The following is a 461373-nucleotide window of genomic DNA, read 5'->3' as shown; positions in this document are numbered from 1 at the left end:
CGAAATAGCGAGTTCGTTAGGGGTTTCTAAAAAAACAATTTACAAGTATTTTAGTAACAAAACAGCACTTGTTTCTGCAGTGACAGATTTTATGTTTATAAATATTTCTACAGGAATTAATATGATTTGTGAACTAAAAAAGAATCCTATTGATGAAATTTTTGATATTAAACGATTTGTAATGTCTAATTTAAAAGACGAAAAATCATCTCCACAATATCAATTACAAAAATATTACCCTAAAATCTTTGCTTCCATTAAAAAGAAACAATTTGAAGTAATGCAAGAATGTGTAATAGAGAACCTAAATCACGGTAAAAATCAAGGTTTATATAGAAAAGAAATTGATGTTGAGTTTATTTCACGCATCTATTTCTCTGGAATGATGTCTATTAAAGACAAAGATATTTTTCCTTTAAATGATTACTCTATGAACACTCTAATGGACAATTATTTAGAATACCATTTAAGAGGAATTTGCACAGAAAAAGGAATACAACAATTAAAAAATCAACTAAATCAGAAATAAAAACAAAATGAAAAAAATACTATTGATGTTTTTTATTAGCTCATTTTATTTGAGTTTAAATGCTCAAGAAAAACAAATGAGTCTTTCTTTAGAGGAAGCAATTAATTTTGCTTTAGAGAATAGTTATAACACAAAAACATCTCAAAACGACATACTTTCTGCACAGAAAAAAGTTTGGGAAACCACCACAATTGGTTTGCCACAAATTGATGCGAAAATAGATTATCAGAATTTTATAAAGCAACCTGTTACAATTGCAGATATAAATGGAGATGGAACAAATGAAGAATTTGTTTTTGGAACCAAACAAAATATGAATGCCTCAGTTACTTTAAGACAATTATTGTTTGACGGCTCTTATTTAGTTGGTTTGCAAGCATCTAAAACTTATTTAAAAATTTCTGAACAAGCAAATATTAAAACTGAAATGGTAACTAAAGAAGCTGTTATAAATGCTTATGGTAATGTTTTAGTTAGTGAAAACACCATTTCAATTTTAGAAAGAAATATTAAAATTCTTCAGAAAAACTATAATGATGCAAAAAAAATCTATGAAAACGGATTGAATGAAGAGGAAGATGTAGAGCAATTAGAAATTACTTTAGGGAGTTTAAAAAATCAGCTTGGTAATGTTGTTAGGATGAAAGATATCGCATACCAAATGCTAAATCTTTCTATTGGAAGTTCTATTGACACAGAGCTAACTTTAACTGATAGTTTAGACTCTTTAACGATGCAAAATATCGATTTAGGTATTATTGCAACAGAGTTTAATGTCGATAATCATATCGATTTTAAAATTGCAGAAAACGATCGTGAATCTAAACGTTTATTGGTGAAGTTAGAACAAAGTAAAGCTTTACCTAGCTTAAGTGCTTTTGTTAATTACGGTGCTCAAGCAAATTCAGATTCTTTTACGTTTTTAAAAAGCGACCAACGTTGGTTCGATTCTTCATTATTGGGTGTAAGTCTAAACATTCCTATTTTTAGTAGCTTGGGGAGAAGTGCAAAAACTGCACAAGCAAAAATCGATTTAGAAACTGCAGATTTACGTTTGCAAGAAACAAAGCAACGTTTAAGTTTACAAGCTCAAAAAGTAAAAAACGATTATCAATTTAGTATCGAAAACTATCAAACATCAAAAAGAAACCTTGCTTTATCAGAAAGAATAGAAAAGAAACAAAGAATTAAATTTTTCGAAGGTATTTCTACAAGTTTCGATTTATTACAAGCACAAAACCAATTATATACACAGCAGCAAAACTACATACAATCTATGTTAGATGTTATCGCTAAAAAAGCTGCATTAGAAAACGCATTAAACTTACCAATCAAATAATTACAACCATGAAAAAAATATATTTAGTAATATTAGTAACGCTTGTTTTTGCTTCTTGTGGAGATAAAAAAGAAGTTTCGGTTGATGAAATTTTAGCTACAAATGATGTTGCTCAAATTAAATCGAAAAAAGCAGATTTAGATGCAAAACAACAAGAATTAGCAACTGAATTAAAAAAGTTAAATGACAAGTTAGAAGAGTTTAATGTAGACAAAAACATCCCTTTAATTACCACTTATACAGTTAAAGAGGAAGTTTTTACACACTTTATTGAGTTACAAGGAAATGTACAAACAAAACAAAACGTTTTAATCTACCCAGAAATGCCTGGTATTTTAGAAAGTGTTTATGTTAAAGAAGGACAAAAAGTTTCTAAAGGACAGGTTTTAGCAAGAATTGATGATGGAGGAATGTCTTCTCAATTAGCACAATTAGAAGCAAATGCACAATTAGCAAAAACAACTTACGAACGCCAAAAAAGATTATGGGATCAAAAAATTGGTTCAGAAATTCAGTTTTTACAAGCAAAAACTTCTTATGAAGCGCAAACAAGTGCTGTAAAACAACTAAAAAGTCAGTTAGGAAAATCTACAATTAGAGCTCCTTTTTCTGGAATTATAGACGATGTTTTTAAAGAAAGAGGAACTGTTGTTGCTCCAGGAATGGGTGCAGAAATTTTTAGAATTGTAAACTTATCTAACATGTATATAGAAACAGAAGTTCCAGAAACATACATTGGTAGTATTACAGAAAACAAAGATGTGGAAGTTAATTTTCCTGTTCTTGGAGAAACTGTAAATTCTAAAATTAGACAAGTTGGAAATTTTATAAACCCTAATAACAGATCTTTTAAAATTGAAATCGGAGTTCCTAATTTAAAAGGGAAAGTAAAACCTAACTTAACTGCAAGGTTAAAATTAAACGATTACACAAACCCAAATGCCATTTTAATTCCACAATCTATTATTTCTGAAAACGCAAAAGGAGAACAGTTTATCTATATCATAAAAGATAAAAAAGACAATAATGAAGCTGTTGCAGAAAGATTAATAATTAAAACTGGAAAAACGCAAGGAGACATGATTGAGGTTACAAAAAATCTTGGTGCGGATTCAGAAATTATTATTGAAGGTGCAAGAAGTGTAAATAACGGTCAGGCTGTAAAAGTGATTAATAAAAAGTAATAAAATGGCGGATAAAAATAAACAAGTAGATAAAGAGTTTAAACTTTCGTCTTGGGCAATAAATAATAAAACAACTATTTATGTCGCAATGTTTTTGATTCTTTATTTAGGAATCTCGGCATATTTTACAATGCCAAGAGAAAATTTTCCTGAAATAAACGAAACCAAAATTTACATTAGTTCTGTATATCCTGGAAACACTGCAGAAGATATAGAGAAATTAGTTACAAATCCTTTAGAAGATAGGCTAAAATCGGTAAGTAATGTGGTTAAAATTACCTCAACTTCTCAAGAAGATTATTCTATTATTACTGTAGAGTTTGACGAGAAAATTGATGTAAAAGATGCAAAACAGAAGGTAAAAGACGAAATAGATCAAGAAACAGCAGGTGAAGACTGGCCAACTTTTAATGGTGCAAAAGTAACACCAAATGTTTTTGAGTTGAGTATGTCTGAAGAAATTCCGATTCTTAATATTAATATTTCGGGAAATTACCCAGTTGCAAAACTGAAAGAATATGGAGAATACTTACAAGATGAAATTGAAGATTTAACGGAAATTAAAAAAGTAGATATTCGTGGAGCACAAGAAAAAGAAGTAGAAGTTGCTGTAGATATTTACAAAATGATGGCTGCAAAAGTTAGTTTCGATGATATTACAAACGCTATAAATCGTGGAAATGTAACCATGTCTGCTGGTAATTTTATTACAAGTCAGCAAAGAAGAACCATTAGAATTATTGGTGAAATAGAAAAACCATCTGATTTAGGAGATTTTGTAATTAAGGCAGAAAATGGGAATCCTATTTACTTAAAAGATGTTGCAGAAATTTTCTTTAGAGACAAAGACAAAACAACCTACGCAAGAGAAAATGGCGAAGCTGTTGTAATGTTAGATGTTAAGAAAAGATCTGGTGAAAACATGGTTGCTGCAGCAGATAAAATTGGTAAAATTGTAGCACAAGCAAAACAAAATCATTTTCCACCAGATTTAAAAGTAACTATTGCAAACGATCAATCTCCAAAAACAATTGGGCAAGTAGACGATTTGGTAAACAATATCATCTTTGGAGTTATTTTGGTAGTAATTGTTTTAATGTTTTTCCTTGGTTTTAAAAACGCCATTTTCGTTGGTTTTGCAATACCAATGTCTATGTTTATGTCTTTAATGATTTTAGGCGGATTAGGCTACACCTTAAATACAATGGTACTTTTTGGTCTTATTATGGGACTTGGAATGCTGGTAGATAATGGAATTGTGGTTGTAGAAAACGTCTACAGATTAATGGACGAAGAAGGAATGACCAGAATTGAAGCTGCCAAAAAAGGTATTGGAGAAATTGCTTTTCCTATTATTATTTCTACTGCAACTACTGTTGCAGCATTTATTCCTTTGGGTCTTTGGCCAGGAATTATGGGACAGTTTATGGTAATTTTACCAATAACTTTATCTATTGTTTTAGGTTCATCATTATTTGTTGCGATTTTCTTTAACTCTGTTTTAGTTTCTCAATTTATGAGTACAGAAGATAAAGACATGCCATTAAAAAGCATTATCAAATTAACAAGTATTATGGCAATTATTGGGTTGTTCATTTTCTTCTTTGGAGGCGAATACAACGCTTTAGGTACTTTAATGATTTTCACTGCAATTATGTTGTGGGTTTATAGACTATTCTTAAGAAAAGCTGCAAATTATTTTCAGAAAAACACGTTGGTTACTTTAGAAAATTGGTATGGAAGACAATTGAAAAAAGCATTATCTGGCTGGACTCCTTATGTTTTAGTTACTGGAACTTTTATTTTATTATTTGTAGCATTTGCAGGTTTTGGTTGGTCTGTAGGTGAACAAAGAACAAAAATCGAGTTTTTCCCAGATAACAAACCAAACCAAATTATTGTTTATATCGAGTATCCTGAAGGAACAGATATTGAGAAAACAAACCAAATTACTAAAGAAATAGAGCAGAAAGTTTACGGTGTTTTAAACCAAGATATGTACATCAAAAATGGTGAAAATTTCATGGTAGAAAGTACAGTTTCTCAAGTTGGTGAAGGTGCAGGAAATCCACAAACAGATGGAGGTTCTTCTGCAGAAATGCCTCATAAAGGAAAAATTACTGCTTCTATGCGTGAGTACAAATATAGAAATGGAGAAGACAGTGAAATTCTACGTCAGAAAGTACAAGCTGCTTTGGTTGGTATTTATCCTGGAGTTTTAATTTCTGTTGAAAAAGATGCAAATGGACCACCTGCTGGTGCACCAATTAATATAGAATTGAATGGTGAAGATTACGAAGAATTAATTTTTACAGCAGAAAGAATGCGTGACTATTTAAATACGCAAAGTATTTCTGGTGTTGATGAATTAAAGATTGATGTAAATAAATCGAAACCTGGAATGCAAGTTTTGGTAGATCGTAAAAAAGCAGGTGAATTAGGTGTTTCTACAGGACAAGTTGGGCAACAATTAAGAGCTTCCATTTTTGGAAATAAAGCCGGTATTTACAAAGAAAACGGAGAAGATTACGATATTTATGTTCGTTTTAACGAAGATGATAGGTATGATAAAAGTGCTGTTTTTAATCAGAAAATAACGTTTAGAGACCCAGCTTCTGGTAAAATAAAAGAAATTCCTGTTTCTGCTGTTGCTACTCAAACCAATAGTTCTGGTTTTAGTGCCATTAAACATAAAAACGTAAAAAGAGTAGTAACTGTTTATTCTGCATTGTCTCCTGGAGAAACAGATGCTGGTGCTGTTGTTGCGAAGATTCAGAATTCGATGAAGAATTTTAAAGACTTGCCTAAAGGAATTAAAATTGATTATACTGGACAAATTGAAGAACAAAACAAACAAATGAACTTTTTGGTTGGTGCGTTTTTTACAGGTTTAATGTTGATTTTCTTCATCTTAATTTTCCAATTTAATTCGGTTTCTAAACCAGGAATTATAATGTTGGCAATCTTTTTAAGTTTCATTGGAGTTTTTGGAGGTTTGGTTATTTCTGGAGCACCTTTTGTTATTATGATGACCATGGTTGGTATTATTTCACTGGCTGGAATTGTAGTAAATAACGGAGTTGTATTATTAGATTATGCACAACTATTAATTGACAGGAGAAAAATACAAGATGGTGTTGCAGATGAAGATTATTTACCTTTAAACAGTTTATTCGAATCTGTAGTTAAAGCTGGTAAAGCACGTTTGAGACCTGTTTTATTAACAGCAATTACTACTATTTTAGGATTAATTCCTTTAGCTATTGGTTTAAATATTAACTTCTTCACCTTGTTTAGCGAGTTTGATGCCAATATTTATATGGGTGGTGACAATGTTGTTTTCTGGGGACCTTTAGCAAAAACAGTAATTTATGGATTGTTAATCGCGACTTTCTTAACATTGATTGTAGTGCCTATTTTATTCTTCTTAATTACAAAGCTGAAAATGAGAATAAAAGGACAATTACCTCATCAATTAGAAAAGCAAAAAGAAGAATTAATCTTTAACATGGACAAAAGATTAGATGAGAAAAATCAAATCTAAAATACGTTAGAAGAGAATATTATATATTAAAAAAGGGTTAAAACGTATTCAGTTTTAACCCTTTTTAATTTTGTTAAATATCAATTAGTTTTTGTAGACTTTGTTTACTAACAATTTGCCATTTTCCAACATCGTTTTCACTATAAAAATAGAGTTCGATTTTAAGTTTTTAGAATCAATTATAATATTAGAAGTATCATTTTCTGATTTAAAAATTTCTTCTCCTAATAAATTATAAATAGCCACATTAGTAATAACATTGTTATTTAAAGTTTTTAAAACAAGTCTATTTGTTTGATTTTGAATCTGAATATTATTTACCAGCTCACTATTATCATCAACGTCTAAACTACCACCTTCAGCAATTAAAACAAGAGAGAAACGATCATTAAATTCTCCGTCTTCAAAAGTTGAAAAAACATAATCTGAATATTTTAAATCGTGAGCAATATCTAAATTTTTATCTACTATATAAACAGTAGTATTTTCTATTTTTCCTTCAACTTTATCAATAGAAATGGTAAAGTCTCCAAAAGTATCAGAAGAAAAACCTAAAGGAATAATTTCAGATTCTTTTAAAGGAGATTTTCCTTGTATACCAAAGTGCTTGTCATTTAAAATTGAGTATAGGTTTAAGCTCGATTTTCCAGAAAAACGTATACCATCATATTTATTGTCTTCATTGTCTGTAGCATCCTCTAAAAAACCAATTAAAATTTGACTAAATGATTTTTCATTGTTTATATTCAACCAAATTCTATCTGTGGTTTCTTCTTTTTGTTTTTTAGTTGAACTACTTCTAAAGAAAGAAGTATTATTCCCAGCAATTCTCATTCTATTTGTAAAGTTTAAAGAACTAGACAATGCTTGTACAAAAAAACCTTGCGCAGAGGCTATATTACCATCTGGTACTGCACCTCCTGTAGCTGCTGCACTACCTGCACCAACACCACCAACACTGTTATACATTGCATAATCATCTTCTGTATTTGCTTCTGTACCATCTTCTGGGGTATTATGTGTCCAAAAATAAATTGTCCCACCAATATTTGCAACATTGTCATCTAAAAAAGTATCTGCATCAATTGCTGAAGGATAAGGATTTCCTACTAAATTCCAATCGTTATCTGCATTTCCATCGGAAGTAAAACCTAAAGCAACAGGAATATCTCCATTGTTAAATGGAGCGCCTGTAAAAGTTGCAAGTTGAGGGCCTGGATAAGTACCATAACTTGGCCCTTCTAAAGAATATCCAATTCCTGGGTTCATAGCTGTAGCAGGACTTCCTAATATATAACTTTGCGAACCTGCATCAAAAGAATAAAGCAAATGTGCACTTGTAGCAACCGCTGCAAAAGTTGCAGATGTTATTGGTGAAGACCAATAAGTAAAAACGTGGGCAGAAGATTGAGAACTTGTTTCTCTTTTTACTGTATAATCTGTACCAGAATTCATACCATCTGATATAACTTGTACAACAGAACCTCCACTTTCCACAATAATTGTTCCATTGTTTTTAATATCTTCATCTACAGTAACTGTTGCTCCATTATTTACTGTTAATGTATTTCCTGAATTTACTTGGCAAGTACATGTTTCGAATTCTGTAGAAGGAGTAGCTGTGTAATTATCATCTATAATTGTAAACACAAATTCTGAGCCAGGAATACTCCAAGTACCTGCACTATAAGTAGATTTAAAGGTACCTCCAAAAGTTTGGTTTGTAGTATTATTAGCTATCCAATTACCTTTGGTTGAAATACTTTTTAAAATTTGAGCTTTTGTTCCAGCAGTTGAACCATTATACTTGTAATTATCTTGATGTATTAAAGCTACTGCTGTTTCACCATCTTCTAAACCTAAAGGTAGAGCGGATTTTTTTGTAGCGTTAGATTCTCCTGGTAAAAAAATTGGCTGCCATTGACCACTTGGACCTCTTGAATTTAAGGCATACACAAAAGAAGGAGAGGCTAAAGTACCTTGATAAGCAATTACTTGATCACCACCATTTGTATTTAAAGAAATGTTCGTAAATGTAAAAGTTATTATTTCACCACATGAAATGTCTGTAGCTGCAGTCCAAACATCTACACCTTCAGTAGTCCTAAAAGTATTATTACTATACCAACCATTATCAGTAAAATTAATAGTCGTTCCAGATTCCATACTTCTTAAAGCTACAAATTTCATAACTTCTGTACCTGCATTCCCTGTAGAATTATACTGCAAAAAAGCAATATCACCAGCTTGTAATGTTGTTTGAGAAAACAGTATATTTGAAAGTAAAATGAATAGAATAAATGTTATTTTTCTTTTCATAAGTGGGAATGTTTTATAAAATGCAAAAGTAAAAAGAATTAAATTATTGTGTGTTAAAGTTATATGAAATTAAAAAAATCTTTTACGGTTGATGAATTAAAACGCAAATTAGAAAACTATTGTGTATATCAAGATAGATGTCACAAAGAAGTAGAGCAAAAAATGCGCGATTATAATTTAATTCCTGAAGCTAGAGAAATGATTCTTTTAAGTTTAATGAAAGATAATTTTTTAAACGAAGAACGTTTTTCAAAAAGTTTTGCCAGAGGGAAATTCAGAATAAAAAACTGGGGAAAACAACGAATTGTAAGAGAATTGAAGTTTAGAGATATTTCTGCCTATAATATAAAAACGGCTTTAAAAGAAATTGATGAAACAGAATACATTGAAACCATTTACAGAATTACAGAAAATAGAAATGAAGTAATTTCTGAACCAAATATTTACAAAAGGAAGAAAAAATTAATTGACTTTTTAATGCGTAAAGGCTTCGAAAATGAATTAATTTACAAAGTAGTAAATGAAGTTGTTTCGTAGTTTCAACTTTCCTAAAAAACGATAATCTGTAATTCGTTTTTTAGCAAAAAAGAGAATTCAAATAAAACTATTTTTGAAATCTTTTCAAGAAAATAGAATCGTTCTTTTTCTTTGCAGAAATTACTGCTTCAATATCTTCATTTGGTATTGAAACGGACAATACATAATGTTTAATTTTCCAAGAATTATTAATATTTTCTAAAACTCCAGAACCTCTACAAGTTCCCATTTGGGTATTTAGCAATTCATCAAACCAAGCAAAATCACCTGTGTTATTTATAAAAATATTTCTTTCTAAAGTTGTAAAACTCCAAGCTTTTCCTTTATCAAAATATGGTTTACTAAAGGCTTCAAATTGTTTTTTGTTCCAGTTTTCTGTTGCATCTGTTCCTATAAAAACAGAATTATCATCCATTTTATCAAAATAACTATTAAAATCTGCTTTAGAAGCTGCTTGATGCCAATTTTTTAGCACTTTACTTATTTTCTTTTTATGAAGAGATTTTGTTTTTAAGTCTAAAGTTTTGATTTCATTTTTTTGGTTACAACCAAATAAAATCAACGAAAATGTAAGAAAGATTAAGATATTTTTCATAATTTATTAGTTTCTACTTTTCTTTTTTTTTGCTTTATAATCAATAGGCGGACCTTCATATTGCACCTTTTTCTTTAAGTCTTTTTCCTTTATCATATCCTCTATAGATTTTTTAGAAATACTATCAATTTTTGTTGAATCTATTCCAATAAAATCTAAATTTACATCAATTGCATCTTCAAAACGTTTTTTAGAAAGAATGGTATTTATTTTAGTGTTTACTGCAGAAAAAGCAACTATAGTCTTATCTACTTGCGCATTAATTTCTTCTGTTTTTATAGCTGGTATAAATGTTAAATCTGCCAATCTTAAAACTTCATTATTAAGAATATTTACTCTGGCGTTAAAAGAAGGAATGTCAAAAATACTAGGTTTTACACTATCTTTTAGACCTTTAACTAAATCTCTTAATTCTAAAGCATTACTTAAAACTTCGTTTGGTGATGCTTTTTCAAACTTCTGTAAAAAAGAATTTACAGCATTTAGTTCTTGCCAATTTTCTACCTCTTTTCTAAAAGTAGGATTTATACTTTCTGAAGGTTTATGTTCTTTTACAACACTTAACAAAGGTTTAATTTGTTCATTCTCGGCACTTTCTTTTTGCTTGTTTCCGCAAGAAAAAAAGATAAAACAACATATTATGTAAGCTATATTTTTCACAATTGAATTTAAAAAAGTAAAAATACATAATTTAAAAGCATCCACATTTATTTTAAGAAAATACTAACAAATAACACAATTTTAATTCTAAAATTATTGAATAATTATTTTAGCGAATATTAATTACGAATACCTAAATTAATTACCTTTGTTTTTGATAAAAATATAATTTTAAAAAATGAGTGAAACCATCTTAGTTTTAGGTGCAAGTGGTCAAATTGGAAACGAACTAACCCAAAGACTGCGTGTTTTATACGGAAACAATAATGTAATTGCTTCAGATATAAGAGAAGGAAACAACCAAATGATGTCTTCTGGACCTTTTGAGTTGATTGATGCAACAGACAAAGAAACCATTTTAAAAGTCATAAAAAAATACAATGTTTCTCAAGTATATTTATTAGCGGCAATGTTGTCTGCAACTGCAGAGAAGTTCCCACAAAAAGCTTGGGATTTAAATATGAACTCTTTGTTAGCAGTTTTAGATTTAGCAAAAGAAAAACATATTAAACAAGTGTATTGGCCAAGTTCTATTGCTGTTTTTGGACCTACAACTCCCAAAGAAAATACGCCACAAAAAACTATTATGGAACCTTCTACAGTTTACGGAATTAGTAAACTTTCTGGTGAGTTTTGGTGTAATTACTATCATAAAAAATATGGTGTAGATGTTAGAAGCTTGCGTTATCCTGGTATTATTTCTTGGAAAACAAAACCTGGTGGTGGCACAACAGATTATGCTGTAGACATTTATTTTAAAGCTATTGAAGATGGAAATTACGAATGCTTTCTATCAGAAAACACACGTTTGCCAATGATGTACATGAATGATGCTGTAGAAGCAACTATAAAAATTATGCAAGCAAAACCAAAAGATGTAAAAATTAGATCAGCTTATAATTTAGCTGCAATAGATTTTACACCAAAAGAAATTGCTTTAGAAATTAAAAAACACATTCCTAATTTTACTATAACTTACAAACCAGATTTTAGACAAGAAATTGCAGATTCTTGGCCTTCTTCAATCAATGATAATGATGCCAAACAAGATTGGAATTGGAATCCAAAATTCGATTTAGAATCGATGACAGAAGATATTATTAGCAATCTAAAAGCAGAATAAATTTGTTGTAAGTTTTAGTGTTTTTAACGTCTAAAAAGTTGAATTTAGAAGTATTTATTATGAAAAATATCATAGAAAAAAGTTTACAAAAAACACTCACATATCAAGAGTACATAGATTTAGTAAAAAATTTATTAGAGGAAGGAAAATCTACTGGTTCTGAACAATCTGATGCGTTAACAAATTATAGTATGTTAAACGACAGAAGAATGAAACGTTTAGATAAGACTATAAAACTGTCTGAGGAAACAATTAAAGAAATTAAAAAAGTAGAAGAACCACAAACTTGGCTGGTAATTTCTGAAGGTTGGTGTGGAGATGCTGCACAAAACTTACCTGTAATTAATAAAATTGCAAGTACAAACGAAAACATTAACCTAAAAATAGTTTTACGTGATGATAATTTAGAATTGATGGATTTGTTTTTAACAAATGGCGGTAGATCTATTCCTAAATTAATTGCGCTAGATAAAGAAAACAACGTTTTAAACACTTGGGGACCAAGACCAACTATTGCTACTAAAATGGTAGCAGATTATAAAGCCGAACATGGAAGTTTAAACGCCGAATTTAAACAAGAACTGCAGGTTTGGTATAACAAAAACAAAGGACAAAGTGTACAAGATGATTTTATACAACTTGTAAAAAAAACTGCACTTAAAGAGGTTTAAACGTATTTTAATAAAAACTTAAAACCGCAAGTTGATTTTTATCAGTTTGCGGTTTTTCTTTTCTGTACCTTTGCATTTTAAAATAAACAAATGTTTGTAGATTATAGTTCAATTCCTGATGATGCTAAAGTGTGGATTTATCCTTCTAGCAGAAAATTCTATCCTAATGAAATTGAGGAGATTGAAGAAAAAGTGAAAAATTTCATAGAAAATTGGAGAGCTGATGATGAAAATTTTAAAGCTTCCTATAAATTTCTTTACAATAGATTTATAGTTCTAGTTGCAGATGATGAAGCTTCACCATTAAAAAATACTGAAATAGATGCTTCTGTATCCTTTATTTTAGAGCTTCAGAATGATTATGAAGTTGAATTGCTAGACAAGATGAATGTTTGTTTTAAACAAGGTGAGTTTGTGCAATACAAAGATTTAAAAGACTTCAAAAAGTTATTAAAGAACAAAGCAGTTACTGCCAAAACCATAATTTTTGACAATCTAATTACAACTAAACAAGATTTTGATAATTTTTGGGAAATTCCTATTGAAGAAAGCTGGTATCGTAGATTTTTGTAAGATCTTTTTACTAGTTCCTAATTTTAATTTTGCATACATCTAGTAAACTTCATAATTGGCAGTTAAGAATTTAAGTTGCTCATAAACTTAATTTCTTATAATTTCGCTAACAACCAATATAAGCTATCTAAACGATTTTATATTAGCATTAAAATTGCTAATAATTTTGACCTACTCTAAAAATTAACAACAAAATAATCATGCATAATACCCGAAAACAAACTTATATCCTACTTATATTTTCCTTTGTTTTGTTCAGTTGTAATAGCAATCAAAATGATTTTAAGATAAAACAAGGAGATTTACTATTTCAAAATACTGGAACAGACGAAATAGATAACGCAATTAAAAAAGTAACAGCTACTTCACTTTCTAGAAACTATTCGCATGTTGGAATAGCAATGCAAAAAGATGAAAAATGGTTTGTACTGGAGGCAATACCAAAAGAAGGAATTTGCCAAACTCCTTTAAAAAAGTTTCTGAATAGAAATAAAAATAAATTTAACAAATCTCAAACCACGGTTGCAAGATTAGATAAATATTACCAACCTTATATTTCTAAAGCAATAGTGTATGGAATCGAAAGATTAAATACACCTTATGATGATATTTTTTTATGGAATGACGATTCTTATTATTGCTCTGAATTAGTTTATAAAATGTTTTCTACTCAAAATATACCAACAGATTCTATTCCTTTTCTTACTCATCCAATGACATTTAACGACAGTACAGGAAATCCAATGTCAAGTTGGGTAACTTATTACAAAACACGCAACCAGCCAATTCCTGAAGGAATTGAAGGAACAAACCCTAACTTAATGGCAAGCAGTCCTCACATAAAGTTTGTGCATGATTATGAGAAAGAATAAGCTAAATCAATATTAGCTATAGTTAGCATTTTATCAAAAGCAAAAAAACCTCCATATTCTGGAGGTTTTTCAATATTTATAACTTCTAATTTTATTATAAAATATAATCTGTACTAATAAAATTAGACACTTTTTTATCTAACAATTCTTGTAAAATAGCATTGTTATACTCTGTATCTTTAGCCGCAACAAAAGTTCTAATTGAGAAAGAACGCAAAGCATCATGCACACTTAAAGTAGCAACTGCAGAATCTTTTCTTCCTGTAAAAGGATACACATCTGGTCCTCTTTGTGCTGCACTGTTTAAGTTAACTCTACAAACCAAGTTTACTAAAGTGTCTATTAATGGCGCTAACGTTTTTACTTCGCTACCAAAAACACTTACTTGTTGTCCGTAATTGGATGCAGCCATATCATCTAAAGGCTCTTGAATATTTTTAAATGAAACGATTGGTGTAACTGGACCAAATTGCTCTTCATCAAAAACTCTTGAATCTTTAGAAACAGGATATAAAACTGCCGGAAAAATATAATTTTCAGTCGTTTCACCTCCTTTTTTATTAATCACTTTTGCTCCTTTTGCAGTAGCATCGTCAATTAGTTCTTGAATATATGCTGGTTTTCCTGGTTCTGGTAATGGTGTTAATTTTACGCCATCTTCCCAAGGATTACCAAATTTTAAAGCATCTACTTTTGCTGCAAAACGCTTGTTAAATTCATCTACAATATGCTCATGAACATATAATATTTTTAATGCAGTACAACGTTGTCCGTTAAAAGAAGTTGCACCTGCAATACACTCGTTAATTGCCAAATCTAAATCTGCATCTGGTAAAACAATTCCTGGATTTTTAGCTTCTAAACCTAAAACTAAACGCAATCTATTTTTCTGTGGATGATTTGCCTGAATCGCATTTGCAGATTTACTGTTTCCTATTAAAGCCAAAACATCAACTTTACCAGTTTTCATGATTGGTGTCGCTAAAACTCTACCTCTACCATAAATAATATTTACTACTCCAGCAGGAAAACTATCTCTAAACGCTTCTAATAAAGGTGATAATAATAAAACTCCATGTTTTGCTGGTTTAAAAATGGCTGTATTCCCCATAATTAAAGCAGGAATTAACAATGCAAAAGTTTCATTTAAAGGATAGTTATAAGGTCCTAAACATAGAACAACTCCTAAAGGACCTCTTCTAATATGTGCGTGAACTCCGCTGTTTTTTTCAAACTTCGCAGAATCTCTGTCCATTTGTTTGTAATCTTCAATCGTATCGTAAATATATTCTACAGTTCTATCGAATTCTTTTTGAGAATCTGGTAAAGATTTACCAATTTCCCACATTAATAATTTTACAATTTCTTCTCTTTTGGTTTTCATTTGAACCACAAACTTTTCCATGGCTGCAATTCTACCTTCTACTTTCATAGTTGGCCATAAACCTTGCCCTTGATCGTAAGCTTTTAAAGAAGCATTTAAAGCTTCTATTGCTTCATCTGCAGTTAAATCTGGAACTGTTCCTAATAATGTAGGTTTGTATTCTTTTGTTGATGAAATTGTTGAATAAACTTCCGCATTTGCGCCTTTCCATTCTTTTAATTCACCACCAACCAAGTATGTATTTTGGTTTACAAGTGAAGTAATTTTATATTCGTTCGGAATTTCTTTAAAAGTATTCTTCATAATTTGAAATTTAATAATTTGTCTAAAAATTGATTGATTTGTCGTAAATATTTAGACGTATTTACGTATCAAAATTAACTAAAAATAACCGTAAAATACCTCTATTGTCTTTTAAAAGACGAAAAGGTTTTCGGGTTTTCATCTTATTTGAATCGCATAATTAATACTTACACTAAAAACTGAAACAAATCTGGTTTGTCATTTAAGTACTCTCCAAAAAAGTTACGATTCTTCATTCTTTCGATTAAAGGTGCTAAATCAGCAGATGTTTTCAACTCTAAACCAACCACTGCAGAACCATTTGCTCTGTTGCTTTTTTTGGTATATTCAAAATGAGTGATGTCATCATTTGGACCTAAAATTTCTGCCACGAATTCTTTTAAAGCTCCTGCTCTTTGTGGAAATTTTACAATAAAATAATGTTTTAAATTCGCATACAATAATGCACGTTCTTTAATTTCTGCTGTTCTTGTAATATCGTTATTACTTCCACTAACTACACAAACTACATTTTTCCCTTTTATATCCTCTTTAAAAAAAACTAAAGCTGCAATACTTAAAGCACCTGCAGGTTCTACAACAATAGCGTCTTTGTTGTATAAATCTAAAATAGTCTGACATATTTTTCCTTCGGGAACTGTAATTACATTATGCAAATTTTGCTGACAAATAGCAAAGTTTAAATCGCCCACTTTTTTTACTGCTGCTCCATCTACAAAAGGATCTATTTCAGCTAAAAAAGTGTTTTCTTTATTCTTTATTGATGTTAACATAGAAGGTGCGCCTTCTGGTTCTACCCCAATTATTTTTGTGTCTGGAGATAGATTTTTAAATACAGATGATAATCCTGCAGACAAACCTCCACCACCAATTGGTACAAAAACGTAATCTATTTTTTTATCAGTTTGTTCTAAAATTTCTAAACCAACTGTTGCTTGTCCTTCTATTACTTTTTCATCATTAAAAGGATGAATAAAGGTTTTCTTTTTTGCATCACATTCTAAAGTTGCTGCGTTAAAAGCATCGTCGAAAGTATCGCCTTCAATTACCACATCAATAAAATCTTCTCCAAACATTTTTACTTGGCTTATTTTTTGATTTGGTGTTGGCGAAGGCATAAAAATAGTTCCTTTTATCTGTAATAATTTACAAGACAAAGCAACTCCTTGTGCATGATTTCCTGCACTTGCACAAACAATTCCTCGCTGTTTTTCATCTGCATTTAAAGAAGACATTTTATTGTAAGCACCTCTAATTTTATAAGAACGAACCACTTGTAAATCTTCTCTTTTAAATAAAATATTCGCCTCTAATTCTTTAGAAAGATTAATATTTACGTTTAAAGGAGTTTTGTAAGCAACACCTTCTAACTTCTTGGCAGCAGCTTTTATGTTTTCTAAACTTGGGAAATAAATTGGTTTCGTTTGCATAGTCAAATGTAAAAAGAAAACCTGTCAGATTTAAATTCTGACAGGTTTTTATAAGTGTTAAAATCTTTATTAATTAAGCAGATTTTATAACTTTCATTGCTGTCATTGAAGCTCTTAATTTTGCCCCAACTTTTTCTACTGGATGATTTCTAATAATGCTGTTAATTCTAATCAATTCTTGATTATCAACCTCATTAGAATCTGTAAATTTCTTTCCAATAATATTTGTATCAACTGTTTTCATAAAATCAGTTAAAAGAGGTTTACAAGCGTGGTCGAATAAATAACAACCATATTCTGCTGTATCAGAAATTACACGATTCATTTCTGCTAATTTCATTCTTGCAATTGTATTTGCAATTAATGGCGTTTCGTGTAAAGATTCGTAATATGCTGAAGCTTCAATAATTCCAGATTCTGTCATTGCTTCAAAAGCCAATTCTACACCAGCTCTAACAAAAGCAACTAATAAAGTTCCATGGTCGAAATATTCTTGTTCAGAAATTTCATCCGAAGTAATTTCTTGCTTTTCGAAAGCAGTTTCTCCTGTTGCAGCTCTCCATTTTAATAAATTAACATCATCATTTGCCCAATCTTCCATCATGGTTTTAGAGAAATGACCTGTCATAATATCGTCCATATGTTTTTGGAATAATGGACGCATAATGTCTTTTAATTCTTCAGAAATTCTAAAAGCTTCTACTTTTGCAGGATTAGACAATCTGTCCATCATATTTGTGATTCCTCCATGCTTTAAAGCTTCAGTTACAGTCTCCCAACCATATTGAATTAATTTTGCAGCATAACCTGGCTCGATTCCTTTTTCTACCATTTTATCGAAAGACAAAATAGCTCCTGTTTGTAACAAACCACATAAAATAGTTTGTTCTCCCATTAAATCAGACTTTACTTCTGCAACAAAAGAAGATGCTAAAACTCCAGCTCTATCTCCTCCAGTTCCTACTGCATAAGCTTTTGCTTGTTCCCAACCTTTATTCTCTGGGTCGTTTTCTGGATGCACAGCAATTAAAGTTGGTACACCAAATCCTCTTTTATATTCTTCACGAACTTCAGATCCAGGACATTTTGGAGCCACCATAATTACCGTTAAATCCTTACGAATTTTCATTCCTTCTTCCACAATATTAAAACCGTGAGAATACGATAATGTTGCTCCTTTTTTCATTAAAGGCATTACAGTATTTACTGCATTTGTATGTTGTTTGTCTGGAGTAAGATTTAAAACTAAATCTGCTGACGGAATTAAATCTTCATAATTACCAACTTTAAAATCGTTAGAAGTTGCATTTTTAAATGATTGTCTTTTTTGATCGATTGCTGCTTGTCTTAAAGCATAAGAAATATCTAAACCAGAATCTCTCATATTTAATCCTTGGTTTAATCCTTGTGCTCCACAGCCCACAATAACAATTTTCTTCCCTTTTAATGCGCTTACTCCGTCTTCAAATTCTGAAGCGTCCATAAAACGACATTTTCCTAATTGTTCTAATTTCTCTCTTAATGTTAATGTGTTAAAATAATTTGACATTTTTTTTGTTTTAATTTTTGATAAGCATAAAGAAAAATCTTTACTCTTTAATCTATTTTTAGTTGTTGTATGTTTCTAATAATGTTGAAATTTTCATTTCGTCTTTAGATATTGCTATTAATCCTGAACGTGTGTATTGCATAATTCCAAAAGGACTTAATTCATTGTATAGTTCAATGATTTCTTCTTTTTTACCAGATTTTTCCAATACAAAGAATTCTTTGTTAACAGTAACAATTCTGGCATTACTTTCTTTAATTATATTCTGAATTTGACGTTCTTCAAACAATAATTCAGATTTAATTTTAAACAATCCTGAAATTTGATAAATAATTTCATCTAAATCGTGATAATATGCCTTAATAACCTCTACTTGTTTCTCTATCTGACCAATGATTTTCTTAACATTTTCTTCAATCATATTTACAACAATAGTAAATTTAGCAACCCCTTCAATTTCAGATGGAGAAATATTTAAACTCTCTATATTGATGTGTCTTCTTTGAAATATTGCTGAAATTCTATTCAACAATCCAATATTATTTTCAGTATAAACTGATATGGTAAATAATTGTTTTTCTGTACTCATACTTTTAAGTTCAAGGTTTAAAGTTTAAAGTTACAAAGTTGCCACTCTTCTCTTTAATCTTTGTTCTCTATTCTTTGCTCTAATTTTATTACTCTAATCTTACGTCTGAAACACTTGCTCCTGTAGGAATCATTGGAAATACATTTCCTTCTTTTTCTACACAAACCTCTAAAAAGTATGCTTCTTTGCTTTCCATCATTTCTTTAACGGCCTCTGCTAAATCTTCTCTTTTAGTAACTTTTCTTGCTTTGATATAATAACCTTCTGCAATTGCCACAAAATTAGGATTTATCATTTCTGTAGATGCATAACGTTTCTCAAAAAATAGTTGTTGCCATTGACGCACCATTCCTAAAAAATCATTATTTAAAACCACCACTTTTACAGCAGCTTTCTGCTGAAAAATAGTTCCTAATTCTTGAATTGTCATTTGGTAACCTCCATCACCTGAAATAGAAACTACTTCACGTTCTGGCGCAGCCATTTTTGCTCCAATTGCTGCTGGCAAACCAAAGCCCATTGTTCCTAATCCACCAGAAGTAATGTTACTTTTAGTTTTATTAAATTCTGCATATCTACAAGCTATCATTTGATGTTGACCAACATCTGATACGATTGCTGCGTTTCCTTTACTCTGAATATTTATCTCTTTTAAAACCTCACCCATTGTTAAACCTTCTTTGGTTGGATGTAAGTCGTCTTTTATTACTTTTTCGTATTCAATAGCATATAAATCTTTAAATTTTTGATGCCATTCTGAATGAGAATTACTATTAATTAAAGGCAAAACAGCTTCTAAAGTCGCTTTTGCATCGCCTAAAACTGCAACATCTGCCTTTACGTTTTTATTTACTTCTGCAGGATCAATTTCAAAGTGAATTACTTTTGCTTGTGTAGCATATTCATCTAATTTTCCTGTAACTCTATCATCAAAACGCATTCCGATTGCGATTAAAACATCACATTCATTTGTTAGGACATTTGGTGCATAATTACCATGCATACCAACCATACCAACATTTAAAGGATGTTTTGTAGGAATTGCTGAAGCTCCTAAAATTGTCCATGCAGCAGGAATTCCTGCTTTTTCAATTACTGCTTTAAATGCTTCTTCTGCTTTCCCTAAAATTACTCCTTGTCCCCAAACAACTAATGGTTTCTTTGCTTCATTAATTAACTTTGCAGCAGCTTCTAAAGAACCTTCTACTGTTTTAGGAATTGGAACGTAACTTCTAACTTTCGTACACTTTTCATAAGAAAAATCGAATTTTTCTATTTGAGCATCTTTTGTTATATCAATTAAAACTGGCCCTGGTCTTCCACTTCTTGCAATGTAAAATGCTTTTGCAATTGCTTCTGGAATATCTTCTGCTTTGGTAACTTGACAATTCCATTTTGTTACTGGTGTAGAAATACCAACAATATCTGTTTCTTGAAACGCATCACTTCCTAACAAATGAGAAAAAACTTGCCCAGTAATACAAACCATTGGTGTAGAATCTATCTGTGCATCTGCAATTCCTGTTATTAAGTTTGTTGCTCCAGGTCCAGAAGTTGCCATTGCAACTCCAACTTCACCAGAAATTCTTGCATAACCTTGTGCAGAATGTGTTGCACCTTGCTCATGACGTGTTAAAACATGGTGAATTTTATCTTGATATTTATACAATTCATCATAAACAGGCATAATTGCGCCTCCTGGATAACCGTATAAAATCTTAACTCCTTCTTCTATAAGACATCTAACAATTGCCTCACTTCCAGAAATATATTCTGTAGTTTTAGTAGCTTTATCTGTGTTTTTTATGGTTTGTGTTTCCATATATTTTTATTTTTAGATGAAAGAAAAGAGATAAAAGAATAAAGATTTTTCCAAGCTGTCTCTTTTTTCTTTTCTCTTGCTTCTTTTTTCTGTTTTCTTATTTACAAATCAGTTACACAACCTTTTGAAGCTGATGCTACTGATTTTGCGTATTTATATAAAATTCCTTTGTTGTGTTTTAATGCTGGCTCAACCCACTTCGATTTTCTTTCTGCCAATTCTTCATCAGAAAGTAAAACGTTTATAGAGTTATCTTCTGCGCTAATTCTAATTTTATCGCCAGTTTCTATCAAACCAATTGCGCCTCCAGATTGTGCTTCCGGTGTAATATGTCCGACCACAAAACCATGAGTTCCTCCAGAAAAACGACCATCTGTAATTAAAGCTACAGATTTTCCTAAACCTGCTCCCATGATTAAAGAAGTTGGTTTTAACATTTCTGGCATTCCTGGTCCACCTTTAGGTCCAACATACCTAATGACGACTACATCTCCTCTTTCTACTTCTCCATTAGAAATACCTGTATTTGCTGCTTGTTCTCCATCGTAAACAACTGCTTTTCCTTCAAATAATAAACCTTCGTTTCCAGAAATTTTAGCTACAGCACCTTCTGTTGCAAGATTTCCATATATAATTTGAATATTTCCTGATGATTTTAATGCTTTATCTTTTGGATAAATTACATCTTGATCTTCAAATTCCATTGCTTCTACATTTGCTAAATTTTCTGCTAAAGTTTTACCTGTAACAGTCATGCAATCTCCATGTAAATAACCATTGTCTAATAAATATTTCATAATTGCTGGTGTTCCTCCAACTCCATGAACATCTTCCATTAAATATTTTCCAGAAGGTTTTAAATCTGCAATTAATGGCGTTCTATCTGAAACTCTTTGAAAATCTTCTAAAGTAAATTCGATATCTGCAGCGTGCGCAATTGCTAAAAAATGTAGAACTGCATTTGTAGAACCACCTAAAGCATTTACAATTGCAATGGCATTTTCTAAAGATTTTTTAGAAATGATATCTAAAGGTTTTAGATCTAATTCTAATAAGTTTTTTATTGCTAAAGCTGTTCTTTCTGCTTCCGATAATTTATTCGGATTTTCAGCAGGAATTGACGAGTTGTATGGCAATGCAAAACCCATACATTCAATAGCAGAAGCCATTGTGTTTGCAGTGTACATTCCTCCACAAGCTCCTGCTCCTGGAATTGCTCTCTTAATGATTTCCCTGTATTCTTCTTCTTCTATTTCTCCTGCCACCTTTTGACCTAAAGCTTCAAAAGCAGAAACAATATTTAATTTTCTTCCTTTATAATTTCCTGATGCAATTGTTCCTCCATACATCATAATTGACGGACGATTTAAACGCAACATTGCAATAACGGCTCCTGGCATATTTTTATCACAACCAACCACAGAAACCAATGCATCGTAACTTTGTGCATTCATAACAGTTTCTATAGAATCTGCAATAATATCTCTGGAAGCTAATGAATAATTCATCCCTGATGTTCCCATTGAAATTCCGTCTGAAACTCCAATTGTATTGAATCCTAAACCGACTAAACCTGCAATTTTAGATTCCACTTTTACTTCTGCAGCCAAATTGTTTAAGTGCATGTTACATGGATTACCATCATAACCTGTACTTGCAATACCAACTTGCGCTTTGCTCATATCTTCATCCGACAAACCAACTGCATATAACATTGCTTGAGATGCTGGTTGAGATTCGTCTTGTGTTAATCTTTTGCTGTGTTTATTTAATTCCATTTACTGTTTTGTTCAATTTGTTGTCTAAATTACTATGTTTTTACATTTTTGTTAAATAATCTTCATTATAAACCTTTAAATTCAGGTATTCAAAAAAACACTTAACTATTTGATTTATTGCTACTTAACTACTTCTTATTATGATGTTCAAATGTTGAAATATTTCCATAAAAAAACCTTCCATTTTACAGGAAGGTTTGCTTTATAAAATATATAAATACTACTTCCTTATCATGTCGTAATAATTACGATGACAATAATAATAGAAATAATATTTGATAATTGGTTTCTCATTTGAATGACAAATATTGAAATTATTTATTTAATAAAACTAATAAATAATTACTTTTTTAAATTTTCTTCTATTTGCCAGCAAACAAGTTTAGCCCAGATTGAAATGGCATCCTTTTTTATTTTTCATAAAAAAGATATAATGGAAAGCTGGAAATAGCTACAAAAAAAATTAAATAATAGTACTTTGACCCGCGTGAATATTCATAAAGTTAATATTACTATCTTCTTGATTTAGAATATAATCTGAAATAAAATCTCCAACTTTAGAAGTTGCTGCTGGGTATTTATTTTTCCCTTTTATGTCTTGGGTAGATATGTTTAAGTCCAAAGATTTTTCTACAGCTCTCTTAATTGCATCTGCTTCTTCCTCTAAACCAAAATGCTCTAACATCATAGCTGCAGACAAAATTGACGCTAAAGGGTTTGCTATATCTTTGCCTGTTGCTTCTGGAAAAGTACCATGAACTGGCGCAAATAAAGCATTATCTTCTCCTATTGAAGAGGATGCCAACAAACCAATTGAGCCTGAAATTACACTTGCTTCGTCTGAAATTATATCTCCAATAAAGTTTTCTGTAAGAATTACATCGAACTTTTTTGGGTTTAAAATTAACTTCATTGCAGCATTATCTGCATACATGTGTTCTAACTCTACGTTTTTGTATTGTTTTGCAATTTCTGTAACCGTTTTTCTCCATAATTTCGAAGTTTCTAATACGTTCGATTTGTCGATTAAAGTCACTTTATTTTTTCTGCTTTGAGATGCTTTAAATGCTAAATGTGCAATTCTTGAAATTTCATCAACTGAATAAGAACAAACATCGTATGCGCTTTTACCATCTTTGCTTGTTTCTTTTTTTCCGAAATAAATTCCGGCTGTTAATTCTCTAAAAATAAGAATATCTGTTCCTTTAATAATTTCTCTTCTTAAAGGCGAATTTTTAATTAATTGATCGTATGCTTTTACAGGATTTATGTTGCTAAAAAGATCTAATTCTTTTCTTAATCGCAATAAACCTTGTTCTGGCCTAATTCTTAATGACGGATCGTTATCGTATTTTGGATCGCCAATTGCTCCAAATAAAATTGCATCTGCTTTTTTACAAATTTCAATTGTTTTTTCTGGTAATGGATTTCCTGTTGCATCTATTGCACAAGAACCCATTTGAGCTTCTTTGTATAAAAAAATATGATCGTACACTTCTGCAACTGCATCTAATGCTTTTTTTGCTTGATTGGTTACTTCTGGCCCAATACCATCTCCTGGAATTACTGCTATTGTGTATTTCATACTCTTAATTTTACTACATATTCTTGTGGACAAAAGTAGCTATCGTTTTAATTTAAAAACACATAGCTACTCTTGAAGACAAAATTACTCTATTTTTTTTAAGCTGTTGCTATTTTAGACGTTTTACTAACTTCTTTCATAATATCATGAATATCTTCGTCTCTTACTTCTTTTTGTTTATCTGCTGTATTTAGAAAAGCAGTGTAAGCTACATCTAACTGAACTTTAGTTAGTTCATACCCAATCTTTTTTGCTCTGTAAGCCAATGCTGCTCTACCACTTCTTGCAGTTAAAACAATCGCACTTTCAGTTACTCCAACATCTTCAGGATCCATAATTTCGTATGTTTCTCTGTTTTTTATAACTCCATCTTGATGAATTCCAGAACTATGAGCAAATGCATTTGCACCCACAATTGCCTTATTTGGTTGCACAGGCATTCCCATACTTTCACGAACCATAATAGAAGTATCGTACAATAATTTTGTATTTATAGATGTTTCTAAATTCAAATATGGATGCTGTTTCAACACCATTACAACTTCTTCTAAAGCTGTATTTCCTGCTCTTTCTCCTATTCCGTTAATTGTACATTCTATTTGACGTGCGCCATTTATAACTCCCGCAATTGAGTTTGCGGTTGCCATTCCTAAATCATTATGACAATGACAAGAAAGAATTACATTTTCGATTCCTTTTACATTTTCACGTAAATATTTCATCTTTGCACCATATTCTTCTGGCAAACAATATCCTGTTGTATCTGGTATATTTAACACAGTTGCACCAGCTTTTATAACTGCTTCACAAACTCTTGCTAAAAACTCATTGTCTGTTCTACCTGCATCTTCCGCATAAAATTCTACATCATTTACAAAAGATTTTGAATAAGAAACTGCTTTTACAGCTCTTTCAATAACTTTTTCTCTTGTGGAATTAAATTTAAATTTTATATGAGAATCGCTCGTTCCAATTCCTGTATGGATTCTTGGATGTTTTGCATATTTTAATGCTTCAGCAGCTACTTTTATATCATTTTCTACAGCTCTAGTTAAACCACAAACTGTAGCATTTTTTACAATTTTTGCAATTTCTGAAACTGAATTAAAATCTCCTGGGCTTGAAACCGGAAAACCAGCTTCTATTACATTTACTCCCAATAAATCTAACCTTTCAGCAATTACTAATTTCTGTCTTGTATCTAACTTACATCCAGGAACTTGCTCTCCATCTCTTAATGTTGTGTCGAAAATTTGTACTTGATTGTCTTGCATAATTTCTGTAAAGATTGTCTTTATTATAAATCAAATATATATCTTGCCTTTTCAATCTAAATCTTGTTATTTAAAGAATCACGATTTCTAAAGTAACACAACATTAATTAACTACCTAGTTAACAATGTATTATGAGTAAAAACATTACATCCGCCAGTCAACAAAATGATGCTCTTTTTGTACTTATTAAGTCTTTAACAAAGTCAGAAAAGAGGCAATTTAATCTTTATGTAGGAAGATTGGGTGGTAATATCGATGCAAAATTTTTCTCTTTATTCAAATTTTTAGAAAAGCTAAAAGTATACGATGAAAAGGTAATTATTGGAAGCGGAATTGTCTCTAAACAACAATTATCTAACTTAAAGGCACATTTATACAAACAGATTTTAATTAGTCTTCGTTTAAATCCTGCTCATAAAAACATCAGAATTCAAATTAGAGAACAATTAGATTTTGCAACGGTTTTATATCAAAAAGGATTATATAAACAAAGCTTAAAATTATTAGATAAGGCTAAAAATTTAGCTTTAGATAATGAAGAAAAAAATATTGCCTACGAAATTGTAGAGCTAGAAAAAGTTATTGAAACACAATACATAACCAGAAGTTTAAGTAATAGAGCAGACCAGCTTTCTGTACAGGCAAAAGAATTAAGTCAGCAGAATGTAATTGCGAGTAAATTATCTAACTTATCGCTTCAATTATATAGTCATTTATTACAAAATGGTTATGTAAAAAACGAGAAAGAGTTACAATTTGTAAATACTTATTTTGAAGATAGATTGCCTAAATACAACTATCAAAAATTAGGTTTTAGAGAAAAATTATGGTTATATAAAGCACATTTATGGCATAGTTTTTTAATTCAAGATTTCTTACAAAGCTACAAGTACGCTAGCAAATGGGTAGATTTATTTAAAGAAAATCAAAAACTAATTGTATTACATCCTGTTTTTTATCTAAAGGGAATAAACTACCTTTTAGAAGCTTCTTTCTTTGTAAAAAAAGTATCTACTTTTAAAGAAGAATTAGTACTATTTGAAGAAGATATCGAGCTGAAAAAAATCCCTTTAAACACAAACACAGAGTTACTAATTTTTCAATATTTATACGCTAATAAATTACACTTACACTTTTTAGAAGGTACTTTTTCTGAAGGAGAATATTTAGTAGATATTATAAATGAAAAAATAAACAAATACAAAAACAGACTAGATAGTCATTACATTGTAATGCTTTATTACAAAATTGCCTGTTTGTATTTTGGTATGGGTAAAAATGAATTATGTATTACTTATTTGCAAAAGATAATTCATTCTAAAAATTTAGGGTCAGCAGAAGATTTACAATGTTTTGCACGTATTTTAAACTTAATTGCACATTATGAATGTGGTTTAGACTACGATTTAGAAAGACAATTTTTAGATACTTACAAATTCTTACTAAAAATGGAAAACTTACAAGAGGTTCAGAAAGTATTTCTGACTTCTATTAGAGATTTAAGTGATGTTTTTCCACATGAAATTAAAGGAGAATTTAAGAAGATTCACATCAAATTAAAGAAGTTCGAAAATCACCCGTATGAAAAAAGAGCTTTCTTATATTTAGATATTTTGTCGTGGTTAGAAAGTAAAATTGAGAACAAACCCATAGCTTTAATTATTAAAGAAAAGATAAATCTATCAGGTAAATAATTAGATATTTTTATTTTCAAGAACTCAATTTTATCAATTTCGCATAAATTGAATTAAAAACAAAAATAATCTACATTATACAAGGGCAAATTAAATATTAATAATACTTTTGCTTTGTGAATATTTCAAAATCTAACATAAAAACCTTTAAAACTATTTCTATAGTGGGTATTTCTATGGGAAATATTACGCGCATTTCTACAACAATTACCCTTTAGGGGTTTTCTATATTTATATCAGTCTAGGTCATATATTATTTCGAATAACATCGAAATTAGCGCAATAAAAAAATAAATTACACAAACTATTCATTACAAATGAAAGTATTAAAATTCGGCGGTTCGTCAGTCGCAAATTCAGAAAACATAAAAAAAGTTTTAGCAATTGTTGAAAAAACTTCAAAAGCATCTAAAATTGCAGTTGTAGTTTCTGCTTTCGGTAAAACAACAAACGCTTTAATTGAAGGTGCTAATTTAGCAGCTGCAAAAAATGAATCTTATAAAACAGTATTAGAAAAGTTAGAAACGCATCATTTTGATGTAATTTCAGAGTTAATTCCTTCAGAAAACCGATCTGAAGTTATTGAGTATGTAAAAGAACTCTTCAATCATTTAGAAACTATTTACCAAGGTTGTTACTTATTACAAGAATTAACACCTAAAACATTGGCAACAATATCAAGTTTTGGTGAGTTGTTATCTTCTTATATTATTGCAAAAGCTGCAAATAGCAATTTTGAAACAGGTTATAAAGATAGTAGAGAACTAATTATTGCTTCTGATAATTACCTAAATGCAAGCGTAAATTTTGCAGAAACAAATAAAAATATTGAAGCTTTTTTTGATGGAAATCAGAAACAAGTTACACTTTTACCTGGTTTTGTAGGAAGAACAATTGAAGGAAAAACGACAACTTTAGGACGTGGAGGATCTGATTATACTGCTGCAATTATTGCTGCTGCTGTAAATGCTGAAGAATTGCAAATTTGGACGGACGTTTCTGGAATGTTTACTGCCAACCCAAGTGTTGTAAAACAGGCGTTTCCTATTCCTCATATTTCTTATCACGAAGCAATGGAATTGTCTCATTTTGGTGCGAAAGTTATTTATCCGCCAACAATTCAACCAGTTCTGAAAAAGGAAATTCCTATTTGGATTAAAAACACATTTAAGCCAGAAGAAGAAGGAACTTTAATTGCACAAGAAACAAGCAATAACAAGCCTGTTAAAGGAATTAGCCATATAGAAAACATTACTTTAATTACGTTAGAAGGAAGTGGAATGGTTGGAATTCCTGGTTTTTCTAAACGTTTATTTGAAGCAATTTCTTTTCATAATATCAATATTATTTTAATTACTCAAGCTTCGTCAGAATTATCAATTTGTATTGGTATTGCTGATGAAGATGCACAGAAAGCGAAAGCAGTAATTGATGAAACTTTTGAGTTTGAAATTGAAAAGCAAAAAGTAAATCCTGTAAAATTAGAGCAAGACTTATGTATTATTGCTTTGGTTGGTGATAATATGAAAAATCACCAAGGTTTAAGCGGACAAATGTTTAGCTCTTTGGGGAAAAATAATGTGAATATTAGAGCAATTGCCCAAGGTTCTACAGAGAAAAACATTTCTGCAGTAATTAATAAAAGTGATGCAAAAAAAGCTTTAAATACGTTGCACGAACAATTTTTTGAAGAAAAAATTAAACAAATAAACCTTTTCGTTACTGGTGTAGGTAATGTTGGTGAGCGATTTTTAGCGCAATTAGACCAACAGAAAAAACACTTAAAAAATAATTTAAAACTAAAAGTTCGTGTGATTGGTTTATCCAACTCTAGAAAAATGGTTTTTGATGAAAAAGGAATCGATTTAAAAAACTGGAAAGAGCTTTTAGAAAAAGGAGAACCAACAAGTTTAGAGAAGTTTTTCAACAAAACTAAAGAATGTAACCAAAGAAATAGCGTTTTTGTAGATAATACTGCAAACCAAGCAGTTTCTGAAGTTTATGAGAGTTATTTAAGACAAAGTATTGGCGTTGTAACATGTAATAAAATTGCCTGTGCTTCTTTATTAGATAATTATAAAACGCTAAAAGAAGTTTCAAGAAGATACAACGCTCCATTTTTGTTTGAAACGAATGTGGGTGCAGGTTTACCAATTATAGATACTTTAAAAAACTTGATTAATTCTGGTGATAGAGTTCATAAAATTCAGGCAGTATTATCTGGAAGTTTAAACTTTGTGTTTAATAATTTTAATGAAAATTCAACTTTTCATGATGTTGTAGAACAGGCACAAAAAGAAGGTTATACAGAGCCAGATCCAAAAATTGATTTAAGTGGAGTTGATGTTGCCAGAAAAATTTTAATTCTTGCCAGAGAAAGTGGTTACGATTTAGAATTAAGCGATATTTCTAAAAACGCTTTTCTTCCAGAAGAAAGTTTAAACACTTCTAATAATGATGATTTCTATGCTTCTTTGACAAAGAACGAAGCACATTTTCAACAAATATTTAAAGAAGCAAATGACAAAAATTGTCGTTTAAAATATGTCGCAGAATTTGCAGACGGAAAAGCAAATGTTGGTTTGCAACACATTCCTTCAGACCATCCTTTTTATAATTTAGAAGGAAGTGATAATATTGTTTTATTTTTCACAGATAGATATCCAGAAAACCCTTTAATTATAAAAGGTGCTGGGGCTGGTGCAGATGTTACTGCTTCAGGTATTTTTGCTGATATAATTAGAACTACTAAATAAGTTGGCAGTATTCAGTAGGCAGTCGCCAGTAAGCAGTATTCAGTAAAAAAACTGACTGCAAACTGAAGACTGAAGACTGAGAACTGCTGACTGCAAACTGAACAAATGGATTATTTAAAAATATTTTCTCCTGCAACTGTTGCCAATGTTTCCTGCGGATTTGATTCTATGGGTTTTGCTGTGGATGCAATTGGTGATGAAATGACGTTTACAAAAACAGCAGAAAAAGGGGTAAAAATCACCAATATTACTGGCGCTAATTTAACCTACGATGTTGATAAAAATGCAGCAAGCGCTGTTGTAAAAAAGATATTATTAAATGCAAAAGCCAATTTCGGAATTGAATTAACCATCCACAAAGGATTTTCTCCTGGAAGTGGTTTAGGAAGTTCTGCTGCAAGTGCTGCTGGTGCTGCTTTTGGTGCAAATCAATTTTTAGAAAATAAATATTCTGAATTAGAACTCACAAAATTTGCAATGTTTGGCGAAGAAGTTGCTTGTGGAACTCCAATTGCCGACAATGTTGCAGCAGCAATTTATGGTGGTTTTGTGCTCGTAAGAAGTTACGAACCTTTAGAAATTATAAAACTCCCAGTTCCAAAAGAATTAAGAGTTGTTGCAATTCATCCACAAATTGAAGTAAAAACTAAAGATGCTAGAGAAGTTTTGCCAAAAGAAATCCCGTTAAAAGACGCCATTACACAATGGGCAAACGTTGGTGGATTGGTTAGTGGATTGTACACAAATGATTACGACTTAATTAGCAATTCTTTGGTAGATTTGGTTGCAGAACCAGCAAGAAAATCTTTAATTCCGTTTTTTGATGAAGTTAAAGAAAGTGCTCTAAAAGCTGGAGCATTAGGTGCAGGAATTAGCGGTTCAGGCCCAACAATTTATGCTTTATGTAAAGGTGATGAAATTGCAGAAAAAGTGCATAATGCTATTAATGAAGCGTATAAAAATACTGGAATTGAGTTTGAATTATTTATCTCAAAAGTGAATCCAGCAGGAATGAAAATATTATAAAATTAGATAAAGACCTCACAGGTTTTAAAAACCTGTGAGGTCTAAAAAACGAATAAAATGAACTACTACAGTTTACATCATAAATCGCCAAAAACAACTTTTAAAAACGCAGTTGTAGAAGGTTTGGCAAAAGACAGAGGAATTTATTTTCCGGAAACAATTACTTCACTTTCAAAAGATTTTATTGACAATATTGAGAATTACACAAATCAAGAAATTGCTTTTGAAGTAATAAAACAATTTGTGGGTGATGAAATTCCGACTGAAAAATTAAAAGAAATTATTGAAGAAACTGTTTCTTTCGATTTTCCTGTGGTAAAAATTACGGATAATATTGCTTCTTTAGAATTATTTCATGGACCAACAATGGCTTTTAAAGATGTTGGTGCCAAATTTATGGCAAAATGTTTGGAATATTTCAACCAAGGAAATGATAAAGAAGTTACTGTTTTAGTTGCGACTTCTGGAGATACTGGAGGCGCAGTTGCCAACGGATTTTTAGGTGCAAAAGGTGTGAATGTGGTTATTTTATATCCTTCAGGAAAAGTGAGCGATATTCAAGAAAAACAACTAACGACTTTAGGTCAGAATATTACAGCTTTAGAAGTAGATGGTGTTTTTGATGATTGTCAAGAAATGGTAAAAACAGCTTTTTTAGATGAAGAAATCACGAAGACTTTAACCTCTGCAAATTCTATAAATGTGGCACGTTGGTTGCCACAAATGTTCTATTTTTTCTTTACTTATAAAGAATTAAAAAAGTTAAATAAAGAATTGGTTTTTTCTGTACCGAGTGGAAATTTTGGGAATATTTGTGCAGGAATTATGGCACAAAAATTAGGTTTGCCAGTCAAACATTTTGTGGCCTCTACAAATGTAAATGATACAGTACCTAATTACTTAAAAGACGGAAAATATACTCCAAAACCGTCTAAAGCAACAATTTCTAATGCAATGGATGTTGGTAACCCAAGTAACTTTATTAGAATTCAGGAATTATTTAATAACGATTTTGAAGCTTTAAAAAATCATTTTTCTTCTTTTAGTTTTACAGATGATGAAACTCGCAAAAAGATGAAAGCTATTTATAAAGAATCTGGTTATGTTGCAGATCCTCATGGAGCAGTTGGCTATTTAGGTTTAGAAAAATATGGTTTAAAAGAGAATGAATTTGGAGTGTTTTTAGAAACGGCTCATCCTGTAAAGTTTTTAGATGTTGTAGAAGGAACTTTACCTGTTAAGGTTGAAATTCCTGCACAGATTCAGAAAGTAATTAACAACAAAAAAGTAGCTATTAAGGCTTCTTCTTACAAAGATTTAAAGGCTTTTTTGATGGAATAATACATTATTTTAATTAGATTAAACACATCTTTTTATAAAGTTTAATTAAAAATGGGTTGCAACTGAAGTTGCAACCCATTTTGTTTATCATTATAAAAAAAATTGAAGTTATTAACTATTGCAGTTTACCATCCAATTTATTCCATATTTATCTGTACATCTTCCAAAATAACCCCATTCTCTTTCTCTAAATTCGTGATGTGTAATTCCGCCTTTCGCTAGATCGTTAAATACATCTTCTGCTTCATCTTTATCATTCAAATCTACACTCATGTGAATTTGATTACCATTATTTATAGGAGTGTCTGGAGAAGCATCATAAGCCATAAAATGGACACCTTTACCTTTTAATTCTGCGTGTTGTAATTTTGTTCGATAAGAACTTGGAACGTCTATTTTTTTGTCTTCATAGGTAATTCTATTTTTTACATCTGCATTAAATAAATCACTATAAAAATTTAATGCCTCTTGACAATTTCCGTTAAATGCTAAATAAGCTTGTACTTTCATTTTTTTAAATTTTTAGATTCATATTCTGTTCAACACAAAAATAAAGCAGATAAAAAGGTTTCTTTTGCTTATTTGATAAATTTAGTAACTGTATTCATAAAAGTAAGGTTAAGCTCAATTCTACAATTACTTATTTGAGTCTTATATTAAAAGAATAAATTCTTAAAAAATTAAACCCGTAAAAACATAATTAAAATACTATTTTTAAAGTTCTAAAAAGTTTATTAAAGTGATAAGATTAAACCACGAGGAAAATCGCATAGAATTATCTATTAATAATTCTAAAGCATTCATATACTTAAATCTAGGAGGAAGTTTACAAGAATTATCCTTACAAGGAAAAACTATTATTGCAAATAATAGTTCAACTTATAAAGACACATATTCATCTTCCGTTTTATTTCCTTTTGCTGGCAGAGTAGAAAATGGTGCTTACACTTTTAATGATAAATACCATCAATTGTATTGTAATGACGATAAATTTAACAATGCACTACATGGGCTTATTTATGACAAGAAATTCACTTTAATTAAGCAAATAGAAAAAGAAAATTCTGCTTCAGTTGTAATTCTATATGAAGAAACTAAAAGAATAGAAGGTTATCCCTTCTTATATAAAATAACTTTAGAGTATACCCTTACTAATGATACTCTCAATTTAAAAATAAGTGTAAAAAATACAGATAATATTACTTTTCCTTTCTTTTTAGGTTGGCATCCATATTTTGAAAGCACGCACATTGATAATAGTATTCTAGACATTAAAAGTGATAAAAAAATAACATATAATGATAGATTATCTGTTGTTGGAATTGTAGAAAACGACATTAAATTCCCGCTAAAAATAGCAGAAAACGAATTTGATAATTGCTTTTTTCTAACAAGTAACCTTGTAAAACTGACCACACCAAACTATAAAATTTTACTAAAATCTGATGCTGAAAAAGCATATTTGCATATTTACACACCACCACACAGAAAAAGTATTGCGCTAGAACCTCAAACAGGAATTTCTAATAACTTTAATAGTAAAATAAGTCTGCAAACTTTAGCTCCTAAAAATGAGTTTTCTACAAACTTTACCATTATTAAAGATGAATAATTTTATTACTTTTTTACTTTCAATAAAAAACTCTTTAAAAATTAACTGTTAAACAATAAATATTTAATCTTTTTCAATTAATAATTTTATTTATTTAGTGTACTATAAACTAAATTTTTTTAAAATAAAAAACACCAAAATTTGGAGTAGTTGAAATTTTTTCAATTTCTTTACAATTAATATAATTATAACAATCAAACAATTATGCAAATTTTATCATTTTTAGGCTTTACAATTTTAGTTGCTATAATTGCCTATTTAGCTACAAGAAAAACAAACGAAGAGTCTTCTGATGGATATTTTTTAGGAGGAAGAAGTCTTACTGGAGTTGTTATTGCTGGGTCATTATTATTAACCAACTTATCTACAGAACAAATTGTAGGACTAAATGGAGCGGCTTTTAAAGAAGGAATTCTAGTTATGGCTTGGGAAACTTTAGCAGCAATTGCAATGGTTGTTACCGCCGTTTTTCTTTTACCAAGGTATTTAAAAGGAGGAATTACAACTGTACCTCAATTTTTAGAAAAAAGATACGATAAAGTAACTAAAACAATAACTTCTGGATTATTTTTAAGTGGTTATGTAGTAGTATTATTGCCTATCGTTTTATATTCTGGTGCATTAGCCATTAATACTATGTTTGATGTTCCTTCATTATTAGATGTCAGTGAAACAAAAGCTTTGTGGATAACTGTCTGGGGAATAGGAATAATTGGTTCTATTTATGCGATTTTTGGAGGATTAAAAGCTGTAGCTGTATCAGATTTAATTAATGCAATTGGTTTATTAATTGGAGGTTTAATGATTCCCTTTTTTGGTTTAATGGCAATTGGTGATGGCAGTATAAGCGATGGTTTTACAACACTTATAAATACAAATCCAGAAAAATTTAATTCTCTAGGAGATTCAAAAGCTTCAGTTCCTTTTGGTACAATTTTTACAGGAATGATGTTAGTTCAACTTTTTTATTGGGGAACAAACCAGGCTATTATACAAAGAGCATTAGGTGCAAAAAACCTAAAAGAAGGTCAAAAAGGATTGTTATTAGCATCATTTATAAAAATTTTAGGCCCTTTAATTGTGGTTTTACCTGGTGTAATTGCTTTTCATATGTTTGGTGATACATTAACAAATCCTGATCAGGCTTACCCTAAATTAGTAACTGAGGTTTTACCCGCAAGTTTGGTTGGTTTTTTTGCAGCCGTTTTATTTGGTGCTATTTTAAGTTCTTTTAATTCTGCATTAAATAGCTCTGTAACATTATTTGGAATAGACATTTACAAATCTCACATTAAAAAAGATGCCACAGAAAAACAAACTGTTTTTGCAGGTAAATCTTTTGGAGTAGTTTTAGCGATATTATCTATGTGTATTGCTCCATTAATTGCAAATGCACCAGATGGATTATTTGGATACTTACAAGAAGTAAATGGTTGCTACAGTATTCCTATTTTAACAATTATTGTAGTTGGTTATTTAACAAAGTATGTACCTGCAGTTGCAGCAAAAGTAGCTATTATTTCTGGTGTAGTTTTGTATAGTATTAGTCAATTTATATTAAAACCATTTGTAGTGGGTGCAGATAACTACCCTCATTTTTTACATGTTATGGCTATTTTATTTGTACTTAACATTATAATTATGTTAATTATTGGAAAACTAAAACCTCGTAAAACTGCATTTGTATTAAATTACACAAACCAAGTAGATATTAAACCTTGGAAATATTTAAAACCAGTTGGTATTGGTATTTGTGTAATTGTTGTAAGCATTTATATATATTTTGCTTAAAACAAAAATGTATTAAAAATTAAAAAAAACAAAGCCTCAAATAACTATTTATTTGAGGCTTTGTTTTTTTTAATTTTTCTTACTCTTTACTTCTTAACTTTTGTTCCCAATCCCAAGAAGATTTAATCATTTCATCTAAAGATTTTGTAGCTTTCCAACCTAATTCTCTTTCAGCTAAATCTGTTGCTGCGTATAATTTAGGCACGTCTCCTGGTCTTCTTTCTGTAATTTCGTAATTCAATTTAGAGTTTGTTACGCGTTCAAATGAGTTTATAACATCTAAAACAGAAAATCCATTTCCAGTTCCTAAATTAAAAGTTTCATATGGTTTTTCTTGTTGCTCTTTTATAATTCTTTCAACCGCTAAAACATGTGCTTTTGCTAAATCTACAACATGAATATAATCTCTAATTGGCGTTCCATCTTTTGTTGGATAATCATTTCCATAAACCATTAATTTCTCTCTAATTCCAACTGCTGTTTGTGTGATGTAAGGCATTAAATTATTTGGAATCCCACTTGGTAATTCACCAATTAACCCAGAATCATGTGCACCAATAGGATTAAAATAACGTAGAGAAATTGCAGAGAAATTTTCAGTAGATTTTATAACATCATCTAAAATTTCTTCTGCTATTTTTTTTGTGTTTCCATAAGGAGAGAAAGGTCGTTGTGTTTCGCTTTTTTCAGTTATAGGTAATGTTTCTGGGGTGCCATAAACAGTAGCAGAAGAAGAAAAAATAAATCCTTTAATATTATTATTTACAATAGAGGAAAGTATATTTATTAATGAATATAGGTTATTCTTATAATACATTATTGGTTTTTGTACAGATTCTCCTACAGCTTTATGAGCTGCAAAATTAATTACTGCTTTTGCATCTTTATGTTCACTTATAACTCTTTCTGTTTTTTTAGCATCTTTTAAATCAATATTTACAAAAGTGGGTCTTGTTCCTGTAATTTTTTCTATTCTATCTAAAGTTTCTTTCGTTGAATTAGATAAATCATCTAAAATTACAACTTCATAATTATTTTCAATTAATTCTACAGCTGTGTGAGAACCTATATAACCACAACCTCCTGTTACTATTATTTTACTTTTCATTATCATTAATTTAAGATACAACAAATGTAATAAAAATATCTAAAAAACAAACCAGTACATACCAGTTGTTTTTTTTAAATAAAAATGATATCTTTGTGGTATGAAAATTTCATCGTTAAAAAAAACAGGAATGCCTAAATACAAACAAATAGTAGCTTCAATTGAGGATGCTATTGTAAATGGCGCGCTTAAAAAAGGAGATAAATTACCTTCATTAAACGTTGTTAAAGAAAAACATAAGTTGTCAAGAGACACTGTTTTAAACGCTTTTAATGAATTAAAAAACAGAGGAATTATTCATTCTGTTGTTGGAAAAGGCTATTTTGTTTCAAGTGAGGATATTCACGTTGAAAAAAAAGTTTTCCTACTTTTTGATGAGCTTAATTCATTTAAAGAAGATATCTACAATTCTTTTTTGAAAAATTTAGGAGAAAATGTTCATGTAGACATCTTTTTTCATCACTTTAACGTAGACGTCTTTAATAGATTGATAAATGACAATAGTGGTAATTACAGTTCTTATGTAATTATGCCTGCTAATCTTAAAAACATTAAAAAAACAATTAAAAATTTACCAAAAGAGAAAGTCTATATTTTAGATCAAGCTCATACTGAATTGGATGAGTATCCTGTAATTTATCAAAATTTCGAAAAAGATGTTTTTAATGGTTTGTCTACTGGTTTAGAAAAATTAAAACAATACAAAAAATTAGTTTTACTTTTTAAAGAAGAAAAAGAGCCTAAAGGAATATTAAGTGGTTTTGAATTATTCTCTAACGCAAACAACTTCAATTATGAAGTAATTTCCTCATTAGAGAATAGAACTCCAGAAAAAGGTGAAGTTTACATAATTCTTGATGATAAAAATTTGATTAGAATCATAAAAAAAATAAAGGAAGACAATTTAATTTTATCTAAAGATGTTGGAATAATTTCTTTTAATGATACTTTATTAAAAGAAGTTGTTGCTGATGGAATTACAACTATATCAACAGATTTTAATTTAATGGGAAAAAGATTGGCTGAAATGATTTTAACTAATGAGCAACTTAAAATTGAAAACCCAAGTAAATTAATTTTAAGAAAATCTATATAAAAATGTTTAAAATTTATGCAATAACAGAAAAAGGTTTCAATTTTTTCGAATTAAAAAATACTGAAAATAATTCTGTAGCAAGAATTTCTTTAGAAGAAGGTGGAAGATTACAAAAACTACAATTTAACAACACTATTTTAATTGAAGATCAACCAAATTTTAAATATGAAGATTCTTTTGCGTCTGCAATTTTATTCCCTTTTGCCAGTAGAATAGAAAATGGCGCATATACTTTTAAAGGAAAAAATTATCAATTTGAATGCAATGAGAAAGGACGAAATAATGCTTTACACGGTTTAGTTTTCAACAAAAAATTTAAACTTTTAGAAAAAGAGATTACTTCAAATAGTTGCGCTATTACAATTTATTATTCAGAAAAAAACGCAAGTAAAGGTTTTCCTTATAAGTATTCAATTTACCTTACTTATACACTTTTAAAAGATGAACTTCAATTGAAAGTATCTGTAAAAAATGATGATATCAAAGCATTTCCTTACACTTTAGGTTGGCATCCATATTTTATTAATAATGATTTGCACAATAGTTCTTTAAACTTTAAATGCGACAAAAAAGTAGTTTTTAATGAAAATTTAATCACTAAAAAAATTACAGATTATAAAAAAGAAGAGCTCCTTAAAATTGAAAATAAGCAATTAGACGATTGCTTTTTTCTTATTGATGATAAAATACAATTTACAACACCAAGTTATCATTTTGAGCTTTCGTCAAACATCAAAAAAAATTATTTGCAAATATATACGCCTAAAGGAATTGCTGCAATTGCAATTGAACCTTTAACCGGGATTTCTAATAGTTTTAATAATGAAATAGGTTTACAAACTTTAGAACCAAACACATCTTATTCTATAAAATGGAACTTAAAATTGTGTAACAAAAACTAATTATTATGAGCAAAACACTAATTAAGCAAGTAAAAGAGGAATTCAAGAAAACGTTTTCAGCAAATCCTTTACTTATTTTTTCACCAGGAAGAATAAATATTATTGGAGAACATACAGATTATAATGGCGGCTTTGTGTTTCCTGCAGCTGTAGATAAAGGGATTGCTGCAGCAATACAAAAAAGTGATACTGGTTCTTGTACTGCAATTGCTATGGATTTAGACAGTACAATAGAGTTTGAATTAGATAAACTAAAACCATCCAAAGAAGGAAATTGGGAAAATTATGTTTTTGGTGTGGTTGCAGAAATACAGAATAGAAATAAAATTATTGGTGATTTTAACATCATTTTTAAAGGAAATATTCCTGGAGGTGCAGGTATGTCTTCTTCTGCAGCTTTAGAAAACAGTGTAGTTTTTGGCTTAAATGAATTGTTCAAGTTAGGGTTATCAAAAACAGAAATGATTTTAATTTCACAAAAAGCAGAACACAATTATGTAGGTGTAAAATGTGGAATTATGGATCAATATGCAAGTATGTTTGGTATTAAAGACAATGCTTTGCTATTGGATTGTAGAACGATAGAATCGAAACCTTATAAAATCGATTTTAAAGACCATCAATTAATGTTAATCAACACAAACGTAAAACATAGTTTGTCTGATAGTGCTTATAATGATAGACGCTCTGCTTGTGAAAGTATAGCAGAATTGTTAAATATTGAAACCTTAAGAGAAGCTTCCGAAGGTGATTTAGAAAAAATTATTGATAAAGTTACGCCAGAAAATTACCAAAAAGCGCTGTACGTAATTCAAGAAATCGATAGAACACAAAAAGCTGCAAAAGCAATTGAAGAAAATGATTTGGAAACTTTGGGAGCATTAATTTACGGTTCTCATAATGGTTTACAACACCAATATAAAGTTAGTTGCGACGAGTTAGATTTTTTGGTAAACCAAGCAAAGAAAAACAAAAACGTTTTAGGCGCAAGAATGATGGGTGGAGGTTTTGGCGGTTGTACCATTAATTTAATTAAAAAAGACGAAGCTAAAAACTTTGCAAAATCCGCATCTAAAGCCTATAAAAATAAATTCGACAAAGACTGTTCAGTATATTTTGTAGAACTTTCTAACGGTACACATTTAGTAAAATAATCAACTAAAAAATAATAGTATGGAAAATACAAATTTACAAGATTACTCTCATAAAAGATATAATATTTTAACTGGAGAATGGGTTTTGGTTTCACCTCACAGAGCAAAAAGGCCTTGGCAAGGACAAAATGAAGAAATCTCTACAGAAAAAAGACCTTCTTATGACGAAAGTTGTTATTTATGTGCTACAAACACAAGAATTAATGGCGAAATAAATCCCGATTATAAAGACGTTTTTATTTTTACCAACGATTTTGCTGCACTACAAAAAGATTCGCCAAAGTTTAATGTAAATGATGGTTTGTTTAAAGCACAAAGTGAAAACGGAATTTGTAAAGTAATCTGTTTTAGCCCAGATCATTCTAAAAGTTTGGCGGATATGGAAGTTGCTGACATTAAAAAAGTAGTAAATGCTTGGCAAAATGAATATGTTTCTATTGGCGAAATTGAAGGTATAAATTATGTTCAAATTTTTGAAAACAAAGGAGCAGTAATGGGTTGTAGCAATCCACATCCTCATGGACAAATTTGGAGCCAGACTTCGTTACCTAATGAGGTTGATAAAAAAAATCAGCAACAATTAAATTATTATAATGATAAAAAAAGTAGTCTTTTAGGAGATTATTTACAACAAGAACAAACTGCTAAAGAAAGAATTATTTTTGAAAACGACGATTTTTTAGTCCTTACTCCTTTTTGGGCAGTTTGGCCTTTTGAAGTGATGATTGCTCCTAAAAAAGCACAAAAAAACATCACAGAAATGACAGAAAATGAAGCTTCAAATTTTGCGGAAGCAATATCTGTAATTACAAAAGCGTATGACAAATTGTTTAACACTTCTTTTCCTTATTCTTCTGGAATACATCAAGCACCAACAAATGGTGAAGAAAATAAGCATTGGCATTGGCACATGAGTTTTTATCCGCCTTTATTAAGAAGTGCAACTGTAAAGAAGTTTATGGTAGGTTATGAGATGTTTGGATCGCCTCAAAGAGATATTACTGCAGAAATTGCTGCAAAAAGATTACGAGAATTGATTTAAAACTCTTTTAGAAAAGCTTAAAAAAGTAAAAAGTCCTAACAAATTTAATTTGTTAGGACTTTTTTGTTGGCCTACAAGGACTCGAACCTTGAATGTCGGTACCAAAAACCGGTGTGTTACCAATTACACCATAGGCCAATGCTTTTATGCGGGTGCAAATTTAATGCAAAGTTTTAATTCTACAAACATTTTTCGATAAATTTTACTTTTAACAAAGTTTTAAGAGCTAAAAACAACTCAATAAAACAACTTCATTCTTATTTTATAGGGATTTATTAGTAAATTCGCCCACAGATTATTATCAAATTATGACATCAGAAAATTTTAAAAAATGGAACATCATTCTAGGATGGGTTGTATTTATAATAGCTTTAATCACTTATACACTAACATTAGAGCCAACAGTTAGCTCTTGGGATTGTGGCGAATACATTGCTACATCTGTAAAATTACAAGTTGGACATCCTCCAGGAGCGCCACTTTTTCAAATGTTGGGTGCATTTTTTGCAATGTTTACTGGCGATTTAAGTCAAGTTGCAAAAATGGTGAACTTTATGTCTGCTTTGGCTAGTGCGTTTACAATTTTGTTTATGTTTTGGACAATTACCAATTTGGCGAAAAAATTAGCGCTAAAAACTGGTAAATTAGCAGAAGGAAAATATATTGCTATTCTTGGAAGTAGTTTGGTAGGTTCTTTAGCGTATACGTTTTCGGATAGTTTCTGGTTTAGTGCTGTAGAAGGAGAAGTGTATGCAATGTCATCATTTTTAATGGCTTTATTATTTTGGCTAGGCCTTAAATGGGAAGCAGAAATTCATACAGCTAGAGGAAATAAATGGTTAGTTTTAATAAGTTTTGTAGTTGGTTTATCATTTGGAGTACACATCTTATCATTGTTGGTAATCCCTTCAATTGTAATGTTATATTTCTTTAAAACTTATAAAAATATCACTTTAAAAACAACTGCAATTGCAACAGTAGTATCTGTTATCGTTTTAATGTTTGTCTTTAAATTTTTATTTCCATTTACATTAAAATTCTTTAGTGCATCCGAATTATTTTTTATCAATACTATTGGACTGCCTTATAATTCTGGTTCTATAATTGCTGCAATTATTTTAATTGCATTGTTTTACTTTGGATTAAATTACACTAGAAAACATAAGAAAGTAACTGCAAACACCTTAATTCTATCAGTTTTATTTATTATGATTGGTTTTTCTTCTTGGATGATGTTACCAATAAGAGCAAATGCAAATACTACTGTAAACGAAAACAACCCTTCTAGTGCAAGAGAATTATTAGCTTATTACGAACGTGAACAATATGGTGACGCCAATGTTTTTTACGATACGTATTACTCTAATTCTTACGAAAGAGAACAAGATAGAAACACGCCATTTAGAGATGACAAACCAAAGTATGAAAAGTTAAATGGTAAATATGAAATTGTAAATAAATACAAAAACGTATTACCTAATTATTCTGATAAACACAAAGGTTTTATACCAAGAATGGTAGATCCATCTAAAGAAAAAATGTACAAAGCCATTGCTGGTATTTCTCCAAATAGCAAAAGAAGACCAACTTTTGGAGAAAACTTAAAGTTTATGACAAGCTTTCAGTTTGGATACATGTACGGACGTTATTTTATGTGGAATTTTGTTGGAAAACAAAATGATATTCAAGGAAATTTAGATATCGAAAACGGAAACTGGATTAGCGGAATAACATTTATTGATGAAGCAAGATTAGGTTCGCAAAAAGCCTTACCAGATGTTGTTTTAAATAATAAAGGAAGAAACAAATATTACTTTTTACCTTTAATTTTAGGTTTAATTGGTTTGTTTTATCAAATTAAATGGGATAAAGAAAACTTCTTTACACTTTTACTCTTCTTTGCATTTACAGGTTTAGCAATTATATTTTATACAAATCCAAAACCTTTTGAACCTAGAGAAAGAGATTATGCCGTTGTTGGTAGTTTCTACATTTTTGCCATTTGGATTGGCTTTGGTGTACTCGCACTTTATGAATATTTAAAGAATTTTGCAAATAAGAAAACCATTGCAATTACTGTTTCTTTAGTTTCTTTATTAGCAGTACCAACATTAATGGCAACAGAAAATTGGGATGATCATGATAGAGGTGGCAGACATACAACTTTACTAAACGCACAAGCATATTTAGAATCTTGCGACCCAAATGCGATTCTATTCACTATTGGAGATAATGATACTTTTCCACTTTGGTACATGCAAGAAGTAGAAGGAATTAGAACCGATTTAAAATTGGTAAACACAAGTCTTTTTGCCACAGATTGGTATATAGACCAGATGAAAAGAGCAAGTTATAAAGCAGCTCCAATTCCATCGCAATTAACACATGACCAATATAAATACGGAACTTTAGATGTTGCATATCACGTTCCACATCCACAATTTAAAGACTCTGTAATAGCTATTAAAGACTTTATGAGGTGGATTGCAAGTGATAATCCTGTTACATATTATATAGATGAAGAAAATGATGTAAAAGAGAAAACATACCCTACAAATAGAATTCGAATTCCAGTAAATAAAGAAAATGCTTTAAAATCTGGAATTGTTGCACAAAAAGATGCAGACAAGATTGTAGATTATATAGACATTACAGTAGACAGACAAGGTCTAACAAAAAATAGAATTTTAATGCTAGATATTTTAGCAAACTTCGATTGGAAACGTCCAATTTATTTTACTGGTGGCGCAAATGCAGACGAAGAATATATCTGGTTAAAAGATTATATGCAATTAGATGGAATGTCTTACAAATTAGTTCCTATTAGAACTCCTACAAAAATTTACAACGAAAAAGGAGAATTGGTTAGAGAAGTAAGTTTGTTTGATATGGGAAGAATTGACCCAGAAAAAATGTACGCCAATATTAAAAAGTTAGATTGGAAAAACATTAATAGTGGTAAAATTTATATTGATGAACAAACTAGAAGAAATGCCATTTCTTTACGTAATAATTTAATGCGTTTATCAGAAACTTTCTTAAAACAAAAAGATACTGCCACAGCAAAAGAAGTATTAGATTTATCTCTCTATAAAATGCCTATTGAAGATTTTGGCCATTACAGTATTTCTCTTGGGTATCCAGAGATGTATTATAGAATTGGTGACAAAGAAACTGCTAGAAAAACAGCAAAAACACTAATTACAATTTTTCAACAAAAGCTTAAGCATTATAGTACTCATAAAGATTTAGATTTAGTTTTCGATGATATAGATACACATTTGTACATGTATAGAAATATTCTAGGTCAAATAGAAGAATTTGATGGAGATAGAGAATACATGGAAAAATTACAAAACGAATTTATAGAAAACGTAAAATTATTTAGTAGTTTAATTCCAGATGAAGAACCAGCAGAATTAGATTTAATAAAAGATTAAATTGAAAACATATTTCCCCAGGACGCCAGATTTTATGATGAGAATTTTCTCTGATTATGTTTGGCGTTTTTCTTTGGATAAAAAAGAACTATTTTTAACTTTTGATGACGGACCAACTCCAGAAATTACCGAATTTGTTTTAGCAGAATTAAAGAAATACAATGCAAAAGCAACCTTTTTTTGCATTGGAAAAAACATAAAAAATCATCCAGAAATTTTTAATAAAATTATTGCTGATGACCATGCTGTTGGAAATCATACGCAAAATCATTTGAATGGTTGGAAAACTAAAACCAACATTTATATAGATAATTTTTTGAAGTGTGAAAAAACAATTACACACTTCAACAATTCAACAATTAAACAACAACTTTTTAGACCTCCCTATGGAAAAATTAAGAAGAAACAAGCTAAAGAAATCCTAAAAAAAGGCTATAAAATTATAATGTGGAACGTTTTATCTGCAGATTTTGATACTTCTATTTCTGAAGAAAAATGTTTACAAAATGTTTTAAGAAATACTAAAAATGGAAGTGTTATTGTTTTTCACGATAGTGTAAAAGCTTCTGAGAAATTGCGTTTTGTATTGCCCAAAGTTTTAGAAGAATTTTCTAAAAAAGGATTCGAGTTTAAGGCAATAAAATAAACTAGCAAACAAGTTTAGCCCTGATTGAAACGACATCCTTTTTATTACTTAAATAGAAGTAATTTGTTTATAAATTATAAGATTGCCACATAAAACAAAAAATTTTATTCATAATGACAAATAAAAAGATATAGTGGAAAGCAGGAAATAGCTACAGAAAAAATTAAAAATATTCTTTAACCAAACCTATTAAGGTTTTTGCGTCTTGAAAACCTGTTTGGCGCCATTTCATTTCGCCATTTTTGTAAATCATAAAAGTTGGGTTTCCTTTTACGCGCAAAGCGTCTGCCAAGGTTTCGTTCTTTTTAATATCGATCTTAATTACTTTGGCTTTATCACCTAAAGCTGCTGCAACATCTCTTAAAGTATGTACGTTGTTTTCTACTTCGTCCCAATCTGTGTAAAAATCGATTAGAACAGGTTTATCAACACTAATTAATTCGCCAAATTTTGTCATAATATAAAGTTTTTAAGGGGGAAAAACGTATAAATTATTCAATACTTAATTAACAAATATAACAAATCTATTTTTGAATTGACTGATTATCAGCCTTTTTTCAATTCTATAACTGTAATTTCTGGCCAAATTCCAACACGTCCTGGAAATGCATGGTAGCCAAAACCTCTGTTTACATTTACATATCTACCAGCTTCTTCGTACAAACCTGCCCATTGTTTATACACATATTTAGATGGACTCCATTTTAACCAACCAGGAATTTCGATTCCCATTTGCAAACCATGTGTATGGCCGCTTAAAGTTAATTGATAGTTAAAAGGGTCTTGTTTAACTTTATACTCCCAATGACTTGGGTCGTGAGACATTAAAATTTTAAAATCTTCTTGTTTTACGTTTGCTGATGCTCGCTGCAAATCTCCTGCTTGGTTGAATCCTTTTCCCCAATTTTCTACGCCAAGAAGTGCAATTTTTTGTCCGTCTTTTTCTAAATATCTATGTTCGTCCAACAATAAATCAAAACCAATTTTTTTATGAATATCTTTTACTTGCTGAAAATTGTCTACCTTATCTTGCGGATTTTTCCAATCCATATAATCGCCATAATCATGGTTTCCAAGAATAGAAAACTTTCCTCCTTTTGCTTCTAATTTATCGAAAACATCGATCCAATTGTCCATTTCATCTGCTTTATTATTTACTATATCTCCTGTAAATAACATAATATCAGACTTTTGCTCGTTAATTAAATCGACTCCGTATTTTATTTTTTCCTTATTGGTAAAACTTCCTGAATGGATATCAGAAATTTGAGTGATGGTAAAACCATCGAAAGCTTCTGGTAAATCTTTAAAAGTTAACGTGTATTTTAAAACTTTGTAATTGTATTTTCCTTGAATAATTCCGTAAATAAAACCGGCAAAAGGTATTGCAGCCAAACCTAAAGCAATTTGAGAAATAAATTTTCTTCTAGTTGGTAAAGGTTGCGTTTCTCCATTGGAAATTGCTGAAATCGCTTTTACAATCCACCTATAAATATCTTCGCCAAAAAGCATAAAAATAATAACTAGTTTAGGAATTGATACTGTTAGTAAAATTCCCATTGCCATTTGAAACTCGGGTGTTTGTCCTTTGCTTCTATCGTAAGTTAAAACGGTTAAGAAGAAATAGACATAAGTTGCTACACTTATTGTTAAAAAAGAAAAACGAACTAATTTACTTTTAGATATGGTTTTAAATGCTTGAAAAGTATAAACTTCTACAACAATAATTAAAACTAATAAAATGATAAGAGGAATTAACCAACGTGGCATAAAATAAATTTAAAAAATTTATCAAAGATACTGCTTAAAACACCGATTGAATTTTAATAGGATGTTAAAGTTTCGTAGCTTTACTGCAGAGTCTGCAGTGACAATTATTAAATCACTCATTTCTATCTTATATTTTATTTTTAATAGTAAAAACAACTCTATGCAAGATCAAAAAAGAGTCTTTTTAGTTGATGCGTACGCATTAATTTTCCGAGGATATTATGCCTTTATAAAAAACCCAAGAATTAATTCTAAAGGTTTAGACACCTCTGCAATTATGGGTTTTATGAATTCACTTTTAGATGTAATTAAAAGAGAAAGACCAGATAAATTAGCCGTTTGTTTCGATAAAGGTGGCAGTGCAGATAGAGTAGAAATGTTTGAAGCTTATAAAGCCAATAGAGATGCAACTCCAGAAGCCATAAAATTAGCGGTTCCATATATTATGGAAATTCTTAAAGCCATGCACATTCCTATTATGGTAAAAGAAGGTTTTGAGGCAGATGATGTTATTGGAACACTTTCTAAACAAGCAGAAAAAGAGGGTTACAAAACTTTTATGGTAACTCCAGATAAAGATTTTGCACAATTAGTTTCCGAAAATATTTTTATGTACAAACCACGTTTTGGTGGTGGTTATGATATTTGGGGAGTTCCTGAAGTGTTGGCAAAATTCGAAATTACAGATCCTTTACAAGTCATCGATTTTTTAGGAATGATGGGAGATTCTTCCGATAATATTCCTGGTTTGCCAGGAGTTGGAGAAAAAACTGCAAAGAAGTTTTTGGCTGCTTATGGTTCTATGGAAAACTTATTGGCAAACACACATGAGCTAAAGGGAAAAATGAAAGAGAAAATAGAAGCTAATGGCGAGTTAGGTTTACTTTCCAAGAAATTGGCAACTATTATGTTAGATGTTCCTGTAACTTTTAACGCAGAAGATTTTGAGTTAGACCAACCAGATGTAGAAAAAGTAACTGAAATTTTTAACGAATTAGAATTTAGAAATTTATTAACGAATTTCTTACGAACTTTTTCGACTGAAACAACCACAAATACTTCTGATAATAAGACTGAAGAAAAACCAAAAGCGGTTGCTAAAAAAACAGCTTCAAATACTGAAGGTCAGTTCGATTTATTTGCTGCTCCTGGAACTGGAAGTGTTTCTGAAGCAGATGTTGCATCTGGATTTAAAACCATTGAAAACACAAATCATTTTTATCAACATATAGATTCTCCTTTCTCCAGAAAATTATTACTTCAAAAATTAATGCAACAAACTTCTGTTTGTTTCGATACTGAAACTACAGGTTTAAAAGCCTTAGAAGTGGAATTAATAGGAATTGCTTTTTCTTATGAAATCGGAAAAGGATATTATGTTTCATTTCCTGAAGACCAAGAAGAAACAAAGGCAATTTTAGAAGAATTTAGACCATTTTTCGAAAGTGAAATCGAGAAAATTGGGCACAATTTAAAATATGATATTAAAGTATTATCGAATTATAAAATGCCTGTAAAAGGGAAATTATTCGACACAATGATTGCGCATTATTTGATCAATCCAGATATGCGACATAATATGGATGTTTTGGCAGAAACGTATTTAAATTATCAGCCAGTTTCTATTACAGAATTGATTGGTAAAAAAGGAAAAAATCAGCTTTCCATGAGAGTTGTACCAATTGCAGACCAAACAGAATATGCTGTGGAAGATGCAGACATAACTTTTCAACTAAAACAATTGTTTACTGGCGAATTAGAAAGCGGAAATGTTACCAAATTATTTAATGATATTGAATTGCCTTTGGTGTCCGTTTTAACAGCCATGGAAATTGAAGGAATTAACGTAAATGTAAATTTCTTAAAGGAATTATCAGTTGCGTTAACGGATGATATCAACAGACTTGAAAAAAATATTTACGAACAAGCTGGAGAAGAATTTAACATTGCTTCTCCAAAACAATTAGGAATTGTGTTGTTCGAAAACATGAAGTTGGTAGACAAACCAAAAAAGACAAAAACAGGACAATATAAAACAGGCGAAGATATTCTATCTTACTTGGCAAAAGACCACAAAATTATCAGAGATATTCAAGAATATCGCCAATATAAAAAATTACAAAGTACGTATGTAGATGCTTTGCCTAATGAAATTAACCCAAAAACGGGAAGAATTCACACACAATATATGCAAGCAGTTGCTGCAACTGGTAGGTTGAGTTCTAACAACCCGAATTTACAGAATATTCCAATTCGTACAGAAAGAGGAAGAGAAGTTCGTAAAGCATTTATTCCAAGAGATGAGAATTATGTATTATTGGCAGCCGATTATTCTCAAATTGAATTGCGAATTATTGCAGCTTTAAGTCAAGAAGAAACCATGATAAATGCGTTTAAAAATGGCGAAGATATTCATGCTTCAACCGCTGCAAAAGTTTTTAATGTTCCTATTGATGAAGTAACTCGTGAGCAACGAAGCAACGCAAAAACAGTAAATTTTGGAATTATTTATGGAGTTTCTGCTTTTGGTTTGAGCAATCAAACAGACTTATCAAGAGGAGAAGCAAAAGAATTAATTGATACTTATTACGAAACCTACCCAAAATTAAAAGCATACATGTCTGCACAAGTAGATTTTGCAAGAGAACATGGCTTTGTAGAAACGGTTTTAAACAGACGTAGATATTTAAAAGATATTAATTCGCAAAATGCAATGGTGAGAAGTGGCGCAGAAAGAAATGCTGTAAATGCGCCCATACAAGGTTCTGCAGCAGATATTATTAAGTTAGCAATGATAAATATTCACAAACGTTTTGAGGAAGAAAATTTCAAATCGAAAATGTTATTGCAAGTACATGATGAATTGGTTTTTGATGCTCATAAAGACGAGTTAGAAACAATCAAACCAATTATAAAACACGAAATGGAAAATGCATTTAAAATGGAAGTTCCTTTAGATGTAGAGATGGATATTGGTTTAAACTGGTTAGAAGCGCATTAAATATGAAATTAGATTATATAGACAATTACAATGGTCTTCAAGAAAATATTGTTCGTTTATTTGATTTTGATAAAGCTGAAGCAATTCAATTCAGAGATTTATTGAAAGATACAGTTATAGAAAATAGGCAGAAATTAGATTTATCTCAAATTGATTTTATCGACACAGAAGATTGTAATTTAATTTTTGGTTTATTCAAATCGGATGAAGGAATTCTAACCAAAGACAACGAAACATATTTCTGCATTTTAACAATGGAAAGTTATATGGAAATGCTTCGTCTTTTAGAACCTTTTTGCAAGAAAGAATCTAAAGGATATCAATATTTGTATGATGTAGATACACCTACAGATTTGTTGTTTGCGCCAAATGCTAATTGATTTAATTAATAGATTTTGCTATTTTAATCTAGTTTGTTTCTAAACTCAAAAAAAACTAACATCGCTAACGATTCATATAAGTTATTAAAAACAACGTCATATCAGTCATTGGCATTAATTAAGAAAACTGAATTGGAAATTAGAGAAACACATAGGAATGATTATACCATTTCAACTGACAAGAATAAATTAGATGTTTTGAGCATTCACAAATTCCTTGCAAACGAAACTGATTGGGCTAAAGGAATTCCAATTAATACTTTGAAAACATCAATTGAAAACTCTTTGAATTTTGGTGTTTATTACGAAAACAAACAAATTGGTTTTGCTAGAATAATTTCAGACTATTCAACTATTGCATATTTGGGAGATATTTATATTCTAAAGGAATATAGAGGAAAAAGATTAAGTAAATGGCTGATAAATGAAATAATGGAACACCCAAATCTTCAGGGATTGAGACGTTGGATTTTATTGACTGATACAGCTGAATGGCTTTATAAAAAATTCGGATTTACGGAATTACCTAAACCTGAATTTTATATGGAAAAGCATAATCCAAATGTTTATAGCGGAATAAAAAACTAATGCCAACACCGTATAAAAAAATTGCTAGTTTTAGCCAAACCAAAGTTAGTTGCTCGTTTGCTAGCTTCTGATTTTCCTTCGGAAAATCCTCGCACACAAACACGCAACATTTCATATACATAAACGTTAGCAAAAATCACTAAAAAAACGAAAAACCAAAACCAAAAGAAACACTATCTAATCTATTATTTTTAAAGCCCGTAATTCCTTTTCTGTGAAAATCAACTCTAAAAATAGTATTCCAACGTTTTTCTCCAGCAACTTGTATTCCTAAACCAATTCCGTAATAATTTCCATCAGGATATCTGGAAGAAGGTGTCCACATTTTACCATATCTAAATTCCACAAAATGGTTACTATCATCTTTTTCTGTGATATTATATTTTAAAGCTCCGTAAGTAGGAAAAGCATCTACATCGTAATTAAAATGAAAGTCATAACCACCATTTAGACTTACCGCTAATCGTTTTTTAAATTCGTAACCAAAGCCAATTCTAAAAAATAATGCGGAAGGTACAATTAAAGGACCACCATCGTCATTTGGACCTATTTGGTAGTTTTCATTAATACCCAATGTAAGATTTACATCTCCTGTAAAAAAAGGTCTTCCCAATTTTTCTTGAGAAAAAGACGTTTGTATTGTACTAAAAAAGATAATTAGAAGTAATAGTTTTTTCATTATATAACTTTTGGATTGTTACTTTTTGAATCAAAAACTATTCCGTTTTCTAAATGATTTTAAAATACTCTTAAAACAAAAAAAAGGATAGATTTAAAATCTATCCTTTTTTTATAATAATTAGTTCAAATAACTATGATTTATATTTATCTATAGTTTCCTGTAACTCTTCACGTAAATCGTCGAATTTTTCAATTAACTCTTCTAAATTCTGTTTTACGTTTTTTGCAGGTTCATTCTTTTCTGCCAACAATTTTTTATATTCTTCTTCAATATCATCTATATCTTCCATTACTTCCTCGTTTTTTAACCAAGAAGGAATTGTACCTCTTAAGCTAGCAATTGATCCGCTTAAATTTTCTATACGAGATGTAGATGTTTCTAAATCTAAATTTTCTATTTCTCTTAACTCGTTGTTTGCCGTGTTAAAACCATCCCAGTCATCAAAAGATAATGAACCATCTGTGCTCATTTTATAATTAACAGTATTACCATCTGCTAATTCTATCTTCATAACCTTAAAGTCTTCATTTTTTTCTTTTGCTTTATCGCAAGAAACAAATAGTAAACCTGTAATCGCTAAAACCGCTGTCATTTTTTTTATCACTTTCATAATATAGTTTTTTAAGTTCAATACAAAATTAAATGAATAAGAAACCTAAACTTAACGCAAATACATCTATTATTGACTCTTTAGAAAATTGAAAAAGCAATACATTTACGCACAAAAAAATAAGGTAGATTTAAAAACCTACCTTATAATTAAAATGTAATCCTTAATAAATAGCAATTTTTATTGTACTTTTTTTTATAACTTCACTTTTTTCATGTAAAAACACAACTCCCTTAAAAGAAAAAAAGATAGCAGAAGTAAGTAAACAATACATAACTATTTTAGGTGTTACACAAGATGGAGGTTATCCTCATATTGGTTGTAAAAAAGAATGCTGTAATAATTTTTATAATAAAACAAACAACAAAAAAAGTGTTGTTTCTTTAGGTTTAATAGATTTAATCGATAAACAAAAATGGTTATTTGATGCTACTCCAGATATGCATACTCAATTAGCTGAATTAGAACAAAAACATCTAAAAAAAGAAAATATAATTGATGGTGTTTTCTTAACACATGCCCATATTGGTCACTATACTGGTTTAATGTATTTTGGAAGAGAAGCTTATGGAAAAAAAGGTGTTTCAGTTTTTGCAATGCCAAAAATGAAAAAGTTTATTGAAACAAATGGACCTTGGAGTCAACTAGTTACTTTACAAAATATAAAACTAAAAAAAATACAACAAGACTCTTCAATTAAAATAAGTAATAATTTAAAAGTTACTCCATTTTTAGTTCCACATAGAGATGAATTTTCTGAAACTGTGGGTTATAAAATAGAAGGAAATAAAAAATCTGCGTTATTTATTCCTGACATTGATAAATGGCATAAATGGAACAAAAGTATTATTGAAGAAGTTAAAAAAGTAGATTACGCTTTTGTTGATGCTACATTTTTAAATCAAAACGAAGTTAAAAGAGCTATGACAGAAGTCCCTCATCCATTTATAGAAGAAACTATTTATTTGTTTAAAGATGAATCATTATCTACCAAAAACAAAGTGATTTTTATCCATTTTAATCACACAAACCCCACTCTTCAAAAAAACAGTAAAGAACGAAAAGAAATAGAAAATTTAGGCTTTAGTTTTGCTAATGAGGGAGATAATTACGCTTTATAAATTACCTAACAAACCTATAAGTAGCTTTAATTAAAAATGTATTTTCTAATGGTTTGTCTAAAATTTGGTTTCTAAAACTTCTCGTTAAAGAATTATTAGGATCTCCACTTCCTGCTCCTCCTCTTGCCCAAACAAAAAACAACTCAGAACCGGGAATATACTCCCACCTAGCAACTAAATTAGTTCTAAATTGCACATAAGAAAAATCGGGTTTACCAAAAGTATAGTCTGTAACACCGTCAATATTTTCATCTACATTATAATTCCCATTATTTTCTAAAATTTGATTGTTGTTATACCAAGAAACTCTTGAGTATAAATCTTTAGAAACAGCATTATTTACATAATTAAAATTAGAATATCTTCCTCTTGCTATAAAAGGTTGTCCATAAAATTGAATAGACATATTAGGATTAATACTATAATTTACCCTTAATGTAGTTGACCAAGATTGATTATCTATTTCTCCTAAAATATATCTTGTCTTAGTATCATAATCTACCTGATTTACATATTGGGTTTTACTTGGATTTTTCTCAAACTCTGTACTTAAAGAAACACTTAATGCATCAAAAGGCTGATAATTCATTCTAAATACATGTCTTTGAAATGAAAAATTATTTTGTTTTGCAGCAGAACCAACATAACCTAAAGTAAAACTCATTTTTTTACTTCTATCCGATCCAAAAAATAAAACAAAATAGTTTTCTGCAGAAAACCTCCATCTAGGTCCACCTTGTAAAAAAGAGTTCGAAAAAATTCTTGGTTTATGCCCTAATTCAACTTCTGTCCACCAATTATTTTTCCAATTTACATTTCCACTTAATTCATATTGAATTCTATTAAAATTACCATCAAAATCATAAGTTGCAAACTGATTAAAATTTGCTCTTATATCTCTATAAATTCCTTTCGGTTCTTGCCATAAATATCTAATGCCTGAAAACTGAATCATTTCATCAGTCTGTCGTAAAAAACCAACATCATTCAATTCTAATTCTGGAGAACGCCAAACAAACCCGCCATTATAACGCCAGTTTCCTCCACCAGCTTTACCTGCTTCAATTCTCCCTCCAGTACCAGTTAAAGAGGTTTTATTTACATCAACATTTACATGGGTTGCATCTACTCTATCAAAGTTATGCCTCAAAGTTTGTTGCGTTGCAGTTATTGCTTCTTTACTACCTAATACTTTACTTGCAATTACATTACCTTCAAGGAAATAATTTCTGTCTTTCCAGTTATGTCTGAAATCAATTCCTCCTGTATAAGCAGCTTTGTGTAATTCATTAAAATCCCCTCCTAAGTTTCTGTTTGTGGCAGTAAAAATTCCACCTATATAAGTATTTCTATCATTAAAATCTTTTTGAGCTCTAGCTACAAAATAGTTGGTCAGTGGTTCTACAATTTCTTCTCTAGTAGTACCATCTGTTTGCTTTATTTCTGCATATTCATTAGCAGTCACACTCTCTAAAACACCTATAGACCAACCATTTTGTGTTTTTCCTGAAAATTTTGCTGCTCCTAAAATGGTAGAATTTTGAGGAACATCAGCAAATTCGCCAGCAGTTAAATTGGCATCTCTGTGTGGATTTCTACCTATTCTTCTACTGTAAAATAAATTATCTCTTCCGTTAGCAAATTCGAAATCAAAAATATTTTTATTCTCTACAAAAAACGGTCGTTGTTCTCTAAAAAATATTTGAAACCCGTCTAAAGCAATAGCTCCTGGATCTGCTTCAACTTGTCCAAAATCAGGATTGATGGTTAAATCTAAAGTCAAGTCATTTGTAATCCCAATTTTTGCATCTAAGCCTCCATTAATTTTAAAATCACTTCCATCTCTGTATGGATTTCCTGCTTCTGAAGGATAATTATCATATTGTATAACAGTAAATGGTTGAATTTCTAATTGCTTTTGAGGTACTAGATCTATTAATCCATGTAATTCTCCTGCTTCACTTATAAACCCTGATTGATCATTAGGAATTCTTTGCCAAAGAGAGCGTTCTTGAAACCTAAAAATTGTTCTATTAACGTTAAAACCCCAAATTTGCTCTTTGGCTTTACCAAAACGTAATTGACTAAAGGGTATTTTCATTTCTGTAGACCATCCATTATCTAATAACTTTGCATTAGTATACCAAATAGGATTCCAACTATCATCCCAATTATCTCCATTTTGAGTAGCAATTTCTTCACCTTTTACACCAGCAGCTGTAGTGGTAAAAACAAATGCTGTTCTTTTATCATGATAACTATCAATAATCACATTAACTCTATCTCCTGCAAAACCATCTCTTCTTGTTAGTCTTCTTTGAATTAAATCTGGACTGTCATCAAAAGCTACTATAGCAACATATAAAAATTTATCATCATACATTACTTTAAATTTTGTTTGATGAGTTGGTGCTACACCTTCTGTAGGATCTTTCTGAGTAAAATCAGAAGACCATTCAACAGCATCCCAAGCATCATCAGAAACATCACCATATATAACAGGAACTTTTTTTAGTTTTTTTGTTGTGTAAATTCTTTTTGGTACTACTTCTGTTGATTCTTGTTCGTAATTACTAATTGTAATAGAAAAACACACCAATAAAATTGGCAAATTAAGCTTCATAAATTTGGTTGATTTAATAACACAAAAGTACTTCTCTATTTTCTTAAGGATATGTCAATAATTTTCTTGTTTTTTTTCTTTTAGATTTATTATAAATAAAGTAATTAAAGGACTTAATCCATGAGGTATTCTATAAATTGTAGTATATAAATATTGATGAAATATAGAAAAAGAAACATCATAAGTTAACCCACTCGTTATTCTCGCAAATGCAGTAATCAGCCCCCATATTGCAGCATAAATTAAACCTATCTTTTGCAACCTTGGAATAAAAATAAAAACTACCGCAACAAAATCTAATACGCCAGCTATAAATAAAAACTCTTTTGCTAGGTTTTCTGTTATAGGTAAAATATTAAGTGTCATAGTGACAAAGTTTCCGGGCAGTGGGTAGAGCTTACCTAATGCATACAAACCATGGCTAACAAAAGTAAGTGCAGTTATTATTTTTAAAGGTGTTATTAATTTCAACAAATTTCCATTTATTTTAAATAAATAAACCAATAAAAGTGGTGCTCCAAACTGAATTGAATGCTCTAAAAACATTGCTAAGTGATAAAACTTACTTTTAGACAGTAGTATTGATAAAAAGAGCAACAAAAATCCTCCCACAGCAATTATTTGTTTTGAAAACCGTTTGGATTCTTGTTTAACAATTAAACATAGTGCAGCACATATTGCATAAAAAACACCATTTATTTTAATGATATTTTGAATAATATTGTCTGCTTTCATACTGGTTACATATTCTTTCCAGGATACATTAAAAACACCCTCGACAAATTTTTGCAACAAGTTTTGGTCCCATAATAGAGATCGATAAGGAGCATCCCAAAATAAATGCTCATAAGCTCTTCCTGCAAAAACAAAAAAGGCACTCAGTTTTAACATCCAAACAATCTGACTTCTTTTCATAAAAATTTAACTATTTAATTTATAACAAAAAAAAAATTACACAAAAACCTAAAGTTGCAAATAGATATATTTATCAAAAGGTTAAACAAATGAATATGTCAACATTAATTGACGAATAAATTTATAAATTTATAAATTTATAAATTAAATTTTAATATATTGCATATAAATAGATTAACAATTTTTAAATTATGGAAATAAGAATACTTTTTTTAATATTTTTCACCTTAAGCTTCAGTGTTTTTTCAAATTCAGATAGGTATAGATTAATTATCACAGATAACCCCGCAACAACAATTACTATTGCATGGGACCAAAAATCAGGAACAAATCCATTAGTTTATTATGATACAACAGACCACGGAACATCTTATCAAAACTACAACTTTAATAAATCTGTAGACAGAAGTATTTCTTTTAAAGGTATGAATAACAGCTTTGCTAAATTAACAGGCTTAACACCTAATACAGCATATTTTTTTGTAATTAAAGATTCTCAAGGAACAAGTGCTCGTTATTGGTTTAAAACTGCACCTAGTAGTAATGACACAATGTCTTTTATTGCAGGTGGAGATTCTAGAAATAATAGAGTGCCTCGTCAAAATGCCAATAAAATGGTTGCCAAATTAAAACCAACTGCCGTTTTTTTTGGAGGAGACATGACAAATGCAAACTCTAGTGCAGAATGGATTGAATGGATGGATGATTGGCAATTAACTATTGCAAACGATGGAAGAATGTTTCCAATTATTCCTGCTAGAGGAAATCATGAAGAATCAAACCAAAGTATCTATGATTTATTTGATACTCCATCAAAAGAAATCTATTATGATATTACTTTTGGCACAAACTTATACACTATTTATACTTTAAATTCTGAAATTGCTGCAGGAGGGAATCAAGTAAATTGGCTTAAAGGAAAATTAGCCTCTGATAATTCAATATGGAAATCTGCCCAATATCATAAACCTATGCGTCCTCATCAATCTTCTAAATCAGAAGGAAATGATGAATATAACAATTGGGCACAACTTTTTTATGATAATAAAGTGAAATTAGTTTACGAATCTGACTCTCATGTTGTTAAAACAACACGTCCTGTTAAACCTTGTTCTTCTGGAGCAAATTGTGAAGAAGGTTTTGTGGAAGAAAATAATAATGGAATTGTATTTGTTGGTGAAGGATGTTGGGGAGCGCCACTAAGAGCTGCTAACGACAACAAAAGTTGGACAAGGGAATCTGGCACGTTCAATCAGTTTAAATGGATTACTGTTTCTACTACAAATATTTTAGTTAAAACCATTAAAATAGATAATGTAAATAGTGTAGGAGAAAATTCAAACTCAGAAGCTCCAGGGGTTTTACCATCTGGAACTGATGTATGGAGTACTGCTAATGGAGATACTGTTACTATTACTAATAGCGGCAATAATTCTCCAACAGTTGCAATAACTTCTCATACTAACAATCAACAAATACCTAGTGGTAGTACTACGCTTACTGCTGATGCTTCTGATACAGATGGAACAATTGCATCAGTAGAGTTTAAAGTTGCAGGAGCTTCTGTTGGCACAGACACAACAAGTCCCTATAGTATAACTCATAATTTTACAGATGGAGTTGTTTTAGTAGAAGTAATTGCAACAGACGATTTGGGTGCTACAGATTCAGAAAACATTAACTTATTGGTTGGAAGCTTTTCTAGTACAATAGATATTGCAGCATCACAAGATGTAGAACAACAAATAAACAATAGTGTAAACTCAAGTAGCTCTGATTTAGAATTGGTTTATGACGGGGCTTATACACCAGGAGATCAAACCATAGGCATCGAATTCTCTAATATTAACATTCCTGCAGGAGCAACAATAACTAAAGCCTATATTCAGTTTACTGCAAAAAGTACAATGTCTGCCGCAGCGAGCTACCTTGTTGCTGTTGAGAATAGTGCCAATGCTGAATTTTTGAACACGACCTCTGGAAATGTTACCACAGGAAGAACTTATTATACTGGTGTGAGTTGGAGTCCAGCACCCTGGACAGCAGGTAATGCAACTGCGGCTGAGAGAACTTCAGATATTAGTTCACAAATCCAATCCAATGTAAATTTAGGTTCTTGGGCTACAGGAAATAGAATGGTTGTAAAAATTATTGCAGATGGAGCAACTGTTGGCGCTGGTATTGCAAAACGTCGTGCACGTTCTATTGACGGTGGATTTGCCCCTGTTTTGCATATAGAATATAACGTAACCTTATCAAATACATCTTTCAATCAAGAAAAATTAAAACAATACCCTAATCCATTTAAGGATTTGATTTACTTTACTTTACCTTCTACAAATTTTGAAAAACCTAGAATTAAAGTATTTAGTTTAAATGGGAAATTAGTTTACAATAGTATTCTAGTTAATAATAAAGTAGATTTAAGTTTCTTAACAAATGGTACATATGTCGTAAAGCTTCAAAATAACAAAAAGCAAACTTTGGTTAAAAACATTATTAAGAAATAAAACTATATTTATTAATAAACACACCTAGGCACAACTAAACCTCAAAAAATCCGCAATCTGAAATTCAAATTGCGGATTTTCTTTTCTACAGATTAACTACATAAGAACAATAAGTTTAAAGATTAAAGTTAAATTAATCCTTCTTAGAAACTCTGCACATTGCTTATTGATATATCAAGTAAAAAATAAAATTAATGAATATGTAATCATTGAATACTTTAAACTTTGTTAAATAAGTAAGGTGCTGTTCCTTCATCTAGGTCTTTCTCAATAAAATCTGATGAACATTCTACAACAATCCAGCTTCCTCAGAAATATGTCCTTTTATAACAGGAACTTTTTTTAGTTTATTTGTAGTATATTTTTTTTGTTACTACTTCTGTTGGTTCTTGTGCATTATTAGTTATTGTAATAGAAAAACACACCAATAAAATTGGCAAATTAATCTTCATAAGTTTGGTTGATTTATCAACACAAAAGCACTTCTCTATTATCTTAAGGGTATGTTAATAATTAAAATCTCAATTTAACACTTCATAAAATTCAAAAAAATAACTAAATCACTATTTGTCAATCAAATAAAAAGAGGTACATTTGCACTCCTTTTTTAAGGAAAACAAATTTTTTAATTAAACAAAAACTAATAGTGTAATTATGAACACATTAAGTTACAAAACAGTATCAGCAAACAGCGCTACCGTAAACAAGGAGTGGGTTTTAGTTGATGCGGACGGGCAAACGTTGGGTCGTCTAGCTTCTAAAGTAGCAAAGCTAATTAGAGGTAAATATAAACCAAACTATACTCCTCACGTAGATTGTGGAGATAACGTGGTTATTATCAACGCAGAAAAAATTGTATTAACTGGAAACAAGTGGAGAGACAAATCTTACATTCGTCACACAGGTTACCCAGGTGGTCAAAGATCGTTAACTGCAACAGAAATGTTTGAGAAAGATCCTACAAGATTAATCGAAAAAGCAGTAAAAGGAATGTTACCAAAAAATACATTAGGTAGCTCTTTATACAGAAACTTGTATGTATATGCAGGTACAGAGCACAAACAAGCAGGTCAAGAACCTAAAGCTATTAACCTTAACGATTTAAAATAATGGATACAGTTCATAAAATAGGTAGAAGAAAAACTGCTGTTGCTCGTATTTATCTTTCTGAAGGTAAGGGTAACATTACAGTAAACAAAAAAGACTATAAAAGTTACTTTACAACAGGAACTTTACAATATAAAGTACAACAACCATTAATGTTAACAGAAAACTTAACTTCTTATGATATTAAGGTAAATGTTTACGGTGGTGGAGTTACAGGACAAGCAGAAGCAATTCGTTTAGCAATTACTAGAGCATTAGTTTCTATTAACGAAGAGCACAGAGCAATCTTAAAACCAGAAGGATTACTAACGAGAGACCCAAGAATGGTTGAACGTAAGAAATTTGGTCAGAAGAAAGCACGTAAGAAATTTCAGTTCTCTAAGCGTTAATATTTCGTTTAGACTACTGTTATCAAATATTAATAACAGTTTAGTATCTAAATGGTTAAGACTCGAAAGACTACCTAACCATTGATTTCAAAAACAGAAAGTAAACACATTTAAAAATGGCAAACGTAAACATTCAAGAATTATTAGAAAGTGGAGTACACTTTGGTCACTTAACAAGAAAGTGGAACCCAAATATGGCTCCTTATATTTATACAGAAAGAAATGGTGTACACATCATTGATTTGTATAAAACTGCAGCTAAAATAGAAGAAACTTCAGAAGCTTTAAAAAAGATTGCTAACTCTGGACGTAAAATTTTATTTGTAGCTACAAAAAAACAAGCAAAAGATATAGTTGCTGATAAAGCAAAAGCAGTAAACATGCCTTTCATTACAGAAAGATGGCCAGGTGGAATGTTAACTAACTTTGTTACTATTAGAAAAGCTGTAAAAAAAATGGCTCAGATTGATAGAATGAAGACTGATGGATCTTTTGATGCACTATCTAAAAGAGAAAAATTACAAATTAATCGTCAAAGAGAAAAATTAGAAAAGAATTTAGGTTCTATTTCTGACATGACTCGTTTACCAGGTGCATTATTTGTAGTTGATATTAAAAAAGAGCACATTGCAGTAGCAGAAGCTCAAAAACTTAATATCCCAATTTTTGCAATGGTTGATACAAACTCTGATCCAAGATTAGTAGATTTTGTTATACCAGCAAATGATGATGCTTCTAAGTCTATTGACAAAGTTTTATCTTTTGTTACTGATGCAATTGCAGAAGGTTTATCTGACAGAAAAGCAGATAAAGAAAAAGTAAAAGTTGCTAAAGAAGCTCCTAAAAAGGAAGAAGCTAAAGAAGAAACAAAATAATTATAACTTTTAAAATATAAAGTAACATGGGAACAGTAAAAGTAAGTGCTGCAGATGTTAAAAAATTAAGAGAAGCAACAGGAGCTGGAATGATGGACTGTAAAAAGGCATTAGTAGAAGCTGGTGGTGATTTTGATAAAGCAATTGACATTTTACGTAAAAAAGGTCAAAAAATTGCTGCAAAAAGAGCTGACAGAGAATCTACTGAAGGTGTTGCAGTTACAAGAATCAACGATGCTAAAACTGAAGGTGTTGCAATTGTATTAGCTTGTGAAACTGACTTTGTTGGTAAAAACGAAAAATTCGTTGCATTAGCTGGTGAATTTGCAGACATCGCTTTAAACTCAAACACTAAAGAAGAATTTTTAGCTGCTGATTTTGGAGGAATGACTGTTGCAGATAAATTAGTTGAACAAACTGGTGTAATTGGAGAAAAGTTAGACATTACTGCTTTTGAAAAAGTTGAAGCTGCTTATGTTGGTGCTTATACTCACATTGGTAAAATTGCTGCTTTAGTAGGTTTATCTGCAAATGTAGATAATGCTGAAACTTTATCTAAAGATGTAGCAATGCAAGTAGCATCTATGGGTGCAACTACTTTATCTTACAAAGATTTTGACCCTGCTTATGTAGCTGCTGAAACTGAAGCTAGAATTGCAGTAATTGAAAAAGATAATATTGAGTTAGGAAGATTAGGAAAAACATTAAAAAATGTTCCTCAATTTATTTCTATGTCTCAATTAACTCCAGAAGTTATTGCTAAAGCTGAAGAAGATGCAAAAGCACAATTAGCTGCTGAAGGAAAACCAGAAAAAATCTGGGATAGAATTTTACCTGGAAAAATGGAAAGATTCATTTCTGACAATACTACTTTAGATATGGAGCAATGTCTTTTAGACCAAGCTTTTATTAAAGATGAAAAGAAAAATGTTGCACAATATGTAGCTACATTTGGTGATGTTGCTGTAAGTACTTTTAAAAGAGTTACTTTAGGTTAATCACTTAATATCTTATAAATTAAAAACCTCGCACTTTTGCGAGGTTTTTTTATTTCCAAAAAAAGGAAACTCAAAAAAAAATACTTAATTTTGCAAAACTTATCAAAACATACTATGCAATACAAAAGAATTCTTTTAAAATTAAGTGGAGAGGCATTAATGGGCAATAGACAATATGGAATTGACCCAAACCGTTTATCAGAATATGCTAAAGAAATAAAAGAAGTAGTAGCAAAAGGTATAGAAGTTGCTATTGTTATTGGTGGTGGAAATATTTTTAGAGGAGTTGCTGGAGCTGCAAATGGTATGGATCGTGTACAAGGAGATCACATGGGTATGTTAGCAACTTGTATTAATGGACTTGCATTACAAAGTGCTTTAGAAGATGAAGGTGTTCATACACGCTTACAAACAGCATTAGAAATAAAAGAAGTTGCTGAACCTTATATTAAAAGAAAAGCAATTAGACATTTAGAAAAAGGAAGAGTTGTAATTTTTGGTGCAGGAACTGGTAATCCTTATTTTACTACAGATACTGCTGCAGTTTTACGTGCAATAGAAATTGATGCTAATGCAATTTTAAAAGGAACTCGTGTAGATGGTATTTATAATGTAGATCCAGAAAAAGATAAAGATGCTATTAAATTTGAAACTATTACATTTAAAGACGTAATTAAAAAAGGTCTTAAAGTAATGGATATGACTGCTTTTACATTAAGTGAAGAAAATAAATTACCAATTATAGTATTTGATATGAATACAAATGGAAATCTTTTGAAACTAGTTTCAGGAGAAAAAATTGGTACTATTGTTGATAATCAATAATTAGAATCTTTTAAAATTTACTAAAGATGAACGAAGAAATTGAATTTATTATAGACTCTGCTAAAGAAGCAATGAACAATGCTATAGAGCATTTAATTAAAGAGTTAAGAACTATTAGAGCTGGTAAAGCCACTCCATCTATGTTATCTAATGTAATGGTAGATTATTATGGAGCTCAAACTCCTTTAAGTCAAGTTGCAAATGTTAACACTCCAGATGCTAGAACTATTAGCATTCAGCCTTGGGAAAAAAGTATGTTACAAGCAATTGAAAAGGCAATTCAAATAGCTAATTTAGGTTTCAATCCAATGAATAATGGTGATATTATTATGATAAATGTACCACCATTAACAGAAGAACGAAGAATAAACCTAGCAAAACAAGCAAAAGCAGAAGCAGAACATGCAAAAGTTGGTGTAAGAAATGCACGTAAAGATGCCAATAACGAAATTAAAAAAATAGATGTTTCTGATGATTTGAAAAAAGTTTCTGAAGATGATGTTCAGAAATTAACAGATGCGTATGTTAAGAAAATAGACGATACACTTTCTGTTAAAGAAAAAGAGATTATGACAGTTTAAAAAACTGATAATTATAAAAAAAAGAGTGTTTTAAAAAACACTCTTTTTTTTATTTAAAACACTTCTACATTTTAAGTACCTTTGTTTAAAATTTTTTAAATGAATTTCTGGACAAAAGTTGCGGGTATTATTTTAAGAAACCGCTACTTGGTTTTATTATGTATTGCCATCATCACTGGTTTATTAGCCTCTCAAATGAAGTATATGAAATTTTCATATACAGAAGCAAACTTGTTACCAGAAGATCATGTTGCTAATGTTGAGTATAATAAATTTCTTGAAATCTTTGGAGAAGAAGGAAATTTAGTAATTCTAGGTATTAAAGACTCAACCGTATTTACTCCAAAAAAGTTTAATGCTTGGAACAATTTAGTACAGAAATTTGATAGTTTAGAAGAAATAGATTTTACAATTTCTATTGCAGATGTTCAAAAACTAAAAGCAGATAGAAAAAAAAGAAAGTTTGTTTTAGAACCACTCTATGAAAAAGAACCTACAACTTCTAAAGAGGTTTTAGAGATTAAAAAACAACTTTTCGAGAAACTTCCTTTTTACGACAATTTACTTTATAACAAAGAAACTGGTACATTACAAACGGCCATTTATATTAAAAAGGAAATTATAAATACGCCAAAACGTAGAGATTTTATTTTTAACATTCTTGTACCAACAATTGAACAATTTGAAAGAGATAATAACCTAGACGTTAGAGTTTCTGGGATGCCTTATATTAGAACTTTAAATGCACAAAACATACAAGATGAAATAATTCTTTTTGTTGGTGGCGCTTTAGGAATTACTGCTGTAATTTTCTTCTTTTTCTTTCGATCTTTTAGAGCAACTTTTATAACACTTTTAGTAGTGTTAATTGGAGTTATTTGGGCATTTGGTTTTATTGGATTGTTTAGATATGAAATTACAGTTTTATCAGCTTTAATTCCACCTCTTATTATTGTAATTGGTGTTCCTAATGCCGTTTTTCTAATAAATAAATATCAACAAGAAATAAAAAAACACGGCCATCAAGCAAAAGCATTGCAACGTGTAATTTCTAAAATTGGTAACGCAACTTTAATGACCAACATTACAACGGCTTCTGGTTTTGCAACCTTTGTTTTTGTAAAAAGTAGCTTGTTGCGTGAATTCGGAATTTTAGCATCTGTAAACATAATTAGTATCTTCATTTTGGCTTTGTTAATAATTCCTATTATTTACAGTTTTATGCCACTTCCAAAGAAAAAACATTTAAATCATCTTGAAAGAAGATGGATTGAGAATGTAGTAGATTGGATGGAGAAAGCAGTAAAAAACCAAAGAATTACAATTTATATTGCCACAGTTGTTGTTATTGTTTTAGGTATTATTGGCGTCTATCAAATTAGAGTTTCTGGAAGTTTAATAGAAGATATGCCTAAAAGCATGGATTTTTATAAAGACATAAAATTCTTCGAAAATGAATTTGGAGGTATTATGCCTTTAGAAATTTTAATTGATACTAAAAAAGAAAAAGGTGTAATGAAATTGTCTACTTTAAAAAAGATGGACAAAATTAATGAAGCTATAGAAACTTTTCCAGAATTATCTAAACCGCTATCTGTAGTTAATCTTGTAAAATATTCTAAACAAGCTTATTATAAAGGAAATCCTAAATATTATCAATTACCAACAAATCAAGAACAAAGTTACATTTTTGCGTATACAAAAAATTCTAATAACGATGCTAGCATGCTTAAAAACTTTGTAGATTCTACAGGACGTTATGCTAGAATTACAACGTTTATGAAAGATATTGGTACAGATAAAATGGATGCTATTCAAGAGCGTTTAAAAGCGGTTATTGCAAAAGAATTTCAAGCTGAAAAATATTCAGTATCACTAACTGGTAAGGCTTTAGTTTTTATAAAAGGAACAAATTATTTAATTAAGAATCTAGTAATTTCTTTATCTCTAGCCATTTTATTAATTGCAATATTTATGGCATGGATGTTTAGATCCCCTCAAATGATCTTAATTTCTCTAATTCCTAATATGCTTCCGTTATTAATTACAGCTGGCTTAATGGGCTTTTTAGATATTCCTATAAAACCGTCAACAATTTTAGTTTTTAGTATTGCATTTGGTATTTCTGTAGATGATACAATTCACTTTTTAGCTAAATACAGGCAAGAATTAATTGCCAATAAATGGAAGATTAAACCGTCGGTTTATGCAGCATTAAGGGAAACAGGTGTAAGTATGTTTTATACTTCTATTGTGCTCTTTTTTGGTTTCTTAACTTTTACACTTTCTAGTTTTGGAGGCACAATTGCTTTGGGAGGTTTGGTTTCTGTAACCTTGTTATTAGCAATGGTTTCTAACCTACTTTTATTGCCTTCTTTATTACTAACTTTCGAGAAGAAAATTGCTAATAAAAAAGTGTTTAAAGAGCCTGCAATGAAAATATTTCCACCTAAAGAAGACAAAACGGAAGAGTAAATTTTATGTTTTTATTGATATTCCTTTCATTGTTTAATTTAGAACAATAAAGTATCTTTACTCTTTTAACAAAGATATTTTTTAGAATATAACATATTTAAAAATGATGATGAAAAGTAACGTAGCAGAAATTTTAAAATCAGGTACAGTATTACAGGAAATAGCCTTAAAAGGTTGGGTTAGAACTTTTAGAAGCAATCGTTTTATTGCGTTAAATGATGGTTCTACAATTAACAATATTCAATGTGTTATCGATTTTGAAAACACTTCAGAAGAGACTTTAAAGAGAATTACAACTGGTGCAGCAATTTCTATAAAAGGAACTTTAGCAGAAAGCCAAGGAAAAGGGCAATCTGTAGAAATTCAAGTTTCAGAAATTGAAATATTGGGTGATTCTAATGCAGATGAATATCCTATTCAACCTAAAAAACATAGCTTCGAGTTTTTAAGAGAAAATGCACATTTACGTGTTAGAACAAACACATTTAGTGCGGTAATGAGAGTTCGTTCTAAACTCTCTTTTGCGGTTCATAAATATTTTCAAGATAACGGTTTTAACTATGTAAACACACCAATTGTTACAGGTACAGATGCAGAAGGAGCTGGCGAAATGTTTCGTGTGACTTCTTTTGAAGATAACAAAGCACCAGTAACAGAAGATGGTGAGATAGATTATTCTAAAGATTTCTTCGGAAAAGAAACTAGTTTAACAGTTTCTGGTCAATTAGAAGCAGAAACATATGCAATGGCTTTAGGTAAGGTTTACACTTTTGGGCCTACTTTTAGAGCAGAAAACTCTAATACAACTCGTCATTTAGCAGAATTTTGGATGATTGAGCCAGAAGTTGCTTTTATGGATTTAGATGGTAATATGGATTTATCTGAAGACTTTATAAAATCGGTTTTAAACTATGTTTTAGAACATTGTAAAGATGATTTAGCTTTTTTAGACCAACGTTTGGCACAAGAAGAAAAAAGCAAACCACAAGCAGAACGTTCTGACATGAATTTGATAGACAAGCTTAAGTTTGTAGTAGACAATAATTTTAAACGTGTTTCTTATACAGAAGCTTTTGATATTTTAAGAAATTCAAAACCAAACAAAAAGAAGAAATTTCAATTTCCAATAAACGAATGGGGAGTAGATTTACAATCTGAACATGAACGTTATTTAGTTGAAAAACATTTTAAATGTCCGGTTATTTTGTTTGATTATCCAGCAAATATTAAAGCGTTTTACATGCGTTTAAATGATGATGGAAAAACAGTAAGAGCAATGGATGTTCTGTTCCCTGGAATTGGAGAAATGGTTGGTGGAGCACAACGTGAAGAGCGTTATGATGTTTTAGTTGAGAAAATGAAGGCTATGAATATCGACGAAAAAGAACTTTGGTGGTATTTAGATTTACGTAAATTTGGTACTGCAGTACATTCTGGTTTTGGTTTAGGTTTCGAAAGATTGGTACAATTTACAACAGGAATGGGAAATATTAGAGACGTAATTCCATTTCCAAGAACACCACAAAACGCAGAATTTTAATCAGATTTTTGTATCTTTAAAAATATGCTAAAACAAAGCTTACACTACAAATTATTACAAAAATTATCTCCACAACAAATTCAGTTGATGAAGTTAATTCAATTGCCTACGCAAGCTTTTGAAGAACGTCTAAAACAAGAAATAGAAGAAAACCCAGCTTTAGACACTGGTAAAGATGATAGCGAATCTATTGATGACGATTTATCGAATGAATTTGATGATGATGCAGGAAACGAAAAAATTGAAGCTGAAGACATAAATATTGATGAATATTTAAGTGATGATGAAATTCCGAATTATAAAACGCAAGCAAACAATTATTCTGCAGATGATGAAGAAAAAAATGTGCCTTATGCAGCCGGAACCACTTTTCATCAATCTTTAAAAAATCAATTAAACACCTTTCGTTTAGACGAAGAAGAACGTTCTATTGCAGAGTTTTTAGTAGGTAGTATAGATGATAGTGGTTATATAAGAAGAGAAATTATAGATTTAGTAGATGATTTGGCTTTTACAGCAAATGTATTTACAACAGAAGAAAAAGTAATTTCTGTTCTTAAAAAGGTTGTACATACTTTAGACCCAATTGGTGTTGGCGCAAGAGATTTAAGAGAATGTTTGGTTATTCAATTAAAAGCAAAGGAAACTAATAAAATTAGAAGTTTAGCAATTGAGATTTTAGAAGATGCTTTTGATCATTTTGTGAAAAAACATTACAAAAAGTTACAAGAAAAATTCTCTATTTCTGAAGACGAACTGAAAGAAGTAAATACAGAAATTTCTAGATTAAATCCTAAACCAGGAAGTTCTTACGCTGGTAATAATAAAATTGCAGAACAAATTGTACCCGATTTTTCTATTAAAATTATTGATGGTGAGTTAGATTTAACATTAAACTCTAGAAATGCTCCAGAGCTGCATATTTCTAGAGAATATAATAACATGTTAAAAGGGTATCAAGAATCTACTAAAAAAACAAAGTCTCAAAAAGATGCTGTTTTTTTTATCAAACAAAAGTTAGATTCTGCAAAATGGTTTATAGACGCAATTAGACAGCGTCAACAAACGTTGTTGGTTACCATGAATACAATTATGCATTATCAATACGATTATTTTTTAACCGGTGATGAGCGTAAGTTAAAACCAATGATTTTAAAAGATATTGCAGATAAAATTAACATGGATGTTTCTACGGTTTCTAGAGTAGCAAACAGCAAATTTGTTTCTACACCTTATGGTACAAAATTAATTAAGGAATTCTTTTCAGAGTCTATGAAAAATGACCAAGGAGAAGATGTATCTACAAAAGAGATAAAGAAGATACTTGAAACAGTTATAGCAGAAGAGAACAAGAAAAAACCACTTACCGACGAAAAGTTAGCTGCTATTTTAAAAGAAAAAGGATACCCAATTGCAAGAAGAACTGTTGCAAAATATAGAGAACAATTAGATTTACCAGTAGCTCGTTTACGTAAAGAAATTTAGTGAAATTTCACAAATTCATATCTGTAATATTACATCCAATAGTAATTCCAACAATTGGGGTAATGTTGTATTTTTTATTGATTCAGAATAGTTTTGGAAGTAATCAAAAGCTAGCAATTCTTGGGTTAATTTTTGTAACTACTTATTTAATTCCCCTTTTTGTTTTAATATTATTTAAGAAACTTAAATTGATAAAATCTTTTAAAGCAGAGAGCATTTCAGAAAGAAAGATTCCAATAATTGTAATGATTGTTTTATTCTATTTGTTAGGAAACACATTGCAAGGCATTCCAAATTTAAGAGATTTAGGTCTATTATTTTATGCTACTTCGTTAGGTTTAGTTTTTATTTATTTATTCTTTGCATTTAAAATAAAAGCCAGTATACATTTACTTTCTATAGGTATCTCAATTGGTTTTTTTATGGTTTTAGGAATCATTTATTCACAATCTTTTTTAATTGTAATAGTGATAGCATTTATCCTTTCTGGTTTATTAGGTAGTGCCAGATTACATTTAAAAGCACACAAGCCAAAGGAAGTTTATCTTGGCTTTTTATTCGGTTTTATATCTCCTTTTATCTTATATTATATTTTATAAGATATAAAAAATCAATCCGAATTTTAATATTTTAGTATTTATAGTTTCTCCGTTAATAGTTGCATCATTAAAAATTGGAGTTAAACCATAAAAGATATTAATATTGAACTCATCATAACCTGCTGAAAGGGTTAAACCGTATTGAAGGTTATTATATGCTGAAACATTAGAATATTGGAATGAAGTATTATTACTATCTTCAAATTGAAACTTATTAGACAAGTTGTACATAAATTTTATTCCAGCATAAACTCGCCAAAAATCATATCTATTTGCTGTAGATGTTCTCCATCTTATTTCTAAGGGAAACTCCAAATTATGCGATTTAAATATATTACCACTAATAGTTAAATCACTACTAAATGAAGTTGCGTTATTTATTTCTTCAACTTTTAATTTATGATTAAAAAGATCAAAACCATAACCAACTCCTGCTGCAATAGAAAAACTTCCTTGTTTATTAAGAATAAAGTCTTTTATAAAACCAGTAGAAATACTGTATGAAAAACTACTTTTAGAAATTATAGATGGTTGATCATCAAATTGAGCAAAAGAAACTGAAGCATAAATTTGATCTTCTGCATACCTATCTCCAAGATTTAAAGATTCTCTTTGAGAGAATACACTAATTGTAATAAATAATAAAAGAAGTGTTGTAATGGCTTTATTCATAGTATTAAAAACGTTGTATAAAGATACAATATTTCATTTCAAAGAAATATTTATGCTAAAAATAATCACAAAAAAAAGGGTAACTTATTAAGTTACCCTTTATATATACTATTGTAAAATTAATTATTTGAACCTCCTTTGGAAGCAGAATAACTAATTTTTAGAGCGTTTACGTCTCTTAATTTTAATCTAATATCTGTAATAGTACCAACATTAGATTCTTTATCTGCTTTAATTGAAGTTGTCATAAAAGGTACTTCAGCTTCAGACACTTTAAGTCTTGCATTCATAATAAAAGCTGGTACATCATCTGCTGTACCGATTTTATCATTTAACTGAATTCTATTATAACTAGTACCGTATTTAGGGTCTTTAGCCTTACCTACGTATATTGTACTTACCAAGCTTTTGTGCTCCAATTTTTTAACTTCTGAAGCAGAAGGTAATCTTGGTGCATCAATTTTTAAATCAGTTTCTCTCATGGTAGTAGTTACCATAAAGAAAAATAACAACATAAAAACAATGTCTGGTAAAGCTGCAGTGTTTACTGCTGGCATTCCTTTTTTCTTTTTTCTAAATTTAGACATATTGTTATACTTTAAAAATTAATTTGTTGGTTCTGCATCAGAAATAATTTGAGGATAACTTTTTTTGATATCTTCTACTTTTTTCTTTAATGCTTCGTTCTCCTTGTCATCTTTGTAAGCTTCTTCAAGTTCAGAAAAAGGTATTTTATACTTTTCCATACTTAACCTATTTCTTAATTCTGAATAAGCTCTTAAAAGCTCATTCTGAACAGTTAAATAAGTACCATATTCAGTACCTCTATCACTTTGTACAGAAATAATTGCTTTGTTTGGGTGATCTGAAGAACTTTCGCTTCTTTCACCTTTACAATATGTACAAGGTCCTGTTTTTACACCTTCTTCAACATTTCCTTCACCTCCACCATTATCTATAAAAGCAATTGCAGCATCTTTTAAATCTTTAACTTCCATTCTTTCGCCTTCAACTAAAAGCTCATTATTTCTGTTAATATTTACCTCAAAGATGTTTTTTTCTTTAATAATTGGTGGTACGTAATCTGGTGGCGGTTTTTCAGATAGCTTTTTAGAAACACCTGAATCTACATTCATGGTAGTTGTTACTAAAAAGAAGATCAATAACAAGAAGGCAATATCTGCCATAGAACCTGCATTAATTTCTGGATTCTCTCTTCTTGCCATTTTTTTATGATTTTATTAATCCTTTTACTAAATCTAATACAAAGAATGCACTTGCTACTAAGCCTAATGCAATACTATACCATATTCCAGTACCTACCCATTTGTTGGTTGCAGTACCTGCTTCACCTCCAGGAATAACTTTTCCTTGTGTGTCTAGAACAGCTTCACTGTCTGCAAAGAAGTATGCTAATACTAATACAACACCCAATACAGCTAATCCTAATAATGTCTTTTTTAAATTTTCTGGGTTTCTTATCATGCTCCATAAAGAAAGTACTATTGCAATACCAACAGCAGCATAAAATAAGAAAGTAGAAAAATAAATAATTGGACTAATTACTTTGTTTTGAAGATCTCCGTCTGTTTGTAACATTTCGGCATCTTCCATGAATATTCTAATAAATAGAATACCTCCAACAACAGCAATGAGCGCAATTAAAATATTTAATATTTTATTACTTTTCATAATTGTTATTATTTTTTATATTTTACTAATAAATCGATTAATTGAATAGAAGAATCTTCCATGTTGTTTACAATACTATCAATTTTAGAAACGATATAATTATAAAAAATTTGTAATATAATTGCTACAATTAAACCAAATACAGTTGTTAATAATGCAATTTTAATACCACCTGCAACTACCGCTGGAGAAATATCATTTGCTACTGCGATTCTATCAAAAGCATCAATCATACCAATTACAGTTCCCATGAAACCAAGCATTGGTGCTAATGCAATAAATAAAGATAACCAAGATACATTCTTCTCTAAAAGTCCCATTTGAACTCCACCGTAAGAAACTACTGCTTTTTCAGCTGCATCAACTCCTTCATCTACTCTATCTAAACCTTGGTAAAAGATAGATGCTACTGGTCCTTTAGAATTTCTACAAACTTCTTTTGCAGCTTCTACTCCACCAGAGCTTAAGGCATCATCTACATTTGCTACTAACTTTTTAGTGTTAGTTGTTGCCATGTTTAAATAAATAATTCTTTCAATTGCAATAGCTAAACCTAAAATTAAGGCTACTAATACAATTCCCATAAATCCTGGGTCACCTTCAATAAAACGAAGTTTTAATTCTTGGTGAAAAGTTCTTGATTCTTCGGCTGCTTCTTGTGCGAAAGTTGATTGAATAGCTCCAAAAAACATGAATCCTGTAACGGATAAGACATTTACTACTTTTTTCATCTTTGTTATAATTAATTTTTAATAGTTAACGGGTTAAAGATATAAATTTTCAATTCAAATAAACAAAAATACTTGTTACTTTAACTTCTTTTTTTAGACAACAAGTGCTAATTATCTATTTTTGAGAGTGCCAAGTAACAAAAAAAATGTTGATTCTTAAAAAGAATTCTATCTATTTTATTGTAAAAATACTGTTTTTTATTCTTTTCTCAATTATTTATTATTTAAATCACCTTTTAAATGCTCGAAATTTCTCCTCTTAATGGGGTTTCGAAAAAGCTTTTAAATGCTTCATTTGATAAATTTTCACTTAATAAATACATTAACTTGGCAATAGCAGATTCAGTGGTGATATCTCCACCACTAATTACACCTATTTCTTTTAAAGAAACACTAGTATCATAATGACCTAAAATAACACTGCCTCCAGCACATTGTGTAACATTTACAATTTTAATTCCTTTTAAAGTTGCTTCTTTAAGTAAATCTAAAAACCAATTTTCATTCGGTGCGTTTCCAGAACCATATGTTTCTATAACTACTCCTTTTAAGTTTTTGATATTCAAAATACTTTCTACAACTGCTTTTGTTATTCCTGGAAACAACTTCAAAATAACAACATCAGTTACTAATTTTTTTCTGACAATTAACTTTTCGGCTTTCTCTATTGGTTTCTGAATTAAATGCTCGTTAAAGTTTAAATGAACGCCACTTTCTGCCAAAGGCGGATAATTCATCGAAGTAAATGCCTCGAATTGTTCTGCACTAATTTTTGTAGTTCTATTGGCTCTGTATAGTTTGTATTCAAAATACAAACAAACTTCAGAAATTATAGGTTCGTTGTTTTTTCTTGCGGATGCAATTTCTATGGAAGTAATTAAGTTTTCTTTTGCATCTGTTCTTAAATCGCCAATTGGCAATTGAGATCCTGTAAAAATGATAGGTTTTTGTAAATTTTCTAACATAAAACTGACTGCAGAAGATATATAAGACATGGTATCTGATCCTGTAAGAATTACAAAACCATCGAATTTTGTATAGTTTTCTTCAATAATTTCTACAATATCTATATAATATTGTGTGTTCATATTCGAAGAATCAATCACTTCTTCAAAAGAAATGCTTTCAATAATACAATCTAATTGCTGTAACTCTGGTATTTTATCTACAATCTGACTAAAATCAAAAGCTTTTAAAGCATTCGTTTTATAGTCTTTAATCATACCAATAGTTCCACCAGTATATATGATAAGTATGTTGGGTTTGTTTGTCATTTTGTCATTGAATTCTAAATATTCTATTAAATTTTGACTTTTTAAGGCAAAAACAGTAACTTTCTTACTTCAAAAAATAAAATGGAATACTTTATGTTGTAAATTTATCAAACAAAAATGATATACAATTTAAAACTTTATAAATTATGATGGGATTTTATATTTTAATTGGTGCAATCTCTTTGGTGAGCTGGTTAGTTAGTAATCAACTGAAGAGTAAATTCAAAAAATATTCTCAAATTCAGTTAAGAAATGGAATGAGTGGCGCAGAAATCGCTACTAAAATGTTATCTGATAATGGAATTTTCGATGTAAAAGTTATTTCTACTCCTGGTAGATTAACAGATCATTACAATCCAAAAGATAAAACTGTAAATTTAAGTGAAGCTGTTTATAACCAAAGAAATGCAGCTGCTGCAGCTGTTGCAGCACACGAAGTTGGGCATGCAGTACAACATGCAAAAGCCTATAGTTATTTAACAATGCGTTCTCAATTGGTACCAATTGTTAGTGTTACTTCTAAATTTTCTCAATGGATGGTTATTGGAGGTTTAGTTTTAGGAGCAGCTTCTGGGGCTTCTGGAGTTGGTTTCTACATTGCCATTGCTGGCTTGGTTTTTATGGGACTTGCAACTCTTTTTAGCTTTGTAACTTTACCTGTAGAATATGATGCAAGTAACAGAGCTTTAGCTTGGTTACAAGATAAAAACATGGTTACTAGAGAAGAATACGCTGGTTCTAAAGATGCACTTAAATGGGCGGCAAGAACTTACTTAGTTGCGGCTCTAGGTTCTTTAGCAATGCTTTTGTATTGGGGATTACAAGTTCTAGGAAACAGAGACTAATACCACATGCCTTTTTTGTATCTCACTCATCTTCTTAAGGATTGGGTAGATTTTCTTAAAAAGAAAAATAAATTTATTTAAAATGCTTCGATTTTTTCGAAGCATTTTTTTGTTGTAGGAAACCTTTTTCTAATTTTATGCGTCTTTGTTTTATAGAAATAGAATTACAGTTCAGCCGAAAATTCACCCAATTCGTCAGATTTCTATTTATTTCTTGTAACAAAATAGGCACTTTTACAGTGTAATAAAAAGAAAAGCAATTCTTTTTTAGATTCCCGTTTTTACGGGAAAGACAATTTTATCAGAAATCTCAACTTAAAAAAGTTGAGAAGAATTTTTTAATAATCAACCAAAATGAGAACCTTAACAACTACACTTTTTATTTTATTCTTCGGAATTTTCGCAACCATTGCTCAACATTCTATTTCAGGTAAAATTGTTGACGAACAGAATCTACCTTTACCTTTTGCTAATATTGTTTTGTTTAAAATTGGCGAAGAAGCAAATCCGAAAGGAACTGTTTCAGCTGATAATGGAACTTATAATTTTGATAAAATAGCTTCAGGAAAGTATAAAATTGAAATTTCTATGTTGGGTTTCGAAACTCAAAAAATTACTGTATTTGAGTTGAATTCTAACAAGACCTTCAACATAACTTTAAAAGAAGAAAGCCAAACTTTAAATGAAGTTGTTATAAAAAGTAAACGACCGGTAATAAGACAAACAGCAGAAAAACTGATTGTAGATTTAGAAAAATCGGAAATGATTAATTCTAACTTGCAAGATGTTATGCGTAAAATTCCTGGTGTTTTGGTTACTAATAACGGAATTTCAATTGCTGGAAAAGGCGGAATTACGATTCTTATTAACGGAAAAACAACAGAATATATGGATGTTGATACTTTATTAAGAGATTTTCCTGCGGATAATATTGCAAAAATTGAGTTGGTAGAACAACCTGGTGCAGAATACCAAGCTTCTGGTTCTGGAGCGATTATCAACATAATTTTAAAGAAAAATGTAAAATTAGGAACTCATGGAAGTGTAAATACTTGGGTTGGAGAAGATGAAGGTTTCGAGTGGGGTTCAGGTGTTTCTATTGCGAGTTATAAGAACAAATTAAATTGGCAGGCAGGTGTAAATTACTCACAACCAACTTATAGAGAAGATTTATTTTTAGTGAGAACTGTTGGTTCTGAAACTTACGACCAAGTTACAAGAGAACCTTATGATCCAGATAATTTTACAATTCGTGGTAGTTTAGATTATTATTTAAGTGAAAATCATTCAATAGGAATTGGAGGTCGTTACAACACAAGAAAATCGACAAGAACTGTTAGTAGTGAAACTATTATTTCTGATGCAAATAAAAGAAACACATTATTTTCTGAAAATTATTTTGATAGAGATCGTGCTAACTTCAACATAAACCCATATTACGAATATAAAACGGATACAGATAAATTGGTTATCGATTTCAATTATGTAGATTTCACAAACGACAACACAAATACTTTATATGATATCGCTGGAAGTACAGTTGCTTTTACAGACAGAAAATACATACAAGATGGAAAATATAACATTAAAACTTACAGAGCAGATTATACAAAAACGTTTTCCGACAATTTTAAAGTAAGTGCTGGAACTCGTTTTGCGGATGTAAAAACAGACAACGATTTACAATCTTTTGAAGATGAAAATGGTAGTTTTAAGAAAATTGATTCGTTAAGTAGTCGTTTTGTAATTGACGAAACCATTTTTGCCTTGTATTCTAAAGTGAATGCAAACTATGGGAAATGGTCTTTTTCTGGTGGATTGCGTTATGAAAACAGTAATACAGATGGAACATCCACTTTTTTAAAAAATGGAACATTAACAACTGAAGTACAAAAAAGACCGATTAAAAAAATCTTTCCAAGTGCATCAATAAGTAGAAAAATTACTGATGTTTTAGGAGCAAGTGTTTCTTATAGTTACAGAATTCAAAGGCCATCTTACAGTAGTTTAAATTCTTTTCAACAGTTTTTAGATCCGTTTTCAGCTGGTGAAGGAAACCCAAATTTAACTCCTGCTTACACAAATAACTATCAATTTAATTTAACTTATGAAGGTCAGCCTTTTTTTACAGTTGGTTATAGTAAAACTGATGATGTACTATTTCAATTAATAAAACAAGACAATGCAACAGCACAAATTAGACAACAAGATGTAAATGTAGAAAATAATGCAAATTGGAACTTTCGCTTGTTTGCACCCGTAAATTTTGCAAAAGGTTTGGAAGGTTACACAGGAATTATTGTTACAAATACAGATTATCAATCTTCTACTTATGGTGTAGATTTAAATAAATGGAACTTAATTTGGTTCATACAAGCAAGTTATCAATTACCTTGGGATGTTAATTTTGAGTTGAGTGGAAATTACGGAACAGGCGCTTTAGAAGGTCAGATTGAAGTAGATTGGTTGGCAGAATTAGATTTTTCTTTCGGAAAGAAGTTTTTAGATGATAAATTAAAAGTAAATTTAGGCTTCAATAAAATGTTAAATAGAGGTTTTGTTGGTAACATAGATTATGGAAATGGAACTGCACAAGTAGAAAGTAATGGTTCCAGACAAAATATTCAATTGAGATTAGTGTACAGTTTTGGTTCTCAATTTGGAAAGAAAAAATCGAAGAGAAATTCTAATAACGATGAAGAAAATAGAATTAACGCCGGTAATTAATACATTTTTTATATAAATGAATACCAAGTTAAATAAATCTGATTGGATAATATTGGCCATTATTTTTGGAACTAATATTTTACTAAATTCCTATGATTATTACAGAGAAGGAAATCAATTGATTGAATATTTAATTGATTTTCCAACCTCTACAATTTTATCAATATTTATAATTTTAGTTTTTATTCGAAAAATTGTTCCAGAGTTTTTAGTAAAACGCAAAAACTATGTGCTTTTTTTAATTTCCAGCTTGTTACTATTAATTATTGTTGGTTCTCTAGATAATGCTGTTGGAAGATTAAGCGCAGGGAAATCTTTAAGCACAATTACTGAAAGATTGTCTTTTCTAATTGGTGGCTTGTACAACGCTGCTGACATGGTAGGCTTACCTTTGGGTATTTTGTTAATCAAGAAATTTTATGAAGGTCAACAAGAATTAGTAACTATTCAAAGAGAACAAAAAGAGAATGAATTAAAATTGTTGCGATCTCAAATAGATCCTCATTTTTTGTTTAATAATTTAAATACTTTAGATGCTTTAATTGATAGCAATCCTACAAAAGCAAAAGAATATATTAATAGACTTTCTTTAATTTACAGATATTTAATTCAGACGAAAGACGCAGAAGTTATGGAACTTTCCAAAGAAATTAATTTTGCTGAAAATTATATTTTTCTGATAAAAACTAGATTTGGTAACGATTACGAATTTAAAATTGTAGAAAACACGTCTATTAAAGATAAATTTATTCCAACTGGTGCAATACAAGCTTTGTTAGAAAACGTAGTAAAACACAATAAATCTGATGGAAAAACTCCTATAAAAACAACTATTCTAATTAATGATGGTTGGTTGATTATTACAAACTCAAAATCTGATGTTGTTTCCAAACAGGAATCTTTTGGAACAGGTTTAGAAAATTTAAAAGCACGTTACAAGTTGCTTTCAGATGAGCAAATTCAAATACATGATATGGATAAAAAGTTTGAAGTTTTTATTCCTGTTATTACTTTAAGTGAATAAAATTGAAGAGATGAATATTTTAATTTTAGAAGACGAAATTCCTGCATATCAAAAACTAACAAAATGTTTAGACAGTTTTTTTGATATAAAAATTACACACGATTGGGCAAGAACAATTGTTGATGGAGAAAAATTCCTAAAAGAAAATACCTACGATTTTATTTTATCTGATATTCAGCTTTTAGATGGACTTTCTTTTGATTTGTTTGATAAAATAAAAATTGAAGCTCCCATTATTTTTTGTTCTGCACATGATGAATATTTATTCCAAGCTTTTAACACAAACGGAATTGCATATATTTTAAAACCATATTCGCAAGATGATTTTGATAAAGCAATCAATAAATATGAATCTTTATTTAAAAAGGGAGATTATAACTCATTAGACTCAAATACAATTGATGCTTTAAAATCTGCTTTGCAACAAGAAAACACCACTTATAAAAAACGATTTGTTATTAAAAAAGCATCTGGAATTCAATTATTAAATGCCACAGATATTGCTTTAATTACAGCTTCTGGAGATTTTTGTTTGGTGATTGATAATCTTGGAAAACGACATACAATTTCTCAAAATTTGGGAAGTATTTATCAGCAATTAAATCCGAAAAAGTTTTTTAAAATTAATAGAAGTGAAATTGTAAACATCGATTTTATAGAAAATATCGAAAGTCATTTTAAGAATAGGTTGCTAATTTCTATAAAAAACCACAAAGAAAAAGTAATGACGAGCTCTTCTACAACGTCTGATTTTAGGAAGTGGTTGGAGAGTTAAACGAAGCTTCTGTCATTCATTCAAAGTCGGGAATAACAATAAACCAGCAAACAAGTTTAGCCCAGATTGAACGGTTTGTTTGAGCTCTTTTTTATTCTTTTTAGAATAAAAAAAGCGAGTAGTGAAAGCTGGAAATAGCTTCAAATAAAAAACCTTCTTGATTTCTCAAAAAGGTTTGTGTCTTTATTCTTTTATGTTGTTTCTCTATTCTAAAAGAGATTAATCGTTCAATTTTAAAACCGCCATAAATGCTTCTTGCGGAATTTCTACATTACCAACTTGACGCATTCTTTTCTTACCTTTTTTCTGCTTTTCTAACAATTTACGTTTTCTAGAAATATCTCCTCCATAACATTTTGCAGTAACATCTTTACGCAAAGCTTTTGTAGTTTCACGCGCAATAATTTTTGCTCCAATTGCTGCCTGAATAGGAATATCGAACTGTTGTCTTGGAATTAATTGCTTTAATTTCTCAACAATTTTCTTACCAATTGTGTAGGCATTATCAGCATGTAAAAGTGCTGAAAGCGCATCTACAGGTTGTGCATTTAACAAAATATCTACTCTTACCAATTTCGATTCTTTCATACCAATTGGATGATAATCGAAAGATGCATACCCTTTAGAAACGGTTTTTAAACGGTCGTAAAAATCGAATACAATTTCTGCCAAAGGCATTTCGAAAATTAGCTCAACTCTTTGCGTTGTTAAATAGGTTTGGTTGATAATTTGTCCACGTTTTTCAATACATAAACTCATTACTTGTCCCACAAAATCGGACTTTGTAATAATACTTGCTTTAATAAATGGCTCTTCTACTCTATCTAATCTTGATGGATCTGGTAAATCTGTTGGATTATTTAAGATGATAATTTCATCTGGATTTTTCTTTGTGTAAGCGTGGTAAGATACGTTGGGAACAGTAGTAATAACTGTCATATTAAACTCACGCTCTAAACGTTCTTGTATAATTTCCATGTGTAACATTCCTAAGAAACCACACCTGAAACCAAAACCTAAAGCTGCAGAACTTTCTGGTTGAAATACCAAAGAAGCATCGTTTAACTGCAATTTTTCCATAGAACTACGCAATTCTTCATAATCTTCTGTATCTACAGGATAAATTCCTGCGAAAACCATTGGTTTTACATCTTCGAAGCCTTCAATAATTTCTTGGGTTGGTTTTGCAAAATCTGTTATGGTATCTCCTACTTTTACTTCTTTTGCTGTTTTAATTCCTGTAATTAAATACCCAACATCACCTGTTTTTACAGATTTTTTTACAACTTGATTTAGTTTTAAAGTACCAACTTCATCTGCAAAATAATTTTTACCTGTTGCAACGAATTTAATTTCTTGTCCTTTTTTTATTTCACCATTAAAAACTCTAAAATACGTTTCAATTCCTCTATAAGAATTATACACAGAATCGAAAATTAGTGCTTGTAAAGGTGCATCTGGATCTCCTTTTGGAGCAGGAATTCTACTGATAATTGCTTCTAAAATATTGTCTACTCCAAAACCTGTTTTCCCACTTGCGTGGATAACTTCTCCTGGGTCGCAACCTAATAAATCTACAATATCGTCTGTTACTTCTTCCGGATTTGCGGAAGGTAAATCTACTTTATTTAAAACGGGAATAATTTCTAAATCGTTCTCTAAAGCCAAGTATAAATTAGAAATTGTTTGAGCTTGTATACTTTGTGCAGCATCTACAATTAGTAAAGCGCCTTCACAAGCTGCAATTGAACGAGAAACTTCGTAAGAGAAATCTACGTGACCTGGCGTGTCAATTAAATTCAAAATATATTGTTCGCCATTATGCGTATAATCCATTTGAATTGCGTGCGATTTTATGGTAATTCCACGTTCGCGCTCTAAATCCATAGAATCTAATAACTGCTCCTTTTTTTCACGAGAAGTTACAGAACCTGTAAAATCTAATAATCTATCTGCCAATGTACTTTTACCATGGTCAATATGAGCAATAATGCAAAAGTTTCTTATGTTCTTCATACTTCGTTTTCTAACTGCGTTCAACTCGCAAAGATATGCTATTTACAAACCTTCTCAAATAAAAAAAGTACAATGAAATTCATTGTACTTTTTTGCGGTTTTATATTATTTTAAAAGTCTCTTTCTAACTCTGCAATAGCTACTTTAAATTCTTCTTTACTAATAGTGTCATCACCAGATTTATCATACCCCTTAATCATTTCTCCAGCAACCAAACCTCTAATTAACCCTCCAACTCCAGCTTCTTTTAACAAATCTTTTACTTCACTTCTATTTAATTTTCCATCTTGGTCTTTATCAAAAAAAGTAAAAGCTTCTTCAGCGTTTGTAAACTTTTCTGTCATTAAAGAATGTATGTCTTGTAATATTTTTTCTTTTGCTCCCATGTTTATTTATTTTTTAAAGTTAGAAACCTATTTTTTTATTCCCGATTCTTTTATTGCAGCTTGAAACTCTGCCCAACTTACCAAACCATCTTTATTAGCGTCGAAACTTTGCATCATAAATTCGGCGACTAAACCTCTAATTAAAGAACTTACTTTGGCTTCTTTTAATAAAATTTTAAAATCTGCTTTTGTTAGTTTTCCATCTTTATCTTCATCATAATAATCGAAAGCTTCTCTTGGTTCAGAGAACTTGCTTCTCATTAAACTTTCTATATTTATTAAGATTTTTTCTTTAGTCCAAGCCATAAATTAATCTTGCCATTCTGCAATAAATAAGTTGGTATCATGACCTCCTCCATTATTTCTATTTGATGAAAAAATTAGTTTTTTACCATCGTTAGAAAAAACTGGAAAAGCATCAAAAGTTTCTCCATGAGTAACTCTTTCCAAGTTTTTACCATCTAAATCTATCATATATAAATTGAAAGGAAATCCTCTTTCTGCTTCAAAATTAGATGAAAATAAAATCTTTTTTCCTGAAGGATGAAAAAACGGACTCCAATTCGCATTTCCTAAATCTGTTAATTGACGTAATTCTGAACCATCTGCATTACAAATATAAAGCTCCATTTCTGTTGGTTGTACCAAACCTTCTTTCAATAAATCTTGATATTCTTTAATTGCTTCTTCAGTTTTTGGTCTTGAAGAACGGAAAATCAATTTTGTTCCATCTGGCGAGAAAAACGCACCTCCATCATATCCTAATTGGTCTGTAATTTGTTTTACATCAGAACCATCAATATTCATTGTAAACAATTCTAAATCTCCTGTTCTCATCGATGTAAAAACAATTTTATCTCCTTTAGGAGAAACAGTTGCTTCTGCATCGTAACCAGGTTCTGTAGTTAATTGTTTGGTAATATTTCCTTTTAAATCTGCCACAAAAATATCGTAGCTTTCATAAATTGGCCATACATATTTTCCTTCTCTTCTTAATGGAGATGGAGGACATTCTTTTCCTCCTAAATGTGTAGAACCATACACGTAACTTTTATTATCTGGCAAGAAATACGCACAAGTTGTTCTTCCTAAACCTGTAGAAATCATTGGTGGAATAGAGTCTTTAAAAGTTTCGCCAACATTCATTAAAAACATTTGATCGCAATTAACACCCCAATTTTTATTATTCGATTGAAAAATAATTTGTTTATCATTAAAACTCCAATAAGCTTCTGCGTTATCGCCACCAAACGTAATTTGTTGCATCGTTTTAAAATGCACTTCTTCTGGGTAGATTAAACCACCTTCCCATTTTTTTGTTTCGCCTGATTTTGCATCTGCATTTTCCTTTTTATTGTTTTTACAAGCTGATACTGTAAGTGCAAAAACAAGGATATATAGTATTCTAAATTTCATTTTATTGAATTCAATAAGTGATAATAATTCTCTAATTTTACAAAAATAATATTTATCACCATGAGAAACATTCAATTTCTAATCTTTTTGTCGTTTTTAATTTCTTGTAAACCAGAAATAAACCAAGTAAATCGAATTAAAGAAGATGTAACTTTTTTAGCTTCGGATGAATTAGAAGGAAGACAAACTGGTACTGAAGGCGAAAAAAAAGCCGCTAAATATATTGCTGAACGTTTTAAAGAATTGAGTTTACAATCTAAAGGAACACAAGAATATTTACAACCTTTTACATTTAAACCAAAAATGAATCCGCATGACGAAGTGAAATTTGATGTAAATGGCGATGGAACAATAACTGGAAACAATATTTTAGGTTTTATTGATAACAAAGCAGAAAACACAGTAATTGTTGGCGCTCATTATGACCATTTAGGTTTTGGTGGCGAAGGTTCTTTATACAGAGATTCTATAAAAGCAGTTCATAATGGCGCAGATGATAATGCTTCTGGTGTTGCAATTATGCTAAATTTAGCTTCTAAATTGAAAAAGAAAAACACCAATAATAATTATTTGTTTATGGCTTTTTCTGGGGAAGAAATGGGGCTTTTAGGTTCTAATTATTTTGTTAAGAATCCTACAATCAATACCAAAAAAGTATCTTATATGATAAATATGGATATGGTTGGTCGTTTGAAAAAAGATTCTGCTTTGGCAGTTTATGGGACAGGGACTTCGCCAATTTTTAAACAAATTTTAAAATCTCATAACGATAATTTTAAATTGATTCAGCAAGAATCTGGTGTTGGACCAAGTGACCATACAAGTTTTTATTTGGCAGATATACCTGTGTTGCATTTTTTTACGGGTCAGCATGAAGATTATCACAAACCTGAAGACGATTCAGAAAAACTGAATTACGATGGCATGTATTTAATTTCTGATTATATTTTTAATTTAATTACAGATTTAGATGATAATGGAAAATTGGCTTTCAGAAAAACTAAAAATGAAAGTGAAGATTCTCCTCGTTTTAAAGTTGGTTTGGGGGTAATTCCAGATTATATGTTCGATGGAAAAGGAATGCGAATTGATGGAATTTCCGAAGACAAACCTGCACAAAAAGCAGGTTTACAAAAAGGTGATATTGTTATTAAACTTGGCGATAGTGCAGTTACAAATATGATGAGTTACATGCGCGCTTTATCAGTTTTCGAAAAAGGAAATACAACGAAAGTTATTGTAAAAAGAGGTAATACTGAAGTTGAAAAAGAAATTAATTTTTAGAATTAATGTTCAAAACGAAACAAGATTTCATCAATAAAATACATTTGATTATTTCTGTTTGTATTGTAATTCCTGTTTCTTTTGTCTACGGATTTAATCCTTCTTTAAAATTTGATATTCAGCTACAAACCATAGACGAACATAATTTCTTTAAAGCAATTATGGGTTTATATCTTGGTTTTTCTACACTTTGGCTTTTAGGTATTTTTAAAAATAATTATTTAAAAATTTCCATTCTTACAAACATCATTTTTATGATTGGTCTTGGTTCTGGTAGAATCTTAAGTATTGTTTTAGATGGAACTCCAACTTTCGGTTATATATTCGGAACTTTTGCAGAACTCTTTTTAGGTTTCTACGGAATTTGGGTTCTGACAAATAAAAACACTAATTTTGCAAAAAAATAATCAGTTTTGGTAAAAATAGGCAACATAGAATTACCCGATTTCCCACTTTTATTAGCACCAATGGAAGATGTTTCAGATCCTCCATTTAGAGCTTTGTGCAAAGAAAATGGGGCTGATATTGTGTATACAGAATTTATTTCTTCTGAAGGTTTAATTAGAGACGCTGCAAAAAGTGTTATGAAATTAGACATTTATGAAAAAGAACGTCCTGTTGGAATTCAGATTTTTGGTGCCAATTTAGATTCGATGTTAAAAACGGTCGAAATTGTTGAAAAATCAAATCCAGATATTATTGATATCAATTTTGGTTGTCCTGTTAAAAAAGTGGTTTCTAAAGGCGCTGGTGCAGGAATTTTAAAAGACATAGATTTAATGGTTTCACTAACAGAAGCCATGGTAAAACACACTAATTTACCTATTACAGTTAAAACACGCTTGGGCTGGGATCATGATTCTATAAGAATTGTAGAAGTTGCGGAACGTTTGCAAGATGTTGGTTGTAAAGCAATTTCTATTCATGGAAGAACGCGTGCCCAAATGTATAAAGGAGATGCAGATTGGAAACCTATTGCAGATGTAAAAAATAACCAAAGAATGCACATTCCTGTTTTTGGAAATGGAGATATTACTTCACCAGAAAAAGCAATGGAAATGCGAGATTCTTATGGTTTAGATGGTGCTATGATTGGTAGAGCTTCTATTGGTTATCCTTGGTTTTTTAATGAAGTGAAACACTATTTTAAAACCGGAAAACATTTAGCGAAACCTACGATTGCGCAACGTGTAGAAATGGCGAGAAGACATTTGCAAATGGCAATTGATTGGAAAGGCCCTGTTTTAGGAGTTTTTGAAACAAGAAGACATTATACCAATTACTTTAAAGGAATTCCGCATTTTAAAGAATATAGAATGAAAATGGTAACTTCCGACGACGCTAAAGATGTTTTTGCTGCTTTTGATGAAGTTGAGGCAAAATTTGGGAATATGATTATTCCTGAATATGAATAATTTTACTTCTCGATAAAATCTTTAGAAATTCTACTACTTGCAATTTTAGCTGCAATAAAACCTAAAATTGTTATCGTAGAAAACACGATTAATAAATTTGTAAATCTAAATTCAACGGGGTAAGCCAGGTTTGGCACAATCATAAATAAACTGAATTTCTTCTGAAGAAATACTAAAATAATCCCCAGAAATAAACCTATACACATCCCAAAAAAGGTTAGTAAGAAACCTTGAAGAATAAATATTTTCTTAATTTCTTTAATGGATGTTCCTAAATTGAAAAGTGTTTTTAAGTTTTGTTTTTTATCAATAATCATCATAATTATTGCGCCAATTACGTTAAATAATGCAATAATAACGATTAATGTAAAGATTAAATAGGAGACAAAATTTTCAGTATTTATTACTTTATAAAAAACCTCATTTAATTGTTCTTTGGTTTGTACTTTATAGTCACTACCTAATTGTTGTTGAATTGCTTCTGAAATATTATCTACGTTGGTATTATCTATTAACTTTAATTCAATACCAGTTATCTGATTTTCTTTAAATCGGAGTAATTCTCTGGCTTGTTCGATATCAATAAAAACAAATTTACTTTCGAATTCTTCGGTTCCAGAATACAAACCAACAATTTGTACATTGGTTTTATAAAAAGCATTATTAGGATTGATAAAACCTGTACCAGGTTTGGGAATCATAATAGAAAGTGGTTCTCCAAAATTGAAGATACCTAATGACAATTTATTGGAAATTCCCCTACCAATAACAGCTGTATTAGAGAATTCTTGGTCCAACCAATTACCCACAGAAATAGCAGAATCTATTTGAGTTATTGAAGCATAATTGGCTTCAACTCCTTTTATGTAAGCGATTTCATTTTTATCATTATATTCTAAAAAAACTCGTTCTTCTATAATTTTAGAACTTATTTTTATATTAGAATTGCTTTTTAAAGTGTTCTTAATATCATCAGAATAAAAAAAAGATTTTCCTTTTACTGAAGTTATTTTGATATCGGGGTCTGAAACATCCAATAAACTATAACTAAAAGTTCGTAAACCAGAGAAACCAGACAATATTACAAATAGCGCTAAAGAACCAACAATAACCCCAAATGAAGCTATTATAGTAATAATGTTTATAGCATTATTACTAGTTTTTGTAAATAAATATCTTTTTGCTATGTAATAAGGAAAGCTCAAATAAGAAGTCTGAAATTATTTCTTTTGGCGTCTTGGTAAGACAGTTGGATTTTTAATAGGGTTCTCATCTTCTCCTTTTAAAGATTTATCAATTTCTTCAATATAATCTAAAGTATCATCACCATAAAACAACAATTCTGGCATTCTTCGAAGTTGATTTCGAGTACGTTTTGCCATTTCATGTCTAATTAACGGTGTGTTTGATTGCACTCCTTTAATCAATTCATCTCTTTTTTCTGAAGGAAAAATACTTAAATATACTTTAGCAACACCTAAATCTGAAGTTACATGAACTTTAGAAACAGAAATAATAATTCCCTTCATTCCATCTTGTGCTGCTTTTTGCAACACATCTACTAAATCTTTTTGCAATACTCCTGCAATTTTTCTTTGTCTATTAGTTTCTTCCATAATGCAAATTTACAATATTTTTAAAGAGTGATTTTTATTTAGATACCTTTCAAAATATAAAAAATCTCAAAGTATATAAACACTTTGAGATTTTTATATGATAGATTATTTTAGAAATTTAATCTGCTAAAATAATTGCTTTATTGTCGTTTAATTCTAAAGTTCCAGATTTTATTGCTAAAGTTAAAACTTTATCATCATCTACATGAGGAACTAGTAGTCCATTTAAAACATTTAATTCTAAATGCTCTTGTGTATGCACATGAACTTTAACTGTTCCTTCCTTTAAAATTGAAACTATTGGAGCGTGATTATTCATCATTTGAAACTCTCCATTTATTCCAGGAACTGATAACGAATCAACTTCTGAAGAAAATAAAATAGCTTCTGGTGTTACAATTTCTAAAAACATAATTTCTATTTTAAGCCTCAGCTAACATTTTTTCTCCTGCATCAATAGCATCTTGAATAGATCCTCTTAAGTTAAATGCTGCCTCAGGATATTTATCTAACTCACCATCCATAATCATATTAAATCCTTTAATAGTGTCTTTAATATCTACTAAAACTCCTGGTATACCAGTAAATTGTTCAGCTACGTGGAAAGGTTGAGATAAGAAACGTTGTACACGTCTTGCTCTGTGAACTACTAATTTATCTTCTTCAGATAGTTCTTCCATTCCTAAAATGGCAATAATATCTTGTAATTCTTTATAACGTTGTAAAATTTCTTTTACTGCTGTTGCTGTATTATAATGTTCATCACCTAAAATTTCTGCTGATAAAATTCTTGAAGTAGAATCTAATGGATCTACTGCAGGATAAATACCTAACTCAGCAATTTTACGAGACAATACTGTTGTAGCATCTAAATGCGCAAATGTAGTTGCTGGTGCTGGATCTGTTAAATCATCTGCAGGTACATATACGGCCTGTACAGATGTAATAGAACCTTTTTTAGTTGATGTAATACGCTCTTGCATTGCACCCATCTCTGTTGCTAGGGTTGGTTGATAACCTACTGCGGAAGGCATACGACCTAAAAGTGCAGAAACTTCTGAACCTGCTTGTGTAAAACGGAAAATATTATCTACGAAGAAAAGTACATCTTTTCCTTGTGCTTCACCAGCTCCATCTCTAAAATATTCTGCTATAGTTAACCCAGATAATGCAACTCTTGCACGTGCTCCAGGTGGCTCGTTCATTTGTCCGAATACGAAGGTTGCTTTAGAGTCTTTCATTCCAGCTTTATCTACTTTAGATAAATCCCATCCTCCTTCTTCCATAGAATGCATAAAATCGTCTCCGTATTTTATAATTCCAGACTCTAACATTTCACGAAGTAAATCATTTCCTTCACGAGTTCTTTCTCCAACTCCTGCAAAAACTGATAATCCACCATGTCCTTTTGCAATATTGTTAATAAGCTCTTGAATTAATACAGTTTTCCCTACTCCTGCTCCACCAAATAATCCAATTTTACCTCCTTTTGCATAAGGCTCAATTAAATCGATTACTTTAATCCCTGTAAATAAAACTTCTGTTGAAACAGATAAATCTTCAAATTTAGGTGCTGATCTGTGTATTGGTAAACCATCTTTACCTTCTTTTTTCAAATTACCTAAACCATCAATTGCATCACCTGTAACGTTGAATAAACGTCCATAAATATCATTTCCAATTGGCATTTGTATTGGGTTACCTGTTGCAGTAACTTCTACTCCTCTACTTAAACCATCAGTAGCATCCATAGATATGGTTCTTACTGTATCTTCACCAATATGTTGCTGTACTTCTAATACTAAAATAGAACCATCCGCTTTTTTAATTTCTAAAGAATCATAGATTTTAGGAAGCTCGTTTTCTGTATTGAATTCAACATCAATTACTGGTCCAATAATTTGAGAAACTTTACCTGTTGTTGTAGACATTTTGTATCTAATTAAAGTTATTTATTTTATTATGAGATTTACCCCTCATTTTCAGGATGCAAAGGTAATTCTTTTGATTGTAATTAAAAAAGTTTTTTAATAAAAAAAGCCTCATCAATATGATGAGGCTTTTAATATGTATTTAAGAACTAACTAACTAGTTAGTTACTTTAATTTCAACTCTTCTGTTGTTAGCCATTCCAGCTCTAGTTTTATTAGAATCTACTGGGAATCCTTCTCCAAATCCTTTTGCTTCTAATCTTGTAGCATCAACTCCTTTTCTTACTAGATAATCTCTAACAGCAATTGCTCTTTTTTCAGATAATCTTAAGTTGTTAGCAGCTGGTCCTGAACTATCAGTATGACCTCCAATTGCAAATGTAGCTTTTGGATACTTGTTCATTACAGATACAATAGCATCTAATTGTTTAGAAACTCCTGGTTTAAATGAAGCTCTTCCACTGTTAAATAATATAGACTTCGCTGTAAAAGCAATTACATCTGTAGCTTCTTTAGTAATTGTAGGTTCTGGACATCCATTGTTAGATGCTGGACCTGCAACAGATACACATTTATCATCTTTATCTAAAACTCCATCACCATCAGTATCTGGCCAAGGACAACCACCATTAGCAGCTGGTCCTGCAACAGAAGCACATTTATCGTCTTTATCTACAACTCCATCACCGTCAGTATCAGGACAACCTTTATTAGCTTTTGTTCCTTTAGAGTTAGGACACATATCATCTTTGTCAGCAACTCCATCTCCATCAGCATCTGGACAACCATTCATAGCAGCTAAACCAGCAACATTAGGACAAGCATCATCAGAATCTTTGATTCCATCGCCATCAGCATCAGGACAACCGTTAAATTCTTTTAAACCTGCTACGTCTGGACAAGCATCATCTTTATCATATACTCCGTCTCCATCAGTATCTTTACCTCCAAATTTGATTACTAAACCTAAAGAAGATTGGTAATGTGACTTAACATTATCAGAAAAACCTTTTTTTGTCCCTGTTTGAAAACTTAACCCTAAGTTATCATTAAACCAAGTATTGAACCCAACACCTCCATTCAACATACCTTCACCTTTAGAGTCTACAGATGTATACCCCCCACCTAAATAAACAAAAGGATCAAACCATGAAGTGTCTCCAATTAAATTATTTAAATCATACTTTACAACCGCATCAACAGCCCAGTATAAAAAATCTGAATCATCTTTAGTATTAAGAGTTTCAATCTTATTTAAAGACCCTGCTAATTGTAAAGAAAATCCTTTGTCAAGGTATTTCTCTCCAGAAATTCTTGAAATTGAAGGAATAATATTCCAATCTGAATTTCCTAATAAATCTTTAATCTGGTCAGTAAAGTTATCTCCGTTGTAAAAATCTACAACATTTACACCAAAACCTACAGCCCATGGGTTGTTCTCATCTTGTGCGTTTACGTTGCTAACTGCTACCAACGTAAACAAAGCTATCACAGCTAATTTTAATCGTTTCATTATCAAATTTTTAAATTAAAAGTTCGTTATTTTAAATGCAAAAGTAAGTTGTTAAAACTTATCTACAAAGACAAATCTACAAAATATTACTAATATTTCAAGTTTTTTTTAATATTCTAAATAACATTAAGCTTTTTTCCAGTTACTTTAAATGCTGATATTGCTTTATCTAAATGTTCTTTTGTATGTGCTGCTGATAATTGTACACGTATTCTTGCTTTTTCTTTTGGAACCACTGGAAAAAAGAACCCTATTACGTAAATACCTTCTTTTAAAAGTTCATTTGCCATTGTTTGAGAAAGTTTTGCGTCATATAACATAACTGGAACAATTGCAGCATCTGCTCCAACTAAATCAAAACCAGCTTTTTCCATTTCTGTTCTAAAATAATTTGTATTCCATTCTAATTTATCTCGTAGAGTGGTATTATTAGAAATTAAATCAAATACTTTTAAGGATGCTCCTACAATAGCTGGTGCCAAAGAATTAGAAAACAAATAAGGTCTTGAGCGTTGACGTAAAATTTCAATAATTTCTTTTTTACCAGTTGTGTAACCTCCCATTGCACCTCCAAGAGCTTTTCCTAAAGTTCCTGTAACGATATCTACTCTATCCATTACATTCTTTAACTCAACAGTACCTCTTCCGGTTTTACCTATAAAACCTGTGGCGTGACATTCATCAACCATAACCAAAGCATCATACTTATCTGCTAAATCGCAAATTTCATCTAACTTGGCTACAATTCCGTCCATAGAAAAAACGCCATCAGTTACTATAATTTTAAAACGATGATTTTGTTTATCAGCCTCAATCAATTGTTCTTCTAAAGAACTCATATCATTGTTATTATAACGATAACGGGCTGCTTTACATAAACGAACACCATCAATAATAGAAGCATGATTTAAGCTATCTGAAATAATTGCATCTTCTTTTGTTAATAATGGTTCGAAAACTCCACCATTTGCGTCAAAAGCTGCAGCATATAAAATGGTATCTTCTGCTGTATAAAAATCGGCAATCTTTTTTTCTAATTGTTTATGAATATCTTGAGTCCCACAAATAAAACGCACTGAAGACATTCCAAAACCATGTGTATCCATTGTATCTTTTGCTGCCTGAATAACCTCTGGATTATTAGATAGTCCCAAGTAATTATTCGCACAAAAGTTAATTACTTCCTCACCAGTAGAAATTTTTATTACTGCATCTTGTGAAGATGTGATGATTCTTTCAGACTTGTACAAACCTGCATCTTTAATTTCTTGAAGCTCTTTATTTAAAGTATCCTTAATTTTTTCGTACATTTTTTATTGATTTAAGAAATACAAAGTTACAAAGTTTATTTTCTTTGCTTATACTTCAACAACATCAATTTTATCATTCATGTAAATAAGTATTTTTTTATCAACTTTAAAATCCATCGATTTTAATACTCTTTCATATTTTAATAATTGTTGATGATGTTCGTTTGAGGCATTACCCGTTTTATAATCGATAATAGTAACTTCGTTATTATCATTAAAAACCAATCTATCTGGAATTATTATCTGATTATCTACATCTACAATCTCTCTTTCATTAAAAACAGTAACTTCTTCAGAAAAATAATCTTTTAACTTTGGATGATATACAACCTCACTAATTGTAGTTTTTATAGAATTCATCTGAACTTCATCAATAAAACCTTGGTGATGATATTGATTTACAACATAACCAACATCATTTGAAGTGGTTATTTTTGATAATATTTCATGAAATAAATTCCCAAAATCAATGGCTTCTCCTTGAGTTGTATTCCATAATTTGGAAGCACTTGCCAATAAGACAATATTGTGTTCTTGCCAAGGTGTAGAGATAAATTTCTCATGAATTTCTGTTATAATCTTTTCTTTTTTCTTCTTCTTTTCTACAATTATTTTATTTTTATTTCCGAAGGAATATTCCAAAACATCATCTTGCCAACGATTAATTTCCTTTAAATAATTGATGAAAATCCCAGAATAATGATTTAGATTCTCAAAACCTTTTGCTGATATTTTCTTTTCTGTAACAACATGTAATTGCTCTACAGCTCTTGTTAATGCTACGTATAACAAATTAAAATTATCTAATTCTAATTCTTCTCTTTGTTGATTAAAAATTTCTAAACCTCTATCGTTTATAAAACTGATATCTTTCTTATAATCAATTAAAAGCTCTTTAAATTCATAACTTTCTGGTAAATCATCAAACCAAATTTTTGGATTGATTTGCCTGTAAACATCAACATCACAAGGAAAAATAACCACAGGAAATTCTAAACCTTTCGATTTATGAATTGTCATAATCTGAACAGCATCTGCATTTTCTGAAGCCACAATACTTAATTTATCTTTTTTAAGCTCCCAAAACTCTAAAAACTCACCAATATCTGTTGCTTTTCTCTGTTGCTCTAAAACAACATCCAAGAAAAATTGTATATATGCATTAGAAGAATTTACCAATTGAAATCCTCTAATTATTTCTTCAATTTTCTCATAAAAAGGAACTTGCTGAAAGTTTGTAAAATCAAAAGTAACTCCATAAGATTTTAAAGCTTCAAAAATTAAAAAATTAGAAGATTTTATGTGTTTTTTAAAGAATTGGTGTTTTGGTTCGTCAATCTTTAAATGATGATATAAAAAGTATAAAAATTCAAATCTTTTTTCTTCATCATTTGCGTTCTGAATAATTTGTAAAACTGCAACAATAAATTTGATTTTAGCGTTATTATTCAGCAATAACGTTTCTGATGAAACAATAGAAACACCATTTTCTGACAAGTAATCTGCAATAGCAATTCCGTCTTTTTTAGTTCTTGTTAAAACACAAATTTCATTTAAAGAAAATTCATCTTTTAACTCGTTTATTTTTGCTAAAACTTTCTTCGGATATTTTATTTTCTCATCTTCTTTTTCTTCTTCTTTATCCAAAAATGATATCGAAACATAACCACCTTTTTTTGCATTCTCTAACTGTGTATTTCCGTCAAAAAAAAGTTTCTTATACGATTCATTTTGAAGAAAATTAGAAGCATGCTGAAAGAAAGAGTTATTGAAATTGATGACTTCTGAATAACTTCTGAAATTAACTGGTAAATTATCAACTTTCTTCTCTATATGGAATGGGTTTTCCTTATCTGAACCTAAAGAAATAAACTGTTCTGCTTTTCCTCCACGCCATCTATAAATTGCTTGTTTCCCATCGCCAACTAACAATAATTTACTGTTTTCTTGCGCCAAAGCATTGTCTATTAACGGAATTAAATTCTGCCATTGCAAAACTGAAGTATCTTGCATTTCATCAATAAAATAATTCTGAAAACGTTGCCCAATTCGTTCGTAAATAAAAGGTGCAGGTTGGTCTTTTATATTGTCTGAAATAAGTTGATTAAACTCTGCATTTAAACGAATATTATTATCTTCTTTTATGGTATTTAATTCTGAATTTATATTGTTTAAAACCGCTAAAGGAATGATACTTTTCAAGGTGATTTTATTCAGTAAATACAAAGAATACGTTGCGTTGTATAAATCTTTAGATTGGTAATAATAGTCTTTTAAGTTTTCTGAAATTCCATCAATTGTATCTTTAATATTTGCATCTGTTTTTGCAGCAAAAAGGTTTTTAGATTCTTCGATTGTTTTATTTAAACGACCATCAAATTTTAAATCTTCACTTTTTAGAAACCTTAGTTTACCCAATTTTTGAAAATGTTTTGGATATTCTCCTGCATACCCAAAATCGGAAATTGCTACGCCATTATCATTGATAAATTTTAAAACTTCATCTGCTAAAACTTTATAATCTTTCTCTATTTTTTTATTCGATGCTTGTAATTTCTTTTTTAGATTATAGAAATCGTCTAACTCTTTTTTTGCTAATTTTCTAAAATGTTTAACATCATCTTCATTTAATAAAACTCTTGCAAAATCATTTAAATCATTAGAAATATCCCAAGATTTATCATCATCTATTTTATCTAAAGAATAATCTATTAAAAGATTGGTTAGTTTTTTATCTGTACCTATTTTAGAAATTAAGACATCTACAGCTTCATTTAAAAGAGAAATTGCATCCATTTCTACTTCAAAATTTAAAGACAAACCTAAATCATAGGCAAAATTTTTGATGATTTTATGCGTAAAACTATCAATAGTAGTAATAGAAAAAGCGGAGTAATTTTGAAGAATAGCATCTAAAATTTTCTTGCTTCGTTCTTTAACTGTGGTTTTATCTAAAGTAGTTTCTTCAAGAATTTTAGAATACATGTCTGTAGATTCACCTTCAGCAAATTTCTCTAAATTCTCTAAAACTCGTTCTTTCATTTCACCAGCAGCTTTGTTGGTAAATGTGATTGCCAAAATTCTTTGAAACGCAAAAATATCATCAGAAGTTAAAAGAACTTTCAAATATTCTTTAACTAAAGTGAACGTTTTTCCACTTCCTGCAGAAGCGTTATAAACTTGAAAAGTTGATGGTTGATGCACAGTCTGTTTTTTATTGCAAAATACAAAAAGCCAAACATTTCTGTTTGGCTTTCTTGATATTTCTTATTTGTTTTGAGATTAACCCAAACCAACATCTAAACTCATCATTACAATAAAACCGCCAATAAAACCAAGTGTAGCAATATCTGTGTATTTATCTCTCTGGGTTTCTGGTATTACTTCTTCTACAACTACAAAAATCATTGCACCTGCTGCAAATGCTAAAGCATAAGGTAAAATCGGAGTGAAAAATGATACTGCTAAAGCACCTAAAACTGCTGCAATTGGTTCTACAACTGCAGATAATTGTCCGTACCAAAAACTTTTTAATCTACTAACTCCTTGTCTTCTTAATGGCATTGCCACTGCAAAACCTTCTGGAAAATTCTGAATTCCGATTCCAATTGCTAACGAAATTGCGGCAATAATCATCTCTGTCTGTTCTACTCCAACTAAAGTGGATGCTGCTCCAAATAAAACTCCAACCGCCAAACCTTCTGGGATATTATGCAATGTAATTGCCAAAACTAATAATGTAGATCTATGTAATTCTGTTTTTACACCTTCAGCTTCACTTTCTTTAAAGTTGATATGTAAATGTGGCAAAATTTTATCCATTCCAAACAATGATAATGCTCCTAAACCAAAACCAATTGCAGCTGGTAAAACTTTTACAAAACCTTCTCCTGGAGAATTTTCTATTGCTGGCGCTAACAAACTCCAAAAACTTGCAGCAACCATTACACCTCCAGTAAAACCAAGCATTCCGTCTAAAACTGCTCTATTTAATTTCTTAAAAAAGAAAACCAAAGCTGCACCTAAAGCTGTTAAACCCCAAGTAAAAAGGGAAGCATAAAATGCTGCCCAAATAGGATTTTCTTTTGCATATTCTACTAATTGATCGAATGTACTCATGATTTTTTGATGTATAAATTGTTTGCTATTTTGTTTGATATTGATAATTTTTTCCCTTCAACTAAAATGGATAAAGAATTATCAAACTCTTCTTTTTCTAAAATGGTTATTTGTTTTCCTAAAGTGATGCTTTTTTTATCTAAAAACTGTAAAAATTCTGATGAAGAATCATCTACACCCACACAAACTCCACTTTCGTTTTTATTTAAAGTTGATAATAAACTCTTCTCTATTGTTTTTAAATTCCCTTCTTCATCTGGAATTGGATCTCCATGAGGATCGTGTGTTGGAAAACCCAAAAAAGAATCTAATTGATTTATTAATTTCGATGATTTTATGTGCTCTAATTGTTCAGCAACTTCATGTACTTCATCCCAAGAAAAATTAAGTTTTTCGACCAAAAAAACCTCCCACAATCTATGTTTTCTCACAACATTTGCGCCAGTTTTCTTTCCTAAAGAAGTTAAAGTTACTCCTTTATATTTCTTATAAACCACTACTTTTTTCTCAGATAGTTTTTTAATCATATCTGTTACAGAAGAAGCTTTTGTTTGTAACTTCTCTGCAATAGCATTCGTACTAATTCCTTTATCAGTCTCTAACTGTAAATGATAAATTGCTTTTAAATAATTTTCTTCCGAAAGCGTAAACATTTGTACTTATTTAGTCTTACAAATATAAACTTTTTATTTATATGAAAATATATTTTTAGTCTTGTCTAAAAATAATATTATATTTGTCAAAATATTTATTTAAAGTGATAAAAATTTTCATTAAAATCAGTTGTCTTTTTTTCTTCGGAATTATCTCTACTTACGCTCAAAACAATAGTGTTTCTGGTAAAGTAATTTCAAACGGAGAAGTTTTACCTTTTGTAAACATCTATTTAAAGAATACAAAATTAGGAACTGCAACTAACGAAAAAGGTTTTTTTGAGTTGAAAAATATTCCAAATGGAACCTATACAATTGTGGCAAGTTCTGTTGGTTTTGAATCGAAATCAGCAAGAATTATACTTTCTGGAAATGAAAAAATCACCAAAAACTTCAACTTAAACGAAAATAGTTCTTTGGAAGAAATTGTAATTTCCGGAACTTTAAAACCTGTTACAAAATCGAAAAGTCCTGTTCCTGTTGAAGTTTACAGCAAAACATTTTTCAAGAAAAATCCTACAACTTCCATTTTTGAATCGATGCAAAATGTAAACGGAGTTCGACCACAATTAAATTGCAATGTTTGTAACACTGGCGATATTCATATTAATGGTTTAGAAGGACCATATACGTTTGTTTTAATTGATGGAATGCCAATTGTAAGTGGGCTTTCCACAGTTTATGGTTTAACAGGAATTCCACAAGCATTAATAGAAAGAGTGGAAGTTGTAAAAGGGCCAGCATCTACTTTATATGGTTCTGAAGCTGTTGGAGGAATTATAAATATCATCACAAAAAAACCTTCGAGCACACCAATTTTATCAACAGATATTTTAACGAGTTCTTGGGGAGAAGTGAATACAGATATTGGTTTGCGTTATAAATTGTCTGAAAAAACACAAGGTCTTTTAGGAATTAATTATTTTAATTATCAGAATAGAATTGATAATAATAAAGACGGATTTACAGATTTAACGCTTCAAAATAGAATTTCAATTTTTAACAAAGTAAATATTGAAAGAAAAAGTAATAAAGTTTTTACCATCGCTGGACGTTATGTGTATGAAGACAGATGGGGAGGAGAAATGGATTGGGAACGTAAATTTAGAGGAACTGATATAAAATATGGCGAAAGTATTTACACAAATAGATGGGAAACTTTTGGAACTTACGAATTACCAACTTCAGAAAATATTAATTTTCAATTTAGTGCAAATGGGCATTATCAAAATTCTTTTTATGGAACAGATGCTTATGATGCTGAACAAGTTATTGGTTTCGGACAATTTGTGTACAACAAAAAATTTGCCCAAAAACACGATTTATTGTTAGGTTTGGCTTACAGATATACTTTTTATGATGATAACACTTTTGCCACTTTCGAAGAAGATGGAATTACCAACAAACCTTCTGCAACGCATTTACCAGGTGTTTTTATACAAGATGAAATTGCCCTAAACACTCAAAATAAATTATTATTAGGAGCAAGATGGGATTATAATAGTTTGCATGGAAGTATTTTTTCGCCAAGAATAAATTACAAATGGAATTCTAAAGACAAGTCAGATATTTTTAGAGCAAGTGTTGGTAATGGTTTTAGAGTTGCCAATGTTTTCACAGAAGATCATGCAGCTTTAACTGGTGCAAGAGAAGTGGAGTTTGATGGTGAATTAGACCCAGAAACTTCTTGGAATGCAAACCTAAACTACGTAAAAAAAATTAATACAGAAAATGCGTTTATTACTTTAGATGGAAGTGCTTTTTACACCTATTTCAACAATAGAATTTTACCTGATTACGAAACAGATCCTAACAAAATTATTTATGCAAATTTAGAGGGATTTTCTGTTTCTAAAGGAATTTCTTTAAACACAGATATTACATTTACAAACGGTTTATCACTAAATGCAGGCGCCACTTTAATGGACGTTTCCATAACAGAAAATGGTATAAAAACAAGACAATTATTAACAGAAAGTTTTAGTGGAGTTTGGTCTATTTCCTATAAATTTAATTATAATTTTTCTATTGATTATACCGGAAATGTTTATGGTCCGATGAGACTTCCTTTAATAAGTGAAACAGATCCAAGAGATGCAAATTCGCCTTGGTTTAGCATCCAAAATATTCAAGTGACAAAGAAATTTACCAATAGCTGGGAATTGTATGGAGGCGTAAAAAACCTATTAAATTTTACACCAGCTTCTAACAGTATTGCTCGTTCTTTTGATCCTTTTGACAAAGACGTTGTTTTTGATGCAAATGGACAAGCAACTGCAACACAAAACAATCCAAACTCATTGACTTTTGACCCAAGTTATGTTTATGCTTCTAACCAAGGAATTAGACTGTTTTTAGGATTACGTTACACTATATTTTAAATGATGAAACAAATATTTCTTCTTCTTATTTTCTTCGGAAGTTTGGCTGTTTTTTCGCAAAAAAAGGAAGCCAAATTAAATGTCTATACATTTTCTGAAGTTGAGAAAATTCATCAGCAAAAACCAAAACCTGTTGTTATTTTTATTACTACAGATTGGTGTAAAATTTGTTTCGGAATGAAACAAACAACGATTAAAAATGAAGAAATTATCCAACTTTTAAATGAACAATTCTATTTCATAAAATTAAATGGAGAAGAAAAAAAAGACATTATTTTTTTAGGAAAGAAATTTGTTTATAAACCTACTGGAACAAATACTGGTGTGCATGAATTAGCAAATGAACTAGCTTCTTCAAATGGAAAAATTGCATATCCTACAACAGTAATTCTAAATTCAAGTTTTGAAATAAATGCTCAACTAATTGGTTATTATAAGAGCAAAAAAATGATAAAAATATTATCTAAACTATAGATAATTAATGATTTTCATTCCATAGTCTTGGAAACATAGATCTAGACCCAAAACTATATACCAAACCCACAGAAGTATAAATATGAGAAAACTGGCTTTCAAATTTATCTTGAGAATATTTATACATAAATTGCAAATTAAGACCGTAGTTTTCTGAAAACCAAAAGGTATTCCCTGCACCAAAATTTAATGTTGGTGTTGGTCTGTCTGCACTAATTATACTTCCACCAAGAAGCAAATATGGAACTACATTATTATTTGAAGTACCAAAATCATAGCGTAATGTCCCATCGAAAGTTGTATATTTTTGAGTATCTCCAATTGATGTAGAGATACCACCATCTAAAGTAATATTTGCAAACATATATTTAGAAATATTAAATCTTGGAGATTGATAAATAAACTGACCTCCAAGAGCTTTCGCTTGAAAATCAGTACTATACTGTGCAGATGCAAGACTTACTCCAAAGGTCCATTTATTTTCACTATTTTGACTACTTATTGATAATGTAAGAAAGGAAAATATTATTATTAAAGATTTAAATTTCATTGTCGTTTTCGTTAGGGGATTGATTATATGTTTACTAAACTGATAATTCACAAATATATTGTAATCTTCAAGAAAACAAAATTCTTAATGGGTTTTTATTGATTTACACCTTACATTTGTACAAAATTTAGTGAGTTGAGCAAGCAAAACATTGTAAATCAATACCAAAAATCTGCGAATGTTTCGCAGATTGTTACAGCCCTTCAACAAGAAAACAACCATTTTCAAATATCGAATTTGGTAGGTTCTTCGTTGTCTTTTGTTATTTCAGAAACTTTTAAAAAAGCAGACAAACCCTATCTCTTAATCTTTAATGACAAAGAAGAAGCTGCTTATTATCTAAATGATTTAGAGCAACTTTTAGGTGATAAAAATGTGCTTTTTTATCCAGGATCTTATAGAAGACCTTATCAAATTGAAGAAACAGATAATGCCAATGTTCTATTACGATCCGAAGTTTTAAACAGAATAAATTCTCGTAAAAAACCTGCAATAATTGTAACCTATCCAACAGCACTTTTCGAAAAAGTAGTTACTAAAAAAGAGTTAGAAAAAAATACATTAAAAGTAACTGTTGGCGAAAATTTATCACTCGATTTTGTGAATGAAGTCTTGTTTGAATACAAATTTAAACGTGTTGATTTTGTTACAGAACCTGGAGATTTTTCTGTTCGTGGAGGAATTATAGATGTCTTTTCTTTTTCGAACGAGGAGCCTTACAGAATTGAGTTTTTTGGTGATGAAATTGATAGTATCAGATCTTTTGATGTAGAAACGCAACTTTCTAAAGAAAAGATGAAGAAGGTTTCTATCATGCCAAATGTAGAAAATAAAACTTTACAAGAAAGTAGAGAAAGTTTCTTAAAATATATTGCTGATAAAACGGTTGTTTTTTCAAAAAACCTTGATTTATTGGCAGGAAATTTAGATAAATTTTATCAAAAAGCAGAAGAAGCTTTTAACGAATTATCTAAAGAAATAAAACACGCGAAACCTGCTGAATTATTTTGCGATGGAACTTTTATAAAAAATCAGATTGAAGAATTTTCTTTAGTGAATTTTGGAAATCAAAATAAAGAAGATGCAGAAATTAGTTTTAATACCATTCCTCAACCATCTTTTAACAAACAATTTAATTTATTAATTGCAAATTTAGAAGAATATCACAAAGCTGGTTTTACCAATTATATTTTCTGTGCAAACGACCAACAGGCAAAACGTTTTCATGATATTTTTGATGATGCAGATGAAGATGTCCATTACGAAACTGTCGTTTTCCCATTATACCAGGGTTTTGTAGATGTAGACAATAAATTAGTTTGTTATACAGATCATCAAATTTTTGAACGTTATCATAAATTCAGATTGAAAAATGGCTACGCAAAAAAGCAAGCAATTACACTTCAAGATCTAAATAAACTTGAAATTGGAGATTATGTAACACACATGGATCATGGAATTGGAAAATTTGGTGGGTTGCAAAAAATTGATGTTCAAGGTAAAAAGCAAGAAGCCATTAAGTTGGTTTATGGCGAACGTGATATTCTATATGTAAGCATTCACTCTCTTCACAAGATTTCTAAATTCAATGGGAAAGATGGAAAAGCCCCAAAAATATATAAATTAGGTTCTGGCGCTTGGAAAAAAATAAAACAAAAAACAAAAGCAAGAGTTAAACATATTGCGTTTAATTTAATTCAATTATACGCAAAAAGAAAATTACAAAGAGGGTTTTCTTTTGGACCAGATACACATATTCAGCATGAATTAGAAGGTAGTTTTATGTATGAAGATACTCCAGACCAATTTACTGCAACACAAGATGTAAAAAATGATATGGAAAAAGAGCAACCAATGGATAGATTGGTTTGTGGTGATGTAGGTTTTGGAAAAACAGAAGTTGCTGTAAGAGCTGCCTTTAAAGCTGTTGATAATGGAAAACAAGTCGCAATTTTAGTGCCTACAACTATTTTGGCTTTTCAACATTTTAAGACTTTTTCTGAAAGATTAAAAGATTTTCCAATTAAAATAGATTATTTAAACAGGTTTAGAACTGCAAAACAAAAAACTGCTGCAATAGATGGTGTAAATGATGGTTCTGTAGATATTATTATTGGTACGCATCAACTAACAAATCAACGAATAAAGTTTAAAGATCTAGGACTTTTAATTATTGATGAAGAGCAAAAATTTGGTGTTGCTGTAAAAGATAAACTGAAAACTTTAAAAGAAAATGTAGATACGTTAACCCTTACTGCTACTCCAATTCCAAGAACTTTGCAATTTAGTTTAATGGCTGCAAGAGATTTATCTGTAATAAAAACACCACCACCAAATAGACATCCAATTGAGAGTAATGTAATTCGTTTTTCGGAAGAAGTAATTCGAGATGCAATTTCGTATGAAATATCAAGAGGAGGCCAAGTTTTCTTTATCCATAATAGAATAGAAAATATAAAAGAAGTTGCTGGCTTGTTACAAAGATTGGTTCCTTCTGCAAAAATAGGCATTGGTCATGGACAAATGAAAGGCAAAAAACTAGAAGGTTTAATGCTCGGTTTTATGGACAATGAATTTGATGTTTTGGTTTCTACAACAATTATTGAAAGTGGATTAGATGTGCCAAATGCAAACACCATTTTCATTAATAATGCGAATAATTTTGGTTTGTCTGATTTACATCAAATGCGTGGTAGAGTTGGTCGTTCTAATAAAAAAGCCTTTTGTTATTTTATTACTCCACCTTATCATATGATGACAGATGATGCCAGAAAAAGAATTGAGGCTTTGGTTTTATTTTCTGATTTAGGAAGTGGAATTAACATTGCCATGAAAGATTTAGAAATTCGTGGTGCTGGAGATTTATTAGGTGGTGAACAAAGTGGTTTTATTAATGATATTGGTTTTGATACGTATCAGAAAATATTACAAGAAGCCATTGAAGAATTGAAAGAAAATGAGTTTGCAGATTTATATCCAACAGATAATTCCAAACCAAAAGAATATGTAAAAGAAGTACAAATAGATACCGATTTCGAAATACTTTTTCCAGATGATTATGTGAATTCAATTACAGAAAGATTGGCTTTATACAACAAATTAGGAACCTTAGAAAAAGAGGAAGAATTACAAACTTTTGAGAAAGAAATTACAGACAGGTTTGGCGAATTCCCAACGCAAGTTGAAGATTTGTTGGACTCTGTAAGAATAAAATGGTTGGCAAAAGAATTGGGTTTAGAGAAAATTATTCTGAAACAAAAAAGAATGCTTGGCTATTTTGTTTCGAATCAACAAAGTGATTTTTACCAAACTGAAGCTTTTTCTCGCATGTTAAAATATGTGCAGCAAAACCCAAAAAGTTGTGTTATGAAAGAGAAAGAAACTAAAAACGGTTTGCGATTATTAATCACTTTTATTCGAATAGATTCAGTGAAAACTGGATTGAATATTTTACAAAAAATATAATGCAAAACTCACATATAAAAAATATATCTCTTTTACTTTTAGCAACTGTTTTTATAAGCACTTCTGGAGTTTTAGGGAAATATATAAACATGTCTCCAGAAGTAATTATCTGGTTTCGTTCTATTTTTGCAAGTGTCTTTCTATTTATTTACTGTAAGTTTAAAAAGGTTGATTTACAGATAAAACAGCAAAAAAATTTTACTCCTTTTTTAATAAGTGCTTTTTTAATGGCAGCACATTGGATTACTTATTTCTATGCATTAAAGCTATCTAATGTTGCTATTGGAATGCTTTCTATATATACTTTTCCAGTGATTATTGCTTTTTTAGAACCGCTATTTATAAAAACGAAATTTAATCCAATTCATATTTTTTTAGGATTATTGGTTTTAACTGGCTTGTATATTTTAACACCAGAATTAAATTTAGAAAACTCCGATTTAAAAGGAATACTTTTAGGTGTTATCTCTGCCTTTTGTTACGCGATTAGAATCTTAATTTTAAAACAACATATTGGAAATTATAACGGAAGTATGTTAATGTTTTATCAGACTTTAATTGTTAGTGTTTTATTGCTTCCTGTATTATTTTTTGGCGATTTGTCTAATTTTCAAAGTCAGTTACCATATATAATTTTATTAGCGCTAATTACAACAGCAATTGGCCATACAATGTTGGTGCATTCTCTAAAACATTTTTCGGCTTCTACAGCAAGTATTATTAGTAGTATTCAGCCAATATCTGGAATTATAATTGCTTATTTTATTTTGAGTGAAATACCTAATCAAGCAACTTATATTGGTGGAAGTTTAATTTTATTAACTGTTATTATTGAGAGTTTTAGAAGTAAGAAATAGATTTAAAATCACCTTACTAAAAACACAAAAAGCCAGCAAACAAGTTTAGCCCAGATTGAACGGTCTGTTTGAGCTCTTTTTTATTCTTTTTCAGAATAAAAAAAGCGAGTAGTGAAAGCTGGAAATAGCTTCAAAAAAATAAAGTTGTTTCTTAAAAACGAAGTATAGATTTCTGTTTTTACAGGAATGACAATGTGAATTTAAAAAATTGAGTATGATACGAAAAGACACTTGGTATTAAAACAACTCTTTATTACTAATATCTAAATAGTTACGCTTTACAAACGCGAGAATTGTTTCGAGAATTTCGCCCATATTTTCGCAATCTTTAAACTTTACATCTCCCACATATTTTATTAAATGAGATTTTAAAAGCTCTACGTTTTCTGGGAAAGAAATCGTGTCTGCTTTCATACATTTTATCAAACGTGCAGTTCTTCTTGGCGCAGTAATCATCCTTTTTGCCATGAAAGAACGTTCTTCTATTTTATATTGTCTTATGGAATTGTTTTTTAGTTTTTTACCAACCATTTCTATCATCTTAAAGTTCTCTTTCATGAACTGTAAGTTATAAACTTTTAGGTTTCCTTCGAAAGATTGTTGATCGAAATCTATGGCTCTAATCTTATAAATAATATGGTCGAAATCGTGCGTTGGTGTAATTACATAGTTGTAAGAACGCATATCACCCAACAAGCGCACCAAACAACGTTCTTTAAATTTTACAAATTCTTTGGCGATTTGAGATTTTTCTAATTCTGTACAATGTGGCAAGAAATCTCGCATAAAGTCGTCTCCAGGAATTCCTGCAATATGTTCTTCTATTAAAGTGTCCTTGTAAACCAGAAAGTTCATGTTATGAGGAGAAAGAATATGTTCTAATTCCAAACCATAAACTCTAGAAGCATCCGCCTTTTTTACATAAAAATAGGTGAAATTATCATTTAAAATATTTCTAATTTTTATTCTGAATGGTTTCGAATTACCAAACGTACAATAATCAATAGCATCTACATTTAAAAAGGGTATTGCATCGTCATTTCCATCTGAATGCAACATTGTATAGACTTTTTTTAAACTTTTATCTATCTCACTCCTATCGGAATCTGAATAATAGGTACGAATCCAAAGTGTGTCTTCGTCATTTTTATCATAGACGGTTATTGAGCCTTGAAAACGCAGCAAATCGTCATAACAAATAGAATTTTTCATGTTTCTATTGTAGTTTTTTAGATACGCATGCAACATTTCATTTATGGGAAATGAAGGTTTTTTCTTAGACATCAATTTTTTTTCTACTGCCATCTTTTCTATTGATTTTCCTCAAAAATAAGAATAATTAAAGGATTATTTTAAAACGAATTATTTAAATCAGTTCAAATAATTTTCCAGGTAAAGGTTTTAAAACCCCTTTCATTTCCATCTGTAATAAAATAGATGATAATTGATAAATAGGAATATTACATTCCAAAGCAATTACATCTAATAATTGTTGTCCTTTTTGGTGTAACAAATCGTAAATTTTTTGCTCGTTTTCATTCAACTCCACAAATAATTGTTTCTGAATTACTTTGGGTTTTTCTTGAATATCCCAATTCAGCATTTTTACAATGTCTTTTGCTGATGTTAATAATTGTGCTCTGTTATTTTTTATGAGATTATTACAACCTTTACTGTAAATATCTGTTGTTCTTCCTGGAACTGCAAAAACATCTTTATCGTAAGAATTTGCAATGTCTGCAGTTACTAAAGAACCTCCTTTTTCTGCAGATTCTATGATTATTGTTGCTTTGGAAATCCCTGCAACAATTCTATTTCGTTTTAAGAAATTTTCTCTTAATGGTGTTTCTTCGTGCCAAAATTCGGTTAGAAATCCACCATTTTCATTTACTTGGTTGATGTATTTTTTATGAACTTTAGGATAAATTTCTTCTAAACCATGAGCTAAAACTGCAATCGTTTGCAACTTATTTTTAATAGCTGCTTTGTGAGCACAAATATCAACTCCGTAAGCAAAACCACTTACAATAATTGGATTGTGTTCTGCTAAATCGTCAATTAATTTGTTGCAAAAATCTCGTCCATAAGAACTCATATTTCTTGTACCAACGATTGATATGATTTTATCATTCGAAAAATCGATATTTCCATCTTTAAATAATAAAATTGGACTATCGATACAATGTTGCAAATTGGTTGGATAATCATCATCCAGAAAATAAGAATAATCAATCTTATTATCTTGAATATATTTTAGTTCTTGCTCTGCAGATTTGACGTTTTTTGTATCAAAAAGATGTTTTAAAACGTGATTTCCTATTCCGTTTATTTTTGATAAAGTTGTGGCTTTTTCATTGAAAATTTCAGAGACATCTCCCACATTTACAATGAGTTTCTTCGCTAAAATATCGCCAACTGCTTTCGATTTTTGCAAACGCAAAATAGCCAATAATTTTTCTTCTTCCACAGATAACAATTTGACAACCAAGATATAAAAAAATTGTTGATAATTTTTAGAGAACTTTCTTTTGTGAAACCCCAAAACTTATATATTTGTTACAATGATTTTAGCCAACTACATAAACGATTTATTATACAGATACGATTGCGTAATTGTACCAGATTTTGGAGGATTTGTAACCAATAAAATTGGTGCAAAAATAAATAGTGATACAAACACTTTTTATCCGCCAACAAAACAAATTACGTTTAATAGTTTGTTAAAACATAATGATGGTTTGTTAGCTAATTATATTGCTTCTTCTGAAAATATCTCTTTCGATAAAGCTTCTACAGCCATTTCTCTGTCTGTTATTAAATGGCAAAATGAGTTACAATCTAAATCTGTAGAAATAAATAATCTTGGTTTTTTATCTTTAAATGAAGAGAACCAAATTGTTTTTGAACCTAATACTGCTGTAAATTATCTAACAACATCTTTTGGTTTATCTTCTGTAGAATCTTCATCAATAAAAAGATACAAAGAACAAGTGAAACCTTTAATTCCTGCTGCTAAAACAACAGAGAAAAAAGGTGTTCCTGCTTTTATAAAATATGCAGCAACTGCGGCAATTTTATTAACATTAGGTTTTGCTGGTTACAATGGTTATCAACAAAACGAGCAAAAAGAAGTTTTAGCAAATCAGCAAAAAGATTTGGAAAAAAAGATACAATCTGCAACGTTTGTAATCTCTAATCCGCTGCCAACAATTGAGTTGAATGTGGTAAAAGAAACTGCAAAACCATATCATATTGTTGCTGGTGCTTTTCAATTTCCAGAGAATGCACAAAAGAAAGTAAATCAGTTAAAATCCAAAGGTTTTGATGCTAAAGTAATTGGCGTTAACAAATGGGGTTTAACACAAGTTACTTTTAATAGTTATTCCGATAGAAATGATGCTATTAACAACCTTTACAAGATTCAAGATTCTGTTTCTAAAGATGCTTGGTTATTAGTTAAAAAAGTAGATTAATTATCCTTTTTCTTTATCAATTTTAACATCTCTTTTAACGAAGTGATTAATTATCTTTACACAAAATTTATTTTTTGATGGAAGCAAAAACACCCAAAGATTCTTTAACCATTTTAACCGATTTAGTTTTACCTGGAGATACTAATTATTTAGACAATCTTTTTGGTGGAGAATTATTAGCCAGAATGGACAGAGCTTGTAGTATTGCTGCAAGAAGACATTCTAGAAGAATTGTGGTTACAGCATCTGTAAACCATGTTGCATTTAATAAATCTGTACCTGTAGGAAGTGTTGTTACAGTTGAAGCTAAAGTATCTAGAGCATTTAGATCTTCTATGGAAATTTATGTTGATGTTTGGATTGAAGACAGACAATCTGGGCAAAAAACTAAAGTTAACGAAGGTATTTATACTTTTGTTGCTGTAGATGAAACAGGAAAACCTGTACAGATTCCACAAATAGTTGCAGAAACAGCATTAGAAAAAGAACGTTTTGAAGGAGCATTAAGACGTAAGCAATTAAGTTTGGTTTTAGCAGGTAAATTAAAACCTAATGAAGCTACAGAGTTGAAAGCGTTATTTAATTAATTATTATGGAATTTTTTAATCACTATAAATTTATTGGAACCATTCTTGTAATTGTAGTATCTATTACATCACGTTGGATAATAACTAACTCTTTAAGAAAAATTCAACTAAAGTTTGGTTTTCAAAAAGCAAGAATATTAGTTACCAATAAAATAATTACAGTTCTCATTTATGTAACTGTGATTGTGGTTGTGGCTTTTATTTGGGGAGTAGATGAAAAACAATTACTAGTTTATGTTTCTTCTTTCTTAACCATTTTAGGAATTGCATTTTTTGCACAATGGTCTATACTTTCTAACATTACAGCTGGTATTATTTTATTTGTAAATTACCCTGTAAAAATTGGAGATTCTATTACCGTTTTAGAAAAAGACAATAATATAACAGGAGAAATTAGAGATATTGGTGCTTTTTTTATCACTTTAAAAACACCAGAGAAAGAACTAATTACATTACCGAATTCCATAATTCTTCAAAAAAACATAAAATATTCTCCACAACCAGAGAACAATTAATTCTTTGTTAAGTATAAATTACATAAAAAAAGCCAGTGAAAATTTCACTGGCTTTTTTGTTACTAAAAGTTCTAATCTAGAACTTATCTTAAATCTTTAGGGTCAATAATATTCTGTTCTAAAAGTTGTTTTATTACAATTTCTGTCATATCACTTTTAAAAGCAAATTCGTAACGAATATCTACAACATAGGCTTTTAAACGCATTTTTAAATACGAGCGACCTTCTTTTACCTCATTAAAAAATAAAACGTAAATAGGCTTATTTAAATAGATGTATTTAGATATTTGTGCAGACTCATTTGCTAATTGTCTAACTCGTTTTGTATCTACTGTAATTGGTAAATAAATTTCTGCTACAACTTGGCAATTGGCTTCACCTGTATTAGAATTCGACACAGATTGGTTCATTAATTCTCCATTTGGAATACTTACCAAAGAATCATCTGCAGTTACAATTCTAATAGAACGCAAACCAATTTCTACAACTTCGCCATAATGACTACCAACTTCAATTTTGTCACCAACCGTAAAAGGTCTGTCTAATAAAATAATAATTCCGCCAAAAATATTCTTAATAATATCTTGTGATGCAAAACCCACTGCAATACCTAAAGAAGCAGAAACTGCAATTAACGTTGCTGCTGGAGGTTGAAAAATTCCAACAATAATTAAAACGATGATAAAAATCCAACCAAAAATCTTAACTACAGGAATAATTCCTTTTATAGTAATACGTTGGTTTGTAAACTTTTCTGCATAACGTTCTAATAACTTAACAGTAAATTTTATTAATAAATAGCCAATAATAATAAATATAATTGCCCAAATAATTTTTCCTGCGGAAAAGAATTCCCAAATTGGTGGTGGAGTTAAGTTTTTTACTATTTTATCTTTAGTATTATTTACTTCTGCTTTTACTTCTTTTTTAGCTGCTGCTTTTACAATATTATTAACCTTCAGAGAATCTACTTTTAAAGTATCTACTTGCTGTATAGTTGAAGTTTGAATTGAAGAAAAAGCAGTATTATTTTTATGTATTGCCATTAAATTGACAGAAATAAAAAGGAATATGATAATTATTTTTTTCATGTTATCTATTTAATGAATCACATTTTTACTTTTTAATAAAGAGGTAATTTGACGATATAAAAAGATATTTATCGTGTAAAACTCTTCATTCTCCATTGTTAATAATCCTTTTTCGTATAAAGCGTGTACTATGTTTTTTGTATGTTGCTCATTTAAGCTAGAAAGAGTTACAATATCATCTATAGTTAACCTCTCTTGCAATAAAATACTATTTAACATCAATAATTTAACTGGTGATAATTTGTTTAAAAATGAAGTATTAATACTTTTTAAAGAACGCATATAAATGGTACTTCCAGAAACTTTAACAGTGGAACGAATCCAATACATAAAAGCAATTCTAAAATTACTTTGTGCAATTTTATTAATATCACTAAAAAATTCTTCTTTTAGAATTTCTTGCTGAACTTCTACAGGTGATTTTAAAAATTTTTTGGTTAAATAAGCAGCTGGTGGTTGTTCAAAATATAAATTATAACCGCTTATTTTATGTCTTTTAATTAAAGCTTCTTTTATGGTTTGTTTATCAATTTCATTCATTTCTATTTGATATGCAAAAAGCTCTGATATTTGTATAGATTTATCTAAATATTGAAACGCATATTTAGAAGAAGTAACAATCCAAAAAATATTCTTTTTGGTTTCAGTAATTAAGTTAGACAATAAATGAAGTACGTTAAAACCACCTACTTTTCTAAAATATAAATATTGTAGATCTTCTAAAATAATGATTCGCTTTTTTCCAGTGTTGAAAAACTCAATCCACTCTTCTATCGTATTAAAATCTTTTTTAAAAGAAGTATTTAGAAATGAAATAAACTCAATTGGTTCGCTAATATTTTCTTTTGATGATAAAAAAATGGCTTTTGGCATTTTTTTATGTTGACTTAAAAAATGATGTATTAAAGACGTTTTTCCTGAACCTCTTTCTCCAACAATTACACTAGCTGCATAATGGTTTTTACCAAATGATTCATAAGCTGTATTTAAATTTTGTAACGCTTCTGTTCTACCAATAAATAACGCATCATTTTGTAAAGTTTCTGAACGAAATAGACGTTGGTACACATAAGGTAATTCATCTAAAGCCTGTTCTGCTTGTTTTAAAAAGTCAGACAAATCGCTATTTACATCTGCAATTTCTTTATACAAACCTGTTCTAATTAACAAATTTTTTACACGTACTGCAGATTTTGTGTACTTATCCTTGGTATAATTAACTGCAATTGGTACAAAGTTTTTAACATTATTTATTACTTTTTCTTTAAGTAATTTACTTTTTTCAATAGATTTTGCTTTTGCAATAGACAATCTAATTTCTAAAATATTTTCTGTATCTGTTAATTCTAGAATACTTTTTTCGAATTTTTTGATACTTGGCAACAACAATTCACCATTTGAAATATTTAAATTGGCTAGTGTATTTTTTAATTCTTCAATTTTTTCTTCACTTCTATCTAAACCCTCTAAAGCAACTTTTTCTGGTGTGTTTTCTGTAGATATAACATCGTCAGAATCGTTTTCGAAAAGAGATAATGCAGATTCTAAATTAAATTCTGTTACCTGTGCTAACGCATTAATATCGTCTATAAAAGAAGTTACTTTTAGATTTAACTCTACTTTTGCTTCTTTAATTTTGGTAAGTAAACTTGGCCAACTTTGGTACGTTACTAACTCGTAGGGCGAAATATAATTTATAGATGAATTAGATGTTTTAGTACTAATATCCATATCTGAACTAATAGCTCTTTTTGTAGAGAGTGTTTTTAAAACTTGTAAAACATTTTCTTCAAATTGATTAATTTGTAATGGTAATTCTTGATTTGTAATACGAATTGTGGTTTCTTCAATAATTTTTTTGAAGTTCTTCTTTACATTTTTTAACTCGCTAACAACTGTACTTTTTATCTCTGTTTTCGTTTTTGCTTTTGAAATAGTGCTCTTTACATCAGATAAGTATTTTTTAATACAGTCTAATTCTTTTTGAATAACATTAGAACGTTTATCAATGGAGTTTTCTAAAACATCATACTTAAAAATTACACTAAAAATTATTTTAAATATTTCGATATCTAATTCCCAATCGCTCTCTAAAACACTAAATGTATTTTGCCAAAGTTTTCCTTCTTTCTGGCTTTTCTCGAAAACTTCTTTTTGATAGCTTTCAATATTATTCGTGTTGAAAAAATTGGCAGACAACTCAAAAGTATCTGCTTTATATAATGCTTCAGTATATCTTAAAGCATTCGCTTCAAAAATTTCTGTAAAAGCTATTTTATGCTGCTCGATTCTCGATTCTAAAGTTGGCAAATCCTTTAAATTAACCAATAATTCATCAGAAAAAGTTATTTCTTTTTTATCTGATAAAAGAAGTTCAATAGATCCATCAATTGCATTATCTATTTGCCAATAAGCATTTGTAATTTCTGATATTTCTTTATTTACTGCATCTAGAACTGTTGTTATATTTTTTGTAAGCTCACTTTTAAAATAATATGCTGTAACATTTTTAAAAGGAATTTCTTGTTCCCAAAAAATAACTTCTTTTTTATTTTTTCTAAAAACATTTGCTGTTTTTAAAGGAATTTTGGAGACATTAAACAATGTACGTTTAACTCCTTTTCTAAATTTTAGTGCTTTAGAATCTGTTTCTAAACCAAAAAATCTTTCTCTATCTTGTATTCTTTTTATAGAGGTTTCTAACGTTTCTAAATGTGAATCTAAACACGAATAATAATCGTTAAATGAAACTACCTCATCAGAATTTATAGAAAGGAAATAGCTAGAAACTATGTTTTCTAATTCATTTTTGTATGCATATAAGGTTTCTACCGCAACAGATTCCTCTTCATTTGTAAAGGTTTTACCTATGAGATTTTTTTGAAGATTCTCTATTTTTTGCATCGTATTATGATGCTCTGTAATTTTTTCTAAAAAAACAGACAGTAACTTTTCATTGAATAAAGTTACTATGGTGTTCTTCTGTTGTAAAATAATTTCTTCCATTAACGATTGTTGATATATCAAAGATATCTAATAAAAGTAAATAAATATAAAAAATTTATTTTATTGATAATCAGAAACTAAAAATGTAGTTTTTAAGGTTTTATTCTACTAAAACTTATCTTTTAAGAATCCAAGTAGAAGGATTTAAACGTGTGGTATTTTTGAAAAGTACAAATATAAGTTTTGTTTTTCCAGAAACTTTATCGGTAAAAATTGTCCCAATTTTTTGTCCTGTTTTTATTTTGTCTCCTTTTTTAACAAAAGTTCTTTCTAAATTATTATAAGAAGAAATGTAGTTTCCATGCTGTATTAACACGTTTTTTCTACCTTCAGAACTTACCAAAACATTTAAAACTACTCCATTAAATATAGCTTGTGCATTGTTTGCTTTTTGAGTTACAATGTGCAAACCTGTACCGTTTACAGTAATTCCAGGAAACGTTGGATGCGGCTGTTTACCAAATCTTCTAACAATAATACCTTCTTTAACTGGCCAAGGCAATTTACCTTTATTAAGCTCGAAATTTGCGGCTAAAGCTTTCGCTTCTGGACTTAAAATAAATTCGTTTTTCTTGGTAGATTTTGGTTTTGTTTTAAGCTTTGCTCTTGCAATTCTATTTGCTTTTTCAATTTCGTCTCTAATAATTTTATCAATTTTTTTAGCGACTTTTCTTTCTTCTTCAATCTTATTTTTAAGATCTCTTTTGTACTTATTTTCTTTCTTTTTTATAGTAGAAAGTAATCTTTCTTGGTTTTTTTTATCGCTTTCAATAATTAGTTTTTCATCTTTTTCAGATAAAATTAAAGTGTCTTTTTCTCTTTTTTTGTACAGTAAAGAGTCGTTTAATTTTTCTACTAAATCTGCTTGAACGCCAATCTCTTCACCTTGCTTTTTTCTAAATGAAGTATATTGTTTCATATACTCTAAACGTTTGTAGGCTTGATAAAAATTTTGCGAAGACAATAAAAACATTGTTCTACTTTGTTGAGATTTGCTTTTGTATGACTTAAAAATCATATCTGCATAATCTGCTTTTAAAGCAGTTAGTTTATCGTTTAATTCCTTTAAATTCTTTTCGTTCTTTTTTATCTCTTTAGATAAAAGCGCAGCTTCTAAATTTATTGTAGAAATTAATTTATTTCTAACCTCAATTTTCTGGTTTATATCTTTTAATTCTTCTAAAGCATTTTGTTCTTTTTTCTTCTCTTTAAAAAGTAGCGAATTTACTTGTTGTATTTCTTTTTTTAACTGTTTTCTCTGTGCTTCTAACTGTTTTCTAGTTTGCGAAAAAACTGAAAAACAACTAAAAAAAAGAATGAATAATGCTATATGTAATTTACTATTTATCACTATAAATTAACACGTTTATAACCATTAGGAATCGTAAAAGAAACATCAAAATCTGTATTAAACTCTACAGATTTCATTGTAAAATCTATATTTGTAAACTTACTCGCTTGTTTTGCTTTGATATTAATTTCCGATGGAAAAACAACATCATCTACCAAATTATATGATGGATATACCACATCTAAACGCATGTTTTTTAAGGAATTTACAATAGATTGTCTGTCTAATTTAAAATGTGAGGGATTTACTGCGTAGAAAATATCAAATAAATTGGCTTGTTTTTCTGGCGATAAAACGTAAGAATTATCTTGAATAATAACGTCTTGTTTTTTTTCTTTTACATTTTGTAAAGCTTGTCCTAGAAATAAGTTTTGTAATTGCTCAAAATTAATTTCTACACCTAATAATTTTTTAATCATAGAGAAATCTCCTTCAAAATAATTTTTACCTAAAGGCGAATAATAACTCACTTTTGTTGGTGTAATTTTGGCTTTAAAAACAGAGATAAATTTGGTTCCTTTTAACCAAATTACCTCATCTTTAATAATTCTCATATTTACAGAAATGCTCTGTTTAGTTTTACCATTATTAAAGCTAACTTTCATTTTTGCTTCTACAGATTTTTTATCAAAATTTGCTGAAACATGCTTTCTTGCTACTTTTTTTGCCGACATTTCTTTGGCAACTACATTTGCATCAATCATATTTTTGGTTGTTTTACAAGAAACAAAAACAATGGTTAAAACCAGGAAATATTTTATAAACTTCATCTTAACTTTTTAATTTTCTAGACTTTTCGTTGTACTTCTTTTCTTCTTTCGAATTTCCTAAACCTTTATAAGAAATTGCCATTTCTTTATAAAAATCTGCCTCCATATTGTCTTCAATTACAAAATCGATACCATTCTCTAATGTTGTTAACGCTTTTTTATAGTTTTTCTGATAATTTAAAGCTTTTCCTTTCATTAAATACACAAAAGGTTGTGCAGGAAAAAGTGCAATTCCTTCTTCACTATATTTTAATAAAGTAGTAGGATTTTTTAAAGAATTATTTAAAATCTGTTCTAAAATCTTATAAGATTTATCTGTAATAAATTGCTCTTCTAAAGAAGCTACATCTTCTATTTTTTTTGCAGTTGAAGTAGTCTCTTTTCTTTGATCTAGACCCTTTTTAAATCTTTTTAAACTTGCTGGCAAACCATTTTCTTTTTCCAAAACATCCATTAAAGCATACGCTTTTTCATATTCTTTGTTTTGTAAATATAAACGAACCAAATACCCTCTTTCTTTTTCCTTTAAAACAACAACTTTTTCCTGAATAATTATTGCTTTATCAAAATCTCGGTCTTTTACATGAATTTTCACTAAATGCTTTAACATCCAAATATTATTAGAATCTTTTTCAAGCGCTCTATCTATATATTCTTTAGCTAATAAATTATTTTTTAAGAGTAAGTAATTTTTAGAAAACTCAAAAAAAACAGAAACGTCTTCAGATAAAATCTGATTGCAACTTTCTAAATTCTGAATGGCTTGTTGGTAATTTTCTATTGATTTTTCTGATAAAGCTTTAAAAAAAAATTGTTGAAATTTTAATTCTTTTTCCTCGGTTAAATCTGTTGCAGCAGGAATACTGTCTTGAGCATAAGATTGAAATGAGAACAAAATAATAAAAAGAGAGAAGAGAGCAAACTTAATATAGTTTGCTCTCTTTGTGCTCTTTTCTTTATATTGAAATTTTAAAATCATTAAGTTAATTCTGTATAATCACCAATACTTACAGAAGTATACTTGCCATTATATTTTGCATGATTACCAATCATTGCATTGTTTAAATTGGCATTAGAAATTTCTACATTAGATTGAATCAAAGAATTTTCTATCGTAGAATTTTCAACCAAACTATTGGCTCCAATAGAAACATAAGGTCCTATTTTTGTATTTTTTAACACCACGTTTTCGCCTATAAAACAAGGTTGTATAATTTCTGAATTTTCTAAAACAACATCTTTAGAAACTAAATTATTACCTGCAGCATGTTCAAACTCTAAAACCTGTTTATTTGTATCTACAGTTGGGTCTTTTTTACCACAATCCATCCAAGTATTTACAGTTCCTGGAATAAATTTAGCGCCATCTTGTTTTAAAGTTTCTAAAACATTGGTTAATTGATATTCGTTATTTTCTCTTAAATCGTTATCAATTAAATATTGAATTTCATCTCTTACTCTATCTCCGTCTTTAAAATAGTAAATTCCAATAATTGCTAAATCTGAAACAAAATCTTTCGGCTTTTCTACAAAATCTTTTATAAAACCATTTTCTAATTTTACTACACCAAAAGCGCTTGGATCTTCTACTTGTTTTACCCAAATTGCACCATCTGCATTAGAATCTAATTTAAAATCTGCTTTAAATAAAGTATCTGCATACGCAACCACACAAGGTCCGCTTAAAGAATCTTTAGCACAAAAAAGTGCATGAGCTGTTCCTAAAGCTTCTTCTTGAACATAAACAGAACCTTTAGCCCCTAATTCTTTGGCTATTTTTAAAAGATTTTCTTCTGTATTTGAAGGAAATCCTTTTTTTGCTGGTCCAATTATAAATGCAATTTCCTCTATTTTTTCATCAATTACAGAAGAAATATCTTCAACTAATCTCTGTACAATTGGTTTTCCTGCAATTACTGTTAATGGTTTAGGAACTGTTAATGTGTGTGGTCTTAAACGAGACCCAATCCCAGCCATTGGTACAATTATTTTCATGTTTTTCTTTTATCTATAATAATGAACGCAATATACTATTAATTGATAGATTTTTAAAACTAGCAGTAGATTAAAGTTGTTACTAATTCTCACGGAAAACCGTGAGTTCTTTCACGGAAAACCGTGAGGTAAAAATTTCACTGTTTTCCGTGATTGTATTATTAATAATATTTTAATAGGTTTGTAGAAGAATTGTTAAAATTTTATTATTATTTAACACATAAATAAGAATTTAATAAAATAACATTAACAAAATTAATTATTCTGTATTTTAAAAAAAACTCTAATTAAAACCCTGTCGTTTGGGTGTTTATAAAAAAAAGCGATACAATTAACTCAAATAATTACTAATTTAAAATTAACTAAAATGAAAAAAGGTTACTTAAGTAAACTCCTTATTTTTGGAGTTATGATGTTTTTTACTTTTCAAATTCATGCCCAAAAAAAAGCTGAATTAAGAGAGATTAGTGGAAAATACAATCAACAAAAACTTACTACTTTAAAAGATGGTTTTAAACAAAAAGCTTCCGTTGAAAAGCAAGAAGCTATTAAAATTGCTAAAGAAAAAGGATGGAAAATTAGATTTACAAATAAAAAAGGTGAATTATTAGAAATTCAAAGAGTTGTTAACGGTAAGCCAATATATTATACAACATTTAATGTTGCTGCAGCTAAATCTACAAGAACAAACCATTTAAATGCCGGCGGATCTTTAGGTTTAAATTTAATGGGACAGAATATGACAGCCCATGTTTGGGATGGTGGATTAGCAAGAGCATCTCATCAAGAATATGATGGTGCTGGAGGAACAAATAGATTTTCAATTGGAGATGGAACCACTGCGCTTCATTACCATTCTGCTCACGTAACAGGAACAATTATTGCTTCTGGAGTTGTTGCAAACGCAAAAGGTATGGCTCCTCATGCAAGTGCTGTTGGTTACGATTGGAATAATGATACTGCAGAAGCAACAAACGCAGCTGCTAACGGAATGTTAGTTTCTAATCATTCTTATGGTTTTGCTGCTAGAAACCAACAAGGACAACCTCAACTGCCAAATTATTATTTTGGAGGATATATTACAGATTCTAGAGATTGGGACAACATAATGTTTAATGCTCCTAATTATTTAATGGTTGTTGCTGCCGGAAATGATGGAAATGATAATTCAGCAAATGGATCTCCTTTAGCAGGTAACTCTTCTTATGATAAATTATCTGGTCATGCTACTGCAAAAAACGGAATGGTAGTTGCCAATGCAAATGATGCAAACATAGATGCAGCAGGAAATTTAATTTCTGTTACCATAAATTCTTCTAGTAGTGAAGGTCCTACTGATGATTACAGAATTAAACCAGACATTACTGGAAATGGAACAAGTGTTTACTCTACTTATGAATCTAGTAATACTGCATACAATAGTATAACAGGAACTTCTATGGCTTCGCCTAATGTTGCTGGTTCTTTATTAATTTTGCAACAACATGCTAACAATGTTAGAGGTTCTTTTATTAAAGCTTCAACTTTAAAAGGAATTGCTTTACATACTGCTGATGATGTTGGCGCTAATGGCCCTGATGCAATTTATGGTTGGGGATTAATGAACGCAAAAAGAGCTGCAGAAGCAATTACTGAAAATGGTAATGAATCTAAAGTTGAAGAATTGACTTTAACAAGTGGGCAAACATATCAAATTACAGTAGATTCTGATGGAGTTAACGATTTAATGGCTTCAATTTCTTGGACAGACAGAGCTGGAACAGCAACAACTGCAACAAATTCTAGTACTCCTGTTTTAGTAAACGATTTAGATATTAGAGTTTCTAAAAGTGGCACAACTTACACTCCTTGGAAATTAACTGGCGTTACAACCAATGGAAAAGGAGACAATAACGTAGATCCTTATGAAAGAGTTGATATTGCTAATGCATCTGGAACTTATACAATTACTGTAACACATAAAGGTTCATTAACTGGCGGAAGTCAAAATTATTCTTTAATCATAACTGGTTTATCTGGAACTCCTGTTGTATGTAATACAACAACTCCTTCTAATCTTACTATTGATGGATTTGGTTCTTCTACAGCTACCATTTCTTGGGATGCAGTTTCTGGTACTTCTTACGATTTTAGATACCGTCAAACAGGAACTTCAACTTGGACAACTTCTGCTATTGCAGGAACTTCAACTTCATTGTCAGGATTATCTCCTGAAACTTCTTATCAAGTTCAAGTAAGAAGTAAATGTCCAGATAACTCTACATCTTCTTACTCTAGCTCTGTGAGTTTTACTACTACAGAAGTTCAACTTAACTATTGTGCTTCAAGTGGAAATAGTGTAGCAGACGAATATATTAGTAAAGTTGTTTTAGGAAGTATTAATAATACAACAGGCGCTTCATCTAGTGGATATGCAGACTACACATCTCAATCAACAAGTTTAACCAAAGGAGCATCTTCAACAATTACTATAACTCCTACTTGGACTGGTACTCTTTATAACGAAGGTTATGCAGTTTTTATTGATTATAATAAAGATGGAGATTTTGCAGATAGTGGAGAAACAGTTTGGACAAAAACGGCTTCTAAAACGACACCAGTAAGTGGCTCTTTTACAGTACCAACTTCTGCTATAACAGGAACTACAAGAATGCGTGTAGTTATGCAATACAATGCAGTTCCTTCTTCTTGTGGCTCATATAATTACGGAGAAACAGAAGATTACACTGTAAATATTTCTGGCGGAGCTGCAGATACAACTGCACCCGTAATTACTTTAACTGGAGCATCAACAATTAATTTAACACAAGGAAATTCTTACACTGAACAAGGTGCAACAGCAACTGATAATGTGGATGGAAACTTAACTTCTAGTATTGTTATTGGAGGAGATACTGTTAATACAAATGTTGTTGGAACTTACGTAGTTACTTATAATGTTAGTGATGCTGCTGGCAACTCTGCAACGCAAGTTACTAGAACTGTAAATGTGAATGCAGATACACAAGCACCAACTGCACCAACAAGTTTGTCTGTTTCAAACATAACTCAAACTACTGCAACATTATCATGGACAGCGTCTACAGATAACGTAGGAGTAACTACATACGAAGTATTTAATAACGGAACAAGTATTGGAACCGTAACAGGAACTTCTGCAAATATTACGGGTTTAACTGCAAGTACATCTTACACATATACTGTAACTGCTAAAGATGATGCAGGAAACGCTTCTGGATCTAGTAATAGTGTTTCTTTTACAACTTTAGGAACAGCTCTTACATATTGTACTTCTAAAGGAAATAGAGTAAGTTATGAGTGGATAGATTATGTAAGTTTTGGTGGAATGACAAATACAACTGCTGCAAATGCTGGGTATGGAGATTTCACATCAAAAGTAGCAACGGTATCTAGAGGTAGTGTAAATCAATTAGTAATAAGTGCTGGTTTTTCGAATACTGCATATACAGAACATTGGGCAATTTGGATAGATTATAATCAAAACGGAACTTTTGAAGAAAGTGAAAAAGTTGCTTCTGGTTCTTCTTCTAGTGCTGCAAATTTAACTGCAAATGTAACAATACCTTCTACAGCCAATACAGGTCAAACAAGAATGCGTGTTTCAATGAAATATAACAGCGCACAAACAGCTTGTGAAACTTTTGCTGATGGTGAAGTAGAAGATTATACTGTAAATATTACAAACTCAACTGCTAATTATACTACATTTAATAACGCAATTTCTGGAGATGAATTAGGTACTGAAAATAATGCTTTCGAATTTACAATGTATCCAAATCCAGTTAAGGGAAATTATTTAAACATTCACTTAAATGATTCAAGAGAAGTAAGCTTTGCAATTACAAACATGTTAGGACAAACTTTAACAACAGGTGTTTTAACAAGACAACCAATAGATATTAGTAAAATAAAAACTGGTATTTATATGTTAGAAATAACAGATGGACAAAAATCAATAGTTAAAAAGTTCATTAAAAAGTAAAATATAGTTATTTAACACTATTACAAAACCCCAAGTATAGCTTGGGGTTTTTAAATTAAACTCACTGTTTTCCGTGAGATAAATCACGGTTTTCCGTGAACAAAAAATTTCACTGTTTTCGGGGATTGACAAGTACATTTATTTGCAATATGTTTACAACATCAAAAGTTATTTAATTTAGCTTACCCCTAAAAAACCCTCCTTGTTAAATTAAATGATTACAAAAACCCAAGTTTACGCTTGGGTTTTTTGTTTCTTTGCAAAAAATATAACTTGTGAATTATTTATCAGTAGAAAATATCTCTAAAGCTTATGGAGAACGCATCTTATTTGAAGACATTTCCTTCGGAATTAATAAAGATCAAAAAGTTGCATTTGTAGCAAAAAATGGAAGTGGAAAAACTTCTATTCTTAATATTATAGCAGGTTTAGATGTACCAGATTCCGGGCAAGTTGTTTCCAGAAAAGGAATTTCTATTGCTTATTTGGCTCAAAAAGATGATATAAATCCAGATTTAACAATAGAGGAAACCATTTTTGCTACTGATAATAAAATACTATCTATTGTAAATCGATATGAAAAAGCTTTAAAAAATCTAGATGATACAGATGCGTATCAAGCTGCATTTGAACAAATGGAACAGTTTAATGCTTGGGATTTTGAAACACAATACAGGCAAATTTTATCAAAATTAAAGCTAGATGACTTAACTTTAAAAGTAGGTGCACTTTCTGGTGGACAAAGAAAACGTCTCTCTTTAGCTATTGTTTTAATTAATAAACCAGACCTATTAATTTTAGATGAACCAACAAATCACTTAGATTTAGAAATGATAGAATGGTTAGAAGCGTTTTTTGCAAAAGAAAAAATTACACTCTTTATGGTAACGCATGACCGTTACTTTTTAGAAAGAGTTTGTAACGAGATTTTAGAGTTAGATGAAGGTAAAATATACAAATACAAAGGAAATTATTCTTATTACCTTCAAAATAAAGAAGAACGTTTAGCATTAGAAGCAACCAATTTAGGCAAAGCTAAAAGTTTGTTTAAAAAAGAGCTAGAATGGATGCGAAAGCAGCCTAAAGCAAGAACAACAAAATCGAAATCTAGAACAGACGATTTTTATCAAATTAAAGAAAAAGCGCATCAACGTAGAAAAGATCATAAAGTTCAGTTAGAAATAAATATGGAGCGTTTAGGAAGTAAAATTCTAGAACTTCATAAAGTATCTAAATCTTTTGGTGATAAGAAAATTTTAGACAATTTCGACTATATTTTTAAACGTGGAGAACGTATAGGAATTATTGGTAAAAACGGAACTGGAAAATCTTCTTTTTTAAATATTATTACAGAAACTGCACCAGCAGATTCAGGAAAAGTAGTTTTAGGTGAAACTGTAAAGTATGGATATTATACGCAAGCAGGAATCAACATAAAAGAAGGTCAGAAAGTAATAGAAGTTGTTAAAGAATTTGGTGAATTTATTCCGTTAACAAAAGGAAGAAAAATATCTGCGTCTCAACTATTAGAACGTTTTCTATTTGATAAAAAGAAACAATACGATTTTGTTGAAAAACTCTCTGGAGGAGAACAAAAACGTCTGTATTTATGTGCTGTTTTAATTCAAAACCCTAACTTTTTAATTTTAGATGAACCTACAAACGATCTTGATGTAGTTACCCTAAATGTATTAGAAAGTTTCTTGCTAGATTATCCTGGAAATTTATTGGTTGTTTCTCATGACCGTTATTTTATGGATAAAATTGTAGATGCATTATTTGTTTTTAGAGGTGAAGGGGTTGTAGAGAATTTTCCTGGAAATTATTCAGATTTTAGAGCTTATGAAAGTTCAGCAGACAAAGATGAAGCAGAAATAAAGCCAACTGAAATAAAAACAGAAAAAAAAGTTGAAAAAAAGCAGACAAAAAATGCTTTAAGTTTTAATGAAAAAAGAGAATTTGGTACACTAGAGGTAGAAATTGAAAGACTTCAAAAAAGAAAAGCAACAATTGAAAAGCAGTTTTTAAATGTTGAAATTGCACCAGATGATATTGCAAAAAAATCTGAAGAATTACAAGAAATAATTAACACTATAGAACAGAAAGAAGAGCGTTGGTTAGAACTTTCTATGAAACAAGAAGATTAATTTATACTTAAAATATCTTTTTCTTCTATTAAGTTTTCATTGTTAAAACGAAGTAAAATTTGTGCAACTGCAATCGTATCTTTTTCACAATATGCAACGATTCTTTGTAGATTTTTTTCTTTGTAATAAACACTAGCAACCTCACTACCATCAATATCGTCTTTTGGAGAAGGAATTCCTAAAATTGAAGTTAATAATTTTAATGAAGTATAATGTTTGTAATCGCCAAATTTCCACATTTCTAAAGTGTCTAGATGTGGAACTTCCCATGGTTTTTTACCGAATAAATTTAGTTTTTTAGGGAGCTCAATTTTGTTTACAATCATTCTTCTTGCAATGTAAGGAAAGTCAAATTCTTTTCCATTATGCGCGCATAAAACATTGTTTTTCTTTGCAAAATGCTTGTCTAATAAAACTTTAAAATTAATTAATAGTTGATGCTCGTCATCGCCATAAAAAGAAGTTAAACGCAATTGTTTATTGTGCTCTACATCAACAAAATAACCTACAGAAATACAGATAATTTTACCAAATTCTGCCCAAATACCTGCACGTTCATAAAAATCTTCGGCAGTAAATTCTTCTTTTCTTTGGTATTGTGTTTTTTTACTAAAAAGTTCTTGTGTTTCTTTAGAGAGAGAACTCCAATTTTCTTCTTGAGGAACAGTTTCAATATCTAAAAATAAGATATCATTTAATTTTACAGTAAGGTTCATAGCAATAAATTTTTCTTTTCACCTCTAAAGATAATAAAAATAAAAAAGCTCCGAATTTAATTCGGAGCTTTTAAAATAAGTAAGTAACTTAAATAGCTATAAATACTATTTAATTACTAATTTTTTTGTTGCTGTTTTACCATTTTCAGTAACTTTTAAAATATAAATTCCTGAATTAATACCAGCAATATCAACATTTTTAGTGTTTCCAGAAAAAGTAGAAGTAAACACTTTTTTACCTAAAACATTAAAAATAGCTACTTGTTTTACGTTTGTGCTATTACTAGAAATTGTAAATCTTTTATCTGTAATTGGGTTTGGGTATGTTGCAAAACCATCAATAGCATTTCTGTCTACAGAGGCAACAACATCTTTTGGCGTAACTTCTGCCCAAGAGTTAGAAATTCTTAAAGCATCAATTTGAACAAACGGTGTTTCTTGATCAGAATCTTGTCTTAAAACAAAAAGATTAATTGCAGATGGTGGGTTAGAATCTGTTGATGAAAGTGTCGCAGCTGGAATTGTACCTTCGAAAGAAGCAGCAGCTGGGTTAATCCATGTACTAACCATTGCATTATCCATGTCATAAGCCATTACAACAAAAATAACCTCATTTAACTCGTAAGTTCCAGAAGTAAAAGTTGGATTTGAACTTTCTGTACCATAACCAATATCAAAAGTCGTTTCACCAGTTCCTGTTCCTGGATTTGGTCTCACCCAAAATCTTGCATCATAACCACTTGTACTCCCTGCTAATGAAGCAATGTAACCACCATCAGTTAGATCTGGAGAAGCGTTTGTTTGAAAAGCTGTAACTTTTAATAAAAAAGAAGCATAAACTGTACCTGAACTTACATCTTTAAAAGAAGTGTATGTTTCTGAACCTGATTCATCAAACTCAAGTAAACGACCTGTAGAAGCCTTTAAACCGGTATAATCTAAATTACCAGTTGCAACTAACATATCATCACCAGAATTTAAAGTTGTCCAAGCTGGTTGAGCTCCTAAAATTGCTCCATCATCATAATCAAAATCTTCAATTACTGGAAACGCAATACAAGTAGGACTAGAAATATTTCTTGTTAAATCACAATTACTATTAGCAACATCTCCTTTAAGTGTAAAAACAACATCTGTACCTTCTGTAACACCAGTAATAGTTATAGTTCCAGAAGCATTTGTAGACGGATCATCTCCCCCAATAGTACCAGAATCTGCTGTTAACGTATAAGTTGAAGTATTTCCACCAGTAAATGGAATTGAAATATCATAAGTATCTACACCGGCAGTCTCAGTTACACATGTGCTTACATAATTATCTAAAACAATATCACAAGGAAAGTCTACAGAAAAAGAAATTATAGCTTCTACTTTAGGAGACAATGAAGCTCCACTGTTATCTACTAATTCTGCTGTTATAGTGTAAGATTTACCAGCTTCTACAGTTGCAGGTTCTGGAGTTGTAGTAAATATATTTTTGGTACCTGGAGCTTCTCCTGAAGCTTGAAGTGTTCCTTTAATATAACCATCTCCAGTGTTATCACTCAATTCTGAACCATTATCTCCAGAAAGAATAAAGTTTGAAACAGATAAAATAATTGGAACTTCTGTTGTTGATCCAGGAAACACTTGATTGTCTGAAGGATTAGTGATTGCAATTGTTGGATCAGAACTTGGAGCTGTCCAAGAAATATCATCTATAATAACTTGTTTAGACGTTGTATTTTTTATTTCAATAACAACGTTTCCTGTAACGTTAATTCCAGAAACAGTAAATACATGTTCATCAAAATCATCAAAAGGCACTGATGTTCCTCTAGAAACTCCATTAACAAAAAGTTCTACTTGTCTGTTTCCACCACCTGTAAAACCTTTATATAATTTAACAGAAAAGTCTCCAATTCCACCAGATATTGTACTAGAAGTAATTTTACTATCGTCAGAAACTCTTCTTAACATTAAAGCAGGTGCAGTAACTCCTGCTGTACCATCATCATCTCTAGAAGCCACATATGTCCAAGTAATTCCTCCCTCTCCAACAAAACTATCATCTGCATAAGCAGAAGTTGCGTTCGAATTTGTAAAAGGCTCTAAACCTTGTCCAAAAGTTATAGCACTAAAACAAAGGGTTAGTAATAAAGTAAAAAAGTAATTTTTTTTCATGTGATATTTGTTTAAAGTTTTTTGTTGTGTAAAGATATAAAATATTTACTTTCTTTAGTAGTACCCTATAGATTAATTAATAGTTAAATGTAGTTAACTATTTTTTAAACAAGCCTTTAACTGTTTTTAAATGTTATTTAAACGTTAACTTAAAGTTTTTAGATTAAATGATTGTTAAGTAGTTTTTATTGTAGCGTATTTATCATTATTTTTGATATTCATAGTTTTATAATTCTGTATATGAATAAAAGTGATATTAAAATTTTATTGGTCGATGACGAACCAGACATTATAGAAATAGTAGGGTATAACCTTAAAAGTGAAGGTTATCAAGTTTTTACAGCTACTAATGGATTAGAAGCTATTAAAGCCGCTAAAAAAAACCTACCGCATTTAATTTTACTAGATATAATGATGCCAGAAATGGACGGAATTGAAGCTTGTGAGAAAATTAGAAAAATAAAATCTTTAGAAAATGTAGTTATATCTTTTTTAACTGCAAGAGGAGAAGACTACTCTCAAGTAGCTGGTTTTGAAGCAGGTGCAGATGACTATATTACAAAACCAATTAAACCAAAAGTTTTAGTTAGTAAGGTAAAATCTTTATTAAGACGATTAAAAACAGAAGAACAAAGCGAAGAAACTTTTAAAGTTGGTGACATTGTTATAGACAGAGATGAGTATGTGGTTTATAAAGCTGGTACAAAAATTTCTTTACCTAGAAAAGAGTTCGAACTATTTTCTTTACTAACTTCTAAACCTGGTAAAGTTTTTAAAAGAGAAGTAATTTTAGACACTGTTTGGGGAAATGAAGTTGTTGTTGGTGGACGTACAATAGATGTACACATTAGAAAACTTCGTGAAAAAATTGGTGACGATCACTTTAAAACCGTTAAAGGCGTTGGTTATAAATTTGTATTAGAAGGAGCAGATAAATAAATTTGCTTGTATGAAATTTAAAAAAACATATTCTTACGCACTTTGGTCTGCAGTATATTTAACACTGCTTTCTGTTGCCATTTCTACAATTTCTTATTTTTTTATAGTAAAACATTTAGGAATTAGTACAGTTATTATTTCTATAATTGTGCTTTTTTTGATTTCTTTTTTTATTATTCAATATAGAGCAGAACACTTTATTTATAGAAGGTTAAAAAAAATATACGAAGAAGTTTCTATTTTAGATATAAACGACTTAAGACGAGATTCTGTTACAACAGACATAGAGAAACTCTCTAAAAGAATGGAAAAATATGTTGAGGGAAAACGTCTAGAAATTAAAAACCTAACAGAAAGAGATTCCTTTAGAAGAGATTTTTTAGGTAATGTTGCCCACGAGCTTAAAACGCCACTTTTTACAGTACAAGGCTATATTTTAACACTAATAGAAGGTGCTGCTAATGATAAAGAAATTCGTACAAAATATTTAGAAAGAGCCAATAAAGGAGTAGAAAGATTGGTTGCTGTTACCAAAGATTTAGACATGATTGCTAAATTAGAAACAGATGGTTTAAAAATAAATATTGAGGTTTTTAACATCCTAGAACTCATACAAAATGTTTTTGATTTGTTTGAAATGAAAGCAAAAAAGAGAAACATTATTTTAAAATTTGATAAAATATATGAATTTCCTGTTTTTGTAAATGGCGATATCGAAAAAATTGAACAAGTATTAATTAATTTAATTGTAAATTCTATTAAATACGGTAAACCTAATGGAACAACTATTGTTGGTGTAGATAATTACAACAAAAATAAATTTATAATTAAGGTTATTGACAATGGTGAAGGTGTTCAGCAAAAACATATACCACGTTTATTTGAGCGTTTTTACAGAGTAGACCAAAGTAGATCTCGAGAGCAAGGTGGTTCTGGACTTGGACTTTCTATAGTAAAACACATTGTAGAAGCACATGATGAATCTATTCTAATAAAAAGTGTTTACGGAAAAGGATCAGAGTTTTCTTTTACTATGGAAAAGGCTAAATAAACTAGCATTTAAAGTAGTTTCTTTCGTTTTTAAACCTTTATAATTTTCTAATTCTAATAACCTTTCTTTTCTAAATTCATCAATTTTACAAAAAGGAGCAACAATTTTTTCTTGTAAGTAATTGGCTAAATATTCTTGTTCTGGTTGATTTTCTGTAGGAATAAAAAACACCTTTTTCTCTAAAACAGCCAAATCCATAATGGAAGAATAACCAGATCTACAAACTAAAATTTTGCTAGAATTAATTAAATTATGAAGTTCTTCCGAAAGCAAATAATTATAAAAAACACACTTATTATTTGTCCATTTTTTTTGATTTCCCTCAACATTTCCTAAAACAAAAACAATGCTTCTTTTATCATTTTTAAACTCTGAAACTAGTTTTTTCTCTAAAAAAGTTCTGTTTGGTTCTGGGCCAGAAAGAATTATTAAGACATCTACCTTCTTCTCTAATTCTTTCTTTTTAAAACGACTTAAAACTCCAATAAACTTCTGATTTGAAACACTTTTAGATGTTGATAATTTTCCTGAAAATTCAGAGTTTTCATTATCAGGAATCCAACATTCATCAAACTTATTAATTATATTTTGATGTATTTTACTGCTAAAAAAAGAAGTGATTCCTGATAAAACCGTAGTTTGATGTGTGATATAAACTGATGGAACTATGTTACTTCTAACTCCAAAACGATTATCGGAAATAAGACCAGCTACATCCGTATTTTTATCAATAAAACGATTGATAATTTTTTGTTCTTGTTGAATTGATTTTAAAATTCTAGGGAAATTTAAAATCAATTTCAATTTTAAATTTTTTGAATATGAAATATCATAAGAAGGCAATTTTACAGTTTCTAAATGAGGAAATTCCTCTTGCAAAAATTGTAACGAATTTCCATCGGAAGCAATTACTGGTGTAAAATTATTTTCTAATAAAGACTTTATAATTGGCACACATCTAGTGGCATGACCTAAACCCCAGTTTAGTGGTGCAACAATTATTTTGTTTTTCATTTTAGACTAAATCAAACCCAATATCTTTTCTATAATTCATTTTATCGAAAGAAATTTTATCTATTGAAGCATACGATTTTTTTAAAGCCTCTTCAATAGTATCTCCAAAAGAAGTAACCGCCATTACTCTACCACCAGCAGAAACTACTTTACCATCTTTTGTGGTTGTTCCTGCATGAAAAACTGTAGATTCTGTAACATTTTCTAAACCAGTAATTTCTTTATTTTTCTCGTAACTTTCTGGATATCCGCCAGAAACCAACATTACAGTTGTTGCTGTTTTAGGCGTTACAGAAAATGATTTTGTATCTAAATTTTGATTTGCAACACCATCAAACAATTCAAATAAATCTGAATCTATTCTCGGTAAAACAACTTCTGTTTCTGGATCTCCCATTCTTACATTATATTCAACTACAGAAGGGTTTCCATTATCATTCATTAATCCAATAAAAATAAAACCTCTGTAATCTATTCCGTCTTTTTGTAAGCCAGAAATTGTTGGTTTTACAACTAGTTCTTCAACTTTATTTAAAAAAGCTTCATCTGCAAACGGAACAGGAGAAATTGCGCCCATTCCACCAGTATTTAAACCTGTATCTCCTTCACCAATTCTTTTGTAATCTTTTGCTGAAGGTAAAATTTTGTAGTTTTTACCATCTGTTAAAACAAAAACAGATAATTCTATTCCTTTTAAAAACTCTTCTATTACAACAGTTGATGATGCTTCTCCGAATTTTTGATTAGAAACCATTTCTTCTAACTCTTCTTTAGCTTCTTGTAAAGAATTTAAAATTAAAACTCCTTTTCCTGCTGCTAAACCATCTGCTTTTAATACAAAAGGTGGTTCTAGGGTTTCTAAAAAAGCAAATCCTTCTTCTAAATTAGCTTTTGTAAACGATTTATATTTTGCAGTTGGAACACCATGTTTTTGCATAAATTGTTTCGAAAAGTCTTTACTTCCTTCTAATAAAGCACCGTCTTTTTTGGGTCCAATAACTGGAATGTTTTTCAACTCGTTATCCACTAAAAAGAAATCATGAACTCCATTTACTAAAGGTGCTTCTGGCCCAACAACTACCATTTTTATGTCTTTTTCTAAAACTGTTTGTTTTACCGCTTTAAAATCTGTTGGGTCTATAAGTATGTTTGTTGCTATTTTGCTAGTTCCTGCATTACCTGGCGCAACAAAAAGCTGGTTAACTTTACTGCTTTCTGATAACTTTAATGTAAATGCGTGTTCTCTTCCTCCAGAACCTAAAATAAGAATATTCATGTTAGTTTAATGTTGTTGTTTGTTCTTGCAAATATATTTTAATTTCTTTGAAATTCTTGTTTCCAGAGAAAGTCATTTCCTTAAAAATAAAAGTTCTACGACTTCTTTTTAGTACTAAAACCCCACTTTAAAAAGTATTTTACTGCAGATGATGTATGTTTAAAAAACAATTTCACACTTTTAGAAGAACCTTGCTTTAGTACGTGTATTATTTCTACTTTTGGGTAGTACAGTTTTTTCTTTCCTAAAACATCTATTTTTTTACAAATATCTACATCTTCCATGTATAGAAAGTATCTTTCGTCAAAACCATTTAAGCTTACAAAATCTTCGGTTTTGTACAAGTGAAAACAACCAGTTATATAATCTGCAAAAAAAGGTTCATTTAGATTTTTATCTCTATAAGTTCCTTTAAAAATTACTCCTTTAAATATTGGTTTTAAGAAGGAAAATCTTCTTGCCAATAATTCTGCAGCAGATGGATATCTTCTACAAGAATATTGGTGTGATTTGTCTGGAAACAGCACTTTTGGAGCAATCATAGCTACATTACTATGGCTTTCTAGTTCTTGAATTAAACTATTAATAACACCTGTTTTAAAAGAAACATCTGGGTTTAATATAAGATGGAATTTAGAAAGTGTATTAACTGTATTAATAATTCTGTTATGTGCAGATCCAAAGCCAATATTTTCTTCTACAGCTACATATTCTATATCTTTATCTACAAATACGTACTCAAAAAATTTAGTGGGTGTATTGTCTATTAAAAAAAGTTTTTTGGCAAAAGGTATTTGCAAAAAAGAATCGATTGTTTTGTGCAAATCTGATAAGTCTTCCTTAAAAAGAACTATTGAACATGTTATTACTAATTTTTCTTTCATTTTGTATTAATATGCTTTTTCTTCTTTTACAAAAACATTAAAAACTGTTTGCACTATTATTTTTATATCTAAAAAAAACGACCAATTTTCTATGTAAAAAATGTCTAGTCTAACTCTATTTTCTATATCAGATTTCTTAATAACTTCTCCTCTATAACCACTTATTTGAGCAAGGCCAGTAATTCCTGGTTTTACAGAATTTCTTACCAAATAATTTTCTACTTCGTTTATATATTTTTTAGTTTGAATATTAATGTGCGGTCTTGGACCAACAGTACTCATATCTCCTTTTAACACATTAAAAAATTGTGGCAACTCATCTAAACTTGTTTTTCTTAAAAAACGCCCAACTTTTGTAACTCTTTTATCGTTTTTAGATGCCGAAATTTTATCTGCATCTGAATTTACTTTCATAGATCTTAATTTGTAACAGTAAAATTGTTCTCCATTTAACCCATCTCTTTTTTGCTTAAAAAATAACGGGCCTTTAGAATCTATTCGAATAATAATCCATACCAATGGTAACAACCAAGACAGAAGGAAAATACATATTAATGAAGAAAAAACTATATCAAAAATTCTTTTAAATATATGTGTTTCTATTTGCTCAAATGGTAATGGTTTTGGTTTTAAAATAGGTATAGTCCCAAAATATTCTAAAATAAAATCTTTACTATAAATTGCCTTATTCTCTGGTATAATTCTTAATTCTAAATTATGTTTTGTTACAAATTTTCTAATTTCTACTAATTGAGGTTGGCTAATAATTGAAGATTCGCAGTAAACCTCATCAATTTTATTTTCTAATATGTAATTAAATGCGGTATTAATACTACCTAAATATGTTTTTGATTTGTATGTTTTGTCTGAAAAAAAGCCAAAAAAACGATAGCCTAAATCATTTTTTTCATGAAATAATTTTTCTACATATTTAGCAACATTACTTTCACCAAAAAGAACAATATTTCTATAATTTTTTCCATCTGAACGATATTTTTTAAGAAGAAAAAAAGTAGAAAACTTAAAAAAGGTAATTGTTGTTAGTATTAAAACAAAGATTATAAATTGGTTTTCTACAACTTCACCTTCTTTAAAAATACTAAAGTAACTTAAGTACGCTAATGCAAAAACAAAGAATTGAGAAAATAAAAGTGTAATTAACCTAGTAATATGTGTATATCTATATACGTTGTAAAACTTTGTATAATAGGAAATAAACAACCAAAATAAAGTTGTATAACTTAAGAAAGTAAGGTTTAAGTACTCTTTATCAGAAATAAAATAAACAATAGCATTAATAGTTAATAAATCTATAAGAATTATTAATGGTCTTATTAAAAAAGATCTTTTCCTATTCAAAAGCTGTATTTTTTCTCTTATTAAATAATAGCAAAACTGTTATAAAGAAAACCATTCCTCTTTGTCTCCAAAAAAATGATTCTGTTATACAGACTACTAATATTAAAAAAATAAAGGTTAATAAAAAATAGTCTTTGTAAAAAATGGCTTGTTTACCAATAAAAAAGAAAATTAATAAAATTATTAGCAATCCAACACCACCTAATTCTGCCATAACTTGTATGTATTGGTTGTGATAATTGTAATTTAAAAAACCGGGATAAAAATTATACTCTTTATATTTCTCATTTAAACTTTGTTGAGAGTTATTTAAACCTTCTCCTAGAAAGTATTTTTTTTGTTCAGATAAAATTTCTGTAAATGCTTTTATTTGAAAAACTCTTAAACCAGTTCCTGTCCATAAATATACATGACCAAAATCTTTTTTATTTAATACTTCGCTTATTTTAGTTTTTTGTAATTCGGTTTTTATTCTATCTACATAATTAAATGATGCTATTAAAAAGAGCAAAATTATACTAACAGTTACAACTATTTGCTTCAATTTAATTTTTCTAAAATCAAATTTTTTAAAGAAAAATATTATTGATGATAGTAAAGTTATTGTAATAATAATTTTAGACGATAGCAAGACTAAAAACAAACTTAAAAAAATGAGGCAGAAAATGTCTAACTTCGATTTCACTTTTTTATTCAAAAAAAAAGCAATTCCAAAACTCATAAATACCGATAAGTAAATTGCATTCATATTACTTAAATTTCCGCTTAATTTATGATAAAAAAGATAACCTATATCTTTATTATTAACTGCTTTTACAAGACCTACAATTAAACTATAAGCTGCATAAACAACTAATGATTTTGAAAACACATTAAAAACTTTTTCTTTTTTTATGTTGAAATGGTTTTTAATTGAGAATGCTAAAGGTAGAATGAGAAATGATAAAAAACGACTTAAGCCTTCTTGAGTATTCTCTACATTATCTGTCCAAAATAGTGACAGTAAACATAAAATAAAAAATAAAAATAGTAAGATGCTTAAAATAGTAAGATCGCTTTTAACTCTTTTAAAAACAACAAAATAGATTGCTGTAAGAGAAAATAAAATTACGGCAATGCTATTAACTGCAAAACCTAAAGGAAGTGTAATTAAGAGTAAAGCTACTAAAGCTTCATAAATATTAAATTGTTTAATTTTTTGAAAGACACTCATGAAAGAAATTAAGATAACTACCGTTTATTTTATTAATGTCGTACTCATTATTAATTCTGTCATTATTATTTTCAATTTTATCACTTTCAAATTCTTTGTTTTTATTTTCTAAATAGAAACCTACATCTTTGTATGTGTAAAAATAATATGCGTTCTCTTTTAAAACTGCTTTATTAAAGATATTATTGTGGGCAATTATTAAGTTTCCAGAACCCATAGCTTCTAAAAGAGAAGGATTTGTGCCACCAACAGAATGACCGTGAAAATATAAATTACAAAAATTTCTTAAAGAGTTTAATTCGTTATGGTTATAAATACTTCCTAAAAAAATAATTTTACTAACGTCTTTATATTTTTCTTTAATTCTTTTTCCAAAACTATTTTTTGTGTAATCTCCTATTACTATAAAAGGTGTTTCTTTTTTACTATAAACTACACCATCTAAAATTGTTTCAATATTATTTTCCGGTTCAATTCTAGCAATTAACATATGGTATTGCAACTTTTTGAGATTAAATTTCTCTAAAACTGTTTCGTCTACGTTAGATACAATTTTGCTACCATAAGCAATGTATTTAGAATCTTTATTGTATTTATCGTCTATGTATTTCTTTATTCCAATAGAATCTGCAACAAGAAAATGACTATTCTTAACAGCTAAACTCTCTGCATATTTAAGAAATTTTCTTACAAAAAAAGTGTATTTACTTCTCTTCCATTCTAAACCATCCATATTTGTAATTATTAATGGTTTTTTAGGAAACAGAAACGACCAAATAGAACTACTTGTATAACCTAGTTGTAGAATTATATCTAAATTTCTTTTTTTTGAATCTAGAATACAATTCAAGTCATAAATAAATTGCCCAATTGTACCCATTTTTTTCTCTGGATCATTACAATGAACAATATTTACACCTTTAAATATTTTATCTTGATATGGATGATTAGATGAGTTATATACATAAACTTCACAATCATTTTTTACTAAATATGTTGCTAAATATTCTGCAAACTGCTCAAAACCTCCATAATGATTGGGAATTCCTCTAGTTCCTATTATCCCTATTCTCATTTTTCTCTTTTTGTGTATTTTTAGTATTAGATTTTAAAGCTACAAAAATACCTAATAACAACGTAGTTTCTTCTTGTACATTGTATAAACCTGTAATAATTAATGAAGATAATATTAAATATAATGCTGTTGCAGAAAGCAAATTTCCAAAATACTTTGTTTTTAAGTTTTCTGTTTTTCTATACGCTTGAAAATAAAGCTTAAATAAAAAAAACAAATATAAAAACAATCCTAAAACTCCTGTTTTAAATAAAATAAAAACATATCCATTATGTAGTATTGGTATATGTCTAATTTTTCCTTCTGAACTTATTGATGCTGAAAACTTTAAATCTATTAAGGCACCAAGTCCTTTACCGCTTATATAACTTATTGGAGATTCATTTAGACCTTGAAAAGCACAATAGGCTTCATAAGCTCTCCAATGATCCCAGAGATCTGCTTTATTATTTAAATTTAATTTAGGTGAAAAAACTTCCTCTGGTGCAATTTTCATTTTGTACAAAAAAGATTCTAGAGCATTACCTTGCCTGTCTAATTCTGTATTATATAAATAGGTGTATAACCCTCCCATTAATATTAAAAATATTAACCCATACTTTAAACCTTTTCTATTTAATTTTAAATAATTTAAGACACCTAGTACTAGAATAATTAGTCCAATGAGCATCGTTCTAGAAAAATATAGGATAAACGATATTGTTAATATTGTTAAAAAAAAAGTTCTTGTTCTTTTACTTATTAAAACTTTAAATGCAGGCGTTTTATTTCCTAAAATAATTAACGCAATTGAAAAAATCTCAATGATGTTAGAAAGTCCGTTTGTATTTCTAATTCTAGATACAGAAGCGTTTTTAAAGTCTGTATAAATTAAAGTGTGAAGAATATGTAAAATAGCATAACCTAAACCTAAATATATAATTATTTTAAAAATAACTTTCCAATCTTTAATTAATCTTGTTGCCGAATAACCAATTAAAATTAAGATTAAAGGTTTTGCAAAATAGATAAGATCTCTTGCAAAATTATATAATTTGGGGGCATTAAAAAAAGAAGAGAAAATTCCTATTAATATTATTAATATCAAAATTGAAAATAATTCAAAATCTTTTTTAAAAAACAGACCTTTATTTAAAATGATTAAAAAACCAGCTATGGCTCCAAGAAGAATAGTATTTATCTCTAAAGAAGTTACCTCTCTTTGAATTATAAGTGCTAGAATTAATAAAAACCCAGATATGATTTTAATGTTTACTTTCAAATTGATTTATATAATTGTGTAAAATTATCAACGTATTTTTTTAGAGAAAATTCATTTTTTGCTCTTTTTTCTCCTTCTAATCCATAAACACTCATTTGTTCTTTGTTGGAAATAAAAAATTCGATTGCTTTTTTTAATTCAGATTTATTGTTTGGTTCAAATAAAACACCCGATTTATTATTTACTATAATCTCTTTAAGACCACCATGATTAGAAGCTATAACAGGTTTTTTAGACAACATTCCTTCAATTGCAACAAGACCAAAAGGTTCTGGATCTGTGGTTGGCACTAAAAGTATATCTATACAATCGTAAAATTTCCAAAGGTCTTTTTGAAAATCTATAATTGTTATTTCATTTTCTAATTTTTGTGTCTTAATTTCATCATTTAATTCGTCTAATAAATGCTTTTGAGTCTTAATTGTAGAACCTATAAAAAGTAATTTAATATCATTGTAACCATCTTTTACAAGTTCTTCGAATACTTTTAAAGCTAATTTATGTCCTTTGTGATTATTAATTCTGCCAACAAGAGCAATAATTAGAGTTTCGCTTTTTATATCTTTAAAAAGTTTATTTCTTAATATATTTTGATCCGTTTTAGAGGATATTGGAGTATTTCTATCTAATCCATTATATATTATTGTTGACTTTTTTTTAAGTGTAGGTTTGTCTAAATATAAATGTTCTGCAGAGGCTTTAGAATTAAAAATTACAAAATCTGAAAATAAATTTACTAAAAAAGGATAAGCTTTAGCCACAATTTTTGGGTGCTGAATAATTTCATGAACATGCCAAATATGTTTTATTTTATACTTTTTACTAAAAAAAGCTCCAAGAAATACTGCCAAAGTATTTGAATGTACAATGTCTATTTTTCTCTTACCTAATTTGTTTTTTAAAGATCTTGTGGCTTTATATATTTGAAACGGAAGTTTAAAAATATCTAAACCTTTAAATAATTGACGAGATACTTTTATTACTGGCATAATAAAAAACTCGATATTTCTTTTTTCTAATTCAACTGTAAGCGGTCCTTCTTCTGGTAAAATAATAATAGGATTAAACGAGTCTTTAATAGATTCCACCAAATACAACAAAGTTTTATCAGAACCGTATAAATCTGCAGATTGATGAATAAAAAGAATATTCTTCATTTGTATTACATATTTTTAAGAACTTTGGCAGGCACACCACCAATTACTACATTATTAGAAAAAATTCCTTTAACTACAGAACCAGCTGCTATAACACAATTATTACCAACTTCACACCCATCTAAAAAAGTAACTTTAGCACCAACCCAAATATTATTTCCTAATTTTATTCCTTTTGATGTTACTCCTTGTTCTCTAATAGGTTTTGATACATCATTAAAGTTATGATTTTCTGAATGAAAACTGATATAAGAACCCATTATAACATCTTCTCCAATTTCTATTCCACCAGAAGCTCCAAATTCCGTAAACCTACCAATTCCACTATTGCTACCTATTTTAAGACCAATTCCGTATTTAGACATGTGGCTCGTTGATGAAACGCTAGAAAAAGCACCAATTTTAACATTGTTACCAAATTCTATTTTTTTTGAAGAATAGGCATCTATAAAACAGTTTTGCTCTATGGTTACATTGTTTCCAAAAACGATATTTTTTTTATTTAAAAAAGTTGTTTTTTTGCCTAAAAAAACTCTTTTACGAAGCTTTAAAAAACCTCTAAAAAGCATAATTACTCTGTTAAACAAAGAGTATACCAATAGACTATTAGGAATTCTTGAATCTAATTCATAATTTTTTCCATTTCTAGAAAGTGCTTTTTGGTAAAGTTCTTTTATCATTTAAAACAATGTTTGTAATTATTTAAAGTTACCTATTTTATTAGCTTTTTTACAAAGGTAGAGAGATAATATTTGAAAAGTGAAAAATAAAAATCAAAAAAAGCTACAATTGTAGAAATACCAGCAGTATTTATTTTGGCTTTTTTAACTTCTTTAAAGGCTTTAAATACATTTTTATTGCTAACTCCTCCATCTTTCATTTCTGCAGTAAACTCATTAATAAAAGTTGTTTTTAAACAGCTTTTAGCTCTTAAAAGAAGTTCATAATCTCCAGATATTTTATAGCTTTCATCAAATATACCGTAAGTATCAAAATATTTTCTATTATGAAAAGCACCAACATGAGCGATTTTCATATACCGTTTAAATTGGTTCCATTTCCAAGTATCTGAAACTATATATATTACTTCTTTATTATTGTTAATTAGTTTTACTTTAGAGTAAACAAAATCTGCATTTTTTTCTTCAATAATCTTCTTTACATATTTGTCTAAAGCATTGTCTAGATATACATCATCAGAACCTAAAAAAGAAATCCAATTACCTGTTGCTATTTTTAATCCTTTGTTCCAGGCATTATAAATTCCTGTATCAATTTCACTTATCCATTTAAAGGAAATATTTTTTTGCTTGAAAATTGGTTCGTATTTTTTTATGATAGCTGTTGTATTATCTGTAGATTTTCCATCAACAATTATATACTCAAAGTCAGTATATTTTTGATTTAGAATAGAATTAATGGTTTCTTCTAAAGTTTTTTCGTTATTAAAAGTTGCAGTAATTATGCTTAAAAATGGTTTCATAGCTTTAAATAGAAGTTAAGATGGTACATTTTTATTTAATATTTCTTTCATTGTCTCCCATCTATTTGTCCATGTATGATTTTTTAATACCGTATTGTAATTTTTCTCTATTAAAGAATAATAATCTTCATAATTATTTAAGATTGATAAAATTTGATTTTCGGGATCATTATAATCGATTTCAATTACAGGATTATACCCAAATAATGTAATCATTTCTTTGGGTGCATGGCCTAAAATTATGCACTTAGAAGCCATAGATTGTAAATAACGTATGGTCATGGTTTCTATATTTCCTGAACGTTCTGGATGTGTAATGTTAGATGGTACACAAATAGATATTTTAGATTTAGCCAAACCGTCTATAAAACCATCTCGTGTTGGAAAAATTATCTTTCCCTTCTCCTTTTCATACAAATATAACTTATTGTTTTCCTCTAGGTGGCTTACTATTTTTTCATGATAAATATTATGTCTTCTACCCAGCGCTAAAACATCAATCGTCTTATCTTTATATTGATAACTTTTGTAAGATTCTGCTAAAATACCTTCAGGAATCCAATAACAGTTAGTGTTTGGCACTTTACTTTTTATTATTTCTGTAGTTTGTGAAGATGTAAAAAAGACATTTTTTACTTTAAAAAAATTAAGAAACTTAATTATAATTTTCTGTTTTTCTGGCCAAGCATCAAATAAATAGAGACTTGTGTTTTTATGAAAAATAAAATATGGAAAACACTTACTAAAATCTGGCCCCATAAGAATAGCAAGTAAGGGTGTTTTTGTTATTTCGCTTTTGGGTTTTATAGATAAATTATCATTCTTTTTAACTGTTAATTTATTCCATAACTGAAATAATACTTTAGAAAAAAATTTATTCTTTTCATTGACCGAAGTTACAGACTTATCAGAAAGTATAATTTTCTCAAATTCTTCAACAGTATCTAAAGAAACATGATAATTATATTTTTGACGTATTAACTTCATTCTATTTATTTTGTTGTAATAAAAGTTATTTTAATTGTTTAAAATCAAATCCCTTTTTAAAATTCTATGGGTTTGAATTGGTAGTAAAATAAGCATACTAATAATACTTACAGATGTACCTAGAATAACACCAGATATTCCTAAATTAAAATATTTTACAAAAAATATCGAAATGGGTATATTAATAACTGCACCAATAATATATAAATACATTTGCAATTTAATTTTACCTATCGAATTTAAAAAATACATATACATTAAAGGGTAAATTCTTATTAAAACAAATAACCCCATTAAATAAGGTAGAGATTCTTTTACTATAAAATCTTTGCCAATCCAAATTGAAACTATATCTTTTGTTAGAAGAATTAATACGATTGTAGCAATACAAACTATTATAAAAAGTTTATTTAGTTTTTTTAGGGTTTTTTTAATCCAAAGAAAATCTTTCTTTTGATAAGCATCTGTAAAAAGAGACCAAAAAGGGTCTAAAAGTATTGTTGAGAATGTTATAATTACCTGAAACAATTTAAAAATTATGTCATAATTTGTAACTTCTTCTGGCCCAAGAACATTACTTATTATAATATTATCTGTGGTAAAAATAACAATCATACAAATTTGAATAACAAAAAAACCGATACTCAAACTCATTAATTCTTTTATTCTATTTTTTTTAAAACTCTTAATAGATGGTAGTATTTCTTTCCTTTTAGAAAAGAAAACAAAACTAAATACTAGACTTACAAAAAAATTAGAAAGACCATAAATATAGGCAACATTTAAAATTGATGATTCTAAATTATTAAGCGCATAAAATATTAGTCCAAATACTAATAATCTATATAGAAAAAGAGAAAATTCTACTACAGAAGATTTTTGAATTGCATAAAAAAAAACTTTATAGAGACTTAAAACAAAGTTTGATACTATAAAGATTAATATGATAAGAAAAATGGATTTTAATTTGTCATTGGAAATTAAATCTCCAACGTTTAATAGACTTTTTAAACTAAATAGATGTATAAATACATAACCAATTAAGAAAAAACAAATTGATATAAAAAAAATTAAAATAGATGCTGTTGAAATATATTCTTTTGCTAGTTTAAGATTTTTATTACTAATTGCTTCTGTTAGTTTCGTTTTTAAACCATTTGCAATACCAGCGTCTACAAAGAATAAGACATTTACTATAGAAAAAATTGCTACCCAAATACCATAATTAGACTTTCCTAGATAATTTAAAAGAAAAGGGATAGTAAGGTATATAAACCCCATGTTTAATATTTTAAACACAACGCCTAAAGAAACATTTTTAAAAATAATTTTTTTTCTATCCATTAGGTTGTTTCAAATACCAATCGTACATCATTTGAATTCCTTTTTCTAATTTTACAGAATGTTGCCAACCTAATTTTTTTAATTTAGAAACATCTGTAACTTTACGCATTGTGCCATCTGGCTTGTCTGAATTAAAAATAAAATCTCCTTTAAAACCAACTACTTCTTTTATAAGGTTTGCTAAATCTTTAATAGCAATATCGTTTCCTGTACCAATATTTATATGTGTGTTTCTAACTTCTTTTTTATCTTTAATTAAGTCTGTAAAATCTACATTTTGCATAATATGTACACAAGCATCTGCCATGTCTTCAGACCATAAAAATTCTCGCATTGGTTTTCCTGTTCCCCAGATTTCTATTGCTTTTGATGAAATTCCGAATTTAGATAAAATAATTTCTGCCTCTTCAAAATTATCAACCTTTAACTCTTTAACAACAGCTTCATTATTTCCTTCTTCTAATAATTTTGCTAAATGAATCTTCTTTATTAAGGCCGGTAAAACATGCGATTTTTCTAAATCGAAATTATCATTTGGGCCATACAAATTAGTAGGCATAACAGAAATAAAGTTTGTATTGTATTGTAAATTATAGCTTTCGCATAATTTTATTCCAGCAATTTTTGCTATTGCATAAGGTTCGTTAGTATACTCTAAAACGTCTGTTAATAATGAATTTTCTTGTATGGGTTGTGCTGCATTTTTAGGATAAATACAAGTACTTCCTAAAAATAATAATTTTTTTACTCCATTAATATAACTCTCATGAACTACATTATTCTGGATCATTAAATTATGATAAATAAAATCTGCTCTATAAGTATTATTTGCTACGATTCCACCAACTTTTGCAGCTGCTAAAAAAACATAATCTGGTTTTTCTTTTGCAAAAAAATCAGCAGTTGCTTGCTGATTTGATAAGTCTAATTCTTTATGAGTTTTAGTAATAATATTTAAAAAACCTCTTTCCTTTAAGTTTTTAAGTATAGCACTACCAACTAAACCTCTATGTCCTGCAAGAAATATTTTGTCGTTTTTATTCATAATTATTTAAAATATCGTGACCACCTTTTTTAAGGTAAACTTCTTTTTTCATTAAACTTACATCATTCTCCATCATATCCTTTACCAAGTCATTCAATGTAAATTCCGGAACCCAACCTAGTTTTTCTTTGGCTTTTGTTGCATCTCCAACCAATAAATCTACTTCTGTTGGTCTAAAATAATGTGGATCTACAGCTACAACTTCTTTACCTATCTCTAAATTATATTCTGTATTAGAACAAGATTTTACATAACCAATTTCCTTTTCACCTTCACCTTTAAACTCTAAAGTTACACCCACTTCTGCAAAAGCCATTTTTACAAAATCTCTAACTGTTGTAGTAGTTCCTGTTGCAATTACCCAATCTTCTGGTTGTTCTGCTTGTAGAATCATCCACATCATTCTTACATAATCTTTTGCATGTCCCCAATCTCTTTTAGCATCTAAATTACCTAAATGAACTTTTTCTTGTAAACCTAGAGCAATTTTAGAAACTGCTCTTGTAATTTTTCTTGTTACAAAAGTTTCTCCTCTTATTGGAGATTCGTGATTAAATAAAATTCCGTTACAAGCAAACAAATTATAAGCTTCTCTATAGTTTACAGTGATCCAATAAGCATAAATTTTTGCTACACCATAAGGACTTCTTGGATAAAAAGGAGTTTTTTCTGCTTGTGGAACTTCTTGTACCTTACCATACAATTCTGATGTTGATGCTTGGTAAATTTTAGTTTTCTTTTCTAGATTTAAAATTCTTATTGCTTCTAATAATCTTAAAGTACCCAAACCATCTACGTTTGCAGTATATTCTGGAGTTTCAAAAGAAACGTGTACATGACTCATTGCTGCCAAATTGTATATTTCATCTGGCTGCACCTCTTGTATTATTCTAATTAAATTAGAAGTGTCTGTCATATCTCCATAATGTAAAAACAAGTTTCTGTTGTCTACATGTGGGTCTTGATATAAGTGATCTATTCTTTGAGTATTAAAACTAGAAGCTCTCCTTTTTATTCCATGAACTTCATATCCTTTCTTTAGAAGTAATTCTGTTAAATACGCTCCATCTTGACCTGTAATTCCAGTAATTAAGGCTTTCTTTTTCATTTTGTAAACTCTTTAAATGTTTTTAATTTTATATCTTTTTCTGATAAAACTATTTCTTTTTTATCTAATAACCAATCTATTCTTAAATCTTTATCATTATAAATGACTCCATCTTCAGAAGCTTTGTTGTAATAATTATCACATTTATAAGAAAAAATTGTATCGTTTTCTAATACTGAAAAACCATGTAAAAATCCTCTAGGTACAAATAACTGTTTATTATTTTCTCCTGATAATTCAATTGAAAAATGTTGACCATAGGTAGAAGAATTTTCTCTTACGTCTACAGCTACATCTAATACTTTACCTTTAATAACTCTTACTAATTTTGCTTGTGAGAATTCATTTTTCTGAATGTGTAAACCTCTTAAAACCCCTCTTTGAGAAAAAGATTGGTTATCCTGTACAAAATCTACATCTAACCCAGTTTTTTCATTGAATCTTTGCTTATTAAAACTTTCAAAAAAACTTCCTCTTCCATCATCAAAAATAGTTGGTTCAATAACAAAACAACCTTTTAACTTTGTTTCTTTAACAATCATTATATTTTCATCAAATTTTTACCATAGCCACTTTTTAATAACGGTTCTGACAATTTTAATAACTCTGCTTTTGTTATAAAGCCACTTTTATATGCAGCTTCTTCAATAGAACCTATCTTTAACCCTTGTCTTTCTTCAATAACTTGTACAAATTGAGATGCTTGCATTAATGAGTTGAAAGTTCCTGTGTCTAACCAAGCTGTTCCTCTATCTAAAACCCTAACAGACAAATTACCGTTTTCTAAATAGGTTTTATTGATATCTGTAATTTCTAATTCTCCTCTTTTACTTGGCTTCATATTTTTAGCAATATTAACTACTGTATTGTCATAAAAATAAATACCAGGAACTGCGTAATTAGATTTAGGTTTAACTGGCTTCTCTTCTATAGAGATTGCATTTTCAAACTCATCAAACTCTACAACGCCATAACGCTCTGGGTCATTAACATGATAAGCATATACAATTCCACCTTCTGGATTGTTATTTGCTCTTAATAGTTTTGGTAGTCCAGACCCGTAAAAAATATTGTCTCCTAATATTAAGGCTACTTTATCTTTACCTATAAATTTTTCTCCAATAATAAATGCTTCTGCTAATCCGTTTGGTTTTTCTTGAACTGCATATTGAAAATCACAACCAAACTTTTTTCCATCTCCTAATAACCTTTCGAATAAAGGTAAATCTTGCGGTGTAGAAATAATTAATATTTCATTAATTCCTGCTAACATTAAAACAGAAATTGGGTAATAAATCATTGGTTTGTCATACACTGGCATTAATTGTTTACTAACAGCTAATGTAAGTGGGTGTAACCTTGTACCAGATCCTCCTGCTAAAACTATTCCTTTCATTTTATTGATACTTTTTTAAATACCATTCAATTGTTTTTTTTATACCAGACTCAAAGTTTTCTTCTGCTTTCCAACCCAATTCATTTTCTATTTTAGAAGCATCTATTGCATATCTAAAATCATGTCCTGGTCTGTCTTTTACAAAACTTACTTGTTCTTTATATGATTTTTCTTTAGGGTGAATTTCGTCTAAAATAGCACAAATTTTATCTGCTATATATAAATTGTTACGCTCGTTCTTACCGCCAATATTGTAAGTTTCTCCTAATTTACCATTTTTGTAAACTAACTCTATTCCTTTACAGTGATCTAAAGCGAATAACCAATCTCTAATATTTTTTCCATCACCGTAAATTGGTATATTTTCTCCAGAAAGTGCTTTTCTAATAATCGTTGGGATTAATTTTTCATTATGTTGTTTTGGACCATAATTATTAGAGCAATTTGTAGTTACTACATTCATTCCGTAGGTATGAAAATAACTTCTCACCATAAAATCTGAGGACGCTTTTGATGCGCTATAAGGACTATTTGGTGCATACGATGTATCTTCTGTAAACAAACCTGTTTCTCCTAAAGTACCATAAACTTCGTCTGTTGAAATATGATGAAATCTTGCATTTTCGAATCCTTCTTTAAATTTATTAGGTGAGTTCATCCAATAATTTTTAGCGACATCTAATAAATTAAATGTTCCAAAAACATTTGTTCTCACAAAAGCGTCTGGATTTTTAATAGAATTATCTACATGAGATTCTGCTGCAAAATGAATTACTCCTGTAAAATTATATTTTTGAAATAGTTCCTCAATTAAACTTCTATCGCAAATATCTCCCTTTACAAATGTATATCTTGGTTTGTCTTCTACTTCTTTTAAATTAGACAAATCTCCTGCATAAGTTAATATATCTAAATTTACAACAGCTATTTCTTTATTATTCTCTAAAAAATAAGGAATAAAATTAGATCCAATAAATCCTGCTCCACCAGTAATAAGTATTCTTTGCATCCTTATTTTTTATAATTATTTAAGTAATTATTTAGTTGCCTTAACAGTAAAAATAAAATCATAAATGCAGCTCCTAATACAGCTAATATAAATGTGTAATTCTTTGTAATGCCCTTTATTTCATATCCAATTGGTTGAAAGTTAGAAATAATATTTATTACCTCATATTTTTCGGACTTGTCTTCCACAATACTTTTTAAGTCTGAATTAATTCGTCTGTTTGTATCAAACAACTCTAATTCTTTAGTGGTTCTTTTTTCTCCTCCTAAATCTATGTTGGTTCCGTTTGTTTGCTTTCTTGCTTCTTCAACCATTACTTGCATATATACCTTTCTTAAAGAGTCTATTTGCCCTAAATTTTGTCGTAACAAAGAGTCTGTTCTGTTTAAATTCTCGTTTGTTAAAGACTTTAAACGACCAAAATATTTATTCTTTACAATTGATGAAATTATAACATCATCTAAACTTGCAAAAACATCATTTTTTTCGGCAATTACATTAATTTTATGAATTTTATAATCATAAATAGAAAAGGAAGCTTTAAACTCATCAAACGTGTAACTTTTTACAGTTAAAGTATCTACATCTAGAATAAATTTATTGTAAGAATCTATAATATCTTTTTCTGTTCTTAAAGGCTCTATTGTAAATTTCTTTAGTGTGGCAGCTATTTTTTTATCTAATTTAAAAGTTTCTGCTAAACCTGCAGTATCTTTTTGTTTTACCAAATCATTATAATAATTTACATTATTATATAATTGTCTAGCACTTTTAAAATTAGGTTCTACTAACAAATCTGAACCATAAGTATTGCTCTTTTTCACCTCTAAAAAGATTCCTAAAACTCCACCTATAATTGCTGCAATTGCAATTTTTACAATGTGTAATTTTAAAAAGATTAAAATAGAAATTAGCGCATGAAAGATTCCTTTAAAAATACTTCCAATAAAATTGAAAAAGTTTTTAAAACCTCTACCTATAATTACAAATAAAGAACCTAAATCTACTTCTTCTTCGTTATTTTTTTCTTGATTTACTGACATTGTTTGGTTGATTGATTTTGAGTTAAAAACTCTAAAAGATTTGTTCTAATATTTTTTGTGTTATTGCGTAAGTTGGTACTACACCTGTCATTCCTAAACCTCCTGAAGCTAATGTTGCTCCTGTTTCTAATGGGTTATCTGACGCATAATAAGCATAACGTACTTTTACATCTTCAGAAATATTACCTCTAATTCTAGAAGCAGATTGAATAGCTTTTTGATAATGTGCGCCTTCCATTTCCAAACCAATTACGTTCCAGGTAGAATCATGGAAAAACTTTAATAAGTCTTTATTCTGAAGCGATGTTCCTAAAACGGAAACCATAGAACCATCAAAAGATTTAACGCCAAAACCTTCTAAATCTTCTTTGGTAAGTTCATTTTTAAAAGGATAATTATCTGCAGTTCCTTCAAAAATATGTGCTGTAGGAATCATTATATCTCCTTTTCCTCCTTCTAAAATTCCTGCTTTACCCATGATAGAAATAGATTTTACATCTAAATGATGTTTCTTTCTTTTAGGTTGGTATGGCTTAAGCAACTCGTCCATAGTTTCATAGGCTTGCTCACCAAAAGCATAATCCATAACAATAATTACTGGACTTTCTGAAAGTGAATTTTCCTTTTTAAACGAACAAACTTCAAAATTTATTTTATCTGTATCTATTATTTGTACGTTTATATTTGTACCAGAAGTATCTTTTATATAAATCAATCCGTTTTTAGAAGCGTAATCTTTTACTGCTTTCTGTAAAGGCTTGCTATTAGAATTACTTAATAACTGATACAGTTCAAAACCTTCTATCTTTTTAGCTTCTTCTGGCAATGCACCTTTTGCATAAATAGAATTTAAAACACTATGCATATTTGCGCTAATAATATGAATTGGTCTTGTTAAAAGGTTGTTTACTTTAAGAACTCTTTTTATATTATTTGCCCAAATATCTCCATAAATATGATGGCCAATTTCTTCAATTAAAACCGCACTAAAAGTAACTGTACGCTTGTTATTTTCTAAAACTTCATTAACAGCCAATTTACCTAACCAATAAATTAATTGAAAAAACCTGTTAGGATTTTCTTCCGTAGAAAAGGTATTATATGTTTTAGAAACCTCGTTAAAAGTCCTACCTAAAATATTTCCTAAATGAACTAAAGTAACTTCTTTTTCTTCTTCTGTTATGTTTTTGTGGTGAAGAACAATATCCTCTAAATGTTTCCATTCTCTTACAAAATCATTACCCTCATTAAGCGTAATTCTATTTTGAATTTTATGAGACTCGATAAATAAAAAGGTTAAATGAGTTAAAATATCATAGATTTCAGAACGACCTCTAGTAATTTCGATATTCATTTGGTCTTTATCTATTCTATAACAATTTCTTCTTCTTTTTGGAGGAATTATTGCTTGAAAACTAGAGTTTTTATACCCTTCATCTGCTGTTAAATTTATAAACTGACATTCCTCTATTCCTTCTGGAAGCCTTTCTATTACATAGATTAATCCATTTAACTCTATTCTATCTTCTGCAATTGATCCATAAATTTCTGGACGTAAAAGCAACAAAGATTTGCGCAATGTTTCTCCAGAAACTCCCATAGGTTTGTAAAAACCTCTACTAAATAAATGACGCATAGAAATATATAATTTTTCTATAGCATTTGTAGATTCTTGAGCTCTAGTTCTTTCTATTTTTTTAGTTTCTGACATTCTTTATTTTAAAGCGTAAAGATAAAAATTATTTACCTGATAAAATCTGATTATATTTAGATTCATTTTTCAATAATTTTACAGCGTCTTTTATTGTAGAATCGTTTTTTAAGTTGTGTTTATATACACCTTCTTTGTAAAAATATCTTTCTAAAATTTCAGTTTTAATTAATTCATTTAGAATGTCTTCGTTTTTAGAAATTTCATCGATTTTATCTTCAAATAATTTTTCTCTTATTTTTTGATATTCATTAGAAATGTTCTTGTTTTTTGAAGACAAATAAGCTTTTTTAAACAAACTTTCTTGCTCTGTAACAAAGGTTGTATCTCTTTTTAAGTAATCTGTAAACTGTTTAAAATCTGATGATGTAAAATTATAATTTTCAACATCTTCTATTTTTGGATTGTTGTAAAAATAATTGGTAGCAAAATTAAAAATAGCTCTTGTAGAAAGTAATTTTTTTGTTGCTTCGGTTCTTTTAGATACTTCTATTTTAACATCTGGCAAAACACCTCCACCATCATAAACAGTTCTTCCGTTTTCGGTTTTAAAAGTATTTATTCCTTTGTCCGAAAATTTAGGAACTTTACCTGTTTTTCGGTCTCTATTCTCATAATCTAACTCTTGAATACATCTTCCACTAGGTGTGTAATATTTAGAAATAGTTAGTTTTAATTGTGTTCCGTAAGTTAATTCTCTATAACGTTGTACCAATCCTTTTCCAAAAGAACGTTCGCCCATAATTACAGCTCTATCATAATCCTGCAAAGAACCACTTACAATTTCTGATGCTGAAGCAGAACGTCCATTTACTAAAACTACAATAGGAATTTCTAAATCTAAAGGTTCATTTGTAGTTCTGTAAGTGTTACTCCATTTTTTAATTTTTGCTTTTGTAGTAACAATTGTTTTTCCTTTTGGTAAAAAGAAATTAGAAATATTAATAGATTCTAACAAAGAACCTCCAGGATTGTAACGAAGGTCGAAAACCAACTTTTTCATTCCTTCTTTTTTTAATTTTCTATATGCTTTTTTTACTTCAGACGAAGCTTTTTCATTAAAACGCGTTAACGTTATATAACCAGTTTCTTCATCTATCATTTCTGCAAATGGCACAGGATTTACAACAACTTTATCTCTTATAACTTCCTTTTTTATAATGTTACCTTGTCTTTCTACTTCAATAGAAAATTTACTGTTAGGTGTACCTTTTAAATACATAGAAAGCTGATCTCTTTCCATATTTTTTATAGATTGCCCATCTACAGAAATAATAATATCTCCAGGTTTTAAATCTGCTTTATCTGCAGAAAATCCTTTATAAATTTCGCTAATTTGAATTCCTTTTTTGGTATAAAACACGGTTACTCCAATTCCACCATATTCTCCTGCTCTTCTAATTCTAGCATCTTCTACATCTTGCTCATTATAAAAATTTGTGTAAGGATCTAAGTCTTTTAGTGTGTTTTTAATTGCTTTATTAGTAAGTTCTGCAGGGTTTATTTCATCTACATAATACATGTTTAATTCCTTAAACAACGTATTGTAAATTTCTATCTGTTTTGCAACTTCAAAAAATTTAGATTTGAATGAAAACGATAACATAATAGTTGCCGTTAGCAGAATTACTAAAGTTTTTTTCTTAAAATTAAATCGCTTCATCTTTCTTATTTTTCACTTCGTTGATAAACAACGTTAATAGTTTCTCCATTTTTTTATACAACTCTTCATAAGTCCATTCTTCTCTCCCAAGATACGAAATCATAAAAACATAAGGTTCGTCTAAATTATTGTAAACAATTTGTTTTTGCAAACGATACGTTTCTCTCATTAATCTTTTAATTCGATTTCTATGGACAGCCAATTTAAAATTCCTTTTTGGTACAGAAACACCAACTTGACAAGGAAAATCTGATGTATGAGTTGTTTGAATATACATCATTCTTAAAGGAAAAGTTTTTACAGAGTTTCCTTCTTGGTAGAGTTTTTCTATCAATTTTCTACTCTTTAAACGCTCTTGTTTGCCTAATGTATTTTTCATCATTACAAACTTAATAGAAAACAACAACTTTTTATCTATTTCTAAAGGCTAACTTTAAAAAGTTCCGTATTTTTAAGGAATAAAGAACATTACTTTTTATTAAATATTGTTTAATATTCAACAATATTTAATAAATTTGTTAAAAATTACACAATCATACTTTATGAAACCAGACTTATTTCAAGCACCAGATTATTATAATTTAGATGATTTATTAACGGAAGAACACAAATTAGTTAGAGAAGCTGCTCGTGATTGGGTAAAAAGAGATGTTTCACCTATTATTGAAGAGTATGCTCAAAGAGCAGAATTTCCGAAACAAATTATTGGTGGTTTATCAGAAATTGGTGCTTTTGGACCTTATATTCCTGAAGAATATGGCGGTGCAGGTTTAGACCAGATTTCTTACGGATTAATTATGCAAGAAATAGAACGTGGAGATTCTGGAGTAAGATCTACAGCATCTGTGCAATCTTCATTAGTAATGTATCCCATTTTTAAATATGGAAATGAAGAACAACGTAAAAAATATTTACCAAAATTAGCTTCTGGAGAATGGATGGGTTGTTTTGGTTTAACAGAACCGAATCATGGTTCAAATCCTGCAGGAATGGAAACCAAGTTTAAAGATATGGGAGATTATTATCTTTTAAACGGTGCAAAAATGTGGATTTCTAATGCTCCTTTTGCACATGTTGCAGTTGTTTGGGCAAAAAATGAAGAGGGAAGAATACATGGTTTAATTGTAGAACGTGGAATGGAAGGTTTTTCTACACCAGAAACGTACAATAAATGGTCTTTACGTGCTTCTTCTACTGGAGAATTAATTTTTGATAATGTAAAAGTGCCAAAAGAAAACTTATTACCAAACAAATCTGGTCTTGGTGCTCCTTTAGGCTGTTTAGACTCAGCAAGATTTGGTATTGCTTGGGGTGCAATTGGAGCTGCAATGGACTGTTATGACACTGCTTTGCGCTATTGTAAAGAACGTGAGCAATTTGGAAAACCTATTGGTCAGTTTCAATTACAGCAGAAAAAATTAGCAGAAATGATTACTGAAATTACCAAAGCTCAATTATTAGCTTGGCGTTTAGGAACCTTAAGAAATGAAGGAAAAGCAACTTCTGCACAAATTTCTATGGCAAAAAGGAATAATGTAGAAATGGCTATAAAAATTGCCAGAGAAGCAAGACAAATGTTAGGTGGAATGGGTATTTCTGGCGAATATTCTATTATGCGTCATTCTATGAATTTAGAAAGTGTAATTACTTACGAAGGTACACATGATATTCATTTACTAATTACTGGTTTAGATGTTACCGGCTTAAATGCTTTTAAATAATTTTATAACAAACTTGTAATTAAACAACTAAAAAATAGACCTAATAAATATGAGAAAACTATTTAGTCTATTTTTTAGTTGTTTTTTATTATTAAACTTTTCTTGTTCTAGCATTAATGATGAGCTATTAGAAAATGAAAATGATGAAATAATATTAAATGACACTGGTTCTGATACTAATGATGATAATCAAGACACCAATACTGAAGAACCAGAGATATTAAAAATTTTATCTTTAGGAGACAGCTATACAATTGGGCAAAGTGTTTGCGAAGAATGTAGGTTTCCCGCTCAATTAAAAGATAGTTTATATCATAAATTTGATTCCGATACCACTTTTACTTTAAAAATAATTGCAAGAACTGGTTGGACTACAACAAATTTAATTAATGCCATAGAAGATGAAAATATAGCTGATGATTATAATTTAGTAACCCTTTTAATAGGCGTTAATAATCAATATCAGAAGAAGAGCTTTTCTATTTACGAAACAGAGTTTCCTCAATTAGTAGAAACTTCCATAAAAGCTGCAAATGGAGATAAAAATAAGGTTATTGTAGTTTCTATTCCAGATTATGCATTTACTCCTTTTGGTGGCGGAAATACTTCTGTTTCTAAAGAAATAGATGAATACAATTTGTTTGCTAAAAACTATTGCCTACAAAACGAAATTACTTACGTAAATATTACAGATATTACTCGCCAAGGTATAGTAAATAAAGCTTTGGTTGCTTCAGATGGTTTGCATCCATCTGAATTAGCTTACACTAAATTTGTGGAAAGATTGTTGCCTTTTGCCGGAGAAAAAATAAAGAAATAACTTAATAAGAAATAGTAAATTCTCCTTCAGTAATTTTGTGAACAACAGTATTGCTTATTACTGGGCTTGCATCAAAGGCAAAAGTTCCAGAAATAGTTTTATTTGCGGTGTCATGAGTTTTAATATTCATTTTACCATCTGCAACGTAAGTAGTTCCACCAACAGAATATTGTCCAGTTGGGTAGGTTTGCGTAATAAAACTTCCAAAATCATATTCTCCCACTGTAATATCAGAATTTATAGAAAAACCAATGGTTTCAGAAAGACTTTTATTAGCACTAATCATAATTAATTCTTGCTTACCTACTGTAACGAAACTCCCAAAAAGACTAATTGTTTTGTATTCATTTCCATCTACTTTTGCAAAAAACTTGTTATCGGATGGAGGCAAAACACTTTTAGCTACATTTGTAAAAACACCACTAACAAACTCTTTTTCACTTCCATTAACTAAATTTTTTCCAGTAAAATTAAAAACCCCAGAAACTGTATTATTTACATTATCTATGCTCGTAAACTCAATATTTCCTTTACTAGAAGTTGCATTAATTGTAGACCAAACATCTGCTGATACAGGATCATTTTTAACATAAGAAGCAATATTATCTGCACCTTCAAAACTAAAATTTCCAAGGCTAAAATTATTGGTCTTTAAAGTAAAAATTTCGTTTGTTTCTGGCTTTGATGCATTAATAAAAATATCTACACCATCTGATGTAAAATCTACTTTATCAGTAGAAAAAAGAACACCATCAATATTTACTGAAAAGCCACTTTCTAGTTGTTGAGTATTATCTGTTGGAAAGTTTATTCCACTTTCTTCACAAGATGTAATAAAAAATAATACTAAAATTGATAAATAAATAGTCTTTTTCATAGCTAAAAATAAGCGACAAAAATAACACTTATTTCAGTACTTATCTGCTAAATATAAAAATTAAGAAGCAACTTTTAATAAAATGTTTGGACATCTCTTACAGTTGATGCCCTTTTTTTTATACTTATTACAACACTTACTTTTTGGTGTAATACAGTTTGCAGAACAAATATTATCACAAACATTTGTTTGAGTTAATTGAATTGTTGGTGTATTTTCTGTATAAAAAACAATCATTATAAATAATTATACCGCAAATATAAGTGTTTATTTAGAATAAATAAAAATAATAAAATAAAAATATATTTCTCTTATTTAAGACATATTAATATCTTTGTAACGATAAAAAATTATCTCTTTTTTGAAAAGATTAATAGCACTATTATTTGTTTTTCTCTATTTCGTAGCAATGCTAAAACCAATTGCTCCTTTTGTAGAATATGCTATTGATTACGATTACATTTCTAAAGTACTATGTATAAATAAAGACAAACCAGAAATGAGTTGTAATGGTAAATGTCAATTAATGCAAAAATTAGAACAGCAAAAAAAAGATGATTTTAAATCTTTACGTATTCATATGGAAGAATATCCTATCGGGTTTGTAAAAATACTTGGTATTGCTAATAAAAACATTGTTTGTAATTCTAAAATTGCGCTTTTTAGATATACAAAAAACTACAATTTTCTATATTCTAAAGACGTATTTCATCCGCCAAATTCTTAAATAATTTACTTCAAAATATACACCAGCTTTTATAGCTGATGTTTCCACTTACAAATTATTTAAACAAAAATTAAAATTGATGAATTCAATAAAAATATTTGGATTAGGAATTATTATGTTCCTATCTCAACAAACAAAATCACAAGAAAACGAAAACACAAATTGGACAAGTAGTAGACCAGATGGTCATGCACCAATTTCTGTAATGGCAGATCATTACCACGGAAAAGGCGGATTAATGTTCTCTTACCGTTTTATGAACATGAATATGGAAAACTTACTTTCTGGTTCAGATGCAATTTCTAACGATAATGCTCATAATGCTGGCTACATGGTAACACCTCTTAAAATGCCAATGCAAATGCATATGTTTGGAATGATGTATGCGCCTTCTAATAGAATTACACTCTTAGGAATGGTAAATATTATTAAAAATGATATGGATTTACAAATGAGAATGATGGGAAATACGACTAAATTCTCTACTTCTTCTTCTGGTTTTGGTGATGTTAAATTAGGTATGATTTACAAATTCATCAATAAAAATAAGCAATCTTTACATGGTAATTTAACTTTTTCTTTACCAACAGGAAGTATTTCTAAAACCGATGATACTCCTATGAGTTCTCCAAACGAAATACAATTACCTTACCCAATGCAAATTGGAAGCGGAACTTTTGACACTAATTTAGGATTCACATATTTAGGTCAAACAGATAATTTTTCTTGGGGAAGTCAAGTTTCTGCAACAATTCGTATTGGTGAAAATTCAGATGATTATTCATTTGGAAATAAATTAGATTTTAACAATTGGCTTGCTTTAAAAGCTACAGATTGGTTAAGTTTTTCGGCAAGATTACAAGGTCTATTTGTCGATAAAATTAACGGTGTAAATCCTAATTTGAATCCAATGATGGTAACAACTGCAAATACTCAAAACTCTGGCGGAACTTACTTTAATAGTGGTATTGGTTTCAACTTATATGTTCCTAAAGGAAAATATAAAGATGTAAGATTGGGTTTTGAATTTGCAACTCCTTTATATCAAAAACCAAATGGAATTCAGTTAAAAAGAAAAGAAACAATTACTATTGGTTTACAATATGCTATGTAAACTAAAAATTCTTTATAAATAAGAGGTTGTTGTAAATTTACAACAACCTCTTATTATTTTAACAATTAATTGTCTTTCATTTACATGAAGATGTGTTAAAAAAAAAGATTTTAGCATATTAGATTAAACCTTTGTTCAAAAAATTAGTTACATATATTCAAGCCTCATTTAATCAACCAAAATAATGAAGAAAGTTCTTTTTATAATCTGCATACTTTTTAACTGCATTATAAACTCTCAAACAAAAAAATTTGAAATTACAGGAACCATTAAATCTGCTGATGAAAACGAATTATTGGAGTCTGCAACAGTTCACACAGAAAGGTTAAAAGACAGCAGTATTGTTGCGTATACAATTTCAGATGCTAAAGGCTATTTTAATGTTGCTGGCCAATCCGCAGATGTTAAAGTAAAACTTGTTGTTTCTTACCTTGGTTACAAACCTTATAATAAAATTGTAAGTGTAAAAAATCAAAATATTGGCAATATCGTTTTAGAACCTGCTAATGTTTTAGATGCAGTTGTAATTAGGTCTTCTGCGCCCATCACCATTAAAAAAGATACTGTAGAATTTAATGTAAAATCTTTTAAAACTAAAAAAGACGCAAATGTAGAAGATTTATTAAAAAAACTTCCTGGTGTAGAAGTAGATGATGAGGGAAATATTACCGTAAACGGAAAACCCGTTAATAAAATATTAGTAAACGGAAAACCATTTTTTGGTAACGACCCAACAATTACCACAAGAAACCTTACAAAAGATATTATAGAGAAAATACAGGTAACAGATACGAAAACAAACGCGCAAGCTTTTGCTGGTGAAGATTCTGACGGAGAAAACAAAACTATAAATCTTACTATTAAAAAAGAAAATAATAAAGGATATTTTGGGAAAGTTGCTGCTGGTGCAGGTACAGACAAAAGATACGAGTACGCAGGTATGGCAACCCGTTTTAAAGCAAGTGAAAGAATTGGGCTTTTAGCAGGTGGAAATAATATAAACTCACCTGGTTTTAGTTTTGGTAACCAAAGATTACAATTTGGTGGAAACAATAGAAGTTTTGGTGGTGGACAAGGTATTGTAACTTCCAACAATTATGGGGTAAATTACATTAATGCTTTTGGTAAAATATTTGAACTTTCTAGCGATTATTTTTACAAAAACAGTAATTCTGATAATAAAACAACTAGAAATAGAGAAACTTTTCTATCTGATGGATCTAGCTTTTCTACAAATTCCAATAACACTTCTCTAAATGAAAGCGATAGTCATGATGCAAGTATAGATTTTGAAATAGAAATAGACAAAACGTTTAGAATTGATATTGAATCTGACTTTAATGCAGACCTAAACAAGAATACTTTTACAAGTAATTCTGAAAGTTTTAATAACAACAAAATACTTACAAACGATTCTAATTCTAATTCTATTGCAGATTCTAATATCAAAAAAATTGACAATGAAATAAATCTAACCAAACTATTTGGTGAAAATGGTGCATTTTTAAGAGTGGAACTTACAGCAAATGCTAGAAATACCGAAACTGAAGATTTAGTAAAATCAGAAACAAATGTCTATGGAGCTAATCCAAATCAAATAATTAGAGATCAATTTTCTGATGGAACTTCTAGCATTGTAAAAATTGGAAGTAAAGTAACTTATCGTTTTCCTTTGTTACCTAAACTATTGTTTTTTGATGTTGGATACCAATACATTAACACAAATAATAAAAGAAAAAGAAGTACCTTTAATTTTGATCAAAACACAAACGATTATACAGATTTTAGTGACTTATTAAGTACAGATTTCGAGTATCTAGATAATGTTAAAAAGCCAAGTGCAAAGTTAGAATTCAAAAACAAAAAATGGTCTACTTCTGCACAAGTTGCTTATGTAAATAGAACTCTTCAAAATAAAGATTATTTAAGACCACAAACTAATTTGGAAAGAGAGTTTAATAATTTAGAATATGGTGTAAATCTTCGTTATAGAAAAGACAGAACAAGTAGTTATAGGTTAAGATATAACTTTAGAAATAGTACTCCATCACTTTCTCAATTACAACCTTTTAGAGATGAATCTAATCCGTTAAATATTGTTACTGGAAATCCAGAATTAGAACCAACTAAAACACATAACATTCGTTTTGGAGCATCTAATTTTAATTGGAAAGAGAAAACAGGTTTTTGGAGTTTTGGTAACATTTCTATAACTAATAGTAGAGTTGTTGCAAATACAGTTATAGACCCAAATACGCTTATTAGAGAAACGTCTTACGCAAATGTAGATGGCTTTTATAGTTTTCAGGGTGGAGGAAGCTATAGTGTTACAAAAAAATGGGAAGATTTTGGTAGTCTAAAATCAGAATTTAGAGTTTTTGGTAATCATAATAAAAATATAAACTTTAACAATGGCGTAAAATATTCTAGTAAAATAACGTCTATTTCACCTAGAATTGGTTTTGATTTTATGTGGGATAAAGTACTTCAAATTAGACCTTCATATTCAATCTCATTCAGTAAAAACACTTATGATATAGAAAGTTTTAGTAATAGAAACTTTACAAGCCATAATGTAACTATTGCAACAGCAACTTTTTTACCAGAAAAACTTGAGTGGAGAAACGATGTTAGGTATAATTACAACCCAAATATTGCAGACGGATTTCAAAAAAGTGCCTGGTTTTGGAACACAACTTTCCGTTATTCTATTTTAAAAGACCAGGGTGCAATTGGTTTAAAGGTTTACGATATTCTTAATCAAAACACCAATGCAAGAAGAGTGGCCACAGAAGATTATATTCAAGATTCTTCTAGCACAGTTTTAGAACAATATGCAATGTTAACTTTTACTTGGAAGTTTAACAGCCTAGGAAATGAAGGTAAAAAGTTTGAACCCGGAAGACGAAGAAGACGTTATTAAAACATAAAAAAGGGTAAGAATATATAAAAATTCTTACCCTTTTAAGTTTTTTCTATTTTTTTACATTTAACAATTAGTCAATAAATATATTATTTCTTAACACCTAATTTCATCAAAATAGTTTCTAACAAACACCATTTTGTAAATGCAGACTGAATTAAATTTACACCAATAAATACGGTAAACCACATCCAATTTTGACTTACATAATACGTTAAAACAACGCTTAACAAAACCATTACACCAACGATTACTCTAAAATATTTATTTAACATTTTCTATTATTTTTTAAATTTATAAAGATTTTTCTATAGGAACAACAACAGCTTTTAATGGATTGTTTGTTTCTAAATTATTATTAAATTCTTGCATTAAATTGAATAAATCATCAATATGTTTATCATCTGTAAAAGAAAAAAACATCGTTGATTCATTTGCACTTTTTCCAGCCGAAAACCAGTTAGAGGAAATTTCTGAAGGAATATTTTTAAATCCATTTATTTCGGTAGCACTTAAGTTTTCAATATTTGCTTTCTTAAATATTTTTAAAACATCTTTTTGAAACGCTTCTACAGATGTTACAATTACTAATTTCATATCTTTTATTTTAATGCCCGTTCGAACGCAGTCGAGAACTATTTATAATTCTTCTTTTCAATCATATAATAAACAAGTGGCACCACCAACAATGTTAATACAGTTGATACAATAGTTCCTCCCATTAATGAGATTGCCAATCCTTGAAAAATAGGATCAAATAGGATTACAAAAGCTCCAATAACTACAGTTCCTGCTGTTAATAAAATTGGCGTTGTTCTTACTGCTCCTGCTTCTATAGCTGCTTGTTTTAAAGGAACTCCTTCTTCTAATCTTAAGTTGATAAAATCGATTAATAAAACCGAATTTCGCACCATAATTCCTGCCAAGGCAATCATTCCAATAAATGAAGTTGCTGTAAAAAACGCACCCATAATCCAATGTCCTAAAATAATTCCTATTAACGATAAAGGCACTGCAACCATCATTACTATTGGCGCTTTAAAGTTTTGAAACCAACCAACAATTAAAATATAAATTAAAATTAATGCTCCTAAAAAGGCAATTCCTAAATCTCTAAAAACTTCCAATGTAATTTGCCATTCTCCATCCCATTTTACAGTATAATTGTCTTGAAAATCTGGCTGACCTAAATACATTTCATCCAATTTATAACCTTCTGGAAGTTTAATTTCATTTAACTTTTTGTCCATTCCTAAAATTGCATATGCAGGACTTTCCAATTCCCCAGCCATATCTGCCATAACATACACCACTCTTTTCTGGTTTTTTCTGTAAATACTTTTTGCTGAAATTGTTTCTTTAATTTCTACCAAATCTGCAATTGGCACCATATTGCCAAGTTTCGATTTTACTTTTAATTGAGAAATATCCGAAATGGTAGATTTTTCTTTTTCGTCTAAACTTAAAACTAACCCAACCTGATTTACTGCATCTTCATCATATAATGTGGTAATTGCATTGTTAGACAAAGCCATATTCATGGTGTAGGCAATTTGCTGTGGAGCAACTCCATACAACATTGCTTTCTCTTTATTTATTTCAAATTGATATTCAGTTTGGTCGTTTTCAACCATCCAATCTACATCTACAACATCATCAGTATTTATAAGAATATCTTGAATTTGATTTGCAATATCCATTTGCGTTTTATATTCTGGTCCATAAACCTCTGCGACAATTGTTGATAAAACTGGTGGTCCTGGGGGAACTTCCACCAGCTTTACATTAGCATTGTATTTCTTCGCTATTTTCTGAATATCTGCACGCATTAATTTTGCAATTCCGTGACTTTGAATACTTCTTTTGCCTTTATCAACCAAATTGACTTGAATATCTGCCATATTAGATCCTCCACGTAAATCGTAATGACGCACCAAACCGTTAAAAGTAATTGGTGCAGAAGTTCCTACATAATTTTGATAATTCACCACTTCTGGTCTTGTAGCTAAATATTGCGCAATTTCTTGTGTAACCACAGCTGTTCTTTCTAACGTGGTTCCTTCTGGCATATCTATGACCACCTGAAATTCATTTTTATTATCAAAAGGCAACATTTTTACAGCAACAGAATTGGTAAAAAACAACACCATTGTTCCCATTAGTACTAAAAATGTTCCTCCTAAAAACAACCAACGTTTTGCTTTACTTTCTAATAAAGGTCTTTCAAACTTATTGTAAACTCTATAAATAAATGTTTCTTCTAAAGGTTTTTCAACTTTTTCTGGTTGTCCTTTTTTGTCTTTTTCTCTTAAGAAAATCAACCCTAAATAAGGTGTAATTGTTAAGGCTACAAATAATGATAAAATCATTGCAATTGAAGCTCCAATTGGCATTGGCGCCATATAAGGCCCCATTAAACCTGATACAAAAGCCATTGGTAAAACAGAAGCAATTACTGTAAATGTTGCTAAAATGGTTGGATTTCCAACTTCATTTATGGCATACAAAGCTGCTTGTTTAAATGGCAGTCGCTTCATCTTAAAATGTCGGTGCATATTTTCTGCAATAATTATGGAATCATCCACCACAATACCAGTTACAAAAACCAACGCAAAAAGTGTAATTCTATTTAATGTATAATCCATTAAATAGTAGCTTAACAATGTTAATGCGAACGTAATTGGTACAGATAAGAACACCACTAATCCACCTCGCCAACCCATTGCCAACATAACGACTAAAGTTACAGCAACTATAGAACCCATAAGGTGTAACAACAATTCAGATACTTTATGAGAAGCTGTTTCTCCATAATTTCTGGTAATTTCTACATGTACATCATCAGGAATTAAAGTAGTTCTTAAATGGTCTACTTTATCAATTACAACTTCGGCAATTTTCATTGCATCTGCTCCTTTTCTTTTGGCTACAGAAATGGTAACTGCAGGATATTCAGATTTATATGTTGAAGATTTATCACTTGCCTTTCCAAAACCTAAAGACACATAATTTTGTGGCACTTCTGGCCCATCAATAATCGTTGCAATTTGCTTTAAATATATTGGCTGATTTTGTTGTACACCAACCACCAAATTCTCCACATCCGTTGCAGAAGCTAAAAACTTACCTGTTTTTACTAAAAATTCGGTATCATTTTTATCGAAACTTCCTGAGCTTAATTGCGTGTTATTGGCTTTTATCATTTCAGAAACCGACAAGAAATCTAAACCACTTGCAGCTAATTTATCTTTATCTAAAACAACACGTAATTGTCTGTTTCTTCCACCAATTTTATGTGTAATAGAAACATCATTTACTTTCTTAATTTCTGTTTCTAATTCTTGCGCCATTTGGCTTAATTGGTAATCGTTATAGTTTTCACTCCATAACGTTAAACCCAACATTGGCACATCATCAATAGCACGTGTTTTTACCAAAGGAAACGTAACTCCTTTTGGCATTTGGTCCATATGTTTGTTAATTTCGTTGTACAATTTTACAAACGAACGCTCTATATCTTCGCCCACATAAAACTGAACAATTACCATTGCTTTCTCATTCATAGCAGTAGAATACACATATTCTACACCTTTAATATTCGAAATTAATTGTTCTAAAGGTTTTATAACACGCGATTCTACTTCTGTAGGACTTGCACCTGGATAACCCACAAAAATATCTGCCATTGGCACATCTATTTGTGGCTCCTCTTCACGCGGAATTAAATACGAACTCCATACTCCAACAACCATAAATACAATCATTAACAACACTGTTAATTTCGATTGCATAAAGACTTTGGCAATTTTTCCTGCGATACCTTCTTTCATTTTCTTATATTTTTGGGCGTTTTAACAGGCTATCCGTTACAATCTTTTTTTGCCATAAATGGCAGCAAAAAAAGGATTTTCACTTCTATCCTTAACGAAGTATTTTAGTTATTGAATTGAAATTTTAGCTCCATTAAATAATTTCCCATCAGTAGAAATTATATATGTTTCGTTTGACGATAAGCCAGATAAAACCTCAACTTCATTTCCATAAGTTCTACCTAAACGCAACCAACGTAATAAAGCTTTATTACTTTCACTTACTGTATAAATACCAGATAATTGTCCGTTTTTTACCAAAGCTTCTGTAGGAATTAAAACCATTTCTGATGTTGTTTTTCTTTCCACAGGAAACTGAACTGTTGTAAACATTCCTGATAAAATATTCGCATCAGTTTTATCTAAATTAATTTTTACTAAATATTGTCCGCCAGTATTTTTTGCAGAACTGCTTACTTCAACTACTTTTCCTTTGATATTTTTGTTGATAGATTTTACCAAAACATCAACTGTAGTTCCATTTTTAATTTGAGAAATTTCAGTTTCAGGAACCATAGTCATTACTTCAAAATTTCCTGGAGTTTCTATACTAATTAAAGGGGTTCCAGGATTTGCCATATTACCATTTTCTACATTTTTACTGGTAACTATTCCACTAAAAGGCGCTGTGATATTAGAATAAGCAAACTGTGCATTAATTTCGTTTTTCATTTGATTTGCAGATTCCAAACGCGCTTTTGCCATTTCGTAATTTGCAGTCATATCGTCCATTTCTTTTTGAGAAATGCTTTTACTTTCATACAAATTTTTAAAACGATTGTAATTTTTACTTGCATTATTAAAAGCGGTTTTAGCTTCTGTAATTCCTGCATTTACTTGTCCTTTTTTTGCTTGTAAATCTGTATTATTTATAGAAACTAACAATTGTCCTTTTTTAACTTTATCGCCAACATTTACGTGAACTTTGTTAACATAACCCATCATTCTTGTACTTAAATCTGCGCTATTTGCAGCTTGAATTTTTCCACTTACAGATAAAAACGGACTGTTCGTATTCGCTTCAACTTTTTGAACTTTTACATTAATTGCTGGAGAATTATCTGCGATTACTTTCTTTTCTTCTTTACCACAACTTGCCAATAAAATGGTGAAAGAAAGTGTTAATGCTGTATATATTTTTTTCATTTTTATGTGTTTTTTTTTAGCTACCAATACAAGAATGATAATCTTGACTCTTGGTTCTTTATTCTTGATTCTCTTTTATTTCTTCGTTAAGAATTCTAAATACTTTTGTGTGTAATTATATTCGAAAATGGTTTGGTAATATTCTAATTGCTTTTGTGCGTATTTAGTTTCTGCTAATAATAAATCGCTTGTTTTTTCTAAACCTTCTTTAAATCTATTTTTAATTATTCTTAAAGATTCTTCAGATTGTTCTAAAGCTAAAGTTGTGAGCTCTAACCTGTTTTTTGCATCTACTAATTGACGTTTTACTTTGTTTAATTCTAAATTACTTTTAGATACATATTGGTTGTATTCTAACTTCGACTTTTCTAATTCTGCCTTACTTTTTTGTGATTTTCCAAAACGTTTAGAACCTTTAAAAATATCCCAACTTAATTGAGCTCCTATTAAATACCCATTTGCATTTCCTTGAAAAACTTTGTTGTCGTACATTTCGTAACTTCCAAAGGCATTTAATGTTGGTAAAAAAGCCATTTTATCGGCTTTATTAATTGCTTCATAGGCATTTGTTGCCAATTGCATTGCCTTAATATCTGCTCTGTTTTCAGAAATTGTTTTATCATCAATATTCATAGGAATAACAGACAAACTATCTGTTGGTTTGTATATCACATAACTTTTATCATTCATTAAAAAAGACAGGTAATTGGACGCATTTTGCACGTTACTTTTAGCGGTTTGCAATTGATTTTTAACTTCTGTAACTCTTACTTCAACATTTAAAACATCTGCTCGTTGCAATAAGCCTTGTTTAAAACTATTGTCTGCCATTTTCTTATTCTCATTTGCAGTAGCCAAAACCTTCTCTAAAACTGCAACTCCTTTATACGCTAATTGCAATTGCATAAAAGATTTTTCGGCTTCAAAAGTCAGATAATCTTGGATTCTTTCTGTTTGTAAAGACATTACATTCATTTTAGATTTTGCTGCTTTACGTTGATAAAAACCATCTAAATTTATAAGCGGTTGTTGTATTTCTATCTTGGTTGCAAAATTTTGAGTTTGTGCAGGATTGTTTAATAAAGCAGGATTAAAATCGGCTTGCGTTAAGATGCCTTGATTTAATTTTGAACCAAAAGCCATTAATGGATTTGTAGTAGAAATACCAGTGTGACTTGCCGTAATATTTGGTAAAAAGATGGCATTTGTTTGTTTATAGTCTCCTTTTGCAGCATTAAATTCTTCTTCAGAAATCTTTATTGTCATATTTTTTTCAGAAACTCTAATTAGAACTTCTGATTTTGAAATTGATTTTACCTCTTGAGATTGTAAATACATTATTCCAAAAAAGAAAAAAAGTATAGCTATTGTGTTTCTCATATATTTATTCTGTTATCTACCACAAAAGTAAGCGTAGAATAAATAGTTAAGTGTAACCTATGTTACATGAAAAGTAGAAAGTATGTGTAAAATAAGACCATAAAAAAGCAGCTAATTAGCTGCTTTTTTATTCATTTTTAAATCTATTATTTTAATGAGAAGTAGTCCTAAAATTCCTCCTAAAAATGAAAGAACACAATTTATAATCAATAAACCAACATCAAATATTCCGTTTTCTATTATATATGCAGGACTAAAACCAAATCGCCCAAAAGATTTAATAACAAAAATACTTCCAAAAACTCCCGAAATTGTGTTACCAACTAGACCAAATGAATATTTTTTAACTATAAAGCCTATTAAATTTGCGCCTATTATTCCTAATAAAATACTAATTAAAGAAATGAGAGTTTGTGTCATAATAATATCTTATCATTAATGTCCATAATCCATTTTATCAATTTTACCTTTCAATAACCTTTTTTGGATAATCATGTACCCAAAAAGTAAAATAAAACCAATAATTCCCCAAACCAAAGCAACAGATAAACCATACTCTGATGTTGTGGTATTGTAAATTGTTAAAGAAGGATTTACATTGTTTATTGATGGCAATAACACTGGAAATAACGATGCCAAAGATGAAGTGATTCCTCCTAAAATTAATAAAGATGATAACAAAAAAGCATGACTATCTTTTTGTATTCTTCTAATAAAAAATGTACCTAATAAACCTGTAAAATAAATTAGAGGAAACACTAATAAATAAGGTTTATTCATAAAATTATCTAATGAATTTGGATTTACAATTTGCCATACAACTATAGAAAATATTGTAAGTAGAGTCAATAAAATGTTCAACTTAAAAATAACACTTTTAAGTTTATTATTTATAGATGCATTTGTTTTTAAAATAATCCAATTGGCTCCGTGAATTGCCAAAGTAACTACAGAAATTAAGCCTATAATAATGGTAAACCAATCTATTATTCCTGGGTTTTCGCTCAAAGGACTAAAACTACTATCCCATAATGGTAAGAAAAAATAATGAGGTTCGTGCGCAGAAACTCCCGTTTTTACAATACCTAAATTTACACCTCGAACAATATTACCCAAAGCAATACCAAAAAACAAGGCTAATAATAAACTAGAAACACCAAAAGATTTATCCCAAATATCTTTCCACATTTGATATTTAAATTGTCCTCTAAATTCTAAACCAATAGCTCTAAAAATAATTAACCACAAAACGATTATTAAAGGCAAATAAAAACCACTAAATACGGAAGCATAAAAAGTTGGAAAAGCCATAAAAAGCATTCCTCCTGCAGCAACTAACCAAACTTCATTAGAATCCCAAAATAAACCTGCCGATTTTGTAATTACTTCTTTGTCTTTTTCTTTCTTCGCAAAAAATAAATGAATGATTCCTGCACCAAAATCATAACCATCCAAAATAAAAAACATTACTAAAACAATTGCGATTGCAATAAACCAAAATATTTCCATAATTTAATGTGTTTTAGGTTTTGGGCCTTCGTTAATTGTTTTGCCTACCAAAACTAAAAATAATAAGCCTAATAACATATATAAAGCTACAAAACCAAGTAAAGTAAACAGTGTATTTCCAGAAGAAACTGTTGGTGATATTCCATCGCTTGTTTTTAATAATCCGTAAACTAAATACGGTTGTCTTCCTAATTCAGCAACATACCAACCTGTTATATTTGCTATGTAAGGAAAAGGTACTAAAAACATTATTAACCAAAGTAATGGTTTTAAATTGTATAATTTTCTTCGCCATAAAAAGAAAAGTGCCAAAAACATTACACCAATAAAGATTGTTCCTAAACCAACCATAATATGATAAGAATAATATAAAGCTGGAATATTATCTGGTAATTCTTCTTCTTTAAATTGATCCATTCCTGGTATTTGTTTATGCCAATCTTGATAGGTTAAAAAACTTAATATGTTTGGAACTGCAATTTTATTATCTAACTTCTTATCAACCATATTTGGCTGACCAATTAAAACAATTTCTGCGCCTGCATTTTCTGTTTCAAAAATTCCTTCCATAGCCGCAAATGCTGCTGGTTGGTATTTTGCAACATTTTTAGCATTCCAATCTCCTGTTGGAAAAGCTACTAAAAGACTGGAAACTAATCCAAAAATTACTCCTATTTTTAAAAATAGTTTTCCATATTCCACTTGTTTATTTCTTAAAACATAAAAAGCACCAATTGCTGCTACAACAAAAGAAGATGTTACAACAGATGCCATTTGATTGTGTAAAAAAGCAGGCAATAACCAAGGGTTAGAAAATAATGCTCCAAAATTATTGAGCACAAATTTTCCGTTTTCTAAAATTTCATAACCAACAGGATGTTGCATCCAAGCATTGGTAGCTAAAATAAACCAACCACTTGCCCAAGAACCTAAAAACACTAAAAAACCAGTTAGGAAGTGTAATTTTTGACCCATTAATTTTTCACCAAAAATAAAAAGTGCTAAAAATGACGATTCTAAAAAGAAAGAAAACATACCTTCCATAGCTAAAGTTTGCCCAATAATACCACCTGTTAATTCCGAAAACTTTGCCCAATTGGTACCAAATTGAAATTCCATTGGAATACCTGTAACAACACCCATTGTAAAATTGATTGCAAAAATTTTCATTAAAAATTTTGCAGCATTGTTATATTTTTCAACATTGCTTCTTAAATATTTCCACTTTAAAAAAACAATTATTAAAGATAAACCCATTGTTAATTGTGGGAATATATAATGAAAAGTGATAGTAAATGCGAATTGCAATCTATCGTAAAAGATCATGTCTTCCATAAGTTCTTTTTAGACTATAAAAATAAGGAATGTATAAGAAATAGCGTGTAACATTTATTACAAAATAACTGCAATAATTACATGAAAAATTAAGGTATAAATAGAATTTAAAAAATTAAACTTTTTAAAATTTCTCTATTTTCACAAACATTTCCATTCCTTGTCTATTAGGATAAGAATTGTAACAAGGTTCCATAGAAATCGAATTAAAATAAGGCTCGAAATAAGTTAAATATTCGGCTTTATTTCCTCCAAAAGGTGGATGATCTTCATTTAAAACAGCGTCGAACATTAGCCCAACTAATTTTCCTTTTTCTTTTACGATTGATGCCATTTTAGCAGCGTATTTTGGTCTTAAATCTGGGTTAATAGCACAGAAAAAAGTTTGTTCAATTACTAAATCGAACGTTTTTTCAATTTCGAAAAAATTAGCATGTATTAATTGAGCTTCTGGAAAATTAGGTATTCTTTTTTTAATATTTTCAAGTGGTGATTTTGCTATATCTACCACATAAACATTTTTAAACCCTTTATTGAATAAATATTCTGCTTCGTAAGAATTACCTCCACCAGGAATTAAGATTTTAATTTCTTTGTTTTCTAATTGATCGAAATATGCTTTTAACGGTGGAGAAACTTCACCTAAATCCCAACCTATTTTATCTGTTTTATATTTATTACTCCAAAAATCTTCTGATAAATTCATTTTACTAAATTATATATTTTTTTCATAAAAAAGCACTTGAAATAGCTTTTCAAGTGCTTAACTAATTGAACTAATAAAACTAACTAAAATTATTAATTACAGCAACTAAATCTGTTTTTTGTACCATTCCAGATTGTCGCCAAACTTGCTTCCCTGCCTTATATAAAACTAATGTTGGTACACCTTTAACTTGGTATTTTGCTGCTAAACTTTGGTTTTTATCTACATCTATTTTTATAATAGATATTTTGTCTTTAAACTCGTCTTTTACTTGTTTTAAAACAGGACTCATCATTTTGCAAGGCCCACACCATTCTGCAAAAAAATCTACTAAAACCGGTTTTTCTTGATTAATTATTTCTGAAAATTTACTCATGCCTGAAAAAATTATTTACTAAAGGAAACGTTCCAAATTCCTCTTATTTCGTTAATATCATATCCAAAAGCTTTATCATTTGGATACAATTCTTTAATTTTAGAAAACGTATTTTCTGTGATTTGTGTTTTTGGTGTTCCATGACATTGCAAACACATTCCGTTTGTTTTTATAGGATAATATACATTTACAATCTCTGAAGATTCTACAACAATAGGTTTAGATTCCTTATCATTTAAAAAATCATTTTTAAAAATTTTAATGTATTTTAATTCTTCTTTATTCGCCTTATTATTACTATTTCTCGGTTTATCTGAAACTCTTATAATTTTTGCATTATGGTGAACAGACATACTGTCTGTTAAGGGAAATGCCTTTACGTTACAAAATTCTAAAGCAGCAATTGTACCTTCTTTTTGTATTTTTCCCATTAAGTTTTTACCTAAAACTTGTTTGGTAGTTAGAGCATACTTAAGACCTCTTTCTGCATAAGGCAAATTTGTAAAATTAGATTGCCCCGTTTTAGTTGAAGGATGTTTTCCTTTACCATTACCTTTACCCATTCCCTTTTCTTCATTGTAATGAGACTCAAACCACTTTGGTTTTTCAATTTCATTGTCAAAAAGGTATTCAGAAATTTGTTTTATAGTTTCTGTAGAAAAATGTTGTTTTGGCATTACTCCAAATCGTTTTACAGCACCTTTCATTTTAGAATTTTCAATAGTTGGATTTTTAATCCAATTTTGCATTGAAGCTATAAATTGTTCTTTTGTAGTATTTTTTGAAATATAATGCTTCTTAATAGCAATCATTGGTGGACCAATTCTATCAGCTTGGTTTGTTGTTGGGTTATGACAAACATAGCAATTGTTCTCCATCAGTTTTTTACCAGGATGAATCTGTTGTACCTCCTTTTTAGAAGAATAAGATGGTCTATCGTTTTTCTTACATCCAAAAAAAACTAAAACTGATAATATAAAAATGTAGTGTTTCATCTTTTTCTTTCAAAAATAAAAAAGATTAATGTTCTTTTTGGTAACTTAAGTTACAGTTCTAGAACATGTATACTGTTTCTAAACAATTTAATTTTACGCTCGTTTTCTAACTTTTTAAGTAATCTAGAAACAACTACTCTTGAGGTATGTAAATCTTCAGAAATTTCTTTGTGTGTTACAGTAAGATGGTCATTTTGGTTAACCATTGCTTTATCTTTAAGGTATTTAAAAATACGTTCGTCCATTTTAAGGAAAGCAATTGTGTCTACAGCAGTTAAAAGTTCTTCTACTCTATTATGGTAGCTTTGTAGAATAAAAGATTGCCAAGAAGTGTATTTGCTTAACCAAGCTGTCATCTTCTCTTTAGGCAACATTATTAATTCTACATCTGTCTCTGCAATAGCTCTAATTTTGCTTTTAGTTTGGCCCATACAGCAAGACAAAGTCATGGCACAAGTATCTCCTTTTTCTAAATAATAAAGTACTAATTCTTCTCCATTTTCATCTTCTCGAAGAATTTTAATAGCTCCTGATAAAAGTAAAGGCATCGATTTTATAAAATCGTCAATTTCAATGATAATAGTTTCCGCAGAAAACGTTTTTGGAATACCAATTACTTCTATTTCTTTAATTAATTCTTCTTGAAAAAGATACCCGAAATTAGTTTGTAATCTGTTTGTCATTATTATAATAATTTAATTATAAATATAACAAAACTGTATTTAATAATAAAGTTTATTATAAGTAAGAAAGCCCGAGATAAACTCAGGAACTTTTTTAAATAAGTTCAAAATTATTCCGCTTTTTTCTTGTCGGTTGCCATTAATAAATAAACAGCTACAACCAAACCAATTACAACTAAAGCAAAAATGCCAATCATAATTGTTCCATTTACCCAAGAAACTAAGGGTATGTTTAGATAATTCATAATCTTATAATTTAAGAAATCAAAATTATAAAGAAAATAAAGATTAAATTATGATAAAAATCAGTTTTTAGAAATCTACATTTAAAATATCTCCACTTAATTGTAGCAATTGTAATTCAATTAATTTAGCATCGAACTTTGCATTATTAAATGCTGTTTTAGAATTGATTAAATTAATTTGTGCTTGTCTAAACTCTATAGAAGTTACTTGACCTAACTTATAACGTTCTTGAGTTCTATCGAAATTATTTTGCGTGGTTTGCACGTTTTTTTCTTGTGCTTTCAAAATAAATAATTGGTTGTTATAATTCTCCCAAGTATTTTTTAGGTTATTTTCTATAGTAACTTTTTGTTGTTCTAACAAAATTTGCTGATTCTCTAAAGCTATTTTGGCATTGGCAACTCTTGTTTTTGTGCTTCCACCATCGAACAAATTCCAAGATAAACTTAAACCTGCATTTAAACCATTTGAAGTAGATCCTGCTAAAAACGAAGTTGCTGGGTTTTCACTTTTATTCCATCCATAAGAAGTATTTAAACCCAAAGTTGGTAAATAGTTAGCCTTGTTTATTTTGATGTTAAACTCGCTAATAGCAATGTTTTTTTGGTTCTGTTTTAAAGTTGTATTATTTGCAATAGTCTTTTGTTGAAGTTCGCTAAAATTCATCATTTCAATAAAATCTACATCTGTTTCTACCACATAATTTACTTCTTTTTCTACACCTAAAACAATATTTAATCCACGTTTTGCATTGCTTAATTGCTGGTTGGCGTTTATTAGAGTTATGCTATCATTATTAACATCTACCTCTGCATTTAGCAACTCTAATCTGGTAGATTGCCCATATTCATATTGATATTTAGCACGCTCTAATCTACTTTTAGAAATAGTTAATGCCTCTTTTAAATTTGATGTATTTTCAGATAACCTTGCAATTTGAAAATAGGTTGTAAACAACTGTAAATAGGTGTTTTCAATAGTTTCTTTTGCTTGTAACTCTGTTAAATTATAGGTTTCTTTTAATTGCTGATAATTGTATTTTCTACCTAAACCATCGAAAATAGTATAGTTTACATTTAAAGATGCATTATACGATTTTGTAACAGCACCATCTACACTTGTAGATGTTCCATCTTGGCGATTAATTGTTTGGTTATCTCTCCTATAATTTACGCCAGAAGAAATTGAAGCTGTTGGCAAAAAACCAGTATTATAAATACTTGTGTTATTTTTAGAAACTTCTATATTATTGTTTGCAATTTTAATTCCGAAGTTATTTTCTAACGTAATTGCTAATGCTTCTTTCTTTGTTAAAATTTCTTGTGAAAAACTATTTAAAGTTGCTAAACAAAGAAGAAATAGTATTGCTTTTTTATTCATTTTCATCTTTTTTATAGTTAGACTCTAAACTTTCGTAATTTTCTTTATTAGATTCGATTTCTGTAGTACTTCCATCATCGTAATTTGCTTCTATAATAGCTCTTTCTACTTCTTCTTTTGTAATATCTCTATCTGTTTTAAGCCATTTAATTTTCACTTTTAAAGTGTTGGAAGCAGATAACATCATTGGTAACATTATCAACGTTAAAATAGTGGCAATTGCAATACCATAAGCAATTGAAATTGCCATCGGAATTAAAAATTGTGCTTGTCTACTTTTTTCGAAAATTAATGGCGCTAAACCTGCAATTGTAGTTAATGTAGTTAAGAAAATTGCTCTAAAACGAGATTGACCAGCTTTTATTAAAGCATCTTCAAATTTTAAACCATCTTTTAAATTACTGTTGAATTTCCCTATTAAAACCAAACCATCATTTACCATAATTCCTATGAGGGCAATAATTCCTAAAAAGGATAAAATTCCGATGGAGAAATTATGAATGTAATGGCCCCAAATAACACCAATCATACTAAAAGGTATCATTATTATTAATAAAATTGGCTGACTATAAGAACGGAATGTGAATGCAATTACAATATAAATCAGCATTAAAATAATTGGCGCAACTAAATTTACAGAGTCTGTCGTTTTTTTAGCTTCTCTATTTTGGCCTTCATATAAAGGGGAAACTGTTGGATATTTAGACAAGATTTCTGGCATAATATTATTTTTAATATTATCTAAAATCTCGGTTTCACTCGTTTCTAAATCTTTTAAATCTGCAGAAATTTGAATTTCACGCTTTCCTTCTAAATGGTTTATTGCAATATCTCCTCTTTCTATTGTATAGGTTGCAATTTCAGAAAATGGAACTCTTGTGCCTGTTGGCGTAATAATTCGCATATCGTCTAAATCGTTAATAGAAGATCTGTCTTTTTTGTCGTAACGAACCCAAACTTTAATTTCGTCTTGTCCACGCTGAAAACGTTGTGCCTGAAAACCAAAGAAACCATATCTAATTTGCGCCATAATACTTTGCAAATTCAACCCTAATAAATACGCATTGTCTTTTAAAGATATTTTTATTTCTTTAATTCCTGCAGGATCGTTATCGGTAACATCTTTTAATAAAGGATTGTTTTCCAAGGTTTCTTTTAGCTCGTCTTTTACTGCTTTTAATTCTGTAATATTATTTCCTAATAAAGAAACTGCAACAGGACTTCCACCAAAATTACCTCCAGAACCAAAAACCAAACTTTCTACTCCATATACTTTTCCAACTAATTTCTGAATTGCATTTGTAATTTCCGGTGAAGAAAAATCTCGCGTTTCTCCTGGTAAAAGATTTACATCTAAAGTTGCATTTGCACTTCCTGGACCCACTCTTTTAATTACGTTTTCTACAACATCTTCGTCTCCACTTTGCTTTTCTGAATATTCTTTATTTACAATCCATACTTTTTCTTCAATTAAAGAAATTACAGAATCTGTAATTCTTTCATTGGTTCCTTGTGGCATATTTAGTGAAATCTGAATTCGATCACTGGCAACTCTTGGAAAAAATGAACTTTTAATAATACCACCTTGTAACGCAGAAAAACTGATTAATAAGGTTGCTATAAAAAGACAGAAAACGAAAATTTTATTATTTAAAGAGAATTTTAAAAACGGAACGTAATAATTGTCCCTAAATTTACCTAAATACTTGTCTGCACCTCTATTTATTTTAGTAAAAAAAGCATCGAATTTATTGGTCTTTTTATCTTCGCCATTTTCTAACTTTTTTCTATCTAAAGCTTTAGAATGCGCAATGTGTGCTGGCAAAATAATTAAGGCTTCTACTAAAGAAACAGATAATGTTAAGAGTACAATTGTTGAAACTTCACCAAAAAAACTTCCTATTCTACCATCCACAAAAAAGAAGGTAGAAAAAGCAATAATTGTAGTTAAAATTGCAGATACAATTGGCGGAATTACTTCCATGGTTCCATCTATGGCAGCTTGCACTTTTGTTTTGCCTAAATCGTAATAATGATGATAAATGTTTTCTCCAATAACAATTCCATCATCTACCAAAATACCAATTACGATAATCATTCCGAATAATGATAAAACATTAATCGTAACATCAAATTGAGCCGCAAAAATAAACATCCCTAAAAATGCAACTGGCAAACCAAAAGCTACCCAAATCGCTAAACGAACGTTTAAGAAAAGTGCTAAAAAGAAAAGTACTAACAGGATTCCTACAACACCATTTTCTATTAATAATTTTGTTCTTCCATTTAAAGTAATACTTCTATCACTTGTAACACTTAACTGGACATTTTGCTGTTGTTGGTTATATTTATGAATGTATTCTTTAATATTATCTGCAGAAGTAATTAAATCTTCATTATTGGTATTACTAACTGTAATATCGATGGCTAAATTTCCATTATAATATAATCTATCAGGATTTTCGGACCATGTATCTCTTAGTTCCGCTATGTCTTTTAGACGAATTATATTTCCATTTGTTTCTGTTCTAACAATTAAATTCTGAAGTTCAATTCCGTAATAAGAGCGATTGCTGGCGCGAATTAAATAATCTTCGTCCGTTGTTTTAATATTACCTCCAGTAATTAAAATATTCGAATTTCTAACTGCATTTGCTACTTCTGTAAAAGATAAATTATAAGCTCTTAAATCGTTTTCACGAACTGCAATTTCTATTTCTTCTTCTGGAAAACCAGAAATTTGTACTTGAGATATTCCTTCTATACCACGAATATCATTTTCTACATTTCTTGCGTATTGTTTTAACGATTTTAAAGAAACATTATCTCCACTAATTGTAAAACTAATCGTTGGTCTTATACTTTCTACCTTTGCAATAACTGGTGGTTCCATTCCTGAAGGAAAAGACGGTACTCTATCCACTGCATTTTTAACATCCGATAAAACAATATCTATATTTTTTCCTTTTTCTAATTCTACATTTACGCTAGCAGAATTTTCTTTAGAAACTGAAGTAACTCTTTCTACACCAACAATTCCTTTTAAATTATCTTCAATTTTAAGTACAACTCCTTCTTCCATTTCTGCAGGAGAAGCTCCAGGATACGCTAAAGAAATTCTAATTAATTGTGAATCTACCAATGGGAAAAAGGAAGATTTCATACTTAAAGCTCCAATGGCTCCAAAGACGAAAAATGCAAAAACAATTACGTTAACTGCAACATGGTATTTTATAAAATAGGTAATTATCTTTTTCATCTAATTACTTATTTTTATTAATTTTCACAATCATTCCATCAAAAGCTCCTGGTAAGGTTTGTGTTAAAATTTTATCGTTATTATTCAACCCTTTTATCACCACATTTTCTGCTCCAAAATAAACTGGGTTTACATTTACCAACGTTAAAATACTATCGTTTTTAACTGTATAAACTGCTGCATTATCAACCAATAATTTTCTTGAAATTTCTATAGCTTCGCTTTCTGATTTTGCCACTAAATCTGCTTCTAAAAACATACCTTCTTTTAGATCTGGATGTTTTACATCGATAAAAGCTTTAATGGTTTGCGAAACTTGATCTACTCTACCATTTACACGAACTACTTTTCCAGTATATTTTTTAGATTTTTCTAAATTAGACAATGCTACTGTGTTACCCACTTTTAGCAAATCTGCAAATTCTGCATTAACAGAAACTTCCATTTCATAAATACTTGGGTCTATAAACTCACCTAATTTTTGTCCAACTCTAACCAACGTTCCAGGACTTACCAAAGCTTCTGTTAAAATTCCAGAAAAAGGAGCTCTAATTCGATGTTTAGAATTTCTAACTTCTAAATTTTTAACATTGTAATATGCTGTTAAAATTCCTCTTCCAGAAATAAAATATTTCTCTTTATCTGTTGAAAATTTAGGTAATTTTGGAGTTGATTTATTAATATCGAAACCTTTTAAATAGTTTTCCCATTTACTAAATTCACCTGGATAATCTAAACGTATATCTGGCATAATAGAAGTTAACAAATTGTATAAACTACTTTTTTGAGATTGCAGACTTGCGTAAAATTCATCGCTATTTATACTTAATAAAGTTTCTCCTCTATAGTATTTTGTTCCGGCTTTAAATGCTTTATTAGAAGGCTTAAAGATTCCTTGTACTTCAGAAAAAATATCTATTTTACTTTTAGCAGTTAAGTTTCCACTCGCAGCTAGAATAATAGGAATTTCTTTATTTTCTACTTCTTTAACAAAAACAGTTTTTATCTGTTTTTTAAACTTCGGTTTCGGTTTTTGGTTTTTTTCTACAATGTAGTTACCTACTAAAACAGCAGCAACAATAGCTAAAACCCCAAGAATAGCTAAAATTATTTTTCTCATGTTTGTTAGTTAAATGTGTTCTGCTGTTGAGCAGAAATTAGTTTGTATTTTTTTAAATATTTTTATTATTTGTTGTTTTTCTTCTACAGTTATATCTTGCTCCATTGTAGATATTATATTTTGAATAACCGGCTTGGTGTTTTCAAAAACCTCTTTTCCGAATTCCGTTAAGTACACATTTTTAATTCGCTTATCTTCTTTGCTTTGTTTTCTAAAAATATACTTTTTACCTTCCATTTTAGTAAGCAAACGCGTTAATGAAGACTTATTTCTTAACGTTAAAAAAGCCAATTCGTTTTGATTTAAACCGTCTTGATCATTTAATTTTTTAAGAACTATCATTTGTTCTTTTGTAAGATCTAGATTGTTTAATTTAAACGATTCCTGAATAAAATAATCTACTATTTTACCAGTTCTACCCAACCAAGGCCCAATAGAATTTTCAAAATCGATATGTACTTGCTTTTCTTTCACTTTTGCAAAAATAGACAAAGTCATTAATTAGTTGCAGGTGCAACTAATTAATGTTTTGTTAAAAAAATATTAATAACAGTCTGTTAAAATTTGCCCTTTATTTTTGAATGTTTCAAAAGCAGGTAGATTATTTCTAAAGCAAATTTTTTCTAGAAGCTCAAAAACACCATTACGCATAGTTATAGATCCGCATAACATAATAGTTCCTCCAGTTGAAAGTGTTTTTACGATATTTTTTTCATCTCTTGTAATAATGTCTTGAACATAGTTATAAGGACTTTCTTCTTTTGAAAAAGCCACATCATAGGTTTGTAGTGTCTTTTTTTGTAACGCTTCTAAAATTTGAGATTTGTATAATTCTTCCGAAATTTTAGTTCGAGTTCCCCAATACAAAGTTTTAGGAGTGTTCTTTTTTTGATGAATCATGCCTAAAAATGGGGCAATTCCTGTTCCGTTGGCTATTAAAATAACCTGTTTGCTTTTTTTAGGAAGATGAAATTGTTTATTTTTTTGAATGGTTCCTTTTAGTTCTTGATTAGGTTTTAAGCCATTTAGAAAATTAGAACAAATACCTAGAGAATGTTTTTTTATACTCAATAATAAATCTCCATTACTGTTTTTACCAATAGAATATAAACGTTCTGAAGTTTCATTTGGAGGCGTAATTCCTAACAAATCTCCGGGTACAAATTTTATTCTTTTTTTTGATCCCAAGGTTAGTTTAAATGTTTCAGCATATTCATCAATAACATTTTGTTTTTCAACTACTTTAAAAATTGTCTCTTTAGGTTTTATAAAAGACAATTCTTTTGGAATTTCTAAATTTAAATTTAAGCTAGTATTCCATTCTAAAACCCAATTTCTAAACGCATTATAATTCTGGTTATGAATTAATAACGGATTTTCTTGAGGAACAATAATCTGTTTATTTAAAACAACTTGTCTTTGAACGCTTTTAGCAAATTCACAAAATTTTGAATACGAAAAAGATCCTAACCCAATTACATTACAAGTAAAGGGTTTTATAATTTTGATTTGCTGGAGTTTGGTTAAAAATAAATTTGCATTGCTTGGTGGCTCTCCATCGCCGTAAGTAGAAGTAATAATAACTAATTGTTCAATTGCAGGATAACTTTTGTAGTTGTTTAAATCATCTAAAAACACTTTTTTACCTGCTTTTAATAAAGACTGCTGTAAAGTTTTTCCTAATCTTTTTGTGCCTCCATTTTCTGACCCTATTAGAATTACAAAATTAGCTTGGTTAGCGTTGTATTTATTTTTTGTTTTAGAACGCATACGTTTAAACGCAATTATACTTCCAGAATACATAAAGTATAAAACTGAAAGCGAACTAATAAATAATACTAAAGACCAAATTATACTTCCTGATCCTGTGTGCAGATTAAAACTTAATACACTTAATATTTTTGTAATAGGATAATATGTTGTTTTTACAATTTCTCCTGTTTTTTGATGAATTTCTAGTTCTCGATCTTGTAAGCTTAAAATAAAAAAATCTTCTTCATCTGTAGAAAAAGGAAATTCTATTTTTTTTACTTCTTTTAAAGTTATCGTTTTAAAAATAGGGAATTTAGAAAAAGTAATATTTAGTTTAAAAACCGATTCTTGTTGCGTAACTATAGCTTTAGTTTTTGGCAATAACGAAAACCGTTCCATTGACAAATACGTTCCTGATAACGCCAAAATAATAATAGGAATTAAGAACAATCTTCCTAAAGCAACGTGGTTATATTGTATTGATTTATCGTTTATAATTTTTAAGAAAAATTTTAAAAAACCTCCTTGTCTTTTAATCGCTAATAATAAACCTGTAATGGCTATTAAAAATAATAAAAAACAGCTAATGCCAACAAAAACCCTTCCTGGAGTTTTTAAAAATAAGGAACGATGAAAATTAGTTAAGAACTCAAAAAAAGCACCTTTTCTTGGAATATCGGCTATTTTATCTCCATTAAAAGGATTAATGTAAAATTGCCCATCAATAGCTTCTTCTAAACTAAAAAGACTTGCCTTTACAAAATAATTCTTATCTACTTCAATATCTAAAACCTCGTTATACTTGTTTTTTAAAGTATCTATTAATTGTGCCACAGAAACATCTTCAGCGTTTTCAATATAGTGAGGTTGTAACTTTTCTTGAATAGGTTCAAAAGCCAAAAAAGACCCAGTAATTGAAGCTAAAAGTAAAAATAAGAAAGAAGATACAGTCAGGTAAAAATGACTGTATCTCCATATTTTGTTAAGCATATTATTTAATTAGTTTGGTATAATTCTAACGTAACGAATATATCCTGTGCCTTCAAATTTGTTTTTTAAGTTTTCACTTTCTAACAAAATTTCTAAATCTTTTTCAAAATAATCTTGATGTTCTACAGCCGTTTCAAATCTTAATTTATTTCCTGCTGTTAAATAAGATTCATCTAACTGAATAGTAAAAATAGCACGTTCTCCTCCAGCAATAGTGGCTCCTGAAATTGCATCTACTTGGGTATCTTTTGCGGTTTCAAAAAAAGACCACCATGTTGGTATATCTGGATACCACTTTTCATCATCGCCTAAAATATGTAGCGTTTTTATATAATTATTGTCTTTATCAACTATTGATGCCACAACATAAGCGCCTTCTCCTTCATAGTTTTTTAACTGAACCATACATTTGTATTTCGATGTAAGTTCGATGTTTTTTATGGTTGTAAAAGCCATAAATGACAAACAAAATATTCCAAGAACGAATTTATAAAGTTTCATATAAATATAATTTAAGATTGTTTTAAAAATGTAATATCACTTTTGCTTAACAGTTCGTTTTCTTTAGCTAAATCAAAAGCACTTTCGTTAAAATCGGTAAGTATTTTTTTATCTGCGCCTTTGCTTATTAAAAGTTGTAACAATTTTACATCTTTAGCTTTCATTGCCGCTAAATGTAATGGTGTTAATCCATCGTTATTTTTTTGATTAATATCTGCGCCCAATTCTAAAGCTTTTTTTATTATTTTATTTTCGCCTTTTGCAATTGCAATGTGTAGTAAATTTTCGTTTTTTGAAGCATTTTTAAATGAAACATTTGCAGTTGCTAAAGTCTTTTCAAAAGCAGTAAATGTTTTGCTATTTCTTCTACTAAAAGCATTAAATAAATGATAATATAAGTTGTTTCCTTCAGCATCAACAGTATTCACATTTGCTCCATTTTGTTTTAAAAAATTAAAAGCCTCTATATTCATACTTTTTGTTGCATAAATTATAGCAGAAAAACCTTCTTTGTTTTGTTGATTGATGTTTTTAGATAATGGTGCTAATTTTTCTAAAACTAAAAGATTATTTCCTTTTGCAGCATTTAAAAAAGGAGTATTTCCTTCTTTATTTTGTTGATGAATGTTAACTCCTTTTTTTATAAAAAAGTCAACAATATTAACATCTTTAGTATTTAATGCAATATTATGTAAAGCATTTTCAGAGTTGTTATTTGTTAATATCATATTCAAACCTAAAGAATCAAAATATTGGTAAACCTTAAGTGGGTTACTACTTCGTCTTCCTCCATGACTTGCAAAAAGCACGATATTTTCTCCATCAGTATTCACTTTTTTATAGTCAAAACCTTTAGCGATGTATTTTTTTATTAAATCGATATTTCCACCTTTAGCAGCATAAAACAAAAGATTGTTTTCTTTTTTATCTGTTGCTTTAATATCTAATCCTTTTTTCTGAAAATACTCAATAACTTTTCCGTCATTACTATGTGGTGCTATTAATAAAATTGCATTTGCTCCTGCTCGATTCGTTTCTTTTAAATCGACACCATTTGCAATCATTAAATCGTAAATATCTGTATTTTCATGACCTGCATTTACCGTAAACGTAAACCAATTAAAACCATGGCTACCTACTACTTTTGTATCAGCACCTTTACTTAATAATAGTTTCATGGTTTCTATATTGCCAGCGGAACCTGCCCACATTAAATAACTTCTACCATCATGAGTCGATTTATTAATATTGTTACCTGATAAAGACAATAAATACTCAATTGTTGCTAAAGGAGCATTTGCCATAATAGCATAACAAAGAGCATCAAAAGCTGCTTGATTTAGTTTTACAGGATCATTACCTTCTTTTATTTTTTGCTTTATGGTTGCAACATCTGGTTGCGTTTTCCAAAAATCTCTGTTATGAAATTCGTTGGTGTTTTGCTGTCCTTGTCCTCTTTGTGAGAAAACAAAAATTGGAACTATTAACAATAGTAAAATGATTAATTTTTTCATTATAGTTTTTTTAAGAGAACTCCTTTCTTATTAATTTTAGAAAGGAGTTTTAATATGTATTTATTATAGTACTCTAAATTTACCATGCCCCAATAAAGTGACTTCCAGTAGTGTTTACCAATTCTGCACCTTTAGTAACTGTGCTAGTTTCTGTATCTACAACATAAATATTTCCATTTTTACCTACAGGAGCTTGGGTTAAATATATTTCATTTCCATCAACTGCAAAACCTTGATACTGGAATAAGTAAAAATCTGGATCGTAAGGAATTTCCTCAATTTTTACAGCTGTTTTAGCATCTAAATCTACTAAAGCAAAAAATCCTTGAGCGCCTGCTAAACCATCTGCAGAACCTTCATGACGATAAGCTAGCACTGCTTTTCCGTTTGCAGCTGGTCTCCAAGCAAGCACATAAGCACCTGTTACACCCAAAGCATCGTCTAAATTAAAATCATAAGAATTATCATATTCATTATTTGCTCCAATTTTTAAGATATGAGAACCTTCTGGATCGCTTTGATTTGCTTGGTAAACACTTCCATTATATTCAAAAGCATTAATACTTCGGTATCCGTTAGTATTACCATGACCAACAGTTGATGTAATTACTGTTGGATTTAATAAAGAAGGATAATCTAAAACAATGGTTTTAGAACCTAAAATTTCATATCCACTATCGCTTTCAACGGTACTTGGATTTACTTTACTTAAACGACCACCAATATATAATTTATCTCCGACAGCATTTAAAGTTGGCATATCAATTCTAGAAAAATAATAACCTGCCGCTTCTTCTTCTGGGCTTAGACGTACAACATGTTCTTGAAATTTATTAATAGAAGAATTTTCTAAATCTAAAGTAACTACACCTATTGTGGCTTTTGTGTATGTATAAACATCATCTGTTGCATCATTTGGTGTTCCATTATCATTAACTTGATGCTCTGTGGACACATATACTGCAGATCCAGTTTTATCTCCATCAAATAATTTTATCCATCTTGGAGCATTACCAACATAAGGAGCAATACTTACCTCAGAACCTATAGGTGTAAATTTTTGTCCTCCTGCTACAGAATATTTAGTATAATTACCACCAGTATCTCCGGCATAACTAATATTAAAAATTGTACTTCCATCTTCTGAAGCTTGTAGTCTAGCAGTTCTATTAGAAGGTGCTATAAACCCATTTTCAAAAGGATTAATAGAAACTGTAGGGTCTTTGGCATCTTCTCTAGATACAGAATAAATTAATGTTCCTCCATTTCCATCTCCTGGGTTGTCTCCCATTTTGGCTCCAGCTATTGTAATCCATCTTGTTACTTCTGGTTCTGGATTAACTGGATCTTCATTAACATCATTACTACATGCTGTAAATATCCCAAATGATATTATTAGGGCTAATACTCTGTGGTTTAAAAATATTTGTTTCATTTTATTTTAATATTTAGTTAAATTTATTGATTGTGTAATTTAATTTTATGTAAAAAGCTCTTCCAGGTTTTTGTACAGATAAATTGTCAAATACAGGTTTATCGAATATGTTTTTAATATCGAAACTAGCAACAAGTTTCTTGTTTGGAAATGAATAACTAAGACCAAAATCTTGAGCTAGTTGTTGAGGTATTTTAAAAAAATCATTACCAACTGTATTGGATCCTTGAGGTACTAGGTAAGAAAACTCATCTGTAAAATACATAGAGTAGAAAATGTTTAATCTAGATTCTTTTTGAAATAAATTTTTAAAAGAGTATCGTAAACTACCGTTCATTGTATAAAAAGGTGTGTTTGGTACATCTATTTCTACATTATTATTTATAATTTTTAAATCGAAACGAGATATATTAAAATTTAAACCAAAATTTCTGTTATAAGTATAACTTAATTGTGCATCTATACCTTTAGAAGTTCCGCTTCCTTGATTTACGTATACTATTAATTCATCATCAACATTAAAAGAGGTTTCTAGAGGTAAGCCAATTCTATCTTTAATATTTCGAGTAAAAACATTTGTAGAAATAGAAAAATCATGGTTTTTTATATTGAAAGTTCCAAATCTAAAACCTAAATTATAGTTTTTACTTTGTTCTGGATTTATAGTTGGGTTTGCTACAACATTATCTCCATCATTACCAAAAACTTCTGTTTCATCTGGTAAACGCACTGCTTTTTCTGCAGAAGCCAATAAAGTAACTACTGGTGTAATTGCATAAGAAGCTGCAAAACCATAGCCATCTTGGTCTATATTGCTACTTACAACTTCGTCTACAATACTTTTAACTCCGTTAGCGTCCGTTTTTATTTCTGGATCTATACTTGTAGTTTTTTGTTGATAATGTTTTCCAAATACGCTTGTTCTTAATCTATTTTCAAAAGTTGTAAACTCATAGGTTAAAGAGTATATGTTTTTGTAAATATTTCGAGTACCTTTAAAAGTATTTTCTAATACAGAAACTAAAACATCACTATCTTCTCTATCTACACCACTATAAACATGGTTTGCTAAAATTTTATGCTGCTTGTTAACAGCATAAGAAAGCCCTGTTCTTATAGACGCTACATTTCTTTTAATTTTTGCTAACGTTGGTCCTCCTTCTTGTTGGGAACCCCAAGTATAATCGTATTCATCACCTTTATAATCTATAGCTCTTTCTCCAGTCCAACTATAAGCTGCAGCAAGGGTATCATTTACAGCTCGGTTTCTTTTACCATATAAACCGTTTATATTAACATCTAGCCCTTTAGTAAAAAGGTTTTTCTTTTTATAAATTATATTTGCTAATAAGGCATCTGATTTTAAAAATCTGCCTTTGTAGGGTGTTATGGTCATAAAAGCACCATGTTGTACTTCTTTATAATCTTTAGATGCATTTAAGCCAATTAAAAATTGATTTGCCCACTTTACATCTGTGTAACCAGTTTGAAATAATACTCCTGAAGATTTGTAGGCATCATTAAATCTCTTGGCTGTAATTGGTGTTTGTACACCTCCTAAACCAGTATCTACAACACTTCTTCCAGATACTTTATAATCATTATCAGAATAATTATGAAAAATAGCTGATTTTATAGTAAATCCAGATTTTTTTAATCGATACAAACCATTAACATTTGCTTGCGTGGTATTAAATGACCCGTAAGAAATAGATGCATTTAAGTTTGTTTTATCATCATTATTAAGTACAATGTTAATTGCGCCTCCCAAAGCATCATCAGACAAATGACCAGGAACAACACCTTTATAAATTTCAATGTTCTTAATCATTGATGGAGGAATACTGTTTAAATTGTAAGAAGATCCATACATAGAAATAGGAATACCATCTATAAAAATTCTTACTGCATTGCCAGATAAACCATTTAAACTGTAATTAACATCGGAACCCAAACCACCATTTTGACGAATTTTTACACCAACTGTTGTGTTTAATAATTCGTTAGTTTGTATGTTTCTAGGACTTACATCTTTGGTTTTAATAACATTTACTGCAAAGCCTTGTGTTTCTTTTTTAGTTTTTTCTGTTTTAGTTTTAATACTTACTCCCTTTAAACCCTCTACACTTTCCGTTAATGTAAAATTTATGGTTAGCTTTTTATTGCTGGTATTTTCTAGACTTATTTCTCTAGAACTTGAAATAAAACCCAAATATGATACTTTAACTAAATAGTTTCCATTTGGAATAAATTTAAGAATATATCTACCATCTTCTCCTGTAATTGTAGTTCGTAAATTGTTACCAAGAACTACCGAAGCTCCAAATAATGGGTTTCCAAAGTTATCAACTACATTTCCTGAAACTGTATGTTGACTCTCTTGAGAATATGTTGATAGCGCTATAACAAACGTTAAGAAAAATAATTTTATATCCACTTATTTAGATTTAATAAAAATAACTACATTTGCAAAAATACGTTGTTTAGAATAAGTCTTAATAACGTGAAAGGAAATTATAATAACGTAAAAGGAATAAATGATAATTCGATTTAAAAGTTCAAAATTAGAGAATGAAGAAACCGTTCGGAGCTTTAATAAAGATTTTGAAAAATCTCAATTATCTGAAGAAGAATTTACCAATTTTAAAAAAGGAGTAATTGGCTCGGTTAAGGAAATACATCTAAACAATACCTACATGTTTTTTCAAGATTTTGACAATGAAACAAACGAAAACCAAACATTAGAAATAGTTAATGATCAACCTGTTTTTTTGCTTCAATTTGTTATTAGTGGAAATGTTTCTTTTTCTATTGATGATGAAGCTAGTACGTTGTATACATTAAACCAAAACAAGTATAACTTATTTTATATTCCAGCTTCAAAATGTATATACAAGTACATAAATCATAAAAAAAAGGTTTTAAATATTTTTTTTACGGAAACTTATTTAATAAAAAAAATGGGAGCTTGTTTTGTAATAAATTCAAAAAAATACAAGCAATCAAAAAAAGAAAATCAGATTTATTCCTTTTTTAATAATGGTCTAACAATAAATAGTCAGCTTTTAATTATTGTAAATGAATTTCTTAATTGCACTTTTAATGGTATTACAAAGCAATCTTATTTAGAATCTAAATTAACAGAGTTGGTTTTAATAGCATTGGCAACTAATAATTTAAATCTTATAACCAATAAAATAAGAGAAGAAGATCGAGAAAATCTAATAAAAACAGAACAATATATTCAAGCTAATTTAAAAGAAGAATTAAGTATAGACAAATTATCTATTATGGCTGGTTTTAATACCTCTAAATTTAAAAGTGGTTTTAAAGAAATTTATGGACTACCTGTTTTTAAATATATTACTTCTTTAAGAATTGAAAAAGCAATTCAACTAATTTCTAATCAAAATTACACCATTTCGCAAGCCTCATATGAGGTAGGTTATAAAAACCCTCAACATTTTACAGTTGCTTTTAAAAAGAAAATGGGCTTTTTACCTAGCCAATTAATTAAATAACGAAATCTTGATAAAATATAATTGAAAAAAATGTTCTATAATAATTGCGTTTTCTATTTTTATAAGTAAATATCACTCTGTATGTAAAACTCTTCCTTTAAAGTTAATTACAAAACTTTTTGAATAAAAGGTAATACAGGTATAATTTGTTGATTTTTAAGCAACAATTCCCAAAAGAAATAAACAAAAAAGTAAAATTATAAATTTAGAATCTCTTTTTTAAGAGAATATAAAATAATGCTCTATAGCTTTTAAAGCAACGAAAATTCAGCATTTCATATTTTTTACGCATCTTTATATCTTTAAATAAAGAATTAAGATGTCTTCTAATTTTAGAATTTCTCGTGCTTTTAAAAACGCAAAAAGAATTTGTTTTAATGCAGATTCTAAATTTGTATTTTTTAGCGATTCTCACAGAGGAAACAATGGTTTTGCTGATGATTTTGCGAGAAACAGAAACATGTTTAAACATGCTTTAGAGCATTATTACAACAACGGTTTTACCTATATTGAGTTAGGTGATGGAGACGAATTGTGGGAAAACAGACGTTTCGAACGCATTTTTAGAGCCAATAAGCATATTTATATGTGGCTAAAAAAGTTTCATGAAGAAAACAGATTGCATTTTATCTGGGGAAATCATGATATGAAATATAAAAATCCTGCAACAATCCGTAAGAATTTACACTATTATTACGACTCTGTATCAGACACAAAAAAAGAACTTTTAATTGGTGCTTCTTTTTCTGAAGCCATTTTTTTAGAAGATGAAAACACAGGAAAAGGAATTTTTTTGTTACATGGACATCAAGCAGATTGGTTTAATTATGTGTTTTGGAGATTGAGTAGTTTTTTAGTGAAAGTACTATGGAAACCGCTACAAATATTAGGTTTTTCCGACCCAACTTCTCCTGCACAAAACTTTAAAGAACGCATAAAAGTTGAATACAAATTAGAAAAATGGATTCAAGAAAATAACAATCAAATGATGATTACTGGGCATACACACAGACCACGTTTTCCTGATAAAAATGAAATTCCGTTTTTTAATGATGGAAGCTGTGTGCACCCAAGATCTATTACAGGAATTGAAATTGAAAACAACGAAATTTGCCTCATAAAATGGCACATTATCACAAAAGAAAACGGAACTATGCAAATTATTAGAACTGTTTTAGAAGGTCCAGAAAGTTTAACTCACTATATGCAATAATTTGATTTTTTGTAAAAACACAAATACTGCTTTATTTTATTCTTCCATTGATAAAATTCCTGCTAAAACTTGGGAAATTCTCGGTTGTGAAAACAATATTTATTTTCATCGAGATTTTTTAAAATCTATTGAGAAAAATCATCCAGAAATTACATTTTCTTACATTATTTTGGTGGATGATAATTCAATTCCTATTGCTTTTTCGTCGATTCAAATAGTCGATTTCTTTATGAATTCAATTCAGAATGATTTCGATTTTTTAAAGAATTTAGGAAGAAAACTACGCATTTTAAAAGACAGCAAACCTTTACGATTACTAATTTCTGGAAACACTTTTGTAAGTGGAGAACATGGCGTTTTTATAAAACAGAATCAAGATAAACAAAAAGTGATTTTAGAATTGGCAAAAGCCATTAATCATTTTGTGAGTTCTAACAAAGAATTAAAAAATAAGATTGATGCTTTTCTATTGAAAGACTTTGTAAACGAATCTTTATTTATTACAGATGAATTAAAAACGGTGAGTTACAATCCATTTTCAGTAGAACCAAACATGCTTTTAAATATTGATGAAAATTGGCAAAATTTTGATGATTATTTGGCTTCCATGAAGACCAAGTTTCGTGTAAAAGCGAAAAAAGCATATTCGCAAAGTGCTTCTATTAAAATTGAAGAAATTACTTCAGAAAATATTGATAATAAAGTTATTGAAATGACTGCTTTATATAAGAAAGTAGCAGAAAGTTCTAACTTTAATTTGGGCGATTTTAATTTGGAAACCTATAAAGATTTCAAAGATAAATTCGACGAAAAATATATTTTAAAAGCATTTTATTTGCAAGATAAATTGGTTGGTTTTATGTCTGGAATTATCAATAATAATTCTTTAGACGCACATTTTGTAGGTATTGATTATAGTTTGAATAGAGAGTATGCAATTTACCAAAGAATGTTATATTCTTACATAGAAATTGCCATCAACAAAAACTTAAAAACTATTAATTTTGGAAGAACTGCAAGTGAAATTAAAAGTTCTGTGGGCGCAATTCCGCAAGATTTAACGATGTATCTTCGTCATAAAAAAACCATTACAAACAAAATATTAAAGTTATTTTTGCAGAGAATTCAACCTACACCATTTCAACAGAAATTTCCATTTAAAAAACAGCAATAAATGCAAACGAGTAAAGAATTAGTAGACCTTTTAGATTTAACAGCTTTAGGAGAAAATAATTTTAGCGGAAATAGTTACACCATTGGAAGTCCACATGTTTTTGGAGGCCAAGTTTTGGCACAAGCTGTAAATGCAGCCTACAGAACGATTCCAGAAAACAGATTTATAAATTCTTTGCATTCTTATTTTTTAGAAGCGGGAGATTTAACAGTTCCAATAAATTACCACGTTGCAGAAATGCGAAATGGAGGTAGTTTTTCTACAAGAAGGGTTACTGCAAGCCAAAATGGGAAAACCATATTTATTATGGCAGCTTCGTTCCACATTAAAGAAGATGGTTTTGAACATCAAACAGCAATAGACAAGTCTATAAAACAGCCAGAAGAATTAATGAGTTGGGAAGATATGTTAGTGCAGTTTGGCGATTTTTTACCAAAATCTACAAAAGCTTTTTTAAGTATTAAAAGGCCTATTGAGTTTAAACCTGTAAGAGTTCCAAATCCAATGGAACCTAAAGATTTACCTGCAAATGAAGATGTTTGGTTTCGTTTAAAAGGAGATCATAAAGATTTAGACATTAGAACGAAACAAGAAATTCTAACCTATATTTCTGATTATAATGTACTAAATGCTGCTTTTAACTCTAATGCAAGTGCACACAATTTTGGCAATACACAAACTGCAAGTTTAGATCATTCTATGTGGTTTTTTAGAGAATTCGATTTTAATGATTGGATGCTTTTTTCTGCAGAATCTCCAAACGCATTTGGTGCAAGAGGTTTGGCTAAAGGAAATATTTTTACAAGAGATGGCAAATTAGTTGCCTCTTTTGCACAAGAAGGTTTAATGAGACCGAAAAAGTAGGCAGTCTTCAGTTGGCAGTTTTCAGTCGCAGTAAAAAATAAATAAAATTATGAGTGAAGCTTTAATTTACGTAATTACAACAAACGGTTTATTATTTTTATTAAGTATTATTTTTTGGAAATTTCCCCCAAAAAAAATTAATAGCTTTTATGGGTATAAAACCCCAAAAGCGATGCAAAATCAACAAATTTGGGATTTTGCAAACAGTACTTTTAATAATAGTTTATTAATTTATTCTATGATTTCTTTTATTGCTGGTCTAGTGTTTGCAGCTTTCTTAAATGTAGAATTAACGTGGCAACCAATGGCTTTTGTTTTTTTATCTGTTATTGTAAGTATTGTAAAAACAGAACGTGCTTTATCTGATAATTTTACGGAAGAAGGAAAAAAGAAAAAATAGCTTTTTCATAAGAAGTAATTTATAGCTCTATAAAGGTACTTAAAATGTTAAAAACTAGCCACAAAAGAAATAGATAAGTTTCTACCAGGTGCCGCAACTCCAGAAGCAAACTCTATATAATGTTCATCTAAAAGATTGTCTAATCTTGCTTGTACAGAAAAATTAGTATTTAAAACATAACTTCCATTTACCCCTAAAGTAGCCCAGCTTGGTGAACCATAAAATTTATCTTCATCTGCAGTTGCATTTTCATCTACAATTGGTGTTAAATCGTGGTTATCAATCCCTTCTCTAAAGTTAAAATCTGTAATATCTTTTTTACTGTTAAATCTTACAGCAGCACCTAATTCTAATCTGTCATTTTTATAATTTACTTCAAACTGACCAAATAAAGGTGGAATAGAAGACATAGGTTCTTCTGTATCATAGGTTCTACCTTTAGTAAAAGTAATGAAACCAGTAGTGTTCCAAGTATTAGAAATTTTTCCTGAATAACTTGCTGTATATCCTGTAATAAAAGCATTACCTCTGTTCTGGTTTGCTACTGCGTTACCAAATTCTCCATCGAATTCTACTTGATCACTTCCATTAATTATAAAACTATCTCTAATAATATAATTGTCTAGCAATGTGTAAAAAACAGTAGCTCCTAAACGAAATTTTCTATTGTTAAAATATTTTTTAATTCCTATTTCTGCATTGTAAGCAAATTCTGGTTTTACATCTATATTTGGCACAGTTACATCTCCACTTTTTTCACGAACCCTACCAACATCATCTATATTTGGTGAACGAAAACCAGAAGATATTACACTATTTAGTTGCCAATTTTTATTAGGTCTATACACATAACCAACTGTAGCTGTAACTGCAGAATGGTTTGCACTAATGTCATTATCTGGTAGTTTAATAAATGTTTCGTCTATCCATTTTGCATTTAAGTTTGTATTGGTAAAACGAATTCCAGAGTTTAAAGTAGATTTTTTACTTAAATCTTGCCTATAATCTACATAAACTGCAGAACTTAAATAATTACTTCCTCCATCTGGATAACGAGATTGTACCTTAAAATCATTAGAAAAACCATCGATTTCTCCATTTACAATGTTTAATTCTTTTCCGTAAGAATTAGACTTTACATCATTATAAGCAAACTCAAAGCCATAGGAAAGTGTCCTTTTTTTATCTTCTGTTAATGGCACAGAAAAATCTCCATTAATACTAAAAATATTTACAGTTTCTTCTCTATAAGAACGATCTAAACTTCCAAATTTACGTTGAATTCTACTTTCTTCAAGATTTTGATAAGCAGCAGTAATAGTACCACTTTCTAGCCAATTTTTATTTGGATTTATCAACAATTGAGATGAAAGCAACAATCTGTTTTGTGGACCATAATTCCATTCTGCAAATTTTAGTTCACCATTACTTAACTCTGTTAATCTATCAAACCTAGGAATGTCTGATGTAGTAGAATACTGTAAATTAACTTTTAAATCTGTGCTTTCAGATAAAGGCACAAAGAACTTTTGTAAAATATCAGTTTGACTATAACCTGTATTTCTCTGTAAATTAGGGTTTTCATTTACTGTTGGATTAGGATTGTAATTACCATTTACATTTTCTGAATAAAAAAATACCTTTCCCCAATCATCAAAACCATGATTACGATTTTTTCCAGCTTTTAAATCGCCAAAATTACTGTAAGAAACACTTGTAAAAGAAGCCCAATTTTTAAAACTTAACTCTGCCGAAAAATTCGTTGTAGATTCTTGATTTACCGATGAAAACCTTGAAAAAAGCTGACTTTTAACTTCGTTTTCTTCAGATAATTTAGGCGTTTTTGTGTAATAATGTATAACACCACCCAAAGCATCTGAACCATAAATAACAGATGAAGGTCCAAAAACTACTTCGGTTTTATCTAACATGTTTGGCGCAACAGTTATAGAATTTTGCAAATGCCCTTTTCTATATATGGCGTTGTTCATTCTAACACCATCTACTACTAATAAAACGCGGTTAGACTCCATACCTCGAATTACAGGACTTCCTCCACCAAATTGAGATTTCTGAACCTTAATTCCAGGGATTGCTGCCAATAAATCTGCAGAGGTTTGTGGAGATATTTTTTGAATATCTTTAGCCGAAATAACAGCAATTTGCTCTGCTATTCTATTTGTTTTTGCTTCCTTTTTAAAAACTGATAAAACGACCTCATCTAATTGTTCTGATTGTTTGGTTAAATAAACAGTAAATTTTCTACTTTTTAAGGTTGATTTTTTTACTCTTAAAACGGCATAAGATAGATGAGAAAAAACAATAAATTCATTGTTTTTAAATTCAGAAATATCTACAAAACCCTTATCGTTAGAAGATATATTTATGGTTTGATCATCATTAAAAACAGTAACATTATTAACAGATTTACCTGTTTCTTTGTCTAGAATTTTTACTTCTTGAGCAAAAACTGTACAACTTATAAAAAATACGAATGAAAAGAATATGTACTTCATCAACTAAAAACTGTTTCTAAAATTTGTAACGATTTAGGGTTTCTAAAACCGCCCAAATGTAGTTCAAAATATCTAATAATTATTTGCAATACAACTTGCCTTTCAGATTTACTAAAAGACACTTTTTCTATACCATCAAAATCTATGCCTAACAGCTTTTTAAATTGATAAAAATTTGCTCCAGAAATAACATTTTTTTGTGAAGTTGAATTTGAGAAATTTCCTTCTAATAAATCGAACCCAATTTTATTATTTTCAGACAAATCTGGATAAAATCCTAAAAACCGAGTTAAATTCAATAAAAATAATAAATGAAAATTGGCAATTTTATCATGAACATCTAACCAAATTAAAGCAGTTTCTAAATATTGGAAAAGAGATTTGTTTTTCTCTTCCTCTTGAATAGAGTTTGATAAAACTTCCGATAAAAACAATACTACTGATTGCTTTACAATGTCATTATAAATGGTTTTGTAAGGGTAAGAAACCTGCACCTCTTTTATAGCGTTTAAGTTTCCTTTGCTGTTATGACTAGCTTCAATTTTTAGCTGTGTTAATGGCTGAAAATAAGCTATTTTTAACCCACCTTTTTTAGCTTTAAGAATTCCTCTAATTAAATAAGATTTTAAACCTTCTTCTTGTGTATAGCATTTTACAATTAAGCTAGAATCGCTATATTTTAATGCGCTTAAAACAATTGCTTTTGTGGTTACAATTGCCATTTTTAATTTACTATTGCAATTTTAGTTACACTAGTTTCAGAAGCATCATCATTAGATAATAAAACAATATAAATACCAGAAGCTACTTTATTACCAGCCAAGTTTTTTTTGTTCCAAACAACTTTTCCTCCTTGTAATTCTTGTCCTTCTACAACATTTGTTTCAAAAACTAAATTACCTGCAACATCTAGTATTTTTACATTGGTTCCTTTTGGTAAATGTGTGCCATTTCTACCATCTATAGTAACAATTTCGTGGTTTTTTAAAGCTGGGTTTGGATAAGCGTACACTTCACCCAAAACATCTCCAAAAGGAGCTACTTTACTGTTGTATGCCACTATACCTTTATCGGTAGCAAAATATACTTTCCCAGAAGAATTGTCTACTGTAATTTTAATAATTCTATTAGATGGTAATGGGGAGTTTTGTTTGCTAAAATTAGCTAACGTATTTTGTCCACTAGGATTTGTATAAATAACACCTCCATTATCTGTACCAAACCATTTATTATCTGCACCATCTACAACTATAGAATTAACTGTTTGATCTCCCAAAAGACGGTCTCCAAAACCATCTGAATTTGCATTAATAATAACAGGTGACGCTTCAGGGTTTTGGTCATCAAAAACACCAGAAGCATTACTATATACAACCAAACCAGATTTTGTACCTAACCAAACTCTATTACTTGCATCTACAACTACTGTTCTTACATTTAAATCTGGTAAATTCCCTAAATTAGGAGAGGTAATTAAGGCTTTTTTTCTGTTTCCGTTTTCATTATACGCATACACACCATTACTTCTTGTTCCTATCCAAACACCATTTCCTCTATCTATTGCAACTTCCGTTAAACCAATAGCTACTTGATTTGATGTTAAAGAAGACAAGTCTACACTAGACCACTGTCCGCCAGAAGAAAGTTTTTTTAATTCGCTAGAGACACCAACATTTGTAACCCACAAATTTCCGCGACTATCAAAAGCAGTTCCTGCAACTCTTATTGAAACATGAGATGCTCTGGTATCTATGTCTTCTAAAGGGCTATTGTTTTGATTGTAAAATGTTTTTATGTCATTATTATCTAGAGCCAATAAACCTCCAGTAGAAACACTGTTTAAATTTGTAGTTACACCAAAAGAACTTATAAAAACGTTCTCATCATTATCTGGGTCTATTGATATGTGTGATAAATCTGTAACCGGAAAATTAGGATTGTATTTTACATTTATCCATTCTTCATCATTAAAATGAGAAAAACCTTGTTCCTTTTGGTTAGGTGCATAAGTACTTGTATAACCTCCATAAACTACCCAAAGATTTTTATTTTGAGATGCTATTGAAAAAACATCATTAGACAAAGGTCCTTGTGGATGTATTTCTAAGTAACTTGAAGGTGAACTTATTGATGCAGATAATAAACCAAACTCTTTTGTTGCTAAAAAAACAGTGGTATCTTCAAAAAAAGAATTGTTTAAATTATAGTTGAATTCTGTATTTGTTGAAAATTGAACAACTTCATTTAAAGCTATATTTAAAACTATAGAGTTAGTGTTTAAAGTAACAGATAGATGACTATTAGAAGATTTTATAGAAATAATATTTTGAGAAAAATCTCTTACTTCCGTTAAATTACCACCAATGAAACTAAATAATTTAGTGCCTTCTACTGTATATAATTGATTATTAAACAACGTTATTTGACTAAAATTCCTTCCTGAAAATTGTTGTTGCCAATTATTAAAATCTATTAATAAATTACTTGTAATATCGGCTTTAAAAATTCCGTTTTCTGTAGCCGCATAAATTCTAGAATTGTCAACTATAGTTTGATTGATTTTTATGGAACTAGAATTATTTCCTATAAAATAAGTATCACCAAATTCTAGTTTTTCTATATCATAAACTACAATTGCAAAAGGAGTTGCTAAATATAATTTGTTATTAAATTCAGAAATGTGATTTATGCTTTTTTCTCCAGATTCATTAAAATTTAAAATATCGGAAGAAATAGTAATTGTACCATCATTATCTACCACTTCTACAAGACCATTTTCATAACCTATTACCAATCTTTTAAATGTAGTATTATAATGAATTGAAGTAGTAACCTCTCCAGACAAACCTTGTACAGAAGATAGTTTTTCTATTTCTTCTGTGTTAATATTATACGTAAAAACAGCATTATCTGCCAACGCATAAATTATATTTTCTACTTTTACAAAATCTTTTACGTTGTTGTAAGAATAAAAATCTTCCCAAGAATCACTATAATCTGTTTGGGCAGAAATAGTAAGTACAAAAAGAAAAATGAAGCTTGAAAAAAGTTTTTTCATCATTAAAATTTACACATCAAAGATATTTATTTATTGTTACAATAACGATAAAACACCTTACATTAGTACAAATTTCAAGGATATTTTATGAGCGTAGAAATAGAAAGAAAGTTTTTGGTGAAAAATGATGCTTTTAAGAAAGAAAGTTATCAAAAAAAAATGCTAAAACAAGGATATTTAAATTCTGATAAAAACAGAACTGTAAGAATTAGAATTACAGATGATACAGCTTTTATTACCATTAAAGGCAAGTCTAACAAAGCAGGAACAACCAGATTTGAATGGGAAAAAGAAATTAATAAAACTGAAGCAGAGAAATTACTTTTATTATGCGAACCAACTATTATAGAAAAAACTAGATTCTTAATACAAAAAGGAAAACATGTTTTTGAGGTTGATGAATTTTATAATGATAATAAAGGACTGATAGTTGCAGAGGTAGAACTTACTTCAGAAAATGAAAATTTTGAAAAACCAAAATGGTTAGATAAAGAAGTTACTGGAGATTTAAAATACTATAATTCTAGCTTAAGTAAGCTACCTTTTAAAGATTGGAAATAAAAAAACCTCGAACAAACGTTCGAGGAAATTTAATAAACCTACCCCCTAAATAAGATTTATAATACCTAAAATATTAACATAAGTCAATATAATAAGTTCTACAAAAGTATGTTTTTTTTATGAAACCGTCAAATAATCTGATTTTTTTTGAAATTTCGATAAATAATCTTAAAAATAATTTGCTATAAAAAGTATATCGCTAGAAAATGACTTACACTTCCTAATAGTACAAAAACATGAAAAATTGCATGGTTATAAGGTAGTTTTTTTATGGAATATAAAATGGCTCCTATTGTGTAAAAAATACCTCCCGCAAATAATAAGTTTAAATTATATTCTGGTAAACTGTTAATTAATGGTTTTATTAAAAATACTACTTGCCAACCCATTAACAAATACATTGCTGTAGATAATTTATCAAATCTTCCTGTAAAAAATAATTTTAAAACAATTCCTACGAGAGCAAAAATCCAAACGAAAACAAATAAATACCAACCTAGTTTAGAATCTAAAGCAACCAAGCAAAAAGGAGTGTAACTTCCTGCAATTAAAACATAAATTGCAGCGTGATCAAAAATGTTTAATTTTCTTCTCTTTTTTGGGTTTTTTGCAGCATGATAAAAGGTAGAAGCAGCATAAAGAATAATTAAACTTATCCCGTAAACTATAAAACTTGCAGGTTTCCAAAAACCATTAAAAGAAAAAGATTTAACGATTAAAAAAGGAAAGACAATAATACTAGCAAATAAACCTAAACCATGAGAAATTACATTTAATCGCTCTTCAGATACAGTATATTCATAATTTAATTTCTCGCTCATTTAGATCTATTTGTGTCTTTCATGTATTTTTTATCATTCAATAAAGCAGTATTCATAATATCGAAAGTTTTATCCCTTAAATCTTCCACATTATCTTGTGTTAACTTTTTTGTTGATATAAAATTGTGTTGATGCACTCTAAAAATTCCAGGACCACCTTTTAAAGGATCCCATGAAAAGAAACGTTTACAATCGTAATACACTTGTGGTACAATTGGTATTTGAAACTCAATTGCCAAACTAAAAGCCCCTTTTTTAAAAGGTGCTAAAACTACATCTTCAGTTGGTACTAATCCTTCAGGAAAAATAGCCATACTTACACCATTTTGTAACCTTTTTTTAGCCATTTTAAAAACTCTCTTTCTACTTTCAGGATCGCTTCTATCTACCATAATAACGACTCTTTTATAGAAAAAACCAAAAACCGGAATTTTAACCAACTCCTTTTTTCCAACAAAAACAATGGGATTTTTGCTTAAGGCAATTAATACAAATGGGTCCATTAATGATGCATGATTGGGACAAAACATGTAACTTTTATCTGGTTGAATTGATTGATCTGCTTCAAAATTAATTCTAAAACCCATTCCGTAAACCAACACTTTTGCTAAAATTCTAGCTACTTTCCAAAAATGATGATAATGTTCTTCCTTAAATGTAAACATCAAAAAAATTGGAGAAAGCAATAAAATGGTCAAAAACATTAAAATGTAAAACCATAAACGCCAGAGTAATAAAAAAGGAATTTTTAAATATTTCAAAGAATTAATAAGTGTTAGATTATTTTTTTCTTGATTAGAATGTGAAGGAAAAACAATAATACTTCATCCTTCATAGAAGGCAAATGTAGTAATATTCTTTTGTTTGATTGGTTTTCTGAAACAAAACCTTATTTTTACGGCTTCAGACCGTTTTGGCATTTAACTCATGCCCAAAATATATTAAATATACTATTCATGTCAAGAATTTTAACAGGCGTACAAAGTACTGGAACGCCACATTTAGGAAATTTATTAGGAGCAATTTTGCCTGCTATAGAAATGGCGAATAATCCAGAAAATGAAGCTTTCTTATTTATTGCAGATATGCATTCTTTAACACAGATTAAAGATGGAAATGTTTTAAGAGAAAACACCTATAGTACAGCCGCAACTTGGTTGGCTTGTGGTTTAGACATTAATAAAACTATTTTTTATAGACAGAGTGATATTCCAGAAACTGCAGAATTAACTTGGTATTTAAGTTGTTTTTTTCCATATCAACGTTTAACATTAGCGCATAGTTTTAAAGATAAAGCAGATAGATTGGCAGATGTAAATGCTGGTTTATTTTCATATCCAATGTTAATGGCTGCTGATATTTTATTGTATGATGCAGAAGTTGTACCTGTAGGAAAAGACCAATTACAACATTTAGAGATGACAAGAGATGTTGCCAACAGATTTAATAATATTGTTGGAGAAACTCTCGTTATTCCACAAGCAAAAATACAAGAACACACAAAATTAGTTCCTGGAACTGATGGAGGAAAAATGAGTAAATCTAGAAATAATATTATCAATATTTTTCTTGCTGATAAAAAACTACGTAAGCAAATTATGGCAATAAAAACCGATAGTTTGGCTTTAGAAGAACCTAAAAACCCTGACACAGATAATGTTTTTGCTATCTATAAATTATTGGCTTCAGAAGAACAAATTGCAGAAATGCGAGCTAATTATGAAGGCGGAAACTATGGGTATGGGCATGCAAAACAAGCCCTATATGAACTAATTATTGATAAATTTGCCACTGTCAGAGAACGCTACCATCATTTTATGGAAAATAAGAATGAAATTGATGATGCTTTAGCAATTGGTGCAGAAAAAGCAAAAATTGTTGCAAAAGATGTATTACAAAGAGTAAGAGCAAAAGTGGGTTATTAAGCCTAGTTTTTTAGTATAAAAAAAAACCTCGTTTCTAAATCTAGAAACGAGGTTTTTCTTTTCTTAAGTATAGTTATTTTAAATCCATTGACATAAAATACCTCCCATAATTGCTAAACAGACAATCCAAAATCCGGCATTTATTGCAATATACTTTGTGCTTTTTCTTTCGAACATTCCGTTAATTGCAATAATTGGTAGTGCAAAAATAAACCCAGACATTGTACCATGTAAAGCTCCATGTTTAAATGTTCTAAAACGATCTCCATAATTAGCTATAAAGTCTTGAAAATAGTTAAATGCTTCTCCTGTTTGTTCTTCGAAACCTATTTCTCCTTGTAATGTTTGCATAACCCCCATTTGATGTATAACTAAAAACATTAAAAAGAAAGACATTAAAAAACTAAATACATAACAGAGTATAAATGTTAGCGCCATGTTTTTACCTGCTAAAGATTCTTTTGTGAATCCCATTTCTTTCATCCAGGCATTTCCAAATAATGGACCATACCAGATAAAACCGATAATTAACGGCACTAAAGCCGATACAAAAAAGATGTAAAAATTCATTTCCATGATAAAAAAGTTTATTGGTTGAATACCAAATATAGGAAATAAGTTTTTGACAATAAATTAGTTACAAAAAAAACTCAAAAGAATATCTTTTAAGTTTTTAATGTTTTTTTATTTAAAATAGTATCTATTTAATCTTCATAGATCTACCAATAGCTTCTAATTCAAAAAGAAAAGCTCTCTTATTAACTGATGGTGCATAGGTAAAACCTTCAAAAATTACTAATCTGTTGTTCTTCTTATCAACAACAGTATAATTTACAAACGGTCCTGCCATAAAATCATTTTTTACTTCCCATTTTCCACGTGTTTCAAAAGCATTTTTACCATCTACTTTTGTTTTAAAAGTATGTGGTGTGTATGCTTCTTCTGTAATCATATGCATGGTTTCTGGATCTGATCCAGGAATGTATTTTTTACCTATTCTGTTTCTAACAGAAACAATACTGTCTGCAACTGTAGTTTCATCTTCTAAAGGGACTGAATAAATTAGAATATTATTACTACCTGTTTTTGCAATTCCGCTTGTTAAATGATGACGTAACCAAAGGAATTCTCCTGTGTCTTCTACAGTTCTAAATTTATCATGAATAGTAAATGAAACACCTAAATTTTGAAGTGTTTTAAATTTAGAATCATCTAATTTTGTGTTTTCAAATACACTTTGAGTCATTTTTATATCAGATTCTATAAAGATATCTATGATTTCTTTTTTATGTTTCTGAAACATTTTTACCATGCCTGCATCATCTTTAGCATAAATGTAAACAATGGTTTGTGGTTTTGCATACACATTGTGTTTTACAGAAAAACTCTCTTTATCAGATTCTCCAATTACTAGAATGTTTCTACCAACTTTCATCATACTTCCAAATCCGTTTGGAGCAACTTGAGACACTGATAAAATTGGTTCTGGTTGAGGTAAACCTACCATTAACTCTCCAAATGCATTTCTAATTTCTTTACCAACATCACCAGTCCAGTCGCTAGATTTAGTAACTACCATTACTTTGTTAACTTTGCCAATAGAGGTTCGCATTACAAATTTATCGTTACCAGTACAGGATACTATTAACAATGTAATTACAAAAATTGAAAATATTTTTTTCATGAGTTTAGCTTTTAAATATTTTTAGTTTAGTTATGGTTAACTCTCCAAATATTGTTCCACTTTTAATTTTAAAAACAGAATTAGTACCTACTTTTTCGTTTTTTGGGATTTATTTAGTTGAATTAGGAATTTTCTTTGGGTAAACAGACAGTCTTTGTCCTATTTTTAATCGGCTACTTTTTAAGCTGTTCCAACGTTTTAAATCGCTAACTCTTACACCGTATTTATTAGCAATTTTACCTAAAAAATCTCCGCTTTTTACTTTGTAACGGATACGTTTATCCATTTCAAAATATTTAGGTAACGGTTTTTCTCTTTTAGCATCATCTTCATCTGCTAAAGTATAAATTTCTTTTTCTTTGTCTAAAAATTCTACAATTTTGCTACTTGGCAATCTTACTGCATAATTTTTATCTTTTATAAACGGAATAATCTCTAATTTATAAGATGGATTTAATTCTGCCAATGTTAATTCATCAACATTTATTTTTTCTGAAATTTGATCGAAACTAATAGTTCTTTTTACACGTACAGTATCTGTTTGAAAATCGAAAAATTTAGGAACTTCAGAATAAATTTTTAACTCATCTGAATGTTCAAAAATATACATTGTTGCATAAAATGCTGGGACATAACCAGCTGTTTCTCTGGGTAAATAAGGTCTAATATTCCAATAATTTTTATAACCGCCAGATCGTTTTATTGCTTTTCTAACATTTCCTGGCCCAGAATTATAAGCTGCCAGTGCCAAATCCCAATCTCCAAAAATGGTAAATAATTGACTTAAATATTTACACGCAGCAACTGTTGCTTTTACTGGGTCTTGGCGTTCATCTACATAAGAACTTACTTTTAAATCGAACTGAATTCCTGTTCCGTACATAAACTGCCACAAACCTGTAGCACCAACTCTAGATTTTATTCTTGGTCTTAAGGTAGACTCTACAATAGCTAAATATTTCATTTCCAAAGGAATGTCATATTGATCTAAATATTGCTCGAACATTGGAAAATAGTATTTTGCCCTAGCCATTAAAGCTGGGTAATATTTTCTACGATACAATAAGTAACTATTTATTACTTTTTCTAATCCTGGATTATATGCTAAATTAAAAGGTGTTTTTTTATTTAATGCAGAAAGACGAATTTTTAATAAATCTGTTGTTAAAACTGATGGTACATTTCCTGTAATATCCTTGTCATTAATTACATAAACAAGTGTGTCTATTAAAGAAGAATTAAATTTTTCTTCAATTAACAAACTGTCTATTGTTTCTAAATCGCTATCAGAAAATAGATCTTTTTTAATAGGGTTTTTTAAAGAATCTTTAGCAATAAATAAAGTATCTACTTTTGTTTTTGATAGAAAAATAGTGTCTTTTTTTTCTTGTGAAAAAATTGAAATACTGATTAATAAAAAGAATAAAAATTGCTTCATAAAATACTATAAGTCTAATTCTAATGCAATTGGGCAATGGTCTGAATGTTTTGCTTCGCCTAAAATATATGCTCTCGAAATCTTCTCTTTTAGAGGCTCGCTTACCATTGCATAATCTAAACGCCAACCTTTATTATTTGCTCTAGAATTAGCTCTATAACTCCACCAAGAATATTGCTGTAATTCTCTATTTAAGTATCTAAAACTATCTATGAATCCGTTATTGATAAACTCTCCAATCCAAGTTCTTTCTTCTGGTAAAAATCCAGAAACTCCTTTCATTTTTGGGTTGTGAATATCAATAGCTTCATGACATATATTATAATCTCCACATATAACTAAATTCGGAATTTCTTGTTTTAAATTATTAATATATTCTTGAAACTCATCCATATAATTGAATTTAAAACTCAATCTTTCTGAATTGGTACCAGAAGGTAAATACAAACTCATAACTGAAACATCATCAAAATCTACACGAAGATTTCTACCTTCAAAATCCATGGTTTCTATTCCTGTACCATACTCTACATGATTTGGTTTTTCTTTACAGAAAATAGCTACAGAAGAATATCCTTTTTTTTGTGCTGAAAACCAATAATGATAAGGATAACCAGCGTTTTCAAACTCGGTTACATCTAATTGTTCTTTGTGTGCTTTTGTTTCTTGGATGCAAATAACATCTGGATTTGCAGCTTTTAACCAATCTATAAACCCTTTTTTTAAAGCAGCTCTAATTCCGTTTACATTGTATGATATTATTTTCATTGAAGTCTTTTTATTTCTTCCAAAAGGAAAGAAAACTCATTCTTAAATATTATTTTTTTAGTTTTCGACAGTTATCTAACTGACAGAAATACTTAAAAATGTTAAACGTCCATTTCTGGAATTTCTCCATTTACAACCAAAGTACCTTCTGTAGCTTTTTTAATTTCTTCTACAGTAACTCCTGGAGCTCTTTCTAACAAGTGAAATTCATTATTCTTTACTTCTAATACAGCTAAATTAGTAACCACTTTAGTTACACAACCAACACCTGTTAAAGGCAAAGAACATTTCTTTAAAATTTTAGATTCTCCACGTTTGTTAGAATGCATCATTGCTACAATAATGTTTTCTGCGGAAGCAACTAAATCCATTGCTCCACCCATTCCTTTCACCATTTTTCCTGGAATTTTCCAGTTGGCAATATCTCCATTTTCTGCAACTTCCATTGCTCCTAAAATGGTAAGATCTACATGTTTACCACGAATCATAGAAAAACTCATAGAAGAATCGAAAAAACTTGCTCCTGGCATTGTTGTAATGGTTTGTTTACCTGCGTTTATAATATCTGCATCTTCTTCTCCTTCAAAAGGAAAAGGTCCCATTCCTAAAACTCCGTTTTCACTTTGAAACTCTACTTCTATATCGTCTCTAACGTAATTGGCAACTAACGTAGGAATTCCGATTCCCAAGTTTACGTAAAAACCATCTTGAACTTCTTGTGCAATTCTTTTCGCTATTCCTATTTTATCTAAAGCCATAACTATTGTTTTTGTCTTACAGTTCGTTGTTCAATTCTTTTCTCGTAATTTTTACCTTGAAAAATTCTTTGTACAAATATCCCTGGAATATGAACATTGTTTGGGTCTAACTCACCAACTTCAACCAATTCTTCTACTTCTGCAACTGTAATTGTTGCTGCACCACACATATTTGGATTAAAATTTCTTGAAGTTCCTTTAAAAACTAAATTTCCTGCTGCATCTCCTTTCCAAGCTTTTACAAAAGCAAAATCTGCTTTAAATGCTGGTTCTAAAACATACATTTTTCCATCGAATTCTCTGGTTTCTTTTCCTTCTGCAACTTCAGTACCATAACCAGCTGGTGTATAAAATGCAGGAAAACCTGCTTGTGCAGCTCTACATTTTTCTGCCAAAGTTCCTTGTGGCGTTAATTCTACTTCTAATTCTCCAGACAACATTTGTCTTTCGAACTCATCATTTTCACCAACATAAGAGGAAATCATTTTTTTAATTTGTTTTCCTTGCAATAATAATCCTAAACCAAAATCATCTACACCTGCATTATTAGAAATGCATGTAACATCTCTAACATTTAATTTTACTAGTTCAGAAATTGCATTTTCTGGAATACCACATAAACCAAACCCACCAAGCATAAGCGTCATTCCGCTTTTTACACCTTGTAAAGCCTCTGTTACGTTATTTACTTTTTTGTTAATCATAATATGTATGTTTTTAACTTATCGAACGCGTTTGAAATGAGATTAAAATGACTTTTTTAAAAGTCAGTATCTTCTTCAGGGATTTCATCCTTTTTATCACCGTCTTTTTTATCCGATTTATCGACACAATTAATATTAATGGATAAATTTTCTGGTTTTTCGAAATCTGCTTGACTAATTTTTAAGGTTTTATCTGCATAACATTTTTGCATAAACAAAGCCCAAGAAGGTAAAGACATTGTTGCTCCTTGTCCTTTAGAAATTCCTGCAAAATGTGTAGATCTGTCTTCACCACCAGTCCAAACTCCTGTTGCTAAATTTGGTACAATACCCATGAACCAACCATCTGACTGGTTTTGCGTTGTACCAGTTTTACCTGCAATTTCATTTGTAAATTTATAAGGGAAACCAGTAACAGCACTTCCGCCAGAACTCCAAGTAGATCGTAAACGAACTCCTGAACCAGATTGTGTAACTCCTTTTAATAAATCTAAAATTACATAGGCAGATTCCTCGTTTAAAACCTCTTTTGTTTCTGGAGTAAATTCTTCTAAAACTGTTCCGTTTTTATCTTCTATTCTTGTAAGAATCATTGGGTTTACACGCAAACCTTTATTTGCAAAAGTAGCATATGCACCTACCATTTCTAATAATGATAAATCTACTGCACCCAATGCTATTGAAGGGTTTGCCTGAATTTCGCTTTCTATACCTGCAGCTTTTGCTAAACGAACTACATTTTCTGGAGTTACTTTATCTATTAATCTTGCAGACATTGTATTTACAGAACCAGCTAAACCATCTTTTAAAGTTAACATTCCTCCGTATTTTAAATTCGAATTTTCTGGAGTCCAATCTTCTGGAATTCCATATTTTCCTTTCGGAATTGTATATAACGTATTTGGAAATTCATCACAAGGAGATAATCTTAATTGATTAATAGCTGTTGCATACACAAAAGGTTTAAATGTAGAACCTACTTGACGTTTTTGTTGTTCTACAGCTTCGTATTTAAAATGCTTGTTATTAATACCACCAACCCAAGCTTTAATGTGTCCTGTTTGTGGTTCTATAGAAACCAAACCAGAACGTAAAAAGTATTTATAATATCTTATAGAATCTATTGGCGACATAATTGTGTCTATATCTCCTTTCCAAGAAAATACTTTCATTTCTGTTTTTTTATTGAAAACTTCATTAATGTATTTTGAAGATTTTCCTGCAATTTTAAGACGTTTATATCTTTCTGAATTTTTCTTGGCACGATCTAAAATTCCATCAATATCACTTTTTTCAATATCATAAAAAGGAGCTGTTTTATTTCTCTTTTGTTCTTTAAAAAAGTGTGATTGTAAATTTGCCATGTGTTCTTTTACAGCTTCTTCTGCATATTGTTGCATTCTAGAATCTATAGTAACAAATATTTTTAAACCATCTCTAAAAATATCATACTCTTCGCCATTTGGTTTTGGGTGATTTTTAACCCAAGTTCTCATCACTTTTTGTAAATGTCCTCTAAAATAAGTAGCCAAACCAACATCATGACTTTCTGGTGTGTAATTTAAATTTAGGTCTAGGTTTTGTAATGAATCTTTTTCTACTTCTGTTATAAAACCGTTTCTATTTATTTGTTTTAAAACTACATTTCTTCGTTGTTTTACTTTTGCTTCTCTTCTTAATGGATTAAAATAAGAGGAGTTTTTTAGCATACCTACCAACATTGCAGATTCTTCTATAACCAAATCTTTAGGTTCTTTACCAAAATAGATTCTTGCTGCAGAACGGATACCAACTGCTTGGTTTAGAAAATCATATTTATTCAAATACATTGCAATGATTTCTTGCTTTGTATATTGTCTTTCTAATTTTGTAGCAACAACCCATTCTTTCATTTTTTGCCCTATTCTTAAAAAGATATTACTTGAAGCTCTTCCTGTAAATAGCATTTTTGCTAACTGTTGTGTAATTGTACTTGCACCACCACTTCCTGGTTTTAAAACTGCTCTTGCTGTTCCTCTAAAATCGATTCCAGAATGTTCGTAAAAACGTTCATCTTCTGTAGCTACTAAAGCATTTACTAAATTTATAGGTAATTCGTTATAATGAATTGGTGTTCTGTTTTCAGTTGCGTATTTACCAATTGTTTTTCCATCAATAGAAATAACTTCTGTTGCTAAATTTGTTTCTGGGTTTTCTAATTCTTCAAAGGTTGGTAAAGCACCTAACCATCCCCAAGAAGCGAACAAAAATAATAATACTAAAAAACCAAAACCTCCTAAAACAATTCCCCAGAACCATTTTATATATTTACTAAAATTTGTTGTTTTCTTTTTTGTCATTCTTAATTAATTTTTTCTATGCTAAAACCAACATCGCTAATTCCTTCTAAAAAAGGCATTGGATTTACTTCACCATTTTTTCTCATTGCTTGACGCACACTTAAAGTATATTTTCCTGAAACTGGAAATGCCTTTTTTTCTTTATAAAATAACTTATTGTCTTTGATTTCAGTAAATCCGTCACCTAAAAAATTTCCAGAATTATCTGTCATTTCATATTGTAAAGTATCTACAACAATGGTTTCATTCGGGAAATTTAATTCCGTAATTAGATATAAATTGCTAAACTGATACTCGTTATTATTTCTAATATTGATAAATAAATTTTTTGGTGAAATTGTATCTCTTACATCAAACTCAAAAACAATTTTTTTATTGGCTTCCCAAGAAGCATTTTCTATTGCTTTATATTGATTAAATTGTGATTTATCATCACAAGAAATCATCAAAAAAAACACAGCTATTATTATTAAAAAAAAACTATTTTTCTGAATCGTTTCCATTTTTTGGATTGTTGTTATTACGATTTCTATTATTATTTCTTCTTGGTTTGCTAGTCTTTTTTACCTCTCCTTTTGGACCATTTTCATTTGGTTTTGCATTCGGATTAGGCTTTGCTTTTGGGTTTGGTCTAGGCCTAGGTTTTGGCTTACCATTTTCAGCTTTTGGCTGATTTGGTTTTGCGTTAGGGTTTGGTTTTGGCTTCGGTTTTGGCTGCTGTTTATTGTGTTGTTTAGCTACTGGTTTCCTTTTCTGATTTGGGTTTGTCTGCGTTTTATTTGCAACAGCACCAACTGGTTTTTTCTTGTTTTTATTTCTATTATTCTTTCTACGTTTGTTAGTTTTTGGAACATCGAAACGTGTTAAACTATCTTGTCCAACAGCATCTTCGAAATCTACCTTTACTGGTATTTCTACATCAGCTTCATATTCTTCTAACGTTGCAGACTTCTCATTATTTTTATTAAGTTCTACAATTTCTAAAACCTGCTCTAAAGTTAAACGAAACCATTTGAAACGTTCTTCTTTGTATGTGTACCAAAGATGTTGTTTAAAAATATCCATCTTTACAAAAACAGCTTCTCCTTTTTCAGTTTTTAAAACTAAATCTTGTTTAGGAAAGGTTTTTAAAGCGTCTAAATAGGTGTCTAATTCAAAATTTAAACAACACTTTAATTTTCCACATTGTCCTGCTAACTTTAATGGGTTTAAAGATAATTGTTGGTAACGAGCTGCAGATGTAGATACCTTTCTAAAATCTGTTAACCATGTTGAACAACATAATTCTCTACCACAAGAACCAACACCACCTAATCTTGCAGCTTCTTGCCTTGCGCCAACTTGTTTCATTTCTACACGAATAGAAAATGCGCTTGCCAAATCTCTAATTAATTGTCTAAAATCTACGCGAGATTCTGCTGTATAATAGAAAGTTGCTTTGTTTCCATCTCCTTGATATTCTACATCTGAAAGTTTCATTTGCAGACCTAAACGTCCTAAAATTTCTCTTCCTCTTCTTTGTGTTTCTTCTTCTTTACCTCTTGCTTGTTGCCAAATATCTATATCTCTTTGACTCGCTTTCCTGTAGATTTTCTTAACATCTTCGTGATCTTCAGTAATTTTGCGCTTTTTCATTTGCACTTTCACCAATTCTCCTGCCAAAGAAACGGTTCCAATATCATGTCCTGGAGAACCTTCTACAGCAACAATATCTCCCATAGTTATGGGTAAATTATCTGGATTTTTATAAAAATGTTTTCTTCCGTTTTTAAAACGTACTTCGAAAATATTAAATCTTTCTTGTCCACTTGGCAACGTCATATTAGACAACCAGTCGAAAACGGCTAATTTATTACTACCACTTCCACAGGTTCCAGAACCACAATTACCATTACTCTTACATCCTTTTGGTACGCCATTTTCTGTTGTACCACAACTTCCACATGCCATGTAATTTTATATTTTTAGAAAAGCTCTAAGCTTTTTACTGTTCATAATTTTGATTATCAGATGGGTATATAAATACAATCTCATCTTCACTAATCTGTAAATATACGCATTCTCGAAGAATGATAAAACAGCTAAATAAAAGTTATTAAAATTGTCTTTTGTTGCTTAATTATATAGCAAAAGTAGTTTGGAAATTTAATTAAATATTATGCTTTTTAGAATTTGCGCTAATTGATTTAGAATTCGTTTATTTTATTTAAGACAAAAAAAAGACCTCAATTTTTGAGGTCTTTTAATTTGTATTTATTGTTGAATTACTTCTTAAACTTTAAAACTTCGCTTCTACCTTTTTTGAAAATTTTGTTGCTATTTCCTTTTCCTTTACGAAGCTCTTTTTGCTCTTCAAAAGACAATTGAATTATTTCTTGGCAGTCTGTAGAACACGTATTTTCCATGGCTTCTGAACATTCGTCACACTGTATAAATAATAAGTGACAAGCCTCGTTTGCGCAATTTGTATGCGTGTTACAAGGTTTTCCACATTGGTGACAATTAGAAACTACATCGTCTGTAATTTTTTCTGCTCTTCTATGATCGAAAACAAAATTTTTACCAATGAATTTATTTTCTATTCCTTCGTCTTTTACTTGACGTGTGTATTCTATAATTCCGCCTTCTAATTGAAAAACGTTCTTAAAACCTTTGTGTTTGTAGTATGCTGATGCTTTTTCACAACGAATTCCGCCAGTACAATACATCAATAAATTTTTGTTTTCTTTATTGTCTTTTAAATCTTCTTCGATAATATCTAAAGAATCTCTAAAAGTATCTACGTCTGGGGTTATGGCGCCAGAAAAATGACCAATTTCACTCTCATAATGGTTTCGCATATCTACACAAACTGTGTCAGGATTTGCCAACATTTCGTTGAACTCCTTTGCATTTAAATGTACACCTTTGTTGGTAACATCAAACGTTTCGTCGTTTAAACCATCTGCAACAATTTTGTTTCTAACTTTTACTTTTAGTTTTAAAAACGACTTGTTGTCTTGCTCAACAGCAATATTTAAACGAATATCTTTTAGAAAAGAAATGCTGTCTAATTGGTCTTTTAAAGCGTACAAATTTTCTGATGGAACAGATAATTGCGCATTTATACCTTCGTAAGAAACATAAATTCTACCTAAAACGTCTAAAGCGTTCCATTCTAAAAATAATTTGTCTCTAAATAATTGTGGATTTTCTATCTTATGATATTGATAAAAAGAGATTGTGAGGCGGTCTTTACCAGCTTCATCAATTAATGCAGCGCGTTCTGCAGCGCTTAACTTATTGTACAGTTGCATGCTATACTTTTTTAGTTAATGATTGATTTTATTGGTGCAAATCTACTAATTTTAGATGAAATTACATCAATTCAAGGAAGAATGATGAAGCTATTTATATATAAGAAAAGAGATTACTTTGTTACTAGCAAAAATGTTAGCAAACTGGTTTAGCCCAGATTGAACGGTTTGTTTGAGCTCTTTTTTGCTTTTTCTGCAAAAAAAGCGAGTAGTGAAAGCTGGAAATGGCTTCAAAAAATAATTTTATATCAATTTGTTGAAAATTAAACATCAGGAAAATAGTTGCTATATTTTTAAACTTTAATTGATTTATAACGTTTTATGTAATTTAGTTCATCCTTTTTTTTAGGATATTTGCAGCACGAAAAATAAATTAAATTTTAGGCAATGAAAATAGCTGTTGTTGGTGCAACTGGAATGGTGGGCACAGTAATGTTGAAAGTTTTAGAAGAACGTAATTTACCAATTACGGAATTAATTCCTGTAGCTTCTGCAAGATCTGCTGGAAAAAAATTAGCGTACAAAGGAAACGATTATACTGTTGTTACTTTAGAAGATGCATTAAAAATGAAGCCAGATTTAGCATTGTTTTCTGCTGGAGGAGACACTTCTTTAGAATGGGCACCTAAATTTGCGGAAGTTGGTACAACTGTTATCGACAATTCTTCTGCTTGGAGAATGGACCCAACTAAAAAGTTGGTGGTTCCTGAAATTAATGGTGATGTTTTAACTGCGGATGATAAAATTATTGCGAATCCTAATTGTTCTACAATTCAATTAGTGGCAGCTTTATCTCCTTTGCATTTAAAGTATAAAATGAAACGTGTGGTTATTTCTACATATCAATCTGTTTCTGGTACTGGTGTAAAAGCAGTGCAGCAATTAGATAATGAAGAAGCTGGAATTGATGGAGAAATGGCATATCCTCATAAAATTGGTAGAAATGCATTGCCTCATTGTGACGTTTTTTTAGAAAACGGATACACAAAAGAGGAAATGAAATTGGTAAAAGAACCAAAGAAAATTTTACGTGACGATTCTTTTTCTGTGACTGCAACTGCTGTTAGAATTCCTACTGCTGGAGGGCATTCTGAAGCTGTAAATGTTCAGTTTCATAATGATTTCGATTTAGATGAAGTTCGTAAAATTTTATCTGAAACAGAAGGTGTTATTGTGCAAGACGATTTAGCGAACAACGTGTATCCTATGCCAATTAATGCACATAATAAAGATGAAGTTTTTGTTGGTAGAATTAGAAGAGACGAATCTCAAGAAAATACCTTAAATTTGTGGATTGTTGCAGATAACTTAAGAAAAGGTGCTGCCACAAACACAGTTCAAATAGCCGAATATTTGGTAGCAAATAATTTGGTGTAAAATAGATACATTTTTAATGGCAACATTTCACAAAGTAAACATACAAGAAGTAATAAGAGAGACCGCAGATGCGGTTTCTCTTTTATTTACAATACCAGGAAATTTAAAATCTAAATTTGCTTTTCATTCTGGGCAATATTTAACACTTAAAAAAACAATTAACGGTAAAGAAGTTAGAAGAGCATATTCTATCTGTTCTTCGCCAACCGATTCTTATTTAAAAGTTGCCGTTAAAGCTGTAGAAAATGGTACTTTTTCTACCTATGCAACATCAGAATTAAAAGCTGGTAATTTTATAGAAATTTCTGAACCAGAAGGGAAGTTTATATTAGAGCCAAAACCTAATAAAAATTATATAGCTTTTGCTGCAGGTTCTGGAATTACACCAATTCTATCCATGATTAAAGATGTTTTAAGTAACGAAACTTCGTCTACTTTTACATTAATTTACGGAAACAAAACTGCTGCCGATACTATTTTTAAAAGTGAATTAGATACTTTAAAGGAAGCAAATCCAGAACGTTTTAACCTACACTATATCTGTAGTAGAGAGCAACAAGAAGGTGCTTTATTTGGTAGAATAGACAAGGCACACACTAATTATTATATTAATAATAGTTACAAGAACATAACTTTTGATGCTGCTTATTTATGTGGACCAGAAGAAATGATTAATGAAGTTTCTACAACATTAATTGAACGTGGTTTTGCTAAAGAAAATATTCATTTTGAGTTATTTACAGTCTCTGTTGATGAAGATGCTGTTTCTGAAATTAAAGAAGGACAAACAGAAATTACTGTTCTTTTAGATGATGAAGAAACTACGTTTACAATGCAACAAACAGATGATATTTTAGCTGCAAGTTTACGTAACAATTTAGACGCGCCATACTCTTGCCAAGGTGGAGTTTGTAGCTCTTGTATGTGTAAAGTTACTGAAGGAAAAGCTGTAATGGTTAAAAACTCTATTTTAACAGATGGTGAAATTGAAGATGGATTAATTTTGGCTTGCCAAGCATATCCAACTACATCTAAAATTACAATAGACTTTGATGATGTTTAAATTTCCGTATTTTTGTTAAATATGGATTTTTACGACTTTAAAAATGCTTTTTTTATTGGTTTCTTCATGGCTTTTATGATAGGACCTGTTTTTTTTATGCTGATTCAAACCAGTATTTTAAAAGGTGCAAGAGCGGCTATTGCTTTTGATATTGGTGTTATTCTTGGAGATGTTTCTTTTATCTTAATAGCTTATTATGGTAGTAGGTCTTTATTAGAGAAAATTAAAGATGATCCTCGTTTATTTTTTATTGGAGGTTTGGTTTTAATTATTTATGGATTAATTACTTATCTTGATAAATCTAACAAAAAAGAAGCACTTGAAACTTCTAAAATGGTAGAAGTTCCTATTAAAAACAACTATCTAAAATTATTTATAAAAGGGTATTTCTTAAACTTTATAAATATTGGTGTTTTGGCCTTTTGGTTAGGAACAGTTTTGGTTATTGGACCTACTTTGGACATGAACCAAAATGCTATTTTCTCTTATTTCGGTGTTATCTTAATTGGTTATTTTGTAACAGATATTGGTAAAATTCTATTAGCTAAACAACTAAAAAGCAAAATGACTCCTTTAGTTGTTTACAAAGTGAAAAAAGTTATGGGAATACTTTTAATAATTTTTGGCTTTTTATTAATGTTAAAAGGCTTTATACCAAATGAAAGAATTGACGAGTTTATTCATTAAAAAAGTGCGGTTTAAATATTTTTAATAAAAAACCTGTTTAAATATAAAAAATACTGAAAGGCATGAAACTACTGCTGAAGTAACAAAAACCCATTTTTTCTTATCAAATTTAGGGATTTTCTTAAGCAAGGTTGTTACTGTTAACAAACCTAAAACTGTTATTAATACTGAAGCACCAACTCCTAAAGTTGCTTCAAGTATTGGAAAAAATTCACTTTCATATCTTTTAATGTTTAAAATTACATCAACAGAAGAACCCAATCCATTAAAGAAGCCAAATAAAATAGTGAACGACAACACATATTTTTCTTTACTTTTTAAAATGTTTTTAAATGATAAAAAAGTAAAAAAAGCTAATGAAAGAATAATGGCAGGAATCAAAAATTTAATGATTTCTATCTTTGGAATAAAGTTACCATAAGCAACTAACATTATTGCAGAAAAGTAGCTTAAAACAAGTGATGTAACCAATAACAGTAACTTTTTCCATTGTTTAAAACTAAAAACAACAGCTAAAAGAATTAAAAACAGTATATAATTATATATTGAATGTTTTAAAACATGCTTTCCACCTATTTTTAAAAAAGAAACAAACGAGCTAAAAGAGAGTATTATCGTTTTTTTTTCTCACCAAAAATATTATTGTCTTGGTTAATATCCGCCATTAATCCGCTTTTATCAATCTCTACAGATTTAACTGTTTTAGATGCTGTAAAAGTATATGTTGGCATTGCCCAACCCCAATCTTCTATAACTGTAGCAGATGTTGGTTTGTTGTCTCTCATCATTCTTAACGGAATATTGAAACTTTCTATAGAACCATCTGTGTACACAACTTCTAGATCTATTGGCATTGGCATTTTTCCTATTCTTTCTAAAGTAATTGTTTTTCCATCTACAGATTTTACTCCATAATCTATAGTGTGAATTGTTTGTGTCCATTCATTTAAATACCAGTCTAAATGAATTCCAGAAATTATTTCCATAGAACGCTTAATATCATTTGGCGTTGGATGCTTAAAGCTAAAATCTGTAAAGTATTTTTTAAGTCCTTTTGCAACGTTTTCTGCTCCTATTATATATTCTAATTGAGATAAAAAGATATTTCCTTTAGAGTAACTTGCAGTACCGTAAGCGCCATTTGTATTGTATCTATCTGCATGTGTTGTTAAAGGTTCTTCGCTATTAAAAGCTACAATTCTATAGTAACTTCTGTAAGAACCTGCATGAGGATTTTCTTTCCCTTCGTTTAAAATTTCATTTTCTGCTTTGTTAGAAATATAAGATGTAAAACCTTCATCCATCCAAGGATGTAAACTTTCATTTGACGCTAATAAAAACTGAAACCAAGTGTGTGCCATTTCATGAGCTGTAACTCCAAAAAGGCTTCCGAATTTACGTTTACCAGTAATTAAAGTAGACATTGCATATTCCATACCACCATCTCCACCTTGTATTACAGAGTATTGCTTGTATGGATAATCGCCAATTTGTTCAGAAAAATACGCCATTAATTCTGCAGTTTTTGGCTGTAATTCTTTCCAGTTTTTAAGATACTCTGCTTCTAAATCTTTTTTGTAAAAGAAGTGTAAATCGATTCCGTTTACCATTTTAAAAACATCGTGATTATAATTTGGGTCTGCTGCCCACATAAAATCGTGCACATTTGGTGCTTTAAAATGCCATGTTAATTTATCTGTATTAGGTATATTTAAAGGTTTGGTTTTGTCTTCATAACCATGACCTATTTCTTGTGGATTCTGCAAGTATCCTGTTCCGCCAACTACATAGCTTTTATCAATAGTTAATTTTACATCAAAATCTCCCCAAACGCCGTGAAATTCACGAGCAATATAAGGTGGTGTGTGCCAACCTTGAAAATCGTATTCTGCCATTTTTGGGTACCATTGAGACATTGATAAAGCAACACCTTCTTTACTATCTCTTCCAGAACGTCTAACTTGTAGAGGAACTTGAGCATCAAAAATCATATCGAAAGTAACACTTTCACCAGATTTTATTGGTTTGTTTAAAGTAACTTCTAAAATAGTTCCTACTGTTTCAAAATTTACAGCTGCACCATCTTGTTTTAATGAATTTACTTTTATGTAACCTATTTCATCTGGTTGTAATTTGCTTATTCTATCTCTTACCCTGCTATCTGGATCTTTAATATTTAAAGATCTTTCATCCATTTGAGAACCTGGCTGAAATGCATTAAAATATAAGTGATAAAACACCTTATTTAAGTCTTCTGGCGAATTATTGGTGTATACTAATTTCTGATTTCCTTTATATTGATGATTCTTTGCGTCCATATCAATATCCATTGTATAATCTACTCTTTGTTGCCAATAAGAGTTATTTGCAGAAGATGTACCAGAATAATTATAGGTAACTTTTTTTGTTTCTGCACAAGACATTAGAAGTAATACTGATAATCCAAAAGAGAGTAATTTTTTCATCTTATATTAATTGAATTTTATTTGAATGATGAAATATACATCATTTTTATGAATTTATTTTTTAACTTTTGCAATACTATCTGCCATTTGCAATGCGAAATAAGCATTTACAATTCTACCGGAAACTGATAGTTCTGAAAATGGTATTTTTTCTGATTGAGTTCCAGGTTTTATAACATCAAAATTTATTTTGACTCCAGAATTCATTAAAATATGTTTTACCTGACTTGCAGATAATTTCGGATAATATGAGCGTATTAAAGCTGCAACTCCTGCTACTGAAGGTGCTGCCATAGATGTACCACTAATAGCCTCATATTCATCTTTAGGAACTGTTGAGTAAATATCTACTCCAGGAGCAAAAACATCTACATTAATTTTTCCGTAATTAGAAAAACTTGCTGGTAGTTGTTCGTTATAATGCAAACTAGATGCGCCTATAGTAATAACATTGTCTGTAAATTCTGTGATTAAATCTTTAGAATCATTTGGATATGATTTTCTAACATCAATGTTTTTTCCATCATTTCCTGCTGCGTTTACAATTAAAACATCGTTTTTTTCTGCATATTTTAGAGCGTCATAAACCCATTCTTTGTTTGGAGAAAATCGTTTTCCAAAACTTGTATTGATGATTTTTGCGCCATTATCTACAGCATATCTTATTCCTAGAGCAACGTCTTTATCATGTTCATCTCCATCTGGAACGATTCTAACTGTCATGATTTTTACATGGTTTGCAACGCCATTAACACCTTTATTATTATTTCTAGAAGCTGCAACAATTCCTGCAACATGCGTTCCATGCATTTCTAAATCTTTAGATCCAATAACATTATTATTTCCATAATATTTGTCGTTAATATCATATAAATCATCTCCCATAGACTGGCGAGAATCAAAATCTAAATCATATCCTTTTATGGCTTTTTCTATATTTTCCTTATAGTCTTTAACTTCTTTTTTATACTCAATTAAAGTTTTTTCTGTCATTCCATTACCTAAAACACTGGCAATGTCAGCAATTTGAGTTGCAATTTTTATACTTGTTGGCCACAAACCTTTTACATCTTCGCTTGTTAAATTTTCTTTTCCTGTAAACTTTTTTACAGCAGCAAAATTTTCTTCAATTTCTAAAACTCTTTCATAAGTTTCAGAAACGCTTTCTATTTCTTTCTTTTTCTCTTCTATGGTATTAAAATACTCTTCTCTTAATTTTAAATACTCTTGATATTCAACCTTATTAGATTCTGCGATTTCAGAAGCTTTTTTACTTCCGAATTTATCTTGTCCTTTTTTTACAAGTCTTGTAATTTCTAATTGGTCTGCGTTTACTATTCTACCGTCTTTACTTCCTAAGAAATTCCAACCATGAATATCATCTACATAACCATTATTGTCATCATCTTTATTGTTTCCAGCAATTTCTTTTAAATTGGTCCAAGCAACATCTTTTAAATCTTCATGCTCTATATCTACACCAGAATCTGCAATTGCAACAATAACCTCTACACCTTTTTTACCATCTAAAAACTGATATGCTTTGGCAACACTCATCCCTGCAATAGAATCTTTTTCTATATCTGCATGACTCCATCTGTTCATTTCATCTTCAGATAATTCTCCTTTTTTAGCAGGAATATTTATAATCTTTTCTGAATATTTTGGAGTTAAAACTACTGTTGACGTTGATTTACAACTTGTAAATACAGCTGCAATAGTTGCAGTAAATAAAATTGATTTTAAAATCTTCATTCTTCTCTTTCTAATTAAAAATCTCCAAAAAATTGTGTGTGTTTTTTAACCTTACTCCTTTTTCTGTATGCTCTACAGTACAAAGTTCATTATACGCATCATGTTCTAAAAAAAGGTAATAATTATTATCTGCAGCTTCATTTAAAAAAGCTGCTTTTTCTTTAATTGTAAGTAATGGTCTTGTATCATAACCCATAACATAAGGCAAAGGAATATGCCCAACTGTTGGCAATAAATCTGCCATAAAAACAATGGTTTTGTCTTGATATTTAATTTTAGGCAACATCTGTTTTTCTGTGTGACCGTCCATAAATAAAACATCGAAACCAATTTGATCTTTGGCATTTCTGTGAATAAAATTTAATTGTCCACTTTCTTTAATAGGATTTATGTTTTCTTTTAAAAACGATGCTTTTTCTCTTGGATTTGGCTCTGTTGCCCATTTCCAATGATTGTCATTAGACCAAAATTTTGCGTTTTTAAAAGCGGGTTGTAGTAAAGTTTTTTGTGAATTCCATTCAATAACTCCTCCACAATGATCGAAATGTAAGTGTGTTAAAAACACATCTGTAACATCATCTCTGTGAAAACCTTGCTTTTTAAGTGAAGCATCCAAAGAGAAATCTCCAAATAAATAGTAGTACCCAAAAAACTTATCTGATTGTTTAGAACCTAAACCTGTATCAATTAAAATTAGTCGATTTCCATCTTCAATAAGCATGCAACGCATACTCATATCAATTAAATTGTTGGAATCTGCAGGGTTTGTTCTTTGCCAAATAGTTTTAGGAACAACGCCAAACATTGCACCACCATCTAACTTAAAATTTCCTGTTTCTATTGGATATATCTTCATTCTAAAAAATTAAAATCATTAAAAATTATTCATAAAAATAATCATTTAATGACTTAAAATGTAATAGTGCCCAAAATTGAGCACCATAGAATACAAAGATGTAGAAAAATATATAATTTATTGTTAAGAAAAATCTAATTATAAAATTTTCTTATGAAGTATAACTTGGGTTATTTGAACCTTTAGAAACTTTAATTTTACTTAAAAATTTAGTGAATTTTAAAATTGCATAAACGGCTATTGCTAAACCTAAAATAACAAAAACTATTTCGTTTTCGAAAACTGATTGAGCTGTTGCTACGTTGTCTGGTGGTAAAATTTGTAAAAACATAATTTCTAGTATTATCGATTGGTGAGTCAAAAGTACAATGGAACTTCAGTTTTTAAATTGATTTTTCGATAAAAGGCATGCTTATTTCGTTGAAATGCAACATACTAACTTTAAACTATTTATTCTTTTATGATTATTTCTTGCCTTATTTCATTTCCAAAATTATCTGTAACAGAAATAGTGTAATCTCCTATTTTAGAATCAATTGCAACATTATGGATTTCTTTTGTAGCAATAATAAATTCATTATTAACATACCAAAATAAAGTTGCTTCTTGGTTTGAATGTGCTACTTTTAAAATCAGTTCATTCTTTTTTCCATCGAAGTTTTTAGGTAAAAAAATGGTGCTTTTTTCAGTAGGATATATAAATTTCATCGCATTTTTAATTTCACCCAAACAATCTTCTCTAAACTTTGGTAAAGACTTATAAAATGGATTTTTATCCTTGTAATAATATTCCATTAACGGAGGTAAAACAAACCAAGATTTTTGTTTGATGCTGCCTAAATTCTCACAAGAGGTATTTACTTGATAATTTTCTGAAGCATCTACATTTACTAAAATATGATAAGGACAAGGCTTTGTTTTTAAACCAGCATTTTGTATAAATTCTAGCTTTGTGTCTTCACAAATTTCAGTAGCTCTGTAACCACTTTTAGCGCAAATTTCTATTTCGTGCATTTCATCAAAAGGTTTGTCAAACCATTCTGAATTGGGTAATTTATCAAAAATATCAAACAAAATTGGCGCAGCAGTTTGTACACCAACCAAACCTGGTCTTCCTTCTCCATCTGCATTTCCTACCCAAACACCAACTACAAAATCTTTGGTTGTGCCAATTGCCCAAGCATCTCTAAAACCAAAACTTGTTCCGGTTTTCCAAGCTATTTGTTTGGAAGAATCAAAGAATTCCCAGTTTTCTTCGGAATTTGGTCTGTTTACATCTTTTAAACTTTCGAAAGTTAAGTAAATAGAAGCTGCATCAAAAATTATTTTTTCAGCTATTTTTTCTCCAAAATTCATCTTTTCATCAGCAAAAAAAGTTGGTTCTGTAAATTCATTTTTAAAATATCTGCTGGAGTTTTCTGTATAATGATTTACTGTGGAAGCCAACGAAGCGTAACTTTTACATAAATCCCACAAGTTACTTTCTGCGCCACCCAAAGCCAATGTTAATCCGTAATAATTAGGATTATTTCTTAAATCTTTTAATTGTAATTTTTGCAAATAATGATGAAATTTCTCTAAACCAAAACTTTGCAACAATCTTACAGTTGGCACATTTAAAGATTTAGACAAAGCTAATTTTGCTGAAATAGCGCCAGCATATTTCTTATCAAAATTTTCTGGTTTGTAACTCCCGAAATTTGTAGGAATATCTGCCACTAAAGTATTTGGCAACAAATCTCCAGCATCTAACATTGCTGCATATAAAAAAGGTTTTAAAATGCTTCCTGTACTTCTTGGTTTATCTATTATATCAACATCTTTTTGATGTTTATTATCTGTTGGCGAGTTTCCAACATAACTTAAAACTTGTCTTGTTTTAACGTCTAAAACCAACACAGAAATATTATAAATTCCGTTTTTACTTAAATGATTATAGTGATTTTTTACAATTGTATTTGCTTGATTTTGAATTTTTTTATCAATTGTAGTTTTAACAAATTCACCTTTTTTTTCTTTATTAATTTTCTGTAATAAATGTGGAGCAATTTGTGGAATTGCATATGCTTTTTGAGGTAATTCTTCTAAAATTGATAATTCATACGTTAAAGAATCGATTACTTTTTTTGTAAGTAATTTTTTTAATAACCGGTTTCTTTTTGTCAATAATTTATGTTGATTTTTACCTGGGTAAATCAAGTTTGGCGCATTTGGTAAAACCGCCAAAGTTGCTGCTTCTGCCCAAGATAAATCCGTAGCTTTTCTGTTGAAATAACGCCAAGAACCAGCATCTAAACCCACAACATTTCCACCAAAAGGTGCATTTGAACTCCAAAAAGCAATAATTTTTTCTTTGCTTACCCTAATTTCTAAACGTGTAGCTAAAATAAGTTCTTTTATTTTTTCAAAATAGGTTCTATCTCTATTATTTCTGCTTAATCTAATAACTTGTTGCGTAATTGTACTTCCTCCTCTTTTTACTTTTCCTTCTTGTAAATTCTGTTTTAAAGCTTTTAATATTGAAACAGGATTAAAACCTGGATGTTTATAAAAATGCTCATCTTCAAACTGAATTAAACAGGTTTTAAATTTCTCTGGAACAGAATCATTATGTGGAAAACGCCATTGACCATCTTTTGCAATTAACGCGCCCAACAATTCATTATTATTACTTGTAATTACTGTAGATGTTGGTTTTGTAAACAATTCTTTTGGCAAACAAAAAGCATAGAAAATCAGCAAAACAACAAGAAATATTGTTTTCTTTTTATGACAATTTATGTAATTTACAAATTGCATCAAATTATTTAATTACGTTTATCCAATTCCCTTTTGTTCTTACCAAATAATCATTATCATACATTGCTTCTACCTGAATTCCTGGTAAATAATACGTTCCTAAATATGCTGCATTTAGTAAAACTGTAAATGTTTTTGTTTCTGATGCTTTTCTTCCTTCATTTAGATCAAAATAGAAATTAATTCTATCGTCTCTAATATCTGTGTAACGTGCTTCGCTTTTTGTAGTTGTACCAAAATCTGTAAAACGAGTGTTTACAATTTCCCATCCTGAAGGAAAAATTTGAGCTAATGCAATATCTTTTACTGTTTGATTTTTAGGATTACTAACCGTAATTTTTGCAACAAAATCTTGCCCTTGTTTCAACTGATTTATATTAATTTTATTTCCTTTTAAATCTCTATAATCAACAGAAACACTTAAACCTCTACTTTCTTTAATTTCATCTCCTAAAGGCAACTTTCCTGAATTTATAACTCTTGCAAAAACAATATTATTTTCATCATTTTTTATAATGATGGCATTTGTTCCTTTTTTAACGTTTAAAGTTCTTTGCACCATAGAACTTTCTGTTTTTATGGTTTCAGTTTTTCCTTTATTTATGTAATTTATATTGATGGATTTTCCTCCGTTTTTAATGACCATTTTCCCAATTGATAACAAACTATAAGCTGTAGATTGTGTGCTCATCCATCTTTTGCTTGATAATTCTTTTGCAATAAACTTTGCAGTTTCTTTGGTGTTTTTATGATTGGTAAGTAACATTGTTTCTAAAGCCATTGCTCTGTTTCTGTCTGTAGAACCATAACTATAATAACTGTATTTAGAACTCTTAAAATTCATGTTTGCAGTATTCATAATTTCTATACTTGCTTCTTTTTGCCCCGCTAAAGCATACGCTGCTGCCAAACGCCATTTTGCTTCGTTAGAAATTTGTTTAAATTCTCGCAACCTGTTCATTGCAGATAAATCTGCACTACCAGCCAAAGCCAACGTATACAACCTGTAAGCTTGTGCTAAATCTGTATAATTATTTCTATAATCTGGTCTCCAATTTCTTGCTGCGTTTTTCTGATATCTAACAAAATTACTTTTAAAAGTTAACGGTAAAACAAATCCTTTTTTAGAAGCTTCTAACATAAAATGACCTGCATAACTTGTTCCCCAATCATTGGTGTAATTTTCTCCAATCCAATAACTCAAACCTCCATTTGCTTGCTGAAAATTCCCTAATCTTTTGATTCCTTTTTCTATATTTTTTTGAATTTTGCGTTTTTTATCCGCTGTTAAATCGAAAATGTCATTTAAAAATAATTGTGGAAAAACACTAGAAGTCGTTTGTTCTACACAACCATGTGGATAACGAATTAAATATTCTAATCTGCCAGAAAAATTCATTGGCGGAATTGTAGATAATTCTAAAATTGCTGCGTTTGAACCTTCTATACCAAACGTATTAAAATTGATCGTTTGAGTTTGTTTTCCTTCAATATTCTTATCAATTATTTTGGATGTAATTGGGTTAGGATTTACAACATCTAATTCTACTTTATAAGTTGATTTTTCTCCATTACCAATTGCAATAATTTCAACAGTATTTATGCCATTTGCTTTTAAAACATCCAATTCAAAATACACCATTTTTTCATCTGGTTTTGTAAAATTAATGGATTGAGTTTCGCTTCCAACAACAGAAATTCCGTTGGATGTTTTTACTTTAACAGTAACATTTTTCACTTTTTTACCCATCGCAAAAATGGTAATTGGTAAGGTTACTTTTTCTTTTGGCGATAATTTTCTTGGTAACGTAGCCAATACCATTAAAGGTTTTTTAAATGGTACTGCTTTTTCTGCATTTCCAAAAGCTTCGTTATTTACATCTCCTGCAACCACCATTGTTCTTACAGAACCAATATAATTTGGCAACGTAATTTTGTGTGATTTTGTCGCTCCTTTTTCTAAATAAAACGGACCTAAAAATTGCACTACAGGTTTAAATCTATTTGCTTTTTGGTTTTTACCTTTTGCTGCACTTCCATCTCCACCAATTGCAAAAACCTGATCTATACTTCCTGAATATGCACCAATTACATCATCAAAAATGTCCCAAGTTTTTACACCTAAAGCTTCTCTTGCGTAAAAAACATCAAACGCATTTGGAGTTTTAAATCTTGTTAAATCTAACAAACCTTCTTCTACAACTGCCAAAGTATAAGTCATTGCTTTGTTGTTTTTTTCAGAAACTTTTACCGTGAATTCTTTTTCTGGTTGCAATTCATCTGGCATTGAAATTTGTGGTTCTAATTTGGTCTTTTTATCTTCAACTAAAAGCGGAATTACGCCATACAAACGTAATGGCAAATCGTTTTCTAAAACTTGATGTGGTTGTAATAATGAAATATTTACAAACACATTTGGCGCCATATTTTTGTTGATAGGAATTTCTACAGAAGTGGTTCCTTTTTTAGTTTCTACCCATTTACTTTCTAATACTTTTGTGCCATTTTCTATACTGATTAATGCGCGTCCTTTACTTCCAGAAGGAAATGTAATTTTAGCAGTTTCGCCAACATTATATTTTTCTTTATCTGCAGAAAACATTAACATTTTTGCAGCTTCTTTATCGCCAGAACCAGCATTTTGCCACCAATTTTTATAGAAATAAGCTGTTCTTCCTGTTGCGTGCCCACTTTTTTTATCAATAACTCTAATTAAAAACCTTCCTCTATCTCGTTCTGGAATATTCAAATTGAAGCTTCCTTTTCCTTTTAAATTTGTTGAAACCTTCAACTTTTTGTACGATTTATTGTAACTGCTAGATGTATATCTTGATAAATTATCATCAGAAGAACTCCACCACCAGCGCCATTTTATTTGATACACTTCAACTTCAATTTCATCTCTTTGAACTGGTTTTCCTTTTTCATCTACAGTTGCAATTGAAAAGGTCTGATTCTCATCTGTAAAAAACGAACCATATCTATTTCCTTTTGGCGATTTTAATCCTACAAAAGATTCAAAAGGAGCGTATTTTTTAGTGAAAGCATCCAAAGAAAAATCGCCACCATTTTCAAAAGCTCTTACCAAAAACTGAACGTTTAACATTCCTGGAGCATTTTTTCCAATAGCTAATTTATTGTTGATTTTTGCAATTCCATTTGCATCTAACTTTCCTTCGAAAATGTTTATTTCTTCCGAAGAAAAACTTCTTGAAGGATCTGAAAAAACATATTCTTTATAATTTTTAAAACTGAAATTAGTTGCTGAAACTTTCGCTTTAATTTCTGCTTTTAAGTTTTTTGCAGGCGTGCCATGTAACCATTTTACATCTAAAGTTCCGTTAATTGAATTCTTGCTTGTTAGAATTTCATCATTAAAATCTACTTTAATTTTTAAACGATTTGGTTTTACAGTTTCAACTTTTAAATTCTGATAAAACTTTGCGCCACCAACAGAAATTTTTGCTGTATAATTTCCTGTTTTTGCTTCTTGTGAAGTTGTAACTGTATATTTATAGAAGTTATTTATATTTTCTGAAGTTACTTTTTTAAACACCAATTTTCCACTTGGGTCTGTAACTTCTAATTTTACAGGATGATTTTTTGGCAACTTATTATCTGCATCATTCAACAAAAAAGTTAGGTGAATAGAATCTCCAGGTCGCCAAACTCCACGTTCACCATAAATATATCCTTTTAAGCCTTTTTGAGTTTTACTTCCTGCAACATCAAACTTACTTAAAGACAAAGAATTACCGTCTAACAGTTTAATATAACCAGTATTGTTGTTTTTGTAAACTACTGCAAAAGCAACATTTTTAGAGGTTTCTATGGTTGCAAAACCATCAGAATCTGTTTTGGTTGATAAAATTTCTTGCTGCTGAAAATTGAATAATTTAATACTTGCACCAACTATTGGCTTGGTATTTAAAATATTAGTTACCGCAAAAAAGTACTCATTATTATCTCCTTTTTTAGCAATAATCCCCAAATTTGATGCCAATAAATTATTAGAAATAATTTTATTATTATAATAAGATTCGTGACAAGGATTGTCTCTTTCTCTCCAATTATAATTATAGTTTTTATAACTATACAACTTATTGTCCCAATATAATTTTTCTCTTTCTTCTTGGTCTTCAACTTCACTTAAATCCTCATAATCACTTTCATAATATTCTTCTTCAAAATCATTGCTATTTACTGAAGATGAAGAGACATTTTCGCAGTCATAAATAACCTGATTTTTATTAAAACTCAATTCTATTCTGTAAATAGCTCCAGGTTCTGTCTCTATCATTTTAGCTAAATCTACACTATACGCTTTCCATTTTTGAGTGTTATTTTCTTCATCTTTAATTAATGTAATTGTTTCTTTTGCAACTCTTCTACCAACTCTTTTTATAGCATATTCATTAGAACTGTTAAGATTATTATCTTGCAAAAACTGCAACACATTATCTTCATAAATTTTTATAATTCTTACATCTACTTCTTTTACATTAATTGCTTCGAAATTGAATTTTAAATCATTAGAATTTGGTAAAATTGTTCCGTTAGAAATGGCTCTAATTTGTGGTTTCTTTTGCTCGAAAGTAATGGTTTCTTTAAAGTTTGATTTCAGTTTATAATCTTCAGAATTTTTAATTCCTTCAAAAACAGAAACCAAAATATTTCCTTGAAATTTGTTTTCAGAAAACACTTTTAATTCATTTCCGTTCACAATAAAACGTGGCTTTTTTACATTCTGAATGGTTACCAAACCATCGAAGTTTTGTTGTTTTTTTAATCGATCAGAAAAGTTGATGGAAATATATTGTTCTGTGCTATTGTTCACTTTTAAGCTAACAACCTTAAAATTATTTTTACCAGGAATTAGAAGCTCATTTTCTCCTTCTGATTCTGCATTTATTGGTTTTCCGTTCCAAGAAATTTCTAATTTAGAATCATCTACAAAACGTTGAATGCTGTCAATTTTAAATTCAAAAACTTTTCCTTGTTGAAAAGATTCGTTCCAAACTATATTTTTTTGAGTTCCTTTTTGTGTAGCTTCTATCAGCTTTTTTGCATTATCTAAAGAAATTACATCTGCCGATTTTACAACACCTTCTAAATATTGATATGCTGCAGAATACGATTGTAAATTATTAGTTTGAATATTAAAATTAGGTGCAATTGTTTTAAATTGAAACGTGTAATTTTTAAATTCTTGGGTAGTATTCTTATAAATTTCGTTCAGCTTTACGGTTACAGCATATTCTGTATCTGAATCTAAATTTTCATCAGGAATAAAAACAAAGGCGTGCTTATTAATCGTTTTAATTTTTCCGTTTACAAATGGTTTTACAGAAATAATTTCTGAAGTTACTTCTGTATTTGGTTCCCAACTTTCTACTTCTTTTGCAAGATTTACTTCAATAGTATTGGCTACAGAAACAACACCAGAAGTTGTATAACTAATGTATTCTTTAAATTTGAAGATATTATCTGTCTTAATTTCCTCTTTTTTACAAGAGAAAATTAATAAAAAAATTAGCGCAAATGGAAGTGCCTTTTTGAGTTTCATAAGAAGTACATTTAATTATACAACTCAAAAATAGCATTTTAATTACCTTAAAAATTGATAAATTAGAATTCGTTAAGAAACAATTAGAATTAGTTATTACTTCTTTTCGAAACTTCGTTTTCTAAAATATGCCAATAGTGTTACTAAAATTACAACAGCTCCTAAAACATAGATAAATTTTGGAATTGGTAATGGATCTCCTGCTGCATAACTATGCAAACCAGATAGATAATAATTTACACCAAAAGATGTCATTATTATAGAGGCAAATGCAAAAACGCTAACTGCATTTAATACAAACCTACTTTTTAAACCTGGTATTAAGCGCAAATGCAATACAATTGCATATACAATGATACTAATTAAAGCCCAAGTTTCTTTTGGGTCCCATGCCCAATATCTTCCCCAAGATTCATTTGCCCAAACGCCACCTAAAAAAGTACCTACAGTTAACACAAACAATCCAATGGTCATCGAAATTTCGTTAATATAAGTAAGCTCTTTTATTTTAATATTAATTACTTTTTTGGTTTTTTGTGTTCTAAATATAATTAATAAAAGCGCCATAAAACCTAAAACTGCAGATAAAGCTAAAGGTGCATAACTACTTACAATGGTTGCCACATGTACTTTTAACCAAAAAGATTTTAAGACCGGCATTAAGTTTGTTATTTCTGGACTTAACCAATCTAAATAACTTACAAAGAGTAAAGCTCCAGTAAAAAGTGTTGCTAATGGCAAAGAAAAATCTGATTGTCTAAAAGTTATTAAACCACATAAAAGTAAGGTCCAAGCTACAAAAACTAACATTTCGTAACCATTACTCCAAGGTGCGTGACCAGAAATATACCATCTTAAAATAATGTTACCAGTCAATACAATAAAACTTAAAAGTGTTATAATAATAGATGAGTTCCAAACAAAATCTAATACTTTATTTGTTGTAAATATTTTAATTAATGAAATAACTAACATGATAAAACCAATAAAAAAATAGAGTTGAAACAACCAAAAGTTTAAATTTAATTGGTTGTACCACAATTCTGCTTCTATACGTTGTCTGCTTGGTATAATATCTGCACCAAGAACGTCTTGATACTTTTTAATATATTCTAATTTTTCACTTGCAGCTACCCATTTTTTTAAGTTTACATCTTTAAAATAAGTAGCAGTAATACTTTTTGCAAATTCGCCATCTTCTAATGGAAAATCTTTAAAATCGTGTGTTGGACTATGCCATTTATTATTTTCATCATTTTTATTTGGGAAAATTTTTAAATAATTTCCAGAAAAAACATTGTATAAAATATTAAATCGCTCATCTACTTTTAAAACTTCTTTATCAAACTCACTTCTTTCTGCTGGTTTTTTCTTGTTTGCTTCCTCTGCAACTTCCTTTAGTTTATAATTGCCATCTGCATCTAACAAGCCAATAAAAGAAACACAACTATCTTCGCTAATTTTTAATTCAGAAAATAAATCTCCTCCTTTTTCTATATCCACTTTTATAATTGGTATGTATTGCCAAACATTTGCTGCGGCTTGCATTGCCAAAAAAGCTTGATTCGCATTTAGTGAAATTGACTCGCCATTTTTAGTGAATTTAAAATAAGGCTTTCGAGATAGTTTTCTTAAAAACTCTGATGCTAACGTATTAATAGGTTTCATCCTACCATCTAAATCTTGCACCATTAAGCGTCCGAATAAATCTGCATGTTGCACATCTATTGTTTGTTGCTCTATTGTTTTTATTGTTATTTCTGGTGATTTATCTTGTCCGTAAGAAACTAAAGAAAGTAACATTAACAAAACAACTGTGGCTGTATTCTGCAATTTCTTTAATTTTTTATTGATAACTGTAAAGTAAGATCCTTTTGTAAATAAGGTGAAAAACATACCTATAATCATTAAAATATAACCTAAATACGTAACATTTGTTCCTAGCCAATCGTAATTTACAGCTAAAACGGTTCCTAACTCATCTGTGTCATAACTTGCCTGAAAAAAACGGTATCCTTTATAATCTAATACGTTATTCATAAAAATTCTTTGTGCAAAATGTTCGTTATTTTCTTTATCGATTACTTGAACTTCACTTGCATATGCAGATGGACTCGTAGAACCAGGATAACGTTCTAGTTGAAAATCGTCTAAATGAATAGAAAACGGAATAATTATAGGTTCTGCTCCGTAAGACAAAGCGACATTAAGACCATTCATTTCAAGGTGATGTTCTATTGGTAAAAAGCCCTCTCTATATAAAATCGTTTGTTCTTTTGCAACTCCTTTTGATGCAACCTCAACTACTAAAGCATCATCTTTAATTTCATCATTATCTTTTGGTTTTTCAGAACCACTTACTAACTCTATTTTACCATTTTCATGAAATGACAAAGGCACAAAAGAAGCATCTCCATCTCTATATAAAGTCCTTAAATTTAAAGTTTGTAAACTATCTTTTACAATAACACTTGCTTTTTCTGTTGCCATTTCAAAAACACTTAATTTTCTTGGTGACAATACACTTAAAACTCCATTTTTCTCTGTTATATTTATGACTCCTTTTTGATCAACTTCAAACCCTATTTTATGTTGATGTTCTCCAACAGCTTCAATTTCTCCTCGTTCTAAAAAGACGGTTTCTCTTCCATTACCAGCAGAAACAATCATTTCTATCATTGCTTTTCCCCCTTCTTCTACATCTACAATTCTTGGAATAGCATCTGCCACAAAATTTTTGTAGGAAATAGTTATTGGTTCGTTATTAAAATCTGTATTTATAGTAAAACTATTATCACTTATTGGTGAAAAATTAACTTGTTTTCTAACTGATTTACTTGTTTTACCATCACTTAAATGAATATGTAAATAATTTGTACTCGAAATAATTACATTAGAAGAAGCTCCTTCTCTAATACGCATAATTCCACCTTCAGAAACATAACGTGTAATACCTGCACCAATTAAAATTATAATGAACGAAATATGGAATAATAAGATTGCCCACTTCTCTTTTCGCAATAGTTTATACTTAAATATATTCATTAGAAAACTAATTCCAAGTCCTACCATTACCATCTCAAACCACCAAGCGTTGTAGATAATTTTCCATGCAGTCGCAGTTCCATAATCATTTTCGATAAACGTAGCTAAAGCCATAGAAAACGCAAAAGTAAATAATAATAAAACTGCTAATTTTGGTGATGATAGAAAACGATTAAATTTATTCATTATTTAAAAATTTGCTTAAAAAAAATGCCTTTTTAGCAAGAAAAAGGCATCTTTTTATAAAATTATAATATTTTATTTGTTAAGAGACGCTGTTGTTTTAATCTCCATTTTATCTTCTCTTTGTTTTGCTTCTTCTAACCATTTTGGCAAAATGTTCTTTTTAAAATTAGCTTTCTCTGCTTCTAACTTCTTCATATCTAAACCAATGTATTCTTGCGCTAATTCTTTCGTAGAAATATTTGGCATATCTATAGGTTTGTTGTGCCCTAAAGTTGCTAACATTCTTGCTAATTTTAAACGTGCTTCTTGCGCTTTTACCAAACCGCTTCCAATAACTCTTGCAATTTCTACAGGTGCATGAAAAGATGCTCCATGAGATGCAGCAGAAAAATCCCAACGCCATTGTGCATGTCTAATATCTGTTAAAATTGGTTTCATTTGTGCTTCTGTAGCTCCTAAATCCCAACATTTTTTAGCTTCTAAATGTGCTTTTACTAAAAGGTCTTCTAACTTTAATCTGTTTTCAGTAGATTTACTTTGTCTTTCATACACGCTTGCAATTAAGTTTTTAGAATCTTCTCTATGACAAACTTGGCAGGCATTAGATGTATTATTTAATGGCGATTGAATATGATGATCTGTAAATTTTTGACCACCTTCACTTTTATAAGGCATATGACAATCTGCACAAGAAACTCCTCTTTGAGCATGAATACCCGTTTTAAAAGTTTCATATCCTGGATGCTGTGCTTTTAACATTGGTGCTTTACTAATTTTATGAGTCCAATCTGAAAATTGAATATTATCATAATAGTTTTCCATATCTTCTACAGACATACCATCTTTCCATGGAAAAGTTAAATAAGGTACACCTTCTTTACCTGGTTTTGTTTTATCGAAATAATATTCTACGTGACATTGAGCACAAACTAAAGAACGCATTTCGTTGTGTGTAGCTTGATTAATATCTTTACCCATAGCATCAAAAGCTTCTACAAGTGCAGGTCTAGAAATTTGTAATTTCATTGTTTTTTCGTTGTGACAATCTGCACAACCAATTGAGTTTACAACTTCCGAAACTTTACCAGCCCATTTTCCACTGTAAAATTCAGCAACACCAATTTCATTCATTAATCTTGGTACATCTGGGCTTTTACATGTCCAGCAAGTAGCTGGCATTGGTCCGTTTTCTTTTGTTGTTGGTCCACCAGATCTTAAAGTATTGTGTATATCTTCTACTGCGTAAGCATGACCTCTTCCTTGATTATAATCTTTAGAAAAACCATAACCTGCAAATAAAATTACTAAACGAGGATCTTCTTCTAAAACATCTCTCATAGCAGAACCACCTTGAAAAGAACTAAAAGTAGTATCTAACGTTTGTAAAGAAGATTGGTATTGTAGTGGAAAATTTTCTCCCCAAACTTTATTTCTTGGTTCATTTTTAGTAATATCTACTTGTGGTACATATTGGTATTTTGCTTCAGACTTTCTGTTTACAATACTTGATGCTAATAAACCAAGCAGAAAAACTGCGATAATTGTAATTACGAATAATACTTTATTTTTCATTTTAGCTGATGTTTAATTTATTTAATCTCTTTTGCTAACCATTCTGGAATTACCGTTTTTTCTGTATCTGTTGGTAATGGTGCAATATTATATTTAACTGTTAAAATTCCACGAACATCTCCATGAGGAACTTGTTGGTGACAACTCCAACACTGTCTTTTTGTTCTATTCTCTTTATGATCTTCTAAAAACCCACTGTATTTGGCTTGTGTAACTTGTTGTACATGACAACGAATACAGTTTTCCTGAATTACTCTTTGGGAAGCTTCTTTTGCTTTAATTACATCTGGTTCTGCTCTTGCTGTAAAAACAGAAGCATGGTACAAACCATCTTTTGCTTTAAAATAATATTTTTCAAAAATATTATCATGTGGTACATGACAGTCGTTACAGTTTGCCGATTCTCTGTGCGAGCTTTTTAGCCAAGTATTATAAACAGAAGTCATAACATGGCAATTTACACAGGCTTGTGGATCGTCTGACAAATAAGAAAATACTTTAGCTTCTTTTGCCATAAATAATCCCAGACCAATTATAACCGCAATTAAGAACAAAGCTGTTTTTCGCCATCCAGTTTCTTCCGGTAAAATTTTGAATTTGCGTTTCAATATACTTTTATTTAGAACTATTAAATAATGTTGGCATTATTTTTAATTGAACCCAAGCCCAATTATTTGTATTATTACTAGGTCTTCCTCCTTTTATTAAACTCATACTGTCAGAAGCAAACATATGAGAATAACCAACATTCAAAGAAATAATTTTATTTATTTTTTGTCCATAAACCAAATCTACTTCTGTACCCAAGTACTTATCTGCATCGTTTAGTAAATCTGCATTGGCACTAAAGTAATGAATTTTTGCTAAAAGTGTAGATTTTTCTCCTGCTTTAAAAACTGCTTTCGCATACATATCATTTAAACCAACATTATTCACATGGTTACCCACGTAAAAATAATCCATAAACCCATTAAATTTATGGTTTGTTCCATACAATGGAAAGAAAGAATTATTTTTAGATGCTCCTGTTTGATCTGTTCCACTTAACATTTCGAAACCTAAACCAAATAATGTAGCGCTTGGTTTATAAATTCCTTCTAAAGCTAAATTATACCCACTTAAATCTGTTGTTGCACTAGCTTTTCCAAATTGATAATAAGCGTTCCCTTCAAATTTAACTCCATCTATTGGAAATTTAAAAAAAGCACCGGTAGTTTGTCTATAATTTACACCATCTGCAATTGTATTGTTGGCATCAGAAAAGTCTTGAAAACCTGTATTTAAAAACAAAAAACTAAACACTCCTTTTTCGTATTCTTTTTTTAGATATGCATATTGCATCGATTTATATGTGAATGCGCCTTGTAAAAAAAAATCTGTTCCCTCTGTTCTTTGAGATTGCTGGCTAAAAGCAAAACCAAAATCCATAATAAAATTCTTGTTTTTATATTTTAACAACGCTGCATCATGAAATCTACCTTGCATTGCCCAATCTAAACCACCAAAAATTCTTTGATTATCATAAGATATTACTTGTCTACCGACTTTTACTGCCCAAGTTGGTGCAAAAGCATATTGTGCCCAACTTTGAAATAACGAAAAAGAATTATTACTATCCGTTGGATCTATTTGTCTAGTGTCTCCCCAAGTACTAACGTCTTGAAAACTCATTTTAATTGTAAGTTTCTCTAACTCATAATTCATGTTTAAACGGGTTCTCTGAACTACAAAAGCAGCTGGATCTGCATTATCTGGAAAAAGATTGCTAAATCCATGACGATATTCGAAACGTGATCTAATATCTGCATCTACTTTAAATTGAGAAAAAATATTTATAGAAATGAATAAAATAAAGATTGTAATAACTTTTTGTAAGCTCATAATAATAGATTTTAGTTGAAAAAGTTAGCTTTCTGATTGTTCTTCAAAATTAATATTATTACATAATAATAATTATGATAAATGTCATACAAAGAAAACCTAACAAAACCCTTGTGCTTTCTTTATATTTTAAAAATGTTTTGATTGGCTATTAATTTTTTACTTTAACAAAGTTTAACACGTATTAGACTTATAATAGCAAATAGATGAGTATTTTTATTGCATTAAAACTCGCAAAATTCATTCTGATTCTGCCTAAAAAAATGAAAGCTATTTTCTTAAAATATTATTTTTTACTATTCTCTTTACTATTCTTTTTAAATAGTAATATTGAATGTTTTGCCCAAAAAAAAACCGTACATAAATCACAAAAAATAGATAGTGTTCAAAGAGTTCGTTTCAATAAAGCAAAAGAAAAGAAAAAACCACTTATTTATTCTGGACATGATGGACCTTATATAATTAACGATACTTTATTCAGCGTAAATGCAAAAAATAGGTTGGTTATTCTGCCTAAATTCGATAAAGATTCTTTACTTGTTCGCACAGACAATAAGGATAAGGATGAGTTTTATTTTTCACTAAAAGAAAAGCATACAATTCCAAGAACAATTTACGATTTACCAAATAAAATGACTGTAATATCAGATATTGAAGGGAATTATGATGCTTTTGCAGGCTTTTTGTATTCCAATAAGATAATTGATAAAAACCACAATTGGATTTATAATGATGGACATTTAGTTTTAATAGGAGATTTTGTTGATAGAGGAAAAAATGTAACGCAAGTTTTATGGTTGATATACAAACTAGAACAACAAGCAATGAAACAAAGTGGTGTTGTACATTTTATTTTAGGGAACCATGAAATAATGAACTTTAATGGCGATTACAGATATAACCAAGAAAAATATATTAAAGCTGCTAAAGAAATTAGCCAAATAAACAAACCTAAAGAAGCTACAAAATACATGTATTCTGTAAATTCTGAATTAGGAAAATGGTTAGCTACAAAAAATGTAATAGAAAAAATAGGCAGTTACATTTTTGTGCATGCTGGTTTAAGTCCTAAGATTTTAGAATACAAATTAGGCCTAAATGAGATAAATAATTTAGCGCGAAAAAACTTTCAAAATAAAAAAAGGTCGGAAAATAAAACTGTAAAATTTTTATTTAGCTCAAAAGGTCCCTTATGGTACAGAGGTCTTTTTTTTAAGACAAAAAATTATCCGAAAATTACTCTTTCTGGTTTAGATAGTGTTTTAAATTACTATGATGCAGAAAAAATAGTGATTGGTCATACTCATGTTAAAAACGTTTCTACAGATTTTAACGGGAAAGTGATAAGAACAGATGTTGTTCACGCAGATAAAAAGTTTTCGGGTAAAACCCAAGGCTTATTAATTGAAAACCATGAAGAGTTTATTATTGATGCTAATTTTACAAAAACACCTTTAAAAAATTAATTACAATTTATTAAACTCACTATCAAGATAGCTTAATCTTTTGTTTAACCATGTTTTAAGACGCTCATAATGTTCTTCATTAGAAGTTTCATTTAATTTATTCTTCCACACTAATTGTTCACGTTCGTAGATTTTTTCGTCTGTAAATTGATGGTAAATTCCGTTAATTTCAGAAAATAGATTTTCGTTACTAAATTCTTTCAAACGTAATTTAGTCCATCTTTCTTTTACTTTCTTCTTATAATTATTGGGGTTAATATCTAATAATCTCTTTAAAAGCCCATTATCAAGAACATCATTTGTATTGTAAATAGGAACTCCATCTTGTATGACTCCCCAAACACCATCTAAATCCCAAGGAATAAAGAAATAAGGTTCGTTTTTATCGTACTTTCCTAAATAATAATTTTTACCCAAATTATCTGTGGCTCTTAACAGATTGATAAAAAGATAATAATCTACAGCATTAGAAGTTTGAAATTTACTTTCTATATTCTTTAAAAAATCTTCATCAGAACCATGAACAATCAAATTCGATAATTCTGATAAATTTTTCCATCCTAAAGAATAATTAGTAGAAGGATAGCGCATAGCCCAACCATTCCAATACATTTGGTTTTCATATTTTTCAGGAGATTTTGTAAAATCTGGTCCTCCTTTGTATGAATTAGCCTTAAATAACTCGCCATTAATAGTGTTTTCTTTATTCTTTTTAAGCTTTAACTGTTTCCTATCTAAAGATTCGGAAAGTTGATAAATACCATAATATTCATTGTTTTTGAAAACTTCTACAAATTTAACTCCAAAGCCACTTTTTGCTTTCGGTTCATTTTTTAAGTAGTAAGGTTTATGAATTTTCTCCCATAAATTAGTTACTACAAAAGATCTTAAACGCAAAGGTTCATTAAACATACCATCTAGAATCCAATCATCATCTGACCTTAAGTTACCTAATTTTACATCTTTTTTTTCTCTATTAATACTATCGCTCCAAAACTCTAAATCGAATGATTTTTTAGCAAAAGACAAAGATAAATTTCCACGATATCTTACACCTGTTGTAGTTTTTACGTATTTCCTATTATCAAAAAATGTAAAATATGCTGGTATCTTAAAAACATTATCCATTTTAGAAGTATCTACTGTTAAATGAACTAATGGTAGTTTAGTAATGTATAGCGTATAAATCTCTCCGTTTAAAACAGGAATTCCATTTATATATGAAAGACTTTCGAATTTAATATCTTTTAATTTGAATTTTCTATCAAAAACTATAGTCTTAATATCTTTATTCGTAGTCTTTATAGCATCTAAATTAGTAACGTGCCAAACAATAATTTTGTTTTTAACATCAACACCAAAACTCCCTTTCTCTGCAACCAAGTCTTGGGCAAAAATACTTGTTGTAAAACATAAACTAAAAAGGATGTATAGTTTTAATATAAGTTGTTTCATAAAATGAATTTAGTTAAAGATATACTACTAATTTAGAATACTAAAATATTTTTTAGATAAAATATTTCTAACAACCAATAAATTAAAACTTATTTAAATAAAAAAACGTCTCAAAAAATTGAGACGTTTTAGAGGTGTCTAGCGGATTCGAACCGCTGTACATGGTTTTGCAAACCATTGCCTAGCCACTCGGCCAAGACACCTTTTGTAATAGGATTGCAAATTTACGCAAATTTACAAGTATTGCAAGTATTGCAAGTATTTTTTTATGTTTTGATTTTCCAAGGTGGATTTATTCTATTTTCTCCTCCATAAAACAATATAAGTTGATTCCCATCTAAATCTTTTAATCTAGCTTCTCTCCATAACCAGTTTTTATCCTCTAGTTTTTCATCAAATTGAATTCCTTCTTCAATTAAACTATCTACTTTTTCGTCTAAATTTTCACATTCAAAATAGATATAAATTCCGTCTCCTTTAGGAAGTTCTTTAACTTGATGAATTGAAAAAGTAGAACTACCATTGGGACAAACAAATCTTGCATAATTTGGTAAAGCTTCAACAATTAACTCTAAACCTAACTTTTGATAAAAAGGAATCGATTTTTCTAAATCTAATGATGGAACCGTAATTTGATTTAAGTTCATCGTTTTTTGGTAAGAATTATTACCACTTCTTCTACATTTCCGCCAATTGGTGGATTTATTTTAGATACTGCAACAGTAGCTTTTTTTATCATTTTTAATTCTTTAAAAAAACGATCTAAAATTCTTTGTGCCACTTCTTCTAACAACTTAGAACGAATTGCCATTTCTTGTTTAACAATATGATTTAAATGAACATAATCTACTGTATCTACTAATTCATCTGTTTTTGCAGATTTTCTTAAATCTGCTTTTATGGCTACATCTACTCTGTACTCTGACCCTATTTTTGCTTCTTCATCTAAACAACCGTGAAAAGCGTAGAGTTTTATATTATTTACTTTTATGATTCCCATATTATTCTTCTGTATCTGGTTTTAAATCTACTTTTTCCCACATTTTATCGGTGTTTAATCTAAAAGAACCTAAATATTCTAAATCCCACTGATCTGGAGCTATAATTGATAAAAAATGTTCGTTTTTCTTGTTGTTATACAAGTGATAAATTTCTCCGAAAATAGGTTCGAAACCAAATTTTGCATTGTAAAGCATGTCATTGTAATGAAATTTTTCCATTAAAGCTTCATACTCTTTTCTAACTTCGTCAAATTTGCCTTTTAATATTTTGTTGGTTCTTCTTACACCATCTGCAGTCCAAGTTGCCGTATTTGTAGGTTTAATTACTGGCGAACTTGCGGATGTTCCGTATGGTTTTAGTGCAGCATCGTATTTTTGAGTTTCCTCATTAAAAACGACTAAATCTGGTTTTTTATCCTCTTTTTTCATTGTTACAAAAATACAACAATAAATAAGTAGTAAAACTTCCTTTTAGAAAACTTTAACTGGCAAAAATGCCTGCGTTAGCGATTACTCATGCTTTAATATTTCTTTTGAAATCGTGAGTGCTTCGCAGTTGAAATGGCATCCTTTTTATTTCTTTTCTGAAATAAAAAGATACAATGGAAAGCGCGACCTGAAAGGGAACGCCCTAAAATTAATTGGTAAAAAAGTCGAAAACGTTACTTATTGCGCTTGTTTTAGTTTTGTAAAATTCTGTGTAGGTACAACGTTCGCAAGTTACACTGGTAAATTTCTGATTTTGAACATCGAAAATTTTTGATAATGTTCCGCCAGTTGCACGCATTTGTCCTAATTTATAGGTTTTGCAATTGCATTTCGGACACGTGTAATTTCTAATTTGATCGCTCATAATAAATGGTGTTTATTTATTAGTAGCATAAAATCTAATTTTGTTACAAAACTCTCAATAGCAATCAAGTATTTTGCGTAATTTTGTGTTCTAATTTTTTCAATTAAAACAATGTCTGAAGAGAAGAAATCGCTCAATTTTTTAGAGCAAATTATTGAAGAGGATTTGGCTAATGGAATGCCAAAAGAGAATTTACGTTTCCGTTTTCCACCAGAACCAAATGGATATTTACATATTGGTCATACAAAAGCAATCGGAATTAGTTTCGGTTTAGGGCAGAAATATAATGCGCCTGTAAACTTGCGTTTCGATGATACAAACCCTGCAAAAGAAGAGCAGGAATATGTAGATGCTATTAAGAATGACGTTTCTTGGTTGGGCTATAAATGGGCGGAAGAATGTTATTCTTCAGATTATTTTCAGCAATTATATGACTGGGCAGTTTTATTGATAAAAGATGGTAAAGCGTATGTAGATTCTCAATCATCAGAAGAAATGCGCGTACAAAAAGGAACTCCAACTCAAGTTGGTACAAACAGTCCTTTTCGCAATAGATCTGTGGAAGAAAACTTGGAATTGTTTCAAGGAATGAAAGATGGGAAATTTAAAGAAGGAGAACATACTTTACGTGCAAAAATAGACATGGCAAGCGATAACATGCTAATGCGTGATCCATTAATGTACAGAATTATGTTTAAAGATCATCACAGAACTGGTTCTGATTGGTGTATTTATCCAATGTACGATTGGACGCATGGAGAAAGTGATTATTTAGAGCAAATTTCACATTCTTTGTGTTCTTTAGAGTTTAAACCTCACAGAGAATTATACAACTGGTTTAGAGATAATGTGTATGAATATAGTAAAGATTCGTACCCAAATCCGCCAAAACAACGTGAATTTTCACGTTTGAATTTGAGTTACACAATTATGAGTAAACGTAAATTGTTGACTTTAGTTGAAAACGGAATCGTTTCTGGTTGGGATGACCCAAGAATGCCAACAATTTCTGGATTAAGAAGACGTGGTTACACACCTGCTTCTATTAGAAGTTTTGTAGAAACAGTTGGTGTTTCTAAACGTGAAAATATAATTGATGTTGCGCTTTTAGAGTTTAAAATCCGTGAAGATTTAAACAAAACTGCAAAAAGAGTAATGGCAGTTTTAGATCCTGTAAAGGTGGTAATTACAAATTATCCTGAAGGAAAAGAAGAAATGTTGGATGCCAATTATAACGATTATGAAGAAGGTTTTGGTAGCAGAGAAGTTCCATTTTCTAGAGAGATTTATATAGAAAGAGAAGATTTTAGAGAGGAAGCAAATAAGAAGTTTTTCCGTTTGAAATTAGGAAGTGAAGTGCGTTTAAAAAATGCGTATTTTATTAAAGCTGAAAGTTGTACAAAAGATGCAGATGGAAATATTACTGAAATTCAGTGTACATATGATCCTTTAACAAAATCTGGAATGGATACTGAAGAAAGTAAACGTAAAGTAAAAGGTACTTTGCATTGGGTTTCTGCTAAACACGCTATTAATGCTGAAGTGAGAGCGTATGACAGGTTGTTTTTAGATGAAGCACCAGACTCGCATAAAGACAAAGATTATATGGAATTTATTAACCCTGATTCTTTAGAGATTATTAATGCTTATTTAGAGCCAAGTTTACAAACTGCAGAAATTGGCGAGCGTTTTCAGTTTCAACGTTTGGGGTATTTTAATGTTGATGATGATTCTACTTCTGATAAATTAGTTTTTAATAAAACTGTTGGATTGAGAGATTCTTGGAGCTCTAAAAAGTAGAAAGTATTTAGTTGGAAGTTCGAAAATAATTTAAATATATAATTATGAAAAAATTACTTTTTTTATCCCTTTTTATGATTGCTTTTTCTTGCAGTAATAAGAAAGAAGTAACACAAGTTGCAGAAGTCTCTTGTGGACAATGTCAATTTGATTTAGATTCTGAAGATGGATGTAGTTTAGCAGTTCGTTTAGACGATAAAGCTTATTTTGTTGATGGTTTTAATATCGACGATTTTGGAGATGCTCATGATGAGAAAATCGGTTTTTGTAACGTAGTTCGTAAAGGAGAAATTACTGGCGAAGTTGTTGATGGAAGATTTGTTGCGAGTTCTTTGAAGTTGTTAGACTCTGAATAGAAACAAAAACATTAAAACAAGAATTATAAGAGGTTAAAATAAATTTCTGTTTGTTCAGGAATGACAAATAAAGAAAATCCGATGAAAATTAAATTTTTATCGGATTTTTTTATGTTTAAGATTATCTATTTTCAGCATATTTTTTGAAATTATTCAAAATTGCTTGCCAACCAGATTTTTGCATTTCAATTGGGTTGGTGTTTTCTGTTTCAAAAATCGTTTTAACAATTGTTGAATTATTTTCTGCTGTAAAATAAGTATCTACTTTTCTGCCATCTTCTAAAAAAGAGGAAATTTGATTGTTTTCAGTTACTTCATCATAAGTTCCACCTAAATCGAAGCTCATTTTTCCGTCTCTAGAAGCCATTGTAAAAGAGAATTTACCACCTTTTTTCAAATCATTTTCAGCATAAGGACAATGCCAATCGACTGATGCAAAATTCCAATTTGTAATGTGTTTGGGTTCTGTCCAAAATTCCCATACTTTTTGGATTGGTTTATCAACTTTAGCTTCTATTTCTACTTTTTTTGATTCCATATTATTGAAATTACAAATACTACTTTACCTCAAATTCACTTTCAGCATCACCAATTTTAACAGTGTATTTTCCTTTTGGCAAATAGTTCACTTCATTTTTTGCTGGTTTTATATCTATCTCATTATGTTGTTTTAAGTATATTTTTTTTCCTTTTTCAGAAAAAGAAACATCAAATTTTGCTTCATTAAAACCTTTATCTGCAGTAACAAAAATCGAGTTTACTTTCACACTTTTTGTAGCCTTTGTATCTTCAGAATAAATATCAATAGTTATTTTACCACTAGATTTTACATAAAAAGGAATGTTTACAACAGGTGTGTTTGCTGGCAACCATTTGCTCCAAGAACTTCCCCAAGAATTCCTTTTTCGAATGGATTCAATTTCAAAAATATAAGCATACTTTGTTGCTAAATCTTCATCAAATACTTGTAGAGGTGAAATATCTGCTTTGTATAAACTTCTTCCATGTGTTGCCATAATTAAATGCTTTGCTGTTGGCTGAATTACCAAATCATGAACTGCTACATTTGGTAAATTTTTAGAAAATGCTTCCCAAGAATTTCCATGGTTGAAAGAAACGTATAATCCATTATCTGTTCCTACATACAATATATTTTCGTTTGCTGGGTCTTCTTTTATCACATTTACTGGAGATGTTGGTAGGTTACTACTAATACTTTTCCATGTTTGCCCATAATCATCAGACATATAAACATACGTTGTAAAATCGTCAAACCTGTAACCGTTTAAAGTTGCATAAACTCTTTCTTTTTTATGTGCTGAAGCAATTACTCTGGAAACCCACAAATTTTGTGGTAAATTATTAGAAATTCGTGTCCAACTTCCTCCTCCGTTTTTAGTTATGTTAATGTATCCATCATCTGAACCAACATAGATTAAACCGAATTGAAACGGACTTTCAGATATTGAAGTTAAGGTTCCGTAAGCAACATTTCCTTTTTTCCCTCCTGTTGTTAAATCTCCAGAAATTGTTTCCCAATCATCACCTTTATTTAAGGAACGGTGTAATTTATTACCTCCTAAATATAAAATATCTTGGTTGTGTTTCGATAAATGAATAGGCGTTTGCCAATTAAAACGATAAGGAGTTTCGCCCAACGTATGTTTTGGCTGAATATAATCTTGCTTTCCTTTTTCTCTATCTATTCTAAAATAATTTCCAAACTGATAACCTGTGTAAACAATATTCGGATTCCTATCATCTACCTGAACTTGCATTCCATCTCCTCCCATAATTGATTCATAAGGGTTTTGACCAGATTGTTGCCAATATTTATCAATTCTTGCGTTATTATCTGCCACCCAAACTCCATTATCTTGCAAGCCACCATAGACTTTATAGTTTTTCTGATTGTCTGCATACACAGAATAAAACTGCCCTACAGCCGGGTCGTTTAGTTTAATCCAATTTTCCCCATCGTCGTAAGAAATATTTAATCCGCCATCGTTTCCGTCAATTAAATGTCCTTGTTTTTTTGGGTTTACCCACAATGCTTGATGGTCTGCGTGCACATTTTCCTTACTGATAGATATAAAGGTTTTTCCACCGTCTTTAGATTTTAAAATAGGAACTCCTTGTACATAAATTCCATTTTCGTCTTGTGGGTCTACTCTAATTTCACCAAAATAATATCCGTAAGAATAATACAGATCATCTAAATAACCTTCGTGCGTTTTTTTCCAAGATTTACCTCCATTTGTGGTTTTAAAAACCTCTGCGCCTACAACAGGAGTATCAAACAAAAGAGAGTTTGCATCTTCTAAATATTTTGCCAAGTCAATTGGTTTTACAGAACCAACACGCACCATTTGTTTTACATTTTCTGCTCTATATTTTTCTTGAAATCCATTTGTTTTTAAATAGGTATTCAGTTTTTTGTCTGTAAGATTTAAAAAAGTACTTACAGACATTGTCTTAAAATCTTCTTTAGATAAACTTTTTGAGGGCTTTTTATTTGTGTTTTGTGGTCTTCTAAATTGACTATCATGCAAAGCATAAACCGTATTTTCATTAAAAACAGCTAATCCAATTCTACCAACTCCATTTCCTGTTGGAAAACCAGAACTATCCGCAATTTTTGTCCAAGTAGTTCCTGCATCTGCACTTTTGTAAATAGATGAATTGTTTCCATTTCCTTCAAAATTCCACGCTTTACGTTCTCTTTCCCAAGAAGCGGCATACATTATATTGAAATTTTCTGGTGCAACTGCAACATCTATAATCCCTGTGTCTTGGTTTATAAAAAGTGATTTTGTCCACGTTTTTCCTCCATCTGTCGTTTTAAAAATTCCTCTTTCTGTATTTGAAGAATATAAATGTCCAATTACACCAACAATTACTTCATCAGCATTATTTGGGTTGATAAGAATTCTACTTACATGATGTGAATCTGGCAAACCAACATTCGTCCACGTTTTTCCTTGGTTTGTAGATTTTAACATTCCAATTCCTGCATAAGAAGAACGTGAAGAATTTTTTTCTCCAGTTCCTACCCAAATGGTTCCAGAGGACCAATCTACAGCAATATCTCCTATGTTTTGTGTTGGCGAATTGTCTAAAACTGGCGTAAAAGTGGTTCCGTTATTGTTTGTATACCACAAACCTCCTGAAGCATAACCAACATAAAATTCTGTTGGGTTTTCTGGATTTACAGCAACGTCTGCAACTCGTCCACTCATTACTGTTGGTCCAATATTGGTAAATGCTACATTTTTGACTAATGAAGATTCAATCATTTTAGATTTTTGATCTAAAGACTGTTGAATGTCACTCGAATTTGTTGGTGTTTGTGCAAATAATGTTGCTGAAAAACAGCATAATAAGAATTGAAACAGCGTTTTCATAAAAGTAAATTTGGTTTGAATTGATGAAATTACTGATTGTAAAATGAATATCAAAAAAATTAACACGTTTTAGGATTTTTTGCCAAGAATTCACGAATTTAAAAGTAGTTCACAAGCTTTGCCAAACACTCATTAAGCGTTAAGGATAGAGCGACCTGTTTGAGCTCTTTTTTGTTTTTTCAACAAAAAAAGCGAGTAGCGAAAGCCTGTTAAAACGCCCAAAAAATAATTAAATGCCTTCAACTTAAAACAACGTATCTTTGCCCACAGAAACCGCTACATAAAGCGGGTTTCGTAAATATTATTTATGACATTTAAAGATTTAGGTTTATCTCCAGCGTTGGTAAAAGCAGTTGAAGAAAAAGGATACACCAAACCATCACCCATACAAGAAAAAGCAATTCCGCATATTTTAGAAGGAAAAGATATTTTAGCTTCCGCACAAACAGGAACTGGAAAAACAGCAGGTTTTACCTTGCCAGTTTTACAATATTTATCGGAAACAAAACACCCGAAATACAGACCTTTACGTGCCTTGGTTTTAACGCCAACAAGAGAATTGGCTGCGCAAGTTTACGACAACGTTAGAGAATACAGTAAATATGTGAACATTAAATCTGCCGTAGTTTTTGGTGGCGTAAATGCAAAACCACAAATTGCAACATTAAAAAACGGAGTAGATATTTTAGTAGCAACTCCTGGTAGATTGTTAGATTTACACGATAGAAAAGCAGTTTCTTTTAAACGAGTTGACGTTTTAATTTTGGATGAAGCTGACAGAATGTTAGACATGGGTTTTGTTAGAGATATTAACAAAATCATTAGTTTTATGCCGGAAAAGCGTCAGAATTTGATGTTTTCGGCTACTTTTTCTAACGATATTAAAAAGTTAGCTGCTACTATTTTAAGAAACCCTGTTTCTGTAGAAACTGCTCCGCAAAATTCTACCGCTAAAAAAGTAACTCACAAGGTTTATAAAGTTGATAAAAAACAAAAAACAGAGCTTGCCATTAAACTGATAAAAGATAATAATTGGACACAAGTTTTGGTTTTTACTAGAACTAAACACGGTGCTAATAAATTGACAGAAAAATTGATTAAAGCTGGAATTTCTGCAGCTGCAATTCATGGAAATAAGAGTCAAGGTGCAAGAACAAAAGCGTTAAAGAATTTTAAAGATAATTCTATAAAAATATTGGTGGCAACAGATATTGCTGCTCGTGGTTTAGATATTCCTTTATTACCTCACGTAATTAATTTCGAATTGCCAAATGTACCTGAAGACTATGTGCATAGAATTGGTAGAACTGGTAGAGCTGGTGCAGCTGGAGAAGCAATTTCTTTTGTGTGTAGTGAGGAAGTAGAATACCAAAGTGAAATTGAAAAAATATTAAAAGAGAAATTAAACTCTTCTGTTTTAGAAGGTTTTGAACCTACTGATACTGCCCCACCAAAAAGAGCTGCTACACAGAGTAAAGGCTCTTTTGGGAAAAAGAAAAAGCAAAGACCTTCTAACGGAAATCCTGGAGGTTCTACTGATGATAAAAGACCAAAAAGAAAACCACACTTTAAAGGAAATAAACCTGCTGGTGCAACTTCTGGACGTGGTAGAACTGGCGCTCCTAAAAAGAAGCGTTATTAAAATATAAAATACGTTTTTAACTGATATAATTAAACCTTTTCTGTTTTCAAAAAATAGAAAGGGTTTTTATTTTTACAAGAAAATAAAACTCATTTCACGTTGGCATTTAGATTTCTTACCTTTGAGTTTTAAATATAATTCAACATGAAATACAATCCTATAGACTCACAATTATTTATAAAAAACCGTAAAAACTTTGCTTCTCAAATGAAGCCTAAAAGTATTGCCGTTTTTAATTCTAACGATATTTATCCAATAAGTGCAGATAGTACAATGCCATTTGAGCAACACAGAGATATTTTATATTTATCTGGTGTAGATCAAGAAGAAAGCATTCTATTATTATTTCCTGACTGCCCAAATGAAGATTTAAGAGAGGTTTTATTTGTTAGAGAAACTAATGATCATATTGCTGTTTGGGAAGGTGAAAAACTAACCAAAGAAGCAGCTTTTAAAACAAGTGGAATAAAAACTGTAAAATGGTTACAGGATTTAGAAAAAACATTATTTGAAATGTCTACGTATGCAGACACTTTCTATATTAATACGAACGAACATTATAGAGCTTCTGTAGAAACAGAAACTCGTGAAGATCGTTTTACGAAATGGTTGTTGGCTAAATATCCTGCACATTCTGTTGCGAAAAGTAATCCTATTTTACAGCGTTTACGTTCTGTAAAAGACCAAATTGAATTGGATTTAATGCAGCATGCTTGTAATATTACTGAAAAAGGTTTTCGTAGAATTTTAAATTTTATAAAACCGGGTGTTTGGGAATATGAAATTGAAGCTGAATTATTACACGAATTTGTTAGAAACAGATCTAAGGGATTTGCATATACACCAATTATTGCCTCAGGAAATAATGCGAATGTTTTGCATTATATAGAAAATAATCAAGAGTGTAAAGCTGGCGATTTAATTCTGTTTGATATTGCAGCAGAATACGCAAATTATAAGAGTGATTTAAGTAGAACTGTACCTGTTTCTGGTCGTTTCTCTGATAGACAAAAAGCAGTTTATAATGCTGTAAATCACGTTAAAAAAGAAGCAACAAAACTATTAGTTCCAGGAACTTTGTGGAAAGAATACCATGTTGAAGTTGGTGATATTATGACAGCTGAATTATTAAAATTAGGTTTATTAGACAAAGCTGATGTACAAAATGAAGACAAAAATTGGCCTGCTTATAAAAAGTACTTTATGCATGGAACAAGTCATCATATTGGTTTAGATACGCATGATTATGGACTTTTACATGAGCCAATGCAAGCAAACAATGTGTTTACAGTAGAACCTGGAATTTATATTCCTGAAGAAGGTTTTGGAATTCGTTTAGAAGACGATGTTGTAATTCAACAAAAAGGAGAACCTTTTAATTTAATGGGAAATATTCCTATTGAAGCAGATGAAATTGAAGATATTATGAATCAGTAACAAACTGAATTAAATTTAAAAAAGCGAGTTTTTCAACTCGCTTTTTTTTTTTGCTTATTATTTTAAATATTATCTATTTAATCTTCCTGTTGTATTTCCGTCTAAAATAGTCATTACATCTTTTTCATTTGCATAGTTTACATCACCTAAATAAGTGTGTTTTATAGCACAAGCTGCAGAGGCAAATTGCATCGCTTTAAAATCGTCGAAGTTTTGTAAACCATGAATTAAACCTGCCGCAAAAGCATCTCCAGTTCCTATTCTGTCTACAATATGTGTAATATCTAAATCTTGGGTTTCTTTAAATTCTTTTCCATTCCACATTCTTGCGCGTATTTTATGCCAAGAAGAATTAATGGAAGTTCGAATCTTATCAAAAACTTTTTCTATAGATGGAAATTTTTCAATTAATTGCTTACTTGCTTCAATAAAATCTTCATTTGAATAAGAAAAATCGGTTCCTAAAAGTTCGTTTATTTCATTAATTCCGCCAATAAAAATGGTTGAATAATTAATTAATTCTGATAAGACTTCTTTTGCATCTTCACCATATTTCCACAAACCACTTCTGTAAGTTGGGTCTGCAGAAACTGTCATTCCTTGTTTTCTTGCTAATTTTAAACCTTCTAACAAAGTGTCTTTACTTCCTTTGTTTAACGCAGGTGTAATTCCTGTCCAATGAAACCATTTTCCGTTTTCCAAAGATTTCTCCCAATTTACCATAGAAGGCACAATTTCTGAAAATGAAGAATGAGAACGATTGTAAGAAATAGAACTTGCTCTCATTACTGCACCAACTTCTAAAAAATAAACACCTAAAGGTCTTCCAGAACGTACAATTGCAGAAGTATCCAAATCAAATTTATTTAAGTAAGAAATTGCTGTATCACCAATAAAATCATTAGAAATACAAGAAATATGTTTTACGTTTCCGCCAAAATTTGCGATGGAAATTCCCACGTTTACTTCTGTTCCTCCAAAGTAAAATTCTACAGAATTAGATTGTACAAATTTTCTGTTTCCTAAAGGTGAAATTCGCATTAAAACTTCGCCGAATGTAATTATTTGATTCATAATACTAACTTTTAAAAAGTAAAGATACTTGATAAAATTTTTATATTCGGTATTAAAAACTCAAAAATGTAGTGCTTTTTATCCTAAAGATGTAATAAAACCAATGGTTTGTTTGTTAAACGTTTCTGGTTGCTCTACGTTTACAACATGGCCACAATTATCCACAACAAAAAGTGATGATGTTTTGTGTTTAGAAACAATATTTTTAATGGAAGGTAAAAACAAATGATCTTCTGCTCCCATTACATATAATGTAGGAATTTTAATGTCTTTTGTTCTAAAAAAACGCAAAAGTGGATTTATTTCTGAAGTCAATTTAAACCAACGTAAAAATTCTTTTTGGTATAATTTTTTGGCTTCGTTTACAAACAACAATCTCGATTTCTTGTGATTTTTCTTCGGCATAATAATAAATGCGAAGAGTTTGTACAATAGCATATAAGGAACCACAGATTTAAAGATATTACCAACTTTCATTAGTACTTGAGATCGGAAATTCAATTTGATAATTGCACCACCCATAATCATACTTTGTACTAATTCTGGTCTTTTCTCAGCCAAATTTCTTATTAAAATTGTTCCCAAAGAAATTCCGATAAAATGCGATTTTTCAATCTTTAAATGCTCAATTACCTCAACAATATCATTGGTAATAGAATCGAAAGTATATTTAGACTTAAAAGTGTCTTTTAGTTTTGGTTTGCTGTTTCCATGACCTCGTAAATCGAGAATTAAAACATTAAAATGTTTTTTAAAGTCACGAACTTGCTTAAACCAAATTGAACTACTTCCTCCTGCACCATGAACAAAAGTTACCCATTCTTTAGAAGTTGTATGAGGATATGAATAGTAGTTTAACAATAGAAATTTTAATTAAGTTAGGTGTAAAAATAATGATTTTATCGTTTACAAATCTTAAATAGCAACTTATTAACGTTTTATCTACTATTCATATTATAAACATAAAAAAAAGACGAGCATTTCTGCTCGTCTTTTCAACTAACTAAACTTAAAAACTATTCTACTATTAAAGTATATTGAGGTGTTGGATTTAAAGGACAGAAATAAACGTATTCTCCCTTTTTAAGTGTTACATTTTTAGATGTTTGCTTTGTATTATTCTTCACTTGTTCTGTTACATACGCGTTTTTTATGTGCGCTTTTACATCCGATTTTGGTGCTAAAACAAACCCAATATTATGTCCAACATTGTTGTTAGAAATTTCAAAAACATACGTTCCTTCAGATAACGTAATTTGCATTTGTGTAAATTCTCCTTTTGTTTGCTCTAAAGAAACTGTTTTAACTTCTTGTGCATTTGTATTGAATGCAAAACCAACTATTAATACTAAAATTGCGATTATTTTTTTCATCTTTTCTTAAAATTTATATTGTTATTATTTTTTTTAAACTGTTTCTAAAATATCTGATACTTCTACTTCTGGAAAATCTACTGCTACTTCTGTTGTTCTGTGTAAATAGTTTGTAATTGTAATTTCTCCTACTAAAATAACTGCATCTGCAACGTTTCCTTTTGTGTAACCTTGCTCGAATAAGTTTTCTAAAATTGTTGCATCTGTTGCTCCTCTATTTAAAGCGATGTTTCTTGCAAATTTTGCCAAAGCATCTAATTTTGAATCGAAAGAAGCTGTTCCTGCTCTTAATTCTAAAATTTGGTCTTCTGTAAAACCGTTCATTTTACCAATTGCTGTGTGTGCAGATAAACAATACACACATTCGTTTACTTGACTTACAGCCAAATTAATTACTTCTTTTTCTTTTGCTGAAAAGCTTGTTTTACCATTTCCTATTGCTAAAAAGTTTGCCAAAGCTGTTTCACTGTGTGCAAAAGTTGCATATAAATTTGGTACAAAACCTAACCCTTTTTCTAATTGATTAAAGATTGCTTGGTTATTTTCTGATACTTCGTTTTTTGTTAGTACATTAAATGTGCTCATAATTTCTATTTTTTTAATTTGTTCTTTATTAATTTATTTATTGTTGTTTTGAATTCTAATTTTTGCAATCGCAAACTTGTTGTTCTGGGTTTTGCTCATCATACGTTTGGTAACCCCAACAGTTTGGACATTGTGTTTGTTCTATTGTTTTCATAATTGTTATATTTTACTTATTACAGTTTTACACTGCAAAGGTGCAACCAACTTCAACCTTTAAAAATGGACAAAAGTTCCTTTGGTTTGGACAGCCTAAAAAAGCTTACTTTAAACTGTTAATTTTGTCTCTTAAATTACTTTCGTTAATTAAACCTGTGTGTCTGTCTGTTGCTTGTCCGTCTTTAAAGAAAATTAAAGTTGGTATATTTCTAATTCCGAATTTTGATGCGATTTCTGGATACTCATCTACATTTACTTTTTTGATGGTAATCTCATCTTTTAATTCGTCTGCTAATTTGTGAATCGTTGGCAATAAAGTTTGACAAGGTCCACACCAATCTGCATAAAAATCTAATAATACATTGCTATTATTCTCAATGACTTTTGTGAAATTTGTTTGTTCTAATTGTGCTTCCATTTTTTTGTTTTATTTTATATTTTGATGTTCTTTTAAGACTTTCTTAAAATGATTAATTTAATTCCTGCATACGCAGGAAAGACAATTTTAAAGGAATTTTGAGATGCTCTCAAAAACACTTTTCGTTTTGATACTGCAAAGATGCAACCAACATGAAGGTTTAAAAATGGACAAAAGTTCCTTCTGTTTGGACAAGGAAATATCGTTGGCAAAAATGCACTCGTGAAGGATTGAACAGGTTGTTTGAGCTCTTTTTAAGTTTGATAAAACTTAAAAAAGCGAGTTGTGAAAGCCTGACTTTTTTCTTTTATGAAAAAAGGCACGCCCTAATAAAAAAATGGATGCTAATGTTCCTTTTTAAATTGAAGTGGAGATTTGGAAATTGACTTGGTAAAGAAGCGCGTAAAATAGGCAGGATCGTTAAAACCGAGTTCGAAAGCGATTTCTTTTACAGTTTTATTTGTATAAATTAACTGACGTTTTGCTTCTAATAAAATGCGATTTTTAATAAATTCTGATGGTGTTTTTGTACCCAATTTCTGAAAATGTTTCGTGACAGATTTTGGCGAAATTCCTAATCTATTTGCATAATCTGTTACAGAATGCATCGTTCTAAAATTCTGCTCTACCAACAAACTAAAATCTTTAAAAAGACGGGTTTCTGTGTCTTCTTTTATAACGTGATTTTCCTTTTTTACACGAACTGCATGAATGATAAATTGCTTTAAATAGGCCTGCAACATGTCATATTGCGCAGTTTCGTTTTGCTGAAATTCCTCCACCAAACTCTCTAAAATAAAATTGAGTTTTGCTGTATCTTTTTCGCATGGTTTTACAAACGGAGTTTCATAAATATTGTTGAAGAGAATTCCGTTACAAGCAACTTCTTTATCGTGCGTTTGTATGCAGTAAAAATCTCGTACAAAAGTAAGTTTAAAAGCTGTTTTTATTTTTTCTGAATCGACTGTAAAAACTTGTCCTGGAGAAAGAAAAAACAACACATTATCATTAAAAGTATATTCTTCAAAATCGATATTGTACGTTCCTTTTCCTTCTTGAATCCAATAAATTGAATATGCATTTATTTGCTCTTTATGATTTATTGTACACGCTTTATCGAACTGAACTTTACTTAATGAAAAAGTATCTTTAAACGAATATTTTGTAATGTCTTGGACTGCCAAATTGTGGTTTGTTTTTTTGTTGGTCGTAAAATATTTAGAATAATTAAAAAATTACTTTCTATTAATCAAATTCAACCCAAAAAACACCAAAATAGCAGGAATTACCCAACCTAAACTTGAGTTTGCTAATGGAATTATATTTTTAATTCCCACTAAATTTTCTCTTGGAATTACAAATCCTAAAAAATCTGGAATACTAAAAATAAACGTCACTAAAACTACACCTCTAAACACCAATTTAGATGCATATTTATCGGGAACAATGTTTAGTAAAATCAAAACAATAGTTATTGGATATAAAAACATTAGTGCTGGCACTGCTAACTCTATTATTAAATCAACCTTTCTACTACCAACATAAATTCCGATTATGGAAGCAATTGCAGCAGTAATTATATACGCTTTTTTAGAATCGTTGGAAATTCCTTTGATGTAATCTGCTGTTCCTGTTACAATACCAACTGCTGTCGTAAAACACGCCAAAGCAACCAAAACACTTAAAAAAGTAGTTCCTAAATGTCCTAAAGTTTGTGTGCTTAAACTGGATAAAATTTCAGTTCTGGAAGCGCCTTCAGCAAATGTTGAACTAAATAAAGATCCACTTAAAATTAAACCTCCGTAAATTAATAACAATCCTGCTCCTGCAATAAAACCAGCTTTTCTAATAAGTCTTCTTTTGGCATCGAAAGTTGTGTGCGAACTATAGTTTAAAGAGATAATAATTACAGCTCCAACAACAACACCTCCAATTGCATCAAAAGTTTGATAACCTTCTAAAATTCCGTCTACAAAAGGTGTTTGAAAAGTAGATGGATTTACAGTTCCTGATGAAGTAAAAAATGCAATTCCGATAATTATTAGTAGAATCAGCACAATAATTGGCGTTAAAAACTTACCAATTAAACCAATTACTCTTGTCCTGTTTATGGCAAAAATAAAAACCAACACAAAATAAATTACACTTGTTAAAAGTGGTGTAGTTTCAAAAAATGGTTGCACAGTCATTTCATGCGTAACTGCAGCTGTTCTTGGTGAAGGAATTGCGATGGCTATACTGTAAATAAGTAAACAATAAACTGTACTAAAAAGAGGTGAAACTTTTTTACCAAAATCGTATAAAGTTCCTTGTAATTTTGCGTGTGCGAAAATTGCCAAAATAGGAATAGTGACTGCTGTTAAAACAAAACCCAACACAACAATCCACCAATCTGCACCAGAATTTGCGCCCAAAGATGGTGGTAAAATTAAATTTCCTGCGCCAAAAAAGAGCGAGAAAAGTGCAAAACCGGCAATCCAAATTTCTTTTGTTTTATTCAATTTAATTGACTTTTTTAAGGTTTAAATGTTCGAAATCGAAACTGAAATCAGTAATTGGTGCAACGAATTTCATAACTGCATTTGTTGCGTTTCCTTTTTCATCAAAAGTAAAGTTTACAAAAACATCTGCATCAAAACTTCTATTGTTCCATTTTGCAACGTATGTTGTATGGTTGTAAGGTAATAATTCACCAGAAATATCAGTAGATCTTTTACTTTTTATGGTGTATGTATTTCCATCAAAAGAAATAATAACATCGCCAAACCAAGCATCGTTATAAGTCCCCACAATCTGACTCGGTTTTGGTAAACTTTTATTGTTTTTAGCTAAAGAAACTTTCTTGTAAACACTTGCTTTTATACTGTCGTTATATTTTAAATAATTGGCATTTCTATCTCCATAGGTTTTTATCCAATTTCTGTCTTTATAACCTAAATAGCTGTCTTTAATCGTGTTTGTAATCGTATTAAATGCGTTTCCATTCATTTGATTTGTAAGTACAATAATTCCTAAATCTAAATCAGGAATCATGGTAAATTGCGTTACAGTTCCCAACAAACCACCTGTGTGATATACTTGTTTGTGTCCGCCTTTTACATCCGTTAAAAACCAACCCAAACCATAACCTCTAAAATTAGAATTGTACCAATCATTTTTACCCACTTTTAAAGGTGTTTGCAATTGCCAAAGTTCATGAAATTGATTTGAACTTAATAAGCGTTTTTCATCAGAAGTAACAGCATCATTCATTAAAAATTTCGCCCAAGTAAGCATGTCTTTTACGTTACTTACAATTCCTCCTGCAGCGTTTGCAGTTTCGCTCCAATCATGTGGAATTTGAATTACTTTTCCTTCAGTTCTTGTATGTGCATCAATAATATTTGTGCGGTTTGTAACTCTGTTGTAAGACGCTTTACTGTTGTTCATGCCAACAGGTTTCATAATTTTTTGCTCGATAAATTCTTCCCAAGAAAGTCCACTTACACGTTTTAAAACTTCCCCAGCAATAATAAACATATTGTTGTTATATGCAAATTTACTGCGGAATGAACTTTCTGGTTTTAAGTGCTTTACATTGTTAATTACATCTGTAACTGTAAAATCGTTTCCTTCAGGGAAAAACATTAAATCTCCTGCACCTAAAGCCATTCCACTTCTGTGTGTGACTAAATCTCTAACCGTAAATTCTTGTGTTACCCAAGCATCATATAATTGAAATTCTGGAATGTGTTTTCTTACTTTATCATCCCAATTTAATTTGCCTTCATCTACCATCATTGCCAACGCAAAACACGTAAAACCTTTACTGTTGGAAGCAACACCAACCAAGGTATTTTCGTTCATGTCTTTTTTTGTGGTTAGAGATCTAACTCCATAACCTTTTGCGTAGACAATTTCGCCGTCTTTTAAAATTCCGACAGAAATACCAGGAACATCGAAAGTTGTTAAGGTTTCTTGAATTAATTTGTCTAATTTTTTATCTTGAATTTGAGCAGAAATAACTGTTGATGATAACAGAAAAGCGAAAATGAATCCTTTTATAAATTTCATGATTGTAGAATTATTTTTAAACGTGAAATATACATATTTTTGATTGATGCAAAAATCAATCACTTTTAAAAACGCGAACATTTCTTTTTCTGATGAAGGAAAAGGAACTGCAGTTGTCTTAATTCACGGTTTTTTGGAGAATTCTACTATGTGGAAAGACATAATTTCTGAAATTTCTAAAAGAAATAGAGTAATTACCATTGATTTATTAGGTCATGGAAAAACAGAATGTATTGGGTATTCTCATTCTATGGAATTGTTTGCAGAAACTGTTGAAGCCGTTTTAAAACATCTAAGAATCAGGAGATCTATTTTAATCGGGCATTCTTTGGGTGGTTATGTTGCATTGGCTTTTGCAGAAAAAAATCCGCAGAAAGTAAAAGGTTTGTGTTTAATGAATTCCACTTCCAATGAAGATGATGAAGAACGTAAAAATTTACGTTTACGTGCCAACAAAATGATTCAGAATAACTTTACAAACATGGTTAGAATGTCTTTTTCTAATTTGTATGGCGAAGAAAGTAGAATCAAATTTAAAGAGGAAATGAAATCGGCATTGCATGAAGCTTTACAAACTCCAATTCAAGGATATATTGCAGGACAAGAAGGCATGAGAATTCGCCCAAATAGAAATCATGTTTTAGCAGAAAATGACTTTAAAAAGCTGATAATTATTGGTAAAAAAGATCCTGTTTTAAATTTTGATTTGTCTTTAGCTGAAGCTAAAAAAACAAATTCTGAAGTTGTTGTTTTTAATGATGGACACATGAGTCATATTGAAAATAAATTGGAATTAATTGAAGCTTTAAAGAGTTTTGTAAAAAAATAATAGTCTCAAAATAAAATATTAGAAATTTATGGAAAATACTTTAGTTGAGATGATGTCTAATTTTATGGATTTAAACGACATCGAAAAAGAAGCAATTTTAGAAGCTTTCCCCATTAAAACATTTGAAAAAGGAACAGACTTGCTAAAAGAAGGGCAAATTGCAAAAGATGCTTTTGTTGTTATTAAAGGTTGTATAAGAGAATATTCGATAAAAGATGGAGAAGAAATAACTTCAGAATTTTATACTGAAATGCAATCTGCTGTTAATTTTGATAGTATGGCAAATAAAAAACCTTCTAAATATTATTTTACTTGCACAGAAGAAACTACTGTAGCAATTATGAATGCTGAAAAAGAAAATGCTTTGTATAAAAAATACCCTAGATTTGGAGAAGTATGTCGTGTGGAAATGGAGAAAGTTTTGGGTTCTCATCAAGAAAATTTATCAAAATTTAAAAATTCAACACCAAAAGAAAGGTATTTAAATCTATTAGAAAACAGACCTAATTTGCTTCAAAAAGTGCCACAATATCAGTTGGCAAGTTATCTTGGTATGAAACCAGAAACTTTAAGTAGAATTCGTAAAAAAATAGCTACAAAAGAGTAGTTAATTAATTTTTTGCGCAACTATATAATATTCTGTGGCTGGTTTATCAATTAAAATAGCTGTTTCAATAATTTTAAACCCACAACTTTCAATTTTTTCTTCTAATTCTTTTCTTGTGAAAAACCTTAAATAAGGTAAGATTTTTAGTTTTTTTAAAATGAAAATAATGCAACTAGATAAAATGCCAATAAATGTTCTTTTTTCTTTTAAGCAAGCTGTAGAAGTAATCATTAAACCATTAGGTTTTAGTAAATAGTTCATTCTGTTTAAAACATTTTCACAATCTTTAAAATAGAGTAATATATTTAATGCTAAAACAGTATTAAAACTTGCTCTTTTAAACTTTTTATTATCAAGTGTTGTTTGTGAAAAAGAGATGTTATTAATTTGATTTTCAACAGCTTTACTTTTTGCAATTTTTATCATTTCAGATGAAATATCAAAAGCTTCTATTTCGCTTACATCATTTGCAAATTCAACAGCATATAAACCTGTTGCACAAGCAAAATCTAGCATAACATCACTTTTCTTAAAGTATTTTTTACTTTTTTTGATGATTGAATGATAAGCTTCATCTTTCGCTTTTTTATCGTAATTTTTAGAGAGTTTATTCCAAAAAGGTTCTTGATTATTCATAAAAAGGTTTTTTAATTTTAAACTAAATTGAAAAGAAAAACCAACACGAAAATTTCCAATAACAATATATTTAAATTGATATTAAATAATGCGGTTTGTATAATTAGATGCATATTTTAAGCATGTAATTATATCTTTTTAAATGACAATCCCATAATTTTAAATTCTTTGATTTCATTTTTATCCGTTCTAATAAATTCAATTGGACTTATTGATATTTCTAATAAATCTTTTGAAAGAGAACTCATTTCTTTTTTCCAAGCACCATTTTTATAATGATAATATAGTTTCCCGTTTTCTAATTGAAGTTTTTTGCTAATTTGAAAATCTTCGTTAAAATATTGCCCTTCATATTCTTTTAGTTCCTTTTCTAAATGTTCATAAGGTGTAAAAGTTTTAAAAAGCATTGGTTTTTCATTGTCTAAATCGTCATAAGTAAACTGTTTCTGGTTACCAATAAAACTAAACTCTACAATAGATTTATCATTTTCGCCAAACAAAAACCTATGATTACCTATTGGAATTAACTCTGTAATTTTATCGCCATCTAATGTTAAAACTTGTAATTTTTTATTTTTTACTTTTATCGTGTTTGCTTTTCGGTCATCATCATTATAATAATATATATAAGAACCTTCATATTGTTCTAGTTCTTTATTTGTAAGATTTATTGTCTTATTACTTGCTGTATTTTCTTCTTTGGGTTGTTTTTTAGGAATGTATAAGTCAATTAGTTTAAAAAAACGGTCTTCAAAATCCGAATCATAAGTATTTTGAGTAGTGAAAAATGCAAGGTCTAGTTCTGGAAAATAAAGGTATTTTGAAACAAAACCACTTTTAATCATACCATCAAACCCCATTGCTTTATAACCTTTATACATTTCAAATTCTACTCCTAAACCAAAATTTATAATAGTTCCATCATTCAATTTGGCTTTGGTGTTCATTTTTTTCCAGATTTCGAGTGTTCCTATAGTTGAATTTTTAATATTTAGATGCCATTGAAACATATCTTCTGGATTGGTTAGTATTTGTCCATCTCCAACATAAAATAAACCGTATTTATGTGTTTTATAAAACTGACCTTCATCTTCCATATAACCAATTGCTCGATTTTTAATTGTTCTATAAACATCTGTGTTTACAATGGTGTTGTTCATTTTAAGTGGCTTAAAAATATTTTTTTGTAAGTAGTCTTCATAAGACATTCCTGAAGCTTTTTCTATAATAGAAGCTAATAAAATATAGTTTGCATTGGTGTAATAAAAGTATTCTCCTGGCGAAAAGTTGAGCTCATCTATGTTTGTAATTATATTAGTTACCATTGCTGGTTTTATGTAATCTCTCCAATTAATATCACACACTTCAAGATAAGGGTCAACCTCTTTTATGCCACTTGTTTGGTTTAGCAAATGCTCAATAGTTGGATTTCCTTTTTTATACCTTGGAAGGTTTTCAATATATTTATTGGCTAAATCTTTTATAGATAATTTTTCTTGATGTTCTAATAATAAAATTGCTGTTGCAGTAAATTGTTTGGCTATTGAACCTATATCAAAAACTGTTTTATTTGTTACAGGAATGTCATAATCAAGATTAGAACTTCCATATTGTTTTTCAACAATAATTTTATCTCCCTTAAATACTGCAACAGAAAATCCTGGTTCGTTATTTTTAACTTGATATAATTTATCAATTTCAGCATCTAAATTCTGGGAAACAAGAATATTCGAGAGTAAAAGAAATAGTATAATAAAAGGTGTTTTATTCATGTTATTGAATTTTCTTAAAGGTAAAAAATTATAGATTTATAAAATTACGTAAGTTTTTATTCAGATTAAAATCGATAACCAATTCTTAAATGTAAATTAAGAGCAACTTCTCCTTCATTTTTCAAATATCCAGCATTTTCTGCAAAGTAATATCTGTATCCAATTCCTATTCCTGTTTCATAAGTAAAATGATTTCCTATATTTCTTTTAATCCCCCAAGTTGGAATTATTGAAATTTGATTAACAACTCTCAAATTGTCATAATTTGAAATTACAAACCAATCAGGAGTATAACTTGTTTTTATTGAAACAAAATTTCCGCTATTTCCAGCAATATTTCTCGATTTTGAAACTCGTTTGTCTAGATTATAATACCATCTTGGTTCTAAAGTGATAACAGGTGTCATTAAAAAACCAACTTTATCATAGAAACTTCCTCCAAAAATTCCGCTATCAAGTCCTAATTCACTTCGTAATGCAATTTGTTTGGATAATTTTGTCTCGTTATGAAACCAAACTCCTAATATTCCAGTTTGGATTCCGTAGGTTGATTCTTCTACACTTGCGTTTTGAGATTTAGCAATAAAAGTAAATCCACATAAAATAATTGTCAATAAATAATTTTTCATTTTGTTTAATATTACTGATTATAACACACAATTTTAAAATCTAAATCCAAAATTTAAACTTGGTTCAAAAATATAACCCGGTTTTCCTTCTTCAATTTTAGCAAAATCCACTGGAAAATTTGTGTCAATTGGCCAATATTTTAAAGCATAAGCAGGTTCTATGTAAAAACGTTCTTTAAAAAATTCGAAACGATAACCTACAATTGCTTGTAGATATAATTGAAAACCTTTTTGAGTTTTTTTATCATTTATATCATGATATTGTTTCATAAATGATGTTGCGGATACTGTTGTAAATGCTCCTTTCCAGTGAAAACGTTGATAACCAAAGCCCAAACCAAAAGCTCTTACAAAACCAGGATAAAACTCTTTAGAATTACCATACGTTCCTAAAGGTTCTGAATATTGCCAAGTATTAAATTCTACAAAAACTCTGTCTTTTTGAGTGAGTTTGTATCCATAAGTTAGTAAAAAATAATCTGGAGATTCATCTGCAATTACATTTCCTAGCATAAAGAAAGAAGAGCCTAGAGAATGTTTATAGTTTGTGGTTTCTTTTTCATTTGATAAGGAAACTGTTGAAGTCTTTTTTTGACCAAATGAAAATATAGAAATAAAAAGAAGAAGTAACGATGCCTTAAATTTAAGTTTCATAATTTATAATTTTAAAAATTTACTACTACAAAAATAAATTCTTACCAAACCTTATTCATTGACTATCGTCAAGAAAGTCAAAAACCTTTTTTAAATAATTATGTGTTTAAAAAACTAATTAATTAGTTTAACTTTTTTAAAAAATCGAATTGATGTAACTTGCAACCACTTGTCAAGAAGATAAAAATTATGCAAAACAATAAATTACCCAATTATATAAAAAACGTGTTAGAAAATATACCAAAAGATTGGCTACATCTAACGACACACAGATTAGATATTTATAATGAAGAATTGGCAAAAACCGAATTTATAAATCAATTTGAAGCTTTATTTAACACTAATAATTTTGATAATTCTGCTCTGAAAGAATTACCAACAGCGTATGATTATATTCGATTAGGACATCCTTTATCTTGTGTTTTAGAATGGTTAATTGCAAGTTTACATGATTTAAACTCTGAAAACATCATTAGTTTTTCATCTGAAACAATGCCTGTTTTGGCGATTTTGAGAACGAATTTATTGGCGAATAAAAGGACTCGAATTTTATATTCAGAAAAGTTGCCAGAATCTTTTAATGCAGAAATTTTAAAAAGTGTTTATGGCTATCAATTTGAATTGAAACAGATTGAAAATGCTTCAGATGTATCTGAATTTGATGGAAGTACCATTTTCATTGCAGAACAAAGTAAAATTTCTACGCAAAATCTACATTCAAACATCGATTTTTACATCAATATTTATAAAAATTTAGGAAGTATTTTATTGATAAATGGACAAGAAAATGAATCTTATATTCCCGATATTCAGCATGTAAGAAGAAGAGAAACTATTGCAATGACGCCTTCTAATTGTTTAATTGCATTAGAATCTTTGGTTGAAAATACGCCTTTTATAAATAATATTGATGATTTTGAAACGAATAAAAAGAGTGTTTTAAATTCCATTAAAAATGTTACAGAAACTACGTTAAAACCTTTGGTGGGTTCAAGTGGTTTGTCTATTCAATATGCAATTATGATGGGTTTAATTCATCATGCACAAGAAAATCATCCAGAAAAAGCCATTAAATTTATTGTTCCGCCAAATTGTTATGGAGGTACAAACGACCAAGCAAGACGTGTTGCTTCTTGTGATGCAAATGTGGAAGTTGTGGATTTGCCAGTTGATGGCGATAATGATATGGTTCAGAGCATCAATACAGTTTTGGAGAAAATCGCCAACGAAGATGCAATTCCTTATATAATTGCTGAAATTCCAACGAATCCACGAGTTGAAGTTCCGGATTTAATCAAATTAAAGGAAGCTTTAAGCAAAGAACGTACAAATGCAAATGGCGAAATTGCGATTGACCCTGTTTTTATTTTGGATCAAACTTTTTGCCCAAATGTTCATTTTTTAGGCGAAGGCGAAATTCTTTCTAAAGTTAGAACGATTTCTTATGCAAGTGGTTCTAAATTTCCAAGTGGAGGAAAATGTACTGCTGGCTATGTTGTTGGAAACAATAAAACAGCAAATTTAATGGAGAAAATAGAAATCCACCTAAATCTTTGTGATAATGAGGCCACAGATATTCAAATGGAAATCTTGGCAAAACAAATGCCTTCAATGAACCAAAGAATTAAAGATGCGTATAGAAATACACGTGAATTTGTCAATTTTATTCATGAAACGTTACCAGAAGCGAAAATAAATTTTGTGTCAGAGGAATTAGCAGAACAAGGTTTTACACCTTCAGTTTTTTCTTTGGATTTACCAACAAAAGGAAATTCTGCTGAAGAAAAGGAAGAATATAAACGAGAACTGAATCATAAATTAATCAATTTAATGATTACTGAAATTCCTAATGAGAGTAAGTATTGTGTAAGTTACGGGCAACTAAAAGGTTGTTATTGGACAATTCCTGCAACCTCAACTCAAGGAACTACAAAAGAAGGCGATAAAGATTATATTGCAAGAGTTTCGCTTTCTCCAGATTTGGATTTAGACCTTCATGAAAAAGTGTTTTTGGAGTTTGTGGAAGGGATTTAATCTGTATAAAACCAATATTCCATATCAAAAACTAAATAATTATGAAACGCATCTTAATTTTCTCCTTAATCATTCTATTTGCATCTTGTAAATCCAAAACAAAAACAGCACAAACGGATTTTATAAAAGATTATTTAGAAAGATTAGAAAACTCTAGAAAATATTTAGTTTTAGTTGCTGAAGAAATGCCAGAAGACAAATATGGTTTTAAAGCAACACCAGAATCTATGAGTTTTGCAGAAAATTTAATGCATATTACTTGGGCAATGGATTGGCATTGTCAGTCTTTATTAGGAGAAAGAAAAGCAAGAGATTGGAACACAGACAACACTTTAAAAGTAGCAAGTAAATCGAAAGATGAAATGATTGCAACCATCAATAAAACTTTTGATGAAACCATAAAATTTATAAAAGAATTTGATACTTCTAAATTTAACAATCGTTTAGATTATTTAGGTTTAGATAGAAGTAAAAGACAAATTTTATTGCTACTTTCAGACCATATTACGCATCATAGAGCTCAAATTTTGGTCTATTTAAGATTGAATGGAATAAAGCCTCCAAGATATGTTTTGTATCAATAATTAGAAAAAAAATAAAAAACATTAAAATATTTTTTTATTACTAAACGATTGTTTAGTTTTGTGGCATTATTAAAACAATGGCTAGAAAAAAACAATATATAGAAGAAGAAGTTATTGACAAAGCAATGCATTTGTTTTGGCGAAACGGCTATGAAAATACATCTATGCAAATGCTTGAAAAAGAAATGGGCATAAATAAGTTTTCTATATATTCTAGTTTTGGTAATAAACATGGTTTGTTTTTAGAAAGTTTAAAAAGCTACAATTCTAAAAGAAAAGCAATGTTCGATAAATTTAAAAATGCTTCTAATGGCGTTGAAGATATTAAACAGTTTTTTTATGATTCTGTAGCCGTTTGTAATGAAAAAGGCAACGAAAAAGGTTGTTTAGTAACAAACACATATAATGAGTTTTCTACAAGTGAAGACGAACTAGTAAACAACCAGATTAACTCATTTATGGATAATCTAAAAAGATTATTTATAGAAAAATTAAAAATAGATTCTTCTAAAGATGAAGAAACAATAAATAAAGAAGCTAACTTTTTAGTTTTAGCAAAACATGGTTTAGCTGCTGCAACAAGAGTTAATAACAAAGAAGAAATAGAAGATTATATTGAAATGACATTCAAAAATATTTAACCTTTTTTTTAACAAATAACTAAACGATTGTTTAGTTTAAATAATATTTATAAATTGATAAAAATTATGACAACATTAAAAATTCACAATATTGAAACTGCGCCAGAAGGAAGCAAAGCATCATTAGAAAATTCTCAAAAAACATACGGAATGATTCCCGGTTTACATGGGGTTTTAGCAGGAGCTCCAGGTATTTTAGAGGCCTATAAAACCATTCATCAACTTTTTGTAGATTCTTCATTTAATAATGACGAATTAACAGTTGTGTGGCAAACCATTAACGTAGAACATGAATGTCATTATTGTGTTCCTGCTCATACAGGTATTGCAAAAATGATGAAAGTAGATGATGCTATTTCAGAAGCTTTACGAAATGAAACACCACTTGAAAGTCCTAAATTAGAAGCGTTACGTACATTTACGTTAAAAATTGTTCGTAATCGAGGGCATGTTACACAAGAAGATTTGAATGCATTTTATGCAGTTGGTTATAACGAAACTCAAGTGTTGGAAATTATTTTAGGATTATCTCAAAAAACAATTAGTAATTATGTAAACCATATTGCTAATACTCCTGTAGATGCAGGATTTAAAAAGTTTGCTTGGTCTAAAGAAAATACGAAAGCTTAACTACAAAAAAGATTATCATTTAAAACCTTCCATTAAATTGGGAGGTTTATTAAAAAGCATAATTCTTAATGGAATTTAAAATATAACCAATGAAAAAGTCAATAAAAATAGATATTGTTTCCGACGTTGTTTGTCCTTGGTGCACTATTGGATACAAACGTTTGGAAAAAGCAATCGCAGAATTGGGTATTCAAGATCAGATAGAAATTGAATGGCAACCTTTTGAGCTAAATCCTAACATGCCTGCAGAAGGACAAAACGTACAAGAACATATTGCAGAAAAATATGGTGCTACTCTTGAACAACAAAAAGAATCGCAAAAGCAAATGGTAGCAGCTGGTGCTGAACTTGGTTTTACATTTGATTATTTTGACGACATGCGAATGGCAAATACTTTTAACGCCCATCTTTTATTAGAATATGCAAAAGAATTCGATAAACAAACCGATTTAAAAATGCAATTAACAAAAGCCTTTTTTACCGAACGAAAAGATGTATCAAAAGAAGATGTTTTAAGAGAAGCTTTATTAGAAGTTGGGTTAAATGCTGAAGAAGCTTTAACTAAATTATACAACGAAGAAGCACGCAAAGAGGTAAGAGCTAAACAAAACTATTGGAAAAATCTAGGAGTTAATTCTGTACCTACAATTGTGCTTAATAATAAAAGTGCTATTACAGGTGCACAACCTGTAGATGTATTCAAGCAAATTCTTTCTGAAGCAATTAAAGAAAATAACTAAAATAAAAACATCAATAAAATTATTAACCCTTATTATTAAGAGGGAATTTCAAAATAAAAAACTATGAGTTATTCAAAATTAATGTTTGCAATTATCTTCATCTTGTTTTTAACAGCCTGTGGAAACAAAGAAACCATAACAAAAAAAACAAATAAAACAATAGAAGTTCAAACACCAAAATCTCAAAATAAAGGACATGAACTAGTTTATAAAATGACCCAAAAAACTGGGAGTTATCAAGATTTATTAAATCTTAAAGATATCGTTTTCCATTACACATATAGAACTCCAGACCAAAAAGAAGATGTTTCAATTGAATCGTATATTTTTAATGGAGAATTGTCTCATGGTACATATTTAAAACACGAAAGAACCTTGCCAGAATTAAAAGGAAAAATGGAACAAGGCTATAATGGAAAAGACTTTTGGGTTAAAATAGATGGAAAAGAAGTTACAGATAAAAATGCAATTGAAAGCGTTACTTTTACTCGTAAAACCAATTTTTATTGGTTTGCAATGATGCAAAAATTATTAGACCCAAATATTAATTATGAATTTTTGAAGCAAGAAAATGTAGAGGGAAAATTATACGATATTGTTAAAGTTGCTTTTACAACAACTGGAGATGAAGCTTCCGACATTTATCAACTTTATATTAATACAGAAACTAATTTAGTAGACCAATTTTTATTTACTGTAGTATCTAAAAATGTTACAGACCCAATTTTAATGCGAGTAAAATACGAGAATATAAATGGTATTTTGTTAACTACATATCGTAAATACACAAAGTCGGACTGGGAAGCAAATGTTCTTAAAGATGTTTGGGTAGAAGAGATTACAAAAGACGTTAAGTTTAATCAGAATTTAGATAAATCCCTTTTTAGTAATTAGCAATATTACTAGAAAATTAAAAAGCGCAAATTAAAAATTTGCGCTTTTTTTATATATTATTTTTATGCTATTTATTCATTTTTCAAAGCATTCCAACCTTGTGCTTTTAACTCAATTTCTTGGTTGGCTCTTGTAACCAAATTTAAACCTTGGTTTTCTGCAGTAATATGTCCAATAATAGAAAAATTTGGGTTGTCTTTTATTTTATCAAAAGCAGCAATTGGCACTGTAAATAAAAGTTCGTAATCTTCACCACCACTTAAAGCAACCATTGTAGAATCTAACTCAAATTCTTCACAAGTAGAAATAACTTGTGGATCTAAAGGTAACTTCTCTTCATACACCTTACAACCTACTTTACTTTGTGTACAAATATGAAAAAGTTCCGAGGAAAGTCCGTCAGAAATATCTATCATAGAAGTTGGTTTAACTTCTAATTCTTTTAAAATTCCAGCAATATCTTTTCTAGCTTCAGGTTTTAACTGTCTTTCAATTAAATAGGTATAATTGTCTAAATCTGGCTGATTATTTGGATCTACCTTAAAAACTTGTTTCTCCCTTTCTAAAACTTGCAAACCTAAATATGCTGCACCTAAATCTCCAGAAACTACAATTAAATCAGTTTCTTTGGCTGTGTTTCTATAGACAACATCTTCTTTTTCAACTTTACCAATCGCTGTTACAGAAATTAAAATTCCTTTAGTAGATGATGTTGTGTCTCCACCAACTAAATCAACATTATATGTATTACAAGCCAATTGAATTCCTGCATACAATTCTTCAATAGCTTCTAAAGGAAAACGATTAGAAACCGCAATTGAAACCGTAATTTGTTCTGCAAAACCATTCATTGCATATACATCAGATAAATTTACCATTACAGCCTTGTATCCTAGGTGCTTCAATGGCATGTAACTTAAATCGAAATGCACACCTTCAATTAACAAATCTGTTGTAACCAAAGTTTGTTTTTCTGATGCATCTAAAACTGCTGCATCATCTCCAATACCTTTAACTGTTGATGAATTTTCAATTTTAAAATATTGAGTAATATGATTAATCAAGCCAAACTCACCAAGTTCAGCTAATGAGGTCTTTTGTGTATTTTTATCTTCTAACATGTTGCAAAGATACTTACATTCTAAAATATTGGCATATAAATCTTATTTTTGATGATTATATTTGTTCAGAATACTAAAACTATAATATTACGTTATAGAAACAAGGACTTTTATAGCTTCCAAAAAAATGAAAATGATTAAAAAAAGTTTACTGATTTTACTACTAATAGCATTTAATTGCGATAAAAAAGATGTTTTTGAAACTAATAAACAAGTTGTTATAAATCCTATTGCAAAATGTGAAGATGGTTTTGCAGGTGAATATCCTTGTAACGATTATGATTTATTGACTTATTTTTCTTTAGAAGACATTGGTGGTCCAGATACAACCGGTAGTAATTGTTGGGGATGGGTAGATCCTGATACTAACAAAGAATATGCGTTAATGGGAACAAATAAAGGGGTAACTTTTATAGATATAACCAACCCAGCAAAAGCAACAATTATTGGTACTTTAAAAACTACTACAGAAAACAATGTTATTAGAGATATAAAAGTTTTTAGTTCTTTTGCATATATTGTTAGTGAAGCTCCAGGTCATGGAATGCAAATTTTTAGTTTAGGTCAATTAAAAGATGTAAAGGAACCTCCAGTAGAATTTTCTAGTAATGAAAATTACTCATTAATTGGTTCTGCTAAAAATATAATTATAAATGAAACTAGTGGTTTTGCTTATATTCTTGGCACAACTAGAGACAATGGTAGTCCTGTTTTTCTAGACATTAGCAAAACACCAGTTGCTGTAGAAAAAGGTTTTTACATTAAAGATTCTTATGCTAATAACGCAGAAGTAATTACCTACAATGGTCCTGATACAGATTATATTGATAAAGAAATTTTTGTGGGTAGTAATGATAACAACATTGTTATTCTTGATGTTACAGACAAAGAAAACCCAACAGAAATCTCTACCATAAATTACACTAATATTGGTAAAACTACTAGAGGTTCTTTTACACAAGACCTTAATTTTTTTATTATTGGTGATGAAAAAGACGAACAAAATTCAGCAATAAACACAAGGTCTATTGTTTTCGATTTTACAGATTTAGACAACCCAATACATTCTTTCGATTTTGAAGGAACTACAAACGCTATAGACGTAACTAGTTATATAAATGGTAATTTATTATACCAAGCAAATACAACTGCTGGAGTTAGAATATTAGATGTTTCTGATGTTGAGAATAAAAATATTAAAGAAGTAGGTTTTTTTGATACTTATCCAGAAAACAACAACCAAGAAAAAAATGGAGTCTGGAGTGTCTATCCGTTTTTACCGAGCGGAAATATTATTGTAAGCGACTTCAACAAAGGTTTTTTTGTAATTAGAAAAACAAATTCTTAACAGTACATAAAATTATCATTGTAAAAAAAGAAGTACATTTATAGTCTAATATTCTTATTATGATTCGTTTTGTAGTCTTCCTTTTTTTTGTTTTTATCACTTTTACAAATACAACTGCACAAGAAATACAAGAAATTTCTGAAGCAGAAGCAAAATCTGCAACTTCAAAAATTCACTTTAGAGCAAACCCAAATACATCTAATTACGATGTAACTTATCATAAATTAGAATTTACTGTAGATCCTTCAGTAGCAAGTATTTCAGGGAAAGTTACCACAACTTTTACAGCAAAAGAAGATTTAACAACGGTTACTTTCGATTTAGATGATAATATGATTGTTACCAAAGTTTCTGAAAATGGAAACCCATTATCATATTCTCAAAATGCAAATGATGAGTTGGTAATTACACTTCAAAATACATTATTAAACAATAATTCTACATCAGTTTCAATAGAATATAATGGAAATCCAACAAGTAATGGTTTTGGTTCTTTTGAAGTAAATACACATAATGGCACACCTGTTCTTTGGACACTTTCAGAACCTTATGGCGCTTTAGGTTGGTGGCCTTGTAAACAAGATTTAAATGATAAAATTGATGTAATTGACGTGTACATAACTGCTCCACAACAATACGTTTCAGTATCTAACGGATTAGAACAAAGTACAACTGTAAATGCTGGAAATAAAACCACTCATTTTAAACATCAATACCCAATTCCTGCATATCTTATCGCAATTGCAGTTACCAATTACCAAACTTATTCTCACACAGTTCCAAACAACGGAAATCCTTTTCCTATTGTAAATTATGTGTATCCAGAAAGTTTAACATCTGCTCAAAATAGCACAGGTGTTACCGTAGATATTATGAATCATTTTATCGATTTATTTGGCAACTATCCGTTTGAAAACGAAAAATATGGTCACGCTCAATTTGGTTGGGGTGGTGGAATGGAACACACAACTGTTTCTTTTATGGGAAGTTTTAACAGAGGACTAATTGCCCACGAACTTGCACACCAATGGTTTGGAAACAAAATTACTTGTGGAAGTTGGAAAGATATCTGGTTAAATGAGGGCTTTGCAACTTTTCTTTCTGGCTTAACTATAGAACATTTAGATGGTGAAGCTGGTTACCAAAACTGGCGAAGTTCTAGAAATAACTCTATTACTTCAGTTACAAATGGTGCAGTGTATCTTTCTGATGCCGACACAACAAGTGTAAATAGAATTTTTAGTAGCAGATTAAGCTACAATAAAGGCGCAATGGTTTTACACATGTTACGTAAAAAATTAGGCGACACTAATTTTTTTAGTGGCTTAAAAAATTATATAACAGACCCAAATTTGGCATATAATTATGCTAAAACACCAGACTTTATTGCACACATGGAAACTTCTAGTGGTTTGCAATTAGATGAATTTTTTAATGATTGGATATACAATCAAGGATATCCTAGTTATAATCTTGGATGGAATCAAACAACTGCTGACAAAATAAATATTACTGTAAATCAAACCCAAAGTCATTCTTCTGTTTCATTTTTTGAAGCCAATGTTCCTGTTCGAATAAAAGGTACAAATGGTGAAGTTTTAGACGTAGTTTTAGACAATACAACAGACGGACAAGTATTTACGGAAAACGTAAGTTTTACGGTTAGTTCAGTAGAATTTGATCCTGAATCTCATTTAATTTCAAGAGACAACACTGTATTAAGTGTTGAAAATCAAAATTTTATAGAAAAAAATATTTCTATATTCCCAAATCCAATAACAGATATTTTAAACGTAAAAATAACAAGTAATATTGAAATTAAAAATACAATTGTTTACAATATGTTGGGTAAAAAAGTACTTCAATCTAAAAATACTGAAATAGATTTAAAACAATTAAACTCTGGTGTTTATTTTATTAAAATAAGTACCAATTCTGGAAATCTCCATCAAAAAATTATCAAAAAATAGTTTTTGCGCTTTTAAAAACTCTTATCAATAAAACCAATTATTACATTGCGTTTCATAATGAAAGTTCTGTGGTTTTCTGCGACTTATATTGTATATTTGCACCCAATTTAGATTTAATCTATTTAAAATTATGATAAAAGTTTCAGATACAGCAAAAAAGAAAGTCATTGAACTTATGACTGACGATGGTTTTGACGCTGCCACAGATTTTGTGAGAGTTGGTGTTAAAAGCGGTGGTTGTTCAGGCTTGTCTTACGATTTAACTTTCGATAACAAAAAAGAAGAAAACGATAAAGTTTTTGAAGAAAATGACGTAAAAATCATTGTCGACAAAAAAAGCTTTTTATATTTAGTTGGAACCACATTAGAATATTCTGGTGGTTTAAACGGAAAAGGATTTGTTTTTAACAACCCAAATGCCAACAGAACGTGTGGTTGTGGAGAGTCATTTTCACTTTAAAATTTAGAAAAAAAGATGTCAAAATATACAGAAGAGCAATTAGAAGAAGAATTAAAAACCCAAGAATATAAATACGGTTTTTATACAGATATAGAAAGTGATACGTTTCCTGTAGGGTTGAGTGAAGATGTTGTTCGCGCAATTTCTAAAAAGAAAAACGAGCCAGAATGGATGACTGAATGGCGTTTGGAAGCTTACAGAGTTTGGGAACAAATGGAAGAGCCAGATTGGGCAAATGTGAATTATGAGAAACCAAAATTTAATGACATTGCTTACTATTCTGCACCAAAAAAGAAGCCTAAATTAAATTCTTTAGACGAGGTAGATCCAGAATTATTGGACACTTTTAAGCGTTTAGGAATTTCTTTAGACGAACAAAAAAAATTAGCCAATGTTGCTGTAGATATTGTAATGGATTCAGTTTCTGTTGCTACAACTTTCAAGAAAACATTAGGTGAAAAAGGTATTATTTTTATGCCAATTTCTGAAGCAATTCAAGAGCATCCAGAATTGGTAAGAAAATATTTAGGAACAGTTGTACCAACAACAGATAATTTTTATGCAGCTTTAAATTCGGCAGTTTTTTCTGATGGATCTTTCTGTTACATTCCAAAAGGTGTTCGTTGTCCAATGGAATTATCAACTTACTTTAGAATTAACGAAGGTGGAACAGGACAGTTTGAAAGAACTTTAGTTGTTGCAGATAAAGGAAGTTATGTTTCTTATTTAGAAGGTTGTACAGCACCAAGTAGAGATGAAAATCAATTACATGCAGCTGTTGTAGAATTAATTGCAATGGACGATGCAGAAATTAAATACTCAACTGTACAAAACTGGTATCCTGGAAATAAAGAAGGAAAAGGTGGAGTTTATAACTTCGTTACCAAAAGAGGTTTGTGTGAAAACAATGCAAAAATTTCTTGGACACAGGTTGAAACTGGTTCTGCAGTAACCTGGAAATATCCTTCTTGTATTTTAAAAGGGAACAATTCTGTGGGTGAATTTTATTCGATTGCAGTTACAAACAACTTTCAGCAAGCAGATACTGGAACCAAAATGATTCATTTAGGGAAAAACACAAGATCTACCATTATTTCTAAAGGTATTTCTGCAGGTAATTCTCAAAATTCATATAGAGGTTTAGTTCAGATTAATTCGAGAGCAGAAAATGCACGTAATTTCTCTCAATGTGATTCTCTTTTAATGGGAAATGCTTGTGGTGCACATACGTTTCCATATATTGAAGTAAAAAATAAGACAGCACAAATAGAACACGAAGCAACTACAAGTAAAATTGGTGAAGACCAACTTTTCTATTGTAACCAACGTGGAATTGATACTGAAAAAGCAATCGCTTTAATTGTAAACGGTTTCAGTAAAGAAGTATTAAATAAATTACCAATGGAATTTGCTGTGGAAGCTCAAAAATTATTGGAAATTTCTTTAGAAGGTTCTGTAGGATAAAATTCAATCAAAATGAAAAAAATACTTTTCTTATTCCTTGCAATTAGCGTTGTAAGCTGTAAAAAATCAGAAAAAAAGGTCGAAGAAGTTTCGAAACCAAAAGTAAAATTACATCAATTAGTTGGTGGTTCTATTTTTGTAAAAAAGTTAGAAGTTTTCTCTCAAGACACAACGTATACTGGACAAACAAAGCAGTTTACAGATGCATATTATGTAATTGAACATCCAAAAGGAAACTTAATGTGGGATGCAGGTTTGCCAGAACAATTAGTTGTGCCAGAACCTTTTGATGAGCCAAGTGGCGTTTTTAGAATTCAAAGACCAGATTCTTTGGCGAATCAATTAAAAACGATTGGTTTTAAAATTGATGATTTTGAATATTTTGCAATGTCTCATTCACATTTCGATCATACAGGACATGCAAATTACATGAAAGATGCAACTTGGATTGTTCAAGAAAATGAATACAATTCTGTTTTAGGAGATACTTTAAAAACTAAAAATCCTGCAGTTGCTGAATTAAAAAATGTAAAAAAAATAAATGGAGATTACGATGTTTTTGGTGATGGAACTGTTGTTATAAAATACATGCCAGGACACACAGTTGGGCACCAAGTTTTATATGTTGATTTAGGTTTAGAAAAGCCTATTTTATTAACAGGAGATTTGTATCATTTCGAAGAAAACAGAATAAATAAAGGAGTTCCATCATTTAATTATGATGCAAAACAAACTTTAGAAAGTATGAACAAGTTTGAAGATTTTGCAAAAGAAAAAAATGCAGAAGTAATCATTCAGCATTCACCAGAAGATTTCAAAAAATTAGAAAAAATATTATCAAAAAAATAAACGCAAAAGGCGATGTTAAAAATAGAGAATTTACAAGCGAGTATAGACGATAAATCTATCTTAAAAGGATTAAATTTAGAAGTAAAAGCTGGAGAGGTTCATGCAATTATGGGACCAAATGGTGCTGGAAAAAGTACTTTGGCAAACATTATTGCTGGTAAAGAAGAGTACGAAGTTACAGCTGGTAGCATTGAGTTAAATGGTGAAGATATTAGCGAACTTGCTCCTGAAGAAAGAGCTCATAATGGTGTTTTTTTATCGTTTCAATATCCAGTGGAAATTCCTGGAGTTTCTGTAACCAACTTTATAAAAACTGCAATTAACGAAACTCGTAAAGCAAAAGGTTTAGAAGACATGCCTGCAAAAGACATGTTAAAAATGATTCGTGAGAAATCTGAATTGTTAGAAATAGACCGTAAATTCTTATCTCGTTCTTTAAACGAAGGTTTTTCAGGAGGAGAAAAGAAACGTAACGAAATCTTTCAAATGGCAATGTTAGAGCCAAAATTAGCTATTTTAGATGAAACTGATTCTGGTTTAGATATAGATGCTTTAAGAATCGTTGCAAATGGAGTTAACAAATTAAAATCGAAAGATAATGCAGTAATTGTAATTACGCATTACCAACGTTTATTAGATTATATCGTTCCAGATTTTGTTCACGTTTTACATGATGGAAAAATTGTAAAAACAGGTGATGCTTCTTTAGCTTTAGAGTTAGAAGCAAAAGGATATGATTGGATTAAGCAAGAATTGGTTTAAACCTAATTCTTGTTCAAAATTCAAAATTTTTAGTTCAAGGTTCAGCAACTTTGAATTCAAAATTTTGAACTTTAAACATAAAAAAAATGGAATTAAAAGATAAATTACTATCATCATACGTAGCATTTGAAAATCGTGTAGACACCAATTCGGATATTCACGAGATTCGTTCAGAAGCGCTTCAAAATTTTGAAAATTTAGGTTTCCCAACAAGAAAATTGGAAGCTTGGAAATACACTTCTTTAAACTCAGTTTTAAAGCAAGATTATAGCTTATTTCCTCATAAAGAAAATGCAATTGAGTTAGCACACGTAAAAAAATACTTTATCCATGATATAGATTCGTATAAAATCGTTTTTATTGATGGAAAGTATAGCTCATTTTTATCAGAAACTACTCACGATAAAATTGATGTTTGCTTAATGTCTTCTGCATTAACAAAATCAAAATACAAAGCTGTTATTGATAATTATTTCAATAAAATTGCTAAACAAGACAATTTAACCTCTTTAAATACTGCATTTGCAAACGAAGGTGCTTACATAAATATTCCAAGAAATACAGAGGTTGAAAAGCCAATTCAAATTATAAACTTTACTACAGGTTCTGAAGCTGCAACTATGTTACAGCCAAGAAACTTAATTGTGGTAGAACAGAATGCACACGTTCAAATTATAGAACGTCACCAAAGTTTAACTTCTAATCCAGTTTTAACAAATGCTGTTACAGAAGTTTTTGCAGCAAAAGATGCAACTGTAGATATTTATAAGATTCAGAATGACGATTTAAAAGCATCTTTGGTAGACAATGCTTATATCGAACAAAAATCGAATAGTATTGTTTCTGTACATACTTTTTCTTTTGGAGGAAACATTACAAGAAATAATTTAAACTTTTATCAAAGAGGAGAACATATCGATTCTATCTTAAAAGGAATTACAATTATTGAAGGAAAACAACATGTAGATCATCATACTTTAGTACATCATATAGAGCCAAATTGTGAGTCTCATCAAGATTACAAAGGAATTTTTGATGAACGTTCTACTGGAGTTTTTAACGGAAAAGTAATTGTTGAAAAAGAAGCTCAGAAAACGAATGCATATCAACAAAACAACAACGTTTTAATTAGCGATAGAGCAACTATAAACGCAAAACCTCAACTAGAAATTTTTGCTGATGATGTAAAATGTTCTCACGGTTGTACAATTGGGCAATTAGATGATGACGCTTTATTTTACATGCAACAACGTGGAATTCCAAAAAAAGAAGGAAAAGCATTATTAATGTATGCATTCGCGAATACTGTTCTAGAAAGTGTAAAAATACCAGAAGTAAAACAACGAATTACCAAAATTATCGCAAACAAATTAGGCGTTAATATGGGTTTTGATTTGTAAGTAATACAGTTAACTTTTGTTTCAAACAAGTTAATGTGAATTGCATCATTTATTTAGTTTTGTTAAAAATTGACTAACTTTATAAAAAATCAACATCATGAACAAAAGTATTAAAACAGTATTATTAGTAGCCGGAATTATTTTATTAGGTTACGGAATTTATACAATGATTCAGCCAGAAGCACAAGTTTCAATTGGTGATTTAGACCTTGTAAAAGCACAAGATAACACGAACTCTTATATTACTATTGCATTAGGTATTGTAGCAATAGCCATAAGTTTAGTGAAAGGAAAAAGTTAATAGATTAAACAAACATTCAACTATAAAAAACCATTCTTAAAAGAATGGTTTTTTTAGTTTATAGAATTTAAAACTTCTTTCAAAAATTGGTTTAAGTCTGCATTTTTAGTTAATCCCATTCTTACGATTACCAATTCTTCATCTGGTAAAATAAAAACATTTTGTCCTTGAAAACCATTAAATGAGTACATATTTTTAGGCGCATCTGGATATCTTTTCCCGGCATTTAACCAAATTTGTGCTCCATACCAACCATTTGAAGTTGGTGTTGCTGTAGTGGCATATTTTACCCAATCTTTTGCAAATAATTGTTCTCCATACCAGTTTCCGTTATGTAAATACAATAAACCAAGTTTTGCCCAATCTCTTGGTGTTGCCCAACCATAAGAAGAACCTACGTAATTTCCGTCTAAATCTGCTTCAACAACCATAGAATTCATGCCAATTTTATCAATTAAATCTACATACCAAAAATCTAGATATTCTTGATGTGTTTTAAATTGATTCCTTAAAATTCCTGATAATAAATTGGTTGTTCCAGAAGAATAATTCCATGTTTCGTTCGGTTTACCAACAAAAGGTTTGTGTATTTGTTGTTGTGTCATGTCTCTTTCTAAAAAGAGCATTTTAGTTGCATCAGAAATTTCATCATAATTTTCATCCCATTCTAGACCAGAATTCATTTGTAATAAATTATGAATAGTAATTTGCTTTCTTTCATCATTTTGCCAAGCTTCAATTGGCGCTTTATTCTGTACATTTATTTTTCCTTGATGCTCTAAAATTCCGAACAAAGTACTTGTAATACTTTTTGTCATAGACCATCCTAAAATTCTAGAATCTTTACTAAAACCATTAGCATATCTTTCCGCTATAATTTGGTTTTTATAAATAACAACTCCTGCTCTAGTTTGGTTATTCTCTTCAAATAAATAATCGATTGCTTCTTCTAACTTTTTATAATTAACATTGGTAAAAACTGTGTCTTTTTGTGGCGCATTTCCATAAGGAAAAGGAGTTTTATTATCAGGTTTTAGTCTTTTAGGAACTAAATATGGCGCTGTTTCATCAATTTCATCCAACGTTAAAACCGAACCTAAACCTTTTCTATAAATTGCTTTTCTAGTTAATAAACCTAATGCAGAAGAAGTTGCAAATTGCTTTTCTAAATCTACTTTATCAGTAGCTAAATTAACTGGTGAAAAATTATTATCTGTTGTATCTGTAAATTCTAAAGTTCTTTCCGAAAGAAAAACAGAAGAAGCAGTGTTTTTTGCTGAATAGCCAGATAACATATTCAATTTCGGATAGTTATATATAACAGCAATTAATATAAAAACCGCTAATAAAAGTAATATTCTCTTGAAAATCTTCATCAACACAAATTTTAGTGATGTAAAAATAAGAAAATCATATCGACTTTCTTATCACTTTAAAATTCCATCCTTTATCTTTGTACTTTAAAATGATTTGTATGATAAATGTTGATAAAATAAGAGCAGATTTCCCCATTCTTAAAAGAGAAATAAACGGAAAACCTTTGGTGTATTTCGATAATGCAGCGACTTCACAAACGCCACAAGTTGTTATTGATGCCATTGTAGATTATTACAGCAATTACAATGCAAATATTCACAGAGGAGTACATACATTAAGCCAGGAAGCAACTGATAAATACGAAGAAGCGCGTATTAAAATTCAGCATCATTTTAATGCAAAACACGCATATGAAATCATTTTAACTTCTGGTACAACAGACTCCATAAATAGAGTTGCATCTGGTTTTGCATCACTTTTAAATAAAGATGATGAAATTATTGTTTCTGCCTTAGAACATCATTCTAATATTGTGCCTTGGCAAATGTTGTGTGAAAAAACAGGCGCTATTTTAAAGGTAATTCCAATGTTGGAAGATGGTTCATTGGACATGAAAGCGTATCATAATTTGGTAAACGAAAAAACGAAATTGGTTTTTTGCAATCATGTTTCAAACGCTTTGGGAACTGTTAATCCTATTGAAGAAATTATAGAAACTGCACACAAATTTGGTGCTGCTGTTTTAATTGATGGAGCACAAGCAACTCCACATATAAAACCAGATGTACAAGCCTTAAATGTTGATTTCTATGTGGCTTCTGCACATAAATTGTGTGGCCCAACAGGTGTTGGAATGTTGTATGGAAAACAAGAATGGTTAGAAAAATTACCTCCTTATCAAGGTGGAGGAGAAATGATAGATACTGTTACCTTCGAGAAAACAACCTATGCAGGTTTGCCACATAAATTTGAAGCAGGAACACCAAACATTTGTGGTGGTATCGCTTTTGGAGCCGCAATAGATTATATGAATGCTGTTGGTTTCGATAACATTGCAAGTTATGAAGATGAGCTTCTAAAATATGGAACCAAAGAATTATTAAAAATTGAAGGTTTAAAAATTTACGGAACAACTTCAGAAAAAACTGCGGTTATTTCTTTTAATGTCGGTGAAATTCATCCATATGATATTGGCGTAATTTTAGATAAATTAGGTGTAGCTGTTAGAACAGGACATCATTGTGCCCAACCAATTATGGACTTCTATAAAATTCCAGGAACCGTAAGAGCTTCTTTCTCTTTTTACAACACAAAAGAAGAAATAGATGTAATGATTGTAGCTTTAAAAAGAGCGATAATGATGCTTTCTTAAAAGTTAAACTTCAATATAAAGCAAAAAAGGTTGAGCAAATGCTCAACCTTTTTTAGTATAATAAATTACATTTAATTACCTCAACATAGGTGAGTAATTTGTAGGATAATTTCCTGCTTTAGCTAAACCGTTAGTTGCTTTTGTAAAGTTAGAACCAAACTCTGCATCCATTGCTGCTAAAATTTTGTTTGCCATTAAAGCGTAACCTCTTGCTGTTAAATGAATTCCGTCTAAACTTACCAAACCACCAGTAACTAAACTAGTTGTCATTGTATAATCATCAAAAACAATACCTGTAGTAGATGCTTCGTCTAAAAGACCTTTAAAATCTACCAAAACTATATTTGCATTTGCAGATGCTGTAGCTTCTATTGTAGCGTTATAAGAATCTGTAGCTGTTTTTATAGCCATTTGCTCTTCTGGAGTAATTACCCAGTTATCTGCTAATGGTACACCAACACCGTTTACACTAGAGGGATTATTAGGGTCTGCTAACGTTCCAATAAAAGAAGAACTTGTTAATACTAATAAATCTTCTGCTGTTGCTTGTCTCCATTGTTTTAAAGCACCAAAAGCTGGATTAAGTGCTCCTAAATCTGTTAAGCTTTCATCTACAATTACAACTGCATTTTGTCCAGCAGAAAAACTAATTGTTCTTTTAGCTATTTCTGCAGCTGCCTGTTCTGGTGTCATTACTTGTAATTGAACCAATACTCCAAAAGCCTGCTGAATACCACCATTATAAGGAGCATATGCAGCATTTACTTGTGCAGCCAAACCAGCACTCATAGGAATTGGATTGTAAGGTACAGTTGTAAAATGAGATAAAGAAGTAATATAAGGTACGTTTGCCACTACTCCTTTTGCTCCTCCAGAAGTTAATGTAGCTACTAAACCATTAAAAACTTGACTAAAAAGAGCCGGGTCTGTAATGTCTGAACCTCCATAAGTTGTTGCATCTGGATTTCCTGTTTGATCTACTCCAGATCCACCAGAAGTTGCATATCCTAAAACATCATTTCCTCCAATTTCAGATAAAGTAAAGAATGTTGGGCTTTGCGCCATTGCATCTCCTAAAACTGTTGCATTTGGACTAGAAGCCATTCTTGCAAAATAAGGATTTGCTAAACCTAATTGAATTCCTGCTACGTTACCATAACCTGCAGCCAATAAATGAAAACTTTTTGCTCCTGGAACTCCAAAGTTATTTAAATTTCCACCAACGTTCACTGTAACTTCTGTAGTTGGAGTTGCTGGTAAAGAAGCTGGTCCTGCACCATTAAAAAATAACCTTGGTCCTTGAATAACATTTCCGCCTAATAAAAGACCACCAATATTATCATTCATTAAAGGTTGATTAAAACTAGCTTGCACACCAAACTTGTTTGCCAAAATATTAGGAAACGAATTTTCTTGAGCCGCTTTAAACATTCCTCCATCTGTAAAACCTGCTGTAAAAGAGGCTCCTAAAGACACGTATTTAGAGAAATCTAATCCGTTTGTATTTAATTGTACTTCCGGTACAACTTCTTCAGGAATTGTGTCTAATTCATTGTTTACATCACAAGATGCAAAACCAATAGATAAAAGAAACAATCCTATATATTTATAATTTTTCATAAAATATCTTATTTTTATTAGTTATTAATTGTCCAAGAAAGGTAATATTGAGAACCTATTGCCCCAACTCCTGGTGCACTTACGTATTCTTGACCTGTTAAATTTGCGCCTCCTAGTTTAAATACAGATTTCCATTTAGGAACTCTATAGTTAATTTGTGCATCTAAAACAGTTCTAGAAGCTATTGTAGCATCTAAAAACGTAGATTCCCATCTGTATTCATCTTGCCATCTTGCGTTTATATTAAAACCAAAGTTTTCAAATAAATCTCTTTTACCAAACTGTAATTTAACTTTATGCTCTGGTGTGTTAAAACCAGCTTCGAAATCTGGATCTGTAGATTGATCGAAATCAAACTTCGCATACGTATAATTTAACCCTAAATTAAACCCACCTAAAATACTTGTGTTTAAACCAATTGTTGCTCCATAAGAACTAATGTCTGCAGCAGAGTTTGTATAAGTTTGAAAAGCTGTAAAATCTCCACTTCCTAATGCAACTAAAGCTAAAGGAACTTGAGCTCCACCTGGTCCAACAGGTGCAGTTTGTGTTAAATCAACATCACCATAAAAAGGAACTACTACATTTTTATTTGCAATAAAGTCTTCATATTGGTTGTAATATACACTCATGTCTACTGTTACTCTTTGCTCTCCAGCTTCTACTAAACCTCTATAACCAACTTCGTAAGCAGTTACTTTTTCTGGTTTTACTAAAGATACATTTGCATTTGTTGGAGCAGCTACCTGTCCTGCTGCAAAAGCTTCTACTGAAGTTGCAGAAAATGCATTCTCATAAGCAGCTCTTCCTGAAACAGAAATTGTTCCTGAACCTGTAAAGTTTTGCCCTAAACCACTAACCGTTAATGGAGAGGTTGTATATCTATCTAAATTATCTGGAGCAGAACCTACTAAAAATCCTCTACCTGCATTTAAACCAATGTATTGATCTTGTGTTGTTGGGTTTCTAAAACCTGTTTGAAAAGATGCTCTAAAGTTTTGGTTTTTATTTTCTCCACCTGCATACGCAAAAGAAACTCTTGGAGAGAAATTACCATCAAAATTTTGTGCTTTGTCATAACGGATAGAAGCTGTTACTTTTAAACGATCTTCTTCTAAAAATTGTTTTTGAGCTTGTGTGTATACACCATATTCATTGTATTCAATTGGCCCATCATAATCTGTAAAAATACTTCCGTTAGAATTTAAAGAATATAATCTGTAAGAACCTCCTACTTGAAATTCTGCCCAATCTATTACATCTTGAAAATTATAATTGGCATCTGCATGATAATATTTAGTTGCATCTTGAAATTTTGCACCCGTAACTAAATCTGGGTCTGAAGAAACTTTATTTAAAGCAGACTGAAAACCAGCTGTTCCAGGTAATAATCTTCCTGTCTCTGCTGTTTGTCTAGCAATTGCATGTGCTTGATCAGAATTTAAACCGCCTAAAGTTCCTTGTAAATAAGCTCCAACATATTGTCCAAACCAAGTGTTGTCATCTTTCCATGATCTGTTTATGTTAATAGCTGCAAAACGAGTATCGTAAGAATTACCTGCATCTTCATTGGTCATATAACCTCTTACAAAGAAGTTTTTTCCTCTAAATTCTAATTTGTGTTGCTCCATAAAGAAGTCTTTAATGTTATATCTATTTGTTCCTTGGTAAATAGTGTTACCAACTCCAAATTTAGAATTCCATATTACTTCTAAACGATCATCACCAAAAGGACGGTAATTTAATGAACCACCAAATTTAACACTTTTAGCTTCATAAGTCATTAAGTCTCTTTCATCATAACCTGTTCTACTTACACTTTCATTAGGAATTAATGCAGATGCACCATTAGGAATTATACCCAATCCTTCTAAAGTTTGTGCTACACCTCTTAAGTTTGTAGAAACTTCGTCTCCATATACATTTAAACCATCATAATTTCTATCAGAATTTCTGTCTCCAGAAGTATAACCTCCATTAGCTGTATTTCTATAATCAGTTGCAAACCATTCTGTTCCTTTTAAATAAGAAAAAGTTGCTTTTGCAGCAAACTTATTAGAAAAAGCGTATGCCATTCTAATACTTGTATCATAAAACATATTATCTCCAGCAGCATCTTGGCTTGTTAATCCAGATTTTAAAGAAAGACTAATTCCTTGATCATCAAAAGGACTTTTACTTGTCATAAACATAATACCATTAAAAGCATTTGCTCCATATAAAGCAGAAGATGCTCCTGGTAATAACTCTACCGTTTTTACGTCTAATTCAGACATTCCTAATAAGTTACCTAATGCAAAGTTTAATGCTGGTGATGAATTATCCATACCATCTACTAACTGCATAAAACGTGTATTAGAAAAAGTTGCAAAACCACGAGTGTTAACAGATTTAAAAGTTAAACTGTTTGTGTTAATATCTACACCTTTTAAATTCTCTAAACCATCATAAAATGAAGGCGCAGAAGTGTTTTTTATAGCTCTTGTATCCATTCTTTCAATAGTTACAGGAGATTCCATAATACGTTCTGGTGTTCTAGAAGCAGAAACCACAATTTCGTCTAAAGATGTAGCATTCTCTGTTAATTTAACCTCAACTTTTTGGTTGTTTTTTGTAATCTCTACCTTTTCAGTTTGAAAACCTAGCATAGAAATTTCAATTGTAAATGGCGGATTGTCAGTTACTGTTAAAGTAAAAGCACCATCAAAATCTGTTGTTGTTCCAACTGCTTTTCTTGAAACTTTAATATTGGCTCCAGGGAGTGTTTCTCCTGAAGCGGCATCTGTAACTACACCAGTAACAGTGGTTTGTGCAACCATTGTAATACTACCAAAAGCTATAAACGCTAGAAGTAAAAATTTTTTTATCATAATTTGAATTATTTGTTAACTGATACGCAAAATACAATTTTTTTTGAATTATTGATTATTTGATAGCTAAATTTGTTGTTTTGTCAAAAAAGACTGTCTTTTTTTAACAAAATCTAGATTCAAAAACAAATTAATCTATTTATTTAAACGTATAGTTGTTGTACATTTGTAATATCATAAATATTTACTTTTTTGATTACCATTCAAGATATTTCTAACTTTTCTACACAAGAAAAAACTTTTGTTACTATTGGTACTTTTGATGGTGTTCATTTTGGGCATCAGAAAATTTTAGAAAAACTGGTTTCTGAAGCGAAACAAGCTGGAAAAAAATCTGTTTTACTTACCTTTTTTCCACATCCAAGAATGGTGTTGCAAAAAGATGCTACCATCGAATTAATTAACACGATTGATGAACGTGCAAAACTGTTAGAAAAAACTGGTTTAGATTATTTAATAATTCATCCTTTTAGTAAAGAATTTTCAAGGATTACTGCACTTGAATTTGTGCGAGATGTTTTGGTAAATCAGTTTAATATTTCGAAATTAATTATTGGTTACGATCATCATTTTGGTAAAAACAGAGAAGGAAATATTCAACAATTAACAGAATACAGTCATTTGTACGATTTTAAGGTAGAAGAAATTCCGGCACAAGATATTGATGATGTTTCTGTAAGTTCTACAAAAATTAGACGTGCTTTAGCTTCTGGAAATTTAAAAACTGCTAATAATTATTTAGGTTATAATTTTATGCTGAATGGTAAAGTTGTAAACGGAAAAAAATTAGGAGGAAAAATTGGTTATCCAACAGCAAATATAGATGTTAAAGAAAAGTACAAACTGATACCTAAAACAGGAGTTTATGTGGTAAAATCTTCCATAGAAAATAACACTATTTTTGGAATGATGAATATTGGAAACAGACCAACCGTAAATGGAAATCATCAAACAATTGAAGTTCATTTTTTTGATTTCAACCAAGATTTATATGGCAAAAATTTAAACATAGATTTAATCTACTTTTTACGAGATGAAGAAAAATTCGATTCTTTAGATTCACTAATTCTTCAACTTAAAAAAGACGAAGAAACTGCAAGAGATTATATAAAAAACAATCTTTAATTCTACATTGCTAAATTCTTAAGCTTACTGTATATTTGCTCCTTATATACAGAACAAAATGTTACAAGTACAATTTATTAGAGAAAATAAGCAAACCGTTTTAGATGGTTTGGCAAAACGTAATTTTGCAAATGCTGAAACTATTATTGAGCAGGTTTTAACTGCCGATGAAAACAGAAGAACAACTCAAGTTTCTTTAGACGATATTTTAGCGGAATCTAATACTTTATCCAAAGAAATTGGAGGTCTTTTTAAATCTGGAGAAGTACAAAAAGCGAACATTTTAAAAGAAAAAACTAGTCAGTTAAAAGAGAAATCTAAAGAATTGTCTGAAACTTTAAACGGTTTTGCAGATGAACTTCAGAATTTATTATATCAAATACCTAACATTCCTCATGCTTCTGTAAAAGCTGGAAATTCGGAAGAAGATAATGAAGAAATTTTTAAAGAAGGAATTATTCCTGATTTAGGAGAAAATGCACTTCCTCATTGGGAGTTGGCAAAGAAATACGACATTATCGATTTTGAATTAGGTACAAAAATTACAGGTGCAGGTTTTCCTGTTTACAAAGGAAAAGGCGCAAGATTACAGCGTGCATTAATCAACTATTTTTTAGATAAAAATATTGAAGCTGGTTATAAAGAATATCAAGTACCGCATTTGGTGAATGCAGCATCTGCTACTGCAACTGGGCAATTACCAGATAAAGATGGACAAATGTATCATTCTACTGTAGACGATTTGTATTTAATTCCTACAGCAGAAGTGCCAATTACAAATATGTTTCGTGGTAATTTAATTCAGGAAAGCGATTTTCCTATAACTGCAACTGGTTACACACCTTGTTTTAGACGTGAGGCTGGAAGTTATGGAGCGCATGTTCGTGGTTTAAATAGATTGCATCAATTCGATAAAGTAGAGATCGTAAGAGTGGAGCATCCAGACAAATCTTACCATGCTTTAAGTGATATGGTAGAGCATATTAAAGATATTTTAAGAGAATTAAAATTACCTTACAGAATTTTACGTTTGTGTGGTGGAGATACTGGTTTTACAGCTGCTTTAACATTCGATTTTGAATTATTTTCTACAGCACAAGACAGATGGTTAGAAATTAGTTCTGCTTCAAATTTTGAAACTTTTCAAGCGAACAGATTAAAACTTCGTTTTAAAAACAAAGATGGGAAAAGCGAATTTGCACATACTTTAAACGGTAGTTCTTTAGCATTACCACGTGTTTTGGCAGGAATTTTAGAAAACTATCAAACAGCAGAAGGAATTAAAATACCAGATGTATTAGTTCCTTATTGTGGATTTAGCCTTATAGATTAATAATTTTTGTTGTTGGTTTTTAGTAACAATTTTAACTAAAAACTAGCAACTAAAATTAATTTGCAACCACTGCAATCATTAATCTTTTGTATTTATTCATTTCTACAAGAGCGTTCAAATACGCAGAAATTTGTCCGTTTTTCATAAACTCTATTGAGTTGTTTTTTGCTATTTGGTATTGTTGAGAAAAAGTATTCATAATATTTAGTTTTTGATTAGTTACTTACCATATAGACAACTTCTGTGCCAAAATGTTACAAAAGAATTTCAAAAAGCCTTTGGTTTAATAAAATTTTAACATATTTCTTAATTATCTTTGATTTCGATGAAAAACCTTTTTCTTTTTATTTTTCTTTCTGTTACAACGTTTTGTTTCTCACAAAACATACAACAGAAAACGGATCAAAACGATTATCTGATAGCAGAAAACTATTACAGAGAAGGAGAATATGAGAAAGCAACACAACTTTTTAAAAAATTATACGACAAATCTTCCTTTAACACCACTTATCTTGGACGATTAATTTCTTGCTACCAAGAAACAGATAACTTTCTGTTAGCAGAAAACTTACTAAAAAGTAGAATAAAAGCAAATAACAGTCAAGTTTATTTGTACGTCTATTTAGGATACAATTACGAAAGACAACAACAAAAAGAACAAGCAAAACTAAACTACGATTTAGCTTTAAATAATTTGGGGAAAAATGCTGCTTATGGCGGAATTATTGGAAGGCTTTTTAAAGATTACAATTTGCTAGATTATGCAATTTTAACCTATAAAAAAGCAATGGAAGCCAATAAAAATGCCAATTATAATTTTCAAATTGCGCAAATTTATGGTGAAAAAGGAGATTATAAACAAATGTTTGAATCATACATAGATATGGTAGACAAACAAGAAAGTTATTTTAGCCTTGTACAAAGATATACTAGCAGATATATTACAGACGATTCAGAAAACGAAGCAAACGTTTTATTCAGAAAAACCCTTTTAAGAAAGTCTGCAAGCAACCCAAAAGATGTTTGGAATGTTTTATTAGCTTGGTTATTTGCTCAGCAAAAAGACTATGGAAAAGCTTTAATTCAAGAAAAAGCTTTGTATCAAAGAAATCCTACAGACCTCTCTAAAATTTATAGTTTAGGTAAAATAGCTTTCGAAAACAATTATTTTGATGCCGCAAATGATTGTTTTGTTTTTATCAACCAAAAATCCACATTAAAAGAAGAAAAAATTGATGCAAATTTATACTTGGCTAAAATAGCTGTTGCCACAAAAAATCCTGAAACTGAAGCCTTGTTTCAATCCTTATTTACAGAATTTGGTAAAAATACTGCAACAATACAATTGCAAGTAGCATATGCAGATTTTTTAACTTTTTCTGAAAACAAACCAAATGAAGCAAAAAAAGTTCTTGAAAATGCCATTAATTTTTCAAGTTCTAAATTCGACAAAGCAAGAATTAAATTAAAATTAGGTGATATTTTAGTTTTTACCGGTAAATTTAATAAAGCATTAATTTACTTTTCTCAAATTCAAACACAATTAAAAAATCACGAATTAGCACAACAAGCTCGTTTTAAAGTAGCACAAACAAGTTATTTTAAAGGCGATTTTACTTGGGCTAAAGCACAATTAAAAGTATTAAAAGGATCTACAACACAATTGATTGCAAATGATGCTGTAGCATTGTTTTTAAAAATTACAGATAATGAACCACTTGATTCTATTCCTTCGGGTTTAAAACAATTAGCAAATGCAGAATTGTTAGCTTTTCAAAATAAAGATGATGATGCTTTGGCAGAATTAGATAAGTTATTTACACAAAAAGATATTTTTGTAAATGGATTAGTTCCTGGAGAAGTAATCTATGACGATGTTTTATTTTTTAAAGCAAAACTTCATATAAAACAAAAAAAATATGCAGAAGCTATTTTAAATTTGGCAAAAATAATTGCAGCTGATAATCAAGGTTTTTTAACCGATGATGTTTACTTTATGATGGCAGAAATCTATAATAATAATTTAAACAATAAAGAAAAGGCTCAAGAATACTATCAGAAAATTATTTTTGAACACCCATCTAGTATTTATTTGGTAGATGCCAGAAAAAAATATCGAAAATTACGAGGAGACAACTTGTAATTTTTTAAAGTGAACCTAATAAAAACCTTAAAAATGTATATATATAACGTAACTATAAATATTGATGAATCTGTTCATGAAGAATGGTTAAACTGGATGGAAACTCACATTACAGATGTTCTAAATACAGGCAGATTTCTATCTGCAAAACTTACGCAGGTTTTAGTTGATGAAGAAATGGGAGGCAAAACCTATTCTGTTCAATACACAGCAAATACTAGAGAAGATTTAGATGATTATTATCAATTTGATGCAGATAAATTACGAAAAGACGGTGCAAAATTTGCAGATAAAATGGTGGCATTTAGAACAGAACTTAAAATAATTAATGAATTTTTTCCAACTGTTGCAAGTAATTAAAAACTCTACTCTTAAATAAGTTTAAAAGGATTATTAAGTAACTATTTCGTTTTATCAATTTCTTGGTTATTAATGTTTGTACATTTGTAATTGAAGCAAAAAAGAACTGTAATGTCTGTAAAAGCAAAAAAACATCTTGGCCAACATTTTTTAACTGATGAAACAATTGCAAAAAATATTGCAGATGCTTTAACAGAAAATGGCTATGATAATGTATTAGAAATTGGTCCTGGAATGGGTGTTTTAACCAAATATCTATTGCAAAAAAAACCTAAAATTACGGTCATGGAATTAGACAGAGAATCTGTTGCCTATTTGCATGAAACGTTTCCTTTAGAACACCTGAACTTAAACACTTCTAAAGAAAAATTTGAGATTATTGAAGGTGATTTTTTAAAGAAAGAAATTCAAGAAATTTTTAATAAAGAACAAGTAGCTATAATTGGTAATTTCCCTTATAATATATCTACACAAATTGTTTTTAAAGCCATAGAAAATAGAGAATACGTTCCTGAATTTGCAGGAATGTTTCAAAAAGAAGTTGCAATGAGAATTGCAGAAAAAGAAGGTTCTAAAGTTTACGGAATTTTATCTGTTTTAACACAAGCTTTCTTTGATGTGGAATATTTATTTACTGTTCCACCAACGGTTTTCGATCCACCACCAAAAGTAGATTCTGGTGTTATAAGATTCATCAGAAAAAAGGATTATTCACTTCCTGTAGATGAAAAACTATTTTTTAGAGTTGTAAAAACAGCATTTAATCAACGTAGAAAAATGTTGCGTTCTAGTTTAAAATCTTTCAATCTTTCAGATTCTTTAAAAGAAGAGCCTATATTTGCAAAACGTCCAGAGCAGCTATCTGTAGACGATTTTATAGAATTGACTAAAAAACTAGTGAATAATGGCATTTGAAATTACTGATGACTTTTTAGAAAACCTTTCTGAACTTATCATTTCTAAAGATGATAAAGCATTAACTATCTTATTTTCTGAAGTACACTTTGCAGATATTGCAGAAGTTTTAGACGAAGTAACTTTCGATGAAGCTATTTATATTATAAAACTTTTAGATAGCGAAAAAACCTCTGAAATTCTTACAGAATTAGACGAAGACACTCGTGAAAAAATTCTTGGAAGTTTATCTGCACAAGAAATTGCAGATGAAGTTGGAGAAATGGACACAGATGATGCTGCAGATATTATTGGAGAACTTTCCGAAGAACGTCAAAAACGTGTAATTAATGCTTTAGAAGATGATGATTTAGCTGCAGATATTAAAGAATTATTATCTTATGATGATGACACTGCTGGAGCTTTGATGGCAAAAGAATTGGTAAAAGTCTATGAAACTTGGACAGTTGCTGGTTGTATGCGTAGAATTAGAGGACAAGCAAAAGATGTTACAAGAGTACACTCTATTTATGTTGTAGATAAAGAAGATAAACTAGTTGGTAGATTGTCTTTAAAAGATTTAATTATTGCAAAATCTGATCAAAAAATAGCAGATATATCTAAAGACACAGTAGATTCTGTAAACGTGCATGAAGATGATGAAGAGGTTGCTAAAATAATGACAAAATACGATTTGGAAGCTATACCAGTTGTAGATGATAACAACGTTTTATTAGGAAGAATTACTATTGATGATATTGTAGATGTTTTAAAAGAAGAAGCAGACAAAGATTACCAAATGGCTGCAGGTTTAACGCAAGACGTAGATTCAGACGATAGTATTTTGCAGTTAACAAAAGCACGTATTCCTTGGTTGTTTTTAGGTTTAGTTGGTGGTGTTGGTGCGTTTATCATTATGGAAGGTTTTCAAGATGTGTTTTCTAAATACGCAGCATTATTCTTTTTTACTCCTTTAATTGCAGCAATGGCAGGAAATGTAGGTGTACAATCTTCAGCAATTATTGTACAAGGTTTAGCAAATGACGATGTAAAAGGAAGTATCAATAGCAGACTTTTAAAAGAAATGCTTTTAGCAGCTTTAAACGGTGTTATTTTAGCTTTGTTTCTGTTCTTTTTTGTTTGGGCTTACGAAGGTAAAATAGACCTTGCTTTAGCTATTTCTGCATCTCTAGTAGTTGTAATTATTATTGCTGGTTTAATAGGTACTTTTGTACCATTATTCTTAAACAAAAGAGGTATAGATCCTGCAATTGCAACTGGGCCATTTATAACTACAAGTAATGATATTTTTGGAATATTAATTTACTTTATGATTGCAAAACTTATTTTAGGTATATAAAAAAACCTTCCAGTTAAACTGAAAGGTTTTTTACTTTTTCTCTTAATATTTAGATATAAACCCCTAATTCATATCTGCAATTAATCCCTTGTATTTACATCTGTTTTTAGCAAAACAGAAATACAATGTAAAGGTATATTACTTTTTTAGAAAAAAATTACGGAAAGCCGTAGATAGAATTACGGATTTCCGAAAAACAGTACTAATCTACAATTCCTAATTCTTTTGCTTTTAGTATTAAATCTGTATTGTTATTTGCATTTAAATCTATTCTTAAATTTGCTAATTTTAATTCTATAGAACGTAGTTTTAAAAAAACACCGTCATTTTTTGTAATAATTCCTTCTAAATTGCTAATTTTTGGGTGGTTTGGAAGCTCTTTTAAAATCTGAATTGCTACATCATCCATTTGAATTTGAACAATGTTTCTACGCATTATTTTTTGATGAATTTCATGTGTGTAATAATAGTCATTAGCTAGCATTTTCTGAATAGCAAAACCAATTTCTGTGGCATCGCATTTACTTTTTAATAAATATGCATTAGGGTTTAAATTATTAATAACATTATACACTCTATTGGTTTCTGTATGGCCAGTGATTACACCAATTTTTATATCAATTTCATTATTTTTAATGGCTTTAATCAACTCTTCTCCTCCATCTAATTTACTTTCGGAATTTGTATTATCGAAACTTAAATCTGTAAATAATAAATGAAAAGGATTTGTTTTTTGATTCGTTTTTATCAACTGAAAAGCTTCATCGCAAGTATTAGTTGTTACAACATCGAAATCTCCAACTTCTTTTAATGAACATAAAATTCCTTGTATTACTAATTGATGGTCATCTGCTACTAAAATTCTTGTTTTAACTGCCACTTTTTGGTATTTCAATATTTATAACTGTTCCCTTTTCTAATTCACTTTTAATAGAAAAAACACCATTAATTTCTTCAATGCGTTCTTGCATATTTTTTAAACCAATACCTGTTTTTTTTGATGAAATATCAAACCCTTTTCCATTATCGAAAATTGTTAGAAATAGTACTTTTTTAGTTTCCTTAAAAGTTAATATAACTTCTTTAGCTGCTGCGTGTTTTTTAGCATTTTGAAGACTTTCTCTAATAGACAAAAATAAAGTTCTTTTAATAGCGTTGTTTATGGGTTTCCATAAAATACTATCAATTTTCTTTACTTTTATTCTAAAATCAGCTTCAAAGAAATCTGAAACTAGATTAATTATTTGATCTTTAAAAAATACTTTATCAAAACTTTCGCTACTTAATTGGTGCGATAAATTTCGAACATTTTCATTAATAGAATGTAAACTTTTTGCCTCTTCAATTTTATTCGTTTTGGCTAATTTTAAATGCAACATTCTTATATCTCCAGCAACTTCATCATGTAATGTTTTTGCTATTTGTTGTCGTTCTTTTTCTCGTACTTCTACTTGTTGTAATTTCGACTCGAAAAGTATTTTTTTTCTTCTATTGTTAACAACACTTGCTCCAAAACCAATAAATAAAATACTTACTCCTGCAACTAACCAACCAATTGTTTTTTGTTGTTTCTCCCTTTCAAAAAGCAACTGTTTCTTTGTGTTTTCATCCTTTAAACTTGCATTTTCTATATCCTTTTTTTAAGTTTCATATCTAACTTTTGCAAACTGATTTTTTAAGTTTCTCTCTCGAGTAAATAAACTATCACTTAATTTTATATAATTTTCTAAATACTTTTTAGCTTTTTCACCTTTAGTAAGTTCTGACAAAAATTTATAAAACATTAAAATTTGTTTATTATTTCTTGTTTTATGTGCTAATGCTAAACCTTGGTTTGCATGTTTTTTTGCCAAAGAGTATTTTTTTTTCTTTAAATATGCCTCTGTTAAAAAACAGTGTGAAACACTTTGAGAATAAAGGTTTTTACTTTTTATTCTACTTTTTAAAACTTTTTTATAGCCTTCTATTGCTTTATCTGTTTTTCCTTCTCTAAAATATATGGAAGATAAGTTTCCTAATAGAACTTGGTATTGTTCAGGATATTTAATATCTAAACTATCGTAATTTAACCCTTCTTTAAATAAAGAGGTAGCTTTAATTAAATTCCCTTCATCTTTATAGGTCATTCCAATATTACTCAATAAGTTTAAGTAATTTTTCTCTCTTCTATATTTAACATTGTTAAACTTAGTAATTTCCTTTGCTTTTATATAATAATCTCTAGCCTCTTTTGGTTTTTTTAAGTTTCCTAAAGCGTTCCCTAAAGTTTGATATAAGGAAATTAAAGTTCTGTATTCTTTAATTGGTTCTATATATTTTAAACCCTCTATTGTTGTTATTTCGCAACCTAAAAAATCTAACTCTTTTACTTGTATAATAGCCATAGATAATAATCTTCTACCAATTTCAATAGAATCTTTAAGAGCTAAAGAAACATTTTTTGATTTATGGTAATAATAAAAAGTACTATCTAAATTATTTTTTATCTTATGGTTTAAAGCTTCTAAATGATAAGCTTTAGCTAGAGAAAAAGAATCTTTTGTAAGTTGAAAATGGTTTAGCAATTTGTTTTTAGAGAATGTAAGTCCTAAAGTATCTTTGATTAAATAACTTTGTTTTGCATACTCAATACTTGTTTGTTTAATAAGAGAGTCTATTTTTAATTCTTCAGAAAGCAGAACTGCTCTTTTTAAATATAAAAACTTGTTTACACCTTTCGCGTTCTTTAAATAGAAAGCAATAGAGTCTTTTTGTTTTTGCGAAAAGGCAACAAATACGGTAAAAAATAAAAACAGGAATATGTTCTTTTTCATAGGGTAAAAAAGGTAATAATTTCTTACATTTTATAGCCTCATAAAAATAGCCTTTTCATTTTTAATAAAAAAGATTTCTACTGCATTTTTTGAAACAAATCCCAAATTACTACACCAGTCGTTACAGAAATATTTAAAGAATGTTTGGTTCCTAACTGCGGAATTTCGATACAAAAATCAGAAGCATTAACCACTTCTTGTTGTACTCCTTTAACTTCGTTACCCATAACAATTGCATATTTTTCGCCTTTTTTTGGCTGAAAATCATTCAGTTTTGTGCTGTTTTCTGCTTGTTCTATGGATAAAACCTTTACACTTTCTCCTTTCAATTTTTTAACTAATTCCAAAGTATCTTCAGCATATTCCCAAGCCACAGATTCTGTTGCACCCAAAGCAGTTTTATGAATGTCTTTATTTGGTGGAGTTGCAGAAATACCACATAAATAGATTTTTTCAACTAGAAAAGCATCCGAAGTTCTAAATACGGAACCAATATTATTTAAGCTTCTAATATTGTCTAAAACGACAATTAAAGGCGTTTTTTCTACAGATTTAAATTCATCAACCGTAATTCTACCTAACTCGTTATTTTTTAGTTTTCTCATATTTTGTGGATAAGTTCACTGCAAACCGCTACTGAAAACTGCTTACTATTTTTATCTTCGCAAAACTAACTGAAAATTTCCAAAACCTTGGCAAAATCCAAACCAAAAAAGGTAACGCCTTTAATGAAACAGTACAATGCTATCAAGAATAAATATCCTGATGCAATGTTGCTTTTTCGTGTGGGAGATTTTTACGAAACTTTTGGCGAAGACGCTAAAAAAGCAGCTGGTGTTTTAGGAATTACACTTACAAAAAGAGGCGCAGGAAGTGAGACTGAAACTGCGTTGGCAGGTTTTCCTCATCATTCTTTAAATACGTATTTACCAAAGTTGGTAAAAGCTGGAATGCGTGTTGCAATTTGCGATCAGTTAGAAGACCCAAAAATGACCAAAACCATTGTAAAACGTGGAGTTACAGAATTGGTTACGCCTGGAGTTTCTTTAAATGACGAAGTTTTACAGACTAAAACAAATAACTTTCTTGCTGCTGTTCATTTTGATAAAAAACAACTCGGAATTTCATTTTTAGACGTTTCTACTGGCGAATATTTGGTTGCTCAAGGAAATGAAGAATACATAGATAAATTATTGCAAAACTTTTCGCCAAGTGAAGTTTTGGTTCAAAAACAGCACAAACAACAATTTTTAGAACTGTTTGAAAACAGATATTATACGTTTTATTTGGATGATTGGGTTTTTCAAGCAGAATATGCAAACGAAACTTTACAGAATCATTTTGAGGTAAAAACATTGAAAGGTTTTGGCGTTCAAGATTTAAAAAACGGAATTATTGCTGCAGGAGCAGTCTTATATTATTTATCGGAAACACAACACAATCAGTTAAAACACATTCAACAAATTAGTAGAATTGCAGAAGACAATTATGTTTGGATGGATAGGTTCACTGTCAGAAATTTGGAATTGTACAATCCGAATTCTATAAATGCTGTCACACTTTTAAATGTTATTGACAAAACCATTTCACCAATGGGTGGACGATTATTAAAACGTTGGTTGGCTTTGCCTTTAAAGAACATTGATGAAATTAAAAATCGTCATGAATTGGTAAAGTTTTTTATAGATTCAGATGATTTTTCGAAGACAGTAACCTATCAATTAAAACAAATTTCCGATTTAGAAAGACTCATTTCTAAAGTTGCCACTGGTAAAGCTTCACCAAGAGAAATTGTACTTTTAAAAGATTCTTTAAAAGCGATTTTACCGATAAAAGTAGCATCACAAAAAAGTAAAAATAAAGCTGTAAAAGAACTCGGAAATCAATTACATACTTGTGAAGTTTTAATTGAAAAAATTAGTGAAACTTTGTTAGATGATGCTCCTGTAAACATCAATAAAGGAAATGCAATTGCTTCTGGCGTTCATCAAGAATTAGATGATTTACGTGCGATTTCCAATTCAGGGAAAGAGTATTTAGACAATATGTTAGCTCGTGAAACAGAACGCACAGGAATCAACAGTTTAAAGATTGCGTTTAACAATGTTTTTGGATATTATATTGAAGTTAGAAACACGCATAAAGACAAAGTTCCTGAAGAATGGATTCGCAAGCAAACTTTGGTAAATGCAGAGCGTTATATTACTGAAGAACTCAAAGAATACGAAACTAAAATTTTAGGAGCGGAAGAAAAAATTCAAGTTTTAGAGCAAGAAATTTTTTCTAAATTATTGCAATATGTCATCGGTTTTGTACAAAAAGTACAAGAAAATGCACAAATTATTGCAAAAATTGACTGTTTACTCTCTTTTTCTGTTTTAGCGATTGATAACAATTATGTGCGCCCAATTATGGATGAAAGCACAGATTTGGACATAAAAAATGGAAGGCATCCTGTAATTGAAAAGCAGTTGCCAATCGACCAAACCTATATTGCAAACGATGTTGTTTTAAACAGAAACTTGCAACAAATAATTATGATTACTGGGCCCAATATGTCTGGTAAATCAGCCATTTTAAGACAAACTGCTTTGATTGTTTTACTCGCACAAATGGGAAGTTATGTGCCTGCTCAAAATGCAAAAATTGGTATTGTAGATAAAATTTTTACCAGAGTTGGTGCGAGTGATAATATTTCTATGGGCGAATCTACTTTTATGGTAGAAATGAATGAAACTGCTTCTATTTTGAATAATGTTTCTGATAGAAGTTTAATTTTATTAGATGAAATTGGTCGTGGAACTTCTACGTATGATGGAATTTCGATTGCTTGGGCAATTTCTGAATTTCTGCATGAACATCCATCCAAAGCAAAAACATTATTTGCAACTCATTATCACGAACTAAACGAAATGACTTCCACTTTCGAGCGCATTAAAAACTTTAATGTGTCTGTAAAAGAATTGGAAGACAATATTATTTTTCTGCGTAAACTCGTTTCTGGAGGCTCTAATCATAGTTTTGGTATTCACGTAGCAAAATTAGCTGGAATGCCAAATATGGTGATTCATAGAGCGAATAAAATATTGGCTCAATTAGAGAAAAATAATAAAAACTCGGAGGTTAAAGACGTTTTAAAACAATCTCAACACGAAGAAATGCAATTGAGTTTCTTTCAATTAGATGATCCATTGTTAGAAAATATTCGTGATGAAATCTTATCAACAAATATAGATACCTTAACACCAATTGAAGCGTTAATGAAATTGAATGAAATTAAGCGAATGTTGACAAAAAAGTAATGATAAATAATTTAGAACAAGGTTTTTTCGGAATTGGAATTCAGAATGGAAAAACTCCTGAAAATTTAGGTGTTCTTTGGCGTTCGGCACAAAATTTAGGCGCAAGTTTTATATTTACCATTGGTAATAGGTATGCAAAACAAGCTTGCGATACTCATAAAGCTTTTGGTGCAATGCCTTATTTTCATTACGAAACTTTTGAAGATTTCTTTAACAATCTACCAAAAGGTGCCATGTTAGTTGGTGTAGAACTAGATGAAAAAGCGGTTCAATTAGAGACTTTTAAACACCCTAAACGTTGTGTGTATTTATTAGGTGCAGAAGATCATGGAATGTCTAAATTAGCTATAGAAAAATCGCATCATTTAGTAAAATTTAAGTCAGAATTAAGTTTAAACGTTTCTGTAGCAGGAAGCATTATTATGTATGATCGACAAGCAAAGTTAAATTTTAAAAAATAGCTTACCATATTAATAAAATAGAATGTATTGTTAAAGAAATAATAGTTTGTTCAATTTATTAAAATATCTCATTATCTTTGTAATATGAATTCAATTCTTTTATTTATTAGCGGTCCAGAAATTATGGTTGTCATGTTAATCGTGGTAATGGTTTTTGGTGCAGATAAAATTCCTGAAATAGCAAGAGGTTTAGGGAAAGGAATGCGCCAAGTAAAAGACGCTACAAACGATATTAAAAAAGAAATTAACGAAAGTTCTGAAAAGCATAAAATTGATACAGATGCTGTTTCTAACGTTGCTAAAGATTCTACAAAAGGAATTAGCGAAGAATTTCAGAGAGTTAAAAAAGATATAGACGATCTTACCGGACCAATAAAGCGTAACATGTAATTTATTTAGCGTTATTTGCTTTTACTTAAATCAATTATTAAATACCTTATTTTACTCGGCTAATTGTTAAACCATCTCTAATTGGTAACAAAACAGTTTCTATTCTAGCATCTTCATTCAAAAGTTTATTATATTCTAAAAGTACTTTTGTGTCTTTGTCTTTTGGATCTAATTTTTCTACCACTTTCCCACTCCAAAGTACGTTATCGGATAAAATTATTCCTCCAGGATTCATTTTATTTATAATTAAATGAAAGTAATTAATGTAGTTAGATTTGTCTGCATCAATAAAAACCAAATCGAATTTCTCATCAATTTTTGGTATAATTTCTTTAGCATTTCCTACAAATTGATGAATCTTGTTTCTATAACCAGATTTTTCAAAGTATTTATTTTGAAGTGTTTCTAATTCTTCGTTTTTATCAATTGTAAACAATTTTCCTTCAATATGCATACCTTCAACTAAAGAAAGTGCAGAATAGCCTGTATAAGTGCCAATTTCGAGAATATTTTTAGGCTGAATTAACTTCGAAATCATAGATAATATTCTTCCTTGAAAAGCACCACTTAACATTCTTGGGTTTAAAACTTTTTGCCAAGTTTCTTTGCTTAATTCTTGTAAAATTTTTGGTTCTTGTTGAGAGTGTTCTACAACGTAATTATCTATGTTTTCTGGTAAAAAGTGCATTTGTTTAGAAATTTATTGATGGTTAGATTACTAGAAATTTTTATCACAAAATCATAAAATCTAAAGGTCTACTAATCTTATTTTCAAAAGTACAAAAAAACGGAATCTATATTTCTATAAATCCCGTTTCAATCTAACAAAAAATCAAAAAATGTGATTTTTTAAAAATCACGAAAAATTCTTTTATGCCTTATTATTTTCTAAACTTTTTTTAAGTGCTTCTTTATCTTCTGCACTTAAGCAATGTTTTAACTCTTTACAACTAATTGCATGACCTTTATAAATCTTTGTAAGTGTCATATTTTGCTTTGTATATTTAAAGCAAATTTTACATCTAATAAAGTGAATATTTAGCTTTATTTTATCTAATAAAGTAGCCTCACCATACTGATTTTTATCACAGATAGTTGTAGCCTCGTCACAAGTTATTTTTAGTCTTTTAAACATCTCTTAATTATTAAACCAGTTATCTTCCATACATTTTCGCAATTGTGTTCTTGCTCTGTGTATAATAACCCATAAATTTGACGCAGTTATATCTAACTCCTTACAGATTTCTTCGGTTTCAAATTCTTGTATTGTTTTCAATCTAAAAACCATTGCATATTTCTCTGGCAAAGCATCTATGCAAGACTCTAATTGGTTTCTTAATTCTTCTGTTTCTATTTTTTTTTCTGAAGCGTTATCCCAATTTTGTGGTACACGTTCTTCAATCCAATTTCCTTCGTTCTCACCATCGTCATAAAAATTCATTCTTACTTCGGCTTTCCCTTTTTTAGAATTTATTTTTCTGTAATGGTCTATAATTTTTCTCTTTAAAATAGAAACAAGCCAAGTTCTTTCTGTTGATTTTCCTTGGAAATTTTTAGCAGATTTTAATCCTGCAAAAAAAGTATCTTGTACTAAATCTTTAGCAATATCACTATCGTTTACACGCACAATGGCATAATTAAACATATAATCTGCGTAATTATCTATCCATTTATTAGAATTTATTGTGTGTGTTTGCTCTGTCATTCAAAAAATTAAAAATCAAATATACTGCTATTTTTTTTCTTTTAATGCTTCACAATTTTCTCTTCTTCGCATATCTACCAAATAAATTATTTGCCAAGTTCCGTTATTGTTAAATAACTGAAATGAATTTGCACCACAATGGCTAAATTTTCCATTGAAATAAAACTCATAAGGCGTCCAAACTGATGCTAAATTTCCATCAATTCTAATATCTATGGATGTTAGTTTTTCTAAATAAATATGCTCTGGATTTTTATTGGCAACAGAAGTTAACAATTTCTTTAAACTATCTGTTTTTAAAACCTTTTCCCCTTCTTTATTTGTAGCTGTTGTTTGAATTTTAACCTCTTTATGAAGTGTTGTTTTCATTACAATACTATCACCTTTGTGTAAACCATCAAAGAAAGTTTCTATTACCTTTTTTATCGCTTTTTCTTCATTGTTTTCTTGCGCATTTATTTGGGTTGATAAGACAAAAGCAATCAATAAAATTAGAATTCTCGTCATAAAAATTGAATTATAATTTCTAAAATTAATCAAAAAAAGCATTGAAAGAATACATCTGTTTAAGATTAACTAAATATTAACTTGTAATACATCTATTGCTTTTTCTTACTTTTACCAGAATTAAAAACTTAAAAATATGTCTACAGCTAAAAAGCAATATAAACGTGTAACTGTAAAATCTTTGGTGGATATGAAAGCAAATGGAGAGAAAATCTCTATGCTAACTGCCTATGATTATACCATGGCAAAAATTTTAGATAGTGCAGGAATTGACGTTTTATTAGTTGGCGATTCTGCTTCTAATGTTATGGCTGGACATGAAACTACGTTGCCAATTACTTTAGATCAAATGATTTATCATGCAAGTTCTGTGGTTAGAGCAATTGAACGTTGTTTGGTTGTGGTAGATTTACCTTTCGGAAGTTACCAATCGGACCCAAAAGAAGCCTTGCGTTCTGCGATTCGAATTATGAAAGAATCTGGAGGACATTCTATAAAATTAGAAGGTGGAAAGGAAGTAAAAGAATCTATAAAACGTATTTTAAATGCCGGAATTCCTGTAATGGGCCATTTGGGTTTAACGCCACAATCTATTTATAAATTCGGAACGTATACTGTTAGAGCTAAAGAGGAAGAAGAAGCAGAACAATTAATGGAAGATGCTTTAATGCTCGAAAGAATTGGTTGTTTTGCCATTGTTTTAGAGAAAGTTCCTGCAAAATTAGCAAAGCAAGTTGCAGATGCAATTTCTATTCCTGTAATTGGAATTGGCGCTGGAAATGGTGTTGATGGACAAGTTTTAGTTACCCATGATATGATTGGAATGACACACGAATTTCATCCTCGTTTTTTACGTAGATATTTAGATTTATATAAAGATATGACTGGCGCTTTTGAAAGCTATATTACTGATGTTAAAAGTGGCGATTTTCCAAGTGATAAGGAGCAGTATTAAAAGCCCATCCTAACCTTCCCAAAGGGAAGGAACTGTTGTTGGAAAAAATATAAAATGGAAATATCAGAGAAAATTTATTTTACTGTAATTTATCTATTATTAATTCCTTTTGTGCGGATATGTTTTGGTTTTATATCAAAAAAGGTATCTCATTTAACAGAAGAAAAAAATAATTCTTTCTCACCATTGTTAAACATTTTTTTGAAATTCTTTAAGTTTTATGCCATATATCTCTTTCCTATTGGTGCTTTATTTTTAATTATTAAAAAATGGATTAACTAATTTTATAGAGTTATTTATTAGTAATTCTTTAAGAGTGAAAACACATTAAATCTATGTTGACTATATTTCTATGTGGTCAAAAAAAAAAGTATAATACAGATGAAAATTCTCCATTTAGACACAAATCACCCTCTTCTACTTAAACAACTCTGTGAGTTGGGTTTCACAAATGATGAAAATTACACGTCTTCAAAAGAAGAAATTGAAGCTAAAATTCATAATTACGATGGTTTTATAATTAGAAGTAGGTTTTCTATTGATAAAAACTTCCTCGACAAAGCTACAAATCTGAAGTTTATTGGAAGAGTTGGTGCTGGTTTAGAAAATATCGATTGTGCCTATGCAACATCTAAAAATATCGAATTAATTGCTGCACCAGAAGGAAATAGAAATGCAGTTGGCGAACATTCTTTAGGAATGTTATTATCGCTTTTTAATAAATTGAATAAAGCCGATAAAGAAGTTAGAAACGGAAAATGGTTGCGTGAAGAAAATCGCGGAATAGAACTCGATGGAAAAACGGTTGGTTTAATTGGTTATGGAAACATGGGAAAATCTTTCGCAAAAAAATTGCGTGGTTTCGATGTAAATGTTCTTTGTTACGATTTAAAACCAAATGTTGGCGATGAAAATTGTATGCAAGTTTCGTTGCAAGAGTTACAAGAAAATGCTGATGTTTTAAGTTTACACACGCCACAAACTAACCTCACAAAAAACATGGTAAATGCGAAATTTATCAATAGTTTTAAAAAGAATTTCTGGTTGATAAATACTGCACGTGGAACATCTGTAGTTACAAAAGATTTGGTTTCAGCTTTAAAAACTGGTAAAATTTTAGGTGCTGGATTAGATGTTTTAGAGTATGAAAAAACCTCTTTTGAAAACCTTTTTTCTGATGATAAAATGCCAGATGCTTTTAATTATTTAATCAATTCAGAGAACGTAATTCTCTCTCCACATGTTGCTGGTTGGACTGTTGAAAGCAAGGAAAAACTAGCGCAAACAATTGTCGATAAAATAAAAGTAAAATTTTGTTAACTTGTTGGCTTAAAACCTAAAGTCATGCAATACAAAGCAAATTCTCCTGAAGATTACATTAGTCAAGCTCCTGAAGAAAGACAAGAAGGGCTTAAAAAGTTAAGAGAAACCATCCAAAAAAACCTACCAAAAGACTTTGAGGAAGGCATGCAATATGGAATGATTGGATATTATGTTCCACATGAAATTTATCCAGATGGTTATCATTGTAAACCTGAAGAACCTTTGCCTTTTATGAGTTTTGCTTCTCAAAAAAACTCCATTAATTTATATCATAGTGGAATTTATGCAGTTCCAGAAATCCATGATTGGTTTGTAAATGAGTATCCAAAACACAATTCTCGAAAATTAGATATGGGAAAAAGTTGCATCCGTTTTAAAAAAGTAGATGATATTCCTTATGATTTAATTGCAGAATTATGTAAAAAATTATCTGTAAAAGAATGGGTTGAGATCTATGAAACGAACATTAAAAAGAAATAAAATGAAAAACAGAGTTACAGGAATTGGCGGATTATTTTTTAAATCTGAAGATCCAAAAGCATCTAAAGATTGGTATAAAAAACATTTGGGTTTTAATACAGATGATTATGGTTCTACTTTTTGGTGGAAAGATACAAAAGGAAAAGACGCATCTACTCAATGGAGTCCGTTTGCAAAAGACACCAAATATTTCGAACCCTCAAAAAAGGACTTTATGTTTAATTATAGGGTTGAAAATTTAGTTGAATTATTAGCCGAACTTAAAAAAGAAGGTGTTACTATTTTTGGAGAAATGGAAACCTACGATTATGGAAAATTCGGTTGGATTTTAGATAATGAAGGAAATAAAATAGAGCTTTGGGAACCAATAGATCAAGCTTTTAAATAATATAAAAAACTAACAATCAATTAATTATGTCAAATAAAGAAGAAAAATTACAACCAAAAGAAATAAAGAAAACAATTTCTGAAGAATCTAAAGAAACATTAGATAGTTTAAAGGAAAAAGCAAATGAAATTAAAGATTCTGCTACAGAAAAAGCTGTTGAATTTAAAGAAGATGCCACCAAGACTTTTGATGCTGCAAAAGAGAAAATAAACGAAACTTTTTCTGATGAAAATATGGATAAGGTGAAGGAGAAATTCAGCGAATATTCAGACGAAGCAAAAGAAAAAGTAAGTGATTTTGCAGAAGATGCTGGAGAAATGTTTGATGATGTGAAAGAGAAAGCGTCTGAATTTGCAAGTGAAGCAGCAGAAAATTTGGCAGATTTAGCGGAAGATGCAAAGGAAGAAATTAAAGAAGCAACCACAAAAACAAAAAGTTTCTTTCAACGTTTGTTTGGAAAATAATCAACTTAAAATCAATAAAAACTTATGATATTATTTTCAGATCATCCTGCAGAAATATTAATTCTATTTTTTTTAATTGTTACTTTTATTCAATCTGGAATAGACAAACTTTTAGATTGGAATGGAAATGTTTCTTTTATAACACAACACTTCGAAAATTCTCCATTAAAAAATAGCGTTCCGTTATTATTAGCAATTATTTTAATTATAGAAGTTATCGCCGGAATTTTAATGATTGTTGGTGTGTATCAAATTTATACTTCTGGAGCAATGGAAATTGCTATACTTGGAGTTGAGCTTTCTGCTGTAACTTTAATTTTCTTATTAATAGGACAACGTTTGGCAAAAGATTATGCAGGAGCGATGTCTTTAGCTGTCTATTTTATTATATCAGTCTTTGGTGTATTTTTATTAAATAGCTAAAAACTATTTAATTTAACTAACTTATAAATTATATTTATTAAAAAACCTCTTAAAACATGCGTTTTAAGAGGTTTTCTTATTTTCTTAATGTATTTCCTAATTATCTTATTATAAAACTCAATAAACGTGATTAAAAGACTTTTTAAAGGTTTTTAATCACATAGATTAGTGAAGAGTACTGTGAAGTACTATTTGCTTTTAAATTTGATAGCAAACCACGATAAAACCCTTTAATCGGATTCATTTTTCCTGATTTATATTTTTCACTTAAAAGTGAAACATAATAAGAATCGAATTTCATTGGCAACGTATCTTCAACAATCATTTCTACTTCAGAAAATAACTTATGAATCGAACATTGAGAAAAATGCCATAAGTGTCTTGGAACATCAAAAGCTGCCCAATACTCTTTATAATATTTTGCATCGTAACTTTTGTAATTGGGTACAGCAACAATTATTCTACCGTTTTTAGAAAGCATTTGTTTTAAAGTAGCAATATATTCTTTTAAATTTTCTACATGTTCTAAAACATGCCAAAGTGTAATTACATTAAATTTTTCATCTTTAAGTTCAGAGAGTTCTTCTTTTAAAAAAACACCTTTACCTGCAGCAATATTAATTGCATTAATGTTTGGTTCTACTCCAGAAATACTCCAACCTTTATTTTTACAAACATTTAAAAAATCTCCTGTACCTGCTCCAATATCTAAAAGATTTTTTTCTTCAGTTTTAAAAGAATTAATTAAGCGTAGTTTTTTCTTTAATGTGTAATTTTTGACACCATGATATACTTTATCAAATACTGATTTTTTAGAATCTGTGTGAGATATATAATCTTCGCTTTCGTAGTAGTTTTCTAAATCTACTGGAACAGGTGAAGTAACCAACATCTCATAAGATTGATTAATCATTACCTCATAACTTTCTCCAGAAACTGTATAATCTTTACAACTTAAAAAAGGTTGTAAGCCTTTGTAGAATTCTTTTTCTTTCCCCATTATTTACTTTTTCTTTTTTCTTTTCTTGTGATTGTTCCACGAGGAACAATAGCAAATTCGCAGACAAGCTATCTACCCATATAAACTAAAAGAACAGAAATATCACTGGGGGAAACTCCGCTAATTCTACTAGCTTGCGATATTGATGTTGGTTTAATTTTATTCAATTTTTCAGTAGCTTCAAATGAAAGCGATTTTACTTTTTCATAATTAAAATTAGATGGAATAATAACATTTTCTAACCTGTTCAATTTATCTGCATTATTCTTTTCTTTTTCTATATATCCAGAATATTTTAGATGTATTTCTGCCTGAACAATTATCTCTTCATCTATGTTATTTTCTTCTATAGATGAAGCTAATTTTTTTACGGATTTAAAGTCGGAAAAATCTAATTGAGGTCTAGCTGCGATCTTATAGAGTTTCATAGATTGATTAATTAAAGCCAAATTCTTTGCTTCTAGAATAGGATTAATTTCATCTTGCTTTACGCTAGTTTCATTTAAAAACTTAATCAACAATTCAGATTTTCTTTTCTTTTCTTGAACTCTTTCTAACCTTTCTTTAGATGCTAAACCAAGTTCAAAACCTATAGGAGTTAATCTTAAATCTGCATTATCTTGCCTTAACAAGGTTCTATATTCTGCACGAGAAGTAAACATTCTATAAGGCTCTTCTGTTCCTTTAGTAATTAAATCATCAACCAAAACTCCAATATAAGCTTCGTTTCTTTTTAATATAAAAGGTGCTTTTCCTTGAGTTTTTAAAGCTGCATTTACACCAGCCATTAAACCTTGCGCAGCAGCTTCTTCATAACCAGTTGTACCGTTAATTTGTCCAGCAAAAAACAAGTTCTCAATCAACTTGGTTTCTAAAGAATGCGTTAGTTGAGTTGGTTGAAAAAAATCATATTCAATTGCATAACCATATCTTAAAAACTTCACGTTTTCAAAACCTTCAATAGACCTTATTGCTTTGTCTTGAATATCTTCTGGAAGAGAAGTCGAAAATCCATTTACATACATTTCACAAGTTGTCCAACCTTCTGGTTCTACAAAAATCTGGTGTCTATCTTTCGTAGCAAAACGATCTATTTTATCTTCAATTGAAGGACAATATCTTGGACCTGTAGATTGTATTCTACCGTTAAACATTGGTGAACGATCGAAACCTTCTCGCAAAGAATCATGTACATCTAAATTTGTATATGTTAACCAACAAGAACGTTGTTCTTTTAATGCTTTTGAGGTTGGTAAATAAGAAAATTTCTCTGTGATTTCATCTCCAGGTTGTTCAATCATTTTAGAATAATCTAAAGATCGTCCATCAACTCTTGGAGGAGTTCCTGTTTTCATTCTTCCAGATTCGAAACCTTTTTTTACAAGGTCTTCTGTAATTCCTGTTGATGCTCCTTCACCTGCTCTACCACCACCAAAACTTTTATCACCAATATGAATTAATCCGTTTAAAAAAGTTCCTGCAGTTATAATTACGGTCTTTGCTTTTATCTCTAAACCTAATGCAGTTTTTACTCCAATAATCTTATTTTCATCAAACAATAAACCATTTACAGAATCTTGATAAAAGTCTAAATTTTCTGTTTGCTCTAACATTGTTCGCCAACATTCTGCAAACTGCATTCTGTCAGATTGTGCTCTTGGACTCCACATTGCAGGTCCTTTAGATTTATTCAACATCTTAAATTGAATGGCAGTTTTGTCTGTAACAATTCCACTATAACCACCTAAAGCATCAATCTCGCGAACGATTTGTCCTTTTGCAATTCCACCCATTGCAGGGTTACAACTCATCTGCGCAATGTTTTGCAAATTCATTGTAATTAATAAAGTATGTGCACCCATATTTGCACTTGCTGCAGCAGCCTCGCTTCCTGCGTGACCTCCACCAACTACTATTACGTCAAATGTTGTTGTAAATAAACTCATTTTTTATAGTTCCACGTGAAACTTAATATTTAATTAACTGAATATCAATTTTTTAACAAAGATAAAGCAATATTTTCTTGCTTTGTCATTTCATTTTGATCTTCTTCAGACTTATCTTTAAAACCTACATAATGTAAAACACCATGTATCATTACTCTGTGTAATTCTTCTTCAAAAGAAACTTTAAAATCTTTAGAATTGTCTTCTACCCTTTCTACAGAAATATAAATATCTCCATTAATAAGCTTTCCTAAAGAATTATCGAAACTAATAATATCTGTTAAAGTATCGTGATTTAAAAACTCAACATTTAACTTATGAAGATAAGAATCATCACAAAAAATATAGTTGATTTCTCCAACTTCACAATCGTGGTTTACAATAATACTTTCTATCCAATTTTCTAAAATTTGCTCATTAGAAATTTGAAAATCTGTCTCATAATTAAACGTTATCATTTCTCTTTTTTCTCTGGTTCAGAAAAATATTCTCGAACCTTTTTCTTATAATTTTGCTGCAAAGGTAATGATTGTCTGTTTAATATTTCTGATTGATTATAGAACAACTTTTTAAACTCAATTTCCTTAATTTTATTACGTTGAAATTCTTTAGAATTTGTTGTGGATTTTCTTTTTTTATCTTTTCCTTGTTCTAAAGCAGCTTTGTCTAACTTTAACAATTCGTAATTTAATGTTTGCATTTTTTGAAGCGTTACAGCATTGAATCCTTTTTCTAAAATTTCATTTTCTAACTGTTCCATAGTTTTTAATGCTTTTTTAGCATCTCCATTTCCATTTGGGTTACCAGATTCGCTTTCACTTTCCTTTATAGCTTCTTGTAATTGCTGTCTTAATTGACTTTGTTGTTTATATATTTCATATAATTCTCCATCTAAATCATCATTTTCACCATTACCTTCTCCATTACCTTTTCCTCCTTCTTTTCCATTTTCTCCAGACTTTCCTCCTTTACCATCTTTCCCTTTCTCACCAGTTTTTCCATTCTCGCCACTTTTACCACTTTCTCCTGTTTTACCAGATTCACCTTTTTCACCAGGCTTTTTACCTTCTTTTCCACCTTTTTGACCTTCACCTGGTTTCTGTCCTGGTTTTTGACCTTTTTTCATTCCTTCTTTCATCTTTTCTGAAAGCTCTCCTTGTTTTTTAATAATGTCTGGTAAACTAAAACCTCCTGATTTTCCTTTTTTTCCTTTCCCAATTTTCATGGAAGCATTTTTCATGCTATTTAACATATTACTTAAATAGTCTGCTAAATTGTTAGTGGAAGTCATTACATAACGTTGGTTAGAAATACCATTGTCGAATCTATTTTCAGAAAAATTTTCTAAAGATTGTTCTAAATTATAATGTGTTGTAGATAAATCGTCTTGAATTGTTGCCGAAATTTTTGGAAGCCTCATAGATAAAACATACAAACTGTCATCTATATGTTCGAAATAAGTTCTTATATCATTTTGCTTTTTTAAGTCTTTACCAAAGTCTGGATGTGAAGTAGAAGTCTCGCTAAACTTGTTCATTAAGTTTTCTTGTTTAAAAGAAAAGGTTACAAGGTTTTCTAAAATTTTACGCAAATCATCCATGTTTTCTTCAATAGAATCTCCTTCCATATCCATCATAGCTTTTTGCATTTTAGCACTCATTTCTTTCATCTTTTTAGATGACTTTTTCTGACTGCTTTTTGCAGCATTTTTGTCTTGCTTATCTAAACTTTTTTCAGAATTATTAAGTTCCTTATCTACATCTTCTTTTTCATCTTCCACATCTGGCATTTCCATTGGTTCTTTTAACTTCTCATTATCTTTATTAAGTTCTTCTAATTCTTTTTTAATTTCGTTAAACTCTTTCTTAATTTCTTTTTGAGCTTCTAAAGTATTCTCTTCTTTGTTTTGTAACTCTTCCTGTTTTTTGGCTAACTCATCTAACTTATTAGCAATTTGCATGGTTTTTTGTTCCACATAAAAACGCTTGGTCAATTCTAAAATACGCTCTAAACTTCTTCTTTGTTGTTTGTTTTGCTGTGCTAATTCTTTGGCTTTTTTAACTAAATCTTCTTTCTTAATCTTATCAGCCATTTTAGCAATTTCATCTAATAACTTTTGCTGCTTATCAATCTTTTTTAATTCTTCGATTCGTTTTTTTAATTCTTCTTTTTTATTTTGAAGGTTCTCACTTTCCTCCTTTTTTTCGTCTAGATTTTCTTTTAATTTATCTGTTTGACGTTGCATCATTTGTTTGTATTGATTCTGACGCTTTATAAAAGTTTCTATCTTTTTCTTATCGTTCCAACTAATGTTCTTTTTATTTTGAAGATTCTGCTGAATACTCTCTAACTCTTTTTGTTGTTTCTGCTGTTTCTGAATTGAGTTTTCCATATCATTTATGGTATTTCTCTGTTCTTGCAACAACTCCTCTTCTACTTCTTCTGTAGTTTTTTGTCTGTAATTAAAAACTTTACTTTTTGCTTTTTTATTTCCGTTTACAGCATCATTATCAAAAACCTGAAAAAAGATTTCATAATTAATTCCTGATTTTAAATTTAATCCATCAGGAAATTGATAGAAAAAAGTTTGAATATTTTCTTTGGTTATTTGTAAATCGAATGTTTTTTGATCTTGAGAATTGTCTTCATCATAATAAACAATTTGCAATTTATTTAAACCATAATCATCAGAAATTTGACCACCAAATTGTGCTGTACCACGTGAAATGCTATCGATATTTGATTGTACAGAAATCGTAGGAACTTCATCTTTTATGGTTCCTACAGAAAACTGTAAATTTTCATAATCTCGAAGATTACTGTTAGAAGATGTTATTTGATAATTAAGAGCGTTTCTAATATATTTTGCAAATTCGAAATTAGATTTCGACATATTTTTAAAAAGCGTTCTATTTTCATTATTGATAAAAGCAACAGAATCTGTTTGTGAGGCTTGCACTTTCCATGTAATTCTAGTTCCTTCTGGTACAATTATATTTCCAGTATTTTGAATGGTTTCATTACGCTTACCAACATATCTTGGGTAATTTAATTGTAGAGAAATATTATTAATTGTTGGCGTGTTTATTACCTTTATTTGATAACCTTCAGATTGAATTCCATTTGCTTCAACAAAGAAAGTAATGGGTTTTTGAACATCAGAAAACACATAAGAAAAAGTTCCATTTCCATTATTTTGAAGGTAATATTCTTGATTTTCGAAAATTATTTTTGCTTCAGTTGGCAAAACTTTTCCATCTGTATTTATATCGATTTTAATAGATTTTCCTTGAACAACTTGTAAGCTATTATTAAGCAAAGAAAAAGAAAATGGTGCTGGAGGATTATAAACAGTTCTATGGTTTACAACACGTTTTAAACTTTGAGTAAAAATACCATTATTACCTGATATTAAGACTATTAACCAAATTAAAACTGGTACAACTGCATATTTTAAATACTTGGTATTCTTCTTAAAATCTACTGCTTTTACAAACGGAATTGGTTGTAATTCTTCAGATTTTTGGTTGATACTTGCCAATAATAAATCAGATTGATTTACAGTTTCTTTTAATTGTAAAACGTTTAATAATTTGTCTTTTACTTCTGGAAAATGACTTCCAATAATTTTTGAAGATTCTTCTAGAGAAATTCCTTTTCTTAAACCTAATAATTTAAAAACAGGAAACGCAATAAACCTAATTAATAGAAATAATTCTACCACAATAAAAACCCAAAAAAGAAAAGTTCTAGCTGTAGGTTTTAACCATAAAAAATACTCTAAAAATAAGGTCAAAAATAGGTATAGAAATCCTAAAGAAAGAAATAATATGCTTCCTTTTATAAGTTCGTTTACGTAGAATTTTCTGGTAAACTGATGTAATTTTTTCTCGATAATTTTAAATCCGCTCATAATCAACTAATAAAAATAGTATTTTTGAAAGGATTCTCAATGAAATTATTTGTTAAATCAATTTGTAAGTAATTAAAACCTACAACTACTAAAAACTAATAAACATCATTTTATGAAAAATATAGTTACAGCACTTCTCTTAATTTTTACAGTTACAACTTTTGCACAAAGTCCTTGGACAAAAGAAAAAGGAGATTTATTTGTGAATCTTTCTTACTCAACAATTTCTGATTATAATGAAATTTTTGGAGATCCAGATTATACAACCGAAAGAAATATAACAGATAGAACTTATCAAGTTTATGGCGAATATGGGTTTACAGACAAGACTTCGTTGGTTTTTAGTGTTCCTTTAAAGTCTATAAAAACTGCAGATTCTCCAAATTTTATTGGCGGAATTGCAAGTACAGACTCTGGTAGTAAAACATCTTTTGGAAATATTCAATTAGGATTAAAACATCAATTTTATAATAAAGGTTGGGTTTTGGCTGGGCAGTTATTAACAGAAATAAATACTAGTTCTTATGATAATGCAACAGGTATTAGAACTGGTTATGATGCGTTTACTTTTACTCCTCAATTTTTAGCCGGAAAAAGTTTTGGAAAAACATTTTTACAAACACATATTGGTGCAGATATTAGAACAAATGATTACAGTTCTAATTTTAAAATTGGTGGTGAGTTTGGTGGAAAAATATCTAAAAATATTTGGTTAATTGGTTATGTAGATGTTGTAAAATCTTTCGAAAACGGAAATGTTGTTTTACCTGCAAATAATTTAGATACTGGGTTATACGTTAACGATCAAGAATATGGTGCGTATGGATTAAAAGGAATTTTACAATTGTGCGATTTAGGAATTACTGCCGGTTTTGGTAACGCTTTCTTTGGAAATAATGTTGCAAAAAAATCTGCTTTTTCTATTGGTATTTTTAATACTTTTTAGATTTCAATTATCAACAATAAATTAAATAACTAAATCCTTTAAATTTTAAAATTTGAAGGGTTTTTTGATTTAAATTTAAAAAATTTTAACATCAAAAAAGACCTCTTGAGCATCATGAACTTCTTTACCAAACTTTATTTTATACTTGTATTTTTTGTTATATAATGTTAACATTGATTCAAGATGTTCCTTTTCTTCTTTAATATTTTGTATACTTTTTCTATAGTAACTAAACTTATTAAAAGATTTTTTTATCAATACAAAACCAGTAGATAAAACTATAGCTAGTACAAATAACAAGTATTCTACATAAGCTCTTGAAAAAGCATACCCTCTATTTAGAAAAAATCTCCAAAAAAAGTAACCACAAAAGACTACAAAAATTCCAAAAATTAAAGTAAAAATAACACCTAAATAAACTTTACTTTTTGATTGTTTTAACTCTTCAAATTCAATTAAAATTTCTTCTAAATTGTGTTTTAATTTATTATTTAAACGAATTTTAGTACAAACTCTATTAAAATCTGGTTTTTTTCTTGTTAATCCACATAAATTTCCATCTTTCAAATTTAAAATCTGATGATCGCATAAATCGCAATGTGGTTTATAATTCATTTATAAATAGTTGAAAAAATAAAAGTACTAAAACTCTTAAGAAAAGTATCTCTTTTTTCTTATTTCTAACTTCTCTCCTCTTCTAATAAAAAACTATCTTTGCGCCATCAAAAAAATAGAAAAAATGGAATCTAATGTTCGTGTTCGTTTTGCACCAAGTCCTACAGGACCTTTACATATTGGAGGTGTAAGAACAGCTTTATACAATTACTTATTTGCTAAAAAATATAACGGAACTTTTATTTTAAGAATAGAAGACACAGACCAAACACGTTATGTTGCAAACGCAGAAAAATATATAATAGACTCATTAGAATGGTGTAATATTCCTTTTGATGAAGGTCCAGGAAAAAATGAAAAATTTGGTCCTTACAGACAATCGGAACGTAAAGATTTATACAAACAATATTCAGATATTTTAATAAATTCTGGTTGGGCGTATTATGCTTTTGATACTGCTGAAGCATTAGATGCTGAAAGAAAAGGTCATGAAGCAGAAGGAAAAACCTTTATTTACAATTGGCATAATCGAGCAAAAGGACGTTTGGTAAATTCATTGGTTTTAACTGATGAAGAAGTACAAAACAGAATTAATAATGGCGATAAATATGTAATTCGTTTTAAATCTCCACAAGATGAAATTTTGGTGATGAATGACGAAATTCGTGGAGAAATTAAAATTGATACCAACGTTTTAGATGATAAAATTTTATTTAAAAGTGATGGTATGCCAACCTATCATTTAGCAAATATTGTGGATGATCATTTAATGGAAATTAGCCATGTAATTCGTGGTGAAGAATGGTTACCATCAATGGCTTTACATGTTTTATTGTACAAAGCTTTTGATTGGAATGCTCCAAAATTTGCACATTTACCTTTAATTTTAAAACCTGTTGGTAAAGGAAAATTAAGTAAACGAGATGGAGACAAATTAGGTTTCCCTGTTTTTCCTTTAGCATATACAAATGAAGAAACAAACGATGTTTCTAGAGGTTACAAAGAAGATGGTTATTTTGCAGATGCTTTTATAAATATGTTGGCTTTTTTAGGATGGAATCCTGGAACAGAACAAGAAATATTTTCATTAGAAAACCTAATACAAGAATTTGATTTAAAACGTGTTAGTAAATCTGGAGCAAAATTTAATCCGGATAAAACTAACTGGTTTCAGCAACAATACATGCAGTCTAAATCTGATACTGAATTAACTGATTTATACCTACCTATTTTAGCTGAAAAAGGAATAAACAAAGACAAAGAATTTGTACAAAAAGTAGTTTCTTCAATTAAAGAAAGAGCAGTTTTTGTAACAGATTTTTGGGGCTTATCTTCTTTCTTTTTTGAAACTCCAACTGAATATGACGCAAAAGCATCAAAGAAAAACTGGAAGGAAGGAACTTCTGAATTGATGCAAGAATTAAATATTGTTATTTCTTCAATCGAAGATTTTTCATCAGAAAATACAGAGAAAGAAATTAAAGAATGGATTACTGCTAAAGAAATTGGTTTTGGAAAAGTAATGCAACCTTTACGTTTGTCTTTAGTTGGTAAATTAGCTGGACCTCATTTGTTTGATATAATGGCAATGATTGGTAAAGAAGAAACTATTAAAAGAATAGAAAACGCAATAGAAAAATTATAGTTTTTCTTATGAAGAAAAAGAAACCTCTCAAGTATTTTGAGAGGTTTTTTTGTTTTTAAATTGTAACATTTTTAATAATTTGCGTCAAATAATTACATTCTTAAATTCAGTATCTTTACAAATAACTAATATTAACTACTAAAAAATATAACTATGATTCCTTTTTTACCAATTGTTATTGTACTTGGAGTACTTATCATTTTTTCATCATTTTATACAGTAAAACAACAATCTGCAGCCATTTTAGAACGTTTTGGTAGATTTAACACAATTAGTGAATCTGGTTTACGATTTAAAATTCCTTTGATTGATAAAATAGCAGGAAGATTAAGTTTAAAAATTCAGCAATTAGATGTAATTATAGAAACAAAAACATTAGATGATGTATTTGTAAAATTAAAAGTATCTGTACAATACAAAGTAATTAGCGAAAAAGTTTATGAAGCTTTTTATAAGTTAGATTATCCTCATGATCAAATTACTTCTTATGTTTTTGATGTAGTAAGAGCAGAAGTTCCTAAAATGAAATTAGATGACGTATTTGTTAAAAAAGATGATATTGCATTAGCTGTAAAAGCAGAATTAAATGATGCAATGTCTGATTATGGTTTTGATATAATTAAAACTTTAGTAACGGATATAGATCCAGATGGACAAGTAAAGGAAGCTATGAACAGAATTAATGCTTCTGAAAGAGAAAAAGTTGCTGCACAATATGAAGGAGATGCACAACGTATTTTAATTGTAGAACGTGCAAAAGCAGAAGCAGAAAGCAAACGCTTACAAGGACAAGGTATTGCAGACCAAAGACGTGAAATTGCACGTGGTTTAGAAGAGTCTGTAGAAGTTTTAAACCAAGTTGGTATTAATTCTCAAGAAGCATCTGCTTTAATAGTTGTAACGCAGCATTATGACACTCTACAATCTTTAGGACAAGAAACAAACAGTAACTTAATTTTATTACCAAATTCACCACAAGCAGGAAGTCAAATGCTAAATGATATGGTAGCTAGTTTTACAGCAAGTAACCAAATTGGTGAAGCTATGAAAAATACAAAACCAAAGAAAAAAGATTAATTACCTATAAAAAATAAATCTTTAACAGCTCATTTAAGTTATTACGGCTATTTCTGGAACCCTTGTAAAATTGATATACGTGATTTTAAAATGGATTAAAAAACCTTATTTTTTTGAATTACCTCCAAAAGTTCATTTAAGTTTAGCTTTTGGAGTTGGTTTTTTTATCTTCCTTTTTATATACCTATTTCAACCATTTGGCATGGCTAATTTAGGTGGTAATTTATTTTTATATTCTCTAGGTTTTGGCCTTGTTACTTTTAGCACACAAGCTATATTATTTGTCTTAATTCCTTTAATTTTTAAAAATTATTTTAGAGATGAAAATTGGACCATTGGTAAGAATATTTTATTTCTTTTACTTTTAGTTAGTTGTATAAGTCTTTGTAATTGGTTGTATAATAACAAGTTTCAAAATACAGAAAATACAGAGTTGTTAACATTAGAGAAAATATTTACATATACCTATACTATATCTATTTTCCCTATTTTTATATTCACTTATTTTAGTGAATATTTTTATAGACAAAAAAGAGAAAAAGTTTCTTCTAATATTATGGCTTTTAAAGTTTCAACTCCAGTTGAAGTTAAAAATGAAAGCATAAAAATAATTGGAGATAATAATAAAGAAAACATCACTTTTAATTTAGATAATCTTGTCTATATTAATTCTCAAGGAAATTACGTGTGTTTTTATATCAGTACAGATAAAGGTATAGAAGAGAAAATTTTAAGAAATACATTAACCAATGTAAATTCTAATTTAAAAAAGTATTCTAATATTATAAAATGCCATAAATCTTATATTATTAATACTAAATTTATGGATTCTATTTCTGGAAACGCAAGAGGTTATTTTTTAGAATCTAAAAAAATGTCAAAACCAATACCTGTTTCTAGAAGTTATCCAATAGAAAAGTTAAAAGAATTAATAAATTAAATATCTATGAAACCTTTAATTACTTGGCTTTCTAAACCTTATTTTTTTTATTTTTCACCTAAAACTCATTTCTTACTTGGTTTAGGCTTGGGTTTTTTTATTTTTCTTTTTTTATTAACTTTTCAACCTTTTGGCATTCAAAATTTAGATCATAATATTTATTTATATGCTGGTGGTTTTGGTATTGTAAGTTTTTTAATTCATCTATTATTTTTTGTTTTTTGTCCTTTATATTTTAAAAAAACATTTAAAAATGAAAATTGGACTGTAGGTAAAAACATCTTGTTTTTATTTTTTGTAACTATTTTTATAAGTCTTGGTAATTGGTACTATAATACGCTAATTAGGGGTGAAATAACAACAAAATCTCCATTAGATTTTTTCTTGTACACAGCTGCTCTTTCATTTTTTCCTATTATAATTCTAACTTTTACAATTGAAAGAATTTATAGCATTAAGAAAGAAAAAACTTCTAAAGAAATAATGAGTTCTAAAACACCAAAAGCTTTAGAAAAACAAAACAATGTAGTAGAAATTTTTGGTGATAATAATAATGAAAGTATTCTATTTACATTTAATGAACTTTTATATATTTCATCACAAGGTAATTATGTAAGTTTTCATTTAAAAAAAGAAAATACAATAGAAGAAAAAGTAATTAGAAGTACTTTAACTAAAGTACAAAATAGCTTAAAAACATATACTAATATTGTTAGATGTCATAAATCTTATATAATAAATACAAATTTTATAGACAGTGTTTCTGGAAATGCCAGAGGATATTACTTAAATTCTAATAACTTTACCAATCTAATACCCATTTCAAGAAAATTCTCTAAAAAAGAACTTTTAAATATGATAAAATAATTATAATAATTAAGCTGAATTAAAACAATGATAAATAGAATAGTAACCTGGATTAAAACACCTTATTATTTTAACCCATCTATGAAATATAAACTAAAAATAAGTTTGTATCATGGTTTGTTCATTTTTCTTTTTCTATACATTTTTAAGCCATTTTATCTAGCTGAAATTGATGAAATTCTTTTTGAATATACTTTAGGTTTTGGATTTGTAGCTTTTATGGGTACTTTTTTTATTTTATATATTCCTTCATTAATTTTTAAAAATTATTTTAGAGAAGATAATTGGACATTAGGTAAAAACATAATTTTAATTCTTGTTGGAGTAACTTTAATTGCATTTCTACTCTGGTATTTTGGAGAAGCGTATAAAGAAATTAATCATTTTAATAGAATTCCTTTTTTAGAATTTTTATTTTACACATTACTTGTTAGTATTTTTCCTTTAACTTCTTTTATATTTTTAAACGAGAGAGAAATTAGAACTAAAAGAGAATTAAGAGCTAATATTATTAAATTAAAAAATAATGATAATTTAAAAAGAGAATCATTATTAGAAACAAATAAAATTGAAATCTTTTCAGAAAACCAAAAAGAGAGTATCAAATTTTATTTAAATGATTTAGTTTATATTACTTCACAAGGCAATTATGCAAGCTTTTTTTTAATGAAAGAAAAAGGTTTAAAAGAAAAAATACTACGTGTTACATTAACTCAAATAAATAAAAGTTTACAAGAATATTCTAACATTATTAGGTGTCATAAAAGCTATATTATTAATGTAAAGTATATAAATGATATTAGTGGTAATGCAAGAGGTTATTTATTAAAATCTGATATAATTCCTTTAGACATACCAGTTTCAAGGAAATTTTCTAAACAAGCCTTGGTTCATTTAATACAATAAAGCTTCCCATTTATCCCAAAAATACTTAAATTCTTCCTTTTTAAAACAAATTTTTTATAAGTGACTTATGATGGATTATATTTGAATGAAAATAAGAAATTGGATAAATTGGGGGATTTATTTATTTCAAAAATAAAGCTCTATTGTATATACAATAGAGCTTTTATATTTTTAAAATACTAGTTTAAAAAACTATTTTTTTTCTTCTAATTTTTCTTCAGGTTCTTCTTTAGCAGCGTTTTTAAATTCTTTAATTCCACTTCCTAAACCTCTCATTAATTCTGGTATTTTTCTACCACCAAATAATAATAAAATAACCACAACAATAATAATAATTTGTGGTCCACCAATCATTCCGAAAAATATATATAGACTATTCATAATTTCTAAATTTATTACTACAAAGATACAAAAAAGGGTATAACAGTACTATTTGTTAATTTCTTTTTTGAATAATACCTCCAATTACTTTTTTATCTTTAACAACTTCAGCATTTCCTTTGTAAAATATAGAACCTCCAAAACTAACTGTTGCATTTAACTTTGTATCAGCTAAAATTTCTGCTTTAGCGCCTGTACCTGCTTTTACGTTAGAATTATTAGAAGATTTCATATTAAAACCATGGTAAATTCCATATAAATCTACATCTACTTCTTGGTTAGTTGTTGTTCCAGAAAGTTTTATAATTCCTCCAGAAGAGGATCTTACTTTAAGTTCTTTTGTTGTTAAAGTTAAGTTGATAAATGCTCTTTCTTGTGCATTTACTTCTATTTTATCTTGGTTAAAATCCTTACCAGTAATGGTTGCTCCTTCATTTGCATCAATAATATCGATATTTTTATTGTAAAATATTTTTATTAATATTTTACCATTTGCAGAATTATCTTCTGGTTTTAAAGAAAAAGGTAAAGATAATTTTAAGGTATTATCTACATTTTTAATTTTTACCATTTCAGATTTATCGCCAGTAATTTCTAACTTTTGGTCAGATGATTTTACAAGCTCTACTTCTATTCCATTATATACTTTTAGAGTATTATAATCGCCTAAATTTTTAGTAACTGTTGTTTGTGCATTTGTTAAAAATGCAACAAATAAAAGGGTTAAAAAAGCTAAATTTTTCATTTTAAAAGGTTTAGTTGATAATCTTTATTCAAAAATTATACCACTATAAAGGTTATTACTAGTTTTTATTGTGCGAATATCGTTAAAATAATGTTATTCAGCTTTTACAGCAGTTCCTGTAATTGAAACTAATAAAGTTGATGAATTTGCCAAAGGCTCTACATCTAATTGAATTCCTACAACTGCATTTGCACCTAATTTTAAAGCATTGTCTTTTAAATTCTGAAATGCTTTTTCTTTAATAGCCTCTAGACCTAAAGTATATTTTTCATAATATTTAGACATGCTAAACATATCTTTAAAAGACATTTTTGTTCCATTTGAATAATAACTGGAATCGTAAGCTGTACCAGTTACAATACCTAAATAATCTACTATTTTAAAACCTTCTATGTTATGTGTTGTTGTTAAAATCATTTTTTAATTTTTTATTCTTCAATCAAATTAAAATCTAAATGTTTACGTTCTAAATCGGTCTTTTTTACCTGAACTTTTACATCATCTCCTAATTGATACATGTTTTTAGTGGATTGCCCAATAATTGCATATTGTTTTTCATCAAAAATATAATAATCGCTTTTTATATCTCTAATTCTAACCATTCCTTCACATTTATTGGCTGTAATTTCTACATAAATTCCCCATTCTGTAACACCTGTAATTACACCATCAAATACTTCATCTTTATGATCTTGCATGTATTTCACTTGCATATACTTTATAGAAGAACGTTCTGCTTTAGAAGCCAATTCTTCTCTATTAGAAGAGTGTTTACATTTTTCTTCATAAGGATCTGCTTTTGGCGTCTCTCCTCCATCTAAATAATGTTGAAGCAATCTATGTGTCATAACATCTGGATAACGTCTAATTGGTGACGTAAAATGACTGTAATAGTCAAAAGCCAATCCATAATGTCCAATATTTTTAGTGGTATATACTGCTTTAGACATGGTTCTAATAGCAAGCGTTTCAATCATATTCGATTCTGCTTTTCCATTTACATCACTTAAAAGCTGATTTAAAGAATCTGAGGTTGATGCTTTTGTAGTTGTATCTATTTTATAACCGAATTTACCAATAATATTTTCTAAAGAAGCTAATTTTTCTTCATTTGGCTCATCATGAACTCTATAAATAAACGTTTTTCCTGATGGTTTTCCTTTAGATCTTCCAATAAATTCTGCCACTTTTCTATTAGCTAATAACATAAATTCTTCAATTAATTTATTAGCATCTTTAGACGTTTTAAAGAAAACACCCACTGGATTTGCTTCTTCATCTAAATTGAACTTCACTTCTACTCTATCAAAAGAAATTGCACCTTGTTTCATTCTCTTTTTACGAAGAATTTTTGCCAATTTATCTAATTGTAAAGTTGCTTCTACCACTTCTGGAGTAACTGTATATTCCTCGTCAATAATAGAAATATCAGCTGGCATTGTATAAGGTTGAACATCGTCTGACAACGTTACATTTTCTATAATATCTTGTGCTTCTTCATACGCGAAACGTTGGTCTGAATACGTTACAGTTCTACCAAACCATTCATTAACAATTTGTGCTTTCTGGTTGATTTCAAAAACAGCTGAAAAAGTTAATTTTTCTTCATTTGGTCTTAAAGAACAAACACCATTACTCAACATTTCTGGCAACATTGGCACTACTCTATCCACTAAATAAACAGATGTTGCTCGATCATAAGCTTCATCATCTAAAATAGTTTTTGGCTGTAAATAATGCGAAACATCTGCAATATGAATTCCTACTTCGAAATTACCATTTTCTAATTTTGTAAATGATAATGCATCATCAAAATCTTTTGCGTCTTTTGGATCTATCGTAAAAGTTAAATCTTTACGCATATCTCTACGCTTACCAATTTCCTCTTTTGTAATTTCTAATTCTAAATTTTGCGCTTCTTTTTCTACTTCTGGTTCAAATTCATAAGGCAAATCGTATTCTAATAAAATAGAATGCATTTCTGTATTATGGTCTCCAGGTTTTCCTAAAACTGTCGTGATTTTTCCAAACGGATTTTTAGAGTTTTCTGGCCAATCTTGAATAGTAGCTTGCACTTTGTCTCCATGTTCTGCGCCATTCATCTTGTTTTCAGAAATAAAAATATCTGCATACATTTTATGGTTGTCGCAAATTACAAATCCGAAATTTTTATTCTTCTGTAAAACACCTACAAACTCTGTTTTTGCACGTTCTATAATTTCTACAACATCGGCTTCTAACTTGTTACTTCGCTTACGTTTGTAAACATAAGCTCTTACAACATCGCCATGTAAACCCTTACCTAGGTTAATATTTGGAATAAAAACATCGTTTTCATAATCGTCTGTTATAAAATATCCATTTCCGTTTGAAGTAACATCTAATGTTCCAATAGAATACTTTCTATCTTCATTAATTTGAAACTTTCCTCTGTCTACTTCTTTAATTTTTTTGGTAGCAGTTAATTCTGCTAACTTTTTAATAACCTGATTTTTCCCATCAGTATCTTCAATTTTTAATTTTGAAGCTATTTGTTTATAATTGAAGAACCTACTACTGTCTTCATTTAAAATTCTGAATATATTTTTAGTTAAATCTTTTACAACTTTTCCTTTCTTTTTATATATTTTTTTCTTCTTTTTTGTCATTTATAATTTTGTATTTAATACGATACTAAAATAGTATTTATTCTCTTGAATCTTATTAATTAATTGTTACGATTCAATTTTGTACTTTGCTTGTTTATTAATTTATTTTTTATGTCTCATATTGATAAAATCAATATTAATTCTTGGTTTATAATTGCAAACTCTACTTCTGGTAATGGCGATTTTTCTAAACAATGGAAGGAAATTCAACAAAACTTAAAACACAAGAATTTAGACTATTCTTTTGCTTTTACACAATTCTCTAAACACGAGGTTGATTTGGTACAAAACGCTATCAAAAAAGGGTTTAGAAACATTATTTCCGTTGGTGGAGATGGAACACTACACAATGTAGTTAACGGAATAATGTTGCAAAGGTATGTAAAAACTTCCGAACTAACTATTGGTGTAATTCCTTTAGGAACAGGAAACGATTGGATAAAGACCTATAATATTCCTAATAATATTGAAAAATCTATAGAAATTATCTCTAAAAAGAATATAATTCTACAAGATATTGGTGTTCTAAAAACTGCGGATAATAAACTTACTTATTTTAATAATGTCGCTGGTTTAGGTTATGATGGTTATATTGTTAACAAACTAAAATCTTTAAAAAAGTTTGGTTCAATTTCTTATTTATTAGCCGGAATTTATGGTTTGTTGTTCTATAAAAAATCAATATTTAAAATTAATTTTGATGATAAAGTGATTGAAACCAATTGTTTGATGACAATTTTCGGCATTTGTAAATTTTCTGGTGGTGGAATGCAATTCACAGAAAATGTAAACCCTTCTGATGGTTTATTAGATATTACCATCGCTAAAAACCTTACTTTTTTCGATTTGGTTTTGAATCTTCCGAAGTTATATTCTGGAAAAATTGTGCATCATAAAAAAGTGGAAACTTATAAAACGAAACAGATTACAGTAATTCCACAAACCGAAAAACCATTTATACAAGCAGATGGAGAATTGATTGGAGCTGGAGCAGTTTCTGTTGAAATTATTGAAAAAGCGATTAACTTTATTATGAATTAACTTAAATGTTAAAAAAATCTTAATTTTAGTGTAACGTTTCTTAATTTAAAACGTCTTTATAGAAAGAAGTTATTTATTAAGATGAAAAATCTACGTAAAATTATCGCTTTATTCGCCTTTATATTTCTTACAGGAATCTTTATTACTGTAATTACTATAAATACTTCTTTGAATAAAACTGAAAATACCAACCAAACTGTAGAAGTTCATAAAGACACTTTATATATTTTAAAAGCGGAAAAAAAAACGGTTTAAATTTTTCTGAAACTTTCTTACTTTTTCTCTCTTAATTTATTTTTTGACGCTAATCTTGCTATTTTCTTAAATTCATTTCATTATTTTTTTTGAAGTTTTCATACTTATCAACATTCTATATTATAATAATTTTTCCTTTTAATAAATTTTAAAAAACAATGGTGTTTATAATAGTGTGTGAATAGCTACTATAAAAAAATCTCTTTTTGTTTTAATTAATGAGTTATTAAAAAACATCTACATTTTATGAGGTATTTAAAAGGTTAGAAATCAATCTTAAAATACAGTTATTAACAAAAGTTATAAACAGCTATTAACCTATTTTTATGAATAACTAACATTGTATTCTATGTAAACAAATTGTAAATTTTATGTTGATAAACTTTTATCAAAAATCAATAAAAAAAGTTGTGTATGTCATAAGACTCGCTGTATTGTAATAATAATTAGAATCACCAAATAAAGTTACGAGTTTCTCATTACAACTTCTTAACATTCTCTTTAAACGCTAAAAGTTTAAAGATTAAAGAGTTATTAAAAAAGCTAAATTTTAAGATGTTTATAACTGTTCATAACCATAAAATTCTATATTTTTGTGGCAGATAATTCAATTAAAATCAACTTATTATGACAATTGCCATTGGTAATGATCACGCAGGAACAGAATACAAGTTCGAAATTATAAAACATTTAGAAGAAAAAGGCTATAAAGTCTTAAATTTTGGAACTGATTCAAATGGTTCTATGGATTACCCAGATGCAATTCATCCAACAGCAGATGCTGTAGAATCTGGTAAAGCCGAATTAGGTATTATTTTATGTGGTTCTGGAAATGGCGCACAAATGACAGCTAATAAACACCAAGGAATTAGAGCTGCTTTGTGTTGGAATAAAGAATTAGTAGAATTAACAAGACAACATAATAATGCAAACGTTTTAACGATTCCTGCACGTTTTGTGTCTTTACAACAAGCTATTAGTTTTGTAGATGTTTTTCTTTCTACAGAGTTTGAAGGTGGAAGACACGCAACAAGAGTAGATAAAATTTCTTGTGCTTGTTAATGGAGTTTCAAGTAAAATCTTTTTCTGAATTAAATACAACTGAATTATACGAAATTCTTCAATTACGTTCAGAAGTCTTTGTGGTGGAACAAGATTGTGTATATCAAGATGTAGATTTTAAAGATCAAAAATCTTTACATGTTTTTGGTAGAAAAAAAGATAGAATAGTTGCGTATACACGTATTTTTAAACCAGGAGATTATTTTGATAATGCTAGTATTGGTAGAGTAGTAGTAGCAGCTGAAGAACGTAAATATGGTTTTGGACACGATTTAATGAAAGCTTCTATAAAAGCAGTAGAAAATCATTTTAAAGTTGATAAAATTACTATTTCTGCACAAGTATATTTAAAAAAATTCTATGAATCTCACGGATTTGTAAAAATAGGAGAGGAGTATTTAGAAGATGGAATTCCTCATATTAGAATGGATAAAAACTAAAAGTTAATTATGAGTAAACCACTTCAATATTTTATTATAGTAATAAGTATTGCCTCTATTTTTTTCTCTTTATATGCTATTTTTAAAGGTCAAAAAGTTTTTGATGCTTTAGGAGGAATTGTTATTGGAGCTAGTTTGTTAGGTGCCTTATATTTTGATAATTATAAGAAAAAGAAAGAATAGTTTTTCTTCTAAAAATTAACTCTAAAACTTAAATTAGGTGTAAATGGTAGTGAATAATTATTTACTCTTCTCACATTATTAGCGCTAGAATTATCTACAACATAATAAGAATCTATAGTGTTTTTTCTATCTGTGATGTTTGTAAAACCAAGACGAATAGTAGATTTAATTACTTCAGAAAAATTAAAATTATAACTTCCAGAAATATCAATTCTAAAGAAATTATCTAATCTTTCTTTGTTAGGATTGTCGTAATTTACAATGGTTCTATTACCATTTTGTATAGTTTCATTTCCTACAACAGGTTTTGTGTACGGTTTTCCAGAACGCATAACACCACCAAAAGAAACTTTTAATTTTTTAGTAAAATTATAATTAAAAGCTGCACTTGCAGAATGTGTAATATCTAAACTATTCGAAAATGTTTGCGGTGTAAAGACATCAAAAGTATAATCGTTTTTAGAATACGTATAACTTACCCAAGTACTAATATTTTTAGTTTGTTTATTTATTAAAAATTCTACTCCTTTGGTTTCATAATTTCCAATAGAATTAAAGTTTTGTGTATTGTTGTAAAATCCTTGGTTTGCAGCTGTAATTCCATCTACTTTTTTATAAAAACCAGTAATATCTACATATAATTTATTTTTAGAATAGGCTGCACCAAAAGATGCTTGCCTACTTTTTACTATTGGTGTATTTTCATCATCAGAAAGAATCCATCTTCTTTTTTCTATTCCTAAAAAATTGTCTTCAAAATCTATTTTTTGAGCCGTTGTTTGGTTTTTTAATTCAGCTTCTAATTTTAAAGAAAATTCAGTATTTAATTTCTGTCTAATGTTAATTCTTGGCTCAATTATAAATTTTTTAAACTTATGAAAGTAATTAGAACGTACACCAAATCTTACATAAGTATTGTTTTTCTTATATTCTAATTCCGAATAGAATGCACTTTTTAGCAGCACATCTTTAACCGTTGTAGAAAAAGTTGGTGCATTAACTGTAGTTGTATTTCTAATACCAATTTCATTAAAAACTAATCCATTGGAAAAATGAAAAACATCGGAAAATTCATATTTAGAATCTAGTTTTATTTCTGTTTCTAACACATTATTAAACTGCGTTTGAAACTGATCTGTGTCTTTATTATAATCTGAAGAATTTATTTTATAATCTGAAAAGAATGCTGAAAAATTGGTAGAAAAATTAGCATTCCAATCTGCATTCCAACTAATATTAGCACCTAAATTTTCTTGTTTTAAAGCACTATTTTCTTCAACAGAAGTATTGTTAGAAGTATATTGTTCTGTATATTCTAAATTATTTTTTATATGGATGAAATTAGCACTTATTGCATGATTATAATTAACATCGTATAAAACTTTTAAAGAATAATCATAGAAATAAAAGTTAGATTCAGAGTTATTTAAAGTATTTGAAGAAACTGAATTATCTTGAAAACTTCTCGAGAAATAATTGTTATAAGTTGGTGTATTTATAAGGTCTGTAAAAGACCTTCTTGCAGAAACATGAAACTCTAAATTTTCTTTTATTGGAATTTGCAAAAAAGCATCTGCACTTAACAAATTAAAACCTGCACCACCAGAAAGTTTATTGGTAATTCTATTAGAAGTTTCCATATTTATGGTTGATGAAACTCCGTCTGAAAATGCACTACTTGTTCCGTTTTTTGTAACCGAAACTTTCTTTGTTAAATATGGATTGTAAGCAGAAATAAGACCAAAAAAATGACCTGAATGATACATTTTAATTCCATCCCAAAGCATTAAATTCTGGTCGTTTGTACCACCTCTAACATTAATATTAGAAACAGTTTCGTTTACACTTTCTACACCAGGAAGAATTTTTATTGTTTTTAAAATATCTGGCTCTATTAAACCCGGTAAAATTCCGAATTTTTCTGTGTTAAGAACAGTACTTCCATCAATACCTTTTTGTAAACCTGTAGTTATAAAGTTTGCAACGGTTACTTCAGATAATTCTTCTGAATCTTCTTCTAAAAATAATTGTTTGCATTTATTGTTAGAAAACAATTCTTTCACAGAAATTTTTGCTGTTTTAAACCCGATAAAAGAAATACTTATTGTTGAATTAACAGGAACATCTTTTAGAAAAAATTCTCCATTATCATTAGTTGTTGTACCTATTTTATACCCATTTACTTTTACTGAAGAAAGTAACAAAGGCGCTAATGTTTTTGCTTCTAAAACTGTTCCACAGATAGAAATAAACTTATTTAAAAAAGAAACGGTTACATATCTATTATCTAAAGTTTTAAATTGTAAAAAAGTTTCTTCGTTTAAAAAAGACAGTAATTTGTCAATAGTAATTCCTTTTTTTGGTCTGCTTATAATAATATCTTTTACATCAGTATCAGAATAAGAAAATTTAATATCATAGGTTTTTTCAAGCGATATTAATAGAGAAGAAAGTGCTACTTTTTCTGTAGAATTTTGTCCAAAAGAAACACTTATTATCAATAAAAAACTGATAAAAAAAAGGTTGAATTTATTTATCATAATTAAAGATAGTAATTGTTTTATCTTCAATTTTATACGATAATTGTAAAGGAATTGTTACAGATTGCAACGCTATATTTATATCTGTATGTGTAAATCCACCAGAATATAAAACGTCTAAATCAACGTCTTTTGTTTCTATTTTATAACCAAATTGATGTTCTATTTCTTCTAAAATAAAACGTAATTGTGTGCTTTTAAAATTAGATTCATTTTGTAACCAAGATTTTTCATTTATATCAAACGTATTTGTGGTATCTATTTTACCATTTACTACTTTAAAAATGGTTCCTCTTGGCAGTTTTACAAGCGTGTCTTTATAAGAAACACTTACTAAACCTTCGTAAGTTTTTACTTCAAAATAATTTTCTCTTTCTTTTACGTTAAATTCTGTTCCAAGAACGGTTACTTCTCCTATTTCTGTATTTACTGTAAACTTTTTTCCTTTTTGTACTTTAAAAAAAGCTTCTCCATTTAGATCTAAATTTCTACTTTCTTCCCAGTCTTTTTTAGAATATGTTATTTCTGAATTTGCATTTAAAACAACTTCAGAATTATCTGGTAAATTAAAGGTTTTTGTTTGAGCGTAATTGGTGTTAAAATTAGCTTCATTATTAAAAAGAAAGAAATAAGAAGTTGTTAATAAAACAACAACTGCTGCTGCATATTTATACAATTTCTTAAAGTTAAATTGAACAACTTTCCCTTTTTTAGAAGTACTTTCTGTTTTTAATTTTAATGCTGCAAGACTTTTTTCTACATCTACTTTAGGTGTTTCTATTTGTGCTGAATAATGTGCAATTTTTTCTAAAGTTGTAAAGTCTTTACTTTCTTTTAGACGTGCCAATTCCTCATCAGAGATTTCTCTGTTTAGTAATTTTAATATGTTGTTTTCGTCTTTCATTTTATACTCCTATATATATGTAACAACTAAATAGTGTTTTACCCTACCTTTAAATGCCATCAATTTTAGATCTTAATTTTTTTAATGCTGCAGACATTCTTTTTTCGACTGCTTTTTGAGAAATTTCTAGAGTTTCTGCAATTTCTCGGTATTTTTTGCCATCAATTCTATTCATCAAGAAAACCTCACGTTCACCTTCTGTTAAATCTGAAATTGCTCTTTTTAACTTATCTTTAAATTCTTCTTCCTCTAATAAATATTCTGGACTTTGGTTATTAACATCTAAATAAGGACTGCTTTTTGCATATTCAAAAACAACCTTTTCATGTTTCACTTTATTCAAAAAAAGATTGTTAACAACAGTAAATAAGTAAGACTTTGCTTTGGCAAAATCTATTTTAGCACAATTCTCCCATATTTTTATAAAAGCTTCTTGCGCTAAATCTAAAGATGTATTTTTATCACCACTCTTATAGTAAGCAAAATTACTTGCAGACTGAATGTGAGAAGTGTAAAACTCATTAAAATAAATTTCATTACAAAGAGATTTATCAGCCATATAAGGGTTTTAAAATATAAAAATAAAAAATTTTGATGACAAAGGTAGGGTAAATAAATGTTTAGTTGTTTTACTAACAGAAGGGCGCAAAATTAGTCTTTCGAAAATAAAAGTAGGGTAAAATAAAACAAAGTTGTTTTACTTATAGAAACAAATAACATTAATTATAAAATCAACAAAAATGAAAACATTAAAATTATTTACAGCAATTGCAATTACAGCAATATTAGGATTTACTTCTTGTCAATCAGAAGAAAATATCCAAACAGGTACAAACCCAAACGCAAATTCATCTACATCGCCAACTGCATCTAATTATGAAAGAGCAGCTATGAATGATGGTTCTGATGATGATTTTTTAGACGGTAACGCTTGTACAGAATTACTATTTCCATTAACTGCAACAGTAAATGGACAAGAAATTACCTTAATTAGTAAATTAGATTTCTCTGCAGTTTTAGATATTATGGGAGAATTTAATGATGATAATGATTCAGTATCTTTTAGTTTTCCTATTAATGTAAAAACAAGTAGTTATACTGAAGTTAAAGTAAATAATCAATCTGAACTAGATGCTCTAAAACAAGAATGTGAAAGTGCAGAAGCACAAGGAAAAGATGCAATCTCTTGTGTAGATATCAATTTTCCTATAACAATGTTAACATACGATATAACTCTAGAACAAACAGGAAGTGTTGTTGTACAATCTGAAAAGCAATTATATACTTTTATGACAGATTTACAAAGTGATGAGTTGTTTGCAGTTAATTATCCAATAAATGCAACTTTAAGTAATGGTACAGAAGTACAAATTAAAAGCGATGCAGAATTTACAGATTCAATTTCTGAATGTGTACAATTTGAAGACGAAAAAGATGAAGCAGCTGAAACAGCTGTAGAAGTAGAAGCAATTTTAAGCGGAGCAAAATTTACTGTAGATAGTTACATTGTTGCAGGAGTTAACACAGCAAACGATTATGTAAATTATACAATAGAATTTACAAACGATTTAAAATTAATTGCAAAAGACACTGTAAATACTACAACAGGAGAAATCGAAGGAACGTATGCAGTAAGTTCGGAAACTGAAGTATTCTTAAACACAACATTTGCAAGTAATACAGCAGTTAGTGCTTTAGGTAATGATTGGGTAGTAAGTACTTATAGTAACACTTTAATTAGTTTACATAGTAAAACAGATGCATCTGTAACCTTAACTTTTAAGAAGATTTAAAAATATCATATTGCCTCTAAAGGATAGTTAGTTAGTTAGTTAGTTAGTAGAATGTTCTTTACAACTGTTGCATTATTTTGTAGCAGTTGTAAAGTTTTAAAATAAAGTTACATGAAAAATATTTTTTTAAAAACCGTTTTTATTTGTTGTATTATTTTCTCTTGTACATCAGAAACAGAAAATATAGATGAAGAAAATAACGGAAGCACAAATGTTGTATTAAACCGACAAACAACGGGTTCTTCTGCAAATGATTTACTTTCTGCAGATACTTTTAAAAAAATGATTGTAGAAATTGCTTATGTAGAAGGTTTTAAACCCACAGAAACAGCTTTAAATAATTTTAAAAACTTTATACAGAATAGAACTAACAAGCCAAATGGAGTGGAGTTTGTAACAAAAGTAATTCCAACTACAGGAAAAACGGTGTATACTTTAGATGAAGTTGTAGATATAGAAAAAGAACATAGAACCAAATACAATTCTAACGAAACAATTGCAGTTTGGGTATTGTTTATTAACGGAAAATCTTCTAGAGACAATAACCAAGGTTCTATTTTAGGTTCTGCTTATTGGAACACTTCTTTTGTTATTTATGAAGAAACAATACAAGGATTAAGTGATAGTACTTTTGAACCAGAAAGAAGTTTGTTAGAATCTTCAGTAATCAATCACGAATTCGGGCATATCTTAGGTTTAACAAATTTAGGAAGCAATTTACAAAGCGATCATGAAGATTCAGACCATCCAAAACATTGTATTGAAGAAGACTGTTTAATGTATTGGGCAGCAGAAACCAGTCAAGGAATTGGTAGTATGATTTCTGGAGGACAAGTGCCAACTTTAGACGCACAGTGTTTGGCAGATTTAAAAGCAAATGGCGGTAAATAATTTTAAAATCAACAAAAAATGAAAACAATATATATAACAGTTGCGTTTATGATTGCAAGTATTATATCATTAAGCGCTCAAGAAAGTAATAAGAGAGCAACAGCAGGTATAAAAGGAGGTTATAATTTATCTTCAGTAAATTTCGATGGAAATTCAGAAACTGCAAAATTACACGGATTTCATATAGGTGTTTATGGAGAATCTTATATTGGAAAAATATTTTCAATTCAACCAGAAATTACCTATTCTCAACAAGGTTATAAAATACTTGATGATAGTGGAACATATACTCAAAAGTTAGATTATATAAACATTCCTTTAATGTTAAAAGCCTATCCTTTTAAAAACTTTTTTATGGAAGTAGGACCACAAATAGGTTTTTCTATTTCACATAAAGAAACCTTTGATGCAGGTTTTGTTTTGTATGATACATCACAAGAATTTGAACCCAATAATTTCGACTGGGGAATTAATATTGGTACGGGTTTTAAAAGTGATAATGGCGTAAGTCTAGGTGTAAGATACCATATTGGTCAAAATGATATTTATGATGAAGACAAGCCAAAAAATGAAGTTTGGCAAATTTATTTAGGTTTTGAATTTTAGACACTTTAAGAGAGAGAAATATTTATTCCTCTCTCTTTTTAGTCATTTTGTATATTAAATACCCAAAACCAACTAAAAAGTGAAAAATAATTACACCAGCTACAATATATAAAGTTGTATTAGAATTGCCCATAAGACAAAATTAAAACTATCTTCTTTAATAAATTATGATAAATGTTAGGAAAAACTATCTACCTCAATAACTCCACCAACTTCTAAATTCTTCAATTCAATTTCGCCAATTCTAACGCGAATTAAACGTAAAGTTGGCAAACCAACAGCAGCAGTCATTTTTCTAACTTGTCTAAATTTTCCTTCCCTAATAATTATAGAAATCCAACTTGTTGGACCATGTCTTTCGTCTCTAATTTTCTGACTTCTTAAAGGAAATTTAGGATCTTCAATTATAGATGCTTTTCCAGGTTTTGTGAGATATTTTTTTCCATTAAAACCAATTTCTACACCTGTTTTTAATTGTTCTATAGCTTCTTGGTTTATTTGTCCATCAACCTGAACATAATATTCTTTTTCGTATTTATTAGATCTAATTTCTGCGGAAACTTTACCATCTGTTGTTAATAGCAATAAGCCCTCAGACGGTACATCTAATCTGCCAATTGCCATGGTTCCTTCAGGAAAATCGTGTAAATCTCCCAATAATTTTTTCTTCCTTTTTGCAGGATTTACAAATTGAGAAATCATTCCCCAAGGTTTATGAATTATAAAATGACGGTGTTTTTTTATCAATTTATAATACTTTAATAGTTATAGAAAACTCCTCTTTTCCAGAAGAAATACGCATATTTTCTTCAGAAAATTTTTCATCTGTATAAGAAGTGTATTGCGATATTGGCTCAATACATAACATATTATCAACTTCTGTCCACAACATAAAATTATTAAAGTTTGTTGTTGAAATCTCTAAATGATTTCTATCCGAATTTTCTAAAATTATTTTATCAATATTTAAAACAGGAAAAGCATTGTGTCCAACTTCGTAAATTTCTTTTAAAGTAATTTTTTTACCATTTGCAACCAAAGTATCAGTGCCAGAATTCGATAATAAAAAAGCAGGATGATAACCCAACATAAAAGGCATTCCAGCTTCAGCAGTAATTATAAAATCTATTTTCAGTGTATTATTTTCTAAAGAAAAATGCTTTTCAAACGCAAAATCGAAAGGCCAAAATAATTTTCCTTCAGTAGATTTTTCAGGATATTTACTGTTGATTAACTTCGTGTTTTTTACATACTTTTTACTGAATTTAGCAGTCTTTTCATCCGAAGAAATTAAAACATAATCCATTTCACGTAACAAACCATGTTGGTCTTGAATGGCATCTCCTTTTTTAGTATGCACTCTAAAATTATTTTTAGAAACAGGGCCAATTATAGGAAACATTTCGTCATCCGATTTTCGCCAACCTTTGCTTCCTTTTTGGTGAATATATTCAGAACCATCAACTTTAAAAGAGATTAATTCCCCTTTTTCAATGGTTACAATATTATTTTTATCTTTTAATTTAATAAAATCTTTCATCATTTATTTTTGATGAAACAATAGTACAAAAATCAATAGTAATTATTAGGAAATTGAAAGTTGTTTTTTGTAACTTGTGGCACTTATTCAAAAATAAAATTAGCAACATTTATGGCAGCAGATAAAGAAAAAGCAGCAAAACTTAAAGCACTTCAACTAACTCTAGATAAGTTAGATAAGACTTATGGAAAAGGTTCTGTAATGAAATTAGGAGATGTAGTTACAGAAGATATAGATGCAATTTCATCTGGTTCTTTAGGATTAGATTTAGCTTTAGGCGTAGGTGGTTATCCAAGAGGTAGAGTTATTGAAATTTACGGACCAGAATCTTCTGGTAAAACAACTTTAACGTTACACGCAATTGCAGAGGCACAAAAAGCTGGTGGAATTGCAGCATTTATTGATGCAGAACACGCATTCGATAAATTTTACGCAGAAAATTTAGGAGTAGATATAGATAATTTAATTATTTCTCAACCAGATCATGGTGAGCAAGCATTAGAAATTGCCGAAAACTTAATTCGTTCTGGCGCAATTGATATTGTTGTTATTGATTCTGTTGCAGCATTAACTCCAAAAAGTGAAATTGAAGGTGAAATGGGAGATTCTAAAATGGGTCTGCATGCACGTTTAATGTCTCAAGCATTACGTAAATTAACAGGAACAATTTCTAAAACAAAATGTACTGTTATTTTTATTAACCAATTACGTGAAAAAATTGGTGTAATGTTTGGAAACCCAGAAACAACAACTGGTGGAAACGCATTAAAATTTTATGCTTCAGTAAGATTAGATATTAGAAGAAGAACACAAATTAAAGACGGAGACAAAGTTATTGGAAACAGTACCAAAGTTAAAGTTGTAAAAAATAAAGTAGCACCACCTTTCCAAATTGCAGAATTCGATATTATGTATGGACAAGGAATTTCTAAAGTTGGAGAGATTTTAGATATTGGTGTAGAATTAGGTATTGTAAAGAAAAGTGGTTCTTGGTTTAGTTATGGTGAAACAAAACTTGGCCAGGGAAGAGATGCTGTAAAAGGGTTAATTAAAGACAACCCAGATTTAGCAGAAGAGTTAGAAGGAAAAATAAAATTAGCTATTGAAAATCAAGAATAAGTATTAAAAGTTCTAACTATTATTATTAACTGCCATAGAAGTAATCAATCTATGGCAGTTTTTTTATACCTTTATATTCAATCAATTTAAAAGAAAATGAGAAAAATGAAATTTTTAATTATACTATTTAGTGTTGTTTTTGCTTCAAAATCTTGTTCTAAAGAAAACGGAATTAGTAAAACAGATACCATAGAAACAAGCACACAAAAATTATATTTTAATGCTAAAATTTTTACTGCAGATGCTACAAATCCTTGGGCAGAAGCCATTTTAATTGATGAAAATGAAATCCTTTTTGTAGGTTCTAATGCTGAAGCTGAAAAAAATACGGACGAGAATGCAACTAGAATAGATTTAAAAGGAAAAGTTGTTTTACCAGGTTTTCATGATGTACACATGCATCCTATGGAAGTGGGTTCTACAACAACAGTTTTTACTTTAAATGAAGATGAAACAGATCCAGAAAATTATATTTCAGCAATTAAAAAAGCTGCAACTGACAACCCAAATGTAGAATGGATTATTGGTTTTGGACATTCTATAAACACTCTTTTTAACGCAAACAGAAATCCGTTAGAAATTATTGATGAAGCAGTTTTAGATAGACCCGTAATTATTATGGAACAAACGTCTCATTCTATGTGGATAAATTCTAAAGGTTTAGAATTAGCAGGAATTACAGCTTCAACACCAAATCCACAAGGAGGAATTATTGTGAAAGAAAAAGGAGTTTTACAAGGAATTTTGGTAGATAATGCTGGTGATGTTGTTTTTCAACAAGCAGTTTCTGCTTTGAATGATGCAGATGGAGAATACAAAGGAATGGTAGAATATGTCTTACCAGAATTAGCAAAATACGGAATTACTTCAGTTTCAGATGCAAGAACTTATTGGAAAAGAGACCAACACAAAACGTGGAAAAAATTGGCAGATGATAACGAATTAACTGCAAGATTCAATTTAGGTTTGTGGGCTTATCCAACAGAAAATGATGATACACAAATTGCTACTTTAAAAAGTTTATTTTCTAATGATGAAAACAGTTTGCTAAAAATAAATCAGATAAAATTATATGCTGATGGAATTACACACAACACAACTGCAGCTTTACATACAGATTATAAGGAAGATTTTTTTAATCAACCAACCAATAATGGATTAAATTATTTTACAGAAAGTAGAACTGCAAAATACATTAAAGAATTAGAAGCTGTAGGTTTCGATTTTCATATTCACGCAATAGGAAATCGTGGCGTAACAGAAGCTTTAAATGCAATTCAACAAAGTGGAACAACCAAAGGAAGACACAGATTAACGCACGTAGAAATGGTTACTTCTGCAGATTTAAATCGTTTTAAAACCTTAAATGTAACTGCAGATGCACAAGTTGGTGGCGAATTTACACAACCACAATATTGGCATGATAATGATCATTTATTAGGAAGCGATTTGGCAGACAATCAAGTGCCAATAAAATCGCTAAAAGATGCTAGCGCACGAATTACATTAAGTAGCGACTGGAATGTGAGTTCTTTAAATCCGTTTGTAGGAATCCAAAATGCAGTAACAAGAGTACCGCAAAATATTTCTTTGGAAGAAGCAATAAAAGCCTACACTTTAAATGGCGCTTATGTAATGAGACAAGAAGATAAAGTTGGTTCTTTAAAAGAAGGAAAATTGGCAGATTTTGTAGTTTTAGATAAAGATATTTTTACAATTTCAGCAAATCAAATTAACCAAACAAAAGTAGTTTTAACTGTTTTTGATGGTGAAGAAATTTATAAAAAATAAGTTTGATTACAGTTTCAGAAAACATAAAATTAAGAGAGATTCATAATACAGATTGTGAATCTCTTTTTAAGCTGATGCAAGAAATTTATCCTCCAGCTTACCAACATTTTTGGACAGATAATGGCAATTGGTATATAAACTCTCAATATTTAAAAGAAAACATTTTAAAAGAACTTTCTGTGGATAATGCAGACTATTATTTTATACTTTTTAAGGATGAAGTTGTAGGTAATTTTAGAATTGTTTGGGATGAAAAACTCGCTAATTTATCCGAAGAAAAACAAGTAAAATTACATCGTATTTATCTGCATCAAAATACGCAAGGAAATGGAATTGGTAAAAAGTTACTTTCTTGGTTGGAAGAAAAAGCTAAAGAAAAAGGCTACAAAATTATTTGGTTAGATGCTATGAATGAGCAACCACAAGCTTTTCAATTTTATGAAAAACTTGGGTATCAATATCATTCTCACATTTTTCTACCTTTTGAATTATTACATGATAAGGTTCGAAAAATGAGTCAGGTTTATAAAAAAATCTAAATTTATTCTTTAGATAGAATTTTTACCAACCATAAAATTAAATAAGCCCCAAGACCTAAACCAGCAAATAGCACCAATAAAACGAAAACTATTCTAATATTTTTTGCTGAAAACTGTGTTTTCGTACTCAACCATTCACATACTCCTAAAATCATAATTTTTGTTTTTTTTAGATTATTATTTTAAACTCCTGTACTTCCAAAACCACCAGAACCACGTTCTGTTTCACTTAAAACTTCAACTTCTTTCCAGTTTACACGTTCGTGTTTTGCGATAATTAATTGTGCAATTCTTTCACCATCATTTACTATAAAGTCTTCATTAGAAAGATTTACTAATATTACCCCAATTTCTCCACGATAATCTGCATCTACAGTTCCAGGAGAATTTAGAACGGTAATTCCTTTTTTCGCAGCTAAACCACTTCTTGGTCTTACTTGTGCTTCGAAACCAACAGGTAAAGCTATAAATAAACCAGTTTTAACAATGGCTCTTTCTAAAGGTTTTAGTGTAATTGCTTCACTAATATTTGCTCTTAAATCCATTCCTGCAGCTCCTTCAGTTTCGTAATTTGGAGTTGCGTGTTTCGATTTGTTAATTATTTGTACGTTCATTTTATAAATTGAATAAAAAAGTGATTGTTTCTAAAAATTCTGCTTTCCAAAAAGACTCTGTATGTTTTCCTTCAGGAACTATGTTTGTTCGAATATTTTCTTTCGGAAATCCTAAACCTACTAATAAATTTGCCATATTTTTAGTATCAGGAACCATGTTATCGCCTTCTTTTCCACCAACTAAAAAGTATATTTTAGAGTTTTTCTGATTTCCATTTTCTTTTGTAAAATCATTTACTTTATTAGAAAACCAAAAAGAAGTAGAAAGTGCACCAATTTTACCAAAAACTTTTGGTTTTTTCAAGCCACCATAAAAGGAAATTAATCCTCCTAAAGAACTACCAACAATAGCAGTATTTTCTGGTGCAGTTTTTGTTCTATAATTAGCATCAATATATGGTTTTAAGGTATTTGCTAAAAAATCGACATAAATTGCACCTTTTCCTCCACCATATTTTTCGTGTTTCCAAGGCGTATATTCTTCAATTCTTTTTTCGCCACCATTTTCTACACCAACAACTATAAAGCTTTTTCCTGTTTTATTATAAAGTTTATTAAGTGTTTCATCAATTCCCCATTCTCCTACAAAAGAAGTTTTATCATCAAATAAATTTTGTGCATCATGCATATAAATCACTTCATAATTTTCAGAAGTTTCATTGTAATTTGGTGGTAAATACAACCAAATTTTATGTGAAATATCGTTTAAACCTTCAATAACAAATTCTTTCTCAAGAATGGAAACATTGGCAGCTTTGGTAGATTTTCTTTCTTCAACTTTTGGTTGAGTTTCTGTTTTTTTATCAACCTTTCTTTTGCAGGAAATTACAATAAAAAAAAAGCAAAAAAGTAATACAAAGTTAGTTTTCATATGAAGTTTACTAATAATGACAAATATAATAAATAGCTAAAGGTTTCCTTAAAAGTTAATAGTTTTCTTACTTTTGATTTTAAAATGAATCAATTATGAATGAACAACCAAAAATAGCGGTTATAGGAGGAGGAAGTTGGGCAACAGCAATTGTAAAAATGTTGTCAGAAAATTTAGACACAGTTGGTTGGTATATTAGAAGTAAATCTGCCATAGAACATATTAAGAAAAATAATCATAACCCAAAATACTTACGAGCAGCAGAATTAAACGCATCTCAATTAGATTTAACGAGCGATATAAACAAAACAGTTGCAAATTATGATGTGCTAATTTTTGCAATTCCATCTGCTTTTTTAGTAAGTGAATTAGAGAAACTTAAAAAGTCTTTAAAAGACAAAATTATATTTTCTGCTATAAAAGGGATTGTGCCAGAAACAGGTTTAATTGTTGGAGAACATTTTAATAAAGAATATGATATTCCGTTTGAAAACATTGGCGTAATTACTGGTCCTTGTCACGCAGAAGAGGTTGCAATGGAACGTTTATCTTATTTAACAATTGCTTGTAGAGACGAACAAAAAGCGAAAATTATAAGTAATTCTTTAAAAAGTTGGTACATAAAAACCAAAATTTCTGATGATATTATTGGAACCGAATATGCAGCAATGTTGAAAAACATTTATGCTGTTGCTGCAGGAATTGCTCATGGTTTAGGTTATGGAGACAATTTTCAGTCTGTGTTAATGAGTAACGCAATTCGCGAAATGAAACGTTTTATTAAGAAAGTTCATAAAATGAAACGTAACATTAATAACTCTGCTTATTTAGGAGATTTATTAGTTACAGGATATTCCGTTTTTAGTAGAAACAGACAATTTGGGAATATGATTGGTAAAGGGTATACTGTAAAATCTGCTCAAATGGAAATGAGCATGATTGCAGAAGGTTATTATGCAACCAAAAGCGCTTATAAAATGAAGAAAGAAAATGGTGCAAAAACTCCAATTATAGATGCTGTTTACAATGTTTTATATGCAGATAAAGACGCGAAAAAAGAATTTAAAAAGTTGACTAATAAATTGGATTAATTGTTTAATTTTGAACATTATTATGTTTTATTAAACAATCATCATGAAAACAATACAAGAAGTTGTAGAAAGTACTATTAGAAAAACACCTTTTATTGAAGAAGCACTCAATGAAAAGTTGATTAATGTTTCTTCTTTAGCAAGAATTATTTTACCTGAAGTATCTGCTTCTTTAAAGAAAGATGTTAAGGTTGGTGCAGTAATGATGGCAATTAATAGACTTTCTCCAGCAAGTGAATTACGAATTCGTAAAAACATAAAGAAGCTTGCTTTAGATTTAGGAGACGTAATTGTAAGATCAGATTTGTGTGATTTTACTTTTAAAAATACTACTTCACTTTTAAAAGAAATCGCAAAAATTTTAATGAAATCTTCTGAAAGTTCAGACTACTTTTTAACGGTTTCTCAAGGTATTTTTGAAACAAATATTGTTACCAGTAAAAATTTAGAACCCTTTGTAAATAGAATATTCGAAAAAGAATCGCTTATTTCGAATGTTTTGGACTTGGCTTCAATTACCATAAAACTTCCAAAAGAAAATCAAGAACAATCTGGTATTTACTACTTTATTCTAAAGCAATTAGCTTGGGCAGATATTCCTTTGCAAGAAATTATTTCTACTACAAATGAAATGACAATTGTTGTAAAAGAACAAGATATTAATGAAACTTTTGCCATTTTAATGGATATGAAATTAAGCTAAATTAATGGCAAAACAAGATCCTTACGCAGCTTTAAGAATTAAAGAATTTAATATTTTCTTATTTGTAAGATTTCTATTAGTTTTTGGCTGGTCCATGCAATTTATTGTTATTGAATGGCAAGTATATTCAATAACAAAAGATCCACTTTCTTTAGGAATTATCGGTTTAATGGAAATAATTCCCGCATTTTCAATGGCATTATTTGCAGGACATATTGTAGACCAAAGAGAAAAAAGAAATTTATTAGCCCTTTGTACAGCTGCTTTTTCACTAATTAGTTTAGGGTTGTTTTTATTAACTACAGATAGCATTTTAGAAAGCTGGTCTACAAATTCGGTTTTATATTGTATTTATGGTTTGGTGTTTTTTGGTGGGTTTTTACGTTCTTTTTTTGGACCAACAATTTTTTCTTTAGTAGCGTTATTAGTTCCTAAGAAAATTTATCATAATGCGGCAACTTGGAGCACAAGTACATGGAAAACTGCCGCAGTTTCTGGTGCACTTTTTGGAGGAATTTTTATAGGAAAAATAGGTGTAGACAAAACTTTATGTTTGGTTTTTATCTTGGTAATTTTAGCTTTTATTTTCACTTTTTTAATTAAAAAGAAACCAATTTTAAACAAAAAAATTGGCGAACCAATGAAAGAAAGTTTAAAAGCAGGAGTAAAGTTCGTTTTTCAAAATAAAGCTATTTTGGGTGTTTTAACGTTAGATATGATTGCTGTTTTATTTGGTGGAACAGTTGCAATTTTATCCGTTTTTGCACAAGATGTTTTAAAAGTTGGGCCAGAAGGTTTTGGAATTTTAAATGCATCTATTTCTATGGGAAGTATTGTAACTATGTTTTTAACAACTTATATTCCTATCAACAGAAATACAGGTAAAAAGATGTTAGTTTCCGTCTTTATTTTTGGATTAAGTATTATTGCTTTTGGGTTATCATCTATTTTCTGGGTAAGTGTTTTAGCTTTGTTTGTAAGTGGAGCAGCAGACGGAATTTCTATGGTAATTAGACAAACAATTTTACAATTAAAAACGCCAGATGATATGAGAGGAAGAGTTTCCTCTGTAAATTCTATGTTTGTTGGTTCTTCTAATGAATTAGGTGCTTTCGAAAGTGGTTTAGCTGCTAAATTAATTGGACCAGTTGCAGCAGTAGTTTTTGGCGGAACCATGACTTTAATAACGGTTGTTACAATAGGCGCTGTAAATCCTACTTTAAGAGAATTAGACTTATCAGAAGAAATAGAAGCAAATGAAAAAGAGGACTAATTTTAAAATCAATCCTCTTTTTTTCGAAAAATATAAATTCGAGTAACTTTTATCTATTTTTTACTTTGGAATCTTTCTAAAATTACCTAAACTTAATGTCCAATCATAATCTGCAAACTCTAAATTTTTAGGCTTTTTAGGAGTAATTTTATAATCTGCTAAAATTTGTCTTGCGCCACACAAACCGCCAAAATCTGCTCTAAACCAAGAAAATAATGATACTGATTTTGCAGTTCTTGTTTCCTCATTGTAAGTTGTTTGTTCTTTTAAATATTCAGTTGTCATAAAGTCAAATTCTCTATCTAAACCTTCAGGAGTAAATTTCGCAACAGGTGGACAACTTTTTGCGCCACAATTCAATGCAAAATGAATTCTCCAATCAATATTTTTTACACGCAATTTACGTTCGTATTTTGGTCTAAAGTATTTTCTTAAATATCCCCAGCTTAATTTTACTCTTGAGCGCCTTAAAATATCATGTTCAATTTCATCAAAAGACAATGTTTCTCCAGCAATTTTAACTCTTGGTTTTTTAAAATATGCACCTCTATCTTCATATTCTTTAGGGTTTTCCGTTAAAGAAATTTGAATAAAAGAATTGTAAACATTTACCCAAAATGCAATTTTTTCATTGTCTGTTTTCAACTGATTTGTTAAATCTTCCAAAGTACTATTTGCAAGAATTTCTACTTGCTTGTCGTAAGATTTTTTATTCATTATGTTTTGCAATAAATCTTGCGAAACCTGCGAATAATTTACTGTATCTTGTGCATTGAAATTAAAAGTAGATGCTAAAAAAAGTATTAAAAAAAACTGTTTCATATAAATTTACGTATGTTTAATTATGATGTTAAGTATTATAATCCCTGTATATAATGAACAAGAAAACCTTACTAAAAGGTTGTCGTTTTTATGTGATGAAGCTAACAAGTTTCCTATAGAAATTATTATTTCTAATTCTCCAGAATCTATAGATGAAAGCAAAATGGTTTGTAATAACTATGGTAAAGTTATTCATTTTGACTCTGATAAAAAAGGAAGAGCAGCTCAAATGAACTTTGGAGCCTCTAAATCTAATGGAGACATTCTATTATTTTTACATGCAGATGTTTGCTTGCCAAAGGATTTTTATGTTAAAATTCTAGAAGCCATAAAATCTGGTCATAAAGCAGGTTTTTTTGCTTATAAATTTGATAAAGAAAGTTTTCTATTAAACGTGAACAGCTCTTTTACAAAAAAAGATGGAATGTTTACTGGAGGAGGAGATCAATGCCAGTTTTTTACGAGAGAAATTTTTGAAGAATTAAACGGATTTAACGAAGATTACTGTATTATGGAAGATTTTGAAATGATAGATAGAGTAAGAAAAAACAAGATTCCTTATACAATTGTTCAATCTAAGGCAATAGTAAGTTCAAGAAAATATGAAGAGAATTCCTGGTTAAAAGTTAACTTAATTAATGGATATGTATTTTTAAAGTATAAATTGGGTGCAAGCCCAACAGAATTAAGAAAAACCTATAAAGGTTTGTTAAGAGAAAGTGTATAAAAAAAAACCGTTTTTTGAAACTCAAAAAACGGTTTTTTATTTTATAAATCTATTTTAATAACATAAGATTAGTAATAGATTTTACTTTTTTCTTTTCTCCAGTTAAATCTCCTTCTTCATCAGTTAATTCAATCTCTTTTTCAACCCAAGTAATAGAGAATTTCTTGTTGATAAAATCATCGTCATACAAGCTAATTTCTATTTCTTCGTCAATATCATAAAATAAAACTTCCTTCTTGTCATTGTCTACAAATTTGTAATAATCATCATCTGTAATACCAAGAAAAGTTGCTATTAAAGTATTTTCGTTAATAGTTGTTTTTGATGTAAAAGATAGAGATGCAGAGATAAATAGCACGAATGCTAAATTGAATATTGTTTTCATTGTTTTTTAATTTTAAGGTTATTTTTAATAAATATAGTAGCCTTTCTTTTTCCCTAAAAGAAATTGCTTTTGTTGAAGTTAAACGAACTATATTTTCATAAGCCATAAAATTGATATTTAGCTATAACAAAGATAAATTATTTTTAAATTATATATCAAAATATTTTTTGATATTTTTTATTAAATAATTAAATTTTATTCCAGCCCAATTTATCTGTAATTCAGTAAGTTAAAGTCTATTTTTAGTTTTTAAAATAATAGTTAAGTTTATTGAAAATTAGTAGCAGTTTTAAGATTTTCATCTAATTCTTGTTGATGTTTTTTGGTGGTTTTTTCGTCCCAAGAAAATGTGTTTTTAAATAATTGTAGAACATAATCTTTATGTAATTCTACACTTGGTTTGTCGAAAAATAAACGACCAGTTCTTCGCATAAAAAAGTCAGTTGGAGTGCAAGTCATTTCATTATCAATACAGAACAAAACTTCTGCTTTTATCATTTTCTTTTTCTCACCTTCTTCAGACATTTCTAAAGATAAATCGTCGTATTTCTGTAAAATTGTGTCTGTTTGTTTTCCATAATTATAAACTAAATATTTTGCATCATTTTCATCGAAATCTACTTCAGCAATTCTGTTGTGTATGGCATCTATATAGCTTTTAACCTCTTCAAAATTTTCAAAAGTTCCACCAGAAAGCACCAATTCTTTTGTTTTTATATCTTCAAATTCTTTATCAAATCTGCGTTCATATTTCTTGGCAACCAAATCTACAATACGTTCTGCCATTTTTCTATAGCCCGTTAATTTTCCTCCAGCAATTGAAATTAGTTCTGTATCAGAAACAAATATTTCATCTTTTCGAGATAATTCAGATGCCGATTTTCCTTCTTCATGAATCAAAGGACGCAAACCAGCCCAAGAAGATTGTATATCTTCTAAAGAAATATTAATTTCTGGAAACATATTATTAACAGCAGATATTAAATAAGTGGCATCTACCAAACTCGTTTCTACATTGTCTTTATCTTGTTGATAATTGGTATCTGTGGTTCCAAAATAAGTAACTCTTCCTCTTGGAATTGCGAACATCATTCGTCCATCAGGAACATCGAAATAAACAGATTGTTTTACCGGTAATTTTTCGTGTGCAACTACTAAATGGACTCCTTTTGTTAAGTGCAAACGTTTCCCGGTTTTAGAATGATTCGTCTGTCTTAAAGTATCTACCCAAGGTCCAGTTGCGTTTACCACATATTTTGCTTTTATATTAAAAGGTGTATCAGAAAAAGTATCTTTTACTTTTGCACCAACAACTCTTTCATCTTCATAAATAAATTCTGTTGCTGTTGTGTAATTGATAATTTTTGCATCATAATCTAACGCAGTTTTTAAAACCTCTAAAGTTAAACGAGCATCATCTGTTCTGTATTCTGCATAATAACCAGCGCCATTTAAAATCTTTTTTGGTAACAAAGGTTCTTTATCTAAAGCTTCCTTTTTATCTAACATTTTACGTCTATCTTCACCTTCTACAGAAGCTAAAATATCGTATACTTTCAAACCAATTGAAGTTAACCATTCACCATAAGTTCCACCATCAATTAAAGGTAAAATCATTTTTTCTGGAATGACTAAATGTGGTGCCAATTTATGTACAATTGCACGCTCTGTACCCACTTCTTTCACTAACCAGAAATCGAATTGTTTTAAGTAGCGTAAACCTCCATGAATTAGTTTTGTAGATTTACTTGAAGTTCCAGAAGCAAAATCGTTTTTCTCAATTAAAGCTACTTTCATTCCACGAGATGCTGCGTCTAAAGCAATTCCTGCACCTGTAATTCCACCACCAATTATTAAAACATCAAATTCTGTGGACTGTAAATCTTTGGTAATTTTTTCTCTATTTGAGAAGGAGAATTTTAGCATTGTAAAAGTTAAATTTTATAAATAAATTATCAAAAAGACTATATTTGTTAGCAAAATACAAAAAAAGCTAAAATTTCCTTATATGAACTACAAATACCTTAAAATCTCCCTACTTTTTTTACTTTTTATTTCTGTTTCAATTACAGCACAAACACCAAAAGAAAAACAGGATATAACTAGGGAATATGATTTATCGAAATTAAAAAATCTTAAAGAAAAGTTTCAAAAAAAGTTTTCAGAAGAAAAAAACAGAGCAATTTTACTCGCTACTCAAAGAGGTTGGAAAATTAAATATACAGAAAATGGGACTTATTACGAGTTAATGAGAATTTCTGAAGAAGGAAAACCATTATATTATAAAACAGACAATGTAGATGCCGCTGTTTCTACTAGAGCAAACTTTTTACATAAAGATGGTGGTCTTGGATTAGATTTAGAAGGTCAAGGAATGACTGCTTACGTTTGGGATGGTGGTTTAGCAAGAACTACTCATCAAGAGTATGATGGAGATGGAGGAGAAAATAGATTTTCTATTGGAGATGGAACTACAGAGTTAAACTTCCATGCAGCACATGTTATGGGAACTATAATATCTTCTGGTTTTGAACCAGCTGCAAAAGGTATGGCACCAAAAGCAAAAGGTATTGGAAATGATTGGGATAATGATATCGCCGAAACAACAGCTGCAGCTGCAGAAGGAATGCTTCTTTCTAATCATTCTTATGGTTTTAATGCAGATAATATTCCAGATTGGACATTTGGTGCGTATGGAGAAGCTGCTAGAGAATGGGATGAAGTAATGTATAATGCACCTTATTACTTAACAGTATTTTCTGCTGGTAATGATGGTGGAAATAATTCTGCAAATGCAGAACCATTAGAAGGTAATAGTTCTTTTGATAAAATAAACACAAATAAAACTTCTAAAAATTCAATGGTTGTTGCAAACGGACAAGACGCAACAATTAATGCAGATGGTACTTTATCTAATGTGGTTAGAAACTCTGGAAGTTCAGAAGGACCAATGGACGATTTAAGAATTAAACCAGATATTATGGGGAATGGAACAGGTTTATATTCCTCTTATGAATCTTCAGATGATGCTTATAGTACTATTACAGGTACTTCTATGGCTGCTCCTAATGTAACAGGTTCTTTGTTATTATTACAACAACATCACAAAGAATCTTATGGTAACTTTATGAGAGCCGCTACTTTAAAAGGATTGGCATTACATACTGCAGACGATACAGATATTGCTGGACCAGACCCACATACAGGTTGGGGTTTAATGAATACAAAAGTTGCAGCAGAAACAATAACTAAAAATGGTTTTGAGTCTTGGATTTCTGAAGAAGTTTTATCTAATGGAGGCACCTACTCAATTACTGTAAAGTCAGATGGTTTTAACCCATTATTAGCATCTATTTCTTGGACAGACAAGCCAGGAGAAATAAGTGATGGAACTGCAAATAACCCAAAAGCTGCATTAGTTAATGATTTAGATATAAGAGTTACACAAGGCTCTAATGAATATAAACCTTGGAGATTAACAGGTGTTTATAGTAATGAAAAAGGAGATAATTTAGTAGATCCTTACGAAAGAGTAGATATTGATAATCCTTCAGGAGAATATACAATTACAGTTACTCATAAAGGAACTTTGGCAGAAGATCAAAGATTTTCTTTAATTGTAACTGGTATTTCTGGTGAATTTACATTTTTAGCAGATTCGTCAGAAAAAGGATTGTGTTCAGAAAATGATGCGGTTTTTAATTTTGAATATAGACAAGCAGTTGCTGGAACAACAGACTTTACTTTATCTGGTGTGCCAGCAGGAATGACAACAGCATTCTCTAACCAGTCTTTAAGTGCTAATGGAAACTTTACAATTACTTTTGGTAATTTAGAAAATGTGCCTGCAGGACCATATGATATTGAAGTTATTGGAGATAACGGAAATGAAACTCAAAAAAGAACTATAAGATTAACAGTATATCATCCAAGTTTTTCAGATAATCCATCAGAGTTAGAATATCCAGCTAATGGAGAAAAAGGGATTTCTTTTACAAAAATTGAATTACGTTGGAAAAATAATTTAAACGCAAACAACTATAAAGTAGAAGTATCAGATTCACCATCTTTTACTAACATTGCTTATACTGGCGATGTTAAAAGTACTACTTTTGGCATTGAAGGATTGCAAAGTGGTACTGTTTATTATTGGAGAATAAAACCTAAAAACGATTGTGGAATAGGAGAATTTTCATCAATATTTAGTTTTCAAACAGGTTCTGAAGATTGTACAAATGTGTACTCTGCAACAGACTTTACAAATGCTTCTGCAATGCCTTTTACTACAAATCAAACTTTTTATGTACCAATAGAAGTTACAGATGATTTACTAATTAATGACATTAAAGTTACAGTAGACATTACACATTCAGAGGTTCAAGATTTAACATTAGTTGTAAAAGAGCCAATTGCAAATGGTACAAAACAAGCAACGCTATTATCTAAAGTATGTGATGATACAGATGATATTTCTAACGTAACTTTTGATGACGATGCAGCCGAATTAGTATGTGGATCAGAAAAACCTGCTGTTTCAGGAATGGTAAAACCAGAACAACCTTTAAAAGGTTTTGGAGGATTAATGTCTAAAGGAACTTGGCTTTTTGAAGTAAATGATTTTGATTTATTTGATGGAGGACAAATTAACTCTGCTTCAATTACTATTTGTGCATCTGTAGAAATTACAAGTATTCCTTCTCTTACATCTTCTATAATTAAATTAGATGCAAATTCTACATACACAATAACAAATGCTAATATGGAAGCAACTTCTGCTTCAGAAACAGCAGAACAGCAAATATTTACACTTGTAGAACAACCAATTAAAGGGCAACTTCAAAGAGAAGGAATAACTTTAAACGCTGGCGACACTTTTACACAAGCAGATATTTCTTCTAATAAAATAACATTTGTAAACTCGCAATCTACTTCTTTTGCAGACCAATTTAGAGTAGATGTTACAAATGCTGCAAATGGATGGTTGGCAAATCAAATAATTATAATAGAAGAAAAAACATTAACAATTAATGAGTTTTCTTTAGATAACGTTTCTTTTTGGCCAAATCCAACCAAAGATGTTTTAAATATTAAGTTGAATAACGCTACATCTGATAACGTTGTTATAACCTTATTCGATCTGCAAGGAAGAAAAGTAATTACTACTTTAGACAAACCATCAAACTTAATTTTCACTAAAGAAATTAACACTAAAAACGTTTCTTCTGGGGTGTATTTATTAAGTATATCACAAGGAAATAAGAAAGCAACTAAAAAGATTATTATTACTAAATAATTTCTTTTTTGTTGAAAACAAATAAAAGAGCCAAAATTAATTATATTTTGGCTCTTTTTAATTTTTTGCAAAAGTATAAATTTAACATAGTTTGTCTTTTCTTTTTTTTATTTTTATAAAAAAAGAAATGTCAATATCAGATTTATATTTTAACGGAGAACATAAAAAAGAAATCGGACACTTTGCAAACATTGTAAAAATAGCAAAAGCCGATGGAAAAATTAGCGACGGCGAAAGAGCCTTGTTGCTTAAGACTGCAAATAGACTTAATATAAGTTTAGAAGAATTTACAGTTATTTTAAATAACCCAGAAAAATTTCCAATAAACCCACCAGTTAGTTACGACGAAAGAATAGAGCGTTTATATCGTTTAACCAAAATGGTTTTGGCTAGTGGAGAAGTGCATTTAAAAGAGCAAAAGTTGTTTGAAAAAATCGCTATTGGTTTACATTTTCATAACGATAGAGCAGAAAAGGTTTGTGTAGAAGCTATAGAATTAGTGATAAAAAATATTGATTTAGACGATTTTATTCTTGCAATTAAAAAAGTAGATAGTATTTAGAATCTAACCTAAAATATCAGTGGGTTTTCCATCAATACTAGTTTGGTTTTTATCTTCCCAGTACTGTGCTATTTTTTCTTTTCCTTGGCTTTCTGCCCAATCATTTAATTGATTTCTTTCCCCTTTATATTCATAAAAAGGAATAGACATTCCACAAGAATCTTGTGCGCTTTCAACAGTAATATCAAAAACTTGTCTTGCACCTGGTATATTTGGAAATAACTTAATAGCATCTTCCCATTCTTTATCTTTAGGATGAATCGCTTTTCCTTTTCCATAAATTCGAAGAATATTTGGGGTACCTTCAAAAGAACAAAACATCATGGTAATTTTATTATTTTCTAAAATATGAGCAGCAGTTTCGTTTCCACTTCCAGTTAAATTCAACCAAAGAATTCGGTTTTCATCTACAACTCGAATAGAATCCATTCCTTTTGGAGATAAATTTATTCTTCCTTCATTTGGAGCAGTAGCAACAAAAAACATTTTTTGAGCTTCCATAAATTTCTGAACTCTGGAAGTAAGTTTTGTGTAAAATTTAGACATATAGTCACTTGTTAAATTGATTTTTTAAAGATACAAGTAACCACTTTAAATACAAAATCAATATAAAGGTTATACGTTTTAAAAAAATAATTTACATTTATGGTTTTTCACAAAGTTTAGAGTTCCTTCCCTTTGGGAAGGTTAGGATGGGCTTTTTAAAATCATCTTTCATGGAATATGGATTTCTTTCAGTAATACCACCAATTGTAGCCATTATTTTAGCACTAAAAACAAAGCAAGTTTATATCGCTTTGTTATTCGGAATTTGGTTTTCTTGGTTGATAATCGAAGGCTGGAATCCATTAAATGGAACTTTAGCCATGATTGAAGGAATGGTAGACGTTTTTCAAGACAAAGGAAGTACAAGAACAATTATGTTTAGTGCTTTGGTTGGTGCATTATTAATTTTTATTCAGTTTTCGAGAGGAGTAGAGGGTTTTATCAATATTATAAATAAAAAATTGGTAAAATATGAAAATAAGAAATCAGGTTATAGCAAAGTAATGGTTCAGGTTTTGGCAACTTTTACAGGACTTTTATTATTTGTAGAAACAAGTATTTCTTCTTTAACAGTTGGGACTTTATATCGTCCAATTTTCGATAAACTAGGAATTCCGCGTGAAAAACTCGCTTACATTGCAGACTCAAGTTCTGCACCTTCATCAATTTTAATTCCCTTCAATGCTTGGGGCGCATTTATTATGGGATTGTTACTAACTCAAGGAATTGACAAGCCTTTTGCAGTCATGATTTCTTCTATTAAATATAATTTTTATCCACTTTTAGCCATCGGAATTTTATTCTTTATCATTTTATCAAGAAAGGATTTTGGCCCAATGAAAAAAGCTGAAAAAAGAACAAAAGAAACAGGTTTATTAATGAACGAAAATTCCAAACCAATGGTTTCAGATGAGGTTACATCATTTCCGCCAAAAGAAGGAATTCCTGCAAGAGCGTATAATATGGTTGTGCCTTTAGCAACAATGGTTTTTATGATGCCAATAAATTTAATTTACACAGGTTGGGCTGAAGTCAAAGAATTCTCATCCACTTTCGATCATATAAAACAAGCAATTGGAGCAGGTTCAGGTTCATCATCTGTTTTATATGCTGTAATTACAGCACTTTTAGTGGCAATTATTATGTATATGATTCAAGGTTTTTTAAAGCCTAAAGAAGCTGTAAACTTAACCTTAAAAGGAATTAGCGAATTAATGCCTTTGGCTTTATTAATGTTATTAGCATTCGCAATTGGAAACGCTTGTAAAGAATTAGAAACTGGAGTTTATGTTGCTAATGCAACCAAAGAATGGTTATCGCCAGAATTATTACCGGCTGTTGTTTTTGTAATTAGTTCGTTTATAGCCTTTTCTACAGGAACTTCTTGGGGAACTTTTGCTATTATGTTGGCTATTTCTGTTCCAATGGCAAATATTCATGGCGCAGATTTAACAATTGTTGTTGCAGCAACTTTAGGAGGCGGAATTTTTGGAGATCATTGTTCACCAATTTCAGACACTTCTATAATATCTTCTATGGCTTCTGCTAGCGATCATATAGATCATGTAAAAACACAATTGCCTTATGCTTTGGTTGGTGGTGCAATTACTGTTATTTTGTATTTGATTATTGGGTTTTTTGGCTAAAAATAAATTTTATGAAAGACAACAAAATATTAAAAAAGACAACGAAAACAATTAGTGATGGTGCTGACCAAATTCTAGATCAACTTAAAAACGGACTTTCTAAAATTGGAGATTTAGGAACAAATACAAAAAACAAGTTTATTGACTATGTTAAAGATGTTTTTAATGTTTTACCTTTATTAGAAAAAGCAGGTTTTAGAACAAATAGATTAATTGTTGGAGTTTCAATTCCGCCTTCTGTAGAAATTCATTTTAGTAGATTTAAAGAAATAGACAAAAAAGAAATTGATGAATTATATGAAGAGTATAAGGATAAGAAAATGTTTAAGTTGATTTTAAAATCATTGTTAATGTCTAATGACTTTCAATCCAAATTATCTTCAGAAAGTTTAGTTTTTGCTGAAACATGTATTGAGATTTCTATCCCACCAAAGGTGAGTATCAAATATTTAAATAAGGATATAGCCAACTTGGTTAAACTAGAAGCTGATTTTGATTAATTTACTTTGCCAAAACCCCACGTTTTTTCAATTCAGGAATTTCTCTTAATGCACCTTCTTTAACGGTATTTTCTTTGAATAAAAACGTTTTTTCGTACAAAGTATTTCCTTCAAAAAAAGTTACTTGAAAACGATTATTTAGTTTGAATAATTCTGGTTGCATAAATTCAATTTTTGCGAAAGAATTTGCGGGCAGTTTATCTACTTTTTTACGTAATAAAGAAGTCGTTTTTTTCTCTGAAAAACCTTGAGAAACAATCACTACCATTTCTAAATCAACATTTTTATTGTTGATTAAATATACATTCCAATCATTAGTTTTGTAAATGTCGTTAAACTCATATACAACAGCCATTTCTACGTCTGTAACTTCTGGTATTTTAATGTCTTTTTTCATGTATGCTGAATTTATTTCAGAATAATTAAAAGGTTATTATTTTGTAAAAACGAGTATTTTTTGTCCTTCAGAATCAAAGAAATTCAACGTATTTTCAGCAACAGAATAGGTATCTATTTTTGATAATAGTGAACTAAAAGCATCAGAAATTTTCATTTCTGCACACATCATTTTTGTTTCACCAAACATTGAAAATTTGATGGTTTTTTCATCAATAGTATTTATGGATGAAAAGTAGTTATTACAACCATTATTACCACTAACTTTTTCTCCTTCAAATTTAATAATAGGAGTTTTTTGAGTTTTGGTAAGTTCTTCTTTTGTAATATTCTGTATTTCAGAAACAGTCCAAGTTCCTTCAACAGTATTTAAAAAGTCTACTTTGGTTTTCTTATTTTCTGAATTTGAACCACAAGAAACCATAAGAATTGTACAAAAAATTAAAAGTATATTTTTCATTGTATTTATTTTAGAAAAAATATTTCAAAAAGTATACCAATTTATTGTTTAGAAACCCAAATTTCAAGGAAATCTTCTTTAGAAATTTCTGTACCATCACAATCTTCGATTGTTAAAGTATGTTCACCTAAATTTCCAAACTCATCTTTTGGGTTTTCTTCACTATATTTTAAAACTTTTCCATTTTGATACACAGTAATTTGTTTCAAAATTTCATCAGCATCATTGGTTTCAAAATACCAAGTAGAGTTTCCCCAATTCGAGTATTCGTCATCTCTTCCTTCGTCCCAAAATTGTGTAAAGTAATTCATTAAATTACAGACTTAAACTGTTCCAAGAAACGTTTATCATTTTCATAAAACATTCTAATATCTGGTATTTGATATAACAACATTGCTATACGTTCAATTCCCATTCCAAAGGCGTAACCAGAGTATTTTGTAGGATCTATATTTGCGTTTTTAAGCACATTAGGATCTACCATTCCACAACCCATAATTTCTAACCAACCTGTACCTTTTGTAATTCTGTAATCGGTTTCTGTTTCTAATCCCCAATAAATATCTACTTCTGCACTTGGCTCTGTAAATGGGAAATAAGAAGGACGTAAACGAATTTTAGATTTCCCAAACATCTCTTTCGTAAAGTATAAAAGTGTTTGTTTTAAATCGGCAAAAGAAACGTCAGTATCAATATACAAACCTTCCACTTGATGAAAAATACAATGTGCTCTTGCAGAAATATCTTCATTTCTAAAAACTCTTCCAGGAGAAATAGTTCTAATAGGAGGCTGATTTTCTTCCATATAACGAACTTGTACAGAAGAAGTATGTGTTCTTAGTAAAATATCTGGATCTTGTTCAATAAAAAACGTGTCTTGCATGTCTCTTGCAGGATGATATTCTGGCAAGTTCAATGCAGTAAAATTATGCCAATCGTCTTCTATTTCGGGTCCTTCAGAAACCGTAAAACCAATTCTATTGAAAACTTCAATAATTTGATTTTTCACCAAAGAGATTGGATGACGAGAACCTAACTCAATTGGTTCTGCAGGCCTTGTTAAGTCTCCATAAAAAGATTTTTGACTCGAAGAATTGTCTAAAGCATCTGTTAATTCTGCAACTTTACCTTCTGCAGATTTTTTTAAATTGTTTAATGCTTGTCCAAAATCTTTACGCATGGAAGCATCTACATTTTTAAATTCAGAAAATAAATCTTTTAGCAAACCTTTGCTTCCTAAATATTTAATTCTAAATGTTTCAACTTCTTCTTTGGTAGTAGCTTTAAATGCTTTTACATCACCAATTAATTCTTTTACTTTATCTAACATTTTCGGGTAAAATTATGGGGCAAATTTAGTGTTTTTTGTAGAGTTTTATCACTCTAAAATTCAAAAAAGGTAATCAGCTTTCGAAATCGATTGAAATAAGGAGAACAAGATGTTAAATAAAATTAAATTTTTATTTTGTCAATTCAGAAATTACTTATCTTTGTTACTTTAAATTTTTATAAAATTCGTAAAAAATCACACCTAAAATTATGGAATTAAAAATCAAAGAGTTTATGGAAATGGTTAAAAGTAGAAATAACCATGAGCCAGAATTTTTACAAGCCGTTCAAGAAGTTGCAGAAACTGTAATTCCTTATATCGTAAATCATGATATTTATCACGGAAAAAATATTTTATTGAGAATGGTGGAGCCAGAAAGATTAATTTCTTTTCGTGTTTCTTGGGTAGATGATGATGGAGAAATTCAAGTAAATAGAGGTTATAGAATACAAATGAACTCGGCAATTGGCCCATATAAAGGTGGTTTGCGTTTTCACCCAACAGTAAATGCTAGTATTTTAAAGTTTTTAGCTTTTGAACAAGTTTTTAAAAACTCGCTAACAACATTGCCAATGGGTGGTGGAAAAGGTGGTTCTGACTTTGATCCTAAAGGAAAATCGGACAATGAAATTATGCGTTTTTGCCATGCTTTTATGAGCGAATTATTTAGACATATTGGTCCAAATACAGACGTTCCTGCAGGAGATATTGGAGTTGGAGGACGTGAAATTGGTTTTATGTTTGGAATGTATAAAAAACTTAAAAATGAATTTACTGGAGTTTTAACCGGTAAAGGACAATCTTGGGGTGGTTCTTTAATTAGACCAGAAGCAACAGGATATGGAAACGTATATTTTGCACAAAATATGTTGCAAAGAAAAGACGATTCTTTTGAAGGTAAAAAAGTAGTGATTTCTGGTTCTGGAAATGTTGCACAATATGCTGCTGAAAAAGCGATTGAGTTAGGTGCAACTGTTTTAACATTATCGGATTCTGGAGGATATATTTTAGATGAAGAAGGAATAAACACAGAGAAGTTAGAACACGTTATGTACATAAAAAATGAAAAACGTGGAAGAATTAGCGAATACACAGAAAAATATCCGAACGCAAAATTTGTAAAAGGAGAAAGACCTTGGTCTGTTAAATGTGATGTTGCTTTACCATGTGCGACTCAAAATGAGTTGAATGGAGACGAAGCAAAACAACTAATTAAAAATGGTTGTATGTGTGTTTCTGAAGGTGCAAATATGCCTTCTACACCAGAAGCAATTCACGAATTTCAAAAAGGAAAAATCTTATTTGCTCCAGGAAAAGCATCTAATGCTGGTGGAGTTGCAACTTCTGGTTTAGAAATGAGCCAGAACTCGTTAAGAATTTCTTGGTCTAGAGAAGAAGTAGATTCAAGATTAAAAGATATTATGGAAGATATTCATGATTCTTGTGTAAAATATGGTGAGCAAGAAGATGGTTCTATAGATTATATAAAAGGTGCAAATATTGCTGGTTTTGTAAAAGTTGCAGATGCAATGCTAGCACAAGGTGTAGTATAAAAAACCTTATAAGTTATTAGAAATAGGAAACGCGTCAATTTATTGACGCGTTTTTTTGTTTATTTGCCCATATTAAATAAAAATATGAATTTTATAATCTGCGTAATTTTAGGTTTTGGTATTGCAATGGCTGGTAGTATTACGCCCAGTTTTCTAAATTTAACAGTTGTAAAATTTAGTTTAAGAAATGGAAAAAAAGCTGCTTTTTATTTAATTGGTGGTTATGCAACTGTTTTATTTTTTCAAGCGAATATTGGTGCGTATTTATCCAGTATTTTAATGGAAAATTCAGAATATATAACCTTACTTCAGAAAATAGGTACAGGGCTTTTATTCTTGTTATCTATCAATTTTTTTAGATTGCATTTTTCATCAAAAGAAAAGAAAGTTAAAGAAGAAATACCAAAATCGAAAGCATATTTGCATGGTATAATTATGTCTTCTTTAAACACAATTGCAATTCCTTTTTACTTTACTACAATTTCACTTTTAATAGGTTTAAGTTATTTTGAATATTCTTATTTAAACGGATTCTATTTTTCAATTGGTTCTACAATTGGTTCTTTTACACTATATTCTTTATATGCAATAGTTGCTGAAAAAATTGAACATAAATTAACGTATATTGCTACAAAAATGGACTTTATTTTAGGTTGCTTAACTGGTTTTGTAGGTTTAGGAAACTTAATTTATTTACTTTCGCAATAATTAATTTTTGGATTTATTCTTACTTTTTTTCTACGGATTTCTATTCTCTTTTGTGGGTTCTATAACACCTAGTATGCTAAATATGACTGCTCTTAAAGTCAGTTTAGAAAAAGGCACAGAAGCTGCCAATAAATACGCTTTAGGTGTTTCTTTGGTAATAATTCCCCAAATATATATTGCATTTGTTTTAACAAAATATATAACAGAAAATCCTAAAATTTTAGAAACTTTAGACAAAATAGGAGTTGTAATTTTTATCTTTTTATCTTTCTATTTTTACAGAGAATCTAAAAAAAGTAAAATTAAGGTTGAAGGCTTACAGTCGAAGAAAGAAAATCCGTTTTTAGCAGGAATTACTTTATCGGTTTTAAACATGTTTGCTATACCTTTTTTCTGTGGAACAGCAGTTTTATTAGACTCTTTTAATCTTTTTAGTTTTGATTTTATTTCCATATTATTTTTTACAATTGGCTCTCTAATTGGCACATTTTATATCTTATATTTATATGGAAAATTTGCAAAAACGATTCAGAAGAAAACAGGAAAATTAACGAAAGACATCAATATAATTTTAGCAATTTTAACAGCTTTGGTTGCTGTTTTTACATTGTTGAAATTGATTTACACATTTTTAGCTACAAGTTAAAAAGTAATTATGAATACTATAGATTGGCTTGGTTTTATTGGGGTTTTTCAAATACTATAGGCTTACATACTTAATCTAATTGGAAAAATAAAAAATACTGATTTAACTTTTATTTTACTAAATCTTATTGGTGCAGCTATGGCTTGTCTTGCTTCAATATTTATGGAATACATTCCATTTATAATATTAGAAGGAGTTTGGGCTTTTGCGTCATTTATTTCGCTTTTAAAGTATAAGAAAAAATATAAACTTGTAAATTTCCATTTACAAAACTGTGATTATATGAAAATTTTAAAAAACTTTATAGTCGATGGAAAACATCAAAAACCAATTGTAACTGATGTTTTTTACAAAGAAACACAGCAACCAAAAAAAGTGGTTGTTTTTTGCCATGGTTACAAAGGTTTTAAAGATTGGGGTGCTTGGAATTTAATGGCAGAAGCATTTGCTGAAGCAGGTTTTTTCTTTATAAAATTCAACTTTTCACATAATGGAGGAACTCCAGAACAACCAATAGATTTTCCAGATTTAGAAGCTTTTGGAAATAATAATTACATAAAAGAATTAGACGATTTAGAATCTGTTTTAGATTGGATTTCTACAAATACCGATTTTAAAAAAGAAGTAAATATTAATGATATTTCAATAATTGGACATAGTAGAGGTGGAGGAATTGTTACCATAAAAACTGCCGAAGATTCACGTGTAAAAAAACTAATTTCTTTAGCTGCAGTTTGCGATTTTGGTTCAAGATCATCAACAATTGGCGATTTAGAAAATTGGAAGAAAACAGGCGTAAAATATGTCGAAAATGGAAGAACGAAGCAACAAATGCCTCATTTTTATCAATTTTACATCAATTTTAAAGAAAATGAAGAAAGGTTAAATATCGAAAGATCTGCCAAGAAAATTACAGTTCCACACTTAATAATTCATGGAGACAATGATACTTCAATTTTTGTAGAAGAAGGGCGAAAAATACATGCTTGGAATCCGAAAAGTAGATTAGAAATAATTAAAAATGCAGATCATGTTTTTAATGTTTCCCATCCTTGGAAAAAGGAGAAAATGTCTAAAGAACTAGAGGAAGTTACTAAAATTTGTATAGAGTTTTTAAAGTAGTAAATAGTTTTCTTTTCCGTATTTTTGAGTAATTAGTAAACTGTAAAAATGAGCGGAGAAAAAGATTTACAAAAACTTATAAGAGAACTAAAACCTATTTTAAATTCGGGTGAATATGTATTCGCTACTGTTCCTAATTTCGACGGAATTTTAAGAACAGATACTTTATACGAATTTAAAGAAGCAGAAGGAATTACTATTGTTTTAGAGAAAAATAAAGCAGACGCTTTAAAACTATCTTACCAATTTACAAGTTCCTGGATCACTTTAGAAATACATTCTTCATTAGAAGCTGTTGGTTTAACTGCCGCTTTTTCTACTGAACTAACCAAGTATAATATTAGTTGTAATGTGGTTGCTGGTTTTTATCATGATCATATTTTTGTAGACACAAAAGATGCTAAAAAATCTATGGAAGTCTTAACCAATTTATCTAAAAATAAGTAGTGGAATTACAACCTCCTTTCAGAAAAATTATTCATGTAGATATGGATGCATTTTATGCATCTGTAGCGCAATTGGATAATCCTGAATTGCGAGGAAAAGCCATTGCTGTTGGTGGAAACGAAATAAGAGGAGTTGTTTCTGCTGCAAGTTACGAAGCCAGAAAATTCGGTGTAAAATCTGCGATGAGTGGTTTTATGGCGAAGAAAAAGTGTCCGCATTTAATTTTTGTAAAGTCAGATTTTGCACGCTATAAAGAACTTTCAGCAAAAATTAGAGAAATTTTCTATGAATACACAGATTTGGTTGAGCCACTTTCTTTAGACGAAGCCTATTTAGATGTTACCGAAAATAAGAAGGGAAATCCGTCTGCAAATGATATAGCAAGAGAAATTAGAGCGCGCATTTTCGAAGTTACAGGTTTACGAGCTTCTGCAGGAATTTCCATCAATAAATTTATTGCAAAAGTAGCTTCAGACATTAACAAACCTAATGGACAAAAAACAGTTCATCCAGAAGAAGTTATTAAATTTTTGGAAGAATTACCAGTAAACAAATTTTATGGAGTTGGTAAAGTTACAGCCGCAAAAATGTATAATTTAGGCATTTTTGTTGGAAATGACTTAAAGAAAAAATCCTTAGAAGAATTAATTACTTTATTCGGAAAATCGGGTACACATTATTACAATATTGTTCGTGGAATTCATAATAGCACTGTAAAACCAAATAGAATTCGAAAATCTTTAGCTGCAGAAAGAACGTTTAATGAAAACATTTCTTCAGAAATTTTTATGATTGAAAAATTAGAAAAAATTGCTGATGAATTGGAAAGAAGAATGCTAAAAAATGATACAAAAGGAAAAACCATTACCTTAAAAATTAAATATTCCGATTTTACACAACAAACAAGAAGTAAAACAAAACCGAATTTTATGCAGACGAAAAAAGAGTTTTTCCCTGTGGTAAAAGAATTGTTGTTTCAAGATAAATTGGTGAATTCTGTACGTTTATTAGGGCTTTCTTTTGGGAATTTAAACACCGAAATTAAAGAACCAGTTTGGGTTCAATTAAAGTTTGATTTCAACACACATCGTTTTTAAGAATTTTTTTTATTCTTTACTTTTTTGAAGTTAAAAACATATAATAAACATGAAAATTATTAGAACCAATTCCGAAAACAAAGATTTTATCAATTTGGTAAAAGAATTAGACGCCTATTTAAAAATTACAGATGGTGAAGAACACAGTTTTTATAATCAGTTTAATAATATAGATGTATTAAGAAATGTTGTTGTAATTTATGTTGATGAAATTGCAGTTGGTTGTGGAGCTATTAAAAAATTCGACTATTCTTCTATGGAAGTAAAAAGAATGTATGTTTCTCCAGAAAATAGAGGAAAAGGAATTGCGCAAAAAATACTTTCAGAATTAGAAATTTGGGCAAAAGAATTAGGAAACAAAAAATGTGTTTTAGAAACAGGAAAAAGACAAAAAGAAGCTGTAAGATTTTATAAAAAATGCAATTATAAAGTCATTGAAAATTACGGACAATATATAGGAATGGAAAACAGTATTTGTTTTGAAAAACAACTATAAATGAACTTTAGTTATTGGGAATTAAAAGAATGGTTTACAAACATCGATTTTATGATTGTTGGTAGCGGAATTGTGGGTTTAAATTGCGCTTTAGAATTAAAGAAAAGCCACCCAAAAGCCAAAATTTTGATTCTCGAAAAAGGAATGTTACCACAAGGAGCAAGTACAAAAAACGCTGGTTTTGCTTGTTTTGGAAGCCTTTCTGAATTAATAGACGATTTAAATTCTCACACAGAACAAGAGGTTTACAATTTAGTTGATAAACGCTGGAAAGGACTACAATTATTACGAAAAAATTTAGGCGAAAGAAACATCGATTTTCAGCAAAATAAGGGTTTTGAATTGTGTGATAATGAAGCTTTTTTTGAGGAATGTATTTCGAGAAAAGAAGAAATTAATCAGCTTTTAAAACCTATTTTTAATGCGGATGTTTTTTCGGAATCAGAAAACACTTTCGGATTTCAAAAAGTACATAATATATACATTACAAATAATTTTGAAGGACAAATTGATACTGGAAAAATGGCTTTTCAGTTATTGCAAAAAGTGCAGAAATTAGGTGTTAAAATTCTCAATAATATTTCGGTAGAAAGTTTTGTTGAAAATGGAAATAAAATTAATGTAAAAACCAACAGATTAGATTTTTACACTAAAAAAATATTCATTGCAACAAACGGATTTGCGAATCAGCTTTTAGACGAAAAAGTAAAACCTGCAAGAGCACAAGTTTTAATTACAAAACCGATTAAAAATCTTCATATAAAAGGAACTTTTCATTTAGATAAAGGCTATTATTATTTCAGAAATATAAACAATCGTATTTTATTTGGCGGAGGTAGAAATCTCGATTTTAAAACCGAAGAAACTTCTGAATTTGGTCAGACAAAAATCATTCAAAATAAATTAGAGGAAATTCTAAAAACCACAATTTTACCAAATACAAGTTTTGAAATTGAACATAAATGGAGTGGAATTATGGGCGTTGGAAATCAGAAAAAAGCAATAGTAAAACAAATTTCAAATAACGTTTTTTGCGGAGTTCGTTTAGGCGGAATGGGAATTGCCATTGGTAGTTTAGTTGGTAAGGAATTAGCAGAATTGATAGATTGATGACACAAGATAAACATACAATTGATAATAAAAAAAGCAACAGCGTTGCTGAAATAATTATAATTGGTGGAGGTTTGGCAGGACTTTGCAACGCAATTCATTTATCAAAATTTGGAAAAAAGGTTATATTAATAGAGAAAAATGAATACCCAAAACACAAAGTATGTGGAGAATATATTTCGAATGAAGTTTTGCCATATTTAGAATTTTTAGAGATAAATCCGTTTGATTTTGGCGCAGTAAAAATTGAGAACTTTCAATTATCAACCACAAAAAATAAAGTGATTTCTGCAAAATTACCTTTGGGCGGATTTGGAATTTCACGTTACCAATTAGATTTTATTTTATCAGAAAAAGCCAAAGAAAATGGCGTAGTTATTTTACAAGATTCGGTTTTAAATGTTGATTTTAAAGACGATATTTTTATAGTTGAAACCAAAGAAAATAATTCTTTTAAATCAGAGATTTGTATTGGTGCCTTTGGCAAACGTTCTTTATTAGATGTAAAAATGGAACGCGAATTTATCCAAAAAAAATCGCCTTATTTGGCAGTTAAAATTCATGTGAAAGGAGATTTTCCAGAAGATTTAGTCGCGCTTCATAATTTTAAAGGCGGTTATTGTGGCGTTTCTAAAGTAGAAAATAATGCAATTAATTTGTGTTATATCACGAGTTTTTCAGCATTTAAAAAGTATAAAAATATTGATGATTTTCAAGAAAATGTGGTTTTCAAAAACAGGTTTTTAAAAGCGATGTTTCAAAATTCAAAACCAATTTGGGAACAACCACTTTCTATTAGTCAGATTTCTTTTGAAACGAAAAAACCAGTCGAAAACCATATTTTAATGTGTGGCGATTCTGCAGGAATGATTCATCCACTTTGTGGAAATGGAATGAGTATGGCAATTCAATCTGCGCAAATTGCATCTAAACTGATTCTAAATTACTCGAATGGTAAAATCGAATCAAGAAAGGAACTTGAAAAGCTATATATTACACAATGGAACAAACAATTTAAATGGCGTTTAAAAGCAGGACATTTTATTGCAATGTTGTTCAGAAAAGATAGAATTGCATCGTTTTTATTAGCAGTTTTAAAGAAATTACCATTTTTATTACCAATTATCATCAAACAAACGCATGGAAAATCAATCAAAATTTAAAAAGAATTAATGGATTTTTTCATCAGTACAAAACAAAGAACAGACAAAGAAGAATTGATGGACGATTTTTCTATTGGAGGCGATTTGTTGCGTGATACTTTAGATAAATTAGAAAATATAAATAGATGGTTGGGTGGAAATAAAGTCACAGTTAATGGCTTAAAAACTATTTTAAAAAACCATTCAAAAGAACAAGAAATAACTATTGTAGATATTGGTTGTGGTCATGGAGATATTTTGCGAGATGTTGCAAAATTTGGAAGAAAACACAATTACAAATTCAAATTAATTGGTGTTGATGCAAACCCAACAGCGATAGATTATGCAAATGAATTGTCTGTAGATTACCCAGAATTAAGTTTTGAAACACAAGATATTTTTTCTGATGATTTTAAAAAAAGAAAGTTTGATGTTGTTTTAGCGACTTTATTCTTACATCATTTTAAAGAACCTCAATTGGTTTCGTTTTTAGAAAACACAATTAAACAAACCAAAATAGGCATTGTTGTAAACGATTTACACAGACATAAATTAGCGTATTATTTATTTATGTTATTATCTATTTTTATTTCTAATAAAATGATAATTGAAGATGGTTTAACATCAGTTTTAAGAGGATTTAAACGTGAAGATTTAGAGAGAATATCAACAAAATTAAAAGTAAAACCAAGAATTCAATGGAAATGGGCTTTTCGTTTTCTATGGATAATAAAAAAATAAATGGCAGTAAAAATAACATCAGTTGCAAAGCAACTTCCAAAATATTATAGAGAAACGAAAGATATTATTCCGTTTGTAAAATTATGGATGCAAGATCAAGATACTCGTTTTCAGAGAAAAGTAATCAAGCTTTTTGAAGGAGCAGCAGTTGATAAAAGGTACTCAATTATGGATCCTGAAGAAGTTTTTACAGCAACTTCTTTCGAAGAAAAAAATGCTATTTATGCAAGAGAAGTTGTTCAATTGGCAGAAAAATCACTCAAAAAATCTTTAGAAAAAGCAAGCTTAAAACCTACAGATATCGATTATATAATTACTGTAAGTTGCACAGGAATTATGATTCCTTCTGTAGATGCATATTTGATTAATTCTCTGGGCATGAAACAAGATATCGTGCGTTTGCCAGTAACAGAAATGGGTTGTGCTGCAGGAGTTTCTGGAATTATTTACGCGAAGAATTTCTTAAAAGCGAATCCGAATAAAAGAGCAGCAGTTATTGCAGTAGAAGCACCAACAGCAACGTTTCAGTTAGACGATTTTTCCATGACAAATATTGTTTCTGCAGCCATTTTTGGAGATGGAGCATCTGCAGTAATTTTGTCTTCTTACGAAGAAGATAAAGGCCCAACAATTGTAGACGAAGCCATGTATCATTTTTATGATGCTACAAATATGATGGGTTTTAAATTGGTAAATTCTGGTTTACAAATGATTTTAGATAAGGAAGTTCCACAGAAAATATCAGACCATTTTCCTACAATAATTCACCCTTTTTTAGAAAAGAATAATTTAACTATAGATAATATAGACCATTTAATTTTTCATCCTGGAGGAAAAAAAATTGTACAAACTGTAGAAGCTTTATTTGGAGTTTTAGGAAAAAATATAGACGACACCAAAGAGGTTTTACGAGCGTATGGAAATATGTCAAGCGCAACAGTTTTGTATGTTTTAGAGCGTTTTATGGACAGAAATCCTGCAAAAGGAGAACGTGGAATTATGTTAAGTTTTGGTCCTGGTTTTTCTGCACAAAGAATATTGTTAGAGTGGTAATATTATTATAGATTTTTCGAAAAATAAAAATTTCGCAAAACTTAAATTCTGCAATAATTGTTTAAATTTTATTTTTTTTCTAATTACTGTGTTATATTTACAAACCAAAATTGGTTAACCAGTTTTAAGAACACAGAATTATGAAGAATTTTTATTACTTAATTACCTTTCTTATAACCTTTTCATTGTCATTAAATAAAGGGTTTTCTCAAACAACTGTTAATAACCAAACTGAATTAAATAACGCTATTTCATCAGCATCAGCTGGTACAACTATTATTTTAGCAGATGGTACTTGGAATAATCTTCAGTTGAATATAAATAAAAATGGTACTGCTTCAAATCCAATAACTATTAAAGCTCAAAATGTAAATCAGGTTTTTATTGAAGGAAAATCTAATATTCAAATGGGAGGAAGTTATATTATTTTAGAAGGTTTTGTTTTTAGAAATGCATCTAATTTAGATGTTTCAAGTGATAAAATAACATCGTTAATTACCTTTAGAGCTAGTGGAAATTCTTGTAATAATTGCACAGTTACTAACATTAAAATAGATAGCTATAATGGTACATCTGCACAAAACGAGGCAGTTTTTAAATGGATTCTTTTATATGGTAGTTACAACGAAATTAGCCACAGTTCTTTTATTGGTAAAAACGGAGTTGGAAGTATTATAAATGATAACAGAAGCGATAATTTGGCAGATTATCATAAAATTCATCATAATTATTTTGCATCTAGAACAGCTGTTGGCGAAGTAAACGATTTAAACGACCAAGATGCTATTAGAATTGGTACAAGCACAACTTCTTTGTCAGATTCTTTTACAGAAATTTACGATAATTTCTTTTATGATTGGGAAGGAGAAGTAGAAATTATTTCCAATAAAAGTGGAAATAATAAATATTACAATAACACTTTTCGAGATTATAGTGGAACTTTAACGTTAAGACATGGTAATGAATGTGAGGTTTTCAACAACTATTTTTTCGCAAATAATAGATTACTTTCAGGTGGTGTAAGAGTCATTGGAGAGAATCATAAAATATATAATAATTATATTTCTGGTGTAAATGCATTAAAACCAAATGGAAGTAGAACAAGTACTACTGGTGCAATTAATATTTCTAACGGAAGACCAAATTCAGCTTTAAATGGTTATTATCAAGTTAAAAACTTAACAGTTGTAAATAATACTTTTGTGGATTGTGATTATGGTTTTAGAGTCGGAACAAAGGTAAAGTCTGATTTAACTTTGGCACCAGAAAATATCATTTTAGCAAACAATATTATGCTAAATACTTCTGAAAATGCTTTTGATATTCAAACAAATGCAATTGGAACTTCAAAATACGAAGGAAATATTACTCAAAATGGAAGTTGGGATTTATCAAACGGACAAAATAATAACCAAACAGTTACTGCAAATTTATTAGAAAACGGAACAGATTTCTATAGAATTTCTACAACAAGCCCTGCAAAAGATGCTTCAATTGGTTCGTATTCTTTTTTAGTTGATGATATTTTAGGAGGAACAAGAACTGGTAATTTTGATGCTGGTGCAGAAGAATTTGGTGCAAATGGAACGAAATTACCTTATAATGTTGCAGATGTTGGCGTAAAAGTTGGTTTTCTTTCTACAAATTCTTTGAGTATTTCAGAAAACTCACTTTTTACAAAAGGAATTACTGTTTTTCCTATTCCTGCAAATAAAGGAATTATCAATATCAAATCAGAAAATGCAACCATTGGTTTGGTGGAAGTTTTTGATATGACAGGAAAATCATTATTGAAGCAGCATTTTAATTCACAAACAAGTCAATTAAATATAGATGCTTTATCGAAAGGAATTTATTTCATTAAAATTCAAGAATCTTTTGGACGATTTATCGTAAATTAGATGAATGAAATCATCAGAAATTATAAACCTTTTACCATATCAAAAACCTTTTTTGTTTGTTGATGAAATTACTGATATTTCAGAAAACGGAGTTACCGGAAACTACATATTTCAACAAAACGAATTCTTTTACGAAGGTCATTTTAAAGACAATCCAATTACTCCAGGTGTTATTTTAACCGAAACCATGGCACAAATTGGCGTGGTTTGTTTGGGTGTTTTTTTATTGAAAAATGAATTTTCTTCGGATAAAAAACCACAGATAGCATTAACTTCAAACAATATAGATTTCTTTTTACCAGTTTTTCCAAACGAAAAAATTACTGTAATTTCAACAAAAGAATATTTTCGATTTAATAAATTAAAATGTTCTGTAAAAATGATGAATTCTAAAAATGAACTCGTTTGTAGAGGAACAATTTCTGGAATGATAATCGCAAAATAATATGAGTAAAAGAGTTGTAATTACTGGTTTAGGAGTTGTTGCGCCAAATGGTGTTGGGTTAACTGAATTCACAAAAGCCATAAAATCTGGAAAATCAGGAATTACCTTTCATCAGAATTTAAAAGACAAAGGATTTTCTTGTTGTATTGGTGGAATTCCAGAAGTTTCTGAAGAAAAAATAAGCGAATATTTATCGCCTTTACAATTGCGTGGTTTTAATTCAACCTCTATTTTATATGGAGTGATGGCAGGAATTGATGCATGGAAAGACGCTGGTTTTTCTGTTGATGAAAATTCAAAATTAGATTACGATTCCGGAATTATTTTTGGAACAGGAACATCAGGAATTGAGAAATTTAGAGAAGCAATTTATAAAATTGATGATCAAAATGTAAGACGTTTAGGAAGTACTTCTGTGGTACAAACCATGGCAAGTGGAATTTCTGCATATTTAGGTGGAATTCTTGGTTTCGGAAATCAGGTAACCACAAATTCATCTGCTTGTACGACAGGAACAGAAGCATTATTAATGGGTTTTGAGCGCATTAAAAATGGCAAAGCAAAACGAATGTTAGTAGGAAGTTCAAGTGACAGTAGTTTGTATACTTGGGGAGGTTTTGATGCAATGAGAGTAATGACCTACAAACACAATGAAAGTCCAGAAAAAGGCTCGAGACCAATGAGTGAAACAGCTTCAGGATTTGTTCCAGGAAGTGGAGGAGGTACTTTGGTTTTAGAATCTTTAGAAAGTGCTTTAGAAAGAAATGCAACCATTTATGCAGAGGTTTTAGGTGGAAATATAAATTCTGGCGGACAAAGAAATGGTGGAACTTTAACTGCGCCAAATGCAGAGGCTGTTCAGAAATGTATTACGAATGCAATTGCAGATGCAAATATTTCTGCAGATGAAATTGATGTAATAAACGGTCATTTAACAGCAACTTCTAAAGACGATTTAGAAATAGAAAATTGGACAAAAGCTTTAAATAGAAAAGGAACTGATTTTCCATATATAAATTCATTAAAATCGATGGTTGGACATTGTTTGTCTGCTTCTGGCGCAATTGAATCTGTGGCTTCAGTTTTAGAAATAAAAGAGCAGTTTATTTTTCCGAATATTAATTGTGAAGATATTCATCCAGAGATTTTAGATTTGATTACTGAAGCTAAAATTCCATCTAAAACTATTGAAAAAAACATAAATATTTTAGCAAAAGCAAGTTTTGGTTTTGGTGATGTAAATGCTTGTGTTATCTTTAAAAAATATTCAAAATAAAATGACTAAAGAAGAAATAATAAGTAAATTAACTACAATTGTAAAACCTTATGTTCAGAATGAAGAAGGTTTTAAAAACATGTCTGAAGAAACAGATTTTATTAATGATTTAGAGATAAATTCTGCAAATTTAGTGGATATTATTTTAGATGTAGAAGACGAATTTAAGATAGAAATAGACAACGATTCTATGGAGAAAATGTTGTCTGTAAAAGCAACTGTAGAAATTATTCAAGAAAAAATGAATGCCTAATATTGGTAACGATATTGTAGATTTAAAATTCGCTAAAACCGAAAGTAATTGGCAACGAAAAGGGTTTTTAGAAAAGCAATTCACAAAAAAAGAACAAGAGATTATTTTAAATGCCAGTGATTCTTTTTTACAAGTTTGGCAATTTTGGTCCATGAAAGAATCTGCTTATAAATGCTTTACTCAACAAGTTGAAAAACGTTTTTTTGCGCCTAAAAAATTTGAATGTTCTATAACTTCCAAAGAGGAAGGAATTGTAGTTTTTGAAGATTTAAAATTTTATACAACAACAGTTATTAATACATCTTATATTCATACAATTGCAAAGAGTTATCAAGAAAAAATAGAAATATTTTCAAGTATTGGTTCATCAAAAAATGTTGATAATGACATCAAATTAAAACTTGCTGAAAAAACCGGAATTCCATCAGAAGAAATAGAAAAAAGAAAAACTACAATTGGAGCTCCAATATATTATCATAAAGAAAAAAAACTAACAAAATCATGCTCAATTTCTCATCATGGAAATTATGGAGCTTTTGCATTTACTTTATAGAATGAATTTAAAAGAAGAACTTTTTAAGCAATGTGAAGCTTTTGTGGACAAGCGTTTACAGAATGTAGAAGAGGTAATTTCTTCTAACCAGAAAGCATTACAATCTGAAACGAAAAGTTCTGCTGGCGACAAACACGAAACAGGTAGAGCAATGTTACAGTTAGAAATGGAAAAAGCAGGTCAACAATTGGCAGGAATTTCTCAAATGAAAGAAATTTTAAATAGAATTGATGTTTCAAATCCCGAAATTTCGGGACTAAAAAAAGCACATTTAGGTAGCATTATTTTCACAGAAAAAGCCAATTATTTTCTATCAATTTCTGCAGGCAATTTAACAGTGGGTAGTAAAGGTTTTTTTGCTATTTCAGTTTCATCTCCAATTGGAAAACTTTTGTTAGGTAAGCAAGAAAATGATGAGTTTGTTTTTAATAATTCAACAATCAAAATTTTAAAAATCAATTAAATAATATTATTTTTCAACGATGAAAAAAACATTTCTTATACTTTTTATTTTATGCACTAGTCAGTTGTTCTCTCAATCTGATTTGCAAAATTTCTTTAAACTTTCAGGACCAATTAAAACTTGGGTACTTTTTCATCCCTTTAAAGCAAAGAAATCTTTAAAAATTTCTAACGAGACAAATAAAGTTGCAGATTCTATTAGAAAGACAAATTTGTTAGATGGAGATGCTGCTGGAGGACAAGTTGATGCGTTCAGGCATGCATATTGGATGGCTCGTTTGCGTCAAGAAATGGGTAAACGTTCTGCGCGTTCTTTAGGAAAAGCACATGAAAAAGATAATTACCTAACTTATAAAAAAAGAAAATTAGAAGATGGAGTTGTGCCTGACGAAATTTCATCAGAAATGGATTTACATAATAATGACGAAGGCTTAAAGTTGATAAAAAGAAGAAGTAAAACCTCAAGAGAAAGTTTAATTTATAAAATAGTTAATGCTATTAAAGAAGGTAAAATGAAGATCATAAAAAAAGATAAAAAAGGTAATTTTTTAACTTGTGACGGAAAAATTATACCTAAAGAATCTTTAAAAGGCAAATGGAAAAACAATAAATGCTTGGTTAATTCAGATAAGTAACAAGCTATAGAAAACAACTGTTTTTTTAAAATATGTTAAACGTTTAAGCAATTTATTTAAAACTATTCTAAATACGAACGAAAACGTTGTAATTTCTTTGCTTTGGTAGTTGTTTAGCCGTATTTTTGTAATAATAATTTAACTAATATATACAATGAGCGGATTTTTCAAATCTTCAATTGGAAGAAAAGTAGCAATGGCGCTTTCAGCGTTCTTTCTGATGTTCTTCTTACTTCAGCATTTAGCAATTAATATTTTATCGGTTTTTAGCCCAGATACTTTTAATGAAGTTTCGCATTTTATGGGAACAAATCCTTTGGTACAATTTGCATTACAACCTGTTTTGATTTTTGCGGTTGTTTTTCACTTTGTAATGGGTTTCATTTTAGAATTGAAAAATTCTAGAGCAAGAAATGTTTCTTATGCAAAAAATAACGGCGCTGCTAATTCATCTTGGGTGAGCAGAAACATGATTTGGACCGGAATTACAATTTTGGCTTTTATCATTTTACATTTTATCGATTTTTGGTTTCCAGAAATCAACACAAAATTTATACAAGGCGATTGGTCTGGAACCATTGCTGGCGTAGATGGTTTTCGTTATTATGAAGAATTGGTTCATAAATTCGTTAGCCCACTTAGAGTTGGAGCGTATGTTGTTGCATTTGTCTTTTTAGGTATGCATTTAGCACATGGTTTTACTTCGGCATTTCAATCTGTAGGAGCAGCTTCATTAAGAAAAAAATTAGATAATTTAGGTAAAGCATATGCAATTATAGTTCCAGCAGGATTTATTTTTATTGCTTTATATCATCACTTTAACCATTAATCTTATATAATTATGGCTTTAGATTCAAAAGTACCAAAGGGTCCAATTAAAGATAAATGGACAGATTATAAAAATCATATAGATTTGGTAAATCCTGCCAACAAACGTCATATAGATGTTATTGTTGTAGGTACAGGTTTAGCAGGTGGTTCTGCTTCTGCAACTTTAGCAGAATTAGGCTACAATGTAAAAGCATTTGCTTATCAAGATTCTCCAAGAAGAGCGCATTCAATTGCAGCGCAAGGAGGAATTAATGCAGCAAAAAACTATCAAGGAGATGGAGATTCTACATACAGACTGTTTTACGACACTGTAAAAGGTGGAGATTATCGTTCTCGTGAAGCAAACGTTTATCGTTTGGCAGAGGTTTCTGCAAACATTATAGACCAATGTGTGGCGCAAGGAGTTCCTTTTGCACGTGATTATGGTGGTTTATTAGATAATCGTTCATTTGGTGGAGTTTTAGTTTCTAGAACTTTTTATGCAAAAGGGCAAACTGGTCAGCAATTATTATTAGGTGCATACTCTGCAATGAACAGACAAATTGCTCGTGGAAAGATTGAAATGTTCAATCGTCATGAAATGTTAGATGTTGTAGTTGTAGATGGAAAAGCAAGAGGAATTATTGCAAGAAATTTAATTACAGGAGAAATTGAAAGACATTCTGCACACGCAGTTGTTATTGCTTCTGGAGGTTATGGAAATGTATATTTCTTATCTACAAACGCAATGGGTTCTAATGTAACTGCTGGATGGAAAATCCACAAAAAAGGAGCGCATTTTGCAAATCCTTGTTACACGCAAATTCACCCAACTTGTATTCCACGTTCTGGGGATTATCAATCTAAATTAACATTAATGTCCGAGTCTTTAAGAAATGACGGACGAATTTGGGTTCCAAAGAAAATGGAAGATGTAATGGCAATTAGAGAAGGTCGTAAAAAACCTACTGATTTGTCTGAAGAAGAAAGAGATTATTATTTAGAAAGAAGATATCCTGCATTTGGTAACTTGGTTCCACGTGATGTTGCATCTAGAGCAGCAAAAGAACGTTGTGATGCTGGTTTTGGAGTAAATGCAACAGGAGAAGCTGTGTATTTAGATTTTAAATCTGCAATTACAAGATATGGAATTGAGCAAGCGAAGATTCATAATATTAAGAATCCTTCTGATGCAAAAATATACGAATTAGGGCAAGCAATTGTTGAAGCGAAATATGGAAACTTATTCCAGATGTACGAGAAAATTGTAGATCAAGATCCATATAAAACACCAATGATGATTTATCCAGCAGTTCACTACACAATGGGTGGTGTTTGGGTAGATTATAATTTAATGACTACTATTCCTGGATGTTACTGTATTGGAGAAGCAAATTTCTCTGATCATGGAGCAAACAGATTAGGAGCCTCTGCATTAATGCAAGGTTTAGCAGATGGTTATTTTGTTTTACCTTATACTATTGGAGATTATTTATCTGGTGATATTAGAACTGGAAAAATTTCTACAGATACTCCTGAATTTGAAGCTGCTGAAAAAGAAGTTTCAGAAAGAATTAATTTCTTCGTGAATAATAAAGGAACAAAATCCGTAGATTATTTCCATAAGAAATTAGGAAAAGTAATGTGGGATAAAGCAGGAATGTCTCGAAATGCAACTGGCCTAAAAGAAGCAATGGCAGAAATTAAAGCAATTCGCGAAGAGTTTTGGAAAGAAGTTTCTGTTCCTGGAACTGCTAATGAAATGAATCCTGAATTAGAAAAAGCAGGACGTGTAGCAGATTTCTTGGAGTTAGGAGAATTGTTCGCAAAAGATGCTTTAATGAGAGAAGAATCTTGTGGAGGTCACTTTAGAGAAGAATCTGCAGAATTAGATGGTCCTCAAAAAGGAGAAGCAAAACGTAATGATGAAGATTTTGCATTTGTTGCTGCTTGGGAATATAAAGGAGAACCTGCAGACGCAGTTTTACATAAAGAAGAATTAGAGTTTAACGATATTGAATTAAAACAACGTTCATATAAATAAAAGACAAAATGAATTTAACTTTAAAAATTTGGAGACAAAAGGACGCAAGTTCAAAAGGTCAGATGGTTGATTATAAGGTGACTGAAATTTCAGAACATATGTCTTTTTTAGAAATGATGGATGTTTTAAATGAACAGTTAGTAAATTCTGGTGAAGAGCCAGTTGCTTTCGATCACGATTGTAGAGAAGGAATTTGCGGAATGTGTTCTATGTACATTAATGGAGAAGCACATGGGCCAGACAGAGGCGTAACCACTTGTCAATTGCACATGAGAATGTTTAAAGATGGTGATACAATAACAATCGAACCATTTAGAGCAGCTGCTTTTCCTGTATTAAAAGATTTAGTAGTAGATAGAGGTTCTTTTGATAGAATACAACATGCAGGTGGTTATATTTCTGTAAATACCTCTGGAAACACACAAGACGCAAACTCAATTCCTATTTCTAAACACGCTGCAGATGAAGCAATGGATGCTGCAACTTGTATTGGATGTGGAGCTTGTGTTGCAACGTGTAAAAACAGTTCTGCAATGCTATTTGTGGGTGCAAAAGTATCTCAATATGCTTTATTACCACAAGGACAAGTAGAAGCTGCAGACAGAGTTAGAAACATGGTTGCACAGATGGATTTAGAAGGTTTTGGAAACTGTACAAATACAGGTGCATGTGAAGTAGAATGTCCAAAAGGAATTTCTTTAGAAAACATCGCAAGAATGAACAGAGAGTTAATGAAAGCTTCAGTTTAAGAAGAATAATTAAAATATATTCGAAAAGCCTGATAATTTTATCAGGCTTTTTTTATTAATTATTTTCTTCCAAAATCAGCAGGAATTTCTCCCCAAGCTTTTGTTTCCCATTTTAAAATTGGGTTTTTAAACGTATTTTCTTTTAGCCAGTTTTCGGCTCTTTTTATCAACTCTAAAAGGTCTTTATTAGAAGCATCAAAATGAATATTTGTTTTACAACGTTTTTGTTTTACCCAACTCATGGCAATTTTAGAATCTGAATAAATAGGTAAATCTCCTTTATTTTTACTCTTTAAAAGTGCTATTCCGTGCACTAAAGCTAAAAATTCGCCAATATTATTAGTCCCTTTTTTGTAAGGTCCTTTTCTGAAAATTTCTTGTTTATTATGAGTAAGAACACCTCTATATTCCATTTTTCCAGGATTTCCAGAACAAGCAGCATCCACAGAAATACTTTCTAAATTGGGTGAACCATATTTGGTTTTTTCAGTGGTAGATAAAGTTGGTTTTTTGGTGTTTTTACCTTTATAATCATCATATTTTTTAGAAAAAGCAATTTCAGCTTCATCTAAATCTGCAAAAGATTTGTATTGAGCACCTTCAAAACCATCAATTTGTTTTTTACAGACGTTCCAAGATGTAAAAACGCCTTTTTTACGTCCGTTCCAAACTACATAAAACTTTTTTTTACTCATTTACTCCTAAAATTGTATCTTCAATTATTCTCGGAAAATAGCGCTGTTCTAAAACATGAATTTTTTCTGCGATAGTTTCTGCAGTATCTTCTTCTAAAAGAGCCGTTTTAGCTTGAAAAATAATGGCTCCTTCATCATAATTAGCATTTACAAAGTGAATTGTTATACCCGTTTCAGCTTCTTTATTTTCTTTAACGGCTCTATGAACATTCATTCCGTACATTCCTTTTCCTCCATATTTTGGTAATAATGCTGGATGAATGTTTATTATTTTATTTGGAAAAGCAGCAATAATTTTTTCAGGAATTTTCCATAAAAAGCCAGCTAAAATTATAAAGTCGGCTTCCTTTTTTAAGATATCTAATACAACATCAGTAGTAATAAAATCATTTTTAGTAAAATGTAAACATTTGGTTTTTAGGTTTTTACAACGGTTAAAAACTTTGGCATGTTCATTGTTACACAGCACTTGAGTAACTTTAGCAGTTTTAGTGTGATTAAAAAACTTAATAATATTTTCTGCGTTCGTTCCAGAACCAGAAGCAAAAACAACAATACGCTTCATATCTATATATCTAGAGTACAAAAAAAAGAATAATTATTAACAAAACTGATTATTTTAAGTGAAGATTAAATATTTTTCTTTACATTTAGTAATCATTTTTAGGGCAAAAATTAGTTATAATTAATAAGATTTGTATTTTTGCCCCGATTTAAAATTTAAAAATAAAAATTATGTCAGACATTGCATCAAGAGTAAAAGCGATTATCGTAGACAAATTAGGCGTTGACGATAACGAAGTAACAACAGAAGCTAGCTTCACAAATGATTTAGGAGCAGATTCTTTAGATACTGTTGAATTAATTATGGAATTCGAAAAAGAATTTGATATTCAAATTCCAGATGACCAAGCTGAAAATATCGGAACAGTAGGTCAAGCAGTTAGCTATATTGAAGAAGCAAAAAAGTAAATTTATATGCAATTAAAACGAGTTGTAGTCACTGGACTTGGCGCATTAACGCCAATTGGGAATAATATTGAAGAATATTGGAACGCTTTAGTTAACGGAGTTAGCGGAGCAGCACCTGTAACGTATTATGATGCTGCCAAGTTCAAAACTCGTTTTGCATGTGAATTAAAAAACTTTACAGCAACCGATTTTATTGATAGAAAGGAAGCTAGAAAAATGGATCGATTTACGCAGTATGCTATGGTAGCTTCAGATGAAGCAATTGCAGATGCTAAATTAGATTTAGAAAAAATTGACAAATTACGCGTAGGTGTAATTTGGGGAGCAGGAATTGGAGGCTTGGAAACATTTCAGAACGAAGTTTTAAACTTTGCTGCTGGAGATGGAACACCAAGATTTAATCCATTCTTTATCCCAAAAATGATTGCAGATATTGCTCCAGGAAATATTTCTATAAAAAATGGATTTATGGGGCCTAACTATACAACTGTATCCGCATGTGCTTCTTCTGCAAATGCAATGATAGATGCGTTAAACTATATTCGTTTAGGATACTGTGACGTTATTGTTACAGGAGGTTCAGAGGCCGCAGTTACTATTGCTGGTATGGGAGGTTTTAGCTCTATGCATGCATTATCTACTAGAAATGAAAGCCCAGAAACTGCCTCAAGACCTTTTGACGCAGAACGTGATGGTTTTGTTTTAGGTGAAGGTGCAGGTGCTATTATTTTAGAAAGTTATGAGCATGCAAAAGCAAGAGGAGCTAAAATTTATGCAGAAGTTATTGGAGGCGGAATGTCTTCTGATGCTTATCACATTACAGCGCCACATCCAGAAGGAATTGGTGTAATTGCCGTAATGAAAAACTGTTTAGAAAATTCAGGAATTAAACCAGAAGATGTAGATCATATTAATACACATGGTACTTCTACACCTTTGGGAGATGTTGCAGAATTAAAAGCAATTTCAGCTGTTTTTGGAGATCATGCTAAAAATATTAATATTAACTCTACAAAATCTATGACAGGGCATTTGTTAGGTGCTGCAGGAGCTATTGAATCTATTGCTTGTATTTTAGCAATGGAACATGGTATAGTGCCACCAACAATTAATCATCAGAATGTTGATGAAAATATAAACCCTGAATTAAATTTAACTTTAAACAAGCCTCAAAAAAGAGATGTTAAAGTTGCAATGAGTAATACTTTTGGTTTTGGTGGTCACAATGCTTGTGTAGCTTTTAAGAAATTAGATGAATAGTCTATGAATTTTATTCGTAAAATAGTTAAATCGCATTCAGTTGAAGATGCAGAATTATATATCGAATTAAAAAAACTACTCAATTTTTCTCCAAGAAAAATTAACAAATACAAAAAAGCATTTACACATAGATCTGTGCAAATGTTAGATAAAAAAGGTATTCCCATTAATTACGAACGTTTAGAGTTTTTGGGAGACTCTATTTTAGGCTCTGTAATTGCCTCTTATTTATATAAAAAAGTACCAGAAGGTACAGAAGGTTACTTAACGCAAATGCGCTCTAAAATTGTAAGTAGAGAACATTTAAACGAATTAGGTAAAGACCTAAACTTAATTAAATTTGTAAAAAGTAATATAGACCAAGCTAATGTTGGAGACAACATTCATGGGAATATTTTTGAAGCTTTAGTTGGAGCTATTTATTTAGATAAAGGGTATAATTTTTGTCAGAAATTTATACATGAAAAAGTAATTGTACCTTATGTAGATATAGAAAAACTAGAAGGAAAAATTACAAGCTACAAAGGTTTAATTATAGAATGGTGCCAAAAACAAAAGAAAAAATATTCTTTTGATACTTATGAAGATTCAGGAAATGAATCCATAAAACACTTTAGTGTTAAAATAAGTATAGATGGAGAGCAAATAGCCAAAGGTAGAGCAACTTCAAAGAAAAAAGCAGAAGAAATGGCATCAAAAAGAGTGTACTATGCTTTTCAAAATGAAATCTCTCTTAACTAAAGAGCGATAACGTTTTCGTTAAATTTAACGACTAAACTCACAAACAATTTGTAATTTAGCATACTTAAATTAGTTTACAATTTATGCAAGTTCACGCTTTAGGGTTAGATGATTTTTGTGAGGAAGAATATTCCTTAATAGGAATTCACACAACATTAGAAGATTATAAGCTAGCTTATTTATTAAACAAAAATCTACAAACCCGATTTTCTAAATCAGATAAAGATTTAGAATTTGAGAAAGAAAAAAACAAAATATCTTTTTCTATTTATAATTTTTGCAGTACCACTTATGACTATGAATGGTTTTTAATCGCAAACAGTTTTAAAAAAGAAAATAAAACAAATTCTAACGAATTATCATTAACAACAGAAACAAAAACATATCTAATACCAGAAAAGAAAAAAGTAGATTTTTTTATTAAAATTTCTGGCGAAGTAGATTATAGTTTTGTTTTAAATACGATAGAGCAAATAAAAAAAATTGAACAAGTAATTACATCTTATTCAATAGATTATAACACATTAAAGTCTAAAGACTTTTTAATATTTTAAGAATGAAAGCATACAAAAAAACAAAAATAGTAGCCACATTAGGCCCTGCAACAGACACTAAAGAAAAGTTAACCGAATTAGCAAGAGCAGGTGTAAATGTTTTTAGAATTAATTTCTCTCATGCAGATTACGATAACGTAAAGGAAAACGTAAAGAGAATTCGAGAAATTAACCAAGAAAACGGATTTAACGTTGCGATTTTAGCAGATTTACAAGGTCCTAAATTACGTGTTGGAGTAATGGAAGATGGTGTTGTATTAAATGACGGTGATCTATTTACTTTTACTACAGAAAAATGTATTGGTACTAAAGAAAAGGCATTTATGACTTACGGACGTTTTCCAAAAGACGTAAAAGTTGGAGAACATATTTTAGTTGATGATGGTAAACTATTATTCGAAGTAGTTTCTACAGATAAAGACAAAGAAGTAGTAGTAAAAACTATAGTTGGTGGAGATTTAAAATCTAAAAAAGGAGTTAACTTACCAAATACAGCAATTTCTTTACCTGCATTAACTAAAAAAGATAAAGAAGATGCAATTTTTGCTTTAGGATTAGAGGTAGATTGGATGGCACTTTCTTTTGTAAGAACACCAGAAGATTTAAGAATGTTACGTGATTTAATTGATGAACATTCAGAATATAGAGTTCCAGTAATTGCAAAAATTGAAAAGCCAGAAGCTGTAGAAAATATAGATTCTTTAATTCCTTACTGTGACGGATTAATGGTTGCACGTGGAGATTTAGGAGTAGAAATACCAATGCAAGAAGTACCATTAATTCAAAAAATGTTGGTACAAAGAGCTAAAAAAGCTAGAATTCCTGTAATTATTGCAACTCAAATGATGGAAACAATGATCGAAAATTCTGTTCCAACAAGAGCAGAAGTAAATGACGTTGCAAACTCTATTATGGATGGTGCAGATGCAGTAATGCTTTCTGGAGAAACTTCTGTTGGGAAACACCCTTTAAGAGTGATTCAAAAAATGAGAGAGATTATAGTGAGCGTAGAAAATTCAGATTTAATTAAAGTACCACATCAGGCACCACATATTAGAACGAATAGATTTATTACAAAAGCAGTTTGTCATCATGCAGCATTAATGGCTAATGATATTGATGCAGCAGCAATCTCTACATTAACAAATAGTGGCTATACAGCATTTCAAATTTCTGCTTGGAGACCAAAATCTAAAATATTAGCATTTTCATCAGAAAAAAGAATTTTAGGAAAACTAAATTTACTTTGGGGTGTTAAAGCTTTTTATTATGATAAAAATTTAAGTACAGATGATACTGTTGTAGACATTAATAAAATTTCTAAAGAAAAAGGTTACGTTGAAGAAGGAGATTTAATGATTAACCTTACTTCTATGCCTGTTGAAGCTAAAGGAATGGTAAATACATTACGTATTTCTGAAGTAGAATAGAAAACTATCTTATAATATATTTAAAAAGCATTCTGATTTTCAGAATGCTTTTTTTATTTGATAAAGTTTAGTGCTAATCTAGAGTTTTAAGCTTTTAGAAATAATAATAGCGTCATTAGTTACAAATGGCATTGGCATCATTTCATCGGTTCTAGGTTTTATAGAAAAATTAGTATTACTTAATAAATCATAAGAAATTTCATTTATTATAAAATTTAAAACAGCGTCTTTATCAATAGAAAAAGAAAGCGAAACCTCTTTGTCTTGATTTCCTAAATGATACACTAAAAAAGTACCATTTCTTACGCTATACGTTTTTCCATCGTTAACTAAAACATCGTTCACTTTAAATTGCCTTAGCTTTAGAGGAGTTTTTGTAATAAATTCAAACTTATTTATTTTTCTATTTGGCGTTATCGTCAATTCTAAAAATCGTTTATTGCCAATAACAGTATCTATTTCTGTTATAATTTCTGAAGATGAAATAGCTCTATTTTCTGTTTTCTTATGATATTTAAAACGAGTATTGTATTTACTTTTTGTTTCTGCATTTGTAATACTTCCTTTTATTGCAGATGCATCAAAAATTTGTTCTGTATAAGCATCTAAAGTAGTATTATAAGTACCAAAATAAGCAGTGTTATCATCAGAATTCTGAATATAAACAATACTGTTCGGTTTTTTATTTTCTATAGAGAAACCACTATTAAAAGAAGCAATTCCAAAGAAAATAAGAGTTAACAAACCTGCTGATTTTTGCATCCAAAAAGATTTTTTTTGATAAAAAGTAAAAATCATTAAACCAAAAACTAATGCTATAATAATTCCGCTTACAAATAAAATACCCAAACCTAAACCAACGGGAAACATTTTAATTAAAGGCGCAAAAATATAAATAGTTGGTATAGATAATATGGTGAATAAAATTCGTTTGGCTTTTTCTTCTAAATCCATAAAAATGGCAATTGCTAAAATGAATAATGCAGAAAAAACAGGAATGATAAAAAAGCTAGCTCCTTTTAAATAGATACTGATAAGAACATTAATTATCAGCCAAATAAAAATGGGCGCAATTAATAAATCTGTAGTTTTATCTTGCTTTAAAAAGTATTTGTATACTTTAAATAAAATCCAAAGGTTTAAGAAAACAAAAGCAATAATATACGTGTAACCATTATAGGTAAAACCATGTAAAATGTCTTTGTATTGTGGGTGAATAACCAATAATAATTTCCATAATCCAAAAGAAACTCCACCACATAAAATAATTGAAAATAGAAAAGGAATAAAGCTTTTAAAACTACTTTTTACAGTTAATTTATTAAAAGAAATTCCGAAGAAGAGTAACACTACAAAAAGAATAATAGCAATAATTAATAGAGGAGAACTCCAAGAAAACGGATAGGTTAATAACTTTGAAAACGGAAAATTAACATAGACAAAATCTTCATCAGAATTTAAGTTAGATAAATCTGAATTAGAAAAATAATTTAAAGATGTTGTAAAATAATCTGCTTGATGCAAGAGTGTTTCTCTGTCTAAACGCTCATAAGAATCTTGCGCTGTATGATAATCGAAATGATCGCCAATAAAAGCAAAGTTAAATCCGTTTATATCTGCATCTTCTCTAAAAACCGTCAAATCAGTATCGTTAGGTAATTTTTTGTAGATAGAATACATTAAGGAGTTTGTTGCAGGAAAGTTAGGTTTTGCAGCAATAAATTCTGATAAAAGCTTGCTGTTTTTACCATTAGTTTCCATTAACATATAACTTGGGCCACCACTTCCTCTAGCTTCAAAATTTAAAACCAAACCAATGTCTTTTGTCCATTTATGAGCATCAACAAAAGCTTGAGCACCTAATAAACCTAGTTCTTCAGCATCAGAAATTAGAATAATTATATCATTTTTTGGTGTTGTGTTTTTAGCTAAAAAAGCTCTTATTCCTTCTAAAATTGTAACTACACCAGAACCAGCATCACTTGCGCCAATAGAAGAATGTGGGTTAGAGTCGTAATGAGTTAGTAACATTAAAGCTTTTCCGTTTTCAGAACCTTTTATTTTGGCAATAATATTTTCTGTAGTTGTTGCTGCAAACCATTTTTTATTAATAGCAGTTTGGGTTTGTAGTTCTGTTTCTAAACCCATTTTTTGTAGTTCTGCAATAATATAATTCTGAACTTTTTTATGATCTTCAGAACCTACATAATGTGCTTCTTTTGTAATATTTTTAAGGTGATAAAGAGCGTTTTCTACAGAGAATTCAGTTTTTAAAGTTGCTTTTTCATTAGATAAAGAAGGTTTAGCATCAGAAAAACTCCAATAAATAACACCTAAAATTATAAACACAGAAACAAGGGAAGAAAAGGCTTTCATAAAATAAATAAGTTTCTATAAAAGTAGTAAATAAAAAAAACTTGAAAACAAATGTAAAACAAGCGTTAAAAATCTGTATTTTAGGTCGACTAAAACTAAACTATTATGGGAATTAAAAGCTTTCAAGGAAAAAGAGACACATCGCAACCAAAAGCAGCATCAGAAATATTAGTATCTGATTATATGACAACTACCTTAATAACTTTTAAGGCAGAAGATTCTTTAGACCATGTAATTAATCAATTAATTACCTATAAAATTTCTGGAGGTCCTGTTGTAAATGATAAAAATGAGCTTATTGGTATTATTTCTGAAACGGACTGTATTAAACATATTTCTGAAAGTAAATACTATAATATGCCTGCAGATACCAATAATACTGTTGGTAAATATATGGTTACAGATGTAGATACTATAGACAAAGACATGAACATTTTTGATGCCGCTTTTAAGTTTATTAGTTCTCACAGAAGAAGATTTCCTGTGGTAGAAAACGGAAAACTAATTGGGCAATTAAGTCAGAAAGATGTTTTAAAAGCTGCAATTAAAGTACAAGGTAATACTTGGTAGAAGTTAATTTTTTTTAGCATCTATTTCTACTTGAATTCTTTTTTTTGCTTCTTTTAGTTTTTTCATTTTAGCATCCATTTCAGTTTTTCTAACAATATTTATTGAGTCTAATCTTTTTTGATTGGCATCTTTCTGTTGTTATTAAACCCGTTCATTTAAGAATCTCTTTTTATTAGTAAAAAAGTTTCATTTTCTAAAGGTAAATAACCTTCATCATAAATATAAAAATAAGTATTTCCTGTCTTGGTTTTATAGATAGATGTAAAGAATTGAAAGTCGAAACCTTTGTCGTATAATTTGGTTCGTGTTACTTTTGTTTTGCCAGAAATGTTTAATTCAGATAAAATTTTATAATTTTTTCGAAGTCTGTTATTAATATTTCTAATGAGGTTTTTACTGTCTTTATTTACTCTATTATTGTATGCATTTCTACAATAATCAGAACAGAATTTCTTATCTACTCTACCTTTTAAGACTTCTTCGCACTCTAAACACTTTTTGTTATCCATAGTGTAAATTTACAACAAATTATCCGTTTACAAACGACTACAAATAATTACAACCGAAAGTAATTGTTTTGTAACCGAATAAAATTGGAGTTGTGTCGCAACTTTGCAGAGTCAAAACGAATTGACAAATAATAATAATTTAAAAAACTTATCTTATGAGTACGTTAAGAAACAAAGTACAGTTAATTGGAAATTTAGGAAACAACCCAGAAATTATCACTTTAGATAGTGGTAAAAAACTTGCAAAATTTTCTATTGCAACAAATGAAAGCTATAAAAATGCAAATGGCGAAAAAGTAACAGACACACAATGGCATAACATTGTAGCTTGGAACAAAACAGCAGAAATTATAGAAAAATATTTAGAAAAAGGAAATGAAGTTGCAATTGAAGGAAAACTTACTTCTAGAAGTTATGAAACCAAAGAAGGAGAAAAGAGATATGTAACAGAAGTAGTCTGTAACGAATTACTAATGTTAGGAGGAAAATAGCCTTGTAATATTTGTTATGAGAATTGAAAAACCACCTTAAATGAGGTGGTTTTTTTGTTAAATAAACCTGAAATTTATAGAGATTAAAATAACAGCAATATTTTTTTGTAACTTACAACATCAATATCTAAATAAGAAAACTATGCCAAACTATAATTTAAACATTAACGGAAAAATGAGATCTGTTTCTGTAGACGAAGACACACCATTATTGTGGGTTTTAAGAGACGAACTTAATTTAGTAGGCACAAAATTTGGTTGCGGAATTGCGCAATGTGGCGCTTGTACAGTTCATATAGATGGTGTTGCAACAAGAAGTTGCCAAATGCAAGTTTCTATTTTAGATGATGTAAAAATTACAACAATTGAAGGCTTGTCTAATGATGGAAAACATCCAGTACAAGAAGCTTGGAAAGAAATTGATGTTCCACAATGTGGTTATTGCCAAGCAGGACAAATAATGACTGCAACAGCTTTTTTAAATGAGAATAAAAATCCTTCAGAAGAAGAAATTAGACAAGCAATGCACGGAAATATTTGTAGATGTGCATCATATAATAGAATTGAAAAAGCGGTAAAAGTTGCTGCAAAAAAAATGTCTTAAAAACTGAAAAATGAAACTTCATAAAAACGATAATTTTAGTAGAAGAAACTTTTTAAAGACATCAGTTTTGGCAAGTGGTGGCTTATTAATAGGTTTTAATTTAATTACAGCTTGCAAAACTGAAGCAGAAATGCCAGTAGATATTGCAAACTTAAATTTTAACGATTTTAATGCATTTATTAAAATTTCTGATGATGGTTATGTAACTATTTTTTCTCCAAATCCAGAAATTGGCCAAGGTGTAAAAACATCTATGCCAATGATTATTGCAGAGGAATTAGATGTAGAATGGAGTAAAGTAAATGTTGTTCAAGGTGCTTTAGATACCAAAAATTTTCAAAGACAAGTTGCAGGAGGAAGCCAATCTATACGCTTTGGCTGGGACGCTTTAAGACAAACAGGAGCAACTACAAGACAAATGTTAATAAATGCTGCCGCAGCAAAATGGAACGTAGATGCATCTACTTGTAAAGCATCAAAAGGAATTATAACAAACGAAAATGGAGATAAATTAGGTTATGGAGAAGTTGTAAAAGAAGCAGCTTTATTAGAAGTGCCAGATGATGTTAAGTTGAAAGAAATTAAAGATTTTACAATTATTGGACAAGAAATTGTAAACGTAGATATTGATAAAATTATAACTGGAAAACCATTGTTTGGATTAGATTATAAAGCAGAAGGAATGGTATATGCTTCCGTTTTAAGACCCCCAGCATTTGGTCAAAAGTTAGAAAGTTTTAATGATACTAAAGCCAAAGCAGTAAATGGTGTTTCTGAAGTTATAAAATTTGGAGATAAAGTTGCCGTTTTAGCCAATTCAACATGGGCAGCAATGAAAGGCAAAAAAGCACTCTCTGCAGTTTGGAATGATGAAAAATTTGAATCTACAGAAAATCATAATGAAATCTTAACCAATATCTTAGATGGTAAAGAGTTTAAAGTAGAAAGAGAAGATGGAAATATTAAAAAGGCTTTTAAAACGGCAGATAAAGTAATAGAAAGAACATATCATTCTCCTTTTTTACCCCACAATTGTTTAGAACCAATGAATTTTTATGCAGATGTAACTGAAGATAAAGTTCATTTAGTTGGACCAATTCAAACGCCACAATGGACCGTGAATAGAGTTGCTAAACTATTAGACAGAAAAGCCGAAGATATTTCTTGTAAAATGACAAGAATGGGAGGTGGTTTTGGTAGACGTTTATATGGAGATTTTGCTTTAGAAGCTGCAGAAATTTCTAGTTTGGCAAAGAAACCTATAAAAGTTATATTTTCTAGAGAAGATGATATGACCGCTGGTACTTATAGACCAGCAATAAAATACAGAATTGCAGCATCTTTAAAAGATGGAAAAGTAACAGGTTATCATTTAAAAGAAGCTGCTGTAAACGGGAATATGTATGGCTTAATACCTAACTTTTTTCCTGCAGGTTGTATACCAAATTATAAAGTAGAAACAGGAAATTATAAAAGTAATATAACAACAGGAGCTTGGAGAGCACCTTACACTAATTTTTTAGCATTTGCAGAACAAAGTTTTTTTGATGAATTAGCAGCAGAATTAAATGTTGATGCAATTCAGTTACGTTTAGATTTGCTTCAAAATGTAAAAAATACAGACGATAAAAAAATAGAGTATTCTGGACAAAGAATGGAGGACACTATTAAATTAGTTAGAGAAAAAGCAAATTGGGGCAAAACTAAAGAAGGAGTTTACCAAGGATTTGCAGCCTATTATAGCCATAATACACACGTTGCAGAAATAGCAGACATTGTTTTAAAAGATGGTTTTCCTGTTGTTAAAAAAGTAACAGTTGCAGCAGATTGCGGAGTTGTTGTAAACCCAACAGGAGCAAGGAACCAAGTTGAAGGTGGAGTTTTGGATGGAATTGGGCATGCAATGTATGCAGATTTATCTTTTAAAAAAGGTAAACCTAATTCTAAAAACTTTGATACATATAGGTTGATAAGAATGCAAGAAACACCAAAGGTAGAGGTGTATTTTGTTGAAAATCAATTATCTCCAACAGGTTTAGGAGAACCAGGTTTACCACCTGCAGGAGGTGCTGTTGCAAATGCAATTAATGTAGCTTTAGGCAAGAGAATGTATAGTCAGCCGTTTGTAAAAGAGTTAAAAAAGGAAAATGTTTTAGGATAGAAAATTATTATTTTAAATTAATAACTCTTTCTTCAAAAATAAAAGTACCACTATCGGAAATACCTTCAATAAAAAGAGTGAATTTTTCTGATGTTTTTTTAATATTAAATGAAACAGATCCATCTTTATTTATTTGTTTTCTAGGAAACCAATCAATTACTCCATAACTTTTGTAGAAAGTGTTGTTGTAATTTTTATATTTTGGAACATAGAATTTTTTCGATTTATGAAAAGTAATTGGAAAATTAAATTTTTGAGTTGTTTCTTTTAAAGATTTTTTTGAATAATCGTTGTTTTTTGTGAAAATTCTGATTACACCAGCACCACCCCTTACACCAGCACTAAAACCTAATTTATCTATTTCAATATACTCCACATTGTCTAGGTAAAAATTATAAAAATAAGTGAAGTTTGTAATTTGTATATTATTAAGAAAGATTGCAGGGACATTTACACCAAAGTCAACAGTATTCTTAATTATTGGTGTAATAACAAATGTGCCTGTAGAAGTATCATCCATAGCTCTAAAGCCTCCTTTTATATTAATATATTGGGCAAGTGTCATTCCTTCTTTTTCATAATCATTTAAAAAATGAACTTTGCCAAAAGACTTGTTTTCAATTCTTTCAATTTTTTCTTTTTTTTGATTAACTTTAATTACAAATTCTTCTAACATTTGAGTGTTATTTAAAGAATTTAAAAATGAAATGTCAAAATAATTTTCAATAGGATAAGTATTATTTTTTGGCTTTAAAGATTCAAATTTCTTATTAAGTAAAGGTATATTGCTAGGAGTAAATTGAATGTATACAGAAGGTTTAATTAATTTACCTTTTTTATTAATTCCAGATAAATATAATATTTCATCATTAATTGGATAAAAGTTTGTTGCACTAATAGATTTAGATTTTTCATTTAATGTAAGTATTTCAGAACTTTTGTTAGACAATCCATGAACAATAATACTATTATCTTTATCAATATTATTTAACTTTAAGGAGATTCCTTGTTCAAACTCATTACTATAATTTGGTGTAAAATTGAAAATTTCTTTCCAATTATAACTACTCCAACCCTGGGTTAATAGTAAATTATCTAAATCATATTTTTTTTGCTTACTAATATTTAAAAAATAATAACTACTATTTTCAACTACACCGTTTATGTAGGGTTGAATAAGTGTTTGTGATATTATAGTATTATTTTTTTTATATGATTTAGTATTTGAAGGTAAAATAGAGGTACTTAAGTTATTAAGTTTATAATCTGATTGAGAATTATAAGACAACTTAATAGATAAAGAATCTTGTTTTTCTTGCAATTCTACTTTAGTGCTTTTTAAAAAAGAAATACCATTGTAGTTAAAGATTAAGCGTTCAGAAATTGGATTATTATTTTCGTCAAAAAGAGTAAAAATATTAATTCCAGGATTTAAATCTTTAAAATTTACTTTCTTTGTTAACAACAGTTTATCTCTAAATTCAAAGTTTAATGAGCTAATTTCGGACCCATTATGGATTATAACTTTGTATTTTTTATTAACTATATTTTTTAATGAAATTTTATTAGTTACTAAAGAAATATAGATATTATCTTTAACCTGTTTTGTTTTTAAAACAATACCTGTGGTTTCTATTTTTTGTGAGAAATGAAAAATTTCTTTCTTTTCATTTAGCGAAATAACAATTTTATAATCTTTTGATTTTTCTGGTAGAAAAGAAAACCTCCCAATACCTAACTTATTTACTTTAAATGATGTAATTGTGTCTTTATTGTTGTGAATAATATCTCCTGAAACATTTGGTATACCATATCCATTTTTATCTTTTAATATTACACCTATAGTATTAATAACATTATGAACTAGATGACCACCTTCAGGTAAAAATTGGGCATCAATTAAAGAATCATTTTTTGTCTTTTCTAAAAACTTATTTTTCTCTGGATCTATAACTTTAAATTTTTCTACATAAAAATTTTGTTGATTAAAATTTAACATCCAATTTGTATACGCTTTAAAAGTATACTCTCCTGTAGTAAAAATTGAATCTAATTTAAAAACACTATTAGAAAAGCCATTTTCTACCTTAATAAGTTGTCTTTTTATTATTTTATTATCAGCGTCAGTAACCGTGCAATAAAGGTTTGTAGATATTTTAGAGGGTTTTTTAGTCTTTTTATTAATGATATAAGATGTAAAACCAATACTTTCTCCTTTAATATATGTGCTTTTGTTTAAGTGACTATAAACTACTTCTTGATATTTATTTGTGTACAAGAAAAAAGAAGAATCTATACTTTTATCTTTAAATAACTCTTGACTGGTTAGAGAGAGTTGAAATAAAAGAATAATTAAAGAAATTATTTTTACTTTAAACGGGTAATTGTATAGCATTTTTTTAAGTTTAGTTGCTAAAAAATAGCAACAACAATTATACCGAATTTTATTAACAAAAAATCTCAAGATAAAAATTATCTTGAGATCTTAATTTGTGTCTTTACACGATAGTGTCTAATGAAAACTCATTAGAAATATATTATGCTGATACAGCTAACCTATTTTTCTTTTTATAGTTACTAGGAGAACAGTTAAACATTTCTCTAAACTTTTTAGAAAAATAACTTCTACTAGAAAAACCTAAACTATAAACAATTTCAGAAATACTTAAATCTGTATTGATAATTAATTCTTCAGATTTTTTTAAACGAACAGATCTAATGTATTCACAAACAGTTAATCCATGCATTAACTTAAAACCTTCTTGTACTTTTGCAGCTGTAAGACCAACTTTACGAGTTAAAACACTTACTCTATGATCCATATCTGGGTAATTATTTACATATTCAGTTAAGTCTTTTATCAACTCCATTTCACTTTTTGTTAACGAAGAAGTAACAGTTTCTAGACTAATTAAATCCTTTTTGTGTTGCTCTATTTCTAATGCTAAAATTAAGTTTACAATTCCTTTTCTTAATAACGTTTTTACAATACCTTCATTATCAATTGCCTTTAATTGCTTAATGTTTTCAGCAATTTTTAAGTTGTAAGAACCTAAATAGATATAATCTTCTTTCTTACTAGTAATAAATGCTTCTTTTAAAGCAGCATTAATTTTAGAAGGAGTTCTTTTATTAAGAGCTGTGTTTACAGAAATTATAGTTGTATTTGTTTCTACACCTTTAAAAATTGTTAAAGTATTTTTATTAGAAACAATATTAGATATGATACTTGTTTGAAAAGTCTCTATTGTATTTGTAACACCTGTTTTTTGAAAAGAGTGAGATACTTTACCTTTAGAACAATATGCAAAGTTTATATGAGAACCAGCATTTGTATCTATATCTATTTGTAAATCTTGGTTTGCCGTAATATTAAATTCTAATAAGCTAATACCATCTTCTAAACTTACAGAGCGAATTGTTCCATGACCTATTTTACTATTAATTGTAAGTATATTTTCTCCAGTTGAAGAATTTAATGTACCTCCAATTTGTTTTTGTAATTTATTAAAAAATAAATTTAAGCCGTTTAATTTAGAATTTATAGTAATCATAATTGGTTGAGTTTTTAGATTAATATTATTTTTTTGTTCATTAAAAGTGAAATTCAAAACTTATTAAATCTTCACTTAAAACGATACTGCAAAGTAAATACCTAAACCAACCTTTTCTGTTACACAATTTTATTTTTTTGTTATAAGATTTCACATGTTTGCTTATATTATGGTTTTAAACCACTAATAATTAGTTGTTTACATTGTTTTTATTTGAAAATATAACCTTGCTGTTTAAGAATTATATAATAAAATGCTGAAATTATGTAATTCCTTTACCTATAATATATTCTAAATTTGAAGTAGATTATTAACCAACAAATTACACGTCATGAAAAATGCAATTTTAATATCTATGTTTATTTCAATGGGATTTGTTTTAAAATCAGAATCGAACCAAACTAGTTTTGAAAACATTAATAAAGAGGAAGTAACCGCAACATTTGATGGAGCAGAAGGAAATTATTATTTCTTTACAGATTCTAATAATAAAGCATTACAGTTTGAAGATGTAGATGAGAAAGTAAAGAAAAGTTACGATTTAATAAATGGAGATTACGTAGGTAAAGAATTTAACATTAATTATAAAGGTGAAAAAATTGTAAACCTAAAGAGAATTGATAATTAAGAAAGACAGATTTATTTATAAAGTATAAGAAGAGACCATTTAATAAATGGTCTTTTTTAATGGGTGATTTTTAATTTAAAAATGAAGAAAAGGATTTAAAATTAAGAAGGCAGATCTTTTAAATAAGTTTAATCTGTAGCACTTTTAATTTTATAACCAATAATACCGCAAATTACTGCAAGAATTAATAATAAGTGAATTAGTAATGACCCTATTGCGTAAACAAAGAAGCCTAAGGCCCAAATTATTACTACAAGAATTGTTATAGTGTATAAGAAGGTTTTCATTTTTAATTAATTTTTTCAATTATACTTTCAAAATTTTCTTTATGCTCTAATAGAATTTCTTCGGCTTCATTTGCAAGAGCATTTATCGAACTATTATTCGATGTTTCAGTAAGTTCATCTATAAGATTAATCTGGGTTTCAACCATATCATTAATCTTTTCTAAATATTTTTTTTGACGTTTTTCCTCTCCATCTTTTGTAAAAGTTTTATCTTCTAAAACCAATACATCATTTTTATCTGGTATAAGCACTAACTCTTCTCTAGAAAGTTCTTTTAAGTTTTTTAAATGGTTAGTTATATCTACATTAAAAGTATCTAAAAGAGATTTTGTTTCTAAAGTTAAAGAGTCTTTAGCTTTAATATAATTGCTATAATTAATTAAATTAATATAGTTTTTACTAACGGAAACCAAGAGTTTAGCTTCTTCTTTATTTTTGTTGATTTTATCTTGTTTATTGTATGCTTTGTCTTGTTTTGACTTGCTATTATTGTTTGTATCACATGAAAACAGCAAAAACAGAAAAACACTAATAAGACAACTTAATAGTATATTTTTATGAATATTCATTGTATGACTTGTTTTGTCGTACAAAGGTGAATAAAACTAAACGTTATGTTGTTATATAATTTTAAAGAGAACTTACAGAATTCCAATCATATTTAAAGAATGCTAAATATTTAGGTAAAACTTATAACAAAAATAAAAAATTATTTTAAAGGAAGAAACACCTCAAAAGTTGCACCTTTATCTAATTCGCTTTCTGCAAAAATAAAACCTTGGTGATTTTCCACTATTTTTTTACAAATAGACAATCCAATTCCTGTACCAGAATATTCGTTTTTGTTGTGCAATCTACTAAATAACACAAAAATCTTTTCTGCATATTCTTGATCAAAACCTATACCATTGTCTTTAAAAGTAATTCTATGGTAGTAATTGTATTTTGGGTTCTTTAATTTAGAAACAGAATTTGCTTTTACTTTAGAATGAGTAATTGTAATTAATGGCGCTTTATTGTCTTTGCTATACTTTAGAGAGTTACCAATTAAATTGGTAAACAATTGCTGAATTTGAAAAGGTATAACCTTTATTACCGGAATTGCATCTGCTATTATTTTTGCATTTTTTTCTGAAATATTTTCTGCTAATTCTTGCTTTGCATTTTCTAATAAAATATTCATGTTGGTAACTTCTAAAACATCTTCAGATTTGTTGGTTCTGGAGAACTGTAGTAAGTCATCAATTAGTAAGCGCATTCTAGCAGCTGCGGTTTTTATTCTATCTAAATATAGTGTACCTTTTTCTGATAAATTTTCTGATTCTTTGTCTTCTAATCTAGAAATAAAGGTTTGAATTTTACGAAGTGGTTCTTGTAAATCATGACTTGCAACATGGTTAAATGAAGACAATTCTTTGTTATTACGTTCTAATTCTAAATTTCTTTCTTCAAGTAATCTGTAATTTTCAATTTCGTCAGTAATATCTGCTGTTGTACCTAAAAGTTTCCTCTGATCATTATTTACTATAACTTTTCCATAAGCTTTAAAATGTCTAATATTTCCGTTTTTTTGTACAATCCTGTAATAGATAAAAGGCAAGTTTTCTTCTACCATCATTCTATCTACTTGTTTTTGAAGCTTCTTAACATCTTCTGGATGTACAAATTCCATAAAATTTTCTATTGTTGAAGGAAAAGACTGTGGTTGTTCACCTAATAAGCGATATAAATTATCAGAATATTCGAACCTATTGTCATCAAGATATAAGGTCCAATTTCCGTGCTTACTTACAATTTCAGATTGATTTGTAGATTCTTTAAAAATTTCTAGTTGTTCGTTTTTACGTTTAAGAACTTTTAAATCTTTACTTATTTTGGCATATGTAAGTAGCAGTAGTAAGAGTGTTAATATTAATACAGAGTATATAATTAGAGGTGTATTTGTTAAACTTTTAGAACTTTTTTCTTTACGAACCAGTAGTAGACCTTTTTCATGATTAATCATTTCGTTAATTTCTGAACGAATTTCATTCATTTTTTTTCTACCCAGTACCAAAAGCATATCAAACTCAATAGTATCTAATCTATCTACTTTAGAATACTTAAAAGTCTTATCGTAAATATCTAAAATGTCATCAATTAATACATTAAGATTTTTTAAACTCTTTTGCTGTGTATCATCATTTCTTGTAAGTTCTTTAAGTCTTGCAAAACTATTGTTAGTTTTTTCTCTACTTGCAAAAAAAGGCTCTAAAAAAACACTGTCTTTAGAAATAAGATAACCTTTTTGGCCAGTTTCAGTATCTTTTAAATAAGATAGTATTTGCTCTAATTCTACACTAACTTCGTAAGTATGTTCTACCAGATCAAAAGATTCCACAAGGTTTTGTATATGCTTGTATGCGAAACCACCAATACAAAGTATTAAGAAAAGACTAATACCAAATATGGTTTTTAAAAAACGTTCCGATTTTATAATTGTAAGTTTCACTTTATAAACGTAATAAAAAGTTATCTTTATTTAAACCACTTGTATGATATTGCCAATTAATGGTTACCACATTAGACAATACTTTTTTTAATTTTTTGAAATCATCTGGCTTTTTTATATAAATATTGGCACCCATTACAAATGTGTTTTCTATATCTTCTTCAGAAGCAGATGTAGAGTAAATTGCAATTGCAATATCTTTAAAACGGTCATTATTTTTTATCTCTAATAAACATTCCATCCCAGATTTTTTTGGCATATTTAAATCTAGAAAAAGAATATTTGGTAATGAGTTTATTTCACTATTTAAGTAGTTCATTAACTCTACACCATCGTTATAAGTTTCAACTTTGGTGTTTATTTTTAATTCTTCGAAAGCTTCTTCAAAAAATAATCTGTCATCTTCATCATCATCCGCCAAAACGATATAAATGCTATCTTCTTGCATATTTAATTATTTAATTTGTTGCTTAACTCTCTTCTCTTTGTAATTATTCTTTGAAATGCAGATGGTGTAATACCAGTTGTATTTTTAAATTGTGTGCTTAAATGAGCAACGCTAGAATAATTTAATTTAAATGCGATATCTGTAAGTGTGAGTTCGTTGTTAGTAATTAACTGTTTTGTATATTCTATTTTTTGAAGAATAATAAAGTTTTCTATAGAGGTAAAGGTAACTTCAGAAAATAAGTTAGACAAATAGCCATAACTGTGCTCTAGTTTTTCTGATAGATATACAGAGCTCTTTACATTAATAACATTATCTTCATTAAAAACCATATCTACTATGGTGTCTTTAATTTTTTGAACTAATATACTTTTCTGATTTTCTACAATTTCACTTCCATATTCACCTAAAGCTTCATTTAGAGAATTTAATTTTTCTTTAGAAATTTTTTCTAAAAATTCAATTTCACCAAAACTTAAAGCTCTGTATTTAACACCAAGTTCTTCCAGTTTTTCTTCAAGAACTTTGTTACAGATTGCTGTAAAATCGAATTTTATAAATATTTTCATATCTGAGGGGTATTACTATGCTAATATAGTAGATATTTACATATTATTAAATTTATATATTTATATAATAGTTTAGGCTAATTTTTTGAGTAAAATTTATGGTTGATAATAGGCGTTTTTACAAGGATTTAAAGTCTCATGACATTCCGTTAAGAGAACTTTTAAAGAGTGAGAATTTTTTTAATTCTGTTCCAAGTAATTGGTTTGTTATAGTAACAGATATTTTAGATTCTACAAGTGCTATAAAAAAAGGATTGCACCATGATGTTAATTTAGTTGCCACAGGAAGTATTATTACTGTTTTAAATAAAATAAAAACAATAGATAAAAATTGTTCTATCCCTTATTTTTTTGGTGGAGATGGGGCTTCCTTTATCATTCCAGAAGAATTATTTAACGATGTTTTTTCTGCTTTAGAAAATTATAGCAAACATGTAAAAAAGAACTTTAATTTTACTTTAAGAGTTGGTAAAATGAAAGTTAGTGATGTTTATAAAAGTAACTCTACTTTAAGAATAGCTAAACTTAAGCTTAATAAATTTTTGGTAACTCCTGTTGTTATTGGAAATGGTTTAAAATTTGCAGAAAATTCTATAAAAAATAATTTTGTACCTTCTTTAGATGAAGAAAATTTAATTCCTTTTGTAGATTTAAGCGGAATGGAATGTAGATGGGACGAAATAAAACCAAGAGACACAGAAAGGAAAGTTATTTGCTTATTAGTAATGTGTAAAGATGAGGCAAAACAAGCAGAAATTTTTACTAAAATAATGGATGAGGTAGATTATGTTTTTGGAGAATTAAGTTTAAGAACACCTATAACAACTGTAAAATTAAAACTTAATACATCATTATCTAAAATTAGAAAAGAGATGTATGCCCGTTTAGGAAAATTTGATGCACAGTATTTGATTAAAAATTGGGTAATTACCAACTTTGGTAAATACTATTTTAAATTTTTTAAAGAGGGAAAAGAGTATCTTTTTAAAGTTTCTCAATTATCAGATACTATTATGTTAGACGGTTCTATAAATACTGTTTTTTCTGGTACAGATAAACAAATTAGCAACTTAAAATTACTTTTAGATTCTTTAGAGTCAGATAGAGAAATAATTTACGGAATACATGCTACTTATGCATCTATAATGTCTTGTTATATTGAAGATAGAGATGAAAAACATATTCATTTTGTTGATGGAACAGAAGGAGGTTATACAAGTGCAGCAGGCGAATTAAAGAAAAAACTAAAGGCACATATAGCATATTTTTAAAATAGTTTTTCTGTATTAAAAATAAAAAAGGCCGCTTTAAGCGGCCTTTTTTATTCTACTATTTTATTTACTAGTTCTCACCAGTTTCATTTTTAGCGTCTTTAATCATTTTATCATCTGGTACAATAGCTACGTTTACTCTTCTGTTTTTTGCTCTTCCTTCAGCAGTAGAGTTGTCATATTTTGGTTGTGTTTCTCCATACCATAAAGTTTCAAATCTACTAGAAGCAAGACCATTATTAACCAAATAACTTGTTACAGATTTAGCTCTTTTTTCTGATAAAGACATGTTATAGTCGTCTTTACCAGAACTATCTGTATGACCTACTACTAAAATTTTAGTGTCAGGAAATTCTGCAAAAACACCAGAAAGCTTCTTTAAAGTTTCTTGAGATTTTGTGTTAATATTAGATTTATTCGTATCAAAATACACACCACTATTCTCATCAAAAGTTACAACAATACCATTGTCTACTCTTTCTACTTTAGCACCAGGAATTTCTGTTTCTATTTTTTTAGCTTGGTCGTCCATTTTCTTACCAATTAAAACTCCTGCACCACCTCCAAGAACTCCACCAATTACAGCACCTAGTTTTCCGTTTTTACCACTTCCAACATTGTTTCCAATAATTGCTCCAATAAGTGCACCTGCTCCAGCACCAATTACTCCTCCTTTTTGTTTATTGTTTGCATTTTTTGTTGCTTCACAGCTAGAAAAACCTAATGTTAAGGTTAATGCTAATGCAAAAATTGATGTTTTTTTAATTAATTTTTTCATAATATTTTATTGTTTGGTAAAGTTCATGTTAATAATAAATTGTGTTCCATCTACATTTAAGTACTGTTTCCACTGCATTGTAGTTTCAGATAATTCTGTTAATTGTAATCTAAAACCAGTATTGTCTTTATTGTTTTTTGGTTTCAATAAAAAGTCATAATAACCAGAATCAGCATCTATTTCTTGAACAACAAAAATAAAATCTCTTTCTCCGTTTACACAATCTGCATTGTTAATTGCATAAGTTCCAGAATTATTATTTGGTACAAATTTCCATGCACTACCCTCAAAACATTCTTTAGCAGAATCGTTAAACATAGTAACCTTATAATCTCCTGTTTTACTATAATTAATTTTGTTTAAAACCCAATTTCCTTTAATTACTTTTTCTTTTAAACGTACATTTTTAGATGCACCACAAGAAAAAAGTGTCAGTGCAAATATAAAAATCATTATTTTTTTCATAATTATTATCTTTTTTTGATTGTTACAAATTAACGATAGAAATATTTATAAATGTAACTCAAAAGCAAAAAATGTGGATGCATTTAAAAATAAATCTCTTGGGCTAATCTAAAGGTATTTGCGTGTGCATTTACAATGATGTTAATGTCTTTAGAATAACCTCCACCCATAGAACACATCACAGGAATTTTGTTGTTGAAGCACGTTTGTAATACGAATCTGTCTCGTTCTTTACAACCTTCAATTGTTAATGAAAGTTTACCCAACTTATCACTTTCAAGAACATCTACACCACATAGATAGTATATGAAATCCGGTTTTTCTATGTTGATGAGTTTTGGAAGCGTGTTTTTTAAGATTGATAAATATTCGTCATCTTTTGTATCATTTTCTAAAGGAATGTCTAAATCGCTTTTTTCTTTAATAAAAGGATAATTGCTTTTTCCATGCATAGAAAATGTAAAGACAGATTTGTCATTCCGAAAGATTTCTGCAGTTCCATTTCCTTGATGCACATCTAAATCTACAATTAAAATCTTTTTAGCCAATCCTTTATTCTGAAGATATTTTGCTCCAATTGCTTGGTCATTTAACATACAAAAAGCTTCTCCACGATTCGAAAATGCATGATGCGTTCCCCCAGCAATATTCATTGCAATTCCGTTTTTAATTGCAAATTCAGATGCTTTCATAGTACCATCTGCAATTATCATTTCTCTTTCTACAAGTACTTCTGAAACAGGAAAGCCAATTTTTCTTGCTGCTTTTTGTGAAAGCTGCATATTTAATAAATCAAAAAAATATTCAGGATCGTGAACAGTAAAGAAATACTTGTTATTCGGAATTTCAGGTTCGAAGAAGTTTTCTTCTACACAAGTTTCTTCGTAAATTAATTGTTGTGGTAAAAGGTCATATTTTTCCATTGGAAAACGATGACCTTCTGGTAATTCGTGTTTATATATTGGATGATATGCTATTTTTAGCATTAACTAACTTCTTGTCCGTTTTTTACTTGTTGTTGTGGTTCTACAAAAGCCAATTTTCCATCAGGTGTATCAGTCATTAAAATCATTCCTTGGCTTTCTACACCTTTAATTTTTCTTGGAGCCAGATTTACCAACACAGAAACCTGCTGACCAATGATATTTTCGGGAGAAAAACTCTCTGCAATACCTGAAACGATTGTTCTAGTATCAATTCCAACATCAACCTTTAATTTTAATAGTTTTTTTGTTTTTGGTACTTTCTCTGCTTCTAAAATGGTACCTATTCTAATATCTAATTTTGTAAAATCTTCAAAATTAATCGTATCTTTTTGTGGAACAATCGTTTTTTTCTCTTGTTCGTTTGCTTTTTTAGTTGCAATCAATTTTTGAAGCTGTTCTTCGATGGTTTTGTCTTCAATTTTAGAGAATAATAACTCTGCTTTGTTAATTTGATGACCATCAGAAATTAAAATATCTTTCTCTATTACATTTTCCCAAGAAAGGGTTTTATCAATATTTAAAATTGATTTTAATTTAGTTGAAGTAAAAGGCAAAAAAGGTTCAGATAAAACCGCTAAAGCTGCAGAAATCTGCAATGCAACATACATAATTGTCTTTACGCGTTCTTCATCTAATTTTATTACTTTCCAAGGTTCTTCATCTGCTAAATACTTGTTACCAAGTCTTGCTAAACTCATTAATTCTTGAGAAGCTTCTCTAAAACGATATCTTTCTATAGATTTTCCTATTGAAATTGGAAACTCTTTAACTGCTGCTAAAACGTCTTCATCAACTTCAGAAAAATCGTTTGGAGCAGGAATAATTCCTTGGTAATATTTATTCGTTAAAACCACAACTCTATTGATAAAGTTACCAAAAATGGCAACCAATTCGTTGTTATTTTTTGCTTGAAAATCTTTCCAAGTAAAATCGTTGTCTTTACTTTCTGGTGCGTTTGCAGTTAAAGTATAACGCAAAACATCTTGCTGATTTGGAAATTCTACTAAATATTCGTGCAACCAAACTGCCCAATTTTTAGATGTTGATAATTTATTTCCCTCTAAATTCAAAAATTCATTTGCAGGCACATTATCAGGTAAAATATAATCTCCATGCGCTTTTAACATACTTGGAAAAATAATACAGTGAAAAACAATATTGTCTTTCCCTATAAAATGAACCAATTTAGTATCGTCTTTTTTCCAATAATCTTCCCAGTTTTTTCCTTCTCTAGCAGCCCATTCTTTGGTGGATGAAATGTAGCCAATTGGTGCATCAAACCAAACATATAACACTTTTCCTTCTCCACCTTTTACAGGAACAGGAATTCCCCAATCTAAATCTCTGGTTACAGCTCTTGGTCTTAAACCATCTTCTACCCAAGATTTTACTTGTCCGTAAACATTTGGTTTCCAGTCTTTTTTATGCCCTTCTAAAACCCATTCACGTAAAAAATCTTCGTGCTTATCTAAAGGTAAAAACCAGTGTTTTGTTTCTTTTACTGTTGGTACATTTCCAGTAATTGCAGATTTTGGGTTGATTAAATCTGTTGCATTATGCGAAGTTCCACAGTTTTCACATTGGTCTCCATAACTTTCTTCGAAACCACATTTTGGGCAAGTTCCAACAACAAATCTATCTGCTAGAAATTGGTTTGCTTTTGCATCATATAATTGTTCAGACACTTCTTCAATAAATTCACCATCATTATACATTTTGGTAAAAAAATCAGAAGCAGTTTCATGATGAATTTTAGACGAAGTTCTTGAGTAATTATCGAAAGAAATTCCGAAATCTATAAAAGATTGCTTGATAATTCCATGATATTTATCGATAATAACTTGTGGAGAAACACCTTCTTTCTTTGCTCTCATTGGTATTGCAGCACCATGTTCATCTGAACCAGAAATGTAGGCAACATCTTTACCTATTAATCGTAAATAACGCGCATAAATATCTGCAGGAACGTAAACACCTGCCAAATGCCCAATATGAATAGGACCATTTGTGTAAGGTAAAGCAGCTGTAATTGTATATCTTTTTGGAGCACTCATGTGTTCTGTATATTAATTTTGGACTAATTTTTGAAGTGCAAAAGTACAAAAAACCGAGTTTTAAAAGTCATTGAAAATAGATACATTTACATTAAGAAGATATTTTGATTTTTAGAACCAAGAAACAATACAAATTTTGAAGAAATTTATAGTATTTATAGCTTTTTTTATGATGTTTTTTTCATCTGTAAAAGCGCAAGAAAAATTAATAACTCCACCTTATTTAAAAGTGGGAGATACAATTGCAATTGTTGCACCTGCAGGAATTCTAAAAAACAGACAAGCAACCATTACAAAAGCCAAGAAATTAGGAGAGAGTTGGGGTTTAAAAGTGGTTTTAGGGAAGAATATGTTCAATCAGAATAATCATTTTTCTGGAACAGATATTGAGCGATGTGAAGATTTTCAGCAAGCTTTAGACAACCCGAATATTAAAGCAATTTGGGCTGCAAGAGGTGGTTATGGTTCTGTTAGAATTTTAGATATGTTAGATTTTACGAAGTTTAAAAAGAACCCAAAATGGGTTATTGGATATTCGGATATTACTGCGTTTCACAATCATATAAATAATTTAGGTGTAGAAACTGTTCATGGAATGATGGCAACCAGTTTAGAGGAAAAACCAGAAGAAATTACACAGACAATTGCAAGTTTTAAAAAAGTGCTTTTTGGAGAAGAAATTTCTTATAAAATTAAATCATCAAAATATAATAGAACAAATTCATTAAAAATTATTGAAGGAGAACTTGTTGGAGGAAATATAGCCATTTTAACATCGATGTTAGGTTCTAAAAGTCAAATGAATACTGATAATAAAATTCTATTTATTGAAGAAATTGGCGAATACAAATATTCCATTGATAGAATGTTACAGAGTTTAAAAAGAGCTGGATATTTTACAAAAGTAAATGCAGTAATTGTTGGTAATATGTCTTTAATAAAAAAGAATTCCACAAAATGGGGAAGTTCTATTGAGCAATTAATTTTAGATGTTGTTCCAGAAAATGTTCCTGTTTTATTCGATTTTCCTGCAGGACATGAAGCCGATAATAGAGCGTTGATTTTTGGGAGAATAATTCAGTTGGCAGTTGGCAGTGAGCAGTATTCAGTCAGATTTACTGATTAAATTAGCGTTTTTATTTTGAATATAGATGCATCTATATCATTATAAAGTTTTTCGAATCTATTTTTTCTATTCAACTGATTCTTAATTTCTTTTCCTTCAAAACCACCAATAAAATTGAGCCATTTGAATTTAGATTTATTGTGATTTTCTTCGTCTAAATTAAAATCAATACTAAGAACAACTTTTTTTATTTCTTCAGAAAACGAAGTTTTAAATACTTTTTCTATAAATCTGTTTATCTCAATTTCAAATTGTTGTATTTCATCATCAGTAATTTTTTTATCATTTTGATGTCTTAAGCTCTCTTTTTGGAGAAATTTTAGATATTTAAGAAGTGTTTCTGAATTCATATTTTACAAAATTAAATAATAATCTGTAAATTAACACTTTGGTAATTAAAAGCACAAATTTTAAATCTACAAAATTTTTGACTGCTCACTGCCAACTGAATACTGACGACTAACAAAATGGCAGAACACAACGAACTTGGTAAAGAAGGAGAAAAATTAGCGGTAGAATTTCTATTAAAAAACGATTATAAAATTCTCGAAAAAAACTATCGTTATTTAAAAGCAGAAGTAGATATTATTGCTCGAAAAGGAGATTTTTTAGTTTGTGTTGAAGTAAAAGCCAGAAGTTCCGATTATTTTGGAGATCCGCAAGATTTTATTACACCCAAAAAAATAAAATTATTAGTATCTGCAATCGATTATTATGTGGTTGATAAAGATTTAGATGTAGAAGTTCGGTTCGATATTATTGCAATTTTAATCAATAAAAAAGGAACAAAAATTGAGCATTTAGAAGATGCTTTTCTTTATTTTTAAAGCTTGTCTAAATATTCTTTTACATCTTTTAATTCTTCTGGTTTTGCAATAATTTTTTTATTAGCATCTAACACAAAATATGTTGGAGTAGCCATAATATTATAAGTTCTAGCTATTTTGTTTTCCCATTTATTTAAACCTAAAACATGGTGCCAATTTGGTAACGTAGTTTTCATGTTATTCCACCCAAAATCATTTCTTTCTAAAGAAAAAGCAACTACTTTAATATCTTTTTTGTCTTGTAAAAAAGTATACAATTGTGGTATTTCTTTTAAGCAATGAGAACAATCTGTACTCCAAAAAACTAATACATAGTTTTTTGCTTCATCTAATTTAGAAAGTGTTAGGTTTTTGCCATTTTCTATCCAAGAGAAATCTGGTGCAGTTCTACCAATTTCAGTGGCAAAAAGCGCCATTTTTTCATTGATAAAATTTTTATTTTGTAACCCTTCTGGAAGTTTTTTGTAATGACTCTCAAAAAGATAATCTAACAATTCCAAATTTTTAGAATTCTCAAATTGTGCAATTAAAAACTCAATTACATCTTTTTTAAATGGTAAATCTGTAATTTTATTTAAAACAGTTTGTATAGAGTTTTTATAAAGTTTTTGTTGTGTTTCTTTATTTTCTGAATAATTAATATAGAAAACATAATCTGTAATTCTATCTACCAAAAAAGAAGAGTTTAGTAACGTTTTATCAGAAAAATCCATATTATTAAAAAATGTATTAATCATGTTAGACATATACATTTTTGGTGTTGTTTGTAATTCTTTAGCATTAGCTCTTAAAGTAGCTTTAATAAAAGGGTTTACATATTTGTTTTCTGTAGCTTTTAAATATTCTTGTTGAATAGAATTTATTTTTTGTAATCCAGAAACATAAGCAGCTTTTAAGTCTACATCTGGGTTTTTTAAAGCTGTAATTTGAAGCGAATCTAATTTTTGTTGTGCCACAGAAATATCACTTAAATATTCTCTATAAATTATATTTTCTTCAGATTTAGAAAATACTACAGATTGCTCTGGATAATCTGGGTGAAAAGCAAAACTTACATCTTCTTTATTAAAGATAAAATCTACAAAACCAGCTTCTTCTGTTCTATATGTTACTCTATAAGAACCAACTTTTGTGTTTTCTGGAAATTCGAAACTAAAGTGCCCAACAGTTCTTTTAGTACCATCTACAGTAACAGAATCTATTTTAATTTTTGAGTTTTTTATAAACTTTTGTCTAGCTCCTTCAATTTTATATAGAATAATCCAATCGCTTTCTAAAGCGGGTGTCATGGTTCCTTTTAGGGTGTGTTGTGCTTGTACAAAAGAAGTTACTAGAAATATAAAAGCGAGTATTTTTTTCATCGTTTTAAAATTGATTTTTGTTCTTGTAAATCTATTTTCAAGAAGTGTACCAAAAGTACTATTTCTGTATCAAAATAGGTATATTGTAGCTCAAAAAAAAAATAGTATGTCGTTTTCTAATAAAGTTGTTTGGATAACTGGTGCTTCTTCTGGAATAGGAAAAGCGTTGGCAATTGAATTATCTAATCTAAATGCAATATTAATTTTATCATCTAGAAATGAAGATTCTTTAAAACAGGTAAAAGCAACATGTAAAAATACGAACGATGTAAAAATAATTACGTTAGATTTAGAACAATATGATAATTTTCAATCTAAAGTAGATGAAGCTATTTCTTGTTTTGGTAAAATAGATATTTTGGTAAATAATGGTGGAATTAGTCAACGATCTTTGGTGGAAAATACACAGATAGTTGTTGATAAGCGTATTATGAATATTAATTATCTAGGAACAGTTGCTTTAACAAAAGCTGTTTTACCACATTTTATTAAAAATAAAAGCGGACAATTTGTGGTAACTACAAGTATTGTTGGAAAAATAGGAACTCCTTTACGTTCTTCTTATGCAGCAAGTAAACATGCTTTACATGGTTTTTTTGATAGTTTACGCGCAGAACAACATCAAAATAATATTGCAATAACTTTGGTTTGTCCTGGGTTTATAAATACAAATGTTTCTAAAAACGCTTTAACTGGAGATGGAACTCCACAAGGAAAAATGGACGTTGCTACTGGAAATGGAATGTCTGCAGAACGTCTGGCAAAATTAATGGCAAAAGCTATTAAAAAGAAAAAAGAAGAAATATATATTGCAGGAGCAAAGGAAAAATTAGGAGTTTATGTAAAACGTTTTTTTCCTAAATTATTTTCTATTTTGGTTAGAAAAATGAGTGTAACCTAAATTACTCTATATATTTTAAAGCTTCAAAATAATTAATAATTGCTTCTTTCATTAATACAGTTTGTTCACCAGGCTTTAAATTTGGTAACTCTGTAAGTGTTTTATAATGTGGCCAACCATCATCATCAAAAAAATCAAATTCGTAATAACCATAAGGTTCTAATAACTTACAAATAGCAATGTGCATTAAGTTTACTTTTTCGTCTTTTTTAAAGGTGATATGACCTTGCCCTAATTCTTGAACCCCAATTAAATAAATAATTCCGTCCATATTTAATTCGTCTCCATCTGCAAATTGATTTGTTAGTTTGCTAACAAGCTCATCCCACTTTTCTTTTAGACTATTAATTTTTGGCATAACATTTGATTTTTAGGTGGTAAAGATACAATGAGCATTTTTAAATTTTAAAAAAAAGATGTAGGTTTGGAAAAATTATTTTTATGAATATTTTTGACATAATTATAGCAGCATTGTTGCTCTTTGGGTTTGTAAGAGGTCTCATGAAAGGCTTGTTTGTTGAGGTTGCTTCTTTGGTTGCTTTAATTGGTGGTGTTTATGGAGCTATACATTTTTCTTACTTTATTTCAGATTTTTTAAAAGATTCTGTTTCGTGGAAAGAAGAATACATATCTTTGACTGCTTTTGCAGCAACATTTGTTGTAATTATAGTAATTATTGCTCTTTTAGGAAAAATGCTTACCAAATTAGCAGACTTTGCTTCTTTAGGAATTATTAATAAGATTCTAGGTGGTGTTTTTGGAGCTTTAAAAATTGGATTGATTTTAAGTGTCATTTTTATATTTTTTGGAAAAATGAATGATACAATTCCTTTCATAAAAAAGGAAACATTAGATGAATCTATTCTATATGAGCCAGTTAAAAAGATAGCCCCTACAATATTTCCTTCAATCATTAAAGATGATAAACAGGAAAAAACCTTATTAGAAAATATATAAATATTGTGGGAATTTTGTAAATTGCTACTGTTAAACAAAAAAAATGAAAAAAAAATACTTATTACTTGCGCTATCGAGTTTGTTAATGCTAATGTCTTTCACTAAGAAAAACTGTGCTATTTTAAAGGATGGTACATTTACTTACAGAAGTGGAAAACAAGATGTTATTGTTATTTTTAAAGGCAACAAACATGTAGAATATCATAATGATAGAGAACATTTTATAAAATCTGACATAGAATGGATTAATGATTGTGAGTATAATTTAATTATACAAGAATCTACTTTACCAGATTTCCCTTTTAAAATGGGAACTAAAATGCACATAGTTGTAAATAGGGTAAGAGGTAAAAAAGTTTATTATACCTCTTCTTTAGGTGGAAGATCTTGGGATGGAAGGTTAACCAAAATTAAAAAAACAAAATTTTAATTTTTTAGAAAGACATAATAAAAAACCCAAGACATTTGTCTTGGGTTTTTTATTTTAAATAAAGTTTTTAATTATAATAACTCTACTTTTCCACTACTAATGTGGTAAACTCCACCAACTATTTTAATTTCACCTTTTTCTTCCATTTCCTTAAGAATAGGACTTTTTTCTCTAATTCTCTCTATTGTTAAGCTTACATTGTTTTCAATAGTTTTGTTAACAAAATCATTATTACTAGAATCAAACTTTCCTTTAACTTGTGTTTCAGATAACTTAACAGCTGGCTGAATATTATCTAATAAAGATGTAATATTACCAAGTTCTACATGATCGCAAGCTGCTTTAATTGCGCCACAACTTTCATGTCCTAAAACCAAAACTAATTTGCTTCCTGCAACCTTACAAGAATACTCCATGCTTCCTAAAATGTCTGTGTTTTCAAAATTACCAGCAACTCTAGCTACAAATACGTCACCAATTGTTTGATCAAAAATTAACTCTACAGGAACTCTAGAATCGATACAAGAAAGTACAATTGCTTTTGGATGTTGGCCATCTGTTGTTTGAGATATTAACGCTTTATGATCTATAGTATGTACTTCATCTCTTATAAAACGTGCATTACCTTCTATAAAATCTTGTAACACCTTCATTGGTGTTAATTGGTCTTGTACTTCTTTTGTTATTGCTTTATTTCTATGTGGCATTTTTTATTTTTTTAATTATTGTCTTTTACATTTAGTTTTATCCAATTTACGCATTCGGTAAATGATTTAAAAATATGTTCTTTTGGTATAAAATCTGGAATGATATCAATTCGCTCCATCATATATCTTGGTTGTTTTAATAAGTTTACAAAAACAACTTCAATATTTTTTTTCTTTAACTCTTGCAACATGTCTTCCATAGCATACAGACCAGATTGATCCATATACTGCATTCTTCCTAATCTTAAAATAACAATTTTTGCTGTTTCAGGAATTTGGAGCGAAAGCGCTTGAAAATCACTAGTAGAACCAAAAAACAATGGACCTTTTATATGTTTAATAAAAACTTCTTCCTTTAAATTTTGTGGAAAATTTGATTCGTCTGCCCAAGATTCTTCTTTTAAAGATTTTACATCAGACCTTTCTGCAGTTAAATCTCCAATTTTCTTCATAAACATTAAAGAAGCAATTACCAGTCCTATTCCAACTGCATATACTAAATTCCAGAAAGTAGATAAGAGTAAAACTACCATCATAATTAAAACTTCTGAACTTAATTTAATTGGTCCAATTTTAATGTCTTTTGGTAAATATGGTATTGCTTTTAAACCTTTATAATCCATTACTCCAATACCTACAGTTATTAAAATACCAGCTAAAACTGCTGCTGGAATTTTAGAGGCTACAGGTCCTAAACCTAACATTATAATTAATAACATAATACCGGCAATCATACCAGAAAGTTTGGTTTTTCCACCAGCGTTAATATTTACAACTGTTCTAATAGTTGCACCTGCACCAGGAATTCCTCCAAAAAGAGATGCTATACTATTTCCAATTCCTTGCCCTATAAGTTCTTTATTAGGCTTATGTTTTGTTTTGGTCATATTATCTGCAACTACACTTGTTAATAGTGAATCTATGGCTCCTAACAACGCTAAAGTTAAAGCTGTAAAAATATATGGAGTTATACTGCTGATTGAAAAAGCAGAGAAAATTTCCCATTTAATAGTTGGTATTCCACCAGGAATTTCCTGAATTGTTCTATAATCTAAACCAAAACCAACTGCAATACCAGACATTACAATTAATGCTACAAGTGTGCTAGGAACTTTAGTGGTAATCCGTTTAAAGCCGTAAATGATAATAATGGTTCCTAAAGCTAATAAAAGTTCTAACCAACTAATATTCTTTATGGCTCTAGGAAAAGCTTTTATAGCACCTAAAACACCAGAAGTTTCTTTTGCAGCTAATGTTTCTGATTCTTTTAAAATGTCTGCAGGTGTTATTTTATTAGCTCTATCTATGGTTTCTTTAAAATCTTCAAGCACTAAAATACCTTCTCCTGCTTCTTCTTTTAAAATGTTTTCTAGAATAACTTCTTCTGCTTGTGGTTTAAATGTATTTACAAATTCTGTATCTTCTTTAGGGTAATATCCTACAGAAGGTAATATTTGAGTTAAAAGAATGATTACTCCAATTGCAGTCATAAAACCAGAAACAACGGGATAAGGAATATATCTAATGTATTTTCCTAAACCAATAATTCCTAAAATGATTTGAAACAGTCCTGCTAATAAGAAAACAGTTAAAATTGCTGGTAAAGCTTTGGTAACATCACCATCATTTGCTGCAATAATACCAGCAATAACTACCATACTTACAGCTGTCATTGGTGCTGTTGGTCCAGAAATTTGAGTGTTTGTTCCTCCAAAAAGTGCTGCAAAGAAACTAATAAAAATGGCTCCGTATAAACCTGCGCTAGGTCCTAAACCAGAAGAAACTCCAAAAGCTAAAGCTAGTGGTAAAGCAACAATTCCGGCAGTAATTCCACCAAAAGCATCTCCTTTTATGTTTGAGAATAATTTTTTCATAAATTTTTATATAGTTTATTGAACTTTGCACAATTTAATACTAAAAATTAAAAAACCAACCCTTTTTAAGGATTGGTTTTAAAAATGAATTATATAGTATTTTAATTAGTAAAAAGTTACAGCACCATCACTTATATCATACATAGCACCAACAATTTTAATTTCTCCTTCATCTTCCATCTCTTTTAAAACGGCACTTTGTTTTCGTATATTATCTATAGTCATATAAACATTCTGTTCTGCAACGTTATTTACAAAATCTATATTGCTAGAATTTCTTAAGGTTGAATCTTCTGGTTTTTCAACCGCATTAACAGCAGGTTTTATTTTATTAATTAATGCAGTTAAGTTTCCTAATTTTGCATCATCACAAGCACCTTTTATAGCACCACATGCAGTGTGTCCTAAAACTACAATAACTTTTGTACCTGCTAATTTACAGGCAAACTCCATACTTCCCAAAATATCTTCATTCACAAAATTTCCGGCAATTCTAACACTAAAAATATCTCCTAATCCTTGGTCAAAAACCAATTCTGCAGATACTCTAGAGTCTATACAACTTAATATTGTTGCAAAAGGAAATTGCCCCTCACTAGTATCATTTACTTGTTCTAAAAGGTTTCTATTTGCTTTTAAATTATTTTGAAATCTTTGGTTTCCTTCTTTTAAAAAATCTAACGCTTTTTTAGGCGTCATTGTTGCTTGTGTTTCTTTTGTATGAGCTTTCATAAATATTGTTTTTAATTTGTTAAAATAAGCGTGCAATCTATATTATTGATTACATCTTTAATGTTTGGTTTTAAACTTTCTTTTTCTCGATCAACAAAAAGTAAGTTAACATTGCTTTTGGATAAATAATTGGAAATATTTTTAATTATATTATCTCCTTTATCAAAAATATATTCTTGAGTTTCTGTAAGAATTGTAGAATTGCTTTCTGTGATTAAATTAGTCTTATCATGAATTTTAAAAACCTTTGGTGGATTTGACGATAAAGAAATAAATTTTTCTGTAAATGCTTTATTTTTATCTGTTAAAGGTTCATTCAGCATTCCAAGTGATAAATGTTTAGAAATATCTACAGTATTATCATCAGATGCTATCACAATAATTCCATTAAATTTCTTTAAAACAAAATCTGTAATATTATCACCTAGAATTCCAAAAATCTTCGATTTTCTCTTTCCAATAACAATAACATCTGGGTTGTTTGTTGAAATATAATCACCAATTTCATTTTTAACATTACCAAATGTATGATTATGAGTTATGGTTACTCCAAATTCATCAGAAATTGGTTTTACAATCTTTTCAATAGCTTTATCTATTGCAAAATATTCTTTATTAATAGTTCTCATTGCAGATAACTGACTCTCTTTTTCTACAATTTCTGTTGGTTTTTTTACACAGAAAAAATCAACAGTTCCACCTATCATTTTAGCTAAACTAGCACTACTTTTTAAAGTGTTTTTGGTAGTTTTTGTTAAATCTGAAAGAACGAGTATTTTATATTTATTATTTTTCATAATTTTAAAGTTAAGTAGTTGCAGGTCTTAAATTGAAAAATTCAATATAACTCGGTGGATTTTCGATAATACCTCTTTCAGAAATTAATTTAATATCGATGTTTCTTTCTTTTGCTTTAAAAGCAAAATCTTCTAGAATTTCTATAATATCATTGTCTAGATATCTGGTTTTTCTAACATCTAGTTCTAAATATGTTTCTCTAGGTAGACTATCTAATTCCTTTAAAATAGCACCTTTATTAAAGAAGGTTACCTCTTCTGCAAGTGTCATTTTAATTTTATGTTTTCCGTTACTTTTATCTTCAATGTGTAAGAAGTGAGAGTTTTGGAAGCTTTTTATTAAAATAACAACAATACCTACTGCTAACCCTAAACCGATACCAATTAATAAATCTGCGAAAACAATTCCGAAAACCGTTACAAAGAAAGGTATCCATTGTTTCCATCCTAATTGAATCATTTCTTTAAATAAAGCTGGTTTTGCTAGTTTATAACCAACTATCAATAAAATTGCAGCCAATACAGATAGCGGAATTTTATTTAATAACGTAGGAATTAATATTACAGAAATCAATAATAGAAAACCATGTATAATTGCAGAAATTTTAGTTCTTCCTCCAGATTGAATATTTGCAGAACTTCTAACAATAACTTGTGTTATAGGTAAACCCCCAATTAAACCAGAAATAATGTTTCCAGTTCCTTGCGCTAATAATTCTCTATTTGTAGGTGTAACATTTTTATGAGGATCTAGCTTATCTGTTGCTTCCACACATAATAAAGTTTCTAAACTAGCAACCAAAGCAATAGTAAATGCTACAACCCAAATCTCTGGGTTTGTAATTGCTCCAAAATTTGGAAAACTAAATTGCCCTAGAAAAGAATCGAAACTATCTGGTACAGGAACGCTAACTAAATGTTCTGAATTTATACCATATTTAGAGTTTTCACCCATTACAAAATAGTAAACAATACCAGCAACAACAGCTACTAAAGGACCTTGTATTATTTGAAATATTTTTCCTTTCTTAGAAAGAACATTACTCCAAAGTAATAAAATTCCTAAACCTATGAAACCAATAATTGTTGAACCTATGGTAATATTATCTGCAATATTTAAAATTGCAGAGAAAGTGTTTTCCCCAGACGCTTCTATAAAACTATCTGCACCTTCAGCTTCAGCATCGTAACCAAAAAAGTGAGGAATTTGTTTTAAAATGATAATAATACCAATACCAGTTAACATTCCTTTAATTACAGATGATGGAAAATAATAACCAATAATACCCGCTTTTAAAAAGCCGAAAATTAATTGAATTACTCCTCCTAAAACTACAGCAACTAAAAAGTTTTCATAACCTCCTAATGTACCAATTGCTGTTAATACAATTGCAGCTAAACCAGCTGCAGGTCCACTAACACCTATTTTAGAACCACTTAAGCCACCTACTACTATTCCTCCTATAATTCCTGCGATTAAACCAGAAAATAAAGGAGCTCCACTTGCCAATGCAATACCTAAACACAAAGGTAGTGCTACGAAAAACACAACAATACTTGCTGGTATATCGTTTTTAATATATTTAAACATTATGTAAAATGATTTATACCCTAAATACAATATTTAGAGTTTTATAATTTGAAATTTGATTTATTTTGTCTTAATTTAAAATGAATTATGACAAAAATTTGGGTGGTGGTGTAGTTATTTTTGGATATTCTGAAGTGTAGTTTTTAGATTTAAAACGAATATCCTTTTTGTATTGAATACCAAATAATAATAAATTACTACAATTTTCTGTCGTTTGAATTTTTATTTCTAAATTTTTCGCAGATTTTTTTCCATGGTTTTCTTCCTCTTCGTTCATATCAAGAACAAAAGCAATGTTAAGGGTATTGTCAACCAAACTAATAACTGTTGGAGCAATTAGTAAAGTTGAGAAAATGATTGAAAAAAATAGGGCTATTCTAACTTTCAAAAAATAATTTATTTAATCTGTGCAAAAGTAATAAAGGTTTTTAAAATAACTGTTAAAGAAAAACTAAAAATCATTCAACAGTTTAATTTCATCAGCAATTATCCAACCTAATTTGCCGTCTGCTAATTTAATTTTTTTCCAATTATCTACAGCATCTAACACATATACTTTTGTACCTTCATGTAAAGTAAATACTTCTTCAGAGTTCAAAGTTGGTGCGTTTCTAACTTCAGTTTTTTCAACAAAAACAATGGCTTCAACTTTATTTATTGAAGAATTATATTGATGATAAGTAATAGAAATTGAGGCTATTAATATTATAAAACTAATAATACTTGTAACAAAATATAAACGTTTTTTTGTTGGAATTTCTGCAAAATAGAACAGTAAAAATAAGATGGCTGCTAAAAATGAAAAAATAACAACAACTATTGCCCACTGATTGTAAGATAGTTTTTGTATATAATTTGCATTAAATTTTTGAAGAACAGTTTTAGGTAATTCTTCAATATTATCTAAAGCCAAACGTTTTGCAAATACCAAATTGTTTTTTACATCTTCGTTTAAAGGATTAATCTTTAAAGCTTTTTCATAGTAATAAATAGAAGGCCCAACTTTATTTAATTTGTAATAAGAGTTACCTAGATTGTAATACAATTCTGATGAAACTAAATCTTTAGACTCTATTTGTTTATAAATTTCAATTGCTTTGGTAAACTCGCCATTTTTATATAAACTGTTTGCATTTGTAAACAAACTATCTACATTTTGTGCAGTTAAGAAACTGCTTGTCATCAAAAAAATAAAAAAGATTTTTTTCATTTTATAGCTGTTTATCTAGTTGAACAATTACTTCTTTTGCTCGCTCAAATTCTTCTTTCATTTGTGTTGCAGTAAAAGGAGTATAACGTGCAAAGTCAGAACTTTTTAATACTTCAATAAATTGATGAATAGTAGTGTTATCTACTTTTTTACTTTCTAAAATTTGAGTAATTTTTTCTTTACTAATATCTGCAGTTTCTACACCTAACTTTGCTTTTAAATAGTTGTGTAAAGCACGCTCTAAAGCTTCGTAAAAAGCTTCTTTTTTACCTAATTGTTTTTGAGCTTCAGATAAATATTTTTTTGCTAATCTTTCGGCTTTTCTAGTTCTGTTTCCAACAATATCATTACTTCTTTCTTCGTTCTTTTTGGCAATAAAAATTCCGATAGGAATTGTAATTAAAGGCAGTAATAACAACACATAAAATAGGTTCGATTTAAAAAAGTCTGAATTTTCTGTAGTAGTAAAACTACTTTTTGTTGCAATGTATCTAAAGTTTTTACCTGTAACAACTACATCTTGTTTTTTTATAGAGTTTGTATCTACCGTAACAAGTTCTTTTCCTTCTATAACATCTACATAAAAATCTTCTGAAGTAATTGTCTTGTATTTTTCTTCTTTTGGATTAAAATAAGAAAAAGAGACATTAGGTATTTTATACTTTCCTTTATATTGAGGTACAATTGTATATAAATCAGAAACGGAACCAGAAATTCCGTTAGAAGCAACTCTAACTTTTTCTTTTCTTTCTGGTTGATATTTTTCTAGTTCTACTGGAGTTGTAATTTCTGGCAACTCAAATAATTTTAAATTTCCTTTTCCAGATATTTCTACTTTAATTTGAGAAGATTCATTGGCTTTTAAAACCCCTTTACTTAAAGCTACATCAAAATTAAAATCTCCAACAGCTCCAATAAAGTTTGCTGGTTTTCCTTCTAAAGGAAGGTCTTTTGCTCTTATTATTTTTTTAGCTGAAGAAAATTCTTTTGTAACATTTCTAGTAATTACATTCCCAAAAAAATCTGCTCTACCTGTAGGAACACCAATTACAATATCCATTTTCATTGGATCTATTTCTAATTTTCCGGATTTTGTTGGTATTAATAACGCTTTTTGAAGTGTTATATATCTATAATCTTCTCCATTATATTTTCCTTTTCTAACAGGTAATTGTCCGTTAATTTTAATTTCTTGATTCCAGAATCCGTTATATTTTGGCGCTTCTGTAACTCCGTAATTATAGACACTTACGTTTTCGCTTACGTACAATCTATACTCTACATAAATTCCTTCGCCAACATAAGGTCTAGATTTAGATATTTCTGCTACTAAATGAATATTTTGTTGCGCAATATAATTAGGATCATTTGGGTCTTTAGGAATCTCTACAGCGTCTAAAACAATAATTTTTATAGGTTCTGACTTTATTGTTTTTCCACCAAATTCTACACTTGCTGCACCAATTGTTAGTTCTCCTTTTCTTGTTGGTTGAATGATGTAAGTGTAAGATTGAGAGAAGCTTACTTTTCCGTTAATCCAAGATTGACTAACAGATTGGCTTGGACCACCAACAATTTTAAAATTAGTAAAATTGGGTGGCGTAAAATTATCTCCACCTTGTTTATCAACAGAAAACTCTATTCGTAAACGTTGATTTAAACCTAATTTATTTTTACTAACTTTTGATGTTAAGGTTGCTTCTTGCGCAATCACAGAAAGTGACAGCAAACTAATAAATAATGATATGTAAAATTTCAACTTCATCTTCTTCTATGAGCTTTTAACTTACCAATCTTTTTCTTGTTTTACTTTTTTACCTTTAGCTTTTTTAGCATTCATTTTCTTTTGGGTTTTTTTCTCCTCATTGTTTAAGCTTTCTAACAACTGCTTAATTTGTTGAGGTGTCATTTTACCCTGTTGTGGCTTTGGTTTTTGTTTATCTTTTTTGTCGTCCTTTTTAGGATCTTTATTTTTGTCTTTGTCCTTATCTCCTTCACCATCTTTGTCCTTATTGTCTTTCTTATCTTTATCTTCTCCGTCCTTTTTATCTTTGTCTTTTCCTTTATCCTTGTCGTCTTTTTTGTCTTTATTATCCTTTTTGTCTTTGTTTTTATCGTCTTTGTTTTGCTGATTTTCTTTGTCTACCATTTTTTGGGCAACAGCTAAATTATAACGAGTTTCATCATCATTAGGATTGTTTCTTAAAGCATTTTTATAAGCATCTACAGCTGGTTGATATTGTTTAGACTCCATCATTGCATTTCCAATATTATGGTATGCTTCGGCCTTGGTAAACTTATCTGTTGCAGTTTTTGCGGTTAATTCGTATTGTGGAATTGCTTCTTTGTAATTTTTATTTTGATACAAAGCATTTCCTAAATTATAGGCAGCTTTGTCGTAATTAGAGTTACTTCCCAAAGCTTTTTGATATGCTACAGAAGCATCTGTAAATTGTTGTTTCTGGTACAACTCATTTCCTTGACGTAACATTTTTCTAGCTTCTCTTTGTAAAGCTATAGAATCTTTTTGAGCTAAAATTTCTTTGGAAGAAAATAGCATCAAAAAGATAATCAGTAAATATTGAATTTTTTTCATGTTATTTTTTCGTTTTTTCTTCGTTGAATAAATCAACTTTTCTTAACCATTTTGTTTTCTTATCGAATAAGAAAATATCTATAATTAAGAATAGCAAACCTAATGCCAAAAACCATTGAAACTGGTCTTTATAATCTGAAAACTGTTTGGTTTCAAATTCATTTTTTTCTGCATTAGCAATAATTTCTGTAATGGTTTTTACAGGATTATCTGTAATATTTCCATCTATATATTTTCCGTCGGCAATATCAGCAATTCCTTGCAAAACTTCGGAATTTCGTTTGGTAATTACGGTTTCTCCTTTATTGTCTTTTTTATAGCCAATCATAGAGTTATTTAAACGAACAGGAATTGGGCCACCGTTTTCTGTACCAACACCAACTGTATAAATTTTTACACCATCATTTGCTAAATTTTGTGCAACTTGTTTTGTTTCTTCTTGATGATCTTCTCCATCAGAAATAATAATTAAGAAACGATTTGTTTGTTCATCATTATTATAATAGGTTTTTGCCAATTCTAAAGCTTCACTTATTGCTGTTCCTTGGCTAGAAACCATATCCGGATTCGCATTTTGCAAAAACATATTTGCTGCTCCGTGATCTGTTGTAATTGGTAAAAGTGGATACGAATTACCTGCATATACAATAATACCAACTCTATCTGAACCTAATTTATCAATAATTTTAGAGATAATTTGTTTCGATTTTTCTAAACGATTTGGCGCAATATCTTCTGCCAACATACTTTTAGAAACATCTAAAGCAAAAACAACATCTACACCTTCTCTTTTTACTGTTTTTAATTTGGTTCCCATTTTCGGGTTTACCAAAGAAATTACTAAAAAGGCAATACCAATTGATAACATAATCAATTTTAGTACCGATTTAAAAGTGGATGAATTCGGCGCTAATTTCTGAAGTAAATTCGCATCAGAAAATTTACGTTGCGTTCTTTTTTTCCACCATAAAACCAATAGAAAAACAACAACTATTGCAGGAATAATTGCGAGTAGATAAAAATAAATTGGCTCTTCTATTTTATACATTTTAAATAAAACTCTTAAATAATGTGTTTCTTAAAATGAATTCTAATATTAATAATCCCAATCCGAAAAAGACAAAAATTCTATATTCTTCTTGGTAATTGTAATATTTGAATTCTTCTATTTTTGTTTTTTCTAGCGTATCAATTTCATCATAAATTTCTTTTAATGATGTATTGTCTGTTGCTCTAAAATATTTTCCTTCTGTTTCTGATGCAATATCTTTTAATAAAGCTTCGTCAATTTCTACTTGTTGTTTTCTAAAGTTTAATTTTCCTGTTCTTGGGTCTTTACTCCATGGAAAATCTGCCATTCCGTTGGTTCCAATTCCTATGGTGTAGGTTTTAATTTTCAGTTCTTTCGCTAATTCAGTAGCTGTTCTTGGGTCTATGTTTCCAGAGTTATTTACACCATCTGTTAGCAAAATAATAACTTTACTTTTTGCTGTGCTTTCTTTTAAACGATTTACAGCAGAACCTAAACCCATCCCTATAGCTGTTCCACCTTCTAATTGTCCCCATTTTAATTCAGAAATGGTTCTTTTAATAATGCTTTTATCACTTGTAATTGGAGTTTGTGTAAAGCTTTCTCCTGCATAAACTACAATCCCAATTCTATCATTTGGTCTTCTGTCTACAAAATCTATTGCTACTTTTTTTAATGCTTCTAAACGATTTGGTTTTAAATCTCTAGCAAGCATACTTGCAGAAACATCAATTGCCATAACAATATCAATTCCTCTATTCGTTTTCGTTTTTTTACTTACAGAAACATTTCTTGGTCTTGCCAAAGCCACAATTATTGCTGCTAAAGCAAGTAAACGTAATAGATATAGAAGCGGTTTTAATTTCGATAAAATTGATGCTTCAACTTTAAAACCTTTTACACTTGGCATTGTTAAAACTGCGGCGTCTTTTTTGCGCATAAAGAAATGCCAAACTGCAAAAAGTGGAATTAAAACTAATAGCCACAGAAACTCCGGATTTAGAAACTCAAAATTATTCCAATTCATCATCTTTTTCTACAATTGGTTTAGGTTTTAAATTACTCACAATATCTTGAGCGTCTTTTCTATCTTCTTCTATTTCTAGAGCTAATGGTTTCGATTTTGCAAACTTTACCAAATCTGCTTCTCTCAACAAGCTTTTTAATTTGTCTATTGTTTCTTGTGATGTTTGAATGGTATCCGCATGTTTAAAATCTTTAATCATGTCTAAAATTTCATCCGTTGTATTTTCTAGCGCTGGTACTTTTAGCTCACGTTCTATATAACCACGCACTATTTCTGTTAATTCAGAATAATATTCTTTTATTTTATTGTTTTGCCACAATAGTTTTTCGTCTAATTCATTCAACCTATAAATTGCCTCTTCATAAGGTGGCAAAGTTCTGTAAGTTGGTTCTTCTTGTTCTTCTTTTCTTTTTCTGATAACAAACCAGTAAATCCAAAATCCAATAATAGCTAATGCAGTAAGAAGAATGTATATGTAAATTTTAAAATCATCAAAAGTGTAAGGTTCTTTTTTAATAGATTTTATAGGAAATTTCTTCACTTTAGTAGTATCAACAGCAATAGTAGCCACATTTACCAATAAAGAATCTGTTAAGTAAGCTTGGTTTTTTACAAAAATTTGTTGTTGTGGAATATAAAAAGAACCGCTATCGAAACCCGTTAAAATATATTTTCTAATTAAAGAATTCTTTAAGGTATCTGTATTTGTTGAATCTACAATTTCTAACCCTTTTAAAACTAATTTTGGAAGGATTACATTTTGAGTTTCATCAACAGAAATTTTTAAGTTGAATTGCTCACCAATTCTAATATTTGTGGTGTCTATTTCTGCTTTAACCATTGGTTTTTGTGCAAAACCGATAGCAGAAATTAATAGAAAAATATGTAATATGTATTTTTTCATTTTTACTTATCTCCCTTTATGTTTAAAATAACCTAGTAATTTTTTCACGTAACTTTCATCAACTCTTGTGTTGATAGTTCCTGCGCCACTTCTTTTAAACATGTTTGTATAATAATCTTGTAAACGTAATGCATTTGCTTTGTAACTTGTTCTTACAGATTTAGATGCTGTATTTACCAATTGAACATTTCCAGTTTCTGAATCTAACATGGGTACCATTCCTAAATTAGGGATTTCCTCATCATGTTTGTCATAGATTCTTATACCTGTTAAATCGTGTTTTTTTGCCGCAATTTTTAATGTTTTTTCATAATCATCATCCATAAAGTCAGACAACATAAAAACAATTGCTCTTTTCTTCATTACGCTTGATAAAAACTTTAAAGCAGCAGCAATATCTGTTTTTTTACTTTTCGGTTTAAATTCTATTAATTCTCTAATGATTCTTAAAACGTGACTTTTTCCTTTTTTCGGAGGAATAAAGAGTTCTATATCATCAGAAAATAAAATTAAACCAACTTTATCATTATTTTGAGTTGCAGAAAATGCCAATGTTGCTGCAATTTCTGTAACGGTATCTTTTTTAAATTGTGTGGATGTTCCAAAGTTTTCAGAACCAGAAACATCTACTAACAACATCATTGTTAATTCTCGTTCTTCTTCAAAAACTTTAATATAAGGTTCGTTGTAACGCGCTGTAACATTCCAGTCTATGGCTCTAACATCATCACCAAATTGGTATTGTCTTACTTCAGAAAAAGTCATACCACGTCCTTTGAATGATGAATGGTATTCACCTCCAAAAATATGATCAGACAAACGACGTGTCTTAATCTCTATTTTACGAACTTTTTTAAGTATTTCTTTAGTATCCATGAGCCCATCCTAAATCCTTCCCAAAGGGAAGGACTTTTACCAATTGATTATTAAATTACTTTTGTTTTTTGCCAAAGTTTATTCAACTTTTTTATAGTTTTTTCCACTTTATAGAGTTCGATTCCCTCCACAATTTCCCCCTTTGGGGGATAAAAGGGGACCTTTATGGTACTTCAACTTCATTAATAATAGAATTAATAATGTCTACAGAAGTTACGTTTTCTGCTTCTGCCTCGTATGTAATTCCTATTCTGTGACGTAAAACATCGCCAACAACAGCTCTAACATCTTCTGGAATTACATAACCTCTTCGTTTTATAAAAGCATAACATTTTGCAGCTTTAGCTAAATTGATACTTCCACGAGGTGAAGCTCCAAAACTGATTAAATCTTTTAATTGTGGTAAGTTGTATTTTTCTGGATAACGAGTTGCAAAAATAATATCTAGAATATATTTTTCGATTTTCTCGTCCATATAAACTTCGTTTACAACTTCTCTTGCTTTTATAATTTGGTCTGTAGAAATAACTGGATTTACTGTGGAATAATCTCCAGTTAAGTTCTGACGCATAATAATTTGCTCGTCTTGTAATCTAGGGTAGTCAATTACTACCTTCAACATAAATCTATCTACTTGTGCTTCTGGTAATGGGTAAGTTCCTTCTTGTTCTACAGGGTTTTGAGTTGCCATTACTAAAAATGGTTCATCTAATTTAAAAGTAGTATCCCCAATAGTAACTTGTCGTTCTTGCATTGCTTCTAATAAAGCAGATTGTACTTTTGCAGGCGCTCTGTTTATCTCATCTGCTAACACAAAATTCGCAAAAATAGGTCCTTTTTTAATTTCGAAACTATTCTGTTTCATGTTGTAAATCATGGTACCAACAACATCTGCAGGTAATAAATCTGGTGTAAATTGCACTCTACTAAAGCTACCTTGTACAGCTTTAGATAACGTATTAATTGCCAAAGTTTTTGCCAAACCTGGTACTCCTTCTAAAAGAATATGTCCATTACCAAGCAAACCAATTAACAAACTTTCTATCATTTGTTTTTGCCCAACAATTACTTTATTCATTTCTAAAGTAAGAATATCTATAAAGGCACTTTCTCTTTCGATTTTCTCGTTAATAGCTCTTACATCTACATCCATTTGTATATTGAATTATGTGTTAAAATTTTAGAAAAACAAAGCTACAATTTTAACATACTTATATTTGTTAAAAGTTGGTTAAAGATACTATGTTATTTTTTTCTATTTTTATAAAAAATTTTACCTCTTAAAATAGTACATGGAAAAATTAACGGATAAATTTATTTGGAAATCTTTAAAAGAAGGAGATTTAAATGCGTTTTCTGTACTTTTTGAAAGTTATTACCCGAAATTACATGGTTATGGATTAAAAATATCTAAAGATGAAGCCCTTACAGAAGATACTTTACAGGACTTTTTCTTATATATTTATGAACATAGAGAAAATTTAAGTGATTTAGACACGATTGCTCCCTATCTTTTTACATCTTATAAACGTTTCTTGTTAAAGGAGATGAAAAAAAATGAAAAAGTAAAATACACAGATTTTTCTGAAGAAACAATTACAGACATTAAGTTTACACCAGAAGAATTAATAACAAATCAAGAAACCGAAGAATTTAAAAATAAAAACTTGTCTAAAGTCTTAAACAAGTTGCCAAACAGACAGAAGGAAGCCATTTATTTAAAATATTACAGTGGCTTAAAAGCTAAAGAAATATCCGAAGTAATGAATATTAATTACCAAAGTGTAGTGAATACACTTCACAAAGCCATTAAAAATTTAAAAGAAGAAATTTCTATTATAAAATTATTTAATTAAGCTTTAACATAAAATTTAGAGTATAAAAAAAAGAAAAAAGGCTTATACAAATAAGCGTAAGATTTATTGCAATGATTAAGAGAGAGTATACGAACATAAATGATTTTTTAGAAGACGATTCTTTTAAAAACTGGGTACACCAAGAAAACGGTACAGATATTAGTTTTTGGGAATTTTGGATTGAAAATAATCCTGAAAAATTAGCATTAGTAAATAAAGCGAAGGATCTTGTTTTAGGAGTTTCTTTTCAAAAAAACTTTGTTAGTGAAGAAAAAGTTGCTTTAGAATGGAGTAAATTGGCATCTAAAATTAAAGATAGAAAGGCAAAACCAAAAAGAAAAGTAAGGTTTTTAAAACAATTTGGTGCAGCTGCTTCTATTTTATTGTTAGTATCAGTTGGGTTTTATTTTATCAATAAAAACACAAAAATTACTCATAAAACCAATTATGGTGAAATTCTTAATATTAAATTACAAGACGGAAGTGATGTTACACTAAACTCAAACTCTAGTTTGTCTTACTACAAAAATGAAAGTAGAAAAGTATGGCTTTCTGGCGAAGCATTTTTTCAGGTTGATAAAAAGAAAGCTACAAACGCAAAATTTTGGGTTTTAACAAACGATTTAGAAGTTGAAGTTTATGGGACTTCTTTTAACGTAAATACAAAAAAGCAAAAAACAGATGTATTTTTAGAAGAAGGAAATATTTGGCTAAAACTAAAAAATGGGAGCGATAAAAAAATGATTCCTGGAAATTATATTTCTTATTCTGCCGATAAAAATAAAATTCTAGAAGAAAAAAACATCTTCAACCCTACTATAAAAACATCTTGGAAAGATGGTTCTTTACTTTTTGATAACCTATCTTTGGAAAAAGCAATGGAAAAAATAGAAGAATCTTATGGATACTCTATTGTTTTTAAAGATGAAGTAAGCAAAAATACTTTAATTACAGGAGCAGTTCCTATTACTAATATTGATATTTGCTTAAAAGCGATTGAAAAATCTGTTGATGTCATTATTACTAAAAAGGATAATAGTTTAGTTATCAGTAAAAAGTAGGTATAACTTTAAATTTGTAAATGTTTCAAAAATTAGTATTCATAAAACTTATAGTACTTGTTCTTGTCATTTTTACACCTAAACAAATAGCCGCTCAAGAGCACAAAATAAATACAATACCTTTAGCAACCTTATTAGACAAAATTAGTGCAGAACATAAAATATTCTTTACGTATAGTGCTAATTTACTTTCCAATAAATTTATACAGGATAAAGGTTTCGTAAATTTATCTTTAAAAAAAACGATTTCTTTATTAGAAAAATTAACACCTTTTTTATATGACGATTTAGGAAATAATTACTACGTAATTTATCCTAAGAAAGAATCAAAAAAGAAAACAATTCAATCAAATAAAAAAGCAATTTCTTCTACTTTTATTGATGTTGATTCTACTTCTAAAGAAACTAAAATTTTTGTAAAAGGAATTGTTTTAAGTTCAGATAACGAACCTCTTAATGGTGCAACTTTACAGGAGAAAGGTTCGTCAACAGGAATCACCACAAATACAGATGGAACTTTTCAATTTGAAATTAAAAAAGAGAATTTAGTTACTATTAGTTTTTTAGGATGTAATTCTAAAACGATACAACTTTTTCCAAATAAGTTTAATACAATTACTTTATTATCTGGTCAAGAATTAGATGAGGTAAAGGTTGTTGGCTCTAGAAATAAAAATAGAGTAGCTAATGATACACCAGTAGCTATAGATTTTATAGATATAGAAAAATCAGCAACACAAAGTAGTCAAATTGAAGTAAATCAGTTTTTACAGTATGTAATTCCTTCATTTAACTCAACAAAACAATCTGGTGCAGATGGCGCAGATCATATAGATCCTGCAACAATAAGAGGTTTAGGACCAGACCAAACATTGGTTTTAATTAACGGAAAAAGAAGACACCAAGCATCATTAATAAATTTATACGGAACAAGAGGAAGGGGAAATTCTGGTACAGATTTAAATGCAATTCCTATTTCTGCCATTAAAAGAATAGAATTATTAAGAGATGGCGCTTCTGCACAATATGGTTCAGATGCAATTGCTGGAGTCTTAAATATTGTATTAAAAGATACGGATGACGAATTAAATGTAAGTTCTACTTTTGGTTTTAATAATGCAGATAGTGAAAGTGTTTTTCCAAATAAAATAGATGGTTTTACTTACAAATTAGGATTAAATTATGGAGTTAAAATAAACAAAGGAGGTTTTATAAATTTTTCTATTGAAGCTTTATCATCTGACAATACTTTAAGAAACGGAACTAGCGCTAGAGAAAAATATGGGCAAGCTGCCATGAAAAATGTGAGTCTATTTTTTAATTCTGAAGTTCCTGTAAATAGAAAAATAAAACTGTATGCAAATGGAGGTTTTAATTATAAAAATCCAGAGTCTTTTGCGTTTACTAGAACACCAAATAGCGAAAGAAATGTCCTTGAGATTTACCCTAATGGATTTAACCCATTAATTACTTCAAATATTATAGATAACTCTCTATCTATTGGTATGATTACAGAATTTAAAGAATGGAATGTAGATATTAACAATACATTTGGTAGAAATAATTTTCATTATTTTATTAAAAATACTTTAAATGCTACACTAGAAGAAAATTCACCTACAGAGTTTGATGCTGGTGGACATCAATTAATACAAAACACAACAAGTATCGATTTTTCTAAATATTTTATAAAGGAAACGTATGGCTTTAATATGGCTTTAGGTTTAGAATATAGATTAGATAAATACAAAATATTTTCTGGTGAAGAAGCTTCTTATGCTTCTTATGATATTAATGGAGATTTGGCAGATTCGAAAACACCAAATTCAGATTATAAAGTGCATAATGGAGAAATTAGACCTGGAGGCTCACAAGGTTTTCCTGGATATTCTCCCATTAACGAAGTAGACAGAAATAGATCTAATTTTGGAGTTTATTTAGATACAGAAATAGATTTTTCAAAAAAAATAATGTTAGGTGCTGCAATGCGTTTTGAGTATTATAGCGATTTTGGAAGCACATTAAATTACAAGCTAGCATCTAGATATAAACTTACAAAAAAAATCAATTTAAGAAGTTCTTACAGTACTGGTTTTAGAGCGCCGTCATTGGCACAAGGTTATTATAATTTAACGTTTACAAACTTTATAGGAAGTGCGCCTTCAGAGTCTTTTTTGGTTGCAAATAATAGTCCAATTGCTAGAAGATTTAATATTGATAAATTAAAAGAAGAAAAAGCTAGAAACTTTAGTGTAGGATTAACAGCAAAATTGAGCTCAACATTTAATGCAACAATAGATTCGTATTATGTTTCTATTAAAGATAGAATTATTTTAAGCGGAAATTTTGATGCTTCAAGTTTAGGCTCTGGAATAGATAATGTACAGTTTTTTGCAAATGGTGTAAATACCAAAACCACAGGTGTAGATTTGGTTTTAAATTGGAGAAAAAAGTTTAATAATGGTGAGTTGTCATTTGATTTTTCTGGAAACATCAATCATATGAAAATAACAGATATTAATAATAAATTGTTAGATAAAGAAGCTTTTTTCGGAGAGAGAGAACAACAGTTTTTATTAGCATCTGCACCAAAAAGTAAATTTAATTTGGGTATTAATTATGAATATAAAAAACTAAAAACGTCCATAAATTTTACTAGATTTAGTGAAATTAAATTAATTGATTGGCAAATTGGTCAAGACATAACTAATTTCAATAATTCTGAAGCAGAAAGATTATCTGCTGCAACAGATATTTATCAACCAAAAATAACTACAGACTTACATTTAAGCTATCAATTCAATAAAATTATTAATTTACAAATAGGTGCCAATAACTTGTTTAACATCTATCCAACAAAACAAAATAGTTTTACTGATAGTGGTGGTTTGTGGGATGCTACACAAATGGGAACAAATGGCTCATTTTACTACACTAAATTGAATTTTAGACTTTAATTATTAGTGATTTATTTTCTTTTTACTGTTTTTCTTAAAAAAAAGTTAATTTTTAAGGGTATATTTTTTCTTTATTAGTCTTATATAATAAAAGGGTTCAAACTTTATAGATAAGAAAGGGCTTTGAAACAATTTTATTAACTAATAATTTATTTATGAAACAAAAGTATTTATTAAGATTATGTACAATTACTTTTATGTTTATGCTGCCTCTAGGGTTACTTGCACAAACAATTAAAGGAAAAGTAACAGATTCATCAGGCGCAGGATTGCCTTATATGAATATAGTTGAAAAAGGAACATCTAATGGTGTAGTTTCCGACGATAATGGAGAATTTTCTATTACAGTTAAAAATTTACCTACAACTCTAGTAGTTTCTTCTATGGGTTTTAAAACTAAAAACGTAAAAGTAACTCAACCTTCTTATTTAACAATTTCTGTTAGTGAAGATAATGCTTTAGACGAAGTAGTTATTACAGGTTCTAGAGCTCCAGCAAGAAGTAATACTAAAAGTCCTTTACCAATAGATATTGTATCTGCAAAAGATTTAGTTTCTACAGGTCAAACAACTTTTGATAAAGCTTTACAATTTAAGATTCCTTCATTTAACACGGTTCAAACACCTGTAAATGATGCAACTTCTTTATTAGATCCGTATGAAATTAGAAATATGGGGCCAAGTAGAACGTTAATTTTAATCAACGGAAAACGTAAAAACTTATCTGCATTATTATACACGCAAACATCTCCAGGTAGAGGTGAAACAGGGTCAGATATTTCTGGAATACCAGTAGATGCTATTAAATCTGTTGAGGTTTTAAGAGATGGAGCTTCTGCACAGTATGGCTCAGATGCAATTGCAGGCGTAATAAACATTATTTTAAAAGATAATAAAAACGGAGGTTCTGCAACTTTAAGAACAGGAATGACTTCTGAAGGTGATGGAGAAATGTTTGGTGTTTCTGTTAACAATGGTTCTGCTATTGGAGACGATAAAGGATTTATCAATTATACATTAGATTTTTCTAAAACTAGTCTTGCAAACAGACCAGGAACAGTGAACGCTGAAGGAGAAGCTGCAGATTTTGGAGCAAATATTGCTGATGTTCAAGAGTTTTTATCTAGAAGACCAGATGCTGGTAACATTAATGGATCACCAGAAACGGCTGCTGCTAAATTTTTAGTAAATGGTTCTTACAGCTTAAGTGATGAAACGAATCTTTATTTTAACGCAGCTTTTATCAATAAAAAAGTAAATAGTTTTGCGAACTATAGAACTCCTTACTGGAGAACTGTTGGAGATTTTCCATATTTAGCAGACTTTTTTCCAGGAAACCATCCTACTAATGCAGGTGGTTATGATGGTTATGTACCAACGTTCGAAGGAGATTTAAATGATTACAATGCTACAATAGGTTTTAAATCTGTTATAAATGATTGGAATGTAGATGCTAGTTTTACAACTGGTGGAAACTCACAAACTTACAAAGTAAATAATTCTCACAATAGAAACTTTGTATACTCTCCTTCAACTTGGGTAGATGCAAATAATAATGGAGTTATTGATCAAGGAGAAGTTTCAGAAGGTGCTCAATTGTATAGAGAAAATAGTAAGAAATCTTTTGATCCAGGAGGAACAGGATTTTATCATAATGTAGGAAATTTAGATGTTTCTAAAATTCTTTCAGATGATTTAAGTATCGCTTTTGGTACAGAGTTTAGATATGAAACTTTTGAGGTTATTGAAGGTGAATTAGGTTCTTATGATGGTGGTGGTGCAGATTCTTTTGCAGGAAATAGCCCAGAAAATTCAGGAGAATTTACTCGTTACAATTTTGGTGGTTATGCTTCTTTAAACTGGAGTCCTACAGATAACTTAACTTTAGACGGAACAATTAGATCTGAAAACTATTCTGATTTCGGTAACGCATTTGTTTGGAAAGTAAGTTCTGCTTACACAATTTCAGATAAATATACTTTAAGAGGTTCTTTATCTACAGGGTTTAGAGCACCAACATTACACCAAATTTATACGCAAAAAGCACAATATAGTTTTGTTCCTGGACAAGGAATACAAGTTGGTGGTTTGGTAAATAATGTGTCTTCTCAAGCAGGTTTATTAGGTATTCCAAAATTAAAGCAAGAAACGTCTACTAACTTTACCCTTGGTTTAGGTGGTAAAGTAAATAGAAATTTAAGTTTTACTGTAGATTACTATAGTATAAATGTTGAAGATAGAATTGTATTAAGTACAGAGATTACTCCTCCGAATTTACCAGCTTTTGCAGGTTTATCAGATTTAAGTTTCTTTGTAAACGCTTTAGATACTAAAACATCTGGTTTAGATGTTGTAATTGGTTATAATAAAATTGAAGCAGGTAGTGGAACATTAGGTTTTAATTTATCTGGTAACTATACAATTAAGAACGAAAGAGATGGGGAAGTTAAAAACCCAGCTTCTGTTGCTGCAACTGGTCAATCTGTTGTAAATGACACACAAGAAGCTTTATTCTTTACTTCTAGACCAAAAACAAAATGGATTTTAGGAACTACTTACGATGTTGGTAAATTCGGTCTTTCTTTAAATAACACTTATTTTGGAAAAACTACATTTAAACAACAAGGTATGAGTAAAGATTTAAGAACAGAATTTACTCCTAAAATTGTTACAGATTTAGGTATTAACTTTAATGCTACAGAAAAATTAACACTTGCATTAAACATTAATAACTTATTAAATGTATTACCAGAATGGAGCTTTAAAGCAGAAAATGCAGCGGGTACAGCTATATTAGCAAACCCTGCTCAAGTTCAAAACCAATCTAATTTAATTACATTCAATCAACGTTATTCTCAAATGACGTATGATGGTTACCACTTTAGTCAATTAGGAACGATGTTTAATTTATCTTTAAACTATCAGTTTTAATAAACTAATTATTTGAGTTGATAAGTGCTACTTGAAAAAGTAGCACTTTTTTTTATCTTTAAATTCAATTTTAAGAAAGTTGTTTCTTTATTAAATAAGAATTATGATTACTTATACAAGAACCAAATCTATAATAGAATTGAAGCAGATTTTAGAGCTTCAAAGTAAAAACTTACCTAATGATTTATCTTCAAATGAAAAGAAGAAAGAAGGTTTTGTAACGGTACAACACACTTTAGATGTTCTAGAAAAGATGCATAAAGTTTGTCCTCATACAATTGCTAAATTCAATAACAAAGTAGTTGGTTACGCAATGTCTATGACAAAAGATTTTGCAGAAGAAATAGATGTTTTAAAACCAATGTTTTTAGAAATAAACAATATAATTTCTAATGAAAACTATATTGTTATGGGACAAATATGTGTGGATAAAGAACACAGAAAAAAAGGTGTTTTTAGAAGTTTGTACAATTTTATGAAAGAAGAGGTTGCAAAAGATTATAAGTGTATAATAACCGAAATAGATGCAGAAAACACACGTTCTTTAAATGCTCATAAATCAGTTGGGTTTAAACATCTAAAAACCTATGTTTCTAACAAGCAAAATTGGGTAATTGTATCTTTAAAATGCTAATATTTTTTTAAAGAAAAAGTGTCTTTTTCAAATTCTCCGTAGGTAAAATACTGAATCCAATCGCCAAGATTTATATACGTTGAATTTTCTTGAAGTTTAATTTCTAATGGTAAATGCCTATGTCCAAAAACAAAGAAATCGTACTGTTGTTCTGTTAGTTTTTGTTTACAATATTGTACTAACCATTCGTTTTCGTCACCTAAATATTTTGCGTCTTCATCACCAGAAATCAATTTGTTTTTAACAGACATATATTGTCCTAATCTAACGCCTAAATCTGGGTGTAGCCATCTAAACATCCATTTGAATAAAGGAAAAGTAAAGACTTTTTTCATTCTTTTGTAGCCTTTATCTCCAGGGCCTAAACCATCTCCATGACCAATAAGAAATTTTTTATTATTGATGATAAACTCTTGAGGAGAATGAAATACAGGAATATTTAATTCTTTTTCGAAATAATCATTCATCCATAAATCATGATTTCCTACAAAGAAATAAATAGGAATTCCACTGTCTTTTATTTCAGCTAATTTTCCTAAAACCCTAACAAATCCTTTTGGAACAACGGTTTTATATTCGAACCAAAAATCAAATAAATCGCCTAAAATAAAAATTGCTTCAGCATCTTTTTTTACTTCGTCTAACCAGGCAACAAACTTTTTTTCACGAGGAAAACTCGCTTCTTGGGTTGGCGCACCTAAATGTTGGTCTGAAGCAAAATAGGCTTTTTTATTTGCTGAAGTTGTAATTGTTATCATTTCTACAAAGAAAAGCTATTCGTTTGTACTTTCCAACTCTAATACTTTCTGAAGCATTTTATCGTCTAAATGCATAATTCTATAAAAACCAACATCGCCAAAAAGTGTATTAGCAATTGAAGCTTTTAAATACTTTTTTATACTTTGTTTTGCCTGAAAAGAAGGTTTTATTGTGTCTTTTATTTCAGAGAGATAACGATCTAAAACAGTTTCATCTGTATCAAAATCTGTTATAAAAGTATTAATATCCCATTTTTGAAGCGCTTTTCTATTATTATCTACATAATCAAAAGCAAAATTATTAATGGTATTAAAATAATAATTAGACATGTAAGAAGTAGTGTCTATTGCTACAAAAACATCTGGTATTATACCACCACCACCATAAACTACTTTTCCTTTAGGAGTTGTAAATTTTAAAGAATCTACCACCTTTATACTGTCTTTACTTAACAGTTCTCCGCTAGAAATACGTTCTTGATAATCTTTATAATAATTCTTATTTCCTTCATGATCGTAGGGTTTTTGAATTGAACGACCTGTTGGAGTATAATAACGTGCAGTTGTTAAACGAACTGCAGAGCCATCACCTAAATCCATTTCTATTTGAACCAAACCTTTACCAAAAGAACGCCTTCCAATGATGGTTCCTTTGTCATTATCTTGTAGAGCTCCTGCAACAATTTCTGATGCAGATGCAGAATTTTCATCAATTAAAATATACAAACCACCTTTTTCGAAATCTCCTTTTGAGGTTGCAAAAGATTCTTCAATTAAGTTTTTATTGTTTTTTGTAAAGACAATTAATTTATCATCTTCCAAAAACTCATCAACAATACTATTTGCAATATCAATAAATCCACCACCATTTCCACGAAGGTCTAAAACCAAATCTGTCATTCCATCATCTATTAAATTGTCTAATGATGATTTGAATTCTGAATATGTATTTCTAGCAAAACGATCTAATTTTATATAACCAACAGAATCGTTAATCATATAAGCTAAATCTACACTTTTAATATTTACTTTGCCACGAGTTAAATTTACATTGAATAGAGAATCGTTACTTTTTCTGTAAATCTGAAGGTCAATTTTAGTATTTGGCTTTCCTTTTAAATAGCTTGGCACGTTACCACTTAACATATCTTTACCGAACAAAGTATCTTTATTAGCCATTAATATTCTATCTCCAGCTTTAATTCCGGCTTTTATACTTGGTCCACCTTTTATAGGTTGTATAACAGTAATTGAGTCATTTATCATTCTAAATTGAACGCCAATACCAACAAAATTACCTTGCATATTTTCTATGTTGGCTTGTTGGTTTTCTTTTGGAATATACACAGAATGCGGATCTAATTTACCCAACATTTGTGTAATTGCACCATCTAAAAGATTTTCTGTATTAACGGTATCTACATAATCTTTTTCAATAAAGTTGATAAGTCTTTTTATCTTTAATTCTTGTGATGAATTTTTAGATAACGACAATATATTAGACGAACTTCCGCCAAAAGAAACACCTATTAAAATTCCTATAATTACAGCTAAAGAAAAGTAAATTGGGAGGTTGTTTTTATTATTCATAGGGTAAATACTTGATTTTTACTCCTGCTTTTTCTAAAAATTCTAAACCAGAAGTATCTCTGTATGCTCTTGCATAAACAACACGTTCTATACCTGCTTGATGAATTAATTTACTGCATTGTGTACAAGGTGATAATGTAATATATAAAGTTGCGCCTTTTGCAGATTGAGTAGATGAGGCAACTTTTAAAATTGCATTTGCTTCTGCATGTAAAACTTCCCATTTTGTAAGACCTTCTTCATCTTCACAACAATTATCGAAACCAGTTGGAGTTCCGTTAAAGCCATCAGAAATTATCATTCTATCTTTTACAATTAATGCGCCAACTTGTTTGCGTTTACAATGAGATAATTTCCCCCATTCTAAAGCCATTTTTAAGTAAGCATTATCGTATTTTAATTGCTTTTTTTCTGTCATAATAACGAAAGTAAAAAGATTTGTAGAAACACCAAGTTAATTTCTTACCAAAAAACGCGGTCTATCATCATTTGAATTGAAAAACCTATTACAATTGATGAGCATACTAATACCCAATCTCTTCTAGTAACTCTAAAAAAGTTCTGAAGAATTGTACCAATAATTAATATTCCTAATACAATAATTATTTGTGCAGCTTCTATACCAAGTGCAAATTCTATTAAAGGAAATAATTTATCTTCTTCTCTACCAACCATCATTTTAAAATAGTTAGAAAAGCCAAGACCATGAATTAAACCAAAGAAAACAGCAAAGATTAAATTTATGTTTTCTTTACCTGTTGAAGATTTTTTTGCAGTTAAAACATTCATTACACCAGTTATGAAAATAGTTGCAGGAATTAAAAACTCAATTAAATCCATTCTTATTTTTAGAATTCCATAAGCAGATAATGCCAAAGTTACAGAATGACCTAATGTAAAAAGAGTAACCAACCACAATACTTTTTTCCATTGATTAAAGCTAAAAACAACAGCTAAAACAATTAGAAATAAAATATGATCATAAGCTTTTAAATCTAACACATGCGTTAGACCCATTTTGAAGTAAAGAATAAAATCGTTCATTTTTTATAAATTTAGAGGAATTTCAAAGATATTAAAAAAGCGAAAAAGGCAACGAATTTGTTGCCTTTAAAATATTATTTATTCCTTTTAAAAGTTAATTTTTATTTACTCCAATTTTTTATTTTGTGCCCCCAAATAGCAAATAATAGTATGATTATATAACAAGGAATTAAAATCCAATAACTGTCTGTAGAAGCATTTGCCATTGCCTGTGCTTCTTGTAAACCATTGGAAACTAATTCTTCTTTATTTGCATCAACAATTTTACCATATAATGGCGGAATAATTGCGCCACCAGAAATTGCCATAATTAAAAGTGCAGAACCCGTTTTTGTAAATTTTCCTAAACCATCTAAAGTTAAAGGCCAAATAGCTGGCCAAACTAAAGCGTTAGCGACACCTAAAGCTGCCACAAATAATATTGAGGTAAAACCAGTTGTATTTAAAATGCAAAAACTAAAAACGATTCCTAAAACTGCACTGGCAATTAAAGCAGTTTTTTGTTTTACATATTTAGGAATTAAGAAAACGCCTAAAGCATAGGTAGCAACCATTGCCATTAATGTGTAAGTGGTAAAAAACTTTGCTTCTTCACCCGTAAAACCAAGTGATATTCCGTAAGCAATAATAGTATCACCAGCAATAACTTCTGCACCAACATAAACGAACAATGCTAAGACACCCAACCATAAATTCGGGAATTGAAAAATGCTTGTTTTTGCAGTTTTTCCATCTTCTATAACTTCTGTTTCATCAGCTTCAACATTTGGTAATGGAGCTTTTCTAATTAACATTCCTAAAACGAATAAAACAATTGCCATAACTACATAAGGCATAAAAACACTATCTGCCATGGTATCTAACAATACATTTTTCTCTGCTAAAGTTGCGCCAGCAAGTTTTTCTTTTGTTTGATCAATACCTGATAATAATAAAGCTCCAAAAATTAATGAACCTAAAGCACCAGCAGTTTTGTTTGCAATACCCATAATAGCAATACGTTTTGCACCACTTTCAATTGGTCCTAAAATTGTGATGTATGGATTTGCAGCAGTTTGTAAAATTGTCATTCCAATTCCTTGAATAAATATACCCGCAAGAAATACCCAATATGTTCTTGCCTCTGCAGCAGGGATAAAAACCAAAGCACCAATTGCCATAATTATTAACCCCAAAGACATTCCTTTTTTGTAGCCAATTTTGTTTAAAATATAAGATGCTGGCAATGCCATTACAACAAATGAGATGTAAGAAGCAGAAGCAACCAAATAAGATTGTGCATCTGTTAGTTCGTTAATTGTTTTCATAAACGGAATTAACGCACCGTTAATCCATGTTACAAAGCCGAAGATGAAAAATAAGCTTGCAATAATTACAATTGCGGTGGTGTTATTTTTTTGTTGCATAATTATAAGTTTATTGGTTAATTATTTTTTCAGAAAAACTCTCTATCAATTTAAATTGATTTTTTGCTCTATCTAAATTGTGTTCTGAATATTCGGTTTTATAATAGATGTCGTTATTTAAATAATCGGTTAAAAAACGAAGAGCCATAATAAAAATCATTGTTTTTGCTGCTAAAGGCAAGTGTTTCAATCCTATTTCTGACAAAGAATCTCTAGATTTCTCTAAAAAACCTTTTTCATACGCTTTGTAATATTCTAAATTAAAAGCAACTTTAGATAAATCTTTTTCATCTTCTGCTGCTGAATTACAAATGGTTCTAATAGCGTCTCCAAAATCGTAATGGATAATTCCTGGCATTACTGTATCTGTATCTATCATACAAATACCTTTATTATCTTTTGTAAAAAGAGAGTTTGATATTTTAGTATCATTATGTGTTACTCTTACAGGAATTTTTCCTTCTTGTTTTAAATTTTGTAGAACATGCATCTCTTCTTTTAATTCTGATACAATTTTTATGTATTTAGAGGCTTTTAGTAAACGTTCCTTTAAAGCACTTTGAAGTGAAGAAGCATATTGTTTGTAGCGAAAAGACATGTCATGAAAATTAGGAATAACGTCTATTAATTTACTACTATCAAAATCTGATGTACTGTTTAAAAAATCGCCTAAAAGTTTTCCTCCTTCATAAGCTATTTCTTTATCTTTTACAATTTCGTGTGTAACACTATTGTCAATAAAAATCATCACATTCCAAAAATCTTCTCCTTTTTTGAAGTAGTAAAAATCTGTACTCTTACTTTTTACAAAACTCAAAACTTTTACACTTAATTCATCTTCAGAAAGGTTTGGGTATTTACTTTTTAGATGTTTGCTTGTTAAAACTTTATTATTAACTAAACCAGGAACATCTTTAAAAATTTTATGATTTATTCTTTGAAGAATATAGTCTTTAGAACCATCTGTTTTCACCAAAAAAGTGTCGTTAATATGACCAGAATTTAATTCTGAATGACTAACATAATTCGATTGATGATCGAACTCATTAAAGATGGATTTTATAGTTTCTACTTTCATTTTAGTTCCATAATTTAGTTGGATAAACTCCGTTTTCTTTCATCTTATTAATCTCTTTCTGTACTTTTTCTTTGTCATCACTATAAGTTACTCCAAACCATTTAGAGTCTGATTCTAAAACTTTTACAGAAGCTTTATTTCCTGCTAACATTTTATTTACAATAGATGGTAAATAAAATTCTGCATTTAAGTTTTTTTTATTACTCTCTAAAAAGTCTAAAAATAATTCATCACCAAACTCAAAACATTTAGGTGTAAATCCCCAAATATTCATAGAAACTGTTGTATTTTCATTTATAGGAAGCATTTCTCCAGAATCGTTTTCACTCTTTAGTACTCCATCTATTTTTTCTATTCGAACTCTTTCTGTAACATCCGTTAAAAAACCATTTTTGTCTACAGTACATTCTCCTCTAGAAACATAACCATTATCTGAAACTGTATTTTTTAGAGAATAGGCTACCATACTAAAGTTGTAACTATTTTCATCAGTATTTCTTAACTGCTCTGCAATAGCATTAAAAGCTTCTCTGCTGTAGAAATCATCTGCATTAATAATTGCAAAATTTTCTTTTACAACACCTTTAGTCATTAAAAGAGCATGTCCTGTTCCCCATGGTTTTACTCTTTGTGGGTTTACATATTTTTCTGGTACATTTTCTAATTCTTGGTATACATATTCTACCTCAACTTTTCCAGCTAATTTTTCATTAAAAGTTGCTTTAAATTCTGCTTGAAAACTTTTTCTAATAATAAAAACAACTTTACCAAAGCCTGCTTGAATTGCATCATAAAGAGAGAAATCTATAATTGTATCTCCTTCAGGTGTAAAAGTGTCCATTTGTTTTAATCCTCCATATCTACTTCCCATTCCTGCGGCTAATATGACTAAAGTTGGTTTTTTCATTTTATATATTTTTTATAGTATATTTTAAGTAATTAATAAACAGATATTTATGTGTTTTTTTGTAATGGTAAAACTGTTATCATTTTTACAAAACTATATAATAAATATGTATAAAAAAAGCAAAATTATAAAAAATGTGCTCGAACACACTTGGTATTGTTATCGAGCACACTTTTTTGTAAAGTAAATTATATATTTGTCTTAATGAAGAAATATACAATTAAGGATATTGCAAAACTTGCAGATGTTTCTAAAGGAACTGTAGATAGAGTTATTCATAAAAGAGGAAAAGTTTCTACAAAAGCTTTAGAAAAAGTAAATGCAGTTTTAAACGAGATAGACTATAAACCAAATTTATTAGCAAGAAGTTTAAAGAACACAAAAGAATATCATATATGTGTTGTTTTACCAGATTATAAAGAAGATTCTTTTTGGCTTCCTTGTTATGAAGGAATTCAAGAAGCAATTAATGAGTTTGCATCTTTTGGTGTATTTATAGAGCCTTTTCTTTTTAACCCAAATGATGTAGCGTCTTTTGTAACTGTAAACAATAAGGTCTTAAAATTATCGCCAAATGCGGTTTTATTAACTCCTTTATTTTATAAAGAAACTATTAAAATTGCAACCAGTTATGCAGCTTCTAATATTATTGTAAGTAAGTTTAACAATCAATTAGAAATAGAAAATACCACAAACTTTGTTGGTCAGGACTTATTTAAAAGCGGAAGAGTTGCTGCTAGTTTAATGAAAATTATAGTTCCTAATAATTCTAATATTGCTATTATTCATATAGATGAAGATTTTAATAATGCAATACACATGCAAGAAAAAGAAAAAGGTTTTAGAGCTTATTTTAATGAATTAAAAGAGTCTAATTATCAAATAACTACATATGGTTTTAAAAATATAGATCTGAAAGAAAAAATTAATCATGTTTTAAATTTAAATAAAAATTTAGTAGGAATTTTTGTTACCACCTCAAAGACTTATAGTGTTGCTGAATTTACAAAAGGAAAAGATATTAAAATTATTGGTTACGATTTATTAAATGAGAACATTCGATATTTAAAAAGCAATCATATCGATTTTTTAATTCACCAAAACCCAAAAAAGCAAGTCTATTTAGGTTTAACTTATTTAGTTGAACACTTACTTTTCAACAAAAAAATACCTGCAAAAAGCTTATTGCCAATAGATATTGTAAATACAGAAAATTTAGAAACATATTTAGAAAACTAGAATCTGGTCTAAAAACGCCTCAAGTTAGAACACTGTCCCACACTTTAAAAATTTTAAATATGGAAACACATTAAGCAAAAAAAATGGCGAGTGATATACTTCTTTTAAATAAGATTTTTGATAATGATTTTGGTTACATTATAGAAGAAAAAGTTTTAGTTTTTACTGAAACATACAAACTTCACCTTTGTATTCTTTCAGGTATCTTGGTTTTTAATAAAAAAAACTTATTCTAATACACATAGATTTAAAGAACTTAAAAATGACAAAATTCTTTCTAAATAGATAGTAGATAATTTAATTGTACATAAACAGTACAATTAATAAATTTAAAAAACCTCAATCTATTTGAATCAAATAGTTGAGGTTTTTCTTTAGTACTCAAGGTGGGAATCGAACCCACACTCCCGAAAGAACTGGATTTTGAATCCAGTTTATAATGATTCAATATGTATCTATTTGTGCTAATTTTCAAACACTTACCCTTATTTGTAAGGGTTTATAAATGTATATAAAACTGTATAAAATCAGCTTTTGTTTGACCTATGTTTGACCTAAAAGTGTTACTTTTGCTATATAACCCTTATTTACAACATATTATAAATATACATATTTTTATACAATGGCATCAAGCATAAGATTAATACTTCGTAAAAAACCTAATAAAGAAGGGCTATTCCCCTTGATGATTAGGATTGTGAAAAATAGAAAAGCTAACGTTATCTATACTGGACATTACATTGAATCTCATCATTGGGATGAAGTAGAAAGAAAAATAAAAAAATCACACCCAAATTCAGTTCGCCTAAATAACTTATTAGTTAAGAAGTTAGCTGAAGCAAGCGATACTGTAATTGAACTACAATCAAATCATAAAGAATTTTCTTCAAAACAAATAAAAAAACAGATAGTAAAACCTTTTAATGAAGAGAGTTTTAATAGCGTTAGTAAAAAGTATCTGTCAGAATTGGAAGCAAATAAAAAATTGACACGTTTGAGTTCTGATAAACCAAGAGTCAATCATGTCATCAATTTTTCGGGTTCAGATAATCTATCTTTTAAAGAAATTAATGAAGAATTTTTGAAAGATTTTATTACTCACCTTAGGGTTAAGAGGAAAAATTCTCCACGTTCAATTACTAACAATCTTATTGTAATTCGCACCTTATTTAATAAAGCCATCAGACAGGGAATAGTTGATAGTAAATTATATCCTTTTGGAAAAGGTAAAATCAGAATTAAGTTTCCAGAAACAGAGAAGGTTGGTTTATCAGCTAATGAGGTTAAAAGGATAGAATCATTAGATAATCTTAATGAACAAGAATTGCATGCAAGAAATGTTTGGCTCTTCAGTTTTTATTTGGCAGGTATGCGAGTTGCAGATGTATTGAAAATAAAATGGGATGATATTTATGACGATAGGCTTCATTATCGAATGAATAAAAATGACAAATTATTATCTTTAAAACTACCTAATAAGGTTTTACCAATAATAGAAGAATATAGAAAAGAGAAGTTAAAACAGCATGACTTTATATTTCCAGAGCTTAAAGAAGCGAACCTAAAAAGTGATAAAGATATATTAGCAAAAACAAAAACAGCTAATAAAAAGTTTAATAAATATTTGGAAACGATAGCAGAAAAAGCAGAAATTAATAAAAAGTTAACCATGCACATTGCAAGGCATACTTTTGGAAATATCTCTGGAGATAAAATACCTATTCAAATGTTGCAGAAGTTATATAGACATTCCTCTATTACAACAACAATAAATTACCAATCTAACTTTATGCATAAAGACACAGATGATGCCTTGGATAAAGTAATAGATTTTTAAAAATTTATTTTATCTTTAGCCTATGGAAGTTATTTGCTTACAAGACGAAGCTTTTTATTTATTAATTGAGGAAGTTGTTGATCGATTAAAAGAAAAGAAAAATATTACACAAGACAAATGGGTGTCACCAGATCGTGCAATGGAAATTTTGAATATAAAAAGTAAAACAACCCTTCAAAAACTTCGTGATGAAGGAAGTATTACGTTTACACAACCACAAAAGAAAATCATTTTATATGATTATGATTCAATTATGAAATACCTTAATAATCACACTAAAAAATCATTTTAATGGATAAATTAAGTGAACAATATTTAAAAGGATTTAATTACGCATATCTACTAGCAGAACATAATCCAAAGCTTATTGAGCAAATCATTAAAACAACGAATTCAAATGATTTCATGTTGGGTCTAAATGATGGTAAATCTTCTTTTGATAAAAAAAGAGTAAAATCACGAACTCAAGAAATAAATAAATTACTTTCTAAAAAACAAAGGAGTCAAGATATTGATTTTGAAAGATAAAATAAATTCTAAAATTTTTTAAACTCTAGCAACTTTGCTAGAGTTTTTTAATTCCTTATTTTTAACAAACTAAATTGCTCTAAATTTATTAAAACAAAATACAGTGGTATGATAAACATAACCTGTTTGTAAAAAGTAGTTTTGCTCACGAAAAAGAATAATGGCTAATATATATACTAAAAAAACCTTAGGAGATACCCTAATCGAGAACATAAAGAATAATGATAAAGCATCAATTATTGCTGCTTATTTTACAATTTATGGATTCTCTCACTTAAAACAAGAACTTTCAAAAATAGAGAGCTTAAAAATTATTTTAAGTTCTGGTCTTTTTAATGTTAGGGATCGTCAGTTTTTTACAGACTCGCCTACGGATATTAATGGTGATAAATATGAATATAGATTTAAAAATCAACTAAATATCCATAAAATAGCGCAAGAATGTGCAGACTGGATTAAAGCTAAAGCAGAGATAAAATCCACTAAAATGCCAGGTGTAATAGGTACTAATTTAATTCACTTAGATGGTATTGAATCTACAGGTATAAATATATCCACATCAAATTTATCAGCATCAGATTTAGGTTTCGCTCCAAATGATAAGATTACAATGAATACGGTAACTAATGATGCTGAAGTTACTGAGCAGATGTTAAACTTCTTTAATCAGAATTGGAACAATGAAGCCTTAATGACTGATGTTAAAAAAGAAGTTTTAGAACAATTAGAGCTTGCTTACAAAGATAATTCTCCATCTTCCATATACTACTTCACTTTATATAATATCTTCAAAGATTATTTAGTAGATTTAGATGAAGACAAAATAATTAAAGTTAAGACAGGTTTCAAAGATACTCTAGTGTGGAACAAACTCTATAAATTTCAAAAGGATGGTGTTTTAGGAACTATTGATAAAGTAGAAAAGTATGGAGGGTGCATTCTTGCAGATAGTGTTGGTTTAGGTAAAACTTTTCAAGCATTAGCAGTAATTAAATATTATGAATTAAGAAATGATAGAGTGCTTGTGCTTTGTCCTAAAAAACTTCGTGATAACTGGACGGTTTACACGCTTAACGATAAGAGAAATATCTTAGCGGATGACAGATTTAATTATGATGTATTAAATCATACAGACTTAAATAGAGAACGTGGGCTGTCTGGCTCAATTAATTTAGAAACTATTAATTGGGGTAACTATGACCTAATTGTTATCGATGAGTCTCACAATTTTAGAAATAATAATCCAAGACGCGACAGGGAAACACGTTATGGGAAATTGATGAACCAAATAATTAAGGCTGGTGTAAAAACGAAAGTTTTAATGTTATCTGCAACTCCCGTAAATAATCGAATGAATGATCTTAAAAATCAAGTTGCATTCATTACTGAAGGTCAAGAAACAGCATTTTCTGGATATGGTATAGACAATATTAATCACGTAATGAAAATTGCTCAAACTCAATTTAACAAGTGGTTAAAAAATCCTGACGAAAATAAAAAATCATCTCAATTATTAGAGTCACTAGATTCTAGGTATTTCAAATTGTTAGATCTAATTACAATTGCACGTTCAAGAAAGCATATTGAACGCTATTATGATTTGAAAAATATAGGCAAGTTTCCAGAGCGTTTACTTCCTAAAAATGTTAAATCTAATATTGATATATTAGATGAATTTTCGTCTTTACAAGACATTAATAGGGAAATTAGAAAACTTAATTTAAGTGCGTATTCTCCTCTTAAGTATGTCAGACCAGACAAGCAAGAAGAATACAATAGAAGTTACGATTTAACCTTGGAATCGGGTAGCGTTTTTAAACAAGTAGATCGAGAACAAAGTTTAATTCATTTAATGCGTGTTAACCTTTTAAAAAGAATGGAAAGTTCCATTAATTCTTTTGGATTAACACTTGAAAAACTTTTAGGAAAAATTGATATTCTTTTAGAAAAAATTAAAAACGAAGAAGATTATTCTGATGATGATTTGTCTATTGAAGATATTGATACTGATGACCCAACTCTTGATGATTTTCTAATTGGTAACAAGGTAAAAGTATTAATTCAAGATTTAGATTTAATACGATGGAAACAAGATTTAGAAGAAGATAAATCTCGTCTAAGCAAACTTTCAGAAGAGACAAAAACTATTAATGAAGATAGGGATGCTAAACTCATTCAATTAAAAGAGTTAATTCATAATAAAATTAATCAGCAATTAAACGAAGGCAACAATAAAGTAATAATATTTACCGCCTTTGCTGATACAGCAAATTACCTTTATAACGATATTAGCAAATGGGCAAAAGACCAACATAAAATCAATACTGCATTAATTACTGGAAGTGGAAGTAACAAAACAACCATGAAAGGCATTAGAACAGACTTAAATGAGTTGCTTACTAATTTTTCTCCACGATCTAAAGAGCGAAATAAAATTTACCCAGATTTAACAGAAGAGATAGATCTTTTAATTGCAACAGATTGTATTTCTGAAGGACAAAACCTCCAAGATTGTGATTTTCTTGTTAATTATGATATTCATTGGAACCCTGTTCGAATCATTCAACGTTTTGGACGTATAGATAGGCTAGGTTCTATTAACAATCAAATACAATTAGTTAATTTCTGGCCGAATATGGAGCTAGATGAATATATTAACCTTGAGGCAAGAGTGAGTGGAAGAATGGTGCTTTTAGATATTTCAGCTACAGGAGAGGAAAACGTTATTGAAGATAATGGCGAAATGAATGATTTAGACTACCGAAGAAAGCAATTACAACAGATGCAAAATGAGGTTGTTGATTTAGAAGATATTCATGGCGGTATTTCAATTACAGATTTCACATTCAACGACTTCAAAATGGATTTGATGGAATACTTGAAGGAAAATGTGGGTATTTTAGAACAAACACCTACAGGTATTCATGCAGTAACCAAAGTTAATATAGATGGATTGAAAGAAGGCGTTATTTTTTGTTTAAAACAGCGCAAGAAAAATAAAAAAGAAGGGCATCATAACCCTATAGACCCATATTTCTTGACTTATGTAAGTACAGAAGGGGAGTTAGTATTTAGTTTTACACAAAGTAAAAAAATTCTAGATATTTATCAGAAATTATCTTCAAGTGAAACAGACGTTTTTGTTGATTTGGTTAACGAATTTAAAAAGGAAACCAAACAAGGAAAAACTATGAATACTTACATTGAGTTGCTAGAAACAGCAGTTCAAGAAATTCTTGGAAAAAATGAAGAAAAAGGAATCGCAAGTTTATTTACGGCTGGAGGTACAGCAAGTTTAAATGATGATTTAAGATCTCTGGATGACTTTGAATTAATTTCTTATTTAGTAATTAAAAATTAGAACTATGAATAATCTAATCCAATTATTAAATATAGACGAGCGTTGTGTAATTGATAAGAGAATTACAAAGGTTGCAATAAGTAATAACAGCTCATTAAATGCAACAGAGAAAAAAGTTTTAAAAGAAATTATTACTGATATTCGCTGGTTGGCAAGTTATAAACCTTTTAATAGCGCAATTCCTGAATTCATAACTAAGCTTGAAAGTTATGATGAAGTTCAAATTATTTCTATTGGTTTTATGGATACTAAATATACCAAACAAGTGGTAAATATTTTACAGAAAAGTATGCCATATCCACTAGTTTTATTATTGGAAGTTGAAAATGAATTTGCCATATCAATTGCCAAAAAAAGCATAAATCAAACAGATAAATTAAAGCGAACAATAGATGAGATAATTACATCTAGTTATTTAGATAAAACTTCTAATAACGAAATTAATAGTAGCTTTTTAAGGCACTTAGACACTAAAACTTTTAATACACTTCATCTTAAATCTTTCTATGAAAACTTTGCTAAGTTAATTCATCAGTACGAAACAAGTCTATTAACTGGTAAGTTCAATATAAAAGACAAAAAAGAAGTAACTAAAGATGCTAGTATTTTAAAAAATATTGAAGAGATTGAAAAAGAAATGATTAGTATTAAGAGTCAGATAAAAAAAGAAACTGTTTTTAGCGATAAAGTAAATTTAAATATAAAATTGAAAGCTAATGAAACAAAGAGGCAAAATTTAATAAATAAATTATCTTAAAAACTATACCAATCAGGAGTATAGTTTTTTAAATTTACAGTTTTAGCATATAATTGAATCTATGAACAAAATCGACCATAACGACCCATTAAGCAAAAGTGCAGACATCGTTTCAGAAAACATTCAGCAGTTACAGCAACTGTTTCCTGAAGTTTTTAAAGAAGGGAAGATTGATTGGCAAGAACTTCAAGCTACTCTTGGAGACCATATTGATGCTGAAAACGAACGTTTTAGCTTTTCATGGAATGGTAAGTCAAATGCTCGAAAAGAGGCGCAGAAACCAAGTACAGGAACCCTACGTCCTGCTCCAGAAGAAAGTGTAGATTGGGAAAACACCCAAAACCTCTACATTGAAGGAGATAATTTAGAAGTACTAAAATTACTTCAAAAAAGCTACCACCAAAAAGTAAAAATGATTTACATAGATCCTCCTTACAATACAGGTAAAGATTTTGTGTACAAAGACAACTACAAAGACAATCTATCTAACTACCTTGAATTAACAGGTCAAAAAGATGAAGATGGTAGAAAGTTAAGCACCAATAGTGATGCTAGTGGTCGTTACCACTCCAATTGGTTGAACATGATGTACCCTCGTTTGAAGTTGGCGAGAAACTTACTTACCGAAGATGGAGTGATATTTATTTCTATAGATGATAATGAAGTCGATAATCTCCGTAAAATTTGTAATGAGATTTTTGGAGAAGAAAACTTTATATCTCAAGCTGGCTGGCAAAAGGTTTATAGTCCTAAAAACCAAGCAAGATATCTTTCTAATGATTACGAATTTGTATTGATTTACGCAAAGCATTTAAATAATTTCCAAATTGGACTATTACCTCGAACAGAAAAAATGAATAAGAGGTATAAAAATCTAGATAGTGATTCTAGAGGTAACTGGAAATCTGGAGATTTAGTTGCTGCTGGAGAAAGAACTGGAGGTCATTATATAATTAAAAACCCTACAACAGGAGAGGAATATGATGTACCTCAAGGAAAACATTGGGCTTATTCGGAGCCTAAAATGCGAGAATTATTAATAGATAATAGGATTTATTTTGGTAAAGATGGAACAAGTTTTCCAAGTTCAAAGCAATTTTTATCAGAAGTAAAACAGGGTAGAGTTGCTTCCTCATTCTTTTCTTATACAGATTATGGGCATACCGATGAAGCAAAAAAAGATTTTATAAAACTTTTTGGTGAAAGTGGTAAAACCATATTTGAAACACTTAAACCAGTTAGGCTTATTGAGAATTTAATGAGAATTGCTAATGTCAAAGCTAATGACGTATTTATTGATTTCTTTTCTGGATCATCGACCTCTGCACAATCTGTAATGAACTTCAATTTAAAAGAGGAGTTAGATATTAAGCACATTCAAGTTCAGTTTCCTGAACCAACTGAAGAAACTAGCGAAGCTTATAAGTTTGGATATAAAACAATTGCAGAAATTGGTAAACAACGTATTAAGTTAGCAGGAAAAAAAATAACAGAAGAACACCCAGAAAAAGCAAAAGATTTAGATTTAGGCTTCAAAGTATTCAAACTTGATAGTTCTAACATCAAAGCATGGTCTCCAGAAGCAGAAAATCTAGAGCAAAACCTACTCGATGCTGTAGAAAACATCAAAGAAGGACGTTCAGAAAGTGATTTACTATTCGAGATTCTACTTAAATATGGTTTAGACCTAACGTTACCAATTACGGAACACGAAATTGCAGGAGCAAAAGTATTTAACGTAGGTGCTGGAGCATTACTTGTGTGTTTAGCAGACAACATTACTGTTGCAGTTGCAGAAGGTATTGCAGAACTAAAAAAAGAATTAAACCCTGAAATCTGTAGAGTCGTATTCAAAGACAACGGATTTAAAGATAGTGCAGAAAAAACCAATGTGATGCAGAAGTTAAAGCAACACAATATTGAAGAAGTAAGAAGTATTTAAAACCCAAAAAAGATGAACTATTATAAAGGAAATGCCATTTACGATCATATAAACGCCAACCAATTAAAAAATTTTAAATTTTGTTCTGGAAATCTCTGGCAATTAGTTTACGGTGATAACGGTTGTGTACCCAAACTTCTTGCCCTTGTTATAGGTGCAGATAACAATGAATATAATGCTGGTTACACTGCACATCAAATTGAGGCGTTTAATCTACTAAATACCTTAGCTACAAGCTGTAATTTACCAATAAAAGTCATCAAATTTAATACAGACGTTGAAATCGAAAATGTTAAAGTAGCTGATGATGTTACAAATGAACCTACTGAAATCACACTTGCGGAATTGAGAGATGTTTTTAGTCAAAATGGACTTCCTGTTTCAAATACAGCTACTGATAAATATCTTAACGATAGAACTTCGAGTGCTTATCATAAATGGCAGAGAGGTCACTTAGGAAGAGCTTTAACTGTTTCCGATATCGATTTATGGAAACTTACACCAGCTGGTGCTGTTCAAAGAATATATGAATTGAAGAGATCTTATATAGCAATAGGTAATTGGGCTCCATACCCAGACGATTATAGAAATTTCCGTTTGTTATCTGCCTTAGCTAATCAAGCAAATGTTAGACTAGGTATTGTCTATAATGTAAGAGAAACAAGACCTGTTTTTAATGACAACATATCAAATATTAAGGTGTTTAAAGTAGATTTTACAAAAACACCTCCTGTTAAACTAGTTGGAATCTATGATACTAACGGTTTTTTTAATCTATAAATTAGTGTGTTTAAAAAAAATCATCGTTTTTAGATTAAAAGTTTATAATATATAATGAAGTCATGAACAAAATCGACCATAACGACCCATTAAGCAAAAGTGCAGACATCGTTTCAGAAAACATTCAGCAGTTACAGCAACTGTTTCCTGAAGTTTTTAAAGAAGGGAAGATTGATTGGCAAGAACTTCAAGCTACTCTTGGAGACCATATTGATGCTGAAAACGAACGTTTTAGCTTTTCATGGAATGGTAAGTCAAATGCTCGAAAAGAGGCGCAGAAACCAAGTACAGGAACCCTACGTCCTGCTCCAGAAGAAAGTGTAGATTGGGAAAACACCCAAAACCTCTACATTGAAGGAGATAATTTAGAAGTACTAAAATTACTTCAAAAAAGCTACCACCAAAAAGTAAAAATGATTTACATAGATCCTCCTTACAATACAGGTAAAGATTTTGTGTACAAAGACAACTACAAAGACAATCTATCTAACTACCTTGAATTAACAGGTCAAAAAGATGAAGATGGTAGAAAGTTAAGCACCAATAGTGATGCTAGTGGTCGTTACCACTCCAACTGGTTGAATATGATGTACCCTCGTTTGAAGTTGGCGAGAAACTTACTTACTGATGATGGGGTGATATCAATTCATATTGATGAACATGAGTATTCAAATCTTGAAAAACTTTTAAATGAAATTTTTGGAGAAGAAAATAATTTAGGAACAATTATTTGGGATAAAAGAAACCCTAAGGGTGATGCTAAAGGTATTGCGTATCAGCACGAGCAAATAATTTTCTTTGCAAAAAATAGAGAGAATTTTTTGACTAATAATGAATTCAAAAGACCAAAAGAAAATGCTTTAGCAATTATACAGAAAGCAGAAAAATTAATTAAAAAAGAAGGTGTCGTTAATGATTCTGTTAGAAAACAATTTAAGGATTGGATTAAAACCCAAGATTTTTCTGGTGGAGAAAAGGCATATTCGTTTATTGATGATGAAGGTGATGTTTATCGTCCTGTATCAATGACTTGGCCGAATAAAAAACAATCTCCTGAAGATTACAATATTCCATTAATACATCCTGTTACAAAAAAACCTTGCCCAGTTCCAGATAAGGGTTGGAGAAACCCTTCTAAAACAATGGAAAGATTATTGAGTGAAGATTTAATCTTATTTGGAAAAGATGAAGGAACTCAACCAAATAGAAAATACCTTCTTAAGGAAAATATGAATGAAAATGTATCTTCATTGATGTATTTTGGTGGAAGTGATGACGACTTACTTAAGGATTTAGATGTTGTATTTGATACACCTAAAGTTGTTGATGTTGCTAAAAAAATTATTATTCCTATTGCTAAAAATGACGATATTATCCTTGATTTTTTTGCAGGCTCATCAACTACAGCTCATGCGGTTATGGAATTAAATGCAGATGATAATCAACAAAGAAAATATGTAATGGTTCAACTTCCTGAACCTGTAGAAAAAAATCATGATGCGTACAAAAAAGGCTTTAAATTTATTACTGAAATAAGTAAAAAAAGAATTGTTAATGCCTCAAAAAAAATAACAGAAGAACACCCAGAAAAAGCAAAAGATTTAGATTTAGGCTTCAAAGTATTCAAACTTGATAGTTCTAACATCAAAGCATGGTCTCCAGAAGCAGAAAATCTAGAGCAAAACCTACTCGATGCTGTAGAAAACATCAAAGAAGGACGTTCAGAAAGTGATTTACTATTCGAGATTCTACTTAAATATGGTTTAGACCTAACGTTACCAATTACGGAACACGAAATTGCAGGAGCAAAAGTATTTAACGTAGGTGCTGGAGCATTACTTGTGTGTTTAGCAGACAACATTACTGTTGCAGTTGCAGAAGGTATTGCAGAACTAAAAAAAGAATTAAACCCTGAAATCTGTAGAGTCGTATTCAAAGACAACGGATTTAAAGATAGTGCAGAAAAAACCAATGTGATGCAGAAGTTAAAGCAACACAATATTGAAGAAGTAAGAAGTATATAATTATGGCAAAAGAAATGAAACTAAAATTTGAAGGAAATCTTGAGTACCAACAAGAAGCTATAAAATCTATAACTGATATTTTTGAAGGTCAAGAAATTTGCACAACAAACTTTACTGTTGCTCCTATTCAAGACCATACAGGACAATCTGCAATGTTTACTACAGAACTTGGTGTTGGTAACAAACTCTCTTTATTAGATGAAGAATTGCTAGAGAATGTACAGAAAATACAGCTTCGAAATGGTTTAAAGCAAACCAAGGAACTAAACTCAAGAGACTTTTCTGTTGAGATGGAAACAGGAACAGGTAAAACATACGTTTATCTACGTTCTATTTTTGAAATGCATAAAAAATATGGGTTCACTAAATTTATTATTGTAGTTCCATCAATCGCTATTAAAGAAGGAACAAATAAATCATTAGATATTACCAAAGATCACTTCAAGGGAATTTATGACAATGTGAATTATGATTTTTTCACCTACGATTCAAGTAAATTAGAACAAGTTAGAAGTTTTGCGACCAACGATTATATTCAAATCATGGTAATCAATATTGATGCTTTTCGTAAAAGTTTTACCAATATTTCAAAGGAAACTTCTGCAAATATTATCCACCGTACAAATGATAAACTAAGTGGTTATAAACCTATTGATTATATTAGCTCTACAAATCCAATTGTCATTATTGATGAGCCACAATCAGTAGATACAACAGCGAAAGCGAAAGAAGCTATTAGCTCTTTAAACCCACTTTGTACTTTACGTTATTCAGCAACACACAAGGAAAAGCATAATCTAATGTATAAATTAGACTCTGTTGATGCTTATGAACAAAAGCTTGTTAAACAAATCGAAGTAGCATCTCTTGAAGTAGAGAATGTTCACAATCAAGCCTATATAAAACTCTTAAAAGTTGATAATAAAAGTGGTTTGCGTGCCTATGTTGAAGTTGATTCATTTAAAAATGGAAAACTAACTCGCGAAAAAAAATGGGTAAAACAGGGTGTAGATTTATATGAAGATGTAACGAGAAGGGAAGTCTATGAAGGCTACATTATTAAAGATATAAGTGCAGAAAGAGGTAATGAATATATCGACTTTACAAGTAAACCAGACTATCTAAGCCTTGGGCAAGTTATTGGTTCTGTAGATGATGATTTGATTAAACGGAAACAAATAAGTAAAACTATAGAAGAGCATCTTAATAAAGAGTTACTTCTTAATCCAAAAGATATTAAGGTATTGAGTTTATTCTTTCTGGATAAGGTTTCCAACTATAGAATATATGATGAAGATGGTGTTGCTAATAATGGTAAATACGCACAAATGTTTGAGGAAGAATATATTAAACACATAAAACATCCCAAATATAAAACACTATTTGAAGGTATTAAGGATTTAGATGCTGAAGTAAAAGATATACATAATGGTTATTTCTCTATCGATAAAAAGAGTAAGAAGAGTAATAAAAAGGACAAATTTGAATTTTTTAAAGACTCAAGTGGTACTACAAATGCAGATAATGATGCTTATAATCTTATTATGAAAGATAAGGAGCGTTTGTTGAGTTTTGATTCTAAATTACGCTTTATCTTTTCACACTCGGCTCTAAAGGAAGGATGGGATAATCCAAATGTATTCCAAATTTGTACGCTTAACGAAACCAGTTCTGATATGAAAAAACGCCAAGAAATTGGTCGTGGTTTACGTTTGGCTGTAAATCAACAAGGAGAACGTATTCGTGGTTTTGAGGTAAATACTCTTACTGTCATGGCAAATCAATCTTATGAAGATTTTGTTACTGAATTGCAGAACGAAATTGAAAAGGATACAGGAATAAGATTTGGAATATTAGAGACACACACCTTTGCAAATTTAGCTACAGGTATTGAAGGTGAGGATAATAAATATTTTGGTGAACAAAATTCAGAGAAGCTTTATGACTATATGCTTGAAAAAGGATACATCGATTTAAAAGGGAAGGTTCAAGACACACTTAAAACTGACCTTAAAAATAACGAAGTTGAAATTCCTGAAGCTTATGAGTATTTAAAAACACCTATTTTAAAAACACTTAAAAAAATAGCTGGAAACCTTAATGTTAAAAACGCAGAAGAACGAAAGCATATTAAGCTTAATAAACACGTATTTTTAAGTGACGATTTTAAGTCTCTTTGGGATAAGGTTAAATATAAAACAACTTATTCTGTTAAATTTGATACAGAAAAACTTGTTAAAAAATGTGCAGAATCTATTAGAGATAATTTAATTGCAGGACGTGGTAAATTTATTTTCAAAAAAGCCAAAGCAGAAATTACAAAAGGTGGAGTAGAAGCAACGGAAACTTCTCAGTCAACTTCATTGGTTGAGTCAAAATTTATTTACTTACCAGATGTTGTAAGTTATTTACAGAACGAAACAAACTTAACAAGAAGAACGGTTGTAGATATTTTAGTTATGAGCGGTAGATTGGATGCTTTTAAAAATAATCCACAACGATTTATTGATGAAGCCATTCGATTGATAAAAACAGAAATGAGGCACTTTATTGTTGACGGAATTTCTTACCAAAAAATAGGTGTAGGAGAATATTATAAACAGGAACTATTTGAAGGAGACGAACTTGTTGGGTATATAAAAGAAAATTTGGCTCAATCAACCAAAAGCCCTTTTGACCATGTTATATATGATTCTGCAATTGAAAAAGATATTACAAAAGACTTTGAATTAAGTGAAGAGGTTAAGGTTTATGCAAAGTTACCATCTTGGTTCAAAATCGATACTCCTTTGGGAACTTATAACCCAGATTGGGCAGTTCTTTGGGATGATGGAACCTCAAGTAAGCTATACTTTGTAGTTGAAACTAAAGGAACATTATCTTGGGAGTTCTTGCGACCAACAGAAAAAGGGAAGATTGAATGTGGTAAAAAACACTTTGAAGCACTTGGTGATGATATTAAGCTGGAAGTAGCTAATAGTTACGAAAGTTTTGTAGATGTTGTTACAGGGAAATAAGGTAAAAACGAAATCAAATTTATAAATTATCAGTATTAAAAAACACTCATCATAATGAGTGTTTTTAGTATTCATTTTTCATTAGTCCAGATTTCTCTGGCTTTGTTAAATCCACACCAACGATGGTTTTTATCAAACCCTCTTAAGGCAAGTTCATGACGAATAATTCGTTCAAGCGGTATCTTAGTTTCTAAAATGAAACGTAAAATTTCACCATCCATAATGGATACCATTCCCGCAATTTTTTCCCAATGAGGAAGTAACTCTTCATCTTGTCGAATTACATCAAGTTTTCGATAAGAAATTTCAGAATAATCTTTTGGTAAAATATCCAAAAAAGAATTTTCCATTTCTTCCAAAGTAGCCTGTTCACAAACCGCAAAGTTTCTTTTAGGTCCTGGTATTACTCCAAAAGTAATTCCCGCAATTCGATACTTAAAGTTTAGCCACAAAGCGTGGTCTACTGCTTTCTCTTCTGTATCAAATACATCTAAATAAGTATCATCTTTCATAGTTATTTCTTTTTTACTTCAGGTTCTTCTTTTGGAATAACTCGTCCATTTAAAGATATAATATCAGTACGTGATGACTTTGGTTCTGTTCCTTTTTTACGCAATAAACGTTGCGTATTGAACAATGAACGACACTTAATATTGAACTCAGTATAATTAACTGCATCTTCTTTGTTTTTCAAAGATTTTACATACGCATCATACAGTTCAGCATTCGTAAGTTGATTATCTTTTGCCTTCACAATAATATCGTATGTAGCAGAAGCAATGGTATTTAAACCTCGTTCTGTTTCAGAGAAACTAAAACCTAATTCCTCAAGTTCTTTTTTCTTACTCTCATCTGCATATTTTAGCAGTACTGATACATCCTTTCGATAATCTTTTAATCGATTTACAATCGTTTGTTTTTCCACTCTTGCTTCCTCAATTTTTGCCTCTAGGACATTAAGTAGCATTTGATCTTCTTTGATGTTTCCAATTAAAACATCAACAATAGTTACATTACTCATAATTTCTCATTTTTAAATTAATATTTAGTTTTTAGGATATTTTCCAAAGCGTGTGTATCACAAAATCAGATGCACCTTGTTTGGTCTCATTACAGATACGTTCCACCTCTTGTTCTGCTTCTTCCTTTGAATCAAAAAAGAATGAAGGTTGTGTTGTTACTGCATATTTTTCTTCATCTTTCACATCAGAGGTAAAGATGGCAAAGACACGCTGTGTCTTTCCTCGTTTGAATAAAATTGAATAGTAGTTACTGACATCATAATCATCCCATTGTTCAACAGGCTTATGTCTCAAATAGTGAATATTAAGCTGTATCTCATCAAAGAAGTTGTTTACATCTTCTTGGCTTAATTTAGGCACAGCACTAATGTTATTTTTCCATTGTTCTATTACATAGGAAAGTACATTTGCATCGTCTCCAATCAACTCTAACAATTCTATATCTGTTTTTTCAGTCAGCATACTTTTGTTATAGTTGGTAAAGAGCCATAGGACAATTTCAATCAATTCTTTTCTTGAAAAAAGATTCAAAAATTTAGAACTGATATTATTATCTTTTTGGCTTTCTATATTAGCCATAAAGCCTTCAAGAAAATATAAGATTTGTTTTCGTTCTTTAATTGTCATGGTTTTCGTCTTTAGGTTCACAGTGGTTTTCAATGGTTGCTAAAAGATGAACGTAATCGCCACTTTTAGCCTCTACCATAACTTGTTCAATTTCCTTAGGACTCCAGCCTTCTTTTTTAGCTTGTCTCCTAAATACGCCCATAATCATAAAGGCATTGCCGTTAACACCAACCAAATCTAGGTTGACCGTTTTTTCAATTACTTTTTTCATGTGTATTAAATTTTAAGATTAATTATTTTTAAATAGGATAGTTGGCAGTGAGTACTTCAACTTTCGTTTTACGTTTTTGCCCTGTAATTCCTTTTGATGCAGAAAGTACTTTGGTTATGGTTTTGGTGTACCACGTATTCTTTGTGATGTGTTCATCCAAAATATCTGAAGGATATGAACTCAAAAGAAACTTTCCTTTGATATTTGAAAGCGTTTCAAGAAGCCTTTCATAATCAGCTTTTGAATAATCACTATAATGGCCCATATTCGAGTTATAGTAAGGAGGGTCAACATAGTGGAAAGCGTCAATAGCATCTCTACTTTTAATGACCTTACATGCATCGTTTGATTCAATTTGAGTTCGTTCCAATCGCTTTGCAATTGCATCATCAAAAATCATTTTCTTATTCCAGAAAGCCTTTACTCGCTTTCCGTATTTGTCATATCCCCATGAGCCAATTTTGCATGAGAAACCCATGTTAGTGGCAATATAAAAGGCAAAAGCTTGTTGTAATTTGTTAAACAAATGTGGCATTCGGTAGATACTCCACGCAACTGTATAGGTCGCGCGAGAGAATAAAGTAGCTTCTATTTTTTCTTTAAGATTATCAAAATCTGTTTGAATAACTTCATAAAAGTTAACCACCATATTATTAATATCATTAATGGTTTCAGCTTCCACTTTTTCCTTTGCAAAAAATATAGCACCGCCACCAAAAAAGGCTTCAGTATATATTTTATGTTTTGGAATTAATGGAAGAATAGTAGAAATCATATTAATTTTTCCACCATAATATGATATGGGAGTTTTTGGCATAATGAGGAATAAGGTAATTACATCTCTCCTTCGTCAGCCATAGAATAATATGATTCAGAAGTAATAATAAGATGGTCGAGTAAAGTTATTTCCATAAGGAAGGCAAGTTTTTTAATATCCTGGGTTATCGCTCTATCACATCGTGAGCTTTCTAGTTTTCCGCTTGGGTGATTATGGGCAATAATGATTCCTGAAGCATTTGTAAGGAGTGCTATTTGAAATATATATCGCTTATTAATTAATACTTTCGTTGGTGTTCCAGTAGCAATTTCAGTAATACCAATAACTCTATTCGAATTAGAAAGAGATATAACCCAAAAGGTTTCTCTAAAATCAAGCTGACTTTCATTGATATGTTTCCTTAAAATAGCACTTGCGCTTCTTGAATGTGTTACGTGATATATATCACTCAATGGAGGTCGTGTGTAGTGAATTTCAATCTGTGAACTACCGAGTAGTTCAGTACTTGGTAATGTGTTCATGGTTATTAAATTTAAGGTTCTGTTTGATGCTAGTATGAACTTTACATAAATCTAAAAAACCCACTAAAAAGGGTCACAAAATAGTCTTGTAATACACCGTTATTGCGGAAAAAGGTTTACTTGGTTTTCCATCAATCATAAGTTTTACATATACATGATAATTTTCCATATTCACATAATCACCTAACGTAAGAGGTAAGAATTCTATGTAATGTTCCATTAACATATATTCAGCATCAACAGCACCAATTCGAAAACAAATTACTGTTCCAACATTACCTAAAACCCCATATCTAATATCGTCACTTAATTGATGTAGGTATTGATGTGCCAAGGTTAATGTAACTTTAAACTTTCGTAACTCAGAGAGCATTTCCGTGAGTGTCTTATTTGTGTAGTTTTGAAATTCATCTAAATAGAGATGAAAGGGAACACGCAAATGTTCTTCTGTATCAATACGATTAAATGAAGCTGAAGTAATAGTAGAAAGCAACAATGAACCAAGAATATTAGCTACATCAACTCCTAATGAACCTTTACTAATATTCACAAGCAATATTTTCTTTTCATCCATTATTTTACGAAAAGAAAGAGAATCAGCATTATCTATTAGTAACCTCTTAATCGTTGGATGTACCAAAAAAGCACCTACTTTATTGAGTATTGGAGTAACATCATTTTTCCCATACTTATCATATTCCTTAAGCCAAAAGTTTTTCACATCTGGATTGACCACATTATTGATGCACTTTTTTCTGTACTCTTCATCTTGAAGTATGCGAATAATATCTCGCATATTTGCCTTAGGTTGGTCGAGTAATGTTAAGAGGATATATCGCAGTATATGCTCCATTTTAATACCCCAAGCACCACTCCAAAGCTTCTGAAAACTGTCTAAGATAGCACTTGCTACCAATGAACGTTTTTCATACGAAACCCGTTTAAGAGGATTATATCCAAATGTTAAATTTCCATCGGGAATATTTAAGTAAATAACATCATCTTTACGATAGTGTGGAATATTTAAAGATATCGTATTTATTAAATCTCCATGTACATCAAAAACACAAGCACCACGCTTGTGTTTAATGTCTTGTAGTATTTTGGTAATGAGTAAATTTGATTTTCCAGCACCTGTTTTTCCAAGAATATACGTGTGAAAAGCACGGTCTTCTTGTTTTATACCAAAGAGGTCTTTTCGTTCTCGCCAATTAGTAACTGCAAAATATGTAATGTTTGGGTTCCGCTTTGGTTTCATAATTGAAATGTAGCGTTCCTTTTTAGGGGAGTAAATCCTTTAGAATTTACTCAATCATTCCTCTTAGCTTAAAAACTCAAAAGTTTTTCTATAAATTGCGTTATCGATATATAATTAAATAGTTCATATAGTATTAGTATTTAAATAATTATCTTTATCATTGAAAAAATATGTTATATGATAAATATATGTCTACACCTTTTAATTCCCATTCAATAATTTCACATAAAATAAATGAAAATGATTTAAGTACTTTTTTTGTAGGGTTTGATATTGATAATAATAATGAAAGTGTCTATAGAATAAAGCCTCTTATAAGTAAGCTCACACAGGTTATACATGAATTTTCTTTTGGTTTCCATGATGGGGGAGTAACAAGTAATACTGATACACTACCTGTTTTAATTGAGGCAGCTAAATCACTATATAAAATAGATTCTTTTAAAAATGCAAGAGACATTTACCTAAGAGACGAGACTGAAATTGAGGACAATATTGAAGATAAGTTTTTAAGACGAGGGGAGTTTGGGGAATTAATCTTACACTTATTACTAAGAGATTTCTATAATACAATTCCTTTACTTTCTAAAATACATTTTAAAGATACAAGAGGCCATGCAGTTCATGGATTTGATTCAGTTCATATTCAGCCTAGTAATAATAGTTTGTGGTTGGGCGAATCAAAATTATATAAATCAGGTAAAAATGGTGTTAAAGCATTAGTTCAAGATATTAAAGAACATTTTAATACTGATTATTTGAATTCTGAGTTTGCACTTATTTCCAAGAAAATCAAATATTTTGACAACATACCTCAAAAAGATAAATGGTTAAAATTATTATCAAAGGAGAATACATTAATTAATCAACTCAATGCTATAAATATACCTCTACTTTGTACTTATAACTCTGAACTGCTTGGGGATAGTAGCATTGACGAATTATCACAAGATTTTATTGATATTTATACGAAAGAGATGAGGGAACTTAAGGCTTATTTTGATAAAAATAATGATCATCCACTAAAATCTCGATTAAATATTATTCTTATTTTATTTCCTGTAAAAGATAAAAAAGAACTGGTAAAAGGTCTTCATGAGAATTTAAGTAAAATTCAATCTTTGGATCTATGATAAATAAAATAATAGAAGAAATAGAGTTTTCAGAAAATTTAAATGGCGATGAAACATTTGAAATCTATAAAGAATGTAGCATTCTTATTCTTGAAAATAGGCATTTAGCTGAAAAACTTATCATTAACATTCTTAATAATAAAGATAAGTTTGATAGTAAGTTTGAAGAAATATTAACTGATTTAGTAGAGTCTGTAGGATTCTATCCTTATTTAGAAAAAGAAAGTTTAGTCCCAACAACAACAGATGCGCTTATTAGAAAAAATTATTATCATTCTGATTATTTGAATAAGTATTTTCATGAAGAACAGAAATACTTATTATCTCTTTTAGAGTCAGAAAAAAATATAATTGTAAGTGCTCCAACTAGTTTTGGAAAAAGTTTACTTTTTGAAGAAATAATATCTTCCAATAAATATTCTAACATTATTATTATTCAACCAACACTTGCTCTGTTGGATGAGACTAGAAAGAAGTTATTAAAATATAATAATGATTACAAAATAATTGTAAGGACTTCACAAGAACCTTCTACCGAAAAAGGGAATATATTTCTTTTTACTGCTGAACGAGTAAATGAGTATAATCAGTTCCCAAAAATTGATTTTTTCGTTATAGATGAGTTTTATAAATTAAGTGGTCAAAGGGATGATGAAAGGTCATCTTCGTTAAATAATGCTTTCTATTATATTTTAAAAAAATATAACCCAAAATTTTATTTACTTGGGCCGAATATTGATGGAATTAGTGAGGGGTTTGAGCAAAAATATAACGCTACTTTTCATAGAAGTGATTACTCACTTGTTGATTCAAAAGAAATTAATATATATGAAAACCATAAGGATAAATTTGGTGTAAGAGGTAAGAAAGCAGATTTTAAAGAAGAAGTATTATTTGAATTATTATATGAGTTGAGAGACCAGCAAACTATTATATATTGCTCTTCTCCAAATAGGGTTAGAGGGGTTTCAAAAAAATTTTCAATTTATTTAAAGGAAAAAAACGTACCTAAAAGCGAAGTAAACTATCCGTTAAAAGAATGGATTGAAGAATATATTACCAAAGGTTGGAGTTTGTTAAAATGTTTAAATTACGACATTGGTATTCACGATGGAGCATTACAAAAACATATAACAACATCAATTATAGATTACTTTAACGAAGATAAATTAAAGTACTTGTTTTGTACAAGTACTATTATTGAAGGAGTAAATACTAGTGCTAAAAATATTATATATTTTGATTCAACTAAGGGTGGTCGTGATATAGATTATTTTGATTATTCAAATATAAAAGGAAGAGCTGGAAGAATGATGGTTCATTTTGTTGGTAATGTTTACAATTTTAATCCTCCTCCAATTAAAAAACAAATAATAATTGACATTCCTTTCTATCAACAAAACCCTATAAAAGATGAAGTTCTAATTCAAATTGATAAATCTGAGGTTAAGAATAAAAATTCTACTCAATTTAAAGCTATCGATAGTATTCCAGAGGGTGAAAAAAATATTATTATGAGAAATGGTGTAAAGGTTCAAGGGCAAAGAAATATTTTTGACACCTTACGATCTGATATTGATGACAATTATGAATTAATCTCATGGGATAATTTCCCAAAATATGAACAATTAAAATATATTTTTGATTTGGCATGGGATAATTTAATAGTTGAAGGAGAAACAACTAGACCCATGACTGCAAAAAGATTAACTTTCATGACTTTTAATTATGGGTTGGAGCAAAACATAAATCAGTTAATTAATAGTAACTTTTCATACATTAGAAATTTATCATCAAATAGGAATAAATCTGATAATGATTTAATGGATATAGCAATTCAAGGAGTTTTTCAAATATTAAAACATTGGTTTCAATATAAAGTACCCAAATGGTTATCAGTTATAAATGAAATTCAAAAATTTGTTTGTGAAGAAAGAGGATTAAGAGCAGGAAATTATTCATTCTATTCAAATCATATTGAAAATGATTTTTTACCTGAAAATTTATCCATATTATCAGAATATGGGATACCAAGAAGTGCAATAAAGAAATTAGGTGTGAATATTCCTAAAGATTTAAATCAAGATCTAATTTTAGAATTCATCAAGGAAAATAAGTTACATCTTTCTAAATCTTTAATGAAATATGAGAAGAATAAAGTTTTAAATAATCTTTAATTTAAAAACTAAAAAACAAAGGAATAATTTTTTATAAAAAGAAATGGTCAATCTGACACGTTCATTTAACGTCTCTTTCTGCCAGCAAACTAATATTTAGTGGTGTGAAATCCCTAAAAGAGCTATATTTATCAACCTTATTTTTAGGTTGTACCCAAGGATTTTGGGCACTTATTTCAATAACGTATTCTTTGAGGTAGTTTATCCATTTTGGCGTTATAATACTTAACGATTTGTCTTTTAAAGTTAGGTTGTACCCAAGTTCACGAATGATGTTCTTTTTTCCTTTTAAATCAGCATTTTCAAATGCTTCATCTGCATTTCTTGCAAGGGAAAGGTTTTTTAAAGCTACCTTTCTGGTGTTGTTTTTATAATCACGTTCGTGGAGTAATTCTGATTTTACTCTAAGAAGTTGCTTATTTATTTCATCACTCTTTGTAATGAAAACATCATTCTTTATCTGCCCATCAGCTCTCATATTAATAAGACCATCTAAACGTTTTATAAGTTCGTTTTGTCTTTTGGTTAGTTCCTTTACCTGACTCTCTTTTTCACTTATAGAATCAAGATAGAGTACTTCATTTTTAGCCCATTCGTAAAATCTATCATCAATTTTCATTGTTTCTGCAAAATTTCCTGCGTAACTAATAATTTGTTCTTCTTCTATACTTTTTTGTGAACAATTTTTATTCTTCTTTTTAGAGCAACGGTAATATTTTTTTATAATTTCAACAGGCTTTTTCATTTCATAAAAATCAGTTTTGCATTTACGACATTGCGTATTGGTTTTTATTGAAAACTTATATTTACAATTTGTACAGATAACTTGATGAATTTTTTCAGCTGTTACGTACCCTGAACATTCTCCACAACTCATTATTCCTCTAAATGGAAATGTATAATTTCTCTCTCTACACCTAGTTGGGCGATGATAGTTTCCCAATATTTTTTGTGCTTCTTCATATTGAGGAAACGTTATCATTTTTTTGTGTTTACCTTCATAGAAAGATTTACTTCCTTCGGCATTTTTCCAGTCAAAAATCCCTGCATAAAATGTTTTTTTGAATAGTAAATGATAAGTATTTAGAGTTAGGTAATTTCCCTTTTTACTTTTCAATCCAATAGCATCACCATGACGTTTTAAATCAGCAACACTATATGCTCTTGTAAGTAACATTTCCCATAGTTGTTTTACCTTTTTATATGTTTTAGTGTCTGGTATTATCTCTATATTTGATTCCTTGGCTAAGTATAGAGGGTTATGTTTATACCCGATGGGAAGAATAGGAGATGGAGACCAACCTCGCTCCGCTTTTAGTCTTGTTCCACGTCTTACATTTGTTCGTAAATCCCTGACATATTGAGTTGCCATACCAAACTCGACTTGCATCATTAAAACATTGTCAGAAGGCTTGTATTCGCCACTGTGCGTTTTTATTCTTTGAATAATACCTTGTTGTAGCATCCAAGCAATATTTCCATGATCTATTGGATTTCTTGCGAGTCTGTCTAATTTCCAACACAAAATTCCATCTGCCTTACCTTGATGGATTTTTTGTAGCATTTTATTAAAACCTTCTCGCCCTGGTTTTTTTGCAGATTTTGATTCTGAAATTATTTCAACAATTTGAATATCAAGCTCTATTGCAATACGTTTTAATTCTTTAATCTGGTCTTCAATAGATGTTACTTGTCTATTCTTATCTTCACTACTCTTTCGAGCATATAGGATGTATTTATATGGGTTCATAAGCAAATAAAAAGAGACAACCGAATAGTCAGTTTAAGTTGCGACACAAAAACTGTTCGGTTGTCTCTTTCAATACTTAAACTGATAATTTGTGTCGCAGTTTTACTCTATCATATTATTTGACCCTCTGCCTAATCCAATTTCAATATTTTCAAGAAGAACCACCATTAAACGCATAAGTTTCAATCCTTGTTCCTTGGCTTGTTCATCTGATAATTGGTAATTATACTTTTCAAAAAAAATAGTTTTAAATTTCTCTAAAGATTCTTTTCTTAATTCAATTGGAATAAGTCGAGTCATATCATAATACTATTTTTAAAAACAATATGAGAATATTATTTAAATATGGTCAAAATATTGACCAAAAACATTGACTATATTATTGAATTCAAGTTGTTAAACTTGAATGATGAATTATAAGTCTACCACGATGATTCCTAATACTATTTTCGATAATCTTCTCCCATCCTTATCTGAAAAGGAATTAAAAGTACTTCTCATCATCTTGCGTCAAACAATAGGTTGGGTATCAAAAAATGGTAAAAGAAAAAGCCGAGACTGGATAAGTCATCGGTATTTTATAAATACAACAGGCTTGTCTCGAAAATCTATAACACAAGCAATTTCATTATTGATTAAAAAAGGTTTTATAAGAGCAGAAACAACATCGCATCAAACGTTAGAAAGCAGTAATGATAGAAAAGGACAGATGCGTATATATTACTCTTGTCTGTTATTCGGAAGGGATGATTGTACACAGCCCAAGGTACAATTAGCATCTTCACAAAGGAAGATTTTACTCACTACAAAACTAACAGATACAAAACTAAAACCTCAAACTAAGGTAAATTCTACCTATCATAAACGTCTAACAGATTTTCAACGCTATCAGCAGGTTTTGCGTGAAGGGAAGGATAAAGGTTCTCTTTAATTCATTAACTTATTGAGGTTGATGTAATGAATGCTTCAGCATTCATAGAATATCAGCTTTGATAAATTATTACGTTGCAATACGAAAGAAATCTTTATACACAGCCATTTCCACGGATATTGAGGTGACCGCAAATTTTTTTGGTCACATTGACCATTTTTAAATAGTGTGATGTTGAGTAAGAATATTCTATAATATAAAAAGCGTTGATAGCTTAACCCCAACGCTTCTTATATTTACATGACACTTAAAATAAATTCTTTATCAAGATATCGTAAAAGATTAAACATACCACTTCATGATATTGCACATCTTTTAAATATTGATACTTCAAACTTATCCAAAATCGAACAAGGAATTCGGGAGCCGAATCCAAGAATTATTCTCTTGTACCACATCCTCTTCAAAGCTCCACTTATTGAACTTTTTGCTGATCAATATGATGAGCTTAAAGTTCTTTTTAAGCGAAGAAGTAGATCACTTGTTGAACAATTACAAATTGAACAACCTCCGAAGAGTAATAATAGAATAGCATACATCAATGAATTTGTCAATTCATTAAACCAAGAATAATATGAATGACAATAGATACGTCCAAGAGGGGGAAGAGTGTATCCTATCATTGTATTTCAATGCATTAGGATTTGGTTTTGTACTTATGAAAAATCCACTTGAAGTAATTGAGAAGGGAATGATAAGTATTACGCCTATCGATAATACTGTTGTACTTCAAAAAGTCAAACACCTTATACGCAAACTAAAACCAGAACGAATAATAATTGAAGATTTTAGAGGTACTTATTCTAATAAATCGCAACGAGTTATTGAGGTCTTAAGGGCTATTCAGAAATACTCTAAACAAAAAGGATTTGCACTATCATCATATTCGCGGGAACAAATAAGACTTGTTTTCAGTAATTGGCAAGCAGAAACACGTTATGAAATCGCAGAAGTAATTTCAAGGAATGTAGAGGCTTTTACAAACTTAATGTTTGATAAACCAAAATACCCAAAAACTGAACATTTTAGAAGTGCGCAATTTGATGCAGCTTCTCTTGGTATTACTCATTACTATAATGCAATGTAGAATAATAGTTTTTATTAAAACAAGGATAATCAGTTGCTTAAAACTTTACATATATTAGGTTTAATCATATTATAATAAAGAATTTAAAACTTAATTATAATGTCAAAATATAGACCTAATAAACGTATTTACGAAGGTGAAATGTGTTGGTTCAGTTATACTGTACTTGCTCGAAACTTAACAATCCCGTTAGATGATTTTCTAATTATTTTAAAGAAAAAAGAATTAAATTATGATGATAATTATATTGACCAATATTTTAAGTGGGAAGTTATTCAGTTAGAAGGAAAAAATAAAGTAAAAGCTCCATTAAAAATAGTAATTACTCGTTCTGCAGATTTTGCTGAATTAGGAGAAATTACCTTTGCTGAAATTAGAAAGAGGTATATTAAGAAAATTGAATCCGTTATTGTCTCAGGTTAAGGTAACCTAAAACTCTTACTTGTTATTAGTAGGAGTTTTTTTAAATCTTATAACCGTGAAGTTGCATTAAATATTCTTTTGTTTGATGATAGGCTCCAATTCTTAAATTTGCTAAATTATTGTAACTATAATCCACATTAAAATGTTTTAAAATTTCATTTAATATAATAAGTCCAAATAGCTTTCTAAATATTTTTCTCTCATTGTTGTTGATGTTTATTTGCTTTCGCCCTTTCCATTCGATTCGTTCACTTAATTCTTTTTCTGTACTAAAAATAGTATTTCCTAAAGCGGTATTAAATGTAAGAATTTGATTATTTATTTCGTCCTCTCTATCGAGAATGAGTGTACTTCCTGTACAAATGGCAAATTTAATTTTTTCATTAGGAATAATTATTTTTTCATTTAAATGATGTTTTATATTTTTCTTAGCTTCGATAAGATGATACCAAATTGTAGTGCTATCTAAATACTCTATAGTTAAAATATCATTCATATAATAATCAACCCCGACCTCAAGACTAATAGTATTTTTAAATGGAGGTTTGTTAAATAAAGTTATTTCTGTGGAACCACCCCCTACATCTATATTGAGTTTTAAATTATTTTCATTTAAAACATTTTCCTTAAATAAATAGGTCTTCTCCCATGACAGGTAACTTAAATAAGATTCTTCATCTGGCGTAAGTATCTCTAATACGATGCCTTTATCTTTAACGTATTTAGGAAAAGAGTTTTCAATGACTTTTAATAGACTATTGGTATTCGTAACACTCCTGTAATAACCCGTTGCTAATATTCTAATAGCTTGTGGTTGAAGTCTTGTAATAGAGTTTAATTCTTTTATTATAATAGGTAGTATATGCTTTTTATATAAATCTATATTTAGAGTATTGTTTTCAATATATTTTTTAATTACTGCACCAATAGTAAAAGATTTATATCTATTTATTTCATGCCTATTTAATTTTTTATCAATAATTTTTGGTTGTAATTTCAATATTTTAATAGCTGTAGAGCTTAACTCTAAAATAACTATATATCGATCTCTACTGTATTGAATATCCATAAAACAAAAGTAAAATAAAATTGCTCATTAAAAATAAAATCGTATATTTGTTTCAAATAGAGACATAA

414 protein-coding genes, 2 tRNA genes and 1 pseudogene (1 of these 417 only partly in view) are annotated in these 461373 nt (G+C 29.6%); 190 read left to right on the top strand and 227 right to left on the bottom strand.

The window, feature by feature from the left end; genetic code table 11:
* The 4 genes in view from H9W90_RS14010 to H9W90_RS13995 are tightly spaced (at most 8 nt apart) and all read left to right on the top strand, a layout consistent with a single transcriptional unit that may run on beyond the window.
* On the top strand, positions 1–529 hold the 3' portion of the coding sequence (locus tag H9W90_RS14010; RefSeq protein ID WP_187482200.1) for a TetR/AcrR family transcriptional regulator. The gene continues 71 nt to the left of window position 1, outside the view; 529 of the gene's 600 nt are visible here — the last part of the coding sequence; its start codon lies off the left edge, out of view; its stop codon occupies positions 527–529.
* Positions 530–536: 7 nt separating this feature from the next.
* Entirely contained in the window at positions 537–1868 is a 1332-nt protein-coding gene (locus tag H9W90_RS14005) for a TolC family protein (protein WP_187482199.1), read from the top strand.
* 8 nt (positions 1869–1876) lie between these two features.
* Entirely contained in the window at positions 1877–3052 is a 1176-nt protein-coding gene (locus H9W90_RS14000; RefSeq protein WP_187482198.1) for an efflux RND transporter periplasmic adaptor subunit, read from the top strand.
* Positions 3053–3056: 4 nt separating this feature from the next.
* Positions 3057–6596 carry an efflux RND transporter permease subunit gene (locus H9W90_RS13995; RefSeq protein WP_088354901.1) on the top strand — a complete coding sequence of 1180 codons (3540 nt, stop codon included), beginning with the start codon at positions 3057–3059 and terminating at the stop codon, positions 6594–6596.
* Positions 6597–6680: 84 nt separating this feature from the next.
* Here H9W90_RS13995 and H9W90_RS13990 read toward each other — a convergent pair whose 3' ends face one another.
* Positions 6681–8915: a DUF8693 domain-containing protein gene (locus H9W90_RS13990; RefSeq protein ID WP_187482197.1), complete on the bottom strand. Its 2235-nt coding sequence runs from the start codon at positions 8913–8915 to the stop codon at positions 6681–6683.
* A gap of 63 nt (positions 8916–8978) precedes the next feature.
* Here H9W90_RS13990 and H9W90_RS13985 point away from each other — a divergent pair, with 63 nt between their 5' ends.
* The gene (locus H9W90_RS13985; protein ID WP_187482196.1) at positions 8979–9452 is read left to right on the top strand and encodes a regulatory protein RecX; all 474 of its coding nucleotides are present in this window, start codon (positions 8979–8981) and stop codon (positions 9450–9452) included.
* Between the two features lie 67 nt (positions 9453–9519).
* Here the strand turns inward: H9W90_RS13985 and H9W90_RS13980 are convergent, their stop codons facing one another.
* Together H9W90_RS13980 and H9W90_RS13975 are read right to left on the bottom strand one after the other, a co-directional pair.
* Positions 9520–10047 carry a nuclear transport factor 2 family protein gene (locus tag H9W90_RS13980; protein ID WP_187482195.1) on the bottom strand — a complete coding sequence of 176 codons (528 nt, stop codon included), beginning with the start codon at positions 10045–10047 and terminating at the stop codon, positions 9520–9522.
* Between the two features lie 6 nt (positions 10048–10053).
* The gene (locus H9W90_RS13975) at positions 10054–10707 is read right to left on the bottom strand and encodes a hypothetical protein (RefSeq protein WP_187482194.1); all 654 of its coding nucleotides are present in this window, start codon (positions 10705–10707) and stop codon (positions 10054–10056) included.
* 178 nt (positions 10708–10885) lie between these two features.
* Here H9W90_RS13975 and H9W90_RS13970 point away from each other — a divergent pair, with 178 nt between their 5' ends.
* The 4 genes from H9W90_RS13970 (at position 10886) to H9W90_RS13955 (ending at position 13946) form a co-directional block, all read left to right on the top strand.
* A complete protein-coding gene (locus tag H9W90_RS13970; protein WP_187482193.1) occupies positions 10886–11830 on the top strand; it encodes an NAD-dependent epimerase/dehydratase family protein in 945 nt (314 codons plus the stop codon).
* A gap of 59 nt (positions 11831–11889) precedes the next feature.
* Complete coding sequence (locus tag H9W90_RS13965) at positions 11890–12501, top strand: thioredoxin family protein (protein ID WP_187482192.1); 612 nt, start codon at positions 11890–11892, stop codon at positions 12499–12501.
* A gap of 90 nt (positions 12502–12591) precedes the next feature.
* Positions 12592–13074, top strand: a complete 483-nt coding sequence (locus tag H9W90_RS13960) for an ABC transporter ATPase (protein WP_187482191.1) — start codon at positions 12592–12594, stop codon at positions 13072–13074.
* A 200-nt stretch (positions 13075–13274) separates the two neighbouring features.
* The gene (locus tag H9W90_RS13955; RefSeq protein ID WP_254712501.1) at positions 13275–13946 is read left to right on the top strand and encodes a YiiX/YebB-like N1pC/P60 family cysteine hydrolase; all 672 of its coding nucleotides are present in this window, start codon (positions 13275–13277) and stop codon (positions 13944–13946) included.
* 94 nt (positions 13947–14040) lie between these two features.
* Here H9W90_RS13955 and H9W90_RS13950 read toward each other — a convergent pair whose 3' ends face one another.
* From H9W90_RS13950 to H9W90_RS13915, 8 genes are all read right to left on the bottom strand, one after another.
* Positions 14041–15633, bottom strand: coding sequence for an NADP-dependent glyceraldehyde-3-phosphate dehydrogenase (locus tag H9W90_RS13950; RefSeq protein ID WP_187482190.1), 1593 nt, complete (start codon positions 15631–15633; stop codon positions 14041–14043).
* 167 nt (positions 15634–15800) lie between these two features.
* Positions 15801–17063 (bottom strand): threonine ammonia-lyase IlvA, encoded by a 1263-nt coding sequence (gene ilvA / locus H9W90_RS13945; protein WP_187482189.1) that lies wholly within the window; start codon positions 17061–17063, stop codon positions 15801–15803.
* A gap of 73 nt (positions 17064–17136) precedes the next feature.
* Entirely contained in the window at positions 17137–18612 is a 1476-nt protein-coding gene (ilvC, locus tag H9W90_RS13940) for a ketol-acid reductoisomerase (protein ID WP_187482188.1), read from the bottom strand.
* Positions 18613–18670: 58 nt separating this feature from the next.
* Positions 18671–19201: an acetolactate synthase small subunit gene (ilvN, locus tag H9W90_RS13935; protein ID WP_187482187.1), complete on the bottom strand. Its 531-nt coding sequence runs from the start codon at positions 19199–19201 to the stop codon at positions 18671–18673.
* Between the two features lie 88 nt (positions 19202–19289).
* A complete protein-coding gene (gene ilvB / locus H9W90_RS13930) occupies positions 19290–21023 on the bottom strand; it encodes a biosynthetic-type acetolactate synthase large subunit (protein ID WP_187482186.1) in 1734 nt (577 codons plus the stop codon).
* Between the two features lie 101 nt (positions 21024–21124).
* The gene (ilvD, locus tag H9W90_RS13925) at positions 21125–22801 is read right to left on the bottom strand and encodes a dihydroxy-acid dehydratase (protein ID WP_187482185.1); all 1677 of its coding nucleotides are present in this window, start codon (positions 22799–22801) and stop codon (positions 21125–21127) included.
* A 463-nt stretch (positions 22802–23264) separates the two neighbouring features.
* On the bottom strand, positions 23265–24386 hold the full coding sequence (gene leuB, locus H9W90_RS13920; protein ID WP_187482184.1) for a 3-isopropylmalate dehydrogenase: 1122 nt from the start codon (positions 24384–24386) through the stop codon (positions 23265–23267).
* A 98-nt stretch (positions 24387–24484) separates the two neighbouring features.
* A complete protein-coding gene (locus H9W90_RS13915) occupies positions 24485–25660 on the bottom strand; it encodes a 2-isopropylmalate synthase (RefSeq protein ID WP_187482183.1) in 1176 nt (391 codons plus the stop codon).
* Positions 25661–25792: 132 nt separating this feature from the next.
* On the opposite strand from H9W90_RS13915, the gene H9W90_RS13910 reads away from it, so the two are divergent.
* From H9W90_RS13910 to thrC, 4 genes are all read left to right on the top strand, one after another.
* Positions 25793–27355 (top strand): hypothetical protein, encoded by a 1563-nt coding sequence (locus H9W90_RS13910; RefSeq protein ID WP_187482182.1) that lies wholly within the window; start codon positions 25793–25795, stop codon positions 27353–27355.
* A 317-nt stretch (positions 27356–27672) separates the two neighbouring features.
* Positions 27673–30111, top strand: coding sequence for a bifunctional aspartate kinase/homoserine dehydrogenase I (thrA, locus tag H9W90_RS13905; RefSeq protein ID WP_187482181.1), 2439 nt, complete (start codon positions 27673–27675; stop codon positions 30109–30111).
* Between the two features lie 105 nt (positions 30112–30216).
* On the top strand, positions 30217–31137 hold the full coding sequence (locus H9W90_RS13900; RefSeq protein WP_187482180.1) for a homoserine kinase: 921 nt from the start codon (positions 30217–30219) through the stop codon (positions 31135–31137).
* A gap of 57 nt (positions 31138–31194) precedes the next feature.
* Positions 31195–32478: a threonine synthase gene (thrC, locus tag H9W90_RS13895; RefSeq protein WP_187482179.1), complete on the top strand. Its 1284-nt coding sequence runs from the start codon at positions 31195–31197 to the stop codon at positions 32476–32478.
* 111 nt (positions 32479–32589) lie between these two features.
* On the opposite strand, the gene H9W90_RS13890 is transcribed toward thrC, so the two are convergent.
* A complete protein-coding gene (locus tag H9W90_RS13890; protein WP_187482178.1) occupies positions 32590–32988 on the bottom strand; it encodes a VOC family protein in 399 nt (132 codons plus the stop codon).
* Positions 32989–33217: 229 nt separating this feature from the next.
* On the opposite strand from H9W90_RS13890, the gene H9W90_RS13885 reads away from it, so the two are divergent.
* On the top strand, positions 33218–34090 hold the full coding sequence (locus H9W90_RS13885; protein WP_187482177.1) for an aldose 1-epimerase: 873 nt from the start codon (positions 33218–33220) through the stop codon (positions 34088–34090).
* 204 nt (positions 34091–34294) lie between these two features.
* Positions 34295–35881, top strand: coding sequence for a solute:sodium symporter family transporter (locus H9W90_RS13880; RefSeq protein WP_187482176.1), 1587 nt, complete (start codon positions 34295–34297; stop codon positions 35879–35881).
* Between the two features lie 79 nt (positions 35882–35960).
* Here the strand turns inward: H9W90_RS13880 and galE are convergent, their stop codons facing one another.
* Positions 35961–36989 carry a UDP-glucose 4-epimerase GalE gene (galE, locus tag H9W90_RS13875; protein WP_187482175.1) on the bottom strand — a complete coding sequence of 343 codons (1029 nt, stop codon included), beginning with the start codon at positions 36987–36989 and terminating at the stop codon, positions 35961–35963.
* A gap of 100 nt (positions 36990–37089) precedes the next feature.
* Here galE and H9W90_RS13870 point away from each other — a divergent pair, with 100 nt between their 5' ends.
* From H9W90_RS13870 to H9W90_RS13855, 4 genes are read left to right on the top strand one after another with little or no spacing between them, the layout of a single operon-like run.
* Positions 37090–38085 carry a GntR family transcriptional regulator gene (locus H9W90_RS13870; protein ID WP_187482174.1) on the top strand — a complete coding sequence of 332 codons (996 nt, stop codon included), beginning with the start codon at positions 37090–37092 and terminating at the stop codon, positions 38083–38085.
* Between the two features lie 2 nt (positions 38086–38087).
* Entirely contained in the window at positions 38088–38987 is a 900-nt protein-coding gene (locus H9W90_RS13865; RefSeq protein WP_187482173.1) for an aldose 1-epimerase, read from the top strand.
* A gap of 5 nt (positions 38988–38992) precedes the next feature.
* Positions 38993–40141: a galactokinase gene (locus tag H9W90_RS13860; RefSeq protein WP_187482172.1), complete on the top strand. Its 1149-nt coding sequence runs from the start codon at positions 38993–38995 to the stop codon at positions 40139–40141.
* 19 nt (positions 40142–40160) lie between these two features.
* Positions 40161–41183 (top strand): UDP-glucose--hexose-1-phosphate uridylyltransferase, encoded by a 1023-nt coding sequence (locus H9W90_RS13855; protein ID WP_187482171.1) that lies wholly within the window; start codon positions 40161–40163, stop codon positions 41181–41183.
* A 66-nt stretch (positions 41184–41249) separates the two neighbouring features.
* Here H9W90_RS13855 and H9W90_RS13850 read toward each other — a convergent pair.
* A tRNA-Gln gene (locus H9W90_RS13850) sits at positions 41250–41321 on the bottom strand.
* A gap of 170 nt (positions 41322–41491) precedes the next feature.
* On the opposite strand from H9W90_RS13850, the gene H9W90_RS13845 reads away from it, so the two are divergent.
* Together H9W90_RS13845 and H9W90_RS13840 are read left to right on the top strand one after the other, a co-directional pair.
* Positions 41492–44623 carry a glycosyltransferase family 117 protein gene (locus H9W90_RS13845; protein WP_187482170.1) on the top strand — a complete coding sequence of 1044 codons (3132 nt, stop codon included), beginning with the start codon at positions 41492–41494 and terminating at the stop codon, positions 44621–44623.
* A gap of 34 nt (positions 44624–44657) precedes the next feature.
* Positions 44658–45269: a polysaccharide deacetylase family protein gene (locus tag H9W90_RS13840; protein ID WP_437440064.1), complete on the top strand. Its 612-nt coding sequence runs from the start codon at positions 44658–44660 to the stop codon at positions 45267–45269.
* Between the two features lie 163 nt (positions 45270–45432).
* Here H9W90_RS13840 and H9W90_RS13835 read toward each other — a convergent pair whose 3' ends face one another.
* Together H9W90_RS13835 and H9W90_RS13830 are read right to left on the bottom strand one after the other, a co-directional pair.
* Complete coding sequence (locus tag H9W90_RS13835) at positions 45433–45726, bottom strand: thioredoxin family protein (protein WP_187482169.1); 294 nt, start codon at positions 45724–45726, stop codon at positions 45433–45435.
* Positions 45727–45815: 89 nt separating this feature from the next.
* Complete coding sequence (locus tag H9W90_RS13830) at positions 45816–47039, bottom strand: metallophosphoesterase (protein ID WP_187482168.1); 1224 nt, start codon at positions 47037–47039, stop codon at positions 45816–45818.
* Positions 47040–47199: 160 nt separating this feature from the next.
* On the opposite strand from H9W90_RS13830, the gene polA reads away from it, so the two are divergent.
* The 3 genes from polA to H9W90_RS13815 all read left to right on the top strand — a co-directional run bounded on the left by polA (position 47200) and on the right by H9W90_RS13815 (position 51008).
* Positions 47200–50040, top strand: a complete 2841-nt coding sequence (polA, locus tag H9W90_RS13825; protein WP_187482167.1) for a DNA polymerase I — start codon at positions 47200–47202, stop codon at positions 50038–50040.
* A gap of 2 nt (positions 50041–50042) precedes the next feature.
* Positions 50043–50420, top strand: a complete 378-nt coding sequence (locus tag H9W90_RS13820; RefSeq protein WP_187482166.1) for a hypothetical protein — start codon at positions 50043–50045, stop codon at positions 50418–50420.
* Between the two features lie 132 nt (positions 50421–50552).
* Complete coding sequence (locus H9W90_RS13815; protein ID WP_187482165.1) at positions 50553–51008, top strand: GNAT family N-acetyltransferase; 456 nt, start codon at positions 50553–50555, stop codon at positions 51006–51008.
* Positions 51009–51147: 139 nt separating this feature from the next.
* On the opposite strand, the gene H9W90_RS13810 is transcribed toward H9W90_RS13815, so the two are convergent.
* Together H9W90_RS13810 and H9W90_RS13805 are read right to left on the bottom strand one after the other, a co-directional pair.
* Positions 51148–51687 carry a hypothetical protein gene (locus H9W90_RS13810; RefSeq protein ID WP_187482164.1) on the bottom strand — a complete coding sequence of 180 codons (540 nt, stop codon included), beginning with the start codon at positions 51685–51687 and terminating at the stop codon, positions 51148–51150.
* A 133-nt stretch (positions 51688–51820) separates the two neighbouring features.
* On the bottom strand, positions 51821–52300 hold the full coding sequence (locus H9W90_RS13805) for a hypothetical protein (protein WP_187482163.1): 480 nt from the start codon (positions 52298–52300) through the stop codon (positions 51821–51823).
* Between the two features lie 440 nt (positions 52301–52740).
* Here H9W90_RS13805 and H9W90_RS13800 point away from each other — a divergent pair, with 440 nt between their 5' ends.
* Complete coding sequence (locus H9W90_RS13800; RefSeq protein WP_254712500.1) at positions 52741–53421, top strand: MBL fold metallo-hydrolase; 681 nt, start codon at positions 52741–52743, stop codon at positions 53419–53421.
* Between the two features lies 1 nt (position 53422).
* On the opposite strand, the gene H9W90_RS13795 is transcribed toward H9W90_RS13800, so the two are convergent.
* Positions 53423–56044 carry a DUF5916 domain-containing protein gene (locus H9W90_RS13795; RefSeq protein WP_187482162.1) on the bottom strand — a complete coding sequence of 874 codons (2622 nt, stop codon included), beginning with the start codon at positions 56042–56044 and terminating at the stop codon, positions 53423–53425.
* A 54-nt stretch (positions 56045–56098) separates the two neighbouring features.
* Positions 56099–56959 carry a hypothetical protein gene (locus H9W90_RS13790; RefSeq protein WP_187482161.1) on the bottom strand — a complete coding sequence of 287 codons (861 nt, stop codon included), beginning with the start codon at positions 56957–56959 and terminating at the stop codon, positions 56099–56101.
* 191 nt (positions 56960–57150) lie between these two features.
* Between H9W90_RS13790 and H9W90_RS13785 the strand changes: the two genes are divergently transcribed.
* From H9W90_RS13785 to H9W90_RS13735, 11 genes are all read left to right on the top strand, one after another.
* Positions 57151–59469: an Ig-like domain-containing protein gene (locus H9W90_RS13785; RefSeq protein WP_187482160.1), complete on the top strand. Its 2319-nt coding sequence runs from the start codon at positions 57151–57153 to the stop codon at positions 59467–59469.
* Between the two features lie 654 nt (positions 59470–60123).
* Positions 60124–60579 (top strand): 50S ribosomal protein L13, encoded by a 456-nt coding sequence (gene rplM, locus H9W90_RS13780; protein ID WP_187482159.1) that lies wholly within the window; start codon positions 60124–60126, stop codon positions 60577–60579.
* Positions 60579–60965: a 30S ribosomal protein S9 gene (gene rpsI, locus H9W90_RS13775; RefSeq protein WP_187482158.1), complete on the top strand. Its 387-nt coding sequence runs from the start codon at positions 60579–60581 to the stop codon at positions 60963–60965. Before rplM ends, rpsI begins: the two co-directional genes overlap by 1 nt.
* A gap of 116 nt (positions 60966–61081) precedes the next feature.
* The gene (gene rpsB / locus H9W90_RS13770) at positions 61082–61840 is read left to right on the top strand and encodes a 30S ribosomal protein S2 (RefSeq protein ID WP_187482157.1); all 759 of its coding nucleotides are present in this window, start codon (positions 61082–61084) and stop codon (positions 61838–61840) included.
* Positions 61841–61866: 26 nt separating this feature from the next.
* The gene (gene tsf / locus H9W90_RS13765; RefSeq protein WP_187482156.1) at positions 61867–62838 is read left to right on the top strand and encodes a translation elongation factor Ts; all 972 of its coding nucleotides are present in this window, start codon (positions 61867–61869) and stop codon (positions 62836–62838) included.
* A 114-nt stretch (positions 62839–62952) separates the two neighbouring features.
* Complete coding sequence (gene pyrH / locus H9W90_RS13760) at positions 62953–63663, top strand: UMP kinase (RefSeq protein WP_187482155.1); 711 nt, start codon at positions 62953–62955, stop codon at positions 63661–63663.
* A gap of 26 nt (positions 63664–63689) precedes the next feature.
* Complete coding sequence (gene frr / locus H9W90_RS13755) at positions 63690–64244, top strand: ribosome recycling factor (RefSeq protein WP_187482154.1); 555 nt, start codon at positions 63690–63692, stop codon at positions 64242–64244.
* Between the two features lie 99 nt (positions 64245–64343).
* Complete coding sequence (locus tag H9W90_RS13750; protein ID WP_187482153.1) at positions 64344–66719, top strand: efflux RND transporter permease subunit; 2376 nt, start codon at positions 64344–64346, stop codon at positions 66717–66719.
* Positions 66720–66825: 106 nt separating this feature from the next.
* Positions 66826–68259: an asparagine--tRNA ligase gene (asnS, locus tag H9W90_RS13745; RefSeq protein WP_187484000.1), complete on the top strand. Its 1434-nt coding sequence runs from the start codon at positions 66826–66828 to the stop codon at positions 68257–68259.
* 24 nt (positions 68260–68283) lie between these two features.
* On the top strand, positions 68284–69744 hold the full coding sequence (gene rpoN / locus H9W90_RS13740; RefSeq protein WP_187482152.1) for an RNA polymerase factor sigma-54: 1461 nt from the start codon (positions 68284–68286) through the stop codon (positions 69742–69744).
* A complete protein-coding gene (locus tag H9W90_RS13735; protein ID WP_254712499.1) occupies positions 69744–70343 on the top strand; it encodes a hypothetical protein in 600 nt (199 codons plus the stop codon). The genes rpoN and H9W90_RS13735 overlap by 1 nt, the downstream gene beginning before the upstream one ends.
* On the opposite strand, the gene H9W90_RS13730 is transcribed toward H9W90_RS13735, so the two are convergent.
* The 6 genes from H9W90_RS13730 to H9W90_RS13705 all read right to left on the bottom strand — a co-directional run bounded on the left by H9W90_RS13730 (position 70338) and on the right by H9W90_RS13705 (position 74712).
* Positions 70338–71015: a porin family protein gene (locus tag H9W90_RS13730; RefSeq protein WP_187482151.1), complete on the bottom strand. Its 678-nt coding sequence runs from the start codon at positions 71013–71015 to the stop codon at positions 70338–70340. The genes H9W90_RS13735 and H9W90_RS13730 overlap by 6 nt on opposite strands.
* A 119-nt stretch (positions 71016–71134) precedes the next feature.
* Positions 71135–71602, bottom strand: a complete 468-nt coding sequence (locus H9W90_RS13725; RefSeq protein ID WP_187482150.1) for an ExbD/TolR family protein — start codon at positions 71600–71602, stop codon at positions 71135–71137.
* Between the two features lie 18 nt (positions 71603–71620).
* The gene (locus H9W90_RS13720; RefSeq protein WP_187482149.1) at positions 71621–72241 is read right to left on the bottom strand and encodes an ExbD/TolR family protein; all 621 of its coding nucleotides are present in this window, start codon (positions 72239–72241) and stop codon (positions 71621–71623) included.
* 4 nt (positions 72242–72245) lie between these two features.
* Entirely contained in the window at positions 72246–72707 is a 462-nt protein-coding gene (locus H9W90_RS13715; RefSeq protein WP_187482148.1) for a hypothetical protein, read from the bottom strand.
* A gap of 8 nt (positions 72708–72715) precedes the next feature.
* The gene (locus H9W90_RS13710) at positions 72716–73438 is read right to left on the bottom strand and encodes a MotA/TolQ/ExbB proton channel family protein (protein ID WP_187482147.1); all 723 of its coding nucleotides are present in this window, start codon (positions 73436–73438) and stop codon (positions 72716–72718) included.
* Positions 73439–73674: 236 nt separating this feature from the next.
* Positions 73675–74712 (bottom strand): asparaginase, encoded by a 1038-nt coding sequence (locus tag H9W90_RS13705; RefSeq protein WP_187482146.1) that lies wholly within the window; start codon positions 74710–74712, stop codon positions 73675–73677.
* 146 nt (positions 74713–74858) lie between these two features.
* On the opposite strand from H9W90_RS13705, the gene H9W90_RS13700 reads away from it, so the two are divergent.
* The 4 genes from H9W90_RS13700 (at position 74859) to H9W90_RS13685 (ending at position 80083) form a co-directional block, all read left to right on the top strand.
* Positions 74859–75557 (top strand): zinc metallopeptidase, encoded by a 699-nt coding sequence (locus H9W90_RS13700; RefSeq protein ID WP_187482145.1) that lies wholly within the window; start codon positions 74859–74861, stop codon positions 75555–75557.
* Positions 75558–75911: 354 nt separating this feature from the next.
* On the top strand, positions 75912–78284 hold the full coding sequence (locus H9W90_RS13695) for a TonB-dependent receptor (RefSeq protein WP_187482144.1): 2373 nt from the start codon (positions 75912–75914) through the stop codon (positions 78282–78284).
* A 16-nt stretch (positions 78285–78300) separates the two neighbouring features.
* On the top strand, positions 78301–79308 hold the full coding sequence (locus H9W90_RS13690) for a sensor histidine kinase (protein ID WP_187482143.1): 1008 nt from the start codon (positions 78301–78303) through the stop codon (positions 79306–79308).
* Positions 79309–79318: 10 nt separating this feature from the next.
* Entirely contained in the window at positions 79319–80083 is a 765-nt protein-coding gene (locus H9W90_RS13685) for a LytR/AlgR family response regulator transcription factor (RefSeq protein ID WP_187482142.1), read from the top strand.
* A 219-nt stretch (positions 80084–80302) separates the two neighbouring features.
* Here the strand turns inward: H9W90_RS13685 and lepA are convergent, their stop codons facing one another.
* The 4 genes from lepA to H9W90_RS13665 all read right to left on the bottom strand — a co-directional run bounded on the left by lepA (position 80303) and on the right by H9W90_RS13665 (position 83901).
* A complete protein-coding gene (gene lepA / locus H9W90_RS13680; RefSeq protein WP_187482141.1) occupies positions 80303–82099 on the bottom strand; it encodes a translation elongation factor 4 in 1797 nt (598 codons plus the stop codon).
* Between the two features lie 110 nt (positions 82100–82209).
* On the bottom strand, positions 82210–82485 hold the full coding sequence (locus tag H9W90_RS13675) for an EF-hand domain-containing protein (RefSeq protein WP_187482140.1): 276 nt from the start codon (positions 82483–82485) through the stop codon (positions 82210–82212).
* Between the two features lie 27 nt (positions 82486–82512).
* Positions 82513–82791: an EF-hand domain-containing protein gene (locus H9W90_RS13670; protein ID WP_187482139.1), complete on the bottom strand. Its 279-nt coding sequence runs from the start codon at positions 82789–82791 to the stop codon at positions 82513–82515.
* A gap of 3 nt (positions 82792–82794) precedes the next feature.
* Positions 82795–83901 (bottom strand): TolB family protein, encoded by a 1107-nt coding sequence (locus H9W90_RS13665; RefSeq protein ID WP_187482138.1) that lies wholly within the window; start codon positions 83899–83901, stop codon positions 82795–82797.
* A gap of 60 nt (positions 83902–83961) precedes the next feature.
* Here H9W90_RS13665 and H9W90_RS13660 point away from each other — a divergent pair, with 60 nt between their 5' ends.
* Genes H9W90_RS13660 through dusB form a run of 3 tightly spaced genes read left to right on the top strand, consistent with a single transcriptional unit; the run spans position 83962 to position 86600 of the window.
* Positions 83962–85185, top strand: coding sequence for a M28 family peptidase (locus H9W90_RS13660; RefSeq protein ID WP_187482137.1), 1224 nt, complete (start codon positions 83962–83964; stop codon positions 85183–85185).
* A gap of 5 nt (positions 85186–85190) precedes the next feature.
* The gene (locus H9W90_RS13655) at positions 85191–85592 is read left to right on the top strand and encodes a DUF4345 domain-containing protein (RefSeq protein ID WP_187482136.1); all 402 of its coding nucleotides are present in this window, start codon (positions 85191–85193) and stop codon (positions 85590–85592) included.
* A gap of 6 nt (positions 85593–85598) precedes the next feature.
* Positions 85599–86600, top strand: coding sequence for a tRNA dihydrouridine synthase DusB (gene dusB, locus H9W90_RS13650; protein ID WP_187482135.1), 1002 nt, complete (start codon positions 85599–85601; stop codon positions 86598–86600).
* 2 nt (positions 86601–86602) lie between these two features.
* On the opposite strand, the gene H9W90_RS13645 is transcribed toward dusB, so the two are convergent.
* The 9 genes from H9W90_RS13645 to H9W90_RS13605 form a co-directional block, all read right to left on the bottom strand.
* Positions 86603–87805 (bottom strand): ABC transporter permease, encoded by a 1203-nt coding sequence (locus H9W90_RS13645; RefSeq protein ID WP_187482134.1) that lies wholly within the window; start codon positions 87803–87805, stop codon positions 86603–86605.
* 15 nt (positions 87806–87820) lie between these two features.
* Positions 87821–88216 (bottom strand): 30S ribosome-binding factor RbfA, encoded by a 396-nt coding sequence (gene rbfA / locus H9W90_RS13640; RefSeq protein WP_187482133.1) that lies wholly within the window; start codon positions 88214–88216, stop codon positions 87821–87823.
* Positions 88217–88334: 118 nt separating this feature from the next.
* Entirely contained in the window at positions 88335–88628 is a 294-nt protein-coding gene (locus tag H9W90_RS13635; RefSeq protein ID WP_187482132.1) for a FoF1 ATP synthase subunit delta/epsilon, read from the bottom strand.
* Positions 88629–88638: 10 nt separating this feature from the next.
* Positions 88639–90147 carry a F0F1 ATP synthase subunit beta gene (gene atpD, locus H9W90_RS13630; protein WP_187482131.1) on the bottom strand — a complete coding sequence of 503 codons (1509 nt, stop codon included), beginning with the start codon at positions 90145–90147 and terminating at the stop codon, positions 88639–88641.
* A 157-nt stretch (positions 90148–90304) separates the two neighbouring features.
* Positions 90305–91660 carry an OmpA family protein gene (locus H9W90_RS13625; RefSeq protein ID WP_187482130.1) on the bottom strand — a complete coding sequence of 452 codons (1356 nt, stop codon included), beginning with the start codon at positions 91658–91660 and terminating at the stop codon, positions 90305–90307.
* Between the two features lie 116 nt (positions 91661–91776).
* Positions 91777–92970 carry a glycine C-acetyltransferase gene (gene kbl / locus H9W90_RS13620; RefSeq protein ID WP_187482129.1) on the bottom strand — a complete coding sequence of 398 codons (1194 nt, stop codon included), beginning with the start codon at positions 92968–92970 and terminating at the stop codon, positions 91777–91779.
* A gap of 48 nt (positions 92971–93018) precedes the next feature.
* Positions 93019–96174 carry a UvrD-helicase domain-containing protein gene (locus tag H9W90_RS13615; RefSeq protein ID WP_187482128.1) on the bottom strand — a complete coding sequence of 1052 codons (3156 nt, stop codon included), beginning with the start codon at positions 96172–96174 and terminating at the stop codon, positions 93019–93021.
* A gap of 78 nt (positions 96175–96252) precedes the next feature.
* The gene (locus H9W90_RS13610; RefSeq protein ID WP_187482127.1) at positions 96253–97089 is read right to left on the bottom strand and encodes a ZIP family metal transporter; all 837 of its coding nucleotides are present in this window, start codon (positions 97087–97089) and stop codon (positions 96253–96255) included.
* On the bottom strand, positions 97086–97742 hold the full coding sequence (locus H9W90_RS13605; RefSeq protein ID WP_187482126.1) for a metal-dependent transcriptional regulator: 657 nt from the start codon (positions 97740–97742) through the stop codon (positions 97086–97088). Before H9W90_RS13605 ends, H9W90_RS13610 begins: the two co-directional genes overlap by 4 nt.
* Positions 97743–97861: 119 nt before the next feature.
* Here H9W90_RS13605 and H9W90_RS13600 point away from each other — a divergent pair, with 119 nt between their 5' ends.
* Complete coding sequence (locus H9W90_RS13600; protein WP_222934238.1) at positions 97862–100123, top strand: TonB-dependent receptor; 2262 nt, start codon at positions 97862–97864, stop codon at positions 100121–100123.
* Positions 100124–100597, top strand: coding sequence for a thioredoxin family protein (locus H9W90_RS13595; protein WP_254712497.1), 474 nt, complete (start codon positions 100124–100126; stop codon positions 100595–100597).
* Between the two features lie 4 nt (positions 100598–100601).
* Here the strand turns inward: H9W90_RS13595 and H9W90_RS13590 are convergent, their stop codons facing one another.
* On the bottom strand, positions 100602–101147 hold the full coding sequence (locus H9W90_RS13590) for a hypothetical protein (RefSeq protein ID WP_187482124.1): 546 nt from the start codon (positions 101145–101147) through the stop codon (positions 100602–100604).
* A 135-nt stretch (positions 101148–101282) separates the two neighbouring features.
* On the opposite strand from H9W90_RS13590, the gene mfd reads away from it, so the two are divergent.
* Both mfd and H9W90_RS13580 read left to right on the top strand, forming a co-directional pair.
* Positions 101283–104612, top strand: a complete 3330-nt coding sequence (gene mfd, locus H9W90_RS13585; protein WP_187482123.1) for a transcription-repair coupling factor — start codon at positions 101283–101285, stop codon at positions 104610–104612.
* Positions 104612–105469: a DMT family transporter gene (locus tag H9W90_RS13580; RefSeq protein ID WP_187482122.1), complete on the top strand. Its 858-nt coding sequence runs from the start codon at positions 104612–104614 to the stop codon at positions 105467–105469. Before mfd ends, H9W90_RS13580 begins: the two co-directional genes overlap by 1 nt.
* A 237-nt stretch (positions 105470–105706) precedes the next feature.
* Here the strand turns inward: H9W90_RS13580 and H9W90_RS13575 are convergent, their stop codons facing one another.
* A complete protein-coding gene (locus H9W90_RS13575; protein ID WP_187482121.1) occupies positions 105707–106774 on the bottom strand; it encodes a hypothetical protein in 1068 nt (355 codons plus the stop codon).
* 61 nt (positions 106775–106835) lie between these two features.
* Entirely contained in the window at positions 106836–107936 is a 1101-nt protein-coding gene (dprA, locus tag H9W90_RS13570) for a DNA-processing protein DprA (RefSeq protein WP_187482120.1), read from the bottom strand.
* Positions 107937–108030: 94 nt separating this feature from the next.
* Here dprA and H9W90_RS13565 point away from each other — a divergent pair, with 94 nt between their 5' ends.
* From H9W90_RS13565 to H9W90_RS13555, 3 genes are all read left to right on the top strand, one after another.
* Positions 108031–108942, top strand: a complete 912-nt coding sequence (locus tag H9W90_RS13565; protein ID WP_187482119.1) for an HU domain-containing protein — start codon at positions 108031–108033, stop codon at positions 108940–108942.
* Positions 108943–109019: 77 nt separating this feature from the next.
* Positions 109020–109529, top strand: a complete 510-nt coding sequence (locus H9W90_RS13560) for an acyl-CoA thioesterase (protein ID WP_187482118.1) — start codon at positions 109020–109022, stop codon at positions 109527–109529.
* 5 nt (positions 109530–109534) lie between these two features.
* Positions 109535–110044, top strand: a complete 510-nt coding sequence (locus H9W90_RS13555) for a mechanosensitive ion channel family protein (protein WP_187482117.1) — start codon at positions 109535–109537, stop codon at positions 110042–110044.
* 83 nt (positions 110045–110127) lie between these two features.
* Here H9W90_RS13555 and H9W90_RS13550 read toward each other — a convergent pair whose 3' ends face one another.
* The 6 genes from H9W90_RS13550 to H9W90_RS13525 all read right to left on the bottom strand — a co-directional run bounded on the left by H9W90_RS13550 (position 110128) and on the right by H9W90_RS13525 (position 118257).
* Positions 110128–111135 carry a mechanosensitive ion channel family protein gene (locus H9W90_RS13550; RefSeq protein ID WP_187482116.1) on the bottom strand — a complete coding sequence of 336 codons (1008 nt, stop codon included), beginning with the start codon at positions 111133–111135 and terminating at the stop codon, positions 110128–110130.
* Between the two features lie 9 nt (positions 111136–111144).
* Positions 111145–114141 (bottom strand): ATP-binding protein, encoded by a 2997-nt coding sequence (locus tag H9W90_RS13545; RefSeq protein ID WP_187482115.1) that lies wholly within the window; start codon positions 114139–114141, stop codon positions 111145–111147.
* A gap of 115 nt (positions 114142–114256) precedes the next feature.
* On the bottom strand, positions 114257–115492 hold the full coding sequence (locus H9W90_RS13540) for a murein hydrolase activator EnvC family protein (RefSeq protein WP_187482114.1): 1236 nt from the start codon (positions 115490–115492) through the stop codon (positions 114257–114259).
* Positions 115492–116262 carry a lipoprotein insertase outer membrane protein LolB1 gene (lolB1, locus tag H9W90_RS13535; protein ID WP_187482113.1) on the bottom strand — a complete coding sequence of 257 codons (771 nt, stop codon included), beginning with the start codon at positions 116260–116262 and terminating at the stop codon, positions 115492–115494. The genes H9W90_RS13540 and lolB1 overlap by 1 nt, the downstream gene beginning before the upstream one ends.
* Position 116263: 1 nt before the next feature.
* Complete coding sequence (locus tag H9W90_RS13530; protein WP_187482112.1) at positions 116264–117241, bottom strand: tetratricopeptide repeat protein; 978 nt, start codon at positions 117239–117241, stop codon at positions 116264–116266.
* Positions 117241–118257: a sugar phosphate nucleotidyltransferase gene (locus H9W90_RS13525; RefSeq protein WP_187482111.1), complete on the bottom strand. Its 1017-nt coding sequence runs from the start codon at positions 118255–118257 to the stop codon at positions 117241–117243. The genes H9W90_RS13530 and H9W90_RS13525 overlap by 1 nt, the downstream gene beginning before the upstream one ends.
* A gap of 367 nt (positions 118258–118624) precedes the next feature.
* On the opposite strand from H9W90_RS13525, the gene H9W90_RS13520 reads away from it, so the two are divergent.
* On the top strand, positions 118625–122260 hold the full coding sequence (locus tag H9W90_RS13520) for a GEVED domain-containing protein (RefSeq protein WP_187482110.1): 3636 nt from the start codon (positions 118625–118627) through the stop codon (positions 122258–122260).
* 275 nt (positions 122261–122535) lie between these two features.
* A complete protein-coding gene (locus tag H9W90_RS13515; RefSeq protein ID WP_187482109.1) occupies positions 122536–124407 on the top strand; it encodes an ABC-F family ATP-binding cassette domain-containing protein in 1872 nt (623 codons plus the stop codon).
* Here H9W90_RS13515 and H9W90_RS13510 read toward each other — a convergent pair.
* Both H9W90_RS13510 and H9W90_RS13505 read right to left on the bottom strand, forming a co-directional pair.
* Positions 124404–125123 carry a 3'-5' exonuclease gene (locus tag H9W90_RS13510; RefSeq protein WP_187482108.1) on the bottom strand — a complete coding sequence of 240 codons (720 nt, stop codon included), beginning with the start codon at positions 125121–125123 and terminating at the stop codon, positions 124404–124406. The two genes, H9W90_RS13515 and H9W90_RS13510, sit on opposite strands and share 4 nt — an antisense overlap.
* 105 nt (positions 125124–125228) lie before the next feature.
* Entirely contained in the window at positions 125229–127286 is a 2058-nt protein-coding gene (locus H9W90_RS13505) for a T9SS type A sorting domain-containing protein (RefSeq protein ID WP_187482107.1), read from the bottom strand.
* A gap of 240 nt (positions 127287–127526) precedes the next feature.
* On the opposite strand from H9W90_RS13505, the gene H9W90_RS13500 reads away from it, so the two are divergent.
* Both H9W90_RS13500 and H9W90_RS13495 read left to right on the top strand, forming a co-directional pair.
* On the top strand, positions 127527–128225 hold the full coding sequence (locus H9W90_RS13500) for a response regulator transcription factor (protein ID WP_187482106.1): 699 nt from the start codon (positions 127527–127529) through the stop codon (positions 128223–128225).
* Positions 128226–128235: 10 nt separating this feature from the next.
* Positions 128236–129276, top strand: coding sequence for a sensor histidine kinase (locus H9W90_RS13495; RefSeq protein WP_187482105.1), 1041 nt, complete (start codon positions 128236–128238; stop codon positions 129274–129276).
* Here H9W90_RS13495 and H9W90_RS13490 read toward each other — a convergent pair.
* From H9W90_RS13490 to rnpA, 21 genes are all read right to left on the bottom strand, one after another.
* Positions 129241–130290, bottom strand: a complete 1050-nt coding sequence (locus H9W90_RS13490) for a glycosyltransferase (protein ID WP_187482104.1) — start codon at positions 130288–130290, stop codon at positions 129241–129243. The genes H9W90_RS13495 and H9W90_RS13490 overlap by 36 nt on opposite strands.
* Before the next feature lies 1 nt (position 130291).
* Positions 130292–131566 (bottom strand): phosphoribosylamine--glycine ligase, encoded by a 1275-nt coding sequence (gene purD, locus H9W90_RS13485; RefSeq protein WP_187482103.1) that lies wholly within the window; start codon positions 131564–131566, stop codon positions 130292–130294.
* Between the two features lie 95 nt (positions 131567–131661).
* Entirely contained in the window at positions 131662–132450 is a 789-nt protein-coding gene (locus tag H9W90_RS13480) for a glycosyltransferase family protein (RefSeq protein WP_187482102.1), read from the bottom strand.
* A gap of 6 nt (positions 132451–132456) precedes the next feature.
* Positions 132457–133809 carry an undecaprenyl-phosphate glucose phosphotransferase gene (locus H9W90_RS13475; RefSeq protein WP_187482101.1) on the bottom strand — a complete coding sequence of 451 codons (1353 nt, stop codon included), beginning with the start codon at positions 133807–133809 and terminating at the stop codon, positions 132457–132459.
* Complete coding sequence (locus H9W90_RS13470; protein ID WP_187482100.1) at positions 133802–135022, bottom strand: O-antigen ligase family protein; 1221 nt, start codon at positions 135020–135022, stop codon at positions 133802–133804. The genes H9W90_RS13475 and H9W90_RS13470 overlap by 8 nt, the downstream gene beginning before the upstream one ends.
* A complete protein-coding gene (locus H9W90_RS13465; protein WP_187482099.1) occupies positions 135000–136097 on the bottom strand; it encodes a DUF1972 domain-containing protein in 1098 nt (365 codons plus the stop codon). Before H9W90_RS13465 ends, H9W90_RS13470 begins: the two co-directional genes overlap by 23 nt.
* Positions 136072–137358, bottom strand: a complete 1287-nt coding sequence (locus tag H9W90_RS13460) for an O-antigen ligase family protein (RefSeq protein WP_187482098.1) — start codon at positions 137356–137358, stop codon at positions 136072–136074. Before H9W90_RS13460 ends, H9W90_RS13465 begins: the two co-directional genes overlap by 26 nt.
* The gene (locus H9W90_RS13455) at positions 137355–138515 is read right to left on the bottom strand and encodes a glycosyltransferase family 4 protein (protein WP_187482097.1); all 1161 of its coding nucleotides are present in this window, start codon (positions 138513–138515) and stop codon (positions 137355–137357) included. The genes H9W90_RS13460 and H9W90_RS13455 overlap by 4 nt, the downstream gene beginning before the upstream one ends.
* A 5-nt stretch (positions 138516–138520) precedes the next feature.
* Complete coding sequence (locus tag H9W90_RS13450; RefSeq protein ID WP_187482096.1) at positions 138521–139195, bottom strand: acyltransferase; 675 nt, start codon at positions 139193–139195, stop codon at positions 138521–138523.
* Positions 139196–139227: 32 nt separating this feature from the next.
* Positions 139228–139998, bottom strand: a complete 771-nt coding sequence (locus H9W90_RS13445) for a glycosyltransferase family 2 protein (protein ID WP_187482095.1) — start codon at positions 139996–139998, stop codon at positions 139228–139230.
* A 15-nt stretch (positions 139999–140013) separates the two neighbouring features.
* On the bottom strand, positions 140014–140985 hold the full coding sequence (locus H9W90_RS13440; RefSeq protein WP_187482094.1) for a glycosyltransferase: 972 nt from the start codon (positions 140983–140985) through the stop codon (positions 140014–140016).
* A 30-nt stretch (positions 140986–141015) separates the two neighbouring features.
* Positions 141016–142329, bottom strand: coding sequence for an MATE family efflux transporter (locus H9W90_RS13435; protein ID WP_187482093.1), 1314 nt, complete (start codon positions 142327–142329; stop codon positions 141016–141018).
* Positions 142322–143374 (bottom strand): GDP-L-fucose synthase family protein, encoded by a 1053-nt coding sequence (locus tag H9W90_RS13430; protein ID WP_187482092.1) that lies wholly within the window; start codon positions 143372–143374, stop codon positions 142322–142324. Before H9W90_RS13430 ends, H9W90_RS13435 begins: the two co-directional genes overlap by 8 nt.
* A complete protein-coding gene (gene gmd / locus H9W90_RS13425; RefSeq protein WP_187482091.1) occupies positions 143367–144482 on the bottom strand; it encodes a GDP-mannose 4,6-dehydratase in 1116 nt (371 codons plus the stop codon). The genes H9W90_RS13430 and gmd overlap by 8 nt, the downstream gene beginning before the upstream one ends.
* Entirely contained in the window at positions 144479–145024 is a 546-nt protein-coding gene (gene rfbC, locus H9W90_RS13420) for a dTDP-4-dehydrorhamnose 3,5-epimerase (RefSeq protein ID WP_187482090.1), read from the bottom strand. Before rfbC ends, gmd begins: the two co-directional genes overlap by 4 nt.
* On the bottom strand, positions 145024–145878 hold the full coding sequence (rfbA, locus tag H9W90_RS13415) for a glucose-1-phosphate thymidylyltransferase RfbA (RefSeq protein WP_187482089.1): 855 nt from the start codon (positions 145876–145878) through the stop codon (positions 145024–145026). Before rfbA ends, rfbC begins: the two co-directional genes overlap by 1 nt.
* Position 145879: 1 nt before the next feature.
* On the bottom strand, positions 145880–146887 hold the full coding sequence (gene rfbB / locus H9W90_RS13410; RefSeq protein ID WP_187482088.1) for a dTDP-glucose 4,6-dehydratase: 1008 nt from the start codon (positions 146885–146887) through the stop codon (positions 145880–145882).
* A 2-nt stretch (positions 146888–146889) separates the two neighbouring features.
* The gene (locus tag H9W90_RS13405) at positions 146890–147930 is read right to left on the bottom strand and encodes a hypothetical protein (RefSeq protein ID WP_187482087.1); all 1041 of its coding nucleotides are present in this window, start codon (positions 147928–147930) and stop codon (positions 146890–146892) included.
* A gap of 31 nt (positions 147931–147961) precedes the next feature.
* The gene (locus H9W90_RS13400; protein ID WP_187482086.1) at positions 147962–149641 is read right to left on the bottom strand and encodes a DUF6909 family protein; all 1680 of its coding nucleotides are present in this window, start codon (positions 149639–149641) and stop codon (positions 147962–147964) included.
* Positions 149642–149669: 28 nt separating this feature from the next.
* Positions 149670–151304: a S41 family peptidase gene (locus H9W90_RS13395; protein WP_187482085.1), complete on the bottom strand. Its 1635-nt coding sequence runs from the start codon at positions 151302–151304 to the stop codon at positions 149670–149672.
* Positions 151291–151686, bottom strand: coding sequence for a ribonuclease P protein component (rnpA, locus tag H9W90_RS13390; protein ID WP_437440063.1), 396 nt, complete (start codon positions 151684–151686; stop codon positions 151291–151293). The genes H9W90_RS13395 and rnpA overlap by 14 nt, the downstream gene beginning before the upstream one ends.
* 160 nt (positions 151687–151846) lie before the next feature.
* Between rnpA and H9W90_RS13385 the strand changes: the two genes are divergently transcribed.
* Both H9W90_RS13385 and H9W90_RS13380 read left to right on the top strand, forming a co-directional pair.
* Positions 151847–153025 (top strand): acyl-CoA dehydrogenase family protein, encoded by a 1179-nt coding sequence (locus H9W90_RS13385; RefSeq protein WP_187482084.1) that lies wholly within the window; start codon positions 151847–151849, stop codon positions 153023–153025.
* 49 nt (positions 153026–153074) lie between these two features.
* Complete coding sequence (locus H9W90_RS13380) at positions 153075–153845, top strand: SGNH/GDSL hydrolase family protein (RefSeq protein WP_187482083.1); 771 nt, start codon at positions 153075–153077, stop codon at positions 153843–153845.
* 1 nt (position 153846) lies between these two features.
* Here H9W90_RS13380 and H9W90_RS13375 read toward each other — a convergent pair whose 3' ends face one another.
* The gene (locus tag H9W90_RS13375; RefSeq protein WP_187482082.1) at positions 153847–154722 is read right to left on the bottom strand and encodes a DUF6252 domain-containing protein; all 876 of its coding nucleotides are present in this window, start codon (positions 154720–154722) and stop codon (positions 153847–153849) included.
* 361 nt (positions 154723–155083) lie between these two features.
* Between H9W90_RS13375 and H9W90_RS13370 the strand changes: the two genes are divergently transcribed.
* The 3 genes from H9W90_RS13370 to H9W90_RS13360 all read left to right on the top strand — a co-directional run bounded on the left by H9W90_RS13370 (position 155084) and on the right by H9W90_RS13360 (position 159486).
* Positions 155084–155449, top strand: coding sequence for a hypothetical protein (locus H9W90_RS13370; RefSeq protein WP_254712496.1), 366 nt, complete (start codon positions 155084–155086; stop codon positions 155447–155449).
* Between the two features lie 79 nt (positions 155450–155528).
* Positions 155529–156563: a transporter gene (locus H9W90_RS13365; RefSeq protein WP_187482081.1), complete on the top strand. Its 1035-nt coding sequence runs from the start codon at positions 155529–155531 to the stop codon at positions 156561–156563.
* Positions 156564–156747: 184 nt separating this feature from the next.
* Positions 156748–159486, top strand: a complete 2739-nt coding sequence (locus H9W90_RS13360) for an outer membrane beta-barrel protein (RefSeq protein ID WP_187482080.1) — start codon at positions 156748–156750, stop codon at positions 159484–159486.
* A gap of 89 nt (positions 159487–159575) precedes the next feature.
* On the opposite strand, the gene H9W90_RS13355 is transcribed toward H9W90_RS13360, so the two are convergent.
* The 22 genes from H9W90_RS13355 to H9W90_RS13255 form a co-directional block, all read right to left on the bottom strand.
* Complete coding sequence (locus H9W90_RS13355; RefSeq protein ID WP_187482079.1) at positions 159576–159761, bottom strand: YgaP family membrane protein; 186 nt, start codon at positions 159759–159761, stop codon at positions 159576–159578.
* A gap of 19 nt (positions 159762–159780) precedes the next feature.
* Entirely contained in the window at positions 159781–160083 is a 303-nt protein-coding gene (locus tag H9W90_RS13350) for a hypothetical protein (protein ID WP_187482078.1), read from the bottom strand.
* Positions 160084–160121: 38 nt separating this feature from the next.
* Positions 160122–163316 (bottom strand): efflux RND transporter permease subunit, encoded by a 3195-nt coding sequence (locus H9W90_RS13345; RefSeq protein ID WP_187482077.1) that lies wholly within the window; start codon positions 163314–163316, stop codon positions 160122–160124.
* A 108-nt stretch (positions 163317–163424) separates the two neighbouring features.
* Entirely contained in the window at positions 163425–164501 is a 1077-nt protein-coding gene (locus H9W90_RS13340) for an efflux RND transporter periplasmic adaptor subunit (protein ID WP_187482076.1), read from the bottom strand.
* Between the two features lie 75 nt (positions 164502–164576).
* The gene (locus H9W90_RS13335; protein ID WP_187482075.1) at positions 164577–165881 is read right to left on the bottom strand and encodes a TolC family protein; all 1305 of its coding nucleotides are present in this window, start codon (positions 165879–165881) and stop codon (positions 164577–164579) included.
* A 111-nt stretch (positions 165882–165992) separates the two neighbouring features.
* A complete protein-coding gene (locus H9W90_RS13330) occupies positions 165993–166301 on the bottom strand; it encodes a hypothetical protein (RefSeq protein WP_140422712.1) in 309 nt (102 codons plus the stop codon).
* 15 nt (positions 166302–166316) lie between these two features.
* Positions 166317–167390 (bottom strand): cytochrome d ubiquinol oxidase subunit II, encoded by a 1074-nt coding sequence (gene cydB / locus H9W90_RS13325; protein ID WP_187482074.1) that lies wholly within the window; start codon positions 167388–167390, stop codon positions 166317–166319.
* A 3-nt stretch (positions 167391–167393) separates the two neighbouring features.
* The gene (locus H9W90_RS13320; protein ID WP_187482073.1) at positions 167394–168725 is read right to left on the bottom strand and encodes a cytochrome ubiquinol oxidase subunit I; all 1332 of its coding nucleotides are present in this window, start codon (positions 168723–168725) and stop codon (positions 167394–167396) included.
* A gap of 124 nt (positions 168726–168849) precedes the next feature.
* Positions 168850–169431, bottom strand: coding sequence for a methyltransferase domain-containing protein (locus tag H9W90_RS13315; RefSeq protein WP_187482072.1), 582 nt, complete (start codon positions 169429–169431; stop codon positions 168850–168852).
* Positions 169432–169510: 79 nt separating this feature from the next.
* Complete coding sequence (gene trxA / locus H9W90_RS13310; RefSeq protein ID WP_187482071.1) at positions 169511–169807, bottom strand: thioredoxin; 297 nt, start codon at positions 169805–169807, stop codon at positions 169511–169513.
* An 11-nt stretch (positions 169808–169818) separates the two neighbouring features.
* Positions 169819–170802 carry a c-type heme family protein gene (locus tag H9W90_RS13305; RefSeq protein ID WP_187482070.1) on the bottom strand — a complete coding sequence of 328 codons (984 nt, stop codon included), beginning with the start codon at positions 170800–170802 and terminating at the stop codon, positions 169819–169821.
* A 50-nt stretch (positions 170803–170852) separates the two neighbouring features.
* Positions 170853–171485, bottom strand: coding sequence for a Crp/Fnr family transcriptional regulator (locus tag H9W90_RS13300; protein WP_187482069.1), 633 nt, complete (start codon positions 171483–171485; stop codon positions 170853–170855).
* A gap of 110 nt (positions 171486–171595) precedes the next feature.
* Positions 171596–171730 (bottom strand): hypothetical protein, encoded by a 135-nt coding sequence (locus tag H9W90_RS15505; protein WP_302849808.1) that lies wholly within the window; start codon positions 171728–171730, stop codon positions 171596–171598.
* A gap of 67 nt (positions 171731–171797) precedes the next feature.
* Positions 171798–173111, bottom strand: a complete 1314-nt coding sequence (locus tag H9W90_RS13295) for a TolC family protein (RefSeq protein ID WP_367890062.1) — start codon at positions 173109–173111, stop codon at positions 171798–171800.
* Positions 173104–176370, bottom strand: a complete 3267-nt coding sequence (locus tag H9W90_RS13290; protein WP_187482067.1) for an efflux RND transporter permease subunit — start codon at positions 176368–176370, stop codon at positions 173104–173106. The genes H9W90_RS13295 and H9W90_RS13290 overlap by 8 nt, the downstream gene beginning before the upstream one ends.
* A 4-nt stretch (positions 176371–176374) precedes the next feature.
* On the bottom strand, positions 176375–177490 hold the full coding sequence (locus tag H9W90_RS13285) for an efflux RND transporter periplasmic adaptor subunit (protein WP_187482066.1): 1116 nt from the start codon (positions 177488–177490) through the stop codon (positions 176375–176377).
* A gap of 9 nt (positions 177491–177499) precedes the next feature.
* Positions 177500–177964 carry a MarR family winged helix-turn-helix transcriptional regulator gene (locus H9W90_RS13280; protein WP_187482065.1) on the bottom strand — a complete coding sequence of 155 codons (465 nt, stop codon included), beginning with the start codon at positions 177962–177964 and terminating at the stop codon, positions 177500–177502.
* Between the two features lie 69 nt (positions 177965–178033).
* Entirely contained in the window at positions 178034–180232 is a 2199-nt protein-coding gene (locus tag H9W90_RS13275) for a PepSY domain-containing protein (protein ID WP_187482064.1), read from the bottom strand.
* A gap of 9 nt (positions 180233–180241) precedes the next feature.
* Positions 180242–180733: a DUF2271 domain-containing protein gene (locus H9W90_RS13270; protein ID WP_187482063.1), complete on the bottom strand. Its 492-nt coding sequence runs from the start codon at positions 180731–180733 to the stop codon at positions 180242–180244.
* 11 nt (positions 180734–180744) lie between these two features.
* Positions 180745–182247, bottom strand: coding sequence for an ankyrin repeat domain-containing protein (locus H9W90_RS13265; protein ID WP_187482062.1), 1503 nt, complete (start codon positions 182245–182247; stop codon positions 180745–180747).
* A 79-nt stretch (positions 182248–182326) separates the two neighbouring features.
* On the bottom strand, positions 182327–183682 hold the full coding sequence (locus H9W90_RS13260) for a DUF4374 domain-containing protein (protein WP_187482061.1): 1356 nt from the start codon (positions 183680–183682) through the stop codon (positions 182327–182329).
* A 13-nt stretch (positions 183683–183695) separates the two neighbouring features.
* Entirely contained in the window at positions 183696–186119 is a 2424-nt protein-coding gene (locus H9W90_RS13255; protein WP_254712495.1) for a TonB-dependent receptor, read from the bottom strand.
* 100 nt (positions 186120–186219) lie between these two features.
* Here H9W90_RS13255 and H9W90_RS13250 point away from each other — a divergent pair, with 100 nt between their 5' ends.
* The 5 genes from H9W90_RS13250 (at position 186220) to H9W90_RS13230 (ending at position 190854) form a co-directional block, all read left to right on the top strand.
* The gene (locus tag H9W90_RS13250; RefSeq protein WP_187482060.1) at positions 186220–187203 is read left to right on the top strand and encodes a helix-turn-helix domain-containing protein; all 984 of its coding nucleotides are present in this window, start codon (positions 186220–186222) and stop codon (positions 187201–187203) included.
* Positions 187204–187522: 319 nt separating this feature from the next.
* On the top strand, positions 187523–188416 hold the full coding sequence (locus tag H9W90_RS13245) for a metallophosphoesterase (RefSeq protein WP_187482059.1): 894 nt from the start codon (positions 187523–187525) through the stop codon (positions 188414–188416).
* 1 nt (position 188417) lies between these two features.
* Positions 188418–189590 carry a peptidogalycan biosysnthesis protein gene (locus tag H9W90_RS13240; protein WP_254712494.1) on the top strand — a complete coding sequence of 391 codons (1173 nt, stop codon included), beginning with the start codon at positions 188418–188420 and terminating at the stop codon, positions 189588–189590.
* Entirely contained in the window at positions 189591–190454 is an 864-nt protein-coding gene (locus H9W90_RS13235; RefSeq protein WP_187482058.1) for an acyl-CoA thioesterase, read from the top strand.
* Between the two features lie 49 nt (positions 190455–190503).
* Positions 190504–190854 carry an SdpI family protein gene (locus tag H9W90_RS13230; RefSeq protein WP_187482057.1) on the top strand — a complete coding sequence of 117 codons (351 nt, stop codon included), beginning with the start codon at positions 190504–190506 and terminating at the stop codon, positions 190852–190854.
* Positions 190855–190901: 47 nt separating this feature from the next.
* Here the strand turns inward: H9W90_RS13230 and H9W90_RS13225 are convergent, their stop codons facing one another.
* From H9W90_RS13225 to porZ, 3 genes are read right to left on the bottom strand one after another with little or no spacing between them, the layout of a single operon-like run.
* Positions 190902–193370 carry a TonB-dependent receptor gene (locus tag H9W90_RS13225; protein ID WP_187482056.1) on the bottom strand — a complete coding sequence of 823 codons (2469 nt, stop codon included), beginning with the start codon at positions 193368–193370 and terminating at the stop codon, positions 190902–190904.
* Positions 193370–194092 carry a DNA repair protein RecO gene (gene recO / locus H9W90_RS13220; RefSeq protein WP_187482055.1) on the bottom strand — a complete coding sequence of 241 codons (723 nt, stop codon included), beginning with the start codon at positions 194090–194092 and terminating at the stop codon, positions 193370–193372. Before recO ends, H9W90_RS13225 begins: the two co-directional genes overlap by 1 nt.
* A gap of 2 nt (positions 194093–194094) precedes the next feature.
* Positions 194095–196431 carry a type IX secretion system anionic LPS delivery protein PorZ gene (porZ, locus tag H9W90_RS13215; RefSeq protein ID WP_254712493.1) on the bottom strand — a complete coding sequence of 779 codons (2337 nt, stop codon included), beginning with the start codon at positions 196429–196431 and terminating at the stop codon, positions 194095–194097.
* Positions 196432–196515: 84 nt separating this feature from the next.
* Between porZ and H9W90_RS13210 the strand changes: the two genes are divergently transcribed.
* Entirely contained in the window at positions 196516–196989 is a 474-nt protein-coding gene (locus H9W90_RS13210) for a CYTH domain-containing protein (protein WP_187482054.1), read from the top strand.
* A 182-nt stretch (positions 196990–197171) separates the two neighbouring features.
* Here H9W90_RS13210 and trhA read toward each other — a convergent pair whose 3' ends face one another.
* Complete coding sequence (gene trhA, locus H9W90_RS13205; RefSeq protein ID WP_187482053.1) at positions 197172–197810, bottom strand: PAQR family membrane homeostasis protein TrhA; 639 nt, start codon at positions 197808–197810, stop codon at positions 197172–197174.
* Entirely contained in the window at positions 197807–198475 is a 669-nt protein-coding gene (locus tag H9W90_RS13200; protein ID WP_254712492.1) for a lysophospholipid acyltransferase family protein, read from the bottom strand. The genes trhA and H9W90_RS13200 overlap by 4 nt, the downstream gene beginning before the upstream one ends.
* A 291-nt stretch (positions 198476–198766) precedes the next feature.
* Between H9W90_RS13200 and trpS the strand changes: the two genes are divergently transcribed.
* Entirely contained in the window at positions 198767–199735 is a 969-nt protein-coding gene (gene trpS / locus H9W90_RS13195) for a tryptophan--tRNA ligase (protein ID WP_187482052.1), read from the top strand.
* A gap of 78 nt (positions 199736–199813) precedes the next feature.
* On the opposite strand, the gene H9W90_RS13190 is transcribed toward trpS, so the two are convergent.
* The 10 genes from H9W90_RS13190 to trhO all read right to left on the bottom strand — a co-directional run bounded on the left by H9W90_RS13190 (position 199814) and on the right by trhO (position 210722).
* Positions 199814–200311, bottom strand: a complete 498-nt coding sequence (locus H9W90_RS13190; protein WP_187482051.1) for a DUF1761 domain-containing protein — start codon at positions 200309–200311, stop codon at positions 199814–199816.
* Positions 200312–200435: 124 nt separating this feature from the next.
* Complete coding sequence (locus tag H9W90_RS13185) at positions 200436–201419, bottom strand: DUF4837 family protein (RefSeq protein ID WP_187482050.1); 984 nt, start codon at positions 201417–201419, stop codon at positions 200436–200438.
* 109 nt (positions 201420–201528) lie between these two features.
* Entirely contained in the window at positions 201529–202857 is a 1329-nt protein-coding gene (locus H9W90_RS13180) for a lytic transglycosylase domain-containing protein (protein WP_187482049.1), read from the bottom strand.
* 6 nt (positions 202858–202863) lie between these two features.
* Positions 202864–203625: an exodeoxyribonuclease III gene (locus H9W90_RS13175; protein WP_187482048.1), complete on the bottom strand. Its 762-nt coding sequence runs from the start codon at positions 203623–203625 to the stop codon at positions 202864–202866.
* A 101-nt stretch (positions 203626–203726) separates the two neighbouring features.
* Positions 203727–204383, bottom strand: a complete 657-nt coding sequence (locus H9W90_RS13170) for a 3-oxoacid CoA-transferase subunit B (protein ID WP_187482047.1) — start codon at positions 204381–204383, stop codon at positions 203727–203729.
* Positions 204384–204385: 2 nt separating this feature from the next.
* Complete coding sequence (locus H9W90_RS13165) at positions 204386–205087, bottom strand: CoA transferase subunit A (RefSeq protein ID WP_187482046.1); 702 nt, start codon at positions 205085–205087, stop codon at positions 204386–204388.
* Positions 205088–205143: 56 nt separating this feature from the next.
* Entirely contained in the window at positions 205144–207426 is a 2283-nt protein-coding gene (locus H9W90_RS13160; RefSeq protein ID WP_187482045.1) for a transglycosylase domain-containing protein, read from the bottom strand.
* A 2-nt stretch (positions 207427–207428) separates the two neighbouring features.
* Positions 207429–207929, bottom strand: coding sequence for a gliding motility lipoprotein GldH (locus H9W90_RS13155; RefSeq protein WP_187482044.1), 501 nt, complete (start codon positions 207927–207929; stop codon positions 207429–207431).
* On the bottom strand, positions 207907–209376 hold the full coding sequence (locus tag H9W90_RS13150; protein WP_187482043.1) for a PSP1 domain-containing protein: 1470 nt from the start codon (positions 209374–209376) through the stop codon (positions 207907–207909). The genes H9W90_RS13155 and H9W90_RS13150 overlap by 23 nt, the downstream gene beginning before the upstream one ends.
* Positions 209377–209690: 314 nt before the next feature.
* The gene (gene trhO / locus H9W90_RS13145; protein ID WP_187482042.1) at positions 209691–210722 is read right to left on the bottom strand and encodes an oxygen-dependent tRNA uridine(34) hydroxylase TrhO; all 1032 of its coding nucleotides are present in this window, start codon (positions 210720–210722) and stop codon (positions 209691–209693) included.
* A gap of 387 nt (positions 210723–211109) precedes the next feature.
* On the opposite strand from trhO, the gene H9W90_RS13140 reads away from it, so the two are divergent.
* From H9W90_RS13140 to H9W90_RS13130, 3 genes are read left to right on the top strand one after another with little or no spacing between them, the layout of a single operon-like run.
* Complete coding sequence (locus H9W90_RS13140; protein ID WP_187482041.1) at positions 211110–212099, top strand: aspartate-semialdehyde dehydrogenase; 990 nt, start codon at positions 211110–211112, stop codon at positions 212097–212099.
* Positions 212100–212115: 16 nt separating this feature from the next.
* Positions 212116–213162, top strand: coding sequence for a ferredoxin--NADP reductase (locus H9W90_RS13135; RefSeq protein ID WP_187482040.1), 1047 nt, complete (start codon positions 212116–212118; stop codon positions 213160–213162).
* Between the two features lie 21 nt (positions 213163–213183).
* Positions 213184–213849 carry a LysE family translocator gene (locus tag H9W90_RS13130; RefSeq protein WP_187482039.1) on the top strand — a complete coding sequence of 222 codons (666 nt, stop codon included), beginning with the start codon at positions 213184–213186 and terminating at the stop codon, positions 213847–213849.
* Positions 213850–213870: 21 nt separating this feature from the next.
* Here the strand turns inward: H9W90_RS13130 and H9W90_RS13125 are convergent, their stop codons facing one another.
* From H9W90_RS13125 to H9W90_RS13075, 11 genes are all read right to left on the bottom strand, one after another.
* Positions 213871–214461, bottom strand: coding sequence for a HupE/UreJ family protein (locus H9W90_RS13125; RefSeq protein ID WP_496559607.1), 591 nt, complete (start codon positions 214459–214461; stop codon positions 213871–213873).
* A complete protein-coding gene (locus tag H9W90_RS13120; RefSeq protein WP_187482038.1) occupies positions 214461–216314 on the bottom strand; it encodes a M1 family metallopeptidase in 1854 nt (617 codons plus the stop codon). The genes H9W90_RS13125 and H9W90_RS13120 overlap by 1 nt, the downstream gene beginning before the upstream one ends.
* A gap of 54 nt (positions 216315–216368) precedes the next feature.
* On the bottom strand, positions 216369–218069 hold the full coding sequence (locus tag H9W90_RS13115; protein ID WP_187482037.1) for a S8 family peptidase: 1701 nt from the start codon (positions 218067–218069) through the stop codon (positions 216369–216371).
* A 10-nt stretch (positions 218070–218079) separates the two neighbouring features.
* Positions 218080–218925 carry an MBL fold metallo-hydrolase gene (locus H9W90_RS13110; protein ID WP_187482036.1) on the bottom strand — a complete coding sequence of 282 codons (846 nt, stop codon included), beginning with the start codon at positions 218923–218925 and terminating at the stop codon, positions 218080–218082.
* Between the two features lie 151 nt (positions 218926–219076).
* Positions 219077–219256, bottom strand: coding sequence for a hypothetical protein (locus H9W90_RS13105; protein WP_187482035.1), 180 nt, complete (start codon positions 219254–219256; stop codon positions 219077–219079).
* A gap of 119 nt (positions 219257–219375) precedes the next feature.
* The gene (pbpC, locus tag H9W90_RS13100) at positions 219376–221724 is read right to left on the bottom strand and encodes a penicillin-binding protein 1C (protein WP_187482034.1); all 2349 of its coding nucleotides are present in this window, start codon (positions 221722–221724) and stop codon (positions 219376–219378) included.
* Between the two features lie 4 nt (positions 221725–221728).
* The gene (locus tag H9W90_RS13095) at positions 221729–227290 is read right to left on the bottom strand and encodes an alpha-2-macroglobulin family protein (protein WP_187482033.1); all 5562 of its coding nucleotides are present in this window, start codon (positions 227288–227290) and stop codon (positions 221729–221731) included.
* 96 nt (positions 227291–227386) lie between these two features.
* Entirely contained in the window at positions 227387–230521 is a 3135-nt protein-coding gene (locus H9W90_RS13090) for a cytochrome c biogenesis protein CcsA (RefSeq protein ID WP_254712491.1), read from the bottom strand.
* Positions 230522–230593: 72 nt separating this feature from the next.
* Positions 230594–232093 (bottom strand): ammonia-forming cytochrome c nitrite reductase, encoded by a 1500-nt coding sequence (gene nrfA / locus H9W90_RS13085; protein WP_187482032.1) that lies wholly within the window; start codon positions 232091–232093, stop codon positions 230594–230596.
* 17 nt (positions 232094–232110) lie between these two features.
* A complete protein-coding gene (gene nrfH / locus H9W90_RS13080) occupies positions 232111–232701 on the bottom strand; it encodes a cytochrome c nitrite reductase small subunit (RefSeq protein WP_187482031.1) in 591 nt (196 codons plus the stop codon).
* A 7-nt stretch (positions 232702–232708) separates the two neighbouring features.
* Positions 232709–233974 (bottom strand): alginate export family protein, encoded by a 1266-nt coding sequence (locus H9W90_RS13075; protein ID WP_187482030.1) that lies wholly within the window; start codon positions 233972–233974, stop codon positions 232709–232711.
* A 263-nt stretch (positions 233975–234237) separates the two neighbouring features.
* On the opposite strand from H9W90_RS13075, the gene H9W90_RS13070 reads away from it, so the two are divergent.
* Positions 234238–235440, top strand: coding sequence for a metallophosphoesterase (locus tag H9W90_RS13070; protein WP_187482029.1), 1203 nt, complete (start codon positions 234238–234240; stop codon positions 235438–235440).
* Here H9W90_RS13070 and H9W90_RS13065 read toward each other — a convergent pair whose 3' ends face one another.
* From H9W90_RS13065 to H9W90_RS13040, 6 genes are all read right to left on the bottom strand, one after another.
* The gene (locus tag H9W90_RS13065) at positions 235441–236895 is read right to left on the bottom strand and encodes a CotH kinase family protein (RefSeq protein WP_187482028.1); all 1455 of its coding nucleotides are present in this window, start codon (positions 236893–236895) and stop codon (positions 235441–235443) included.
* Positions 236896–237027: 132 nt separating this feature from the next.
* Positions 237028–237098 (bottom strand) — tRNA-Cys (locus H9W90_RS13060).
* Between the two features lie 63 nt (positions 237099–237161).
* On the bottom strand, positions 237162–237542 hold the full coding sequence (locus H9W90_RS13055; protein WP_187482027.1) for a VOC family protein: 381 nt from the start codon (positions 237540–237542) through the stop codon (positions 237162–237164).
* Positions 237539–237895 (bottom strand): dihydroneopterin aldolase, encoded by a 357-nt coding sequence (gene folB / locus H9W90_RS13050; RefSeq protein ID WP_187482026.1) that lies wholly within the window; start codon positions 237893–237895, stop codon positions 237539–237541. Before folB ends, H9W90_RS13055 begins: the two co-directional genes overlap by 4 nt.
* 1 nt (position 237896) lies before the next feature.
* On the bottom strand, positions 237897–238325 hold the full coding sequence (locus H9W90_RS13045) for a DUF2452 domain-containing protein (RefSeq protein ID WP_187482025.1): 429 nt from the start codon (positions 238323–238325) through the stop codon (positions 237897–237899).
* A gap of 208 nt (positions 238326–238533) precedes the next feature.
* A complete protein-coding gene (locus tag H9W90_RS13040) occupies positions 238534–238749 on the bottom strand; it encodes a zinc ribbon domain-containing protein (RefSeq protein ID WP_187482024.1) in 216 nt (71 codons plus the stop codon).
* Between the two features lie 111 nt (positions 238750–238860).
* Here H9W90_RS13040 and H9W90_RS13035 point away from each other — a divergent pair, with 111 nt between their 5' ends.
* Both H9W90_RS13035 and H9W90_RS13030 read left to right on the top strand, forming a co-directional pair.
* Complete coding sequence (locus H9W90_RS13035) at positions 238861–240549, top strand: glutamine--tRNA ligase/YqeY domain fusion protein (protein WP_187482023.1); 1689 nt, start codon at positions 238861–238863, stop codon at positions 240547–240549.
* A gap of 44 nt (positions 240550–240593) precedes the next feature.
* The gene (locus H9W90_RS13030) at positions 240594–240905 is read left to right on the top strand and encodes a DUF6370 family protein (RefSeq protein WP_187482022.1); all 312 of its coding nucleotides are present in this window, start codon (positions 240594–240596) and stop codon (positions 240903–240905) included.
* 121 nt (positions 240906–241026) lie between these two features.
* Here H9W90_RS13030 and H9W90_RS13025 read toward each other — a convergent pair whose 3' ends face one another.
* Both H9W90_RS13025 and H9W90_RS13020 read right to left on the bottom strand, forming a co-directional pair.
* On the bottom strand, positions 241027–241443 hold the full coding sequence (locus H9W90_RS13025; protein WP_187482021.1) for an SRPBCC domain-containing protein: 417 nt from the start codon (positions 241441–241443) through the stop codon (positions 241027–241029).
* Positions 241444–241462: 19 nt separating this feature from the next.
* Positions 241463–244309 carry a beta propeller repeat protein gene (locus tag H9W90_RS13020; protein WP_187482020.1) on the bottom strand — a complete coding sequence of 949 codons (2847 nt, stop codon included), beginning with the start codon at positions 244307–244309 and terminating at the stop codon, positions 241463–241465.
* 307 nt (positions 244310–244616) lie between these two features.
* Between H9W90_RS13020 and H9W90_RS13015 the strand changes: the two genes are divergently transcribed.
* Together H9W90_RS13015 and H9W90_RS13010 are read left to right on the top strand one after the other, a co-directional pair.
* Positions 244617–245951, top strand: a complete 1335-nt coding sequence (locus tag H9W90_RS13015) for a DEAD/DEAH box helicase (protein WP_187482019.1) — start codon at positions 244617–244619, stop codon at positions 245949–245951.
* 144 nt (positions 245952–246095) lie between these two features.
* Complete coding sequence (locus tag H9W90_RS13010) at positions 246096–247388, top strand: aminopeptidase P family protein (protein WP_187482018.1); 1293 nt, start codon at positions 246096–246098, stop codon at positions 247386–247388.
* Positions 247389–247457: 69 nt separating this feature from the next.
* Here H9W90_RS13010 and H9W90_RS13005 read toward each other — a convergent pair whose 3' ends face one another.
* The 8 genes from H9W90_RS13005 to H9W90_RS12970 form a co-directional block, all read right to left on the bottom strand.
* Entirely contained in the window at positions 247458–248462 is a 1005-nt protein-coding gene (locus tag H9W90_RS13005; RefSeq protein WP_187482017.1) for a sugar kinase, read from the bottom strand.
* 78 nt (positions 248463–248540) lie between these two features.
* Complete coding sequence (locus H9W90_RS13000) at positions 248541–249323, bottom strand: alpha/beta fold hydrolase (protein WP_187482016.1); 783 nt, start codon at positions 249321–249323, stop codon at positions 248541–248543.
* Between the two features lie 155 nt (positions 249324–249478).
* On the bottom strand, positions 249479–249835 hold the full coding sequence (locus H9W90_RS12995) for a cupredoxin domain-containing protein (protein ID WP_187482015.1): 357 nt from the start codon (positions 249833–249835) through the stop codon (positions 249479–249481).
* A 33-nt stretch (positions 249836–249868) separates the two neighbouring features.
* Positions 249869–250420, bottom strand: a complete 552-nt coding sequence (locus tag H9W90_RS12990) for a carboxymuconolactone decarboxylase family protein (protein ID WP_187482014.1) — start codon at positions 250418–250420, stop codon at positions 249869–249871.
* Between the two features lie 259 nt (positions 250421–250679).
* Positions 250680–250994, bottom strand: coding sequence for a thioredoxin (trxA, locus tag H9W90_RS12985; protein ID WP_187482013.1), 315 nt, complete (start codon positions 250992–250994; stop codon positions 250680–250682).
* Positions 250995–251338: 344 nt separating this feature from the next.
* Entirely contained in the window at positions 251339–252178 is an 840-nt protein-coding gene (locus H9W90_RS12980) for a helix-turn-helix domain-containing protein (RefSeq protein WP_187482012.1), read from the bottom strand.
* 51 nt (positions 252179–252229) lie between these two features.
* Positions 252230–253495: a branched-chain amino acid transport system II carrier protein gene (brnQ, locus tag H9W90_RS12975; protein ID WP_187482011.1), complete on the bottom strand. Its 1266-nt coding sequence runs from the start codon at positions 253493–253495 to the stop codon at positions 252230–252232.
* Between the two features lies 1 nt (position 253496).
* The gene (locus H9W90_RS12970; protein WP_187482010.1) at positions 253497–255047 is read right to left on the bottom strand and encodes a serine hydrolase; all 1551 of its coding nucleotides are present in this window, start codon (positions 255045–255047) and stop codon (positions 253497–253499) included.
* 46 nt (positions 255048–255093) lie between these two features.
* Here H9W90_RS12970 and H9W90_RS12965 point away from each other — a divergent pair, with 46 nt between their 5' ends.
* The gene (locus H9W90_RS12965) at positions 255094–255876 is read left to right on the top strand and encodes an alpha/beta fold hydrolase (RefSeq protein WP_187482009.1); all 783 of its coding nucleotides are present in this window, start codon (positions 255094–255096) and stop codon (positions 255874–255876) included.
* A gap of 28 nt (positions 255877–255904) precedes the next feature.
* The gene (locus tag H9W90_RS12960; protein ID WP_187482008.1) at positions 255905–256483 is read left to right on the top strand and encodes a Crp/Fnr family transcriptional regulator; all 579 of its coding nucleotides are present in this window, start codon (positions 255905–255907) and stop codon (positions 256481–256483) included.
* Here the strand turns inward: H9W90_RS12960 and H9W90_RS12955 are convergent, their stop codons facing one another.
* The 4 genes from H9W90_RS12955 to H9W90_RS12940 all read right to left on the bottom strand — a co-directional run bounded on the left by H9W90_RS12955 (position 256484) and on the right by H9W90_RS12940 (position 260174).
* Positions 256484–257119, bottom strand: a complete 636-nt coding sequence (locus tag H9W90_RS12955; protein WP_187482007.1) for a class I SAM-dependent methyltransferase — start codon at positions 257117–257119, stop codon at positions 256484–256486.
* A 128-nt stretch (positions 257120–257247) separates the two neighbouring features.
* Entirely contained in the window at positions 257248–258891 is a 1644-nt protein-coding gene (locus H9W90_RS12950; protein ID WP_187482006.1) for a serine hydrolase domain-containing protein, read from the bottom strand.
* A 65-nt stretch (positions 258892–258956) separates the two neighbouring features.
* A complete protein-coding gene (locus H9W90_RS12945) occupies positions 258957–259520 on the bottom strand; it encodes a hypothetical protein (RefSeq protein ID WP_187482005.1) in 564 nt (187 codons plus the stop codon).
* Positions 259521–259553: 33 nt separating this feature from the next.
* On the bottom strand, positions 259554–260174 hold the full coding sequence (locus tag H9W90_RS12940; protein ID WP_187482004.1) for a hypothetical protein: 621 nt from the start codon (positions 260172–260174) through the stop codon (positions 259554–259556).
* A gap of 189 nt (positions 260175–260363) precedes the next feature.
* Here H9W90_RS12940 and H9W90_RS12935 point away from each other — a divergent pair, with 189 nt between their 5' ends.
* The 6 genes from H9W90_RS12935 to H9W90_RS12910 all read left to right on the top strand — a co-directional run bounded on the left by H9W90_RS12935 (position 260364) and on the right by H9W90_RS12910 (position 265697).
* Entirely contained in the window at positions 260364–262208 is a 1845-nt protein-coding gene (locus tag H9W90_RS12935; RefSeq protein WP_187482003.1) for a PLP-dependent aminotransferase family protein, read from the top strand.
* 41 nt (positions 262209–262249) lie between these two features.
* Positions 262250–262792, top strand: coding sequence for a DinB family protein (locus tag H9W90_RS12930; protein WP_187482002.1), 543 nt, complete (start codon positions 262250–262252; stop codon positions 262790–262792).
* A gap of 77 nt (positions 262793–262869) precedes the next feature.
* Positions 262870–263433, top strand: coding sequence for a TetR/AcrR family transcriptional regulator (locus tag H9W90_RS12925; protein ID WP_187482001.1), 564 nt, complete (start codon positions 262870–262872; stop codon positions 263431–263433).
* A gap of 66 nt (positions 263434–263499) precedes the next feature.
* Positions 263500–264063: a carboxymuconolactone decarboxylase family protein gene (locus H9W90_RS12920; protein ID WP_187482000.1), complete on the top strand. Its 564-nt coding sequence runs from the start codon at positions 263500–263502 to the stop codon at positions 264061–264063.
* A gap of 89 nt (positions 264064–264152) precedes the next feature.
* Entirely contained in the window at positions 264153–264803 is a 651-nt protein-coding gene (locus tag H9W90_RS12915) for a DsbA family oxidoreductase (RefSeq protein WP_187481999.1), read from the top strand.
* Positions 264804–264866: 63 nt separating this feature from the next.
* Positions 264867–265697: a hypothetical protein gene (locus H9W90_RS12910; RefSeq protein WP_187481998.1), complete on the top strand. Its 831-nt coding sequence runs from the start codon at positions 264867–264869 to the stop codon at positions 265695–265697.
* A 71-nt stretch (positions 265698–265768) separates the two neighbouring features.
* Here the strand turns inward: H9W90_RS12910 and thiL are convergent, their stop codons facing one another.
* Positions 265769–266818: a thiamine-phosphate kinase gene (gene thiL / locus H9W90_RS12905; RefSeq protein ID WP_187481997.1), complete on the bottom strand. Its 1050-nt coding sequence runs from the start codon at positions 266816–266818 to the stop codon at positions 265769–265771.
* 133 nt (positions 266819–266951) lie between these two features.
* Between thiL and H9W90_RS12900 the strand changes: the two genes are divergently transcribed.
* The 8 genes from H9W90_RS12900 (at position 266952) to H9W90_RS12865 (ending at position 275372) form a co-directional block, all read left to right on the top strand.
* Positions 266952–268166 (top strand): choice-of-anchor B family protein, encoded by a 1215-nt coding sequence (locus tag H9W90_RS12900; protein WP_254712490.1) that lies wholly within the window; start codon positions 266952–266954, stop codon positions 268164–268166.
* Positions 268167–268225: 59 nt separating this feature from the next.
* Positions 268226–270136: a M1 family metallopeptidase gene (locus H9W90_RS12895; protein ID WP_187481996.1), complete on the top strand. Its 1911-nt coding sequence runs from the start codon at positions 268226–268228 to the stop codon at positions 270134–270136.
* Between the two features lie 130 nt (positions 270137–270266).
* On the top strand, positions 270267–270596 hold the full coding sequence (locus H9W90_RS12890; protein WP_187481995.1) for a HesB/IscA family protein: 330 nt from the start codon (positions 270267–270269) through the stop codon (positions 270594–270596).
* 15 nt (positions 270597–270611) lie between these two features.
* Positions 270612–272060, top strand: a complete 1449-nt coding sequence (sufB, locus tag H9W90_RS12885) for a Fe-S cluster assembly protein SufB (RefSeq protein WP_088352538.1) — start codon at positions 270612–270614, stop codon at positions 272058–272060.
* A gap of 12 nt (positions 272061–272072) precedes the next feature.
* Entirely contained in the window at positions 272073–272909 is an 837-nt protein-coding gene (locus H9W90_RS12880) for an N-acyl homoserine lactonase family protein (protein ID WP_187481994.1), read from the top strand.
* A 12-nt stretch (positions 272910–272921) separates the two neighbouring features.
* Complete coding sequence (gene sufC, locus H9W90_RS12875) at positions 272922–273671, top strand: Fe-S cluster assembly ATPase SufC (protein ID WP_187481993.1); 750 nt, start codon at positions 272922–272924, stop codon at positions 273669–273671.
* An 86-nt stretch (positions 273672–273757) separates the two neighbouring features.
* The gene (sufD, locus tag H9W90_RS12870) at positions 273758–275071 is read left to right on the top strand and encodes a Fe-S cluster assembly protein SufD (RefSeq protein WP_187481992.1); all 1314 of its coding nucleotides are present in this window, start codon (positions 273758–273760) and stop codon (positions 275069–275071) included.
* Between the two features lie 97 nt (positions 275072–275168).
* Positions 275169–275372: a hypothetical protein gene (locus tag H9W90_RS12865; protein WP_187481991.1), complete on the top strand. Its 204-nt coding sequence runs from the start codon at positions 275169–275171 to the stop codon at positions 275370–275372.
* Positions 275373–275425: 53 nt separating this feature from the next.
* Here H9W90_RS12865 and H9W90_RS12860 read toward each other — a convergent pair whose 3' ends face one another.
* Complete coding sequence (locus H9W90_RS12860) at positions 275426–276748, bottom strand: serine hydrolase domain-containing protein (protein ID WP_187481990.1); 1323 nt, start codon at positions 276746–276748, stop codon at positions 275426–275428.
* A 98-nt stretch (positions 276749–276846) separates the two neighbouring features.
* On the opposite strand from H9W90_RS12860, the gene H9W90_RS12855 reads away from it, so the two are divergent.
* Entirely contained in the window at positions 276847–278061 is a 1215-nt protein-coding gene (locus tag H9W90_RS12855) for an aminotransferase class V-fold PLP-dependent enzyme (protein ID WP_187481989.1), read from the top strand.
* Between the two features lie 75 nt (positions 278062–278136).
* Here H9W90_RS12855 and H9W90_RS12850 read toward each other — a convergent pair whose 3' ends face one another.
* On the bottom strand, positions 278137–279681 hold the full coding sequence (locus H9W90_RS12850) for an SGNH/GDSL hydrolase family protein (protein WP_187481988.1): 1545 nt from the start codon (positions 279679–279681) through the stop codon (positions 278137–278139).
* Between the two features lie 17 nt (positions 279682–279698).
* Positions 279699–282551 carry a TonB-dependent receptor gene (locus H9W90_RS12845; RefSeq protein WP_187481987.1) on the bottom strand — a complete coding sequence of 951 codons (2853 nt, stop codon included), beginning with the start codon at positions 282549–282551 and terminating at the stop codon, positions 279699–279701.
* A 192-nt stretch (positions 282552–282743) separates the two neighbouring features.
* Here H9W90_RS12845 and H9W90_RS12840 point away from each other — a divergent pair, with 192 nt between their 5' ends.
* Both H9W90_RS12840 and serS read left to right on the top strand, forming a co-directional pair.
* Positions 282744–283676 carry a bifunctional riboflavin kinase/FAD synthetase gene (locus H9W90_RS12840; RefSeq protein ID WP_187481986.1) on the top strand — a complete coding sequence of 311 codons (933 nt, stop codon included), beginning with the start codon at positions 282744–282746 and terminating at the stop codon, positions 283674–283676.
* A gap of 58 nt (positions 283677–283734) precedes the next feature.
* A complete protein-coding gene (serS, locus tag H9W90_RS12835) occupies positions 283735–285009 on the top strand; it encodes a serine--tRNA ligase (RefSeq protein ID WP_187481985.1) in 1275 nt (424 codons plus the stop codon).
* Positions 285010–285064: 55 nt separating this feature from the next.
* Here serS and H9W90_RS12830 read toward each other — a convergent pair whose 3' ends face one another.
* The gene (locus tag H9W90_RS12830) at positions 285065–285208 is read right to left on the bottom strand and encodes a hypothetical protein (RefSeq protein WP_187481984.1); all 144 of its coding nucleotides are present in this window, start codon (positions 285206–285208) and stop codon (positions 285065–285067) included.
* 126 nt (positions 285209–285334) lie between these two features.
* On the opposite strand from H9W90_RS12830, the gene H9W90_RS12825 reads away from it, so the two are divergent.
* From H9W90_RS12825 to mgtE, 4 genes are all read left to right on the top strand, one after another.
* Entirely contained in the window at positions 285335–287152 is a 1818-nt protein-coding gene (locus H9W90_RS12825) for a tetratricopeptide repeat protein (RefSeq protein WP_187481983.1), read from the top strand.
* Between the two features lie 33 nt (positions 287153–287185).
* The gene (locus H9W90_RS12820) at positions 287186–287512 is read left to right on the top strand and encodes a DUF4286 family protein (protein WP_187481982.1); all 327 of its coding nucleotides are present in this window, start codon (positions 287186–287188) and stop codon (positions 287510–287512) included.
* Positions 287513–287623: 111 nt separating this feature from the next.
* Positions 287624–288427 (top strand): 16S rRNA (adenine(1518)-N(6)/adenine(1519)-N(6))-dimethyltransferase RsmA, encoded by an 804-nt coding sequence (gene rsmA, locus H9W90_RS12815; RefSeq protein WP_187481981.1) that lies wholly within the window; start codon positions 287624–287626, stop codon positions 288425–288427.
* The gene (gene mgtE, locus H9W90_RS12810; RefSeq protein WP_187481980.1) at positions 288417–289766 is read left to right on the top strand and encodes a magnesium transporter; all 1350 of its coding nucleotides are present in this window, start codon (positions 288417–288419) and stop codon (positions 289764–289766) included. The genes rsmA and mgtE overlap by 11 nt, the downstream gene beginning before the upstream one ends.
* A 202-nt stretch (positions 289767–289968) precedes the next feature.
* On the opposite strand, the gene H9W90_RS12805 is transcribed toward mgtE, so the two are convergent.
* From H9W90_RS12805 to H9W90_RS12790, 4 genes are all read right to left on the bottom strand, one after another.
* Entirely contained in the window at positions 289969–290646 is a 678-nt protein-coding gene (locus tag H9W90_RS12805) for a response regulator (RefSeq protein WP_187481979.1), read from the bottom strand.
* Positions 290636–291355: a sensor histidine kinase gene (locus H9W90_RS12800; protein WP_187481978.1), complete on the bottom strand. Its 720-nt coding sequence runs from the start codon at positions 291353–291355 to the stop codon at positions 290636–290638. Before H9W90_RS12800 ends, H9W90_RS12805 begins: the two co-directional genes overlap by 11 nt.
* 51 nt (positions 291356–291406) lie before the next feature.
* Positions 291407–292579, bottom strand: a complete 1173-nt coding sequence (locus tag H9W90_RS12795; RefSeq protein ID WP_187481977.1) for a tetratricopeptide repeat protein — start codon at positions 292577–292579, stop codon at positions 291407–291409.
* A gap of 77 nt (positions 292580–292656) precedes the next feature.
* The gene (locus H9W90_RS12790; protein WP_187481976.1) at positions 292657–293184 is read right to left on the bottom strand and encodes an RNA methyltransferase; all 528 of its coding nucleotides are present in this window, start codon (positions 293182–293184) and stop codon (positions 292657–292659) included.
* Between the two features lie 123 nt (positions 293185–293307).
* On the opposite strand from H9W90_RS12790, the gene mutS reads away from it, so the two are divergent.
* From mutS to H9W90_RS12775, 3 genes are all read left to right on the top strand, one after another.
* Entirely contained in the window at positions 293308–295881 is a 2574-nt protein-coding gene (gene mutS / locus H9W90_RS12785) for a DNA mismatch repair protein MutS (RefSeq protein ID WP_437440062.1), read from the top strand.
* Positions 295881–296342, top strand: a complete 462-nt coding sequence (locus tag H9W90_RS12780; protein WP_187481974.1) for an RNA methyltransferase — start codon at positions 295881–295883, stop codon at positions 296340–296342. The genes mutS and H9W90_RS12780 overlap by 1 nt, the downstream gene beginning before the upstream one ends.
* A gap of 84 nt (positions 296343–296426) precedes the next feature.
* Positions 296427–296732 carry a Sec-independent protein translocase subunit TatA/TatB gene (locus H9W90_RS12775; RefSeq protein WP_187481973.1) on the top strand — a complete coding sequence of 102 codons (306 nt, stop codon included), beginning with the start codon at positions 296427–296429 and terminating at the stop codon, positions 296730–296732.
* 46 nt (positions 296733–296778) lie between these two features.
* On the opposite strand, the gene H9W90_RS12770 is transcribed toward H9W90_RS12775, so the two are convergent.
* The 4 genes from H9W90_RS12770 to H9W90_RS12755 all read right to left on the bottom strand — a co-directional run bounded on the left by H9W90_RS12770 (position 296779) and on the right by H9W90_RS12755 (position 298944).
* Entirely contained in the window at positions 296779–297420 is a 642-nt protein-coding gene (locus tag H9W90_RS12770) for an O-methyltransferase (RefSeq protein ID WP_187481972.1), read from the bottom strand.
* Positions 297421–297603: 183 nt separating this feature from the next.
* Entirely contained in the window at positions 297604–297867 is a 264-nt protein-coding gene (locus H9W90_RS12765; RefSeq protein ID WP_187481971.1) for a hypothetical protein, read from the bottom strand.
* A gap of 3 nt (positions 297868–297870) precedes the next feature.
* A complete protein-coding gene (locus H9W90_RS12760) occupies positions 297871–298437 on the bottom strand; it encodes a sigma-70 family RNA polymerase sigma factor (RefSeq protein ID WP_187481970.1) in 567 nt (188 codons plus the stop codon).
* A gap of 27 nt (positions 298438–298464) precedes the next feature.
* Positions 298465–298944: a nuclear transport factor 2 family protein gene (locus H9W90_RS12755; protein ID WP_187481969.1), complete on the bottom strand. Its 480-nt coding sequence runs from the start codon at positions 298942–298944 to the stop codon at positions 298465–298467.
* A 136-nt stretch (positions 298945–299080) separates the two neighbouring features.
* On the opposite strand from H9W90_RS12755, the gene panB reads away from it, so the two are divergent.
* From panB to H9W90_RS12725, 6 genes are all read left to right on the top strand, one after another.
* Positions 299081–299899: a 3-methyl-2-oxobutanoate hydroxymethyltransferase gene (panB, locus tag H9W90_RS12750; RefSeq protein ID WP_088352507.1), complete on the top strand. Its 819-nt coding sequence runs from the start codon at positions 299081–299083 to the stop codon at positions 299897–299899.
* A 381-nt stretch (positions 299900–300280) separates the two neighbouring features.
* Positions 300281–301219, top strand: coding sequence for a 2-hydroxyacid dehydrogenase (locus H9W90_RS12745; protein WP_187481968.1), 939 nt, complete (start codon positions 300281–300283; stop codon positions 301217–301219).
* 24 nt (positions 301220–301243) lie between these two features.
* On the top strand, positions 301244–301702 hold the full coding sequence (locus H9W90_RS12740) for a DUF1801 domain-containing protein (protein ID WP_187481967.1): 459 nt from the start codon (positions 301244–301246) through the stop codon (positions 301700–301702).
* 1 nt (position 301703) lies between these two features.
* Positions 301704–302090: a VOC family protein gene (locus tag H9W90_RS12735; RefSeq protein WP_187481966.1), complete on the top strand. Its 387-nt coding sequence runs from the start codon at positions 301704–301706 to the stop codon at positions 302088–302090.
* A 26-nt stretch (positions 302091–302116) separates the two neighbouring features.
* On the top strand, positions 302117–302554 hold the full coding sequence (locus H9W90_RS12730; protein WP_187481965.1) for a hypothetical protein: 438 nt from the start codon (positions 302117–302119) through the stop codon (positions 302552–302554).
* A gap of 24 nt (positions 302555–302578) precedes the next feature.
* Positions 302579–302977: a DoxX family membrane protein gene (locus H9W90_RS12725; RefSeq protein WP_187481964.1), complete on the top strand. Its 399-nt coding sequence runs from the start codon at positions 302579–302581 to the stop codon at positions 302975–302977.
* Positions 302978–303119: 142 nt separating this feature from the next.
* Here H9W90_RS12725 and H9W90_RS12720 read toward each other — a convergent pair whose 3' ends face one another.
* The 4 genes from H9W90_RS12720 to H9W90_RS12705 form a co-directional block, all read right to left on the bottom strand.
* A complete protein-coding gene (locus H9W90_RS12720; RefSeq protein WP_187481963.1) occupies positions 303120–303977 on the bottom strand; it encodes a class I SAM-dependent methyltransferase in 858 nt (285 codons plus the stop codon).
* Positions 303978–304045: 68 nt separating this feature from the next.
* The gene (gene mnmG, locus H9W90_RS12715; RefSeq protein WP_187481962.1) at positions 304046–305923 is read right to left on the bottom strand and encodes a tRNA uridine-5-carboxymethylaminomethyl(34) synthesis enzyme MnmG; all 1878 of its coding nucleotides are present in this window, start codon (positions 305921–305923) and stop codon (positions 304046–304048) included.
* Between the two features lie 44 nt (positions 305924–305967).
* Complete coding sequence (gene ybeY, locus H9W90_RS12710; protein ID WP_187481961.1) at positions 305968–306381, bottom strand: rRNA maturation RNase YbeY; 414 nt, start codon at positions 306379–306381, stop codon at positions 305968–305970.
* On the bottom strand, positions 306378–309836 hold the full coding sequence (locus tag H9W90_RS12705; protein WP_187481960.1) for a DUF4175 family protein: 3459 nt from the start codon (positions 309834–309836) through the stop codon (positions 306378–306380). The genes ybeY and H9W90_RS12705 overlap by 4 nt, the downstream gene beginning before the upstream one ends.
* A gap of 112 nt (positions 309837–309948) precedes the next feature.
* Here H9W90_RS12705 and H9W90_RS12700 point away from each other — a divergent pair, with 112 nt between their 5' ends.
* Positions 309949–310782, top strand: coding sequence for a hypothetical protein (locus H9W90_RS12700; protein ID WP_187481959.1), 834 nt, complete (start codon positions 309949–309951; stop codon positions 310780–310782).
* A 75-nt stretch (positions 310783–310857) separates the two neighbouring features.
* Here H9W90_RS12700 and H9W90_RS12695 read toward each other — a convergent pair whose 3' ends face one another.
* Positions 310858–311397 carry a hypothetical protein gene (locus tag H9W90_RS12695; protein WP_187481958.1) on the bottom strand — a complete coding sequence of 180 codons (540 nt, stop codon included), beginning with the start codon at positions 311395–311397 and terminating at the stop codon, positions 310858–310860.
* 124 nt (positions 311398–311521) lie between these two features.
* Here H9W90_RS12695 and gltX point away from each other — a divergent pair, with 124 nt between their 5' ends.
* The 5 genes from gltX to H9W90_RS12670 all read left to right on the top strand — a co-directional run bounded on the left by gltX (position 311522) and on the right by H9W90_RS12670 (position 316832).
* Positions 311522–313042, top strand: a complete 1521-nt coding sequence (gene gltX, locus H9W90_RS12690; RefSeq protein ID WP_187481957.1) for a glutamate--tRNA ligase — start codon at positions 311522–311524, stop codon at positions 313040–313042.
* 153 nt (positions 313043–313195) lie between these two features.
* On the top strand, positions 313196–314119 hold the full coding sequence (locus tag H9W90_RS12685; RefSeq protein ID WP_187481956.1) for an SPFH domain-containing protein: 924 nt from the start codon (positions 313196–313198) through the stop codon (positions 314117–314119).
* Positions 314120–314198: 79 nt separating this feature from the next.
* Positions 314199–315059 carry a LytTR family transcriptional regulator DNA-binding domain-containing protein gene (locus H9W90_RS12680; protein ID WP_187481955.1) on the top strand — a complete coding sequence of 287 codons (861 nt, stop codon included), beginning with the start codon at positions 314199–314201 and terminating at the stop codon, positions 315057–315059.
* A 6-nt stretch (positions 315060–315065) separates the two neighbouring features.
* A complete protein-coding gene (locus H9W90_RS12675) occupies positions 315066–315926 on the top strand; it encodes a LytR/AlgR family response regulator transcription factor (RefSeq protein WP_187481954.1) in 861 nt (286 codons plus the stop codon).
* A 27-nt stretch (positions 315927–315953) separates the two neighbouring features.
* Entirely contained in the window at positions 315954–316832 is an 879-nt protein-coding gene (locus tag H9W90_RS12670; protein ID WP_187481953.1) for a LytTR family DNA-binding domain-containing protein, read from the top strand.
* Positions 316833–317024: 192 nt separating this feature from the next.
* On the opposite strand, the gene tatA is transcribed toward H9W90_RS12670, so the two are convergent.
* From tatA to rnr, 4 genes are all read right to left on the bottom strand, one after another.
* Entirely contained in the window at positions 317025–317213 is a 189-nt protein-coding gene (gene tatA / locus H9W90_RS12665) for a twin-arginine translocase TatA/TatE family subunit (RefSeq protein WP_187481952.1), read from the bottom strand.
* 55 nt (positions 317214–317268) lie between these two features.
* The gene (locus H9W90_RS12660) at positions 317269–317958 is read right to left on the bottom strand and encodes a head GIN domain-containing protein (RefSeq protein ID WP_187481951.1); all 690 of its coding nucleotides are present in this window, start codon (positions 317956–317958) and stop codon (positions 317269–317271) included.
* Positions 317959–318051: 93 nt separating this feature from the next.
* On the bottom strand, positions 318052–318375 hold the full coding sequence (locus H9W90_RS12655; protein WP_187481950.1) for a YbjQ family protein: 324 nt from the start codon (positions 318373–318375) through the stop codon (positions 318052–318054).
* Positions 318376–318386: 11 nt separating this feature from the next.
* Positions 318387–320606: a ribonuclease R gene (rnr, locus tag H9W90_RS12650; protein WP_187481949.1), complete on the bottom strand. Its 2220-nt coding sequence runs from the start codon at positions 320604–320606 to the stop codon at positions 318387–318389.
* A 111-nt stretch (positions 320607–320717) separates the two neighbouring features.
* On the opposite strand from rnr, the gene H9W90_RS12645 reads away from it, so the two are divergent.
* From H9W90_RS12645 to H9W90_RS12625, 5 genes are all read left to right on the top strand, one after another.
* Positions 320718–321647, top strand: coding sequence for a diacylglycerol/lipid kinase family protein (locus tag H9W90_RS12645; RefSeq protein ID WP_187481948.1), 930 nt, complete (start codon positions 320718–320720; stop codon positions 321645–321647).
* Positions 321648–321728: 81 nt separating this feature from the next.
* Positions 321729–321902, top strand: coding sequence for a hypothetical protein (locus H9W90_RS12640; RefSeq protein WP_187481947.1), 174 nt, complete (start codon positions 321729–321731; stop codon positions 321900–321902).
* Positions 321903–322529: 627 nt separating this feature from the next.
* Complete coding sequence (gene rpiB / locus H9W90_RS12635) at positions 322530–322964, top strand: ribose 5-phosphate isomerase B (protein ID WP_187481946.1); 435 nt, start codon at positions 322530–322532, stop codon at positions 322962–322964.
* Positions 322964–323404, top strand: coding sequence for a GNAT family N-acetyltransferase (locus tag H9W90_RS12630; RefSeq protein WP_187481945.1), 441 nt, complete (start codon positions 322964–322966; stop codon positions 323402–323404). Before rpiB ends, H9W90_RS12630 begins: the two co-directional genes overlap by 1 nt.
* 9 nt (positions 323405–323413) lie before the next feature.
* Complete coding sequence (locus H9W90_RS12625) at positions 323414–323587, top strand: hypothetical protein (RefSeq protein WP_187481944.1); 174 nt, start codon at positions 323414–323416, stop codon at positions 323585–323587.
* 8 nt (positions 323588–323595) lie between these two features.
* Here the strand turns inward: H9W90_RS12625 and H9W90_RS12620 are convergent, their stop codons facing one another.
* The 3 genes from H9W90_RS12620 to H9W90_RS12610 are packed head-to-tail and all read right to left on the bottom strand — an operon-like array spanning position 323596 to position 327590.
* Positions 323596–326127: a TonB-dependent receptor gene (locus H9W90_RS12620; protein ID WP_187481943.1), complete on the bottom strand. Its 2532-nt coding sequence runs from the start codon at positions 326125–326127 to the stop codon at positions 323596–323598.
* Positions 326117–327031: a FecR family protein gene (locus H9W90_RS12615; RefSeq protein ID WP_187481942.1), complete on the bottom strand. Its 915-nt coding sequence runs from the start codon at positions 327029–327031 to the stop codon at positions 326117–326119. Before H9W90_RS12615 ends, H9W90_RS12620 begins: the two co-directional genes overlap by 11 nt.
* A 49-nt stretch (positions 327032–327080) precedes the next feature.
* Complete coding sequence (locus H9W90_RS12610; RefSeq protein ID WP_187481941.1) at positions 327081–327590, bottom strand: RNA polymerase sigma factor; 510 nt, start codon at positions 327588–327590, stop codon at positions 327081–327083.
* A gap of 181 nt (positions 327591–327771) precedes the next feature.
* Between H9W90_RS12610 and H9W90_RS12605 the strand changes: the two genes are divergently transcribed.
* From H9W90_RS12605 to H9W90_RS12595, 3 genes are all read left to right on the top strand, one after another.
* Positions 327772–328824, top strand: a complete 1053-nt coding sequence (locus H9W90_RS12605) for a hypothetical protein (RefSeq protein ID WP_187481940.1) — start codon at positions 327772–327774, stop codon at positions 328822–328824.
* Between the two features lie 111 nt (positions 328825–328935).
* Positions 328936–329715, top strand: coding sequence for a membrane metalloprotease (locus H9W90_RS12600; protein WP_187481939.1), 780 nt, complete (start codon positions 328936–328938; stop codon positions 329713–329715).
* An 18-nt stretch (positions 329716–329733) separates the two neighbouring features.
* Entirely contained in the window at positions 329734–330321 is a 588-nt protein-coding gene (locus H9W90_RS12595) for a porin family protein (RefSeq protein WP_187481938.1), read from the top strand.
* Positions 330322–330498: 177 nt separating this feature from the next.
* Here the strand turns inward: H9W90_RS12595 and H9W90_RS12590 are convergent, their stop codons facing one another.
* Together H9W90_RS12590 and H9W90_RS12585 are read right to left on the bottom strand one after the other, a co-directional pair.
* Positions 330499–331065, bottom strand: a complete 567-nt coding sequence (locus tag H9W90_RS12590; protein WP_302849815.1) for a pseudouridine synthase — start codon at positions 331063–331065, stop codon at positions 330499–330501.
* 4 nt (positions 331066–331069) lie between these two features.
* A complete protein-coding gene (locus H9W90_RS12585) occupies positions 331070–331864 on the bottom strand; it encodes an aldose 1-epimerase (protein WP_254712489.1) in 795 nt (264 codons plus the stop codon).
* Positions 331865–331972: 108 nt separating this feature from the next.
* Between H9W90_RS12585 and recA the strand changes: the two genes are divergently transcribed.
* The 3 genes from recA (at position 331973) to H9W90_RS12570 (ending at position 335310) form a co-directional block, all read left to right on the top strand.
* The gene (gene recA / locus H9W90_RS12580; RefSeq protein ID WP_088352471.1) at positions 331973–332980 is read left to right on the top strand and encodes a recombinase RecA; all 1008 of its coding nucleotides are present in this window, start codon (positions 331973–331975) and stop codon (positions 332978–332980) included.
* 105 nt (positions 332981–333085) lie between these two features.
* A complete protein-coding gene (locus tag H9W90_RS12575; protein WP_187481937.1) occupies positions 333086–334771 on the top strand; it encodes an amidohydrolase in 1686 nt (561 codons plus the stop codon).
* Between the two features lie 2 nt (positions 334772–334773).
* Positions 334774–335310: a GNAT family N-acetyltransferase gene (locus H9W90_RS12570; RefSeq protein ID WP_187481936.1), complete on the top strand. Its 537-nt coding sequence runs from the start codon at positions 334774–334776 to the stop codon at positions 335308–335310.
* Positions 335311–335312: 2 nt separating this feature from the next.
* Here the strand turns inward: H9W90_RS12570 and H9W90_RS12565 are convergent, their stop codons facing one another.
* The 3 genes from H9W90_RS12565 to H9W90_RS12555 are packed head-to-tail and all read right to left on the bottom strand — an operon-like array spanning position 335313 to position 336795.
* Complete coding sequence (locus tag H9W90_RS12565) at positions 335313–335465, bottom strand: PspC domain-containing protein (protein WP_088352470.1); 153 nt, start codon at positions 335463–335465, stop codon at positions 335313–335315.
* 27 nt (positions 335466–335492) lie between these two features.
* Positions 335493–335924, bottom strand: a complete 432-nt coding sequence (gene dut, locus H9W90_RS12560) for a dUTP diphosphatase (protein ID WP_187481935.1) — start codon at positions 335922–335924, stop codon at positions 335493–335495.
* A 1-nt stretch (position 335925) separates the two neighbouring features.
* Positions 335926–336795 carry an alpha/beta hydrolase gene (locus H9W90_RS12555; RefSeq protein ID WP_187481934.1) on the bottom strand — a complete coding sequence of 290 codons (870 nt, stop codon included), beginning with the start codon at positions 336793–336795 and terminating at the stop codon, positions 335926–335928.
* Between the two features lie 95 nt (positions 336796–336890).
* On the opposite strand from H9W90_RS12555, the gene H9W90_RS12550 reads away from it, so the two are divergent.
* The 3 genes from H9W90_RS12550 to H9W90_RS12540 are packed head-to-tail and all read left to right on the top strand — an operon-like array spanning position 336891 to position 339862.
* The gene (locus H9W90_RS12550) at positions 336891–337886 is read left to right on the top strand and encodes an NAD(P)H-dependent glycerol-3-phosphate dehydrogenase (protein WP_187481933.1); all 996 of its coding nucleotides are present in this window, start codon (positions 336891–336893) and stop codon (positions 337884–337886) included.
* A gap of 43 nt (positions 337887–337929) precedes the next feature.
* Positions 337930–338589, top strand: a complete 660-nt coding sequence (locus H9W90_RS12545) for a hypothetical protein (RefSeq protein WP_187481932.1) — start codon at positions 337930–337932, stop codon at positions 338587–338589.
* Between the two features lie 4 nt (positions 338590–338593).
* Positions 338594–339862, top strand: coding sequence for an MFS transporter (locus tag H9W90_RS12540; RefSeq protein ID WP_187481931.1), 1269 nt, complete (start codon positions 338594–338596; stop codon positions 339860–339862).
* A gap of 60 nt (positions 339863–339922) precedes the next feature.
* On the opposite strand, the gene H9W90_RS12535 is transcribed toward H9W90_RS12540, so the two are convergent.
* Positions 339923–340684: a DUF547 domain-containing protein gene (locus tag H9W90_RS12535; RefSeq protein ID WP_187481930.1), complete on the bottom strand. Its 762-nt coding sequence runs from the start codon at positions 340682–340684 to the stop codon at positions 339923–339925.
* A gap of 22 nt (positions 340685–340706) precedes the next feature.
* Between H9W90_RS12535 and H9W90_RS12530 the strand changes: the two genes are divergently transcribed.
* A complete protein-coding gene (locus tag H9W90_RS12530) occupies positions 340707–341411 on the top strand; it encodes a TIGR04283 family arsenosugar biosynthesis glycosyltransferase (protein WP_187481929.1) in 705 nt (234 codons plus the stop codon).
* A 49-nt stretch (positions 341412–341460) separates the two neighbouring features.
* Here the strand turns inward: H9W90_RS12530 and H9W90_RS12525 are convergent, their stop codons facing one another.
* Both H9W90_RS12525 and H9W90_RS12520 read right to left on the bottom strand, forming a co-directional pair.
* Positions 341461–341796 (bottom strand): hypothetical protein, encoded by a 336-nt coding sequence (locus H9W90_RS12525; RefSeq protein WP_187481928.1) that lies wholly within the window; start codon positions 341794–341796, stop codon positions 341461–341463.
* A 267-nt stretch (positions 341797–342063) separates the two neighbouring features.
* Positions 342064–343722, bottom strand: coding sequence for a glycerol-3-phosphate dehydrogenase/oxidase (locus H9W90_RS12520; protein WP_187481927.1), 1659 nt, complete (start codon positions 343720–343722; stop codon positions 342064–342066).
* An 82-nt stretch (positions 343723–343804) separates the two neighbouring features.
* On the opposite strand from H9W90_RS12520, the gene H9W90_RS12515 reads away from it, so the two are divergent.
* Both H9W90_RS12515 and H9W90_RS12510 read left to right on the top strand, forming a co-directional pair.
* The gene (locus H9W90_RS12515) at positions 343805–347089 is read left to right on the top strand and encodes a S8 family serine peptidase (RefSeq protein WP_187481926.1); all 3285 of its coding nucleotides are present in this window, start codon (positions 343805–343807) and stop codon (positions 347087–347089) included.
* Between the two features lie 127 nt (positions 347090–347216).
* A complete protein-coding gene (locus H9W90_RS12510; RefSeq protein WP_187481925.1) occupies positions 347217–347651 on the top strand; it encodes a TerB family tellurite resistance protein in 435 nt (144 codons plus the stop codon).
* Positions 347652–347654: 3 nt separating this feature from the next.
* On the opposite strand, the gene H9W90_RS12505 is transcribed toward H9W90_RS12510, so the two are convergent.
* A complete protein-coding gene (locus H9W90_RS12505; RefSeq protein ID WP_187481924.1) occupies positions 347655–348197 on the bottom strand; it encodes a pyridoxamine 5'-phosphate oxidase family protein in 543 nt (180 codons plus the stop codon).
* Positions 348198–348367: 170 nt separating this feature from the next.
* On the opposite strand from H9W90_RS12505, the gene H9W90_RS12500 reads away from it, so the two are divergent.
* Entirely contained in the window at positions 348368–349843 is a 1476-nt protein-coding gene (locus H9W90_RS12500; RefSeq protein WP_187481923.1) for a Na+/H+ antiporter NhaC family protein, read from the top strand.
* Between the two features lie 11 nt (positions 349844–349854).
* On the top strand, positions 349855–350343 hold the full coding sequence (locus H9W90_RS12495; RefSeq protein ID WP_187481922.1) for a hypothetical protein: 489 nt from the start codon (positions 349855–349857) through the stop codon (positions 350341–350343).
* A 1-nt stretch (position 350344) separates the two neighbouring features.
* Here the strand turns inward: H9W90_RS12495 and H9W90_RS12490 are convergent, their stop codons facing one another.
* Genes H9W90_RS12490 through pheS form a run of 4 tightly spaced genes read right to left on the bottom strand, consistent with a single transcriptional unit; the run spans position 350345 to position 352529 of the window.
* Entirely contained in the window at positions 350345–350740 is a 396-nt protein-coding gene (locus H9W90_RS12490) for a hypothetical protein (protein WP_187481921.1), read from the bottom strand.
* Between the two features lie 36 nt (positions 350741–350776).
* On the bottom strand, positions 350777–351199 hold the full coding sequence (locus H9W90_RS12485; RefSeq protein ID WP_187481920.1) for an META domain-containing protein: 423 nt from the start codon (positions 351197–351199) through the stop codon (positions 350777–350779).
* Positions 351200–351240: 41 nt separating this feature from the next.
* Positions 351241–351510 (bottom strand): hypothetical protein, encoded by a 270-nt coding sequence (locus tag H9W90_RS12480; RefSeq protein ID WP_187481919.1) that lies wholly within the window; start codon positions 351508–351510, stop codon positions 351241–351243.
* The gene (pheS, locus tag H9W90_RS12475) at positions 351510–352529 is read right to left on the bottom strand and encodes a phenylalanine--tRNA ligase subunit alpha (protein WP_088352451.1); all 1020 of its coding nucleotides are present in this window, start codon (positions 352527–352529) and stop codon (positions 351510–351512) included. Before pheS ends, H9W90_RS12480 begins: the two co-directional genes overlap by 1 nt.
* A gap of 209 nt (positions 352530–352738) precedes the next feature.
* Here pheS and gdhA point away from each other — a divergent pair, with 209 nt between their 5' ends.
* The 22 genes and pseudogenes from gdhA to H9W90_RS12370 all read left to right on the top strand — a co-directional run bounded on the left by gdhA (position 352739) and on the right by H9W90_RS12370 (position 371772).
* Positions 352739–354082: an NADP-specific glutamate dehydrogenase gene (gene gdhA, locus H9W90_RS12470; RefSeq protein WP_187481918.1), complete on the top strand. Its 1344-nt coding sequence runs from the start codon at positions 352739–352741 to the stop codon at positions 354080–354082.
* Between the two features lie 84 nt (positions 354083–354166).
* On the top strand, positions 354167–354790 hold the full coding sequence (locus tag H9W90_RS12465; RefSeq protein ID WP_187481917.1) for a LysE family transporter: 624 nt from the start codon (positions 354167–354169) through the stop codon (positions 354788–354790).
* Positions 354791–354872: 82 nt separating this feature from the next.
* Positions 354873–355436 (top strand): LysE family transporter, encoded by a 564-nt coding sequence (locus H9W90_RS12460; protein ID WP_254712488.1) that lies wholly within the window; start codon positions 354873–354875, stop codon positions 355434–355436.
* Positions 355437–355502: 66 nt separating this feature from the next.
* Positions 355503–355610, top strand: a pseudogene (locus tag H9W90_RS15565) (CBU_0592 family membrane protein); the annotation flags it as partial.
* 108 nt (positions 355611–355718) lie between these two features.
* A complete protein-coding gene (locus H9W90_RS12455) occupies positions 355719–356558 on the top strand; it encodes an alpha/beta hydrolase family protein (RefSeq protein WP_187481916.1) in 840 nt (279 codons plus the stop codon).
* A gap of 48 nt (positions 356559–356606) precedes the next feature.
* Positions 356607–357005, top strand: a complete 399-nt coding sequence (locus H9W90_RS12450; protein ID WP_187481915.1) for an ACT domain-containing protein — start codon at positions 356607–356609, stop codon at positions 357003–357005.
* Entirely contained in the window at positions 357005–358102 is a 1098-nt protein-coding gene (gene dinB, locus H9W90_RS12445) for a DNA polymerase IV (RefSeq protein ID WP_187481914.1), read from the top strand. The genes H9W90_RS12450 and dinB overlap by 1 nt, the downstream gene beginning before the upstream one ends.
* A gap of 49 nt (positions 358103–358151) precedes the next feature.
* Positions 358152–358598 (top strand): GNAT family N-acetyltransferase, encoded by a 447-nt coding sequence (locus H9W90_RS12440; protein ID WP_187481913.1) that lies wholly within the window; start codon positions 358152–358154, stop codon positions 358596–358598.
* On the top strand, positions 358599–359708 hold the full coding sequence (locus H9W90_RS12435) for an NAD(P)/FAD-dependent oxidoreductase (protein WP_187481912.1): 1110 nt from the start codon (positions 358599–358601) through the stop codon (positions 359706–359708).
* Positions 359708–360871, top strand: coding sequence for an NAD(P)/FAD-dependent oxidoreductase (locus tag H9W90_RS12430; RefSeq protein WP_187481911.1), 1164 nt, complete (start codon positions 359708–359710; stop codon positions 360869–360871). The genes H9W90_RS12435 and H9W90_RS12430 overlap by 1 nt, the downstream gene beginning before the upstream one ends.
* Positions 360872–360880: 9 nt before the next feature.
* Positions 360881–361591: a methyltransferase domain-containing protein gene (locus H9W90_RS12425; protein WP_187481910.1), complete on the top strand. Its 711-nt coding sequence runs from the start codon at positions 360881–360883 to the stop codon at positions 361589–361591.
* Positions 361592–362644 carry a type III polyketide synthase gene (locus H9W90_RS12420; protein ID WP_187481909.1) on the top strand — a complete coding sequence of 351 codons (1053 nt, stop codon included), beginning with the start codon at positions 361592–361594 and terminating at the stop codon, positions 362642–362644.
* Positions 362645–362784: 140 nt separating this feature from the next.
* Complete coding sequence (locus tag H9W90_RS12415; protein ID WP_187481908.1) at positions 362785–364545, top strand: chondroitinase-B domain-containing protein; 1761 nt, start codon at positions 362785–362787, stop codon at positions 364543–364545.
* Between the two features lie 4 nt (positions 364546–364549).
* A complete protein-coding gene (locus H9W90_RS12410; RefSeq protein WP_187481907.1) occupies positions 364550–364990 on the top strand; it encodes a 3-hydroxyacyl-ACP dehydratase FabZ family protein in 441 nt (146 codons plus the stop codon).
* 1 nt (position 364991) lies between these two features.
* The gene (locus tag H9W90_RS12405) at positions 364992–366266 is read left to right on the top strand and encodes a beta-ketoacyl-[acyl-carrier-protein] synthase family protein (protein WP_187481906.1); all 1275 of its coding nucleotides are present in this window, start codon (positions 364992–364994) and stop codon (positions 366264–366266) included.
* A gap of 1 nt (position 366267) precedes the next feature.
* Positions 366268–366519, top strand: a complete 252-nt coding sequence (locus H9W90_RS12400; RefSeq protein ID WP_187481905.1) for an acyl carrier protein — start codon at positions 366268–366270, stop codon at positions 366517–366519.
* Positions 366512–367072, top strand: a complete 561-nt coding sequence (locus tag H9W90_RS12395) for a 4'-phosphopantetheinyl transferase family protein (protein ID WP_187481904.1) — start codon at positions 366512–366514, stop codon at positions 367070–367072. Before H9W90_RS12400 ends, H9W90_RS12395 begins: the two co-directional genes overlap by 8 nt.
* Before the next feature lies 1 nt (position 367073).
* Positions 367074–367535: a GreA/GreB family elongation factor gene (locus H9W90_RS12390; protein WP_187481903.1), complete on the top strand. Its 462-nt coding sequence runs from the start codon at positions 367074–367076 to the stop codon at positions 367533–367535.
* A 19-nt stretch (positions 367536–367554) separates the two neighbouring features.
* The gene (locus H9W90_RS12385; RefSeq protein WP_187481902.1) at positions 367555–368169 is read left to right on the top strand and encodes a DUF6973 domain-containing protein; all 615 of its coding nucleotides are present in this window, start codon (positions 367555–367557) and stop codon (positions 368167–368169) included.
* A 154-nt stretch (positions 368170–368323) separates the two neighbouring features.
* Positions 368324–368998 carry a succinate dehydrogenase cytochrome b subunit gene (locus tag H9W90_RS12380; RefSeq protein ID WP_187481901.1) on the top strand — a complete coding sequence of 225 codons (675 nt, stop codon included), beginning with the start codon at positions 368324–368326 and terminating at the stop codon, positions 368996–368998.
* A 12-nt stretch (positions 368999–369010) separates the two neighbouring features.
* Positions 369011–371023 carry a fumarate reductase/succinate dehydrogenase flavoprotein subunit gene (locus H9W90_RS12375; protein WP_187481900.1) on the top strand — a complete coding sequence of 671 codons (2013 nt, stop codon included), beginning with the start codon at positions 369011–369013 and terminating at the stop codon, positions 371021–371023.
* 8 nt (positions 371024–371031) lie between these two features.
* Complete coding sequence (locus H9W90_RS12370) at positions 371032–371772, top strand: succinate dehydrogenase/fumarate reductase iron-sulfur subunit (protein ID WP_187481899.1); 741 nt, start codon at positions 371032–371034, stop codon at positions 371770–371772.
* A 59-nt stretch (positions 371773–371831) separates the two neighbouring features.
* Here the strand turns inward: H9W90_RS12370 and H9W90_RS12365 are convergent, their stop codons facing one another.
* On the bottom strand, positions 371832–372467 hold the full coding sequence (locus H9W90_RS12365; RefSeq protein ID WP_187481898.1) for a ribonuclease H1 domain-containing protein: 636 nt from the start codon (positions 372465–372467) through the stop codon (positions 371832–371834).
* A complete protein-coding gene (gene purN, locus H9W90_RS12360; protein WP_187481897.1) occupies positions 372460–373032 on the bottom strand; it encodes a phosphoribosylglycinamide formyltransferase in 573 nt (190 codons plus the stop codon). The genes H9W90_RS12365 and purN overlap by 8 nt, the downstream gene beginning before the upstream one ends.
* Before the next feature lie 170 nt (positions 373033–373202).
* On the opposite strand from purN, the gene H9W90_RS12355 reads away from it, so the two are divergent.
* The 5 genes from H9W90_RS12355 (at position 373203) to pyk (ending at position 377424) form a co-directional block, all read left to right on the top strand.
* Positions 373203–373439 carry an acyl carrier protein gene (locus H9W90_RS12355; protein WP_004569249.1) on the top strand — a complete coding sequence of 79 codons (237 nt, stop codon included), beginning with the start codon at positions 373203–373205 and terminating at the stop codon, positions 373437–373439.
* Between the two features lie 6 nt (positions 373440–373445).
* A complete protein-coding gene (gene fabF / locus H9W90_RS12350; protein WP_187481896.1) occupies positions 373446–374699 on the top strand; it encodes a beta-ketoacyl-ACP synthase II in 1254 nt (417 codons plus the stop codon).
* A 3-nt stretch (positions 374700–374702) separates the two neighbouring features.
* The gene (gene rnc / locus H9W90_RS12345; RefSeq protein WP_187481895.1) at positions 374703–375440 is read left to right on the top strand and encodes a ribonuclease III; all 738 of its coding nucleotides are present in this window, start codon (positions 374703–374705) and stop codon (positions 375438–375440) included.
* Between the two features lie 83 nt (positions 375441–375523).
* Positions 375524–375994 carry an IPExxxVDY family protein gene (locus H9W90_RS12340; RefSeq protein WP_187481894.1) on the top strand — a complete coding sequence of 157 codons (471 nt, stop codon included), beginning with the start codon at positions 375524–375526 and terminating at the stop codon, positions 375992–375994.
* 2 nt (positions 375995–375996) lie between these two features.
* Complete coding sequence (gene pyk / locus H9W90_RS12335) at positions 375997–377424, top strand: pyruvate kinase (RefSeq protein ID WP_187481893.1); 1428 nt, start codon at positions 375997–375999, stop codon at positions 377422–377424.
* A gap of 78 nt (positions 377425–377502) precedes the next feature.
* Here the strand turns inward: pyk and H9W90_RS12330 are convergent, their stop codons facing one another.
* On the bottom strand, positions 377503–379800 hold the full coding sequence (locus H9W90_RS12330; RefSeq protein WP_187481892.1) for a M28 family peptidase: 2298 nt from the start codon (positions 379798–379800) through the stop codon (positions 377503–377505).
* Between the two features lie 105 nt (positions 379801–379905).
* On the opposite strand from H9W90_RS12330, the gene H9W90_RS12325 reads away from it, so the two are divergent.
* On the top strand, positions 379906–380370 hold the full coding sequence (locus H9W90_RS12325) for a CBS domain-containing protein (RefSeq protein WP_187481891.1): 465 nt from the start codon (positions 379906–379908) through the stop codon (positions 380368–380370).
* Between the two features lie 155 nt (positions 380371–380525).
* On the opposite strand, the gene H9W90_RS12320 is transcribed toward H9W90_RS12325, so the two are convergent.
* A complete protein-coding gene (locus H9W90_RS12320; protein WP_187481890.1) occupies positions 380526–380879 on the bottom strand; it encodes a hypothetical protein in 354 nt (117 codons plus the stop codon).
* 155 nt (positions 380880–381034) lie between these two features.
* Between H9W90_RS12320 and H9W90_RS12315 the strand changes: the two genes are divergently transcribed.
* The 3 genes from H9W90_RS12315 to H9W90_RS12305 all read left to right on the top strand — a co-directional run bounded on the left by H9W90_RS12315 (position 381035) and on the right by H9W90_RS12305 (position 384135).
* On the top strand, positions 381035–381370 hold the full coding sequence (locus H9W90_RS12315; RefSeq protein ID WP_187481889.1) for a single-stranded DNA-binding protein: 336 nt from the start codon (positions 381035–381037) through the stop codon (positions 381368–381370).
* 142 nt (positions 381371–381512) lie between these two features.
* Entirely contained in the window at positions 381513–381974 is a 462-nt protein-coding gene (locus H9W90_RS12310; RefSeq protein WP_187481888.1) for a (2Fe-2S)-binding protein, read from the top strand.
* A gap of 10 nt (positions 381975–381984) precedes the next feature.
* Positions 381985–384135 (top strand): xanthine dehydrogenase family protein molybdopterin-binding subunit, encoded by a 2151-nt coding sequence (locus tag H9W90_RS12305; RefSeq protein WP_187481887.1) that lies wholly within the window; start codon positions 381985–381987, stop codon positions 384133–384135.
* A 7-nt stretch (positions 384136–384142) separates the two neighbouring features.
* On the opposite strand, the gene H9W90_RS12300 is transcribed toward H9W90_RS12305, so the two are convergent.
* Together H9W90_RS12300 and H9W90_RS12295 are read right to left on the bottom strand one after the other, a co-directional pair.
* Positions 384143–386530 carry an RNA polymerase beta'' subunit family protein gene (locus tag H9W90_RS12300; protein WP_187481886.1) on the bottom strand — a complete coding sequence of 796 codons (2388 nt, stop codon included), beginning with the start codon at positions 386528–386530 and terminating at the stop codon, positions 384143–384145.
* A gap of 142 nt (positions 386531–386672) precedes the next feature.
* Positions 386673–387689: a helix-turn-helix domain-containing protein gene (locus tag H9W90_RS12295; protein ID WP_187481885.1), complete on the bottom strand. Its 1017-nt coding sequence runs from the start codon at positions 387687–387689 to the stop codon at positions 386673–386675.
* Positions 387690–388020: 331 nt separating this feature from the next.
* Here H9W90_RS12295 and H9W90_RS12290 point away from each other — a divergent pair, with 331 nt between their 5' ends.
* The gene (locus H9W90_RS12290) at positions 388021–388317 is read left to right on the top strand and encodes a hypothetical protein (protein WP_187481884.1); all 297 of its coding nucleotides are present in this window, start codon (positions 388021–388023) and stop codon (positions 388315–388317) included.
* Between the two features lie 128 nt (positions 388318–388445).
* Here H9W90_RS12290 and H9W90_RS12285 read toward each other — a convergent pair whose 3' ends face one another.
* The 5 genes from H9W90_RS12285 to H9W90_RS12265 form a co-directional block, all read right to left on the bottom strand.
* Entirely contained in the window at positions 388446–388604 is a 159-nt protein-coding gene (locus H9W90_RS12285) for a lmo0937 family membrane protein (RefSeq protein WP_187481883.1), read from the bottom strand.
* A gap of 2 nt (positions 388605–388606) precedes the next feature.
* The gene (locus tag H9W90_RS12280) at positions 388607–389173 is read right to left on the bottom strand and encodes a hypothetical protein (RefSeq protein WP_187481882.1); all 567 of its coding nucleotides are present in this window, start codon (positions 389171–389173) and stop codon (positions 388607–388609) included.
* Positions 389174–389313: 140 nt separating this feature from the next.
* The gene (locus H9W90_RS12275; RefSeq protein WP_187481881.1) at positions 389314–391095 is read right to left on the bottom strand and encodes a CHASE3 domain-containing protein; all 1782 of its coding nucleotides are present in this window, start codon (positions 391093–391095) and stop codon (positions 389314–389316) included.
* 1 nt (position 391096) lies between these two features.
* Positions 391097–391543, bottom strand: coding sequence for a response regulator (locus tag H9W90_RS12270; protein ID WP_187481880.1), 447 nt, complete (start codon positions 391541–391543; stop codon positions 391097–391099).
* 2 nt (positions 391544–391545) lie between these two features.
* Entirely contained in the window at positions 391546–392112 is a 567-nt protein-coding gene (locus tag H9W90_RS12265; protein WP_187481879.1) for a helix-turn-helix domain-containing protein, read from the bottom strand.
* Positions 392113–392210: 98 nt separating this feature from the next.
* Between H9W90_RS12265 and H9W90_RS12260 the strand changes: the two genes are divergently transcribed.
* On the top strand, positions 392211–393383 hold the full coding sequence (locus tag H9W90_RS12260; RefSeq protein ID WP_187481878.1) for a DUF3095 family protein: 1173 nt from the start codon (positions 392211–392213) through the stop codon (positions 393381–393383).
* A gap of 70 nt (positions 393384–393453) precedes the next feature.
* On the opposite strand, the gene H9W90_RS12255 is transcribed toward H9W90_RS12260, so the two are convergent.
* From H9W90_RS12255 to metG, 4 genes are all read right to left on the bottom strand, one after another.
* Positions 393454–394161: a YiaD family glycine zipper/OmpA-like lipoprotein gene (locus H9W90_RS12255; protein ID WP_187481877.1), complete on the bottom strand. Its 708-nt coding sequence runs from the start codon at positions 394159–394161 to the stop codon at positions 393454–393456.
* Positions 394162–394167: 6 nt separating this feature from the next.
* Positions 394168–394626, bottom strand: coding sequence for a lipocalin family protein (locus H9W90_RS12250; protein WP_187481876.1), 459 nt, complete (start codon positions 394624–394626; stop codon positions 394168–394170).
* Positions 394627–394709: 83 nt separating this feature from the next.
* Positions 394710–395612: a histone deacetylase family protein gene (locus H9W90_RS12245; protein WP_187481875.1), complete on the bottom strand. Its 903-nt coding sequence runs from the start codon at positions 395610–395612 to the stop codon at positions 394710–394712.
* A complete protein-coding gene (gene metG / locus H9W90_RS12240; RefSeq protein WP_187481874.1) occupies positions 395612–397666 on the bottom strand; it encodes a methionine--tRNA ligase in 2055 nt (684 codons plus the stop codon). Before metG ends, H9W90_RS12245 begins: the two co-directional genes overlap by 1 nt.
* A 172-nt stretch (positions 397667–397838) precedes the next feature.
* On the opposite strand from metG, the gene H9W90_RS12235 reads away from it, so the two are divergent.
* Positions 397839–398792: a S66 peptidase family protein gene (locus H9W90_RS12235; RefSeq protein WP_187483985.1), complete on the top strand. Its 954-nt coding sequence runs from the start codon at positions 397839–397841 to the stop codon at positions 398790–398792.
* On the opposite strand, the gene H9W90_RS12230 is transcribed toward H9W90_RS12235, so the two are convergent.
* Entirely contained in the window at positions 398789–399142 is a 354-nt protein-coding gene (locus H9W90_RS12230; RefSeq protein WP_187481873.1) for a hypothetical protein, read from the bottom strand. The two genes, H9W90_RS12235 and H9W90_RS12230, sit on opposite strands and share 4 nt — an antisense overlap.
* Positions 399143–399259: 117 nt before the next feature.
* Between H9W90_RS12230 and H9W90_RS12225 the strand changes: the two genes are divergently transcribed.
* A complete protein-coding gene (locus H9W90_RS12225) occupies positions 399260–399619 on the top strand; it encodes a YraN family protein (RefSeq protein WP_187481872.1) in 360 nt (119 codons plus the stop codon).
* Here the strand turns inward: H9W90_RS12225 and H9W90_RS12220 are convergent.
* Complete coding sequence (locus H9W90_RS12220; RefSeq protein WP_187481871.1) at positions 399616–400980, bottom strand: TlpA family protein disulfide reductase; 1365 nt, start codon at positions 400978–400980, stop codon at positions 399616–399618. The two genes, H9W90_RS12225 and H9W90_RS12220, sit on opposite strands and share 4 nt — an antisense overlap.
* A 106-nt stretch (positions 400981–401086) precedes the next feature.
* On the opposite strand from H9W90_RS12220, the gene H9W90_RS12215 reads away from it, so the two are divergent.
* Entirely contained in the window at positions 401087–401881 is a 795-nt protein-coding gene (locus H9W90_RS12215) for an SDR family oxidoreductase (protein ID WP_187481870.1), read from the top strand.
* Between the two features lies 1 nt (position 401882).
* Here the strand turns inward: H9W90_RS12215 and H9W90_RS12210 are convergent, their stop codons facing one another.
* Positions 401883–402239 carry a hypothetical protein gene (locus tag H9W90_RS12210; protein WP_187481869.1) on the bottom strand — a complete coding sequence of 119 codons (357 nt, stop codon included), beginning with the start codon at positions 402237–402239 and terminating at the stop codon, positions 401883–401885.
* 83 nt (positions 402240–402322) lie between these two features.
* Here H9W90_RS12210 and H9W90_RS12205 point away from each other — a divergent pair, with 83 nt between their 5' ends.
* Positions 402323–402838 (top strand): CvpA family protein, encoded by a 516-nt coding sequence (locus H9W90_RS12205; protein WP_187481868.1) that lies wholly within the window; start codon positions 402323–402325, stop codon positions 402836–402838.
* 43 nt (positions 402839–402881) lie between these two features.
* A complete protein-coding gene (locus tag H9W90_RS12200) occupies positions 402882–403268 on the top strand; it encodes a hypothetical protein (protein WP_187481867.1) in 387 nt (128 codons plus the stop codon).
* A gap of 71 nt (positions 403269–403339) precedes the next feature.
* Here the strand turns inward: H9W90_RS12200 and H9W90_RS12195 are convergent, their stop codons facing one another.
* From H9W90_RS12195 to H9W90_RS12130, 14 genes are all read right to left on the bottom strand, one after another.
* Positions 403340–403975: a carbonic anhydrase family protein gene (locus H9W90_RS12195; RefSeq protein ID WP_187481866.1), complete on the bottom strand. Its 636-nt coding sequence runs from the start codon at positions 403973–403975 to the stop codon at positions 403340–403342.
* A gap of 11 nt (positions 403976–403986) precedes the next feature.
* Entirely contained in the window at positions 403987–405849 is a 1863-nt protein-coding gene (locus H9W90_RS12190) for a SulP family inorganic anion transporter (protein WP_187481865.1), read from the bottom strand.
* 105 nt (positions 405850–405954) lie between these two features.
* Entirely contained in the window at positions 405955–406581 is a 627-nt protein-coding gene (locus tag H9W90_RS12185) for a carbonic anhydrase family protein (protein WP_187481864.1), read from the bottom strand.
* 11 nt (positions 406582–406592) lie between these two features.
* A complete protein-coding gene (locus H9W90_RS12180) occupies positions 406593–407378 on the bottom strand; it encodes a universal stress protein (protein ID WP_187481863.1) in 786 nt (261 codons plus the stop codon).
* A 10-nt stretch (positions 407379–407388) separates the two neighbouring features.
* A complete protein-coding gene (locus H9W90_RS12175) occupies positions 407389–408969 on the bottom strand; it encodes a SulP family inorganic anion transporter (protein WP_187481862.1) in 1581 nt (526 codons plus the stop codon).
* Between the two features lie 85 nt (positions 408970–409054).
* The gene (locus H9W90_RS12170) at positions 409055–409357 is read right to left on the bottom strand and encodes a hypothetical protein (protein WP_187481861.1); all 303 of its coding nucleotides are present in this window, start codon (positions 409355–409357) and stop codon (positions 409055–409057) included.
* A gap of 63 nt (positions 409358–409420) precedes the next feature.
* Positions 409421–410179, bottom strand: coding sequence for a tetratricopeptide repeat protein (locus tag H9W90_RS12165; protein WP_187481860.1), 759 nt, complete (start codon positions 410177–410179; stop codon positions 409421–409423).
* 1 nt (position 410180) lies between these two features.
* Positions 410181–411944 (bottom strand): BatD family protein, encoded by a 1764-nt coding sequence (locus H9W90_RS12160; RefSeq protein WP_187481859.1) that lies wholly within the window; start codon positions 411942–411944, stop codon positions 410181–410183.
* Between the two features lie 21 nt (positions 411945–411965).
* A complete protein-coding gene (locus tag H9W90_RS12155) occupies positions 411966–412775 on the bottom strand; it encodes a tetratricopeptide repeat protein (protein WP_187481858.1) in 810 nt (269 codons plus the stop codon).
* 1 nt (position 412776) lies between these two features.
* Entirely contained in the window at positions 412777–413823 is a 1047-nt protein-coding gene (locus H9W90_RS12150; protein WP_187481857.1) for a VWA domain-containing protein, read from the bottom strand.
* A 1-nt stretch (position 413824) separates the two neighbouring features.
* Positions 413825–414832, bottom strand: a complete 1008-nt coding sequence (locus H9W90_RS12145) for a vWA domain-containing protein (protein ID WP_187483984.1) — start codon at positions 414830–414832, stop codon at positions 413825–413827.
* A complete protein-coding gene (locus H9W90_RS12140; RefSeq protein WP_187481856.1) occupies positions 414819–415736 on the bottom strand; it encodes a BatD family protein in 918 nt (305 codons plus the stop codon). Before H9W90_RS12140 ends, H9W90_RS12145 begins: the two co-directional genes overlap by 14 nt.
* Before the next feature lie 6 nt (positions 415737–415742).
* Positions 415743–416612 (bottom strand): DUF58 domain-containing protein, encoded by an 870-nt coding sequence (locus H9W90_RS12135; RefSeq protein ID WP_187481855.1) that lies wholly within the window; start codon positions 416610–416612, stop codon positions 415743–415745.
* A 163-nt stretch (positions 416613–416775) separates the two neighbouring features.
* Positions 416776–417765, bottom strand: coding sequence for an AAA family ATPase (locus H9W90_RS12130; protein WP_187481854.1), 990 nt, complete (start codon positions 417763–417765; stop codon positions 416776–416778).
* Between the two features lie 139 nt (positions 417766–417904).
* On the opposite strand from H9W90_RS12130, the gene H9W90_RS12125 reads away from it, so the two are divergent.
* The 5 genes from H9W90_RS12125 (at position 417905) to H9W90_RS12105 (ending at position 426050) form a co-directional block, all read left to right on the top strand.
* On the top strand, positions 417905–418468 hold the full coding sequence (locus H9W90_RS12125) for an RNA polymerase sigma factor (protein ID WP_187481853.1): 564 nt from the start codon (positions 417905–417907) through the stop codon (positions 418466–418468).
* A 71-nt stretch (positions 418469–418539) separates the two neighbouring features.
* Positions 418540–419529 carry a FecR family protein gene (locus tag H9W90_RS12120; RefSeq protein ID WP_187481852.1) on the top strand — a complete coding sequence of 330 codons (990 nt, stop codon included), beginning with the start codon at positions 418540–418542 and terminating at the stop codon, positions 419527–419529.
* 20 nt (positions 419530–419549) lie between these two features.
* Positions 419550–422486 (top strand): TonB-dependent receptor, encoded by a 2937-nt coding sequence (locus tag H9W90_RS12115; protein ID WP_187481851.1) that lies wholly within the window; start codon positions 419550–419552, stop codon positions 422484–422486.
* Positions 422487–422641: 155 nt separating this feature from the next.
* Positions 422642–425416 carry a TonB-dependent receptor gene (locus H9W90_RS12110; protein ID WP_187481850.1) on the top strand — a complete coding sequence of 925 codons (2775 nt, stop codon included), beginning with the start codon at positions 422642–422644 and terminating at the stop codon, positions 425414–425416.
* A 103-nt stretch (positions 425417–425519) separates the two neighbouring features.
* The gene (locus tag H9W90_RS12105; RefSeq protein ID WP_187481849.1) at positions 425520–426050 is read left to right on the top strand and encodes a GNAT family N-acetyltransferase; all 531 of its coding nucleotides are present in this window, start codon (positions 425520–425522) and stop codon (positions 426048–426050) included.
* On the opposite strand, the gene H9W90_RS12100 is transcribed toward H9W90_RS12105, so the two are convergent.
* The 7 genes from H9W90_RS12100 to H9W90_RS12070 form a co-directional block, all read right to left on the bottom strand.
* Positions 426047–426808, bottom strand: a complete 762-nt coding sequence (locus H9W90_RS12100) for a UDP-2,3-diacylglucosamine diphosphatase (protein ID WP_187481848.1) — start codon at positions 426806–426808, stop codon at positions 426047–426049. The two genes, H9W90_RS12105 and H9W90_RS12100, sit on opposite strands and share 4 nt — an antisense overlap.
* Before the next feature lie 15 nt (positions 426809–426823).
* Positions 426824–428398: a S41 family peptidase gene (locus H9W90_RS12095; RefSeq protein WP_187481847.1), complete on the bottom strand. Its 1575-nt coding sequence runs from the start codon at positions 428396–428398 to the stop codon at positions 426824–426826.
* On the bottom strand, positions 428391–428816 hold the full coding sequence (locus tag H9W90_RS12090) for a deoxycytidylate deaminase (RefSeq protein ID WP_187481846.1): 426 nt from the start codon (positions 428814–428816) through the stop codon (positions 428391–428393). Before H9W90_RS12090 ends, H9W90_RS12095 begins: the two co-directional genes overlap by 8 nt.
* Before the next feature lie 44 nt (positions 428817–428860).
* Positions 428861–429442: a HupE/UreJ family protein gene (locus tag H9W90_RS12085; RefSeq protein ID WP_187481845.1), complete on the bottom strand. Its 582-nt coding sequence runs from the start codon at positions 429440–429442 to the stop codon at positions 428861–428863.
* 101 nt (positions 429443–429543) lie between these two features.
* The gene (locus H9W90_RS12080; protein ID WP_187481844.1) at positions 429544–430848 is read right to left on the bottom strand and encodes a sugar MFS transporter; all 1305 of its coding nucleotides are present in this window, start codon (positions 430846–430848) and stop codon (positions 429544–429546) included.
* A gap of 10 nt (positions 430849–430858) precedes the next feature.
* On the bottom strand, positions 430859–431926 hold the full coding sequence (locus H9W90_RS12075; protein WP_187481843.1) for a phosphotransferase enzyme family protein: 1068 nt from the start codon (positions 431924–431926) through the stop codon (positions 430859–430861).
* Position 431927: 1 nt separating this feature from the next.
* Entirely contained in the window at positions 431928–432833 is a 906-nt protein-coding gene (locus H9W90_RS12070; RefSeq protein WP_187481842.1) for a nucleotidyltransferase family protein, read from the bottom strand.
* Positions 432834–433037: 204 nt separating this feature from the next.
* Between H9W90_RS12070 and H9W90_RS12065 the strand changes: the two genes are divergently transcribed.
* From H9W90_RS12065 to H9W90_RS12020, 10 genes are all read left to right on the top strand, one after another.
* The gene (locus tag H9W90_RS12065; protein WP_187481841.1) at positions 433038–434072 is read left to right on the top strand and encodes a LacI family DNA-binding transcriptional regulator; all 1035 of its coding nucleotides are present in this window, start codon (positions 433038–433040) and stop codon (positions 434070–434072) included.
* 622 nt (positions 434073–434694) lie between these two features.
* Positions 434695–435909 carry a site-specific integrase gene (locus tag H9W90_RS12060; protein WP_187481840.1) on the top strand — a complete coding sequence of 405 codons (1215 nt, stop codon included), beginning with the start codon at positions 434695–434697 and terminating at the stop codon, positions 435907–435909.
* 22 nt (positions 435910–435931) lie between these two features.
* Positions 435932–436201, top strand: coding sequence for a helix-turn-helix domain-containing protein (locus H9W90_RS12055; RefSeq protein ID WP_187481839.1), 270 nt, complete (start codon positions 435932–435934; stop codon positions 436199–436201).
* Positions 436201–436437, top strand: coding sequence for a hypothetical protein (locus tag H9W90_RS12050; RefSeq protein WP_187481838.1), 237 nt, complete (start codon positions 436201–436203; stop codon positions 436435–436437). Before H9W90_RS12055 ends, H9W90_RS12050 begins: the two co-directional genes overlap by 1 nt.
* A gap of 160 nt (positions 436438–436597) precedes the next feature.
* Positions 436598–439798, top strand: a complete 3201-nt coding sequence (locus H9W90_RS12045; RefSeq protein WP_187481837.1) for a helicase-related protein — start codon at positions 436598–436600, stop codon at positions 439796–439798.
* 4 nt (positions 439799–439802) lie between these two features.
* Positions 439803–440555: a DUF4391 domain-containing protein gene (locus H9W90_RS12040; RefSeq protein ID WP_187481836.1), complete on the top strand. Its 753-nt coding sequence runs from the start codon at positions 439803–439805 to the stop codon at positions 440553–440555.
* Positions 440556–440616: 61 nt separating this feature from the next.
* Positions 440617–442497 carry a site-specific DNA-methyltransferase gene (locus H9W90_RS12035; protein ID WP_187481835.1) on the top strand — a complete coding sequence of 627 codons (1881 nt, stop codon included), beginning with the start codon at positions 440617–440619 and terminating at the stop codon, positions 442495–442497.
* 12 nt (positions 442498–442509) lie between these two features.
* Positions 442510–443277, top strand: a complete 768-nt coding sequence (locus H9W90_RS12030; protein WP_187481834.1) for a hypothetical protein — start codon at positions 442510–442512, stop codon at positions 443275–443277.
* 62 nt (positions 443278–443339) lie between these two features.
* Positions 443340–445301, top strand: a complete 1962-nt coding sequence (locus H9W90_RS12025) for a site-specific DNA-methyltransferase (protein WP_187481833.1) — start codon at positions 443340–443342, stop codon at positions 445299–445301.
* Between the two features lie 2 nt (positions 445302–445303).
* Positions 445304–448318 carry a type III restriction-modification system endonuclease gene (locus H9W90_RS12020; protein WP_254712487.1) on the top strand — a complete coding sequence of 1005 codons (3015 nt, stop codon included), beginning with the start codon at positions 445304–445306 and terminating at the stop codon, positions 448316–448318.
* Between the two features lie 71 nt (positions 448319–448389).
* Here H9W90_RS12020 and H9W90_RS12015 read toward each other — a convergent pair whose 3' ends face one another.
* The 7 genes from H9W90_RS12015 to H9W90_RS11985 all read right to left on the bottom strand — a co-directional run bounded on the left by H9W90_RS12015 (position 448390) and on the right by H9W90_RS11985 (position 452735).
* Entirely contained in the window at positions 448390–448830 is a 441-nt protein-coding gene (locus H9W90_RS12015) for a hypothetical protein (protein ID WP_187481832.1), read from the bottom strand.
* A gap of 2 nt (positions 448831–448832) precedes the next feature.
* A complete protein-coding gene (locus H9W90_RS12010; RefSeq protein WP_187481831.1) occupies positions 448833–449339 on the bottom strand; it encodes a hypothetical protein in 507 nt (168 codons plus the stop codon).
* A 31-nt stretch (positions 449340–449370) separates the two neighbouring features.
* On the bottom strand, positions 449371–449967 hold the full coding sequence (locus tag H9W90_RS12005) for a hypothetical protein (RefSeq protein WP_187481830.1): 597 nt from the start codon (positions 449965–449967) through the stop codon (positions 449371–449373).
* The gene (locus tag H9W90_RS12000) at positions 449957–450178 is read right to left on the bottom strand and encodes a hypothetical protein (protein WP_187481829.1); all 222 of its coding nucleotides are present in this window, start codon (positions 450176–450178) and stop codon (positions 449957–449959) included. Before H9W90_RS12000 ends, H9W90_RS12005 begins: the two co-directional genes overlap by 11 nt.
* Before the next feature lie 28 nt (positions 450179–450206).
* Positions 450207–450953: a DNA adenine methylase gene (locus tag H9W90_RS11995; protein ID WP_254712486.1), complete on the bottom strand. Its 747-nt coding sequence runs from the start codon at positions 450951–450953 to the stop codon at positions 450207–450209.
* Between the two features lie 59 nt (positions 450954–451012).
* Positions 451013–451477, bottom strand: coding sequence for a JAB domain-containing protein (locus H9W90_RS11990; RefSeq protein WP_187481827.1), 465 nt, complete (start codon positions 451475–451477; stop codon positions 451013–451015).
* 73 nt (positions 451478–451550) lie between these two features.
* Positions 451551–452735 (bottom strand): type IV secretory system conjugative DNA transfer family protein, encoded by a 1185-nt coding sequence (locus H9W90_RS11985; RefSeq protein WP_187481826.1) that lies wholly within the window; start codon positions 452733–452735, stop codon positions 451551–451553.
* A gap of 188 nt (positions 452736–452923) precedes the next feature.
* On the opposite strand from H9W90_RS11985, the gene H9W90_RS11980 reads away from it, so the two are divergent.
* Both H9W90_RS11980 and H9W90_RS11975 read left to right on the top strand, forming a co-directional pair.
* Complete coding sequence (locus H9W90_RS11980; RefSeq protein WP_187481825.1) at positions 452924–453868, top strand: HamA C-terminal domain-containing protein; 945 nt, start codon at positions 452924–452926, stop codon at positions 453866–453868.
* Positions 453865–456045, top strand: a complete 2181-nt coding sequence (locus tag H9W90_RS11975; RefSeq protein ID WP_187481824.1) for a DEAD/DEAH box helicase — start codon at positions 453865–453867, stop codon at positions 456043–456045. Before H9W90_RS11980 ends, H9W90_RS11975 begins: the two co-directional genes overlap by 4 nt.
* Before the next feature lie 61 nt (positions 456046–456106).
* Here the strand turns inward: H9W90_RS11975 and H9W90_RS11970 are convergent, their stop codons facing one another.
* Together H9W90_RS11970 and H9W90_RS11965 are read right to left on the bottom strand one after the other, a co-directional pair.
* The gene (locus H9W90_RS11970; protein ID WP_187481823.1) at positions 456107–457795 is read right to left on the bottom strand and encodes a recombinase family protein; all 1689 of its coding nucleotides are present in this window, start codon (positions 457793–457795) and stop codon (positions 456107–456109) included.
* 102 nt (positions 457796–457897) lie between these two features.
* Positions 457898–458095, bottom strand: coding sequence for a hypothetical protein (locus H9W90_RS11965; protein ID WP_187481822.1), 198 nt, complete (start codon positions 458093–458095; stop codon positions 457898–457900).
* A 130-nt stretch (positions 458096–458225) separates the two neighbouring features.
* On the opposite strand from H9W90_RS11965, the gene H9W90_RS11960 reads away from it, so the two are divergent.
* The 4 genes from H9W90_RS11960 (at position 458226) to H9W90_RS11945 (ending at position 460236) form a co-directional block, all read left to right on the top strand.
* Positions 458226–458726 (top strand): replication protein, encoded by a 501-nt coding sequence (locus H9W90_RS11960; RefSeq protein ID WP_187481821.1) that lies wholly within the window; start codon positions 458226–458228, stop codon positions 458724–458726.
* A 240-nt stretch (positions 458727–458966) separates the two neighbouring features.
* Positions 458967–459299, top strand: a complete 333-nt coding sequence (locus H9W90_RS11955; RefSeq protein WP_187481820.1) for a helix-turn-helix domain-containing protein — start codon at positions 458967–458969, stop codon at positions 459297–459299.
* Positions 459300–459384: 85 nt separating this feature from the next.
* Entirely contained in the window at positions 459385–459813 is a 429-nt protein-coding gene (locus tag H9W90_RS11950; protein WP_187481819.1) for a hypothetical protein, read from the top strand.
* A 99-nt stretch (positions 459814–459912) separates the two neighbouring features.
* Positions 459913–460236, top strand: coding sequence for a hypothetical protein (locus H9W90_RS11945; RefSeq protein ID WP_187481818.1), 324 nt, complete (start codon positions 459913–459915; stop codon positions 460234–460236).
* Positions 460237–460276: 40 nt separating this feature from the next.
* Here H9W90_RS11945 and H9W90_RS11940 read toward each other — a convergent pair whose 3' ends face one another.
* Positions 460277–461305: a Ppx/GppA phosphatase family protein gene (locus H9W90_RS11940; RefSeq protein ID WP_187481817.1), complete on the bottom strand. Its 1029-nt coding sequence runs from the start codon at positions 461303–461305 to the stop codon at positions 460277–460279.
* Between the last annotated feature and the right edge of the window lie 68 nt (positions 461306–461373).

The sequence above is a fragment of the Polaribacter pectinis genome, assembly GCF_014352875.1.
Taxonomy (GTDB): Bacteria; Bacteroidota; Bacteroidia; order Flavobacteriales; family Flavobacteriaceae; genus Polaribacter; species Polaribacter pectinis.
Note: the sequence above shows the minus strand (reverse complement) of the source record. Positions and strands in the feature narration are given on the sequence as shown.

Excerpts from the sequence above, each read along its gene's own strand:
- H9W90_RS13750 (WP_187482153.1), top strand. The coding sequence starts at position 64,344 with ATGAATTTCTGGACAAAAGTTGCGGGTATTATTTTAAGAAACCGCTAC.
- H9W90_RS13715 (WP_187482148.1), bottom strand. The coding sequence starts at position 72,707 with ATGAAAAGTAATAAAATATTAAATATTTTAATTGCGCTCATTGCTGTT.
- H9W90_RS13265 (WP_187482062.1), bottom strand. The coding sequence starts at position 182,247 with ATGAAAAAATTAATCATTTTACTATTGTTAATAGTTCCAATTTTTGTT.
- H9W90_RS12755 (WP_187481969.1), bottom strand. The coding sequence starts at position 298,944 with ATGACGAGAATTCTAATTTTATTGATTGCTTTTGTCTTATCAACCCAA.
- rpsI (WP_187482158.1), top strand. The coding sequence starts at position 60,579 with ATGGATACAGTTCATAAAATAGGTAGAAGAAAAACTGCTGTTGCTCGT.
- H9W90_RS12410 (WP_187481907.1), top strand. The coding sequence starts at position 364,550 with ATGAAATCATCAGAAATTATAAACCTTTTACCATATCAAAAACCTTTT.
- H9W90_RS13990 (WP_187482197.1), bottom strand. The coding sequence starts at position 8,915 with ATGAAAAGAAAAATAACATTTATTCTATTCATTTTACTTTCAAATATA.
- fabF (WP_187481896.1), top strand. The coding sequence starts at position 373,446 with ATGCAATTAAAACGAGTTGTAGTCACTGGACTTGGCGCATTAACGCCA.
- H9W90_RS12760 (WP_187481970.1), bottom strand. The coding sequence starts at position 298,437 with ATGACAGAGCAAACACACACAATAAATTCTAATAAATGGATAGATAAT.
- gdhA (WP_187481918.1), top strand. The coding sequence starts at position 352,739 with ATGGAATTAAAAATCAAAGAGTTTATGGAAATGGTTAAAAGTAGAAAT.
- mutS (WP_437440062.1), top strand. The coding sequence starts at position 293,308 with ATGAAACAGTACAATGCTATCAAGAATAAATATCCTGATGCAATGTTG.
- H9W90_RS11945 (WP_187481818.1), top strand. The coding sequence starts at position 459,913 with ATGTCAAAATATAGACCTAATAAACGTATTTACGAAGGTGAAATGTGT.
- H9W90_RS12375 (WP_187481900.1), top strand. The coding sequence starts at position 369,011 with ATGGCTTTAGATTCAAAAGTACCAAAGGGTCCAATTAAAGATAAATGG.
- H9W90_RS12565 (WP_088352470.1), bottom strand. The coding sequence starts at position 335,465 with ATGATTTTAGGAGTATGTGAATGGTTGAGTACGAAAACACAGTTTTCA.
- H9W90_RS12340 (WP_187481894.1), top strand. The coding sequence starts at position 375,524 with ATGCAAGTTCACGCTTTAGGGTTAGATGATTTTTGTGAGGAAGAATAT.
- rfbC (WP_187482090.1), bottom strand. The coding sequence starts at position 145,024 with ATGATTGTTAAAGAAACAAAGTTAAAAGGTTGTTTTGTTATTGAACCA.
- H9W90_RS15505 (WP_302849808.1), bottom strand. The coding sequence starts at position 171,730 with ATGAATTATCTAAACATACCCTTAGTTTCTTGGGTAAATGGAACAATT.
- H9W90_RS13520 (WP_187482110.1), top strand. The coding sequence starts at position 118,625 with ATGAAAAAAGGTTACTTAAGTAAACTCCTTATTTTTGGAGTTATGATG.
- H9W90_RS13355 (WP_187482079.1), bottom strand. The coding sequence starts at position 159,761 with ATGTTAAATAAATATTTTAGAGTAATCGTTGGTGTAATGGTTTTGTTA.
- H9W90_RS12195 (WP_187481866.1), bottom strand. The coding sequence starts at position 403,975 with ATGCCACATAGAAATAAAGCAATAACAAAAGAAGTACAAGACCAATTA.
- H9W90_RS12080 (WP_187481844.1), bottom strand. The coding sequence starts at position 430,848 with ATGCAACAAAAAAATAACACCACCGCAATTGTAATTATTGCAAGCTTA.
- H9W90_RS11975 (WP_187481824.1), top strand. The coding sequence starts at position 453,865 with ATGATAAATAAAATAATAGAAGAAATAGAGTTTTCAGAAAATTTAAAT.
- H9W90_RS12950 (WP_187482006.1), bottom strand. The coding sequence starts at position 258,891 with ATGAATAAAACACCTTTTATTATACTATTTCTTTTACTCTCGAATATT.
- atpD (WP_187482131.1), bottom strand. The coding sequence starts at position 90,147 with ATGTCTACAACAACAGGTAAAGTTTCTCAAATTATTGGACCAGTAATT.
- H9W90_RS13015 (WP_187482019.1), top strand. The coding sequence starts at position 244,617 with ATGACATTTAAAGATTTAGGTTTATCTCCAGCGTTGGTAAAAGCAGTT.
- H9W90_RS12725 (WP_187481964.1), top strand. The coding sequence starts at position 302,579 with ATGATATTATTTTCAGATCATCCTGCAGAAATATTAATTCTATTTTTT.
- H9W90_RS12655 (WP_187481950.1), bottom strand. The coding sequence starts at position 318,375 with ATGATTTTAACAACAACACATAACATAGAAGGTTTTAAAATAGTAGAT.
- H9W90_RS12130 (WP_187481854.1), bottom strand. The coding sequence starts at position 417,765 with ATGGATGTAGATGTAAGAGCTATTAACGAGAAAATCGAAAGAGAAAGT.
- H9W90_RS12465 (WP_187481917.1), top strand. The coding sequence starts at position 354,167 with ATGAATTTTATAATCTGCGTAATTTTAGGTTTTGGTATTGCAATGGCT.
- H9W90_RS12095 (WP_187481847.1), bottom strand. The coding sequence starts at position 428,398 with ATGAATAATAAAAACAACCTCCCAATTTACTTTTCTTTAGCTGTAATT.
- H9W90_RS13665 (WP_187482138.1), bottom strand. The coding sequence starts at position 83,901 with ATGAAATTTAGAATACTATATATCCTTGTTTTTGCACTTACAGTATCA.
- H9W90_RS12550 (WP_187481933.1), top strand. The coding sequence starts at position 336,891 with ATGAATGAACAACCAAAAATAGCGGTTATAGGAGGAGGAAGTTGGGCA.
- H9W90_RS13030 (WP_187482022.1), top strand. The coding sequence starts at position 240,594 with ATGAAAAAATTACTTTTTTTATCCCTTTTTATGATTGCTTTTTCTTGC.
- H9W90_RS13790 (WP_187482161.1), bottom strand. The coding sequence starts at position 56,959 with ATGAAAAGAAGTCAGATTGTTTGGATGTTAAAACTGAGTGCCTTTTTT.
- H9W90_RS12490 (WP_187481921.1), bottom strand. The coding sequence starts at position 350,740 with ATGAAAAAAGACATTAAAATACCAGAAGTTACAGACGTAGAAATGGCT.
- H9W90_RS13400 (WP_187482086.1), bottom strand. The coding sequence starts at position 149,641 with ATGTCAGAAACTAAAAAAATAGAAAGAACTAGAGCTCAAGAATCTACA.
- dut (WP_187481935.1), bottom strand. The coding sequence starts at position 335,924 with ATGAACGTACAAATAATTAACAAATCGAAACACGCAACTCCAAATTAC.
- H9W90_RS14000 (WP_187482198.1), top strand. The coding sequence starts at position 1,877 with ATGAAAAAAATATATTTAGTAATATTAGTAACGCTTGTTTTTGCTTCT.
- H9W90_RS12670 (WP_187481953.1), top strand. The coding sequence starts at position 315,954 with ATGATAAATAGAATAGTAACCTGGATTAAAACACCTTATTATTTTAAC.
- frr (WP_187482154.1), top strand. The coding sequence starts at position 63,690 with ATGAACGAAGAAATTGAATTTATTATAGACTCTGCTAAAGAAGCAATG.
- H9W90_RS12435 (WP_187481912.1), top strand. The coding sequence starts at position 358,599 with ATGAACTTTAGTTATTGGGAATTAAAAGAATGGTTTACAAACATCGAT.
- H9W90_RS13065 (WP_187482028.1), bottom strand. The coding sequence starts at position 236,895 with ATGAAACAACTTATATTAAAACTATACATCCTTTTTAGTTTATGTTTT.
- H9W90_RS13070 (WP_187482029.1), top strand. The coding sequence starts at position 234,238 with ATGAAAGCTATTTTCTTAAAATATTATTTTTTACTATTCTCTTTACTA.
- recO (WP_187482055.1), bottom strand. The coding sequence starts at position 194,092 with ATGGCAATTGTAACCACAAAAGCAATTGTTTTAAGCGCATTAAAATAT.
- H9W90_RS12260 (WP_187481878.1), top strand. The coding sequence starts at position 392,211 with ATGGTTGATAATAGGCGTTTTTACAAGGATTTAAAGTCTCATGACATT.
- H9W90_RS12325 (WP_187481891.1), top strand. The coding sequence starts at position 379,906 with ATGGGAATTAAAAGCTTTCAAGGAAAAAGAGACACATCGCAACCAAAA.
- H9W90_RS13090 (WP_254712491.1), bottom strand. The coding sequence starts at position 230,521 with ATGAATAAATTTAATCGTTTTCTATCATCACCAAAATTAGCAGTTTTA.
- H9W90_RS12440 (WP_187481913.1), top strand. The coding sequence starts at position 358,152 with ATGAAAATTATTAGAACCAATTCCGAAAACAAAGATTTTATCAATTTG.
- H9W90_RS12025 (WP_187481833.1), top strand. The coding sequence starts at position 443,340 with ATGAACAAAATCGACCATAACGACCCATTAAGCAAAAGTGCAGACATC.
- H9W90_RS13150 (WP_187482043.1), bottom strand. The coding sequence starts at position 209,376 with ATGGCATGTGGAAGTTGTGGTACAACAGAAAATGGCGTACCAAAAGGA.
- H9W90_RS13305 (WP_187482070.1), bottom strand. The coding sequence starts at position 170,802 with ATGAAACACTACATTTTTATATTATCAGTTTTAGTTTTTTTTGGATGT.
- trhO (WP_187482042.1), bottom strand. The coding sequence starts at position 210,722 with ATGCAACTGTACAATAAGTTAAGCGCTGCAGAACGCGCTGCATTAATT.
- folB (WP_187482026.1), bottom strand. The coding sequence starts at position 237,895 with ATGGGAATCATAAAAGTAAATAATATAAAACTCTACGCTTTTCACGGT.
- H9W90_RS13025 (WP_187482021.1), bottom strand. The coding sequence starts at position 241,443 with ATGGAATCAAAAAAAGTAGAAATAGAAGCTAAAGTTGATAAACCAATC.
- H9W90_RS13130 (WP_187482039.1), top strand. The coding sequence starts at position 213,184 with ATGGATTTTTACGACTTTAAAAATGCTTTTTTTATTGGTTTCTTCATG.
- pyk (WP_187481893.1), top strand. The coding sequence starts at position 375,997 with ATGAAAGCATACAAAAAAACAAAAATAGTAGCCACATTAGGCCCTGCA.
- H9W90_RS13610 (WP_187482127.1), bottom strand. The coding sequence starts at position 97,089 with ATGAGTACATTCGATCAATTAGTAGAATATGCAAAAGAAAATCCTATT.
- thrC (WP_187482179.1), top strand. The coding sequence starts at position 31,195 with ATGAACTACTACAGTTTACATCATAAATCGCCAAAAACAACTTTTAAA.
- trxA (WP_187482013.1), bottom strand. The coding sequence starts at position 250,994 with ATGGAAGCACAATTAGAACAAACAAATTTCACAAAAGTCATTGAGAAT.
- H9W90_RS12160 (WP_187481859.1), bottom strand. The coding sequence starts at position 411,944 with ATGAAGTTGAAATTTTACATATCATTATTTATTAGTTTGCTGTCACTT.
- H9W90_RS12185 (WP_187481864.1), bottom strand. The coding sequence starts at position 406,581 with ATGAAAGCTCATACAAAAGAAACACAAGCAACAATGACGCCTAAAAAA.
- pyrH (WP_187482155.1), top strand. The coding sequence starts at position 62,953 with ATGCAATACAAAAGAATTCTTTTAAAATTAAGTGGAGAGGCATTAATG.
- H9W90_RS13270 (WP_187482063.1), bottom strand. The coding sequence starts at position 180,733 with ATGAAACTTTATAAATTCGTTCTTGGAATATTTTGTTTGTCATTTATG.
- H9W90_RS13830 (WP_187482168.1), bottom strand. The coding sequence starts at position 47,039 with ATGCCACGTTGGTTAATTCCTCTTATCATTTTATTAGTTTTAATTATT.
- H9W90_RS12535 (WP_187481930.1), bottom strand. The coding sequence starts at position 340,684 with ATGAAACAGTTTTTTTTAATACTTTTTTTAGCATCTACTTTTAATTTC.
- H9W90_RS12145 (WP_187483984.1), bottom strand. The coding sequence starts at position 414,832 with ATGAATTGGAATAATTTTGAGTTTCTAAATCCGGAGTTTCTGTGGCTA.
- H9W90_RS12385 (WP_187481902.1), top strand. The coding sequence starts at position 367,555 with ATGAAAAAAACATTTCTTATACTTTTTATTTTATGCACTAGTCAGTTG.
- H9W90_RS12140 (WP_187481856.1), bottom strand. The coding sequence starts at position 415,736 with ATGAAAAAATACATATTACATATTTTTCTATTAATTTCTGCTATCGGT.
- H9W90_RS12355 (WP_004569249.1), top strand. The coding sequence starts at position 373,203 with ATGTCAGACATTGCATCAAGAGTAAAAGCGATTATCGTAGACAAATTA.
- H9W90_RS13335 (WP_187482075.1), bottom strand. The coding sequence starts at position 165,881 with ATGAGAAACACAATAGCTATACTTTTTTTCTTTTTTGGAATAATGTAT.
- H9W90_RS12330 (WP_187481892.1), bottom strand. The coding sequence starts at position 379,800 with ATGAAAGCCTTTTCTTCCCTTGTTTCTGTGTTTATAATTTTAGGTGTT.
- H9W90_RS13725 (WP_187482150.1), bottom strand. The coding sequence starts at position 71,602 with ATGTCTAAATTTAGAAAAAAGAAAAAAGGAATGCCAGCAGTAAACACT.
- H9W90_RS13105 (WP_187482035.1), bottom strand. The coding sequence starts at position 219,256 with ATGTTTTTACAAATTTTACCACCAGACAACGTAGCAACAGCTCAATCA.
- H9W90_RS12555 (WP_187481934.1), bottom strand. The coding sequence starts at position 336,795 with ATGAAAACTAACTTTGTATTACTTTTTTGCTTTTTTTTTATTGTAATT.
- pheS (WP_088352451.1), bottom strand. The coding sequence starts at position 352,529 with ATGTTAGATAAAGTAAAAGAATTAATTGGTGATGTAAAAGCATTTAAA.
- H9W90_RS13115 (WP_187482037.1), bottom strand. The coding sequence starts at position 218,069 with ATGAAGATTTTAAAATCAATTTTATTTACTGCAACTATTGCAGCTGTA.
- H9W90_RS12825 (WP_187481983.1), top strand. The coding sequence starts at position 285,335 with ATGAAAAACCTTTTTCTTTTTATTTTTCTTTCTGTTACAACGTTTTGT.
- H9W90_RS12770 (WP_187481972.1), bottom strand. The coding sequence starts at position 297,420 with ATGCACTTTTTACCAGAAAACATAGATAATTACGTTGTAGAACACTCT.
- H9W90_RS12245 (WP_187481875.1), bottom strand. The coding sequence starts at position 395,612 with ATGCTAAAAATAGCATATCATCCAATATATAAACACGAATTACCAGAA.
- H9W90_RS12605 (WP_187481940.1), top strand. The coding sequence starts at position 327,772 with ATGAAAACATTAAAATTATTTACAGCAATTGCAATTACAGCAATATTA.
- H9W90_RS13730 (WP_187482151.1), bottom strand. The coding sequence starts at position 71,015 with ATGAATAAAGCCATTACAACACTTCTTTTATTATTTATTACAATTAGT.
- H9W90_RS12945 (WP_187482005.1), bottom strand. The coding sequence starts at position 259,520 with ATGAAAAATTATTTATTGACAATTATTTTATGTGGATTTACTTTTATT.
- H9W90_RS12135 (WP_187481855.1), bottom strand. The coding sequence starts at position 416,612 with ATGGATACTAAAGAAATACTTAAAAAAGTTCGTAAAATAGAGATTAAG.
- H9W90_RS12775 (WP_187481973.1), top strand. The coding sequence starts at position 296,427 with ATGAATTCAATTCTTTTATTTATTAGCGGTCCAGAAATTATGGTTGTC.
- H9W90_RS12235 (WP_187483985.1), top strand. The coding sequence starts at position 397,839 with ATGTTTTTTTCATCTGTAAAAGCGCAAGAAAAATTAATAACTCCACCT.
- rsmA (WP_187481981.1), top strand. The coding sequence starts at position 287,624 with ATGTCTGTAAAAGCAAAAAAACATCTTGGCCAACATTTTTTAACTGAT.
- H9W90_RS12700 (WP_187481959.1), top strand. The coding sequence starts at position 309,949 with ATGAAAAATATAGTTACAGCACTTCTCTTAATTTTTACAGTTACAACT.
- H9W90_RS13565 (WP_187482119.1), top strand. The coding sequence starts at position 108,031 with ATGATTTTAGCCAACTACATAAACGATTTATTATACAGATACGATTGC.
- H9W90_RS12585 (WP_254712489.1), bottom strand. The coding sequence starts at position 331,864 with ATGATGAAAGATTTTATTAAATTAAAAGATAAAAATAATATTGTAACC.
- H9W90_RS12315 (WP_187481889.1), top strand. The coding sequence starts at position 381,035 with ATGAGTACGTTAAGAAACAAAGTACAGTTAATTGGAAATTTAGGAAAC.
- H9W90_RS12295 (WP_187481885.1), bottom strand. The coding sequence starts at position 387,689 with ATGATTACTATAAATTCTAAATTAAACGGCTTAAATTTATTTTTTAAT.
- H9W90_RS13230 (WP_187482057.1), top strand. The coding sequence starts at position 190,504 with ATGAGTGAAGCTTTAATTTACGTAATTACAACAAACGGTTTATTATTT.
- H9W90_RS11940 (WP_187481817.1), bottom strand. The coding sequence starts at position 461,305 with ATGGATATTCAATACAGTAGAGATCGATATATAGTTATTTTAGAGTTA.
- H9W90_RS13575 (WP_187482121.1), bottom strand. The coding sequence starts at position 106,774 with ATGGCAGTAGAAAAAAAATTGATGTCTAAGAAAAAACCTTCATTTCCC.
- H9W90_RS12520 (WP_187481927.1), bottom strand. The coding sequence starts at position 343,722 with ATGCTAAAATTCTCCTTCTCAAATAGAGAAAAAATTACCAAAGATTTA.
- H9W90_RS13530 (WP_187482112.1), bottom strand. The coding sequence starts at position 117,241 with ATGATTTTAAAATTTCAATATAAAGAAAAGAGCACAAAGAGAGCAAAC.
- H9W90_RS13315 (WP_187482072.1), bottom strand. The coding sequence starts at position 169,431 with ATGAATTTATCAGAAGATTTTTGGAGTAATAAATATAAAACAGATAAA.
- H9W90_RS13950 (WP_187482190.1), bottom strand. The coding sequence starts at position 15,633 with ATGAAGAATACTTTTAAAGAAATTCCGAACGAATATAAAATTACTTCA.
- H9W90_RS12920 (WP_187482000.1), top strand. The coding sequence starts at position 263,500 with ATGACAACATTAAAAATTCACAATATTGAAACTGCGCCAGAAGGAAGC.
- H9W90_RS13965 (WP_187482192.1), top strand. The coding sequence starts at position 11,890 with ATGAAAAATATCATAGAAAAAAGTTTACAAAAAACACTCACATATCAA.
- H9W90_RS12735 (WP_187481966.1), top strand. The coding sequence starts at position 301,704 with ATGAAAAACAGAGTTACAGGAATTGGCGGATTATTTTTTAAATCTGAA.
- H9W90_RS12615 (WP_187481942.1), bottom strand. The coding sequence starts at position 327,031 with ATGAAAGACGAAAACAACATATTAAAATTACTAAACAGAGAAATCTCT.
- H9W90_RS13635 (WP_187482132.1), bottom strand. The coding sequence starts at position 88,628 with ATGTTTTTAGAAATTGTAACACCAGAAGCTATTTTATTTTCTTCAGAA.
- H9W90_RS12050 (WP_187481838.1), top strand. The coding sequence starts at position 436,201 with ATGGATAAATTAAGTGAACAATATTTAAAAGGATTTAATTACGCATAT.
- H9W90_RS12230 (WP_187481873.1), bottom strand. The coding sequence starts at position 399,142 with ATGAATTCAGAAACACTTCTTAAATATCTAAAATTTCTCCAAAAAGAG.
- H9W90_RS11980 (WP_187481825.1), top strand. The coding sequence starts at position 452,924 with ATGTCTACACCTTTTAATTCCCATTCAATAATTTCACATAAAATAAAT.
- H9W90_RS12020 (WP_254712487.1), top strand. The coding sequence starts at position 445,304 with ATGGCAAAAGAAATGAAACTAAAATTTGAAGGAAATCTTGAGTACCAA.
- H9W90_RS12765 (WP_187481971.1), bottom strand. The coding sequence starts at position 297,867 with ATGTTTAAAAGACTAAAAATAACTTGTGACGAGGCTACAACTATCTGT.
- asnS (WP_187484000.1), top strand. The coding sequence starts at position 66,826 with ATGATGAAAAGTAACGTAGCAGAAATTTTAAAATCAGGTACAGTATTA.
- H9W90_RS12990 (WP_187482014.1), bottom strand. The coding sequence starts at position 250,420 with ATGAGCACATTTAATGTACTAACAAAAAACGAAGTATCAGAAAATAAC.
- H9W90_RS12205 (WP_187481868.1), top strand. The coding sequence starts at position 402,323 with ATGAATATTTTTGACATAATTATAGCAGCATTGTTGCTCTTTGGGTTT.
- kbl (WP_187482129.1), bottom strand. The coding sequence starts at position 92,970 with ATGTACGAAAAAATTAAGGATACTTTAAATAAAGAGCTTCAAGAAATT.
- H9W90_RS13705 (WP_187482146.1), bottom strand. The coding sequence starts at position 74,712 with ATGACAAACAAACCCAACATACTTATCATATATACTGGTGGAACTATT.
- H9W90_RS12420 (WP_187481909.1), top strand. The coding sequence starts at position 361,592 with ATGGCAGTAAAAATAACATCAGTTGCAAAGCAACTTCCAAAATATTAT.
- H9W90_RS12255 (WP_187481877.1), bottom strand. The coding sequence starts at position 394,161 with ATGAAAAAATTAATTAAAAAAACATCAATTTTTGCATTAGCATTAACC.
- H9W90_RS13185 (WP_187482050.1), bottom strand. The coding sequence starts at position 201,419 with ATGAAAAAAATATTTTCAATTTTTGTAATTACATTGTTAATAGTATCC.
- H9W90_RS12545 (WP_187481932.1), top strand. The coding sequence starts at position 337,930 with ATGAAAACAATACAAGAAGTTGTAGAAAGTACTATTAGAAAAACACCT.
- H9W90_RS12180 (WP_187481863.1), bottom strand. The coding sequence starts at position 407,378 with ATGAAAAATAATAAATATAAAATACTCGTTCTTTCAGATTTAACAAAA.
- trpS (WP_187482052.1), top strand. The coding sequence starts at position 198,767 with ATGTCAAGAATTTTAACAGGCGTACAAAGTACTGGAACGCCACATTTA.
- H9W90_RS13290 (WP_187482067.1), bottom strand. The coding sequence starts at position 176,370 with ATGAAAAAGATAATTACCTATTTTATAAAATACCATGTTGCAGTTAAC.
- H9W90_RS12450 (WP_187481915.1), top strand. The coding sequence starts at position 356,607 with ATGAGCGGAGAAAAAGATTTACAAAAACTTATAAGAGAACTAAAACCT.
- H9W90_RS13140 (WP_187482041.1), top strand. The coding sequence starts at position 211,110 with ATGAAAATAGCTGTTGTTGGTGCAACTGGAATGGTGGGCACAGTAATG.
- H9W90_RS12900 (WP_254712490.1), top strand. The coding sequence starts at position 266,952 with ATGATTAAAAAAAGTTTACTGATTTTACTACTAATAGCATTTAATTGC.
- H9W90_RS13165 (WP_187482046.1), bottom strand. The coding sequence starts at position 205,087 with ATGATTAACAAAAAAGTAAATAACGTAACAGAGGCTTTACAAGGTGTA.
- H9W90_RS12035 (WP_187481835.1), top strand. The coding sequence starts at position 440,617 with ATGAACAAAATCGACCATAACGACCCATTAAGCAAAAGTGCAGACATC.
- galE (WP_187482175.1), bottom strand. The coding sequence starts at position 36,989 with ATGAAAAGTAAAATAATAGTAACAGGAGGTTGTGGTTATATAGGTTCT.
- H9W90_RS13695 (WP_187482144.1), top strand. The coding sequence starts at position 75,912 with ATGAGAACCTTAACAACTACACTTTTTATTTTATTCTTCGGAATTTTC.
- H9W90_RS12860 (WP_187481990.1), bottom strand. The coding sequence starts at position 276,748 with ATGAAGATTTTCAAGAGAATATTACTTTTATTAGCGGTTTTTATATTA.
- H9W90_RS12190 (WP_187481865.1), bottom strand. The coding sequence starts at position 405,849 with ATGAAAAAATTATTCTCAAACATAAAAGGAGATGCTTTTGGTGGAATT.
- mnmG (WP_187481962.1), bottom strand. The coding sequence starts at position 305,923 with ATGAGTTTATTTACAACAACATTTGACGTAATAGTAGTTGGTGGAGGT.
- H9W90_RS13040 (WP_187482024.1), bottom strand. The coding sequence starts at position 238,749 with ATGAGCGATCAAATTAGAAATTACACGTGTCCGAAATGCAATTGCAAA.
- H9W90_RS12685 (WP_187481956.1), top strand. The coding sequence starts at position 313,196 with ATGATTCCTTTTTTACCAATTGTTATTGTACTTGGAGTACTTATCATT.
- H9W90_RS12265 (WP_187481879.1), bottom strand. The coding sequence starts at position 392,112 with ATGAAAATATTTATAAAATTCGATTTTACAGCAATCTGTAACAAAGTT.
- H9W90_RS12290 (WP_187481884.1), top strand. The coding sequence starts at position 388,021 with ATGAAAAATGCAATTTTAATATCTATGTTTATTTCAATGGGATTTGTT.
- H9W90_RS13245 (WP_187482059.1), top strand. The coding sequence starts at position 187,523 with ATGTCTTCTAATTTTAGAATTTCTCGTGCTTTTAAAAACGCAAAAAGA.
- H9W90_RS12075 (WP_187481843.1), bottom strand. The coding sequence starts at position 431,926 with ATGAAAGTAGAAACTATAAAATCCATCTTTAATGAGTTCGATCATCAA.
- H9W90_RS12305 (WP_187481887.1), top strand. The coding sequence starts at position 381,985 with ATGAAACTTCATAAAAACGATAATTTTAGTAGAAGAAACTTTTTAAAG.
- H9W90_RS13260 (WP_187482061.1), bottom strand. The coding sequence starts at position 183,682 with ATGAAACAAATATTTTTAAACCACAGAGTATTAGCCCTAATAATATCA.
- H9W90_RS11990 (WP_187481827.1), bottom strand. The coding sequence starts at position 451,477 with ATGAACACATTACCAAGTACTGAACTACTCGGTAGTTCACAGATTGAA.
- H9W90_RS13900 (WP_187482180.1), top strand. The coding sequence starts at position 30,217 with ATGGATTATTTAAAAATATTTTCTCCTGCAACTGTTGCCAATGTTTCC.
- H9W90_RS12045 (WP_187481837.1), top strand. The coding sequence starts at position 436,598 with ATGGCTAATATATATACTAAAAAAACCTTAGGAGATACCCTAATCGAG.
- H9W90_RS13890 (WP_187482178.1), bottom strand. The coding sequence starts at position 32,988 with ATGAAAGTACAAGCTTATTTAGCATTTAACGGAAATTGTCAAGAGGCA.
- H9W90_RS12105 (WP_187481849.1), top strand. The coding sequence starts at position 425,520 with ATGATTACTTATACAAGAACCAAATCTATAATAGAATTGAAGCAGATT.
- H9W90_RS12090 (WP_187481846.1), bottom strand. The coding sequence starts at position 428,816 with ATGACAGAAAAAAAGCAATTAAAATACGATAATGCTTACTTAAAAATG.
- H9W90_RS12940 (WP_187482004.1), bottom strand. The coding sequence starts at position 260,174 with ATGAAACTTAAATTTAAGGCATCGTTACTTCTTCTTTTTATTTCTATA.
- H9W90_RS12175 (WP_187481862.1), bottom strand. The coding sequence starts at position 408,969 with ATGTTTAAATATATTAAAAACGATATACCAGCAAGTATTGTTGTGTTT.
- H9W90_RS13075 (WP_187482030.1), bottom strand. The coding sequence starts at position 233,974 with ATGAGCTTACAAAAAGTTATTACAATCTTTATTTTATTCATTTCTATA.
- H9W90_RS12250 (WP_187481876.1), bottom strand. The coding sequence starts at position 394,626 with ATGAAAAAAATAATGATTTTTATATTTGCACTGACACTTTTTTCTTGT.
- H9W90_RS12600 (WP_187481939.1), top strand. The coding sequence starts at position 328,936 with ATGAAAAATATTTTTTTAAAAACCGTTTTTATTTGTTGTATTATTTTC.
- H9W90_RS12645 (WP_187481948.1), top strand. The coding sequence starts at position 320,718 with ATGTCTCATATTGATAAAATCAATATTAATTCTTGGTTTATAATTGCA.
- H9W90_RS13455 (WP_187482097.1), bottom strand. The coding sequence starts at position 138,515 with ATGAAGAATATTCTTTTTATTCATCAATCTGCAGATTTATACGGTTCT.
- H9W90_RS12495 (WP_187481922.1), top strand. The coding sequence starts at position 349,855 with ATGAAAGACAACAAAATATTAAAAAAGACAACGAAAACAATTAGTGAT.
- H9W90_RS13525 (WP_187482111.1), bottom strand. The coding sequence starts at position 118,257 with ATGAAAATAATTGTACCAATGGCTGGGATTGGGTCTCGTTTAAGACCA.
- H9W90_RS13170 (WP_187482047.1), bottom strand. The coding sequence starts at position 204,383 with ATGGCTTTAGATAAAATAGGAATAGCGAAAAGAATTGCACAAGAAGTT.
- H9W90_RS13495 (WP_187482105.1), top strand. The coding sequence starts at position 128,236 with ATGAAATTTAAAAAAACATATTCTTACGCACTTTGGTCTGCAGTATAT.
- H9W90_RS12895 (WP_187481996.1), top strand. The coding sequence starts at position 268,226 with ATGATTCGTTTTGTAGTCTTCCTTTTTTTTGTTTTTATCACTTTTACA.
- H9W90_RS13005 (WP_187482017.1), bottom strand. The coding sequence starts at position 248,462 with ATGAATCAAATAATTACATTCGGCGAAGTTTTAATGCGAATTTCACCT.
- H9W90_RS13360 (WP_187482080.1), top strand. The coding sequence starts at position 156,748 with ATGAAGAAAGTTCTTTTTATAATCTGCATACTTTTTAACTGCATTATA.
- H9W90_RS12850 (WP_187481988.1), bottom strand. The coding sequence starts at position 279,681 with ATGAAAAATTATAAATATATAGGATTGTTTCTTTTATCTATTGGTTTT.
- H9W90_RS12405 (WP_187481906.1), top strand. The coding sequence starts at position 364,992 with ATGAGTAAAAGAGTTGTAATTACTGGTTTAGGAGTTGTTGCGCCAAAT.
- H9W90_RS13190 (WP_187482051.1), bottom strand. The coding sequence starts at position 200,311 with ATGGAAATGAATTTTTACATCTTTTTTGTATCGGCTTTAGTGCCGTTA.
- H9W90_RS13955 (WP_254712501.1), top strand. The coding sequence starts at position 13,275 with ATGCATAATACCCGAAAACAAACTTATATCCTACTTATATTTTCCTTT.
- H9W90_RS13160 (WP_187482045.1), bottom strand. The coding sequence starts at position 207,426 with ATGACAAAAAAGAAAACAACAAATTTTAGTAAATATATAAAATGGTTC.
- gmd (WP_187482091.1), bottom strand. The coding sequence starts at position 144,482 with ATGAAAAAGAAAGCCTTAATTACTGGAATTACAGGTCAAGATGGAGCG.
- lepA (WP_187482141.1), bottom strand. The coding sequence starts at position 82,099 with ATGAAGAACATAAGAAACTTTTGCATTATTGCTCATATTGACCATGGT.
- H9W90_RS12630 (WP_187481945.1), top strand. The coding sequence starts at position 322,964 with ATGGAGTTTCAAGTAAAATCTTTTTCTGAATTAAATACAACTGAATTA.
- leuB (WP_187482184.1), bottom strand. The coding sequence starts at position 24,386 with ATGAAATACACAATAGCAGTAATTCCAGGAGATGGTATTGGGCCAGAA.
- H9W90_RS13915 (WP_187482183.1), bottom strand. The coding sequence starts at position 25,660 with ATGCAAGACAATCAAGTACAAATTTTCGACACAACATTAAGAGATGGA.
- H9W90_RS13490 (WP_187482104.1), bottom strand. The coding sequence starts at position 130,290 with ATGAAAAACAAAATAATTGTTGCACCACTAAACTGGGGTTTAGGTCAT.
- H9W90_RS12540 (WP_187481931.1), top strand. The coding sequence starts at position 338,594 with ATGGCAAAACAAGATCCTTACGCAGCTTTAAGAATTAAAGAATTTAAT.
- H9W90_RS13840 (WP_437440064.1), top strand. The coding sequence starts at position 44,658 with ATGATGAGAATTTTCTCTGATTATGTTTGGCGTTTTTCTTTGGATAAA.
- H9W90_RS13375 (WP_187482082.1), bottom strand. The coding sequence starts at position 154,722 with ATGAAAAAGACTATTTATTTATCAATTTTAGTATTATTTTTTATTACA.
- H9W90_RS13795 (WP_187482162.1), bottom strand. The coding sequence starts at position 56,044 with ATGAAGCTTAATTTGCCAATTTTATTGGTGTGTTTTTCTATTACAATT.
- rplM (WP_187482159.1), top strand. The coding sequence starts at position 60,124 with ATGAACACATTAAGTTACAAAACAGTATCAGCAAACAGCGCTACCGTA.
- rnpA (WP_437440063.1), bottom strand. The coding sequence starts at position 151,686 with ATGATGAAAAATACATTAGGCAAACAAGAGCGTTTAAAGAGTAGAAAA.
- H9W90_RS12925 (WP_187482001.1), top strand. The coding sequence starts at position 262,870 with ATGGCTAGAAAAAAACAATATATAGAAGAAGAAGTTATTGACAAAGCA.
- H9W90_RS12430 (WP_187481911.1), top strand. The coding sequence starts at position 359,708 with ATGACACAAGATAAACATACAATTGATAATAAAAAAAGCAACAGCGTT.
- H9W90_RS12320 (WP_187481890.1), bottom strand. The coding sequence starts at position 380,879 with ATGGATAACAAAAAGTGTTTAGAGTGCGAAGAAGTCTTAAAAGGTAGA.
- H9W90_RS13395 (WP_187482085.1), bottom strand. The coding sequence starts at position 151,304 with ATGAAGCGATTTAATTTTAAGAAAAAAACTTTAGTAATTCTGCTAACG.
- H9W90_RS13295 (WP_367890062.1), bottom strand. The coding sequence starts at position 173,111 with ATGAATAAAAAAGCAATACTATTTCTTCTTTGTTTAGCAACTTTAAAT.
- ilvC (WP_187482188.1), bottom strand. The coding sequence starts at position 18,612 with ATGTCAAATTATTTTAACACATTAACATTAAGAGAGAAATTAGAACAA.
- H9W90_RS12500 (WP_187481923.1), top strand. The coding sequence starts at position 348,368 with ATGGAATATGGATTTCTTTCAGTAATACCACCAATTGTAGCCATTATT.
- trxA (WP_187482071.1), bottom strand. The coding sequence starts at position 169,807 with ATGAGTAAATTTTCAGAAATAATTAATCAAGAAAAACCGGTTTTAGTA.
- H9W90_RS13435 (WP_187482093.1), bottom strand. The coding sequence starts at position 142,329 with ATGGATAGAAAAAAAATTATTTTTAAAAATGTTTCTTTAGGCGTTGTG.
- H9W90_RS13605 (WP_187482126.1), bottom strand. The coding sequence starts at position 97,742 with ATGTTTACGCTTTCGGAAGAAAATTATTTAAAAGCAATTTATCATTTA.
- H9W90_RS12365 (WP_187481898.1), bottom strand. The coding sequence starts at position 372,467 with ATGAGTAAAAAAAAGTTTTATGTAGTTTGGAACGGACGTAAAAAAGGC.
- H9W90_RS12460 (WP_254712488.1), top strand. The coding sequence starts at position 354,873 with ATGACTGCTCTTAAAGTCAGTTTAGAAAAAGGCACAGAAGCTGCCAAT.
- H9W90_RS12915 (WP_187481999.1), top strand. The coding sequence starts at position 264,153 with ATGAAAAAGTCAATAAAAATAGATATTGTTTCCGACGTTGTTTGTCCT.
- H9W90_RS13670 (WP_187482139.1), bottom strand. The coding sequence starts at position 82,791 with ATGGCTTGGACTAAAGAAAAAATCTTAATAAATATAGAAAGTTTAATG.
- H9W90_RS12595 (WP_187481938.1), top strand. The coding sequence starts at position 329,734 with ATGAAAACAATATATATAACAGTTGCGTTTATGATTGCAAGTATTATA.
- H9W90_RS13120 (WP_187482038.1), bottom strand. The coding sequence starts at position 216,314 with ATGAAAAAATTACTCTCTTTTGGATTATCAGTATTACTTCTAATGTCT.
- H9W90_RS12380 (WP_187481901.1), top strand. The coding sequence starts at position 368,324 with ATGAGCGGATTTTTCAAATCTTCAATTGGAAGAAAAGTAGCAATGGCG.
- rnr (WP_187481949.1), bottom strand. The coding sequence starts at position 320,606 with ATGACAAAAAAGAAGAAAAAAATATATAAAAAGAAAGGAAAAGTTGTA.
- H9W90_RS12720 (WP_187481963.1), bottom strand. The coding sequence starts at position 303,977 with ATGGGGAAAGAAAAAGAATTCTACAAAGGCTTACAACCTTTTTTAAGT.
- H9W90_RS13340 (WP_187482076.1), bottom strand. The coding sequence starts at position 164,501 with ATGAAAAAAATATATACAGCATTAACACTTTCTTTCACCATTTTATTG.
- H9W90_RS12880 (WP_187481994.1), top strand. The coding sequence starts at position 272,073 with ATGAAAAAAATACTTTTCTTATTCCTTGCAATTAGCGTTGTAAGCTGT.
- H9W90_RS13785 (WP_187482160.1), top strand. The coding sequence starts at position 57,151 with ATGGAAATAAGAATACTTTTTTTAATATTTTTCACCTTAAGCTTCAGT.
- H9W90_RS12210 (WP_187481869.1), bottom strand. The coding sequence starts at position 402,239 with ATGCCAAAAATTAATAGTCTAAAAGAAAAGTGGGATGAGCTTGTTAGC.
- H9W90_RS13365 (WP_187482081.1), top strand. The coding sequence starts at position 155,529 with ATGAATTCAATAAAAATATTTGGATTAGGAATTATTATGTTCCTATCT.
- H9W90_RS12110 (WP_187481850.1), top strand. The coding sequence starts at position 422,642 with ATGAAACAAAAGTATTTATTAAGATTATGTACAATTACTTTTATGTTT.
- H9W90_RS12790 (WP_187481976.1), bottom strand. The coding sequence starts at position 293,184 with ATGAGAAAACTAAAAAATAACGAGTTAGGTAGAATTACGGTTGATGAA.
- H9W90_RS13995 (WP_088354901.1), top strand. The coding sequence starts at position 3,057 with ATGGCGGATAAAAATAAACAAGTAGATAAAGAGTTTAAACTTTCGTCT.
- H9W90_RS13550 (WP_187482116.1), bottom strand. The coding sequence starts at position 111,135 with ATGAAAAAAATAATTATCATATTCCTTTTTATTTCTGTCAATTTAATG.
- H9W90_RS13010 (WP_187482018.1), top strand. The coding sequence starts at position 246,096 with ATGAAATACAATCCTATAGACTCACAATTATTTATAAAAAACCGTAAA.
- H9W90_RS13430 (WP_187482092.1), bottom strand. The coding sequence starts at position 143,374 with ATGAATAAAAACGACAAAATATTTCTTGCAGGACATAGAGGTTTAGTT.
- H9W90_RS11955 (WP_187481820.1), top strand. The coding sequence starts at position 458,967 with ATGACACTTAAAATAAATTCTTTATCAAGATATCGTAAAAGATTAAAC.
- H9W90_RS12370 (WP_187481899.1), top strand. The coding sequence starts at position 371,032 with ATGAATTTAACTTTAAAAATTTGGAGACAAAAGGACGCAAGTTCAAAA.
- H9W90_RS13345 (WP_187482077.1), bottom strand. The coding sequence starts at position 163,316 with ATGAAAGAAGGTATCGCAGGAAAAATTGCCAAAGTCTTTATGCAATCG.
- H9W90_RS13970 (WP_187482193.1), top strand. The coding sequence starts at position 10,886 with ATGAGTGAAACCATCTTAGTTTTAGGTGCAAGTGGTCAAATTGGAAAC.
- H9W90_RS12155 (WP_187481858.1), bottom strand. The coding sequence starts at position 412,775 with ATGAAAAAAATTCAATATTTACTGATTATCTTTTTGATGCTATTTTCT.
- H9W90_RS12480 (WP_187481919.1), bottom strand. The coding sequence starts at position 351,510 with ATGAATTACTTTACACAATTTTGGGACGAAGGAAGAGATGACGAATAC.
- H9W90_RS13020 (WP_187482020.1), bottom strand. The coding sequence starts at position 244,309 with ATGAAAACGCTGTTTCAATTCTTATTATGCTGTTTTTCAGCAACATTA.
- H9W90_RS13655 (WP_187482136.1), top strand. The coding sequence starts at position 85,191 with ATGTTCAAAACGAAACAAGATTTCATCAATAAAATACATTTGATTATT.
- H9W90_RS13505 (WP_187482107.1), bottom strand. The coding sequence starts at position 127,286 with ATGAAAAAAAATTACTTTTTTACTTTATTACTAACCCTTTGTTTTAGT.
- thrA (WP_187482181.1), top strand. The coding sequence starts at position 27,673 with ATGAAAGTATTAAAATTCGGCGGTTCGTCAGTCGCAAATTCAGAAAAC.
- H9W90_RS12100 (WP_187481848.1), bottom strand. The coding sequence starts at position 426,808 with ATGATAACAATTACAACTTCAGCAAATAAAAAAGCCTATTTTGCTTCA.
- H9W90_RS11960 (WP_187481821.1), top strand. The coding sequence starts at position 458,226 with ATGATTCCTAATACTATTTTCGATAATCTTCTCCCATCCTTATCTGAA.
- tatA (WP_187481952.1), bottom strand. The coding sequence starts at position 317,213 with ATGAATAGTCTATATATATTTTTCGGAATGATTGGTGGACCACAAATT.
- nrfA (WP_187482032.1), bottom strand. The coding sequence starts at position 232,093 with ATGAAAAATAAAGTATTATTCGTAATTACAATTATCGCAGTTTTTCTG.
- H9W90_RS12220 (WP_187481871.1), bottom strand. The coding sequence starts at position 400,980 with ATGAAAAAAATACTCGCTTTTATATTTCTAGTAACTTCTTTTGTACAA.
- H9W90_RS12845 (WP_187481987.1), bottom strand. The coding sequence starts at position 282,551 with ATGATAAAAAAATTTTTACTTCTAGCGTTTATAGCTTTTGGTAGTATT.
- rpoN (WP_187482152.1), top strand. The coding sequence starts at position 68,284 with ATGCTAAAACAAAGCTTACACTACAAATTATTACAAAAATTATCTCCA.
- H9W90_RS13200 (WP_254712492.1), bottom strand. The coding sequence starts at position 198,475 with ATGTTTACATTTAAGGAAGAACATTATCATCATTTTTGGAAAGTAGCT.
- H9W90_RS13675 (WP_187482140.1), bottom strand. The coding sequence starts at position 82,485 with ATGGGAGCAAAAGAAAAAATATTACAAGACATACATTCTTTAATGACA.
- purN (WP_187481897.1), bottom strand. The coding sequence starts at position 373,032 with ATGAAGCGTATTGTTGTTTTTGCTTCTGGTTCTGGAACGAACGCAGAA.
- H9W90_RS13910 (WP_187482182.1), top strand. The coding sequence starts at position 25,793 with ATGAGTAAAAACATTACATCCGCCAGTCAACAAAATGATGCTCTTTTT.
- ilvB (WP_187482186.1), bottom strand. The coding sequence starts at position 21,023 with ATGGAAACACAAACCATAAAAAACACAGATAAAGCTACTAAAACTACA.
- H9W90_RS12120 (WP_187481852.1), top strand. The coding sequence starts at position 418,540 with ATGATTAAGAGAGAGTATACGAACATAAATGATTTTTTAGAAGACGAT.
- H9W90_RS13870 (WP_187482174.1), top strand. The coding sequence starts at position 37,090 with ATGAAAATTTCATCGTTAAAAAAAACAGGAATGCCTAAATACAAACAA.
- H9W90_RS13480 (WP_187482102.1), bottom strand. The coding sequence starts at position 132,450 with ATGAAAGAAAAATTAGTAATAACATGTTCAATAGTTCTTTTTAAGGAA.
- H9W90_RS13710 (WP_187482147.1), bottom strand. The coding sequence starts at position 73,438 with ATGAAAAAAGTAGTAAATGTCTTATCCGTTACAGGATTCATGTTTTTT.
- H9W90_RS13250 (WP_187482060.1), top strand. The coding sequence starts at position 186,220 with ATGATAATTCGATTTAAAAGTTCAAAATTAGAGAATGAAGAAACCGTT.
- H9W90_RS12865 (WP_187481991.1), top strand. The coding sequence starts at position 275,169 with ATGAACAAAAGTATTAAAACAGTATTATTAGTAGCCGGAATTATTTTA.
- ilvD (WP_187482185.1), bottom strand. The coding sequence starts at position 22,801 with ATGGAATTAAATAAACACAGCAAAAGATTAACACAAGACGAATCTCAA.
- pbpC (WP_187482034.1), bottom strand. The coding sequence starts at position 221,724 with ATGCAATTTGTAAATTACATAAATTGTCATAAAAAGAAAACAATATTT.
- H9W90_RS12640 (WP_187481947.1), top strand. The coding sequence starts at position 321,729 with ATGAAAAATCTACGTAAAATTATCGCTTTATTCGCCTTTATATTTCTT.
- rpiB (WP_187481946.1), top strand. The coding sequence starts at position 322,530 with ATGACAATTGCCATTGGTAATGATCACGCAGGAACAGAATACAAGTTC.
- H9W90_RS13385 (WP_187482084.1), top strand. The coding sequence starts at position 151,847 with ATGAAACCAGACTTATTTCAAGCACCAGATTATTATAATTTAGATGAT.
- H9W90_RS12505 (WP_187481924.1), bottom strand. The coding sequence starts at position 348,197 with ATGTCTAAATTTTACACAAAACTTACTTCCAGAGTTCAGAAATTTATG.
- H9W90_RS12215 (WP_187481870.1), top strand. The coding sequence starts at position 401,087 with ATGTCGTTTTCTAATAAAGTTGTTTGGATAACTGGTGCTTCTTCTGGA.
- H9W90_RS11970 (WP_187481823.1), bottom strand. The coding sequence starts at position 457,795 with ATGAACCCATATAAATACATCCTATATGCTCGAAAGAGTAGTGAAGAT.
- H9W90_RS13865 (WP_187482173.1), top strand. The coding sequence starts at position 38,088 with ATGTTTAAAATTTATGCAATAACAGAAAAAGGTTTCAATTTTTTCGAA.
- porZ (WP_254712493.1), bottom strand. The coding sequence starts at position 196,431 with ATGATGAAAAAACTTTTTTCAAGCTTCATTTTTCTTTTTGTACTTACT.
- H9W90_RS13175 (WP_187482048.1), bottom strand. The coding sequence starts at position 203,625 with ATGAAAATAATATCATACAATGTAAACGGAATTAGAGCTGCTTTAAAA.
- H9W90_RS12115 (WP_187481851.1), top strand. The coding sequence starts at position 419,550 with ATGTTTCAAAAATTAGTATTCATAAAACTTATAGTACTTGTTCTTGTC.
- H9W90_RS13860 (WP_187482172.1), top strand. The coding sequence starts at position 38,993 with ATGAGCAAAACACTAATTAAGCAAGTAAAAGAGGAATTCAAGAAAACG.
- H9W90_RS13800 (WP_254712500.1), top strand. The coding sequence starts at position 52,741 with ATGCATACTCAATTAGCTGAATTAGAACAAAAACATCTAAAAAAAGAA.
- H9W90_RS11950 (WP_187481819.1), top strand. The coding sequence starts at position 459,385 with ATGAAAAATCCACTTGAAGTAATTGAGAAGGGAATGATAAGTATTACG.
- H9W90_RS13555 (WP_187482117.1), top strand. The coding sequence starts at position 109,535 with ATGGAATTTTTTAATCACTATAAATTTATTGGAACCATTCTTGTAATT.
- H9W90_RS12015 (WP_187481832.1), bottom strand. The coding sequence starts at position 448,830 with ATGAAAGATGATACTTATTTAGATGTATTTGATACAGAAGAGAAAGCA.
- H9W90_RS12150 (WP_187481857.1), bottom strand. The coding sequence starts at position 413,823 with ATGTATAAAATAGAAGAGCCAATTTATTTTTATCTACTCGCAATTATT.
- H9W90_RS12675 (WP_187481954.1), top strand. The coding sequence starts at position 315,066 with ATGAAACCTTTAATTACTTGGCTTTCTAAACCTTATTTTTTTTATTTT.
- H9W90_RS13625 (WP_187482130.1), bottom strand. The coding sequence starts at position 91,660 with ATGAAACGATTAAAATTAGCTGTGATAGCTTTGTTTACGTTGGTAGCA.
- H9W90_RS13960 (WP_187482191.1), top strand. The coding sequence starts at position 12,592 with ATGTTTGTAGATTATAGTTCAATTCCTGATGATGCTAAAGTGTGGATT.
- H9W90_RS13095 (WP_187482033.1), bottom strand. The coding sequence starts at position 227,290 with ATGAAACTCAAAAAGGCACTTCCATTTGCGCTAATTTTTTTATTAATT.
- sufD (WP_187481992.1), top strand. The coding sequence starts at position 273,758 with ATGGAATTAAAAGATAAATTACTATCATCATACGTAGCATTTGAAAAT.
- H9W90_RS13210 (WP_187482054.1), top strand. The coding sequence starts at position 196,516 with ATGAGCGTAGAAATAGAAAGAAAGTTTTTGGTGAAAAATGATGCTTTT.
- H9W90_RS12425 (WP_187481910.1), top strand. The coding sequence starts at position 360,881 with ATGGATTTTTTCATCAGTACAAAACAAAGAACAGACAAAGAAGAATTG.
- H9W90_RS12055 (WP_187481839.1), top strand. The coding sequence starts at position 435,932 with ATGGAAGTTATTTGCTTACAAGACGAAGCTTTTTATTTATTAATTGAG.
- rpsB (WP_187482157.1), top strand. The coding sequence starts at position 61,082 with ATGGCAAACGTAAACATTCAAGAATTATTAGAAAGTGGAGTACACTTT.
- H9W90_RS13440 (WP_187482094.1), bottom strand. The coding sequence starts at position 140,985 with ATGAAGTTAATACGTCAAAAATATAATTATCATGTTTCTTTAGATACT.
- H9W90_RS14005 (WP_187482199.1), top strand. The coding sequence starts at position 537 with ATGAAAAAAATACTATTGATGTTTTTTATTAGCTCATTTTATTTGAGT.
- H9W90_RS13720 (WP_187482149.1), bottom strand. The coding sequence starts at position 72,241 with ATGGCAAGAAGAGAGAATCCAGAAATTAATGCAGGTTCTATGGCAGAT.
- H9W90_RS13135 (WP_187482040.1), top strand. The coding sequence starts at position 212,116 with ATGGCAACATTTCACAAAGTAAACATACAAGAAGTAATAAGAGAGACC.
- sufC (WP_187481993.1), top strand. The coding sequence starts at position 272,922 with ATGTTAAAAATAGAGAATTTACAAGCGAGTATAGACGATAAATCTATC.
- H9W90_RS13320 (WP_187482073.1), bottom strand. The coding sequence starts at position 168,725 with ATGGAAGACATGATCTTTTACGATAGATTGCAATTCGCATTTACTATC.
- recA (WP_088352471.1), top strand. The coding sequence starts at position 331,973 with ATGGCAGCAGATAAAGAAAAAGCAGCAAAACTTAAAGCACTTCAACTA.
- H9W90_RS12010 (WP_187481831.1), bottom strand. The coding sequence starts at position 449,339 with ATGAGTAATGTAACTATTGTTGATGTTTTAATTGGAAACATCAAAGAA.
- H9W90_RS13235 (WP_187482058.1), top strand. The coding sequence starts at position 189,591 with ATGCAAACGAGTAAAGAATTAGTAGACCTTTTAGATTTAACAGCTTTA.
- H9W90_RS13980 (WP_187482195.1), bottom strand. The coding sequence starts at position 10,047 with ATGAAAAATATCTTAATCTTTCTTACATTTTCGTTGATTTTATTTGGT.
- H9W90_RS12285 (WP_187481883.1), bottom strand. The coding sequence starts at position 388,604 with ATGAAAACCTTCTTATACACTATAACAATTCTTGTAGTAATAATTTGG.
- H9W90_RS12310 (WP_187481888.1), top strand. The coding sequence starts at position 381,513 with ATGCCAAACTATAATTTAAACATTAACGGAAAAATGAGATCTGTTTCT.
- H9W90_RS13035 (WP_187482023.1), top strand. The coding sequence starts at position 238,861 with ATGTCTGAAGAGAAGAAATCGCTCAATTTTTTAGAGCAAATTATTGAA.
- H9W90_RS12890 (WP_187481995.1), top strand. The coding sequence starts at position 270,267 with ATGATAAAAGTTTCAGATACAGCAAAAAAGAAAGTCATTGAACTTATG.
- H9W90_RS13380 (WP_187482083.1), top strand. The coding sequence starts at position 153,075 with ATGAGAAAACTATTTAGTCTATTTTTTAGTTGTTTTTTATTATTAAAC.
- H9W90_RS13660 (WP_187482137.1), top strand. The coding sequence starts at position 83,962 with ATGAGAAACATTCAATTTCTAATCTTTTTGTCGTTTTTAATTTCTTGT.
- H9W90_RS12300 (WP_187481886.1), bottom strand. The coding sequence starts at position 386,530 with ATGCTATACAATTACCCGTTTAAAGTAAAAATAATTTCTTTAATTATT.
- H9W90_RS13845 (WP_187482170.1), top strand. The coding sequence starts at position 41,492 with ATGACATCAGAAAATTTTAAAAAATGGAACATCATTCTAGGATGGGTT.
- H9W90_RS12515 (WP_187481926.1), top strand. The coding sequence starts at position 343,805 with ATGAACTACAAATACCTTAAAATCTCCCTACTTTTTTTACTTTTTATT.
- H9W90_RS12530 (WP_187481929.1), top strand. The coding sequence starts at position 340,707 with ATGATGTTAAGTATTATAATCCCTGTATATAATGAACAAGAAAACCTT.
- H9W90_RS12400 (WP_187481905.1), top strand. The coding sequence starts at position 366,268 with ATGACTAAAGAAGAAATAATAAGTAAATTAACTACAATTGTAAAACCT.
- H9W90_RS12070 (WP_187481842.1), bottom strand. The coding sequence starts at position 432,833 with ATGAAAAAACCAACTTTAGTCATATTAGCCGCAGGAATGGGAAGTAGA.
- H9W90_RS13405 (WP_187482087.1), bottom strand. The coding sequence starts at position 147,930 with ATGTCAGTAAATCAAGAAAAAAATAACGAAGAAGAAGTAGATTTAGGT.
- ilvA (WP_187482189.1), bottom strand. The coding sequence starts at position 17,063 with ATGCAAACGAAACCAATTTATTTCCCAAGTTTAGAAAACATAAAAGCT.
- H9W90_RS13500 (WP_187482106.1), top strand. The coding sequence starts at position 127,527 with ATGAATAAAAGTGATATTAAAATTTTATTGGTCGATGACGAACCAGAC.
- H9W90_RS13835 (WP_187482169.1), bottom strand. The coding sequence starts at position 45,726 with ATGACAAAATTTGGCGAATTAATTAGTGTTGATAAACCTGTTCTAATC.
- H9W90_RS13330 (WP_140422712.1), bottom strand. The coding sequence starts at position 166,301 with ATGACACAAACTCTCATTTCTTTAATTAGTATTTTATTAGGAATAATA.
- H9W90_RS11965 (WP_187481822.1), bottom strand. The coding sequence starts at position 458,095 with ATGACTCGACTTATTCCAATTGAATTAAGAAAAGAATCTTTAGAGAAA.
- sufB (WP_088352538.1), top strand. The coding sequence starts at position 270,612 with ATGTCAAAATATACAGAAGAGCAATTAGAAGAAGAATTAAAAACCCAA.
- H9W90_RS13560 (WP_187482118.1), top strand. The coding sequence starts at position 109,020 with ATGGAAGCAAAAACACCCAAAGATTCTTTAACCATTTTAACCGATTTA.
- H9W90_RS13510 (WP_187482108.1), bottom strand. The coding sequence starts at position 125,123 with ATGAACCTTACTGTAAAATTAAATGATATCTTATTTTTAGATATTGAA.
- H9W90_RS13685 (WP_187482142.1), top strand. The coding sequence starts at position 79,319 with ATGAATATTTTAATTTTAGAAGACGAAATTCCTGCATATCAAAAACTA.
- H9W90_RS13285 (WP_187482066.1), bottom strand. The coding sequence starts at position 177,490 with ATGAGAAAAATAATTTTAGCTATTCTTGGGGTTTTAGCTATTGTTGCT.
- H9W90_RS12510 (WP_187481925.1), top strand. The coding sequence starts at position 347,217 with ATGTCAATATCAGATTTATATTTTAACGGAGAACATAAAAAAGAAATC.
- H9W90_RS12040 (WP_187481836.1), top strand. The coding sequence starts at position 439,803 with ATGAATAATCTAATCCAATTATTAAATATAGACGAGCGTTGTGTAATT.
- H9W90_RS12395 (WP_187481904.1), top strand. The coding sequence starts at position 366,512 with ATGCCTAATATTGGTAACGATATTGTAGATTTAAAATTCGCTAAAACC.
- H9W90_RS12005 (WP_187481830.1), bottom strand. The coding sequence starts at position 449,967 with ATGACAATTAAAGAACGAAAACAAATCTTATATTTTCTTGAAGGCTTT.
- H9W90_RS13820 (WP_187482166.1), top strand. The coding sequence starts at position 50,043 with ATGAAATTAGATTATATAGACAATTACAATGGTCTTCAAGAAAATATT.
- H9W90_RS12960 (WP_187482008.1), top strand. The coding sequence starts at position 255,905 with ATGGAAAATACTTTAGTTGAGATGATGTCTAATTTTATGGATTTAAAC.
- H9W90_RS12705 (WP_187481960.1), bottom strand. The coding sequence starts at position 309,836 with ATGAGCGGATTTAAAATTATCGAGAAAAAATTACATCAGTTTACCAGA.
- H9W90_RS12030 (WP_187481834.1), top strand. The coding sequence starts at position 442,510 with ATGAACTATTATAAAGGAAATGCCATTTACGATCATATAAACGCCAAC.
- lolB1 (WP_187482113.1), bottom strand. The coding sequence starts at position 116,262 with ATGAAGTTTATAAAATATTTCCTGGTTTTAACCATTGTTTTTGTTTCT.
- H9W90_RS12525 (WP_187481928.1), bottom strand. The coding sequence starts at position 341,796 with ATGAAAACAATATTCAATTTAGCATTCGTGCTATTTATCTCTGCATCT.
- H9W90_RS13350 (WP_187482078.1), bottom strand. The coding sequence starts at position 160,083 with ATGAAATTAGTAATTGTAACATCTGTAGAAGCGTTTCAAAAAGATGTT.
- H9W90_RS13880 (WP_187482176.1), top strand. The coding sequence starts at position 34,295 with ATGCAAATTTTATCATTTTTAGGCTTTACAATTTTAGTTGCTATAATT.
- H9W90_RS12065 (WP_187481841.1), top strand. The coding sequence starts at position 433,038 with ATGAAGAAATATACAATTAAGGATATTGCAAAACTTGCAGATGTTTCT.
- H9W90_RS13700 (WP_187482145.1), top strand. The coding sequence starts at position 74,859 with ATGATGGGATTTTATATTTTAATTGGTGCAATCTCTTTGGTGAGCTGG.
- rfbA (WP_187482089.1), bottom strand. The coding sequence starts at position 145,878 with ATGAAAGGAATAGTTTTAGCAGGAGGATCTGGTACAAGGTTACACCCA.
- H9W90_RS13590 (WP_187482124.1), bottom strand. The coding sequence starts at position 101,147 with ATGAAATTTAAATCTTTAATAATAATATTTTCCTTTCTTACATTATCA.
- H9W90_RS13275 (WP_187482064.1), bottom strand. The coding sequence starts at position 180,232 with ATGCTTAACAAAATATGGAGATACAGTCATTTTTACCTGACTGTATCT.
- gltX (WP_187481957.1), top strand. The coding sequence starts at position 311,522 with ATGGAATCTAATGTTCGTGTTCGTTTTGCACCAAGTCCTACAGGACCT.
- H9W90_RS12660 (WP_187481951.1), bottom strand. The coding sequence starts at position 317,958 with ATGAAAAATTTAGCTTTTTTAACCCTTTTATTTGTTGCATTTTTAACA.
- H9W90_RS12740 (WP_187481967.1), top strand. The coding sequence starts at position 301,244 with ATGCAATACAAAGCAAATTCTCCTGAAGATTACATTAGTCAAGCTCCT.
- H9W90_RS13300 (WP_187482069.1), bottom strand. The coding sequence starts at position 171,485 with ATGACAAACAGATTACAAACTAATTTCGGGTATCTTTTTCAAGAAGAA.
- rbfA (WP_187482133.1), bottom strand. The coding sequence starts at position 88,216 with ATGGAAGAAACTAATAGACAAAGAAAAATTGCAGGAGTATTGCAAAAA.
- H9W90_RS13855 (WP_187482171.1), top strand. The coding sequence starts at position 40,161 with ATGGAAAATACAAATTTACAAGATTACTCTCATAAAAGATATAATATT.
- H9W90_RS13180 (WP_187482049.1), bottom strand. The coding sequence starts at position 202,857 with ATGAAGCAATTTTTATTCTTTTTATTAATCAGTATTTCAATTTTTTCA.
- rnc (WP_187481895.1), top strand. The coding sequence starts at position 374,703 with ATGAATTTTATTCGTAAAATAGTTAAATCGCATTCAGTTGAAGATGCA.
- H9W90_RS12620 (WP_187481943.1), bottom strand. The coding sequence starts at position 326,127 with ATGATAAATAAATTCAACCTTTTTTTTATCAGTTTTTTATTGATAATA.
- H9W90_RS12955 (WP_187482007.1), bottom strand. The coding sequence starts at position 257,119 with ATGAATAATCAAGAACCTTTTTGGAATAAACTCTCTAAAAATTACGAT.
- H9W90_RS12060 (WP_187481840.1), top strand. The coding sequence starts at position 434,695 with ATGGCATCAAGCATAAGATTAATACTTCGTAAAAAACCTAATAAAGAA.
- trhA (WP_187482053.1), bottom strand. The coding sequence starts at position 197,810 with ATGAGCGAGAAATTAAATTATGAATATACTGTATCTGAAGAGCGATTA.
- H9W90_RS12995 (WP_187482015.1), bottom strand. The coding sequence starts at position 249,835 with ATGAAAAAAATAATCGCAATTTTAGTATTAATAGTTGGTTTTGCATTC.
- H9W90_RS13470 (WP_187482100.1), bottom strand. The coding sequence starts at position 135,022 with ATGAGTGTCTTTCAAAAAATTAAACAATTTAATATTTATGAAGCTTTA.
- H9W90_RS12820 (WP_187481982.1), top strand. The coding sequence starts at position 287,186 with ATGTATATATATAACGTAACTATAAATATTGATGAATCTGTTCATGAA.
- H9W90_RS12625 (WP_187481944.1), top strand. The coding sequence starts at position 323,414 with ATGAGTAAACCACTTCAATATTTTATTATAGTAATAAGTATTGCCTCT.
- polA (WP_187482167.1), top strand. The coding sequence starts at position 47,200 with ATGCAAGATCAAAAAAGAGTCTTTTTAGTTGATGCGTACGCATTAATT.
- H9W90_RS13805 (WP_187482163.1), bottom strand. The coding sequence starts at position 52,300 with ATGAAAGTGATAAAAAAAATGACAGCGGTTTTAGCGATTACAGGTTTA.
- H9W90_RS13055 (WP_187482027.1), bottom strand. The coding sequence starts at position 237,542 with ATGAACTTAAATCAAATTACGGTTCCATCATTAGATTTAGAAAAATCG.
- H9W90_RS12830 (WP_187481984.1), bottom strand. The coding sequence starts at position 285,208 with ATGAATACTTTTTCTCAACAATACCAAATAGCAAAAAACAACTCAATA.
- H9W90_RS12485 (WP_187481920.1), bottom strand. The coding sequence starts at position 351,199 with ATGAAAAATATACTTTTAATTTTTTGTACAATTCTTATGGTTTCTTGT.
- H9W90_RS12000 (WP_187481829.1), bottom strand. The coding sequence starts at position 450,178 with ATGAAAAAAGTAATTGAAAAAACGGTCAACCTAGATTTGGTTGGTGTT.
- H9W90_RS13465 (WP_187482099.1), bottom strand. The coding sequence starts at position 136,097 with ATGAGAATAGGGATAATAGGAACTAGAGGAATTCCCAATCATTATGGA.
- H9W90_RS13595 (WP_254712497.1), top strand. The coding sequence starts at position 100,124 with ATGATGAAACAAATATTTCTTCTTCTTATTTTCTTCGGAAGTTTGGCT.
- H9W90_RS12730 (WP_187481965.1), top strand. The coding sequence starts at position 302,117 with ATGTCAAATAAAGAAGAAAAATTACAACCAAAAGAAATAAAGAAAACA.
- H9W90_RS12280 (WP_187481882.1), bottom strand. The coding sequence starts at position 389,173 with ATGAATATTCATAAAAATATACTATTAAGTTGTCTTATTAGTGTTTTT.
- H9W90_RS13445 (WP_187482095.1), bottom strand. The coding sequence starts at position 139,998 with ATGAAACCATTTTTAAGCATAATTACTGCAACTTTTAATAACGAAAAA.
- H9W90_RS13580 (WP_187482122.1), top strand. The coding sequence starts at position 104,612 with ATGCAAAACTCACATATAAAAAATATATCTCTTTTACTTTTAGCAACT.
- H9W90_RS12855 (WP_187481989.1), top strand. The coding sequence starts at position 276,847 with ATGATAAATGTTGATAAAATAAGAGCAGATTTCCCCATTCTTAAAAGA.
- H9W90_RS12390 (WP_187481903.1), top strand. The coding sequence starts at position 367,074 with ATGAATTTAAAAGAAGAACTTTTTAAGCAATGTGAAGCTTTTGTGGAC.
- H9W90_RS12780 (WP_187481974.1), top strand. The coding sequence starts at position 295,881 with ATGATAAATAATTTAGAACAAGGTTTTTTCGGAATTGGAATTCAGAAT.
- H9W90_RS12225 (WP_187481872.1), top strand. The coding sequence starts at position 399,260 with ATGGCAGAACACAACGAACTTGGTAAAGAAGGAGAAAAATTAGCGGTA.
- ybeY (WP_187481961.1), bottom strand. The coding sequence starts at position 306,381 with ATGATAACGTTTAATTATGAGACAGATTTTCAAATTTCTAATGAGCAA.
- H9W90_RS13450 (WP_187482096.1), bottom strand. The coding sequence starts at position 139,195 with ATGATAAAAGAACTTTACCAAAAAGCACTTTCTAGAAATGGAAAAAAT.
- thiL (WP_187481997.1), bottom strand. The coding sequence starts at position 266,818 with ATGTTAGAAGATAAAAATACACAAAAGACCTCATTAGCTGAACTTGGT.
- mgtE (WP_187481980.1), top strand. The coding sequence starts at position 288,417 with ATGGCATTTGAAATTACTGATGACTTTTTAGAAAACCTTTCTGAACTT.
- H9W90_RS13045 (WP_187482025.1), bottom strand. The coding sequence starts at position 238,325 with ATGAAAAAAGAGGATAAAAAACCAGATTTAGTCGTTTTTAATGAGGAA.
- serS (WP_187481985.1), top strand. The coding sequence starts at position 283,735 with ATGTTACAAGTACAATTTATTAGAGAAAATAAGCAAACCGTTTTAGAT.
- ilvN (WP_187482187.1), bottom strand. The coding sequence starts at position 19,201 with ATGAGTACAGAAAAACAATTATTTACCATATCAGTTTATACTGAAAAT.
- H9W90_RS13690 (WP_187482143.1), top strand. The coding sequence starts at position 78,301 with ATGAATACCAAGTTAAATAAATCTGATTGGATAATATTGGCCATTATT.
- H9W90_RS13155 (WP_187482044.1), bottom strand. The coding sequence starts at position 207,929 with ATGGAAACGATTCAGAAAAATAGTTTTTTTTTAATAATAATAGCTGTG.
- H9W90_RS12415 (WP_187481908.1), top strand. The coding sequence starts at position 362,785 with ATGAAGAATTTTTATTACTTAATTACCTTTCTTATAACCTTTTCATTG.
- H9W90_RS12910 (WP_187481998.1), top strand. The coding sequence starts at position 264,867 with ATGAGTTATTCAAAATTAATGTTTGCAATTATCTTCATCTTGTTTTTA.
- H9W90_RS12970 (WP_187482010.1), bottom strand. The coding sequence starts at position 255,047 with ATGAAATTTATAAAAGGATTCATTTTCGCTTTTCTGTTATCATCAACA.
- tsf (WP_187482156.1), top strand. The coding sequence starts at position 61,867 with ATGGGAACAGTAAAAGTAAGTGCTGCAGATGTTAAAAAATTAAGAGAA.
- H9W90_RS13985 (WP_187482196.1), top strand. The coding sequence starts at position 8,979 with ATGAAATTAAAAAAATCTTTTACGGTTGATGAATTAAAACGCAAATTA.
- H9W90_RS12455 (WP_187481916.1), top strand. The coding sequence starts at position 355,719 with ATGAAAATTTTAAAAAACTTTATAGTCGATGGAAAACATCAAAAACCA.
- H9W90_RS12965 (WP_187482009.1), top strand. The coding sequence starts at position 255,094 with ATGCAAAAATCAATCACTTTTAAAAACGCGAACATTTCTTTTTCTGAT.
- H9W90_RS12165 (WP_187481860.1), bottom strand. The coding sequence starts at position 410,179 with ATGAAAAAAATCTTTTTTATTTTTTTGATGACAAGCAGTTTCTTAACT.
- H9W90_RS11995 (WP_254712486.1), bottom strand. The coding sequence starts at position 450,953 with ATGATTTCTACTATTCTTCCATTAATTCCAAAACATAAAATATATACT.
- H9W90_RS12935 (WP_187482003.1), top strand. The coding sequence starts at position 260,364 with ATGCAAAACAATAAATTACCCAATTATATAAAAAACGTGTTAGAAAAT.
- H9W90_RS12125 (WP_187481853.1), top strand. The coding sequence starts at position 417,905 with ATGGAAAAATTAACGGATAAATTTATTTGGAAATCTTTAAAAGAAGGA.
- panB (WP_088352507.1), top strand. The coding sequence starts at position 299,081 with ATGTCTACAGCTAAAAAGCAATATAAACGTGTAACTGTAAAATCTTTG.
- H9W90_RS12575 (WP_187481937.1), top strand. The coding sequence starts at position 333,086 with ATGAAATTTTTAATTATACTATTTAGTGTTGTTTTTGCTTCAAAATCT.
- H9W90_RS13110 (WP_187482036.1), bottom strand. The coding sequence starts at position 218,925 with ATGAAGATATATCCAATAGAAACAGGAAATTTTAAGTTAGATGGTGGT.
- rfbB (WP_187482088.1), bottom strand. The coding sequence starts at position 146,887 with ATGCAAAGAATACTTATTACTGGTGGAGCAGGATTTATTGGATCTAAT.
- H9W90_RS12795 (WP_187481977.1), bottom strand. The coding sequence starts at position 292,579 with ATGAAAAAGAACATATTCCTGTTTTTATTTTTTACCGTATTTGTTGCC.
- H9W90_RS12200 (WP_187481867.1), top strand. The coding sequence starts at position 402,882 with ATGAAAAAAAAATACTTATTACTTGCGCTATCGAGTTTGTTAATGCTA.
- H9W90_RS12610 (WP_187481941.1), bottom strand. The coding sequence starts at position 327,590 with ATGGCTGATAAATCTCTTTGTAATGAAATTTATTTTAATGAGTTTTAC.
- metG (WP_187481874.1), bottom strand. The coding sequence starts at position 397,666 with ATGAGTGCTCCAAAAAGATATACAATTACAGCTGCTTTACCTTACACA.
- H9W90_RS13545 (WP_187482115.1), bottom strand. The coding sequence starts at position 114,141 with ATGGAAGAAATTATTTTACAACAGAAGAACACCATAGTAACTTTATTC.
- H9W90_RS12745 (WP_187481968.1), top strand. The coding sequence starts at position 300,281 with ATGAAAATTCTCCATTTAGACACAAATCACCCTCTTCTACTTAAACAA.
- H9W90_RS13225 (WP_187482056.1), bottom strand. The coding sequence starts at position 193,370 with ATGAAGTACATATTCTTTTCATTCGTATTTTTTATAAGTTGTACAGTT.
- H9W90_RS13810 (WP_187482164.1), bottom strand. The coding sequence starts at position 51,687 with ATGAAAAAACTATTACTTCTAATTATCTTTTTTAGTACAATACAAACG.
- H9W90_RS12085 (WP_187481845.1), bottom strand. The coding sequence starts at position 429,442 with ATGAACGATTTTATTCTTTACTTCAAAATGGGTCTAACGCATGTGTTA.
- cydB (WP_187482074.1), bottom strand. The coding sequence starts at position 167,390 with ATGGAAATATTTTGGTTTATTGCAATCGCAATTGTTTTAGTAATGTTT.
- H9W90_RS12695 (WP_187481958.1), bottom strand. The coding sequence starts at position 311,397 with ATGAATTATAAACCACATTGCGATTTATGCGATCATCAGATTTTAAAT.
- H9W90_RS11985 (WP_187481826.1), bottom strand. The coding sequence starts at position 452,735 with ATGAAACCAAAGCGGAACCCAAACATTACATATTTTGCAGTTACTAAT.
- H9W90_RS12930 (WP_187482002.1), top strand. The coding sequence starts at position 262,250 with ATGAAACGCATCTTAATTTTCTCCTTAATCATTCTATTTGCATCTTGT.
- purD (WP_187482103.1), bottom strand. The coding sequence starts at position 131,566 with ATGAATATTCTTATTTTAGGTTCTGGAGGAAGAGAACACGCATTTACA.
- H9W90_RS12270 (WP_187481880.1), bottom strand. The coding sequence starts at position 391,543 with ATGCAAGAAGATAGCATTTATATCGTTTTGGCGGATGATGATGAAGAT.